Genomic DNA, 457401 nt, shown 5'->3' with positions numbered 1-457401 from the left:
CGAGTACAACGCCGGCGCCATGGAGAACGCGGGCGCCGTGACGATCCGCGACGAGTACCTGTTCCGCTCGAAGGTGACGAGCGCCTCGTACGAGACGCGCGACAACACGCTCCTGCACGAGCTGGCCCACATGTGGTTCGGCGACCTCGTGACCATGCGCTGGTGGGACGACCTGTGGCTCAACGAGAGCTTCGCCGAGTGGAGCGCCTACCACTGCCAGGAGCGCATCGCGCAGCGCCACGGCGGCACCGACCCGTGGGTGAGCTTCGCCAACGCCCGCAAGGCCTGGGCCTACACCGCCGACCAGCTGCCCACGACGCACCCGATCGCCGCCGACATGGTCGACCTGGAGGCCGTCGAGCAGAACTTCGACGGCATCACCTACGCCAAGGGCGCCTCGGTGCTCAAGCAGCTCGTCGCCTACGTCGGCGAGGACGCCTTCCTGGCCGGGGTGCGCCAGTACCTGGCCGATCACGCCTTCGACAACGCGAGCCTCTCCGACCTGCTGGAGGCGCTGGAGCGTGCCGGCGGCAAGGACCTGTCGTCGTTCTCCGAGCAGTGGCTGTCCACGAGCGGGGTCAACACGCTGTCGAGCGGGATCACCGTCGACGACGGGACCATCACCTCCTTCGCCGTCGAGCAGAGCGCCCCGGACGGGCACGGGACGCTGCGCACCCACCACCTGGCGATCGGCTGCTACGAGTTCTCCGACGGGGCGCTCGTGGCCGTCGACTCCCCCGAGACGGACGTGCACGGCCCGAGCACGCCGATCGCCGCGCTCGTCGGGCGCCGGCGCCCCGCGCTCGTGCTGCTCAACGACCGCGACCTCGACTACGCCAAGGTGCGCCTCGACGACGAGTCGCTGGCCACGGCCCTCGGAGGGGTCGCCCGCATCGCCGATCCGCTGGCCCGCGCCCTCGTGTGGAACACGGTCTGGGACATGACGCGCGACGCGCAGCTGGCCGCGGCCGAGTTCATCGCGATGGTCGTCGACGGCGCGGGCGCGGAGTCCGACATGACGGCCGTCACCACGGCGCTGTCCCGGGCCGGCATCGCGGCGACCGCCTACACGGCGCCGGCCCAGCGGGAGGTCAACGGGGAGGCGCTCGTGGCCGGTATCGCCGCCCGGCTGAAGGAGGCGTCCCCCGGCGGCGAGCACCAGCTGGCCCTCGCCGACGCCCTCGTGTCGGCGGTGAGCACCCCGCAGGGCGCCGATCTCATCGCCGGATGGCTCGCCAACGAGGAGCTGCCGCTGGGGCTGGCCGTCGACCAGGACCGCCGCTGGGCGATCCTCACGAGCCTGGCCCGGATGGGCGCCGTCGACGACGCGCGCATCGAGGCGGAGACCGCCGCCGACCGGACGATCTCCGGGGCCGAGCGCGCCGCCGGCGCCCGGGCGGCGATGGCCGACGCCGGCGCCAAGGCCCGGGCCTGGGAGCTCGCGACGGCGGTCGAGGACGTGCCGAACGCCACGCACCTGCACATCTGCCGCCAGTTCATGCAGTACGGCCAGGACGAGCTGCTCGCCCCCTACGCCGAGAAGTACCTCGAGGTGGCCGAGCTGATCGGCGCGAGGTCGGGCATCTGGGCCGGGCGGGGCCACGCCGTCTCGAACGCCGTGCTCACCTGGCTGTGGCCGGCGCCGCTGGCCACCCGCGAGTTCATCGCCCGCGTCGACGAGTGGACCGATGCGACGCGGCCGTCCGAGTCGGTGCGCCGCACGATCTCCGAGCGCCGGGACGCGGCGCTGCGGGCGCTGGCCGCGCAGGAGTTCGGCGCCCGCTCCTGACCGGGCGCGGGGCCGGCCCGCCCCGGCGCCGCCGGCAGCGGCGGCCCCCGGACCCGCGGGACGCCGTCGGGGGACGGCCGAGGGGGCGCGGGCGGCGCTCAGCGGTCCAGCTTGAAGATCCGCACCTGGTTGTCGACGACCAGGGCCCCGGCCTGCTCGATCGCCTCGTCCTCGTCCAAGCGGTGGGTGGCGACGAGGTCGGCCAGGTGCGCGGCGTCCAGCCGGCGGCTCATGTCGTGGCGGGCCGGGATGGAGCAGAAGGCGCGGGTGTCGTCGACCATGCCGCTGATGCGGCTGAAGCCGGCCATCTCGGTGACGCCGCGCTTGAAGCGCATGATCGACTCCGGCGCGTCGACGAACCACCACGGCACGCCGAGGTGGACGCTGCGGTACCAGGCGGCCAGCGGCGCGAACTCGCGGCTGTAGACGTCCTCGTCGAGGGTGAAGAGGACGAGGTGGAGGCCGGGGTGGTTGCCGTAGGCGTTCAGCAGCGGCCCCAGTGCGCGGGTCGCCTCGAGGGCGAGGGGGATGTCGCCCCCGACGTCGGCGCCGTAGCGGGCGAGGGCGTCGGCGTCGTGGTTGCGGGCGACGGCCGGGTGCACGGTCATCACGAGGCCGTCCTCGCAGGCCATCCGGGCCTGGTCGGTGAACAGGTGGCGGCGCAGGGCGAGGGCCTCGTCGGCGGTGGCCAGGCCGCGGCGGGCCCGATCGTAGAGCCGGGCCGCCTCGTCGGCGGGCAGGATGAGCGTGCCCAGGTCGGCGTGCGAGTGGTCGGAGCTCACGGCGCCGTGCTCCTTGAAGTAGCGGCGGCGCTCTGCCATGGCCCGCGTGTAGCCGTCCAGGGTGCCGACGTCGACGCCGGCGGCGCCGCCGAGGGCGTCGACGAGCTCGTTCCAGTCCGGGCGAGCCGGCTCGAGGTAGCGGTCGGGGCGGAAGGTCGGCACGACGCGGTGCCTCGCGGAGAACTCCTCGTCGGCGGCGATCTCGGCGTGCATCCCGAGGTCGTCGCAGGGGTCGTCGGTGGTGGCGAGGAAGCGGATCCGGAAGGCGTCCATGAGCCGGCGGGGCCGGAAGCCCGGCTCGTCGAGCCGGGCGGCGATCGTGTCGTAGATGGCGTCGGCGGTCTCTGCGGCGGGGCGCACGCGGACGCCGAAGATGCCCACGAGCTGGTCGGTCAGCCAGTAGCGCATCGCGGTGCCGTTGAGGTCGGTCCAGTGCTCGCACAGCAGACGGAAGGCCCTGCGGTTGTCGGCCTCGGTCATCTCCTCGCCGCGGCCCACGCCGAGCTCGGACAGCTCCACGCCGTTCGCGTGGAGGACGCGGTTGATGTAGTGGTCGGGTGTGATCAGCAGCCTGGCGGGGTTGCCGAAGTGCTCGTCGAGGGCGATCCAGCGCGGCGGGACGTGGCCGTGGGGCGAGATGATCGGCAGTTCGCGGGTGGTCGCGTAGATCCGGCGCGCGATCCCGCGCGTCCCGGGGTCGGGCGGGAGGAGACGGTCGTCATTGAGGGTCAACGGTGAGGCCATGCGGCCATGCTGCCGCCCGCGGCTCCGTCGCCGCCCCGTGTTGCCCCGGATTGCGTCGAGACGTTGCCAGCGGTTGCTCGCCGGATGCGCGGCGGGGCCCGCCGGCTCGCGCCCGGCCCCGGCCCGGGGTTAGCGTGAGGACGGGCCGGCGCCGTCCGCGGGTCCCGCACGGGCCGACCGCCCGGGAGGAGCGCACGAGGAGGAGCGGGACGATGGGGTGTCGGACGATCGGTGGGGCCGGCTGCACGGTCGGCGACGAGGAGCTCGAGGCCTTCCTCTCCGAGCAGCTCGCCGGGCTCGACGTCGACGGCCGGTCGGTCGCCCTCGTCACCCCCGACGACACCCGCTCGTGCCCGCTGCCCCGGCTGCTGCGGATCGTCCACCGGGAGCTCGTCGACCGCGCCCGGGAGCTGGTCTGCGTCATCGCGCTGGGCACCCACGAGTACATGGGCCCGGCGGCGATCGCCGAGTGGACCACCGGCGATCCGGACGCCGACCCGGCCGAGGTCTACCCGCGGATGACGATCGTCAACCACGAGTGGCGGGACCCCTCGATGCTCGTGCGGGTCGGGCGCATCGGCGGCGCGCGCATCGCCGAGCTGAGCGACGGCCTCCTGTCGACCGGCTGCGACGTGCTCATCAACCGTCGCGTCGTCGACGCCGACGTGAAGATCGTCATCGGCCCCGTCCTGCCCCACGAGGTCGTCGGCATGTCGGGCGGCAACAAGTACTTCATCCCCGGCGTCGCCCAGGAGGGCTTCATCTCGCGCACCCACTGGGTGGGGGCGCTCATCACGAGCTCGCACATCATCGGCACCCCGGCCGTCACGCCGGTGCGCGCCATGATCAACGAGGGCGCCGCGATGATCCCCGGGCAGCGCCGCTGCATCGCCTTCGTCGTCCGCTCGCACACCACCGACCTGGAGTCGGTCTCGTTCGGCACGCCAGAGGAGGCCTGGGGCGTCCAGGCCGGGGTCGGCGCCAGGACCCACGTGGAGTACGTGGACGAGCCGATGCGCACGGTGCTGAGCCTCATCCCCGACCGCTACCACGACATCTGGACCGCGGCCAAGGGCTTCTACAAGGTGGAGCCGGCCGTCGCGGCCGGCGGCGAGGTCGTCCTCCACGCCCCCCACATCACCGAGATCAGCCAGGTGCACCACGAGATCGGCGAGATCGGCTACCACTGCCGCGACTACTTCGTGAAGCAGTGGGACCGCTTCTCCGGGCTGCCGTGGGGCGTCCTGGCCCACTCGACCCATCTGCGCGGCCTGGGCTCCTACGACCCCGCCGCGGGCGTCGAGGCCGACCGGGTGCGGGTCACGCTGGCCACCGGCATCCCCCGGCGGGTCTGCGAGTCGGTCAACCTGGGCTACCGCGACCCGGACACGATCGACCCGGCCGAGTGGGCGGGGCGCGAGGGCGTCACGGTGATCCCCGACGCCGGCGAGGTGCTCTACCGGCTGCGCTCGGGGCGGATCGACGGCGCCGACGGGCCCTTCACGGTCACGAGCGCCTGGCCGGCCTGAGCGGGGCCCTCAGGCGCGGGCGGGCCCGGTGGAGGAGCGCTCGATGAGCCGCATCGGCATGACGAGCGGCTCCACGAAGTCGGCCGACTCGTCGTGGTGCTCGATGAGTGAGATGACGCTGCGGGCCGCCTTCTCGCCGACGAGGCCGAGCGGCGAGGCGATCGAGGTGAGGCGCGGGGTGACCAGGTCGGAGGCGAAGATGTTGTCGAAGCCGATGACGCTGAGGCGGTCGGGCACACGCACCCCGGCGGCGGCCGTGCCGCGCAGGATGCCGATGGCGATGAGGTCGTTGTAGGCGATGACGGCGCTCACCTTGTGCTCGTGGACCTGGGGCAGCACCTGCTCCCCGCCGCGCACTGTCGGCATGACGGGGCCGAGGCGGCAGTCGACCATGCCCAGCTCGGCGGCCGCCTCGTGGAAGGCCCGCCACCGGGCCCCGTCCGCCCACGAGGCGGGCGGCCCGGCGATGTAGGCGACGCGGCGGTGGCCCAGCCCGGCCAGGTGCTCGAGGGCCCTGCGCACGCCGCGCTCGTAGTCGCTCACGACGCAGGGCAGACCGGTGACGACGCGGTTGAGGATGACGGTGGGCGCCTTCTTGGCGAAGCCCCGCAGGGCGGTGTCGGACAGGCGCGAACTGGCGATGACGACACCGTCCAGGACGGGCAGCGCGCGCTCGAAGATCTCGCGCTCGCGGGAACCGGACTCCTGGGCGTCGAAGAGCATGAGCGCATAGCCGTGCTCGGTGCAGACCTGCTCGGCGCCGCGCAGCAGCGGGAAGAAGAAGGGGTTCGTGACGTCGGTGACGGCCAGGCCGATCATGTGCGTGTGGGTCGGCGCGGCCTGCTGGTGGACGCGGTCGGTGCGGTAGCCGAGCTCGGCGGCGACCCTGCGGATGTGCGCGGCGGTGCGGTTCGAGACCCGTCCGGGACGGCTGAACGTGCGCGAGACCGTGGACGGGCTCACCCCGGCCGCCTTCGCGACGTCGTAGATCGTCGTCTGCTTGGGAAGCTCGAAGGATCCGCCGTCACCGCGCACGTCGCTCACGGATGAACCCTACGGTTCGGACGGGGCGTTGACAATGACCGGCACGCCGGCAAGGGCATGGCAACCCCCGCACGGCGACTACGCACGATGGCAGGATGACCATGGGTATGGGACGCTCCCCGGAAGCGACCCGCACGACACAAGGAGGTCCAATGACGGAACAGCCCACCAAGGCGGACATCGGCGTCGTCGGCATGGCGGTGATGGGCTCGAACCTGGCCCGCAACCTCGCCCACCACGGCTACACCGTGGCCGTGTACAACCGCAGCGGCGACAAGACCCGGGCCCTCGTCGAGGACCACGGCTCGGAGGGGAGTTTCCTCGCGTCCGAGACCCCCGAGGAGTTCGTGGCCTCGCTTCGCGCCCCCCGCTCGATCATCCTCATGGTCAAGGCCGGCGCCCCGACCGATGCCACGATCGGGACCCTGCTGCCGCTGCTGTCGCCCGGCGACATCATCATGGACGGCGGCAACGCGTACTTCCGCGACACCATCCGCCGGGAGAGGGAGATCTCGGCCAAGGGCTTCCACTTCGTCGGCGCCGGCATCTCTGGCGGCGAGCACGGCGCCCTGACCGGCCCGGCCATCATGCCCGGCGGCACGCCCGAGTCGTACCGGATCATCGGCCCGATGCTCGAGACGATCTCGGCGCACTACGAGGGCGAGCCCTGCTGCGCCTGGATGGGCCCCGACGGAGCCGGCCACTTCGTCAAGATGATCCACAACGGCATCGAGTACTCCGACATGCAGGTCATCGGCGAGGCCTACCAGCTGCTGCGCGGCGCCGGCCTGTCGAACGCGCAGTGCGCCGACGTCTTCGCGCGCTGGAACACCGGCGACCTGTCGAGCTATCTCATCGAGATCACCGCCGAGGTGCTGCGCGCCAAGGACCCGCGCACCGGCAGGGACCTGGTCGAGATCATCAAGGACCGGGCCCGGATGAAGGGCACCGGCACGTGGACCGTCCAGACCGCCCTCGAGCTCGGCGTGCCCGCCAACGGCATCGCCGAGGCCGTGTTCGCCCGCGCCGAGTCCAGCCACGACGAGCTACGCGCCGCCGGCCGGGCCGCCCTCCAGGGCCCCGACGGCGCCGTCCGCGTGGACGACCGGGAGGCCTTCATCGAGGACGTCCACAGGGCGCTGTGGTGCTCGAAGGTCGTCAGCTACTCGCAGGGCTTCGACGAGATCCGCACCGGCGGCAGGGAGTTCGGCTGGGACATCGACGTGGCCGAGGCCGCGAGGATCTGGCGCGACGGCTGCATCATCCGCGCCGCCCTGCTGGAGCGCATCCGCAGGGAGTACACCGCCGACCCGGGCCTCGTCTCGCTCATGTGCGCCTCCTCGGTGGCCCCCGAGATGGCCGCCAACCAGGACGCGTGGCGGCGCGTCGTGGCCACGGCGGCGGAGTCGGGCGTCCCGGCCCCGGTGTTCAGCGCAACCCTGGCCTACTACGACATGGCCCGCGCCCCGCGCGTGAACGCCGCCCTCACGCAGGCCCAGCGCGACTTCTTCGGCTCGCACACCTACGAGCGCGTCGACGACGAGGGCCACTTCCACATCGAGTGGACGGCCGACCGCTCGGAGACGAGGATCGACTGAGCCGACGGCGTCCCGCCGCGAGGCGGGGTCCGTCACGGGGGCGCCGGCCGGTCGGCGCCCCCGTTTCTGCGCGCAGAGAGAGCACCGCCTGCCGTGGCCGGCGCGCGCCTCCCCTCGACACGAGCCCCGGGACGGACCGGAAGCGGGCCGCCAAAGACACCAGCAACCCGCGAAGACGACCAGCAGGGCTGTTGCTGTCATCAACGGCATCGAGGCGGTCAAGAGCCCGCGGTTCGTGAAAACCCTGAACGGCAAGAAGGCCCTCGCCGCGGAGGCCCTCGACCCGGCTTGTCGGCTGGTCGGGTTGAAAAGCCGTGTCATGAACATGCCAGCCACCCGAATCTCCGCGACGGAAGTCATTGGCGACTATCACGAGCTCTGGCGGGTCGAGAAGTCGTTCGGGATATCGAGGAGCGACCTGAAGCCCGCCCGATCTTTCATCGCAGCCACGAGGTGATCGAAGCCCGCCTCACCACCATGATGGCCGCACCCGCCAGCGCCCAGCGCCTGCAAATAATCAACAGGAAATTCATCGCAGAAGTCATCGAAACGCTTGGACTGCTCCACGAAATGAACGTCAATATCGTCGGGAAAATTCTGCACGTCCACGACGGGATCGCACCCGCAGCCCAAACCATCCTCGACACCCTCTACCTCAGCTGGCCCTCACGCTGAAATGGCACGAGCCAGGTCGGAAGAACCCAGACGGGGGAAGGAATCTTCCGAGGTGCACCGCCCCCCCTCCAGAGGTTTGTGCGCACCCAACTCCACGGCCCTTCTTCCATCCGGGGATTTTACTTGGCGCCGCCCGGTTCTGCATGAACCTCCGGATTCGGCACCCATGCCCCACCCCGGAAGAGGGCTCCCTCGAACCCCTCAGACAACTGCCCGCCGCGCTCCCCTGTACTGGACGGACCTGAAGCAGGCATCGGCCTCGGCATCCACGACCGAGAGGATCTCCTCATCCGATCGGATATCGAGCAGCAGTGGTCCTGTTCGCTCAGCGATCCGCTTCATGAGCTGACGGGAGAACTCCGTACGTCCACCCGGGTATTTCGAACCGCGCTGGATGATCGTGCGCGCCGCGGCCACAACCAGCCGTCGGTTCCTGGCCACCGCAGTGCGTTCCTCGAGGATCGCCCCGAACTCATTCTCGCCCAGTCGCGGCCTGGCCTCTTCCATGACCTCACCCAGAATGATCCACCGGCGCCAGGAGAGCTTCAGGTAGTTGCGGTCACGGGTCGTCGTCTGGTGACCGATCCACTGCTCGGCGGGCAGGATGAACTGACCGTCCTTCCGCTCCCCCGGCCAGCGCCTGTTGACGACATCGGGGAAGACCGCCAAGGACAGGTACGACCATATGCCGTCATGCGCAGCATCCGCTGGAATCGGATGGATCACCTCCTCGATCGCCTGTCCCAACGCGACACCGAGCGCATCGCGGCCGGCTCGGGAACGCGTATCGACCCCATCGATCCGGTCGATGATCTCCCGACGCCAGTGCTCGATGTCCTCAATGGGGGCAGGAGAGCCGCCGGTCGGATTCGGCGTACCCGATACGTCGAGTCTGACCAGTGTCTCGGGCGACGCCCCTTCCTCGAGAGCACGGGCGTGATTCACGAGCAGCTCGCTCGCCTGTCCGGTGGACAATCGTGGAATGAGGAGTCGGCTCATGATTTCGCCTTCAAGAATCCAGTAGTTCTTTGGAGAAGCGCGCAGACCCGACCCGGGTCATCGCGCATCAGCTCCACCGCTCCACGCAGGGGCTGCCCCAAAAAGATATCGCACAGGGAACCGATGACTGCGCCTGCACTGCCCTCCTGGTATTCCACTCCCAGGTCGTCCCGATCATGAACAGCCAGTTTCAGGAGCAGCTGGAGCAGTACATCCCGTTTCAGCACGGATAGAGCGGTATCAGATTTTCCGTGCACAAGTTTACCACCTTCCGAGTGCGCAGTATTAACATACAATCTGACGGCACTCAAGTATGGCACCGCGAGATCCTCGTCTTGAAACTTGAGCACCCAGACGCTGCCAGTCGGGAAATCTCCGCCCGCGAATTCAAAAGCTTCGATCGGAAACGACGAACCGTCCCCCTCGAGCCTGAACCGATAGGGTCTGTTCAGCCCGTAAAGCCTACTTCCCCGCTGATGCGCCGCACGGTTTTCGGGCGCCGGACCATCAGGAGCATCCAGAACGATCTCGTAGCGGACCTCGAGTTCCTCAGCCGCCTCACCAGCCGGGACTCGCACCTTCAGACTCACTGGCTGGTCACTATTATTCAAGGGACTGATACCCAGAAATCGTTTGCCCGTGGCTGGACAATCGACGCGCAGAACGGCGCGAATAACGGCGAGCCCAGGATTCCTTGCAAGTCCGGTCGAGGATAACAGCAAGTCGTTCTTGATCGAGAGCTCACCCTCGATCGTCACCTCGGTAAGATAATCCCATTCTGGAATCTCCGAGCCGGGCTCATAAGCCTTTCCCCAGATCCTGAGCCGGGGAGGCTGACAGACAACCGCATTATTCGCTGAGGCCCGGAAGGGCATGAGTCTCATTTCGTGACCTCACTTCGAAAAGTGCAGTTCACCGCCGCGTTCTCCGGATAGCTGATATCAACGTAGAAGACATCACCGCCATGGACTTGAAGACGCTCCGCAGCCGTCACCTCGCCCTCCGCCGTAGTCCATGAGTCCACCCGTACCTGTTCAGCGTCTTTAATGACGCCGCTCCCCTCGACGACGACCGCAAGATCAGGGGTGACCGTCATAAGATTCGCCCCGGCGGAGGCCCGCAATTCCAACCGAGTAAGAGCTCGGCCATCAGATGCATCGGGCATGGGCAGCAGCTCCTGGGAAAGCACCTCGACCGAGGCTCTTCTTTTGGACCCACGAGATCTGCTCCGTCGTCCAGTGGGCATCCCGCTGGCCAAGTCCCCGTCCGCGCCAACAGCCAATACGTCCAATGAGGCTGCCAATCGTCCGGTCGAGACCCGTTCCCCGGGCTGAACATCATCATCGACAGGATTCAGATAATCCTTTAGGTCCTCCTTGATTCGCCTCAGCGCGACTCTAACAAATGTCCCCTTCCGCCTTTCGAGTGAATCCGGCTTCCAGTCATCATGAGTTGGCGGTTCGGCTTCTGCGAAGGCGTTGTCGAGCTCGCGAATCGGTTTGAACACGGCAACCCAGGAATCTCTGCCGTTCTGAAGATCAGGATATTCTTTTTCGCACACGACCAACTCAGGCTCTCGCATGAGGGTGACGCTGTTCACGAGTTCGTCGTCCGAGCCGAAGGGGCAGGGTGCGATTGCCAGATGGCCGAGAAGTTGCTTCGGGTTTCCGCACCGGATCTCTGAAACATCAATGAAGGCCTCCTCGGCTTTTTGTCCGGACTGCACCTTGCGAATCGCAGTCAGACAGCTCTCCCGTGAGGCTCTGATCCGGTCATCCCAACCGGCAGCGAGATCCACCGGGTGCCCATTCTCGATGAGACTGATCTTCATCTGTTTATCAACTGGTTGACCGGGAATCATTTTGGGCCATAGATTGCGGGCAACAGCATCAGCAGTTGCCTGTACGAAGCCTTCTTGCCCGCCGTCGTCGAATGCGGGGTCCAGAATCATGATCGAGGTACCGGTCTCCTGTTCGCCGAAACCTCGCTCGAACAACTTCGTACCCAATCCATGGGCGGCATCGCCCTCAATGGGCTGAACATTCATACCGTCTTTCAGTCGCTGATCCCTGCCCCACCACTGCTGTCCAGTATATCGCTTCTCACCCATGCTGAAATTCGGGATGATCGAGATCGCGATGAATCGTTCCTCGAAGCCCTCTCCGCCTCTGATCCTTGTCCAGACGATGATCGTCCCGCACTGACTCGCCCTGAACGCTGCGGTCTTCCCGAAGCCATAGGTGCCACCGCCGTACTCCAGGTCGCGCGGGGCACCCACCGTCAAGATGAAATCACGAAAATTCGTCGGCTCGCCCTTGCCAACATGAACATCGTTCCGAGTCGGCCCATCGAGCCCTGTAGTCCCCCGATCGTGCACCTCAATAGCCGAGACCCTGGACCGACGAATAACCTTGGCGAGCTCACTGCCGGGAAAGGTCTCGGGGAAGACGAAGTTCCGTAGCACACTCATTCTCGGGGCGTCAAGGGTCACGAATCTCATCTGGTATTCAGGGATCACGCCGTGACCGATATGCGCATCCCAGCTGTTCTGCGCGGTCTCTCTCAGAAAGAGTTTCGGCGCCGCCAGACTCGTCCCCAGGAGCTTCTTCGTCCCCTCACCCGCGATGTCGCCGTCACGGAAGGGCTTGGGAACCCAGTCAAGCCTGATCATGTTCAGCCCGCCTCTCACCAAGAAGGGTTTTCACTTGCCCCCCGGTAAGAGGCTGCTCAGATGTCAGATCCAAGACGTATTTCATTCTCGTGATCGCATGCCGTCGACTCTCGGGAAGATCGCTGGAACGCAGGCCGGGGAAGTCATCGGTCACCTCCCAGATCACCGGGGATTTCGCGACCTCATATCGTGCATCATCGGAGTCGACGCCCAATAAGAAGCCGCACTCAGCAAGTCTCTTGACGAGCGCTGACATCGGCAGACCCAGCTCCGTCAGCAGCTCAACCTGATCATGAATGGATCTCCCCGAGGGGGAATCCCTCACGGAGACGCGTACGAGCAGGAGCGCACGGCCCTGGGGCGGGTCCAGCTGATCAACACTGGAGATGACCACCGACAACCCCTCCTGGGATGAGGTTATGACCTCGAGATCGGCGCGAGGAGTCATGAAACTATGCGCACCTCCAGCAGGCCCGACCCAGGACTCCACTGCGCGATACGGATTCCCGATGGCAAGAAGTCGCAATACCTCCAGCTCCCCGAAAATCGCTTTTCGCAGCTTTTCTGATATAGCCGGGGACGCCGGGCTCAGCAGCTGCCGCCATTCTTCCAGCACCGTCTGAAGCACGGATTCCGGTGCACTGTCATCCGTCTGAACGCGACGCGTAATATCATCGACCAGAGAGGCGAAGACTTCATGGAATTGATCAACACCGCACATCAGGTCCATGTACCGCCGCCCTGTCTCGGGGTGCTTCCAGTGAATTAGCGAGAGGGGGCCGCCACTAATTTCAACGAAGGAGTAATCATCTGCGATCGGCATCAGAAGATGCCAGCCTCCGTTTTGATCCACTCCATATGCCATGGGATGATTAGAATCCCGCGTGGCGCGCACGATCATCGTCGCGGTTTCGCCGCCGTACAGAGAGGCGAGAAGAAGTCCGAACTCTTTTCGCGATCCGTTCACTCCTCATCCTCCCAATCGTCGTCCTCCTCGGGCTCGCCCACATCGACATCGGCCGCCAAGGGCTTGACGCTGACAAAATTTCCATATTCTGCATCAGAATGATCCACTGCGGGATAGACGATGCTGAATCCGAGAAGATCCTCACCCACTCCTTGTGGCATGTCCATCCGAGTAGTCAGCTCGAGTTTATTCTTCGACCGATGACTGATCGGGTAGATCATGACAAGCCCGTCCCCGCCGGCGAGTCTCCTTCTGATGACCATGCGCTGCGCATCAGTGGCATTCGGCATGTCTGCATAAGCCTCCGGCTCGATGTCAGCCAATCGATCAGCCGATGACATGATCGCTTTAAAATTCAGCTTTTCCACCGTGCTGCCCCGCAGCGGAGTGCGCCGAAGCATCGGCACACGAATCCCCGCAACGGGCAGCACGCCAAGAGAATCCATCGCCCCCGGCATCGAATTGCCCGCAAGAATAATATTCCAACTGCGCTCTTGCGCATATTTCATCAGCCAGTCGATCGTTGCACCGCGAAGATCAGGATCGGAGAAGATCCTCTGGTCAGGATGAAAGGAATAGCCTTGAAGGAAACCGATGATCGCCCGCGTATCGATTCCGCGAACGATCCAACGACGACCACCCGCCCTCAACGGCCGAGGCTCGCATCCGCTCAGAAGCCGCTCTACGGCTCGAAGATTCCTACGCGTTGCATCAGGCCTGCCATCCATGATGAAGGTCTGTTGCCGGGCATTACTCATACTGAGGCGAACGAGCCGAGCATTCGCCATTTTCCCGGCAGAAGTGATCTCTAAACGGCCTGGGTGGCATCGCACCTTCACCCCGACCTGTCTCGGCGTGTACTCACTGTCCTCGACGGACCTGATCTCATCACGCAAATCCTTCTCGACGAGTGCCAGGAAAGCATAATCACGATCGAGGCCATCGGCCACCCAGATGCGAAGAAGATCTTCATAACCTGACCGATAACCGAACCAGCGCCCCATCTGCATGAGGGTGTCATAGGTGTTCGAGGAGCGAGTGAAGTACGAAACGACGAGGCCTTCCAGGGTCAGGCCTCGAGACAGAGTGCCGCCGCCCACGACGATTACGGTCCGTGGGCGTCCGGCATCATAATTCAGTCGATCCTCTGATACTCCATTATCAACAATGACCTCGATGTTTCGAAGTACGCCCGGCAGCTGTTCAGCGACTGCATCCCACTCGGGAGTTGATCGCCCGGCCGGTGCAGCAACTCTCGCGTGCTCGTTCCGCCAGGACTCGTAGAACTGGGCGAGCCCCGCTTCGCGATGGAATTCAACCTCGCGTCTCATGCGCTGGACTAGAGTCAAAAACCGCTCGCGCATCGCGAAATGGGGTGCGGTGTAGTGCGTGGTATGGACCAGCATGGACGAATGCCCCGCGTATCCTCGTGCTCTTCGCACAGCACTAGCGACGACGAACCATCTGACCGCTGAGATCAGAGAGGAGGGCGGCTCGGGATCGAAACTCTCCCGCTGCAGCTTCTTCGACGGCGGCTTCAAGACCCATGAGTCCTTCGCCGGGATGATCCGGACCAGGTCGGGCCCCTCGGCCGCAGGCTCAGAATCGTCGACATCCGCGTCGGCGAGCCCGAAAACCTGCTCCGCACCGAGATAACCATCACCCGCGGTCAACGTGTAAACAAAATCAGAAGGAAAAAGATCGGCCTCATCATCGGGATCCATCAGCACATTGGCGAACGGTGTAGCCGTATAGGCCACATACGAACCACTCGGAATCAGATCCCAGATCCTGCGCATCACAGCATTGATCGCAGAAATCTTCTTCTTTTCCTTCTCACTGTTGGGTGTGGCCTGATCCGCCTCATCATCTATAATCAGAATCGGGCATTTCCTGCGGATCTCCTCAGGAACATTCCGGAGACTCGCCTCCAAGTTCTTGAGTCGCGTCTTATTCTTCTTGACGACAGCGCAGAGACGCACATCGCTATGGGAGCCCATGAGGGCCAACAGCTCGCTCCGCCGGTCGAAATCATTGTTCTCAGCACTGGTCAAGTGATACCAGAACTCCCGATCGACGAAGAGATCTCGATCCAGACGGCTCTGCGTCTGCTCGCGCAGGTTATTATAGAGGCCTGATAGCACGATGACGAACCGATATCCCATATCGACAGCCCGAGCGATCACCCCGGAAAAATGACGAGTCTTACCTGACTGGACATTACCCATGACCAGGCCCTTGCGACGCGCACCCGGCTGATTGGGCAGGGCCAGCAGCGAGCACACCTCCTCAGTGGTTCGAGACAGCTCATCGATACCGAAGGCGTTCTTTCGCTGAAGCATGTCAAGATATCGGCACCACTGAGCACCGCTCATGGCGGAGGTCGGCATATCCATCGAACCCTGATACGCGGATTCATCGATGACCGCATGCCTCAGAACGCGATTCCCAGCCATCTCTGACTTGAGGGAAGTCACGATCTGACGAACGGCTTCCCGTGACACGAATCGCCTGTACTCATGAGCCACCCGGTCAGCCGCCTCATCGATCGATACGCGATCTGATATGACCCGGTTCATGATCTCTGCAGAGATTCTATCGCGCTCGTCGCTCATATCAGGATCCTCAGCATCCCCTGATGGCTGCACCGGTCGTCCTCCAAAGCCCCTGCATGTATTTCGAGACGCCCTGGGCCAACAGGATCGGCATCGTTGACATCATCACAATCCCGCCCCTGATGATTTCTACGTGCGAAGCCGAAACGACAGCGATCACCCGGCCTATCCGCATGACCTCGAGTACGACCTCCTGCATCGAAGAGGCGGCCAACGGCCAGCCAGGATCCCGCGTTGAGCCTCGCCCCGTGCCAGTTCGCGAAGCCCCTGATACCGGTGGAATCTTCACTCGCCGCCGACCCGAGTGAGGAACCGTGTGGCACGCGGTCAGTGAACGCTGACATGCCGGCACCCATCCTCTCGCGGCAGGGCTCACCCGACCCATGCTCGCTAGTGATTCTATCCGGATCTGACCCTGACTTCTCCCTGAGACGCGCTACCGAGACGAGACATCCGGCGTCTGGGTCATGCCGCCTGCCCGGTCACTCATCCGCGAGCCACGACACCCGGCCTCGGCAGGGATGGACCACAATGGGCCCCATGACCAAGATCGCTCTGTCCATCGCCGGCTCCGAGGCCTCCGGCGGCGCCGGCGCCCAGACCGACATCAAGACCTTCGCCCAGCTGGGGGTCTTCGGCGCCACGAGCCTCACGTGCATCGTCTCGTTCGACCCGCACCACGACTGGTCCCACCGCTTCGTCCCCATCGACCCGCAGGTCATCCACGACCAGATCGAGGCCGCCGTCGCCGTCCACGGGCGCATCGACGCCGTGAAGATCGGGATGCTCGGCACGCCGACCACCATCGGCGTCGTGGCCGAGGCCCTCGAGCAGTACCGCTTCGAACAGGTGGTCCTCGACCCCGTGCTCATCTGCAAGGGCCAGGAGCCCGGCGCCGCGCTCGACACCGACAACGCGCTGCGCGCCAGGATCCTCCCCCACGCCACGATGGTCACTCCGAACCTGTTCGAGACCCGGGTGCTGGCCGGCATGGACGAGATCACCACCGTCGAGCAGCTCGAGGAGGGCGCCCGGCGCATCCACGACCAGGGCGTGCCCTGCGTCCTGGCCAAGGCCGGCACCCTCTTCGACACCGGCACCGCCCTCGACGTCTTCTACGACGGCTCGACGATGGAGGTCCTCGAGGTGCCGGCGATCGGCCGCGAGCGCGTCTCGGGCGCCGGCTGCACGCTGGCGGCCGCCGTCACCGCCGAGCTCGCCAAGGGGGCGAGCCCGCTCGAGGCGGCCCGCACCGCCAAGCAGGTCGTCGTCTCGGCGATCGAGCACCGCATGCACGGCAATGCGCCGTTCGACTGCGCCTACCAGGGCTGCTACGGCCGCTGACCCCGCCCCCGGCACCGCAAGGGCGCCCCGGCCGCCATCCTTCACTGTGCGCAGAGTGCCCAATGACCAGCGTTCTGCGCACAGTGAAGCGGCGGGCGGCCCTCAGTCGGCGACAAGACGGGCGCGCATGGCCCGGGCCGTCGAGGACGGCAGCGGGGCCGGGCGGCCGTCGGCGCCGGTGCGGACGAGCACGGTGCGCGAGCGGATGCGCACCGAGGCGTCCCGCGGGTCGACGATCTCGCAGCCCAGCGTCACCGAGGTGGTGCCCACCCGCAGCGGCGCCGTGTAGCCCATGTACGGCTCGGTGCGCCAGGCCATCTGCTCGACGTAGTCGACCTCCTGGCGGGCCACCGCCCAGCCGCCGGCCCCCTCCTCGCCCGGCTCCGGGCCGCGCCCCATGCCGGCGCGGGCCATCAACGGGTCGATCGCCGTCGTCGCCTCGATGCGCGCCTGCTGGATCCAGTCGAGGATGCGCACGTTGTTGACGTGGCCGTAGCGGTCCTGGTCGCTCCAGCGCGCGAAGAGCTCGGTCGGCTCGCCGCGGCCCCCCAGCCGGGCCTTGGGCAGCGGCCGCCAGCGCTTCTCGCCCTCGATCGCGATGCCCGACAGGGTCGCCCGCTCGGCGGCGTCGAGCGGGCGCAGCCGCTGCGCGTCGAAGTCGAAGGGGCACATCGAGGTGCGCACCCGCCCGCACAGCCGCCCCTCGTGCCAGATGCGGTAGCCCATGATGAAGCGCGCCGAGCGGATCTCGACGGTGCCGAACTCCACCCGCAGCGGCTCGTCGGAGTAGCGCACCGGCCGGAGGTACTCGACCTGCTGGCTGACCATGACGCAGCCGTCGATGAGCAGCTGGGGCGCGTCCGACTCCATCATGAAGCGCGCCCGGGCCTCCTGGGTGAAGTCGACCGTCATGACATTGTTGATGTGGCCCTGCGGGTCGAGGTCGGACCAGCGCAGCGGGATGTCGACGGTGAACGAGGCCACGGCTCAGGCCCCGTGGCTGTCGGGCGTGAGGTCGGAGCGGGACTCCTGCTCGTACAGGGCGTCGATCGTGCCGGCGTAGCGCTCGAGCACGACGTTGCGCTTGACCTTGAGGCTGGGCGTCAGCTCGCCGCTGTCCTGGCTGAACTCGTGGTCGAGGATCGCGTAGCGCTTGACGGTCTCCCAGCGCTCCAGGCGCGTGTTGGCCCGACGCACGAAGCGGTCGATCGAGGCGCGGATCTCGGGCAGCTGCGAGAGCGCCGCATAGTCCTCGACCCCGTGACCGTGCCTCCTGCCCCAGCGGAGCAGGTCGGCGCGGTCGAGCGTGAGCAGCGCGACGACATAGGGCCGGCCCTCGGCGCTCACGACGGCCTGGGTGATGTACGGCACATTGGCCAGCAGCGTGGACTCGACCTTCTGCGGCGCGACGTACTTGCCGTTCGAGGTCTTCATGAGGTCCTTCTTGCGGTCGGTGATCCGCAGGTAGCCGTCCTCGTCGAACTCGCCGATGTCGCCGGTGTGGAACCAGCCGTCGGCGAAGGCCTCGGCGGTCGCCTCGGGCATGTCGTGGTAGCCGGTGGCGATGATCGGGCCGCGCAGCAGCAGTTCGCCGTCGGGGGCCAGCGCATGCTCAACGCCCGGAGTGACCGGGCCGACCGAGCCGAACCGCGGCCGGTCGGGCACGTTGACGGCGGCGATGGCGGAGGTCTCGGTGGCGCCGTAGCCCTCGATGACGGTGATCCCCGCCGAATAGAACCACTCCTGCACCTGCTCGGACAGCTTGGCCGAGCCCGAAATCATGAAGCGCACCCGCCCGCCGAGGGTCTGCCGGAGCCGCCGGAACACCAGCCGGTCGGCGATCGAGTAGCGGACGCGGGCGTCCCAGGGCATCGACCGCCCCTCGAGCCGGTAGGCGCGCGACTCGCGGCCGACGGCGAAGGCCCAGCGCGAGACACGGCCCTTGATCCCCCGTGAGGGGTTCATCGTCATGACGGTGGCGCGGATCTTCTCGTAGATGCGCGGCACCCCCACCTGGATGGTCGGGCCGGTCTCCCCCATGCCCTCGACGATGCGGTTGATGCGCCCGTCGACGATCATGCGGAAGCCGATGGCCAGCTGGGTGGCGACGAGATCGCGGCCGAAGACGTGCGAGAGCGGCAGCCACAGGTAGAGCGAGTCCGTCTCGCCGACGACGCCGTCCCACATGAGACGCATGGAGTGCCCCTCGTAGGTCCAGCAGCGGTGCGGCAGCTCGACGCCCTTGGGCCGGCCGGTGGTGCCCGAGGTGTAGATGAGGGTGGACAGGGTCTCGGGCCCCATCGCCGCCATCCGCTCGGCGAGGGCCCGCGGATGGTCGGCCAGGTGGGCGCGGCCCAGCTCGTGCAGCCGCTCCCAGGTGACGAGGCGCTCGTCGACGTGGCCGACGGGGCGGTCGTCGTCCATGAGGACGATGTGATGGACCTGCTCGTCGAGCTCGGTCAGCTCAAGGACCTTCTGCGCCTGGGTCCAGTTCTCGGCCACGACGACGACCGACTCGGAGTCGCGCAGGATGAACAGCTCATCAGGCGACTTGGTGTTGGGGTAGACGGTCGTCGTGGCGCCCCCCGCGCAGGCCACGCCGAGGTCGGCGAGGATCCACTCGATGCGCGTCATCGCCGCAATGGCCACGCGCTGCTCACTCCTCAGCCCGAGCGCGACGAGGCCCGCGGCGATCTCGTCGACCTCGCGCTCGGCCTCGCGCCAGGTCATGTCCACCCACCGCTCGGGCTCGGTGTGGAGCGGCACCCGGTAGGCCACGGCGTCCGGTGCGGCTGCTGCGCGGGCCCGGAACATCGCCGGGTAGCTCGGCTCGCACTCGGCGAGGATCCGTTCGCGAACATCAGCCATGAGGCCGCCTTCCGTCGAGTGCGTCCGTGACGGTTCATCCGTCGTCGCCCAGCCTATCGGCCCCCTCGCCCCGACCCCGACGGACAGGCGGGCGCGGACACGAGAACGGTCCTGACAACGGGGCTTGTCATGGGCGGTCATGAAGTTAACAAAACTGTGAACCACATACATAGGATGTTAAGCATGGATGAAGTCTCCTACACCCGCTGGCTCAATGACGAGCAGCAGATGGTCTGGCGCAGCTGCCTCGCGGGCAGCGCCTACATTCTGACCCAACTGGATCTGGCGCTGCGCCAGTTCGATCTCGACATCAACGAGTACGAGATCCTCGTGAGGCTCTCCGAGAACGACCCCCACGCACTGCGCATGTCCGCGCTCGCGAGGAACACCTACCAGTCCCGTTCGCGCCTCACCCACACGGTCTCCCGTCTGGAGAAGCGCGATCTCGTCAGCCGCCGCCGCGCCCCCGACGACCGCCGCGGCATCATCGCCGAGCTCACCGAGGCCGGCATGGGGCTGCTCAACGCCGCCGCCCCCGTCCACGTCGAGTCGGTCCGCAGGGCCTTCATCGACCGCGTCGCCCCTGAGGACCTGCGGGCGCTCGGGCGCGCCATGGCGGCCGTCCTCGAGGGCCTCTCCCCCGACTCCTACGCGCACTGCTGACCCGGCGCCCGCACCGGAGCGGACCTGGGCCCGTCCGACCCGCGAGGCTGGGACGCCCCCGGGACGCCGCCGCCCCCGTCCACGTCGAGTCGGTCCGCAGGGCCTTCATCGACCGCGTCGCCCCTGAGGACCTGCGGGCGCTCGGGCGCGCCATGGCGGCCGTCCTCGAGGGCCTCTCCCCCGACTCCTACGCGCACTGCTGACCCGGCGCCCGCACCGGAGCGGACCTGGGCCCGTCCGACCCGCGAGGCTGGGACGCCCCCGGGACGCCGCCGGCCGGGTGGCACACTATGTGCTCGTGAGCGCACCAGCACGGGAGACGAGTCGTCTGCGGGTCCTCGCCCGGGAGGCCTCCGAGCGGGCCAGGGCCCTCGAGGCCGCCCTCGGCGCCGACAACTGCCTCGACGACTCCGCGCTCACGCGGGCCGTCTACTCCTCCGACGCCTCGGTCTACCGCATCGTGCCCCGGGCCGTCGCCAAGCCGCGCAGCACCGACGAGCTCGAGCAGGTCGTCGCGGCGGCCATCGAGGCGGGCATCCCGATCACCGGACGCGGCGCGGGCACCAGCTGCGCCGGCAACGCCGTCGGCCCGGGCCTGGTCATCGACATGAACCGGCACCTGCGCCGCATCATCGACATCGACCCGCAGGAGCGCACCGCCACCGTCGAGCCCGGCGTCGTCCAGTCCGCGCTGCAGGCGGCCGCCAAGCCGTTCGGGCTGCGCTTCGGGCCCGACCCGTCCACCTCGAACCGCTGCACCATCGGCGGCATGATCGGCAACAACGCCTGCGGCCCGCGGGCCCTCGGCTACGGGCGCAGCGCCGACAACACCCTCGGCCTCGACGTCGTCACCGGCACCGGCGAGCACGTGCGCCTGGGCCCGGACGACGCCTCGAGCGGGGTCTCCCGCGCCCTGGCCGCCCTCGTCGACGACAACCTCGCCCCCATCCGCACCGAGTGCGGCCGCTTCACCCGGGAGGTCTCCGGCTACTCCCTGGAGCACCTGCTGCCCGAGAACGGGCGCGACACCGCCAGGTTCTTCTCCGGCACCGAGGGCACGCTCGGGATCATCACGCGGGCCACGGTCCGGCTCGTCGCCGACGCCCCGTGCAAGACGATGGTGGCGCTGGGCTACCCGACGATGCCGATGGCCGGCACCGCCACGACGACGATCCTCGAGTACGGCCCGACGGCCATCGAGGGCCTGGACGCCCGGCTCGTCCAGCTGGTCGCCGACCGGCTCGGTCCGTCGGCGGTGCCGCCGCTGCCGTGCGGGGAGGGCTGGGCCCTCGTCGAGCTCGTCGGGGACGACCCCCGCGAGGTCGCCGACCGCGCCCGGCGCCTCGCCTCGGGCTGCGGGGCCCTCGAGGGCTGGGTGGTCGACGACCCGGCGCAGGCCGACCGGCTGTGGGGCATCCGCTCCGACGCCGCCGGGCTGGCCGGCGTCGCCCTCGAGAACCCGGCCTACGCCGGCTGGGAGGACTCGGCGGTCCCCCCCGAGCACCTCGGCGAGTACCTCACCGCGCTCAACGGGCTGCTCGCCGAGCACGGGCTGCACGGCCTGCCGTACGGCCACTTCGGCGACGGCTGCGTGCACTGCCGCATCGACTTCCCCTTCGAGAGTCCCGGCGGCGTGGAGCGCTACCACGATTTCATGCTGGCGGCAGGCCGACTCGTCGCGGGCTTCGGCGGCTCGATGTCGGGCGAGCACGGCGACGGCCGCGCCCGAAGCGAGCTGCTGCCGCTCATGTACTCGCAGCGGACCATCGGGCTGTTCGGCAGGGTCAAGAACGTCTTCGACCCCGACAACGTCATGAACCCGGGCGTGATCGTCGACCCGGACCCCACGGACGAGGCCGTCCGCGTGCCCGCGACGATCGCCGCCCCCCTGCGCATCGCCGACCCGGACTTCTCCCGCGCCGTGCACCGGTGCACCGGCGTCGGCAAGTGCCTGGCCGACACGACGGCCTCCGGCGGGGTCATGTGCCCCAGCTACCGGGCCACCGGCGACCAGAAGGACTCCACCCGAGGGCGCGCCCGCGTGCTCCAGGAGATGGTCAACGGCGGCCTGCTCACGGACGGCTGGCGCTCGCCGGAGGTCGGCGAGGCCCTCGAGCTCTGCCTGGCCTGCAAGGGCTGCCGCCGCGACTGCCCCACCGGCATCGACATGGCCGCCTACAAGTCCCGCGTGCTGCACGAGCGATTCAGGCACCGCTTCCTCTCCCGTCCCCGCTCCCACCTGTCCATGGGCTGGCTGCCCACCTGGGGGCGGCTCGTCACGAGGCTGCACGTCGGCGTCCTCGGCAACGTCCTCCTCCAGACCCCTGGGCTGCGGCGCCTCGTCCGCTGGTTCGCCTGGGTCGACCAGCGCCGTCCCATGCCGCGCTTCCGCACCGGCGGCTCGGCCCGTTCCGAGGCGGCGACGGTCCTGCGCGAGGAACCGCCGGCGCAGGGCAGGCCGGTGGCGGTGTGGATCGACTCGTTCTCGGACGCCTTCGAGGGCGGCCAGGCGCTGGGCCTCGTGCGCACGCTGCTCGCCGCCGGCTACGCCCCGCGCGTCATCGAGCAGGACGCCTGCTGCGGCCTCACCTGGATCACCACCGGCCAGCTCGACGGGGCCCGCTCGCGCCTGCGCCGCGCGCTCGACGTCCTCCACCCGATCGCCGCGCAGGGCATCCCGATCGTCGGGCTGGAGCCCAGCTGCACGGCCGTGTGGCGCTCGGACGCCGCCGAGCTGCTCGACGGCGACGAGCGGGTGGGGACCGTCGCCGGCTCGATGCGCACGCTGGCCGAGCTGCTGACCGCCACCGAGGGCTGGCGGGCCCCCGACCTGAGCGGCCACACGATCGTCGCCCAGCCGCACTGCCACCACTCGTCGGTGCTCGGCTGGGAGAAGGACAAGGGGCTTCTCGAGTCGACCGGCGCCACCGTCGTCCCGCTGGCCGGGTGCTGCGGCCTGGCGGGCAACTTCGGCGTCGAGAAGGGCCACTACGGGATGAGCGTCGCGGTGGCCGGGCACGACCTGCTGCCCGCCATCGACGCCGCCGGGCCCGACGCGATCCTGCTCGCCGACGGCTTCAGCTGCCGCAAGCAGATCAAGGACCTGCGCGGCCGCGCGGCGATGAGTCTCGGGGAACTGCTCGCCGCCCACCTGTGAGGCAGGCGGCCGGAGCGCGGACGCGGCGGGTCGGGATGTCGTTCGGCGGGCTGCTCGCCGCCCACCTGCGAGGCCGGCCCGCCGACGGCGGGCGCGGGGCCGGGCGGCAGTCGCCGGGCCGGGCGCCCGGTCAGCGCTCCGGGCCGCGGGTGCGGCGGCGCACCAGGTGCGCGACGTCCGGGTCGGCCCCGCGGAAGGCGCGGTAGGCGGCGGCCGGGTCGACCGAGCCGCCGGGCGCCAGGACCTCGCGGCGGAAGCGCTCCCCCGCCGCCCGGTTGAGGCCGCCGTCGCCGTCGACCTCCTGCTCGGCGAACCGGGCGCAGACGTCGGCGTCGTGGACCTCGGCCCACGTGTAGGCGTAGTAGGCGCCGCCGTCGTGGCCGCCGCCCCAGACGTGCGAGAAGCAGCGGCTGCGGTAGCGCGGCGGGACGAGCCCGGGGGCCAGACCCCGGGCCTCCAGCGCGGCGCGGCGGGCGCGCAGCCGGGCCAGCTCGACGACGGTCGCCCCGGTGGCGTTCGGCCCGGAGGCGCCGCGGCCGACGGACGCCTCGAAGACGCGCCGACGGACGTCCTGCCGGTCCAGGCGGGCCAGCCAGTCCTGCCCGGTGGTGTTGACGAGCTCGAGCAGCCAGCCGTCCAGCCCGGCCGCGGCCGCCGCGTCGGCGGCGGCCCGCCGCTGCTCCGGGCCGAGCCCGGCCGGCTCGGCCTCGTCGGTCAGGTGCACGGCGGCCTCGTTGCACCCGGCCCGGGCGAGCCGCTCGAAGTGGGCCGAGGCGGCGGCGATGGCGCCGTTGAGGGCCCCAGGGCGTCCTGGTCGCCCGGCGGCAGCTCGACGCCCCGGCGCCGGTGGTCGCGGATGCGTTCGGACAGCCAGTGGGAGTCCTCGTCGTCGAGCTCGACCACGCCCCGCGCCGCCGCGTCCTGCACGCCAGGAGCCGGTCGAACAGGGGACGGCTCAGCGCGATGGCGTCCTCGTGGGCCGCCAGCTCGGGGCGAGGCGCTCGGCCAGGGCGTCGAGCTCCTCGGTCGTGTCGGCGTCGCGCACGGTCGTGAACGCGGCGAGGGCCCGCGCCGGGGGCAGCCCCGCGAGCTCCCAGACGTGGATGACGTTCTCCGCCGTCGGCGGGTGCGGATCGGCCGCCAGGGCGTCGAGTCGGCGGCGCCGGAACCGCATCGCCTCGTGGATGACGCGGTCGTGGGTCGGCGCGTCGAGCGCGGCGAAATCGGGCAGATGACACAGGGCCTGTTCGGGCGGGGCGGAGCTCATGCCCCCCATGGAACACCCGCGGGCGGCGCCGGCGGGAACCCGTGCCGGTCTCGCATCGTGGAGCCCGGCCGATCGCCGCCGACTGGCCCTAGAATCCTTGTCATGGGCAATGAGGGCCACATCGAACCGATCCGAGTCATGCCTGACGGCACCGTCAAGCAGACCAACCCCCTGTCGGGCGTCGAGGTCTGGACCGTTCCCGGGCGGGGCAACCGCCCGCTGACGAAGCCGATCGAGGACGTCCGTCCGCTGCAGCCGGGCGACAGCACGCACGCCTGCGTCTTCTGCCTCGGGCGGATGTCCGAGATCCCGCCGCCCAAGTCCCGCCGGGTGCGCACCGCCGAGGGCTGGCGGACGCTGTCCGGCGTGCTGCCGAGCCAGCGCACCGACACGGTGGCCGAGTTCCGCCGCGTCCCGAACCTGTTCGAGATCCTCGGCTTCGACTACTGGCGCACCAACTACGACTACCGGCCCTCGCCCGGGGTCATGGCCGCCTACGAGCGCTACGTGGCCGACCCGGCCGGGCGGCAGCACCTGTTGAGCGTCTGCCGCTCGAAGATGGTCGCCTCCGGCATGAGCCCCGACCAGATCGCCGGGGTCGGCGAGGACGAGATGCTCGAGGACTCGCTGTCCTTCTTCGCCTCCTCCCACGACGTCATCGTCGCCCGCCGCCACTACATGGACTTCGCCGCCGACACGGGTCAGCTGGCGGGCTCGGGCTCGCTGAGCGTCGAGGAGCACGAGCAGTACCTCCTCTTCACGATCGAGGCCCTGCACGACCTGTACGAGGAGAACCGCTACGCCCGCTACGTGGCGGTCTTCCAGAACTGGCGGAGCCCGGCCGGGGCCTCCATCGACCACCTGCACAAGCAGCTCGTGGCGATGGACGAGCACGGCGCCCAGACCAACGACGAGATCGCCGCTCTACGCCGCAACCTCAATGTGTTCAACGAGGACGTCCTCAACGCCGCGGTGCAGCACAACCTCATCATCGCCGAGAACGACTCGGCGATCGCCTTCGCCGGCTTCGGCCACCGCTACCCGACGGTCGAGATCTTCTCCAAGTCCCGCACCTGCGAGCCGTGGCTCCAGTCGCCGAAGGAGATCGCCGACATGTCGGCGATCCTCCACGCGATCCACGCCGCGACGGGCGCCGAGGTGCCGTGCAACGAGGAGTGGCACCACCGCTCCCCCGACATGGACGTCCCCCTGCCGTGGCACATCGCCCTCAAGTGGCGCGTCTCGACGCTCGCCGGCTTCGAGGGCGACACGAAGGTCTACCTCAACACGATCGACCCGTGGCACGTCCGGGACCGCCTCGTGCCGCGCCTGCACGAGCTGCGCCGCGAGGGCCGGCTGGCCCCGGGCATCCTCCTGGACGAGCAGTGCCCGGCCCGCTACAACAGTCTGAAGTACAACCCGCTGCTCCAGCGCTGAGCGAACCCCGCGCACCGTCACCGCCGCGGGACGGGGCGCGGGTGGTCGGCGGCCTGCCCGGCGCTGAGAGCCGACCCGCTCATGGCGGCCACGCTCGACGCCCTGCTCGCCGCCGACGGACTCATCGTCATCACCCCGCTGCGGTGGAACAGCATCCCCGGCATGCTCAAGGGCTTCATCGACAAGGTGATGAAGGAGGGCGAGGGTCTCACGCACACGGTCTCGGCCCGCGGGGTCCGCGGCGAGCTGGGCAACCTGCGGCGCGCCTACGTGCTCACGACGAGCACTTCGCCGAAGGCCTGGATCCGCTTCCGCAACGGCAACGCGATCCGGCGCATCCTCATGAACCAGACGCTCCGCCAGCTGGGGGTGCGGCGCTCGACGTGGATTCACCACGGTCTGGTGAGAGGCGGCGCGGGCGGACGCCGGGCGCGTGAACGCCACGAGCGGTACCTGGCGCGCATCCGCGGCATGAACTTCCGGTTCTGAGGGGCGCACCGCCGGTGTTTCCGCGCAGGCCACGGCGGAACGGGACGCTCCGGAAGGGCCCCGGTCGCGGGTCCCCGCCGGAGGCGCCGGCATTCCCGGCGTCAGCGCCGCCGGCCCCACTGGCGGCCGGTCTCGCGGTAGCGGGCCAGCTGCTCGGCGTACATCTCCCGCAGGTCCGGGTCGTGCAGCACCATGTACACGAGACCGCAGTCCTGCGGGCCCGTGGCGTACGCCTGGCACTGGCTGCAGTAGTCCTCGGGCCGCAGCGGGCACATCGGGACGACGGCGCCGGCCGCCCTCGCTCGCGGAGCGCGCCCGGAGGCGTCGGAGCCGGACGCCGGTCCGGTGCCGGTCGTCGGCGTGTCCGCACCCATCGCACTCACCTCGCTCGCCTCGTCTCGGGGATCGTCCCGCAGGAACCGCTCCGGACCGGACGAGGGCCCGGCCCGTACCCGACGGTACGCCGGCCCGGAGCCGACGGAATCCTCACGTCCGCCCCGCAGGGGCCCGACAGGTCTGTCTCATCCACGTCCCACCGGCTTGGCCTTCTCGCGCAGCCCCTCAGGGCCCGTACACCTCTGCCAGGAGCACTGACAGGGGGCCCTCGGCGTGGAGCTCGCGGACCGTCCGCCCGGGATCGGCCGCTCCCCCGGGACCGGGCGGCGCGTACGAGACGTCCGCCCCGGCGTCCCTCAGCACGGTGAGTACGCGTCCGAGGTCCTCGTGCAGCTCTTCGGTGAACCTGCGGCTGCCCTCCTCGCGGTGCCTCGTCCGGTTGTACCGCGGAAGAATCTGTTGCGCCTGCAGGCAGAAACGCCACAGCCCGGAATTCCCGTACGAGTCCCTGGCGTTCACGTCGGCGCCGCAGTCGATCATTCTCTCCAGCACGGCAAGGGCCTTGTCGGCCTCCTCCTTCGTGGCGAAGACCCTGGTCCCGGAGAGCTCGTCGTCCGTGCTCCATCTGCTGCTCATGACGGCGCAGTTGATTGCGTCATGGACGACCGGGGCCCGCCACGCGTTGCAGCAGGAAGCGGCGTCCTCGATGAAGTTGACGTCGGCCCCCATGTCCATGAGGTACTCCGCGATGTCCATGGTCCCGCTCTTCAGGGCCACCTGCAGAGGCGACTGGCCGTCGTCCTTCTTGGGAGGCTGCCGTGCAACGCAGTTGACCAGTTCGGGCTTCCCCCGGACGAGCCGCTCGACCGTCTCCGCCTCGTTGCGCCTGATCGCCCTGAAGAGTTTCCTCACGTCCAGTCTCCATCACTGCGGGTCATCGTTCGGGTCCATCCCGTCCGGGCTCTCCCGCCCGTCCCCGTCGGCCGTGGGTCTCGAGGCCTCTCCTCAGGAGGGCGACCGTCTCGACGTGGTGGGTCATCGGGAAGACGTCGAGGGCCCGCAGGCCGGCCAGCCGCCAGCCCCGGGCTGCGAAGCGGCCCACGTCGCGGCCCAGGGCGGCCGGGTCGCAGGCGACGTAGACGACGGCCCGGGCGCCGAGCCCGGTCACGGCCTCGACGACCCGCCGGTCGACGCCGGTGCGCGGCGGATCGAGGACGACGACATCGGCGTCGGGCAGTCGGCCGAGGGCCCGCTCGACGCGGGAGGCGATGAACCGGGCCCGCGGCACGTTGGTCCGGGCCAGGTGGACCGCCGGGCCGTCCGACTCCACGCCGGTGACCCGGGCGCCGGCCCGGTCGAGGACGCCGGCGAACAGGCCGGCGCCGCAGTACAGGTCCAGGGCCCGCTCCCCCGGCCGCACCTCCAGGGCGTCCAGGACCGCGCCGGCCAGGGCGTCGGCGGCGCCGGGGTGCACCTGCCAGAAGCCGTCGGCGCGGACCCGCAGGTCGAGTCCGCGCACCCGCTGGGTGACGACCGCCTCGCCGTCCAAGAAGCGCCCGCCGCTCGTGACCGTCACCCCGGAGTCGGCGACGGTCACGACGATCTCGCGCCCGGCCCGGTCGGCGTACCGGGCGAGTTCGTGCGGCCGGGGCCCGCGCGGATCGGCGAGCAGGAAGCCGGTCCCGGCCGGCGCCTCGACGAGCTCGTCGGAGTGGAAGCCCCGCATGCCGACGCGGCCGTCGACGTGCAGATAGCGCATGCGGGTGCGCCAGCCCCAGCCGTCGTCGTCGCCGGGCACCGCCTCGACCGGCACCGCCGGCCCGGCGCCGTCACCGGGCCCGGCTCCCCCGGGGCCGCCGTCGAGCCCGCCCAGGCGCGCAGGCTCCTCGACGCCGCCCAGGCGGGCGAGCTGCTCGGCGACGACGAGCCCCTTCATGCGCCGCTGGGCGTCCAGGGAGGCGAAGGCGAGGTCGGCCCCGGTGCAGGCGGCCGGCGGCAGGTCGAGGTCGACGCGCTCGGGCGAGGCCTCGAGCACCCGCGCGACGCGGCCCCTCCAGAAGCGATCGTGGCGGGTGTCGGTGAGCTCGACGAGGACGCTCTCGCCGGGCAGGCCCCCTCGCACGAAGACGACCCGGCCCTCGTGGCGCGCCACGACGTGGCCGCCGTGGGCGGGCGGGCCGAGCACGAGCGGCCCGATGACGGGCCCGCTCACGAGCGGGCCCCCTGCAGGGCCCGCGCCCGGGCCGCCTCGCGTTCGAGGCGCGCCTGCCGCCGACGGGCGGCCAGCTGCCGCCCCGAGCGGATCTGGTAGGGCACCGAGGTGACCATGACGCCGGGCATGAAGTGGAGCCGGGTGCGGATCACGAGGGCCGTCTGGTTGTGCAGCAGCTGCTCCCACCAGTGGCCCACGACGAACTCGGGGATGTAGACGCAGACGATGTCGCGCGGGTTGTCGCTCACGATCCGGCGCACGTAGCCGACGAAGGGCCCGGTGATCTGACGGTACGGCGAGGCGACGATCTTCAGCGGGACGCCCAGGTCCTCGTCCTCCCAGGCCTCGGTGAAGCGGGCCGTCTCGACGGGGTCGACGGCCACCGTGAGCGCCTCGAGCCGGCTCGGGTGGGTGGCCTTGGCGAACTGGATCGCCTTGACCGTCGGCTTGTTGACCGCGTTGACCATGACGACGGCGTGCACCCTGCTGGGCAGGGCCAGGTCGGACTCGTCGATGTCGTCGACCTCCTCGCGCACCGTCCGGTAGTGGCGGCTGATGGCGTGCATGAGGACGTAGACGACGGCCATGGCCAGCAGCGCCATCCAGGCGCCGTGGAGGAACTTGGAGGCCAGCACGATGACGAGCACGACGCCGGTGAGGCCGGCGCCGACGGCGTTGACGACGCGGCTGCGCCGCATGCGGCGGCGCGCCGCCGGATCGGACTCGGCGCCCAGGTGGCGGTTCCAGTGGATGATCATCGAGATCTGGCTGAGCGTGAACGAGATGAACACGCCGACGACGTACATCTGGATGAGCATCGTGACCGAGGCGTTGAAGACGAGGACGAGCACGACGGCCCCGACAGCGAGCGTCATGATGCCGTTGGAGTAGGCCAGCCGGTCGCCGCGCTGGTGCAGCTGGCGGGGCAGCCAGCCGTCGCGGGAGAGGATCGAGCCCAGTGTCGGGAAGCCGTTGAAGGCGGTGTTGGCGGCGAGGAAGAGGATGACGACGGTCATCGTCACGAGGAAGTAGAAGCCGACGCCGAAGCCCGGGTAGAAGACGGCGCGCGCCAGCTGGCCCATGATCGTCGTCGTCGCGCCGTGCACCTGGGTGCCGTCGGGGGTCACGAAGTGACTGCCCGCCGCAGGGTCGATCCGCCGGGCGCCCGTCAGGCGGGCCATCACGAGGATGCCCAGGAGCATCGAGACGGCGATCGTGCCGAGCAGGAGCAGCGTCGCGGCCGCGTTGCGCGACTTCGGGGCGCGGAAGTTCGGCACCCCGTTGCTGATGGCCTCGACGCCGGTGAGGGCGGCGCAGCCCGACGAGAAGGCGCGGGCCAGCAGGGCGAGGGCGCCGAGGCCGACGAGCGGCTCGTAGCGCCCGGTGCCCACGACGGTCCAGTCGGCGGTCTCGGCGCGGACGCTCTGGCCGAGGACGAGGATCCGGACGAGGCCCCAGACGATCATGGCGCCCACGCCGGCCATGAACAGATAGGTGGGCACCGCGAAGATGCCGCCCGAGTCGCGGATGCCGCGCAGGTTCACCGACATGAGCGCGACGATGACGACGGCCGCGACGACGCCCTCGTGGCCCGCCATCCACGGCAGCATCGCCTCGGCGTTCTGCACCCCGGAGCTGACCGACACGGCGACGGTGAGCACGTAGTCGACGAGCAGCGCGCTCGCCACGACGAGGCCGGCGTCGGGCCCGAGGTTCCTCGTGACGACCTCGTAGTCGCCGCCGCCCGAGGGGTAGGCGTGCACGGTCTGGCGGTAGCTCGCCACGACGACGAGGAGGACGACGCCCACGGCGATGCCGATCGGGATGGAGAGCACGAAGCCGGACATGCCCGCCAGCGAGAGGGTCAGCAGCACCTCGTCGGGAGCGTAGGCGACCGAGCTCAGGGCGTCGGACGCGAAAATCGGCAGCGCGATGCGCTTGGGCAGGAGCGTGTCGCCGAGCTGGGTGCTCGCGAGCTTGCGTCCGACGAGGACGCGCTTCACACGATCTGTGACACTCACGGCCAGCCAGCCTAACCCCGCACCGGGCCGGAGGCTTCATGATGCGGCTAATCTTGTCAGCGTGCTGCCGCCGGGCGTCCGCACCGGGCGGCCCGGGGCGCAGTCGTGGGGCGGAGGTCGACGTGCACATCATCATCATGGGTTGCGGCCGGGTCGGTTCGACACTGGCCCGCGGCCTGGAGAGACGCGGCCACGCCGTCTCCGTGATCGACCAGAGCGCCGACTCCTTCCGCCGGCTCGGCTCCGAGTTCAGCGGCCACACCTACAAGGGCGTCGGCTTCGACCGCGACGTGCTCCTCAAGGCCGGCATCCGCACCACCGACGGCTTCGCCGCCGTGGCGAGCGGCGACAACTCCAACATCCTCGCGGCGCGCGTCGTGCGCGAGGAGTTCGGCGTGCAGAACGTCGTCGCCCGCATCTACGACCAGGGCCGCGCCGAGGTCTACGAGAAGCTCGGCATCCCCACCGTCGCCACCGTCCGCTGGTCCGCCGGTCAGGTGATGAACCGGCTCCTCGACGACACGGCCACCCCCGTGTGGCGCGACCCGTCCGGCACGACGGCCCTCTACCAGGTGCCCTTCTCGCCCGAGTGGGCCGGCACCCCGGTCAAGGGCATCGAGCACCGGCTCCACCTGCGGGTGCCCTTCCTCACCCGCCTGGGCACCGGCATGGTGCCGACCCGCGACGTGCTGGTCCAGGAGGGCGACGTGCTCTACGTCGCCGTCGCGTCCGAACGCATCGGCTCGGTCTTCGAGACCCTGTCGAACGCCCCCGAGCAGGCCTGAGGAGAGGAACCATGCGCGTCTCCATCGTCGGCGCCGGCAATGTCGGCCGGTCCATCGCCCGCGAGCTCATCGCGAACGGGCACGAGGTGCTCCTCATCGAGAAGGACCCCCACGCCATCCGCTCCGACACCGTCCCGGAGGCCGAGTGGCTGCTCGCCGACGCCTGCGAGATGGACTCGCTCGCCGAGGCCGACCTCGAGACCTGCGACGTGGCCATCGCCGCCACCGGCGACGACAAGGCCAACCTCGTCCACACGCTGCTCGCCAAGACGGAGTTCGGCGTGCCCCGCACCGTCGCGCGCGTCAACCACCCGAAGAACGAGTGGATGTTCACCGAGCAGTGGGGCGTCGACGTGGCCGTGTCGACGCCGCGCATCATGTCGGCCCTCGTCGAGGAGGCCGTTTCCGTCGGCGCGGTCGTGCGCCTCATGACCTTCACCAAGAGCTCCGCGAACCTCGTCGAGCTGACCCTGCCCGCCGAGTCGCCGGCCATCGGACGACGGGTGCGCGAGCTGAGCCTGCCCGGCGACGGGGTGCTCGTGGCGATCATCCGCGACGGACGGGCGCAGCCCCCGCTGCCCGACGCGGCGGTCGAGGAGGGCGACGAGCTGCTCTTCACGATCAGCGAGGACCACGAGCGGGAGCTGTCGGCCTGCCTGGCCTGACAGGGCGTCGCCGGCGCGCGACGACCGGACGGGGACGCGCGGGCAGGCGCGACCCAGGAGCCGGCGCGGCGGGGCCCGGAAGGAGGCCCCGCGGCCGTGAAGACGGATCCTGGCCGGCGGCTCAGGGAAGCAGCTCGTAACCGGGGTTGAACATGACGCGACGGCCCCCGCGCTCGCTGATGAGGCCGGTGACGCGCAGGGACCGCCCGGGCGTCACGCCGGCGATCCGGTGGCGGCCCATCCAGATGAGCGTGAGCGCGCCCGTGCCGTCGGTGAGCTCGGCCTCGAGCCAGCGGTGCTCGGCCGCGGGGGTGACGGTGAGGATCGCCACCTGCCCCTGCACCGTGAGACGCCGGCGGGTGGGGGCGTCGGCGATGGCGACCGGCCCGCGGCCGGCCCCCTCGTCGGCGGGCCCCTCCTCGGGCCCGCGGCCCCGACCGAGCAGCCGGGACAGGAGGCCGCCGGCCATGGTCACCGCGTCCCGGCGGACGCCCCGGAGGCCCGGTTCGCGACCTCGGGCGGCATCGTCATGGGGATGAGCTCGCCGGGCACCTTCGGCCTGTCGCCGCGGCGGACGACCGTGTTGGCGAAGAGCTCGTAGAGCAGCTCGGTGGAGCCCTTGAGGCCCTCGGCCAGGCCGGCCTCGCCCATGAGGACGCCGCGCAGCAGCCAGCGGGGGCCCTGGGCGAACCAGGTGCGCGAGACGTGGTAGCCGTGCTGACCCTGCTGGGTGGTGATCGGGACGACGCGGCGCACCTCGGTGCCGAACGGCCCCTCGGTCAGGGTGGCCTTGCCGCCGGCCTTCCGGGCGTTGGCGATCATCTCGTCGCGCACGTCGGCGCGCATGTCGCGCCCCGCCGGCGCGGCGAACAGCGACAGCTCCATGACGGACTGGCCCGAGACCACCAGGAGCGCCTGCAGCTGCTGGGTCTGCTGGTTGACCTGGAGCTGGAGCTGCATGCCGTCGAAGGGGGTCAGGATGAGCGCGTCGAAGTCCATGCGCTCGACGTCGTCGGCGTCCAGGTCGACCTCGGACAGGTCGAAGGGACCCTCCTCGCGCCAGTCGCGCGAGGCGTCGAGCCGCCGCCACTCATCGAGCTCGTCCTCGGGCTCGGCGTCGTCGCCGGAGTCCTCGTCCTCGGTGTCATCGGGGTCGGCAGCGGGGTCGTCGTCGGACCCGTCCCGCCCGACGAGCTCGTCGAGCTCGTCCTCGTCAGCCGCCCTGCGCTTCTTGCGTCCGAACATTCAGGCTTCCCACCATCATCTGCATCTGCTGAGCTTCACATTGCGACAGGCCCGGTGCCATGCCGTGCCCCAGCCTAACGCCGCGCACGAACACCCCGGCCGGACCGTCCGGCCCCGTCGTCCCTGAATCGGCGCGGAGCACCCGGGACCGACGCGGAACACGGGTCCGGCCGTGCCCGGACGCCATCGGCCCGACCGGGCACCGGCGGTCGTCCTCGCGGGGCACGGGTCGGACGCCGCCGGCCCGGCAGCGGGGTCCGGCGGGCCGACACCGACGACCCCTAGGATGGAGGGGCCGCCGGCCGCGCCCGCGGACCGGCATCGGAGGGAGGCAGGATGGCATCTCGCACCACAAACACCCAGTTCAAGGTGCTCGCCGGGGTCCTCGGCACGGTCGGCGTCTTCGCAGGCCAGAAACTTCTCAACGCCTCGTGGAAGACGATCACCGGCGAGAAGCCGCCGGACCCGAGCGATCCGGAGGTCCCGCTGGCCAAGGCAGCGGGGTGGATCATCGCCAGCGGCGTCGGCATGGCGGTCCTCCAGCTCGTCGTGGAGCGCTTCACGGCGGCCAGGGTCGCCCGGCTCACCGGGGAGATCCCCGACCTGGCCGCCAGGCGCCGGTTCCCCATCGGCCTGCGTCACTGACGTCCCCGCCCCATGATCCGGCACGGACACGCACGAGGGCCCGCACCGTGACGGTGCGGGCCCTCGTGCCGTGCCGGATCGTGGGGCCGGCCGGCTCGACTCAGACGCAGTCGACGCAGTAGGGCTTGCCGTTGCGCTCCTCGGCGAGCTGGCTGCGCGACTTCACGAGGAAGCAGCTCGCGCAGGTGAACTCGTCGGACTGGCGCGGCAGGACGCGCACGGTCAGCTCCTCGTGGGACAGATCGGCGCCGGGCAGCTCGAATGACTCGGCGGCCTCCGCCTCGTCCTCGTCGACCTTGCCGGAGTTCTTGTCGTTGCGACGGTTCTTGAGCTCCTCGATCGAATCCTCGCGTGACTCCTCATCAGTTTTGCGGGGTGCATCGTAATCAGTCGCCATGATGACCTTCCGAACCAGTGGGTGGGCTTCGTACCGGCGCCTGCTGAGAGGACCTCCAGACCGGTAAATCGTGGGCATCATACCCAAAGAACTCGCAGAACGAACACCGTGCCGAGAAGCGGTCCGGGCGCCGCATCCGGGGCGGGGGCGGCGCCCGGGGCCGATCCCGGCCACAGGGCATGCCGCGGCGACCGGGCGGCGTGCCGACGCGGTAGATTTGCCCCTGTCATGCGTCCGGTCGCGTGATCCCATGACCGATCTACAGGCCCGGGCATCCGGGCAGGATGCGGGGAGATGCCAGATGGACAGTGCCTTGACGCCACGGGAGATCCAGTCCCGCATCCGCGCCGGCGAGTCCCCCGACGACGTCGCGCGGGCGGCCGGGGTGCCGGTCGACGGCATCGAGGGCTACGCGGCCCCCGTCCTGGCCGAGCGCGAGCACATGGCCGAGATGGCGCAGGCGGCGCAGTGCCGGCGCGGCAACGGCCGCGGGCCGGCCCCGCTGGGCGAGGCCGCCCGCGCGCGCCTGGGCTCCGAGGGCATCGACGCCGACTCCGTCGACTGGGACGCCTGGCGCGAGGAGGACCGCGCCGATCGGCACTGGACCGTGCAGGCCAGCTACCGGATCGGCTCGACCGTCAAGCAGGCGCGCTTCGACTTCGACCCCCGCGGACGGTTCGCGGTGGCGGCGAACGACGACGCTCGCTGGCTCCTCGGCGAGGAGCCCCCGAGGCCGCGCACCCCGATCCGCAGGGCCGACCCGGACGCCGAGCCCACCGTCGACCTCAATGACGAGATGGCGCTCGTGCGGGCCGTCCAGCCGGGCCAGCAGCCAATCGTCGGCGGCGGCGCCGCGCTCGCCGAGGTCTACGGGGCCGCCGAGTCGAGCGGCTTGGAGGACGCCGAGGACGAGCTCGAGCACACCGGGCTGACCAAGATCGACGGCGTCTACGAGCTCGTGCCCAATCCGACCTCCGACATGGACGTGCTCTACGACATGCTCTCGGGCTTCGACGAGGACTCCGTCCACGTCTACGCCGGCCTCAACCAGCCGATCGCGGTGGGCGGTGCGGAGGACGGGCGCGCCGGCGAGGACGGGCGCGACGTGGACGGGCCCGACGACCGCTCCGCCGGGGCCGACCGGGACCTCGGCGCCCGGGGCGCCGAGGAGGCGCCCGCCGGGGCCGGCGGGCCGGAGCGGGCCGGCAGGGACCGCCCCGGGAGGGGACGGACCGCGAAGAGGGAGCACCCGGCCGGGCAGGGCCCCGAAGAGCCCGAACAGGACCCGCTGCCGGAGGCGGCGCCGGAGAAGAGGCCTCCGCGCAAGCGCAGGGGCCACCGCGCCTCCGTCCCCAGCTGGGACGAGATCATGTTCGGCGGCCCGAAGGGCCCCGACGACTCCGGCGCCCCCCTGCGCTGAGCCGGGACGCCGACGGGCCGGTCGGCCGACCGTCTGGAGGAGCCGGACGACGGGGCCGGGGTTCCACCCAGTCCAGTCCCTCGTCGACGAGCAGAGGGACGAGCATCTCGTCGGGCTCCGGCGAGCCGTGCTGGCCGACGAGCGCGAACTCGCGCTCCCTCGTGCGGGTCATGACGGCCCAGTCCCCACGGGCGGCGACGAGGACGTCGCCCAGCCGTTCGGCGACCCCGGGTGCGAGCTCCGGGCCGAACCAGCCGGCCTCGACGGCCTCCTCGCGGGTGCGGACCCAGGCGCGTTCGCCCATGATCCGCGCCCAGCGGGCCGCGACGGCGTGCGGTTCGCGCGTGTAGAGATAGCGCAGCCGGCCCTCGCCGCCGATGAGTTCGAGCCCTTCGGCCAGGCCCGGGACGTCCTCGATGACGACCCGGTGCCGGGCCGGGACGTCGACCATGCCGTGGTCGCCGGTGACGAGCAGGCAGACGTCGGCGGGCAGCGCCCGCCGCAGGACCTCGAGCCCGGCGTCGACGCGGACCAGCCGGTCGAGCCACTGCCCCGAGCCGACGCCCCTGCCGTGACCGGTGTGGTCGAGCTCGCTCTCGTAGACGTAGGCGAGCGCGGGCCCGGCGGCGACGGCGGCGAGGATCGTCTCGAGCCGGGCCGCCATGGGGGCGTCCCGGCCGAAGCCGCGGAAGGACCCGCCGCGCAGCGCCGCGCGCGTGAGGCCGCTGCGGCGGAACCGGCTGCGCGAGACGGTGGTGACGGCGACGCCGGCCCGCTCCAGGCGCTCGAACCAGGTGGGCACCGGTTGCAGCAGCTCGGGGTCGGGGTCCAGTGGCCCCCAGTCGAGGGGGCGCAGGAGGTCGCCCGCCCTCGAGGGGCGGAAGGAGTAGCCGACGATGCCGTGCACGCCGGGCGGGCGACCGGTGCCGAGCGTCGTGAGCGAGCAGGCGGTGGTGGCCGGCACGGGCGCGCTGAGCGGGCGGGCGTCGGCGAGCAGCCGGGGGATGCGGCCGAGCGCGGGAAGGTTGGCGAGCAGTTGGTTCCAGCCCAGTCCGTCGACGAGCACGAGCACGTAGGCGCGGGCGGGCGGCACGTCCAGGGCGCCGGGCGGGGCGTCGGGCGCCCCGAGGCGGTGGGCGACCGCCGGGAGCAGCTCGGCGAGCGTGCCGCTGCCGTAGTCGGGGGCCGCCGGGTCGGCGCTCACCGCGGGACCGGCCCGTGGGCCAGGCGCTGGAGGGCGCCGGCGAACTCGACGAGGCGCTGCACGTTCTCGGCGCCGTCCGCGGCCGGGCTCATGCGGATCGTGATGTCCTCGCCGACCGCCTCGCCGTCGAAGCCGTGGTCGGCCGTGCACGACGGGTCGCCGCAGTGGGCCGGGACGATCTGCAGGCGCCGCACGGCGTCCCAGGTGAGGGTCAGCCAGGTCTCGACGACGGACGCCTCGGCGCTGCCGTACCGCTCGGGGTGGGACAGGACGCGGCTCACCGTGATGACGCCGAGCAGCCACAGCGGAACCGACTCGCTCGTCGTGACGGCGGTGTCCGCGCCGCGGGCGTCGGTCTCCTCGTCGGTGTGGCTCACGATGAGGCGCCCGGGCGTGAGGACGAGGACCGTGAGATGGCGGATGATGCCCTCGGGCCCGACCGTGGCCTCGTGCTGGACGAGGAAGTCGACGACCGTCTCGTCCCCGAGGGCCGTGGACACCGAGTCCTCGACGAGCTCGGGGAAGAAGCCGCACTCGTCGACGCGGTCGCGCAGGGCCTGCGGAAGGGCGGAGGGGCTCGTGTTCATCACGCCCCCATCGTGCCACCCCGGGGCCCGCCGGGCGGGGACCGGCGTGTCCGCCCCGCCCGGCCGCGGGCGCCTCCACCAGCCTCACCGGGGTCCCGGAGGCGGGCCGCCTCCCGGGCGGGACGGTCGTGGCCCGCGAGGCCCCGGGGCGCCCGTTAGGGTGGGGTCATGAGGCACGGATCGGTGATCGGCGTTCACGCCAACGACTTCGTGACGCGTCGCATCGGCGCCGTGCTGGGGCGGCGCGGCTGGCGCGAGCGGCCCGTCCCCTTCATCGGCTACGGCACCCCGGGGCGCGTGCGCGTGCTGGGGCGGCTCGTCCTGCGCCCCGACGACGAGAAGCTGCTGCCGGCGCACGCCGCGGCATGGCTGCACCGCCGCGGCTGGCGCAACTTCCTCGAGCTCCCGGCCCCGCACCGTCCGGTGCGGCTGACGGTCGCCGGCCGCACACGGACCCTGCGCACCGACCGCCGCGGCTACGTCGACACGATGGTCGACTCCGAGCTCGCCCCCGGCTGGCACACGATGCACCTGGCCGCCGGCAACGGCTCGGGGGCCGAGATGCCCGTGCGGATCATCGACCCCGACGAGGACTTCGGCGTCATCTCCGACATCGACGACACGATCATCAGCACGTGGATGCCCCGCCTGCTCCTCGCCATCTGGAACAGCTTCTTCCAGCTCGAGGGCAACCGGCGGGCGGTGCCGGGCATGGCGCGCCTGTACCAACGGATGCTGGCCGAGCACCCGGGCGCGCCGATCTTCTACGTCTCGACCGGCCCGTGGTCCTCGATCCGCTTCCTCGAGCGGTTCATGACCCGGCACGGCTTCCCGCCCGGCGCGCTCCTGCTCACCGACTGGGGGCCCACCCGCACCGAGTGGGTGCGCTCGGGCACGGACCACAAGCGCCGCACGATGGCCGGGCTCGCCCGCGAGCTCCCGACCATCCGCTGGGTGCTCGTCGGCGACGACGGCCAGCACGACCCCGAGCTCTACGAGGAGTTCGCGCAGGAGCACCCCGGGCGGGTGCGGGCCGTGGCGCTGCGCTCGCTGAGCCCCACCGAGCAGATCCTCGCCCACGGCACGGTGCCGCCGCTGGCCGAGCCGCGCCGCCACTGGCGCCCGCGCCGGGTGCCCTCGCTCCACGGCGCCGACGGCGACGCCCTGTGGCCGGCGCTGGCCGACGTGCTGGGCCTCGGGGACGAGCCGACGACCGTCCGGCGGCCGGTCGCCCGGCGGGCGGGGCGCCGGCGGGGCTCCCCCGCGGGGTCCTGAGCGGCCGGCCCGCCCGGAGGCCCGACGAGCGGAGCTCCTTGCGGAACCCCCGGCCGGCACGGCATTCTGGGAGGGCTCTCCCACCGGGCCGCCCCGAACCACTGGAGGTGCAGCATGCCGCGCGCCATCGTCATCCGTTCCAACCCCGCCCACGAGCACGGCGACGACCGGCCCGTCAACACCGCGGCCGTCGAGGAGGTCGACGAGTCCTTCCTCGGCGACGACCCGGTACTCGTCGAGGTCAGCCACTCGAGCATCAACTACAAGGACGCCATGGCGCTCACGGGCCTGCCCGGCATCGTCCGCCGGACACCGCTCATCGGCGGCATCGACCTGGTCGGCACCGTCCGGCAGTCCTCCGACCCGCTCTGGCGGCCCGGCGAGGCGGTCCTCCTCAACGGGATCGGCATGTCCGAGACCCGCAACGGCGCCTTCAGCGAGCTCGCCCGCGTGCCCGGCGACCGCCTCGTCGCCCTGCCGTCGTGCCTGAGCCCCGCCCGGGCCGCGGCGCTCGGCACGGCCGGCTACACCGCGGCCCTGTGCTTCCTGCGGCTGCGCCGGGCCGGGCTCGTCACCGGCCCCGAGCGGCCCGTCCTCGTCACCGGCGCCACCGGCGGCGTCGGCTCGGTCGCCATCCTGCTGCTCGCCGCGGCGGGCCACCACGTCGCGGCGCTCACCGGCCGCCCCGAGGAGCTGGGCGACTACCTGCGGGGCCTGGGCGCCGAGCGGATCGTCGACCGCGCCGAGCTGTGCGACCAGCGGGGCGCCCTCCAGAAGCAGCGCTGGTCCGGTGTCGTCGACACCGTCGGCGGCCAGGTGCTCGTCAACGCGCTGGCCCAGACCGCCTACTCCGGCACCGTCACGGCCTGCGGCCTGGCCGGCTCCCCCGCCCTGCCCGGCACCGTCATGCCGTTCATCCTGCGCAATGTGACCCTGGCCGGCGTCGACTCCGTCGAGGCCCCCGTCGAGGCCCGCCGCGAGGCCTGGGGCCTGCTCGCCGCGCTGCCCGGCGAGCGCATCGACGCCGTCACCGCGCGCACCGTGCCGCTCGACGGCGCCATCGGTGCCGCCGAGGAGCTCATCGGGCACCGCGCGCACGGCCGCACGGTCGTCGAGGTGCGCGCCTGAGCCGGGTGCTGGCTGATCGGCCCCCGACCGGCGTGGAATGATTCCCCCCGTCGCCCCGATGCCCGAGAATCGGGGCTGGCCCACAGTCAGGAGCAGATCAGCAGATGACACGCACCACGACGCCCCCCGAGGACGACTTCGAGGAACGCATCATCGACGTCGACGTCTCGAACGAGATGGAGTCCTCCTTCCTCGAGTACGCCTACTCGGTCATCTACGCCCGCGCCCTGCCCGACGCCCGCGACGGCCTCAAGCCGGTGCAGCGGCGCATCCTCTACGGCATGAGCCAGCAGCGGCTGCTGCCCGACCACCCCTTCGTCAAGTGCGCCCGCGTCGTCGGCGACGTCATGGGCAAGCTGCACCCGCACGGCGACTCGGCCATCTACGACGCCCTCGTCCGGATGGGCCAGGACTGGTCGATGCGGCTGCGGCTCGTCGACGGCCACGGGAACTTCGGCTCGCTCGACGCCGGGCCCGCCGCGATGCGCTACACCGAGTGCCGCATGGCCCCCGCCGCGCTGCCGATGATCGAGGGCCTCGACGAGGACACCGCCGACTTCCGCCCCAACTACGACGGCAAGGAGACCGAGCCAGCCGTCCTTCCGGCCGCCTTCCCGAACCTGCTCGTCAACGGGGCGACCGGCATCGCCGTCGGCATGGCGACGAACATGCCCTCGCACAACCTCGTCGAGGTCGTCCAGGCGCTGAAGCACCTGCTGGGGCACCCCGACGCCGACCTCGACGAGCTCATGCGCTTCATCCCGGGCCCGGACCTGCCCACCGGCGGCAGGATCGTCGGGATGGGCGGCATCCGGGACGCCTACGCCACCGGCCGAGGCAGCTTCCGGACCCGCGCGACGGCCCGCATCGAGCAGGTGAGCCCGCGCCGGCGCGGCATCGTCGTCACGGAGCTGCCGTTCGCCGTCGGGCCCGAGAAGATCATCGAGCAGATCAAGCACCTGGTCCAGACGAAGAGGATCACCGGCATCGCCGACGTCAAGGACCTCACCGACCTGACCAACGGGCTGCGCCTCGTCATCGAGGTCAAGAACGGCATCAACCCCGACGCCCTGCTCGCCCAGCTGTACCGGCACACGAAGCTGGAGGACTCCTTCGGCATCAACAACGTGGCGCTCGTCGACGGCCAGCCGCGCACGCTCGGGCTCAAGGAGCTCCTGCAGGTCTACCTCGACCACCGCCTCGACGTCTGCCTGCGCCGCGCCCGCTTCCAGCTCGACAGGGCGCAGGAGCGCCTGCACCTGGTCGAGGGCCTGCTGCTGGCGATGATCGACATCGACGACGTCATCGCGATCATCCGCTCGTCCGAGGACGCGGGCCAGGCCAGGGAGCGCCTCATCGCCGCCTTCGAGCTCGACGAGATCCAGGCCAACCACATCCTCGACATGCAACTGCGCCGTCTCACGAGGCTCAGCCGCATCGAGCTGGAGACCGAGCGCGACGAGCTGAGGCGCCGCATCGAGGAGCTCACCGGGATCATCGAGGACCCGCAGCGCCTCCACCGGGTCGTCTCCGACCGGCTCACCGAGGTCGCCAGGAGGTACGGCACGCCGCGCCGCACGGTGCTGCTGGAGGACTCCGGGGCCGCCCTGCCGGCCGCCGCCGAGCCGCTGGAGATCCCCGACGGCCCGTGCTGGGTCATGCTCGGCTCGGCAGGCCTCGTCGCCCGGATGAACCGTCCCGAGGGCGCCGCGCACCCCGACGCGCTGCCGGCCTCCGGGCCGCGCGGACGCCACGACGTCATCGTCTCGGCGATCGCCACGAGCACCCACGCCGAGTTCGGCGTCGTCACGACGGCCGGGCGCCTCGTGCGGGCCCGCGTCATCGACCTGCCCGAGACCGTGCAGACGGCCAACGCGCCGAGCCTGCGCGGCGGCGCCCGGCTCACCGAGCTCGTCGCCCTCGAGCGCGACGAGCGCCCCCTCGCGCTCACGACGCTCGACCCCGACGGCCCAGGACTGGCGGTCGGCACACGGGCCGGCGTCGTCAAACGGGTCAACCCCGAGGTGCTCACCCGCGACGCGTGGGAGATCATCCGGCTCGACGACGGCGACGAGCTCGTCGGCGCGCTCCAGCTCGTCGACGAGGACGACGACCTCGTCTTCGTCACCTCGGACGCCCAGCTGCTGCACTTCCCCGCCTCGCTCGTGCGCCCGCAGGGCCGCGGCGGCGGCGGCGTGGCGGGCATCCGACTCGGCGAGGACGCGCAGGCCCTCTGGTTCGGCGCCTCGCCGACGAGCGGCGCCGTCGTCGTGACGGTGTCGGGCTCCTCGGAGGCCCTGCCCGGCACCGAGGCCGGTTCCGTCAAGCTCACCGACTTCGCCGAGTACCCGGCCAAGGGCCGCGCCACCGCCGGGGTGCGCTGCCACCGCTTCCTCAAGGGCGAGGACGCCCTGACGCTCGCCTGGGTCGGCCCGGCGCCGGCCGTCGCCGCCGCGGCCAGCGGCTCGGCCGTCGACCTGCCCCCGGCGACCGGGAAGCGGGACGGCTCCGGAACGCCCCTGGTCCGGCCGGTGGCGGCGGTCAGCTCCCGCGTCATGCCGCACTGAGCGATCACTGCGCGGTTCCGGCTCGTCCTGCGGTCCCCGTGCGTCTTCGCACGACAACCGCGGGGTCGGGCAGCACCCGCCCGTAGACTCGGGCCATGAGATTCGCTGTCGTCGGTGCCGGTGGCGTGGGTGGTTTCCTCGGCGGGCGGCTGGCCCGCGCCGGTCACGACGTGTCCTTCGTCGCCAGGGGCCGCACCCTCGAGGCGCTGCGGGCCGACGGGCTGCGGCTGGTCGGTGACGAGGAGTTCACCGTGTCGGTCACCGCGACCGACGACCCGGCTGCAATCGGCCCAGTCGACTACGTGCTCAGCTGCGTCAAGGCCACCCGGATCACCGAGGCGCTACGGACCGCCGGTCCCCTCATCGGCCCCGGCACGGCCGTCGTCACCACCCAGAACGGCGTGGACGGCCCGCGCCTGACCGCCGGGGTCGTCGGCGATGGTCACACGCTCCCCGGCGTCATGAAGATCTTCGCCATGACCGAGCAGCCCGGAGTCATCGCCCGCCACGGCGGGCCGGGGACGCTCGAGGTCGGCGAATGGGACAACGCCGGCACCGTCCGCGTCCGCGCCCTGCGCGAGGCGCTGGAGGGGGCGGGCATCGGCTCACCCGAGCCGGACGACATCTGGGCCGCCCTGTGGCGCAAGGCCATGATGGTGATCCCGCTCGGCGAGCTGGGCGCCATGACCGGGCTGACCCTCGGCGAGCTGGGCGCTCGGCCCCAGCTGGCCGACCTGTGGCGCCGAGCCACCGCCGAGATCGCCGCCGTGGCGCAGGCGCAGGGCGTCGACGTGGGGGCGGACGCGGTCGACGAGATCATGGCCTTCAACGCCCGCCAGCCCGCCGGCAGCACCGCCTCGCTGTGCCGCGACCTGATGGCCGGCCGCCCCAGCGAACTCGACCCGCAGACCGGCGCGATCGTCCGGCTCGCGCACGAGGCGGACGTGCCGGTCCCCCTGCACGACCTCATGCACGAGGTGCTGCGCCTGGGCCGGGCCCGGGCCGGCTGATCAGCCCCGCCCCCGCCCGGCCGCGATCTGCGGCACCCGGCCGGGCAGGACCAGCAGGCCGGCGGCGAGCACGACGGCGATGCCGACGATGCCGAGGTACTACGTGTTCTCGGCGCCGGTGGGACGGGCTCCGAGGCCGACGCACAGGCCGAACATGGGCGGGGCCAGGGGCGAGGCGACGCGGCCGACGTTCTGCGGCGTCGGGACCCGGTCGATGACGCCGTTGCAGAGCGAGCCGGCGACCTCGGAGGCGACCGTGCCCAGGTCCAGCATGATGAAACCCGCCCACAGAAAGACGGACTCGTCGGCGATGAGGAACAGGGCGGCGTCGACGGCCGCCACGGCCCAGGGTGAGGACCCGCAGGGCGCTCATCGTCCGGCCGGTGCGGTCGGTGTTCCGGCCCAGCACGGGCGCGACGAGGGCGATCACGGCAGAGGCGATCGTCATGCAGACCAACTGCACGTACCAAACTGCACGTAGGCGGTGTGGTTGGCCGAGCCGAACGAGGGGCCGACCAGGTAGACGGGGAACACGAGGATCGTGACGACCGTGTTCCACGGCTGGGTGCCCCAGCCCCACAGGGCCCGGGCCAGGACGCGGGTGCGCGAGGCGGCGTCGACCGGTGCGATGGGCGGCCCGGGACGGGGCGGGCCCGTCCGGAGACGGCTGTGCCGGCCGAGCTCACCGCTCCAGGCTACGGACCGGGCCAGCGGGCCGGACCGTGTCCCGGTGACCGGACACGGCTCACACGTCGATGCGGTCCTCGTCGAGCTGGTAGGCGCCGGCGACGATGAACTCCTTGCGCGGGGCCACCTCGTTGCCCATGAGCAGCTCGAAGGTGCGCGATGCGGTCTCGGCGTCGTCGATGGTGATGCGGCGCAGCATCCGGTGGCGCGGGTTCATCGTCGTGTCGGCCAGCTGGTCGGCGTCCATCTCGCCGAGGCCCTTGTAGCGCTGCGGCTCCTTGAAGCGGATCCGCTTCTTCGTGAGCTCGGCCGTCTTCCGCTGGTACTCGGGGTCGGAGTAGGTGTAGATGTACTTCTCCATGCCCTTGCGCGGATTCGTCAGCTCGAAGCGGTGCAGCGGCGGGACGGCGCTGTAGACGCGGCCGGCCTCGATCATCGGGCGCATGTAGCGGAAGAAGAGCGTGGCGAGCAGGCAGCGGATGTGGGCGCCGTCGGAGTCGGCGTCGGCCATGAAGATGACCTTGCCGTAGCGGGCCTGGTCGAGGTCGAAGCCGGCCCCCGAGCCGGCGCCGACGACCTGGATGATCGCCGAGCACTCCTGGTTCTTCAGCATGTCGCCGAGGGAGGCCTTCTGGACGTTGAGGATCTTGCCGCGGATGGGCAGCAGGGCCTGGAACTCGCTGTCGCGGGCGCGCGAGGCGGTGCCCAGGGCCGAGTCGCCCTCGACGATGAACAGCTCGCTGCGCTCGCCATCGGCGCTGCGGCAGTCCTTCAGCTTGGGCGGCATGGAGCTCGACTCGAGCGCGTTCTTGCGGCGCTGGTTCTCCCGGTGGGCCCGGGCCGCCCGACGGGTGCGGGAGGCGTTGACGACCTTCTCCATGAGGGCGCGGGCCTGGGCACGCACGGCGGGTCGGGTCGAGCCCAAGTAGTCCCCCATCCGCTCCTCGACGATCCGGGCCACCAGGCGGGTGACCGGCGGCGTGCCGAGGACCTCCTTGGTCTGCCCCTCGAACTGCGGCTCGGGCAGGCGCACCGTGATGACGGCGGTGAGGCCCTCGAGGATGTCCTCCTTGACGACGTCGTCGCTGGCCCGCAGCAGCCGGGTGCCGTCCAGGCCGGTGACGAAGGCCCTCGTGAGACCGCGCTCGAAGCCCTGGACGTGGGTGCCGCCCTTGGGGGTGGCGATGATGTTGACGAAGGAGCGCTCGACGGTGTCGTAGCCGTTGTCCCAGATGACGGCGATGTCGACGTCGAGCCGGCGCTGGACGTCGGTGGGCGTCATGACCCCCGACTCGTCGAGCATGGGAACCGTCTCGACGAACGAGTCGGAGCCCTGGAGGCGCAGCACCTCGGTGACGGGCTCGCCGGTGCTCAGGAAATCGGCGAACTCGCTGATGCCGCCGTCGTGCCTGAAGGACTCGCGGACCGACTCGGGGCCGCGCTCGTCGTCGAGGACGATCTCGAGGCCGGGCACGAGGAAGCTGGTCTGGCGAGCCCTCTCGACGAGCTTTTCGACGGACAGCTGGGCGTCCCCGAGGAAGATCTGCCGGTCGGGCCAGTAGGTGACGCGGGTGCCCGTCACGCCCTTGCGCACCCTGCCGACGCGGCGCAGCCCCCCGCCGGGGGTGAAGCCGGCGTCCGGGCCGTCGCCGTCGAAGACGCCGGGGACGCCGCGCCGGAAGCTCATGGCCCAGGTGGCGCCGTCGCGGTCCACCTCGACGTCGAGGCGGGAGCTCAGGGCGTTGACGACCGAGGCCCCCACGCCGTGCAGGCCGCCGGCGGCGCCGTAGGAGCCGGCGCCGAACTTGCCGCCGGCGTGCAGCTTCGTGAAGACGACCTCGACGCCGGTGAGGCCGGTGCGCGGCTCGATGTCCACGGGGATGCCCCGCGCGGCGTCGGCGACGTGGATCGACCCGTCGGCGCGCAGCGCGACCTCGATGCGCCTGCCGAAGCCGGCCAGCGCCTCGTCGACGGCGTTGTCGATGATCTCCCACAGGCAGTGCATGAGCCCGCGGGTGTCGGTGGAGCCGATGTACATGGCGGGGCGCTTGCGGACGGCCTCGAGGCCCTCGAGGACGAGTAGGTTCTTCGCCCCGTAGGAGCGCCGCTCGGAGTTCTTGCTGCTCGTGGTGCTGGACACGAGCGGAACTTTATCGGCGCGCACCGACGATCCCCGGCAGCGGCAGGCCCCGTGGACCGGTTCGGCGCGGCGGGGCCTCCGGGCCGAGCCGGGGCCGGCCTCCCCCGGATCGGCCCGCCTGTTGTCCCCTGCGCGTACTGTGGGTGCCGTGAGCACGCCCGTTGTTGAGAACACCCGGTTGACCGCAGCCGACCGCTGCGACCGATGCGGTGCGCAGGCCCATCTGAGGGTGCGGCTCGCGAGCGGCGGGACGCTCCTGTTCTGCGCGCACCACGCCCGCGCCCACGCCGAGAAGATCAAGGAGGTCGCCGTCCGTCTGGAGGGCGACACCTCGCTCCTCAGCTGAGCCCCCTGCGGCGCGCCGGGCGCCCGCCCCGGCACCGGCCCGACGGGGCTAATTCTTCACCCGGGGTCCGTCCCGGCGGCGGGCCGCCCCGGCACCGGCCGGGTCCGGCGGACGACGAAGCGGAGGCCGACGATGAGCAGCACGTCCAGCACCTATCTGCCCGACTGGACGATCGGCGGCGCCGACGTCCACACCGCGCTCCCCGGGATCGTCTCGGCCCACGGCTCGAGCGCCGTCATCATCGGCGGACGCCGCGCCATGGCCGCCGCCGAGCCGAGGATCCGCGGGGCGCTCGAGGGCTCCCCCGTGTCCGTCACCGGCTCCTTCGTCGCCGGCGACGAGGCCACCCAGGAGAAGGCCGACGAGCTCCAGGGCGCCGACGAGGTGGCCCGCGCCGACGTGATCCTCGCCGTCGGCGGCGGCAAGATGATCGACCTGTGCAAGCTGCTGTCCATCCAGACCGGCAAGGCCCTCGTCACCATCCCGACGATCGCCTCGACCTGCGCGGCCGTGACGCGCGTCGGCGTGATCTACCACCCCGACCACTCGTTCAGTCGGCACATCTTCCGCAACCGCCCGGCCGAGCACACCGTCATCGACACCGACATCATCGCCAGGGCCCCCACCGTGTACCTGTGGGCCGGCATCGGCGACGCCCTGAGCAAGCAGGTCGAGAGCCCCTTCAGCTCGCGCGGCCTCGCCCTGGGGCACTCCGACCGCGTCGGCGTCGACATCTCGCGCCGCGGGGCCGAGCCGCTGTTCGCCCACGGCGCGCAGGCCCTGGCCGATGCCGAGCGGGGCGAGGCGAGCGACGCCGTGCGCGAGATGGCGCTCACCATCCTCGTCACCACCGGGCTCACGAGCGTGCTCGTCCAGCACCGGTTCAACTCCTCGTTCGCCCACGCGGTGTACAACGCGCACACGACGATGCCGGACGCCGGGAACCATCTGCACGGCGAGATCGTCAGCCTCGGCGTCCTCGTCCTGCTCACCCTCGACGGGCAGTTCGCCGAGCGCGACCGCTTCCACGACCTCAACGCCTCCCTCGGCCTCCCGACGCGGACCGACCAGGTCTCCGTCGGGCCCGGGCGCCTCGACGAGTTCACCGACCGCATCATGGACTTCGTCAGGCCCGAGGAGGCCCCCTACCCGATCACCCGCGCGATGGTCCACCAGGCGCTGCTCGACCTCAACGCCTACTCGGCGGCCCGCGAGGCCGAACGCCCCTGAGGCCGAGACCGGGCGGCCGCGGGCGGCGGCCCCACGGTCCCGCGAGGCGGCGCCGGGCGGGACGCGCGCCATCGGGCCGGCCCAGGCGGGAGGGACCGCCGGGGGCGGCGAGGAACAGCCCCGCCCGCGCGGGCCCGGATGCGTCAGTCCAAGTAGTCGCGCAGCACCTGGGAGCGGCTCGGGTGGCGCAGCTTGCTCATCGTCTTGGACTCGATCTGGCGGATGCGCTCGCGCGTCACGCCGTAGACCTTGCCGATCTCATCGAGGGTCTTGGGCTGGCCGTCGGTGAGGCCGAAGCGCATCGAGACGACGCCCGCCTCGCGCTCCGACAGGGTGTCGAGCACGTCGTGCAGCTGCTCCTGGAGGAGCGTGAAGTTCACGGCGTCGGCCGGGACGATGGCCTCGGAGTCCTCGATGAGATCGCCGAACTCCGAGTCGCCGTCCTCGCCGAGGGGGGTGTGCAGGCTGATCGGCTCGCGGCCGTACTTCTGCACCTCGATGACCTTCTCGGGGGTCATGTCGAGCTCGACGGCCAGCTCCTCGGGGGTGGGCTCGCGGCCCAGGTCCTGGAGCATCTGACGCTGGACGCGCGCGAGCTTGTTGATGACCTCGACCATGTGGACGGGGATGCGGATCGTGCGGGCCTGGTCGGCCATGGCGCGGGTGATGGCCTGCTTGATCCACCACGTGGCGTAGGTGCTGAACTTGTAGCCCTTGGTGTAGTCGAACTTCTCGACCGCCCTGATCAGGCCGAGGTTGCCCTCCTGGATGAGGTCGAGGAAGAGCATGCCGCGGCCGGTGTAGCGCTTGGCCAGCGAGACGACGAGGCGGAGATTGGCCTCGAGCAGGTGGTTCTTGGCGCGGTGTCCGTCCTCGGCGATCCACTCGAAGTCCTCGCGGTCGGCGGGCTTGATCCTTCCGGGGTGCTGGGCGAGCTGCTCGTCGGCGAACAGCCCGGCCTCGATGCGCTTGGCCAGGTCGACCTCCTGGGCGGCATTGAGGAGGGCCACCTTGCCGATCTGCTTGAGGTAGTCCTTGACGGGATCGGCGGTGGCGCCGGCGACTGTCACCTGCTGCTCGGGCTCGTCCCCGTCGTCCTTGTCGGAGAGGCTGAAGCCCTTCGTGTCCTCGTTGATCTCGGCCTCGTCCCTCTCGGCCGCGCTCCGGTCGAACGCCGACTCGTCGACGTCGTCGAGCGTGCGCTTCCTGCCGCCGGCGCGCACGACGATGTCGTCGCCGTCGCGTTCGAAGGTGACCTCGATGCCGTCCGCCTCGGCGGTGCCCTCGGGCTTGCCGGCCATGGCCTTCGTGAGGACGGCCTTGCTCGTCGTGCCCGTGCCGCCCGAGGACGCCCCCCTGGCCGGCGCCCGGCGGGCGGACCTCCTCCTCGTCCCGGTCTTCTTCGTCTTCGTCCCGGCGCCCCCCTCGGACGTCCGCTTCCTCGTCGTCCTGCGGGTCGCGGCGCCCTTGGCCGGCTCGCCCGCCGCGCCCTTCGCCGGCGCGGCCTTGGACGACGCACTCCTCGACGTCGACCGCTTGACCGCGGTGCCCTTCGTCCCGGTATTCTTGGCCAGAGCGCTCTTCGTGCGGGTGCGGGCCGGTCTCGTGGCCTTCTCCGCCGACGCGGCGCCGGCTTCCTCGGAGGTCTGGACAGGGTTCTTGGTGGGAGCCGTCACAGGGGACCTTTCCAATTGGTGAAGCGTTCGACGGGCCCGGGGCATCGGTCCGGGACCAGGGCGCACTCAAGGCTGCATGTGTCAAGAGGACGCCACCCACCAGTGTGTCACCCGGCAACAAACGGCAGCCGTCCGGCCTGGTCCGCCCGCCGTCCGAACGGCCCGTCGGGAGACGCCAGGCACCGCCCAGGAGCGACGAAGACGCTGGTCACAGGGCCACGGACCACCGCCCCGCGTCCCGCTGCGGTCGCTGGGGGCATCAGACCGCGGTGGCAGGACCACCCGCGGATGGACCTCTTCTCAACTTTCCTGCGGCCTCCGGGATGGTTTTCCCCCGCCGAGTTGTTGGAAACTATGGATGGACGACGGAAGGGAACCGATGGAGAAGACTCGCGCACGCAGCAACGACGGCATCGACGGCAAGGACTCGGTGGGCCTCTACCTCGAGTCGATCGCCAAGACCCCGCTGCTCGACGCCGCCGAGGAGGTTGAGCTCGCCCGACTCATCGAGGCCGGCCAGTACGCTCAGGCGATCCTCCGCGGGGACGCCGAGACGACGAGCGACGCCACCCGCGAGGAGCTGGAGACCATCGCGGAGGAGGGCGAGCACGCCATGCAGCACTTCGTGCGCGCCAACCTGCGCCTGGTGGTCTCCGTGGCCCGCAAGTATGGACGCTCCCAGATGCCGCTGCTGGACCTGGTCCAGGAGGGCAACACCGGCCTCATCCGCGCCGTCGAGAAGTTCGACTACGCGAAGGGCTTCAAGTTCAGCACCTATGCGACGTGGTGGGTGCGCCAGGCCATCAGCCGCGGCATCGCCCAGCAGGGCCGCATCGTGCGCCTGCCCGTGCACGTGGCCGAGCAGGTCAACCAGATCCTCGCGGTGCGCCGCAACCTGGAGCGCAACCTGGGCCGCGAGCCGGAGGTGGCCGAGATCGCCGAGGAGCTCGGGGTCGAGGAGTCGAAGGTCGTCGACCTCATCCGCTACTCGCGCGAGCACGTCAGCCTCGACGCCCCGGTCGAGGACGACGGCGACACCTCGCTCGGCGATCTCATCGCCCGCGAGACGGCGCCGGGCCCCGACGAGCTCGTGCTCGACGCCGAGGACCGCACGCGCTTGGAGGGCATGCTCTCCGACTTGGACGAGCGCTCCGCCGACGTCATGCGCCGCCGCTACGGCCTCCTCGACGGCCGCCAGGCCAAGCTCGCCGACATCGGCGCCGTGTGGGGCATCACCGCCGAGCGCGTGCGCCAGATCGAGCGCGCCGCCCTCAACCAGCTGCGCCTGACCGCCTCGGTCTGAGCCCGGACGCGACGGAGGGGCCCGCCATGGCGGGCCCCTCCGTCGCGTCCACCGCCGGCGTCAGGTGAGGAGATCGCGCTCCTGCCGGAGGACCCGGATGAGGCCCTCCTGGGAACAGGAGGCGACCATCGTGCCGTTCTGGAAGAGGCGGCCGGTGGCGATGCCCAGGCTGTTGGAGGCCGACGGCGAGAGCATGTCGTAGAGCAGCCACTGGTCGGCTCGCACCGAGCGGTGGAAGTGCATGACGTGGTCGAGCGTGGCGACCTGCAGGTGCGGCGACATGTAGGCGACCGAGTGCGGGATCACCGTCACCGACAGCAGGGTCAGGTCCGACAGATAGGCCAGCACCGCCTGGTGGACGGCGAACTCCTCGGCGGGCAGGGGCGCGGTCGTGCGCACCCACACGCGCATGTGCGCCGGATGGTTGGCCGGCTCGATGAGCCCGCCCCGGCTGGAGTCGCCGGCGAAGCGCACGTCGAGGGCGTCCCACTCGTGCCACAGCGGCGAGGCCCCGTAGCGCCTCCTGCTGATGTCGAGGAAGCCCGGGCAGTCGTCCGGGGGCGGCACCTGCGCGGCGATCGGGTCGGAGTGGTCGAGCCCCGGCTCCATCTCGTGGAAGGAGTAGGAGCCGGTGAAGATCGTGCGCCCGTCCTGGAGCGCGGTGACGCGGCGCACGGAGAAGGTGCGCCCGTCGCGCAGCGGCTCGACGGCGTACTCGATGTCGCTGTCGGCCTGGCCGGGGCGGATGAAGTAGGAGTTGAGGGAGTGCGCGACCCTCCCGGAGGGCACGGTGCCGTAGGCGGCCATGAGGGACTGGGCGAGCACCTGCCCGCCGTAGGTGCGCTGCATCATCGTGCGCGGATGACGCCCGATGAAGACGCTGTCGGGCTCGGCGCGCAGGCGCAGCAGATCAACGAGTTCAGCTGTTGTTGCCGGCATGTCACAACTCTGCCACGTCGGACGCCCCGCCGCGGCGATCATCGGGCCCGACCCGGCGCGCGGCCGGCGGGGCGGGGCGCCGGCCGGACCCGATGGCGTAGGATCATACCGGTCGGACCGCAGTGCCGACGAGCGTACCGTTCCTCTTCCTCCCCCTCCCCCGCATCCCCGGTCCGGGTACGCGCCGATGAATGGAAGACCGTGTCCGAGAACACCGTGCCCGAGAACCCCGTCACGGGCGAGGGGCCGAGCCCCGGGCCCCCGTGCTCCCCCTCGCCGCGGTTCGGCTTCCCCCGCCCCGGCGTCCAGGGGGTCCCCACCTGGATCGGCGGCCCGGACGACTACCTGTCGGCCTGGGTCCACTCCCCCGAGGGCGGCACCGCCGAGGGCGTCGTCGTCATCGCCGGGCCCGTCGGCCGCGAGGCCGTCATCACCTTCCGCGCCCTGCGGGCCCTCGCGATCGCGTGCGCCCGCTCCGGCCTCGTCGCCGTGCGCTTCTCCTGGCGCGGCGACGGCGACTCCCACGGGCTCGACGCCGAGCCCGACCCGGCCGGGGCCTGGAGCGACGACATGGCCCGCGTGGAGCGGTACGCCGCCGGGCTCCTGCCCGGGCACGGGGTGACGACGCTGGGGCTCCGCCTGGGCTGCGCGATCGCGGCCCGCACCGGGACCGCCGGCGGACTCATCAGCTGGGAGCCGATCGACGGGCGCCACCAGCTGCGCCAGCAGCAGCTGCTGCGCAGCGTCGCGGTGCAGATCGTCCCCGACGACGATCTCCTCGAGACCCCCGCCCGCAGCTGGACCCCCCGGCAGGCCGCGTCCGTACGGGGGCTCGCCCTGGGGCCCGAGCACGCCGCCCGCGCAACGGTCGTCACCGAGGAGGACGGCCGGGTCGCCGAGCGCCTCTACGCCGTCGCCCCCCACCTGGCCCGGGTGCCATGGGAGAGCCTCGACCGGATCGTCGGAATGATCCCCTGCGGCCCGGCCTCCGACCTCGTCCTGGACCCCGCCCGGTCCGTGGCCACCCGCCATGGGGGCGCGCTGATCAGCGAGGAGTTCGTGAGCGTCGACGGACTGCCCGGCGTCCTGACCCGCCCGGCCGGAGAACCGCGGCTGGCCGTCGTCTTCACCAGCACCGGCGGCGAACCGCGCGACGGCGGAGCCGGGCTGTGGGCCCAGAGCGCCCGCGAGCTCGCCGCGGCCGGGGCCGCGAGCCTGCGCTGCGAGCGCAACGACCAGGGCGACGCCTACAGCGGCCGCACCGACGGCGAGCCGAACCCGTTCAACGACCAGGGCGTCGCCGACTGCGTCGCCGCCATCCGCGCGCTGCGCACCGCCGTGCCGCGCACCCCGCTCATGACCGTCGGCGCGTGCATCGGCATGTGGCTGTTCGGCCGCGCGGCCGAGCAGGTGCGCATCGACCGCCTCGTCATCCTCAACCCGACGGGGTGGAACCCGAGGGCGTCCCACTACCGCCACGTCCTCGAGGGCCCCTGGCTGAAGAAGCACCTGCAGCACCTGCGCGTCGACCACCCTCTCACCGCCGAGGGCGCCGCGAACGGATTCTCCCGCTACGAGCGCACCAAGCAGGCCGCCAAGCGGACCCGGCAGCGGCTGCTCCGGCTGGCGCCGCGGCGCGCCTGGACGCTCCTGGCCCGGGCCGGCGTCTTCGACGACGCGGCGATCCTGCTCTCCCGGGTCCCGGCGACGACCGCCGTCCAGATGCACATCGGCGAGGACGACGCCCCGCACTGGCGCACCGAGCGCGGGGACGAGGCCGTCGCCCGGCTCAGCGCGCGGGGACGGGCCGTCACCGGCAGCCACGAGAGCACGCTCGACCACTCGCTGCTCGCCGGGGCCTCGCGCGTGCGCGCCCGGCGGATCATCATGGACGCCGCCCTGGGGCTCATGGCGGCGGGCCGGCGGGACGACGGCGCCCCCGAGGACCGCGCGGACGAGGGCCCCCGGATCAGCCCCTGATCGTCCTGCCCGTACCGGGCACGTAGAGATTCCACGTGTGGGGGTGGCGGCGGTGGAACCAGGCCCCGTCGACCTTCTTCCGGAAGACGGCCGGGTTCCCGGCGTACAGGCTCTCCGGGCGCTCGTCGCCCCGGGACCGCAGGAGCGTGGAGCCGGCCGCGAGCACCGAGTGCGGCGGCAGCTCGGCGCCGCCGAGCAGCAGGCACCGGGCGCCCACGAAGCTGCGCTCGCCGACCGTCACCGGGTAGGCGGCCTGGGCGTCGCGCCCGAGGTCGACGCCGTGCGTGAGGACGGTCGTGCCGTGGCCGGCGACCGAGGCGAAGGAACGCACGTGCACGGCCGCCGAGCAGTCGAGCTGGTGCCGGTTGAGCACCTTCGCGCCGTCGCCGAGGAACAGGCCGTTGGGCTCGGGGTAGTTGGCCTTGTATGCGGGATGGGCCGAGACGAGGTTGAACCTGCCCAGCATCGCGTCCTCGCCGAGCTCGACGGCGCCGAGGTGGCGGATCATGTTGCCGGAGAGCACCGAGGCGCCGTCGGCGACGACGAACTCGTCGACGTCCCACACCAGGTTCGGGGCGACGCTGGCGCGAGGGGCGATCCGGTGCCCGAGACGGGTGAGCAGACGGTTCTTCATGGCGCCCGCCGGCAGCAGCCAGGCCAGGGCACGGGCCACCGTCAGGGCACGTGAAGCGGACATTCGAGGGCTCCTCTCAGCTGGTTCTCAATGTACTGGACCGGTGCGCACCGGATCGGGGGAGGCGGGGGCCGCGCCCACCTGCGGCGGCCCCGCGCCGCCCGGCGACCGCCCGAGGCGCCGCCCCGCCAAGCGCGCCTGGAGCGCATCGATGGACGGGCGGGCGATCCGCTCGACGACGGCGAGCACGACGAGGAACTCCTGGATGCGCATCGTCATGCGGGTGTTGTACTCGCAGAACTGCACGGCCGCGATGATCCCCAGCGCGATGCCCGCCGCCAGGGCGACCGGCATCGTCGCATTCGTACAGCGGCCCAGCGACAGGAGGCAGAGCCTGGTGAGCAGGCCGAAGACGACCACCGAGCCGATGACGCCGGCGATGCCCCACAGGGAGCCCCACTCGCCCACGGCGGAGAAGGGGATGTAGTCGTGGACGCGCATCGAGTCGGCGATCTGCGGCCAGCCCGTCACGCCCGAGGGCAGCGGGTTCACCTCGACGAGCAACTGGTCCAGGCTGATCCAGCGCACGCTCGTGCAGTAGATGACCAGCGGAACGATGAACGCGATGTTCTCGGCGAAGCTGATCCATACCGACGACAGGTAGTCCGGGCCGGTGAGCAGGTCGATCGTGGCGCCCGTGTACGGGGTGATGCCGTGCGTCGCCTGGCCCCGGTTGTGGAGCGGCACGGGCAGGGCGAGGAGCGCGAAGGCGATGCCCGCCAGCCATCCCCACCACGGCACCGGGCGCCCGCCGAGGACCCGGCCCAGCAGGTGGAGGATGACGAGGCCGCAGAGCACACGGGTGCCCGAGCCGAACATGAACGCGCACGAGACGACGAGGAAGAGCGCGCTCAGGGCCCGGTGCCGACGCCCGATCATGCCCGACAGCATCGGTAGCAGCGGCGAGAGGGCGCTGGACGCCACGACCACCGCGTGCGGCCCGGTCGTCATGAGATAGGCGGTGGCGTAGAAGAGGTAGCGCCCCTTGGCCAGCGCGTTCATCACGATGATGACGAGACCCAGGCCGATCCACACGGGCATGAGGAGCTCGACGGGCTCGCGGGTGCGCTCGGTGATCTCGGACGGGGTCAGGCCCCTGCCCAGGGGGAGCACGAGGGCGACGAGCACGCCGACCACGATCGCCGCGACCAGACGCACCGCGGCGTCGTGGTCGTAGACCCGCCAGACCTTCAGGAAGGGCCCCGCCGCGCCCACGGAGGGCTGCCCGACGGCCCACTCGGCCACCGGGAGACAGACGAGGAAGAGCAGCCCGACGATGAGGACCGGCAGACGATCGATGGTCAGCCTCATGCCGGGCTCACCCGATCCTCGTGATGATGTCGCCCGCGTTGCAGAAGACGATGCCCTCGACTCCCTGGACGGGGCCGATCTTCGTCCGGATGTCCCCGCTCGGGGGCTGGCGGAAGGCCAGCACGCAGTTCGGCGAGGCGCCCGAGATGGTGATGGGCCCGATGTAGCAGTCGGTGATGTTCGGCGTCGCCGAGACGACCGCGCCCTCGTAGCCGTTGTCGTTGCCGGCGAAGTTGCAGCCCGTGATCGTGTGACCCGAGATGTACCCGCCCGAGACCGAGCCCGAGGGCATCGCCCGCGAGAAGTCGTCGCCGTTCTGGTCGAGGTAGGCGATGCGCAGGTCGGAGGCGTCGGCGAACTCGTTGCCGAACTTGTTCGCGTCGATGAGCAGACCGGATCCGGCGTTGGCCTTCTGGTCGCCCGGCACGATCCACACGGCGATCCGGTTCGTGCCCGGGGCGGACTGGACGAAGTCGTTGTTCTGGATGTGGGTGTTGTTGCCGCCGTGGTCGAGCTTGATGTGCACGCGGTTGTTGACGAAAGCGTTGTCGGAGACCGTCGACCCGTCGGTGAGCCCGGACAGGGCGACGGCGATCGAGTTCGTCGAGTCGGCCGCCGAGAAGTAGTTCTGGGTGATCTTCCAGTAGGGCATGTCCGAGGAGGCGTGGCAGATGGCGTTCTCCTTGTAACTGACGAAGCGGCAGTTGCGCACGACGTGGATGGTCGTCACGTTCGCGCCCCGGTAGCGGTTGCGGATGACCGCGCGGCCGCCGGTGAAGCTGATGCCCTCGATGAACAGGGAGCTCCACTGCTGGTTGGAGTCGATGAGACAGTCCGAGTCGATCGTGATGAAGGTGCGCCCGGCGCCCAGGCCGCGCAGCACGGGCGCGTTCACGTCGATGCCGGATCCCTTGTAGACGAAGGCCCCCTCGCCGAGTGTGAGCCCCTCGCGGATGGCCCGCTCGATGGTCTCGGTGTCGTCGACGCCGGTCGCGACGAGCCCCTCGCCGGTCACCGGGGCGTACTCGGGCGTGTCGGGGGCGCCCGGGCTCGGGGCGGCCGAGGACGGGTCGGCGGCGGGGGCCGTCGGGCCGGTGCTGCCCGGCGCGTCCGAGGCGGCCTGGCCCGGGGAGTCCGCCGCGGTGCTCTGGTCCGCGCCCGGGGAGGCCGAGGCGGATGCGGAGGCGCCCTGATCGGCGCCGGCCAGGGCCGAGGCGGAGACGCACGAGGCGGCCGAGGCGGACCCGCCCCCGGCGGTCCGGGCCCCGGCGGAGCCCTTGACGGCCCCCTGGGCGCCGCAGCCTGCCGTGCCGAGAGCGACGGCGCCGGCTGCACCGGCACCGAGGAAGAAACGACGAGAAGTCCTCATGAGAGTTCCACAACCTCCTGATGGTGCGCGCCGCGGCGGGTCTGGGAGTCGTCGGTGCCGCGGCGCTGGGCCGACTCGACGACGAGGGCGATGATGACACCGACGACCAAGCCGACCAGGAGGCCGACGAGGCCCCCGGTCAGCGGGTTCGGACCGGTCTCGACGACCGCATCGGCGCCGTCCTGGATGATGACGGTCTTGAGCGCCGGCGAGCCGGAGCCCTGCTTCATGCCCGAGCCGACGATCTCGTCGCCGAGGACGGCGACGGTCGTGTTGGCCAGCCGGGCGGCGCTGTCCGCGTCGTCCCCGGTGGCTGTGACCTCGACGATCGAGGTGCTCAGCGGGACGCTCGGGTGGATGCGCCCGGCCAGCTGGGTGACGGACTGACCCAGGCCGAGGCGGGAGTCGACCTCGTTGAGGACGACGCCCGAGGTGGCCAGGGACGAGTAGGTGTTCATCGACTCGGAGATCGTCGTGGCGACCGTCGACTGGTAGTTCTGCTGGGCCCCCTCGTCGGGGTCGGCCACGCTGATGAGCACCGAGGCCGTCGAGGAGTAGCGGGGGGTGGCCAGCGCGGCCCGGCCGGTGCCGCCGAGCAGGCCGATGATCGCGACGACGAGCACGATGGCCCAGTGCGCCCGGACTGCTCGGAAGGTTCTTGAGGTCTTCACTGTTCGGTTCCTTCGGTGGGGCGGTCGGTGGGGTGGGTTGGTTTCCTTCGGTGGTTCTGGCGGGGTCGGCTCACCGGCACGGTCCCATGACGGCCGCCTTGACGAAGGCGACGCCCTGGTAGGCGAACTGGCGGGCCCAGCGCGGGGGGTTCATGCCGCCGTCGTAGGACAGCACCGTGACCGGCCCGCCGCCGCACTGGCCCATGATGTAGCGGGTCCGGCTCACGTGCGGGCGGGCCGTCAGCACGATGACGGTGCCCCAGCCCCGCTCGGCGCGCCAGCGGGCCAACTGGGCCGCCTCGCCCCTCGTCGTCGAGGGCTCGGGGACGAAGCAGGTGACGGGATAGGGATGCTCGGCGGTGCAGAAGGCGGTGCTCGGCGCGGGGTCGAGGAGCGAGCCGTGGGTCGGCGTCGAGACGACGAGCTCGTCGGCGAGGCCGGCATCCATGAGCCGGAGGGCGTCCGCGATGCGGCCGGCGTCGTGGGGGCCGAGCACGAACAGCACGTCCGCGTGCCCGGGGAGCCCGGCGCGGTCCGGGAAGGCGACGAGGCGCACGTCGACCGCCAGGAGGGCGAGCAGGGCGACAACCACGGCGGACAGGACGGCGCGCCCCCGCCGGCCGAACCGGTCGCGCCGGTGGAGCCGGCGCCCGGGACCGCTCCCCGCGCTCATGCCGCCCTCCTGGCCGGCACGCTGACGGGCTCGTCCTCGAAGGCCCCCTCGACCGCCGCCCGGCGCGGGAGCCGGTCGACCCGGCCGGACAGATCGGGGCGCACGCCCACGTACTCGTCGACGATGCGCGCGAGCATCGAGCCGACGACCCCGATGAGGGCGCCCTCGGCGTTCCACAGCCGCACGCCGACGCCGACCAGCACGACGGCCAGCAGGCCGCTGGCCAGGTTGGCGCGAGTGATGCGGCGCAGCCTGTCGAAGGCGGTGAGCACGGCGCGGCTGAGGACGGTCTCGTAGGTGCCGAGCGCCACGAACAGGGCCATGAGGACGGTGACGCCCATGCCCGGCCGGATGATGCCGCCGCCGAGGTAGTCGGTGAGCAGGGGCCCGAGCGCGATGACGGCGACGGCGATCACCGCGCACAGCGGCACCATGAGGAGCAGCGCCCGGCGGCCGCGGTCGCGCTGGTCGCCGCGCGGCACCCAGCCCTGCATGACCGTGGACAGGGGGGTGATGGCCACGGTGATCTGACGCTGAACCCGGTCGACGAAGGCGTACATCGGGCGGGCGGCCGGGTTGAGGAACGAGACGAGGACCATCGGCAGCGACAGGACGGCGGCGTTCGTGATCGACGCGGCCACGCCGTCGAACTGCTCGCGCAGGACGACGGCGATCGAGCGCGTCCTGCGGGGGAGGGCCCCCTCGCGGCGCAGCCGGGCCAGGATGTAGATGCTGCTGCAGAGGACGCCCGCCACGATGCCCAGGCACTGGCAGCCGGTGCCGACCAGGGCGTCGGCGCCCGCGCTGCGCATGAGGAGCCAGCCGGCCATCGTGCCGGCGACGCGCGGGACCGTTTCGACGAGCAGGAACCAGTAGGGCGCCACGATGCCCACGAAGTACCACTGGCCGCTCATGCCGATGACGGCCTGCGCCAGCGCGCCGATCGCCCCGAAGCCCCGCAGGCCGGAGCCGGCGAGGACGGCCCCGATGACGCAGCAGGCCAGGCAGACCGGCACGCAGAGGAACAGCCGGGCGCGCAGCGCCTCGACGTACTCCGCCCGGCGGCCGTCGGCATCGGCGCGGGCGATGATCGCGGGCCCGGACATGCCCCAGCCGTAGCCGATGACGACCGCCCCGACCGAGCCGATGACCTGCCCCGCGCTGAGGGCGCCGTACGCCGTGTCCCCGGAGGCCCGGATGAGAGCAGGGATGACCATGAGGGATGCCAGTGCCAGCATGATCATCGACAGCCCGTACCCGATGGCCGTGGATGCACTTCGCATGCGGGAACTCCTCGCTCGGCTGCGCTCGTCCGGAAACGTCAGGGGATGGTGGGGGGACGGGATCAGGGGTGTTTCAGGACCCTCCCCCGAGGTCGCTGGAGCAGCCCCGGGGAACAGCCCCTGCGTCATGGTAGCGCCCGTGATCCTTAGAGAAATCATGTCCGCATCATGTGTTTTACTACGGTACCTGAGAAAACTGAACGCTACCGTTGAGTCCAGGAACCGAGTCGACCAGGAGCCACCCCAGACATGACAGATCCCACCCAGGCGCCCCACCTCCACCGGCTCGCCGAGTTCACCGGCCGGGGCTATGACAAGGGCCGCGGACGGCTCATGTGCGCGGCCTGGGCGCTCGTCGCCGAGCCCGCCCAGCGCTCGGTGCTCATGCCCCCCCGGCTGCGCGCCCTCCTGCTGCGCGCCTTCGGCGCGAGGATCGGCCGGGGCACGCTGATCCGTCACGGCGTGCGAATCCACTGGCCGTGGAAGCTCACCGTCGGACGCGACTGCTGGATCGGCGTCGGCGTCGCCCTGCTCGACCCCGCCCCGATCACGATCGGCGACGACGTGTGCCTCAGCCAGCAGGCCATGCTCTGCACCGGCTCGCACCGGGCCGACGACCCCCGCTTCGAGGTCGACCTGGGCCCCATCGTCGTGGGCTCGGGCAGCTGGATCGCCGCGCGGGCCACCGTACTGCGCGGCGTCACCATCGGCAGGGACGCCGTCGTGGGCGCGACCGCCCTGGTCACCCGGGACGTGCCCGACGGGGCGCGGATCCTGGCGCCCCGGGCCGAGGAGCGGGTCCGGTGAGAATCCTCCAGATCGTCACGGCGATCAGCCCCGCCAACGTCTACGGCGGCCCCACGACCGTCGCCGTCAACCAGTGCCGCGCCCTGGCCGACGCCGGGCACGACGTCCTGCTCGCGGCCGTCGGGCTCGGTTTCGAGGGAGCCTTCCCCGACAGCTGGGAGGGCGTACCCGTGAGGCTCTTCCCCGGCCACCGGGTGCTGCCCGGGGCCGGTTTCGCCGGCCTGGCCGGCCCGGCCCTCCACCGTTGGCTGAACCGCCACGTCCACGAGGCCGACGTCGTCCACGTCCACCTGGCCCGCGACCTCGTCTCGCTGCCCGCCGCACGGATCGCCCAGCGGGCCGGGGTGCCGGTCCACGCCATGACGCACGGCATGATCGACGCCTCCGACAACCCGCTGGCGGCCCCGCTCGACAGGGCCCTGACCGCCCGCGTGCTGGGCGACTGCGCTCGCGTCTTCCACCTCACCGGGCGCGAGCGCGACGACCTGCGCTCGCTGTTCGGCCCCGGCCTCCGCCTCGAGGAGCTGCACAACGGCGTCCTCGTCCCCCCGGCCGAGCCCGGGCACCGCGCCGACGGGCCCCTCACGGTCCTCTACCTGGCCCGCGTCCAGGAGCGGAAGCGCCCCGGCGCCTTCGTCGAGACGGCGGAGCGCCTGGCCGGCGAGTTCCCCGATGCGCGCTTCGTCATGATCGGGCCCGACGAGGGCATCGGCGAACGGGTCCGCGCGCAGATCGCCGCGACCGGGCTCGGCGAGCGCCTCGTCTGGCGGGGCCCGGCGACGCACGAGGAGGGCGCCCGGGCGATGGCCGGGGCCGACGTCTACGTGCTCCCCTCGGTCGACGAGCCCTACCCGATGAGCGTCCTCGAGGCCATGGCCCAGGGGCTCCCGGTCGTCCTCACGGACAGCTGCGGCCTGGCCCCGGCCGTCGCCGAGCACGGCGCGGGCATCGTCACGGACGCCTCGACCGACCAGGTCGCCGACGCGGTGCGCACCCTGCTGTCCGACGCGGACCGGCGCCTGGCCACCGGCCGGCGGGCCTGGGCCACGGCCCGCGACGTCTTCGGCATGCCCGCCATCGCCCGTCAGCTCGTCGAGGCCTACTCGTCCAGCGGCTCCTCCTCGTCCGGCGGCTCCTCCCCCGGCTCCCCCGGCGCGTCGGACGCGCCGGGGCGCCCGCGGCCCGGCCGACGGGCCCCCGAGCCGCGGAACGTGCTCCTCGTCGGCATCAACTACACCCCCGAGAGCACCGGCATCGCCCCTTACACGACCGGCATGGCCGAGGGGCTGGCCGCCGCCGGCCACCGGGTGCGCGTCATCACCGGCGTGCCCCACTACCCGTCGTGGTCGAACTTCACCGGCATGCGGGGCCTGCGCCGCCGGGAGCGCATCCACGGCATCGAGGTGCGCCGCGTGCGCCACTTCATCGGCTCGGGCGGCCACGGCCCCGGGCGCATCGGCCAGGAGCTCAGCTTCGGCGCCGGCGCCCTGACCAGTTCGTGGCGCGGCGCCGAGGCGGTCATCGCCGTGAGCCCCGCCCTGCTCGCCACCGCCTGCGTCCTCGCCCGCGCCAGGGTCACCGGCAGGCCGGTCGGCGTGTGGGTGCAGGACCTCTACTCCTCCGGCGCCGCCGAGATCGAGCGGGCCGGGCTCGTCTCGCGCCTGCTCACCCGGGTCGAGTCCCGGGTGCTGCGCAGCGCCGACGGCGTGCTGGTCATCCACCCCCGCTTCCGCGACCACGTCGTGAACGTCCTGGGCGTCGACCCCGACCGGGTCGCCGTCTGCCGCAACTGGTGCCACGTGGACGCCGACCGGTGCGACGAGCGGCTGGCGGCGGGGCTGCGCAGGCAGTACTTCGGCGACGCCCCGGTCGTCGCGCTGCACACCGGCAACATGGGCGCCAAGCAGGGCCTGGAGAACCTCGTCGACACGGCCCGCTACGCCGAGCGGACCGGCTCCGACACGGTCATCGCCCTCGTCGGCGACGGCTCCCGCCGCGAGGCCCTCATGGAGTACGGGGCCGGCGCGAGGAACCTCGTCTTCGTGCCCTCGCTGCCCGACGAGGAGTACCGCGCCATCCTGGCGGCGGGCGACGTGCTCCTCGTCAACGAGAAGCCGGGCCTGCGCGAGATGGCGGTGCCCAGCAAACTCACCACCTACTTCCGCAGCGGCCGGCCGGTCGTCGCGGCGACCGAGCCCGACTCGTCGACCGCCCACGAGATGGCGGCCGCCGGAGCCGGCGAGGTCGTCCCGCCGGCCGACCCGGCCGCCCTGCTCGGCGCGATCGAACGCATCGCGGCCGACCCCGCAGCCGCGGAACGGACCGGATGCAGCGCCCAGCGCTTCGTCCGGGAGAGGCTCACCCCGGACGCGGCCGTCACGACCGTGCGCGACTGGCTGTCGCGCATGACGGGCCGCTGAGACGCCGGACCACCGGACCGAGCAAGCATCCACCCCTAGCGAAAGTCACACCATGTCCACACGAGCATTCATCACCGGCATCACGGGCCAGGACGGCTCCTACCTGGCGGAGCTCCTGCTCTCGAAGGGCTACGAGGTGCACGGCCTCATCCGCCGCTCCTCGAGCTTCAACACCCACCGCATCGACCACCTCTACCGCGACCCCCACGATCCGGACGCCCGGCTGTTCCTGCACTACGGCGACCTGTCCGACGGCGCCCGCCTCGTGACGCTGCTGCACGGCATCGACCCGGAGGAGGTCTACAACCTCGCCGCCCAGTCGCACGTGCGCGTCTCCTTCGACGAGCCCGAGCACACCGCCGACACCACCGGCGTCGGCACCGTCCGGCTGCTCGAGGCCGTGCGCCAGTCCGGCATCGGGGCCCGCTTCTACCAGGCCTCCACCTCGGAGCTGTTCGGCGCGACCCCGCCGCCGCAGAACGAGTCCACGCCGATGTACCCGCGCTCGCCCTACGGCGCGGCGAAGATGTACAGCTACTGGATCACCAAGAACTACCGCGAGGCCTACGACATGTTCGCGGTCAACGGGATCCTCTTCAACCACGAGTCCCCGCGCCGCGGCGGCACCTTCGTGACCCGCAAGATCACGCGCGCCGTGGCCGCCATCAAGGCCGGCCTCCAGGACGAGCTCTACATGGGCAACATCGACGCGATCCGCGACTGGGGCTACGCCGCCGAGTACGTCGAGGGCATGTGGCGCATCATGCAGGCCGACGAGCCCGAGGACTTCTGCCTGGCCACCGGCCGCGGCACGACGGTGCGCGAGTTCCTCGACCACGCCTTCGGGCACGTGGGCCTGGACTGGCACGACCATGTGCGCTTCGACGAGCGCTATCTGCGCCCCACCGAGGTCGACGCCCTCATCGGCGACCCGACGAAGGCCCATGAGAGGCTCGGCTGGCACGCCCGGGTCGACGTCAAGGAGCTCGCCGAGATCATGGTGGACGCGGACATCGAGATCCTCGCCCACCACACCGATCCCTGGATCGACGTGCCCCGCACCGACTGGGCCGACCGGGTCCCGCGAGTGGAGGCGCGGGCATGAGCAGCACGACCCACTCCCCCGCCCCGACCGGCCGCCCCGACCCGATCGACCGCGACGCGGTGACCTACGTCGCCGGGCACCGCGGCCTCGTCGGCTCGGCCATCTGGCGCCGCCTCGAACGGGCAGGCTTCAGCCGTCTCGTCGGCGCGAGCCACGCGGAGCTCGACCTGACCGACCGGGCGGCCGTCCTCGCCCGCTTCGAGGCCGTCCGGCCCCGCTACGTCTTCCTGGCGGCGGCCAAGGTCGGCGGCATCATGGCGAACGACATGTACCCGGTCGACTTCCTGTCGGTCAACCTGCGCATCCAGACCAACGTCATGGACGCGGCCCTGGCCACCGGCACCGAGCGGCTGCTGTTCCTCGGCTCCTCGTGCATCTACCCGAAGCTGGCCCCCCAGCCGATCCCCGAGGACGCCCTGCTCACCGGCCACCTGGAGCCCACGAACGACGCCTACGCGATCGCGAAGATCGCCGGCATCATCGGCACCCAGGCGGTGCGCCGCCAGTACGGCCTGCCGTGGATCTCCGCCATGCCGACGAACCTGTACGGCCCCGAGGACAACTTCGCCCTCGTCGGCTCGCACGTCCTGCCGGCCATGATCCGCCGCTACGACGAGGCCGTCCGCACCGGGGCCACGAGCATCACGAACTGGGGCACCGGCACGCCGCGCCGCGAATTCCTCCACGTGGACGACATGGCCGACGCCTGCCTGTACCTCATGGACCACTACGACGGCCCGAGCCAGGTCAACGTGGGCACCGGCAGGGACTGCACGATCGCCGAGCTCGCCGGGCTCGTGGCCGAGGCCACCGGGTACACCGGCGAGGTCGTCTGGGACGACTTCAAGCCCGACGGCACCCCGCAGAAGCTCCTCGACGTGAGCCTGCTGACCGGCATGGGCTGGCGGCCCCGCTACGGGCTGCGCGAGGGCATCGCCGACACCGTCGCCTGGTACCGGGCGCACCGGGCCGACTTCCGCGACCGCGACGCCGAACACCGGGACGCGGGCCGGCCGGATGCGGGGCGGGCATGATCAACGGCCCCTGGGTCGACCACTACCCGCCGGGCATCGAGAGGACCCTGCCGCCGGTCACCGACGACATCGTGGCCCATCTGCGGCTGGAGACCGTCGATCCCGACCGCGTGGCGCTGCGCCGCGATCGGCGGGCCCTCGGCTACGGACGGCTCGTCGAGGCGCTGCACCGCGTCGCCGCCGGGCTGCTCGCCGCGGGGCTGGCCCCCGGCGACCGCCTCGCCCTCGTCGCCGGAGCCTCGCCCGAGCACGTCATCGCGCTGCTGGCCGCCCTGCGCGTCGGGGTCGTCGTCGTCGAGCACGACACGGCCGCCACCGCCCACGAGCTCGCCGGGCTGTTCGCCGACCACGGCGCGCGCCTGGCGGTCGTCGACGCCCCGGTGGCCGACCGGCTGCCCGCCGGTGTGCGGGCCGTCGTCATCGACCCGGCCGCCTCGACCACGGACGACGGGGCCGACGCCTCGCCGGACTGGGCCGGGCTGCTCGCCCACGAGCCGCTCGCGGCCGGCGCCGCGCGCCCGGCGGCGGACGGGACGGCGCTGCTGCTGTACACCTCCGGGACGACCGGCCGGTCGAAGGGCGTGCCCTTCACGCACGCCATGGTCGGCCACGCCATCGACCATAACCTCAACTTCTTCCGCAACCAGGCCCGCGGCGACGGCGTGCACTATCTCACGCTGCCGCTCAACCACGTCTACTCGCTCGTCGACCACCTGCTCAGCGGGCTGGCCCGCGCCGTCGAGCTCGTCGCCTTCGACCGGGGCGACATCGGCGCCGTCGTGCGCACCGCCGCGGCCCGCCCGCCCCGCAAGCTGGCGACGGTGCCCCCGATCCTCGCGGCGATCGCCGCCGCCGCGGCGCGGGCGGGCGTGCGATTCGACGACCTCTACGTCGTCACCGGCGGCATGCCGATGTCCGAGCAGCTCGTCCGGGACTGGCTGGCGGTGAGCGACCAGCGGCCCGTCAACGGCTGGGGCATGACCGAGTCCTGCGGCTACGGGCTCATGCCGCTGCCCGACCCCGAGCTGATCCCGCCGGGCAGCTGCGGCGTGCCGCTGCCCGGGCTGGACGTGCGCGTCTGCGATCCCGCCGACCCGACCCGCGAGCTCGGCCCGGGCGCGCGCGGCGAGCTGCAGCTGCGCGGGCGCCTCGTCACCGCCGGCTACTGGAACGACCCGCGGGCCACCGCCGAGGCCTTCACCCCCGACGGCCATCTGCGCACCGGCGACCTGGTGAGCATGGACGAGGAGGGCTTCTTCCACTTCCACGGCCGGCTCAAGGAGATCATCTCGGTGCAGGGCGAGAACGTCGCCCCCGCCGAGGTCGAGCAGCTCCTCGAGACCGTCCCGGGCATCGACCGGGCCTTCGTCCACGCGCGCGGCACGACGCCGGGCGTGAATCTGCTCATGGCCGCCTGCACGGCAGAGCCAGGGGCCCGGGTCGACACGGCGGCGGCCCTGGCGCTGTGCGCCGAACGGCTGGCCCCGTACAAGGTGCCGATGCGCCTGACCGTGGTCGACGAGCTGCCGCTGACCCCCGCCGGCAAGCCGCGCCGCGACATCGACGGGCACGCCTGGACGCGCGCGCACCAGGTGGGGAGGCGCTGAGATGGGCACCGCGACCGGCCGGCGGGACTCGCCGCGGCCCTCCCGGGCCGGGGGCGGCAGACCGCTCGGGGGCCGCTGCGGATCCCGGCACGACAGGAGATGGTGAGATGAACGGAACGGAGCAGGCGGTGCGCGAGGCGCTCGCCGAAGTGGGCAACCTGGACGAGGACGTGACGACGCTCGCCGCGGCCCTCCCGGGCCGGGGGCGGCAGACCGCTCGGGGGCCGCTGCGGATCCCGGCACGACAGGAGATGGTGAGATGAACGGAACGGAGCAGGCGGTGCGCGAGGCGCTCGCCGAAGTGGGCAACCTGGACGAGGACGTGACGACGCTCGCCGCGGACGCCTCGCTGGCCGATGCGGGACTGACCTCGCACGCAGCGGTGAGCCTGCTGCTCGAGATCGAGGACCGGCTCGGCATCGAATTCCCGCCCGAGCGGATGACGCCCGCCACGATGGCCTCCATCGGCGCCATCGTCGCCGAGATCGAGGCCCTGTCATGAGCCTGGTCGACGGCGAGAGCGCGCTGCGCGGGGCGCTGCGCGGGGCGGGCCATCTGCTCCCGGGGGCGCGCCCGGGCATCGACGGGCACGGGCCCGAGTTCGAGGCCGTCGTCGACGGGCTCTGGCGCGCCTACGCCGACCGGGCGCCGGCCGGCACCCCGGTCATGGCCTTCGGCCCGCTCATCGACGCGGCCCAGTTCACCGCCACCGACTACCCGCGGTCCTTCCCCCAGCTGGTCGGCGAGGTCGAGGTCTTCCGCGGGGGCGACCCCGAGCACCGCGCCCTCATCGGGGACGTCGACGCGGGCAGGGACTGGACCGGGTACTTCGAGCCGAGCGGCATGACGCTCGTCCCCGCGACCTGCCAGAACGTCTACCCCCGCTACGCGGGCACCCTCGAGGCGCCGACGACCGTCTTCTGCCGCAGCTGGTGCTTCCGCCACGAGCCGAGCGAGGATCCGGTGCGCATGGTGGCCTTCCGCATCTGCGAGTACGTCCACCTGGGCACCCCGGACAGCGCGGAGGCCTTCCGCGCCGACTGGCTCGAACTGCTCCTCGACCTCTTCCGCGGCCTCGGTCTCGACGTGGCCGCCGACCGGGCGAACGACCCCTTCTTCGGACGCGTCGGCCGGATGCTGGCGGCCAACCAGCTGCAGTCGGGCATGAAGAACGAGATCAGCGTCGACCTGTACCCCGACCGCCGGACGGCCATCTCGAGCTCGAACGCGCACCGCACGCACTTCGCCGACAGCTTCGGCATCCGCCTCCCCGACGGCGGGCCGGCGCACACGGCCTGCGCCGGCTTCGGCATCGAACGGGTCGCGATCGCCCTGCTCGCCACCCACGGCATGGCCGTCGCCGACTGGCCGGGGCCGGTGCGCCGGGCGCTGCGGCTCGGCCGGGAGACGGTCTGAGAGAAGGCCGAGGCTTCGGCCAGGCAGCAAGCGAAGAAGAGGTACGGCGAGGGAGGGGTACTGCCGCCACAAAACGAGATTGGTTGTCGGTTCGAGGGGGTGGGAGATGCTGAAAATCATTGTTAAAGCGGATCGCCTCGGGCACCTGGGGACGTGGGTGCGCGTGTCCTGCGTCGGTTTTTTGGCGGGCCGGTTGTGGGGGCGTGATCGGCGTCCGGGGGCAGGGGGACGCGGCCATGGGACGGCCACCGGTGTTCGGTGCGGGGCCAGGACCCGGGATGGCGTGCTGTCCGGCGAGACCGCGGTCGTCGTGGCGGGCCGCGAGGAGAAGGCCTCCGGGCAGTCGATCGGGGCCGGTGGAAGGCAGGGTTCCTCGAAGCGGGGAGGACTGCTCCGGCGGCCGGACCCGGGCCGTCGGCCCGCGGGGCCCGGGTCGAGGCCCGGGTCCGGCTGGTGCTGGTCACCCGCCGCGGACCAGCACGACGCGGCCGCCGGAGTCGAGCCGGCCCCCGCGGAGGCCGAAGCCATGCTCGACGGGGTCACGCCGCTGGACCGTCCCACCGACCCCGGGACGGGCGAGACCGCCCCGATCACGCCGGTCACCGACAACGGCGGGCCGTTCCGGCCGTTCCGGTCCGGGCACGTCATCACCGCCCACCCCGAGCCGGGTCACGTCCGCACCCGTGTCCGAGCCCGAGCGCGCCTCCCAGTCGCTGAAGCATGAGCGCCTCCACCGTGAGCGGATCGACGACGCCCTCGACCTCGCCCGCGAGGCCGACGCCCACCGGGCCGGGGTCAACACCGTCCGACCCCACCAGGCGCCGGCCCGGAACCGGCCCCGGACACCCACCGCGGCCCGGCCGACCCGGCCATCCCCAACTCTCCCCACCCCGAAACCCTGCCAACCACTCAACACAGGACAACGCCACAACAGGGCAGCACAACAGGGCAGCCTGAACCAGACGTTCACCACTGCCCGAAAAACCTACTTCACTCCGGCGTGTGCCGCAGGACCGTCGAAGGACTCGTGCCGGGCCGTGGGACTGCACGGCTTCCGGCGCACCCGACGGCATGGGGCCGATCCCCGTCTCGGCCCCGGGGGCGCGCGGTCGCCAAGCTCAACCGCACCCTAACCAAGCGTCGCGACGACATCCTCGCGCTCTCCGACCACCGAGACTCCAGCAACGACCCCACCGGGATCATCAACGGACGCTTCGAGCACCTACGCGACCACCCTAGTTTTCCGGAACCCGACCCAACTACATCACCCAATCACTACTCGAGACCAGCGGGTTTACACCCAACCTACACACGAGATTGCGAAGAGCCGCATATCTGGGTGTCAGCTGTGAGACTGCACGGTATAGGCGGCCGAATGATTAACAAATTCATAAGTTTCAGTGATCTCTTATTTAGGTTAGGCTTGACTAATTAATTTTGAGCAAAAGAGCAAGTCACTGGACACTTCCATGACACCTAGAAGCTCTCATCATTGAAGTGTCCACGATGTGACCACCCTGTTGCAAAAGCTCGTGACTAGGGCTTAGATGTAAAGTATGCGAACCAAACATGTGGCTTCCATTACAGGAGCTAGACGGCATCGATGTCGCTTTGACACAAGAAGCTTCCCGATCACTTCCATTGACCACGTACATGGGACATTTGGAGAGCTTTTGCAGGGATATACCTTTGATTCAGAAAAAGTTCACCACTTTCTCTTTACTTCCCCCATTGTCGAATATCAGGCAAAAGCATATTTGACACCAAGGGGTAATCTTAATCAAAATCTTACCCAAGATAAAACAAAAGCTCTATCTATGCTGCATGCTCTTGCCGACGAAATGAACATAGAACTCGATGATCTGGTTTTACATATCAAGTCAAATATCCCAACAGGGAAGGGGTGTTCAAGTTCAACAGCCGATATCATGGCAACTGCCTTGGCTTTTTATGATTCTTTTTTCCCTCAGGTTCCTCTTCCTGTAGCATCAGCATTAATATCACATATCGCCATGACACTTGAGCGCGGTGAGTATCTTCTCCACCCAGGCATAACTGCCTGTGCGCAAGAAGAATATAAGGCCATCAAAAAATATCACACTGATATGGGTTTAACCGTAGTAGGAGTTGATGAAGGAGGTAAAGTTGATACTGTTAAATTTCACGCTACCCATCCTCCTCGCAAAGAATATTCAGAGACGTATCAAAAATTATTTGACCAAATGGATGCAGCATTAGTAAAAAATGACTGTTGGGAAGTGGGCCGTATAGCGACAGCAAGTTCAGAATTGCATCAAAAAGTCCTCCCAAAACGGAGTTATGACTACACCTTAAGACTTATGGACGAGGTCCACGCATACGGAGTTTGCGTAGCACATAGCGGAACAATGATAGGAATATTAATTTCATCTGATGATTCTACCTTAGAAACCAAAGTCAACTATATTAGAAAAAAGCTGTGCACTTTACCAGGAATAACACCACTGCCTACTCTAACTATCTTGGAATCATGAACATCCAACATGGATTCATCAAAAAGAAGAATACTTTGAAGATTCAAAAAACGAAAGCAATTATATATGTTATCTTCGCCGTTTGCTGTTTAGCTCTCGGTGGAGTTTTTGTCAGACTCAGTGAAGTTGGCCCGATTGCAACTGGTGGGTTTCGCTCACTCATAGCGGCTCCAATTCTGTTTTTATTAAGCATTCTGGGACAACACCGAAGCAGTAAAGCAAAACTGTCACTCCGCGATCACGCCATTATTGCAGCTGGAGGTTTTTTACTCGCTGCCGATTTGTGTTTATGGAACGTGTCTTTTTTCTATACAACCTTAGCCGAATCTAATCTTCTAGCAAATTTAGTTCCATTTATCGTCGCGATTTATGGATGGGTTTTTTATCGTACTGTTCCCGACAAACGGCTAGCAATACCAGCACTTTTCGCATTAGGAGGACTAGCACTACTTGCTCTAGCCAATGCTCATTTAAACCCTACGCACGTGTTCGGTGATGTGTTAGCTTTAAGCACAGCATTCTTTTACGCAGGGTTTCTCGTTGTTGCTAAGGAGTTACGAGAACGCTACCCAGCAATGCATATCATGTCAATCCTGAGTTTATGGTGCGCTTCCGGATGCTTTGCAGCAGCACTTTTACGAGGAGAAAAATTAATACCTCAAACATGGCGAGGATGGCTGCTGCTCGTGATATTAGCGATAACTTCTCAAATCTTAGGTCAAACCCTCATGGCGCATGCCGTACGGTTTCTACCGCTTCAGCTCGCTTCTCTGTTTGTACTACTACAACCCATAGCTGCAGCCTTATATGCATATATATTATTCAAAGAAAAACTGGCCCTTCCACAAATAATAGGAATAATAATACTTCTCGGCGCCATTTACAGATCGAAGACGATTTTGGAGTCTGAATCATGAATAAAATAATTTGGAGTCTGAACCATGAATAAAATAATCAGTCTCGACGAGGCAGAACAACGTATCGAAACGCTATGCGATCTAAAGATCATTCGTATCCACCATCCACAAGGAGAAGTACGTGCCATCTTCGGTTCTCCCACGACAGAATCCAGCTTCAAATCAATTCTAGGAATAGGATTACTCCTTCTGGCAAGACGCACCGGCAAGCTGTCATCAGGACAACCTGTCATTGAATCTACTTCTGGTTCTCTAGGAGTCGGTCTCGCAGCCGCCGGAATGCTTCTAGGGCACCCTGTCCATCTCGTTTCAGACATCAATATTCCGCAGATCACGCTCCAGAAAATTAAATATTTAGGTGCGACCATGCACCTAGTCAGTAAGCCTCACCCGACTCTTGGGATGCAGCAAAGTAGAGAAGATCAACTTCATGCTTTACTAGCTGATAATGAAGAATTATATTGGCCAAAGCAGAATGATTCTGACCTCAACCCAGAAGTTTATCGACGCTGGCTGGTACCAAAAATAGAATTACAACTTAAATCTATGAATCGTGTAGACGCGGGATGCTTTGTGGTTGGAAGCGGAGGCCATTTTACTGCATTTGCAGAAATGCTGAATCGCTACTCAATTCCTTCATACGTCGCAGATCGACAAGGTTCCGTTACTTTTGGAGGAAAACCAGGCTTTTCCATTCTTCGAGGAACCGGTAATCAAAATACCGTTCCTGAGGTCATAAGCAGGGCAATGCACCTAGTACGAGGTGTCCACGTGTATACTGATGAAGAAGCTGTTGAACATTGTCAAAGATTAGCGCGAGAGGGGATATTCGTGGGAGGTTCGTCAGGTGTCGCCTACGCTGGAAGTCTAGATGTTATGCGCGAAGTTGGAAACAACGCAGTTGTCTTGACTTTTTTCCCAGACAGAGGTGAGCTCTACCAAGATCTTATCTAAGATTCCACAGAGGGACGCTACAATGAATTTAAGTACAATTCCTTTCACCCGGTTGCTCTACAATGCCGATCCCTATCAGCGGCAGGCGACTTCATCAGTACTCGCAATCGACGGCGATGACGTCGTCCTTTCCGCCACCCTTTGCTATCCCGAAGGAGGCGGACAGGCTGCCGACAAGGGTTGGCTGAACGGCCACGAGATCACGGCGCTGAGGCGTGAGCATGTTCAATTCCGACAAACCGAATATGACAGCTCCGTGGCCGTCTCGTCCGTAGTAGTCCACACCGTTCCCGGTCATGATTTCATGGTTGGCGATGTCGTCTCCTCGACCCTCGACTGGGATTGGCGCTATGCCAACATGAAGATGCACACGCTCGCGCACCTGCTGTTCATCGCCACCAGCGAGTTCCTCGCCGGGCAGGGTTTGCCGGTCGCAACCAAGGGCTGCCAGATAGAAGGGCGTTCTGCACGATTCGATTTTCGCGCGGACATCGCCGCGGAATCCCTCCCCGGTATCCAGCAGCACGTGCAGGAACTGGTCGATTCGGGAATCGACGCGCACGTGACGGAGACGACCGACGGCATTCGCCTGTGGCAGGCGGCCGGATTCGTCATCCCGTGCGGCGGAACTCATGTCCGGTCCATGCAGGAAATCGATGGGCAGGTAACCGTGCGACGGCGTCGGAAGGGCAGCGGCCTGACGCGACTGTACGTCTCCCACGAGGAGCCGCAGAAGTAAGGTGCGGCTCATCCGGGACCCTTCGCAGGCGGAAATACCTATCGATCGCCAGCGGCCCGGGCGATGGCCTGGCGGATCCGCTTGGGCGAGACCGTCCGGCTCGTGCCGAGGCGCTGGGCGAACAGCTGCACCCGGTACTCCTCCAGCAGGAAGCCGATGTCCTCGACCGGGCCGGGCAGCGGGCCGTCGGGCTGGGCGTCGCACAGCTCGTCGTACTCGGCGGCGAGCTCGTCGAGGCCGGCCAGCAGCCCCTCGTCCCGGCCCGGATCGGCCCGCGCCGCGTCCAGGCGCATCGACGCGGCGCGCAGATAGCGCGGCAGGTGGGTGAACCAGGGGTCGGTGGTGAACGAGATGAAGCCGTCGAAGACGAGGTTCCCCAGCTGGGCGCTCACGTCCTCGCGGGTGGCCTCGGGCGCGGCGGGCAGGTCGGCGCGGATCTGCTGGGCCCAGCCGAGGGCCGCCGACGCGGTGGCGACGACCTCGCGCATCACGTCGGCCTGCTCGGCGCGCACCCGGGCGGCCAACGCGGTGAACCGCTCCTCGTCGCGCACCAGGGCGGGGTCGACGTGCGCGCGGGCGGCCCGGTCGACGGCCTTGAGGCGGGCGTCGGCGAGCAGCTCCGGCACGCCCGGGTAGGGGCTGTCGCCGAGCCACAGCCTCTCGCGCGCCCCGAGGTGGGCAACCACCCAGCGCGTCGGGTCGGGGTTGACGAGCACGAGGAGGCGCCGGACGCCGCGCGCGTGCGAGCGCGCGGCCGCCTGCGGGCCGTCGGCGAGGAAGAGGGCCACCGAGTCACCGTCGTCGCGCAGGGCCGGGTGGCCGACCGCCCGCAGCCCGCCCCGGCGGATCGTGCTGGTGTCCTCGATCGTCCCGAAGACCCACGAGGTGGCGCCGGTCGTCGCGCTGCGGCGCGAGGCCCGGGTGAGGGTGGCCGAGACGCGCTCGGCCAGGTGCCGCTGGAGGGCGGCCAGGTCCTTGCCCTGGTCGACGGGCCGGCCCCGCTCGACCACCTGGAAGCGCACTCGCAGATGCCCCGGGACGGCGTCGGGCCTCCACTGGTCGGCCTCGACGACGACGCCGGTCAGGGCGCGCAGCGCCCGGCCGAGCTCGACGTGCAGGGGCCGGGAGCGGTCGGCCCCGTTCTCGCGAAGCCAGCGCAGGACGGCGCGGGCCCGGTCGGGCGCCGGGACGAGGGCGGTGCGCACCTGCTTGGGCAGCGTGCGGATCAGCTCCGTGGCCAGCTCGGTGCGCAGGCCGGGCACCTGCCAGCTGAAGGGCTCGGGGCGCAGCTGGTTCAGCTCGGCGAGCTCGACGGTCACGGTCACGCCGTCGGCGCCGGAACCGGGGTCGAAGACGTAGCCGACCGGGAGGTCCAGGGCGCCGACCCGCCAGTGGTCGGGGAAGGCGTCGACGTCGACGGCGTCCGCGTCGGGGCGCACCAGCTCGTCCATCGTCAGGTCGAGCAGGTGCTCGTCGGGCTCACGGGCCCACCAGGCGTCGAAGGTCGCCCCCGAGACGACGGAGGCCGGGATGCGGGCGTCGTAGAAGTCGACGATCGTCTGGTCGTCGACGAGCAGGTCGCGGCGGCGGGTGCGCTCCTCGAGCTCGGCGACCTCGGCGCGCAGCCGCTCGTTGTGCTCGAGGAAGCGGTACCGCCCGCGGGGGTCGCGGGGCCGCCAGCCGCCCTCGACGAGGCCGGCGCGGAGGAAGATCTCGCGGGCCCCGGCGGGGTCGACGCGCCCGTAGTCGACGAGCCGGTCGGTGAACAGCGGCACGCCGAACAGACTGGCCCGCTGGTGGGCCAGGACGGCGGCCGCGCTGCTCGACCAGTGCGGCTCGGAGCAGCCGTAGCGGACGAGCGGACCGGCGACGGACTCGACCCACTCCGACTCGATGCGGGCGCACGTGCGGGCCCACAGGCGGTTCGTCTCGACGAGCTCGACGGCCATGACCAGCGGCGGGTTCCGCCCCGACAGCGCCGAGCCGGGCGCGATGGCGAAGCGGGTGCCGCGGGCGCCGAGGTACTCGCGCGGCCCGCGGGGCCGGCGTCCGCCGCGGTGCTGCCGCCCGCCCCGGGGCCGCTCCTCGACCTCGAGCAGGCCGATGTGCGAGAGCAGGCCCGCCAGGACCGACTGGAGGATCGCCTCGGTGCTCCCCGGGCCCTCGTTGCGCCGCAGGCGCAGCTCGCGGTCGATGCCCGACAGCTGGGAGCGCAGATCCCACCACTCGCGCACGCGCAGGTGATTGATGAACTCGTCCCGGCAGAGGCGGCGGAAGCGGTTGCCCGACAGGGCCCGGCGCCGCGCCCGCAGATAGCGCCACAGCCGCCAGATGGCCAGGACGTCGCCGCCGGGGTCGGCCTCCGGGGTCGGGGCGTCGAACTCGCCGCGGCGCCCGTTCCGGGCGGTCCAGCGCGCCGGCCCGTCCTCGGCCTCGGGCCCGGCGTCGGCGCCCGCGGCGGGCCGGCCCCCGTCGGCCCCGGCGAGGACCTCGTCGGTGAGGAAGCGGCGGTGGAGCCGGTCGGCCTGCTGGCGCTTGTCGGCCGGGCGCTCGCGCACGTCCTGCATGGCCAGGGCGGCGACGATCACCTCGACCTCGCGCAGGCAGTCGCGGCGGGAGGCCTCGACGAGCATGCGCCCCAGCCGCGGGTCGACGGGCATCTCGGCCAGTCGGCGCCCGGTGCGGGTGAGGCGCGGGGCGCGGCGGTCGGAGCCCTTGAGGGCGCCGAGCTCGTCGAGCAGGCGCAGGCCGTCGGTGATCTGGGCGCGGTCGGGCGCCTCGACGAAGGGGAAGTCGCGGACGTCGCCGAGCTCGGCGCCGGCCATCCGGAGGATGACCGAGGCGAGGTTGGTGCGCAGGATCTCGGGCTCGGTGAACTCGGGCCGCGCCAGGTAGTCCTCCTCCGAGTAGAGGCGGAGGCACACGCCGGGCCCGACGCGGCCGCACCGCCCGGCGCGCTGGTCGGCGCTCGCGCGGCTGACGGGCTCGATGGGCAGCCGCTGCACCTTCGTGCGCGCCGAGTACCGCGAGATGCGGGCCAGGCCGGTGTCGACGACGAAGCGGATGCCGGGCACCGTGAGCGAGGTCTCGGCGACGTTGGTGGCCAGGACGATGCGCCGGGCGGCGTGCGCGGCGAAGACGCGGTGCTGCTCGGCCGCGGACAGGCGCGCGAAGAGCGGCAGCACCTCGGTGCCCGGCCCGAGGTCGGCCGCGGCGAGCGCGGCCGCGGCGTCCTTGATCTCGCGCTCGCCGGACAGGAAGACGAGGACGTCGCCGCTCGGCCCGAGCTCGCGCACGGCGGAGACGATGGCGGCCGGCATGTCGGGGTCGTCGCCCTCGTCCGGGGGCCGGTAGCGGATCTCGACCGGCCAGCCGCGACCGGAGACCTCGACGACGGGCGCCGGGGTCCCGTCGGGGCCGGCGAAGTGCTCGGCGAAACGGGCCGTGTCGATCGTCGCCGAGGTGATGACGACCCTGAGCTCGGGACGCGACGGCAGCAGCTGCTTGAGGTAGCCGAGCAGGAAGTCGATGGTGAGGCTGCGCTCGTGGGCCTCGTCGATGATGATCGTGTCGTAGCGGCGCAGCCGCCGGTCGTGGTTGATCTCGGCGAGCAGAACGCCGTCGGTCATGACCTTGACCCGGGTCCGCCGGGTGGCCCGGCGCGTGAAGCGCACCTGGTAGCCGACGGCGTCCCCCAGACCCACGCCCATCTCGTCGGCGAGGCGCTCGGCGACGGAGCGGGCGGCGATGCGCCGCGGCTGGGTGTGGCCGATGCTGCGCCGGCCCAGCCGCAGGCAGATCTTGGGAAGCTGGGTGGTCTTCCCCGAGCCGGTCTCGCCGGCCACGACGACGACCTGGTTGTCCCGGATGAGCCCGGCGATCTCGTCGGCGTGGGCGCTGATCGGCAGGGAGGGGTCGACGTCGAGGAGCGGCTCGTCGGCGACGGGCTCCTCGCGCGTATCGGGCGTGTCAGGCATGTCGGCTCAAGCATAGGCGCCCCGCGCGGAGCCCGGCTCAGGCCAGCGCGTGGACGAGGGCCGCGTAGCCGGTGATCGTGGGGATCGAGCAGACCGTCGTGATGAAGATGACATCCCTCGCCAGGGACACGTTCGTGTCGTAGCGGGAACTGAAGACGAAGACGTTCTGGGCCGTCGGCAGGCCCGCCATGACGACGACGGCGAGGGTCGTCGTGAGGTCGAGCCCGGCGAGGAGGGCGAGCACCCAGGCCGTCACCGGCTGGACGACGAGCTTGAGCACGCAGATGAGGGCGGTCTCGCCTCTGTTCTCGCGTCCGGGCGGCGAGCCGAGGCGCAGCGAGATGCCGAAGGCGATGAGCATGGACGGCACGGCGGTGCCGGCGAGCAGGTCGAGGGTGCCGACGACGAGGGCCGGCGGGGTCCAGTCGAGCAGGTTGAGGGCGAGGCCGGTCAGGACGCCGATCGTCATCGGGTTGCGGAAGGGGATCGACAGATTGCGCAGCACCGAGGTGCGGGCGCCGGTGCGCCGGGCGTTGTCCGCGTCGAGCAGGCTCAGCCCCAGCGGCTGGAGGACGATGACCTGGATCATGAGCACCGGCGCCACCCAGCTGGTGTCCTTCATGACGTAGGCGGCGATGGGGGCGCCCATGTTGTTGGCGTTGACGTAGGCCGAGCAGAAGGTGCCGATGATGAGATGGCTCGGGCCCGGACGCGCGCGGCCGGCGAGGCGGGCCCGCAGGAGGCACGAGCCCAGGTACAGGCCCGACGAGACGAGGATCGCGCCGATCGAGACGAGGACGTTGACGCTGAAGATGCGCTCCAGGTCGGCCCGGTACATCGTCACGGCCATGAGCGGCGGCAGCCCGATGAAGAAGGCGAAGCGGCTGAGCATCCGCTGGGCGTCCCCCCCGAAGAGCCCGAGGTGGGCCACGAGGACGCCCACGCCGATCACCACCCAGATGGTGGTGAAACCGCGCAGCACGTCGAGCACGAGGCGAGCCTACGCCGCGGGCCCCGCGCCCCGGCCGCCCCGGGCGGACGAGCCGGGATGAACCGTCCCGGGCCGGAACGTAGAATTTGGCCGGGCCCCGGACCGACCGGCGCCCGGCGGCCGGTGCCAGACGGGAGGTGACGGGAGTGCCCGATCGCGACGACGAGATGTACCGCGCGGCAGTGCTCTACTACGTGCAGGGCGAGTCGATGGACGCGATCGCCCGCCAGCTCGGCGTCTCCCGCTCGACCGTCTCCCGGAGCCTCAAGCAGGCCCGCGACACCGGCATCGTCCGGATCAGCCTCACCCACCCGCGCGACGCCTCGTCCGACGTCGAGCAGGAGTTCTTCAACCGCTTCGGGGTGCGCGCCCAGGTGGTCCCGGTGCGCGAGTCGGTCTCGGACGTCGCCCGTCTGGACCGGGTGGCCAAGGTCGCCGCCAACGCCATCGGCGAGGCGGTCGAGGACCGCACGACGCTCGGCATCGCCTGGGGCACGACGATCGACGCCGTCGCGGCGCACCTGCTGGCCAAGCCGGTGCGGGGCTGCACCCTCGTCCAGCTCAACGGCGCGGCGAACGACTCGACGACCGGCATCGACTACGTCTCGAACATCGCCTCGCGCTTCGCCGGCGCCTTCAACGCCCACTCCGTGCTCTTCCCCGTGCCGGCCTTCTTCGACTACGCGAGCACCCGCGACGCCATGTGGCGCGAGCGCTCCATCATGCGCGTGCGCGACACCCAGCGGGAGTGCTCGCTGGCCGTCTTCGGCGTCGGCTCGCTCGTCGGCGGTCTGCCCAGCCACGTCTACGAGTCGGGCTACTTCGACGACGAGGACCGCGCCGCGATGGCCCGCGACCGGGTCGTCGGCGACGTGTGCACCGTCCTGCTGCGCGAGAACGGCTCGTGGGCCGACATCGAGATGAACACCCGGGCCTCCGGGCTGACGCCCGTCCAACTGCGGCGCATCCCGCGGCGCATCGGCGTCGTCTCGGGGCGCGCCAAGGCCCGGCCGCTGCTCGCCGCACTGCGCGCGCGGGTCATGACCGATCTCATCGTCGACGACCAGACGGCCCGCCACGTACTCACGCTCGCCTGAGGGTGTCCGAGGCGCAGGGCCCGGGCGCAGGGGGTGCGGGCCCTCCCCCGGCCCGGGAGTCCGGGCGCTGCCGGCCCGGCCCGCAGGGTCCTCCGACGCGGCCGGGAGCCGGCCGCCGCGCGGATCGGACCGTACGGACCGGGCTCCGGGGCTCAGACCTCCGGGCTGCGGATGTCGGAGAGGCCGTAGGCCGCGTGGATCACGTGGATCGGGTGGACGATCGGCATGCCGGTGCCCTTGCGGATCTGCCAGCGGCAGGTCTCGGTGTCGCAGGCCCCGAGCTCGGCGCCGGAGGCCTTGAACTTGTCGAACAGGGGCCGGCCGATGGCCTGGGCGACCTCGAACTTCTCCTTCTTCAGGCCGTAGGTGCCGGCGATGCCGCAGCAGTTCTCGCCCGACTCGTCCACGGTGATCCCCGGCACGAGCTCCATGAGGCGCACGGCCGGCATCCCCATGCCCTGGCCCTTGACCTGGCAGGGGGCGTGGTACGGGATCGTCATCTCGATGCGCTCGAAGTCGGTGGGCAGCTCGTCGGCGTCGTACAGGTCGAGGAGGAACTCGCTCGTCTCGCGCATGCGCGCGCCGATGTCCATGACCTTCGGGTCGTCGACGCCCATGATCTCGTGGGCCTCGTGCTTGAGCATGCCGGCGCACGAGCCGGAGCTCGACACGACCGGAACGTCCCGGCCCGCCCGGGACAGCTGGGCGGCCAGCGCGACGACCGAGGAGCGGGCCTGGTCGAACAGGCCGTTCGACTGGCTGGCCAGCCCGCAGCAGCCCTGGCGGGGGACGATGACCCGGTAGCCGAGGTGCTCGAGGACCTCGATGGTCTTCTTGCTCGTCTCGACCTCGAAGTAGGTGCCGGCGCAGCCGGTGAAGAAGATCACCGGGCCGCGGTCGGGCTGGCCGGGGCGGCGGGCCGTGGGGCCGGAGCGGCGCCTGAGCCAGCCGCGGATCGACTGGCTCTGGGCGACCGGCATCGGGGCGTCGCGGTGGACGCCGACGACCTTCTCGACGGCCACGCGCAGCGGCCTGCGCCGGAGCGCCCAGTTGGCGACGGGGGCGACGGGCGTGAGCAGCTTGCCCTCGAGGGCGGTCCGGGTGATGAGCCGGTCGCGCAGCGGCATGTGGTCCTGCTTCATGACGGCGCGGGCCATGGAGTTGATCTCGGCGATCTTGACGCCCTGCGGGCAGTTCAGCGTGCAGATGCCGCAGCTGGAGCAGTAGTCGAGCGTGTGGTCGACCGATTCGCCGTTGCGGAAGCGCTCGGCCTGCGGCCCGACGAACTTCGGGCCCGCGAACATCTCGGTGACGCGGGCGACCGGGCACTGCGTCTCACAGATCGTGCACTTGACGCACTGGTCGAGCGAGAGGCGGTTGAGCTGCTGGGCCTCGTAGCTGTTCGGGTTGCGGTCGAGCCGGGGGCTCGCCTTCCTCAGGTGCTCCCAGACCGAGAACGACTCGTCGGCCCGGTCGCCGTGCCCCTGCTCGCGCTCGGGTGCGGTGGTGCTCATGCGGACTCCTTCAGGCTCTCGATGATCGAATCGGCGGCGCGCACCGCGCTGGCCAGAGCGATACCCTCGCCGGACTTCTCGTCCCAGCGCTGGGCCCCGGCGAGGATGCCGCCGGCGGCGTGGAGGTTCTCGTGGACGGGCCGCCCGGTGGACGGCTCGACGACGCGCATCGCCGCGTCGGCGGCGACGCCGACCCGGAAGATCGGCTGCCGTCCGGCCCAGGCGTCGTTGAGGAGCTCGCCGTCGGGCACCGCCAGGGGCAGCCCGAGGATGCGCTCGTGCAGGACGCCGTGGGAGTCGAGCTCGAGGGCGCCGGACTCGAAGCCGCCGGGGGCGAGCAGGAAGGCGCGGGCCTCCAGCGCCGTCTCGTGGCCCGCGGTGCCGACGAGCAGGGACCGGACCCGGCCCTCGCCGGTCCGCGCGCCGGTGACGCGCGAGCCGCCGATCAGCTCGACGCGGGCCGCCTTCGCCAGGTCGGTGAGCAGATCGTTGAGGCGCAGGCCCGCGACGCCGGGCGGCGGCAGCGGGATCTCGAAGAGCGGCCGGTCGAGCCCATCGGCGACGGCCCGGAAGGTCGCCGGGTCGAGCCCCAGAACGTTCGGCACGGCGACGGTCTCGCCGCGACGGGAGACCGTCCGCAGCGCCGCGATGAACTCCCCGCGACGCCCCGGGCGGTCGAGCGCGCGGGCGATGTTCACCGCGTTCGAGTCGGCCTCCGTGCCCCGGCCGGGGAAGCTGATCGAGGCGGAGCGGGTCGTGAGCAGGCCGCCGTCGGGCAGCCCGACGACCGCGAGGTTCTCGGCGACGAGCCGGGGCGAGAAGTCCTTGAGCTGGTCGATGCCGACGACCACGACGGAGCCGCCGCCGTGGAGGGCGCCGGGGGCGGCCGGGTCGAGGCTCACCGCGCCGGCGGCCATGGAGGGCGGGTAGAGGGCGGTGGGGCGCAGGCCGCCGAGGGCGGTCGGCAGCGCCGTGTTCGTCTCGACGTCGCCGAGGAGCGACTCGCCGACGAGCTCGCGCAGCCAGGCGACGCCGGCGCGGATGCCGTCGGCGCCGAGAACGGCGTACGGGTGGGTGGGGCCGCCCTCGTCCTCGGTGGACGCGCAGAACGCGCCGAGCTCGTCGAGCGGACGCTCGACGCGGGCGGGGCGGTAGCCGAGCACGTCGATCGTGCCCTGGCCCAGCTGCAGGCCGCCGCGGCCCATGTGGACGAGCGCGGTGCGCAGGCCGGCGCGGCGCAGGCGCAGCGAGGCGACCAGGCCGGACAACCCGGCGCCGACGACGACGACATCCCTCATGCCAGAACCTCCTGCTCGTGGGCGGCCGCGGCGGCACGGGCGCGGTCGCGGTCGTCGATCTCGGTGCCCACCGGGTACTGCTCGACCGGATCGGCCGCGCCGGGGGCGTGGTCGACGTCGAAGGTGCCGCGGGCGATCCACTCGTCGAGGGCGGCCTGGCGCAGCTGTGCGCCGGCCAGGATGGGCCACAGCCCGATCCAGCGATGCTTGAGGAAGCCGCGCAGCTCGGCGGTGGCCTCCACGGAGCTGCGGGCCCCGGAGGCGCACAGCAACCCGGCGGCGCGCGAGGAGCAGAAGCCGCCCTGGCAGGGGCCCATGCCCAGGCGCAGACGGCGGCGCAGGTCGTCGAGGCAGGCGTCCGGGTCGTCGGCGAGCAGGTCGAGGAACATCCTGCGGCTCATGAGCTCGCACTCGCAGATGATCTGGTCGTCGCGGCGGTCCCGCTCGCGATCGGCCAGGCGGTGGGTGACGGTGTAGGTCCGCGCGCCGCGGGCCGCGGGGACGGCCTCGTCGGCGGTGCGGCAGGGGCGCTCCTCACCCAGCTGCTCGCACATGAGGTCGACGATCCGCTCGGCCATGAGGCGATAGGTGGTGAGCTTGCCGCCGGTGATGGTGAGCATGCCCGCCAGGTGGTCGCGCTCGGCGTGGTCGAGCACGGACATGCCGCGGCTCATGTGGCGCGTGTCGGAGGCCGCCACGCGGGTGTCCTTGACCAGCGGCCGGGCGCCGGCCCAAGCGTGCACGGCGCGGGCCTGCCGGAAGCCGGGCACGAGCGCCTCGCCGGCGTCGAGCATCTGCTGCACCTCGGCGCGCGGGATGGCCAGCTTGTCGGGGTCGTCGGCCCGCACGTCGGTGGTGCCGATGATGGCGACCGTGTGCACCGGGACGAGGATGTCGCCGTCGGCCGGCTTGATGCAGCGGTTGACGACCATGTTCACCAAGCGGTGGTTCATCGCGATCATGATGCCCCGGCCGGGCACGACCTCGACGTCGTGGCAGCCGGCCATGGCGGCGATGCGACCGGCCCACGGGCCGCCCGCGTTCATGACGAAACGGCAGTCGATGCGCTTGCTGCCGCTGGCCTTGACGTCGCGGACGGTGACGCCGACGACCCGGTCGTCGGCGCGGTGGACGGCGACGACCTCGTGGTAGGGCAGCAGGTGCGCGCCGTACTCGCGGGCCGACCCGGCGGCGCCCCAGACCATCGCCCAGCCGTCGACGGTGCCGTCGAGGACGGCGAAGGCGCGCTTCGTGCCGGGGTTGAGGCGGGGCTCGCGGGCGAGCGCCTGCGCCACGGTGATCTCCTCGGCGGGCACGCGGGCCCGGGCCGCGGCGGCCAGGAAGCCGTCGGCGTACTCCTCGGAGTCGTCCGGCGTCACGACGAACAGGCCGCCGGTCTGCTCGACGGCGTTCGCGTGGATCCGGGTGACGATCCGGTTCTCCTCGGCGCACTCGCGCGCGGACTCGGGATCGGAGACGACGTAGCGCCCACCGGAGTGGAGCAGACCGTGGTAGCGGGCGGTGGTGCCCTGGGCCAGGTCGGCGCGGTCGACGAGCGCCACGGACAGGCCGCGCATCGCGGCGTCGCGGGCGATGCCCGCGCCGGTCGCACCGCCACCGATGACGACGACGTCGACGGTCAGGTCAGCCATACGAACCTCCAAGCAGCTTCGGCTGGCACGATGTACGCCGCTCACGTTAGGCCCCGCGCCATCCCCGCTCGGCACCGCGCGCCCATTCGTGCACGCTCCCGGTCCGTAATTGCACCTATGACCCGGCGGGTCGGACGGACGGGCTCGCCCGCCCGGCGTCGCGCGCGGGACAATGGCTGCGTGACGGATCCTCTGACACGGGCCCCGGGCGCGGCCTCCCCGGACGGCGACGCGCCGACGAGCGACGCGGCCGGCACCGCGCTGACGAGCAATGTGACCGACACCGCACTCGTCTTCGAGGGCGGCGGCATGCGGGCGAGCTACACGAGCGCGCTGGTCCGCGAGCTGATCGTCGGAGGGGTCTTCGTCGACTGGGTCGCCGGCATCTCGGCGGGCTCCAGCAACACGGCGAACTATCTGTCGCGCGACCCCGCCCGGGCCAGGGCGAGCTTCGTCGATCTCGTCGACGACCCGCACTTCGGCGGGCTCGGCACGCTCCTGCGCGGCGAGGGCTGGTTCAACGCCGAGTACATCTACCAGCGCACCGGCGGTCCCGGCCAGGCGCTGCCCTTCGACTTCGACACCTACCGCGCCAACCCGGCGCAGCCGAACTTCGGGGCCTTCCGCTGCGACACCGGGGAGCAGGTCTGGTTCACCCGGGCCGACACCGGCACCATGGACGAGCTCATGGTGCGGGTGCGGGCCTCCTCGACGATGCCCGGGCTCATGCCGGTCGTGACGATCGACGGGCTGGAGTACGTCGACGGCGCCCTCGGCGCCGACGGCGGCATCGGACTCGACCGCGCCCAGCGGGCCGGCTTCGACAGATTCCTCGTCGTGCTCACCCGCGGGCGCGACTACGTGAAGCCCGCCCCCACCCGGGGCCAGGAGCTGCTCTACCGGACCGTCTTCCGCCGGCGGCCGGCGGTGGTCGACGCCCTCCTGCACCGCCACGAGGGCTACAACGCGGTCCGCGAGGAGCTCTTCGCGCTCGAGGAGGCGGGCCGGGCGTACCTGTTCGTCCCCGACGTCATGCCGGTCGACAACGGCGAGCGCGACCGGGCCCGGCTGTCCGCGAGCCACGCCGCGGGTCTGGAGCAGGCGCGTCGGGAACTGCCGGCGATCAAGGAGTTCCTGGGCCTGTGAGCCGGGCCCCGTCCGCCCCGCGGGCCCGGGCCCCGGCGAGTCCGTCGGGGATGGTGACGGCACCGGCGCATCCGCCCGCGGATCCGGGATCACCGGCACCGGCGCTCCGGTCCCGGGGCCGACGGGTGCCGCCCCGCGGGCCGGGGCGCCTCCTCCCTACCGGATGATCGGGCCCGCCCCCGCGGAGCCGGGTCACCCGCTTCGCCCGCTTCACCAACGTCCCCGGGCTCGTCCGCTCCCCACGACCCGGGGTCACCGGCGGGCCCGTCGGGGATGGCGGCGATGCCGACGCGTCCGCTCCGCGGGGACCGGGTCCCGCCGGTGATGGGACCCGTCGGGCGCGCCCGCTCGCCGGACACGGCGCCGGGGCCGAGCCGGGGACCGCTCCCCCGCCCGGCCCCGGCGTCCCGGCGCAGCGCCGCTCAGCTGCAACCGCTCGTCGAGCCGCAGCCCTCGCAGACGTAGCAGGAGCCGCTGGGACGCATCTTCGTGCCGCAGGTCATGCACAGCGGGGCGTCGAAGGCCGTGCCCGTGATCCGCTCCATCATCTCGGTCGTGGTGTGGGGGGCGGCGGTCCCGACGCCGGCGGGGGCGACGGACGGGGCCTCGATGAGGCTGGGCTGTCGGGCGCCGCCGGCGCCCACCGCGACGTCGTCGCCGGCGTCGTTCTTGAGCTGCTCGCTCTCGGGCAGTTCGGCCTCCTCCTCCTCGGAGAGGTAGGAGCCGGTCTCGACGTAGTGGGCGCGCTCCGCGGCGGTGTAGATGCCGAGCTCGGCGCGCTCGTCGAAGTCGAGGTAGTCCAGGGCCAGGCGGCGGAAGACGTAGTCGAGGATCGACTGGGCGATGCGCACGTCCGGGTCGTCGGTCATGCCGGCGGGCTCGAACTTCAGATTGGTGAACTTCTGGACGAAGCCCTCCAGCGGCACGCCGTACTGCAGGCCGATCGAGACGGCGATCGAGAAGGCGTCCATGACGCCGGCCAGCGTGGAGCCCTGCTTGCCGAGCTTGAGGAAGATCTCGCCCAGCTTGCCGTTCTCATAGGCGCCGGTCGTGATGTAGCCCTCGGCGCCGGCCACCGAGAAGCTGGTGGTGCGCCCGGCGCGGCTCTTGGGCAAGCGGCGCCGGCGCGGACGGTACTCGACCCGCACCTCGGGCCTGGGGGCCTCGTCGGAGCCCGGTCTCCTGTTGTCGTCCTTGCCCTTGGAGCCGGCGCTCAGCGGCTGACCGACCTTGCAGTTGTCGCGGTAGACGGCGAGCGCCTTGAGACCGAGCCTCCAGCCCTCCATGTAGACGTCGGCGATGTCCTCGACGGTGGCGCTCTCGGGCATGTTGACCGTCTTGGAGATGGCCCCCGAGATGAAGGGCTGCACGGCCGCCATCATGCGCACGTGGCCCATCGGGGGTATGGCGCGCACCCCCATGGCGGTGTCGAAGACCTCGTAGTGCTCCTGGGCCAGGCCCGGGGCGCCCACGACATTGCCGTTGGCGGCGATGTGGTCGACGATCCGGCCGGTGGCCTCCTCGTCGTAGCCGAGGTTCTTCAGCGCGCGGGAGACGGTGCCGTTGACGATCTGCATCGACGAGCCGCCGACGAGCTTCTTGAACTTGACCAGGGAGAAGTCCGGCTCGACGCCGGTGGTGTCGCAGTCCATCATGAAGCCGATCGTGCCGGTCGGGGCCAGTACGGAGGCCTGGGCGTTGCGGTAGCCGTTGGCCGCGCCGCCCTCGGCGGCGGCGTCCCACTGGGCGGTGGCCGCCTCGTGGACCTCCCCGTCGAGGGCGGTGAGGGTCCGCAGGGACTCGTTGGCGGCCCGGTGCCTGGCGATGACCCCCTGGTGGGCCTCGGCGTTGGGCGCGTAGCCCTTGTAGGGGCCGACGGCGGCGGCGAGCTCCGCGCTGCGGCGGTAGGCGGCGCCGGTCATGAGCGAGGTGATGGCGGCGGCCAGGCTGCGCCCGCCCTCGGAGTCGTAGCCCTTGCCGAGGGCCATGAGCAGGGCGCCGAGGTTGGCGTAGCCGATGCCCAGCTGGCGGTAGTCGCGGGTGGTCTCGGCGATCGGCTCGGTCGGGAAGTCGGCGAAGCAGATCGAGATGTCCATGGCGGTGATGACGAGCTCGACGGCCCTGGTGAACAGCTCGACGTCGAATGTGTCGTCCTCGCGCAGGAACTTGAGCAGGTTGAGGCTGGCCAGGTTGCAGGAGGAGTTGTCCAGGCTCATGTACTCCGAGCACGGGTTGGACGCGTTGATCCGGCCGGTGGCGGGGGTCGTGTGCCAGGCGTTGATCGTGTCGTCGTACTGGATGCCGGGGTCGGCGCACTCCCAGGCCGCCTGGGCGATCCTGCCGAAGAGCTCCCGGGCGTCGACCCGCTCGACGATCTCGCCGGTGGTGCGCGCCCGCAGACCGAACGTCGTGCCGGCCTCGACGGCCTTCATGAACTCGTCGGAGACGCGCACCGAGTTGTTGGCGTTCTGGTACTGCACCGAGGTGATGTCGGCCCCGCCCAGGTCCATGTCGAAGCCGGCATCGCGCAGGGCGCGGATCTTGTCCTCCTCGCGGGCCTTGGTCTCGATGAACTCCTCGATGTCGGGGTGGTCGACGTCGAGGATGACCATCTTGGCGGCGCGCCGGGTGGCGCCGCCGGACTTGATGGTGCCGGCCGAGGCGTCGGCGCCGCGCATGAAGCTGACGGGGCCGGAGGCGGTGCCGCCGCTGGAGCGCAGGAGCTCCTTCGAGGAGCGGATGCGCGAGAGGTTCAGACCGGCCCCGGAACCGCCCTTGAAGATCATCCCTTCCTCCCGGTACCAGTTGAGGATCGACTCCATGGAGTCGTCGACCGAGAGGATGAAGCAGGCGCTGACCTGCTGGGGGCTCCTGGTGCCGACGTTGAACCACACCGGCGAGTTGAAGGAGAAGTACTGGTGGAGGATCAGCCAGGTGAGCTCCTCCTCGAAGACCCGGGCGTCGGTCCGCGAGGCGAAGTAGCCCTCCTCGTAACCGGTCGAGGAGTACTTCTTCACGACGCGGTCGATGAGCTGACGCAGGCTCGACTCGCGCTCGTCGGTGCCGACGGCGCCGCGGAAGTACTTCGTGGTGACGATGGTGGAGGCGTTGACGCTCCAGAAGTCGGGGAACTCGACGCCCTTCTGCTCGAAGACGGTCTCACCGGTCTTCCAGTTGGTCTGCACCACGTCACGACGCTGCCAGGTGATCTCGTCGTAGGGATGCACGCCATCCGTGCTGAAGGTGCGCTCGATCGTGAGGCCGGCGGGCTTCCTGCCGCGAGACCTGGTCGAGCCGCCGCGGGCGCCGGTCGTGGCCACAGTCTGTGTCATCGTTCCCTCTCCGGGCCCGGGCGGTGCCGCCCGGGCCTCGTTGTGCATCGTGGTTGTGCGTCGTGGACGCCGATGGTCGGTTGGTGTTCAGTTGTCCCGCCCGGGGCCTGCTCCCGAAGACGCAGGGAACCCTCTTCGGCGGCGGATGGGGGGTGGTGCTGACGGCTCAACCGGTGCCGGGCCCTTCGTGCCCGGCGCCCTGCAGTACGGCGATCTCGGCCAGGAAGTCGTCCATGCACTGGAAGTGCCGGTAGACGCTGGCGAAGCGCAGATAGGCGACGGCGTCGAGCCTGCGCAGCGGCTCGAGGATCGCCACGCCCACCTGCTCGGACGGGACCTCGGCCGAGCCGCTGGCCCGCAGCGACTCCTCGACCTGCTGGCCGAGTCTGGCCAGCTGGTCCTCGGTGACGGGCCGGCCGGTGCAGGCCTTGCGGACCCCGCTGATCACCTTGTCCCGGTTGAACGGCTCGAGGACGCCCGACTTCTTCACGATCGTGAGCTGCATCTGCTCGATCGTCGTGAAGCGCCGGCCGCAGGCCGGGCACTGACGGCGCCGGCGGATGCTCGCGCCGTCCTCGGCGACGCGCGAGTCGAGGACCCGGGAGTCGCCGTTGCGGCAGTACGGGCAGTGCATCGGCGCCACCTCCTTCGGTCTCCCCGGCCCGCCCGGGGTCGTCCCCGCCCCGTCCACAGCCCCCTGTGGGCATCCTGTGGACGGCTGTGGACCGGAACCACAATCTGTGGACGAACAACAGACGTGCAACTACTAGATGTGGGTACAGTACACCGCTCGCGGCGCCGGGCGGAGCCGCCGGGGAGGGACTCCGCGGCGCGGACCTTCTCACCCCGGGCGGGCCCCGGGGCCCGCCCGGCGGTGACATCCCTCGTCACCCCGAATGAACGACTCCGGAGCCCCGACGCCCGGACCGGACCCGTCATGACGCCCACGACGAACAGGCCTCCGGCGCGTCGTCGGCGCGTCACCCGGACTCAGTGCCCGTGGTCGACCTGGACGACGGCGCCTTGGCCGGGCTCGACGGGCGTGTCGGGGATCGCGAGGAAGGCGTGGACCACCCCGCCGAAACCCAGCGTGATCGCGGCGAGGAAGGACGCCGCGGCGACGACGGCGCCGCGCCCGGGATCCGTCCGGCCGGACGGCCTCCTGACGCCGTCGCCGCGCCGCCGCCGGGCGAGCGGCGCGGGACGCACGGCCCCCGCGGGGACGGCGGGGACCTCGACCGGCACCGGCTCGGCGCAGGCGGCGGCCAGCAGTTCGGCGCTCAGCACCTGGACGTGCTCGGCCCCGTCGTCGGGGACGCCCGGAGCCGGATCGGCCAGCGTGCACGCGCGGGCGCCCGTGCCCAGGGGCAGCGGGACGAGCGAGGGCCCGGTGAAGCCCTGCCGGGCCGCCGGAGGGGTGGGCCCGGCGGCGCGGGAGGGGCTCCCGGGCTGCGCCGGACGGGACGCCGGACCGCGCGGGACGCCGACCGACGCCGGCGCACCGACGCCCCGGACGCCCTCGCGCGCACCCCCGCGGGCCGGCCCGGCGCCCTGGCAGTGCCGAGTGAGCCGGTCGGAACCGGCGAGCCGATCGAGCTGAGTCATGTCAACCTCCTGCACGTGAGAACCCGTCCGCGAGAACCCGTCCGCGTGGGCGGGCGGGTCGTCGGGGCTTGAACCGCCCCGAGCGCTCGAACGACTGTTCGACTACTGGAGTATCGTACACCTGTTCGAGTTCCTCGGGAAGACCCGCGGCGGACCGCTCGTTCTGCGGTTCGTCGCGGGACCCCGCCCGGACACCCGACAGCCAAGCAGCCCGCACCGACGATTCCCGGCGTCGGTCGACCGGCGCCCCTCACCAGCCCATTGGGGCGGGCCGGGGTCGTCGGCATGACCGCGCCCCCGGGGCCGAGGCGGGGATCGGCCCCATGCCGTCGGGTGCGCCGGAGGCCGTGCAACCGGAACGGTCCGTCGTTGTCGGTGACCGGCGTGATCGGGGCGGTCTCGCCCGTCCCGGGGTCGGTGGGACGGTCCAGCGGCGTGACCCCGTCGAGCATGGCTTCGGCCTCCGCGGGGGCCGGCTCGACTCCGGCGGCCGCGTCGTGCTGGTCCGCGGCGGGTGACCAGCACCAGCCGGACCCGGGCCTCGAGGAGCGGCCCGCGACACCTCGGGTCCGGCCGCCGGTGGTCTCGTGCTCGGAGAAGCCGGATTGCCAGACCTGATTCGGCCCGGTCGGTGGCGCGGACGCCGCCGTGCGCCGCCCGGCCGGCTCCCGGCGTTGTCTCCGGCGGTCAGCGCGCAGAAGCGGGCCTTCGTCGGCCATGGTCCGCGACGTCCTCGAAGGGGGGAGACGGCATGGCCGTCGTGACGGGCCATGGCCCAGGTCTTGCGGTGGCCCCGGGCGGGATGCCTGCTGGCCATGGCCACGGCCCGGCGGCGCTCACGCGATGGTGCCGGCCATGGCCCCTATCCACGGGCTGTCCTGCCCGGGCTCGTGCCTGCCGGCGCCGCCGGGCCCGTCCGGGAATGCCGGACAGCGCGCAGAGCCTCGAGGCCGGCATCGCCTCCTCGACCCGGATCACCTCCGGGTCCAGCCCGGCACGAGACGGAGACGACGGGCCGTGGTCGGCCGACCGTCCGGCTGCCAGCGAGACGGCAGAGCGCAGGGTCCCCGTCACCAGCACCGTCGACAGCAGCCCGGGCGCGGTGGACAGCAGGGCGGCGGTGGTGTCGCCGACACGCCGAGTCGAACAGTCGTTTGATTCCGGGGCGCCCCGGCGTAGCATTCCGCCATGGGCACGCAGAGCAATCCCTCCTCCCGGGCGCCCCGCAGGGCCGGTCGTCCGAGCGCGGAGCGCATCGACGCCCAGCTGCGGGCCAGCAGCGCCCGTCGCCGCGTCGCGGGTGTTCGGGCCCCCGATGGGCGGCCCGCCGACGCGGACTCGCTCACCCGACGCCAGCGGCTCATTCTCGACTTCATCCGCACCAGCGTCGACGCCCGCGGCTATCCCCCAAGCATCCGCGAGATGGGCGAGGCGGTCGGCCTCACGAGCCCCTCGAGCGTCGCCCACCAGCTCAGGGTGCTCGAGGCGAAGGGCCTGCTGCGTCGCGACCCGAAGCGCCCCCGCGCCCTCGAGGTCGTCCCCGCGCCCCCGGAGGACCCCGACGAGGCCCTCGACCCGACCGACCTGGGCGACGCCTTCCCCGAGGCCGTCAACGTCCCCCTCGTCGGACGCATCGCCGCCGGCGCGCCGATCCTCGCCGCCGAGCAGGTCGAGCAGACCATGCCCCTGCCCCGTGAGCTGGTCGGCCGGGGCACGGTCTTCATGCTCGAGGTGCACGGCGACTCGATGATCGACGCGGCGATCTGCGACGGCGACTACGTCGTCGTCCGCGCCCAGCCCACCGCCGACAACGGCGACATCGTCGCCGCCCTCATCGACGACGAGGCCACCGTCAAGGAGTTCCGGCGCGCGGACGGCCACGTCCGGCTGCTGCCGCGCAACGAGCGCTACGAGCCGATCGACGGCGACGGCGCGACGATCGTCGGCAGGGTCGTCGCGGTCCTGCGCCGCCTCTGAGCCTCCCCGGGGCGCGGGGCCGCAGCGCCCACGGCGGCCTCCATCCCGAATTCCACCACGAGCCCCCCGGACGCGGGGGCCAGGAGAGCGCGGGTCCGGGAAGGACCCCGGCTCCGCGAGGATCTCAGGCGGAACCCGAGAGCCTGCGCAGCGCGCCGATCGTGCGAGCGAGGTCCGTCGTCGTCCAGAACGGCGGCAGCGACCGGCGCAGGTACGGGCCGTAGCGGGCTCGCACCAGCCGCGGGTCGAGGATCGCCACCACTCCCCTGTCGTCGACGCTCCTGATGAGCCGCCCGGCGCCCTGGGCCAGCAGCAGGGCCGCATGCGAGGCCGCCACCTGCATGAAGCCATTGCCACCGGCCCTCGCGGCGGCCTGCTGGCGGGCCTGGACGAGGGGGTCGTCGGGGCGGGGGAAGGGGATGCGGTCGATGATGACGAGGCGGCAGGTGTCGCCCGGCACGTCGATGCCCTGCCACAACGACATGGTGCCGAACAGGCTGGTCCCGGGTTCGGCCGCGAAGCGGCGGGCGAGCTCGGGCAGTTGGGCCTCCCCCTGGCACAGGACGGGCGGCCCGGGCAGCTCCCGGCGCACGTGCGCGGCGGCGGTCTCGGCGGCGCGGCGAGAGCTGAACAGCCCCAGCGCGTGACCTCCGGCGGCCCGGACGAGCTCGACGATCTGCCCGAGCGCGTCCTCGCCGATGCCGTCGCGCCCAGGCCGGTCGAGGTGCGCGGCGGTGTACAGGATGCCCTGCCGGGCGTGGTCGAAGGGCGAGCCGACGTCGACGCCGCGCCAGGAGAGCCGGGCGTCCGGGTCGTCCCGGGGCTCGGCACGGGGGGCCTCCTCGTCCTCGCCGAGGCGCTCGTCGGCGCGCAGCCCGACCCGTCCGGCCATCGTCTCGAAGGAGCCGCCGAGGGTCAGCGTCGCGCTCGTGAGGACTGTCGTGGCGCGGGACAGCACCGCCGCGCGCAGCAGGCCCGCCACCGACAGCGGGGCGACGGTGAGCCAGCGCCCGAGGCGCTCGTGCTCGCCGACCCACACGACGTCGGCGTCGGCGAGGGCGGCCATGCGCTCGGCCGTCTCGAAGACCTCGGAGGCGGCCGCCGCGACGGCGATGCGCTCCGGCTCGACCTGGCTCCGGGAGCCGGACCGGCCCAGCCGACCGGCGGCCCGGCGGGCCGCGTCGCGGACCGTCCCGACCGCCTCGACGAGGCCTCCGTGCGCCGCGCCCACCCTGCCCGTCCCGGTGTCCTCGAGCGCTCCGCGCAGGGCGTCGGCCGCGTCGAGGAGGGCCAGGGAGGCGTCGTCGTCGAGCCAATCGGAGCCGCGGCGCGCCACGCGCTCGACCTGCCGGGGGGTGAGCTCCTCGCTCGCCGCTCCGGTGACCCGGTCGGTGAGCTCGTGGGCCTCGTCGATGATGACGGCGTCGTACTCGGGCAGCACGCCGCTGCGGTTCATCGCGTCGATGGCCAGGAGGGCGTGGTTGGTGATCACGAGGTCGGCCTCGCGCGCCCTGGCGCGGGCGGTCTCGGCGAAGCACTCGTCGTGGAAGGGGCAGCGCGCGCCGGGGCACTCGCGCGAGCCGATGGAGACCTGGGCCCAGGCCCGCCCCGAGTGGGCAGGCGCGTCGTCGCGGTCGGCCAAGGCGTGGGCCCGCGCCTGCTCCTCGACCCAGGCGCGCAGGGCGAGGACCTCGGCGCCCAGCGCCGACTCGGCGTCCCGTGCCCGGCCCGCACCGTGAGCGGCCCCGGCCAGGTCGCCGGCGGTCAGCAGGCTCGACTGCTCGGGCGCGCTCCCCCGGGCGCGCATGAGGCAGGCGTGGTTGGCGCGGCCCTTGACGACCGCGGCGACGGGACGGCGGCCGGTCACCTCGGCGACCGCGCGGGCCGCGGCGGGCACGTCCTTCGTGGCCAGCTGGTCCTGCAGGGCGAGGGTCGCGGTGGCGACGACGACCCGGCCGCCGTCCCCGGCGTGCACGAGGGCGGGCGCCAGATAGCCGAGCGACTTGCCGGTCCCGGTCCCGGCCTGGACGAGCAACCGGGTGCCCTCGGCGAGGGCCTTCGCCACGGCGTCGGCCATCCGGCGCTGTCCGGGGCGCGCCGATCCCCCGATGGCCCGCACGGCGGCATCGAGCGCGCGGTCATGGAGGGGCTCGGTCACCGGGACAGCCTATTCCGGCCGCCCGCCGCCCGGGGCGACGGCGAACCCGGCCAGCTCGGCCGCCAGGTCGGCGTGCACCCTGGCGACCAGGCGGGTGCCGTCGGCCAGGTACTCGTCGGACTCGATCTCGCCGAAGCGGTGGATGCGGTCGACGAGGTCCCCGCGGTCCCACGGGATGAGCACGTCGACCCGTTCGTGCGGGGCGGGCAGGGCCGACTCGACGGCCTCGCGCAGCGCGTCGACGCCCTCCCCGGTGCGCGCGCTCACGAGGACGGCATCGCGGTGCTCGGCGCGCAGCCGCGCGAGGACGTCGGGATCGGCCAGGTCGGTCTTGTTGACGGCGAGCAGCTCGGGTCGCCCGCCGGCACCGATGCCGTCGAGCACCTCGCGGACGGCCGTGATCTGGCCCTCGGGGTCGGGGTCGGAGCCGTCGACGACGTGGACGAGCAGGTCGGCCTGCACCGACTCCTCGAGCGTCGAGCGGAAGGCCTCGACGAGCTCGGTGGGCAGGTGCCGCACGAAGCCGACCGTGTCGGTCATCGTGTAGACGCGCCCGTCGGCGGCCCGGCAGCGGCGCGTCGTGGGGTCGAGGGTGGCGAACAGGGCGTCCTCGACGAGCAGGCCCGCGCCCGTCAGCCGGTTGAGCAGAGAGCTCTTGCCCGCGTTCGTGTAGCCGACGACGGCGACCGAGGGGATGCGGCGGCGCCGCCTGCCCTCGCGGCCGAGGGCGCGGGTGGCGTCCATGCCGCGCAGCCTGCGGCGCAGGACGGCGATGCGCGCGTTGATGCGGCGCCGGTCGGTCTCGAGCCTGGTCTCGCCGGGCCCGCGGCCGCCGATGCCGACGCCGGAGGCGGCCCGGCCGCCCACCTGCCGTGAGAGCGAGTCGCCCCAGCCGCGCAGGCGCTGCTTGAGGTAGGTGAGCTGGGCGAGCTCGACCTGGGTGCGGCCCTCGACGCTGCGGGCATGCTGGGCGAAGATGTCGAGGATGAGGGCGGTGCGGTCGACGACCTTGACGCCCACCCGGTCCTCGAGGTTCCTCAGCTGGGCGGGGCTCAGCTCGCCGTCGGCGATGACGGTGTCGGCGCCGGTGGCGACGACGACCTCGCGCAGCTCGTCGACCTTCCCGGCGCCCAGGTAGGTGGCGGCGTCGGGGCGGGAGCGGCGCTGCACGAGGCCCTCGAGCACCTGGGAGCCGGCCGCCTCGGCGAGGGCCTTGAGCTCGATCATGGCGTTGCGGGCGTCGTCGGCGGTGCCGGTGGTCCACACGGAGATGAGGACGACCCGTTCCAGGCGCAGGCTGCGGTACTCGACCTCGCTCTCGTCCTGCAGCTCTGTGGACATCCCGGGTACCCGGGTGAGCGCCATGCGGTCCGCGAGGTCCTGCTGGTCGCCGTCGGGGTCGGCCGGTCCGGGGAGGTGTTCGTCGGCCATTGCCGCCTCAGCGGGTGCGCGGGTCGGGGACGAGGACCTCGCCGCGGGCGATGATGACGGCCGGGCCGATGAGCTCGGCCCGGCCGTCGTCGAGGGTCACCTCGAGGCGGCCGCCGGGCACGGTGACCGCGCAGTGGCCGTCGGGCCCGCCGAGGGTCTCGGCGTGGGCCGCCGCCGCGGCGACGACGCCCGTGCCGCACGAGAGGGTCTCCCCCGAGCCGCGCTCGTGGACGCGCATCGACAGTTCGCGCTCGCCGTCGACGCGGACGAACTCGACGTTGGCGCCCTGCGGGAAGACGGCCCGGTCGAGGAGCGGGGCGTCGGACAGGTCGAGGCCGTCGAGCTCGACGGCCTCGGGCAGGAGGACGACCGCATGGGGGTTGCCGACGTCGACGACGGTGGCCGGATAGCGGCGCCCGGCGTGCACGACCGAGATGGGCTCGGGGCCGACGCGGACGGCGCCCATGTGCGCGCACATGCGCCCGTCGGGCAGCTCGCGCACCCCGCGCAACCCGGCGCGGGTCGCGATGACGAGGTCCTTCGAGTCGACGAGGTCCTCCTCCATGAGGAAGCGCCCGAAGACGCGCAGGCCGTTGCCGCACATCTCGGCGAGCGAGCCGTCGGCGTTGCGGTAGTCCATGAACCACAGGTCGGGGTCGCCGTCCCAGCCGGGCACGTGGGCGGCCTTGATGGCGCGGATGACGCCGTCGGCGCCGATGCCGCCGTGGCGGTCGCACAGGAAGCGCACCTGCTCCGGCTCCAGCGGAGCGGATCCGGTGCGGTCCTTGAGCAGGACGAAGTCGTTGCGCGTGCCGTGCCCCTTGGCGAAGCCCCAGGTGTCCATGGGCCCATTCTCCCACCACCGCCCGGTGTTCCCGCGGCCCGTCCGGCCGGGGACGTCAGGGGGCGGGCAGGTCGTCGACGATCGTGCGCTCCGACCCGGGCCCGGTGGCAGGCAGCCAGCGGATGCGCGGGTCGCGGCGGAACCAGGCGAGCTGCTTGCGGGCGAAGCGCCGCGTGCCGTCGATGGTGCTGCGGACTGCCCCGTCGAGGTCGGTGCGTCCGTCGAGGAGGTCGAGCACCTGCCGGTAGCCGAGGGCGCGCCGGGCCGTGGCGCCCTCGCGCAGGCCCTCGTCGACGAGGCGGCGCACCTCCTCGACGAGTCCCGCGTCGAACATGGCGTGGACGCGGGCGGCGATGCGCTCGTCCATGACCTGGCGGTCGAGCGCCAGGCCGTACTGGTGGACGTTCTCGAGCAGGCAGCGCGGCTCGGGCAGGTGGGGGCTCACGCTGCCGGTCAGGTCGAGGATCTCGAGGGCACGGACGACGCGGCGGGTGTTGCCGGGCCCGATGATCCGGGCGGCCTCGGGCGCGCGGGCGGCCAGCGCCTCGTGCAGGCCGGCGGGGCCGAGACGGTCGAGCTCGGCCTGCCAGTGGGCCCGCACCCGCGGGTCGGTGCCGGGGAACTCGAAGTCGTCGATGACGGCCCGCGTGTACAGGGCCGAGCCGCCGACGAGGATCGGGGTGGTGCCGTCGGCGCGCAGCCGCGCGATGAGTTCGCGCGCCATGACCTGGAAGTCGGCGACGGTGCTCGTCCGGCGCACGTCGAGGACGTCGATGAGGTGGTGCTCGACGCCGCCCCGCTCGTCCGGCGAGGGCTTCGCCGTGCCGATGTCCATGCCCCGGTAGAGGGCCATGGAGTCGGCGTTGACGATCTCGGCGGGGCGCCCGCCGGCGATGAGCAGGCGCGCCAGGGCGACGGCCAGGGCCGACTTGCCCGAGGCGGTCGGGCCGACGATGACGACGAGCGGCGGGGCGCTCATGGGCGCGGCATCGCGGGCAGGCCGAGGCCGACACCGACCGGTTCGGGCCGGGGCTCGTGGCGCGCCGCCCAGGCGTCACCGCCGCGAGTGCGGCGCAGCCCGCGCAGGGGCGCGTCGGCCACGAGGTAGTGGGGCGCACCGCGGGTGACCTCGACCTCGGCGATGTCGCCGGGGCGGGGGCGCCGCGCCGGGTCGGCCGGCACGGCGACGTGGACGAGCCGGTTGTCGCGGGCCCGGCCGGACATCCGCTCGCGACGGTCGTCCTTGCGGCCCTCGCCGGTGGCGAACATGACCTCGACGCTCCGGCCCTCGAAGGCCCTGTTCTGCTCCCAGCTGATCCGCTCCTGGAGGGCGAGGAGCCGCTCGTAGCGCTCCTGGACGACCTCCCGCGGCACCTGGTCGGGCCGTGCGCCGGCCGGGGTGCCCGGCCGCACCGAGTACTGGAAGGTGAAGGCGTTGGCGAAGCGGGCCCGGCGCACCACGTCCATGGTGGCCTCGAAGTCCTCGTCGGCCTCGCCGGGGAAGCCGACGATGATGTCCGTGCTGATCGCCGCGTCGGGCATGGCGGCGCGGACGCGGTCGAGGATGCCCAGGAAGCGCTCGGCCCGGTAGGAGCGGCGCATCTGCCTGAGCACCGCGTCGGAGCCGGACTGGAGGGGCATGTGGAGCTGGTGCATGACGTTCGGCGTGTCGGCCATGGCCTTGATGACGTCGTCGGTGAAGGCGGCCGGGTGCGGGCTCGTGAAGCGCACGCGCTCCAGCCCCTCGACCCCGCCGCACGCGCGCAGGAGCTTGGCGAAGGCGGCGCGGTCGCCGAACTGCACGCCGTAGGAGTTCACGTTCTGGCCGAGCAGGGTGATCTCCTGGACGCCCGCCTCGACGAGCGCGCGGACCTCGGCGAGCACCTGGCCGGGGCGGCGGTCGGTCTCGCGGCCGCGCAGCGCCGGGACGATGCAGAAGGTGCAGGTGTTGTTGCAGCCGACGCTGATCGCCACCCACGCCGAGTAGGCGGACTCGCGGCGGCTCGGCAGGTCGGACGGGAAGGTCCGCAGGGCCTCGGTGATCTCGACCTGACCGATCCGCTCGATGCGCGCGCGCTCCAGCAGGACCGGCAGCGAGCCGATGTTGTTCGTGCCGAAGACGACGTCGACCCAGGGGGCCCGGTTCGTGATGAGCTCGCGGTCCTTCTGCGCCATGCACCCGCCCACGGCGATCTGCATGCCCGGACGGCGCTCCTTGAGGGGCGCCATGTGGCCGAGGTTGCCGTAGAGCCGGTTGTCGGCGTTCTCGCGGACCGCGCAGGTGTTGAAGACGACGACGTCGGCCTCGGCGAGCTCGCCGTGCACCGGTTCGGGGGCGCGCACGTAGCCGGCCTCCTCGAGCAGGCCGGCGATGCGCTCCGAGTCGTGCACGTTCATCTGGCAGCCGTAGGTGATCACCTGGTAGGTGCGCGGGCGCGCGGCGTCGGACCGGGCGGTGGTGATGTCGGGCGTGTCCATGGGGGGTCCATGGTACCCAGCGGCCCGACCGGGGCCGGCGCGGATGCTCGGGGCCGACGTCGGTGGGCCCCGGGTCGGGGCGGACTCCCGCCCCGCGGGGGCAGGGCCCCGGCGCCGGGCGCCGCATGTCGCCCCGGGCCCGTCAGGGCCCGGGGCGCCCGGACGGCTCGGAGTCCTCGGGCAGCTCGTCGAGCGCCCGGGCGACGGCGTCGGCGGCGACCGAGGGGCCGTAGCCCCTGCGGGCCAGGAAGCCGGCGAGTCGCCGGTATGCGACCCGGCGGTCCAGGCCCCTCATGGTGCGGGCCCGGGAGCGGGCCAGCTCCTGGGCCGTCGCCGCCTCGCCGTCCGGGTCGAAGGAGGCGAGCACGCCGGCGATGATCTCCTCGCTCACGTGCCTGGCGCGCAGCTCACGGGCGATGGCGCCGCCGGAGAGCCCTCGGGAACGGCGTCGGGACTCGGCCCACAGGGCGGCGAAGCGCGCGTCGTCGACGAGCCCGACGGCCTCGAACCGGTCGAGCACCGCGTCGACGACGCCCCGTTCGCAGCCCCTGCGCCGCACCAGATGGTCGACGAGCTCGCCGCGCGAGTAGTCGCGCTGCTCCAGGCGGCGCAGGGCCAGTTCGCGGACGACCTCAGCCGGGTCGGCGTCCGGGTCCGGTGAGCCCGGCGCGGGGGCGTCCCCCGGGCCCGGGGCGGCGGGGTCGGGCCCGGGAGATCCCGCCTCGCCGGGACGGCCCCGGGACCGACCGGGTCCGCCGCCGACCACGCTCAGGCCCCGGCCCGCTCGCGGACCTCGCCCGTGACGGGGTCGACGTCCTCGGGCACCTCGGGATCGGGAACCAGGCCCAGCGCGACGCGGATCCGGTTGTCGATCTCGCCGGCGACGTCGGGATGGGCGACGAGGAAGGCCCGGGCGTTCTCCTTGCCCTGGCCGAGCTGGTCGTCGCCGTAGGTGAACCAGGCGCCCGCCTTGCGGACGATGCCGGCATCGACCCCCATGTCGAGCAGGCTGCCCTCGCGGCTGATGCCCTTGCCGTAGAGGATGTCGAATTCGGCGCGCTTGAACGGCGGGGCGACCTTGTTCTTGACGACCTTGACGCGGGTGCGGTTGCCGACGACCTCGCCGCCGTCCTTGAGGGCCTCGATGCGGCGCACGTCGAGGCGGACCGAGGCGTAGAACTTCAGCGCGCGACCGCCCGTGGTGGTCTCGGGGTTGCCGAACATGACGCCGATCTTCTCGCGCAGCTGGTTGATGAAGATCGCCGTCGTATTGGCGTTCTTGAGGGCGCCGGTCATCTTGCGGAGGGCCTGGCTCATCAGCCTGGCCTGCAGGCCGACGTGGTTGTCGCCCATCTCGCCCTCGATCTCGGCGCGCGGCGTCAGGGCGGCGACGGAGTCGATGACGATGAGCTCGAGGGCGCCCGAGCGGACCAGGGTGTCGGCGATCTCGAGGGCCTGCTCGCCGTTGTCGGGCTGGCTGACGATCAGCGAGTCGGTGTCGACTCCGAGGGCGCGGGCGTAGGTGGGGTCGAGGGCGTGCTCGGCATCGATGAAGGCGCAGATGCCGCCCTCCGCCTGGGCGCTGGCGATCGCGTGCAGGGCGACCGTCGTCTTGCCGCTGGACTCCGGGCCGTAGATCTCGACGATGCGGCCGCGGGGAAGACCCCCGATGCCCAGGGCGATGTCGAGCGCCACCGAACCGGTGGGGATCGACTCCATCTGCCCGAAGGCCTGGTCGCCCAGGCGCATGACGGAACCCTTGCCGTGGGCCTTCTCGATCTGTGCGAGGGCGGCCTCGAGGGCCTTCTGCCGGTCTGCAACGGCCATGTCTGCTTCCTCCTCCTCACGTCGGGATCGCCGACGGTTCCCGTGACGTCTTGACTGTCTTGACTGTAGGGACGGGGTCCGACATTTTCTCGGCGGAGCCCGGTGCTGTGGACAACCGGGGCGCCCCGTCCACTGTATACGAACACCCGTTCGAACACCAACGATCCCCCTCCGCGCGTCGCGGGAGCCGCCCGTCGCGGGACGGACCGGGTCGGGTGGGAGTCCCCGAGCCCCTGCCCGGCGCTAGGCTGCCCGCGTGCGTGAAACCGAGTTCTGGCGTCGGATGACGAGGCATCTGGGGGCCGACTACGCCCGTGTGTGGGCGGACCAGACCGTGCTCGGCGAGCTCGGCAACCGCACGACGAGCGAGGCCCTGGCCGACGGCGTCCCGTTCAAGGCGGTCTGGCGCGCCGTGTGGGCCTTCCTCGAGCTCCCCGACGCCGAGCGCTAGGCGCACCGCAGACGCCGCCCGACGCGCGTGAGCACCGCCGCGCCGATGACCGCGTGCGGAGGCCGGGGCGCCCGGCCCGGCCCAGGAGGGCCATCAGCGGGGCCCGCGCCCGGGACAGCCGGGCCTCCTGCCGCTCGAGGTCCTCGATGGCGCGGCGGGCCTGCGCGGCGAGCGCGGGGCAGGCGACGGGGCGGTTGCTCTCGGAGAAGCAGTGGAGGAGCGGGCGCGCGTCCTCGACGGTCAGGCCTGGGTTCGAGCGCGCTCCACGCCGCAGCGTCATCGGCATGGATGACGAGACACTCGCCCGCGCGTTGCGACTCGCGGTGGACCCTCCCGGCGGGGTCAGCGTCGAAGCGCTCCAGGACCCGGCGCGAGGTGCCCCACGAGCGGGACCACGAGCAGACCGCCTGAGCGGTCGGCCGCCCGCACGGGGCGGCGGCCAGGCTCGGGGCCGCCGGACCGTCCGCCGGTACGGCAGAAGGAGCCCGACCGGCGGCCGGGCCGGATTGTCGGCGCCGCGCGCAAGACTTGTGCCCATGACACCACCGGAGCGCACCGCCGGCGACCCGCTGGCCGCCTTCGGCCTCGCCACGCGCACCTGGTTCACCGACGTCTTCGACTCCCCCACGCCGGCCCAGGCCGCCGCCTGGGCCGCCATCGGCTCGGGCGCGCATGTGCTCGTCGTCGCGCCCACCGGCTCCGGCAAGACGCTCGCCGCCTTCCTCCACGGCCTCGACCGCCTCTCGCGCGAGGCCTCGGCCAGGCGGGCGCTCGACGACCCCGACACCGCAACCGGCCCGCACGGCCCCGCGCCGCACCGGGCCGGCACCGACACGCCCCCGGGCCGGGAGGGCGGGGCGCACGACTCCCCCGCCGGCCCGCACGGCCCCGCCGGGCGCCGGGGCGTGCGGGTGCTCTACGTCTCGCCCCTCAAGGCGCTCGCGGTCGACGTCGAGCGCAACCTCGCCGCCCCGCTGCGCGGCATCGCCGCCACGGCCGCCCGGCTCGGCCTGCCCGTCCCCGAGGTCACCGTGGCGGTCCGCTCGGGAGACACGCCGGCCGCCGAGCGCCGGTCGCTGGCCGCGCATCCCCCGCAGATCCTCATCACGACGCCCGAGTCGCTCTTCCTCATGCTCTCGAGCCGGGCGGCCGGCACGCTGCGCGACCTCGACACGGTGATCGTCGACGAGATCCACTCCCTGGCGGGCACCAAGCGCGGCGCCCACCTGGCGCTGAGCCTGGAGCGCCTCTCGGCGATGCAGCGCGACGGCGACTTCCAGCGCATCGGCCTGTCGGCCACCGTCCGCCCGCCCGAGCGGGTCGCGCGCTTCCTCGGCGGCGATCGCCCCGTGCAGGTCGTCGACCCGGCCGCCGCCAAGACCTGGGACCTGCACCTCGAGGTGCCGGTCGAGGACATGACGCAGCTGCGCGTCGTCGACCCGGCCGGCGAGCGGGGGCCCGGGGCGGTGCGCCGGTCGATGTGGCCCCCGATCGAGCGGCGGATCCTCGAGCTGGTGCGCGGGCACCGCTCCACCATCTGCTTCGTCAACTCGCGGCAGAGCGCCGAGCGGCTCACCGCCCACCTCAACGAACTGAACGCGGCCGATCTGGGCGCCCCCGAGGGGCCGGTCGTCCAGCCCGCCCAGGTGATGATCGCCTCTGCCGCCTCGAGGGGCGTCGACGGCACCGACGCGCCGATCATCGCCTGCGCCCACCACGGCTCGGTCAGCAAGACGCGCCGCGCGCAGATCGAGGACGACCTCAAGGCGGGGCGCCTGGCCTGCGTCGTGGCCACGAGCTCCCTGGAGCTGGGCATCGACATGGGCGCCGTCGACCTCGTGATCCAGGTGCAGGCCCCGCCGTCGGTCTCGAGCGGCCTCCAGCGCGTCGGCCGCGCCGGCCACCGGGTCGGGGCGGTCTCGCAGGGCATGGTGTTCCCCACCTCGCGCGGCGACGTGCTGCACTGCACCGTCATCGCCGAGCGCATGGGCGCCGGCCTCATCGAGGAGACGCCCGCCCTGCGCAACCCGCTCGACGTGCTGGCCCAGCAGATCGTCTCGGCCTGCCTCGCCTCGCCGGTTCCCGCCGACGATCTCCACGCCCTCGTGCGCCGGGCCGCTCCGTACGCCTCCCTGCCCCGCTCGGCCTTCGACTCGGTCCTCGACATGCTCTCGGGCCGCTATCCCAGCGAGGACTTCGCCGAGCTGCGCCCCCGTCTCCACTGGGACCGCGTCGCCGGCATCCTCGAGGCCCGGCCCGGCGCCCGGCGTCTCGTGACGACGAGCGGGGGCACGATCCCCGACCGGGGCCTGTTCGGCGTCTTCCTCGTGGGCTCCCGGAACGCCTCGGGCCGGCACGAGCCGGGGCGGCGGGTCGGCGAGCTCGACGAGGAGATGGTCTTCGAGTCCCGGGTGGGTGACGTCTTCACGCTCGGCACGTCGAGCTGGCGCATCGAGGAGATCACGCCGTCGCAGGTCATCGTCAGCCCGGCGCCGGGCCAGCCCGGCAGGCTGCCCTTCTGGCGGGGCGACGCGCCGGCGCGCCCCGCCGAGCTCGGCGCGGCGATCGGCGCGCGCGTCCGGGAGCTGGGCGCCGCCCCGCGCGACGAGGCGCTGGCCGGTCTCGGGGCCGCGGGGCTCGACGAGAACGCCCGCACCAACCTCATGGCCCATCTCGACGAGCAGCGCGAGGCCACCGGGGTCGTGCCGGACGACCGCACGATCGTCGTCGAGCGCTTCCGCGACGAGATCGGCGACTGGCGGCTCTGCGTGCACAGCGCGCTGGGCGCCGCTGTCCTCGAGCCGTGGGCGCTGGCGATCCGCGCGGGCCTCGCCGACCGCTACGGCCTCGAGGCCCATGTGAACGCGACGAACGACGGCATCATCATCCAGCTGCCCGACATCAGCGCGGCACCGCCGGACTCGGCCGTGCTCGCGGTCCCGGCCGAGGACGTCGAGGCCGTCGTCACCGAGCAGGTCTTCGGCTCGGCGCTGTTCGCGGCGCGCTTCCGCGAGTGCGCGGCGCGCGCCCTGCTCCTGCCGCGCCGGGGCCCCGGCCGCCGCTCGCCCCTGTGGCAGCAGCGCCACAAGGCGGCCCAGCTGCTGGCCGTCGCCTCCGGCTACCGCGAGTTCCCGATCGTCGTCGAGGCGATGCGCGAGTGCCTCCAGGACGTCTTCGACCTGCCCGCGCTGGTGCGCCTCATGGCCGACATCGCGGCCCGGCGGGTGCGGCTCGTCGACGTCGAGACGCCCCAGGCCTCCCCCTTCGCGCGCCACATGCTCTTCGGCTACGTCGGCGAGTTCGTCTACGACGACGACCAGCCGCTGGCCGAGCGGCGCCTGGCTGCCCTCAGCCTCGACTCGGGGATGCTCGCCGAGCTCCTCGGGCGCGAGGGCGCCGGAGAGCTCATCGACCGCGACGTCGCGGCGCTCCACGAGGCGCAGCTGCAGCACCTGGCCGACGACCGCAGGGCCGCCGACGCCGAGCAGCTGTGGGAGCAGATCCGCACGGCGGGGCCGTTCACCGGCGCCGAGTGCGCCGCGCGGTGCGTCGCCGACCCGTCGGGCTGGCTCGACGAGCTGGTCGCGGCCCGCCGGCTGGCGCTCGTGCGCATCGCCGGGACGCCCATGTACTGCGTCGACACCGACGCGGGGCTGCTGCGCGACGCGTTGGGCGTGCCGGTGCCGGCCGGCATCGGCGCGGGCGCGGTGCGCGAGGGGGCGCAGGCGCTGGCCGATCTGGCCGTGCGGTGGGCGCGCCGGCACGCCGCCGTGACGGCGGCCTCGTTCGCGCACCGCTACGGGCTCGCCGAGGCGACGGCGGCGCAGGCGCTGGCCCGGCTCGCCGATGCCGGAACGCTCGTCGCCGGGTCCTTCCTGCCGCGCGGCGACGACCTGCCGGCGCTGGTCGGCGACGGCCGGCAGTACGTCCACCACACCGTCCTGGCGGTGCTCAAGCGCCGCACCCTGGCCGGGCTCCGCGCCCAGGTCGAACCGGTCGCCCAGCGCCAGTTCGCCCGCTTCCTCGACGCCTGGCAGCAGCTGCCGGGCCCCGACGAGCCCGCCGGCGACGACGCCGAGTCCGTCGAGCGGCTGCTCACCGCGGTCGACGCCCTGGCGGGCCACCGGATCCCGGCCTCGATGCTCGAGACCGTCGTCCTGCCGGCCAGGGTGCCCGGCTACCGCCCGGCGCTGCTCGACCAGCTGATGGGCTCCGGGCAGGTGACCTGGAGCGGTGCCGGCGCCATCGGCGCCGGCGACGGCTGGGTGCGCCTGTGGCCGGCCGATCTGGCCCCCGCCGCCCCGCCCGACGGGCCGGAGCCCGACGGGCGGGGCGGGCGCGCCGGGCTGAGCGGGACGGCCCGGCGCGTCCTGGAGCGTCTCGAGGCGGGCGGGGCCTGGCGCAGCGCCGACTTCGTCGACGCCGGCACGAGCGCCGCGGCTGCGCAGGACGCCCTGTGGGAGCTCGTCTGGGCGGGGCTCGCCACGTCGGACGGCTTCGGGCCGCTGCGCGAGCTGAGCGTCCGCGGCGTGGTCCGCCGGCCCCGGGCCGGCGCTGCGCGGCGCCGGCTCATCCGGCCCCGCCCGGCGAGGGCGGCCGCGGCGCCGGCCGGCGTGCGCTGGTCGCGGGTGCCCGCGGCCGAGGACGGCCCCCGGGGACTGCTCGACCAGGTCGACGCGGAGCTGGCCCGTTACGGCGTCCTCACGAGGGGAAGCGCCCTCGCCGAGCCGGCCACGGGGAACTACTCGCAGGTCTACCGTCTGCTCAGCACCCTCGAGGAGTCCGGCGCGGTGCGCCGCGGCTACTTCGTCGAGGGGCTCGGCGGCGCCCAGTTCGCCGTGCCGGGGGCCGTCGACGAGCTGCGCCGGGCCCCGGCCGCGCCGCTGCGCCTGCTCGCCGCCTGCGATCCCGTGAACCCCTACGGCGCCGCGCTCGAGTGGCCGGAGACGAACGCCCATCGCCCGGCCCGAAAGGCCGGCGCGCTCGTCGTCCTCGACGACGGGGCCCCGCTCCTCTACTTGGAGCGGGGCGCGCACACGCTCGTCACCTTCGACGGCGTCGGGCCCGAGGCGCTCGGACGGGCCCTGTCGGCCGTCGGCGCCGCCGTCGACGCCGGGCGTCTGCCGCCGGTGTCGATCGACCGGATCGACACCCGCAGCGCCCTCGAAGCCGGCCCGCTGCGCGAGGCCCTCGAGGCGGCCGGCTTCGTGCAGCACCCCCGGGGCTACCGGCGCAGGCGGACGGTCCGGGGCTGACCCCCTCGGGCCCTCGGGCCGGCGCGCAGCGGGGCCGCCGCCCGGTCATCCGGGCGGCGGCCCCGCTGCGGCACGGGTTCCCGGTCGGTGCGCGCCCTCAGGCCGCGACCACAGTGCCGTGGCGGGTCGTCGACGCGGTCGGGTTCTCGCCGTTCCCGATCTCGGCGACGAGGAGCTTCTCGCTCACCCGGCGGAAGATCTCCGACATCGGCACGCGAAGGGCGGTGCAGATCGAGGAGAGCAGCTCGCTCGAGGCCTCCTTCTGGCCCCGCTCCACCTCGGAGAGGTAGCCAAGACTCACCCGGGCGGACAGCGAGACGTCACGAAGAGTGCGCCCCTGGCTCATGCGGCGCTCCCTGAGCGCCTCACCGAGCAGTTCACGGACCAACAACGGCTTCACGTTCTCTCCCCTCGCCGGTTGCGCGGCCCCGCCCTCCGATGGAGGTCGGCCCCGCGGTCACACTGGGTTCAACAGGCCATGACGCCGATTCATTCCCGTCGGGCGAACATTCCCGGACCCCGGTGCGGGCGGGCCGGGGCCCCGGTGCTATGGGGCCGGGCGCTGCGAGAGCGCCTCGACCGTCAGCCGGAGGGCGCGGCGAACGGTCTCCTCGCGGATCCGGGCGCGGTCGCCGTCGAGCGCGAGCCGGTGGGTGCGCGTGCCGTCCGGGGTGCGGGCGCCGACCCACACCGTGCCGGGGGCGACGCCGTCCTGGCCGAGGGGCCCGGCCGTGCCGGTGACCGCGACGGCCACGTCGGCCCCGCAGACCCGGGCCGCCCCCTCGGCCATCTCGCGGGCGGTCCGCTCGTTGACGACGCCGTGGGCGGCGATGAACGCGGCGTCGACCCCGGCCAGTGAGGCCTTGAGCCCGCTGGCGTAGGTGATGAGCCCGCCCCGGAAGACGTCCGAGGCGCCGGGCACGGCGGTGAGCGCCCAGCCGATGCCGCCGCCGGTGATCGACTCGCAGGTGGCGAGCAGCAGGCCGCGCCGCCGGCAGAGCGCGAGGAGCCGCTCGGCGAGCGCCCCGGTGCCCCCGTCCACGCCGCCCGTCCCTCAGTGCCGGGCGCTGTAGTCGATGGGGTGGCCGGCCCGCAGCGCGTCGCGGCGCAGCCGGTGGGCGTCGAAGACGTAGTCGATGCCGGTCAGGACGGTGAGCGCGAAGGCCGCCCACATGATGAACCAGCGCAGCGCCCAGAACCAGGTGACGGTGTCGGGGACCTGCACGAGGAACATGGCCAGGGCGACGCCCTGGAGGGTCGTCTTGAGCTTGCCGCCGCGCTTCGCCGCCATGACGCCGTACTTGAGCACGCGGAAGCGCATCACGGTGATGCCCCATTCGCGGACGAGGATGACGAGGGTGATCGGCCAGGCCAGCTCGCCGATGATCGACAGGCCGACGAAGGCCATGCCGGTGAGCGCCTTGTCGGCGATCGAGTCCCAGATCTTGCCGAAGTTGGTGACCTGGTGGTATTTGCGGGCGATCCGCCCGTCGGCGAGATCGGTGAGGATGGCGATGACGAAGACGGCCGTCGCCCAGTGGCGCCAGACGTGGTCGTGCGGGTGCGTGAGCAGGACGAGCGCGAAGACCGGCACGAGGACCAGGCGCAGGATCGTCAGGATGTTCGGGACGTTCCAGGCGAAGGCCAGTGTCGTGTCCTGCTGCTCGGGCCCGCTCGCCTCAGGCTCGCTCATGCTCGCCGCACCCCCGTTCCGCTTCGTTCCGCACGCCCGCACCGGCACCGGTCAGGGGCTCGGCGACCAGATCGGCGCCGTTCGCTGCCACCACCGTAGCCGCCACGAGACCGCCCACGCGGGGCGGCTCACCGCCGGGGGCGGTGCGCAGCTCGGTGACGCCGTCGACCTCGGGCCCCTGGTGGGCGGCGCGGCCCTCGACGAGGCCGTCCTCGACGCGTTCGACGAGCACGCTCACCGGCTCGCCGATCCGCTCGGCGGCGCGCTGGTCGACGAGCTCGTCGACGAGATCGGCGATACGCCGGTGGCGGGCCGCGATCCCGTCCTCGTCGAGGTGCCCGTCGAGCCGCTCGGCCGCGGTGCCCTCCTCGTCCGAGTAGCTGAAGACCCCGGTGACGTCGAGGCGGGCCCTCGTGAGGAAGTCGGCGAGGACGTCGACGTCCTGCTCGGTCTCGCCGGGGAAGCCGACGATGACGTTGGAGCGGATGCCGGCCCGGTGGGCCCGCTCGCGGATGCGCCCGAGGAGCCCGAGGAAGCTCTCGGGGTCGCCGAAGCGGCGCATGCGGCGCAGCACGGCGGGAGCGGCGTGCTGGAAGCTGATGTCGAAGTAGGGCACGACCTTCTCGGTGCCGACCATCGCGTCGAGGAGCGAGGGGCGCAGCTCGGCGGGCTGCACGTAGCTGACCCTGATCCACTCGAGCCCGTCGATCCGCGAGAGCTCGGCGAGCAGCCCCTCGAGCGCCCGCCGGTCGGCCAGGTCCTTGCCGTAGCTCGACGAGTTCTCCGAGACGAGCATGATCTCGCGCACCCCCTGGTCGACGAGCCAGCGGGCCTCCTCGACGACCAGGGCGGGCTCGCGCGACAGATGGGCGCCGCGGAAGCCCGGGATGGCGCAGAAGGCGCAGCGGCGGTCGCAGCCGGAGGCGATCCTCAGCGGGGCCCACGGCTCGTGGCCCAGGCGGCGGCGGGGCGTCCGCGGACCGGACGCGGGGGCCAGGCCCGCCGGCAGCTCCCCCTGGTGGCCGGGCACCGCCGTCGGCGCCAGGTGGCGGTCGACGGGGGCGAGGGGCAGCAGCGTGCGGCGGTCCCGGCGGGGCGCCGGAGCGCCGGGGCGTCCGCCGGCGAGGACCGTGCGGAGCCGTTCGGCGATGTCGGTGTAGTCGTCGAAGCCCAGGACGGCGTCGGCCTCGGGCAGGGCCCGCGCCAGCTCGCGGCCGTAGCGCTGCGCCAAGCAGCCGACGGCGACGACGGCCCGGGCGCGGCCGCCGGACTTGAGGTCCGCGGCGGACAGGATCGTGTCGATGGAGTCCTTCTTGGCCTGCTCGATGAAGCCGCACGTGTTGACCACGAGCGCGTCGGCCTCGGCGGGCTCGGCGACGAGGGCGAAGCCACCGGCCTCGAGTCGCCCGGCGAGCTCCTCGGAGTCGACGTCGTTGCGGGCGCAGCCGAGACTGATGAGGTGCACTGTGGTCCTGCCCATGATGGTCTCAGTATCCACCGCCGCGCCCGCGGGCGCGAACCGGCCGGCGCACCTCAGGCGGCCTCGCCCGACAGCGAGGCGAGCGTCTCGGGCAGGTCGTCCGGCTTGACGAGCACGTCGCGGGGCTTGGAGCCCTCCGACGGCCCGACGACGCCGCGGGTCTCGAGGATGTCCATGATGCGCCCGGCCTTGGCGAAACCGATGCGCAGCTTGCGCTGGAGCATCGAGGTGGAGCCGAGCTGCAGCTCCACGACCTGGCGGCAGGCCTCGAGGACCAGCTCCAGGTCGTCGCCGATGTCCTCGGCGACCTTCTTCTCGCCGCCGGCAGGGACGGTGACGTCGGCGCGGTACTGGGGCTCCAGCTGGGACTTGACGCGGTCGACGACCTCGCGGATCTCGGCCTCGGTGACCCAGCTGCCCTGGACGCGCTTCGGGTTGGCGGCACCCATCGGCAGGAAGAGGCCGTCGCCCTGGCCGACGAGGCGCTCGGCGCCGGTCTGGTCGAGGATGACCCGCGAGTCGGTGGCCGAGCTCGTGGCGAAGGCCAGCCGCGAGGGGATGTTGGCCTTGATGAGGCCGGTGACCACGTCGACCGAGGGGCGCTGGGTGGCGAGGACGAGGTGGATGCCGGCGGCGCGGGCCAGCTGGGTGATGCGGACGATCGACTCCTCGACGTCGCGGGGGGCGACCATCATGAGGTCGCTCAGCTCGTCGACGACGACGAGCAGGTACGGGTACGGGGAGAGCTCGCGCTCGGAGCCGGGGGGCAGCTGCACCTGCCCGGCGCGCACCGCCTTGTTGAAGTCGTCGATGTGGCGGAAGCCGAAGGCGGCGAGGTCGTCGTAGCGGTGGTCCATCTCCTGCACGACCCACTCGAGGGCCTGGGCGGCCTTCTTCGGGTTCGTGATGATGGGCGTCACGAGGTGCGGGATGCCCTCGTACTGGTTGAGCTCGACGCGCTTGGGGTCGACGAGGATCATGCGGACCTCGTCGGGGGTGGCCCGGACCATGATCGAGGTGATCATCGAGTTCACGAAGCTCGACTTGCCCGAGCCGGTGGCGCCGGCGACGAGCAGGTGCGGCATCTTGGCGATGTTCGCCAGGACGACGCGGCCCTCGACGTCCTTGCCCAGGCCGACGATGAGCGGCTTGTCGTTGGCGCGGGCCTGGGGGCTGCGGAGGACGTCGCCGAGGGAGACGACCTCCTTGTCCTTGTTCGGGATCTCGATGCCGATGGCGGACTTGCCGGGGATGGGGGACAGGATCGTCACGTCGGGCGAGGCGACCGCGTAGGCGATGTTGCGCTGGAGGGCCGTGACCTTCTCGACCTTGACGCCGGAGCCGAGCTCCACCTCGTACTGGGTGACCGTCGGGCCGCGCGTGTAGCCGGTGACCTGGGCGTCGATGCCGAACTCGCTGAACACGGACTGGAGGGCGTCGACGAGCCCGTCGGAGGCCGCGGTGCGGGCCCTGGGCGCCGAGCCGGGCTTGAGCAGGGACAGCTCGGGCAGGGTGTACTGGACGTCGCCGGACAGCTGGAGCTGCTCGACGCGCGCGGGCATCTGGGCGTGCTCGGGGGCCGCGAGCCCGGCGGGCTCCGGCTCGGGCTCGGGGGCCGGCAGCGGCAGCGCGTGCTGCTCGGGCTCGGCGGCCGAGGGCCGCGCGGCCGGTTCGGGCGCGTACTGCTCGTGGGCCCCGGCCCGCGCGGCCGGCGCCTGCGCGGGACCGTCGGGGGACTCCGCGTCGAAGACCTCCTCGGGCCCGCCGGTCGGCTCGGGGCGCGCGCCCGCGCGGCGGCCGCGGGGCCGGTGCTCCTCGATGATCGGGGTGTCGTAGGCCTCGTCGACGCCGTACTTGAGCGACCTGCGCTCGCGGCGGGCGGCCATGGCCCTGTCGCGGCGGTCCTGGGCCCCGGTGAACGCGTCGCGGACCTGGTCGACGATCTCGTAGACGGGCCTGCCGACGATGACGAGCAGGCCGAACAGGGCGACGAAGAACAGCAGCACGCCGGTGAGCCAGGCGGGCATGAGCTGGTTGAGCATGGAGCTGGAGATGTAGCCGATGATGCCGCCGCGGGCGCGCATCCGGTCGATGACGGCGGGGCCGGGCAGCGGCGACTCGGTGACGTTGATGAGGCCCAGCAGGCCCATGAGGAAGAGGGTCCACCCGACGAGCTGACGGCCGGCCGGGCCGTTGGCCTCGGGGTTGCGCAGCGTGCGCCACGCCATGGCGCCCAAGAGGAAGGGCAGCACGCAGCTGACCGCGCCGAAGATCGTGCTGCAGACGACGCGGATGCCCGTCCCGAGCGCCCCGGGCACGCCGAACCAGAACTCGGCGGCGACGACGATGGCGACGACGAGCAGCGCCAGGCCGGCGCCGTCGCGGCGCAGGGCCGGGTCGAGGTCCCGCGCGGAGCGGCCGATCCTCCGCACGCCGGCGCCGAGCGCGCCGGCCAGCCCGGACCACGCCACGCCGAGGGCGTGGAGCAGCGGGTTGGGGCGCGACGCGCCGCGCGCCCGGCCCCTGGAGGACCTGGCGCGGGTGGACTTGGATCTGTTGCCCCCGCGGGTGCGCGTGCCCGCGGCCCGGCTCGTCGCGTTCGAGGAACGCTTCGAACCGCTGCGGGCGCCGGACCGCGACGGGGAAGACACGCGGGTCGCCATGGGGCTCAGGCTACCCGCTGCCCCCGGGGGCTGCCAGTCCACCCGCCGGGGGCGGGCGGGAACCGGTCTCAGGCCCGGAAATGCTCCCAGCCGCCCTCCCCGCTCCATGCGGCGCCGTCGACGGTGACCCCGGGGGCCGTCCCGTCGGTCTCGGCGACCGCGCCGACCTCGACCCACCCGTCGGGCACGGCGCCGGCGGGGAAGGTCGCGGCGAGGGCGTGGTCCTCGCCGCCGGTGAGGACGAAGCCGAGCGGGTCCTTGCCGGTGGCCGCGGCGACGGCCCGCACCGGGTCGGGCAGCTCGAATGCGTCCGAGCGCAGGTCGATGCGCACGTCCGAGGCGTCGGCGATGTGGCCGAGGTCGGCGATGAGCCCGTCGGAGACGTCGATCATCGCGGTGGCCCCGGCCCGGGCGGCCTGCCGTCCGGCGCCGTAGGGCACGAGGGGGACCCGCTGGGAGTCGACGGCCGCCCGGGGGCTGCGGAAGCCCCGCCCGAGCGCCGCCAGCCCCGCGGCGGCCCAGCCGAGCCGGCCGCGGCAGGCGACGACGTCCCCGGCACGGGCGCCGCTGCGCGGGACGGGCTCGCGGCCCTCGGTCTGGCCGATGACGGTGACGCAGAGGGTGACGTCGCGAGCGCTCGTCGTGTCGCCGCCCACGAGGGTCAGCCCGGCGGCGTCGGCCTCGGCGCGCAGCCCGGTGGCGACGTCGTGCACCCACTGGACGGGCAGGTCGCCGGGCACGCCGAGCCCGACGTTCATGACGAGCGGCGTGACGCCCATGGCCTCGAGGTCGGCCGCGTTGACGGCGACCGCCTTGCGCCCGATCTCGGTGCCGCTGGACCAGTCGCGGCGGAAGTGGACGCCCTCGACGAGCATGTCGGTGCTCATGACGGCCGAGCCGTTCACGAGGAAGACGGCCGAGTCGTCCCCGGGGCCGGTCGCCACGGCGGGCGGCATCGACAGGTCGCGGACGATGTCGGCGATGATGCCGAACTCGCCGACGTCGGCGACGGTGCGGGCATGGGATGAGGTGGTGCTCGGCATGGGGTCAACGCTAGCGGGTCCGGGGCGCCGGCGCCGTCCCGGACCCGCCGCGGCGCCGCGGCTCAGCGCAGCACCGTGGCCGGCCTGGCCAGGGCCTGGTCGACGAGGGCGTCGACGAGGGCGGGGTACTCGATGCCGGTGGCCTGCCACATGCTCGGGTACATCGAGTGCGCGGTGAAGCCGGGCATCGTGTTGATCTCGTTGACCACCACGCCCCCGTCGGGCAGGACGAAGACGTCGACGCGGGCCAGGCCCTCGCAGTCGAGCGCCTCGAAGCAGGCGACGGCCGTGGCGCGCACGCGCTCGGCGACGTCGGCGGGCAGCTCGGCGGGCACCCGCAGCTCGACCTGCTCCTCGGGCAGGTACTTCGCGTCGTAGTCGTAGAAGCCGCCGTTGGCGTGCATGACGATCTCGCCGGGCCGCGAGGCCCGGGGGGCGCCTCCGGCGACGCCGAGCACGCCGCACTCGACCTCCCGGGCGCCGACGACGCCCTGCTCGACGACGACCTTCGGATCGGCGGCGCGGGCCGTCCCGACGGCCTCGGCGAGCCGGGCGGGGTCGGTGACGCGGCTGATGCCCACCGAGGAGCCGCCGCGGGCGGGCTTGACGTAGACGGGGTAGCGCAGCTCGGCGTTCACGCGGGCGAGGCAGCCCCGGCGGTCGTCGCGCCACCGGCCGGGCGTGATCGTCAGCCACGGCACGAGCGGGATGCCGGCCTGCTCGAAGCAGGTGCGCATGAAGGCCTTGTCCATGCCGTTGGCGCTGCTCGTGACGCCGCAGCCGACGTAGCGCAGGCCGAGGATCTCGAAGTGGCCCTGGATGCAGCCGTCCTCGCAGTAGGCGCCGTGCATGACGGGGAAGGCGACGTCGACGTGGACCGGGTCGACGAGGCGGTCGCCCTCGAGGGTGGCCAGGCGCACGCCGCCGGGCTCGCGCACCATGACGGCGCGGGGGCGGTCCTCTCCGATCGCCGGGAGCCTGCCGTCCTCGACGCGGAGGGCCCCGATCTCCTCGACCGTGTACCGGTGCCAGACGCCCCGCTTGTCGATGCCGATGCCGTGCACCTCGTAGCGGGACGGGTCGAGTGCGCCGAGCACGCCGGCCGCCGTGAGGCACGAGACCTCGTGCTCGCTGGACTGGCCGCCGAAGACGACGGCGATCGTGACGCGCTCATCAGCACCCATCGTGATTCCCTTCTGGAGGACCGCCCCCAGCGTAGCGGTGGGCCGGACGCCCGGCGCCCGGGCCTCGGCGGGCGCTCAGCGGACCGCCTCCTCGGCGGGCACGCGCCGCCGACAGCCGGGGTGCCAGCGCCCGACCGGGGCCCGCTCGCCCCTGGCGAGCCCGGTCTGGGCGGTGATGGCGTCCATGATGCGCACGGTGGCCTCGCGGACCGCGGCGCGGTCGTGGTCGCCGCGGCCCGCCAGGTCCGACAGCTCGACGGCCGGCCCGGCCCGCACGACGACGTCGGTGCGGCCGAACAGGTGCGGGCGGGCGGGGCGGCGGCGCGACGGGACGACGAGGTTCGCGCCCCACTGCCCGATCGGGACGACGGGCGCGCCGGTGGTCAGCGCCAGCCTCGCCGCCCCCGTGTGGCCGGCCATCGGCCACTCGTCGGGGTCGTGGGTGAAGGTGCCCTCCGGGTAGACGATGACGGCCCGTCCGGCGTCGAGCATCCCCCGGGCCGCGGCGAGCGAGTCGGCGGCCCGCACGGATCCGCGCTCGACGGGGATCTGCTCGATGCCGCGCAGCAGCGGGCCGACGACGGGCAGGTCGAAGAGGTTCGCCCTCGCGAGGAAGTGCGGCCAGCGCCCTGCCTGAACGGTGAAGCGCCCCACGACGACGGGGTCGAGGTTGCACAGGTGGTTGGGCGCGAGGATGACCGGGCCGGTGTCCGGGATGTTCTCCCGGCCGATGCAGTGGAGCCGGCACACCGGCGCGAGGAGGGCGTCGGCCAGCGGCGGCAGCGACGCGAAGAGTCGCGTCGTGGGCTCGTCGTTGACGCGCCCCAGCCTGCCCCGGTAGGGGCGGCGGGCCTGCCCCAGCGGGTCCACGGTCCCGCGCCTCAGGCGGCCGGGGCCCCGGCGCCGCGCTCGGGGGTCGTCGGCATGAAGGCGGGACGGCGGGCCTCGTAGGCGGCGATGTCGTCGGCGTGCTGGAGGGTGACGGCGATGTCGTCGAGGCCCTCGAGCAGGCGGTGGCGGGTGTGGTCGTCGAGCTCGAAGGAGTGGGTCCGGCCGCCGGCCTCGATCGTGCGCGTGAGCAGGTCGACGGTGATCGACCGGCCCGGCTCGGCCTCGCAGAAGGCCCACAGCTCCTCGACGACCCCCTGCGGCACGGTGGCCAGCAGCAGGCCGGCCTTGCCGGAGTTGCCGCGGAAGATGTCGCCGAAGCGCGAGCCGATGACGACCCGGAAGCCGTAGTTCTGCAGGGCCCACACGGCGTGCTCGCGAGAGCTTCCGGTGCCGAAGTCGGGGCCGACGACGAGGATGGAGCCGGCGCGCCAAGCGGGCCGGTTGAGGACGAAGTCGGGATCGTCGCGCCAGGCGCTGAACAGGCCGTCCTCGAATCCGGTGCGCTCGATGCGCTTGAGGTAGGCGGCCGGGATGATCTGGTCGGTGTCCACGTTGGAGCGCCGCAGCGGGACCGGGACGCCGGTGTGCCTCGAGAACTTCTCCATGCCAGCTGCTCCTTCAGTCCAGGTCGGCCGGTGCCGACAGGTGGCCAGTGACGGCGGTCGCGGCGGCGGAGGCCGGGCTCACCAGGTGGGTGCGTCCGCCCTTGCCCTGGCGCCCCTCGAAGTTGCGGTTCGAGGTGGACGCGCTGCGCTCGCCGGGGCTCAGCCGGTCGGGGTTCATGCCCAGGCACATCGAGCAGCCGGCGTGGCGCCACTCGGCGCCGGCCTCGGTGAAGACGCGGTCGAGGCCCTCGGCCACGGCCTGCCGGCGCACGGCGTCCGAGCCGGGGACGACGAGCATGCGCACGGAGTCGGCGATCCGACGCCCCCGCATGACCTCGGCGGCGGCGCGCAGGTCCTCGATGCGGCCGTTCGTGCACGAGCCGAGGAAGACGGTGTCGATCGCGATGTCGCGCATCGGGGTGCCGGCCCGCAGGTCCATGTACTCCAGCGCGCGCTCGGCGGCGGCGCGCGCCGCCGCATCGGCGAAGTCCTCGGGGAAGGGCACCCGGGCGTCCAGCGGGACGCCCTGGCCGGGGTTGGTGCCCCATGTGGCGAAGGGGGCGAGCCGGGAGGCGTCGAGGTGGACCTCCTCGTCGTAGCGGGCGTCGGGGTCCGAGCGCAGCGAGAGCCAGTGGGCAACGGCCTCGTCCCGGTCGGCCCCGGCGGGGGCGTGCGGGCGGCCCTCGACGTACTCGACGGTGGTCTCGTCGGGCGCGACGAGACCGGCCTTGGCGCCCCACTCGATCGACATGTTGCAGATCGTCATGCGGCCCTCCATCGACATCCGCTCGATGGCCCCGCCGCGGTACTCGACGACGTGGCCCTGGCCGCCGCCGGTGCCCTCCTGGGCGATGAGGGCGAGGATGAGGTCCTTGGGCGTGACGTCGGGGCCGGGCTCGCCGTCGATGAACACGCCCATGGTGCGGGGGCGGGCCTGGGGCAGGGTCTGCGTGGCGAGCACGTGCTCGACCTCGCTCGTGCCGATGCCGAAGGCGAGGGCGCCGAAGGCGCCGTGGGTGGCGGTGTGCGAGTCGCCGCAGACGATCGTCATGCCCGGCTGGGTCAGGCCCAGCTGCGGGCCCATGACGTGGACGATGCCCTGCTCGGCGTCGCCGAGGGGGTGCAGGGGCACGCCGAACTCGGCGCAGTTCTCGCGCAGGGTCCGCACCTGGAGGGCGGAGACGGGGTCGGCGATCGGCCGGTCGACGTCGGTCGTGGGGACGTTGTGGTCCTCGGTCCCGACGGTCAACTCCGGACGGCGCACGGCGCGCCCGGCGAGGCGGAGGCCCTCGAACGCCTGGGGGCTCGTGACCTCGTGGATGAGGTGCAGGTCGATGTAGAGCAGGTCGGGCTCCCCGTCGCCCGAACGGACCACGTGGTCATCCCAGATCTTCTCAACCAGAGTTCTCGCCATGAGTTCGATCCTAGCCCTTGTTATATCAAAATGCGAGATGCTAGTCTCACTTCATGGACAAATCGAGTGGGGTCGGCGTCCTCGACAAGGCGGCTCTCGTCCTCACGGCCCTCGAGCAGGGGCCGATGACGCTGGCCGAACTGGTGCAGTCGACGGGTCTGGCCCGTCCGACCGCCCACCGGCTGGCCGTCGCCCTCGAACACCACCGCCTCGTCGGGCGCGATCTGCAGGGCCGCTTCGTCCTGGGACCGCGCCTCGTCGAGCTCGCCGCCGCGGCCGGCGAGGACCGCCTGCTGGCGACCGCCGGCCCCATCCTCGCCCGGCTGCGCGACATCACCGGCGAGTCGGCACAACTCTACCGCCGTCAGGGCGATGTGCGCATCTGCGCCGCCGCGGCCGAGCGCCCCAGCGGCCTGCGCGACACGATCCCCGTCGGGGCCCAGCTCACGATGAACGCCGGCTCCGCGGCGCAGGTGCTGCTGGCCTGGGACGAGCCCGAGCGGATCAGCGCGGGACTGGCCAGCGCCAGCTTCTCGGCGGTCGCGCTCAACACGGTGCGCCGCCGCGGCTGGGCCCAGTCGGTCGGCGAGCGCGAGGCCGGCGTTGCCTCCGTCTCGGCCCCGGTCCGCTCCCCCGCCGGCAGGGTCATCGCCGCCGTCTCGGTCTCCGGGCCCATCGAGCGCCTCACCCGCCAGCCCGGCAGGCTGCACGCGCCGGCCGTCATCGCCGCCGGGGAGCGCCTCTCCGAGGTGCTGCGCCGCACCCGCGGGGACGAGTGAGCCGGGGGGCCCCGGCCCCGACCGTCCCCCGTCCCGGGAGGCGCCGCCCCGGGGGACGCTCCGGCGCAGCGGCCGGCGCCCCGCGGCCCGGGGCGCCGGAGCGCGCCCGTCACAGGACCGGCTCGTCGCTGAGCAGGCCCGCGACGAGGTGGTAGGCCTCGGGCAGGCTGGTGCCGTCGCTCCAGCCCATCTCGATGCCGAAGAGCTCGCGCACGAGGCCCACGACGTCCCCGCCGATCGATTCGACCGAGTGGATGAGCTGGCCGGGGTGCAGGCACGGGCGGCCGTCCAGGCGGGTGCAGCGCGCGCACAGCTCGCAGGAGCCGGCGAGCAGCGGCACCGAGCCCTCGTGCCGGGCGCGCAGGACGACGACGCGGTGCCTCAGGCGCCGCTTCTCGGCGGTGAACAGCTCCATGACCTGCGGGCGCAGCTCGTCGGGGTCGAGGCCGCTGCGGGGCTGGTCGGCCGTGAAGGCGAGGGTGCGGACGATGACGTGGAACCAGCGCCGGCTCCGCCACACGTCCATCGGATCGAAGTCGAACTCGGGGCAGGCCCAGGTGCGCCCGTGGGCGGGGCACTCGCGGCAGCACTCGAGGAAGCGCGGGACGTCGACGAAGCGCTCGACGAACTCGGGCGTGCCGATCGTGCGCCGTGCGTCCCGAACCGTGTGGGCCAGCATGGGGCCAGGCTAGTGGGCGCCGCCCCGGGCGGGGCCGGAGAGGGAAGAACCCGGCCGCTCGGGCCGGGTTCCCCACCTGGTAGCCCCGATCGGATTCGAACCGACGTTTCAGCCTTGAGAGGGCCGCGTGCTAGGCCGCTGCACAACGGGGCCAGGTCGATCTTCTGTTGTGCTGCAGGGCGCCGGAGCGGCCGGCCGGAGCAGCTCTGGCTGGGGTACCAGGACTCGAACCTGGACTGACGGAACCAGAATCCGTTGGGCTGCCAATTACCCCATACCCCACAGGCCTGGACGGGCGGACCCGCGCCGGCAACGGATTGGAACTCTAGTGTATGGGGCCCCCGAGAATCAAACCGGGCCCGGCCCGGTCGTCCGGCGCCGCCCCAGCAGGCGCGCCGCGAGCACCGCCAGGGCGCCGCACAGGGCGTAGGCGACGAGGTTGGGGGCGGTCGTCGACCAGGTGCTCTCGTCGATGAGGCGGGTCTGGCTCACCGTGCCGGCGGCGACGGCGTAACAGAAGCTGCTCACGTTGTTGGCCGCATGGACGGCGATCGAGGCCTCCAGCCCGCCGGTCGCCACGACGACGGCCCCGGCCACCAGGCCGAAGCCGAGCCGGTCGATGAACAGGGCCGCGTTCTGGGTGCCGTGCATGAGGGCGAAGACGAGGGCGCTCGCGCCGACGGCGGCCCAGGTGCGGCCGGTGAGCGCACCGACGGCCTGCTGCACGTAGCCGCGGAAGAGGAACTCCTCCCCCGCGGCCTGCAGGGGCGAGGTGAGCAGCACCAGGAGCACCCAGATCCAGGCGTGCTCCGGAGGGCCGGAGCCCCCGGACCGGTCGGCGCCGCCGAGCAGGTAGACGGCGTTGAGGACGACGAAGCCGATGACCAGGCAGCACCCGAGCAGCCCCGGGCGCAGACGCCCCTCCACGGAGCAGGTCCAGCCCGGCGCCCGCCCGTTGAGCCATCGGGCGACGGCCAGCACGACGAGGACGACCGAGGCGAGCGCCAGGTCGACGACGGCGACGCCCTCGACGACGCCGTAGGAGGCGACGAGGGCGTAGCCGTCGGAGAAGGAGCCGTGGCGCCCCCGGGCGAGCCACGAGACGGCGGCGCCGGCGTCCATGAGCAGCGTCGTGACGACGAGGTAGCCGAGGGCGACGAGGACGAGGCCGAGCGCGGCGCGGCTGCGGAAGGGGCCCGAGGCGTCGGTGAGGAGCCCGGTGTAGCCGACGTTCGGCAGGGGCCGCGCGGGCGGGGCCCCGACGAGGGGCCGGGGAGCGGGCCGCGCGGGCGGGCGGGGCCCGGGGGCCGGTCCGGGCCGGGGGTTCGGGCGGGGGCGGGCCCGGCCACCGGAGGGCCGGGCCCGCTTCCTCGGGCTCCTGCTGCCGCTCACCGGGCAGCGGCCCCGTCCCCGGCGAAGCCGCCGTCGTCGGCGGCGTCGATGACCGGATTGGTGAGGGTGCCGATCGACTCGATCTCGACGCTGACCCGCTGGCCGGGCCCCATCGGCCCGACGCCGGCCGGCGTGCCGGTGAGGACGACGTCGCCGGGCAGCAGGGTCGTGAACTCGGAGATGTACGAGACGAGCCGGGCGATCGGATGGATCATGTCGGCGGTGCTGCCGTCCTGGCGCAGCTCGCCGTCGACGCGCGTGCGGATGCCGAGGCGCCCGGCGCCGTCCAGGTCGATGTGGGCGGCGATCCACGGGCCGAGCGGGCAGAAGGTGTCGAAGCCCTTGGCCCGGGTCCACTGGCTCTCGGCGCGCTGGATGTCGCGGGCGGTGACGTCGTTGGCGCAGGTGAAGCCGAGGACGACCTCGTCGACGCGCTCGACGGGCACCTTCCGGCAGATGCGCCCGATGACGACGGCGAGCTCGCCCTCGTGGTGGAGCTCGTGGGTCTCGACGGGCTTGACGATGGGCTCGTCGGGGCCGATGACGCTCGTGTTCGGCTTGAGGAAGAGCAGCGGCCGCTCGTCGACCTCGTCGCCCAGCTCGGCGGCGTGCTCGGCGTAGTTGCGGGCGACCGCGACGATCTTGCTGCGCGGGATCACCGGCGCGAGCAGGCGCACCTCGTCGAGCCGATGGCGCATCCCGGTGAAGGAGACGGGGCCGGCCAGCGGATCGCCGCTGATCGCGGCGACCGTGTCGGGGTGTTCCCCGCCGTCGGCCGCCAGTTCGACGATCCCGTAGGCCGGGTCGGCGCCGGCCGCGGCGAAACGAGCGATGCGCATGGGCCAAATCTAGCCCGTCGGCGGCGCCGCCCGGGGCCGCCGGTCAGAGCGCGTGCGGGGCGGTCGACCCGTACCCCTTGACCAGCCCGTAGAGGAAGGCCTCGACGAGGGCCTCCCAGCTGGCCTCGATGACGTTCTCGCCGACGCCGACGGTCGTCCAGGTGAGGCCCCCGCAGGCGGTGTCGATGCGCGCGCGCACCGTGGCGTCGGTGCCCCGCACCGCCCCGAGCAGGCGCACCCGGTAGTCGACGAGCTCGTAGGAGCGCACCTGCGGGTAGACGCCGCCGAGCGCGCGACGCAGCGCCTGGTCGAGGGCGTTGACCGGGCCGCTCCCCTCCCCCGCGCAGACCCGGTAGCTGCCGTCGGCGAGGAGCCTCACGACCGCCTCGGTGGGCGCCTCGGCGTCCGGGTCGTCGCCCTGCTGCTCGGTGAGGACCCACCAGCCCACGACGGTGAAGGGGCGCGCGGCGAGCTCCCCTCGCATCCGCTTGACGAGCAGCTCGAAGCTGGCGTCGGCGGCCTCGTAGGCGTAGCCGCGGGCCTCGCGCTCGCGCACGGCCTCGGCCACCTCCCCGGCGGTGGCCCGGTCGGCCAGGTCGAGGCCGAGCTGGGCCCCCTTGACCTGGATGTTGGCGCGTCCGGCCATGTCGGAGATGAGCATGCGCATGTCGTTGCCCACGCTGCGGGGGTCGACGTGCTGGTAGAGGTCGTTGTTGACCTTGACGGCGGCGGCGCGCAGGCCGCCCCGGTGGGCGAAGGCGGACTCGCCCACGTAGGGCTGGCGCGGGGCGACCGGCTGGGCGGTGATCTCACCGATGGCGCGCGCCGCATGGGTGAGCCCGCTCAGCTGCTCGGACGTGACGACCGGCCAGCCGTACTTGAGTTGCAGGTCGGGGATGAGGGTCGTCAGATCGGTGCTGCCGGCGCGCTCCCCGTAGCCGTTGACGGCGCCCTGGACGTGCACGGCGCCGGCGCCGAGGGCCGCCAACGAGTTCGCGACGGCGCAGCCGCTGTCGTTGTGGCACTGCACGCCAAGGTCGACGCCGAGGGATGCGGCGCCGGAGATCGCGTCGCCGATCCAGTCGGGCAGCATGCCGCCGTTCGTGTCGCACAGGACGACGGTGCGGGCGCCCGCCTCGGCCGCGGTGCGCACGACCTCGAGGGCGTACGCGGGATTGCGGACGAACCCGTCGAAGTAGTGCTCGGCGTCGACGATGACCCTCCTGCCCTCGGCGACGAGGTGGCGGACCGTCTGCGAGAGCATCATGAGGTTCTCGTCGAGGCTGGTGCGCAGCACCTGGCTCACGTGCAGGTCGTGGGCCGGCGCCGCGACGGTCACGAAGCGCGTCCCGGCCTCGCGCAGCGCCGCCACCTGCGGGTCGTCCGCCGCCGCGGCGCCCGGGCGGCGGATCGGGCCGAAGGCGACGAGGCTGGCGCTGCGCAGCGGCACGTGGGCGGCCTGCGCGAAGAACTCCTTGTCGAGAGGGGTCGCGCCGGGCGAACCGCCCTCGATGAAACCGACCCCCAGGGAGTCGATCTGACCGAGCATGCGGATCCTGTCGTGCACCGTGAGCGAGATGCCGGTCTGCCGGGCCCCGTCGCGCAGGGTGGTGTCGTACAGCTCCAGCGCGTCGGGGCGCAGCGGGATCATCGTCATGGCAGCTCGCTCATCGGGGCGGGGAGGGGGAAGGGCGTCGGGGTGCGCTCAGCGGACCCGCTGGGTCCAGCCGCGGGTGTCGTCGACCCGGCCGTACTGGATGTCGAGGAGCATGGTGCGCAGGGCGATCGTCCTGCCGCCGTCGGCGGGGACGGGCACCTCGTGGCGGCCCTCCTCGTTGGTGAGGGTGCCGATGGGCGTGATGACCGCCGCGGTGCCGCAGGCGAACATCTCGGTGATGGTGCCGTCGACGAGACCGGCGTAGACCTCGGCGATGTCGATGGGCCGCTCGACCGGTTCGAGGCCGGCCTCGGGGGCCAGGGCGAGAAGGGAGTCGCGGGTGACGCCGGGCAGGATGTTGCCGTTGAGCGGCGGGGTGAGCAGCTCGCCGGCCCTCGTCACGACGCAGACGTTCATGCCGCCCAGTTCCTCGAGCCAGCGGTGCTCGGCGTTGTCGACGAACATGACCTGGTTGCAGCCCCTGTCGCGGGCCAGCTCCTGGGGCAGGAGGCTGGCGGCGTAGTTGCCGCCGCACTTCGCCTCGCCGGTGCCTCCGTTGGCGACACGGCTGTAATGCGACTCGACCCAGATGTCGACCGGGGCGACGCCGCCGGAGAAGTAGGCGCCGACCGGGGAGGCGATGACCGCGTAGCGCACGCCCCGGGACGGCCGGACCCCCAGGAAGGGCTCGCTCGCGACGGAGAAGGGGCGCAGGTAGAGGCTCTGCTCGTCGCCGGTGGGCACCCAGCGGGCATCGACGGAGACGAGCTCGCGCACGGAGTTCACGAAGTCCTCGACGGGGAGCTCGGGCAGCGCCAGGCGCGTGCACGAGTTGGCGAAGCGCCGGGCGTTGCGCTCGGGACGGAACAGCCAGACCGTGCCGTCGGCGCGGTGGTAGGCCTTGAGGCCCTCGAAGACCTCCTGGGCGTAGTGGAGGACGGCGCCGGCCGGCGACAGCACGTAGTCGGCGAAGGGCTCGATCCGGGCGTCGACCCAGCCCCTCTCGGAGTCCCAGTCGATGGCGGCCATGTGGTCGGTGAAGTGGACGCCGAACCCGGGATCCTCGTTGATCCTCGCGATGTCCTGCTCGCTCGTGGGAGCGGCCTTGAGCCGGGTGCTGAACGTGAGTGCCATGCCAGCAGACTAGCCCGCGCCGGGGCGGGCCCCGCCGCCGGTTCATCTGACGGCTGCCGGAACGGCGGGCCCCCGACGGCCGCCTCGGCGGATCCGCCCGGGCGTGATCGCCCCGATCCTGCGGGGGCGGACGCGGGACCGGCGACCGGGGCGGCGGATGAGACCGGCGCCGCCGCGGGGGACGCCGGCCCCTAGTGTTGGGCCCATGACGTCCGATCGTGCATCCATCGCGGTGATCCCCGGTGACGGCATCGGCCCCGAGGTCGTCGAGCAGGCCCTCGCGGTGCTCACCGCCGCCTGCGGCGAGCAGGCCTTCGAGTTCACCCACTACGACCTGGGCGCCCGGCACTGGCTCGAGACCGGCGAGGTCCTCGACGACGACACGCTGGCCCGGCTCGCCCGGCACGACGCGATCGTCCTCGGGGCCGTCGGCGCCGCCCCCGGCTCGGCGCAGGTGCCCTCGGGCCTGCTCGAACGCGGCCTGCTGCTGCGGCTGCGCTTCGCCTTCGACCAGGACGTCAACCTGCGGCCCTCGCGCCTGTATCCGGGGGTGCCCAGCCCCCTGGCCCCGGCCGTGCTCGACAGGGGCCCGATCGACTTCGTCGTCGTCCGCGAGGGCACCGAGGGCCTGTACGCCGGTAACGGCGGCGCTCTGCGCCGCGGGACCCCTCACGAGGTGGCCACCGAGGTCAGCGTCAACACGGCCTTCGGCGTCGAGCGCGTCGTGCGCTACGCCTTCGAGCTGGCCGCCACGCGCCGCGGCCGGGTCACGCTCGTGCACAAGCACAACGTGCTGGTCAACGCCGGCGGTCTGTGGCGGCGCATCGTCGACGAGGTGGCCGCGGACCACCCGGGCGTCGAGCACGACTACCTCCACGTGGACGCCGCGACGATCATGCTCGTCACCGACCCCCAGCGCTTCGACGTCATCGTCACCGACAATCTGTTCGGCGACATCCTCACCGACGAGGCGGGGGCGATCACCGGCGGCATCGGGCTGGCCCCCAGCGCCAACATCAACACGGCCGGGCGCTTCCCCTCGATGTTCGAGCCCGTGCACGGCTCGGCGCCCGACATCGCCGGCCGGGGCGTCGCCGACCCGACCGCGGCCATCAGCTCGATGGCGCTGCTGCTGCGCCACCTGGGCCGGGGCGCGGACGCCGACCGCGTCGATGCGGCCGTCAGCGCCGACATCGAGTCGAACCGCGGTACGGCGCGCTCCACCGGGCAGATCGGCGGGGCCATCGCTGCCGCGCTGCGGTGACCCGGCGCACGGCCCGGCGCGGGTTCTCTAGACTCGACTGACGTGAAGGACGTGGCCCCCGACAGCACGCTGACGCCCCGCCTCGCCGCCGCGTCCGACGACTGGGCCGGGCTCGACAGCGCGCAGTGGCTGGGCGCGGCGCTCGACCTCGTGCCCGACGACGTCGAGCGCCCCTGGGCGTGGCTCGCGCCGAACGGCGGACCAGCCGTGCTCGGCTGGGGCGAGACCGCGCGCTTCGAGGCCTCGGGGGCCGGCCCCGTCGCCTCGGCCTGGCGGCGCTTCCGCGACTGGGCCCGCGGGCACTGGAACGGCGCCGACGATCCGACGGCCCCCGGGGCCCAGGGGCCCGTCGCCCTCGGGTCCTTCCCGTTCGACCCGTCCCGGAACGGCTTCCTCGTCGTTCCGCGGGTCACGCTCGTCCGCGCCGCCGCCGGCGAGCCGACCAGACTCATCGCACCCGCAGGCGAGCCGGAACCGCGGTCCCCCGGCCGTACGCGCCAGGACGCGCCCCGCCTCGAGTTCACCACCGCGCCCGGCGCCGAGCGGGCCTGGGCGCGGGCCATCGACGCGCTCCGGGCCGTCCTGGCCGATCCGGAGCGCGCCGAGGAGAAGGTCGTCCTCGCCCGGGCCGTCGACGCGCGCGCCGACCGGCCGCTCGACCAGACGGGCGTGCTCGACTGGCTCGCACGGCGCTTCACCGGCTGCTGGGTCTACGCGGACGACGGTCTGGTGGGCGCCACCCCCGAGCTGCTCGTCGACGTGCACGAGGGGGTCTTCCGCTGCCGGATCCTGGCCGGCACCCGCAAGCCCGGGTGGACCCGGGAGCTGCTCACCGACCCGAAGGAGCAGCACGAGCACGCCCTGGCCGTCGCCTCGGTGACGGCCCACCTGGAGCGGGCCGGGCTGAGCGAGCCGCGGCTGCGCGGCCCCTACCTCCTGGAGCTGCCCAATGTGACGCACCTGGCCACCGACATCACGGCCCGGGTGGGCCCGGGGCGCAGCGCGGCCGATGTCGCGGACGTCCTCTACCCCACCGCCGCGATCTGCGGCACCCCGCGCGCCGAGGCGTTCGCCCGGATCATGGCCGTCGAGCACCTCGACCGCGGACGCTTCTCGGGCCCGGTCGGCTGGATGGGCGCCGACGGCTCCGGCCAGTGGGGCCTGGCCCTGCGCTGCGCCCAGTTCTCCCCGGGGTCCCGGCGGGCCCGGCTCTTCGCCGGCGCCGGCATCCTGCCCGACTCCCGCGCCGAGCTGGAGTGGGACGAGACGGACTCGAAGATGGCGCCGATGCGGCGGGCGCTGGCCCACGGGTGAGGCCGCGGGGCCGGGCCCCGTCAGCCCAGCAGCGGCACCTCGACGAGGGAGCAGCCGCGGACGGGCTCGGCCAGCAGCCGCGCGAGCTCCACGGCGCCGTCGACCACCCGGTGCACGGCCCCCACGGCGGCCGCCAGCGCGCCGAGGTCGACGGCCTGGGGCGTGGTGAACCAGCGGGCGAACATGGCCGGCTCGGCCGTGCGGGCGTGCTCGAGCCGGGAGAAGATCGCCCCGCCCTCGTCGTCGAGCACGAGGGCCTGCACGTCGGGCGCGGTCTCGTGGACCCCGTGCAGCAGGCCGAGCCCGTCGTGGACGGCGGTGAGGTCGCCCACGACGGCCCGCACCGGCCCGCCCAGCCCGATGCCGACCCCCACCGCGGTGGCGAGGGTGCCGTCGATACCGGCCAGCCCCCTGTTCGAGACGACGGTCGGGGCCCGGTCCGCCGGGCGGGCGCAGCGATCGAAGGAGCGGATGACGTCGGAGGCGCCGATCACCAGGGCCGGGGCCCCCGGCGCGCAGTGCGCGTCCCAGACGGCGGAGGCCACCGCATCCTTGCGGCCCGTCGCATCGCGGGGCCCGCGGACGCCGCGCCGGCCGGCGTCGGCCTCGCGCCAGGCCCGCAGCCAGCCGCCGGCCGGGCGCCGAACCGCCTCGACGGGCCCGGGCACCACCCGGGCGAGACCGGCGACGTCGGTCCAGCGCGAGCCGTCCGCGACGGCGACGATCCGGACGTCCGGGCGGGCCAGCAGCCGTGAGACGGGCCGCGACAGGGTCGGGTGGCCCAGCACGAGGACGGCCTCGATCCGTTCGGCCGGCCCTCCGTCCAGCAGCCGCTGGTAGTCGCACAGGGCGTTCGGGCCGAAGCGGGCGCCCGAGCCGGGCTCGGCGAGCAGGGGCCAGCCGCCCGCCCGGGCGAGCGCCTCGGCCCGGGGCCCGGCGCCGTCGCCGGCGACGACGACGGTGCGCTCGGGAAGGTCCAGGGGCGCGGGCGCGGGCTCCCGGCACTCGCCCGTGCGGGGCCGCGGACGGGCACCGGGCCGCCACGGCGAGCCGGGCACGAGCGGCTCGCGCAGCCCCACGTTGAGCTGGACCGGGCCCGGGTCGCCGCTCAGCGCGCCGCGGGCCAGCGTCAGCGCGCGGCTCACCGCGGCGTCGAGACGCTGGTCGGGGGGGAAGCCGGCGGGGATGTCGACGGCGTCGCGCACGGTGCGCCCGAAGATGCCGCTCTGCCGGGTCACCTGGTTCGCCCCGGTGCCCCACATCTCGTGCGGCCGGTCGGCGCTCACGACGACGAGCGGCGTCCCCGAGGCGTCCGCCTCGGCGACGGCCGGGTGCAGGTTCGCGACCGCCGTGCCGGAGGTCGTGACCACGGCGACGGGCTCGCAGCGTCCCTCCAGCCGGGCCGCCTTGGCGATGCCCAAGGCGATGAACGCGGCGTCGCGCTCGTCCAGGTGGACGCGCGCGTCGAGCCAGCCGGCCCGCTCCGCGGCGTCGAGCGCGTAGGCGAGGGGCGCGTCGCGCGATCCCGGGCAGTGGACGACGTGCCGGACCCCGGCCGCGACGAGGGCGCCCACGAGGCGCCGCGCGAGAAGGGTGGACTCGTTCTCGTCGGGCGCGCCCGGGGCGGCCGCTGCCCGCGCGGCGCTCACCGCAGCCTCCCGCACATCGCGTCGAGGCGCTCGGCCCACCGCGCGGCGAGGCCGCCGGGCAGCGCCTCGGCCGGGCCGACGGGCTCGTCGACCGAGGCCCGCACGACCGGGATCGCGCCGTCGGCGGGGAGGAGCGGGTGCGCGGTGACGTCGCCGTCGAGCAGCTCGACGGTCGCCAGACCGCAGGCGTGGTCGAGGGACGGCAGGGCGCCGGCGAGCTGCGCGGCGACCGAGATGCCGACGGAGCTGTCGAGGGCCGAGGAGACCACGGCGGCCAGCCCGGACCGCTCGACGACGTCGAGGGCGCGCAGCACGCCGCCGAGCGGTTGGGCCTTGACGACGACGACGTCGGCCGCCCCGGCCCGGGCGACGGCCAGCGGGTCCTCGGCCCTGCGCACCGACTCGTCGGCGGCGATCGGCACGCCCACCCGGGCGCGCACGGCGGCCAGCTCGGCCACGCCCGGGCAGGGCTGCTCGACGTACTCGAGGCCACCGGCCGCGGCGTCGAGCTCGGCGATGGCGGTCACCGCCTCCTCGACGCCCCAGGCGGCGTTCGCGTCGACCCGGATGCGACCGCCGGCGCCCAGCGCCGCGCGGACCGCCTCGACGCGGGCGCAGTCCTCGGCGATCCCGCTGCGGGGATCGGCGACCTTCACCTTGGCGGTCGTGCAGCCGCCCGAGGCGGCGACGAGGGCGGCGGCGTCCGCCGGGCCGACGACGGGGATCGTCACGTTGACCGGCACCCGTGCGCGCCGCGGGGCGGGCAGGACCGCCGTGGCCGCCTCGATGCCGGCGCGCAGCCAGGCGGCGGACTCGGCGGGCCCGTAGTCCCAGAACGGGGAGCACTCGCCCCAGCCGGCCGGGCCGTGCAGGAGAAGGCCGTCGCGCACGTCGATGCGACGGAAGCGGTGCCGCAGCGGCGCCCTGAAGACGAGCAGCTCGTCGACGCCCGCGCGCTCCAGCACCGGTGGGACGCGCAACCGGCCCAGTTCCATTCGTCCGCTCACGGGATCATGCTAGTGGTCGGCCCGCGACGGCTCACCGCCCGCGCCTGCGGCGCCGGCCGCCCCGCCGCGAGCCGGACGAGGAGGAGGGCGGACGCCTCTTCGCCGTCCACGGCCGCGCGCCGGCGCGCCCCGCGGCCCCGGACCCGGAGCCGCGCCGCCCCACGGGGCGCGACTCGACGAGCGGGTCGCGGGCCCACGGCGCCGGCGCCCGGGCGAACCCGTTGAGCACGGCGGCCAGGCGCATCGGGCGCTCCATGGCGTAGAGCTCCTCGAGCAGCAGCGGCCGCCCGTCGGGCCCTCCCAGCGGCACGCGCCAGTTCGGGTACTCGTCGGTCGTGCCGGGCTGGTTCTGGATGCGCTGCTCCCCCACCGCGTCGACGAGCGTGACGTTGAGCACCCTGCTCGGGGTGCGGGTGAGCATGCGGTACAGGCCGAGCACCTTGGCCTCGGTCTCGTCGGCCACGGACCCGTCGAGGGCCCCGGCGTCGCGCAGATAGGACATCCAGCGCTCCTGCTCCTCGTCGGCCGCCCGCTCCTCGGCCTCGAGCGACTCGGTGAGCAGACCCAGTTCGTGGCGCAGCCTCACGTGCGACTTGTCGAGGTAGCCCGCCGTCGGCGGCAGGTCATGGGTGTTGACCGAGGCCATCGTGTACTCGCGCCAGGACTCCATGGCCCGGGGCAGGCCGTCCTCCTCCTCGAACCACAGCACCGAGGTGCCGAGGATGCCGCGGCCCGCGAGGTACTCGCGCACCCAGGGCTCGACGGTGCCCAGGTCCTCGCCGATGACCATGGCCTGGGCGCGGTAGGCCTCGAGGGCGATGATGCCGATGAGGGCCTCGTGGTCGTAGCGCACGTAGGTTCCCTCGCGGGGGCCGCAGCCGGCGGGCACCCACCACAGGCGGAACATGCCGATGATGTGGTCCATGCGCATGCCGCCGGCGTGGCGCAGGCAGTTGCGCACCATCGTGCGGAAGGGCGCGTAGGCGAGGTCCTCGAGGCGGTCGGGGCGCCACGGCGGCTGCCCCCAGTCCTGGCCGAGCTGGTTGTAGGCGTCCGGCGGGGCCCCCACCGACACGCCCTCGGCGTAGACGTCCCGCATCATCCAGGCGTCCGCGCCGGCCGCGCTGACGCCCACCGCCATGTCGGTGATGATGCCCACCGACATGCCCGCGTCGAGCGCCGTCTGCTGGGCCCGGCCGGCCTGCACCGAGGCGATCCACTGCATCCAGCACTGGAAGTCGACCTCGTCGGCGTGCTCGGCGCGGAAGGCGTCCACCTGCGGCGACGTCGGTCGCTGGTACTCGGCCGGCCACAGGCGCCAGTCCCGCCCGAGCTCCTGGGTGAGCGCCGCCCAGATGGCGTAGTCGCGCAGCATGCGGCCCTCGCGGCGGCGGTAGGCCTCGAACATCATCTGCCGGTGGTCGTCGCGCCCGGCCGCCCAGATGATGCGCAGGACGCGGCGCTTGAGCGACCAACAGATGCCGCGCTCGATGCGCTCGGCGCCCCTCAGGCGCCCGGCGAGTTCCGCCTTGGCGTCCTCGACCCGGGTGCGATCGGTCTCGTCGAGCAGGGCGTACTCGGCGACCGCCTCGGGGCGGATGTACATCGGGTTGACGAACAGCCTGCTCGTCGGGAGATAGGGGCTGGGTTCCAGCGGCTCGACCGGCTCGGCCGCGTGCACCGGGTTGGTGAGGACGTAGTCGGCGTACTGCTGCGAGGCCGACCAGCCGGCCAGCGCGCCGAGGTCGTAGAAGTCGCCGATGCCCCACGAGTCGGCCGAGCGCACCGAGTAGAGCTGCACGGCGTAACCCCAGACGCGCCGGTCCCCCATGGAGCGGGGGAAGCCGAGGAAGGGCGGCGAGACGACGAGCGTCGTCTCCGCCCGCAGCTCGTCGGAGACCAGCTGGATGCGGTGGTAGCCCAGCGGCAGGTCGGCCGGCAGCTCGAAGCTCGCCTCGCCCACCATGCGCCCGTCGACGAGGCGCGCCGGTTCCCAGTTGTCGATCTGGGTCAGCTCGCGCAGCCGGCCGTCCTCGAGACGCACGCGGAGCCGGGCGGGACGGCCGTCCTCGACGTGCACGTCGACGCGCGAGGCGCCGCCCGCGCGCATGACGACGACCGGCGGCAGCGCGCGGCGCCACGGTCTGTCGGCCTGGACCCGGACCGCCTCGGCGGCGGCCTGCGGCGTCGCGGCGTCGACGCCGAGCGCCGCGAGCACCCTCACGACCGTCTCGCGGGTGACGTCGACGCGGTTGCCCTTCCAGTCCCAGAACTCGGTGGAGATGCCGAAGAGCTCGGCAAGACGATTCAACGCAGGGTCGCTCAGGGCCATGGGGCCACCCTAGCGAGCGTCCCTGCGGCGGGCGGGACAGGACCATTGACCGGCCGCGGCGCCGTGGGCGGGTCCCCGCTCTGCGCGGGTCACCGGCCGACGGCGCCCACGGGGCCGGGGCGCGGCTCAGGGCCGGGTCGAGATGACCTGCGTCCGGGCGAACCGGTCGTGGAGGGTCTGGCGCTTCCCGTTGGCCAGGCCGTAGATGATGTCGACCGTCTGGAACAGCGGCCCCAGGGGGCTGATGAGGGTCACCGGCACGAAGCCCACGAGAGTGGCGGCGTACCAGACGCCGTTGCGCAGGAGACTCGTGCTCCACGGCAGGGCGACCGGGCCCCGCCCGTGCTCGGCCGGCACGACGCGCAGGCCCATGGCCTGCTGGCCCAGGCTGGCGCCCCGGAAGCGCATGAGGAGCGTGAAGTAGGCGAAGCCGAGGAGCAGGGCGAGGACCCCGTAGACGTACCACTGGGCCGTGACCCCGTAGACGGGATCGGCCGGGCTGCTCGGGTAGTTCGTCGAGCCGCTCGAGACGGCGGACATGACGTCCTGCTCCCAGCGCAGCATCGCGTCGGTGATGTCGCCGAAGAAGACCTGGAGCACGACGACCTGGAGGACGGTCATCAGGACGCCGTCGATGAGGAGGGCGACGAACCGGGCGCCCCAGCCGCCGAGCCGCACCCCGTCGGCGGTGACGCGGCCGGTCGGGTACCCGAAGCCGGCCTGTGAGCGCCAGGGGTTCTGGTAGTCGCCCTGCTGGGGCCGGGGACACCCGCCGGGCTGGGGGGCGTAGCCGCCGTAGGGGGGCCGGCCCTGGCCGTACGGGTCGTACGGGGACTGGTCCTGGCCGTACGGGGGCTGGGCGGGCGCCGGGGCGGCGGCCGGGTCGGGGCGCGTCTGGTGCGTCCACCGGGCGCCGTCCCAGAAGCGCTGGCCGGTGCCCTGCGGGTGCGGGTCCGCGTACCAGCCGGCCGGGGGCAGCTGCTGGGCGGACTGCGGTCCGCCGGCACCGCCGCTCAGCGGATCGCCCGTCCGCTGATCGCCGGGATCGGGGTTCGGGCTGTGGTCATTGCGGGGATCTTCGTTCACGCCCTCAAGGATGCCATGCCGCGGCGCCCCGCCGCCGGAACGGCGCGGACCGCTCAGGCCGGGTCGTGCACGGGCCCGATGCGCAGCGCCGCGACGAGGCCGACGACGGCGGCGGCCGTCGTCACGGCGAGCACCCGGCCGAAGACGACGGGCCAGTGGCCGCCGCCCGCGCCGAGTGCGTAGGCCGAGCCGGCGATGCCGGTGATGAGAGAGGTGAGCATGCCCTCGGAGACCTGGAGCGAGGAGGTGTGCCGGCCGAGCGCCGCCGGCTCCGACAGGGCCATGACGGCCAGCGAGGTGCTCGACACGATGAGGCCCATGCCGAAACCGCCCGTGCCGTAGCCGAGGACGAGCACGGGGACCGGAAGGGCCGGCACGAGGACGCACACGAGCATGAGCGCGATGCCGGCCGCGCACAGCCGGGCGCCGAGGACGATGATCCGGTCGCGGCGCAGCCTGCCCCGCAGCCACGGTCGGGACTGGGCCCATGCGCTGATGGCCCAGGCGATCGAGCCGGTGCACAGGATGAGGCTCGCGCGACCCAGGGCGATGGCGTGCTCCTGGGTGAGGATGAGCAGCAGATAGGTCTCGGACGCGATGAAGGCGCCGTTCCCGAGGCCGCGGGTGACCATGACCGAGGGCAGCCCCCTGCCCAGGCTCAGGAAGCCGGCCGGCATGAGCGCGGGGATCGCCAGGCGCAGCAGGACGACGGCCACGAGCGCGACGACGAGCGCCATGAGGTCGAGGCGGTGCCCGGCGTACTGGATCATCGCGGCCCCGGCCGCCGCGACGCCGGCCGCCCACAGCGGCACCGGCGCGTCGCCGGAGCCGTCGTCCGAGCCGATGGCGGCGAGGTCCCGCCCGCGCACCCGCTTCAGCGGCGCCCAGCTGACGCCGAGGGCGAAGACGACGACGGGCAGCAGGCCCCAGAAGACCCAGTACCAGCCGAGGCGCTCGGTGACGAGGGCCGCGACCGGTGGGCCGATGACGCTGGGCAGCACCCAGCAGAACGAGAAGGCCGACATCATCGCCGGCCTGCGGTCGTCGTCGAAGACCCGGCCGATGAGCACCATGAGGGAGACACTGGCGAGGCCGGCGCCGAGGCCCTGCACGGCGCGCATGGCCAGCAGCATGCCCATGGACACGGAGGAGCCCGCACCGACGAGGCCGAGCGCGAAAACGGCCATCCCGCAGATCATCGGGGGGGCCGAACCGATCCGGTCGCACAGGCGCCCACCGACGACGATGGCCATCACCTGGAAGATCATGAAGGTCGTGAACGCCCAGTCGTACAGGTCCATGCGCCCGAACCGTGCGGCAGCGGACGGCATGGCGGTCAGCGTGCCGTAGCTCTCGAACGCGGTGGCGAGGACGGCCGTGAGGATGCCGATGACGAGCAGCCGGCTCGCGCCGGGGCCCGTCGGATCGGGGGTTCCGGTGGTCATGGCAGCCCATCACATCACAGCGCCCCACCGGGGCCCATCCCCCGGACCGCGATCCGGGGGATGGGCCCCGCGACCCTTGCCGGGGTGTGGGACGATGAATCCATGAGTCAGCTGGCACCGGGTTCGGAAACCATCGTCAGGCAGCGCGCCCAGCCCACGTACGAGGAGGGCGACGAGGAGCGCTTCAGCCACTACGTCCCCAAGGCGAAGCTCACCGAGGCGCTCGTCATGGGCACGCCCGTCGTGGCCCTGTGCGGGAAGGTCTGGGTGCCCACGCGCAACCCCGACCGCTTCCCCGTCTGCCCGACCTGCAAGGAGATCTGGGAGCAGATGAGGCCGGGCGAGGACAAGGGCCCCGACCGCTGAGCCCGGGCCGGAGGGTCAGAACCTGCGCCGCGTCGGTCGGTAGCCGGAGCGCCTGATGTCGGGCTCCAGGTAGATGTACTCGCAGCGCGGCTCGGCGCCGCGCACGGTGCGCTCGGCGGCGTCGATGACGGCGGCGACGTACTCGGCGCTCTCACTGCGGGTCACGGCGATCTTCGCGGCGAGGAGGATCTGGTCGGGGCCGGTGTGCACCGTCTTCATGTGGATGACGCCCTCGACGCCGGGCGTGCTCGTGAGGGCCCCGATGATGCGGGACTCGGTCTCGGGGCCGGCGGACTCGCCGAGCAGCAGCGACTGCATCTCGTGGCCGAGAAGGACCGCGACGGCGACGAGGAGCACGCCGATGAGACCCGAGCCGATGCAGTCGAAGAGGCCGTTGCCGGTGACGAGGGTGAGGACGATGCCGACGAGGGCCAGCACCAGGCCGGCCAGGGCGGCGGTGTCCTCGAGGAGGACGGCCGGCAGCTCGGGCGACTTGGTGGCGCGGACGAAGCCGAGGAGGCCCCGGCCCCTGCGCTGGGCCCGGGTCTCGTGGAGTGCGGTGCGCAGGCTGAGCGACTCGGCGACGGCGCTCACGAGCAGCACCGCGACGGGCACCCACCACCAGCGGGAGCCCATGAGCTCGTCCCCGTGGCCGGCGAGCACCTCGGAGGCCTTGTGGACCGCCTCGTAGAGGGCGAAGAGGCCGCCGGCGCTGAACAGGATGATCGAGACGAGGAAGGCGTTGATGTAGCGCTGGCGCCCGTACCCGAAGGGGTGCGCTGCGGTGGCCCCGCGGGCGCCCCGCCGGCCGCCGGCGAGCAGCAGGACCTGGTTGCCGGTGTCGGCCAGCGAGTGGATGGCCTCGGACAGCATCGAACTGGCCCCGGTGAGGAGCCAGGCGATGAACTTCGTCGCGGCGATCGCCAGGTTCGCGGCGAGCGCCGCGATGGTGGCCTTCGTGCCGCCTTCTTCACTCATGGATGTCAGGGCCTTCGCTCGTGGGGATCGGAGATGGGCGCGGGGCCGCCGCGCACCGGCCGTCCATTGTCCCCCCTCGCCGGAGCGGCGCCCGCCGGGCCGGCGCGGGCACGGCGTCGGGCGAGGGCGCGACTCAGGGCCGGCGGCCGGACAGGCCCAGCTCCAGGTAGGCGGCGCCGTACAGGCCCTTCTGGCGGAGCGTGACGTAGCGGTCGAGCGCTCCCCCGTCGTCGGCGAGGACGGCGCACACCCGCACATCGTGCAGCTCCGCCGCCGCGACGAGACGATCCCGCTGCTCGTCGCCGGCCGGGCTGCGCTCGCCGTCGTCGAGGATCACGAGGACCGGGCGCAGCCGGGCGGGCCCGTCGTCGGGATCGGCGAAGGGGTCGTGGGCGGGCGCGCCCTCGATGACCGGCAGCAGCTCGGCGCTCACCGCGGCGAGCGCGGGACGGCCGCTGGCCCGGCGCAGCGCCTCGGCGACGCGCCGGGCCGCTCGGGCGGCGAGCACCGAGTCCCCCCAGGCGAGCGGCATGGCGTCGGCCAGCGCCAGGGCCAGGTCCTTGGCCGGGTTGTCGGACAGGTCGTGGAAGGGGCTGGACTCCTCGGCGACCATGTCGGCCCTCTCGGCGACGTCGCCCGGGCGCACCGGCGGACACAGCCCGAGCTCGTGCAGGATGCTCACCGCCGCGACGGCACTGCCGAGGGCGTCCTCGCTGCGGGTGCGGATGCGCACCGTCGAGGACGAGTCGGCCGCCCGGGCGACCTGCGAGTCGGCGGGTGCGGCGACGATGACGGCCGCGCCGCGGCGCACGGCCTCGGCGCTGCTGGAGACCTCGTCCGGGCCGGCGCCGACGGAGCCGGCGAGCACGACGACGAGGTCGAGCGGACCGGTCCAGGCGGGCAGCCCGGCGAACGGCCAGGCCACGACGGGCACCGGGCAGCAGGGCTCGAGCAGGGCGCGCACGAGGCGCGACTCCGGGCCGACGATGACGACGCCGCGGGGGCGGTAGCCGGGGCCGAGGTCGGGTCGGACGAGCTCGGCCGCGTCCATGCGGATGCGGGCGCCGGTGCCGGCGAGGGCGCGCAGCGGCGCGTCGACGCGGGTGAGGGCCTCCTGGTCGTCGAGCAGGGAGTCGTCGAAGTCGCTCATCCGCTCACCTGGACGGGGTCGGACGGGCCTCGTCGATGAGCAGCACGGGGATGCCGTCGACGATCGGATAGGCCAGGCCGCAGTCGGTGTCGGTGCACAGGAGCTCGTTGCTGTCGTAGTCGACGGCGAGCTTGGCGTGGCAGCTCGGGCACGCCGCGATCTGCAGGAAATCGGGGGACAGGATCACATCGGCCTCAGCGGGCATCTGCTGGCTCCTTCGTTGCGTTCAGGGTCCATGATGCCCCATCGCGGACGCCCCTCGGCGCGACCGGGCTCCCCCGGCGCGCCTCAGGCGAGGGGCTCGAGCAGGTCGAGCAGCTCGTCGCCGGGACGGCGCCCGGCGGCGAGCACGGGGATGAGGGCGCCCAGGTAGTCGAGCGTCTCGTGGTGGTCGGCGACCTGGTGGCAGGGCACGCCGATGGTGCGCACCGGATGGTCGTTGCCGCCCGGCATGAGGCGGTCGCCGACGAAGAGGATCCCGGTGAGCGGGATGCCGGTCTGGGCGGACAGCTGGTTGATGCCGTAGGCCTTGTCGATGCCGCGGCGGGTGATGTCGATGGAGGTCGAGCCGCCGGCCCGCACCTCGAGGCCGGGCAGGTCGCCGGCGATCGCCGCGCGCAGGGCCTCGCGCTTGGCGCCGTCGGGGTCCCAGGACCTCTTGGCGTCGACGGGGGCCTCCTGGCCGAGCGCCGAGTAGGTGATCTGGCTGCCGCGATCCTCGATCCGCTCGCCGTCGACGGTCCCGTCGGGCTCCCACAGGCCGAGTTCGGCGGCGCGGTGCTCGATCGAGTCGATGGCGGCCCGCCGCTGGTCGGGTTCGAGGTCGTGGGCGTACAGCTCGCACCAGGCGCCGTCGACGAAGCGCATGTAACGGGTGCCGCAGGTGGGCATGAGGTGGAGCCCGCCCAGGTCGGCGTCGGCGGGCAGGCGGTCGAGCACCTGGGACCTGAACTGGCCGAACTGTCCGCCCGAGATGATGCACACGGGACGCACCGCCAGCAGCGCGCGCAGCGCGGCGCCCATCCCTGCCGGCAGGGGCGACTTGCTGGGGGCGAGGGTGTCGTCCAGGTCGAAGGCGATGAGGGCGGGGAAGCCCTCGCTGAGCTCGTGAACCATGGCAGCCACCCTAGACCAGCGGAGGGGGACGGCCCGGCTCCTCCCGCGGGGACGGGGGATCATCGGGGACGAGCCGGGGGCCACCAGGCGGGGAGGGCCGGCCGGACCCGGGGCTCAGCGCCGCCGGTCCGCGATGACGCGCAGGTGCCCGCGGTGGGCCAGCTCGACGACGCCGCTCTCGTCGGGCGCCGCCGGGGCCGGCTCCTCGGCCAGCCCGACCTCGCGGACGGCGTTGGCCAGGGCGAGCAGGTCGTCCTCGTCGGGGGTCGGCGGCCGGCCGTCCGGGGCCTCGACGTGGATGACGTCCCAGCCCCTCGGCACGCTCATCGACTCCGCGTGGCGCGCGCACAGGTCGTAACTTCCCGGCTCGGCGGAGACGGCGAGCGGGCCGAGGACGGCCGTGGAATCGGCATAGGCGAACGTGAGGGTGGCGACTGCACGCTCGTTGCAGCCATTGCGCGAGCACCGACGATCCATCACCCGCACAACGGTAGTCCGCCCCCGGACCCGGGCGGTCACCGGCACGCGCCGCGGAACCGCCGCCGTCTCAGCCGGTGAAGCGGTACAGCCGCCAGGTCAGCCCGCGGCCGTCGCTCCACTGCCGCACCATCTCGGCCCGGCCGGCGCCGTCCTCCCACATGCCCGGGTAGCGCTCGGCGACGGCGTCGGCCGGGGCCGTGTCGGGGGAGGCGAGGAGGGCGTAGGACACCCCGTTCAGAAGAGGATCCGCCAGGAGGGCGTCGAAGTCGCCGTCGACGGTGATGACGTAGACCCGCGGGTCCTCGGCGCTCAGGACGACGGGGAACGAGTAGGCGACGTCGGTGATGACGGCGCCGCGGCCCAGGCCCATCGCCGCGATGTCGGCGGCGACGCGCCGCTCCATCGGGTACTGGCCTGCGGCCGCGACGTCGACGGCCCGGGACTCCTCGCGGGCCAGCCTCGGGTTCCGCTCGGCCCTCCAGGCCAGCGGCAGGGAGGCGACCATCGCCAGAGTCAGGGCGGCGGCTCCCGCCCGGCGCGCACGACCGGGCCGGGCCCCGCCGGTCAGGACGCCGGCCAGGTAGCCGGCGGCGGCGACGCCGAGCGGGACGGCGGCGATCTGGAAGCGCAGCCAGCCGAAGGACATCCCGCACGAGAAGACGAGGTTCTGGAAGGCGAGCACCGAGCCGAGCACGCACACCGGCGACAGGAGGGCCCGCTCACCGCGCCGCAGCGCCACGACGAGGCCGACCAGCGCCAGCGGCACGGCGAGCGGGGCCGTGTTCACGAGCTGCTCGGCCATGTAGCGCAGGTGGGCGAACGACCCGGCGCCGCTCACCACGTCGATCGTCCCCCGCCCGGCCCCGACCTGGGCCGAGTTGCCGTACTGGGGCGCGAAGGTCGCCAGCCACGAGCCGACGACCGCCTCGCTCGCCAGCGCCCACAGCCCGAAGGCCGCGACGACGGGCCCGGCCGCCAGGACCGTGTCGACGAGCGCCATGGCGGGGGCGCCCTTCCCGCCCCTCGACCGGCGCCAGCTCACGACGAGCACGAGGACGCCGACCGCGAGTCCGGCCGCGAGCGCCTCGTAGCGCACGAGGTAGGCCACCCCGGCGCCGACGCCCACATGGACGAGCTGCCACGGATCGGCCCCGGTCAGCCAGTCCACGAGGTGGACCGCGACGTACAGGCACAGCACCAGGAGCATCGGCTCGCTCGCCCCCGCCGCCGAGCCGAGCAGGACGAGCGGGTGGAGGGCGAAGACGGCGGTGAGCACGAGGCGCATCGCCGGGCCGGCGCCCAGCCGGCCCAGCAGCCGGTGCATGAGCGCCACCGAGCAGGCCCCGCACAGCGCCGAGACGAGGCACCCGGCCAGCGCCCTGGACGCCAGCGCGGGCCACAGCGGCGTGGCGAGGAGCAGCGGAATGGCGGCGAGCGAGGGCAGCGGGTTCCACACGAAGCCGATGGCGGCCAGGTGCGGATCCCGGCTGAACAGGACGTAGTAGCCGTTCGCGACCCGGCTCATCGCGTCGGGGAAGACGAGGTCGTGGGCGCTGAGCCACAGGGCCACCGCGAGGTAGCAGACGAACGCGGCCGCCCCCGCCCGGCCCCCGGCGCGGCACCAGCGGCGGCGCCGGGGGCCGGCGGCCGCCCCCGGGACGGAGGCGGGACCGGCAGGGACGAGGGTCGTGCCGCTCACGAGACGCCCCCCGTCATCGAGAACCGGTCCGCGCCGCCGGGCCGGGGGCGCACGCGCCCCAGGGGCGCCGGGCCCGGAGGCCGGCGCCGTGCGACGGGTGCGGGCAGGACGGGTGCGGGCAGGATGTGCACCGGGAACGGGGGTGGGATGTTCGGCACGCTGCTCCTCTCCGACGCCTCAGGGGTGGGCGGCAGTTCGATGGACGGGGGTCTCCTTCCGCGACCGGGAACACCACGTGGCGGCGGTGTTCGCAGAAAGGCGCCGCCCACTATGCCCCACCTGTGCGCCCCCTGGGAGCCGGGCGCGCGCCCCTTCGAGGAAGACGGGGCCTTCCCCTCACCCGCCCCCCAGGACCGACCCCGCAGGGCGGCCGTCCGGGCCGGGGCCCGGACGGCACTAGGCTGGCCCCATGCGCACAAGGGATCGTCACGGGCGGGGCATCCGCGGGCCGATGGCCCTGCCCAACGACCTGACCGACCGCCCGCTGCGCACGCCGACCCGCCCGCGCGCCCGCGCATACTTCATGGCCTGCGTGGGCGAGTCGATCGCCCGCATCGGGCAGCACTGCCCCGACGTCGTCGACGCCATCGACATCGGCGTCGACGAGGTGCCCGACCAGCGCACCCTGTGGAACGACCTCGGCGAGCACGGCACCGTCCCGCTGGCGGCCGCCATCGAGTCGTCCGCGACCCAGCACGCCCGCATCGTCGTCTACCGCCGCCCCCTGGAGCGGCGCGCCGTCGACCGCGAGGACCTGCGCCTGCTCGTGCACGAGACCCTCGTCGAGCAGATCGTCGCCCTCACGGGGCGCGGCATCGACGAGATCGACCCCGAGGACGACCGCTGAGCCGGGCGACCCGCGCCGCGCCCGGACGTGGAGCGAGCGCGCGCCCGCCGGGGGTCGGCGGACGCGCTCACACGACCGGACAAGGCGTCACACGGCGCGACGCCGCAGCTTGCGGCGCTCGCGCTCGGACAGACCGCCCCAGATGCCGAAGCGCTCGTCATGGGTGAGCGCGTACTCGAGGCACTCGCCACGCACCGGGCAGGCCTGGCAGACCTTCTTCGCCTCCCGCGTGGAACCGCCCTTCTCGGGGAAGAAGGCCTCCGGATCGGTCTGCGCGCAGAGGGCGCGCGCCCGCCACGCGGGCCCGCTGTCCTCGCCAAGATCCACCAGCAGCAGCTCGTGCATCTGCACAATCCTCTCCATCAGATCAGCGCGCCATCGGCGCACCGCTGAACCCCACCGCGGGGGCGACCGGACGCCACATCCGTACGGACGGAACGGCGAACGACGTCGGCGGAATTACATGGTTGAAAGCTACCATGTCCGGTGCTCGGCCGCATGTTCACGAAGATTCAAGCATCTTCCGGAGGGGACGAATCGCCTCGGGGTAACCCCGGGAGGACCATGAGGACAGGGCAACGACAAGGGATCATGCATCGGCGGGGCCCTCCTGTTCCGCAAGCGGGCCCCACCGGCCCGAACCGGCCCCGCGGCCGGGGCCCGGCCGCCGTCCGGCGGCCGGCTGACCCGCGGTCAACCACGGCACGGACGACTCCGCGCCGTCGGCGCCGGTCCGTGGCCCTCCCGGCCCCGAGGCCCCCGCGACGGCCGGCCCCGGCTCGGGGGCCGGCCCGGGGCCGGTGACACCCGCGGCGTCCCCGGCCCTGGCCCAAGTGCGCCCGACGGCCTGCCCGGGGGCCCACACGGCATCGCGGACGGGGGGCCCGGGGGCCTCCGCCGCCGCGCCGCGGACCGTCGGGGAGGGGACGAGCCGCCACAGCACGACGGTCGCCGCGACCTTCGCGGCGACCTCGAGCAGCCCTCCGATCGTCTCGAGGACGCGCGAGAAGACCGGGGCGTCGGAGCCGAGGACGCCCACGACGAGGATGAGGACGTCGTAGCAGGCGACGACCGAGACGACGACGGCGGCGGTCCGGGTCAGCGCCCTGGCCCTCCCGATCGCGCCTGTGCCGAGGACGCAGGCGAGGACCATCGCCACGTCGACGAGCACCCAGATGAGCGGCACCGAGGCGCCGGTCTGCCGCGCCGAGGCGGACACGCCCATGGACTCGTGCGCGAGGTTCCAGCCCAGGCGCATCCAGCCGAGGACGATGTAGACGACCGTCACGGCCAGGACGAGCCAGGCGATCGGCTCGCGCATCCTGAGCAGGATCCCGAGCCTCCTGGCGTGCGGCCGGGGCGGATCAGGCGAGTTCGGCACCGTACCGCTCCTTGACCTCGCCGACGAGGGCCTTGACCCGCTGGGAATCGGACAGCGGGCAGACGAGCGTCGCCGTCGCGGTGCGCACGACGGCCATGTCGTGCAGCCCGGTGACGGCGAGCACGGAGCGTTCGGGGTCCGCGTTGACGAGCAGGCACCCGGTGGTGCCGGAGGCGACGACGGCGCCCTGACGGACGTTGCCGTCGTCGTCCTTGTCGAGCTCGGCGTGCAGGTCCGCGAAGCTGCCGACGTCGGCCCAGCGGGCGGCGAGTGCGACGCCGATGACGTGGGCGTCGGTCCGGCCCCGGCTGACCGGCTCCATGACGGCGAAGTCGACGGAGGTCTTGAGCAGACCCGGGTAGATCTCGGCCAGGCGCTCGGGATGGGCGGCGAGCTCGGTGATCCGCTCATGGCTCTCGGGCAGCAGGACGCGCACCTGGCCGAGCAGCGTCGCGGCGCGCCAGACGAACATGCCGGCGTTCCACCAGTACTCGCCGCTGTCGACGTAGCGGGCGGCGAGCCCGGCGTCCGGCTTCTCCTTGAACTCGACGATCCGCGCCACGTCGGTGAGGCCCTCGACCGCCCGGCCGCGGTGCAGGTAGCCGTAGCCGGTGTGCGGCCCGGTGGGCACGATGCCGAAGGTGACGAGCGCGCGGTCATCGGCCTCGGCCACCTCGAAGGCCGTCGTCAGCCGGTCGGCGAAGGTCTCGACCGGTTCGATGATCTGGTCGGCGGTGACGACCGCGACGACGGCCTCCGGATCGCGGCGCACGAGGACGGCGGCGGGCCAGATGACGGCGTTGAGGGAGTCGCGACCGACGGGCTCGCCCAGCAGGTTCTCCGGGCGCAGGGCGGGCAGCTGGGAGGCCACCTCGTCGGCGTAGGCGGCACCGGCGCACACGAGGATGTTCCCGGGGGCGACGACGGCGCGAACCCGGTCGAAGGCCAGCTGCAGCAGGCTGCGCCCGTCGATCATCCTGAGGAGCTGCTTGGGCTCGCCCCGGCGGCTCAGGGGCCACAGGCGAGTGCCGGAACCACCGGCCATGATCACTGCGTATCTCACGCGCACACCATAGGACCGCGGACGTCCGAGGGGCGGCAACCACGCGGCGCCGCGCCGGGGGCGGGCGGCAACGTGGAGGACACCCCTGAGTAAACCCTGAGACGAATCCCGGAGGGCCCTCGGGGTGGTGGGCCCGGCTCGCCGGCCCCGCGCCTCGGCACGCCGTGACGGGCGCGCGCTGCCGGGCCCGGGACGCCCGTGCCAGTACCTTGGGTGCCATGGCTGACAGCAGGGACGAACCGAGCCGACAGGAGGACCTGGACTGGCTCTACCGCCGGGCGACGGGCGACGGGGCGGCCGGCGCCCCGCGGGCCGCCCCGGCCACCAACATCGCCAACGACGCCGACATCCGACGCCGCGAGCGGGCCTTCCTGGAGCAGCGGCGCCGCCGTCAGGCCGCTCAGCAGGACCGTCGGGGCGGCCCGGAGCGGGACCTCCGGGCCGGTGCGCAGCCGGCGGCCCCCGCCCCCCGCGCCCCGGGCGCCGACTGGGCCCACCGCGAGCCGGTCGCCCCCGTGGCGCCCGCCCCGGGCCGGCGCCGGCACGGCCCCGACGGGAGGATCCGGCGGAGCCCGGTCCGGCGGACGCTCCGCGCCGTCCTCGTCCCCGTCCTCGCCTGGCTGCTGTTCACCCTCGTCACGCCCATCCACGCCTGGAGCACGATGACGACCATCGGCTGGGAGCCGAGCTACGCCGGGCGCGTCGGCAACCAGCCGGGCACCGCCATCCTGCTCGTGGGCTCCGACTCGCGCGACGGCCTCAGCGAGGAGGAGCGGAACGAGCTCGGCACGGGCGAGGCCGAGGGCCAGCGCACCGACTCGATCATGCTCCTCTACACCCCGCCCTCCGGCGAGTCGGTGCTCATCTCGATCCCGCGCGACTCCTACGTGACCGTCCCCGGCTACGGGAGGACGAAGATCAACGCCGCCTACAGCTACGGCGGCGCCGAGCTGCTCACCGAGACGGTCGAGCAGGCCACCGGCCTGCGCATCGACGGCTTCATGGAGGTCGGCTTCGCCGGCTTCGCCGACATCGTCGACGCCGTGGGCGGCGTGGACGTCTGTCTGGACGAGCCGATGGCCGACGAGAAGGCCAACATCGACCTGCCCGCCGGCTGCCAGACGCTCAACGGGTCCGACGCGCTCGGCTACGTGCGTCACCGCTACGGCGACGCCGAGGGCGACCTGGGGCGGGCCCGCCGCCAGCGCGAGGTGATCGCCCAGATCGCCACCAGGCTCAAGAGGCCGTCCACCGTGCTCAACCCCGTGCGGTGGTGGACCGTCACCCACGCCCTGGCGGGCGCCGTGAGCCGCGGCGACGGCATGGGCGTCCTCACGATGGCCCAGATGACCAGGGGCGTCCTGTCGGTCTCCGGCGGATCCGGCGCGAGCCTCCAGGTACCGCTGGAGACCACCAACGGCTGGTCGGACGACGGCACCGAGTCCGTCATCATCTGGGACTCCGAACGCGCCTCGGCGATGTTCGAGGATCTCTCGCGGGGGGACACGAGCAACATCGCCCAGTACGCGGGCTGAGGCGGCGCCGGGCCGGCCGCCGAGGCTCAGCCCGCCCGCCGGCCGCGCACCCTCTCGCCCTTGTCGAGGGCGGTCCGGCGCAGCTCGTCCTGGAAGCGCACCATCGCGGTGGTGAGCGCGGGGTCGCCGCTGGCGAGGATGCGCGCGGCGAGCAGCCCGGCGTTGCGGGCGTTGCCGATGGCGACGGTGGCCACCGGCACGCCGGCAGGCATCTGGACGATCGACAGCAGCGAGTCCATGCCCTCGAGGTGCTTGAGCGCGACGGGCACGCCGATGACCGGCAGCGGCGTGAGAGCGGCGAGCATGCCGGGCAGATGGGCCGCTCCCCCGGCGCCGGCGATGACGGCGCGCAGGCCTCGCCCATGGGCGCCCCTCCCGTAGGCGACCATGTCCTCGGGCATGCGGTGCGCCGAGACGACGTCGGCCTCGTAGGCGATGCCGAACTCCTCCAGGGCCTCGGCGGCCGGTTCCATCGTGGGCCAGTCCGAGTCGGAGCCCATCACGATGCCCACGAGGGGCGTGGCGTCAGTCATTGTCCTCTCCCATCAGATAGGCGGCCGCGGCGCGGGCGCGGGCCCGCACCCGGTCGCAGTCGTCCCCGTAGACCGTCACATGGCCGCGCTTGCGGCCCGGACGCAGGCTCTTGCCGTAGAACTGCACCCGCAGGCCGGGGTCGGCGGCGGCCACGTGGGCGAAGTCGCCCACGCTGTCGGCGCTGCGCCCTCCCAGGACGTTGCGCATCGTGCACCACGGCGCGCGGGCGTCGGTCGCCCCGAGCGGCAGCCCGGCGACGGCGCGCAGATGGTTCTCGAACTGGCTCGTCACCGCGCCGTCGAGCGTCCAGTGCCCGGTGTTGTGCGGGCGCATGGCCAGCTCGTTGACGACGACGCCCCCGTCGCGGCGCTCCATGAGCTCGACGGCGAGCAGGCCGACGACGCCGAGCGCGTCCGCGATGCGCAGGCCGAGGGCCCGGATCCCGGACTGCCTGGCGGCGGACAGCCCCGGCGCCGGGGTCGTCGTCTCGACGCAGACGCCGCCGTCCTGCACCGTCTCGCTCACCGGATACGACAGCGCCCGTCCGTCGGGGCCGCGCACGACGACGACCGACAGCTCCCGGGCGAAGTCGACGAATTCCTCGCCGATGATGACGACCCGCTCGCCGGCGCTCACCGACAGGGACTCCTCAAAAGGGGCGTCGGCGTCCGCGGGGCCGTCGAGCCGCCACACGCCGTGCCCGTCGTAGCCGCCCCGGGAGGCCTTGGCGATGACGGGCCATCCGAGCTCCGAGCCGAGGGCGCGCAGCTCGTCGGCGTCCCGGCAGGCGCGCCAGCGCGGGCAGGGCAGGCCGAGCCCGTCGCCGAGGCACTCGCGCATGAGCAGCTTGTCCTGGGCGTGGACGAGGGCGGCCGGGCCGGGCCGGACGAGGACCCCGGCCGCCTCGAGCCCGGCGAGGAGCCCGGTGGGCACGTGCTCGTGGTCGAAGGTGATGACGTCGCAGCCGGCGGCGAACTCCCGGACGACGGCCGGGTCGGTGAAGTCGCCGACGGTCACCTCGCGCACGACCCGGGCGGCACTCACGTCGGGGCCCTCGGCGAGCAGCCTCACCTCGAGATCGAGACCGATCGCCGCCTCGTACATCATGCGGGCCAGCTGCCCACCCCCGATGATCCCGATCGTGTGCGCCGCATTCACGGCTCCAACCCTAACGACGGGCATGAGAGGATGGGCCCATGAGCACTCACATCGTGGCCATGGGCGGCGGCGGCTTCTCCATGTCGAGCAACGGCGCCCCGACGAGCCTGGACCGGTACGTCGTCGACCTCGCGGGCGCACGCGCCCCGCTCGTCTGCTTCGCCCCGACGGCCTCGGCCGACAACGCCACCTACATCAACCGCTTCCTCATGGCCTACTCGGGCCTGGGAGTGCGGACGATGGTGCTCACCCTGTGGCAGGGCGCCGCCGAGTCGGTGCGCCGCCTGCCGGAGGCCGACGTCGTGCTCGTCGGCGGCGGCAACACCGCCAACCTCATGGCCCTGTGGGAGGTCCACGGCGTCTCCACCGCCCTGCGCCGCATGGCGGGCGATCCCGACCGCACGACCGTCCTCGGCGGCATCTCGGCCGGCGCCGCCTGCTGGTTCGAGGGCTGCCTCACCGACGCCTTCGGCGATCTCCGCGGCTGGCGCGGCGGCCTGGGCCTGCTGCCCGGCAGCTTCTGCCCGCACCTGGACGGCGAGGACCGCGGCGCCGTCTACACGCAGGCGGTCGCCTCGGGGATGATCCCCGGCGGCTACGGCGTCGACGACGGCGCGGCCCTGCACTTCGTCGACGGCGAGCTGTCGAGGGTGCTCGCCGAGCGCGAGGGGGCGCACGCCCTCCACGTCATGCCGAGCGACGAGCCGGCCGCCTCGGGCGTCCTCACCGAGATCCTCAGCGCCGAGCTCATCTGAGCCGCCCTCCCCCGCCGGGCGTCCTCAGCCGGCGGGGCGTCCCCCGCGGTCGTCGACCTCGTACCTGTCGATGAGGAGGAGCACGGCGCCCCTCAGCTCCTCGCGGGCCTCGTCGAGCCCGACCGCGCGGCGCTCCACGGCGTTCATCATGGCCACGAGGAGCCCCTGCGTCATGATCGAGGCGATGCGGGCCCTGTCGGGGTTGATCCTCCCCCAGAGCCGGTCGAGCCCCGCGTAGAGGGCGGCGTGGGCACGGCCGACCGTGCGAGCCGCGTTCGGCTTGAGGCGCCCCTCGCCGATGCGCATGAGCCAGCCGTGCCCGGCGATGGTGGCCTGCTCGAGGTTGGCGATGGCCCAGGCGACGAGCTGCTCGTGCGGGTCCTCGCTGGCGTCCATGGCCTCCTGGACGGCGTCGAACCAGCCGGGCATGTAGCGCTCGACGACGAGGCCGCGCAGATCGTCGATGGACTCGACGTAGCGGTAGATGGAGTTGCGGGCGACGCCCGCCCGCGAGCTCACCGCGCCGGCGGTGAGGGCCCCGGGGCCCTCCTCGCGCAGGATCTGCTCGGCCGCGTCGATGAGGGACGTCATGACCTGCTCGTGGTGCTCGCGCACCGTCGGCGCGTTGATCCTCGGCACGCGGCCCTCCTCGCCCGTCTCGCCCGGGGGCGCCCCCGGTGGCCCCCGGCGCCCGTCCGCCGCGGGGTTGCGACACCGATGCTATCCGCCGCCCGTCCGCCGCGCCGCGCACCGCCGCGGAGCCGGCACCGGTGGGCGCCCCGCGGACCTCACACCCGCTGGCCCCCGTCGCCGACCGCGTAGACCAGCTCGCCGAGCATGCGCTGCACGCCGGCCAGGTCCGGCACGCAGTGCAGCTGGAGGGGCGCCGGGCCTTGCGTGTCGACGACGATCGTGCCCGAGCCGAAGACCCGGTCGAGGACGCTCCGGCGGTAGGAGATCTCGGCCACCCGGTTCAGCGCGACGTTCACCCCGGCGCGGTGCAGGAGGCCGGCGCGCACCATGATGCGCCGGCTCGTGACCGTGTAGCTCGTGGACGCCCAGCGCAGCACGGGCACGAGGACGAGGACGACGGCGGTGACGGCGAAGAGGCCGACGAGCACCCACGTGCCGACCGGCCGCGCCCCGGACGGCAGGGCCGCGAGCAGCACGCCGAGGACGCCCGCCAGGACGAACAGGGCCAGCACGGGTGCGGCGAGCACCCGTCCGTGGGGATGGCAGTGGACCACCACGTACTCGTCGTCGGCGAGGTCGCCGTGCCGTCTGCGCATGACCACCATTGTTGCGCGCACCGTCGCGCGCCCCTCGTCGCGCGCCCGCCGACGGGACGGACAGGCCCCGTGCACCCGCCACGCGGCTCCCCGCCCGCGGTCGGCTCAGCGCAGGTGGATGACGTCGCCGGCGCTGTGGACCCGGCGGTGCCCGTCGGCGTCCTCGACGACGAGGGCGCCGGTGTCGTCGACGCCGACGGCCGTGCCCGCGACGACGGCCGAGTCCGCCGAGTCGACGTCCTCGTGGATGAGGACGGAGCGGCCGATGGTGTCGCAGGCGGCCATGAAACCCTCCCGCACCTGGCCGGTGGTCTGCCACTGCTCGAACCAGCGTTGGAGACTCGTGAGGATCGCGGCGGTCAGTTCGTCCTTGCCGTGCGGCAGCCCCGCCAGGAGCAGCGAGCCGGCACCGGGCACGGGCAGCTCGGTCTCGTCCATCGAGATGTTGACGCCCCAGCCGAGCACGGCCAGCCCGTCGACGCGCTCGCACAGGATGCCGCAGATCTTCCGCCCGTCCAGGAGCACGTCGTTGGGCCACTTGAGGGCGACGCGGTCGGGCCCGGCTCCGGTGGCGCGCTCGACGCCCTCGCGCACGGCAAGGCCGACGAGGATGCTCAGCCAGCCCCAGCGGGCCGGTTCGGGTCGCGGCGCGACGAGCGCCGAGGTGGCGGTCGCGGTGCCGGGGACGTCCTCCCAGCGGCGGTCGAAGCGGCCGCGACCGGTGCTCTGGTGCTCGGCGATGAGGACGAGTCCGGGGCGCGCGCCGGCGCGGGCGCGGGCGGCGAGGTCCTCGTTGGTCGAGCCGGTCCGCTCGTACCACTCGATGGGCCCCCAGCGGCTGTCCGGCCCGAGCAGTTCGACCAGGTGCGGCACGTTGAGTGGAGCGGTGGAGGGCACGGCCAGCAGTCTATGCGGAACCGGGCTGGCGCGCAGGCGGCGGGGCCGGCCCCGCCCGCTAAGGTGGGCCCATGGCAATGGATCCGCACACCACGGCCGGCAAGCTCGCCGACCTCGGCGAGCGCATCGACGCGGCCGTCCACGCGGCCTCCCCGCGCAGCGTCGAGAGGCAGCACGCCCGCGGCAAGATGACGGCCCGCGAGCGCATCCTCGCCCTGCTCGACGAGGGCACCTTCACCGAGATGGACGAGTTCGCCCGGCACCGCTCCCACGCCTTCGGCATGGAGAGGCACCGCCCCTACTCGGACGGTGTCATCATCGGTCTGGGCAACATCCACGAGCGCCCGGTGTGCGTCTTCAGCCAGGACGTCGGCGTCTACGGCGGCTCCCTCGGTCAGGTCTACGGCGAGAAGATCTGCAAGATCATCGACTTCGCCGTGAAGACGGGCGTGCCGCTCATCGGCATCAACGAGGGCGGCGGCGCGCGCATCCAGGAGGGCGTCGTCTCGCTCGGCATGTACGGCGAGATCTTCCGCCGCAACACGATGGCCTCCGGCGTCATCCCCCAGATCAGCCTCATCATGGGCGCCGCGGCGGGCGGCCACGTCTACTCGCCGGCCCTCACCGACTTCGTCGTCATGGTCGACCAGACGAGTCAGATGTTCATCACGGGCCCCGAGGTCATCCGCACCGTCACCGGCGAGGACGTCACGATGGAGGAGCTCGGCGGCGGCCGCACCCACAACGCCATCGCCGGCAACGCCCACTACCTCGCCACCGATGACGCGGACGGCATCGAGTACGTGCGCGACCTCATCACCTATCTGCCCCAGAACAACCTCGAGGACCCGCCGGTCTACGACTACCCCGACGACATCGACGTGCCGATCACCGACCTCGACCACAGCCTCGACGTGCTCGTCCCCGACGCGCCGTCGCAGGCCTACGACATGCGCGAGGTCATCCGCGCCGTCATCGACGACGAGGAGTTCCTCGAGGTCATGGCGCTCTACGCCCCCAACGTCATCTGCGGCTTCGGGCGCGTCGAGGGGCGCTCGATCGGCGTCGTCGCGAACCAGCCGATGACCCTGGCCGGGTGCCTCGACATCAACGCCTCCGAGAAGGCCGCCCGCTTCGTGCGCACCTGCGACTCCTTCAACATCCCGGTGCTCACCTTCGTCGACGTGCCCGGCTTCCTGCCCGGCGTCGAGCAGGAGCACAACGGCATCATCCACCGCGGCGCGAAGCTCATCTACGCCTACGCCGAGGCCTCGGTGCCGAAGATGACCGTCATCACCCGCAAGGCCTACGGCGGCGCCTACATCGTCATGGGCTCCAAGCACCTGGGCGCCGACGTCAACCTGGCCTGGCCGACCGCCCAGATCGCCGTCATGGGCTCGGAGGGCGCGGTGAACATCCTCTACCGCAAGCAGCTCGCCGAGTCGGACGACCCCGACGCCGAGCGCGAGCGCCTCAGGCAGGAGTACGACGACGAGTTGTCCAATCCGTACATCGCGGCCGAGCGCGGCTACGTCGACCAGGTGATCTACCCGCACGAGACCCGCTCCCAGGTGATCCGCTTCCTGCGCCTGCTGCGCTCCAAGCGCGAGGCCCTGCCGCCCAAGAAGCACGGGAACATTCCGCTGTGAGCAACGTTCCGCACACCCCGCCGCACAGCCTCGTCGAATCGGCCGAGGGCGTCCGCATCGCCCGCGGCGAGCCGACCGACGAGGAACTCGGCGCGCTCACCGTCGTCCTCGCGGCCATGCTCGCCGAGGCCTCGGTCCACGAGAACCAGGACCGCAACGAGATCCCCGGCTGGAAGTCGTACTGGCGCGTGATCCGCCAGCCGCTGGTGCCCGGCCGGGAGTTCTGGCGCAGCTCGCTGCGCTGACCGGGCCACGGCATCTGAGGAGGGGAACATGCAGCTCATCCTGGCGTCCTCGTCGCGCGCGCGGCTGGAGACCCTGCGCGCGGCGGGCCTCCAGCCGGTCCCGATCCGCCCCAGGACCGACGAGACCGCCCGCATCGACGAGTCGGTCTCCGAGCTGACCTGCCGGCTGGCCCGCGAGAAGGGCGAGGACGTGCTGCGGATCCTGCGCGAGCAGGACCTGCTCGGCGGCGCGACCGTCCTGCTGGCCTGCGACACGATGCTCGAGTTCGAGGGCCACACCTACGGCAAGCCCGGGACGAGGGCCTCGGTCGTCTCGCGCTGGATGCGCATGCGCGGGCGCCAGGGCGTCGTCCACACCGGCCACTACGTCGCCGTCCTCCGCGACGGGACGATGAGGCAGGCCACCCGCGAGGCGGTCACCGTGCTGTCCTTCGCCGACCTGACCGAGCAGGAGATCGCCGACTACGCGGCCACCGGCGAGCCGGAGGGGGTCGCCGGCGGTTTCACCATCGACTCCTTCGGCGGCCCGTTCATCACCCGTATCGAGGGCGACCCGCACAACATCGTGGGCATCTCGCTGCCGCTCGTGCGCCAGATCCTCCTCGACCTGGGGGTGGCCTGGTTCGACCTGTGGCCGATCCCGCCGGGCACCCGGGCCCGCGGCTGACCGTCGGCCGGGCCCGGGGCGGCGCTCAGCCGGGGCCCCCGCTCGAGGGGCCCGACCCGAGGCGGCGCAGCGTGAGGCCGGCCTGCTCGTCGGACATCGTGAAGGCGCCCTCCCAGCCGCTGGCGGAGAAGACGATCGAGTCCCCGCTGGAGCCCTCGATCGTCCAGCCCATGGACGGCAGGGCGGTCATGAGGTACTCGTGCAGCCGCCGCCCCTGCGCGCCGTCCATGGTGAGGGTCACGACATTGGTCTGGTCGACCCTGCCGGACAGCACGAGGCCGGACGGGACGCGGAAGCCCTCGGGCCCGTTGCGGAAGCCCAACTCGCTCAGCGGGACCGTCCCCGGGTCGGCGTCAGGGCCGGTCGGCGGGCGGGGGGTCGCGGACGCCGCAACCGAGGAGGCGGTGGACGAGGGCACGGCGTCCGTCGGGGACGAGCAGCCCGCCGCCCCGGCCGCCAGCGCGACCGCCAGGGCCGCCGCCGGCGCGGCCAGGACCGAGGGCGGCCCGGCCGCGCCGACGCGCACCCGGCTGGCGCGCCGGGTGCGCGGGCCGGAGATGCTCACCGCACCAGGGTAGCCGCCGACGGCGGACGGGCCCCGACCCGGGGCCCGCGATGGGGCACAGTGGTGTGCATGCCCGAAGGTCATGTGATCCACCGTCTCGCCAACCGCACCAATGAACTGTTCGCCGCCGAGGCGGTGGCCGTCAGCTCCCCGCAGGGGCGCTTCGCCGAATCGGCGGCGCTCCTCGACGGCACGACCCTCGACCGCGCCGAGACCTGGGGCAAGCACCTGTTCGTCGCCTTCGACGCCGACGTGCCGGCGAACATCCTCCAGATCCATCTGGGCCTCATCGGGAGACTGACGTTCGCGCCGCTGGCCGAACCGGTCGGGCAGGTGCGCGTGCGCATCGCCGATGACCGGTGGGCCGCCGACCTGCACGGCCCCCAGACGTGCCGTCTCGTCACCGCGACCGAGCGGGACGCGGCGACCGCCCGGCTCGGCGAGGACCCGCTGCGCGCCGACGCCGACCCGCAGCGGGTCTGGACGCGGGTGCACCGCTCGTCCAGGCCGATCGCCGCGCTGCTCATGGACCAGGCCGTCTTCGCCGGCGTCGGCAACATCTACCGGGCCGAGGTGCTCTTCCGCCAGGGCATCGACCCCGCCTGCCCGGGCTCGGAGCTGGAGCGCTCCCGCTTCGACGCGATCTGGGCCGACCTGGTCCATCTCATGGCGCTCGGCGTCCGCGACGGACGCATCGACACCGTCCGCCCCGAGCACACCCCCGAGGCGATGGGCAGGCCGCCGCGGGTGGACGCCCACGGCGGCGAGGTCTACGTGTACAGGCGTGCCGACCGGCCCTGCCTGGTCTGCGGCCGTCCGGTGCACGAGACCGACCTGGGCGGCCGCCATCTCTTCTGGTGCCCCGCCTGCCAGCGCGGGCGCTGAGGCCGGCGCGGGCACTGGGCGAACCGGAAGGGCGCCGGGGGCGGGCTTGCCCTAGACTCGCCGTGTAGTCGGGCGGGCCCGGCACCGCTCAGGCCGGCTGTTCAGGAGGAAACGTGGCTCACGACCACAGCACACGCACCATCTCGAAAGTCCTCATCGCCAACCGTGGTGAGATCGCGGTCCGCATCATCCGCGCGGCGAAGGACTCCGGGATCGGTTCGGTCGCCGTCTACGCCGACTCCGACTCGCAGTCCCTGTTCGTCGAGCTGGCCGACGAGGCCTTCGCGCTGAACGGCTCGACCCCCGCCGAGACCTATCTGGACATCGACAAGATCATGGCGATCGCCGAGCGCAGCGGCGCCGACGCCGTCCACCCCGGCTACGGCTTCCTGTCCGAGAACCCCGACTTCGCCCGGACCGTCGTCGCCGCCGGGCTGCTGTGGATCGGCCCGCCGCCGGAGGCCATCGAGATGCTCGGCGACAAGGTCACGGCCCGTCACATCGCCCAGCACGTCGGCGCCCCGCAGGTGCCCGGCACGTCCGATCCGGTGGGCGGGGCCGACGAGATCGTCGGGTTCGCCCGCGAGCACGGCCTGCCCGTGGCGATCAAGGCCGCGTACGGCGGCGGCGGCCGCGGCCTCAAGGTCGCCCGCACTCTCGAGGAGATCCCGGCGATGTACGACTCGGCCACCCGCGAGGCGATCACCGCCTTCGGCCGCGGCGAGTGCTTCGTGGAGCGCTACCTCGACAGGCCCCGGCACGTCGAGACCCAGTGCCTGGCCGACCGCTACGGCACCGTCGTGGTGGCCTCCACCCGCGACTGCTCGCTGCAGCGCCGTCACCAGAAGCTCCTCGAGGAGGCCCCGGCGCCGTTCCTCACCGACGACCAGCTCGAGCGGCTCCACTCCAGCTCGAAGGCGATCCTCAGGGAGGCGGGCTACGTCGGCGCCGGCACCTGCGAGTTCCTCGTGGGCCGGGACGGCACGATCAGCTTCCTCGAGGTCAACACGCGCCTCCAGGTCGAGCACCCCGTCACCGAGGAGGTGAGCGGGCTCGACCTCGTGCGCGAGCAGTTCCGCATCGCCTGCGGCGGCGCACTCGACTACCCCGACCCGGCGCCGTCCGGCCACGCGTTCGAGTTCCGCATCAACGCCGAGGACCCGGGCCGCGGCTTCATGCCCGCCCCGGGCACGCTGACGCGCTTCCGCCCCCCGTGCGGCCCCGGCGTGCGCATGGACGAGGGCTACCGCAAGGGCATGAGCGTGCCCGGCGCCTTCGACTCGCTCGTCGCCAAGCTCATCGTCTCCGGCCCCACCCGCGAGATCGCCCTCCAGCGCTCACGCCGCGCCTTGGCGGAGTTCCGGATCGAGGGCATGCCGACGGTCGTGCCCTTCCACGAGAGGGTCGTCGTCGACCCGGCGTTCACCGCCGAGGACGGCTCCTTCGGCGTCTTCACCGACTGGATCGAGACCGAGTTCGACAACGACATCCCGCCGTACGCCGGCGAACTCGGCGTCGCCGAGGAGACCCCGGAGCGCCGCCACGTCGTCGTCGAGGTCAACGGCCGCCGCCTCGAGGTCGTCCTGCCGTCCGGCCTCCAGGCGGCCACCGGCCACGCCGCCGGCAAGCGCCGCAAGCCCACCAAGCGCGGCCGCGGCGGCGGCAAGCTCGCGAGCACCGGCACCGAGCTCACGAGCCCGATGCAGGGCACCATCATCAAGACCTCGGTCATCGAGGGCCAGCACGTGGAGGAGGGCGAGACGGTGCTCGTGCTCGAGGCCATGAAGATGGAGCAGCCCATCGCGGCCCACCGCGCCGGAACGGTCCACGAGCTCGTGGCCCCCGGCACCGCCGTGGCCTCCGGCGACGTGCTGTGCCAGATCGCCGACGAGTGAGGGCCATGCCCCGCGGCGAGGGCACGGCCCCGCGCGAGGGGCCCATCGACCCGGGCGGCTTCGAGGTGGAGGACGCCGGTCTCGGTCTTCACGCATATGTGTACGACATCGGCAGCTACCACTTCAACTGGCACGAGGAACTGGAGCTGCTGACCATCGTCCGGGGCGAGATCGAGGTCTGCGCCGGCGGACGGGCACGCACCTGCACCAGCGGCGAGATGACGCTCATCAATCCCCACCAGGGTCACGCCACACTCGCGCTCAGCGCAGGGGCCCGGGCGCTCGCCGTGCACTTCTCCCCGCACGTCCTGGAGGGCGTGACGCCCGACTGGCCGGCGAACCGTTTCGCCTCCATGCCGGGAGACTCGCCGAGGCAGCTGTCCGCGCAGGCACGTGTCCGGGCCGCAGTCGCGGCCCTGCTGCTGGAACCGGTCACGCGGGCCGAGGAGGCGTTCAGGCTGCGCGCGGACTTCTACCACATGCTCGCAGGGATCGTCGAGGCCTTCCCCCTCACTGAGCCCGGCGTGACCAGGGCCCGGCATGACAGCGGCAATGCCGTCATCGCCAAGGTGTGCGCCCACCTGGAGCAGCACTTCACCGAACGCATCACGCTGGCGCAGCTCAGTCGCATCGGCGGGTACAACGAGAGCTATCTGTCGGAGTTGTTCACCCGGACGATCGGCATGAGCGCCTTCGACTATCTGGGCCGCCTGCGCGTACGCGCGGCCGCGCGCCAGCTCGCCGAGACCCGGGACCGGATCAGTGACGTGGCCCTCGCCAACGGATTCCCCGACGCGAAGGCCCTCGACACGGCCTTCCGGCGCTGGTTCGACAAGTCGCCATCGGCCTACCGACGTCACATCGCGACCGGCCCGGCAGCAGCCGAGATCGCCGTGGTGGATGCCGGTTTCAAGAAGCGCTTCGTCCCACGCGCCGACGACGACGTCAGACGTCTGCTCACCGACTGGTACGAGATCGTGCGCTCCCCGCGGCGCCGCAGCGCGGAGCTGGCCGGGCTGAGGACGCGGGCCGACCAGCTGGCCGACGCCGCAGCGGATCTCGCCCGTCGTCTCAACCGCCTCGAGCAGTAGGGCATGTTCTCGGTCCCGGCTCGGTCCGCAACGGCCGGGGCCGCCGGCCCTGACGAGTGCCGACCTGGCCTGTCAGGCCCCGATCCGCCGGGCCCGACGGGCCGGGCGCATTTCCCGTCCGCACCGCCGCCGCGCGCGGGCGGACGGCCCTGGAACAGTGCGACACCTTGTCGCGAAATCCTCGAAATATGCCGTGACCAGCCCCTGCGCCCCCTTGCAGAGTGAGAGCACCGGAGCAATCGCCGTGCCCCGGTTGACCATGAGGGGAGGCTCGCCACGATGGCGACAACCACGAGAACAACGAGCGGCCGCACGGACATGACGGACCAGGCGACCCGTCTGACCCGCATGCTGGCCCGCTTCACCGATCACATCAGCAAGCACCTGCCGTGGGACGTCGAGCAGCGGCTGACCGAGCTCGCCGCCGCGGAGACCGACCAGCGCGCCCGGATGATCTACGACACGATGCGGCGCAACCAGGAGCTCGCCGCCGAACTCGACCGGCCGTCCTGCCAGGACACGGGTCTCGTGCAGATCATGGCCCGGGTGGGCGACGGGTTCCCCCTGCGCGACCGGCTCCCGCAGATCTTCCGGCAGGCGGTCGGCACCGCCACCCGGACGGCCCCGCTGCGCCACAACACCGTCGAGACCTTCGACGAGGTGAACACCGGCACGAACACCGGCACGGACTCCCCCTGGGTCTACTGGGCGCCGCTGCCAGGCTCCGCGGACCTCGAGGTCGACATCTACCTGGCGGGCGGGGGCTGCTCGCTGCCCGGCCAGGGCAGGACGCTCATGCCCGGCGAGGGCTACGAGGGAGTCGTGGACTTCGTCCTCGACGTCATGGTCTCCTACGGGGTCAACGCCTGCCCGCCCCTGCTCGTCGGCGTCGGCATCGGATCCTCCATCGATGCCGCCTCGTACCTGTCGAAGCGCGCCCTGATGCGTCCGGTCAGGAGCCACAACCCCAATGAACGGGCCGCCCGGCTCGAGGACGAGCTGGAAACGGCGATCAACGCCCTGCACCTCGGGCCGCAGGGCATGGGCGGGGAGAACTCCGTCATGGGCGTGCACATCGAGAACTCGGCGCGCCATCCCTCGGTGCTGTCGGTGGCGGTCAACACCGGCTGCTGGTCGCACCGTCGGGGCACCGTGCGGGTGCACCCCGATCTGTCCTACGAACTGCTGACCCACGAGGGGGTTGAACTGTGAGCACGACACTGACCACGCCCATCAGCGCCCAGGACCTCGCCGGCATCCGGGTCGGCGACGTCATCCGCCTGAGCGGCCGACTCGTCACCTGCCGCGACGTCGCGCACCGGCGACTCGTGGAGGAGCACCGCGCACTGCCCGTCGACGTCCACGACGGCGCGATCCTGCACGCCGGGCCGATCGTACGGCCGAGCGCGACGGCGCGCTCCGGCTTCGAAATGGTCTCGGTGGGCCCCACGACCTCGATGCGCATGGAGAAGTTCGAGTACGAGTTCATCAAGCAGACCGGCGTCCGGCTGATCGTCGGCAAGGGCGGCATGGGCCCCGGCACCGTGGCGGGCTGCCAGGAGTTCGGCGCCCTGCACTGCGTCTTCCCCGCCGGCAACGCGGTGATCGCCGCCACCGAGGTGGAGGAGATCGAGGACGCCCAGTGGCGCGATCTGGGCATGCCCGAGACCCTGTGGGTGAACCGCGTGCGGGACTTCGGTCCGCTCATCGTCTCGATCGACACCCACGGCGACAACCTGTTCGAGCAGCAGAGGGCGCGCTACGAGCAGCGCAGGGAGCAGGTGCTGGCCGAGCTCCGCACGAAGGTGGGGTTCATCAAATGAGCATCGGCATTCCCGTCAGCGCCGCCGGGGATGCGCACGAGCACCGGACCCGCCGGGCACCGGCGATCGGCGAGGTGCGTCTCATGCCGCTCGCCGTCGCGACGGCCGTCGGTCTGGCCGTCTGGATCATCCCCACGCCGTCCGGGCTGGCTCCCAACGCCTGGCACCTGGCGGCCGTCTTCGTCGCGACGATCATCGCCATCATCGGCAAGGCCGCGCCGATGGGCTCGGTCGCCGTCGTCGCCATGGCCGTCTGCGCGGCGAGCCGGGTCCTCGCCCCGGGCAGCACATCCAAGTCCGTCTCAGCCGCTCTGAGCGGCTTCTCCAACCCGACGATCTGGTTGATCGTCTCGGCCTTCTTCATCGCCCGGGCGGTCATCAAGTCGGGCCTGGGTGAGCGCCTCGCCTACTTCTTCGTCCGGATCTTCGGGCGCAGCACGCTCGGCCTGGCCTACGGTCTCGGCCTGGCCGATCTGGTGCTCTCCCCCGCGATCCCCTCGAACACGGCCCGGGCGGGCGGCGTCGTCTACCCGATCATGCGCTCGATCATCCGCGCGACGAGCGCCGACCCGGACGACCCCGAGAGCTGTCGGAGGATCGGCTCCTACCTGGCGATCACCGCCTACAACCTGGACCTCGCCGCCTCGGTGGTCTTCTTCACCGGTGCGGCCCCCAATGCGATGGGGGTCAGGCTCGCGGCCGCGGCCGGCGCCGACACGCCCAGCTGGGGCGGCTGGTTCCTCGCCGCGTGCGTCCCCGGCCTGCTCGGCTTCCTCGTGGTGCCGCTCATCCTGCACGTGATCTTCCCTCCGGGGGTTCGTCGCACACCGGAGGCCCCCGCCCAGGCCGCCCGGCGGTTGCACGAACTCGGTCCCCTGTCCGGGGAGGAGCGAGTGACGCTCGGCGTCTTCGTCCTCACCATCGCCCTGTGGGTCGTCGGGGACCGACTCATGAGCGCAACCACCGTGGCGCTCATCGGTCTGGGCATGCTGCTGCTCACCGGCGCGCTCACCTGGGACGACATGAAATCGGAGAAGTCCGCCTGGGACACATTGACCTGGTTCGCCGCTCTCGTGATGATGGGCAGCCAGCTCAACGAACTCGGGTTCATCAGCTGGTTCGGTGATCTCGTGAAGGGACCGCTCGGTGGGCTGAACCCGTCCGTGGCATTCATCGCCCTGTCACTGGTCTACGCCCTGTCGCACTACATGTTCGCCTCGGGCACGGCGCACGCCGCATCGATGTTCAGCGTGTTCTTCGGCGTCGGCACCGCCCTGGGGCTGCCGCCGGTCCCGCTCATCGTCCTGCTGTCGGGCATCCCCACCCTCATGGGCTGTCTCACCCACTACGGGAACGGCCCCGCCCCGCTGTTCTTCGGGACCGGGTACGTGACGATCGGCCACTGGTGGCGCAGCGGGCTGGTCATCGGGATCGTCCACATGGTGATCTGGCTCACGATCGGCACCGCGTGGTGGCACCTGATCGGGGCCTGGTGAGCGGTCCCCGTCAGCGGAGCACCGGGGCGGACCGCGGCCGTCCGGTCGGGGACCGCGGCCGAGTCCGTCCGCCTGCGGGATCGGTCGGGACACGATCCGGCGGGAAGCCCCCGGCCCGCCGAGGAATAGCCCGGGGCCCCCGCTGGTTGTACAGGGCGTCAGGAACATCGGAACGAAACAAGTCCAGGAGAAATCTCATGACCGCCACTGTCACCACCGCCCCCGCCACCACCGGCACCGTCGCCAAGGCCCTCCAGCAGGCCCTGGTCGACCTGACCGACCTGCACCTGCAGGCCAAGCAGGCCCACTGGAACATCAAGGGCGAGGGCTTCCGCTCGCTGCACCTGTTCCTCGACGAGATCGTCGGGGAGGCCCGTGAGGCCGCCGACGAGGTCGCCGAGCGTCTCGCCGCCCTGGGCGGCACTCCGGACGGCCGTGCCGCCACCGTGGCCGCGACGAGCAGCCTCGACGCCGTCGAGGGCGGCGATCTCGCGGTCGCCGACGCCTACGCCGGCTTCGCCGAGCGCACCGCCCGCGTCGCCGCCGGCATCAAGGCCACCCTCGACGCCGTCGACGCCGAGGACCACCTCACGAACGACCTGCTCATCGGCATCGCCTCCGAGCTGGAGAAGCAGGCCTGGATGCTGCGCGCCTCGCTCGCCTGACACCCCGCCCCGGACGCCCCCGCGGTGCGCGGGGCGTCCGGGGCGCATAGGATTCGATCCGTGGCCGCGTCGGAGGCACCGGAGCCCGAGCAGGGCCCGTCGTCCTGGCGCGGCCACGGCGTCCTCCTCGTCCCGGTCCCCCGGCTCGAACCCTTCGTGCGGGCGCGGACCGCCTTCTACGACGAGACCTTCCTCAGCGCCGACCCGGCGTTCACGCATGCGCACGTGACGCTGCTGGCGCCCCTGCACGAGCTGCCCGACCACGACACGGTGGCGCGGGCCCTGGCCGGGCACGGCCCCTTCGACTTCCGGCTCGCGCGCCTCGAGGCCTTCCCGGACGGAGTCATCCATCTGCGTCCCGACGAGCGCGCCCCCTTCAGCGCACTCATCCATGCCCTCATGCGCGCCCACCCGCAGGTGCGTCCCTTCGGCGGCGACGACCCGGAGCCGCACCTCACGCTCGACAGGATCTCCCGGGACGTCTCGCTCGCCTCGACGCGCACGCTGCTGGGCGATCTCGTCCCGGCCCGCTGCCGGGCCGAGCGCGTCGAGCTGCACTGGTACGAGGCGAACGCCTGCCGCGTCCTCGACGGCTGGCCGCTGCCCGGCTGACCGGCGCCCCGGGGACCGCGGGCCCGGCGTCAGGACCAGGTGTGGAGCACCTTCACGTACTGGGCGCGCTCGAAGGCGGCGGGGTCGTCGACCGAGTGGGCGTCCATGGCGCCGCGCAGCTGGTCGACGGACCCGTAACCGCGCGCGGCCAGCCAGTCGCGCAGCCGGTCGAGCATCGTCGCGATGACGCCGGGCCCCTCGTCGAGGACGGCCGAGGTCGTGCAGGCCACCCGGGCCCCCACGATGAGCGACTTCACGACGTCGGCGCCGCCGTGCACGCCTCCGGTGACGGCGATCTGCAGGTCGGGGCACTGGGCGGCGAGGATGCCGGCCCAGCGCAGCCGCAGCGGCAGCTCCGCCCGGGTCGACAGGACCAGCCGCGGGGTCACCGTCAGCTCCTCCAGGTCGATGTCGGGGCCGTAGAAGCGGTTGAACAGCACGAGGGCGTCGGCGCCGGCGGCGCGGGCCCGCGGGGCGAAGTTGGCCAGCGAGGACAGATAGGGCGAGATCTTCAGGGCCAGCGGCAGCCCTCCGACGGCCTCCCGCACCTCGGCGACGACGGCGAGGTGGCGGTCCTCGACGTCCGCGGCGGTGAGCGCGGGGTCCGCGGCGACGTCGTAGAGGTTGAGCTCGAGCCCGTCGGCGCCGGCATCGGAGAGGAGCCTGCCGTAGCGCGCCCAGTCACCGGGGCGGGCGCCGTTGAGTGAGGCGATGACCGGGATCGACAGGGCCTCGGCGGCGTCGCCGACCAGCTCGACGTACCGGTCCGCGGAGGCGGTGCCGCTCACCGACAGGCCGGCCAGCGGGGCGGAGTCGAACTCGGCGAAGGCGTCGCCGGTGTCGAGCACGGAGTCGGCGGCCAGCGCCTCCGCCTCGATCTCCTCGGCGAAGAGGCTGGGCAGGACGACGGCGCCCGCCCCGGACGCCTCGATCTCGATGAGCTTGTCGAGTCGGCGGTTGAACGGTCCGGCGGAGGCCACGACCGGGCTGACCAGGTCGAGGCCCATGTAGGTGGTGCTCAGCTGCGGAGCACTCATCGGGCGTCCTCCCCCTCGGCCCGGGCGGCGGCCCGTTCGGCGGCCAGCTCCGCGCGACGTGCGGCGATCGCGGCCGCCCGCTCCTCCTTGCTCGGACGGGCGGCGGCCCCCTCGGCGGGCCGGGGGGCCCCTCCGGAGCCCCTGTCCGCGCCGCTGGCGGCGGCAGCCTTGGCCCGGGCGGCGGCGATGCGGGCGGCGCGGGCCGCCTTCGCGACGTCGCCGTCGGCCCCGGCCCGCGCCGTGGGCCGGGCGACGGGCTGCGGGGCGCCGTCCTCGTCCCCGGGCCGCTCGGAGGGCAGGGCCCGCTCGATGCCGGCGACCTGGCTGTAGTAGCGCCAGCGTTCGTCGGCGTCGGCCTGCGCCAGCCTCTCGAGCTCGGCGGCGCGCTCCGGGTCGGAGCGCTTGAGCATCGCGAAGCGCGCCTCCTTCGCCATGAAGTCGGCGACCCGTCCGGTGGGGGCCTTGGAGTCCAGGTGCAGGGGCACCGCGTGCTCGTCGGTGCCGGGGCGGAAGCGGTACAGCGGCCAGTAGCCGCTGGAGACGGCCTCGGCCTGGTGCGTCATGGACGTGCCCATGTCGATGCCGTGGGCGATGCACGTGGCGTAGGCGATGACGAGGCTCGGCCCGGGCCAGGCCTGGGCCTCGAGGAGGGCGCGCACCGTCTGCTGCTGGTTGGCGCCCATGGAGACCTGCGCGACGAAGACGTCGCCGTAGGCCTGGGCGATGAGGCCGAGGTCCTTCTTGGCGCCGCTCTTGCCGCCGGCCGCGAACTTCGCCGCCGCCCCGCGCGGGGTCGCCTTCGAGGCCTGACCTCCGGTGTTGGAGTAGACCTCGGTGTCGAGCACGAGGATGTTGACGTTGCGTCCGCTGGCGAGCACGTGGTCGAGGCCGCCGTAGCCGATGTCATAGGCCCAGCCGTCGCCGCCGATGATCCACACGGACTTCTCGACGAGCTCGTCGGCGAGGGAGGCCAGGCGCGCGGAGGCGGCGTCGGTGCGCCCGGCGAGGGCCTTCTTGAGCCGGGCGACGCGCTCGCGCTGGTCGACGACGCCCTGCTCCTGGCCCATGTCGGCGTCGAGCAGCCCGGAGACCAGCTCGGCGTCGAGCCCGGGCAGCTCGGCGAGCAGGCGCCTCGCCTCGTCGTTCTGCTGCTCCCAGGCGAGCCGCATGCCCAGGCCGAACTCGGCGTTGTCCTCGAACAGCGAGTTGCTCCAGGCCGGGCCGCGCCCGTGCCGGTCCTTCGCGTACGGGGCGGTCGGCAGATTGCCGCCGTAGATGGACGAGCAGCCGGTGGCGTTGGCGATGAGCATGCGGTCGCCGAACAGCTGGGTGAGGGTGCGGATGTAGGGGGTCTCGCCGCAGCCGGAGCAGGCCAGCGAGAACTCGAAGAGCGGCTGCAGCTGGGCGACGCCCTTGACCTGGTCGTGGCGCACCACGGTGCGGTCGATCTCGGGCAGGCCCAGGAAGTAGTCGTAGTGGGCGCGCTCGGCCGCGAGGTGCTCGCGGCGGGGCTCCATCGCGAGGGCCTTGCGCTTGACCTCGGTCCTCGAGCGTGCCGGGCAGACGTCGACGCAGATGGAGCAGCCGGTGCAGTCGTCGGGGGCCACCTGGACGACGAGCCGGTGGTCGGTCAGTCTCCGGTCGCGGTAGTTCTTCGACGGGAAGCCCTCGGGCGCGTCGGCGAACTCGTCGGCGGGGGCGACCTTGATGCGGATCGCCGCGTGCGGGCAGGCGAGGGCGCACTTGCCGCAGTCGATGCACAGGCTCTCGTCCCAGATCGGGATCTCCTCGGCGATGCCGCGCTTCTCGTACCGGCTCGTGGCGACCGGCCAGGTGCCGTCGACCGGCAGGAGGCTCACCGGCAGGGAGTCGCCCTCGCCGCGCAGCATGGCTCCGGTGACGCGCCTGACGAAGTCGGGCGCCTCGTCGGGCAGCGGTCTCATACGGGCCAGGCCGGACAGTTCGGACCCGGGCTCGACGTGGACCATGCTCTCGACGGCCGCGTCGACGGCCTGGAAGTTGCGCTCGACGATGATGCGCCCGCGCTTGCGCAGATAGGTTCTCTCGATGCTCTCCTTGATCCGCGGGATCGCCTCGTCCCGGTCGACGACGCCCGACAGGTAGAAGTAGCAGGGCTGCATGACCGTGTTGATGCGCTGGCCCAGGCCCGCCTCGTGGGCGATCCGGGCGGCGTCGACGACCCACAGGTCGAGGTCGCGGTCGAGGATGATGCGCTGGACGTCCTCGGGCAGCCGGTCCCAGGTGTCGGCGCCGTACGGCGAGTTGACGAGCACCGTCGCGCCCCGCTTGGCCAGGTCGAGGGTCGGCATCCTCTCGAGGAGCTCGAACTGGTGGACGGCCACGAAGTCGGCGGCGTCGACGAGGTAGGGGGCGTCGATCGGCCTGCTGCCGAAGCGCAGGTGGCTGACCGTCGTGGCGCCCGACTTGCGGGAGTCGTAGACGAAGTAGCCCTGCGCGTAGCGGTCGGGCTCGGAGGCGATGATCTTCACCGAGTTCTTGGCGGCCCCGACGGTGCCGTCGGCGCCGAGGCCGAAGAAGACGGCGGTGAGGCCCTCGGGGGCGATCCGGAAGTCCTCGTCGACCGGAAGCGACAGGTGCGTCACGTCGTCGTCGATGCCGATGGTGAAGCGCCGGTGCGGCGCCTCGGCCGCCAGGTCGTCGAAGACGGCCTTGGCCATGGCCGGGGTGAACTCCTTGGAGCCCAGGCCGTAGCGCCCGCCGGTGATCAGCGGCAGGGGCCCGTCGAAGTGCTCGCCCGCCTCGGCGACGGCCATGACGACGTCGGCGAACAGCGGCTCCCCGGCGCTGCCGGGCTCCTTCGTGCGGTCGAGGACGGCGATGCGGCGCACACTCGGGGGCAGCGCCTCGATGAGGGCCTCGGCGGGGAACGGGCGGTACAGGCGCACCTGCGCCACGCCGAGCCGGGCGCCGTCGGCGTTGAGCGCCTCGACGGTCTCGCGGACGGTGGCGCCGCCCGAGCCCATGACGACGACGACCCGGTCGGCGTCGGGCGCGCCGTGGTAGTCGACGAGGTGGTACTGGCGGCCGCAGCGGGCGGCGAGCTCGTCCATGACCTCCTGGACGACGCCCGACGCGACCTCGTAGAAGGGGTTGACGGCCTCCCGGGCCTGGAAGTAGACGTCGGCGTTCTGGGCGGTGCCGCGCAGCTGCGGGGCGTCGGGGGTCAGGCCGCGCTCGCGGTGGGCGAGCACGTCCTCCTCGCGGACGAGCGCCCGCAGGTCCTCGCGCTCGAGGGTGTCGAGGGTGTTGACCTCGTGGCTGGTGCGGAAGCCGTCGAAGAAGTGCAGGAAGGGCACGCGGGTGCGCAGCGTCGCGACGTGCGAGACCGCGGCGAGGTCGTGGGCCTCCTGGACGTTCGAGGCGCACAGCATGGCCCAGCCGGTCTGGCGGCAGGCCATGACGTCGGAGTGGTCGCCGAAGATCGACAGCGCGTGCGTCGCGACGGCACGGGCCGCCACATGGATGACGGCCGGGGTGAGCTCGCCGGCGATCTTGTACATGTTCGGGATCATGAGCAGCAGGCCCTGGGAGGCCGTGAAGGTGGTGCCCATGACGCCCTTCGTCACGGCGCCGTGCAGCGCGCCGGCGGCACCGCCCTCGGACTGCATCTCGACGACCCGGGGCACACCGCCCCAGATGTTCGTGCGCCCGGCGGCGCTCCAGGCGTCGCAGCTCTCGGCCATGGCCGAGCTCGGGGTGATGGGGTAGATCGCGATGACCTCGCTCATCGCGTGGGCGACGCGGGCCGCCGCCTCGTTGCCGTCCATGGTCTCGCGGCGGCCCCGCGCGCGGGACCCATCCGCCGGGGGCGCCCCGGAGGTCGTCTGGTCGGTGGTCGTCGCCGTGGCGGCGTCTGAACGGACGGTCGTGGTCATCGAGAACTCCTCTTCTGCTCCCCCAGAATTCCACAGGCCACAAGCCGATCGGCACTGCGGTGCCAGACCGTGCGAGATGGCCTCACAGGGGCGCCGATCCGCCCGTGATGGCGCTCAGGGGACCCTGAGCGGGTGCGCGGCCGGACCCGGATCCCTCGCACGGCCGCGGCCTCGTCGACTAACCTGCCCCTCGTGACCGTCTCGCACGCACCGGTGCAGCCGCCCCGCAGCCGGGGGTCGGGCGCCCGCGGTCCCCGGCTGCGGCTGCTGTGCGCCCTGTGCGCCGCGCTGACGATGGGCGCGGCGCTGCTCATGGGGGCGCCGACGCGCGCCGCGGCCGAGCCGGGCCCGGCCGAGGGGCGCTTCACGAGCGTGGACGAGCGCATCGAGCTCGACCGCAACGGCGTCGCCCGCGTGCGCATCGACCTCGTCCTCGACGCGGGGACGACGCCCGTCACCGGCCCCGTCCTCCGGGTGCCGCGCCGCATCGAGGCCGACGAGGCGGACGGGCACCGGCGCTACCGCGCGGTGCGCACCACCGACGTGGGGGTCACGAGCCCGACGGGCGCGAGCACCGCGGTGCGCTCTCACAGCGCGCGGGACGAGCGCCTCTACACGATCGGCGATCGCGGCGCCAAGGTCGTCGGCGTCCAGCGCTACACGATCACCATGACCGTCCGGGGGCTCGTCACCCCGGGCGGCGAGCAGGACGGGTTCGTCTGGCCCGCCGTCCTCGCCGGCTCGGCGGTGCACGACCGGTTCACCGCCGTCGTCGTGGCGCCGGACGCCGTGCTCGGCGCCGACTGCGCCTCCGGCGGCGCCGACTGCCGGGCCTTCACCTCGGGGGTCGTCGCGCGCTTCGCCGCGCAGGACGTGGGGGCCGACCGGGCGCTCGTGCTGCGGGCGCACTGCCCGCGGGGCACCTTCCAGGACGTCGACGAGTCGTACACGACCGTCAAGACCCTGGCCGACCGCTTCCCGCTCGACGGCCCGGACCTCGTCGGCGCAGCGGTGATCCTCGTTGTCGGCGGCGGCCTCACCCTCGCCCACCTCTCCCTCATCTGCCGGGACCACCGCTGGGCCAGCCCCGTGCCGGGCACCATTCCCCCGCCGCCGGGCACCCGGGTCGTGCGCGGCACGGCCCACCACGTGCCGCAGCGCTCCTGCCCGCCCGAGGGCACCCGGCCCGCCGAGGTGGGCATGCTCATCGACGCCCGCCCCGAGTTCGCCCACATCACGGCGACGATGCTCGACCTCGCCGTGCGCGGCTTCATGACGATCCACCGCGAGGAGGACCACGCATGGACCTTCCGCCGCACCGACAAGGAGGCCGGCGCGCTGGAGCTCTACGAGCGCACGGTGCTCAAGAAGATGTTCCCCAAGGTCAAGGGGCGCATCGTCACGGTCACGAGCACCCAGCAGATCTCCCGCGCCAAGGGCGGCTTCCTCACGACGCGCGAGGGCATCGAGCGGCGGGTGGCCGAGCTCGGCTGGTTCCGGGTGGCGCCCAACAAGGCGCGGGCCCGCTGCCGCGCCGTCGGCACCGTCGTGGGTCTGGGCGGCCTGCTCTCGGTCGTGCTCCTCGCCGGGCCGCTCGGCCTGGGCCTGTGGTCGGTGGCGATCACCTCGATCGGCCTGCTCGTCCTGGCCGTCATCCCGCTCATGCCCTCGCGCACGCCGGTCGGCAGCGCCGTGCGCGAGCAGGCGATGGGCTTCCGCTCGTTCCTCGTCGACCTCGACCCGGAGAGCGTCGACTGGGCCGAGTCGGGCAACATCTTCGGCCGCTACCTGCCCTGGGCGGTCGCCTTCGGCGTCTCGGAGGCCTGGATCGACCGTTTCCAGGAGCTCACCGACGAGGGCCGTTACAGGCCGAAGTTCATCTGGTACGAGGGCCTGTCGGACTCGCCCCGACGCGGCCAGGGCGAGCTCGAGGCGCTCACCTACCTCGTGGACGACTTCGCCCATGCGCTGGCGCTGGCGACGCGCTACGCCTCGACGCAATCCCCGGAAGTCACCGCCTGGTGAGGCCCGGAACCGGCCCCGGGCGTCACGGCGGGGCCCTCAGATGCGAGCCCACTCCGGGCCGGTGCGGCCGAGCTCGGCGTCCAGCTTGCGGAACAGCGGGATCGGCCTGCTCAGCGGCGTCCCCGGCCCGATCCGGCGGGAGGACCACACGGCCTGCTGGCCCGCGTAGTCGCCCGTGAGCACCGGGTAGCTGTGCTCGGCCGGGCCCCGGCCCTCGGTGACCTGCTCGATGCGGGGCTGGGCGGCCCAGACGCCCCGGCCGCCGAGCATCTCGAAGACCCTCTGGGCGGCGTGCGGCAGGAACGGCGTGAGCAGCGTGTTGGCGTCCTGGACCACTTGGAGGGCGGTGTTGAGGACCGTGTCGCGGCGGTCGGGGTCGTCCTCGAGCTTCCAGGGCTCCTGCTGGGAGATGTACTGGTTCGCGAGCGAGACGACGCGCATGGCCTCGGTGATGGCGGCCTTGAACCGGCACTGCTCGATGAGACCGCCGACCGTGCCGAAGGCGTCCCCGGCGGCGTCGAGGAGCTCCCGGTCGACCCGGGTGAGCTCGTGGGCCGGCGGGACGGCGCCGTTGCTCCTGGCGGCCATCGAGATCGAGCGGTTCACGAGGTTGCCCCACTCGTTGGCCAGCTCGTTGTTGTTGCGGCGGACGAACTCGTCCCAGGTGAAGTCCGTGTCCTTGTTCTCGGGCCCGGCAACGGCGATGTAGTAGCGCAGCGCGTCGGGTCCGAACTCGCGGAGGAAGTCGCCGACGTAGATGACGACGCCCGCGCTCGTGTCGACCTTCGAGCCCCTCATCGTGAGGAACTCGCTGGAGACGACCTCGGTGGGCAGGTCGAGCCGGCCGAGCTCGGCGCTGGGGGTGCCGCCGCGGGAGCCCTCGCCATTGAGGCCGAGCAGCATCGAGGGCCAGATGACCGAGTGGAAGACGATGTTGTCCTTGCCCATGAAGTAGTACGAGCGGGCCTGCGGGTCCTGCCACCAGGCCTTCCAGGCGTCGGGGTCGCCGGAGCGCCGGGCCCACTCGACGGAGGCGGACAGGTAGCCGATCACCGCGTCGAACCAGACGTAGATGCGCTTCATCTCGTCGTCGGCCCAGCCCTCGACCGGCACCGGGACGCCCCAGTCGAGATCACGGGTGATGGCGCGGGGCTTGAGCTCCTTGGCGAAGTTGTAGCTGAAGTTCAGCACATTCGGACGCCAGTCGCTGCGCGAGTCGAGCCAGGCCATGAGGGCGTCGGCCAGCGCGGGCAGGTCGAGGAAGAAGTGCGAGGTCTCGACGAAGCTCGGCCTCTCGCCGTTGATCCGGCTGCGCGGCTCGATGAGGTCGGTGGGGTCGAGCTGGTTGCCGCAGTTGTCGCACTGGTCGCCGCGGGCGCCCTCGAAGCCGCAGATCGGGCAGATGCCCTCGACGTAGCGGTCGGCCAGAGTACGACCGGTGCTCGACGAGATGGCCCCGAGCTGGGTCCGCTCGACGATGTAGCCGTTGCGGTGGAGGGTGCGGAAGATCTCCTGCACGACCTCCTGGTGGTTGAGCGTCGTGGTGCGGGTGTACAGGTCGTAGCTCAGCCCCAGGCCCGCCAGGTCCTCGACGATGACGGCGTGGTACTTGTCGGCGGTCTGCTGGGGGGTCAGGCCCTCGGCCTCGGCCTTCACCTGGATCGCGGTGCCGTGCTCGTCCGAGCCCGACACGAGCAGGACGTCGTGGCCCGCCATGCGCATGTACCGCGCGAAGACATCGGAGGGGACGCCGAAGCCGGACACGTGGCCGATGTGGCGGGGCCCGTTGGCGTAGGGCCAGGCAGCAGTCGCGAGGATGTGAGCGCACATGCGGCCAAGGATAGTAGGACGCCGCTCCGGCCGCCGCACGGTTCCGCGAGCCCCGGACCGTGGGTCCGGGCGGGCACGCGCTCGGCGCCGAGCGCCCGGCAGGACGGGAGCCCCGGACCGTGGCCCAGGACCGTTCCCGGGACGTCGGACCGATCGGCCGGGCGGGCTGTCGGGTCCGGCGCCGATGGCGGCCGTTCCCCGTACGACGGGCCGAGCGCCGTCATGTCGTGCTCCCCCGCCCTCGTCCGGGCCGTTCCCCGAGCAGCGGTCCGATCGGCCGGAACGCCGGACCCCGGCGGACCCGGACCGGTAGTCTCGGGGCTGTTCCCCGCGCGGGGCGGCCGCGCCCCGCGCCCGTCCGAGAGATCATGGAGGCCCCCATGGACGACGTCGTGTTCGAGGTCGACGGCGGCGCGGCGGTCCTGCGCCTGAACCGCCCGAGGGCGCTCAACGCCCTGTCCACCGAGATGTTCGAGGCGATCGCCCCCCGGCTGACCGCCTGGCGCGACGATCCGTCGATCACCTCGCTGCACCTGCACGGGGAGGGGCGGGGCTTCTGCGCCGGCGCCGACGTGCGCGCGATGCGCGAGATGATGCTCGGGGGCGGCGTCGGGCCGGCGCTGGACTTCCTGGCGCTGGAGTACCGCACCGATGCGCTCGTCGCCGGCTTCGGCAAACCTGTCACCGCGCACCTGCACGGCATCGCGATGGGCGGCGGCCTCGGCCTGTCGATGCACGGGGCGCACCGCGTCGCGGCCGCCGACCTGGCCCTGGCGATGCCCGAGGTGCAGATCGGCCTGTGGCCCGATGTCGGCATGACCTGGGAGTTCTCCCGGCTGCCGGGCCAGGCGGGCGCCTGGCTGGCCATGACCGGCCGGACGATCGACGCGCCCACCGCCCTCGGGCTGGGTCTCGTCGACGAGGTCGAGGGCATGGCCGCCGCGCCGGTGCTCGACCTGGGCTGGGTGGACGAGTGCTTCGTCGGCGACGACCCGGTCGAGATCCTCGCCCGCCTCGAGTCCAGCAGCGACGAGCGGGCCCAGGAGGCCGCCCGCCGGATCCGCGCCAAGTCGCCGCTGTCGGTGTGCGTGGCGCTGGCCGCGGTGCGCCGCGCCGCGGGCCTGGCCGGGCCGGTCGAGGCGCTCGACCAGGACCTGCGGATCGCCCGCGGCCTGCTGCCCGACTGCGACTTCGTCGAGGGCGTGCGCGCCCAGCTCGTCGACAAGGACCGCGACCCGCGCTTCGCGCACGCCCGCGTCGAGGACGTCGACCCGTCCCGTGTGCGGGCCATCGTCGGCTGACCCGCCCCGCATCGCCCGGTTTCAGGACCTGGTTGCGGTGCCCTGGGCGAAGAGCAGGCGCCAGCGCGGGCGGCCGAGCGCGTCGTCACGCACCCATACCGAGCTGCGCAGGCTCGACATCGTCCTCGTGACGGCGCGCCAGCGCAGCAGCACGGCGTCGGGGCCCAGGCGGGTGGCGCCCAGCTGCTCGAGCCGGGTCTCGCGTTCGAGGGGCGCGATCTGGGCGAGCAGGCGGCTGCGCGTCCAGATGCGCCCGGCCGCGTCGTGCTCGACGAAGTCGGGGTGCAGGAGCACGCGCAGCCGGTCGGGGTCGGCGCGGACGGGGGCGGTGAGCAGAGCCCGCTCGGCCTCCCAGACCTCGGCGAGCCCGTCGCGGGCCGGTGCGACGGCGCCGGACGGATCGGGCTCGACGACGGGGCTCGGGGCGCCCAGCGCGCCGCGGCCCGCCGTGCCGCGGTCCGCCGGGCAGGGCGCCGGCGCCGGGTCCGGGCGGCGGTCGGAGCCGGGCCGGTATCCGGGTCCGGGGTCGGGCTCGCGGTGGTCCCGATAGGCGGTGGCGGCCGCCCGGGCGCGGGCGTCGGCGGCCTCGTTCATGCGGTCGCCGGCATGGCCCTTGACCCACTCGAAGGAGACCTCGCGCCCGGCCAGGGCCTCGTCGAGTGCCTGGAGCAACTCGACGTTCTGCACGGGCCTGCCGTCCTTCTTGCGCCAGCGGTTGCGCTTCCATCCGGGCAGCCACCGGGTGAGGGCGTTGATGACGTACTGCGAGTCGCACCGGACGCGCAGCGGCTGGTCGGCGTCGACGGCCGTGGCGCGCAGCAGCTCGAGAACGGCCCGCAGCTCGCCCATGTTGTTCGTGCCGTGCGGCCAGCCACCGCTGGCCCAGCGCTCGTCGTCAATGTACCAGGCCCAGCCGGCCGGGCCGGGGTTGGACAGGGACGAACCGTCTGCAGCAGCCGTGATCACGCCCCCATTGTGCTCATGCCGCCAAACGAGCCCCACCCCAGTACGACTGAATCACCGACATGACTGGATCGCCCCGAGTCGCGCCGTGCCTCCTGCCGCCGCGGCGGAACCCCTGGCCCCGCCGATTCCGCCGCTCCCCATCGGGACGATGGTCGTCGCCGGGTCGTTCGTGCCGCGCCGCGGGCGCACAGCGACATCGTGGATGCACACCGCCGGCTCTGGGTCCGCGGACGACGCGAGTCCTGTGCGCCGGTCGCCGGTGCGGGCCGCGCGCATCCGTCTCACCGTCCTGCGATCCGGGGTCGGGCCGTCGGCGCCATGGACGGCGTCGGTGCGCGGGCGCCGATGCCGGGCCAGTGGGGAGAGGATGCCGCCCCGAGTCCTTGGTGTTCCCGTTTTGGTGCGTATTTTGATCAGTGCCGTGTCCTGTGGATGCCGTGAAATAAAGTCATATTTTTGATGGATTTGATGCGTCTTTTTGGATATGATCGAGGCATGCAGGTTGAGGTCACCCCGGAAGAAATCGCCGTTCTGATCAGGTGGAAGAAACGCACAGACAATCATGACTGTCATGGAACAGGATCGTTTCTGGTTTCGTGGGGCGGGAGGTGTTCGAAGTCGTGGTCGACGGCGCGGCCGGTGACGTGTGAGGCGAACGCGCCGAAGGTTTCTTCGGGGGTCTCGCGCTGAATGTTCGCGATGTTGTTCTTGGCCGTGTTCCGGACGTGCTCGACCGGGTTGTGGTCGGGCGCGTACGGCGGCAGATGGATCGGCGTGATGCGCTCCAGCAGCCGGCCCGGCTCGTAGAGGGCGGTCAACGCTTTCACGTGGTGGAACCGGGCGTTGTCCAGGACGACCGCGATCTTCTCTGCCTCGGTTTCTCGTTGGAGCAGGTCCGGTGCGAGGATCGTCTGCTCGGTGTTCCGGTTCCCCTCGATCGGGTACAGCGTGACCTTCTTGCTGGTCAGGGAGAGTGCGCCGAAGAAGGACTGGGACGTCCTCCGCCGGTCCACGGACCGGCCTGGTGCGCTGCCCTCTTTTGGGGGCTGCATGCGGCGGGTCTCGGCCTCGTGCTCCAAGCGGACCTCGCCTGCCGTGTAGACCTCCCAGCACTGATCCAACAAGCTCTTGACTTGGGTTTTCACCTCGGCCATGCGTCGGGTGATGGCTTTCTCGTCGCGGTGCTCGTCGAACGGGTCCGGGCGGCTCGAGGCTCGGCCCGCACAAGCGCAGGAGCAGCCGGTACGAGGAGTCCGACTGGTGTTGTTCCACGTCGAACAGGGTCTTCACGACGTCGCGCAGGGCTGGGACGTCCCAGAACTCGGCGTGGATGCCCGCCGGGGAGGGCGGCTGGGCGAGGATGGCTTGAGTTCTTCCTTCTGGGCGCGGGCGGGTTTCGCCGCGTTCTGGTTCCCCGCATGGCCGGTCAGGACCGAGCACATCCTGGTGGCCCGCCAGTCGGCCAGCCACTCCTGCACTGTCCTCCCGGCCCGCTCAACCATCTTCGCGATGATGCCGATTCCGACTCCTTCGGAGGCGTACAGGATCGCTTCTGCTTTCATCCGCACCAACACATAATTGTCGGAACGCTTCCTCCACCCGACCAGGACGACGGTCTCTTCCGGGGCGACCCCAACCTGCATGCTCCAATCATATCCGAAACAGCACAGGAAATCCACGAAAAACACGGTTTCGTTTCATGCCGGCCAAAATTTCCATACCGACTCACCCAAAAACCTTGTTAAAAGAACACTATCGTTCTAAAGGGTCAGCCATTCAATTTGGAGTAATTATCAATGACCCTTATGTTTTTCTTTAGCTTTAGCACGTCTCACCGATCTAACATATTTTTCATGTTCATCTTTTTCTCTCTTTTTATTCGCTGAAGCCGTCTTTTTAAGATCATCGCGTTGTCGTGCAAGGGCTTCTTGTGAAGCCGTACTAAGCTTTGCAACCCTAGCTTCTTTAGCAGCAATTCTAGCGGCACGCTTTGGATTAATTTTCTTATAACTATATTGTTCTATATCCGAATGTATCGGAGAACTACAAACTGCCTTTTCTATTAATGCAGAACCATTTTTATGAATCCAATTGATCAACTCAGCAGAACCAGGTTCAGCACCAAGTACCTCTTGTGATACATAGCGACCACTATCATCCTCCATTTCAAACAAAATACACCAGAACTGACCATTATAATATAGCGTAGTTGAAGCACGAATTACCATTTTGAATCCTTATACTCATCTCTCGATAATTCACCAGCATAGGTGTTTTGCGATAATATAGTTCAATAAATATTAAGGGTCTAGGAAGATTTAAATATTTCATATTAAATTTTTTCATACTTTGCATCTCCATTGGCTATTTTTTAGCTACAATCAACGTGTCCGTAGCAGCTAAGTTCTGTTGGTATAAATCCATAAAATCGGCTTGCTTAATAAATTCAATAAGATTATTCGGTGTATACTCACTTCCAACGGGAGATACAAGAGCCATCCCTAAGCTCCCGAGGAGACTTAAAGGATCTGAAGCTCGATCATTAGCAATCATCCGATCATATATATGGCCGTCATGAAACAAAATCGTTTCTGGTTTCGCGGAGTGGGAGGTGTTCGAAGTCGTAGTCGAAGGCGCGGCCGGTGACGTATGAGGCGAACGCGCCGAGGGTTTCTTCGGGGGTCTCGCGCTGAATGGTCGCGATGTCGTTCCTGGCCGCGTTCCAGACGTGCTCCACCGGATTGTGGTCGGGCGCGTACGGCGGCGGATGGATCGGCGTGATGCGCTCCAGCAGCCGGCCCGGCTCGTAGAGGCCGGTCAACGCTTTCGCATGGTGGAATCGTGCGTTGTCCAGGACGACAGCGAGCCGGTCGGTCTTGGTTTCACGCTGTAGCCGTTCCAGAGCCAGGATGATCTGTTCGGTGTTCTGGTTCCCCTCGATCGGATACAGCTTCACCTTCTTATTGATGAGGGACAGGGCACCGAAGAACGACTGGGACGTCTTCCGCCGGTCCACGGACAGCTTGGTGCGCTGCCCTTTCGGGAGCTGCATCCGGCGGGTCCAGGCCTCGTGCTCCAAGCGCACCTCGTCGACCGCGTACACCTCCCAGCCGGCGTCCAACAGGGCCTTGACTTGGGTCTTCACCTCGGCCATGCGTCGGGTGATGGCTTTCTCGTTGCGGTGCTCGTCGAACGGGTCCGGCTGCTCGAGGCTCAGCCCGCACAGGCGCAGGAGCAGCTGATGCGAAGAATCCGCCTGGTACTCGACATCGAACAGGATCTTCACGACCTCACGTATCGCCGGGACGTCCCAGAACTCGGCGCGGACGCCCGTCTGGGAGGGGCGGCCGGGCCAGGATGGTCTCGAGTTCCTGCTTCTGGGCGCGGGCGGGTTCCGCCGCGTCCCGGTTCCCCGCGTGCCCGGCCGGGACCCGACGCATCCTGGTGGCCAGCCACTCGGCCGGCCACTCCTGCACCGTCCTCTCCGTCCGCTCGACCGTCTCTGCGATGATGCCGATTCCGACTCCTTCGGAGGCGTACAGGACCGCCTCGGCCTTCATCCGCACCAGCACATGATTGTCGGAACGCCTCCTCCACCCGACCAGGACGGCGGTCTCCTCCGGGGCGACCCCGACCCGCACCCCCCACCGCATCCGAAACGGCGCAGGAAATCCATGAAAAATACGGTTTCGTTTCATGTCAGCCATACAACACGATAGACTTTACCTCAAGCTTGGGTTCAACTTACATATGGTGTATATTTATTTTATGGCGGTCATGAAACAAGATCGTTTTCGGTGTCGCGGGGTGGGAGGTGTTCGAAGTCGTAGTCGAAGGTGCGGCCGGTGATGTATGAGGCGAACGCGCCGAAGGTTTCTTCGGGGGTCTCGCGCTGGATGTTCGCGATGTTGTTCTTGGCCGTGTTCCAGACGTGCTCGACCGGGTTGTGGTCGGGCGCATACGGTGGCAGATGAATCGGGGTGATGCGTTCCAGCAGCCGGCCGGGCTCGTAGAGACCGGTCAGCATCTTGGCGTGGTGGAACCGGGCGTTGTCGAGGACGACCGCGATCTTCTCGGTGTCGGTTTCGCGTTGAAGTCGGTCCAGCGCGAGGATTGTCTGCTCGGTGTTCTGGTTCCCCTCGATCGGATACAACTTGACCTTCTTGCTGGTCAACGAGAGAGCACCGAAGAACGACTGGGACGTCTTCTTCCGGTCCACGGACAGTTTGGTGCGCTGTCCTTTCGGGAGCCACATGCGGCGGGTCTCGGCCTCATGCTCCAGGCGCACCTCGTCTGCCGCGTACACCTCCCAACCGGCGTCCAACAGGTCCTTGACCTGGGCTTTCACCTCGACCATGCGCCTGGTGACGGCCTGCTCGTCGCGGTGCTTGTCGAACGGGTCCGGCAGCTTGAAACTCAGCCCGCAGAACCGCAGGAGCAGCTGGTACGAAGAATCTGACTCGTACTCGACATCGAACAGGATCTTCACGACGTCACGTATCGCTGGGACGTCCCAGAACTCGGCATCAATCCCGGACTGTGAGGGCGGCTGGGCCAAGACGGCCTTGAGGTCTTCCTTCTGGGCACGGGTGAGTTTCGCCGCGTTCTGGTTCCCCGCATGCCCGGTCAGCACCGAGCACATCCTGCTGTCCCGCCAACCGGCCAGCCACTCCCGGATGGTTTTCACGCTGCGCTCAACCATTTCAGCGATGATGCTCACATCAACGCCTCGAGAAGCGTACAGGATCGCTTCTGCTTTCATCCGCACCAACACATAATTGTCCGCGCGCTTCTTCCACCTGATCAGGACGGCGGTTTCTTCCCCGGTGACCTCAACCTGCATGTCCCAATCATATCCGAAACGGCACAGGAAATCCACGAAAAATACGGTTTCGTTTCATGACGGCCATAGATCTTTTACCTCGGTAAGTAAAGGGGGATGCTGAAGTTCATCGGATTTCACAGAAGACTGACAGGTTTTCGTACTAAGAGTTGTCTCGTGCCCGCTGCAGCCAAAGGTGGAAAGCCTACGGAGTCTATTATGGCTGACATGAAACGAAACCGTATTTTTCGTGGATTTCCTGTGCCGTTTCGGACATGATTGGAGCATGCAGGTTGAGGTCACCCCGGAAGAAACCGCCGTCCTGATCAGGTGGAGGAAGCGTTCCGACAATCATGTGCTGGTTCGGATGAAAGCAGAAGCGATTCTGTACGCCTCTGAAGGAGTCGGAATCGGCATCATCGCGAAGATGGTCGAGCGGGCCGAGAGGACGGTGCAGGAATGGCTGGCCGAGTGGTGGGCCACCAGGATGTGCTCGGTGCTCACCGGGCACGCCGGGAACCAGGACGCGGCGGAACCCGCCCGCGCACAGAAGGAAGAACTCAAGACCATCCTGGTCCGGCCGTCCTCCCCGGCGGGTGTCCGCGCCGAGTTCTGGGACGTCCCGGCGATACGTGACGTCGTGAAGACCCTGTCCGACGCCGAACACCAGTCGGACTCCTCGTACCGGCTGCTCCTGCGCTTCTGCGGGCTGAGCTTCAAACTGCCCGACCCGTTCGACGGGCACCGCGACGAGAAAGCCGTCACCAGACGCATGGCCTGGGCGACGACCCAGGTCAAGGCCCTGTTGGATCAGGGCTGGGAGGTGTACGCGGTCGGCGAGGTCCGCTTGGAGCACGAGGCCTGGACCCGCCGCGTGCAGCCCCCGAAAGGGCAGCGCACCAGACCGTCCGTGGACCGGCGGAGGACGTCCCAGTCCTTCTTCGGCGCCCTCTCGCTGACCAGCAAAAAAGTCAAATTGTACCCGATCGAGGGGAACCGGAACACCTGGCAGACGATCCTCGCGCTGGAACGACTCCAACGCGAAACCGAGACAGAGAAGATCGCGGTCGTCCTGGACAACGCACGATTCCACCACGCGAAAGCGTTGACCGCCCTCCACGAGCCGGGTCAGCCGCTGGAGCGCATCATGCCGATCCATCTGCCGCCGTACGCGCCCGACCACAACCCGGTCGAGCACGTCCGGAACGCGGCCAAGAACAACATCGCGAACATCCAGCACGAGACCCCCGAAGAAACCTTCGGCGCGTTCGCCTCATACATCGCCGGCCGAACATTCGACTACGACTTCGAGCACCTCCCACCCCGCGAAACCAGAAACGATTTTGTTTCATGACGGCCATAGTGATTGGCCGCCAGAACCACCTGCGTTTGCCTTCGAACTTGAACAGACCGGAAACGCGAGCCCACTCCTACGTTTCCTCTTGACCTCCGCCACTCGGATCGACGACTCCCAAGAGCTTCCGGATGAAGCATTACCCTTCATCGTCACAACGATGATCAGCGCCATCGGAGGACTTCTGCGCCGGCAACGGAAAACCGCCTGACCGAGGAGGCGTGGGGAATGTCTTCGTCACGCGTTGAGCTACTCATGACCGTTGCACGCCTGGGTCGCCCCACCATGAGCGAACTCGCAAGAACTCTCTCCGTCACCCCACGGGCCATCACTCGGCTCGTAGACGGACTCGAGGCAGATGGTCACGTCGTCCGCGAACGTCAGGCCGATGACGGGCGAATAACTCGAGTAAGACTCAGCGATGAGGCCCTCGAGCGTATCGCCACAATGGGCGACAACCACCTTGACCGCATCACCCATCTGAGCGACGGTATCAGCGTGGACGACCTTCGGACGACTCTTCGAGTACTCCACGCACTCAACACTGCCGTTCACGCCGATCTCGACTTGGAGACGTGAGAGCGTCTACATCCATCCTCCACAGCACGAGCGGCCAATCGACGGGCGGACCGCGATGCCACCCACCCCCGCGATGCGCTACTCTGTCCTGGGCTTAAGCAGGTATTCAGTTTTGCTTAACCCCCACCCGTTGAGAACGACCGGCGGAACGGAGCGCACCGGCATGAGCACCTTCGCATGGCAGGTCGTGGCGATGATCGTCTACCTGGGGGCCATGGTCGCCATCGGCTTCTGGGGCAACCACCAGACCGTCGACCTCGACGACTACATGCTCGGCGGGCGACGACTGCCCCCGCTCGTCTCGGCGCTCAGCGCCGGGGCCGCCGACTCGAGCGGCTGGCTGCTCATGGGCCTGCCCGGCGCCGTCTACGCGTCGGGCCTCGTCGAGGCGTGGATCGGCATCGGCCTCACGATCGGCGCCTGGTTCAACTGGCGGATCGTCGCCCCGCGGCTGCGCAGCTACACCGAGACGGCGCGCAACGCGATCACGATCCCCAGCTTCTACGGCAACCGCCTCCACGACGAGCGCGGCATCCTGCGCATCATCACGGGCCTCATCATCCTCGTCTACTTCACCTTCTACATCTCCTCCGGCATGGTCTCCGGCGGCACCTTCTTCGAGTCGAGCTTCCACCTGCCCTATCTGTGGGGCATGCTCCTGGTGGCCGGCGTCACCGTGCTCTACACGCTCGTCGGCGGCTTCCTCGCCGTCTCGTGGACCGATGTCATCCAGGGTCTCATGATGGTCCTCGCCCTCGTCGTCCTGCCGATCGTCGGCATCATCCGCCTGGGGGGCCCGGGCGAGGCGCTGGCCGCGATCCGCGGCGTCGACCCCGACCTCACCTCGCTCGTCCACGGCGGCACCCTCATCGGCGTCGTCTCCGCCCTCGCCTGGGGCCTGGGCTACTTCGGCCAGCCGCACATCCTCGTGCGCCTCATGGCGCTGAGCTCGCCCACCGAGGCCCGACGGGCCCGCCGCATCGGCATCGACTGGATGGTCCTGTCGTACCTGGGGGCAGTCGCGACGGCCCTGGTCGGCGTGGCCGTCTACCAGCACGACGCGGCCCGTCTGGCCAATCCCGAGACGGTCTTCATCACGCTGGCCCAGCTACTCTTCCACCCGCTCATCGCCGGCTTCCTCCTGGCCGCCATCCTGGCCGCCATCATGTCGACGATCTCCAGCCAGCTCATCGTCACCTCGTCGGCCCTCGTCGAGGACCTCTACCGCGGCGTCACGCGCAGGCCCCTCACCCCCGCCAAGGGCGTCTGGGCCGGCCGCATCGGCGTGCTCGCCGTGGCCGTCGTCGCCATGGCCCTGGCGGTCGGCCGCAGCGACACGATCCTCGGTCTCGTGGCCTTCGCCTGGGCCGGTTTCGGCGCCGGCTTCGGACCGACCACCCTGCTGGCCCTGTGGTGGCGCCGGCTCACGACGGCGGGCGCGGCCTCCGGCATGATCGTCGGCGCGGCGCTCGTGTTCCTCTGGGACCACCTGGGCGACACCCTCGGCGGCGTCTTCACCCTGTACGAGCTGCTGCCCGGCTTCGTCGCGAACCTCGTCGTCGCGATCGTCGTCTCGCTCCTCACCCACCGGCCGAACCCCGCGATCGACGCGGAGTTCTCCCGGGCCGTCGAGCTGACGAGGGGCTGAGCCCCCGGCGAACGGCCCGCGCGCCCGGCCGCCGAGGACAGCAGCAGCGCCTCCCCCGAGTCTGACGCCCCGGGACGAGGAGAGCACGACGAGCATCGGCTCGGCGCCCGCGGGCAGGATCGACGCACGCCTGTCCATCGAGGGCCGGGAGAAGTCGACGAAGGCCTCGTCATCCGCATCGTCGTCGAGGTGGACGGCGCCGTCGCCTTCCGTTCCGCGACGATCCCCGCCGAGCGCCAGGGACCTGCTGACCGACAGCGACCGGACGATCTCCGGGCCGCGCACCGCCGGGATCCGCTCAGCGCAGCGAGGTGTGGTGCTCGATCGAGTTCACCGCCCAGATGGCCAGCACGGTCGCCAGCAGCGGCCCCAGGAGGGCGGAGCCGAGCCCCACGGTCGTCGGATCGGTGCCGCCGCGGATCGCGTCGAGCAGGGGTGTCGCCATGTCGCCGACGACGAGCCGCATGCCACCGCCCTCCGGGCCGTCCAGGCGCAGGCCGACGGGGACGACGAGCATGAGCACGAGGGACAGCGCCTGGCTCACCACCTCGAGGAGCACGAGGCCGATGATCGGGGCGCCGATGCCCAGGTGGGCCCAGCGCGAGCGGGCCCCGACGCTCATGACCCCGGCGCACTCGATGACGATGCACAGCGCCGACACGAGCGCGAGGGCGACCATCGCCCACAGGAACCGGGCGTCGATCGCGTCGTAGTACCCGCGGAGGACGTCGACGAGGTCGCCGAGCCGCTTGCCCTCGGGGATCGACAGCAGCCAGACGTGCAGCGCCAGCGCGATGATCATGACCGCCGAGGACATGAGCAGCCAGCACGAGCCGTGGGTGACCTTGGCCCAGAAGACGACCCGCCCGCGCACCGGCAACGAGAAGGTGAAGTAGCCGCGCTGGCCGTACATCGTCTGCCAGTAGACGACGGCCAGGTAGACGAGGACGATGACGGGCAGCGCGCCGAGCACGAGCAGCCCGAGCCTGGCGCACAGTTCGCCGAGGACCGGCACGGGCAGCATCCCCAGCCCCGTGAGGAGGAGCCCGGTGAGCAGGTCGAGACCCGTGATGACGGCGCAGGCGCGTCCGTGGGAGCGGAACTCCTGACCGACGAGGGTTGCGTACACCAGCGGTACTCCTTCCGGAAGATGGCGTCCAGGCTCATGCCGCGGCGCTCGCGCAGGTCGTCCGCGTCGTCGGCGAGGAGGACGCGGCCGTCGCGCATGAGGACGACCGAGTCGACGATCGGTTCGACGTCGGCGATGAGATGGGTGGAGATGAGCATGAGGGCGTCGGGCTCGAAGTCGCGCAGGATGCCGTCGAGGATGACCTCGCGCGCCGCAGGGTCGACGCCCGAGATGGGCTCGTCGAGCAGGTAGACGCGCGCCCGGCGGCTCATGACGAGGGCGATCTGGAGCTTCTCGCCCATGCCCCGCGACATCTCCTTGAGCGGGCGGTCGACGGGCAGCCCGAAGAAGCGCACCGCCTCGCGGGCCCGGTCGGTGTCGAAGTCGGGGAAGAAGCGGGCGTAGAGCTCGATGGCCTGCCCGACCCGCAGCGCGGGGTCGAGGAAGTCCGCGTCGCCGAGGTAGGAGATGATCGCCTTCGTGCCCGGTCCGGGCACCATGCCCGCGATGGCGACCTCACCGGTCCAGTCGGCGAGCAGGCCGGCCAGGACCTTGAGGAGGGTGGTCTTGCCGCAGCCGTTGGCCCCCATGAGGCCGACGATGCGCCCCGCGGGCAGGTCGAGGTCGAGGTCGTCCAGCGCCACGATGCGGCGGTATCGCTTGGTCAGGCCGGCGATGCGGACCAGCGGCGCGGAGCCGTCGGGGGACGGGGGGGACGGCCTGCGGCCGTGGTGTCGTGTCAGTGCTCATGGGAATCGTCCTGGTCGTGGTCGTCGTGGGGTCGGTCGGCCGCGGCGGCCCCGGCGCCGTGCCAGCACTCGGTGAGCAGGTCGACGGCCCGACCGAGGTCGAGGCCGACGGCCCTCGCGTCGTCGCGGTAGACCCTGGCGGCCCCCGCGGCGAGCTCCCGGCGGATCGTGTCGATCACCGCGTCATCGGCGGCGACGAAGCGCCCCGAGGTGCGCTCCGTCGCGGTCAGCCCGCTGCGGTCGAGTTCGGCGAGGGCGCGCTGCACGGTGTTCGGGTTGACCCCGGCCCGCTGGGCGAGCTCGCGGACGCTGGGCACGCGCGATCCCGAGGGCCACCGGCCGGTGACGATGCACCGCCGGAACTCCTCGACGAGCTGGACCCAGATCGGCCGGGTGTCATCCACCGTCACTCGTCCCCTCCTGCTCTCGACCGGGAGGAGGACGGACGCCCCGTCCGCCTCGCTGTGTTAATACAGTAACACAGCGAGGCGGACGGCATCATCGCCGGGCTCGGGCCCGGAGGGCGGGGAAGGTCCCGCTCAGAGGGCCCCTGCGGCGTGGATGAGTCCCTGAGCGGCGTCGAGGATGTACCGAGTCTGGCCCTGCCAGTCGACCTCCTGCCCGCGGTAGGGGCCGGTGGCCAGCGAGATGGCGACCCCGGCCGCCCGCAGCCGCAACTGGACCGGGTCGACGCGGCGGTCGAAGACCTCGACGAGACCGTTGCGCAGCACCCCGACCCGGGCGGTCTGCACCGGGTCCATGCGCTGGACGGTCGACAGGTGCGCGACGAGGCAGGCCAGGTCGTCGACCCTGCGCCCCGGCCCGCAGGCGTCGACGTCGAGCAGTCCGACGATCCGTCCGTCGTCGAGGTGGATCTGCCCCTCGTGGAAGTCGCCGTGCGTCGGCTCGGAGCCCGGCGCGGCGCCAGCGGTGCCGGCGCAGATGGCCTCGACCATCGCGTCGAGCCGGTTCCCCTCGCCGGGCAGCTGGTTCGCGACGATGCCGGCGTAGTGGATGGCGGCATCGGCCCAGGCGGCGCGGCGCGGCAGGGCCGCGAGCTCCCCGGGCAGGGCGTCGAGCAGCTCGACCATCCGCTCACCGGCCACCTGCGGCACGGACTCGAAGAGCAGGCCCGCCATGGGCCTGCCGGGCAGGGCCCCGGTGATGAGCAGGTGGTCGGCGGTGACGCCCAGGATGCGCGGCACGGGCAGCCCTGCGCGGGCGAGGATCTCCAGCCTCGAGACGGTCCGGGCCAGCTGCTCGGAGCCCTGTGCCTTGACGTAGAGGCTCGGCCCGCCGAGCACGTCGACACGCACGACGGCCCGGCGCCGGGGCCGGTAACTCACGACGCGGATGGTCAGCCGGGCCGGGTCGGGCTCGCCGGGGACGAGGCCGCGGCGCGCCAACAGGCCGACGGCCGGGCCGGTCCGGGTGATGCGCGCCAGACCGGGCAGATCGGGGTCGTCCGGGTACAGCCAGGCGGCGACGCGCCGCCCTCCCCTCTCGAAGATCTGCGCTCCGACGTCCTCCGCGGTGGGACCCCCGGGGCGGGCAGTGAGACCGACGAGCTCGGTGCGTCCCGCTGCTCCGGAGGTCCGGGCCTGATACGTGACGGTGAGCGCGCGGCCCGGCTCGTGGTCGACGTGGTCGAGCCGGGCGCCGGCCATCTCGTGGCCCCGCACGGCGAGCACCGCTGCGACGAGCTCGACGGCCCCGGGCCCGGTGAGTTCGGCCGCCAGCCGGGCGTCCTCGCGCGAGGACCGGGCCGGACCGTCGCGCGGGGCGCGGGCCGACGGCGCGGACGCGCCGGGACCCGGGCCGAGTCCGCCGAGGATCACGGCAGCACGCCCGGGGTCCGCTCGTCGGCGCGCTGGAGCCCGGCGGCGAGGTTCGTGCGCGCCTGGCTGTCGGCGGCCATGACGGCGGCGTTGGAGTCGACGGGGCGCTCGCCCTGCTGCCCGGCCTCGGACCCCGCGGGCCGCCCGGCGCCGGGGGCCCCCGCGTCGAGGGCCTGGACGCTGAGCCAGGCGATGCGGCGCCCGTCCATCTGGGTGACGCCGATGAGGAAGGGGTCCTCCGGCGGGACCTCGTCCTCGCTCTCGTCGGCCCCGGGATCGAGGGGGGCGAGTGCGACGGTGATCGACTCGCCGACCCGCGGGATGGCCCCGTACCGGGCCATGAAGAAGCCCGCCAGGGTGTCGTAGGGGCCCTCGGGCAGCGCGTGGCCGGTGAGATCGGCGAAGTCCTCGAGGGTGGTCAGCCCGTCGATGTCGCGCTGGAGGCGGTGACGACGGGTCTCGGGGTCGACGACGTCGTACTCGTCGGTGATGTCGCCGATGAGCTCCTCGACGAGATCCTCGAGCGTGACGATCCCGGCGGTGCCGCCGTACTCGTCGAGGACGACGGCCAGGTGCGAATGGGCGCGTCGCATGTCGGACAGGGCCCTCGGCACGCGCACCGTCTCGGGCAGGCGCAGCACGGGGCGGACGAGACGGCGCAGCCGGGTGCCGGCGCCCGCGGCCCGGCCCATGAGGTCGCGCACATGGAGGAAGCCGAGCACCTTGTCGGGCGAGCCGTCGATGACCGGGTAGCGGCTGTGCGGGGAGCTCTGGACGTGGGCGATGGCCTCGTCGACGGTCATCTCCCCGGGCAGGAACTCCACCTCCGTGCGGGGCACCATGACCTCGCGCATCGAGCGCTCCCCGGCGCTGAAGACCTCGTCGACGATGTGCTTCTGGTCGGCGCCCAGCGAGTCGGCGTTCGTGACCATGGTGCGCAGCTCGTCGTCGCTGACCGCCTCGCGGTTCGCGTCGGGGTCCATGCCGACCAGGCGCACGAGCAGATTGGTGCAGAAGCCGAGCGCCCAGATGAGCGGGCGGAAGAGGCGCGCGATGGAGTTGACGACGGGGGCCAGGGCCAGGGCGATCGCCTCGGGCTGCTGCATGGCCAGACGCTTGCTGAACAGCTCGCTGATGACGATCGAGCCGAACGAGATGACCGCCGTGACGACGATGACGGCCAGCACCCTCGCGAGGGACTCCCCCAGACCCCGGCCCATGAGCAGCGGGGCGACCCACCGGCCGGCCAGCGAGTCCGAGCCGAAGGCCGAGGAGAGGAAGCCCGCCAGCGTCACGCCGATCTGCACGGCCGACAGGAAGCGGTTCGGGTTGCTCGTGAGCTGCTCGATCGCCCGACCGCGGCTGCCCCGCCGGGCGAGCGCGGCGATCTGGGACTCGCGCAGCGAGACGAGGGCCATCTCGGCGGCGGAGAAGACGCCCGCGATGAAGAAGAGCAGGAGGATGAGGAGGAGCGAGGCCCACAGCGGCATGTCAGCGGCCCCCCGCACCGGTCGCGACCCCATCCGGGCGGGCGTCGGGGACGTGCACGTGTCTCACGCCTGCCAGGATATCGAGTCGGAGTCCGGTCCGCCCGCCGCTCATCCCAACGCCCGCGCGAGGCCCTCGTCCAGGGCCGCCAGGAACTGCTCGGTGGTCAGCCAGGGCTGGTCGCCGCCGACGAGCAGCGCCAGGTCCTTCGTCATCCGGCCCGACTCGACGGTCTCGACGCAGACCCGTTCGAGGGTCCGGGCGAACCCGGTGACCTCGGGGGTGCCGTCGAGCTCGCCGCGGTGCTTCAGGCCGCCGGTCCACGCGAAGATCGAGGCGATCGGGTTCGTGCTCGTGGCCTCGCCGCGCTGGTGGGCGCGGAAGTGGCGGGTGACGGTGCCGTGGGCGGCCTCGGCCTCGACGGTGCGCCCGTCCGGGGTCATGAGGACGGAGGTCATGAGGCCGAGCGAGCCGAAGCCCTGGGCGACGGTGTCGGACTGGACGTCGCCGTCGTAGTTCTTGCAGGCCCACACGTAGCCGCCCTCCCACTTGAGGGCGCTGGCGACCATGTCGTCGATGAGGCGGTGCTCGTAGCCCAGGCCGGCGGTGGCGAAGCGGTCCCTGTACTCCTCGTCGAAGACGCGGGCGAAGACGTCCTTGAACCGGCCGTCGTAGGCCTTGAGGATCGTGTTCTTCGTCGACAGGTACACCGGGTAACCGCGCCGGAGGGCGTAGGCGAAGCAGGCGCGGGCGAAGCCCTCGATGGACTCGTCGAGGTTGTACTGCACCTGGGCGACGCCGGGGCCCGGGTAGTCGTACACGACGTGCTCGATGGGCTCGGAGCCGTCGGCGGGGGTGAAGGCGACGGTGAGCCGGCCGGCGCCGGGCACCCGGAAGTCGGTGGCCTTGTACTGGTCGCCGAAGGCGTGGCGGGCGACGACGATCGGCTTCGTCCAGCCGGGCACCAGGCGCGGGATGTTCGAGATGACGATGGGCTCGCGGAAGATCGTGCCGCCCAGGATGTTGCGGATCGTGCCGTTGGGCGAGGACCACATGCGCTTGAGGCCGAACTCGGCGACGCGGGCCTCGTCGGGGGTGATGGTCGCGCACTTGACGCCGACGCCGTGCCGCTCGATCGCATGGGCGGCGTCGACGGTGACCTGGTCGTCGGTGGCGTCGCGGTTCGTGATGCCCAGGTCGTAGTACTCGAGGTCGACGTCCAGGTACGGCAGGATGAGGCGGTCCTTGATGAACTGCCAGATGACCCGGGTCATCTCGTCGCCGTCGAGCTCCACGACCGTGCCCACGACCTTGATCCTGCTCATTGCTGCACCTTCCGCCTCGACTGAACTCTCGATGTCAAGATATCGGACGGGGCCGCTCCCCGCACCCGGCCCGGAACGGGCGCCCCGACGTCGAGGATGAGCCTCTCACGCGGTAATGTCAGCGGCAACCCACTCAATGGATGAGGAGAAGCTCTTGAGCACTACACCAGTCAAGGTGGCTGTCACCGGTGCCGCCGGTCAGATCTGCTACAGCCTGTTGTTCCGCATCGCCTCCGGTTCGCTCCTCGGCGACACGCCGGTCGAGCTCCGCCTGCTCGAGATCACCCCGGCCCTGCCGCGCCTGGAGGGCGTGGTCATGGAGCTGGACGACTGCGCGTTCCCGAACCTCGCGGGCGTCGAGATCGGCGACGACCCCGAGAAGGTCTTCGACGGCGTCGACCTGGCCATGCTCGTCGGCGCCATGCCCCGCAAGGAGGGCATGGACCGCAGCGATCTGCTGAGCGCCAACGGCAAGATCTTCACCGCCCAGGGCGCAGCCCTCAACAAGGTCGCGGCCTCGGACGTGAAGGTGCTCGTCACCGGCAACCCGGCCAACACCAACGCGCTGATCGCCATGGACAACGCCCCGGACATCCCCAACGAGCGCTTCAGCGCCCTGACCCGCCTCGACCACAACCGCGCCAAGACGCAGCTCGCCAAGAAGCTCGGCGTCAACGTGGGCGAGGTCACCAACATGACCATCTGGGGCAACCACTCCAACACCCAGTACCCCGATCTGTTCAACGCCAAGGTCGGCGGCACGTGCGCCTACGACCTCGTGAACGACCAGGCCTGGTACGAGAACGAGTATATCCCCACCGTCGCCAAGCGCGGCGGCGCCGTGATCAAGGCCCGTGGCGCCTCCTCGGCCGCCTCCGCCGCCAATGCGACCGTCGAGGCCATGCACGACTGGGTGCTCGGCACCCCCGAGGACGACTGGGTCTCCATGTCCGTCGTCTCCGACGGCTCCTACGGCGTCCCCGAGGGCCTCATCTCGTCGTTCCCCGTCACCGTGCGGAACGGCACGTACGAGATCGTCCAGGGCCTGGAGATCAACGACTTCGGCAAGAAGAAGATCGCCGAGACCGTCGCCGAACTGCAGACCGAGCAGGGCGCCGTGCGCGAGCTCGGCCTCATCTGACCGACAGCAACCGCTGGAACGGCGGGTCGTCCCTCGTGGACGGCCCGCCGTTGCGCGTCCCGGGCGAGGGGCCCCGACGGGCGGTGGGGGCGTGCGGTCGGGGCGTCGAGGGCCGTGGGCGGGCCGGAGGGAGGGCGGAGGCGCCCGAGGGGGAGGACGACGAACGACCCTCGGCCGCGTCACAGGCGGCAGGTCCGCGTGTACCCGATCCCCTCGGTGTACGCGCGGGTCCGCTCGTCAACCTCGGAGTAGAAGCCGTCGGGGCTCTGCGTGAGGGGCAGCTCCTGCACGTCGGCGCCGGACGCGCCGGCCAGGAGAGTCAGCTCCCACAGATGGGTCCGCGTGTCGAGCCGGATGTCGGGCGCGGTCCGCCAGGCGGCGCCGAACCAGTCGCCGGGGCGGGACCTGAGCCGTGCGACGACGGCGCCGAAGACCTCGCCGGCGCGGCGGGCGCGACCGTCCTGGCCCTCGGGATCGTCCACCCAGGCGCCGTCGATGAGCACCCGGCCCTGACGGCTGCGCACGTACGCGAGGGCGGTGCGGCCGTCGACGTGGTGGGGACCGGCCGTGATGTCGAGGGCGGCCCGCTCGTCGCGCATGTCGTGCTGGACGGTGATGTCGATGCCGCCGAGGGCGTCCACGAGGTCGACGAAGGCCCGCAGGGTGACCGCCACGACGTGGTCCGCCGGGATGTTGAGCGTGAGGCAGGTCTGGTCGACGAGGGTCTGGGGATCGTCGCGCCAGGCCAGGCCGAGCCTGCCGGACAGGCCCATGCCGATCGAGTAGTGCACGTCGCGGCGCACGCTCGTGAGGTGCCACTGGTCCTCGGTGCGCGTGGCGACGAGGATGACGTCGGCATTGGCCGCCGCGTCGCGGTGACCGTCCTGGTCGCCGATGTCGTTGCCCTCGGCCTGCTGGGTCCGGTCGTCGAGGCCGAGGATCAGCCAGGTGCTCGGACCGTCACCGGTGGGCATGCGCAGGGCGACGTCGCCGGAACGATGGTCGAGCACGCCGAGGACGATGACGGGCACGAGCACGGCGAGGACGAGGACCCCGATGAGACAGGACAGCACCCGGTGGCGCCGGATGGGGCCACCGGGTGCTGCCGTCATGTGAGGAGGAGGAAGGCGCGAGGGCGTCAGTGCTTGCGGCGCAGGGCCACAGCGCCGGCACCGGCCGCGATCACCGCACCGACGAGGCCGGAGCCGGCCAGGTCAGCGGTCTCGGAACCGGTCTTCGGCAGGGCCTGGGGGCGGGACGTCCCGTCCATCGGGGTGCCCTGCTGGGGAGCGGCCTCCTTGCTCTCGGCCGGGCCGGCGGTCGCCTCCTCCTGGTTCTGGTCGCCGGCGCTCTCGGGAGCGTCCCAGTAGTAGCCGGCGCTGGCCACGAGCTGGTTGCCGGCGGCATCGGTGCCGACGGCCTCGAGGCGGAAGTTGCCGGTCTTGTCGTAGGGCAGGACGACGTCGAGGGAGACGTTGCCGCTGTCATCGGCGGTGGCGGTCCAGGTGTGCAGGACCTCGTCGGAGGCGCGGTTGTAGTCGGCATCGGCGTCGTACAGGTTGAACGTCACGGTCGAGCCCGGGGCGAAACCGGAGCCGGTGACCTTGACGGTGTCACCGGAGGTCCAATTGCTGGGGGTGATGTCGAGGACGCCCTCCTGGGTCGCCTCGGCGGTGGCGGAGACCGCATCCGCGGCGGAGGACATCTTCGTGTTCGCGTCGTAGGTGTTGCAGTGCAGACTGGCCGTCACGGTGCCGGCGCCCACGTAGCCGATCTGCACGGTGTCGGACTGGGCGGTGCCGGAGTGACTGGGCACCTCGACCTGGCCCTGCTCGACCCCGTTGAGAGCGACGACGACGGCACCGCCCCAGCCGTCGGCGCAGGTGGCGTTGGCGCTGAGGTCATGGGGGGACGCGTTGAGGGTCAGCGCGTCGGCGGGGTTCGCCATGGCGCTGCCAGCGCTCAGGATGATGCCCGTGCTGGCGAGGGCGGCGGTCGAAAGACCGACCGTGAGCTTCTTCAGAATCGACATGGTCAGGGGTTCTCCTAGTGGTTCCGGTGACTCCGGGCGCACCGGCATCGGCGCACCCGGAAGTGGTCTCACCGTATGACAATTCACTGAACACCCTCAAGAATCTCGAAGAATGAACTTCATTGAAAATGAATTCATCGAGACGAAACCCCTTGCGAGCATGGGAACGAAGAAGATGATTTAATTCTTTATCATCTCGCAGGAAGTGAAACCCTCTCAGTCGAACGCCCTCCGGGGCCTCGGGGGATCGTCCGGGCGAGCACCCGTCGGACCCCCTGGACGCCGTCCCGCCCTCCTGCGGCGGGGCCCCAGGGAGCACCGGGGCCCCTCGGGGTCGCTTCACTGGGGCGGGACGACGAGTGCCACGAGCCAGATGACGGCGCCGGCGCCGAGCATGAGCAGCACGTCGAACCAGCGGCGGCGCACGGCGAGCATGCCCGCCCACTGCTGGGGCAGCACCCAGCGGATGACGCCGCCGGCGAGAGCCGCGGCCCCCATGACGAAGGCGCCGCGGCGCCAGTGCCCCGTCCCGGCGATGGCCATCCCCGCGGCGAACAGGAGCAGCACGGCGCAGGAGGGCGCCTGGAACCGGCGCGCGCCCACAGCCGGGTCCTCGGGCGGTGCGGCCGGCTCGGCGGGCCGGGAGGGCCCGGACGGGGCGGGGCCCGTGTCGACAGGGCTCACGGCTGTCGGGAACCGGCGAGCCTCTCGGCCCGGTCGACCACATTGGCCAACAGCATGGCCCGGGTCATCGGGCCGACGCCGCCGGGATTGGGCGTGGCGTAACCGGCGACGTCCCAGACCTCGGGCGCGAAGTCGCCGACCGGCGTGCCGTTCACACGGGTGATGCCCACGTCGACGACGACGGCCCCGGGCCTGATCATGTCGGCGGTGACGAGGCCGGGATGCCCCGCGGCGCCCACGACGATGTCGGCCCGTCGGGTGTGCTCGGCGAGGTCCTTCGTCCCGGTGTGGCACAGGGTGACCGTCGCATTGTTCTCGCGGGTGGTCAGCAGCAGGCCCAGCGGACGGCCGACCGTCGTGCCGCGGCCGATGATGCACACGTCCGCCCCGTCGAGCGGGATCTCGTAACGGCGCAGGAGTTCGACGATGCCGCGCGGTGTGCACGGCAGCGGCCCCTGCTGGCCGAGGACGAGCTTGCCGAGGCTGTCGGCGGTCAGGCCGTCGGCGTCCTTGTCGGGGTCGATGAGCTCGAGCACCCAGGTGAGGTCGATGTGCTGCGGCAGCGGCAGCTGGACGATGTAGCCGGTGCACAGGGCCGAGTCGTTGAGCACCCGGATGGAGCGCTCGACCTGCTCGGGGGTGGCGTCGGCGGCGAGGTCGACGCGGAACGACTCGATGCCCACCTGCTCGCAGTCGCGATGCTTGCCGTTGACGTAGATCTGGCTCGCGGGGTCGTCACCGACCAGGACGGTGCCCAGGCCCACGGCCGCGCCCTGGGCGTGCAGGGCGGCGACGCGGTCCTTGAGCTCGGCCTTGATCTGGGCCGCGACGGCCTTGCCGTCCATCCGGATTGCTGTCATGCGACATGCACCTTCTCTCGTTCAGTGGAAGAAGTGTCGGTTGCCGGTGAGGTACATCGTGACGCCGGCCTTCTGCGCCGCCTCGATGGTCTGGTCGTCGCGGATCGAGCCGCCGGGCTGGACGATGGCGCGCACGCCGGCGTCGAGCAGGATCTGCGGGCCGTCGCTGAACGGGAAGAAGGCGTCCGACGCGGCGACGGAGCCCTTGGCCCGCTCGCCGGCGCGCTCGACCGCGAGCCGGCAGGAGTCGACGCGGTTGACCTGGCCCATGCCGACGCCGACGGAGGCGCCGTCGTGGGCGAGCAGGATGGCGTTCGACTTGACCGAGCGGCAGGCCCGCCAGGCGAAGAGGAGATCGGCGAGGGTGGCCTCGTCGGCCGGCTCGCCGGACACGAGCCGCCAGCCGGCGGCCTCGTCGCCGGGGGCGTCGAGGCGGTCGGGGTCGCTCACGAGCAGGCCGCCGGAGACCTCGCGCCACATGAACCGGTCCGGGCGGTGGTCCTCGGCCCTCAGGATGCGCAGGTTCTTCTTCGTCTCCAGCAGCTCGAGAGCCGCGGGCTCGTAGTCGGGGGCGACGATGACCTCGGTGAAGATCTTCTTCACGGTCTGCGCCATCTCCAGGCTGACGGGACGGTTCGCGGCGATGACCCCTCCGTAGGCCGACACCGGGTCGCAGGCGTGGGCCTTGCGGTGGGCCTCGGCGATGTCGGCGCCGACGGCGATGCCGCACGGGTTGGCGTGCTTGATGATCGCCACGGCGGGCTCGTCGAAGTCGTAGGCGGCGCGGCGGGCGGCGTCGGTGTCGGTGTAGTTGTTGTAGCTCATGGCCTTGCCGCCGAGCAGTTCGGCGCCGACGAGACCGGCGCTGGCGCCGTCGACCGCGTAGACGGCCGCGTTCTGGTGGGAGTTCTCGCCGTAGCGCAGGTCGCGGATCTTGGTGGCGGCGATGCCGGTGAAGGAGGGCAGGCCCTCGTCGGTGGTCCGCTCGGCCATCCAGGAGGCCACGGCCGCATCGTAGGCGGCGGTGTGGGCGAAGGCGCGCGCGGCGAGGACGCGGCGCCGCGCGAGCGTGAAGCCGCCGTCTGCGAGTGCCGCGGTGAGCTCGTCGTACTGGTCGGGGTCGGTGATGATGGCCACCGACGGATGGTTCTTGGCGGCGGCGCGGACCATCGAGGGCCCGCCGATGTCGATCTGCTCGATGCAGGCGTCGAAGTCGGCGCCCGAGGCGACGGTCCGGGTGAACGGGTAGAGGTTCGACACGACGAGGTCGAAGGGCTTCACGCCGAGCCGGGCGAGCTGGTCGCGGTGCGAGGCGAGGCGGCGGTCGGCGAGAATGCCGGCGTGAACCATCGGGTGCAGCGTCTTGACCCGACCGTCGAGGCATTCGGGGAAGCCGGTGAGCTCCTCGACCGGGGTCACCTCGATCCCCGCCTCGGAGAGCCTCGCGGCGGTGGAACCGGTCGAGACGATCTCGACGCCGGCCGCGGCCAGGGCCCTGCCGAGCCCGACGAGGCCGGTCTTGTCGTAGACGCTGACCAAGGCGCGCCGGATCGGGTTTCGGGTGGAGTCCTCGCTCATGGCATGACCTTTCTCGCGGCGGGCCGCGGGCCCGTCGCGTGCTGAGCCGCCAGCTCGTTGACGGTCTTGACCAACAAGGTGCGTTCGGACACCTTGATGCGCTCGTGCAGTGTCGGTTCGTCGTCGCCGGGAAGGATCTCCACGGGGACCTGGGCGATCATCCGGCCGGTGTCGACGCCCTCGTCGACCCAGAAGATGGAGCATCCGGTGCCCGTCGCGCCCGCCGCGAGGGCGTCACGGACGGCGTGGGCGCCGGGGAAGGCCGGGAGCAACGCCGGGTGGGAGTTGATGATGCGGTCGCCGAAGCGGTCCGTGAAGGGGGCGCCGAGGAGCTTCATGAAGCCGGCCAGGACGATGAGGTCGGGCTCGTGGCGGGCCACCTCGTCGGCGAACCGCCGGTCCCAGTCCTCCCGCTCGGCCGAGCCCCGCGCCAGCAGTCGGGGCATGGGCACCACGAAGGTCGTCACGCCCGCCCGGCGGGCGCGTTCGAGACCGGTGCACCTGCTGTTCTCCGAGCCCACCGCGACGACTCGGGCGTCGAGACGGCCCTGCGCCTGGGCGTCGAGGAGGGCCTGCAGGAGCGTGCCGGACCCGGAGACGAGGACGACTACGCGATAGGCCACGGGCGCCAGTTTAGCCGTTGCCCCCGCGACCGAGCCGCAGGGCGGTGGCGAAGCCCCCGAGCATGCCTCCCGCGCCGAGCACCGTGGGCGCCAGGACGAGCAGCCGTCCGAGCAGCGGCCCCAGCTCGGTGAGACGACGGGTGCCGAGCGCGCCGTGGGAGAGCAGGGCGAGCAGGCACAGCAACAGGGCCGCGAGGACGCCGACGATGAGTCCGTACAGGGCGCCCTCGTCGGGGAGGAACTCCCGTTCGGGCAGGGCGCGGCGGGCATCGTCGTGACGGGCGCGGACGCAGACGTGGGCGCCGACGGCGCCGGCCAGGGCGCCGGCAAGGAGCCAGACGGCGATCATCGCCGGATGGGCGTCGCCGGTCGACATGGCGGCGAGGAGCGGGATGGTGGGCAGGTCCCCGGTCGAGGAGCCGATCGGCGCGACGAGCGCGCCCTGCCCGAGCGAGAAGCCCGCGCCGAGCGTCCACGAGCAGGCCCAGAGGGCCATCGAGGGGATCCAGGGCATCTGGGCCAGGGCGAGCAGCACCGATCCCGGCCCCCCGGCGCCGAGCGCGGCGTGCGCCCCGGTGACGGTCGTGTGGTTGACGACGAGGACGACCGCCAGGCGTGCGCAGCCGACGAGGACGGCGCCGGCCAGCGCGGCGCCGACGCCGGCGAGGACGCCGGCCGACCAGCCCCCCTGGCTGAGGCCGACGGGCGCCCATCCGAGGACCCGGCCGGAGGCGAGCAGCGAGCAAAGGCCCCCGATGAGCGCCCCGCAGACGAGGGCCCGGCCGAGCTCGGCGGACTGGCCGGCGAGGACCGTCGCGATGCCGAGGAGCAGGGCGTAGGAGCCGCCGAACCACAGGGCCAGGCGGCAGGACAGGGCGCGCAGGTCGGACTGCCGGCGGGCACGGACCGGGCCCTCGATGAGCTCGTCGGCGGCACGCCGGGCGATGGCGCGCGACAGGCGCCAGACCATGAGGACGATGAGCGCCGTGAGCCCCAGCGGGACGAGCGTGAGCAGCCCCCTGCCGAGGTGCGCCGGCACGCCGTTGGCCAGCAGCCAGAAGCGCGTCGAGACCGTCAGCACCGAGCCGAACCCGATCCGCGGATCGGCGGCCCAGCCCAGGGCGCAGATGACGAGAAGGGGCAGCCAGCCGGCGAGAGCGATGCCGAGCGAGCCGACGAGGACGGCGCTGCGCCACGACAGCCCTGCGAGGGCGGCGCGGAGACCGCGTCGGCGGTTCTCGACCGCCACTTCCTCGTCCTCGTCGGGACCCGGGTCAACAGACGGCATCGCACCTCCAGTGATCGGCCCCGACGATACCCAACGACGGGGGCCCGGGGAACGATGGTCCTCCCGTCCGCCGGGGCCGCTCCGGGGCGCCGGCCCTCGGGGTCCCGCTCCGGTCGTCCGCAGGCCGGGGCCCGCCTGCACGAACGGTCCGAGGCGGGGCCCGGGGAACCGGACTCGGCGCGCCCGCGGCCGCGGGCCGCCCCACGGAAGACGGGAAGGAAGAAGGGCGTCGCCCCAGAGCCACCACGGCTCCGGGCGACGCCCCCTCGCACCGATCGATCGGCTCAGGCGCCGCCTGCGCTGAAGATGTCGCTGGAGATCTGCTGGGTCTGCTGCTGGAGCTCGTTGATCTGCTCGACCATCTGCTTCAGGGCGCTCGACAGCGACGGCCACGTCTCGTTGCTGAACTTGTCGGCCAGCGGGCCGTCCCAGTTGCTCTTGTCGCACAGGACCTGGCCCTGGGTCTCCAGGCCGTTCAGCTGATCCGTCAGACCGCCATCGGTGATGCTCTTGATCTGCGTGATCGCGTTCTGCGCAGCCTCAGTCGAAAGTACTCGACCGCTCATCGTGCCTCCATCTGTCAAGGGGTGGTGTTGAGACGCCCCGGCTGGAACGCCCGTTCTCACGACCATAGGGCAGATCACCGCGTCGACGCCACCTCGGCGGCCACGATGCGAACCGGGGAGCCGACCGCCCCGACCGCTGTCAGGAGCAACGAAATGCCTAGTCAAAGACATATCATGTAGGCTCAGGGAAAACACGGCGACAACCCCCATCCTCCCCTGACAATGATCGCGGGCGCCATGGCCGGACTCACCGGGCCGTCGGTCCGGCGGTCTGGACGAGTTCGACGGTGCCGCTCATGCACATGTACCCCCGCCCGATGGTCACTGGCACGGTCGCCCGACGCGGCAGCCGGGCACCCAACAGGTCGCCGTCGTAGTCGACATTGGGCTGGAGCAGAATGCCGCAACGCGACTTGCGCAGGGTCTTCGTCCAGTGCGAGTAGAGACTGCGCAGGTCATCGGAACGACCGGCGGCGACGATGTGCAGGGTGGGCATGCCCGACTCGATGAGCGAGTTGATGGACTTGTCGCTGTCGTCGAACTGCTCGGCGTCATCGATGAGCAGCAGCACCTGCTCCGTGGCGAGCCGCAGCTGGGCGGTGACGGCCGACACGCCGTCCCTTCCGACGGACACCTGGTCGAGCAGGGGCGAGTCGACGAGCGGGGAGCGGCGCATGCACAGGCCCCACACGCTCAGCTCGACGCCATCGCGGGCCGCGGCGGCCCTGGCGACCTCTGCCACGGCGAGCAGCACGGTGGACTTCCCGCTGCGGGCCGGCCCCGCGACGAGCATGTGCTCGCCCTCGTAGGTCTCCAGCGCGCCGACCGTCAGGTCGGAGCCGCGCAGGCCGATCGGAAGGCGCCACGGCTCGCCGGTCAGCTGCGCCGCGTCGAGGCAGTCGATGACGGCGACCTCAGTGGGCAGGGTCGCCACGACGCTGCGCTTCGGCTCCGGGCTCCCCCAGCGGCCGCGGACGAGCCCGACCGCCGCCTCGACGCCGCCGTGCGGGGTGGCGACGTGGGTCTGGAGCTTCGTCTCGGCGCCGACGCAGCGGCCCGGCACCGGGGGCGGGGCCTCGATGGCCTTGATGCCGCTCAGCGCGTAGTCGTAGCGGTCGGCGAGGTGGAACAGCCAGCGCTGGGTGGTGACCTCGTCGACGGCGGAGGGGATCGACTTGGCGCGGCTGGTGGCCACGGCCGTCCAGATGCCCAGTTCGGGGCCGTCGGCATAGACGCGGTACAGGCTGTCGAGCAGGGCCATGCCGTCGATGTCCTGGTACTCGTCGCGCAGAGTCGCCAGGCCGTCCAGCAGGAAGACGATGCGCCGGCGGTCGCCGGTCGGATCGGCCTTGCGCCGGTCGAGTTCGTTCTTGAGGTGGCGCAGCAGCCGCGTCTGCTGCTCGCGGGAGCCCGAGCCGGACCCGGCGTAGCCGATGGTGTGCGGCAGCGCCTGGAGCGGCGCCAGGTCGCCGGCGCCCATGTCGAGGATGATGAGGTCCATCTCGTCGGGCGGCAGCTCGTCGGCGAGGGCGAGCGCCACCGTCATGAGGGTGGTGCTCGTGCCGCTGCCCGGGATGCCGAGGAACATGGCGTTGCCGCGGCTCATGTCCCAGTGGGCGAGGACCTGGCGCTGGTGGTCGGGGTCGTCGGACAGTCCCAGGGCGACACGCGTGCCGTCGGTGCCGCCCACGACCGGCTGCTGGGCCTCCTCGACCTGTCCGCCGGGCGCGTCGGCCGCATCGAGCCCATCGTCGGCGGTGAAGCCGGCCAGGTCGACGCGGGCGCCGAGCGGGGTCGGCCAGACCGGCCTGGGCGATGCGATGCCCAGATGGTCGGAGGCCTCGATGATGGCCTCGATCATGAGGTCCATGTCGGCTTCGGTGACCTCGGCGCCCTTCGTCCCCCCGAAGGAGACGCTCCCGCCGGGGGCGCCGAAGACGACGTCGCGGTACTCGATCTGGACGGCGTCGACGGCCTCCGCGCGGCCGGTGACCAGCGCGGTCTGCACCGGCGTGATGTCCTCCTGGCCGAGCTTGACCCAGGAGCGGCCCTTCTGGGATCGGCTGATCGCGGCGGCGTGCGGCACGCCGATGACGTTGTTGGAGTCCTCCTTGCTCTGCACCCGCAGGGCCACGCGCAGGTTCGTGTTGGCGAGGATGTCGTCGTTGACGACGCCGGCCGGACGCTGGGTCGCCAGGATCATGTGGACGCCGAGGGTGCGGCCGACGGCGCCGATCGAGACGAGCGAGGTGAGCACGTCGGGGAAGTCCTTGGCGAGCATGGCGAACTCGTCGACGACGAGCAGCAGTCGCGGCATCGGCTCGGAGGGATTGGTGGCCAGATAGGCGTCGAGGTTGTCGACGCCCTCCCCCGCCGCGGCGAACATGCGCTGGCGGTAGTCCATCTCGGCCTCCAAGGCGCGCAGCGCGCGGTCGGCCAGCTGCTCGTCCAGGTTCGAGATGGTGCCGATGGTGTGCGGCAGCGCCTCGAGGGGCTTGAAGGCCGCACCGCCCTTGAAGTCGATGAGGATGAAGGTGAGCTTCGTCGGGTCGTTGCGGGCGGCGAGGCCCGAGATGAGCGACCGCAGGAACTCCGACTTGCCCGAACCGGTCGTGCCGCCGACCAGGCCGTGCGGACCGTCCCGCACCAGATCGAGCTCGAACGGGCCGTTCTCGCCGATGCCGATCGGGGTGGAGGTGCCCCGCGAGTGGGCCCACAGCTCCTCGATCCCCCCGGGGGTGATCTCGTCGATGCCCAGCAGCGGCGGCAGACGCACCAGCGAGGGCAGGGCGGCGCCGGGCACGACGAGCTCGGGGTCCTCGAAGCGCGACAGGGCCACAGCGGCCTCGCGCGCGGTCCGCAGGTCGATGCCGGCCAGCACCGCGTCGTCAATGGTCGTGCGGGTGCTGGGGTAGGTGACGACGCCGGCGCCGTCCTCGCGCACCTCGACGATCGTCGTGCAGGCCGCGGGCAGCTGCTCGACGGCCGAGGCGATGACGATGCCGGGCACGTGGTTGACGCGCTTGCCATCCCGGTCGCCGGTCGCGCCCCGGGCGTGGCCGAGCAGCTCGCGGGCGGGCGCCTCGCGGCCCTCCAGGAGCACGTCGGAGTCGATGACGAGGAGCACCTCGGGCACCGGATGGCCGTCGATCTCGTCGCGCAGGGAGCGCAGCTGGGTCTCCGAGCGGGACCGCTCGCACGACAGCCAGCGGTCCTCGACGCCGCCGAGGCAGCGGGTGTGGGGCAGCCATGTCGCCCACTCCCAGGCCTGCTGGCGGCCGGGGTCGCAGTAGACGCCGATGGACAGGTCGGCCGGACCGGACTGCACGGCGGCTTGGACGACGAGCGAGCGGGCCACCGCCAGGACGTCCTCGCGTTCGCCGACGACGCCGACGACCCCCGAGTCGGCCAGGTCGGCCCGGATCGGTGCCGCGGTGACTCGGCTCGCGTCGATCAGCGCCTTCACGTCGTCATCGAGATGGCGCGAGGCGTTGCGGTCGACGGGCACGGTCCAGTCGCTCGTCCCGGTCCCGGCGTGCAGGCTCAGGAAGTCGGGGTGCTCGGGACGGCGCTGCCACAGCGTCGTCGCCGGCAGCTCGGCGATCCGGACGAGGGTGGCCGGGTCGGGCGAGGCGCCGCGGAGCCGTTCGCGCTCCTCGCGCACGGCGTCGGCGAGGTCGGTGGTGAACTGCTCGCAGGCCTTCGCGAAGCGCTCGTCCTCCTCCTTCCTCTCCTTCTTGGAGCGGCGCTTCTGCTCGATCCACTGGAAGACCGCCATGAACGGGCTGAGCATCGAGATCATCGCGTAGCGGGGGTTGCCCATGACGACGACCATGCCCACGGCGAGGACGATCGGACCCAGGACGGTGGCGACCGAGAACTTGCTGGAGCTCGTGACCTTCTTGCGCTCGGGGGGCACGAGCTGCTCGGGCGGGGCGGGCTGGCCCGGGCGCGGCGGGCGGTTGAACGGGACCGTGCCGGCGCGGGTCTGGTTGTGGAGCGATCCGGGACGCGGGGCGAGGGGCTCGGAGCCCTCCTTGCGCAGCAGCACGGTGGCGCCGCCGACGGTGATCAGCGCGTCGCGCTCCACGAGGACTCCCTCGTCCTCCTCGACGCGGATGCCGTCGACGAAGGTGCCGTTCGTGGAGCGGCAGTCGGTGACGCGCAGCCCCTCATCCTCGCGGACAATGCGGGTGTGCTCCCACGAGGCGCTGGGCGAGTCGATGACGATGTCGGCCTGCGGGGCACGACCGATGACGAGGCGGCGGCGCAGCGGCACCGGGACGGCGGCCCCGGCGTGCATGCCGCCGGTGAGGGTCGCCGTCCAGCCCTCGAGGTTGGCCGACGAGCGCACCGGCTCGGAGCCGATCGTGCAGCCCTCGAGCAGGGTGACGTCGTCGATCCTGTCGGACGCGCCGCAGCGCACGTCGTCGACCCAAACGCTCTCGTCATCGCCGGGGCGCTGCTGGCCGGCCGCCTCGACGAGATCGGCCAGGCAGGCGTCCGGCGCGAACTTCGTGAGGTCGATCTCGTGCGCGGTCGGGCCCGCCGAGACGATCAGTCGCACAGTGCTTCACTCCCCTTCGCCGACGCGGCCGCCGCGCCGTCGGGCCGCCCGCGGGCGACCCCTCAGCCGTTCGTCGTCCTGAACCAGACGAGATTGCGGGTGGCGCTGTCCGGGCGCAGGCCCAAATCCTGCGAGGTCGCGCTGAGCGCGTGCACGGAGGCGTCGGGCAGGCCGGCGTGGTTGCCCAGGTCGAGCGCCGCTCCGGCCAGGCCGGCGCCGTGGTCGGGCCTGAGCCCGTTCATGGCCTCGGCGACCTTGCCGGGTTTCGTGCTGCCGGCCGCGGCGGCGGCGTCGGCGAGGACGACGACGGCGTCGTGCGAGGCGACATCGGCGGCCTGGGAGACCTCGTTGAAGCTCCGCTCGCCGGACAGGTCCTTGGTGTCGGGCTGGGACGCCACGACACGCACGCCGGACAGATAGGCCGAGACGGCATCGCCGTCGGCGTCGCTCGTGAGGGCGGCGGCATCGCCCGTGTCGGCGCCCGCACTGAGCAGCGGCGCCGACAGCGAGGCGCCGCTGTCGACGAGCGACTGGGAGAACCGGGAGCTCAGGGCGTCGGGGGTGCAGATGATCGGCACCGTGACACCGGCGTTCTGCAGGCCCGCGACGGCCGTGCCCAGGCGCGACGCCTGCCCGGAGACGACCACCGAGTCGGCGCCGGACGACTCGATCCTGCCCTCGACGGTGGACGCGAAGTCCTCGGCCGAGGCGTCGACGCTGTCGACGTAGGCGATGCCGTCGACGCCTCCCCCGCCGGCGTCGACGAGCAGCGGGCTCGTGGCGCTCTGGGAGGCGAGGGCGTCGCCGAGTCCGCGGCGCGTCTGGCCCGCGCTCGGCCCGGTGATCCAGGCGTCGGCCCCGAGCGAGTCGGTGGACTGCTCGTACGGGGCGATGACGGGCATGTCGAGCTCATCGGCCTTGGCCAGGGCGGCGTCGATGTGGTCGCCGCTGGTGGCCATGACGATGCCCATGACTCCGGCGTCCGACAGGGCCTGCACGGCGTCCGCCGCCTCGGCCGAGTCCCCCCGGTCGTCGACGGTCGTGAACTCGGCCTCCGTGCCGCCGAGCCCGAGGCGGTAGGCGGCGACCTCGGCGCCGTTGGCGTTGTCGGCCCACTGCGATCCCTCGAGCTCGCCGGAGCCAAGACTCACGATGACGCCGATGTTCAGGTGCGAGGGGACGCCGCTGATGCGCAGTGCCAGCTCGGTGGGGTGGGCCGGCGTCCCGCCGGACCCGTCGTCCTGGCCGCCCCGGTCGCCGCTGCAGCCGCTCACGCCGAGCGCCACGGCGAGGACGAGGGCGGCGGCCCGACGGCCGCCGGGGGGGCGGGCCCTCATCGGGAGCTCTCGATCGAGAAGGTGTAGACCGAGCCGGTCGTCCCGCCGCTGGGCTTGCGCATCTGGAACAGCGGCAGCGCGTCGAGCCGCTCCAGCGCGGCGCTCATCTGCGCCTGGCGCAGCAGCAGACCGCCCAGATCGGCGCTGCGCACGTTCGCGTAGCCGGTCATGGTGCCGCTGGCGACGGCCAGCTGGGTGTCGGCGGCCTGGGCCAAGGCGGCATTCTTGCCGAGCGAGCCGAGCAGACCCGAACCGGCCGCCTCGGGATCGCCGATGTCGGCCAGCAGCTTGGCCATGTCGTCGCCGAGCAGCGCGTTCGCACCGGCGAGGTCGGCCGCCGATTGGTCGACGGAGTCGGCCACGGACTGCTGGGCCTGCTGGGTGGCGCTGTCCATGGACTGCTGGGCCTGCGTGTAACCGTTGGCCAGTTGCTGGTTCTGGGCGTCGATGGTCGACTTGGCCTGGTCGGTCATCTGCTGGGCCTGCTGGTCAAGGGCCGACCGGTCGAAGACGTCCTGGTCGGCGGACTGGCCGCTGCCGTCCTTGGCGGAGCCGATCCGGCGGATCTGCTCGTCGAGGGCGCCATCGCCATTCTTCTGGGCCAGCTCGGCGGCGGAGATCGCCTGCTCCAGTGCACTGGGCTGCCCGTCGAAGGCGTTGACGCTGTGGTTGAGCTTCTCGGCGGTCGAGCTGAGCTCGGCGGCCATGTCGTCGAGGCTGCTGGACTGCCGCTGCATCTCCCCGGCGCTGTCGGTCAGCCTGGCCATCGCGGCGTCCAGCTCGCCGTCACCGGCCTGTCCACCGGCGTTCCCGGTGGCCGTGGAGGAGGGCGAGGGGGACGCTGAGCCCGTCGAGGGCGAGGGGGACGTCGGGGAGGCGGAGGCCGCTCCCCCGGCCTGTCCGCCCGCGGTCAGCGCGTCGTAGTCGGACCTGAGCTGCTGGTAGGTCGCGGTGGCGTCACTGAGCGCCTTGCCGGCGCCGCCGGTCGTGTCGTTCCGGTCGAGGGTCCTGCTGAGATCGCCCCACGTCGCGCCCTCGTCGGCGAGCAGCGCCTCCACGGACGTGGTCTGCGCGTCGCCGGTCTGCGCGTCGCCGGTCTGGGCGTCGCCGTTGCAGTCCTTGGTGCTGAGCAGCGGCATGAGCTTCGCTCGGTCGGCGGCGCTCATCTGGCAGACCTGTTTCGTCACGTCCCCGAGTCTTGCCGAGGCCGAGTCGTTCGAGGCCTTGCCCGCATCGGCCTTCGCCTTGGCGGCGTCGATCGCAGTGCCCAGCGCGGTGATCCGGGTGTTCAGGGCGTCGATGTTCGCGCCCAGCGCGGCGACCTGCGGGGTCGCGGGGTCGACCCGGGCGGAGTCGTCGGGCAGGGCGTTCTTCACGGCCTGGACGTCGCCGACGACGGTGTTGGCCTGCGCGAGCGCGCCTCCGGCGGCCGTGGCGAGGCTCGAGGCCTGCTGCGCCGTGTCCTGGGCCGATCCCTTCAGCCCGTCGACGGCGCTCCTGGCGGCCGTGGTGAAGTCGGAGATCGCGGCGTTCAGCGACTGCTGGCCCTGGTAGAGGGCGCACGTCGCGGGCAGGGCCTCGGAGGAGGCCGAGCCGGTGGCGCTCGCCTCGGAGGGCCTGCTCGACTGCCCGTCGCCGGCCTCCTGGCCGACGGCCGCGCCCGAGGACGGCGCCTTCGAGGACGGCGTTCCCTGAGGGGTCTCGTCCCCGGTCGGCCCGGACGCCCCACTCGTGGGTTGGGGGGCGGCTGGCGTGGCGGCCGCCGGGCAGTTCTCCTCGTTCGGCTCCGACGGTCCGATGGCGGCCTCGAGGGCCGCCCGGACGCTCTCGCGCTGGTCGTCGCCGGCATCGGCGTAGGCCTGGAGCTGGGCGGCGATGTTCTGCACCGTCGCGTAGACGCTGGTCGACCGGCCGTCGGGCGCCGCGCCGCTCGTGTCGCCGAGCATCGCGCTCATGGCCTCGACACTGCTGGTCAGCTGGGCGAGGGTCTGCGACGAGCTCTGCGCCGAGGCGCTCTGCAGCTCGCCTTTGAGGCCGTCGAGCTGGCTGCCGACCGAAGTCATCGCGCCGCTCAGGTTCTGCGCATTGGACTGCATGTTCGACAGGGTCTGGGCGCCGATCGTCTCGGCCGAGGTGTCGAGGCTGGAGCGCACGTCCTGGATCGTCGAGGAGGTCTGCGCGAGCACCTGGTTGACCTGGGCGGCGAGCTCGATGGTGCGCTCCTCGAGGTCCATCTGGGCCCTCATCTGCGACGAGGCGTCCAGCAGGGAGTTCGACGAGGAGTCGGTGGCCAGTCCCGGCTGCACCGAGATGGAGAAGTCGGGGCTCGAGAAGTTCTTGGCGTCGACGACAAGGCGCAGATCGGCGCTGGCCGGCATCATCGGCGGGGCCAGCAGGTCGGCCCACTGCACCTGGGTCCTGCCGTCGGAGTCCATGCTCACCAGGCCGTTCGTCGTGTCGCCATCACCCTCGACGATGACGTCGCCGGCGCCCGTGCCCTCGAGCGAGGCCGAGGCGACGACGGTCAGCGGCGCCCCGACGAGCGCGCTGGTGCTGTAGGAGTTGCCGTCCATGTCGTAGCTGACCTGCTGGGCGACGAGCGTGAGGTTCTCGATCGAGACGTCGATGACGACCTTGCCGCTGTAGCCGTTGAGCTCGGACAGGTCGCTGCCGGACGAGTCCGCGGTCCGGTAGCTCGTGGTGACGCGCGCGGGGAGGTCGTCGGCGGTCTCGGACGGGGAGAACTCGTCGGACGAGGAGCTGCTCGACCGGTTCGACCTCGTCGTGATGCTCGTGGCCCTGACCGCCGTCATCGTGCCGTCGCCCGACATGGTGACGTCGACGGCGCGCAGCAGGGAGTCGCCCTGGCCCAGCGCCGTGCCGGGCCTGATCGCCATGCCCGCCACCAGGGCGGCGATGGCCGCCGCGGCGAGACCGGCGCGCGTCCGCCGTGACGAATGGATCAGACGGCTGCCACGATGAGTGCCCATTGCGTTCCTTCCAGGGGGTGGGAGGCCTCGGCGCGGCCGCATCCCGCGCACCTCGACCGGGAAAACACCCATCGAGTCTACGGGATCATCATGGCCCGTCCACAGCGTTCTCCCAGTGAGACGGAGACGGCCCGTCCGGTCGGACCACGGACGAGGAGCAGCCGGGCGGCGCTCCCAGAGAGACGGGGACGCCCGCCGCAGCCCTGCCCCGATCAGGGGGAGGCACCGGGGCCCTCCCGCGAGGAGGGGACGGTCCCGATCCGATCACCTCCGGAGGGGTGCGGCTCAGCTCCCGTGCGCCGCGATCTGGAAGCTGCTGCTCGTGAGGTCCGTGAAGTTGCCCACCTGGGCGTCGACCGTGCACGAATCGGCCACCTGCTGGGCCGCCACGTTGAGGCCGTCGCTCGTGACGGTGAGCGCGCCGGCGCATCCGTCCGAGAAGCGCACTCCGGACTCCCCTCCCGCGACGGCCTCGAGCATGGAGCTGGGTTTGCCGGTGGACGGGCTCTTGTACAGGGGGTTCAGGTCGTCCTGCCCGCTGGGCCACACCGGCAGCAGCGAGATCTCCAGGCCGGACTGGTTGACGACCTTGTCGGGGGTCTTGACGGTGATGTCCTGCAGGCGCTGGACCGGGTAGTGGGTCGACTCGACGCTCGAGTCCGTGACGGCCGCCGTCGTCGCGGCGGCGGCCCGGTCGAGCCAGGCCTGCACCGCCGACTCCTCGTCGCCGTCGTCGAACGTCACGGGCACCTGGGCCTGCACCTGGAGGTTCTGCCCCGCCGGCACCTGCCCCGGGTCGACGGACCAGCCGCAGTCGACGCTCAGACCGCTCGTGGTCGTCAGGTTGTGGCCGGCCCGGGCCCCGCCGAGCCAGGTGACGTCCGGGCAGGCCGCGCCGTCGGCGGCACCGGGGACGACTTCGAGGAACGGCCCTTCCAGGGGGGCCTTCTGCGCCGTGTAGGTGATGGTCAGGTTCACCGACCCGGACGAGGCGTCGTAGCCGGCCTCGCGCCGGATGCCCAGCCCCGTCGGGAGGGCCTGGTCCTGCTGGCTCGCCTTGACCGGACCGGAGTTCCTGCGGTGGGGCGGGAAGAGGTGCCCGCCGCCGCGGAGGATCGCGAAGGCGCTCACCCCGACGAGCACCATGGCGGCGCCGATGATCAGGGACACCATCCGCTTGCCGGGACGCCTCGGGCCGGGCGCGGATTCGGCCCCCGTCGTCCCCAACTGCACCTGTTCCGGCTGGTGCGGCGTGACGGGCCGCAGCCGAGTGGCACCGGAGGGGGCGTCGAGCTCGGGCTCGGGGCTGATGTCGACGACGGCGGTGGGACGCGACTCCGCCGCGGCGGATTCGACCCCGGGGCTCCTCACCACCGTCATGGGGTGGGCGCCCTCGAACTCCTCGGGCGCCTCCACCGGCTCGAGCGCAGGCAGCTGCGCGACGAGGAGCACCAGCTCCCGGCAGGAGGCCGCGGCCTCCTGCGCGCCGGGTCTGCGCCCGGGGTCCTTCTCGAGCATCCCCGACAGCAGCTCCCACAGCGGCTCCGGCACGTCGAGAACGGGCACGCGGGACTGCACGTGTCGGTGGGCGACGGCGTAGTCCGTGCCGGGCCCGGCGAACGGCGTACGCCCGGCGAGCAGCTCGTAGGCCATGATGCCGGCCGAGTAGACGTCCGACGCGAAGCCGGCCCGGCCCGAGTAGATGAGCTCCGGACTCATGTACTCGGGTGTGCCGATGAGTCCCGTCGTGGACTTCGCATCGCCCATCATCACCGAGGCGATGCCGAAGTCGCTCACCCTGAGGGCGCCCGGATCCTGCGGACCCCACTCGGGGTCGAGCAGCACGTTGTCGGGCTTGACGTCGCGGTGCACCACGTCGTGCTCGTGCGAGGCGGCCAGCGCGTCGAGGACGGCGGCCATCGCGGCCAGCGCCGTGCCCGGCGGCAGGGTCCGGCTCGTGTCGAGCCGGTCGCGCAGCGATCCCCCGGCGACGAAGTCCATGACGATCGCCAGCTGCTCGCCCTCGACGACGAGGTCGCGGAAGCCGACGATGTTGGGATGCCTCAGGGACTCCAGGACGGCACGCTCCTGGATGAACCGCCCCACCAGGTCGCGGTCGGCGGCGTGCTGCGGGTAGAGGAGCTTGGCGGCCACGCGTTCGCCCGTGCGCAGGTCGGTGGCGGCCCAGACCGCACCCGTGGCGCCCTGCCCGACCTTCTCGACCAGACGGTACGAGGCACCCAGGGCGTCGTCGAACTTCTTACCGACCATCTTCCTCCGCCTGCTCCGACCCGCCGGTCCGCGGGCACGCAGCCCATTATCCATGCCCGGCGCACCGCCCCACGGTCGGCGCCCCCATGGCCTGACGGCCCGGCGTCCGTTCCGAGGGTTCGATGAGGCGGGCGCGAGGGTGACTGGCGGCTCATCCAACTCGTCCGCCTCACCCCGTCCAACGTGGCTTCGCGGGCACCGGGGCGGCCAGCGGATCCGACCCGAGTTGCACGCCTCAGCGTTGGTTTGAGCTGTTCGGGGTGCGTCGGGGCTTGTCGGCGTGATTTGCGTGGGCGGTTGGGAGGCACTATATGGTCTCGATGGGATGGTGGCTCATGCGCCCGTTCGCGCGGAAGGTGAGGACCGCTTCGGGGCGCCTGCAGTGCAGATCGTGGAGAAGAAGCACGGGCGGCGTCGTGTCGTGGAGCATCCGGGCCCGGCTCGTACGGAGGCCGGCCCTGCCGCGTTGATGCCGGTGGGACGGGAGGAACCGGCTGTCAGGGATCAGCCTGACCTCGGTTCCGATGACCCCTTGGACGACCGGTCTCGATCACGCGGCGGCGCGGCCGTGCAGGGGCAGGCCTCCCGGTTGTTCGTCGAGACGATTCGCGGGGCCTGGGACCGGCTCGGGTCCCGAGCGGTCGAGGACGAGGCGTTCTTCCAGCTCGTGCCGGCGCGTCCGGTGGAACCGGCCCCGAACTCGGACGGCCTCCGTGCGATCGACGGACGCGGGCTGCCCGCGCCGCACCGCAACGCATTCACCAGAGCGCTCCGCCGCTGCGCGGGCGACGACCACCGCAGCACGATCACCGGGGTGTGCTCCCAGCATGCCCGGCATGAGCGCGGCGGGGACGTCTCGTTGCTGCTCCATGACATGACCACTTCGTGTTTCGAGGCCGAGAAGGAAGACAGTCCGCGGAAGACCGGCTACTCGAAGGTAGAGTGAAGTGGGTTTTTCGGACAGTGGTGAATGTTCGTCTCGGGCCGCTTGGGTCCGGTGCCGGCTTCGCCCGGTGCGCGGTGGTCGATCGCCGGGTGGGTCCTGCTGCGACCGCATGCCGACCCGGTCCCGGGGGTCCACCCCGGCGGCGCTCGGATCGTGCATGTGCTTCCGGGGGATCGGGGCGGCCGTCCACCGCCGGGACGACGGCCGGGTTCCCGACTCGGGGCCGCGGCTCCCGGCCGCGGGCCATGCCTCGGGCTCCGCGACCGCCGGCTCAGAGTTTCTCGAGCGGCGCGAAGCGCAGGGCGAGGCGTTTGACGCCACCCGAGCCGAAGTCGACGTCGGCCTTGGCGTTGTCGCCACTGCCGCTTGTCGCGACGACCGTGCCCAGCCCGAAGCTGGGGTGCAGCACGCGATCGCCCGCCTCGAGCGAGACGATCCGAGAGTCACGGCCGGCCCCCGAGGCGGGCATGTGCCCCCGCCCCGAACCGAACGCCGGGGCGTCGTCCCGCGGCCCGGAGGCGCCCGCGGCCCGCCGCGAGGCGCCCGTACGGGCGCCGGCGCTCAGGGTCCAGCCGTCCAGCTCGACGGCGGTGCGCTGCCAGTCGATGAGCTCGGCGGGGATCTCCTCGAGGAAGCGGCTGGCCGGGTTGTACTGCGGGGCGCCCCACGCCGACCGGACGGCAGCGCGCGAGACGTAGAGCCGCCGTCGGGCCCGGGTGATGCCCACATAGCTCAGCCGGCGCTCCTCGGCGAGCTCGTCCTTGCTCGCCAGGGCCCTCATGTGGGGGAAGACGCCATCCTCCATCCCGGTGAGGAAGACGTTGTCGAACTCCAGTCCCTTGGCCGTGTGCAGGGTCATGAGGGTGACGACGCCCGGCGAGTCCGGGTCGGCGTCGGGGATCTGGTCGGAGTCGGCCACCAGGGCGATGCGCTCCAGGAAGACGCCGAGCGAGTCGTCGCCCTCGAGGGCGCGGGCGTCCAGCTCCTCGTCGTCGACGGCGACCTGGTCGGCCTCCAGGTCGACGACGTGGGCCTGGGCGACGAACTCCTGGGCGACCGCCACGAGCTCGACGAGGTTCTCGACGCGAGTCTGGTCCTGCGGGTCCTTCGAGGCCTTCAGCTCGTCCAGCAGGCCGGAGTCCTTGAGCACCGCCGCCAGGACCTGGTCGGCGGGGGCCCCCTGCTCGACGAGCCCGCGGAGGCCGCGCATCAGTTCGCCGAACGCCCGCACCTGCCTGGTCGAGCGGGTGGCCATGCCGGGCACCTCGTCGACGCGGTCGACGGCCTCGGTGAAGGCGATCCCCTCGTCGGCGGCGAAGACCTCGAGCGCCGCCTCGGCACGGGCACCGATGCCCCTCTTGGGCACGTTGAGGATGCGGCGCACCGAGACGTCGTCCACGGGATTGGCGATGGCCCGCAGGTAGCTCAGGGCGTCGCGCACCTCGCGGCGCTCGTAGAAGCGCACTCCCCCGACCACCCGGTACGGCAGGCCGAGACGGATGAAGACCTCCTCGAACGGGCGCGACTGGGCGTTGGTGCGGTAGAAGACGGCCGTGTCGGAGTACTTGCAGCCCTCCTCGTCGTGCAGCCGGTCGATCTCGTCGGCCACCCAGCGGGCCTCGTCGTGCTCGGTGTCGGAGACGTAGCCGATGATGCGCTCGCCGCCGGACACGCTGCTCCACAGCTTCTTGGCGGGCCGGTCCGGGTTGTTGCCGATGACGGCGTTGGCGGCCGACAGGATCGTCTGGGTGCTGCGGTAGTTCTGCTCCAGCAGGATCGTGCGGGCGCCGGGGAAGTCCTTCTCGAAGTCGAGGATGTTGCGCACGTCGGCGCCCCTGAAGGAGTAGATCGACTGGTCGGAGTCGCCCACGACCATGAGCTCGGGCGGCGGCACCGCCGGCGCGCCGGGAACCGGGTCGAGCGGCGAGCAGAGCTCGCGGATGAGCATGTACTGGGCGTGGTTCGTGTCCTGGTACTCGTCGACGAGCACCTGGCGGAAGCGGCGGCGGTACTTCTCGCGGACGTCCGGGTGCGTCCGGAGGAGCCGGACCGTCAGCATGATGAGGTCGTCGAAGTCCACGGCGTTGGCGGCGCGCAGTCTGCGGTCGTACTCGGCGTAGGCGCGCGCATGGAGCTCGTCGTTGCCGCTGGCGGCATCGGCGAGCGCCTCGGCCGGGCCTGTCAGCTCGTTCTTGGCGTTCGAGACCCGGGCGAGCACCGAGCGCGGCGGGAACTTCTTCGCGTCGACGTCCTCGTCGCGCAGCACGAGGGCCATGAGTCGGCGGGCGTCGGCGTCGTCGTAGATCGAGAAGTTGCGCCGCAGCCCGAACTCGGGCGCCTCGCCCAGTTCGGCGCGCAGGATGCGCACGCAGGCCGAGTGGAAGGTGGAGACCCACATCGCCCGGGCGCGCCGGCCGACCAACGCTGTGACGCGGGCCCGCATCTCCGCCGCCGCCTTGTTGGTGAAGGTGATCGCCAGCACCGAGCCCGGGTGCACGCCGCACCGGGAGATGAGGTGGGCGATGCGGCGCGTCAGTACGCGCGTCTTGCCCGAGCCGGCACCGGCCACGACGAGCACGGGCCCCCCGGTGTGGACGACGGCCTCGCGCTGGGGCCCGTTGAGGCCCTCGAGCAGGCGAGCCTCGTCCTCGTCGGGCCCGGACGGGCCGTCGACGCCGGGCGCAGGCACCGCCCCGGCCCCGTGAAGGGCATCGAGACGAGCGCCGAAGGCGGCGAACGGGTTGGGCGAGGCGGCATCAGTCATGACCCAGCAATCGTACCGGCGCACCTGCTCCTCGGCACGCGCCCGCCGGGCGCGCCGCACGACGGGCGCCAATCCCCCGCATCATGGCCCGGCGACCCTAGAATCGGCCCATGTCCTCGATTCCCCACCGTGTCAGGCGCGCGATCGGCGTGGCACTCCTGGCGGTCGCCGCAGCACAGACGACCGCGGCAGCGGCGGTCATGACGATGGATCATCTGCGCAAACGCCGCCAGGGCCCGCCCACCTTCCCGCGCAGTCCGGTGGCCGAGGCCAGCGCCCACCACGACGAGGTGACGGTCTACTCGTTCGGCGAGGACCTCTACGCGGACATGCTGGCCGCCATCGACGCCGCCACCGACCGCATCTACTTCGAGACCTTCATCTGGAAGGGCGACGAGATGGGCCGGCGCTTCAAGCGGGCGCTCATCGACGCCGCCGACCGCGGCGTCGAGGTCTACGTCGTTTACGACGCCTTCGCGAACATCGTCGTCGACCCCCGTTTCTTCAGCCTCCCCGGGTCGATCCACGTCAAGACGCACCCGCTGGTCCAGTCGGCCGCCTTCTGGAACCTGCGCTACTCGGGCCGGGACCACCGCAAACTGCTCGTCATCGACGGCGAGGTCGCCTTCATGGGCGGGTACAACATCGGCTCGCTGTACGCCGACTCCTGGCGCGACACCCACGGCCGTTTCACCGGCCCGTGCGTGGCGGAGTTCGAGAACGCCTTCATCGACTACTGGAACATGCGCCCGGTGCACCTGTTCTGGTGGCGCCCGTCCTCGCGCCCCGAGCTGCCCGACGTGGTCGAGCGAGACTGGGGCGGGCCCGTCACCCTGCAGCGCAACGTGCCGCGCTGGCGGGTCTACCCGATCCGCAACATGTACCTCGAGGCGATCGACCGGGCCCAGCGGAACATCTGGCTCACGACGGCCTATCTCATCCCCGACGATGACCTCCGCACCGCCCTGGGGCGCGCCGCCAAACGCGGGGTCGACGTGCGGATCATCGTGCCGGCCGAGTCGAACCACATCCTCACCGACTGGTTGAGCCGGGGCTTCTACTCGGGCATGCTCCGCGACGGCATCCGGCTGTTCCTCTACCAGAACGCCATGGTCCACGCGAAGACGGCGACGATCGACGGCCAGTGGTCGACGATCGGCACCGCCAACCTCGACCGCCTCTCGCTCGTGGGCAACTACGAGATCAATGCCGAGATCGTCTCGCCGACCGTCGCCGACGCCCTCGAGGGGATCTTCCTCACCGACCTCACGAACTGCCGCGAGGTCGACCTGGCGCACTGGGAGCAGCGCAGCCCGGTCGCGAAGTTCACCGAGGGCCTGCTGGCGCCCTGGCGCCCGATCTTCTGAGCCGACGGGACCCGGCGCGCTCGTCCCGGGTCGGCGCGCTCAGACCAGCTTGCGGTCGGTGGCCCACTTCGTCAGCTCGTGGCGGTTCGACAGCTGGAGCTTGCGCAGTACGCTCGACACGTGCGTCTCGACCGTCTTGATCGAGATGAACAACTCCTTGGCGACCTCCTTGTAGGTGTAGCCGCGGGCGATGAGCTTCATGACCTCGCGCTCGCGCTGGCTGAGCCGGTCGAGGTCCTCGTCGACGCTGGCGACCGAGATGGAGCCGGAGAAGGCGTCGAGGACGAAGCCGGCGAGCCGGGGGCTGAACACGGCGTCACCGGTGGCGACGCGGCTGATGGCGTCGACCAGGTCGTCGGTGCTGATGGACTTGGTGACGTAGCCGCGGGCACCGGCGCGGATGACGCCGATGACGTCCTCGGCCGCGTCGGAGACCGACAGGGCCAGGAAGGTGATCTCGGGCGCGTTCCGGTGCACCTGCTTGGCGACCTCGGCCCCGCCCCCGCCGGGCAGGTGGACGTCGAGCAGGACGACGTCGGGCCGCGTGTCGAGGATGGTCCGGACGGCGCTCGTCACGTCCTCGCCCTCGCCGACGACGTCGACGTGCTCGGGCGCGGAGCTGGTGAGCTCGTGGCGCACACCCGCGCGGAAGATCGCGTGGTCGTCCACGAGGACGACCCGCCAGGGCCCCTCGTGCGTGGGCTGCTCGGGGCTCACGAGAGCCTGCGGGGCGTTGGTCATCGCGTCATCTCCAGTCTCACCTCAGTGCCTTCGCCCGGTGCCGTGCGGATGACCGCCCGGCCCCCGTAGCGTTCCATGCGTTCGACAATCGATCTTTTCACACCCATGCGGTCCTCCCCGATCTGTTCCGGATCGAATCCCCTGCCACGGTCGCGGACGAAGACCTCGACCGTCTCCGGCCCCACCTCCGCGTAGACGTCGATCTTGTCGGCGCCGGAGTGCTTGGAGGCGTTCATCATCGCCTCGCGCGCCGCGCGGAGCGTGGCCTCCAGGCCCGGCGTGTTCTCGGCGTCGCCGACGCAGACCACCTCGATGGGCACGCCCCGCTCGTCCTCGATCTCGGCGCCCGCCTCGACGAGGGCCGCCCGGAAGGTCTCCGGGCCGGGCTGCTCCCCGTAGAGCCAGGCGCGCAGCTCACGCTCCTGGCGGCGGGCGAGCGAGGCGACGGCCTTGGGGTCGCCCGCCTGGCGCTGGATGAGGGCGAGGGTCTGCAGGACGGAGTCGTGCAGGTGGGCGGCCATGTCGGCGCGGGCGTCCGAGACGATCCGCGCCTCGCGCGCAGCGGCGAGGTTGTTGCGCATGCGGTTCATGGCGGGCGCGGCGACGACGCCGATGCCGATGAGGGTGAGGGCCGCGACGGCGAGCATCGACGGCAGATAGGGCTGCCCGGCCTGGCTGTAGGCCAGCAGCGAGATGGCCGCACCGATGAGGATGAGCGCCAGACCCATGCGCACGAGCAGTGCCCAGTGGTCCTGGCTCACGAGGGGGGCCAGCCAGCGCGGGGTGCCGTGCTCCGAACCGTCCCCCTCGGGGGCCTCGGCCTGCCGCCAGACGAGGGCGACGCCCAGACAGGCGAGGATGATCGGCCAGAAGAAGACGCCGCCCGGATTGACGTCCATCATGCGCACGAGCATGAGCACGCCGACGCACAGGACGATGACCGCCAGCGCGCTCCCGGTGCCGGCCGGGCTCGTGTCCCTGGTCGTGCGGCGCATGTCGGCGCGGTTGGCCATCTCCAGGCCCGGCGCCTCGTGGTCGGGCACCTTGGCGGGGATGAGCAGCCAGGCCAGGGCGTAGAAGATGATGCCGATGTAATCGGCGCCCACGAGCACGATGAAGCACACGCGCACGACCCACACCGGCCAGCCGAGGTGGTCGGCCACACCGGTGCACACCCCGCCGAGCCAGCGTCGGTCCAGGGGCCGGCGCAGCTTGGGGCGGGGTGCGCGGCGCGCCGGGGCGGGGGGCCCGTCGGGCGCGGGGGACGGGTCGTCGGCGGCGCGCGCCGGGCCGGGGCCGGGACGAGGAGCGGAACCGGCGGCCTGCGCGGGCGCGCCGGCCCCCATCGCCCGCTGCCCCGCGGAGGGCTCGTCCTGGTACCTCACCCCTCAATCTTTGCGCATCCCCGGACCCGGGGGAACGGCGAGGACGCCGATGGGAGGGGGACGATCCGGGCACGAGGGGCATTTCAGGGGTGTCTCGTGTGGGGAGGAGGGGTGACGTGGACGAGACTGGGCCCATGGCGAATGGGGACGAGCAGGGCACCGGCCCGGCGGTCGACGACGTCCCCGGACGATCGGCCCGACCCGTCACCAGGCGCCGGGGGCCGGGCTCGCTCATCGTCCGCGACCCCGATGCCGGCGTCATCGGCGGCGTCTGCCAGGGCATCGCAGACCGCACCGGCATCGATCCCCTGCTGCTGCGCCTCGTCGCCGCGCTGGCCGGACTCAGCGCCGGCCTCGGCGTCGCCCTCTACCTCACCCTGTGGGTCACCACACCCACCCGTCAGGACGACCGCAGCCCCGTCGAGCGGGTCCTGCCCTGCCTGCGCCGCACCGGCTGGTTCGGCTTCGCGGTCCTGCTGCTGGCGGTCGGCGCAGCCACGGTCCTGGCCGTGCACGACCTCGTCCCCCTCACGTGGTGGCCGATCGCCCTCATCGCGCTCCTCGTCATCATCATGTGGGCGGTCGGGCCGCTGCGCGCCGCCCGGGCCCGACGGCGCCGCGCCGACGCGGCCGCCCCCGACGCGCGACGCTCCGGGCCGGTCACCGCCATCGCGGCGGTCACGCTGCCCCTGGCGGCCGGGGCCGGCGCGGCAGTGTTCCTCCTCGTCGACGCCCGGCCCCTCGCCCGGCTGGTCTGCGGCGTCGCCGCCGCCCTCGGCACGATCGGCGCCGGCCTGGTGCTCTCGAGCCCCTGGGGCCTTTCGCGCCCGCTGCGCGACGTCGGCGCCTGCCTCGGCGTCCTCATCCTCGTGCTCGACGCGCCCTTCATGACCACCCTCGGTCAGCAGGCGCACCCCGGGGACCGCCTCGGCCCGGACGAGTACGCCGCCGGCCCGCTCGACATCGAGAGCCGCAGCGTCCTCCTCGACCTGAGCTCCCTGCCCGCCCAGCGCGACGAGCTGACGATCCAGGCGCACGACGCGATCGTGCGCATCATCGTCCCGGCCGACCGCACGGTGACGATCGAGTACAGCTGCTTCTTCTCGGAGCTCGCCCTGCCCTCGGCGGGCGGCTGCGCGAGCGTCGGCTCGGGCACGTGGACGAGCACCGTCGGGCCCGGCGCGCCGGTCCCCGACGACGGGACCGACGGGACCGACGGGGCGCAGGCCCGCCCGGCCCCCGGAGCCCTGCGCGTCGAGGTGCGACTCGTGCGCTCGCAGATGGAGGTCGTCCGATGAGCCCCGAGAGCCGGCGCCCGGACGGGCGCTCCCAGCGGTCCGCCTCCCTCGTGTGGGGGCTTCTGTTCCTCATCATCGCCACGGTGGCGGTGCTCACCTCGAACCACCTGGTCGGCCATGCCGCCGTGCGACTCGGAGTACCGCTGGCCCTCATCGTCACCGGGCTCCTGGGGCTGGCCGCGGGTAACATGAGGACACACGGCGGAATCGGGGGCGCGGGGCCGTCCGGCGCCCCGACGCCCACGACGACGCGACACAACGCGACGGGACAAGGAGAACCCTGATGGCCTCGAAGAAGCTCACGCGAAGCCGTGACCACCGGATGCTCAGCGGCGTGGCCGGAGGCATCGCCGACTACTTCGGCATCGACTCGAACCTCGTCCGCCTCGTCTTCTGCGTCCTCGCCCTCGTGACGAGCGGCGGCGGGGTCATCGCCTATCTCATCGGCTGGCTGCTGCTGCCCGACGAGTACGACGACGTGCGCGGCTTCGACCAGGTCAAGAAGAAGCTCGACGAGTTCGGTGGCAAGAAGTCCGACGGCTACGACGGCGGCTCCTGGTGACCGGCCGGGCGCCGGGGCGACGACGCTCGCCCGCGCGTCTCGTCCTGCCCGGCCGGATCCGCGACTGAGGATCCGGCGCAGTCCGCCCCGCGGGGGAGACCGGGGGATCGGCCCCGCCGGCCGGTCCATCATCCCCCGAGCCGCGAGATCGTGACGTCCTGACCGCTCAGGGCGACCCTCATGCCGTCCTGGACGATTTCCAGCCCCGAGTAGCCGAGGCCCTCGGGCGGCTCCGGCAGGCGGAGCCGGTCCTGGACCTCGGCCAGGACCGGCTGGGCGAGCGCATCGGGCAGGTCGGAGTCGGCGACCCGGACCCCGGCGCCGGTCAACGTGACGGTCCCGTCGGCGGCCACGGCCGGCGACGCCGAGGTGATCGTCACCGGGAGCTGCGCCCCGACGGCAGACACCGTGGTGGTGGCCTCGACCGTCCCGTCGCCGGAGCGGCTCACCGTCAGGCCCGTGGCCGAGGCGATCGCGTCCCAGCCCATGACGGCCGAGGCCCTGAGACTCCCGGCCGTCAGCGCGTCGGGCTCGCGCACATGGGTGAGATCGGTGAGCTCGGCGCGGGCCGAGCGCAGCGTGACGTCCTGGCCCCGAACGGTCAGCCCGAACTCGTCGACGTCGACGCTGAGGTCGTCGAGCGTGCCGGAGGTGAGCACCGGCAGCAGGATCCGCTGGGAGCTCGCGACGTGGACCCGGGAGGGGTCCTCGCCGAGCCGAGCGGCGACGCGCGACTGCACGGAGCGCATCGCCACATGGTAGGACACCCCGACCGCCGCGCCGGCGAGCAGCAGGACGAGGACCAGGAGGCCGCACAGGACCTTCAGACCGCGGGGCACGGCAGGCTCACAGACCGAGGATCTCGTCCATGCCGACGGTGAGACCGGGCCGGTCGACGACCGCGCGCACCCCGGCCAGGACACCGGGCATGAAGGAGACGCGGTCGTAGGAGTCGTCGCGGAGCGTGAGGGTCTCCCCCGCCGTGCCGAGCAGCACCTCCTGGTGGGCGACCAGGCCCTGCAGCCGGACGGAGTGGATCGGCACCTCGTCGACGCGCGCGCCGCGGGCGCCGCCGAGGGCCGTCCGCGTGGCGTCGGGCATCGGGGCGCAGCCGGCGGCGCGGCGGGCCGCCGCGATGCGCCGGGCGGTGCTGGCGGCGGTGCCGGAGGGGGCGTCGAGTTTGCGGGGATGGTGCAGCTCGACGATCTCGGCGGAGTCGAAGAAGGGGGCGGCCTTCTCGGCGAAGGCCATCATGAGGACGGCGCCGATGGAGAAGTTCGAGGCGATGAGGACGCCGACCCGCGGGGCGTCGCCGAGCCAGGAGCGCACCCGGTCGAGCCGCTCGTCGTCGAAGCCGGTGGTGCCGACGACGGCGTTGACGCCGTGGTCGATGCACCACTCGATGTCGTCCATGACGGCATCGGGCCGGGTGAAGTCGACCATGACGCGGGCCGCCCCGGCGGGGGCGCGGTCATCGCCGGCATCGATGCGGGCCACCAGCTCCATGTCGGGAGCCCCCTCGACCGCCTCGCACACGGTGGAGCCCATGCGGCCCTTCGCGCCGAACACACCGACCTCGATCATCGCTACCTCGCAGTTCCCTCGCCCGACGGATCGCTGACCAGCTTACCCGCGCCACGGGACCGACGGCCCCCGCGGCGCAGCCGCCGTGGGACCGGACGGAGGGCCGGCCCCGCTCGAGCGGGACCGGCCCTCCGTCGGTCGAGCGATCCTGATCAGTCCTCGTCCTCGTCATCCTCGAGGACCGGGCTCAGCGAGAGCTTGCCCCGGTCGTCGACATCGGTGATCTCGACCTGCAGCTTCTGGCCGACCGAGAGCACGTCGTCGACCTCCTCGACGCGCTTGCCGCCGTTGAGGGCGCGCAGCCTCGAGATGTGGAGCAGGCCGTCCTTGCCCGGCAGCAGCGAGACGAAGGCTCCGAAGCTCGTGAGCTTCACGACGGTGCCCAGATAGCGCTCGCCCTCCTCCGGCATGGTCGGATTGGCAATGGCATTGATCATCGTACGCGCAGACTCGGCGGACTCGCCGTTGTCGGCGCCGATGTAGATCGTGCCGTCCTCCTCGATGGAGATGCTGGCGCCGGTGTCGTCCTGGATCTGGTTGATGACCTTGCCCTTGGGCCCGATGACCTCGCCGATCTTGTCGGTGGGGATGTGCACGGTGATGATGCGCGGGGCGAACTCGCTCATCTCGTCGGGCTCGTCGATCGCGTCGTGGATGACGCCGAGGATCGTCGTGCGGGCCTCGCGGGCCTGCAGCAGGGCCTGGGCGAGCACGTCGGCGGGGATGCCGTCGAGCTTCGTGTCGAGCTGCAGGGCGGTGACGAACTCGCTGGTGCCGGCCACCTTGAAGTCCATGTCGCCGAGGGCGTCCTCGGCGCCGAGGATGTCGGTGAGGGCCAGGTAGGTGGTCTCACCGCTCTTCTCGTCCGTCTCGCTCATGAGACCCATGGCGATGCCGGCCACGGGCGCCCTCAACGGCACGCCGGCGTTGAGCAGGGAGAGCGTCGAGGCGCAGACCGAGCCCATCGAGGTGGAGCCGTTGGAGCCGATGGCCTCGGAGACCTGACGGATGGCGTAGGGGAACTCGTCGCGGGTGGGCAGCACCGGGACGATGGCGCGCTCGGCCAAGTGGCCGTGGCCGACCTCGCGGCGCTTCGGCGAACCGATGCGGCCGGTCTCGCCGGTGGAGTACGGCGGCATCTCGTACTGGTGCATGTAGCGCTTGGTCCTGGCCGAGCTGAGGGTGTCGAGCTTCTGCTCCATGTCGAGCATGTTGAGCGTCGTGATGCCCAGCACCTGGGTCTCACCGCGCTGGAACAGGCCGGAGCCGTGGACGCGCGGGATGACGCCGACCTCGCTGGACAGCGTGCGGATGTCCTTGGGGCCGCGGCCGTCGATGCGGACGCCCTCGGACAGGACGCGCCCGCGGACGATCTGCTTCGTCATGGCCTTGAAGGCGCCCGAGATCTCGCCCTCTCGGCCGGCGAAGACCTCCTCGGCGCCCATGACGTCCTTGATCTCGTGCTTGAGATCGGACTCGGCCTCCTGGCGCTCCAGCTTGGCGGCGATCTGCTCGATCGCGTCGAGCCGGTCGCGGCCGAGCTCGTTCACGCGCGTCCAGACGTCGTCCTCGTAGTCCTTGAAGACCGGGAAGTCGTAGGTCTCCTTGTTGACCTGGGCGGCCAACTCGGCCTGGGCGTCGCACAGGACCTTGATGAACGGCTTGGCGGCCTCGAGACCGGCGCCGACGACCTCCTCGGTCGGGGCGGTGCGGCCCGCCTTCACGAGATCCCAGGTGGCCTCGGTCGAACCGGCCTCGACCATCATGATCGCGACGTCGCCGCCGGCCAGGACACGGCCGGCGACGACCATCGAGAAGGTGGCCTCCTTCTCCTGGTCGACGGTGGGGAAGCACACCCACTGGTCGCCGATGAGGCTGATGCGCACGCCGCCGATCGGGCCGCTGAAGGGCAGGCCGGAGATCTGGGTGGACATCGACGCGGCGTTGATGGCCACGACGTCGTACTCGACCTGCGGGTTGAGGGCGAGGACGGTGATGACGACCTGGACCTCGTTGCGCAGTCCCTTCTTGAACGCGGGGCGCAGCGGACGGTCGATGAGGCGGCAGGCCAGGATGGCGCCCTCGGACGGGCGGCCCTCGCGACGGAAGAACGAGCCGGGGATGCGGCCCACGGCGTACATCTTCTCGTCGACGTCGACGGTCAGCGGGAAGAAGTCGATGGACTCGCGCGGGGTCTTCTGGGCGGTGGTGGCGCTCAGCAGCATGGTGTCGCCGTCGAGGTAGACGGCCGCCGAGCCGTCCGCCTGCTTGGCGAGTTTGCCCGTCTCGAAACGGACTACGTGCCTGCCGAACGAGCCGTTGTCGATGACGGCCTCGGCGAACTTGACGTCAGGTCCCTCCATGGGATTCCTTTCACTGGGGAATCGCCACTGGCATGGACGCCCGTCAGAACCGGTCTTCGATCGAGGACGCCGGGACGGGCCCGGGATCCACCACCGAGGACCGAGGGCTGATCGTGGCGGCCATGACGGCGGCGTCATAGGGGTGCGCGTCGGGCGCACCGGGTCAAGGCTAGCCGACGCACCCGGATTCCACCTATTCGGGCACCGCTCCGCGCGCCGCGGGGCCCGTTCCGACCCGGACGGACGCGGGCCCGGACGGACGGAACCGCCCGGGGACGATCCCCGGGCGGTTCCCGTGGCTGCGACGCGCCGGACCTCAGCGGCGGATGCCGAGGCGCTTGACGAGCGCGCGGTAGTGGTTGATGTCCTCCTTGGCCACGTAGTTGAGCAGGCGGCGGCGCTGGCCGACCATGAGCATGAGCCCGCGGCGGCTGTGGTGGTCGCCCTTGTGCTCCTTGAGGTGCTCGGTCAGGTGCGAGATGCGCCTGGTCAGCAGGGCGATCTGGACATCGGGGGAACCGGTGTCGCCCGGGTGCGTCGCGTACTCTTCGATGATCCTCTTCTTCTCGGCGGCATCCATGATGGCCTCCCCTTCCCGTTCCCGCTGCGCGGCGCCGCCCCACCCTGTCCGTGGGCGGCTCTTGGTGCTCCGCGGCCGATCGACGGCAACTCGCGAAGCCTAGCAGGCCCCGGCCCGGACGACCGAATCGGCGACCGCCGTCACAGGGGCAGCGACCGGTTCGCCGGGTCGGCGAGCAGCCGCCGCGTCTCGGCGACGTCGCGGCGCATCTGGACGACGAGCCCCTCGGCCCCGGCGAAGCGCAGCTGCCCGCGCAGCGACCTCACGAATTCGACGCGCACCTTCGCGCCGTACAGCTCCAGGTCGGTGCGGTCGAGCACGTAGGACTCGACGCGGCGCTCGATGCCGTCGAAGGTCGGGTTCGTGCCGACGCTCACAGCGGCGGGCATGGCCTCGGCGCCGGGCTCGTCGAGGCGACGCAGCCAGCCGGCGTAGACGCCGTCGCCGGGCGTCGCGAGCTCGGCGGGGATCGGCAGATTGGCCGTCGGGAAGCCGAGCATGCGGCCGCGCTGGTCGCCGACGACCACGACGCCCGACAGGGAGAACCAGCGGCCGAGGTGCTCGGCGGCGCCGGTGACCTCGCCTGCGGCCAGGGCCTTGCGGATGCGGCTCGAGGAGGTGTCGACGCCCCCGACCCCGACCAGGTCGAGGGCGGTGGTCTCGAAACGGCCGGCGCCGAGCTCGGCGAGGGTCCGGGCGGTCCCGGCGGCGCCCCTGCCGAAGGTGAAGTTCGTGCCGACGATGACGAGCCGGGGGTCGAGCGGGTCGATGATGCGCTCGACGAAACGGGCGGGGGGCCAGGCGGCGACCTCCCCGTTGAACTGGACGACCCGCACCTGCGAGGCGCCGCAGCGCTTCAGCAGCTCGATGCGGTCGTCGAGACTGGTGAGCAGGCGTGGCACCCGGTCCGGCGCGAAGACGGTCATCGGGTGGGGCCACAGGGTCACCGCGACGACCGGCAGCGGGACGCCGTCGACGCCGAGGGCGGCGGCCCGGGCGCGCGCGCGGTCCAGCAGCGCCCGATGACCGCGGTGAACGCCGTCGAAGTTGCCGATGACGACAACCGATCCAGCCATGACCCACCTCTCCGGTCCGCGCGGGGCGGTGCGCGCCGCGCCGGGCCGAGTGTAGTACGGGCCGCCGGCGCGGGCCGGGCGCCGACCCCGGGCCCGGGCGTCACCCGCCGGACGCGCAGCGAGGGGCCCCGGTGACGGGGCCCCTCGCACGGTCGGCGATCAGCGGGTCACTCGACGACGTCCTCGTCGACCCAATTGAGGGTGCGCTGGACGGCCTTCTTCCAGTTGCGGTAGAGGCGGTCCCGCTCGGCGGGAACGGCCGCCGGCTCCCAGCGGGTGTCCTCGGCCCAGTTGTCGATGACGTCCTGCTCGCCGCTCCAGAAGCCCACCGCGATACCGGCCGCGTAGGCGGCACCGAGGGCGGTGGTCTCGGCAACGACCGGGCGGATGACCGGCACGTCGAGCTGGTCGGCCTGGAACTGCATGAGCAGCTGGTTCGCGGTCATGCCGCCGTCGACCTTGAGCTCGGTCAGCGGCACGCCGGAGTCGGCGTTCATGGCGTCCAGGACCTCCCGGGTCTGGTAGGCGGTCGACTCGAGCACAGCGCGGGCGATGTGGCCCCGGTTGACGTAGCGGGTCAGGCCGACGAGGGCCCCGCGGGCGTCCGGGCGCCAGTACGGCGCGAAGAGACCCGAGAAGGCCGGCACGAAGTAGGCGCCGCCGTTGTCGTCCACCGAGGCGGCCAGGGCCTCGGACTCGGGGGCGCTCGCGACCATCTTCAGGCTGTCGCGCAGCCACTGCACGAGCGAGCCCGCCACGGCGATCGAGCCCTCGAGGGCGTACACCGCGGGCCGGTCGCCGAGCTTGTAGCAGACGGTGGTGAGCAGGCCGTTCTTGCTGAAGACGGGCTCGGTGCCCGTGTTCTGGAGCATGAAGCAGCCCGTGCCGTAGGTGTTCTTCGCCATGCCGGGCTCGAAGCAGGCCTGGCCGAAGGTGGCCGCCTGCTGGTCACCGAGGATGCCGGCGATCGGGGTGTCGATGAGCAGGCCGTTCTTGCGGCCGAGGCCGTAGACCTCGGAGCTGGACCTGATCTGCGGCAGCATCGAGGCCGGGATGCCGAGGGCCTCGATCATGCGCTCGTCCCACTGGAGGGTCTCGATGTTCATGAGCATCGTCCGCGAGGCGTTCGTCACGTCGGTGACGTGGACGCCGCCGTCGAGACCGCCGGTGAGGTTCCACAGCACCCAGGTGTCCATGGTGCCCATGAGGAGCCCGCCCTCCTCGGCCCGCTGCCGGGCGCCCTCGACGTTCTCGAGGATCCAGCGCACCTTGGGCCCCGCGAAGTAGGTGTTGAGGGGCAGGCCGCAGATGCTCTTGAAACGGTCGGGGCCCTCGTCCCCGGCCAGCTCCTCGCAGATCCGCTGGGTGCGGGTGTCCTGCCAGACGATGGCGTTGTAGACGGGCTCGCCGGTCTCGCGGTCCCACACGACGGTGGTCTCGCGCTGGTTCGTGATGCCCACCGCGGCGAGCTGGTGCCGGTTGATCTCGGCGTTCGACAGGGCCTGGCCGACGACGGCCCGGACGGCCTCCCAGATCTCGACCGGGTTGTGCTCGACCCAGCCGGCCCGTGGAAAGATCTGCTCGAACTCCTGCTGACCGGTGGCGACGATGCGGCCGGCATGGTTGAAGATGATGGCCCGTGCGGAGGTGGTGCCCTCGTCGATGGCCAGGATGTACTGCTCTTCTTCTGCCATGTGAGTGTTCCTTTCAGCTGTGGTGCGCTCGCCTTCGAACGCACTCTGAGCGGCCCGCGACGGCCGGGGACGGGAGCCCGCGGTCCGGGCGCGTGACCCTCGCCGCGGGCGCCCGGGGGATCACCAGAAGATCTGGTAGGTGAGGCCGGCGAGGACGCCGCCGAGCAGCGGGCCGACGACCGGGACCCAGGAGTAGGCCCAGTCGGAGTCGCCCTTGCCCTTGATGGGCAGGACGGCGTGGGCCAGGCGCGGCATGAGGTCACGAGCCGGGTTCAGGGCGTACCCGGTGGGCCCGCCGAGGCTGTTGCCGATGCCGACGATGACGAGCATGACGCCCAGGGGGCCGATGAGGGAGCCGGCGAGCTGCTCGACCCCGTCGGCGGTCGTGACGGTGGCGATGTTGGTGTAGCCGGACAGGATGACCCAGATCACCAGGACGTAGGTCGCGACGGTCTCGACGAGGCAGTTCCAGCCGTAGGCGCGGATCTGCGGGGCGGTGCAGAAGGAGCCCCGCTTGAGGGCCGGCTCGCAGTCCTCGTCGTACTGCTTCTTGTAGACGAGCCAGGCGAAGACGGCGCCGACGAAGCCGCCGCACAGCTGGGCGATGATGTAGATCGCGATGTTGCTCGCGGTGGCCGGGATGCCGGTGGCGAGGTCCTTGCCGGAGGCCGCCAGGCCGACGGTGACGGCGGGGTTGAGGTGGCCACCGGTCCGGTAGGCGCCGTAGACGCCCACCATGACCGCGATGCCCCATCCCCAGTTGATGAACTGCGGGCCTCCGCCGTGGCCGCCGGTCTTCGGGAGATTGTGGTTCGCGACGACGCCCACGCCGAGCAGCATGAGCAGTGCGGTGCCGAGGAACTCGGAGCCGAAGATGGCCGCCGAGGAGACAAGAGGAATCATGTGGCACTTCCTTGTGTCTTGTGGACGAGTACCCGCCGGCGCCGTGCCGACGGGCCGCCGGACCGCTCGCCACGCGCGAGCCCGAATTCCCACGAGCCCGTGCGCAGAGGATGCGACCCGACCCAACCCCCTAGGGGGAAGCCGCAGAACAAGTTTTCACCTCTCGGCGCCGAATGCCAGTTCGAGAGGGGTTCTCGCAGGAAAAATGCAAGATGTGCACCGGATTATGCCGGGCGGCGCACTTCCTCCCAGGCGCCCGCCGCCCGCGCGGAGCGCCGGCGCCGAGGACGGGACGAGGCGAGCCTCCACTCACCGCGCTGCGCTCCGCCGGATCCGCCCCCCGCCGCCGCAAGCGACGACGCCGATCGGGGGTTGGACGCCCGCCGCGACGGCCGACACGCGAACCGTCACCGGTCCCCGGGCGGTTCCGGCCGTGAGAAGCGACTATCGTGGGCCTGAGCCGGTGGGACGGGCCGATCCGGACCGTGTCCGCCGAGCGGAGCGCCCCGGCGCCCGGCGGGAGCCGGCGGCGGGCCATGATCCCGAGCTGTTCGGAGGAGAACGAACGATGACCGATCCGACCCGCGACGAGGTCGCCGGGATCCTCGAGCGCTGGGGCCACTCGCGCGAGCACATCCTGTCGATCCTCCAGGACGTCCAGCACGCCTGCCCCGAGCACTACGTCGGCCGGGAGGCCGCCGCGCAGGTGGCGGCCGACCTGGGGATGACGACCACCGGGATCTACGAGATCGTCACCTTCTACCACATGCTCCACCCCGAGCCCCACGGGCGGCACCACGTGGAGATCTGCGAGAGCACCCCCTGCTTCTTCCAGGGCGGACGGGCCCTCCAGGACGTCGCCGCCGAGCGGCTGGGCGTCGCCGTGGACGAGGTGAGCCCGGACGGCGCCGTCTGCCTCGAGACCGTCCCGTGCTTCGGCCGCTGCGCCAGCGCGCCGAACGTCAAGATCGACGGCAGGGTGCACCACCGGGTCTCCCCCGCCGCGCTCCGCGGGCTCGTCGACCGCCTCGTCGCCGACGGGGCCGCCGAGCGGGGCCGCGCCGACGAACAGGAGCGGGTGGGCCGCCATGTATGACCGCCTGCTCGAGCACGTCGGCGACGACGAGGACCAGAAGCAGCTGTCCGTCTACCTCGGCCAGGGCGGCTACGAGGGGCTGCGCAGGGCCGTGACGATGGCCCCGGACGCGGTCATCGAGGAGATCTCCACCGCCTACGTGCGCGGCCGCGGCGGCGCCGCCTACCCCACCGGCCGCAAGTGGGGTCAGCTGGCCCGCATCGACGGCTCGCCCAAGTACATCGTCTGCAACGCCGACGAGGGCGAGCCGGGCACCTTCAAGGACCAGATCCTCCTCGAGAAGAACCCCTACTCGGTCATCGAGGGGATGACGATCGCGGGTCGCGTCTTCGGCTCGCCCAAGGGCATCATCTACGTGCGCGGCGAGTACCCCGAGGAGTTCGGCATCCTGCGCGCCTGCCTCGAGCAGGCCCGCGAGGCCGGCCTGCTCGGGCGCGGCGTCCTGGGCATCGAGGGCTTCGACTACGACATCGACACCGTCGCGGGGGGAGGCGCCTACGTCTGCGGCGAGAACTCGGCCATGCTCAACTCGATCGAGGGCAAGCCGGGCCGCCCGCGCATCAAGCCCCCGCACCTGGCCGAAGTCGGCCTCCACGGCAAGCCGACCCTCGTCAACAACGTCGAGAGCTACGCCGACGTCACGCTCGTCCTGGCCAACGGCGGCGAGCACTACAGGGACCAGGGCTCGGAGCACGGCGGCGGCATGAAGCTCATCTCCCTCTGCGGCCACGTCGCCCACCCGGGCGTCTACGAGGTGCCCTTCGGGCGGTACACGCTGCGCGAGCTCATCTGGGCCCCCGAGTTCGGCGGCGGCGTCGTCGGGGGCGGCTTCGGCTTCGTCCACTGCGGCGGGCACTCGGGGCCGATCGGCTTCGAGGGCTGCCTGGACGCCCCCTACGACTACGACGACGAGTGGTCCGGCGGCAAGGCGATCGGCTCGGGCGCGATCGTCGTGATGAACGAGACGGTCGACGTCGTCGACTACCTGCGCCAGGTGATGGTCTTCTTCCGCAAGGAGTCGTGCGGCAAGTGCACGCCCTGCCGCCTCGGCACGACCCGCGTCTGGGAGGTCCTCGAGCGGCTGGTCGCCGGCCGGGGCGAGCCCGACGACCTCGAGCGGCTGCGCACCACCACCGAGCAGGTCCACAAGCTGTCGGCCTGCGGCCTCGGGGAGTCCATCGACGTCCCCGTCCTCAGCGCCCTCGACGGCGCACCCGCCGCCTTCGAGGCGGCCCTCGCGAAGGAGCCCAGCCATGTCTGACACCCCGGCACCGAATCCGGTCCGCCCCGACGGCGGGCGGTCCGCCCCGGCCGGCGCCGCCGCGACCCCGACCGTCCGCATGACGATCGACGGCGGCGAGTACGACGTGCCCGAGGACCGCACCGTCCTGGAGGCCTGCCGGGAGCTGGGGATCGAGATCCCCACGCTGTGCGAGATGAGGGAGCTCGCCCCCGACGGCTCCTGTCGCATGTGCACGGTGCGGGTCACCCACCGGGGCCGCACGGGGCTGAAGGTCTCGTGCGCCGAGCCGGTGGCCGAGGGCATGGAGGTCGTCACGACGGACGACGAGATCGTCGAATCCCGCCGCTTCCTCCTCGACCTCCTCTGCTCCAACCACGAGTTCGACTGCTTCCGGTGCGCCGCCAACGGCGACTGCCGGCTGCAGGACTACTCGCTGCAGTACGGCATCGACCGCACGGACTTCCCCTCCGGCCGCTTCATCGGGCACCGGGTCGACTCGTCCAACCCCTTCCTCGCCTTCCACGCCGACCGCTGCATCATGTGCCGGAGCTGCGTGCGCGCCTGCGGCGAGCTGCAGGGCCGCAACGTCATCGCCCTCACCCAGCGCGGCTTCGACACCCGGATGTCGACGAGCTGGGAGATGCCCTGGGATCTCACCAACTGCGAGTCCTGCGGCAACTGCGTCTCGGTGTGCCCCGTCGGCGCGCTCGAGGCCAAGGACCACCAGCGCGGCTACCGCGACTGGCAGGTCGAGGACAGGGTCGTCACCACCTGCCCGCACTGCGGCGTCGGTTGCCAGCTCGAGCTCCAGGTCGCCGGCGGGCGGGTCGTGGGCGTCGAACCGGCCTGGGGCCCGGCCAACCGGGGCATCCTGTGCGTCAAGGGCAAGTTCGGCTCCTACAAGTTCGCCGCCTCGACCGACCGCCTCACCGATCCCCTCGTCAAGGAGGACGGGCGCTTCCGCACGGCGAGCTGGGACGAGGCCCTCGACCTCATCGCCGACCGGATGAGGACCATCATCGCCGAGGACGGCCCGGACGCCATCGCCGGCTTCTCGTGCTCGCGTGCGCCCAACGAGGACAACTACATGTTCCAGAAGTTGATGCGCGCCGGCATCGGCACCAACAACGTCGACAACTGCGCGCGCGTCTGCCACTCGGCCTCGGTCACCGGCCTGGCCACGACGCTCGGCTCGGGCGCCATGACGAACACGATCTGCGACGTCACCCACGACGTCGACGCGATCCTGCTCGTCGGCTCCAACACCACCGAGGCGCACCCGGTCATGGGGGCGCAGATCCGCGCCGCGGTGCGGGCCGGCGCCCGGCTCGTCGTCGTCGACCCGCGCCGGACCGACCTCGCCTCGATGGCCGAGCTCCACCTGCCCATCAGGCCCGGCACCGACATCGCCTTCGCCAACGCACTGGTGAACATCATCATCTCCCGGGGCTGGGCCGACGAGCGGTTCATCGCCGAGCGCACCGAGGGCTTCGAGGCCCTGCGCGGGATCGTCGCGGGCTACGAGCCGGAGAAGGTGGCGCGACTGTGCCACATCCCGGTGGCCGACCTGTACCGGACCGCCGAGATCTACGCCCGGGCCGAGCGGGCCCCGATCATCTACTGCCTGGGCGTCACCGAGCACACGAGCGGCACCCAGAACGTCATGGCGCTGTCGAACCTGGCGATGGTCGTCGGCAAGTACGGCCGGCCGGGCTGCGGCATCAACCCGCTGCGCGGCCAGAACAACGTGCAGGGCGCCTGCGACATGGGCTGCGAGCCCCACAATCTGCCCGGCTACCAGCGCTACGACGCGCCGGGGGTCATGGAGAAGTTCGAGCGCGTCTGGGGCCGGGCGCTGCCCCGCGAGACCGGCCTGCGCGCCACCCAGGTGTTCGGCGCCGCGGCCGAGGGCCGCGTCAGGGGCCTGTTCATCTTCGGCGAGGACCCGATCGTCACCGACCCGAACACCGCCCACGTGAGGGCCGGGCTGGAGGCGCTCGACCTGCTCGTCGTCGACGAGCTCTTCATGACGCCGACGGCCGAGCTCGCCGACGTCGTCCTGCCCGGCTCGGCGTACGTCGAGAAGGAGGGCACCTTCTCCAACACCGAGCGCCGCGTCCAGCGCGTGCGCAAGGCCGTCGACGCCCCCGGCGACGCCCGCCTCGACACGTGGATCTTCGCCGAGCTCATGCGGCGCATGGGCTACCCCGAGACGCTCGACACGGCGGCCGACATCATGGACGAGATCGCCCTCGTCGACCCCGACTTCGGCGGCATCTCGCACGCCCGGCTGGACGCCGGCGAGTCGCTGCAGTGGCCCTGCCCCTCGAAGGACCACCCGGGCACGCCGATCCTCCACGTCGGCGCGTTCAAGCGCGGCCGCGGCTACTTCTACCCCACCGAGTACCAGGAGCCGGACGAGGCGCCCGACGAGGACTACCCGATCCTCATGAGCACCGGCCGCATGCTCTACCACTACAACAACGGCGCGATGACCCACCGCACCGAGGGGTTGGAGCGGCTGGCCTCCCAGTCCTACATCCAGCTCAACGAGACCGACGCGCACGCCCTCGGCATCGCCCAGGGCGACCGGGTGCGGGTCAGCTCGCGGCGCGGCGCCATCGAGACGCAGGCCTGGGTCGGCGACCGGGTCGGCGAGGGCGAGGCCTTCATGACCTTCCACTTCGCCGAGGGCAACCCGAACGTGGTGGCGAACGACGCGACCGACCCGCTGTGCTTCATCCCCGAGTTCAAGGTCTGCGCCGTCAGGGTCGCCAAGACCGCCGACGCGCCCGTCCCCGGGCACCTGAGCGGACTCCACGAACCCGCGCTGCTCTGAGGGCGCGGGGAGGACGAGCCATGGGCCGGGTCACCACGCGGCACCGCGTCGTGCGCCTCGACGGGCGCCACCCCGAGGGCACGACCGCCGTCGACACGCTCGCCGTCGAGGAGCCCCTCGAGATCCGTCTCGGCGCGACGAGCTACGCCACGACGATGCGCACCCCCGGCCACGACCTGGAGCTGGCGCACGGCTTCCTCTCCGCCGAGGGCGTCATCGCCGGTCCGGAGGACGTCGTGAGCGCCCGCTACTGCACGGGCACCGTCGAGGACGAGGAGACCGGGCTGGCGCGCAACACCTACAACGTCCTGCAGATCGCCCTCGCCGACTCCGTCCCGCCGCCGAGGGCCGGCCGCACGACGGTGACCTCGTCCGCCTGCGGCATCTGCGGGACCGACGCGATCGAGGCCCTGCGGCGCGACTCCCGCTTCGACCTGCGCGCCGACCGCACCTCCGTGGCGGCGGGCACGGTCCTCGGGCTGCCCGACGAGCTCCGCCGCGCCCAACGGGCCTTCTCCAGCACCGGCGCCACGCACGCCGCAGCGCTGTTCGGCTCCGACGGCGAGCTGCTCGTGGCCCGCGAGGACATCGGACGGCACAACGCCGTCGACAAGGTGGTCGGCTGGGCGATGCTCTCCGGGCGCCGCCCGGCGACCGGCTGCGTGCTCATGGTCTCGGGGCGCATCGGCTTCGAACTCGCGCAGAAGTCCGTCCTGGCGGGGATCCCCGTCCTGGCGGGCATCTCGGCGCCCACCGCCCTGGCCGTGCGCACCGCCGACGAGACCGGGCTGACACTGGCCGGCTTCGTGCGAGGCGACCGGATGAGCATCTACGCGAACTCCGAGCGGATCCTCCGGGGCAGGCACTGAGGGCATCCTCAGTCCGGCGCGCCCGCCCCGTCGTCGTGACCCGGCGTCCCCGCTTGTCATCGGCTCGCTCACGGCGGACGCCGAGTTGTCCGAACCCGGCTCCGACCACTGGTCAGGGAACGGGCCGGGGCCCTAGCATGAGCACCGGGTGCCCGGACCCCGGCGCCGACGACCGCACCGATGCGGCCCGCGGCGCCGGATCCGCCCCCGGTCGGATCGTGGTCGGGATCCGGGGCGCAGGCTCCGTCCCGGCCGACCCGGTCGACCTTCCCTGCAAGCATCCGGACAGATCCAGGTGATCAGTTTCATGGCCGAACAGACATCAGCATCCGCGTTGCCCACCTACACGCCCGAGGAGGAGCGGCGCGTCATCCGCAACTCGAAGGGCGTACCGGTCGGCATCAGACCCGACAGCAGATGGACGCCCCGACGGATCGTCCTGTGGGTCGCCATCACCGCGCTGGGCGTGCTCGGCTGGACGATGCTCGCCGCCGTACGGGGCGAACGGGTCGACACGATCTGGTTCGTCATCACCGCGGTGTGCACCTACGTCATCGCCTACCGCTTCTACGCGCTGTACGTCCAGCGCACGATCATGCGCCCCGACGACACGAACGCGACGCCGTCCGAGCGCATCAACAACGGCAAGGACTTCGACCCGACGAACCGGATCGTCCTCTACGGCCACCACTTCGCCGCCATCGCCGGCGCCGGCCCGCTCGTCGGCCCCGTGCTCGCCGCGCAGATGGGCTACCTCCCGGGCACGCTGTGGATCATCGTCGGCGTCTGCCTGGCAGGGGCCATCCAGGACATGCTCGTCCTGTTCTTCTCGATGCGCCGCGGCGGCCGCTCGCTCGGCCAGATGGCCACCGACGAGATCGGCAAGGTCGGCGGCATCGTCGCAACCGTCATCGTCTTCGTCATGCTCATGATCGTCCTGGCCGTGCTCGCCATGATCTGCGTCAACGCACTGGCCGCCTCCCCATGGGGCGTCTTCTCGGTCGGCTGCACCATCCCGATCGCCATCGCGATGGGCCTGTGGCTGCGCTTCGTCCAGCCCGGCAGGATCACCCAGGTGTCGATCGTCGGCTTCGTCATCCTCATCGGCGTCATCGTCGCGGGGCGTTGGGTCGCCGACTCGGCCTTCGGCCGGGCGCACCTGCACCTGTCCCCCACCGCCCTCGTGTGGGCGATGATCGTCTACGGCTTCTTCGCCGCGGTCCTGCCCGTGTGGATGCTGCTCACCCCGCGCGACTACCTGTCCACCTTCATGAAGGTCGGCACGATCGTCGTCCTGGCCCTCGGCATCCTCATCGTGCGCCCCATCGTCGAGATGCCCGCCGTCACCGAGTTCGCGACGAACACGGCCGGCCCGGTCTTCGCCGGGTCGATCTTCCCGTTCCTGTTCATCACGATCGCCTGCGGCGCCCTGTCCGGCATGCACGCCATGGTCTCCTCGGGCACGAGCCCCAAGATGATCCAGAAGGAGTCGCAGACCCGCATGATCGGCTACGGCGGCATGCTCATGGAGTCCTTCGTGGCCGTCATGGCCATGGCCGCCGCGGTGAGCCTCAACCAGGGCATCTACTTCGGCATGAACACCTCGACGGCCACCGTCGACAAGCTGGCCGGCAGCGCCGTCGTCCAGTCGGCCGGCAACCGCGAGGACATCACCGCCGAGGCCGTGCAGAACCTCGGGGTCACCGACGTCCACGGCGACCGGATCCGCGCGACCTGGGAGACCTGGGACGAGAACGGCAACACGATCACCGTCCACGACGGCGACGCCTACCGGGCCGTCGCCGAGGACGTCGGCGAGACCTCGATCGTCTCGCGCACCGGCGGCGCACCGACCCTGGCCGTGGGCATGGCGCACATCCTCCACCAGGTCGGCGGCGGGCGCACGATGATGGGCTTCTGGTACCACTTCGCGATCATGTTCGAGGCCCTGTTCATCCTCTCGGCGGTCGACGCGGTCACGAGGGTCGCGCGCTTCCAGCTCTCCGATGCCCTGGGCAATGCGATCCCGCGGTTCGCCGATCCCTCCTGGCGGGTCGGCGCATGGATCACCACCGCCATCGTTGTGGCGGCCTGGGGCTCCCTGCTGCTCATGGGCGTCACGGACCCGCGCGGCGGCATCCAGACGCTCTACCCGCTGTTCGGCATCGCCAACCAGCTCATCGCCGCCGTGGCGCTGCTCGTCGTCACCGTCATGGTGGTGCGCAAGGGCTACGCCCGGTACGTGTGGATCCCGATCATCCCGCTCGTCTTCGACACGGTGGTGACCTTCGTCGCGAGCTGGCAGAAGATCTTCTCGCACGACTCGGCGCTGGGCTACTGGCAGCAGTGGCGCGATGCCCGGGCCAAGCTGGCCTCGCTCACCGACGCCGACCAGATCGCCGTCCAGCGGGCCATCGAGCGCAACACCTTCATCCAGGGCACGCTGTCGATCGTCTTCCTCGTGACGGTGGCGTTCGTCATGGCCTGCGGCATCGTCCGCGTCGTCCGGACACTGCGCACCGGCGACCCGAGCACCTCGGAGGACCCGCGCCAGGAGTCGAACTTCTTCGCCCCCTGCACGTTCGTCCCCTCAGCGCTCGACCGCAAGTGCGCCGCCGAGTACGAGGTCGTCGGCGACCCGGCGCTCATCCCGGGCCTCAAGCAGGCCGAACGGGCCGCCCGGCTCCAGACGGCAGGGACCGGGACGGGGGACGGGACATGAGCCGATCCCCCGGCGCGGCCCGTCCACCGCTGCCCGGGCCCGCGGGACCCGGGCGCGTCCGGAGGCTGCTGGACCCGGCGCGGGCGCTGTGGCGCGACTTCACCGGCGAGTCGGCGTACGACAGGTACGTGCTACGGCACCGCCTGGAGCATCCCGGACACGAGCCGATGAGCGAGCGCCGGTTCTGGCGGGCGCGCATCGCCGTCGACGAGGGGAACGTCCAGTCGGGCTGCTGCTGAGCGACCGCGGGGCGGTCCGGGCATGCGGCGGGGCCGCCCCGTTCGCGCGTCCGGCCCCGCCGCCCCGGGCGTCTGTCAGGGGCCGTCCCCGCCGATGAGCACCGCCACCGGGCGGGCCCGACCCGGCCCGTCCGGGCGGTAGAGGGCGACGAGCCGCCCCTGCGGGTCGATGAGGCCGGTGGGCCCGGCGGGCACGTCGATGGGCAGCGCGGCGCCGTGGCCGACGGCGACGCACTGGTCGGCATCGATGTCGAGCACCGGAAGGCTGATCCTGGCCGCATCGGCCATGCTCATGAGCGGCGGCGCGACGGCCTCGGGGTCGTCGGGGTCCGGCAGGGCCCAGACGTCCTCGATGCGGTGACCGCCGATGCGGGTGCGGCGCAGGGCGGTGAGGTGGCCGCCGACCCCCAGGGCGGAGCCGAGGTCCCGGGCCAGGGCCCGCACGTAGGTGCCCGAGGAGCAGGTGACGACGACGTCGAGATCGGTCAGGCCGTCGTGGCTGCGCCGTCCGAGCACGGTGAACTCGTCGACGGTGACCGGGCGGGCGGCGAGCTCGACCCGCTCGCCGGCGCGCACCCGGGCGTGGGAGCGCCGCCCGTTCACCTTGATGGCCGAGACGGCGCTCGGAACCTGCATGATCGGCCCGCGCAGCGCGGCGACGGCGGCCTCGACGGCCGCGTCGGCCAGGCCGGAGGCGTCGGCGCTCGTGAGGACCTCCCCGGAGGCGTCATCCGTGACGGTCGAGCTCCCCAACCGGATGGTGGCCGTGTAGGACTTGTCGTGCAGGGCCAAGCGGCCGAGCAGACGGGTGGCCCGGTTGACGCCGATGATGAGCACCCCGGTGGCCATCGGGTCGAGCGTGCCGGCGTGCCCGACGCGCCGGGTCGCGTAGAGCCGCCGGCAGCGCCCCACCACCTGGTGGGAAGTGAGACCCGCCGGCTTGTCGATGACGATCAGGCCGCTGGGGCCGGTCGACGCCGCCCGGCCGCTCACTCGGCCCCTCCGTCGGCCCGGTAGGGGTCGGCCTCACCGGCGAAGCTGGTGCCCCTGCGGGCCTCGAGCTCGGCGTCGGCCCGACGGACCCGGGCGAGCAGCGCCTCCATGTCGGCGGCGGTCGCGGTGGTCGCGTCGGGCACGAAGGCCAGCGTCGGGACGAAGCGCAGCCCGAGCCGCCTGCCCACGGCCGAGCGCAGCAGGCCCTTCGCCGACTCGAGCGCCGCAGCGGTGGCGGCCAGATCCGCCTCGGCCCCCATCACCGTGTAGAAGACGGTGGCCTCGCGGGCGTCGCCCGTGAGCCGCACGTCGGTGACGGTGACGAAGCCGAGGCGCGGGTCCTTGACGCGCGTCTGGAGCAGCTGCGCGACGATGACCTGAATCCGGTCCTCGAGCCTGGCGATGCGAGGGCTGGGCATCCCTACTTGTCCCTCTCCTTCTCGACCATCTCGTGGGTCTCGATCTGGTCGCCGACGCGGATGTCGGAGTAGCCCAGCGTGAGGCCGCACTCGAAGCCCTCGCGGACCTCGGTGACGTCGTCCTTCTCCCGACGCAGCGAGTTGATCGAGGTCTCGGCGACGACGACGCCGTCGCGCACCAGGCGCGCCGTGGCGTTGCGCCGGATGATGCCGTCGAGCACCATGCAGCCGGCGATGTTGCCCACCTTGGAGGAGTGGAAGATCTCGCGGATCTCGGCCGTGCCGAGCGTCCTCTCCTCGTAGACCGGCTTGAGCATGCCCTTGAGGGCGGCCTCGATCTCGTCGATCGCGTCGTAGATGACCGTGTAGTAGCGCACGTCGACGTTGTCCTGGTCGGCCATGCGGGCGGCCTGGACGGTCGGACGTACGTTGAAGCCGATGATGACGGCGTGCGGCTCGGACGCGGCCGCCAGCGTGACATTGGTCTCGGTGATGGCGCCGACGCCGCGGTCGATGACGCGCAGGTCGACCTCGTTGCCCACGTCGATCTGGCTGAGCGAGTCCTCCAGCGCCTCGACCGAGCCGGCCGAATCGCCCTTGAGGATGAGCAGCAGCTCGTTGGTCTCGCCCTTCTCCATCTGCTCGAACAGCTCGTCGAGCGTGCGACGGCGGCTCGACGCGGCCTGCTGGGCGGCGCGGATGCGGGCCTCGCGCTTCTCGGCGATCTGGCGGGCCATGCGGTCGTCCTCGACGACCAGGAAGTTGTCGCCGGCGCCGGGGACGCTGGTCAGGCCGAGCACCTGGACCGGCATCGACGGCGTGGCCTCGTCGACCTGCTCGCCGTGGTCGTTGACGAGGGCGCGCACGCGGCCGTAGGCCGAGCCCGCGACGATCGAGTCCCCCTTGCGCAGGGTGCCTCGCTGGACCAGGGCGGTGGCCACGGGACCTCGGCCCTTGTCGAGGTGGGCCTCGATGGCGACGCCCTGGGCGTCCATGTCGGGATTGGCCCGCAGGTCCAGGGCGGCGTCGGCGGTGAGGACGATGGCCTGCAGCAGGTCGTCCAGGCCCTGACCGGTGACGGCCGAGACGTCGACGAACATGGTGTCGCCGCCGTACTCCTCGGGGACCAGCTCGAACTCGGTCAGCTGACCGCGCACCTTGGTGGGGTCGGCGCCGGGCTTGTCGATCTTGTTCACCGCGACGACGATCGGCACATCGGCGGCCTTCGCGTGGTTGAGGGCCTCGATGGTCTGGGGCATGACGCCGTCATCGGCCGCGACGACGAGCACCGCGATGTCGGTGGACTTGGCGCCGCGGGCCCGCATGGCGGTGAAGGCCTCGTGACCGGGGGTGTCGATGAAGGTGATCGGACGGTCCTCGCCGTCGACCTCCGCCTGCACCTGGTAGGCGCCGATCGACTGGGTGATGCCGCCGGCCTCGCCCTCGACGACGTGCGTGTGGCGCAGCGCGTCGAGCAGCTTCGTCTTGCCGTGGTCGACGTGGCCCATGACGGTGACGACCGGGGGGCGCGGGGCGAGGTCGGACTCGTCGCCTTCGTCCTCGCCGAACTCCAGGTCGAAGCTCTCCAGGAGCTCGCGGTCCTCGTCCTCGGGCGAGACCACGTCGATGGTGTAGTTCAGCTCGGCGCCGAGGACCTCGAGGGTCTCGTCGGGGACCGACTGGGTGGCCGTGATCATCTCGCCCAGATTGAACAGGACCTGCACGAGGGCGGCCGGATCGGCGCCGATCTTCTCGGCGAGATCGGTCAACGAGGAGCCGCGGCGCAGCCGAACGGTCTCGCCATTGCCCTGCTTGATGCGCACGCCGCCGATCGTCGGCGCCTGCATCTCGTCGAACTCCTGCCTGCGCTGCTTGCGGCTCTTGCGACCGCGGCGGTTCCCGCCGCCGCGCCCGAAGGCGCCCTGCGTGCCGGAGCCGCCACGGCCGCCACGGCCGCCGCGACCGCCGCCGAGGGGCACGCCCATGCCGGGGCCGCCGCGGAAGCCGCCGCCACCGCGGCCGGGGCCGCCGCTGCCGCGCCCGCGACCGCCGCCGCGGGTGGAGCGTGAGCCGGCCGGGGCCAGCTGGGAGTTGTGACGCTTGGGCATCATCGCCGGGTTGGGGCGGGGCAGACCGCCGGTGGCGCCGGGACGGGGCGCGTGCGGCCGGGCGCCCTCGGCGGAACGGCCCTGGCCGCGGCGCTGCTGACCCATCCCCTGGGACTGGCTGAACGGGTTGTTCCCGGGACGCGGGGCACCGCCGCGGCGGCCGCCGCGACCGGTGGGCAGGCCGCCGGTCGCCCCCGCGCGGGAACCCCCGGGGCGCGGGCCGGGACGGGCGCCGGAGCCCCGACCGGGACGCGGCGCGGGGGCGGCCGGGCGCGGGCCGGGGGTCGGGCGGGCGCCGGAACGGGCCGGGGCGCCGGGGCGCGGAGCCGGACCGGAGGCGGGCGCCGACGGCGAGGCGGAGCCCTGGGCCCTGCCGCCAGGACGCGGGCGGGCGCCCGGCTTGGGGGCGCCGGAGGGCGCGGCCGGCTTCGGGGCGCCGGGACGGGCCGCAGGACGCGCGGCGGGTGCGGACGAGCCCACCGTCGGCGCGGACGAGCGCGCGGGCCGGGCCTTCGCGGCCGGCTTGGCGGCGGACGACGAATCGCCATCGCCCCCCGTGCGCTCGGACCGGACCTTCTCGGTCACCCTGCGCACCACGGGGGCTTCAATGGTCGACGAGGCGGACCGGACGAACTCGCCCATGTCCTTCAGCTTCGCCAGAAGTTCTTTGCTTTCGAGTCCGAGCTCCTTGGCGAGCTCGTAGACGCGGACCTTGGCCACTACTCTCCTTCAGGTCCGGGCGTCCGCCAGGACCGGTTAGTCGTCGGTTGTGCTCATTGCTGCGTACTCATCGAGTGGTCATGAGCGTTAGCCCACTTTCTGAAGATCACTGGGAACACACCGCACCTCACGGCACGAATGAACGCGCGCCGCAATGGCGCGCACGAATCAGTCTACTCCGCGGCACCCCTCGCAGACCAACCGGTGACGGGCGTCGACGACCGCGCGGACGCCGTCCGCGGCGCTACTCGAACGGAGGCCGGTCGATCTCGTCGGGGCGCACGGGGGCGCGCAGGGCGCGGGCGAATCCTCCGCGCAGCGCCCCGTCCCAGCACCGGCGGTCCGGATGCACCCAGACGCCCCGCCCGGGCGCACCACCGGCCTCGTCGAGCACCAGCCCCCGGTCGGTGCGCACGTACCGGCGCAGCGCGGACCGCTCGTCGGTGCGGCGGCAGCCGACGCAGGTGCGGATCGGACGGGAGGCGCTCACCCGGTCAGGATAGCCGGGGCCGCCGCCGGGCCCCGCCCGGAGTCGACCCGTCCCCCATCAACCCACTGCTTCGGCGGCAAGGAGGGCCTGTTCCGGCAGGCGATGGAGATCCCCGTCGAGCCGCAGGAGGTCCTCGCCCGCTTCGAGGCGATCGGCACGGCCGGCGAACTGCCCGAGGTGATCGTGAGGGCCTTCGTCGACATCTGGGAGAGCCCGCGCAGCGGGCCCCAGATGAGGGCCCTCCTGCGCCGCGCCCTCGAGGACCCCGAGCGCTTCGGCGCCCTGGTCGACTTCCTCTCGACGGCGGCCGTCGAACCCGTCTCGGCGCGCCTCGAGGGCCTCTCCCCCCAGCAGGCCCGGCTGCGCCTGACCCTCGTCGCCTCGCACCTGCTGGGCACGGTCGTCATCCGCGGGCTCATGGGTGTGGAGCCGCCGGCGGGTCTGGACGCCGAACGACTCGTCGAGCTGCTCGAGCCGGCCATCCGGGCCGACCTGGCGCTCGGCGCCCCACCGAAGGACGGTCACCGGGCCCGTCCGGAGGACGACCGTGGGCGCTGACACGGTGATCCTCGCACGCGGGCTGGTCAAGCGGTTCGGAGCCACCATCGCCCTCGCCGGCCCCGACCTGGCGGTCGGGGCCGGGGGTGCGGCCGCTGCTCGTGATGACGCTGCGCCGGGACGTCCGGGGCACCGCGCCCTGGATCGTCCTCGTCGGCACCCCGTCGGCGAGCTCGGTCGCCGCCCGCCGGTGGTCTTACCGACTGCCGAGGACCGCGCGGCGCTGGCCGTGGCCATGTCCTCCGATCCGGCGATCGACCTGGTCCTCGGGCCGGCCCGTGACCTGATGACCGTCGACGGCTCCACCGCCTGGCGGTCCGGGACGCTCGGCTCCCTGCTGTCCGGTCTCATGGCGGTCCTGCTCGTCGCGCGCGACACCCGCGAGGATGAGCGAGGATGAGACTGCGGGTGCGCCGAGCCCGTCGCCTCGGGCGTCATCGGCCGTCGGAGCCGGCTGCTCGTGCCGATTGTCCTGCTGGTTGTCCTGCTGGTCCTGTTCGCGACCGCGCTCGGCACGTTCTGCTTCGCGCTCACCCGCGCGTTCGGCGGCGGGGCCGTCCCGACGCTCGTCCCGGCGGCGACCTTCGCGGTCTCCGCGCTGGTCTTCGGCGCGCTCACCGCCCAGTTCGGCGCGGACGCGCACGCCGCCGGATCCCGCGCGTTCGGCGGCCCGGGCGCTCTACGTCGTCCGGGGCTGCCTCGACGCGAACGACGCGCCGGACCGGACGCAGTGGCTCACCCCGTTCGGCCGGTTCGAGCGGACCGGTCCGGCCGTCGAGAACGACCCGCTGCCGCTGCTCGCGGCGCTCGGGCTGACGGCCGCGCTGCTCGTCGCGGCCCTGGCCGCCGCCGAGCACCGGGACCTCAGCGGCGGCATCGTCCCTCCCCGACCGGTCCCGCCCACGCGCCGCACTGGGCCGTCCTGGCCCTGACCTGGCGCCTCCACAGCGCGCTGGGCCGGTGGGGCGCCGCCTTCGCCGTGCTCGACCTCACCATGGGCTCGCCGGGCACCTCGGTCGGCTCGATCCTGACCGGACGACCCGGTGGTCTCCGCCCTCCTCGTCTCCGGCCGGATGGACGAGGACGAGCTGTCGTCCGCGTTCATCGTCACGACTGGGCAGCTGCTGGACGTCGTCGCCGCGGTCCTGGGGACGCAGATCGTCATGCGCGTCCGCGCCGAGGAGCTCGACCGCCGCGCGGAACCGCTGCTGGCCGGCCCGCTGCGCCGCGACCGCTACCTCGCGCCGTCCTCGTGGCGCTCGGCTCGTCCGGAGGCGCGATGCTCGTCGCCGACGCCGGCATCGGCCTGGTGAACGCGCTCGGGGGCACGGCCATCACGTTCGGCGAGGCCCTGGAACAGGCCGCCTGCACGGTCCCGGCCGTCTGGCTGCTCGTCGGGCTCGCGACGGCGGTCGTCGCCACGCGTCCGACGCTGCGCCCCCTCGGAGGGGCGGGCATCGTGGCGACCTTCGGCATCACCCTGCTGGGCCCGACGTTCAGGTTCCCGGACCAAGCGATGTCGATCAGCCCCATAGGCCACGTACCGAACATCACCGCGGACGACGCCCCGTGGACCGGGCTCCTCGTCGTCGGCGGCATCGCGATGGCCCCTGCTCGCAGTCGGCTTCGTCGGTTTCGAGCGACGCGACGTGCGATGAGACCCCTGGGCGGCGCGACGGGCGCCGCCCAGGGGGTTAAGTGAAGCGGCTGGGATCCCCACCCCCTGGGATCCCAGCCTTCGGTGCGAGAGCGGGAGGATGATTCACCCCTCAACCGGTCACTCGCGACCTATTAGAAACCTACCACACCGATATGCCCGGGTCAACTGGCTGTTACAGAGGGTGAATCGGGGGTGATATCGGGCTTGATGTCGATCCTCCAGCCGGTGAGGCGCGCGGCGAGCCGGACGTTCTGCCCCTCCCTGCCGATCGCCAGGGAGAGCTGGTAGTCCGGCACGATGACGCGCACCGTGCGGGCCGCCCGGTCGATGATCTGGACGGTGACCGCCTTGGCGGGGCTCAGCGAGTTGCCGACGTACACGGCGGGGTCCTCGGACCAGTCGACGATGTCGATCTTCTCCTCGTTCAGCTCGTGCATGACGGCGCGCACCCGCTGGCCCATCGGACCGATGCAGGCGCCCTTGGCCGAGACGTCGGGGTTGTGCGAGACGACCGCGATCTTCGAGCGGTGGCCGGCCTCCCGGGCGATGCCCATGATCTCCACGACGCCCTGCTCGACCTCGGGGACCTCGAGCTCGAAGAGCTTCTTCACGAGGTTCGGGTGGGTGCGGCTGACCATGACCCGGGGTCCGCGGGCCTCCATGCGCACGCTCACGACGTAGACGCGCAGGCGTTTGCCGTGCTCGTAGTTCTCGCCGGGGGTCTGCTCGGCCAGCGGCATGAAGCCCTCGGTCTCGCCCAGGTCCACGCGCACGGTCCTGCTGCCGCCGTCCTTCTGGACGACGCCGGTGAGGATGTCGCCCTCGGAGGCGCTGAACTTGCCGTACGTGCGCTCGTCCTCGGCCTCGCGCAGCCGCTGGAAGATCACCTGGCGGGCGGTCGAGGCGGCGACCCGGCCGAAGTCGGCGGGGGTGTCGTCGTATTCGCCGACGACTTCACCGGCCTCGTCGCGCTCGGGGACCATGACCGAGGCCCTGCCGGAGCGGCGGTCGAGCACGACCCGAGCGCCCGGCTTGGGGCTGCCGGTCTTCGTGTAGGCGTTGTAGAGCGCGTCCTCGATGGCGCGCACCAAGTAGTCGAAGGAGATGTCCTTCTCGTTGCCGATGGCCCTCAGGGCCGTCATGTCCACGTCCATCTCAGACCTCCTCGTCCCTGCGGTTCAGCTCGACCTGGACCACGGCGCGGCGCACCGCGTCGAAGCCGAGGCGCCGACGACGCCCGTCGACGTCGAGTTCGGCGCCGGTGTCGTCGACGGCGCGGATCCGCCCGACGAAGCGCTCGCCCTCGACGGGGGTGATCCGGACCAGGCGGGAGACGTTGCGGCGCCAGTGCGCCGGGCGCTCGAGCGGCGCGGACACGCCGCGGGAGCCGACCTCGAGCGTGTAGGGATGCTCACCGATGGCGTCGGAGTCGTCGAGCGCGGCCGAGATGGCGCGCGTGGCCTCGGCGATGTCGTCGATGGTGGGACCGCGGCCGTCGGGACCGTCCCCGTCGAGCGCGATGCGCAGGACGCTGCGCCTGCCGGCGTTCACCACGGTGAGATCGTCCAATTCGAGTCCGTGCGCGGCCACGATGGGCTCGAGCACGGCTACCAACGCTGATTCGTTCACAGGCCGGCCCTCATCCTCTTGTCGGTTCGGTTGTGCCTTCCAGCATAGCCGGGCCCGCCCGTCCGCAGACCCGACGACGAGGGCCGGCGGACGGGGCGGGAGGGGCCGTCGCGGGCATGGGGGCGGGGGTGCCCCAGAGACGGGGATGCCCCAGAGGCCCGGCAGGTGGACGTCCAGGGGGCGGGGCGCGGCCCCGGGGCCGGACGGGCGCCCGCACTAGGGTGTGGGGCATGGTCTCCCGCAGGATGATTCTGGCCGTCCCGGCCCTCGGCGCGCTCGCGGCCTGCGCGCCCTCGCCCGTCGTGTCGGCCGGGTCCTCGGCGGCGTCGCACACCCTGGCGCCCGACGACCCCCGGCGCGTCGGGGCCGGCGTCGAGGCCGGTCTGGGCGCATTCGTCGAGGCCCGCCGCGCCGACGCGGCCGCCGACGAGGACGCCGGGCTCGCCGCGTGGTACGAGGCGGCGGCGGCCGCGCACTCCTCGCACGTCCGGGTGCTCCTGCAGGCCGACCCGTTGGGCGGCACGCGCGCCGACCCCTCCCCGATCGCCGAGCCGTCGACGCCGGCCCCCTCCCCCGAGCCCTCCGGCGCCCTCGCGCAGGCCTACCGCGACGCGGAGGCCTCGCACCGTGCGGCGGCGTCCGGCGAGCAGGACTCCTCGATGCGCATGCTCTGGTGCTCGCTGGCGGTCTTCGCCGGCCGCGCGGCGGTGGCGCTGGGCGGTCCTGACCCCTTCCCCGCGCCCGTCGCCGGGCGGGCCGTCCCGGTGCACGTCGAGCCCGGCACCGCCCTGGACTCCGCCGACGCGCTCGTGAGCCGCCTCGACGCCCTGCGCTACGGGCTGGAGACGATGATCGGCCGCTCGGGCGGCACCCGTGCCGACATGTCGGCGCGCCGCGACGAGGTCGAGGCCCTGCGCGTCGAGGCGGCCGAGCGGATCGCCGCGGCGGGCGGGCGGACGGCCGGCCCCGAACTGGAGTACGAGCTGGGCGGCGATCCCGACGACGAGGACTCGCGCGACGGGATCTGGGCCGGCCTGGAGGACGCCGTGCTCGCCGGCTGGCTGCGCCTGGCCGCCGCCACCCCCGGCGCGGGCGAGTCGGCGGGCCCCTCCGGCACCGGCTCGCCCGGCGCGGGCCTCCCCTACGGGCTGGACGAGATCCTCGACCGGGCCGTCGCGCAGGCCGGTCAGGCGCCGGCCCGGGGGCTCGGCACCTGCTGGTGGCCCGGCTGGGTGTGAACGGCCGCGTCTCACCCGCCGCGGACGACGGCGAGCACCTGCTCGACGGCCTCGTCCGCCCCGACCTCGCGCCGGGAGCCGCTGGCGCGGTCGCGCAGCTCGACGACGCCGTCGGCCAGGCCGCGGCCGACGACCACGAGGGTGGGCATGCCGAGCAGCTCGGCGTCGTTGAACTTCACGCCCGGGCTCGCCTTGCGGTCGTCGAGCAGGACGGGCACGCCGGCAGCGTCGAGGGCCTCGGCGATCCCGGTCGCCCTGTCGATGATCTCGGCGCCCCTGCCCGTGGCGAGCACCTGCACCTGGAACGGCGCGACCTCGCGCGGCCAGCACAGGCCCTTCTCGTCGCAGGCGGCCTCGGCGATCATGCCGACGGCCCGGGTGACGCCGATGCCGTAGGAGCCCATGGTGACGGTGACGAGCCGGCCGTTGCGGTCGAGGACCTTCAGTCCGAGGGCCTCGGCGTACTTGCGGCCGAGCTGGAAGATGTGGCCCATCTCGACGCCGCGGGCCAGGCTCAGCGGGCCCGAGCCGTCGGGGGCCGGGTCGCCCTCGCGGATCTCGGCGACGTCGCCGACGCCGTCGGCGATGAAGTCGCGCCCGGCGACCAGCCCGATGACGTGCCGGAAGCGCTCGTTTGCGCCGGTCGCCCAGCTGGTGCCGGGCACGACCCGGGGGTCGAGCAGGTAGCGCACCCCGGCGGGGGCCTCGGCGCCGAGGAACTGGGCGCCGTCGCGGGCCGGACCGATGTAGCCCTTGACGAGCTGCGGGTACCTCTCGAAGTCCTCGTCGGTGAAGTCGTCGACCTCGGCGGGCTGGACGGCCACCGCGAGGCGCTTGGGGTCGACGGCGCGGTCGCCCGGCAGGCCGATGACGACCGGCTCGCGGGTGCCGTCGGGGGTCACGGTCATGAAGACGACGTTCTTGAGGGTGTCCGCGGCGGTCCAGGGGCGGTCGGGCCGGGGGTGGGCGCTGTTGAGCAGCTCGACGAGCGTGTCGATGGTCGGCACGTCGGGCGTGTCGACGACCCGCGCCGCGGGGGCGTCCTCGCACGGCACCGGCTCGGGCGCCGGCACGGCGACGGCCTCGACGTTGGCGGCGTAGCCGCCCGGGGAGCGCACGAAGGTGTCCTCGCCGTTCTCGGCGACGGCCAGGAACTCCTCCGAGGCCGAGCCGCCCATGGCGCCGGCGTTCGCCCTCACGATGACGTAGTCGAGGCCGAGGCGGTCGAAGATGCGGATGTAGGCCCCGCGGTGCCTCAGGTAGCTGGCGTCCAGGCCCTCGTCGTCGACGTCGAAGGAGTAGGAGTCCTTCATGACGAACTCTCGCCCGCGCAGCACGCCGGCGCGCGGTCGGGCCTCGTCGCGGTACTTGTTCTGGATCTGGTACAACGTGACCGGGAGGTCCTTGTAGGAGGAGTAGAGGTCCTTGACCATGAGGGTGAACATCTCCTCATGGGTGGGCCCGAGGAGCATGTCGGCCCCCCGGCGGTCGACCAGCCGGAAGAGGTTCGGGCCGTACTCGGTCCAGCGGCCGGTGGTCTCGTAGGGCTCGCGCGGCAGCAGGACCGGCAGGCGGACCTCCTGAGCACCGATGGCGTCCATCTCCTCGCGAACGATGGCCTCGACCCGTGACAGGACCCGCAGGCCGAGCGGCAGCCAGGCGTAGACGCCGGGGGCGACGCGGCGGATGTACCCGGCCCGGACGAGGAAGCGGTGGCTGGGGATCTCCGCGTCCGCCGGGTCATCGCGCAGCGTGCGGACGAAGAGCTTGCTCATTCGGGTGATCACGGGTCCTGGGGCCTTTCTCGAAGCGGTGCCGTGCCAATCCTAGTGCCGGACGGGCGAGGCGCCCCGCAGGTCGTCTGCCGGCGCCGGTCGGATCGAATGCACCCGGGGGATCCGAATGGTTCGGCGCCTCGGACACGGGAGCGCACCGGATGTCGGTGCATGGCGGTAATGCGACCGTCACGTGAGAAGCTCTGCCCGGAGGTGCATGATGACGATCACAACCACCGGCGAGGTCTCCACCCGTCGTCGGGTTGTCGATCTCACCCTGGACTTGGCCGGCTGCACCGGTGATGTCCCGACCCTTCGCGTCGTGGAACCGAGCATCGGGTCCGGCGCGTTCGTGGGCCCGATGGTGAGGCGGCTCGCGATGAGCGGGGCACGCTGGGAATCCATGTTCGACGCGTTGCGCGGCTACGACCTGCGCACCGAGCACGTCATGACCTGTCGGAAACTCGCCGCAGCGATCCTGACCAGTGCAGGCTGCCCGATGGCCGTTGAATTGGCCGCCGCTTGGTTCCACACAGGGGATTTTCTCCTCGGCGACGTCCCGACCGCTGATCTTGCGATAGGCGATCCCCCATGCATCCGGGTGGGGAACCTCGATCCGGCACTGCTCGCGACCTACCGTCGAAAATGCCCTACCATGGGTGGAGAAAATGCCCTACCATGAGTGGATGAGCTGACATCCTCGTCGGTTTCTTCGAACGCGTCCCCGATCTCCTCAGGCCCGATGGTCGACTGCTGTTCATCTGCGCAGACCGGTGGATGCGCAGTGGTTACGGAAAGGGGCTGCGCGCGAAGATTGTGCGCGATTTCAGCGTCGATGACGTCCTCGTCATGCATGACGCAGACGCGTTCGACGACAGAGTCAGCGCCTATCTCGCGCCTATCCCGCGATCGTGAACATCCACCGCGGCGCGCAGGGCACGGTGCGCCTCGCGACCGCGTCCGAGCATTTCGGAGGGGATGCCGCCCGCGACCACCTCGCATGGCGAGCCACTCCCACCGACGGATACCGCAACCTCGATGCCACCACCGCCCGTATGGATCACTGTCATACCACCAGTGGCATATGGCCTGATGGCACACCAGAGGAGCTCGCCTGGCCCGCCAAGCTCGACACCATGCCCCAGATCGAGCAGGCAGGCGTCACACCGGGCATCGGGATCGCCACGGGTGCCGACACGGTCTGCATTCAACGACAGGCCACTGTGGAACCGGACCGCATGATTCCCATGGCCACTCCCGACGCGGTCAGGGGCCCCGGTTCGAGTGGACCGGTGAACACCTTGTGAGCCCATGGGCGGGCCGCGCTCTTGTCCCGATCGACGAGTATCCGCTGCTGCGCCGTTTCTACGAGGCGCACCGTGACCAGCCGATGTCACGGAACGTCGCGAAAAGATCCACACACTGGTGGCGGACGACCGACTCATCCAACCCCTCTCTCATGGAGCAGGACCTGCTGGTGGTGCAGGACCTGAAACTCCATGCCCATCCAGTCCGCGTCCCGAGGGGGTTCTACCCGCACCACGGTCTGACATGGTTCATCAGCACTGAGTGGGACTTGGATGCACTCGGCGGCCTCCTCATGTCAGTGCCCATCGGGAAGCAGGTCGCGGCGCACTGCGTCCGGATGCGCGGCGGGACCCTGAGATTCCAGCCCACTGTGCTGCGCACGGTGCACATCCCAGCCCCCGATCAGGTCCCGGCTGAAGCCTCCTCCGAGCTCGCAGCCGCGTTCCGCCTCCATGATCGGAAGCGCGCGAACGTCGCTGCCTGGAAACTGTTCCCGACCTTGTGAGTCTCCACCATGAACGCACGAGACAGGGAACGCATCACGAACGCCGTTGACTTCTGGATCACGACCAAACTGGGACAGCAAGAGCTCTCCGAGGCGACCGGTCGAGCCCAGGGCGGTGCACGAGCAGCAGTCACGGGTGGAAGACATCTGGCCGGTGTGAACAGGCTCATCGTCGAAGAGCTCCAGGATCTCGGGCTGACCGGGCACACCTGCTGCACAGACCGACGAGCCACCGCACCCGGGTACCATCGCGTCTCGAAGTCCTGGGACCCGCTCGTCTTGAACAACGGGATACCTGATTCTTGCCACCGAGTACAAGTCCATGGCCGGATCCGAGGGCAAGAACCTCAACAACCGCGCCGCTGAGGTCATCGGCGCAGCGCAGGACCTCGAACGAGCACAAGAACTGGGCCTCGTCCCTGCGACCATGCTGCGTGGTTACGTCCTTCCTCATGGAGATCACTCCGGAGGCTCAGAAACCTGTTGGAGCCAGAACGCGGATCGGTGTCCCCGATCCCGCGTTCAGGGGCGCCGGTTGCGTGGACCGCATGGCGATCATGTGCGAGCGTCTCAGGGAGGACGGCCTCTACGACATGGCTTGGGCGCTCGGTGTCACCCGCAATCCCACCGGATTCCTGGAGCCTCGCGTCACTGTCGGCCGGAACCGGTTCACGATGGACCTACGCCGGGCACTCTGCTGAAGCCGAAGAGCCCGGGCCTCGGCGCGGGCCGGGGCCTCAGTACAGGATCGTCGCCAGCTCGCCGACCTGCCGGAAGCCGACGTGCTCGTAGACGGCGCGGGCCGCGGCGTTGTAGTCGTTGACGTACAGCGAGACGACGGGGTGGAACCGGCGGGCCAGCTCGACGACGCGGGCCACGGCGGGCACCGCCAGGCCCCGGCCCCGCAGGTCGGGGGCGACCCACACCCCCTGGACCTGGCAGACCCGCTCGTGCACGGCGCCGATGTCGGACTTGAACCAGAAGCGCCCGCCGAGCGGGTCGTAGGCGCCGAAGGCGCGGCGGGTCGTGATGAGGCCCCGCACGTACGCGGCGTAGCTGTTGGCCGGGTCGAGCGGGCTGGCGCCGACCTCCTCGGTGTACATCGCGACGGCGGCGTCGAAGTAGGGCCCGAGGCGGTCGTCGGCGACGACGCCGACGCGCGGGTCCCCGGCCACCGTCGGCGGGTGGTCGATGGCCATGAGCGGCTGGTGGGCCCTGAGGGAGCGGGCCCCGAGCCAGGCGGGGCCCCAGCGAGCGACGAGGCGCTCGTGGACGGCGGCCACCGTCGCCGAGCGCCCCATGATGGCCTGACTGGTGCGCCGCGGGCCGAGCCGGTCGACGAAGGCGTCGAGGGCGTCGGGGTCGTCGCCGACGAGGACGAGATTCGCGCCCGCATGGCAGGCGGCGACGAGTCGGCCGTCCCGGAAGTAGCCCCAGATGCGGCAGCCGAGGGCCGACGGAGCGAGACCGGCCGCATCGAGCCGCGCGTTGAGGAAGACGTTCTCCACCGGGTGCTCGTCCAGCAGGGCGCGCAGCGCCGGCAGGTCCATCGACCCGAGTGCTCTGGCCCGTCCCCGCAACGGGACGGGCCAGAGCGCGTCGGCCGAGTGGGCGAGGGGCATCAGACGATGACCTGCGGGGAGCCCTGCTCGGCGAAGTCGGCGGCCATCTCGTGGGCCATCGTCACGAGGGTCTCGACGATCTCGTCCTCGGGCACGGTCCTGATGACCTGGCCCTTGGCGATGATCTGGCCCTTGCCGTTCCCGGAGGCCACGCCGAGGTCGGCCTCGCGGGCCTCGCCGGGCCCGTTCACGACGCAGCCCATGACGGCCACGCGGATCGGCACGGTCATGTCCTTGAGGGCCTCGGTGACCTGCTCGGCGAGCGTGCAGACGTCGACCTGGGCGCGCCCGCAGCTGGGGCAGCTGACGATCTCGAACTGGCGGGGCCGCAGGTTGAGGGACTCGAGGATCTTGACGCCGACCTTGACCTCCTCGACCGGGTCGGCGGACAGGGACACCCGGATGGTGTCGCCGATGCCCTCGGCCAGCAGCGCCCCGAAGGCGACGGAGGACTTGATGGTGCCCTGGAAGGCCGGGCCGGCCTCGGTGACGCCGAGGTGCAGCGGGTAGTCGCAGGCCTCGGACAGGCGCCGGTAGGCCTGGATCATGATGACCGGGTCGTGGTGCTTGACCGAGATGGCGAAGTCGTGGAAGCCGACGTCCTCGAAGAGGCGGGCCTCGTTGAGCGCGGACTGCACGAGGGCGCCGGCCGGGTCGGTCCGGTACATCTCCATGAGGCGCTTGTCGAGGGAGCCCGCGTTGATGCCGATGCGCAGGCCGGTGCCGTGGTCGACGGCGGCCCTGGCGATCTCGCCCACCTTGTCGTCGAAGCGCTTGATGTTGCCGGGATTGACGCGGACGCCGGCGCAGCCGGCCCCGATGGCCGCGAAGACGTACTTGGGGTTGAAGTGGATGTCGGCGACGACGGGGATCCGGGACTTCGCGGCGATCGCCGGCAGGGCGTCGGCGTCGTCCTGGCTCGGGACGGCGACCCGGACGATGTCGCAGCCGGCCGCGGTGAGCTGGGCGATCTGCTGGAGCGTCGCATTGATGTCGGCGGTGAGGGTTGTGGTCATCGACTGCACGGAGACCGGGGCGTCGCCGCCCATCGCCACCGCGCCCACGTGGATCATGCGGGTCCTGCGCCGTGTGGCGACGGTGGGGACCGGCTTGTCGTCCGGGAGGTCGATGAGGAGGTCGTCAGCCATGCCCCCAAGGGTAGCCGGGGCGCAGGAGCGGGGACCGGCCAGGCCTCACTCGTCCGCCCCGCGGACCCCTGCTGACGGGTGCGGCGCACGGGCGAGGGCGCGGCCGGCGGCCGTCCTGCCGGCATCCGGAGTCGGGCCGATCCGGGCGTCGACCAGGGCCCCGAGGCCGGCTCGCCCGCACAGCCCTGCCGGGGCCTTCGCGACCGGGTCTCAGCGGCACAGCTGCTCGGCGCGGCGGCGCGCCCAGGCATCGGCGCCCAGGACCGCCTCGACGCTCAACCCGGCGTCGTCCACGTGGCCGTCGGCGAGGTGCTCGTCGACGACGCGCGCGATCGTGTCGGTGATGCCGAGGAAGCCGAGGCGGCCCTCGAAGAAGGCGTCCACGCAGACCTCGTTGGCCCCGTTGAGGACGGCCGGCGCGGTGCCCCCGGCCCGCCCGGCGCGGCGGGCCAGCTCGACCGCCGGGAAGGTCCGCGAGTCGAGCGGCTCGAAGGTCCAGGCGGCGGCACTCGACCAGTCGCACCCGGCCGCGGCGCCCGCCATCCGCTCCGGCCAGGCGAGGGCCAGCCCGATGGGCAGCCTCATGTCGGGCGGGGAGGCCTGGAGGATCGTCGCGCCGTCGAAGAACTCGACGCCGGAGTGAACCACCGACTGGGGGTGGACGACGACGGTGATGTCGTCCAGGCCGACGTCGTAGAGCAGGGCGGCCTCGAGCAGCTCGAGGCCCTTGTTGACGAGGGTGGCCGAGTTGATGGTGATGACCCGCCCCATGCTCCAGGTGGGGTGCGCCAGGGCCTGCTCCGGCGTCACGCCGGCGAGCTCGTCGCGGGTCATGCCGCGGAAGGGGCCGCCGGAGGCGGTGAGCACGAGGCGGCGCACCTCGCGGGCCCCGCCGCCGCGCAGGCACTGGGCGAAGGCGGAGTGCTCGGAGTCCACGGCGACCAGCTGGCCGGGACGCGCCCGGTCGGTGACCAAGTGCCCGCCGATGACGAGGGACTCCTTGTTGGCCAGGGCCAGCGTCGTCCCGGCGTCGAGGGCGGCGAGGGTGGCGAGCAGTCCGGCCGAGCCGGTGATGGCGTTGAGGACGACGTCGGCCCGCGCGGCGGCGAGCTCGGTGTTCGCCTCGGGCCCGCTGAGGAGGGCGGGTCGGCTCGTGCCGCCGGCGGCCTCGAAGGCCGCCCAGAACTCGTCCTCGTGGCCGGACTCGGCGATGCCGACCGCCCTCGGGGCGAAGTGCGCGGCCTGGCGGGCCAGCCGTCCGACCTGCCCTCCCCCGGCGCTGAGCGCCACGATGCGGAACCGCTCGCGCCGCGCGTCGATCACCTCGCAGGTCTGCGTCCCGATCGACCCGGTACTGCCCAGAAGCACAACATCTCGCACCCCGGTGATTATGGTCCTGCCGGGCCGCCCATGGGAAACTGCGAAGAACACCGCTCCGACCAGGGCTTTCATCTGGGAATTGTTCCGGACCGGCGCACATGTGTTCACAGGGCGTCGCTGCCCGCGCCCCGCCGCCGCTCACGCCCCGGCCGGGGCGCTCCCGACCGCCCGGCGGGCGAGGTCGCCGCCGTCGGCGCCGACCCGGGCGGCGAGCTGGCCGCAGGCGCCGTCGATCTCGCGTCCGCGGGTGTCGCGCACGGTCACGGGGATGCCGCGCCGGGCCAGGTGCCGGACGAAGGCCTCCTCGTCCTCCCGGCGCGAGGCGGTCCACCGGGAGCCGGGCGTCGGGTTGAGCGGGATGAGGTTGACGTGCGCCCAGTTCCAGTCGCCGCGCTCGGCGAGCCGGCGGGCCAGCAGGTCGGCCCGCCAGGCCTGGTCGTTGACGTCCTTGATGAGGGCGTACTCGATCGAGACGCGCCGCCCGCTGGTCCTCGCGTGGTCCCAGGCGGCGTCGAGCACCGCGTCGATGTCGAAGTGCCGGTTGAGCGGCACGAGCTCGTCGCGCAGCTCGTCGTCGGGGGCGTGCAGCGAGACGGCCAGCGTCACGGGAACGCCCGCCCCGGTCAGCTGGCGCATGCGGGGCACCATCCCGACGGTCGAGACGGTGAGGCCCCGGGCGGAGATGCCCAGCCCGTCGGGTTCGGGGCGCGTGAGCTCGCGCACCGCGGCGAGCACCGCCGAGAAGTTGGCCATGGGCTCGCCCATGCCCATGAAGACGACGTTGGTGACGCGCCCCGGCCCGCCGGGCGCCGAGCCCCGGGCCAGCAGGCGCGCGCCGTGGACGACCTGGCCGACGATCTCGGCGGTCGACAGATTGCGCTGCAGGCCGCCCTGCCCGGTGGCGCAGAACGGGCAGCCGATGCCGCAGCCGGCCTCCGAGCTGATGCAGACGGTGGTGCGGTGCGGGTAGCGCATGAGCACCGACTCGACGAGGCAGCCGTCGTACAGGCGCCATGCGGTCTTGACCGTCGTGCCGTGGTCGGCGGCGAGCTCCTGGACGGGCTCCAGGAGGGGCGGGAGGAGGATCCCGGCGATCCGTTCGCGCGCATCGGCGGGAAGATCGGTCCACCCGGCCGGGTCGTCCTCGAGGCGCGTGAACCAGTGGGTCGAGATCTGCCGGGCGCGGAAGGCGGGCAGACCCATGGCGCGCACCGCGTCGACGCGCTCGGCGGGCGCGAGGTCCATCCAGTGACGGGGCGGGCGCCGACCCGGGCCGGGGGACATGATCTGCTCGATGGTGGGGGCCCCGGCGGGCCCTCCGGTGCGCTGGTTCACACCACGAGAAGGTACAGCACGAACCAAGCCGCCGGCGCGGCCAGGACGATCGAGTCGAGCCGGTCCATCGCCCCGCCGTGCCCGGGCACGACGTGCGACATGTCCTTGATGCCGGCGTCGCGTTTGATCGCCGACTCCACCAGGTCGCCGAGGGCCCCGACGGCCCCGACGACGACGCCCATGAGGGCGCCCACCCACACGGGGGCGTCCAGCATGAGGCGGACCGAGACGGCGCCCGCCACGAGGGCGACGACGAGGCCCCCGACGAGGCCCTCCCAGCTCTTGCCCGGACTGACCCGGGGGGCCATCCTGTGCCGGCCGAAGAGCACGCCGAGGGCGAAGGCCCCGGTGTCGCAGGCGATGACGGCGATGAGGAAGCACAGCACGCGACGGCCGCCGTGGTCGTCGGCGAGCATGAGCGTGCAGGTGGAGCCGAGCAGCGGCAGGTAGCCGATGGTGAAGACGCTGGCGGCGGCGTCCCTGAGGAAGCCGTCCGGGCCCTTCGGGATGCGCGCCAGCAGGACGGCGACCACCATGAACGCGAGCATCCCGATGATCACGCCCAGCGCGCGTTCGCGCTGGCCCGCGTCGAACAGGGCGTAGGAGGCGAGCACGAGCAGGGGCGTGCCGACGAGGACGGGCCAGCGGGCCGGATGGGCGCCGACCCGCTCGACGGCGTTGCAGACCTCCTGAACGCCGGCCGTGAGGGCGACCGCGCTGAAGAGGGCGAAGCCCCAGTGCCACCACATGAGCGTGGCGATGACGATCGCGCCGAGGACGACCCCGGTCGTGATGGCGACCGGCAGGTTGCGGCCCGTCCGGTGCGCGTGGGCGGACCCGTCGCCGCCCGCCGGATGGGGGGCCGTCGGATGGGGGGAGGTCATGGCGGGTCGATGCCCCTAGACGGACATCAGCTCCTGCTCCTTGGCCTTGAGCAGCTCGTCGACCCTCGCCACGTGCTTCTTCGTGGTGGCGTCGAGGGCCTTCTCGGCGCGCTTGGCCTCGTCCTCGCCGATCTCCTTGTTCTTGGCCTTCCTCTTGATGGCCTCGAGGGCGTGGTGACGGTGACCGCGGATCGTGACGCGGGCCTCCTCGGCCCTGCCCCGCACGATCTTGATGTACTCCTTGCGGCGCTCCTGCGTGAGCTCGGGCAGGACGCAGCGGATGGCGTTGCCGTCGCTGGCCGGGTTGACGCCGAGATCGGAGTCGCGCACGGCCTTCTCGATGGCCCCCAGGGCCCCCTTGTCGTAGGGCGTGATGAGCATGGTCCGGGGCTCGGGCGAGCTGAAGGAGGCCAGCTGCTGGAGCGGGGTCGGCGCACCGTAGTAGTCGGCCTCGAGCTTGTTGAACATGGCGGGGTTGGCGCGGCCCGTGCGCACGGCGGCGAAGTCCTCCTTCGCGAAGGCGATGGCGCCCTCCATCTTCTTCTCGGCGCCCCTGATGATGTCTGCCGTCACGATGATTCCTTTCCGAGGATTGCGATGCCCTGCCGATCAGCAGTGCACGAGGGTGCCGATCTTCTCGCCGCGCACGGCCCGCATGATGTTGTCGGGGTCGTCGAGGTTGAAGAAGATCATGTCGAGGTCGTTGTCGCGGGCCAGGCTGACGGCCGTGGCGTCGGCGACCTTCAGGTCCTGGGCGAGGAACTGGTCGTAGCTCAGCTCGGCGTACATGGTGGCCCCCGGCTCGGCGCGCGGGTCGGCGTCGTAGACGCCGTCGACGCCGTTCTTCGCCATGAGGAGCACCTCGGCGCCGATCTCGAGGGCGCGCTGAGCGGCGACCGTGTCGGTGGAGAAGTACGGCATGCCCGAGCCGGCGGCGAAGATGACGATGCGGCCCTTCTCGAGGTGGCGCTCCGCGCGGCGCGGGATGTAGGACTCGGCGACCTGACCCATCGTGATGGCGCTCTGGACGCGGGTGGGCACGCCCTCCTTCTCGCAGAAGTCCTGGAGGGCGAGCGCGTTCATGACGGTGCCGAGCATGCCGATGTAGTCGGCGCGGTCGCGGTCCATGCCGCCGGCCTGCAGCTCGGCCCCGCGGAAGTAGTTGCCGCCGCCGACGACGACGGCGACCTGCGTGCCGGACCTCGTCACCGCGACGATCTGCTGGGCGATGGTGCGGACCGTGTGCGGGTCGACACCGAGCCTCCCGTTGCCGAAGGCCTCGCCGGAGAGCTTGAGCAGGACTCGGTGGAAGGGTTCGGGCACAGTGTCCTCCTGGGGCGGTGATCGACGCGGTCTGACTGCTGTGGCCACTCTACCGGTTGCGGGCCCTCCCGCCCGGACGGCCGGACCGCCCGGGGACGCACGAGGGCCCCACCCGGTCGTCCCCCGGGTGGGGCCCTCGTGAGCCTGGACTCAGGCGCCCGCGGCGAAGCGCACGAAGCGCGTCACCGTGACGCCGTGCTCGTCGGCCAGCGCGCCGACCGACTTCTTGTCGTCGGCGACGCTGGGCTGCTCGAGCAGGCAGACGTCCTTGTAGAAGGCGCTGATCCGGCCCTCGACGATGCGCGGGATGATCTTCTCGGGCTTGCCCTCCTCCTTCGCGGTCTCCTCGGCGATGCGCCGCTCCTTGGCGAGCACGTCGGCGGGGACGTCCTCCCGCGTGAGGTACTGGGGGCTCATCGAGGCGATCTGGAGCGCGACCTGGTGGACGAACTCCGCGTCGTCGCCCTCGTAGGCGACGGCCACGCCGACCTGCGGCGGCAGGTCGGGGTTGCGCCTGTGCAGGTAGACGTCGATGGCGCCGGGCAGGCGGGCGGCGTCGGCCAGCTCGATCTTCTCGCCGATCTTGGCGGCGATCTCGCCGATCGCCTCGGCGACGGTGCGCCCGTCGGCGAGCTCGACCTCGAGGGCCGCCTGCCTGCCGTCGGCGCCGGCCCTGTCGACGGCCTCGGCGATGGCCTGTCCGAGCTCGATGAACTCGGCGTTCTTGGCGACGAAGTCGGTCTCGGAGCCGAGGTGGATCAGGGCATTCCCGGAGGCGGCGACGAGACCGTTGGCGGCGTCGCGGTCGGCGCGCTTGGCGGCCTTGGCGGCCCCGCTCACGCGCAGGATCTCGACGGCCTTCTCGAAGTCGCCGTCGGCCTCGGTGAGGGCCTTCTTGGCGTCCATCATGCCGGCGCCGGTGGCGTCGCGCAGCTTCTTCACATCAGCGGCTTTGATTGCCATGATTGTCCGTTTCCTCGCAGTTCTCGTTCACTCTGCCCGGGGGGCCTCGGCGGCCCCGGGCTCCCCGGTGGCAGGGGCCGCGTCGGCGACCTCGGCGTTCAGGCGCCCCGCCTCGGGGTCGACCTGCTCGGTCCGCTCGGCCGTGTCGCCGGACTCGAGGAGCTCCTTCTCCCACTCGGCCATCGGCTCGGCGGGGGCCCCGTCCTGGGCCTGGGCGTCGGACCTGGCCAGCAGGCCCTCGGCGCAGGCGTCGGCGATGATGCGCGTGAGCAGGGAGACGGAGCGGATGGCGTCGTCGTTGCCCGGGATCGGGTGGTCGACCTCGTCGGGGTCGCAGTTGGTGTCGAGGATGGCGACGACGGGGATGTGCAGCTTGCGGGCCTCGTCGATGGCCAGGTGCTCCTTCTTCGTGTCGACGACCCACACGGCCTGGGGGATCCTGCCCATGTCGCGGATGCCGCCGAGGGACTTGGCCAGCTTCTCCTTCTCGCGGGAGAAGCCGAGGAGCTCCTTCTTCGTGAAGCCGCCGGGCTGAACGGTCTCGAGGTCCATGGCCTCGAGCTCCTTGAGGCGGGCGATGCGCTTGCTGATGGTCTGGAAGTTGGTGAGCATGCCGCCGAGCCAGCGCTGGTTGACGAAGGGCATGCCGACGCGCAGGGCCTGCTCCTCGACCGACTCCTGGGCCTGCTTCTTGGTGCCGACGAAGAGGATCTGGCCGCCCCTCGCGACGGTCTGCTTGACGAAGGCGTAGGCCTGATCGATGTAGGTCAGGGACTGGCGCAGGTCGATGATGTAGATGCCGTTGCGCTCGTTGAAGATGAAGCGCTTCATCTTCGGGTTCCAGCGACGGGTCTGGTGCCCGAAGTGGACGCCGCTCTCGAGCAGCTGCTTGGTCGTGACGACGGCCATTGCCGTCTCCTTTCGTGGTTGTCGGACGCGGTGTGCCCGCCTCCCCTGATGCGCCCGCCCCGGCGCCCCGGGCTCGCCGCCCGAGGACCACGCCGGGGACCGCGGCCGTCGGACGGCCGTTCCCGCGCATGCGAAGTCAGCCCGCCCGTGCGGACTGCGCCGGACAGTCTACGTGGCGGGGTCCGACGGGGGAAATCGGGTGGCGGGCCCGACCGGAGTCGCCCGAGGGGCCGGAGGCGTCCCGGTGAGGGGCGCCTCCGGCGTCGGAGCGGGCAGGGCCTCATCCCGGGCGGCGCGGGGCGGCCTGCCGGTCACGGCCGGGGCGCAGGCGCACGGCGGCCTCGCCCCGGGCGGCGCGGGGCGGCCGGGGCGCCCGGGCCGGGAGCGGTCGCCGACGACGTCGGAGCCGGCGCGGCTGACCGCGGCTCCGCACCCGGCGCCGGGATGATCGCCCGGGATCGCGCCATGGCCCGGCACCGGATGTTGTCCACAATCGGACTCGCGCGAGAGGAACGGGTCCGCCCCGCACACACTCCGGGCATGACGAGCACACCCAGCACGCACACGGGGCGGCCGGCCCGGTCGGGCCCGCCGTCCCACCGCCCCATCGCGAGGGTCAGGGCCGGTCTCCGCCGGCGTCCCGGAGGACCGGCGCGCGGCGCCGCTGTGCTGCTGTGCGTCGTCCTGCTGCTCGCGGTCGGACCCACCGCGGGGTGGGCGGACGGCGTCCACGTGATCCCGGTCGACGGCCCGGTGCTGCGCGGCTACGACCCTCCGGCGAAGAAGTGGCGGGCAGGGCACCGCGGCGTCGACCTGGGGGGCATCGTCGACGACGTCGTCCATGCGGCGGCCGACGGCACGGTCACCTTCGTCGGCACGATCAACGGCGTCCGGATGCTCACCGTCACGCACGAGGGCGGCCTGCGCACCACCTACCAGCCGGTGGCCGCCACCGTCGCGCAGGGCGACCACGTGATGGCGGGCCAGCAGATCGGCACGCTGCTGGCGGGTCACTGCCCCGGGCAGGCCTGCCTGCACCTCGGCCTCAAGCGCGGCGACGAGTACCTCGATCCGCTGGCCTGGATCAACGGCGGCGGGAGCGGTGGCGACGTCAGCCTGCTGCCGGCCGACGCCGCGCTCCACGACGTGCTGCCGGCATGGTGGGTGGAGCGTCTGCGCCAGGCGGCGGCCGACGCCGGCGGCAAGGCGCCGGGCTGGCCCGCCGACGGGCCGGTCACCTCCCCGTTCTCGAACCGGATCAACCCGATCCTGGGCACGAGCGAGCTCCACGACGGCCTCGACATCGGCGCCTCGTGCGGTTCGCCGGTGCGGGCGGCATGGGCGGGCACGGTCAGCTACGCCGCGCCGATGAGCGGTTTCGGCAACCGGGTCGAGGTCGACCACGGCGAGATGGAGGGCCGGCACCGCTCCAGCTCGTACAACCATCTCGCCGACGAGAGCGTCGGGCTGGTGCACGTGGGCGATCACGTCGAGGCGGGCCAGGTCATCGCCTACGTCGGCACGACCGGCCTGTCCACCGGCTGCCATCTGCACTTCTCGGTCTACCTGGACGGCTCGGCCGTCGACCCCGCCCCGTACCTGCCGTGACCGGGCGTGCCGGAGGAACCGGGGCCCGGCCCGACGGGGCACGGTCCCCACCACCGGTCGGTCTCCGGGGCCGGACCCGCCGGGAGGAATCCCGCAAGGGGCCGAACGGTCGAGTGTGCGTTGCCGCCGACGCGTGCTCCCCGGCTGCTCCCAGGCCCGCGGGCGCGCCTCCACGCCGTTGTTTTGTAGGCGGCTGTTGCAGGCGGCGCGGCGGCTCCACAGCCGCCACCCGCCGGGCTCCACGTTGTGGGCCCGGGGCCAGCGGTCCCTGCGGCTGCTCTCAGGCCCGTGGGTGCGCCTGTCTGTAGACGGCCCGGAGCCGCTCGTCGCTGATGTGGGTGTAGATCTGCGTGGTCGCCAGCGAGGCGTGCCCGAGGATCTCCTGCACGCTGCGCAGATCGGCCCCGCCTTCGAGGAGGTGGGTGGCCATGGCGTGGCGCAGCCCGTGCGGGCCGACGTCGGGGGCCTGCGGGACGGCGCGCAGGGCGGTGTGCACGACGCGGCGCACGACGGCCGGGTCGATGCGCCCGCCGCGCACGCCGAGGAAGATCGCGTGCCCCGAGGCGGGCCTCGCCCACTGGGGGCGCTGCGCCAGCCAGGCGTCCACGGCCCTCAGCGCCGGGACGCCGAGCGGCACGACCCGCTCCTTGCCGCCCTTGCCGAGCACCCGGACGGTACCGGTGGCCGCGTCGATGTCGCCGATGTCGAGCCCGCACAGCTCGCTCACGCGGATGCCGGAGCCGTAGAGCACCTCGAGGATCGCCACGTCGCGGGCGCCTCGGGGGCCCTCGGCCTCGGCCGCCGCGGCGGCGGCCGCGTCGAGGAGCTCCCGGGCGTCGTTCCGGGTGATCGTCCGCGGCAGCGCACGACCGACCTTGGGCGATCTGAGCCCGCCGGCGATGTCGACGGGCACGATCCGGTTGTCCTTCGCCCATGCGAAGAAGCCTCGGACCGCCCCGGCACGGCGGGCCAGGGTGGCGGCCGCCGCGCCGTCGTCCTGCTGGGCGGCGAGCCAGCGCCTCAGTTCGGCCAGCCCCACCTCGGCCAGATCGGTGCGGCCGCGCGCGGCGAGGAAGTCGAGCAGCTCGCCGACGTCGCCCAGATAGGCGCGCACGGTGTGCTCTGAGCAGCCGCGCTCGAGCGCCAGGTGGTCGCCGTAGCGCGCCACGACGGCGCTCCACGGATGCCGGTCCTGGCCCGCGGAGGAAGTGCCCACGGGCGCGAGTATAGGTTTGGTCAGTGCGGTGCCGGCCGAGGCCACCGCGCGTCGGCATCGAGCAGGAGGAACAGATGAGAAGCCCGGCAGAGTGGGCCACCACCGGCAATCTGCTTCGGATCACCCGCTGGGACGAGCCGGTGATGAGCTCCCCGACCCGCCCGGTCACGGACTTCGGCGACGAGCTGCACCAGCTGGTCGCCGACATGTTCCGGACGATGGCGGCCGCCGACGGGGTCGGTCTCGCCGCGCCCCAGATCGACTCGGATCTGTCGATCTTCGTCTTCAACTGCCCCGACGCCGACGGGCGCCTGATCCACGGCATCGTCTGCAACCCGGTCGTCACGCTCCCCGAGGGCAAGGACCGCCGCCTCGTGAGCGAGCAGGAGGGCTGCCTGTCGTGGCCGGGCGCCTACCAGCAGCTCGCCCGCCCCGACTTCGCGATCTGCGAGGGCCAGGACGAGGACGGCGAGCCGGTTCGCGTCGAGGGCACCGGCCTGCTGGCCCGCTGCCTGCAGCACGAGACCGATCACCTGCACGGCACCGTCTTCGGCGACCGCCTCTCGAAGCGCTCGCGCCGCCGCCTCGACGAGGAGAAGGAGCGGCTCGCCCCCCTCTACCCGGACGACTGGCCGATCCACCCCAAGCGCACGGCAGGCGAGGTCGACGGGCGTTGAGGTTTTCGACGTCCCGAACCAGGCAACGCTGCTCCGGAGGCTGATGCCCCGCCAAGGCGAGGATGATCGAGTCACACGGCGGTGCACCGCGGCTCGCCCGTCACGCGCGCCGAAACAATCGACTCGATCAGTCCGTCGTTCTAACCCGCCCACAAGCTTCGGCAGATGGGATGCGACAGGGGGACAGGGCTTCTGGGGCCCTGGGAGCAAAACTCGTCTGGTCCGCTTTCCCCTCAGGGAGCAGGGGTGTCCTCGTCAAGTTCCCCGGAGTCCCCTTCGTACTCGTAAGCCGCGCCAGCAGCAGGAAGTTCCTTGAGGCGCTTCTTCAACCGATTTGCCGAGATGGTGAAAGTCGTCATGGTCAGGCCGCCGGAGACGACACCCCCAACGACTGGTACCGCCTTACCGACGCTCTTGGCGAAGACCTCCTTGTTGACCTTCACACCCAAGGCCTGAAAAATCTTCTTGATCGCGGGATAGTAGCTGGTCCTGGTCAGGGCCTGTTTCTGGATGTTCTTCACCACTGATTTCTGGACGGTCGACGCAGCGAACTTCGACAAGGACATACCTGCGGTGCCGACCCCCTCGGCAACGCCGAGAAGTACAATGAGGATTCCCATGGTCTGGTCGTCCACTTCATCACCGGGCTTCAAGAAAGAACCCCAACCATACGCATAGGCAAGTTTCTGCTCAATCCGTATGATATGCGCATAATATTGCGCCATGTCGGTGGGTATGGTGGCGAGCAGGGCGAACCCTCCAGGCAGCCCCGCCGCGAAAGAAATGCTGGAGGCCTTGCTCGTCTCGAAGCGAATGGCCTTCGTGGCGATCTTGTCCATGATCTCCTGAGGCACACCAGCCTCGAACGGCGATGTCGCCACTGCCTCGTCAATCACGGACTGGGGGCAGTAAACCTTCAGTTCCTTCTCAAGCCACTTGTCACGATCAATGGCGACACCGGGGATGGCGACAGCCTGCCTGATGAGATTCTCCATCAGTTCAGCAGGATCCACATGAGCGTTCGAAACTTTCTCGGTGACCGTCGTGTAGACAGTTCGAACACGACCCCTGACATCCCCATCATGATCCTTAACAGGATCTTCATTTTTTGCGTTCACGACAATCCTCTCTTGATCAGGTATGGCCGGCATGAAACGAAATCGTATTTTTCATGGATTTCTCGTGTCGTTTCGGATATGATTGAGGCATGCAGGTCGGGGTCACCCCGGAGGAAACCGCTGTTCTGATTAGGTGGAAGAAACGCACGGACAATTACGTGCTTGTTCGGATGAAGGCAGAAGCCATCCTGTATGCTTCTCGTGGCGTTGATGTGAGTATCATCGCTGAAATGGTTGAGCGCAGCGTGAAAACCATCCGGGAGTGGCTGGCCGAGTGGCAGGACAGCAGGATGTGCTCGGTGCTCACCGGGCATGCAGGGAACCAGAACGCGGCGAAACTCACCCGCGCACAGAAGGAAGAACTCACGGCCGTCCTGGCCCGGCCGCCCTCCCAGGCGGGTGTCCACGCCGAGTTCTGGGACGTCCCAGCGATACGTGAGGTCGTGAAGATCCTGTTCGACGTGGAATACCAGGCGGATTCTTCGTACCAGTTGCTCCTGCGGTTCTGCGGGCTGAGTCTTGAGCTGCCGGACCCGTTCGACGAGCGCCGCGACGAGAAAGCCGTCACCCGGCGCATGGCCGAGGCGACGACCCAAGTCAATGCCCTGTTGGACGCCGGTTGGGAGGTGTACGCGGTCGACGAGGTCCGCTTGGAGTACGAGGCCTGGACCCGCCGGATGCAGCTACCGAAAGGGCAGCACACCAAGCTGTCCGTGGACCGGAAGAAGACGTCCCAGTCGTTCTTCGGTGCGCTCTCGCTGACCAGCAAGAAGGTCAAACTGTACCCGATCGAGGGGAACCAGAACACCGAGCAGACGATCCTCGCGCTGGAACGACTCCAACGCGAAACCGAGGCAGAGAAGATCGCGGTCGTCCTGGACAACGCCCGATTCCCCATGCCAAGATGCTGGCCGGCCTCTACGGGCCGGGTCAGCTGCTGGAGCGCATCATGCCGATCCATCTGCCGCCGTACGCGCCCGACCACAACCCGGTCGAGCACGTCTGGAACGCGGCCAGGAACAACATCGCGACCATCCAGCGCGAGACCCCCGAAGAAACCCTCGGCGCGTCCGCCTCACACATCGCCGGCCGAACACTCGACCACGGCTTCGAGCACCTCCCACTCCGCGAAACCAGAAACGATCTTGTTTCATGACGGCCATACACCATTCTTTTAACAAGGTTTTTGGTGAGTCGGTATGGGAATTTGTTTGAGGTGATGAAGGTTTCGAATGCGGTTCTGGTGTTCTCGAAGGTGGCGCGTTGGTGGTTGCTGATGGAGTCTTTTGCTTCTTTCCAGACGTGTTCTATGGGGTTCAGGTCGGGGCAGTAGGGTGGTAGATTGATCAGGTGGACTCGTTCCAGGTTCTTGGTCGCGCCCAGTTCTTGTTTCAGTTCCTTGAACTTGTGCCAGGCGGCGTTGTCCCAGACGATCACGATGTCCTTGTCGGGGTGCTTCAAGGTCAGATCGATCAGCGCGTTGGAGATGGTATGGCTGTTCTGCCAGTCCAGACCCATCAGGTCGACGGTGCCGTCGTCCTGGTGGAGAAAACCGATGTAGTTCTGGGCCTTGCGTTCCCGGTCGACCCGGATCCGGGTCTTGGTGCCTCGCGTGTACCAGGCCCGGCGCATGACGGTCTCGTGTTCGATCCGGACCTCGTCGGCCGCCACGACCAGCACGTCGGGGCCGGACCAGTCCTGGTCGAGTTCTCGCCCGATGTCGCCCATCCGGGCCTCAACGGTGGCCGGGTCGGGTCGGCGCCGGTCAACGCCCTCGGGCCGGTGGAACGACAGGCCCGCCATGTGCAACAGGAAGTGGTAGGACGAATCGGACTCGTAGACCACCTCGAAACGATCCCAGAACCACTCGGACATGCCCGGCACGTCCCAGAAACTGGCCGGTAGCCCGGCCTCGGACGGGGGCCGGGACAACACGTCCAGGACCTCTTCGCGCTGCTGCGCGGTGAGCAGCCAGGCGTTCAGGTTACCCGCATGCCCGGTGTGAACAGACCCCAACCGGGTCTGGTTCCAGGCCCTGGCCCAGGCGCGCACGCTCGTGGGTGTGCGTTCGACCACATCGGCGACCGTCCGCGCGTCAATGCCCTTGGACAACAAGATGATCGCCTCTGATTTCAATTTCATCAACACGTACGGGGCTGTTTTCTTGTAGTCCTGCAAGACCCGCCATTCCTCATCGGTGACCAGAACCTGATCCATGACCCGAATCATACGACAAACACCACCGGCCCTGCACGGGAACACGCCCAACAACCCACCACCAACAAAAATCTTGTTAAATGAGAGCTATATTAATAAGCCTCATCAATCCAGATTTAAATTCTTCGCGAGCAATCGTCCATCCACGCCAACCTTCTTGCCGAACCACACGCGAATGAGCTCAAATCCCTGCCTCGCAAAAACATAAGAAGCATAGGGGTCAGGCAACTCCCTATCCGCATGCTTGGCCCCCAAATACGCATCTTTGAAGCACTTGACCCAATCCGAATTCTTCATGCCTTTACCTGAAGGCTTCGCTCCCTGTAAGATCTTGCACAAGAGTTCGCTTCGAAACCTTCTGTCGACTTCATCATCTTTCGAAATGAAATCATTTACTATTTCCTTGACTAAAGCCTCAAATTCAGGATTTTTAGCATGGTTCACACCTCTGCGTCTCTGGATTTCAAAGCCCAAGGACTCAAGGGCAACGGCAATCTGGATAAGTTCAGCTTCGACCGTAGCCCCCGCCTGGAATAAGGTCGTGGTGGCGATGCGCAGGGGCTTCGACCAGGAATCCCATGCACGCATGAAATCAGAAAATAATTTCGGGTCCATGTCATCGTATTTAAACAGAGGATGGTCCCGCGCCGGGTTCATACGTTCGACATGACGCGAAACATATCCGAACTCAGGCTCATGGACCTCGGCCCAGCGGCGCTCTACTTCAGCTCCCTTGACAGAAGATTTGATATCATTGGAAACATTCACAATCTTGACAGCACAAGGCTTTCCGTAAACCAAGCACATCATATCCTGCATCATGCCATGAAATCGCGCATGATCATCCCATGGTCGCAACTCAGCAGAGGACGTCTGGAAATGAACTCGATAGTCAAGGCCAATCCATCCAGTGAATCTCCTCAAAAGAGGGATGATCGACGTGGAAAGCTTGCTCCCCATAGGTCCTTGCAGCTCGATCGAAGGAATATTTTTCACACGAATTTCAACAGCTTGCCCACCGACATCAGAGCAATCAATAGAAACGACCGGATATTCAACACCGGACCATTGATAAAGTCCGTCGATGATTGTCTTCATGCCGACAATAACTTTAAATGAACTCTCCGAGAAATCTGATTCAACAATTCGATCGACCTGGATGTTACACTGCCCCTCCCCGCGCAAATCAAATCTGGTTCTCGCTATTCTACTGGAAGCCAGCCACAAGGCACCGTAGGAATCCTTGAATACCATCTCGTCAGGAATGCCTGACATGCCATCAGAAAGTGCTTCCTCGACATCGATTCTTTCGGAAGGGATCTGAACCAGACAACCCTTCTCATTGAATTCTAGAGCAGCAACGACCGGATCATCCGAGAACCCGTACAAATAACCGACTCGAACTCCTTCTTTCCTGATGCTCACAGCGAATCCTTCCCTCTTACATACCCCGGCGCCAGCGTCTCCATCTGCTCGATGACCAGTTCGACGGCGCTCTTCTGCTTGTCCGGCGGGTAGTGGTGTCGGCGCAGCAGCCGTTTGACGCTGGCCCGCAGTCTCGCCTGCGCCTCCGGGCGACGAGTCCAGTCCGTGCGGGTGTCACGGCGCATGACCGCCACGAGCTCGCGGGCGATCCGGGCCAGCACGTCGGTGCCCCGGGCGAGCACGGCCGAGTCGTTCTGGCACACTGCGTCGTAGAAGGCCAGCTCGTCGTGGCTCAATGGCGGGTCGAATCTCGTGCCGCGGCCGTTCTCGGCTCTGACATCCTCGGCGAGTCTGCCGAGTTCGTAGATGACGTCGGCTGCGGTGATCTGCTGGTTCGTGTAGCGGATCATGAGTTCGCTGATTCGTTCGCTGAATGTCTTGCGGCGCACGACGTTGTTCCTCGTCACCGCTTCGGCCTCCTTCACCAATAGGTCGCGCAGTGCCTCGACCGCCAAGTGCGGGCTGGGCCCCTGCCGCATCTGCTCGATCGTCTGCACATCGAGTTCTTGGAGTGTCGGCCGCTGCAGACCGGCGGCCTCGTAGAGGTCGGTGATGTCACCGGCCGCCGTGGCCTGGGCCACTGCCCCGCGCAGGACGCGCACGATCTCCTCGGGTACCGGCTGACCGTTCGCCTCGCGCTGGCGCGCGTCGAGCTTGGCCATCCACACGCGCACCTCCTCGTAGAAGCGCACCTCGGTGGCGATCTCGGCGAGGTTCTCGGTCCCGCCGGCCAGCGTCCACATGCGGGCCAGTTGGGTAGACAGCGCGCGAAAACGTTCCCCGAGCGTCTGTCCATCCTGTTCGGCCTGGTTGCCGGGGGTGGCCGGGGAGCGCAGATACTCGACCGTGTCGCTGACGGCCCGCAGGCCCGCGTCCCTTGCGCCGCTGGTCGCCGTGGTCCGCCAGTCATGGCCGACCAGCAGCTCCCGCAGAGCCGCGACGATTTCCCAGGTGACGCGAACGGCTTCGGCAGTGTCCCGTCCGACGGGCCTGGTCGTCTCGTCGGTCGCCGTGTACTCACGCAGGGCCTGATTTAGGTTCTCGGTGAGCGGGGCGTAAGCGACGAGCAGTCCGTCCTGCTTGCCGCGGAAGGTGCGGTTGACGCGGGCGAGCGTCTGCATGAGCAGGGCGCCTTTGAGAGGCCGGTCGAGGAAGAGGGTGTGCAGGGGCGGGGCGTCGAAGCCGGTGAGCATCATATCCTTGACGATGACGAGTTCGAGGTCGTCATCCACGTCCCGGAGCCGGTTCTTGATCGCCTTGTTCTGCGAGTCACGACGCACGTGGCTGCGGATGGGTTCGGGATCGGAGGGGCTGCCCGAGTAGACGACCTTGACGAGGCCTCGGTCGTCCTGGTCAGAGTACCAGCCGGGGCGCAGTTCGACGATCCTGGTGTAAAGCCGCGCGCAGATCTCGCGGGTGGCGCAGACGATGAGAGCCTTGCCATGCGGTTCCGTGTTCTCGCCGGGTTCAGTGGGGGCGAGGAACTCCGTCATGCTCTCGCGGCGCCGTTCCCATTGCTCGACGATGTCGCGGGCCAAGGCGTCGATGCGTTCCGGAGCGCCGTAGATCGCGTTGAGCTTGGCCACGGTGCGCTCGACGCGTTCGCGGGCCTCGTCATCAAGTCCTTCTGTCTGCTCGTCGGCTAGCTCATCGAGTTTCTCGGCGCTCATGTCGTCGTCGAGTCGAACCTCGATGAGGCGGGGCTCGAAGTAGACGGGCACGGTGGCGCCGTCGGTGACGGCCCGTGACAGGTCATAGATGTCGATGTAGTCGCCGAACACCTCGCGGGTGTTGTGTTCTACCTCGCTGATGGGGGTTCCAGTGAACGCGATGAGCGTGGCGTTGGGCAGGGCGTCACGCAGGTGCCGGGCGTAACCATCGAGGTCGTCGTAGTGGCTGCGATGGGCCTCATCGACGATGACGACGACGTTGCGGCGGTCGGTGAGCAGCGGGTGAGCGTGCCCGGCGTCGTGCTCGGCAGCGGTGCGGCTGAACTTCTGCAGGGTCGTGAAGTAGATGCCACCGCTGGCCCGGCCGGCGAGCTCGCTGCGCAGTTGAGAGCGACGTTTGATCTGCCGGGGCTCGTCGGGCAGCAGCGTGGAACGGGCGAAGGTGCCGTACAGCTGGCCGTCGAGCTCGTTGCGGTCGGTGATCACCACGATCGTCGGGTTCTGCATGCGCGGGTGCGTGAGGACGAGGTTGGTGTAGAGCTCCATCTCCATCGACTTGCCCGAGCCCTGCGTGTGCCACACGACACCGGCTTTGCCGTTGGTGCCGAGCGCCGCCAGCGTGCTGTCTAGGGCCTTGCGCACGGCGAAGTACTGGTGCGGTTTGGCGATGCGCTTTGTCAGCCCCTCGTCGGTCTCGTCGAAGGCGGTGAAGTTGCGGACGACATCGAGCAGCCGGGCCGGTTCGAGCAGCCCGTGGGCGAGGTTCTCCAGTTCCAGCAGCTGGTCGCTGTCGGCGGGACTGGGCGCGCCGTCCTCATCGACGTTCCACGGACTGTAGTGATTGAGCCGGGTGAACGGGGTGCCGTAGCGGGCGTTGATGCCGTCGCTGATGATGGCGGCGACGACGGGGCGGAAGGCCGCGGGGAACTCGGCGAGATAGGTGCCGAGCTGGGCGTGGGCCTTGGCAATGGTGGCGTTCCGCGTGCCGGCCTGCTTGAGCTCGACGACCACCAGGGGCAGCCCGTTGACGTAGAGCACCACGTCGAGGCGCCGGCTCTGGTCGCCCCGCAGCAGCCGCACCTGCTGCGCGGCCCGGTAGCGGTTCTGCTCGGGCGCGCCGAGCAGGCGGATGGTGAGGGTCTGCTCACGGCCGTCGGCGTCCACGTAGCTAAGGCCCCGGTAGCCGTGGACGAGCAGGACGTGGAAATCCCTGTTCTCGGCGAGCGCGTCCTGCGAGCGAACCCTGACCATGTCGGCGGCCGCCTCGCGCAGGTACTGGTCGGGCACGGAGGGGTTGAGCAGCCGCAGCGCCTCGACGAGGTCCTCGGTCAGCACCAAGTCGCCCAGCGAGGCCCGTTGGGGCTCCAGTTCGGTCCCGGTGCCCGGTTCCCAGCCCAGGTCACCGAGCCAGTCGAGCAGGCTGGCCTCGAGCTGTGCCTCGGTGATCATCACAGCACCTCCGACACCTGTTTCTCGGCGTCCTTGACGCGCAGGGTGCCGTTCATGAGGGCCGGCAGGAGCGTGTCACGGAGCGAGGCGAGGGTGCGGGACTCCGCCTTGGCAGAAGCAGCACGTTCCCACAAAGGATCACACTGGGCGTTGAACTGGGCGATTTCGGATTCTGTCGCCTTAGGAACCGGAGCATGAGCAAATTTTGATGCAGTGACCGCCGGGTAGGCAGAGCCCTCTGCTACCGATAGAAGGTATTCAGTGAACCTCCAGGCGTGGGACGCCTCATACACAAAAGAAAACCCTCGCCCAAGCGGCGATAAAGTAACCAGACCCGTTGAGCACACCAAACACGGATCATCCTCCAGAACAAGCGCATGAGATCGCCGATTCGGGCGCACGGTTGACCAAATGGTATCACCGCGGCGAACACCTCGCCTGGCGCGACCTGGAGCATCATTCCATTCCATCACCCTGGGAGATGAATAATCACCCTCTGAAACACTCGCGATGTCAATGTATCGAAAACTCCCTTCATTGGGCATGACCTTGACCTGATTCATTTTTGCCATTCGATCAAGGGTTACATCTTTCCGGCCAGCGGCAAATTGGCAGAACAGATTTTTGACCAGTTCACCTGTCAGCTCATGAATCTGTTGATTAACAGCTATCTTGTCATCTAGAGCCCCCAGCACCTCTGCAACTGCTCGTTGTTCATCCAGAGAGGGGAGCTCGATAATAATTTCTCGGATCATGTTCTTGGTAAGTGCTTTTCGCGTAGCGCCAACCGCGAGGGAGTGAAGGTGACTTTTCATTCGAGGCTCAACAAGGACACACTGGAGATAGCGTGAATCAACACTTTTATTTGGCCTGATGATCATAACGTGCTGATTGACGCGAGCGGGTAGGTAACTAGAATCAACCATCGTTACTCGAGCTACAGATTCCCCAGTGATATTCAAAAGTATATCACCATTCTCCACTGTCACCGAATCTAAAGTTTTCGCGGAATCATCAGAAATATACACCAGTCCATCTTCGGCCATGGTGTTGTCAAGGACATTTTGAGAACGAATCAATGCCACGCCATGATCACGATAAACAGCAGCTCCACCTTTGGGCGTGGCTCCAGATCCTATCTTGACCGCCACGTCTCCTAAACGAATCTTTGTCATCGCAACCTCCCCAGCTGCTCACGCACAACCTGCTGCAGTCGCTCCGACTCGGCGAACTGCTTCTCCAGTTCCGCCGTGAGACGGGCGATCTTCTCATCGAGGGGCACGCCGTCGTCCTCGGGTTCGGGCATGCCGACGTAGCGGCCCGGTGTCAACGCGTAGCCCGCCTGCTTGATCTCGGCGAGGGGCACCGACCTGCAGAAGCCCGGGACGTCCTCGTACTCCCCCAGCTCGCCGGCTGGCCCAGTGGGCACGGGCGCGCCGTCGCCCTCCGGGTCACCGGTGGGGCTGAGGTCCTTGGTGCCGAGCGGCAGGCGGTCCATGCCGCGCCAGGCGTGGTAGGTGTCGGCGATCCGCTGGATGTCGGCGTCACTGAAGGCGCGCTCGGCTCGGGTCACCATGTGCCCCAAGCCGCGGGCGTCGATGAAGAGCACCTGACCCGTGCGGTCTATCCGGCCGCCCGGGCCGGCGGTCTTGTCCTTGGCGAAGAACCACAGGCACACCGGGATGCCGGTCGATCTGAACAGCTTCTCGGGCAGGGCCACCATGGCCGTGACGAGGTCGTTCTCGACGATGTTGGCGCGGATCTCGCCCTCACCGCCGGCGTTCGAGGTCATCGAGCCGTTGGCCATGACGACACCGGCCGAACCACCCGGGGCTAGCTTGGACAGGATGTGCTGGATCCAGCCGTAGTTGGCGTTGCCCACTGGCGGCACGCCGTGGACCCAGCGAGCGTCGCCCTCGATGCGGTTCCAGTCGGAGATGTTGAACGGCGGATTCGCCATGATGAAGTCCATCTGCTCGCCCGCGTGGTAGTCGAGCGTGAAAGTGTCGCCCCAGCGCGGCCCGAGATTGCCGGTGAGCCCGTGGATGGCCAGGTTCATCTTGGCCATCCGCCACGTCGCCTCGTTGAGCTCCTGCCCGTAGACCGACAGGTCGGAGGCATCGGCGTGGTGTGCGGCGAGGAACTTCTCGGCCTGCACGAACATGCCGCCCGAGCCGCAGCAGGGATCATAGACGCGCCCGTGACCGGGCTGCAGCACCTCGACGATCGTCCGCACGACACTGGCCGGCGTGTAGAACTCGCCGCCCCGCTTGCCCTCGGACGAGGCGAACTGGCCCAGGAAGTACTCGTAGACCTCGCCCAGCAAGTCACGGGCCTTCGTGGCGCCCTCCCCCGCGAACTGCAGCGAGTTGAGCAGGTCGAGCAGTTCGCCCAGGCGCTGTTGATCGACGTTCTCGCGGTTGAACAGGCGCGGCAGCGTGCCCTCAAGGGAACTGTTGTCCGCCATGAGCAGGTCCATCGCCTCCGTGATCCGCTGGCCGATGGTCTGGGTGTCGTGGACCTTGGCGAGTGCCACGAGATGCTCCCAGCGGGCGTCGGGGTGCACCCAGAAAACACCGTTGCCGAGGTACTCGTCGGGATCATCCTGGGACTCCTCGATCGCCTCCTCGTCGAAGCCCTCGGCGCTCAGCTCCTCGGCGATCCGGCGGCGCCGTTCCTCGAAGGCGTCCGAGACGTACTTGAGGAAGATCAGGCCCAGGACGACATCCTTGTACTGCGAGGAGTCGAGCGAACCCCGGAGCTTGTCCGCCGCCTTCCACAGCGTGTTCTTCAGGTCCTTCATGGACGTGGGCACCAAGGCCTGGGTCGTCGTCTTCCTGCGCGCCATCAGCGGCCTTCCTCGTTGTTCTTGTCGTCGCGGGCCCATCCGATGGCAACCGCCCCGGACGGCACCGAGCCGGTCACCAGGGCGTGCAGCTCGTCGATCTGGGCGCCCCACTGCTCGATTCGGTCCCGCCAGCCCTCCAAGTGTGTCAGGAACTCCTCCGCATCCCCGGCACCGACGGCCCGTACCGGCACTAGCCAGCCGCGCCAAGCCTTGTCCACCTCGTCCCGGGCATTGATCGCCGCGGTGATCGACGACGCCGACAGCCGCCGCTCGTCGATCACCCGCAGCACCCTGGCCGGGAAGGCGACGATGGCGCCGCCGCTGCGGTCGACGACAGCGGCGGGCCGCGGCCGCACGGTGAAGACGACGTCGCCCGGCCTGGTCAGCTCGTGGTCGGGCACCGCCCTGGTGACTGCGAGCCGGTCGACGCGCGAGGGCGCCCCGGCCACGACGTCCGCGGCCCTCCACCGCTTCAGTTCACCGGAGGCCAGTGCGGGAAGACGACGCCCCTTGACCAGCCTCAGTGACGCCCCGCCCCCGCGGCGTTCAAGAGCGGCGCCGAGCGCGATGCGCTCCGCCCTGAGCACGTCGTCATCAGTGGCGACCGCCTCGAAACCCGGTCCGAAGGGCGGCAGCACCTGAGCGAGCGAGTCGTAGAGCTGCTGCATGCGTGCGGCGTCCTGCCTCGGCGTGGCCCCTATGGCCGGGGCAGTGACCCGCCCCGGCGTGACGAGCGGGCCGTCTTCGGCAACCAGCTGCGCCTGGGCGACGGATCGCAGCATCGAGAACACGTGGGAGCCGGGATCGTCGGCGGCGAGCAGGTCGCCGAGCAGTTCCTGCCGCGCCGTGCGGTCTAGCCGTCGCCCGGACAGGTCGCCGACTCGGACGACGCCACGGCCGCTCTGCCGAGCCGCCCCTTGCACCAGCCACAGGGCCATGCGCTCCCGGCTGCCCCCGCGAAGCATGCCGGCGGGCAGCTGGACGACGGCGTGGACGACGCCCGAGCGTAGCAGCTCGTCGCGGACGGTCCCCGCCTTGTCGGCGAGCGGGTCGACCAGCAGGGCCGACGGACCGAGGGCGAGCAGGCTCACGCCCTCGCCCAGCTGGAGACAGGCTCCGTCGAGCAGGTCGAGGCTCTCCTGCGAGGCATCGGGCAGCCGGACCAGGATGACCGAGCCCGACGGCGGCGCCCAGCCGTCGTCGAATCGGGCCACGTGCGGGCTCACCCCGTGGACGGCGAGCCGTCGGCGCACCGGACGGAGCGCGCCGGGATCGTCGGTGACGAGCAGCAGCCCGGGCATCTCGTGGTCCTCGTCGGCGGCAAGTTCGATCATGACGTCGGAGCAGGAGCCCTGCACATCGACGAGCCGGCCGCCCTCGCTCAGCATGGCGCGCACAACAGCGGCTAGCAGACGAACCAGTGACCGGTCCAGACCCGAGGCAGAAGTGCGAACGAGGCACTGCCTGCGGAGAGTCTCGTATGCCGTGGCATCGTTCCAGGCCGCATCGGCGACGGCATCGGCCCGTGCGGCGAGCTCGGGCGTCCAGAGCTGCTCGGTCTCGCCCAGCAGCCAGTCATCATCCGGGTCGACCTCTTCAACGCGGTCGAGCAGTTCATCGCGGTCGAGAGCGGACAGTGGATCCTCGATCGCCGCCCGGGCGGTGAGCAGTGCGAGCACGGCCCAGAGCTCATCGAGCGGGGCACCAGGGCTGATCACCGTGTGAAGGGCCACCTCGGCGCGGGCGTCCGGGTTGTTGCCGCGGCCGGTTGCTTCGAGCCAGTCGACGAGCTCGCCGGCATCGACTCGTCCGTCAGCATTCAGCTCGGGAAAGCGAATCCCAGCCTTGGGACGCTTGGTCCACATCGTCACGACGGGACGCTCCACACGCGCCAAACGCGCCACGTCGCCAAGCGACAGATCGTTCACCACGCCTCCTCAGCGATTTCACCCCTGCGAGGACAGAGTCTAGAGCAGCCGACGTTCAATCAACACAGAAAGACTGATAAGCCCCCTTATCAAAAGAGATCATTGCTAATGAACGCTGATTGATCGACAGTTGTGCCACACCGCCGGACGGACAACCGGTCGGCACCGAACCTTCCAACCAAGGAGCACCCATGATGAAGAAGATCGCAGGCCTCGGCCTCTGCCTCACCGCGCTGGCCATGACCGCCTGCGGCGTTCCGGCCAGTCATTCCGACAGCGCTCGGACAGGGGTCAACGCCGGCTCGACGAACGAGTCGGCCCAGACATCAACCTCCACCAGCGCCCGGGGCGTCGACGCCGCCTTCGGCAGCGCATACACCTGGGATGACGGCCTGTCCGTCGAGGTGGGTGCGCCCGAGACCTTCACTCCCGGCGCGTACGCGGCCAGCACCGAGGGGTACGACCAGTTCGTCGCGTTCACCGTGCGCATCGTCAACGGCACGAGCGAGAACTGGGATCCGAGCATGTTCTACGCGACCCTGCAGTCAGGGAACCAGGAGGCCAGCCGCGTCTTCGACAGCGAGCAGCTCGGGAACACCCCGTCGACGTCATTGCTGCCCGGTCGTGAGGTCGAGTTCACGATGGCCTACGGCGTCAATGACCCCGCCGACCTAGTGATGGAGGTGGCCCCGGACTTCAGCTACCAGAACGTCATCTTCCACAGCTGATCGGAGCAGCGGAGCAGCTGGAGGGAGCGTCCGCCGCCCCCTGCGGGGGAAGGGCTCCCCCGCGGTGGCCGGCCGGGCAGCCGCCCCGGTCGACCACCGCCACGACATACCGCCCGAACGCATCTCCCCGGCCACCATCGCCCGAGCCCCCGAGCAGCCGTCGCGCTGCCCCTGCCGCGGCCACTGCGTCTGCTGCGCGTGGTGGCACTCGCGGAGGGTGCAGCGGCGGGGAAGCGTCCGAGCGCGAATCAGCGATGCCTCAGGCCCGGGCCCGGTCAGCGCTCGCGCAGGGTGTAGCAGGCCACCGCCGCCGCGGCGGCCACGTTGAGGGAGTCGATGCCGCGGGCCATGGGGATCCGCACGACGACGTCGGCCTGGGCCAGCCAGTGCGAACTCAACCCGCCGCCCTCGGTGCCCATGAGCAGCGCCACCTTGCGCGGCTCGGCCGCCAGGTCGGCGGCGAACGCGTCGAGCGTCACGGCATCCTCGCGCAGGGCCATGGCGGCGACGGTGAAACCCGCCCGCTTGAGGGTCTCCAGGCCGCCGCCCCAGTCGTCCATGCGGGCCCAGGGCAGGAAGAAGACGGCGCCCATGCTCGTCTTGACGGCCCGCCGGTAGAGCGGGTCGGCGGCCCGCGGGGCGAGCAGCACGCCGTCCCAGCCGAGGGCGGCGGTGCAGCGGATGATGGCACCGACGTTCGTGTGGTCGACGATGTCCTCGCACACGACCAGGCGCCGCGCGTCGAGCAGTTCGGTCATGCTCCAGCGGGTGGCGCGCTTCATCGAGGCGAGCGCCCCGCGGTGCACGTGGAACCCGGTGACCCGCTCGGCCAGGGCCTCGTCCACGACGTAGACGGGCACGTCGAGGCGGTCGAGGATCGGGCGCAGCCCGGCGATCCAGCGCTCGGCCAGCAGGAAGGACCTCGGCTCGTAGCCGGCCTCGCAGGCCCGCCTGATCACCTTCTCGCCCTCGGCGATGAACAGCCCCTGCTCGGCCTCGAGGGACCGGCGCAGCGAGACGTCGCGCAATCGGACGTAGTCGCCCAGCCGCTCGTCGGCGGGATCGGTGATCGGGATGAGGGTCGCCACGGCGCAAGGCTAGTGCCCCGACGGCCCCCCGGCCGGGCCGGCCAACGATGAGGGGCCGCCGGGGACCGCCGCGCACCGCGCACGAGGCCGCCGAGGGGCGCCACGGCGGCGGGGACGACGCCCCGGCTCCGGGGGATGGAGCATCCCGGCCACGCGCGAGAGGACAGCGCGGCAGCAGGAGAGCCGCGGCACGGGCCCCGCCGGCAGGACCGGCTCCGACCGGACCGCTGACCGGCGGCGCACCGCCCGGAGGCGACCCGATCCTAGACTGGCCACGTGACGACCCAGACCCAGCAGCACGGACCGAGACCCTGGTACCGGAGGATCCGCATCGACTGGTTCGTGACCGCCATCGTCGTCTCGGCCGTCGTCGCCACGGCGCTGCCGGCCACCGGCGAGGCCAACCGCGTCCTCGACTGGGCCGTCAAGGTGCTCATCTTCGTGCTCTTCCACCTGTACGGCGTGCGCCTCGAACCGCGCGAGGCGCTGGCCGGCCTGGTGCACTGGCGCCTGCACGTGACGATCCTGGCCTGCACCTATGTCGTCTTCCCGGTCCTCGCGCTGGCGCTGCGCCCCCTGTCGGGCGGTTACCTGAGCCCGGAGCTCTACCTGGGGGTGCTGTGGCTGTCGATCCTGCCGTCGACGGTGCAGAGCTCCATCAACTTCACCTCGATCGCCGACGGCAATGTGGCCGGGGCGATCGTCTCGGCCTCGATGTCGAACATCCTCGGCGTCTTCTTCACCCCGCTGCTGGCCATGGTCGTCATGAGCACCGGCGGCCTGGTCATCGAGCCGGGCTCGATCGTCGACCTGGCGGTGCAGCTGCTGCTGCCCTTCGTGCTGGGCCAGCTCACCCGCCGGTGGACGGCCGGCTTCGTCCGGGACCATCCGCGGCTGAGGCTGGTCGACCAGATCAGCATCGTCTGCGTCGTCTACAGCGCGTTCAGCGACGGCATCAACGAGGGCGTCTGGCACACCGTCGGCGCACTCGACATCGTACGGCTCCTGCCGGTGCTCTTCGCGCTGCTGGCATTCATGCTGGCCTTCACCTGGTGGCTGCCCGGCCGGATCGGCTTCGGGCGCCGCGACCAGATCGCCATCCAGTTCTGCGGGACGAAGAAGTCGCTGGCCACCGGCGCCCCGATGGCCTCCGTGCTGTTCAGCGCCGCCCAGGTGCCGCTGCTCGTCCTGCCGCTCATGATCTTCCACATGGTGCAGCTCATCGTCTGCGGCGTCATCGCCGGGCGCTACCGCGCCAAGCCTGCGGCCTGGCACGAGCGGGGCGGGCGGTTGAGCGCCGCCGAGGAGCAGCGGGACTGAACGGCGGGCCACCGGGCCGGACCGCCCCGTCCTCAGCAGGCGGCCTTGGCCGTCCAGCGCCCGTCGTCGGCCTGCTCGATGCGCAGCGGCATGCCGTAGACGGCGGACATGAGCTCGTCGGTGAGCACCTCGCCGATCGGCCCGGAGGCCGCGACCCGGCCGCCGGACAGCAGCAGGGCATGGGTGATGCCCGCCGGGATCTCCTCGACATGGTGGGTGACGAGCACGGTCGTCGGCGCGTAGGGGCTGGCGCACAGCTGCGCGAGCGTCGACACGAGGCGCTCCCGGCCGCCCAGGTCGAGGCCGGCGCCCGGCTCGTCGAGCAGCAGCAGCTCGGGGTCGGTCATCATGGCCCGGGCGATCTCGACACGCTTGCGCTCCCCCTCGCTCAGGGTGCCGTAGGTGCGGTCGGCGAGCTCGACGACGCCGAAGTAGTCCATGAGCCGGCCGGCGCGGTCGAAGTCCATCTCGTCGTAGTGCTCGCGCCAGCGCCCGTTGACGGCGTAGCTGGCCGAGACGACGACGTCGCGCACCCTCTCCCGGGCCGGGATGCGGTGGGCCACCGTCGGGCTCGTCAGGCCGATGCGGGGGCGCAGCTCGAAGACGTCGACGGCGCCGAGCACCTCGCCGAGGATCCCGACGACCCCCTTGGTGGGATACAGATGAGTCGCCAGGATCGACAGCAGCGTGGTCTTGCCAGCGCCGTTGGGGCCGATGACGACCCAGCGCTGGCCCTCGTCGATCGACAGGTTCACATCGTCGAGCAGCAGGGTGGTACCACGCCGCACACTGACACCGGCAAGCTCCGCAACCGAGACCATGGTTAGACCTTACAAGTCGGCCCCGCGAGGCTGCGGCCGCCGACCGTCTGGCGACGCGCCGCGTTCGGCTGCGACGCAACCCCTCGGGCGCCCGGCGGCGGACGACCAGCCTGGGCGCCGTGTCCGACCCCCCTCACTCATCGCGTGCCTGAGGCTCGTGAGCGTGCTCAACGCCATGGGCGTCGGCGCCCTCGACGCTCCCCGCGCCGAGCGCGTGCTGCGCATCAGCGACACCGGCGAGCCGGACCGGCCCCACCACGTCGCCGACCCCGAGGGGTCCTCGGACCGGGCGGGCCCGACGCGGCCCCGTGCGCCCGGCCCTGGCCCGCATCGCGAGCACCCGCTGCCCGGCGAGCTGTGGATGCTGGCCGTCGTCCACCCCGGCGATCCGGCTGGGCGGCCTGCGCGACCCCTCGACGACGAACGCCCAGGCCCTCGAGTGCGGCGCCACCGCCGTCGCCCACGGGGCCGGGTGGCCTGGCTGCCCCACCCGGTCGGGCCCGCCATGCAGTGGCGGCTGGCCCGCGCCGAGCGTCCGCTGCCCCCGCCCACGCCCGGCGAGGCGGCGACGGCGCTCAACGCGCAGGTCCTCGTCTCGGCCCGCGAGCTGGCCGGCCTCGACGCGGCGGCCGGGCGACGTCCGGACGACGCGGCCCCGGTCGTCCTGGGCGGGGCCTACCCCACGGGAACCAGCGCCTGCTCGACCGGGCGATCCTGTGGCGCGAGGTCTGCGCGGCGGGCCCGGGCGCCGACGACGCGGCGCTGCACTCGCACGCCCGGCCGGCCCGCTCGGCGCACCTGCGCAGGATCGGGATCGTGTGCCGGCAGGCGATCAGCGCGGCCGCCAGCTGGCCGGACGCGCGGCCGGCGGGCGCCCGTCTCTGAGAGGTGGGGCCGGAGAGGCGGAGCGCCCGGCGCGGCGCGTCCGCGCCGGGCCGCCGGGGCCCGCACGACCGTCACCGTGCGGAGCGCCCGCCCCGCGGGCGGGGCCGCCGACCGGTTCGGCGACGGGCAGGGCCGATCCGACCCGCGCAGCAGGCCGGTGACGCCGGGAGCCCTCAGGCGCCGGTCGAGAACAGGCCGCCGTCGACGTGGATGATCTCTCCGGTCGTCGCGGCGAACAGGTCGCTGAGGAGCGCGCAGATGACCGTGCCGACCGGCGTGGCGTCCTTGGCGTTCCAGCCGAGCGGGGCCCGCTCGTCCCAGACGTCGTTGAGCGAGGCCGATCCGGGGATGGCCTTCTTCGCCAGCGAATCGATCGGCCCGGCGGAGACGAGGTTGGCGCGGATGCCGTCGGGGCCGAGGTAGCGGGCGAGGTAGCGGTTCGCGGACTCCAGGCCCGCCTTGGCGACGCCCATCCAGTCGTAGGACGGCCAGCTGATCGTCGCGTCGAAGGTGAGGCCGACGACCGAGGAGCCGGGCCCCATCATGTCCTTGAGGGCCATGGCGAGGGCCGGGTAGGAGTAGGTCGAGGTGTGCAGCGCGGTGGCCACGTCGTCCCAGCCGGTCGTGAGGAAGCCGCCGCCGAGCGCCGTCTCGGGGTTGGCGAAGGCGATGGAGTGCAGCACGCCGTCGATGCGGTCGAATCCGTTCTCGCGCAGGGCGCCGGGCAGGGCCGCCAGGCTCTCCTCGCTCGTGGCGTCGAGCTCGATGACCGGGGGCGCGGGGTCGAGCTTGGCGCAGACGCGCCTGCACAGGCTGAGCGCCCGGCCGAAGCCGGTGACGATGATGTCGGCGCCCTCGCGCTGGGCGACCTCGGCCGCCTTGTAGGCGATGGAGGTGTTCATCGTGATGCCCGTGACGAGGATCTTCCTGCCCTCGAGAATGCCCATGTGTTCTGGTCCTTTCCGTTCTCGGTGGAAGACTAGCGTCCCATGCCGATGCCGCCGTCGACGGGCAGGACGACGCCGGTGATGTACCCGGCCTCGTCGGAGCACAGGAAGCGCACCGCGGCGGCGACGTCCCCGACCTCGGCGGCCCGGCGCAGCGGGATGCGCTTGAGGTAGTCGGCCCTGACCTCGTCGGACAGCTCGTCGGTCATGTCGGTGCGGACGAAGCCGGGCGCCACGACGTTGCAGGTGATGCCGCGGCTGCCGAGCTCGCCGGCGACGGAGCGGGCCATGCCGATGAGGCCGGCCTTGCTCGCCGCGTAGTTCACCTGGCCGGGCGTGCCGACGTAGGCGGACACGGAGCCGATGAGCACGATGCGACCGAAGCGGGCGCGCGTCATGGGGCGCACGGCGCGGCGCACGGTGCGGAAGGCGCCGGACAGGTTCGTGCCGATGACGTCGTCCCAGGCCTCGTCCTTCATCATGGCGAGCAGGCCGTCGCGGGTGATGCCGGCATTGGCGACGAGCACCTCGACGGGGCCGATCTCGTCCTCGACCCGGCGGTAGGCCGCGTCGACCTGGTCGGGCTCGGTGATGTCGGCGGCGATGCCCAGGACGCCCTCGGGGGCGGTGCCGGTCCGGCTCGTGCCGGCGACGCGGTAGCCCGCGGCGAGGAGGTCGGCGGCGATGGCTGCGCCGATGCCGCGGCTGGTTCCGGTGACGAGGGCCACGCGCCCGTTCTGCTGCGTACTCACCCGTCCACGGTACCGGTTCGCGTCCCTCGGCGGGGCGCGGATCCCCGTGGGGCAGGATGAGGACATGGATTGTGGACTGCACGACAGGGTGTTCATCGTCACGGCCGCCAGCGGCGGCCTCGGCCTGGCGGGCGCCCGGGCGCTCGTGGCCGAGGGGGCCCGTACGGTGCTCGTGGCGCGCCGGAGGGACGCGCTGGAGGAGGCGGTCGCCGAGCTGGGCGCCGACCGGGCCACGGCGCTGGCGGCCGATCTGTCCGAGGCGGACACGGCGCAGCGCGCCGTCGAGGCGGCGCTGGGGGCCTGGGGGCGGCTGGACGGCGCCCTGGTCTCGGTCGGCGGCCCGCCGAAGGGCACCGTCACCGGCACCACGGACGCGCAGTGGCTGGGCGCCTTCGACTCGGTCTTCCTGGCGGCCGTGCGCATCGCCCGCGCCGTGCTGGGCGCGAACGGGGCGGCGAGGCTGGGCTTCGTCCTGTCGGTCTCGGCGAAGATGCCGCTGGCCGACATGGCCCCGAGCAACGGCCTGCGCCCGGGCCTGGCCATGCTCGTCAAGCAGCTGAGCGACGAGATCGCCCCCGCCGGCGGCCGGGCCGTCGGCCTCATGCCCGGCAACATCGCCACCGGGCGGATGATCGACCTGCTCGGCCACGAGCCCACCGCCGAGGACGCCCGTCGGGCGGGCATCCCGATGGGGCGCCTGGGCACGCCGGCCGAGTTCGGCGCGGTCGCGGCCTTCCTCCTCTCGGATGCGGCGAGCTATCTGACCGGCTGCCTCGTGCCGGTCGACGGCGGAATGCTGCGCGGCCTGTGACCGTCCCCCTCGCCCGGCGCCTCGCCGCGCTCGACCGGGCCGCGGGCCTGCTCGCCTGCCCGGTCTGCGCACGCCGGGGCGTCCCCGATGCGCCGCTGGCACGCTCGGAGCGGCGGCTGCGCTGCGGGGCCGGCCACGCCTTCGACGTGGCGCGGCAGGGCTACGTGAACCTGGCCGGCTCGGCCCAGCCCCGCAACGCCGACACGGCGCGGATGCTCGACGCCCGGGGGCGCCTCCTCGGCTCGGGGGTCCACGAGCCGCTGCGCCGGGCCGTCGTGGAGGCCTGCGGCGAGCCGTCGACGATCGTCGAGGCCGGCGCGGGCCCCGGCTGGTACCTGGCCGGGGCCGCTGCGGCCCATCCGCGGGCCGTGCCGCTCGCGATGGACGCCTCGGTGCCCGCCCTCAGGCGGGCGGCGGCGATCGGGCTGGCCTGCGTCGTGGCGGACACCTGGGCCGGGTTGCCGCTGCGCGCGGGATGCGTCGACGCGCTGCTGTGCGTCTTCGCGCCGCGCAACGCGGCCGAGTTCTCCCGGGTGCTCTCGGGGGCCGGTCGCGTCGTCGTGGCCGCCCCGACGACGGCCCACCTGGCCGGGCTGCGCGCCGAGCTGGGCCTGCTCGATGTCGCCGACGGCAAGGCCGACCGGCTCGTCGGGCAGATGGGCGACGCGGGCCTGGACCGAGTCGGGAACCGGCTCGTCGAGTTCGAGGCCGCATGCACCCGGGAGCAGCTGCGCGACCTGGTGGACATGGGCCCGAACGCCTTCCACGAGCACGCCGCCCCGCGCGGGCCTCGGACGGTGGTCGTGAGCGTTCTCGTGAGCGTCTTCGCGCGAACGACCCGTCACCCGTGAACGTCCTCGTGCCGGGGGCGGCGGCCAACGAGCCGTGACGCCCTGCGCGAACGACCCGGCCGGCCCCGGCGCGCCCCGCGGCGAATGACACCCTCACGGCATCGATGGACACGAATGCGTCCGGGGGGGCGACCGCCGGGCCCCGCGGCCCTATACGATCCGAGCTGGAATGGAGACCGAGATGACGACCCTCGTTGTGATCAGCGCTGGCATGCGCAGACCGTCCACGACACGGATTCTGGCCGACGAGCTGTCCGCGGCGGTGAGCGCGCGCCTGCCCGGACCGCTCACCGTGACGAACGTCGAGGTGCGCGACTACGCGCAGGCCATCATCGACGCCCTGCTGGGCGGCTTCACGCACTCCGACCTCGACGAGGCGATCACCGCCGTGGAGGACGCCGACGCGCTCATCGCCGTCTCCCCCACCTTCCAGGGCTCCTACTCGGGCCTGTTCAAGTCGTTCATCGATCTGCTGCCGCCGAACGACCTCGCGCACAAGCCGGTGCTGCTGGGCGCCACGGGCAGCTCGGAGCGTCACTCGCTCATCATCGACCACGCCATGCGCCCGTTGTTCAGCTATCTGCGCACCATGACCGTCCCGACCGGCGTCTACCTCACGACCGGCACCCTCGGCGAGGAGAACCGGGGGCTGCGGGCCCGCATCAACCGGGCGGCCGACGAGCTGGCGGCCTTCGTCGAGCTCAACGCCGCGACGCGGGGGCCCCTGCCGGCCGCCGCAGGCGACGAGTCCACGACGACGGCCATCGAGCTCGACCAGGCGCACGCCGAGCTGGGGCTGAGTCCGGCCGGGCCAGGAGACGGCACCCTCGAGCGGATGCTGCGCACCCTGGGGAGGGGCTGAGGCCCGCCGGCGCCTCCGAACGGGCCCGCGGGACCGGGCCGCACGTCGGGCGTCCGCGTCCGTCGCCGGCCGGGCGCTCAGGCCAGGACGACGAGCTCCGCGTAGTCCTCGCTCCACAGGTCCTCGTCGCCGTCGGGCAGCAGCAGGACCCGGTCGGGCTCGAGGGCCTGGACGGCGCCCTCGTCGTGCGTGACGAGCACCATCGCGCCCCGGTAGGCGCGGATCGCCCGGAGCACCTGTTCCCGGCTGGCCGGGTCGAGGTTGTTCGTCGGCTCGTCGAGCAGCAGCACATTGGCCGCGCTCGCGACGAGCGTCGCGAGCGCCAGTCGGGTCTTCTCGCCGCCGGACAGCACCCGGGCCGGTTTGTGGTCGTCGTCGCCGGTGAACAGGAAGGTGCCGAGCACCGTGCGGGCGTCGGTCTCGTTGAGCTGCGGCGCGGCGGCCTGCATGTTCTCCAGCACGGTGGCGTCCATGTCGAGCATGTCGTGTTCCTGGGCGAAGTACCCGAGCCTGAGGCCGTGGCCGGGCAGCACCCGGCCGGCGTCGGGCTCCTCGACGCCGTACAGCAGGCGCAGCAGTGTCGTCTTGCCGGCGCCGTTGAGGCCCAGGACGACGACCCGTGAGCCCCTGTCGACGGCGAGGTCGACGCCGGTGAAGATCTCCAGGGAGCCGTAGGCCTTCGACAGGCCCTCGGCCATGAGCGGGGTCCGGCCGCACGGGGCCGGTTCGGGGAAGGAGATGGCCGCGACCCTGTCCTCGGCGCGCGCGGGCTCGGTGCCGGCGAGCAGTCGCTCCGCGCGGCGGGCCATGTTCTGGGCCGCGGTGGCCTTGGTCGCCTTGGCGTGCAGCTTCTCGGACTGGGCCATCAGCTGGGCCGCCTTGCGTTCGGCGTTGAGGCGCTCGCGGTGGCGGCGCCGCTCGTCGGCCTGGCGCTGGGTCAGGTAGGGCCTCCAGCCCATCGAGTAGACGTCGAGCACGGAGCGGTTGGCGTCCAGGTGGAAGACCTTGGTGACGGTCTCGTCCAGCAGCACGGTGGAGTGGCTGATCATCATGACGCCGCCGGAGTAGCTCCGCAGGAAGTCGCGAAGCCAGGTGATCGAGTCGGCGTCGAGATGGTTCGTGGGCTCGTCCAGCAGCAGGGTGTCGGCGTCGCTGAACAGGATGCGGGCCAGCTCGACGCGACGGCGCTGGCCGCCGGACAGCTCGTGCAGCGGCTGGGCCAACACGCGGTCGGGCAGCCCGAGGTTGGACGCGATGCGCGCGGCCTCCGCCTCGGCCCCGTAGCCGCCCGCCGCGACGAAGGACGCCTCGGCGCGGTCGTAGGCGGCCATGGCCCTCTCGCGGGCCGGGCCGCGGGCGCGGGAGATGTCGTCGGTGGCCCGGTTCATCCGCTCCAGGAGGGACTCGATGCTGCGGGCGGAGACGATGCGCGAGCGCGCGGTGACCGCCAGGTCCGACTCGCGGGGGTCCTGCGGCAGGTAGCCGACCCGGCCCGAGCGCCTCACCGAGCCGCCCGGGGCCGGCGCCTCGCCGGCCAGGATGCGCATCGTCGTCGTCTTGCCGGCGCCGTTGCGCCCGACGACGCCGATCTTGTCGCCCTTGACCACCTGGAAGCTCACGGGGGCCAGCAGCAGACGGGCGCCGACGCGCACCTCCAGGTCATTGGCTTGTATCAACGGCGCTCCTGCACTTCTCGACGACACGCCCGGCAACGGACCGCCATCCATTCTCCCGCGCGCCGTGGCGCCGGGCAAAGCGGCCCTGACTCGGACGGCGACCCGCCGGCGGGGCCCGCGCGGGGTCCCGGTGTGGTTGAAACAGATTCTTCCGACTTGTCCACAGGGCATCCGGAAGCGCACAATGAACGCGCCCGCACCCCGCGGGCGCCCTCGTGCCCTCTGCCGGCAACGCGACGAACGCGAGGAGCGGGCATCCCACGACCCCCCTCCGCGGACGGTACGAGTCCCACCCCCGGCATGTCCGCGAACGGTATGGAAGTGAGGGAAGTGAACCAGATGTCCGATGCGTCGCGCTCGCGTCGCCGCGGCCTCGTGCTCCGGTTCGTCCTCATCGCGCTCATGGTGCTGGCCGTCAACATCCTCATCCAGCTGTTCATCGGCGCCTCGCTGGGCGTCGTCGAGAACGCCTGCTGGCTCGTCTCGGCAGCCCTGCTGGGCTGGGCGGGCTCCTTCGGCCACGATCGGCTCAGCGGCGAGTGGCCTGGAGCCGGGCAGGACACCCCCGCCGCGGCGCGGGCCCTGCCCTCCGAGCCCTCCGAGTCGGCGCCTCCCCCGCCCGAGTCGGCCGAACCGGTCCGGGGCCGGCCGGGGCCGGTCGACCCGGCACCTGTCGGACCGGCACCGTCCACCGAGCCGGCCATGCCCCGGCCGGGGCCGGTCGACGAGGCGTCGTCCCAGCCCACGCCCATCGACCCGGTGCGCGTGAACCCGACATTCACGGGACCAGCGCCCACAGGACCGGCACGAGCGGGATCCACGCCCGCCGCAGCCCCCGCACCAGCGACGCCCGCACCACCCATCGACCCGGTGCGCGTGAACCCGACATTCACGGGACCAGCGTCCACAGGACCGGCACGAGCGGGATCCACGCCCGCCGCAGCCCCCGCACCAGCGACGCCCGTACCGCCCGCGGCGGCGGCGACCGGGCAGACCCGTCCGATGGGTCCTGCGCCGGCCGCCCCGGGGGACAGGCGATGGAGGAGGACCTCCGGACGCTGGTTCAGACGTTGAAGCCGATGTAGCGCAGCTGCTCGCGGCCGTCGTCGGTGATGCGGTCGAGGCTCCACGGCGGGAGCCAGACCCAGTTGATCGTCACGGAGTTCACGATGCCGTCGAGGGCCGACTGGGCGCCCCACTCGAGCTGGTCGGTGAGCGGGCAGGCCGGGCTCGTGAGCGTCATGTCGATGACGACGTTGGCCTCCTCGTCGATCTCGACGCCGTAGACGAGCCCCAGGTCGACGACGTTGACCATGAGCTCGGGGTCGATGACCTCCTTGAGCGCCTCGAGGACCTGATCCCGGGTGGGCGGCTCCGTGACGCCGACCGGGGCGTCGGGCAGCCTGTCGCGCACCAGGTCGGACGGGCGCCGCTCGTCCCGGCCGGACGTGGGATCGCCGTCGGGCGGCTGCTGCTCACTCATGCTGTCTCCTTCTCGTCGCCGATGTCCGCCCCGGCGCGGGCGAGCGCGTCGCGCAGGGCCATCCAGCTCAACATGGCGCACTTGACGCGCGCCGGGAACTGCGAGACGCCGGCGAACGCGATCGCGTCCTCCAGGACGTCCTCGTCGGGCTCGATGCGGCCCTGGCTCTCCATCATGTCCTTGAACACCGAGAAGGTGCCCATGGCCTCGTCGACCGAGCGCCCGATGACCAGATCGGTCATGACCGAGCTGGACGCCTGGGAGATGGAGCAGCCCTCGCCGGCGTAGCTCACGTCGCCGATCCGGTCGCCGTCGAGCGCCACCCGCAGCGTCAACTCGTCGCCGCAGCTGGGGTTCACATGGTGCACCTCGGCACCGTACGGCTCCCGCAGCCCGCTGTGGTGCTTGGCGCGGTAGTGGTCCAGGATGATGTCCTGGTACATCTCCTCGACGTTCATCAACGACCCCTCAGCTTGCCGGTGAAGAAATCGTGCGCCCACACGACGGCCTCGCACAGGGCGTCGATCTCGGCCCTCGTCGTGTAAAGATACCCGGACGCGCGGGCCGAGCTCTGCACGCCCAGACGGCGGTGCAGCGGCTCGGCGCAGTGGTGTCCGCCGCGCACCGCGACGCCCCTCGAGTCGAGCAGCTGCATGAGGTCGTGCGGGTGCACCCCGTCGACGGTGAAGGAGATCGCCCCTCCGCGGTCGACGTCCTCCAGCGGCCCCATGACGTGGACGGCGGGGATCCCGCCGAGCTGCTCGAGGGCGTACTGCGTGATCTCGTGCTCGTGGGCGGCGACCCGGTCCATGCCGATGCCGGTGAGGTAGTCCACCGCGGCGCCGAGGCCGACGGCCTGGGCGATCGGGGGCGTCCCGGCCTCGAACTTGTGCGGCACCTCGGCCCAGGTGGAGCCCTCCATGCGCACGACGCCGATCATCTCGCCGCCGCCGAGGAAGGGCGGCAGCTCCTCGAGCAGGGCGCGCCGGCCCCACAGGACGCCGATGCCGGTCGGGCCGAGCATCTTGTGGCCGGTGAAGGCCAGCAGGTCGACGCCGAGGGCCGACACGTCCGTGGGCAGCTGCGGCACGCCCTGGGAGCCGTCGGCGACCATGACGGCCCCCACGGCGTGGGCCTGCTCGGCGATCCGCGCGATCGGGTTGACCGTACCCAGCACATTGGAGACCCAGGCCAGCGAGACGACCCTCGTGCGCTCGTTGATGAGCCCCTCGCGCTCGGCGGCGTCCAGGTCGAGCCGGCCCTCCTCGGTGATGTCGAACCAGCGCAGCGTGGCGCCGGTGCGCCCGCAGACCATCTGCCAGGGGACGAGGTTCGAGTGGTGCTCCAGGACCGAGACGACGACCTCGTCGCCGGGCCCCAGCCGAGCGCCCAGCGTGCCGGCCGCCAGGTTGAGGGCCTCGGAGGCGTTCTTCGTGAAGACGACCTCGTCGGGGCCGGCCGCACCGATGAACCCGGCGATCCGGGCGCGGGCGCCCTCGTAGGCCTGCGTCGCCTCCGAGCCGAGCGCGTGCATGGCCCGGGCGACGTTGGCGTTGTGCTCGCGGTAGTGGCGGTCCACCGCGTCGATGACCGACTCCGGCTTCTGCGAGGTGTTGGCGCTGTCCAGGTAGACGAGCGGGTGGGAGCCGAGCCGCCGGCTCAGGATCGGGAAGTCCCGACGGATCGTCTTGACGTCGACATCACTTGACATACTGCTCGTAGCCCCGCTCCTCGAGGTTGTCGGCGAGCTCGGCGCCGCCGGTGATCTTGACGCGCCCGTCGACGAAGACGTGGACGCGATCGGGATGCACATAGCGCAGGATGCGCGTGTAGTGCGTGATGAGCAGGACCGACTTGCCGGGTTTCCTGCTGTAGTCCACGATGCCGGCCGAGACGACCTTGAGGGCGTCGATGTCCAGGCCCGAGTCGATCTCGTCGAGGATGGCGGTCCTGGGGTCGAGCAGCTCGAGCTGGGCGATCTCGCCGCGCTTCTTCTCACCGCCGGAGAAGCCCTCGTTGACCGAGCGCTCGGCGAAGTCGGACGACAGGTCCATGGCGGTGAGGGCCTCGTTCACCTGCTCGGGCCAGGTGCGGACCCGGGGGGCCTCGCCGGACAGGGCGGTCTTCGCGGTGCGCAGGAAGTTGGCCATCGAGACGCCGGGCACCTCGACCGGGTACTGCATGCCCAGGAAGAGGCCGGCGCGGGCCCGCTCGTCGACCGGCAGCGCCGTGATGTCGACGCCGTCGAGGCTCACGGAGCCCCGGGTGATCGTGTACTTCGGATGCCCGGCGACGGCGTAGGCGAGGGTCGACTTGCCGGAGCCGTTGGGCCCCATGATGGCGTGGACCTGGCCGTCGCCGACGGTCAGGTCGACGCCCTTGAGGATCTCCTTCGGCCCGCTCTCGGTGTCGACGTCGACGTGCAGGTCCTTGATGACGAGTTCGGCCATCTGTCTCAGTTCTCCTTGATCGGGTTCGCGACGGCGACGAGGGACCGGACGTCCTCGGCGCGGAGGGGGTTCATGGGTACGGGCGGGATCGCGGCCGGGACGGGGCCGCCGGAGGTTCTCACGCGGCTCACTCCGGGGCGCCCCAGTCGGGCGCGATCGCGTCGAGCTGGCGCTGGACGGCCGCCATGAGGCGCTCGGCCACCTCGGGGATCCCGATGCGGCGGACGATCTCGACGAAGAAGCCCTGGACGACCAGGCGCCGGGCCTCGTCCTCGGGGATTCCGCGGCTGCGCAGGTAGAACAGCTGCTCGTCGTCGAAGCGGCCCGTCGTCGAGGAGTGGCCGGCGCCCTCGATCCGCCCGGTGGCGATCTCGAGATTCGGGATCGACTCGGCGCGGGCGCCGGCGGTCAGGAGGAGGTTCTTGTTGGCCTCGTAGGTGCTGATGCCCTCGGCCTGCTTGCGGATGAGCACGTCGCCCACCCACACGCCGAGCGATCCCTCGTCCTGGAGGGCGCCCCGGTAGTCGATGTTCGAGCGGCTCAGCGGCTGGTTGTGATCGACGAACAGGCGGTGCTCGACGTGCCGGCCCGAGTCGACGAAGTAGAGGCCGAACTGCTCCAGCTCGCCGCCGGCGCCCTCGTAGCTGGCGCGCTCGAGCATGCGGGTGACGGCGCCGCCGAGCGAGGCCTGCACGGTACGGACCGTCGCGTCGCGGCCGACGAGCAGGGAGCTCTGGGCGACGTGCACGGCGTCCGGGGCCCAGTCCTGGAGGGTGACGAGGTCGACCCTGGCGCCGGCCCCGACGCGCACGTCGATCTTGTCGGCGATCCGGGCGGAGCCCTCGAAGCGCAGGAGGATCCGGGCCCGCGCCCCGGCCCCGACCCCGATGATCGTCTGCTGGTAGGCGGGCCGGTCGACGCCGGTTCCGGTGAAGTCGAGCTCGACGGGCTCGTCGAGCTCGAGGTCGGCGGGCACCGTGACGAGACGGGCGCGGCCGGCGTTGGCGGCGGCGATCGCCGAGGTGCGGTCGGCCGGAGGCTCAACGGCGGCGGCGCGCACGGCGTCGCCCTCGACGAAGCCGGCGGTCACGCCCTCGGGCAGACGGAGGGCGCAGTCGAGCTCGACGCCGGTGGCCGGGCTCGTGAGGAGGTCCTCGAGCCGGTGCACCGGGGTGAACCGCCAGACCTCCTCGCGCCCGGTGGGCACGGGATGGTCGTCGAGCTCCCACGAGACCTTCGGGTGCAGGTGCGAGGCGACGCCCTCGAGGGCGCCGCGCACCGCCTCTGCGCCGGTGTCAGCCGGTTCGGCCACTGCTGCTGCTCCGTTCTTCCGGGTCATCAGCCCACCGCGCCTTCCATCTGGAGCTCGATGAGCCGGTTGAGCTCGAGCGCGTACTCCATCGGCAGTTCGCGGGCGATGGGCTCGACGAAGCCGCGCACGATCATGGCGCGGGCCTCGTCCTCGTCGAGGCCGCGCTGCATGAGGTAGAAGAGCTGGTCCTCGGAGATCCTGGAGATGGTCGCCTCGTGCTCCATCTGGACGTCGTCGGTACGCACGTCCACGTAGGGGTAGGTGTCCGAGCGCGAGACGTTGTCGACGAGCAGGGCGTCGCACTTGACCGAGGACATCGCATGGTGGGCGTCCGGGGAGACCGCGACGAGGCCGCGGTAGCCGGTGCGCCCCCCGTTGCGGCTGATGGACTTCGAGACGATCGTGCTCGAGGTGTGCGGCGCGGTGTGCACCATCTTGGCGCCGGTGTCCTGGTGCTGGCCCTCGCCGGCGAAGGCGATCGACAGGGCCTCGCCCTTGGCGTGGGGGCCCATGAGCAGGCAGGCCGGGTACTTCATGTTGGCCTTCGAGCCGATGTTGCCGTCGATCCACTCCATCGTGCCGCCCTCGGCGACGGTGGCCCGCTGGGTCACGAGGTTGTAGACGTTGTTCGACCAGTTCTGGATCGTCGTGTAGCGGCAGCGCGCGTTCGTGCCGACGATGATCTCGACGATGGCGGCGTGCAGCGAGTCGGTCTTGTAGATCGGGGCCGTGCAGCCCTCGACGTAGTGCACGTAGGCGTCGTCGTCGACGATGATGAGCGTGCGCTCGAACTGGCCGAGGTTCTCGGTGTTCATCCGGAAGTAGGCCTGCAGCGGGATGGTGCAGTGGACGCCCTTCGGAACGTGGATGAAGGTGCCGCCGCTCCACACGGCCGTGTTGAGCGCGGCGAACTTGTTGTCGCCGGCCGGGATGACCGTGCCGAAGTACTTCTCGAAGAGCTCGGGGTACTCCCTCAGGCCGGTGTCGGTGTCGGTGAAGATGACGCCCTGGCGTCCGAGCTCCTCGTTGATCTTGTGGTAGACCACCTCGGACTCGTACTGGGCGGCGACGCCGTCGACGAGACGGGCCTTCTCCGCCTCGGGGATGCCCAGGCGGTCGTAGGTGTTCCTGATGTCCTCGGGCAGGTCGTTCCAGTCGTTGGCCGGCCTGTCCTGGGCCCGGACGAAGTACTTGATGTCATCGAAGTGCAGCTGCGACAGGTCGCAGCCCCAGGTGGGCAGGGGTTTGCGCTCGAACTGCTCGAGGCCCTTGAGCCGGCGCTCGAGCATCCACTCGGGTTCGCCCTTGAGCCCGGAGATGCCGCGCACGACCTTCTCGGACAGGCCGCGCTCGAACGCCGCCGAGTAGTCGTCGGCGTCGTGCCAACCGTACTTGTAGGTGGTCAGGTCCTCGACCAGCTCGTCGCGCTCGGCGAACCTGTTCCCCGGCCTCGTGTCGACCTGCGTCATGCGCGTGCTGCCTCTCGGTTGTGGTGATCAGTGGACGTGCCACTGCGGTGATCCGTGGGTGCGCCGCCGCGCCCTCCGGCGGGCGGCCCAGCGCGCCCGGCGATGGGCACTCCGTCCAGGGGGACGTTCGTGGTGCACACGCCGTCACCGTGGGCGATGGTGGCGATCCTCTGCACCCGGGAGCCGAGGAGCCTGGCGAACAGGCTCGTCTCGGCCTCGCAGAGCTGGGGGTACCGGGCCGCCACATGGGCGACCGGGCAATGGTACTGGCACAGCTGGTGGCCCCCGGGGGCCTCCCTCACATGGGCGGCGTAGCCCTCCTCGCCGAGGACGGTGGCCAGCGCCTCGACCGGGTCGGCGTCCGGCGCCTCCGCGCGCAGCTGGCGGTAGCGGGCCTCGACCTCGCCGTGGCGGCGCTCCCCCACCCTCACGACGGCCGAGGGTCCAGCGGCCTCGACGAGGGCGCTGAGCGCCTCGAGGGCGAGGGTGTCGTAGTCCTGGAAGAAGGCCGAGCGGCCGCGGTCGGTGAGGACGTACTCCTTCGCCGGGCGGCCCCGGCCGCGGCGCCCGCGCACGGGCCGCTCCCGCTCGACGATCCGACCGCCGGCCTCGAGAACGCCCAGGTGGCGGCGGATGGCGGCGGGGGTGACCCCGAGGCGCTCGGCCAGCTCGGCGGCCGTCGCCGGCCCGTTGGAGAAGAGCTCCTGCAGCACATGGTGACGGGTGGACTCCTCGCCCGTTCCGGACTCCCCGCCCGGCCTCGTCACCGATTTCATGAGCCCATTGTTTCCTAAATCGACGTCCAGTCAAACCCGCTCGCCCGCAGCGAAGGGAGCGGTGACGGGCCCGTGGCGCGGTGGTCGATGCGGACGCCCGCCCGTTGCGGGGCGGCGCGGCACCGGACCGGCCGGGAGGCCCCGTCAGCGGCGGACCCGCTCGACGAACGCGCGGTGCACGCGGCGGTCGGCGGTGAGCTCCGGATGGAAGGACAACGCGGTCACCGCGCCCTGTCGGACGCCGACGACCCGCCCGTCCACCGTCGCGATGACGCGGCCGGCGGGCCCGACGCGCACGACGACCGGGGCCCTGATGAAGACGGCCTCGACGTCCGCGCCGACGCCCTCGACGTCGAGCCTCGTCTCGAAGGAGGCGAGCTGGGGGCCGAACGCGTTGCGGCGCACATCGACGTCGAGCACGCCCGGGCCGCCGGACGGCCCTCCGGCGCACAGGACGAGACCGGCGCAGGTGGCCAGCACCGGCAGCCCGCCCTCGACGGCCCCGCGCAACGGCCCGAGAAGGCCGAGGGCGCCGGCCAGTCCCCTGAGCACGGTCGACTCACCGCCCGGGATCACGATGGCGTCCAGCCCCTCGAGCTCGCCCGGCAGACGGACGGCGCGGGTGCGGGCACCGGCATCGGCCAGGGCGGCGAGATGCTCGTCGACGCCGCCCTGGAGCGCCAGGACGCCGACGAGAGGGGCCCCGTCGCCGGCGGCGCGCGGAGCGGCGCCCGGCACCGTGCTCACCGGCCGCGTCCCGCCAGCCGGTGCGGGGTCGGGACGTCGGCGACGTCGATGCCGACCATGGCCTCCCCGAGATCGCGGGAGACCTCGGCGACGACCTCGGGATGGTCGTGCATGGCGGTCGCCCTCACGATGGCGGCGGCCCGCCGGGCCGGGTCGCCCGACGCGAAGATGCCCGAGCCGACGAAGACGCCCTGGGCCCCCATCTGCATGACGAGCGCCGCGTCGGCCGGGGTGGCCACCCCGCCCGCCACGAAGAGCACGACGGGCAGCCCGCCGGTCTCGGCGACCTCGCGGACCAGGTCGTAGGGGGCCTGGAGGTCCTTGGCGGCGGTGTACAGCTCCTCGTGGTCGAGGCAGCGCAGGCGGGCGATCCCGTCGCGGATGGCGCGCAGGTGCCGCACGGCCTCGGAGATGTCGCCGGTGCCCGCCTCGCCCTTCGAGCGGATCATGGCGGCGCCCTCGGCGATGCGGCGCAGCGCCTCGCCGAGGTCCGTGGCGCCGCAGACGAAGGGGACGTCGAAGGCCCACTTGTCGATGTGGTGCGCGTGGTCGGCCGGCGAGAGCACCTCGGACTCGTCGACGTAGTCGACCTCGAGCGCCTGGAGCACCTGGGCCTCGGCGAAGTGGCCGATGCGCGCCTTGGCCATGACGGGGATGGAGACGGCGTCGATGATGCCCTCGATGAGGGCGGGGTCGCTCATGCGGGCGACGCCGCCCCGGGCCCGGATGTCGGCGGGCACGCGCTCGAGGGCCATGACGGCGCAGGCGCCGGCCTCCTCGGCGAGCCTGGCCTGCTCGGGCGTGACGACGTCCATGATGACACCGCCCTTCAGCATGTCGGCCAGACCCCTCTTGACGCGGGTCGTGGCGGTGCGGATCATGCTCGGGGAGTCGCTCTGCGTGGTCATGCCCGCCATTCCAGCCCCAGCAGTGGACCACCGCAAGATCCACATCATGAATCTTCGACTGGACCACTTCTGGTCGCCGGTGGCAGTCTCGGACCATGCGCAGCACGCTGGTGGTCCACCCCCCGCTCGTCCTCGACCGCGACGGACCGGCGCCGCTGACCCACCAGATCGTCACCGGCCTGCGGGGGCTCGTCGAGTCGGGCGCCCTCAGGGCCGGCGACGCCCTGCCCTCGACACGGGCACTGGCCGCCTCACTGGGCGTCGCGCGCGGCACCGTCGTGACGGCCTTCGAGCAGCTCGAGGCCGAGGGCTATCTGGTCGCCACCCGCGGCTCGGGCACCCGGATCGCCCAGGTGCGGGCGCGTCGTGCGCCAGCCGGTGCACGACGGCGCACGGCGCCCGGGGGGCGCGACGGCGCGCCGCGGCACGACGGGCTGCTCGACCTGCGGCCCGGCCACCCGGACATCTCGGCGATCGACTCCCCGCCCTGGCGGCGCGCCTGGCGCGAGGCGCTGGCCGAGCCGGCCGCCTCGACGGACCCGGCCGGGCTCGGCGCCCTGCGCGGCGAGGTGGCCGAGCACCTGCGTCTCATGCGCTCCCTCGTGCGGCCGCCCGAGCAGATCCTCGTCACGGCGGGCGCGCGCGAGGGGCTCGCCCTGGCGCTCGGCGCGCTCGCGGGCTCCCGCGCCGCGGCGGGACGCGGGGACGGACCGGCGCGGCTGCGGGTCGGCGTCGAGAGTCCGGGCCATCCGGCCCTGTCGGGACTGCCCGGGGCGCTCGGACACCGGACCGTCGCCCTGGCCGTCGACGACGAGGGGCTGGTCACCGACCGTCTGCCGGACCCCTCGGGGATCGACGCGGTCATCGTCACGCCGAGCCACCAGTACCCCCACGGCGGCGTGCTGGCCGCCCGGCGCCGCCAGGAGCTGCTGGACTGGGCGAGGGCCGGCCGGGTGCTCGTCATCGAGGATGACTACGACTCCGAGCTGCGCTACGTCGGCATGCCACTGCCCCCGCTGGCCGCCCTGGACGACCCCTCGACGGGGCGCGTCCTCACGCTCGGCACCTTCTCGACGGTGCTGTCGCCTGCCCTGGCGACCGGCTACCTCGTGGCCCCGGACGGGCTGCTCGATCCGCTGCTCGCCCGCCGCCGGCTCCTCGGCCCGCCCACCGGCACGCTCGTCCAGCAGGCGCTGGCCGGCTATCTTGCCAGCGGGGAGCTGCGCCGCCACATCCAGCGGATGCGACGCAGCTACCGGGCGCGCCGGCGCACCGTCCTGGCGGCCCTCTCCGACGCGCCGGGGGCCCGTCCGGCCCCGCTCATGGGCGGCCTGCAGGCCGTCGTCCTCACCGACGCGCCCGGGGCGCGGGTCGTCGAGGCGGCGCGGGCCCGCGGCGTCCTCGTCGGGGACCTGGCGGGACGATGGGGTCGGACCGGCCGCGAGGAGGGCATCGTCTTCGGTTTCGCCGCCGTCCCGGCGGCCCGGCTGGGGACGGCGCTGAGGGTCATCGCGGCGGCCTGCGCCGAGGCCGCGCGCCCCTGCGCCCCGCCGCGGACCGGCGGGGCGACGCGTCCGCCGATCCACCGGTCCCGCCCTGCGGCTAATCTTGAGAGCTGTTCCTGACGACCCGGAAGGACGCCATGACCGCAGCACAGCAGGAGTGGGTGAACCCGCTCCGCGACCCCGAGGACGGCCGCCTGCCCCACATCGCGGGCCCGTGCGCGCTCGTCTTCTTCGGCGTGAGCGGCGATCTGTCCCGGAAGAAGCTCCTGCCCGCCGTCTATGACCTGGCGAACCGCGGGCTGCTGCCGCCCGGCTTCGGCCTGGTCGGCGTGGCGCGCCGCGACTACACCGACGCCCGGTTCGCCGAGATCGTCAAGGGGCACGTGAAGGAGAACGCCCGCACGCCCTTCCGGGACGAGACCTGGAAGCAGCTCGTCGCGGGCATCCGCTTCGTCTGGGGCGACTTCGACGACGGCGGCACCTTCGAGCGCCTCCGCGCCGTCCTCGACGAGCTCGACACCGAGCAGGGCACGGCCGGCAACCACGCCTTCTACCTGTCGGTGCCGCCGAGCCGCTTCGAGCGGGTCATCGACCAGCTCACCCGCCACGGCATGACCGACCAGTCCACCGGCTGGAAGCGCGTCGTCATCGAGAAGCCTTTCGGCCACGACCTGGCCAGCTCGCGCGCGCTGTACGACACCCTGTCCCGGGCCTTCCCCGCCGAGTCGGTCTTCCGCATCGACCACTACCTGGGCAAGGAGACCGTGCAGAACCTGCTGGCCCTGCGCTTCTCGAACCAGATGTTCGAGCCCCTCTGGAACAGCAACCACGTCAGCCACGTGCAGATCACGATGGCCGAGGACATCGGCATCGGCGGCCGCGCCGGCTACTACGACGGCATCGGCGCGGCCCGCGACGTCATCCAGAACCACCTGCTCCAGCTCATGGCCCTCACCGCCATGGAGGAGCCGAACAGCTTCGACGCCTCGCAGCTGCGCATCGAGAAGCAGAAGGTGCTCGCCGCGGCGCGCGTGCCCGACGACCTGGACGCCCACACCGCGCGCGGTCAGTACGCGGCCGGCTGGCAGGGCGGCAGCAGGGTCATCGGCTACCTCGACGAGGAGGGCATCGCGCCCGACTCGACCACCGAGACCTACGCGGCCGTCCGCCTCGACATCGACACCCGCCGCTGGGCGGGGGTGCCGTTCTACCTGCGCAGTGCCAAGCGCATGCCGCGGCGCGTCACCGAGATCGCGCTCATGTTCAAGCGCGCCCCGCACCTGCCCTTCACCAACACCGAGACCCGCGAGCTCGGCACGAACGCGCTCGTCCTGCGCATCCAGCCCGACGAGGGCGTCTCGATGCACTTCGGCGCCAAGGTCCCGGCGACGGCCATGGAGATCCGCCAGGTGAGCATGGACTTCGCCTACGCCGACTCGTTCAACGAGACGAGCCCCGAGGCCTACGAGCGCCTCATCCTCGACGTCCTGCTCGGCGAGCCGCCGCTGTTCCCGCAGCAGGAGGAGGTCGAGCTCTCCTGGCGGCTGCTCGACCCGGTCCTGGCGCACTGGTCTGCCCAGGGACGCCCCGAGCAGTACGCCTCCGGCACGTGGGGCCCGGCCGGCGGCGCCCGCATGCTGGCCAACGACGGCTTCGCCTGGCGCCGTCCCTAGGGAGGTCACCCAGATGATCATCGAACTCACGGACACGAACTCCTCCGAGGTGGCCGCGCGGGCGCTCGCCGCCCGCCGCTCCACGGGCGCCGCCTCCGGCCTCGTCATGACGCTCATCGTCGTGAGCACCACCCGCCAGTACTCCGACGCCTTCGACGCCGCGCAGGCCACCGCCGTCGAGCACCCCTCACGCATCATCGTCGTCATCGAGGGCGGCCGCGACCGTCCCACCGCCATGGACGCCGAGATCCGCGTCGGCGAGGGCGCGCCCGGCGACATGATCACCCTGCGCCTGACCGGCGAGCTCGTCGGCCACGGCGACTCGGTCGTCCTGCCGCTCCTGCTCGACCTGCCGGTCGTCGCCTGGTGGCCCGGCCGCGGCCCCGAGCTGCCCGGCGAGGACCCCATCGGGGCGCTCGCCACCCGGCGCATCACCGACGCGACGAACGCGGACGACCCGGTCGCCGCGCTCGTGGCGCGCGCCCGCGGCGAGCACAGCGGGGCCGACACCGACCTGTCGTGGACCCGCCTCACGCGCTGGCGGGCACTCGTCGCCTCGGCCCTCGACCAGTGCCGCCGGCCCGTGCGCTCGGCGGTCGTCGAGGCCGCCGCCGACAACGCCCCGGCCGAGCTCTTCGCCGCCTGGCTGGACTCCCGCCTCGGCGTGCCGGTCGAGGTGCGCACCTCAATGGGGCCAGGGCTCACGGCCGTCCGTCTGGAGACCGACGCCGGCGAGGTGGCCGTGCGCCGCGAGCGGACCTCCGACGCGATCTTCGTCATCCCCGACCAGCCGGTGCGCACCGCGGCGCTGGGGCGCCGCGGCACCGTGGCCCTGCTGAGCGAGGAGCTGCGCCGCCTCGACCCCGACACCGTCCTCGTCCGGACGCTGGACGCCCTCGCGGAACGGGCCGGCTGATGAGCGCCCTACGGGTCCTGCGCTACGCGGACGAGGACGAGCTCACCACCGAGGTGAGCAAGCACTTGGTGAACGCCCTGGCCCGGGCCCAGTCCGAGCGCGGCACCGCCCATCTGTGCTTCTGCGGCGGCCGCGCAGAGCGCGCGGTGTGCGCCCACCTGGCCGCCCTGGCCCGCTCGGGCGGCATCGTCCCGACCCGTCTGCACCTGTGGTGGAGCTCGGAAGCCTTCGTCACGACGACCGACCCCTCGCGCAACTCGCTGGCGACCCTCGCCGTCCTCGGCGGCGCCCTCACGCTGCCGCCGTCCAACATCCACGCCATGCCGAGCTCGAACGGCTCCGCCGACCCGGACGACGCCGCCTACGCCTACGCCAAGGAGCTCGACGGGACGGTCTTCGACATCTGTCTCCTCGAGATCGGGCGGGGCGGGCGCGTCGCCTCGATCTTCCCCCGGCACCCGAGCTTCACCGCCCAGAGCGGCACGAGCCAGCTGGCGACCGGCGTCACCGACGCCCCCGAGGGCCCCGCCGAGCAGGTCACGCTGACCTACAAGGCGATCAACCGCTCCCGCCAGGTCTGGGGCCTGGCCTGCGGCGCCGAGCGAGCGGGCTGTCTCGCCGCCACGCTCGGGGGCGACCCGCGCACACCGGCCGCTCGGGTGCACGGCGCCGAGCGGACCGTCTGGTTCGTCGACCGGGCCGCCGCCTCGACGGTCCCCTATTTCCAGTGCGACCTGTGAGGGGCGCCGCGGCGGGGCCCGCCGATCAGTAGATGATCTCGCCGCTGCGGCGGCGCTTCTTGAGATTGGCCAGGGCCTCCTTGAGGATCGCAGCGGCCTCCTTGTCGCTGCGGCGCTCCTTCACATAGGCCAGATGGGTCTTGTACGGGGTGGCCCGGGGCCTCGGCGGCGGATCCTGCTGGTCCCGGCTGGCGGGCAGACCGCACCTGGTGCACTCCCAGTCCTCGGGGATCTCGGCGTCCTGGGCGAAGGAGGGACGCGTCACGTGCCCGTTCGCGCAGTAGTACGCGACCTGGACGCGGGGCGCCGTCTCGCCGCGCTCGGCCTCGCCCATCGGACCGGCGCCGACGCGGCTGCCACGGATTGCGCTGCCACTAGCCACAGCTGGATGCTCCTATCGGGGGAGAGGGGATGACGCTCGTGCCGGGCTCCGATCGGGCTCACGCCGTCGCCCGGTACAGCACGAGCAGGCCGATGATGCAGGCCAGCCACAGCAGACCGATGATGACAGTGAGCCGGTCGAGCATCCGCTCGGCCGAGGACGTGCCGCTCGTCGAGGTGGTCATGCCGCCGCCGAAGAGATCCGACAGGCCGCCGCCGCGGCTCCTGTGGAGGAGGATGAAGGCGGTGAGTGTGAAGCTCAGCACCACGAGCACGATGGACAGCGTCGTGATGGGCCATGTCATGAGCGGGATTAGCATCACCCGGTGATTCTAGCCCACGGACCAAGGCGGATCGGAGCAGCGACAGGGGCGTCCGGCATCGTGCCGGACGCCCCTGCTCGCGGGTCCCGTCGGGACGGCCCCGGGGAGGCCCCGTCAGGCCTGGGCCATGGCGTAGAAGCGGACGATGGCGGCGAAGTCGTCGGGCTTGAGGCTCGCGCCGCCGACGAGGGCGCCGTCGATGTCGGGTTTGGCCATGATGGCCGTCACGGAACCGGGCTTGACCGAGCCGCCGTACTGGATGCGCACGGACTGGCCGGTGGCCTCGTCGTACAGCTCGGTGACGGCCCGCCGGATCGCGCCGCAGACCTCCTGGGCGTCCTCGGGGGTGGCGACCTCGCCGGTGCCGATGGCCCAGACGGGCTCGTAGGCGATGACGAGACCGGCGACCTGCCCGGCGGGGATGCCGGCGAGCGCCCCCCTCACCTGGGCGACGGTGAACTCGACGTGCTGGCCGGCCTTGCGGACCTCCAGGGACTCGCCGACGCAGATGATCGGCGTGAGCCCCTTGGAGAGCGCCTTGACGGCCTTGGCGTTGACGAGCTCGTCGGTCTCGCCGTGGTACTGGCGACGCTCCGAGTGGCCGACGATCACATAGGTGCAGCCCAGCTTGGCGAGCATGTCGGCGCTGATGTCACCGGTGTAGGCGCCGTCGTCGTGCTCGGAGACGTCCTGGGCGCCGTGGACGATCGGGAGCCGGTCGCCCTCGATGAGTGTCTGCACGGTGCGGATGCCGGTGAACGGCGGGATGACGACGCACTCGGAGGCCTCGGGGTCGTAGCCCTTGTCCTGCAGCGTGAAGGCCAGCTTCTGGACCAGGCCGACGGCGTCGACGTGGTTCATGTTCATCTTCCAGTTGCCGGCCATGATCGGCTTGCGTGCCATGATCAGTTGCTCCCTTCCAGAACCGCCAGGCCGGGCAGTTCCTTTCCTTCAAGATATTCGAGGGAGGCGCCGCCCCCGGTGGAGATCCAGCCGAACTCGTCGTCGGAGTGGCCGAAGGCGCGCACCGCGGCCGCGGAGTCGCCGCCGCCGATGACGGAGAAGGCCTCGGACGAGACCAGGGCGTCGGCGATGGCCCTGGTCCCCCCGGCGAACTCGGAGATCTCGGAGACGCCGGCGGGCCCGTTCCAGAAGACGGTCCGGGCGCCCGCGATCTCCGCGGCGACGGCCTTGGCGGACTCGGGCCCGATGTCGAGGCCCTCGCGGTCGGACGGGATCGCATCGGCGGGGACGACCGAGACCTCGCCGACGGCCCTGCGGGCGTCGAAGTCCATGCCCTCGGCGACGACGACGTCGACGGGCAGCAGGATCTTCTTGCCGGTGGCCCGCGCGCGGTCGAGGTACTCGCGGCAGGTCGCGACCTTGGACTCGTCGAGGATCGAGTCGCCGACCTCGTGGCCCTGGGCCTTGAGGAAGGTGTAGGCCATGCCGCCGACGATGACGAGGGTGTCGGCGACCGACAGGAGGTTGTCGATGACGGCCAGCTTGTCGGCGACCTTGGCGCCGCCGAGGACGACGACGTAGGGGCGCTCCGGGTCCGTGGTGATCTTCGACAGGACGGAGACCTCCTTGGCGACGAGCTCGCCGGCGGCGTTCGGCAGCAGCTTGGCCAAGTCGTAGACGCTGGCCTGCTTGCGGTGGACGACGCCGAAGCCGTCGGAGACGAAGATCTCGCCGAATCGGGCGTACTCGGCGGCCAGGGCCCCGCGCTCGGCGTCGTCCTTGCTCGTCTCGCCCGGCTCGAAGCGGACGTTCTCGACGAGGGCGATCTCGCCGTCGGCGAGGGAGACGCTGGTGGCCTGGGCGGAGGGGCCGACGGTGTCGGCGGCGAACTTCACGTCCTGACCGAGCAGCTCGCCGAGGCGGGCGGCGACGGGGGCCAGGGAGAACGCGGGGTCGATCCGGCCCTTGGGGCGGCCGAGGTGCGCGAGCGCGGTGACGCGGGCGCCGGCGCCGAGGAGGGCCCTCAGGGTGGGCAGGGCGGCGCGGATGCGGCCGTCGTCGGTGATGATGGTGCCGTTGAGCGGCACGTTGAAGTCGCAGCGGATCACGACGCGCTTGCCGCGCAGATCGCCGAGCTGGGAGACAGTCTTCACTGGTCAACTCCTGGAACTGGGATTCGGTGGTTCGTCATGGATGATTCCTGGCGGGTGAACCGCGGCGGACGGGTCGACGGGATGCGCACGGGCGGTTCACGACGGGGCAGGGCGCGCCGGCCAAGCCGACGCGCCCTGCCCCACGTGGTGATGATGGCTCAGAGCTTGTCGCAGACGAGCTTGGTCAGGTTGACGAGGCTGTTGGAGTAGCCCCACTCGTTGTCGTACCAGCTGAGCACCTTGACGAGGTTGCCGATGACCTTGGTCTCGGAGGCGTCGAAGATGCTGGTGTGCGGGTCGCCCTGGATGTCGGTGGAGACGATCGGGTCCTCGGTGTAGGCGAGGATGCCCTCGAGCTCACCGGCGGCGGCCTCCTTGACGGCGGCGTTGACCTCCTCGACGGTGACCTCGCGGCCCGGGATGAACGAGAGGTCGGTGAGCGAGCCGGTCGGCGTGGGGACGCGGACGGCGAGACCGTCGAACTTGCCCTTGAGCTCGGGGAGCACGAGGGCGACGGCCTGGGCGGCGCCGGTCTTGGTGGGGATCATGTTGAGGGCGGCGGCGCGGGCGCGACGCAGGTCCTTGTGCGGGGCGTCGAGGATGCGCTGGTCGCCCGTGTACGAGTGGATCGTCGTCATGATGCCGCGCTCGATGCCGAACTTCTCCTGGAGGACCTTGGCCAGCGGGGCCAGGCAGTTCGTCGTGCAGGAGGCGTTCGAGATGATGCTCTGGGTGGCCGGGTCGTAGCTCTTCTCGTTCACGCCCATGACGAAGGTGCCGTCGACGTTCTTCGCGGGGGCGGAGATGACGACCTTCTTGGCGCCGGCCTCGATGTGGGCCTTGGCCTTCTCACCATCGGTGAACAGGCCGGTCGACTCGACGACGACCTCGACACCGAGCTCCTTCCAGGGCAGATCGGCGGGGTTGCGCTCGGAGCAGACCTTGATGGCCTTGCCGTCGACGATGATGCTGCTGTCGTCGTAGGTCACCTCACCGGCGAAGCGGCCGAGGATCGAGTCGTACTTGAGCAGATGGGCGAGGGTCTTGGTGTCAGTCAGATCGTTGACTGCGACGATGTCGAGATCAGCCTTCTGCTCGATCATCGCACGGAAGAAGTTGCGGCCGATGCGGCCGAAACCATTGATACCAACCTTGACGGTCATGTAGTCGATTCTCCTTCGACGGGTCGTGATGCCTGAGCCACCCGGCGTCACACCCGGCCCCCAGACTCGGACGAGGCAATCTTATCCGACCGGCGGCCCCATGATCCATGGGGCTCATCCCGGAATCCCTTCTGGGAATCCGTGCAGGATTCGGATTCCGGAATGCCTGTTCATGCACGGCCCGGGGCCCGGCTCCGGCGCTCGCCGGCTCACTTGTCGCCGTCTCACTTGTCGTCGGCGAGCATCTCGGAGGTCAGGGCCGCGGTCGTGGGCGCGACGCCGCGCTCGGCGGCCGTCTTGTCGGCCAGGGCGAGAAGGCGGCGGATGCGGCCGGCCACCGCGTCCTTGGTGAGCGGCGGGACGTGCAGACGGCCGAGCTCCTCGAGCGAGGCGTCGCGATGGGACAGGCGCAGCTCGCCGGCGGAGCGCAGATGGTCGGGGATGTCCTCGCCGAGGATCTCCAGGGCGCGCTCGACGCGGGCGCCGGCGGCGACGGCCGCGCGGGCCGAGCGGCGCAGGTTCGCGTCGTCGAAGTTGGCCAGCCGGTTGGCGCTCGCGCGCACCTCGCGGCGCATGCGCCGCTCCTCCCAGGCGAGCACCGACTCGTTGGCGCCCATCCGGGTGAGCAGCTCGGAGATGGCGTCGCCGTCGCGGACGACGACGCGGTCCATCTGGCGTACCTCGCGGGCCTTGGCGCCGATGCCGAGCCGGCGGGCCGCCCCGACGAGGGCCAGCGCGGACTCCGAACTGGGGCAGGTGATCTCGAGTGCCATCGAGCGGCCCGGCTCGGTGAGCGAACCGCGGGCCAGGAAGGCGCCCCGCCATGCGGCGACCTGGTCCTCCAGCGAGCCGCCGACGATCTGGGCGGGCAGTCCGCGCACCGGGACGCGGCGGGCGCCGATGAGGCCGGTCAGGCGGGCGAGGTCCTCGCCCCGGCGCACCTGGCGGACGACGTAGCGGGTGCCGCGGCGCATGCCCGAGGAGTTGACCACGATGATGTCGCAGTCGAAGTCGTACAGCTCGCGGATGCCGGCGCGCAGGCGGCGGGCGGCGTTGCCGGTGTCGAACTCGCCCTCGACGACGATCTGGCCGCTCACGAGGTGGATGCCGCCGGCGAAGCGCAGCATCGTGGCGATCTCGGCGCGGCGCGACTCGGGTTTGAGCACGGGGACCGTGGCCAGCTCGGACTTCACCTGCTGCGTCAGTGCCATCTGCTCTCCCCCTGTTCGGCGTCGACCCCACTCAGGGTACGCAACCGGCCCCGGAGCCCGGTGTCAACCGAGCATGAGCTCGCTGTAGACCGACGCCAGCCGCAGCCGGTCGTGACGGGCCGTGTTGTCGTGCATGGCGACGTCGCCGATGACGAGGCGGGCGCCGAGCCGGGCGCAGGCCGCCTCGAGGGTCTCGTCCTCGCCGGCGAAGGTCTCGTCGGCGACCACCGTGTCGAGGCGCAGCCCGGGCGCGTGCTCGGCGATGAGCTCCATGTGGCGGGTCGGCGAGAAGCCGGCCGTCTCGTGGCCGGACGCGACGTTGAGCGTGAGCACCTTGTGAGCCCCGGACTCGATGATCGCCCTGGCCAGCCCCGGGATCATGAGGTGCGGCAGGACGGAGGTGAACCACGACCCGGGACCGAGGACGACGTAGTCGGCCGCGGCGATGGCGGCGAGGGCCTGCGGGCAGGCCGGGGGGTCGTCGGGCAGCAGCCGGATCGACTGGACGAGGCCGCGCGTCACCGCGACCTCGTGCTGGCCGTGGACGACCTGCACCTCGGTCGGGAACTCGAGGTCGAGGCCGAGGACGTCCGCCTCGATGTCGAGCGGGACCGTCGAGGCGGGCAGGACCCGCCCGCGGGCGTCGACGAGGTCGGCGACCATGTCGAGGCCGGCGACCGGGTCGCCGATCGTCTGCCAGACGCCCTCGATGAGCAGATTGCCGATGGCGTGCCCGTTGAGGGGCCCGTCGGAGCGGTAGCGCTGCTGGAGCACGGTGGCCCAGCGGCGCCCGTTGTGGTCGTCGCCGCACAGGGCGGCCAGCGCCATGCGCAGGTCGCCCGGGGGCAGGCCGCCGAGCTCGGCGCGCAGCCGGCCCGACGAGCCGCCGTCGTCGGCGACCGTGACGACGGCCGTGAGGTCGTCGGTGACCCGCCGCAGCGCCGCGAGCGACGAGTAGAGGCCGTGTCCGCCGCCGAGGGCGACGACCTTGGGAAGCTCACCTGGGTCGCGCATCGCCGATCCCCTTCACTCTCATCTCTGGGGGCCCGGTCCGGCCCCGCGAACGGTTCACTCGAGACCGAGGTCGCGGTGCAGGACGCTCACCTGCATCCCGTCGGCGCGCAGCCGCGCGGCGGCCGCCTCCGTCATGGCCGTCGAGCGGTGCTTGCCGCCGGTGCAGCCGACGGCGATGGTCACCTGGCGCTTGCCCTCGCGCAGGTAGCCGGGTGCGACGATGCGGAACATGCTCTGCAGGTCGTCGAGGAACTCCGTGGCGCCGTCCTGGGCCAGGACGTAGCCGCTGACCGCCTCGGACAGGCCGGTCTGCGGGCGCAGCTCGGGGACCCAGTGCGGATTGGGCAGGAAGCGCACGTCGAAGACGAAGTCGGCGTCGAGCGGCACGCCGTTCTTGAAGCCGAAGCTCATGACCTGGACGCGCAGGGTGCCCGCCTCGTCCCCGCCGTAGGCGTGGGCGACGCGCGCGGCCAGCTGGTGGACGTTGAGGCGGGAGGTGTCGATGACGAGATCGGCGCTGGCGCGCAGGTCCGACAGCATCCGGCGCTCCTTCTCGATGCCGACGAGCAGCCGGCCGTCCCCCTGGAGCGGCAGCGGGCGGCGGCTGGACTCCTGGCGGCGGACGATGGCCTCGTCGCTGGCCTCGAGGAAGCAGATCTCGGGCGAGATGCCCCGCTCGCGCAGGCGGGAGAAGACCGCGGGCAGCTGGTCGAACATCTCCCGGCCGCGCACGTCGAGACCGACGGCCAGCCGGTTCAGCCCGGAGTCGTTGGCGGTGCCGATGAGCTCGGGCAGCATCGACGGGGGCAGGTTGTCGACGACGAACCAGCCGAGGTCCTCCATGGCGTGGGCGCAGGTGCGTCGTCCCGCGCCGGACATCCCGGTGATGATGACGGTGCGGGGGGCCTTCGGCAGGGTGCGGACGGGCGCTGGCAGATCACTCACGACCCCCATTATCGGCCACCCTGGGCGTCGGACGCCGGCGTTCGACGCCCCGGACGAGGGGACGGACCCCGGCCGGACTCACCGGAGGATCTCGCCGGTCGTCGTGTTGACGGCCGGGGCCGCGTCGTCGGCCGCCAGGGCCGCGACGATCGCCTCGGCCGTCGCCCGCCCGATGCCGGGCAGCCCGGCGAGCTCGGCGACACCGGCCCCGCGCAGCCGCTTGAGCGAGCCGTAGCGCTCGAGGATCGTGGCCCGCCGCACCGGGCCCAGGCCCGGCACCTGGTCGAGCACGGACTCGACCATCGCCGCCGAGCGCCGGCGCCTGTGGTGGGCGATGGCGAAGCGGTGCGACTCGTCGCGCACGCGCTGGAGCAGGTAGAGGCCCTCGGAGGTGCGCGGCAGGATGAGCGGGTACTCCTCGCCGGGCAGCCAGACCTCCTCGAGGCGCTTGGCGAGGCCGATGACGCGGACCCCGGTGACGCCCAGCGCGTCGACGGCGCGCTGGGCGGCCTCGACCTGGAGCGGGCCGCCGTCGATGACGACGAGCGAGGGGGCGTAGGCGAACTTGAGCGGCCGGCCGGTGCCGGGGTCGACGAGGGCGTCCCGGCCGGCGTCCCGCAGCACCGCGCGGTCGTCGAGCAGGCGGCCGAAGCGCCGGGTGAGCACCTCGTCCATGGCGCGCAGGTCGTCCGAGCCCTCGAAGCTCTTGATGACGAAGCGGCGGTACTCGCTCTTGCGGGCCATGCCGTCCTCGAAGACGACCATGGAGCCGACCGCCTGCGTGCCCTGGAGGTGCGAGATGTCGTAGCCCTCGATGCGCAGCGGCGCCTCGGGCAGCTCGAGCAGCTCGGCGAGCTCGGCCAGCGCCCGGTTGCGGGTCTCCAGGTCGGCCGAGCGCCTGGCCTTGTGCCGGGCCAGCGCCTGGGCGGCGTTCTGCGCGACCGTGTCCAGGAGGACGCGCTTGTCGCCGCGCCGGGGCACGTGGAGGTTCACCGCCGCGCCGCGCTGGGCGCCCAGCAGTTCGGCGAGCGCCCCGGCGTCAGGGGGCAGGGCCGGGACGAGCACCTCGCGCGGCACCGCCGAGTCGGAGTACAGCGTCAGGAGGAAGGACTCGACGAGCCCGCCCTCGTCGGCGTCGTCGGCCCGGTCTGCCACCCAGGAGCGTTCGCCGCGCACCCGCCCGCCGCGCACGTGGAAGACCTGGAAGGCCACCTCGAGCGGGTCGAGGGCCAGGGCGACCACGTCGGCGTCGGTGCGCTCGGGCAGGACGATGGCGTTGCGCTCGCCGGCCTCGGCCAGGGCCGCGAGCGAGTCGCGCAGCACGGCGGCGCGCTCGAAGTTCTCCTCGGCGGAGGCCTGCACCATCTGCTCGGTCATCTTCCTCTCGAGGCGCCCGGTGCGGCCCTCCATGAAGGCGCACAGATCGGCCACGATCGCGCGGTGCTCGTCGGCGCCCACCCTGCCGACGCAGGGCGCCGAGCACTTGCCGATGTAGCCGAGCAGGCAGGGGCGCCCCGACTGGGCGGCCGCGTTGAAGGCGCCCTTCGTGCACGAGCGCATCGGGAAGACGTGCAGCAGCATGTCGAGGGTCTCACGGATCGCCCAGGCCTTGCCGAAGGGACCGTAGTAGCGCCACCCGCGGTGCTTGGCGCCGCGCCCGACGAAGACCCGCGGGTACTCCTCGCTCCAGCTGACGCACAGCCACGGGTAGCTCTTGTCGTCGCGGTACATGATGTTGAACCGCGGCCGGTACTGCTTGATCCACGTGTACTCGAGCTGGAGCGACTCGAGCTCGTTCTGCACGACCGTCCACTCGACGCGACCGGCGGTGCGCACCATCGTGCGGGTGCGCGGATGCAGCGCCGACTCGTCCTGGAAGTAGGAGTTCAGTCGGTTGCGGAGGTTCTTGGCCTTGCCGACGTAGACGACCCCGCCGTGCGCATCGCTGAACCGGTAGACCCCCGGGCTCGTGGGGATCTCGCCCGGTGCGGGACGATAGGTGGACGGATCGGCCATGCCCGCCAGCGTACCGAAGGCCATGACTTGTCCGGCCGGTTCGAGGTTAAACCACCCCAGGTTTGATGGCTCTTCACGGATGGGCGGGTTGGCGGTTGAGCGCGTCGGTCATTGGGTGAGGGCCGAGTCCTTACTGATGATGGAAGTTCTTGCACTGCCCATCCGGAAGGCCTCGACGTGCGTCACACTATACCGCACACCCAACGAAATCAACACCGAATGGAGACGCCGCAACAAGATAGCCTGAACCAGACGTTCACCACTGTCCGAAAACCTACTCCACTCCAGAGGCACTCACCAGCTGACACCACCCCTCCCTGTGTCCATCACACCACGGACACACCAGAGCGCCTAGTCTGACACCTTCAGACAGGACTTGACGAGACCCTGCCAACCCAACCCTGCAGCCAAAGTGGTTGAATGGCTAGCATGACCACAGATCAACCTCTGAAGATGAAACTGTTCGCCTCGGCAACCTTCTCGGTGCAATTGGCCGATTCTGTCCAGTACCGCTCAAAACGGCGCCTCGATGTACACGCCGAGGTCGATCCCCGGACCGGCGAGGTGCGCCTGTTCGTCGACTCAAAGGATCTGACCGAGTACTTGAAGAATAATTGACCATGAGTTCACTATGGCCGTCATGAAACAAAATCGTTTCTGGTTTCGCGGAGTGGGAGGTGCTCGAAGTCGTAGTCGAAGGCGCGGCCGGTGACGTATGAGGCGAACGCGCCGAAGGTTTCTTCGGGGGTCTCGCGCTGAATGGTCGCGATGTCGTTCCTGGCCGCGTTCCGGACGTGCTCGACCGGGTTGTGGTCGGGCGCGTACGGCGGCAGATGAACCGGCGTGATGCGCTCCAGCAGCCGGCCGGGCTCGTAGAGGCCGGTCAGGGCTTTCGCGTGGTGGAATCGGGCGTTGTCCGGGACGACCGCGAGCCGGTCGGTCTTGGTTTCACGCTGTAGCCGTTCCAGAGCCAGGATGATCTGTTCGGTGTTCTAGTTCCCCTCGATCGGGTACAGCTTCACCTTCTTATTGATGAGGGACAGGGCACTGAAGAAGGACTGGGACGTCTTCTGCCGGTCCACGGACCGGTCTGGTGCGTTGTCCTTTCGGGAGCTGCATCCGGCGGGTCCAGGCCTCGTGCTCGGGGCGGGCCTCGTCTGCCGTGTAGACCTCCCAGCCGGCGTCCAACAGGGCATTGACTTGGGTTTTCACTTCGGTCATGCGTCTGGTGATGGCTTTCTCGTTGCGGTGCTCGTCGAACGGGTCCGGCAGTTCGAGGCTCAGCCCGCAGAAGCGCAGGAGCAGCTGGTACGAGGAGTCCGACTGGTATTCCACGTCGAACATGATCTTCACGACGTCACGTATCGCCGGGACGTCCCAGAACTCAGCGTGGACGCCCGCCTGGGAGGGCGGCTGGGCCAGGATGGCCTTGAGTTCTTCCTTCTGTGCGCGGGCGGGTTCCGCCGCGTTCTGGTTCCCCGCGTGCCCAGCCGGGACCCGGCGCATCCTGGTGGCCTGCCACTCGGCCGGCCATTCCTGCACTGTCCTCTCGGTCCGTTCGACCATCTTCGCGATGATGTCGATTCCGACTCCTTCAGAGGCGTACAGGATCGCTTCTGCTTTCATCCGAACCAGCACATGATTGTCGGAACGCTTCTTCCACCTGATCAGGACGGCGGTTTCTTCCGGGGTGACCCCGACCTGCATGCTCCGATCATATCCGGAACAGCACAGGAAATCCACGAAAAATACGGTTTCGTTTCATGACGGCCATAGTTCACTGCCTCTGGGCGTCCAGGGGGTACCCGAAAGCATACCCAACGACTCCGGTACGTTGGAAACCGTCAATCCCCAGATCGAGTAAACCGACCATCAGCAAGCCGGCAAAGATCACCCCGCCCAAGCCGACGCCAACAGCCGCCAGAGCAGCGTCTTGACACTGTTCGCCGACGTGCACCATCATCTGTCGATACGCATGCATGCTGCCTCCACACGCCGCAACACTCGATACGAGGACCAGCACTGCCGGAGCAGCAGCAAACTCACGCTGCAGGAACCATTCCTCACGACGCGTGGAGTCGGCAGGAACCGCCTCTAGGAGTCCCAGACGCTCACCGTCATAGGCATACAGACCCGGTTCGACTCCCTTCACATCACGAACCACAAGCAGGATCTCGGTCTCTGCGTCAGGATCATGGGCCGCCTCACACACAGCAACCGCGTCAGCCAGGGGGATCGGGTGTTTCTGGTAACCATGAACGGATCGGCGGAGTCGCTGAACCTCCCAGAAATTCCTTTGGCTCTCACTTGGCTCCGGTAAATCCACAGCATCAGACCAGTTGGTTTCCGAAGTTTTCGACTTCGTGTGTGGAAACCCTCTGTCCCACCCATTGAGACGAGCGACTGTCTCATCCAGAACGTCGACCCTGTCGATGACTACCATCACTGTTCCTTCCCCACACCATTGAGTCCACAAATTCCAATGACCGCCATGACCGGGTGGAGCTCATTGTTGCCGAAACGCTTCGCGAGTGCCCCATCATCCCAATGCTCAACCAGCAATGCCCGAAAGCCAAAAGCATCTGCAGCATGCCGTAGCTGAGAAACAGCAGCCCCCGCATCCAAGAAACAGATACGCAAGGCCAATGAATGGTACTTTTTCTCAACCCGCTCCAGGGCAGTCGTCACAACTAGGACCGCCTCGAAATCCATATCGGAGATTGCAGCAGATAAGGAGGCATCCGAAAATTCTCCCAAGTAGGCACACTTATCCTCAAACGGCAGGTAGCAATATGCCCCTGGCTCGACGCCCTCGACATCACGAACGATGATAACACCTTCCGGTGACCCCAGATTTCCCCCAGTTGGGGAGAACCGTCGCACTTGAGTGATGTCGCCGATCTCATGCAACCCAAACCCGTATCGCAGCAACGCGCCGAGTTTCGAGCGAGCGTCTGTTGGGTGCTGCCAGTCCGGATCGGCAGAGAAGCGATGATGGTCAGAGTGACTGAAATCACGACTAGCCCACTGCAACGCTACATTCGATGGCTTATAATGCATTTGATGCCCCTTCATCGCCACTTGATTGCGCGGTGGGAACACTGCCGCTTGGTCATAGATGAATGGCCACGGCGGGTCAACTCGATCTCCGGGGATCCCGCAACCATCGCACCCAGGCGTGCGAGGAACCATCCACTGGCTACTCCGCCCCGCGCTCAAGTCATGGACGAGCAATGAATTTGATGCCAACGGCCTGCCGATACCCAGCCTTTCATGGAAGATTTCCAAGGCGATCAAGGCTGCAGCCAGACGCAGGGCGGGGTTGCTGTCGTCCACCGACCCCGAGAGCTGCACCGCGTCAAGCGTGGACAGCAGACAGTTCATACACACTGTTTGCTTGCTGGACGTAGGCGCAATCCATACGCGATCCCGGCGAAGACCACAGACTCTCACCACTCCATTCGTGCCACGCACATGATTCATCGCTTGGCGCAGGGTATCTGCGGCTGCTCCGACCAGGATTATGTACCCTGATTGCTCAGCTTGGAGCGGAGTGTCGACCAGGGAAGCCCGATCACCGGATAACCTCAGAGATTCCGTCAACAACTGCGTCAGCAAACCGTTGTTCACCACGTATGCCGGCTGTCTGGCGGCGGCATGATATGCTTCCGCAGCTGAAGGCCAGCGCTTGGTGGTATCCAAGTGTCTTGCCAGAGCAGCCGCAACATCAGGGGCAACGTCATCCGGAGCGTCGAGCGATGGAACAATCAGGCCGCAAGTTGCCATTAACGCAACCGCAGCCTCGACCTGAACCGATGGAACAGCCAGCTGAGCAGCAACCTCAGGAACTGTCCTCGTGCCATCGAGCAGGTCGATCATCCGTGGCACCAAGGATGTGGAAGCACTCCCGTTGAGTAATTGTCGGGCAGCACCGCCATCAACAATGAGTCCATTGGAAAGAGGAAGCACAACGCCACCCGGCATGAAGGCTGGCCGCTGCGGGATGGCCATCTCAGGGTCATTTCGAGCTGCTCGCAACATGGTCACGGCATCAATGCGCCCTGCCACGCCACCATCGGATCTCTGCTCGGCCACTTCGCTGGCGTCAGTCGATTCCATCGTGTGCTCCTGACATCATCGCGGACAGTATGGAAGAAAGATTCACGATCGAGCGGTCCAAGGGATCACCCTCGATCCTGCCGCAGACGCGACAGCCATCAACCCCAATGACCTCGGCGCGAACGACACCACCTGAGACAAGATCGACGCCCAGCATCTGTCGAGCCACCTGAGGCCCCGCCTCTGGACCCTGTGCGAGCCGAAGCGTCGCGAGTCCTGAAGCCACATCGGCCCATACGGGCAATATGCCTCGAGGCAGAGCAGCGTCACCTCGACGCAGATACTCATCGGCCATCCTGTCGGACACCTCGTTTGATGCAGTGTGCTGGTGGATCCTGCGGTCATAACAAGCAGAACAGGCCAGGGCACCTACGTAGGTGACCGGGCCGCTGCGCAGATAGGGATGCTCATGGACAACAGGGATGAACCTCCGCCGCCAATTGAGTACCGCTTGACACAAGTGAATCTCAAGTTGAGGACAGGGATGACCAACAACCATCACGTAGGAATCAGCAAGAGGGAGTCTGGACACATCGATATCGAAGGGCTCCCCCTGCCAGATCCACGCGTCCGGCCCGTTCAGGCGTTCAGAAACCGCGGCACCGAATGCACCGAGAGCGACTATCACAAGTTTGTACACGATGGTCCTTTCTGTGTTGTCAGGCAAACGGCTGTGGCCACGGATTCAGGTCCTCTTCCCTGCGAACAACGTAGCCCATGTTCGCCGGGGCATCGTACAGACGACGGCTGCCACGGAACTGTGTGGTGTGGACGAATTACAAGGGCATCAGCTGGGGCACTATGACGCGCACGCAGAACAACCCGGCATCATTCACCTCACGGCTTGTCATGTTCACCACGTAAGCAGTCATTCCTCGCTCCTGCAGGATATCTAACAGCCAGCGGACTGCTTCCGCTCCGTCGGCATCTGTCCCAAGAGTTTGAGCAGGTTGCGCCATGCCTCGAGGCCCAAGTGAATCGTCCAGCAAGAAATCGAAAGCCGAGCTGCGCTCTGGCGATGCCATGTACAGCGCTCCATCGTGCACTGCGAAGAACTGGGTCGGATCCGTGCGCTCCAACTGTCGGTGTTCGAGGGCGATGCGGCACGAGATGCCCTCACGAACCAGTTTGATGACAGCGGAGTCAAAATCCCATGAGGTGACTGCAACCACGACCTGTCGCACCGTTGGATGGTTTGGAACCACCGAGACCCCGTATACGGTGGGGACCCCCAAGTCCGTGGTCGCGTTGAAGTACTGCATCGTTTCCGTCGAGGTCGGCTGCATGGCCATGGCCACTTCCTCGGAATCGGACAAGAGTGTCGTGTTCAACCTTGGCCATCGGATCTGTTGCAACCAAGTGAGCGCAACGGCATCACGCTCAATCACTTCGAGAAGTGCATTTCTGATGGCCAACTGGGGATCAGTGTGCAGAGCACAGCCAGTGGAAATCGGTATGGTGAACCTTTCGCCAATACTCGCGAACGGAAGGTGCAGGTAGACAGCTATCGCCGGTATCCAGCGGATCGCGCCCGTCATCATGCACACCGATCTAACCCACCGCATGGGCGCATCGACATTGGGCGCGACCCAGGCAGGCGTACGCTTAGTCTCGGCCTCCGACACGGACGGGAACTGGGTGAGGTCGACGGCCTCCGCACCCAACTCTCGAGCCGTTGCCCAGACGAACTGCTCCTCGTCGTAGACACATGACGAGTAGCGTTCCACTCCCTCAGCAATGCTGAGAAGGCGAGCATCCTCAGAGTCGAACGCGCCACCTGCACCGTCGATCGTTCCCCACGTACTCGCGCCACGCGTGGACACGCGGACCCCGTCCAGCACGGCTGCCAGATTCCCCGTGCTGGCTGCATAGATGGACATTCGGCCATCCCCATCGGCACCGGGCAATTTGAGAGTGCCGCCCACCACACCTGTGCGCCCAACCAGTCCGTTCAAACTCGCGGTCGTCTGTTCACTGAACCTCGTTGTCGTAGTACTACTCATCCTTGTGCATCCCATCTGAATCCTCGCCAAGCCAACAGCCCCATGATGACCGTCCATGCAATGCACACCGCTGAGCCCTGAAGCACTGGGTACTGCAACTGGGCCCCCACCAAGGTGTGGCGCAGCATGTCACCGACGTAGGTGTAGGGGAAGAACAGTCCTACGTACTCAACCGCGACGGGCATCATTCGGTAGGGCAAGAACAGCCCGCACAGGAACAGCAGGCCGGGGGCCAAAATTCCCGCCATCGCCCCAACGAGCCCTGGGTTGTCGGATCGCGATCCGATCAGTAACCCCAGTGTCAGTGCCGTCGCCACGCACAGCACCATCGCCCATACCAACATCACGGGCGCTACCAGCGCCAGCGAGCCCGACACCACCGCGATGAGCCAGATCAGACAAAACTCTACCCCGATCACCGCAACTCTCGCAGGGATCTGCGCCCACAGGTACTGGGACCGTGTCACCGGAGTCATCCCCAGACTCCGCAGCACGCCATCCTTGCGCAACTGCGCCATCGGAGCAGCGGTCCCCGAGAGTCCCAGAGCAAGTACTGAGAAAATCAGCACGGCCGGGAGGCCAAAGGCCAAGGCACTGATCCGGCCCTGCGGTTGGGGAAGATCCGGCAGTACCAAGAACATCGCGATGAACGACATGGGAAAGACCATGCCCAACCCGGTAGTCATCGGATCACGCAACAGTTCCCTGAAACTGGCCTGGGAGAGAGCTCGCATCTGTTTCATCAATTCTCCTCATGAATAGGAGCGTTGAGTTCCCTGCCGACCAGGCGAAGGAATACGTCTCCGAGTGATGGGCCAACAGTTTTGAGGTTCTCCGCCCTGACAGAGCTCGATGCGCGGACTGCTGCCTGGGCGCGAGCCATGTCCGAGGTCACCAACCTGACACTCGTCGAACCACCCACGCGCCTTGTCGATGCCCAGAGGACCCCGGGGAGCTTCTTCATGGTGGCGGCATCCACGGGAGCAACCGTCTTGAACGAGACACTGCCCTGTCCCGCGTAGCGAACCAGCAACTCACCGACACCACCTGCAGCGACGATCCGGCCGGCGTCCATGATCACGATTCGGTCGCACAAAACCTCGGCCTCATCCATCATCTGAGTGGCCATGACCACTGCACCCCGACCAGCACGCTGCCTGATCACATCCCACACCTGTTCACGCGCCAACGGATCAAGCCCAACAGTAGGCTCGTCGAAGGCCACGATCTCCGTGTCCCCGATGAGCGCCAACGCCAACCGAACTCGTTGCTGCTGGCCACTTGACAGGGTCTTGACTCGCGCCCGTCGTTTCGATTCGAGCTCAACCAGAGCGATGACTTCATCAACCTCACGCGGTCGCGGATAAAACGACGCCCACAGTTCCAGGCTCTCCGTCACCGACAAGTGCTTGAATAAGGAAGATCCCTGTGGCTGGAGACTCATCCTCCTAGCGCATTCTTCTCGTTGCCTGACTGGCGAGAAACCGCACACCTCGATGTCGCCCTCGTCTAGGAGCCGCGCGCCCATGACCGACTCGATGAGCGTCGTCTTGCCAGCACCGTTAGCGCCGAGGATTCCAACCGTCTCACCCGGGAACACCTCAACATCCACCCCAGCCAAGGCAGTTACCTGCCCGTAGCGTTTAACTGCCCCCGAGACGCGGATGAGTGGTTCTGGTGTGGCTTTGAGCATACCATCTCCTTCAAAGCAAATACTAGGAATCCTAGAGACGAAGCGCCTCTGCGAGGAGAGCCTCGTCGCGGGGCGAGACGCCAAGTCGATTCGATGTCAGGTGCAGATGGTTGAAGAGTCGTCGTCCAGGATGATCCGTTCGGGACAAGTCGTCCTCGAGTGCTTGCACGTAGCATTCCATAAGACTGCGCCACTCCCCTGAGCTTGATTCCCACAACGCCATCTGGCCTACCAGATGGTCGGCTGCTCGTCGTGCGCCATGGCGCACGACCTCTCGCATTGACGAAATTATGGGATCATCACCACCCGACCAGAACCACGCATAATTGTATGTGAAACTGACGCGCTGCTCAGGTGGAAGCATATCGACTCCGCGGCGCATGAGAAGTAGCGCAAGCCCATATCTTCGCTCCCAGTAGGTCGATGGCACGGCTAAGGCGAAACGGGAGGACGCCGCGAACACCTTCTCCGCCCAGCGAACGCCATCAGGCCCTCCCCACTTGACCCACTCGGGGACATACACGGCACGGCGGACGTAGGTTATCTGATCCTTTCCTTGGGCGTGCCAGTGCCCGAGCGCACTGCGCAGGGTGACGTCCATCTCTTGGAGTGTCTGTAATTGTCCCCAGATTCGGATTCTCAAATGCAGACCGGTGGCGTCTAGGTATCTGATGAAGAACCATGTTGATTGGTCAGTGCTCCCCAAGTATCCACGCTCACCCATGAAGGGGACGATGACGTGACGCAGCAAGGATTCGGCTGCCAGTACTCCTGGCGTCCCGATTTTCAGGTAGAGCCACTGGGACGTACTCATCTCCTATTCCCCGATCCGAGAGCCATCGTCGCGGTGATCTCCATACAACGAGGCGCATGGCTGCCAATTGGCCACCATGCGTCATCATCCGGGAGTGCTTCTTCGATACTGACCCAAGTGACCTCGTGCGCCAGTTTCAGCAGCAGGTCGAGACCGGAAGGATCAGCTAGATCCACGAATAGCGGCTTGTTGCGCCGCAGGTTCCCAGCCACCTGCTCACCTGTCTTCACATAGACTCGGCGCGGAATTCGGTGGTGGGAGCGCCATCGGTGGTACTCGGCCAGCAACGTGGCCGCATCCGGGGTAGCACGGCCACCCACCAGAGGCATGGTGTGGGTATGCACCCGCCATGAGCATCGGCGCACAACCACCGCCCCGGCCATTTCCCTCGGAACCATCTCTATGGGCTGCTGTGGCTCAAGTCGAGTGTCCATTGCCTCCAGACCCAGCCGAAAGTCGTACACCCAAGGATCGGTCAGTGCGTGAAGAATCTTCCCGGCCCCACGCAGCAGGTGCTGCGGAATCACTCCCAGATACGGCAGGGCGACGGGCTGCCCGGTAGCTCGGAGAACGACTTGGAGAGTTGCGGTTTCAGAATCAAGGACCACATCTAGATCAGTGGCTGATATGTCAGCCTCATGCCGACCCGAACTCAATGCATGGGTTGGCCATAGGAGACGAGGCACCACGTAATCTGGAATCTTTTGGACCCCTGCCCAGCTGTCTCCCGTTGTCAAAGCAGCGATCCGAGCGTCCGGGTGAAGGGTTTGAAGCCACGGCGTGTAGTGGGTCGTCAAATGGTGAGCACAACCCTGAAGCTCACCCCAACGTACGAGCAGTCCACCAGGTCCTTGGTTCACCCTGTTCAGTACGGCCATTGACCAGGAATCTGACCGATCTCCGATTGGCTGGAGGAAGGCCGTGAAGGTTGCTGGCGCCAACGTTCCCAGACCATCGCAGCGGATTGCTTCGTCCACACCGTGCGCCCGGCTCCACTCGGCACGCTGGAAGTCGCGCCACATGGTCTGATTTGTAATTGACGTCATCAAAGGAGATGAGACGCACGAGGTGACGAACTCGACCAGGGGAAGCCTGCCAGCGGACCCTGACAACGCTTGGAAGGCCTCGATGACGGCGTCGTAGAACGTGGACCGAGCGACAGTGGGCTGAATGATCTTCGCCACGTCCGTCATGGCTTGACGCAAACTGCCCTGTGGAATGAGTGGCACCAGTTCGGGATCGGTCACGCAGGTCTCATGCACCAAGGGTGCGGTCCTCATCCATGACGGCGCAACTCCTTCACGCGCTGCGACAAACTCCGCAGCACGCTCTCTGAGTTGCAGGAGGCCGACAGCGCGAACATCCGGGCGGGGGTCCGCGACAGAGGATTCTGCGTCAAGGATGGACCTCAGGGCCGCACCGCTAGTATGCTCACATCCCGCCGGTTCGGTCACGATCTCCTTGAGACCGCCAAGTGGCGGCTGGGGTACAAGCAGACCTTCGGCAATCAATTCAGCCAATGACCATCTGTCGCGATCCAGAATGTGGAGCCACTCCCCGACGGTGTGCGGGATTTCTTCCGATACCAGAACATCAAGTTCACGAGGAACATCGAAAGCAGTATCCTCGGCGTAGAAAAAATTATCGTAGCAGCTTCGAATCGGCAAGAGGACGCGTGCGCACGCCTGTGCATTGGGGGAGGACATGCTGATCGTGGGGCCCCGGAGGACGACATCGGGACAGGCTTCGTACATGGCGAGGGTCTCGAGAAGCGTCTGACGCAGCGCAGGTGCCACCTCAATGATGCTGTCAGGCAGAGCTTGCGCCGTTCCATCAGCCGATTGAGTGATTACGGTGGTCAACGTGGAGAAGGGGCTGGTCTTTCGACTGATCCGGCCCATGTAGAGGGCCACCGAGCGCTCCAAGCGCCGTCGCTTGGCTGGACGAGTGTGCGGCGTATCACCATCAAGCAGCGCCAGACACAGGGTGGGACTGGCGATGGCTATTCCCCGCAGGATCTCAGGCCGCTTCAGGGCTTCCACACGCGCTCGATGAGTGGTCTCGACCGCCGCCTCCACGCTTAGCTCGTAGGAGCGTCTGGCTGCTGCCAAATTGTCGAGATGCGCCATCCAGCAGTCCAACGATTCGCGTTCTTGGTGGGTCAGTACTTCTCGAATCCGAAAGAGGAATTTCTCGACAGAGCGAGATGGTACGCGACCGCTGTGGGCGTCACGTCGAAGCCTCAGAACAGGCCCAGTGAGGTCCGATTTCCCGGCGAGTCGGTTCACCGCATGATGTAGGAGATCAGCCAGCTCATCCCCCGCCCGATGGACCTCGACGAGGTGATGGTCCAGCTCCCCCAGTAACTCGATACACCGATCGTAAGCTCGCCCATCAACAACCTCCAAGGGTAGTCCCGCCGTTCTCACCGCCCAGCAAGGGGCAACGTTCACGACCACCGCGTCACCTCCCCGAGACCATGAGTGATACTACGCTGGCAGCAGACCAGATCATCATTCCGGCCACGGCGATGAGGTATGTGCAACAAGCCGCCCCATAGACCAAATACGCAGATCTCGCCATGCGAGGAACATCCATCGGCGTCGCATCGGAGTCCCGACCGGGGAGCTTGGCCAGCAGGTAGCCGATAGCTCTGTTGCGGACGTTGACCAATCCAAACGCCGTCTCCAAAGCCTGCTGGCCGTCCGAGGGAACCAACGGATTCAAGTTGCCGAGCAGCCCGACAAGGAAGAAGTAGACGCAACCGCCGAGCACCTGCCCCGGAACGCTTGATGCGTCGACCGCGCCAGTGAGCAAGCACACAGATGCCACGGCACACCAGAACATGTCCGAAGCCGGGCCAGCCACGCTAATGGCAACACGAGTTACCCGACTGCGGACCCGGTACGTGTCGGTCCGGTCGGCGTATGCGATCGGAATAAAATAATACCACAGCGCTAACCCCAAGCTCCGTACTGGATGCTCCGAAACGTGGCAGACGACCGCGTGCGAGGCCTCGTGAGCCACAGTGGCCAAGAGGCATAGGGCAAGTGAGACAAAGGGCACCCATGACAAAGGGCACCCATGTCGTACGAATGGTCATGTATCTTACAGCCAAAACACCCACGCTCGCCCCCGAGATAACCACAGCCAAACAGGCGATGAGAATTATCATGGCCGGTGGACGCAACACGTCGACCAAGGCAGTCGCAGGGCGGATGAAGCGCGCCACAGAATCGGCACTCAGGAGCGGAAATCTCTTAGTAGGCGTGCGCGAGAACCAAGAACGAAGAGATGGATTGGATGCGCGCGGGACACCATCCAAAAATCCCGCTCGCGCCAAACTTTCCACCAGTCGTTGCAGGGCAACTTCAACGTCCTGCGCACTGATGTCTCTGTCACCAACCACACCCAATGCAATATCGTGGACACTCCTAGTGCCGTCGAAATACGGGACGAGCTCAGCAGCGGCGGATCCCAACCTCACGTAGCGCCCGTCGGGCGCTACGTGAAGAAGGGACTCACCGTCAAAACCTGAGACCAATTCGACGTCGGACCGCAACCGCGGCCGGTCATCAACAACCGCCATCAAAGTCCTCTTCTCTGCACCTAAGTGGCACCGACCCGCTGAACTGTCCCAAGTATTCACAGAAACCGAAGCCTCCGAGGTGAAAATCCCACTAGCCTGTCGCAGACGAGAAGGATGAACTCGAGGAGATGGAACTCCCGCAGCTTCCCGCGGTGGAGAATGAACCTCCACAGAAGAATGAACCAGCACAGCTACCGGAGAGGGCTTCAGGAAGCTCCTCTGCGACAAGGGCCGTCGCGAAGAGGTCCATGTCTCCCAGCAGGTCCTTGCCCATGGCTAACTCATTGTGAGGGGAGCTGTGCGGAGACTCGAGGAGCGACGGATTACGTTCCGAAGCGAGTGTCATCAGACACCTCCTTTTAATAGAAAAACTCGGAATTGCACGGTGCCATGACGTGGCCAGCCCGGGCACCAGGGCAGTCAGCAGGAGCAGGACGCGGTACTCGCCGAGGTACTTGACGACGCGCAAGATCCGAAGGTCCCCAGCGAAGTGAAGCACCCGGCCGAAGTCCAACAGCAACCGGCACTGACCTGGTCTGGCATGGATTCGACCCACAGATCTTCGACTGTCGACAGAGAAATATCAGGTAGCCCCACGGCAAGAGGCTCACCAATGAACAAAGCATCGTCCATACGGACAGTTTCACCGTGTCCCCTCTGACGGTTCATGAGAATCTCCCTTCTACGATGCGGACGACACTGTCGTGTAGCTGTAGACACATCCGCCAGGGCACGACAGCGTGCTGACTGAACTAAGTGAGCTTGCCGAGGATGACCCGGCACTCACCAAAGAATCTAGCTCTTCCAACTGGACTTGTTCAAACAGTGCATCCGTCTCGATGTATAAATCGCACAAGGAATCGCACGGAGAATCGTGTTCAACGAACTCAACCATCGTGATCACCTAACATCGGCTAAGAGTAAGGGTAAGGGTAAGGGTAAGGGTAATTCGTTGATTTCAGGAAGATCTTCCATGATCCCCCTGAGATGAAGTGTATAACCCGTCGGGGGTGTGCTGTCAACACGTCGACGTGCCTCATGTTGTTTGAACGCGAAGCTTGCCCGCGTGGAAGATCAAGACCCCGTGGGTCGGCAGGGTCGGTGGGTGGGGCTGATGTGTCGTTGAGCTGGGGCGCGGGCTCCGCGGGACGATGGGTAGTGTCTGTTGACCCTCAGCCCTGGGAGCCCGCACTGATGTCATCTTTTATTACGCCTGCCCTGACACGACCGTCAAGACCCACATCTCGAACCTGCTGGCCAAGCTGGGACTGCGCGACCGGGTCCAAGCGGTGGCCTGGGCCTTCCGGCACGGCCTGGCGGACTGACCGCACCGGGACTCATCCCTTCGGACGAGGCCGCGCGGGACGGGCGGGCCCGAGTTCCCCTGGACGGCCGATGCGCGAGCGCGGACGGACCGGCAGACTTGTCGTCATGTTCGAGACACGACACCTCACCCGGCGGTTCGGCGAGCTGGTCGCCGTCGACGACGTGAGCCTCGAGGTGCCCGACGGGGCGACCGTCGGCTTCGTCGGGGGCAACGGCGCGGGGAAGACGACGACGATGCGCATGATCATGGGCCTGCTCGGCCCCGACGCGGGCGAGGTCCTGTGGGACGGCGCCCCGATCACCGCGGCCGAGCGCCGCCGGATCGGCTACATGCCCGAGGAGCGCGGGCTCTATCCCAAACAGCGAGTGCTCGACCAGCTCGTCTACCTGGCCCGCCTGCACGGCGCCGGGGCCGCGGCGGCCCGCGCCGAGGCCGTGGCGCTGCTCGAGGCCTTCGGCCTGGGCGAGCGCACGGACGAGAAGCTCGAGAAGCTCTCCCTCGGCAACCAGCAGCGCGTCCAGGTCACCGCCGCCGTCATGACCGAGCCGGCCGCTCTCATCCTCGACGAGCCCTTCAGCGGCCTCGACCCGGAGGCCGTCGACTCGCTGGCCGAGGTGCTGCGCACGCGCACCGCGGCCGGAGTCCCCCTGCTGTTCAGCTCCCACCAGCTCTCCCTCGTCGAGCGACTGTGCGACCGGCTCGTCATCCTCTCCCACGGGCGGGTCGTGGCGGCCGGTACCCGCGAGGAGCTGGAGGCCGGCGGCGAGTCCCGCCACCGCCTGGTCATGGACGTCGACACGGGCTGGGTGCGCGACCTGCCCGGCATCACCGTCCTCGACGTGGCCGGCCCCACCGCACTGCTGACCCTCGAGACCGCCGACGCCCGGCGCGCGCTGCTGACCGAGGCGCTGGCCCGCGGCGACGTGCGCGAGCTCGCCGAGGTCCGTCCCACCCTTGCCGAGATCTACCGGGAGGTGACCCGATGAGCACCGTCGGAACGGGCCCCGGGAATCAGTGGCGCATCGTCGCCGGGCACGAGATGTCCGTCAGGCTCCGCGACCGGAGCTTCATCATCTCGACCATCCTCATGCTCGTCATCATCGCCGGGGGCCTCGGCTTCTCCATCTGGTCGAGCTCCCAGCAGAAGACCTGGACCGTCGTGACCTCCGACCCCGCCTCGGCCCGGGTGGCGCAGGCCATCGGCTCCGTGGCCGGGGCCAACGGATCCTCCGCGCGGATCGAGCTCGCCGAGGCGGCCGACGAGACGGCCGCCCGCGCCGAACTGGGCGACGACGACACGGCCTGGCTGCACGAGACCGGCACCGGCTGGGTGCTCACCTTCGGCGGCTCCGCCGACGAGCAGCTGCTCTCCTACACGAGCACGGCCGCCTCCCAGACCGCCCTGGCCCGGCTCGCCGAGCAGACCGGCATGGGCGACGAGCAGCTGGCCGCGGCGACGAGCGTCACGAGCGAGGAGCTCGACCCCGACGCCGGGTTCACCATGCGGGGCTACTTCGTCGGCATCGCCTTCGCCGCGCTGTTCATGGTCTCCTCGATGATGTTCGGCATGCAGATCGCCCAGTCGGTGACGGCCGAGAAGCAGTCCCGGGTCATCGAGATCCTCACGGCAGCGGTGCCGGCCCACCAGCTGCTGCTGGGCAAGATCGTCGGCAACACCCTCATGGCCCTGGGCCAGATGGCCCTCTACACGATCGTCGGGCTCCTCGGCGTCTCGCGGACCGGGCTCGGAGCCGTGCTGCCGGGGCTGTCCGGCTCCCTCGCCTGGTTCCTCGCCTTCTTCCTGGTCGGCTTCTGCACCCTGGCCTGCCTGTGGGCGGCCGCCGGCGCCCTGGCCAGCTCGCAGGAGGACCTCCAGCACACCTCCCAGCCGCTGACCTGGCTGCTCCTGGCGATCTACGTCGTCGGCTTCGCCGTCCACGGCCCGGCCCAGAGCGTCCTGTCCTTCGTGCCGCTCGTGTCCTGCGTGCTCATGCCGGTGCGTCTGGCGACCGGGACGGCCCCGTGGTGGCAGGCGGTCATCGCCCTGGCGGTCACGCTGGCCATCACCCCGCTGGTGGTCTGGGCGGGCTCGAGGATCTACCGGCGCTCGCTGCTGCAGACCCACGGCCGGGTGAGCCTGAGGCAGGCGCTGGGCTCCCGGTAAAGGGGCCTGACGGGGGGCGTTCGCTCACCGCGAACGCCCCCCGGTGCCGCCCGGGAATGTGGCCCCTCGACTATGATCAGGACCACATTCATGCAACGAGGCAGGAAGACCATGAGATCGAGGAAATCTCTCGCACCCGTCCTGGGAGGCTGCCTTCTCGCCCTCGCCGTCTCCGGGCTCACCGGGTGCTCCGGCGGCGGGACGGCCGGCACCGACACCCTCACCTGGTTCATCAATCCCGACGGCGGCGGCTCCTCGCCCACCGGAGGGGGCCAGGCGCAGCTCGCCGCCGAGTGCTCCCAGGCCTCCGGCGGCACCTACACCATCAACGTCGAGCTGTTGCCGAACGAGGCCTCCGACCAGCGCCAGCAGCTCATCCGCAGACTGGCGGCCCACGACTCGGGGGTCGACATCATGAGCCTCGACCCGGTGGTCGTCCCCGAGTTCGCCGAGGCCGGCTACCTCGTGAACGTCCCCGACCAGTACGTCGCCGACTTCACCGAGGACCGGGTGCAGGGCTCCCTCGACGCCTCCCACTGGAACGACGCCCTCGTCGCGGCGCCCTTCTGGGCCAACACGCAGCTGCTGTGGTACCGCAAGTCGGTGGCCGCCGCAGCGGGGCTCGACATGACCCGGCCGGTCACCTTCGACCAGCTCGCCGCGGCGGCCCGCTCCACCGGCACCGACCTCGCCGTCCAGGCCAAGCGCTACGAGGGCTACACCGTCTTCGTCAACGCCCTCGTCGCCGGCGCCGGCGGCACGATCGTGCAGAACGAGGGCGCCACGGCCGAGGACACTCGGCTGGGGCTCGACACGCCCGAGGGCCGGCGCGCCGCCGAGGTCATCCAGGAGCTGGCCTCCTCCGGGGCCGTCGGCCCCGCCCTGTCGTCGATGACCGAGACCACCTCGCTCAACATGTTCCAGGACGAGGCGACCTCGGGCTTCATGCTCAACTGGATGTACGTCTACGCCGCCATGAAGGAGAACGACCTGTCCTTCTTCGACGACATCGGCTGGACCACGTACCCGCGGGTCGACGCCGACAAGGAGGCGGCGCCCCCCTTCGGCGGCATCGAGCTGGGCGTCAACACGGCCTCGCAGCACAAGGACGAGGCCTGGCGGGCGATCTCGTGCATCACGAGCGCCGAGCACCAGAAGGAGTACATGCTCGGCACGGGCAACGCCGCCTCCCGCTCGTCGGTGTTCGACGACCCGGAGATCGCCGAGCAGTTCCCCATGGCCGACGTCTTCAGGGAGTCTCTGAACAACGCCGTGCAGCGGCCCCGCACCGCCTACTACGGCGATCTGTCCGCCGCCATCCAGCGCACCTGGTCGCCGCCCGAGCAGGTCGATCCGTCGCGCACCCCGGCCGAGTCGACCGAGCTCATCATGAAGGTCCTGCGCGGGGAGGCCCTGCTATGAGCACCGCCCCCGACACCGCCAGGCCCCACCTGAGCGACCGGGCCCGCGAGGAGCGCAGGCTCGGCTGGAAGCTGGCCGGGCCGGCCTTCGTCATCATGATCCTCGTCACCTTCTACCCGATCCTCCAGGCGGTCTACACCTCGCTGTTCAAGTACCGCCTCACCGATCCGGGCGGGCGGGACTTCGTGTTCCTGCGCAACTACGGGATCATCCTCACCGACCCGCTGTGGTGGCGGGCGTTCGGCACGACGGCCTTCATCACCGTCGTCACCGTCGTCGTCGAGCTGGTGCTCGGCTTCGCGATCGCCTTGGCAATGGAGAAGATCGTCCATGGGCGGGGGCTGCTGCGCACCGTCGTGCTCATCCCCTACTCGATCATCACCGTCGTCTCGGCGTTCTCCTGGTTCTACGCCTTCGCGACCGACACCGGCTTCGTCGACCCGCTGCTCCACAAGCTGTCCCTCGGGCTGTTCCCGGCCGACTACGACTGGTTCGGCGGCTTCTGGAGCTCGATGGTGCCGATCTGCGGCTCGGAGATCTGGAAGACCACCCCATTCATGTCGCTGCTGCTGCTCGCCGGCCTGACCCAGATCGACAGTGCGATGGAGGAGGCGGCGGTCGTCGACGGCGCCACGTGGGGCGAGCGGCTGCGCAAGGTGATCCTTCCCAACATGAAGTCCCAGATCATGGTGGCGCTGCTGTTCCGCACGCTCGACGCCTTCCGGATCTTCGACAACATCTTCATCATGACCGCCGGCAGCCACGACACCTCGTCGCTGTCGCTGATCGCCTACAACCAGACGATCTCGCGCACCGAGGTCGGGCTCGGCTCGGCCGTGTCGGTGCTGCTGTTCGTCTGCGTCGTCATCATCGCGGTGATCTTCGTCAAGGGGTTCCGCGTCGACCTGGCCGGCGGAAGGAAGTGACCGGCTATGAATCGTGAGCTGTCCGGCGCCCGGAGATTCTGGCAGACCGTCGCCTCGGTGGCGATCATCGTCTACACGGTCGTCCCGCTGCTGTGGATCCTCAACATGTCGCTCAAGTCGACGGCCGACCGGGCCGACGGGAAGTTCTGGGCCCACAGCCCGACGCTGGAGAACTACCGGCTCATCTTCACCGGCGGCGCGAAGAACCTCTTCCTGCCGGCGCTGCGCAACTCGATCCTCGTCGCGGTCATCGCCACCCTCGTCGCCGTGATCCTCGCGACCTTCTGCGCCTACGCGATCGCCCGCCTGGACTTCCCGGGCAAGCGGATGATCCTCGGGACCGCCCTCACGGTGTCCTTCTTCCCGGTCATCTCGCTCGTCACCCCACTGTTCGACCTGTGGCGCCGCATCCACCTGTTCGACACGATCCCCGGCCTGATCCTGCCCTATCTCGTGCTGACCCTGCCGTTGGCGATCTGGACGCTGTCCGCGTTCTTCCAGCAGATCCCCTGGGAGATGGAGCAGGCCGCCCAGGTCGACGGCGCCACGAGCTGGGAGGCGTTCCGCAAGGTCATCGTCCCGCTCGCCGCGCCCGGCGTCTTCACGACCGCGATCATCGCCTTCTTCACGGCGTGGAACGACTTCGTGTTCGCCATGTCGCTGACCAGCGACCAGGCCCGCACGGTCCCGGCGGCGCTGGCCTTCTTCACCGGTGCCAGTCAGTTCGAGTCGCCGACCGGCGCCATCTGCGCGGCGGGGGTCGTCGTGACCATCCCCGTCGTCCTGCTCGTCCTCCTCTTCCAGCGCCAGATCGTCTCCGGGCTCACCTCCGGCGCCGTCAAGGGCTGACCCGGTTAGGAGAAACCACCATGGCCCAGATCACTCTGAAGAACATCTGCAAGGAGTACGGCGACGGCTTCAAGGCCGTCAACGACATCAGTCTGGACATCGCCGACGGCGAGTTCATGATCCTCGTCGGCCCCTCGGGCTGCGGCAAGTCGACGACGCTGCGCATGGTCGTCGGTCTGGAGGACATCACGAGCGGCGATCTGGAGATCGATGGCAGGCGCGTGAACGACTTGGCGCCGAAGGACCGCAACCTCGCGATGGTCTTCCAGAACTACGCGCTCTACCCGCACCTGAGCGTGCGCGACAACATCGCCTTCCCGCTGCGCCTGGGGCACAACAGGATCCCCGAGGAGGAGGTCGACCAGCGGGTGCGCGAGGCCGCCGAGATGCTCGAGCTCACCGAGCACCTCGACCGCAGGCCCGCCAACCTGTCCGGCGGCCAGCGCCAGCGCGTGGCCATGGGGCGGGCCATCGTCCGCGACGCCGACGCCTTCCTCTTCGACGAGCCGCTCAGCAACCTCGACGCCAAGCTGCGCGGCCAGATGCGCACGGAGATCGCCCGGCTGCAGCGCAGGCTCGGCATCACGACGGTCTACGTCACCCACGACCAGACCGAGGCCATGACGCTGGGCGACCGCGTGGCCGTCATGCGCAAAGGCGTGCTCCAGCAGTGCGCGTCCCCCCGCGAGCTCTACGAGGAGCCGGTCAACCTCTTCGTCGCCGGGTTCATCGGCTCCCCGCCGATGAACTTCCTGCCCGCCCGGGTGCGCGACGACCGCCTCGAGCTGCCGATGGTCAGCGCCCCGATCCCCGAGGGGATCCGCGACGAGCTGAAGGGCACGGAGGTCGTTGTCGTGGGCCTGCGGCCCGAGGCCATCAAGGACGCCGAGGTGCGCACTCCTCCGGCTGGCGCCGTCGTCTTCTCCAGCACGGTGGACGTCACCGAGTGGCTCGGCAATGAGCAGTACGCCTATGTGCCCTTCGCCTCGGACCCGGCGGTGCAGAGCACCCTCGAGGAGCTCGACCGGGACCTGGACGGCGAGGGCCTGCGCACGCAGTTCATCGTCAACCTCGACCCGAGCTCGCACGTCCTCGAGGGCGAGGAGGCCTCGCTGTTCTTCCTGCCCGAGGACATGATGGTCTTCGACCCCGAGTCGGGGCGCAACCTCACCCGGGACGACCAGCACGCCGCGCAGATCGCCGAGCGCTCCGAGGCCGCTCGCCGGAAGGCGCTCGAGCGGTCCAAGGCGAAGACGGGGTCCTGAAGCATCCGTCCGGGCGGGCACCCGTCCGGACGCCGTCCTGAACCTCACGGGCCCCGGTCGGGGCCCCGTGCGCGGGCACGCTAGCGTGGGCCGGAGAAGCCGTCCCCGGCGCCCGGGCGCCGGGCGTCCTCGCATCGAAGGGTTGAGACATGCTTCGTTGGCCATTCGCCGAGACGACGCTCACCGCAGGCGACCTCACGGCGCAGCGCTGGGACCCGGCCCGCGACGCCGGGCCGCTGTGGGAGGCGCTGGCCTTCCCCGAGGTCTGGGGCTCGGCGCCCCGCGGCATGCCGGACGGGCCCGACGACCTCGCCGCCAGACTCGCCCAGCGGGAGGGTGGCCCCGAGCGCATCACATGGACGGTCAGCCTCGACGGCGAGGTCATCGGCACCTCCAGCCACTTCCGCCGCGGGGAGTGCGTCGAACTGGGCGCCACCTATCTGTCGCCGCGGGTCTGGGGCACCGGCCTGCACCTGCGCCTGGTGCGTCTCATGATCCACGAGGCCCGCGCGAACGACTGCTCCGGCGTCGTCATGCGCGCCGACGACACCGACGAACGCGCGAACAAGGCGATCCAGAAGCTCGGCTTCGTCTTCGTCCACAAGTCGGCCGAGCAGTCGCTGCGCGCCGACGGCACCCGTCGCATCGCCCGGGTCTACCGGCTCGACAACGACGAGGTCATCTGAGCCGGTCCGCGCCGGACCCCGACGCCGCGGCGCCACCGCCCGCCGGTGAGGGGCGCCCCGCTGCCCCGATCATTCCGCCGTCCGGGGCGGCCCGCGGCGGCCTCAGGTCCGCGCCGCACCGGCCCGGGCGGACGACGTCCTCTTGGCGGTCCTGCGGCCCGCCGTCCTCTCGGCCCCGCGCAGCCGGGCCCGGGCGCGCAGCTGGGACGCCGTGGGGACCCCGGGGCGCGGCGGCAGCGGCGCCGCGTCGGGATCGGGCCGGACGTACCTCGCGAGATAGCGGCCGGTGTGGGAGTCGGCGCAGCTGGCGACCTGCTCGGGCGTGCCCTGGGCGACGACCGTGCCGCCGCGGCTGCCGCCCTCGGGGCCCAGGTCGATGACCCAGTCCGCGGTCTTGACGACGTCGAGGTTGTGCTCGATGACGACGACCGTGTTGCCGGCGTCGACGAGCCTGCCGAGCACCGCCAGGAGCTTGCGGATGTCCTCGAAGTGCAGGCCCGTGGTGGGCTCGTCGAGGACGTAGAGGGTGCGACCGGTGGAGCGTTTCTGCAGCTCGGCGGCGAGCTTGACGCGCTGGGCCTCGCCGCCGGACAGCGTCGTGGCCGGCTGGCCCAGCCGCACGTAGCCGAGCCCGACCTCGACGAGGGTGGCGAGATGGCGGTGGATCGAGCCGATCGGCTCGAAGAACTCGGCGGCCTCCTCGATGGGCATGTCGAGCACCTGCGCGATCGACTTGCCCTTGTAGTGCACCTCGAGCGTCTCGCGGTTGTAACGGGCGCCGTTGCAGACCTCGCACGGCACGTAGACGTCGGGCAGGAAGTTCATCTCGATCGTGATGGTGCCGTCGCCGTAGCAGTTCTCGCAGCGCCCGCCCTTGACGTTGAAGCTGAAGCGGCCCGGCCGGTAGCCGCGCATCTTCGCCTCGGGCGTCTGGGCGAACAACTGCCGGATCTTGTCGAAGACTCCGGTGTAGGTGGCCGGGTTGGAGCGCGGCGTGCGCCCGATCGGCGTCTGGTCGACGTGGATGACCTTGTCGATGTGCTCGACGCCGGTGATCGAGTAGTGCCTCCCGGGCACCGCCTTGGCGCTGTAGAGGCGCTTGGCGAGCGCCGTGTAGAGGATCTGGTTGACGAGCGTGGACTTGCCCGAGCCGGAGACGCCGGTGACGGCGATGAGCTGGCCGAGCGGGAAGCCCACGTCGATGCCGCGCAGATTGTTGGCGGCGGCCCCGTGCACCGTGATCGCGGCGCCGTTGGGGGCGTGGCGCCGGGCCGGCACCTCGATGCGCCGCCGGCCGGTGAGATAGGCGCCGGTGATCGAGCGCTCGCTGGCGAGGAGGTCGTCGACCGTGCCGTTCACGACGACCTCGCCGCCGTGCTCGCCGGCGCCGGGGCCGATGTCGACGACCCAGTCGGCCGAGCGGATCGTCTCCTCGTCGTGCTCGACGACGATGAGCGTGTTGCCGAGGTCGCGCAGGCGTCGCAGGGTCTCGAGGAGCCGCTCGTTGTCGCGCTGGTGCAGGCCGATGGAGGGCTCGTCGAGGACGTAGAGGACGCCGGTGAGGCCCGAGCCGATCTGCGTGGCCAGGCGGATGCGCTGCGCCTCGCCGCCCGACAGCGTGCTGGCCGAACGGGCCAGGGTGAGGTAGTCGAGACCGACGTCGACGAGGAAGCGCAGGCGCTCGCGGATCTCCTTGACGACCCGGGCGGCGATCCGGGCCTCGCGCTCGGACAGCTCCATCGCCTCGAGGACCCCGAGGACCTCGCCGATCGACAGCCCGCACAGCTCGGCGATGGAGCGCCCGTCCATCGTGACGGCCAGCGAGGCGGGCTTGAGGCGGGCGCCGCCGCAGGCTGGGCAGGGGATCTCGCGCAGATAGGCGCCCCAGCGGTCGCGGGCCGCATCGGTCTCCGCCTCGTCGTAGCGCCGACGCACGTAGGGCAGAACACCCTCGTACTTCTGCGTGTAGGTGCGCACACGCCCGAAGCGGTTGCGGAAGGTCACGTAGACCGGGTCGTCGTGGCCCTTGAGGATGAAGCCGCGGACCGTGGAGGGCAGCTCCTCCCAGGGGGTGTCGACGCTGAAGCCCTCGGTGGCGGCCATCGCCTCGAAGACGTGGTCGTAGTGGCGCTTGACCATCGCCGAGGCCCACGGCGCGATGGCGCCGGCGGCCAGCGAGAGCGTCTCGTCGGGCACGACGAGGGCCGGGTCGACCTCGAGCTGGGTGCCCAGCCCGGTGCAGCTCGGGCAGGCGCCCCACGGCGAGTTGAAGCTGAACTGGCGCGGCTCGAGCTCGTCCATCTCGAGGTCGTGGCCGTTGGGGCAGGCCATCCGCTCGCTGAACCGGCGACGGCGGTGCGGCTCGTCGGCCCCGCGGTCGACGAAGTCGATGACGACGAGGCCCTTCGCCAAGGCGAGGGCGGTCTCGACGGAGTCGGTGATGCGCCCGGCGGCGCCGGCCTTGACGACGACGCGGTCGATGATGACGTCGATGTCGTGCTTGCGCCTCTTGTCGAGTGCCGGCGGCGCGGACAGCGGGTGCTGCTCGCCGTCGACGAGGACCCGGGCGTAGCCGTCGGCGGCGAGCTCGCGGAAGAGGTCGACGTACTCGCCCTTGCGGCCCCGCACGACCGGGGCGAGGATCTGGAATCGCGTGCCCGGCTCGAGACCCATGAGACGGTCGACGATCTGCTGGGGCGTCTGGCGGGCGATGGGCTCGCCGCACGTCGGGCAGTGCGGACGGCCGATGCGGGCGTAGAGCAGCCGCAGGTAGTCGTAGACCTCGGTGATGGTGCCGACCGTGGAGCGCGGGTTGTTGCTCGTGGACTTCTGGTCGATCGAGACGGCGGGCGACAGGCCCTCGATGAAGTCGACGGCCGGCTTGTCCATCTGGCCGAGGAACTGGCGGGCGTAGGAGCTCAGCGACTCGACGTAGCGGCGCTGGCCCTCGGCGAAGATCGTGTCGAAGGCCAGGGAGGACTTGCCCGAGCCCGACAGGCCGGTGAACACGACCAGCCGCCCCCGCGGGATGTCGAGGCTGATGTTGCGCAGGTTGTGCTCCCGCGCGCCACGGATCACGAGCTCGTCATTCACGGCCCCCATGGTAGGGGCGGGCACGGGCTTTTCCCCGCCGCCGGGGCGGGCGCGGACGACCGCGTCCGGCCCAGCCGCCGAGGGCTCCGCCGCAGTGTCACCGGGCTCCCGCCGGGAGGGTACGGTTTCCCCAGACGCCGATGGGTTCGGCCGCCCGCGCCGCACCGGCGCGCGGGACCGCCGCGGGACGGAGCAGGAGGGGGTGCGACGATGCCATCACTGGACGACCAGCGGGCCCTGCTCGGGGCGGACGACATCCGCCTGGTCCGTCGGCGCAAGCTCGAGGCGACCCAGCAGCTCCTCGGCGACACGATCATGATCGAGGAGGACGCCTGGCACGAGCCGAGCGCGCTGCCGGGCTGGACGCGCGCCCATGTCGCCACGCACCTGGCGCGCAGCGCCGACGCCTTCTCCCGGCTGGCCGAGTCGGCGCCCTACGGGGTGGGCATGCCCCTCTACCTGTCGGACCGCGACCGCTTCACCGACATCGAGCGCGGCGCCGAGCGGCGGGCCCTCGATCTGCAGATCGACCTGGACACCTCGGCGGGCCGGCTGCACCGCAGCTTCGACAAGATCGACGCCTTCCCCGGTGCGGAGTTCGTCGACCTGGGCGGCGGTCGCCTGCTGCGCCTCGAACTGCTGCCGCTGGCCCGCCTGCGCGAGGTGCTGCTGCACCACGTCGACCTCGACTGCGGCTTCGCGATCACCGACGCCGACGACGACATCGCCCGCTGGGTGCTGGGGTGGACCTGCTACTGGCTCACCGACGACGAGAGCCTGCCGGCGCTCCAGGTGGAATCGACCTCGGGCTTCCACGCGAGGCTCGGCGCGCGGGGCCGCCCCACCCCGGTCGGCGGCGGCGACACCCTGCTGCTCGGCTGGCTGACCGGGCGGCTGCCCGCCGGCCACCCCGCACTGGACGAACTGCCCGGACTACCGGAAGGATGGCGAGCATGACCGTCAGCATCGAGACCCTCGTCGTGGGCCCCCTGGAGAACAACGCGTATCTGCTGACCGACACGACCGGCCACCATGTGCTGGTCGATGCGGCGGACGAGGCCGACCGCCTCCTCGAGTGGATCGGGGGGCGCCGCATCGACACGATCGTCACGACCCACCGCCACCGGGACCACATCGGCGCCCTGGCCCGGATGGCCGCCGCCACCGGCGCCGCGCTCCGCGCCGGGGCCCCGGACGTCGCCGCGATCGCGTCCCGGACCGGTGTCGAGCCGACCGGGGTCTGGGACGGCGACGCCGTCGCCGTCGGCGCCGACCGGCTCGAGGTCATCGGCCTCGTCGGCCACACGCCCGGCTCGATCGCGCTCGTCGCGCCGACCGAGCCGGCCGCGACCCTCCTCACCGGCGACTCGCTGTTCCCCGGCGGTGTCGGCAGGACCACCTCGCCGGCCGACTTCGACAGCCTCCACCGCGACGTCACGACGAAGCTCTTCGCCCGCTTCGGCGACGAGGTCCGCGTCCTGCCCGGCCATGGCGCGCCCACCACCCTGGGCGCCGAGCGCCCCCACCTCGACGAGTGGCGCGTCCGCGGCTGGTGACCACGCGCGCGGCCCCGGCGAGGGTGCGCGTCCCCGCCGGGCGGGCCGGCCGTCCGGCACCGGTCCGCCGCCCGCGCGACGATCCTCCCCGAAGAACCCCCGGGACGCCGCCCGGTCAGCTCCACTGGTCCTGGGTCGCCTCGAAGCGGGCCCGGTCCTTGGCCAGCCGCTCGGCCTTGGCCCGCGCGACGGCTCGGCGGTCGTGGCGGATCCGGGCGACGCTCACGACGGCCGTCACCCCGAGGATCCCGACGATGACGAGCAGGGACACCGAGGTGGGGATCTCGCCGTCGAAACCGAGCCGGGCGTCCAGACCGTAGTGGTGCATCGCGTGGAGCACGAGCTTGACGCCAATGAAGGCGAGCAGCACCGACAGGCCGATCGGCAGGTAGACGAGGCGGTTGAGCAGGTCGCCGAGCAGGAAGTACAGCTGGCGCAGCCCCATGAGGGCGAAGACGTTCGCGGTGAACACGATGTACGGCTGCTGGGTGAGGCCGAAGATCGCCGGGATGGAGTCGAGGGCGAACATCACGTCGGTGGAGCCGAGGGCCACGATGACGAAGAACAGGCTCGTGGCGAGGAGTCTGCCGTCGACGCGGACGAACACCTTGTCCTCGTCGAATGCGTTGCTCGAGGGGATGACCCTCTTCACCCAGCGCATGAGCCTCCCCTCGGTGGCGTCGTCGGCGTCGTCGTCCGTGTCGTGGTGGCGGTAGTCCCGCACGAGGTCGATGGCGGCGTGGATGAGCCAGGCGCCGAAGAGGAAGAACACCCACGCCAGACGCGAGATGAGCGTGGCGCCCAGGGCGATGAAGAGGCCCCGGAGGAGCAGGGCCAGCATGATGCCGACGAGCAGGCCGAACTGCTGGCACTCGCGCGGCACCCTCATCCTGCGCATGATGATGAGGAAGATGAACAGGTTGTCGAGCGAGAGGCTGTACTCGGTGAGCCAGCCGGCGAAGAACTCGCCCGAGTGCGTGCCGCCGGCGAAGAAGTGCAGGCACAGCCCGAACACGGCGGCCAGGCCCACGTAGACGCCGATGCAGGCCACGCACTCGCGCACGCTCGGCACGTGCGGGTGCCGGGCCATGAGCACGGCGTCGACGACGAGCACGGCCAGCATGACGACGATGGTGATGATCCAGGTGAGCACGGAGACGTGCATGTCGGGGCCTCCACGAAGACGACGAACGTTCCACGGGATGAGGTCTCTTCCCTCCGCTCAGGAACGCGGAGTGCAGCGCCGGGTGCCCTGGCACCGTACTGACGACCACTGCACGAGTGGAGTACTCCCCTCAACGGGACCAATTGTGTCACCTGTCCGGCGGACCGTCCCGGGGCCCGTCCGGATTCGCCGCGGTGAGGGTCCGTGCTCAGCGGTTCGCCTCGACCATGGCGCGCAGCTCGCGCTTGAGCTCGCCGATCTCGTCGCGCAGCCTGGCGGCCACCTCGAACTGCAGGTCGGCGGCGGCCGTGCGCATCTGCTCGGTGAGCTCGCCGATGAGCCCGGCCAGTTCAGTGGCCGGCATCGCCGTGGCGTCGGCGGCCCGCGCCGAGCCGGGCGGCAGCGGCGCGGGCCGCCGGCCCCTGGACTGGGTGGACGCCATGAGTCGGTCGGTGTCGGCGCCCTCGCGGGCGAGCATGTCGGTGATGTCGGCGATCCTCTTGCGCAGGGGCTGCGGGTCGATGCCGTGCTCGGTGTTCCAGGCCAGCTGGATCGCCCGGCGGCGGTTCGTCTCGTTGATGGCGGACTCCATCGACGGGGTGATCTCGTCGGCGTACATGTGCACCTGGCCGGAGACGTTGCGCGCGGCCCGGCCGATCGTCTGGATGAGCGAGCGCTCCGAGCGCAGGAAGCCCTCCTTGTCGGCGTCGAGGATCGCCACGAGCGAGACCTCGGGCAGGTCGAGGCCCTCGCGCAGCAGGTTGATGCCGACGAGCACGTCGTACTCGCCGGTGCGCAGCTCGCGCAGCAGCTCGACGCGCGTGAGCGTGTCGACCTCGCTGTGCAGATAGCGGGTGCGCACGCCGTGCTCCAGGAAGTAGTCGGTGAGGTCCTCGGCCATCTTCTTGGTGAGCGTGGTGACGAGCACGCGCTCGTCGCGGGCGGCGCGCTCGCGGATCTCGCCGAGCAGGTCGTCGATCTGGCCGTGGGTGGGCTTGACGATGACCTCGGGGTCGACGAGGCCGGTGGGACGGATGATCTGCTCGACGACGCCGTGGGAGCGGGCCAGCTCGTAGGGGCCCGGCGTGGCCGAGGAGTAGATGGTCTGGCCGATGCGCTCGACGAACTCCTCGAAGCGCAGCGGCCGGTTGTCCATGGCGCTGGGCAGGCGGAAGCCGTGCTCGACGAGGGTGCGCTTGCGGCTCATGTCGCCCTCGAACATCGCGCCGATCTGCGGCACCGTGACGTGCGACTCGTCGATGACGAGCACGAAGTCCTCGGGGAAGTAGTCGAGCAGGCAGTTCGGCGGGCTGCCCGGACCGCGCCCGTCGATGTGCCGGGAGTAGTTCTCGATGCCGGCGCAGGTGCCGACCTGGCGCATCATCTCGATGTCGTAGGTGGTGCGCATGCGCAGCCGCTGGGCCTCGAGGCCCCTGCCGTCGCCCTCGAGCTCGGACAGGCGCTCGGACAGCTCGGCCTCGATCGAGGCGATGGCGCGCTCCATGCGCTCCGGGCCGGCGACGTAGTGGGAGGCCGGGAAGACGTGCACCTGCCGGTCCTCGGTGAGGACCTCGCCGGTGAAGGGGTGCAGCGTCGTGAGGGCGTCGATCTCGTCGCCGAAGAACTCCACGCGCAGGGCGTTCTCCTCGTACATGGGGAAGATCTCGAGCGTGTCGCCGCGCACCCGGAAGGTGCCGCGGGCGGCGGACACGTCGTTGCGGACGTACTGCATCTCGACGAGCCGGCGCAGCAGCTCGGTGCGCTCCCACTCGTCGCCCACGGCGAGGGTGACCATGCGGTCGACGTACTCCTGCGGGGTGCCCAGGCCGTAGATGGCGCTCACCGTGGCGACCACGATGACATCGCGCCTGGTGAGCAGCGAGTTCGTCGCGGAATGGCGCAGCCGCTCGACCTCCTCGTCGAGGCTGGAGTCCTTCTCGATGTAGGTGTCCGTCTGGGGGATGTAGGCCTCGGGCTGGTAGTAGTCGTAGTAGCTCACGAAGTACTCGACGGCGTTGTCGGGGAAGAAGCCGCGCAGCTCGGTGGCGTACTGGGCGGCCAGCGTCTTGTTGGGCTGCATGACGAGCATCGGCCGCTGGAGGCGCTCGGCGAGCCAGGCGATGGTGGCGGTCTTGCCCGTGCCGGTGGCGCCCAGCAGGACGACATCCTGCTCCCCCGCCCTGATCCGCCGCTCGAGCTCGTCGATCGCTGCCGGCTGGTCGCCCGAGGGCTCGAAGTCGGCCTTCACGGCGAACGGGGCCACGGTGCGGGTGATCGAGGAGACGGGGCGCATGCTCCGAGCCTATGCGCGCCCACCGACGCTCCACGGCGCCTGCGGACCGATCGGCCGCGGCCGCGGGGGCCGGTCCGCTCTCCGCCGCCCCGCCCGGGCGCTTCAGCCGCGCAACGAGCTCAGTTCGTCGCGCAGATTGGCGCGGGCCCGAGCGCCCCACAGCTCCCGGCCGGTCGTGGTCGCGTACCGGTGGGCGCCGAGCAGGTCCTCGACGACGGCGCGGCGGGCCGCCCGCCACTGGGCGTCGTCGAGAGCGGGCTGCTCGGCGCGCAGCTGGGCCACCGACTCGCGGTAGCGCTCCGGCGGGGCGCCGAGCACGGCCAGGTCGGCGTCGCAGACCCGGGCGCCCGGGCCGTCGCCCGCGGCCGGCCGGTGGTGCTCGGTGAGCGCCACGAGCCGGGCGACCTCCGCCGCCTCGGCCCCGGACCATCCGGCGGCGGGCAGCCAGCGGAGGGCCAGGGCGGCCGAGGCCCGCTCGTCCTCGCCCGGGCGTCCGTGCTGCACGGCGTCGTGGAACCAGAGGGCCAGCCGTTCGGCGCGGGTGCACCCGAGCAGCTCGCCCGCGGCGAGGACCTCCGCCAGGTGCTGCGGACCGTGGTAGCGCCTCCGCGGCTCCTCCCACAGCCCCAGCAGGCGGACCCCCACCTCGGGCCGGGTCGGCCAGTCCTCGGCCCAGCGCCGCGCCAGGCTCACCACAGCCGCACCGCCCAGCCGGCCAGGGCTGCCAGGGCGTCCGCGACGAGGAGGCTGGCCAGGGTGCCGATGATGAAGTGCTCGGCCACCTCGCCGCTGCGGGCCCCGCGGATCTCGGGGAAGCGGGCGAAGGCCTTCACCGCCACGGTGACGGCCACCAGCGAGGGCTGGCCGGCCAGGAGCGCCCCGAACACGGTGGCGCGCTCGAGCATGCCGATCCACCGGCCCCCGCGCAGTACCCCGTCGGCTTCGGGCCGCGGGCGGTCGTCCCCCTCGGGGCCGCCCCGCGGCCCGTCGACGCGCCGCAGCAGCCCCTCGACGAGCGGGCAGCCGCCGAACACCGCGACCGCTCCGAGCGCGCAGGCCACGAGGAGGCGCAGGAGATCCATCAGCACCGGGTTCATGCCTCCACCGTAGGGGGGCCCGCCGACACTCCCATGGCCTCGGCGAGCCGATCGGTCGCGAGGGCCAGGCCGGCCGCGACCTCCCGGTGGTGCGCGGCGCGCAGTCGCTGGCCGACCGCCTGCGGGCTGATGCCGAGCCCGGCGGCCGCCTGCGACTGGGTGAGCCCGGAGTCCACGAGGTCGACCACCTGCCAACCCGCCCGGCTGCGACGGCGCACCAGGGCGGCGACGAGGGCGAGCACCGTCTGTGCCTCGTCGACCGGCCGATCGACGCCGGCCCCGGCCGCGACGAGCCGCGGGGAGTCCGGCCCGGCCCGGCCGACGGCCCGTCGGGCGGCCAGGTAGGCGGGGCCGCGGGCGGCTCGCGTGAAGTCCGGCAGGGGCGTCTCGACCGCGCCGACGCCGACGCCGATGTGCCAGTCCCCCAGACGCAGCAGCACGAGCACGGCGTCGATGATCGCGCCCGGATCGGCGCTGAGCCCCTGGATCTCGTCGCCGGCGGTGCGTTCGAAGCCGAGCCGGAATCCGTCGGCCAGCGGCTCCAGCGCGGCGAGGGCCGCCGGCACCCGGTCCGGCCCGCTGCGGCTCGCGCGCTGGTCGGCGGTCACCACGGCCCAGCGGCCGGTCCCCTCCTCACCCATGACCACATTCAAGCCCATGAGCTTGATCAGATCAAGTAAAGTGTACAGCCTTTGTCTGCCCGGGGATGCCCGGCTACCGCCCCGGACGGCAGCGCGCCGCGCCGGGGACGACGACCTCGTCCCACATCAGGTCGACCTGGGCGCGCATGGCCGCCGGGGTGCCGGAGTTGTCGATGACGGTCCCGGCCACGGCCAGGCGCTCGGCGCGCGAGGCCTGCGCGCCGATGCGCGCCAGGGCCTGCTCGCGGCTCATGCCGTCGCGGGCCATGAGTCTGGCGAGCTGCGTCTCGACCGGCGCATCGACGACGACGAGATGGTCGAAGTCGTGGGCGCGGCCCGTCTCGACGAGCAGCGGGATGTCGTGCATCACCACCGCCCCGTCGGGCGCGGCGTCCTGCACGGCGTCGGCCGCCGCGGTGACGAGCGGGTGCGTGATCGCGTCCAGCCGGGTGCGCGCGGCCCTGTCGGCGAAGACGACGGCCGCGAGCGCCGCCCGGTCGAGCGAGCCGTCGGGGGCCAGGACGGATGCCCCGAAGGCCCCGACGAGGGCCCGCAGTCCGGGCGTCCCCGGCTCGACGACCCGCCGGGCGAGCAGGTCGTAGTCGATGTGCACCGCCCCGTGCTCGACGAGCATGGCGGCGACGGCGCTCTTGCCCGAGGCGATGCCGCCGGTGAGGCCGAGCGTGAAGACCCGGCCCACCGGAGGGCCGGGGGCCCCGGGATCGGCGGTCGGCACGGCCGTCAGGCCTCGAGGCGGCCCAGGGCGTCGAGGGCTATCGTCAGGGCGGTGCCCCTCGAGCCGCGCCCCCAGTCGCGCTCGTCGTGGCCGTTCTCGGGGTCGGCGAGCGTGTCGGCGGTGTAGAAGAGCTGGGCGAAGCGCGCCCCGCGCAGCGCGGCGGAGGCCGCCATCGCCGAGCACTCCATGTCGACGACGGCGCAGCCCTCGGACCGGCGACGGTTCAGCATGGCCCTGGTCTCGCGGTAGAAGGCGTCGTTGGTCCACACGGCCGCATCGCTGACCCGGTATCCGGCGGCCTCGACGGCCCGCCCGATGACGGCGCGCAGGTCCGCGTCGATGTCGATCCACCGGCTCGCCGGCAGGTACTGGAAGCTCGTGCCCTCGCCGCGCAGCGCTCTGGCCGGGACGACGAACTCGCCGACCTCCAGCGGTTCGAGCGCCCCGCACGAGCCGACGGCGATGGCGCTGCGGACGCCGTGCCGGAAGAGCACGTCGGTGTTCATGACGGCGGCCGGGGCGCCCAGCGGCATCATGAGGATCGCGAAGTCGCCGCGGGCGTCGTGGCCGCGGTAGACCGGGTAGTGGTTGCCGATCTGCTGGAGCGTCTCGATGACCGGGAGGCGCTCGGCGGCGGCGTACTGGTCGACGACCTCGCCGAGGAAGGCGAGGACGGCGCGGCTCGGGTACAGATCGGCCGGGATGGACTCGGCCTCGCCGATGAGATCGCTCGAGTCGTCGTCGCGCTCGATGACGGGCAGCTCGTGGGTGTGCAGCATGATGTCCTGGATCCGGCCGGCTCGACGCGCGGCCTCGTGGTGTGCGGGGCTGGGGCGCCGGGCGGTCGGCGGGGACCTCCCGGCAGGGCGGAGGCCCCGGCCCGGGAACGGGCCGGGGCCTCCGCCGTGACGACTGGCGCCGGCGGTGCGGCTCAGCGGCCGCCCGACAGCTTGTCGCGCAGGGCCTGCAGGGCCTCGTCGGAGGCCAGCGAGCCCTCGCCGGCGTTCTCGACGGGAGCGGCGGAGTAGCTCGTGCCGGCCTCGACGGCTGCCTGCTGGTCGGCCTCCTCGGCCTCGGCGGCCTGCTTCTTGAGGGCCAGCCAGCGGGCCTGGGCCTCGGCGTACTGGGCCTCCCAGGCCGCCTGCTGCTCCTCGTAGCCCGGCTTCCACTCGTTGGTCTCCGGATCGAAGCCCTCGGGGTAGATGTAGTTGCCGTTCTCGTCGTAGCTCGCGGTCATGCCGTACAGCGAGGGATCGAAGTCATCGGCGGCGATGTCGATGCCCTCGTTGGCCTGCTTCAGCGAGAGGCTGATGCGGCGGCGCTCGAGATCGATGTCGATGATCTTGACCATGACCTCGTCGTTGACCGAGACGACCTGCTCGGGGATCTCGACGTGGCGCTCGGCCAGCTCGGACACGTGGACCAGGCCCTCGATGCCCTCCTCGACGCGGACGAAGGCGCCGAACGGGACGAGCTTGGTGACCTTGCCCGGCACGATTTCACCGATCTGGTGGGTGCGGGCGAAGACCTGCCACGGATCCTCCTGCGTGGCCTTGAGCGACAGGGAGACGCGCTCGCGCTCCATGTCGACGTCGAGGACCTCGACGGTGACGGGCCGGCCGACCTCGACGACCTCGCTCGGGTGGTCGATGTGCTTCCAGGACAGCTCGGACACGTGGACCAGGCCGTCGACGCCGCCGAGATCGACGAAGGCGCCGAAGTTGACGATGGAGGAGACGACGCCCTTGCGGATCTGGCCCTTCTGCAGCTGCTGCAGGAAGTTGTGGCGGGTCTCGGACTGGGTCTGCTCGAGCCAGGCGCGGCGCGAGAGGACGACGTTGTTGCGGTTCTTGTCGAGCTCGATGATCTTGGCCTCGAGCTCCTGGCCCACGTATGGCTGCAGGTCGCGGACGCGGCGCATCTCGACGAGGGAGGCGGGCAGGAAGCCGCGCAGGCCGATGTCGACGATGAGACCGCCCTTGACGACCTCGATGACGGTGCCGGTGACGACGCCGTCCTCGTCCTTGATCTTCTCGATCGCGCCCCAGGCGCGCTCGTACTGGGCGCGCTTCTTGGAGAGGATGAGACGACCGTCCTTGTCCTCCTTCTGCTGGACGAGGGCCTCGATCTCGTCGCCGACGCTCACGACATCGAAGGGGTCGACATCGTGCTTGATGGAGAGTTCCTTGGACGGGATGACGCCTTCGGTCTTGTAGCCGATGTCGAGGAGAACCTCGTCGCGATCGACCTTGACGACGGTTCCGGTGACGATGTCGCCGTCGTTGAAGTACTTGATGGTGGCGTCGACTGCTGCCTCGAAGGCCTCAGCGGTGCCGATGTCGTCGATTGCGACGGCCTCAATGGAGGAGGTCATGTAGTTAGGGCTCCGATGGTGGATTGATCGAATTGCCGCCCCGTGCCTGCTGGTGCCCGCGATGGCGACGGAACCCGCCGGAGGAGGACCCGCGGTCGCCACCGAGGCGCCCACCGCGGACGCCGGGCCGCCGCAGCGGTCCGGCCCGCCGGTGACGACGCCGCGCCCTCTGTCCGGCGCGGCGCACACGGCGCTCCGCCAAGTCTAGGCGCCGGACGCTGCGGCGGGCAACCTGCGCCCGTCCCGGTCGGGGCCGGGGACCGGGGGTCAGCGCCGCGGCTCTCGGCCAGCGGCTTGCCCGTCTCCAGGGTCATGAGCCGGGCGAAGTCCTCGCCGCGGCGGGGTGACCTCCTCGAAGGCGGCGCGCAGCAGCTCGGCGCGCTCCCGGGCGGCGGTGCGCCGCCAGGCGTCCTGGGCCCGGACGGCGGCGTCGAGGGCGGCCAGGCCCTGGGCGGGATCGGCCTCGGCCACGGAGGCCAGGACGGAGTCGTCGGCGGGGTTCGTCACCTCGAAGGGGCCGGCCGCGCCGGCGACCGGGCGGCCGTCGATGATCAGCGCACGAGGGGTGTCCGCGGGGATCGAACGCGGAGCCCCGGGATCGGGCGGAGCCATGGCTCCACGGTGGCCCGGTGCACGCGGGCGGGGACCGGCGCCTGCGCTGTTAGGCTTGGCCGCGGCGCCGCCTCACCCCGGGCGGCTGAACGGAGGGTTCTCGTGAAGAAGACTACGAAGCGCCGACTCGGCGTGGGCATCCCGCTGCTCATCGTCGTCCTCGTCGCCGCCTACCTCGGCTGGCGCTGGTACCGGATGCGGCCCTCCGACTACGAGCAGAGGATCCCGGTCTACCCGGCCTCCTCCAGCGCGGAGCCCAGCCCGGCCGGTGACGTGCCCGAGGGCTGCGCCTCCGACCCGTCGCCGATCGTGGGCACCCACATCACGTTCGACGGGCACACCGAGTCCCTGAGCCTGCTCTCGCTCGGCCTCGACGCCGAGGGCCTGCCCGGCACCCCACCGGGCAACGAGGGCTACACCGTCGCCTGGTGGAACGGCGGCCCGGCCGTCGGCTCCGCTCAGGGCAAGGCCGTCCTCACCTCGCACACCTTCCGCTACGGCGGCGCGCTCGGCAACGACCTCAACGACGGCATGCTGAAGACCGGCGACGTCATCCGGATCAGCGACGACGCGGGCGACACGGTCTGCTACCGCTTCACCAACGCGCTCAAGATCTACGTCGACACCTACGACCCCGACTCGGACGTCCTCTACGACAACGGCGGCGACCCGAAGATCGTCATCGTCGTCTGCTCGGACTACCCCTCCGACGGCGGAGACCCCCAGGCCCGCGTCCTCTACTACGCCGACCTGGTGCGGGCGGCCTGACGACTCAGTCCGCAGGCAGGTCCGCGACGGCCCCGTCGTAGGCGGCCCGCAGCGCCCCGGGGTCGACGCGGTGGGCGGCGAGCGCGCAGCCGTCGCCGCGGCCGTTGAGGGCGATGCCCTCGTCGGCCCAGTGCTCCAGCGCCCGGCGCCACGGCCCGAGCGTGCCGCGGGCGTCGACGACCCGCCACCAGGGCACCGCCGCGCCGGCGACGGACATGATCCGGCCCACCCGGCGCGGCCCGGCGCCCACGAGGGCCGCGATGTCGCCGTAGGTCGCGACCGAGCCGGGCGGGATGCACTCGACCGCGCGGAGCACGCGCTCGACGAGCAGTTCCTCGTCCATCCCCGGCACCGCTCAGTGGGCCGCGTCGTTCCAGCTGCGGCCGTAGCCGAACGAGACCGACAGCGGCACCTTCAGCTCGACGGCGTGCTCCATCGCGTCGGAGACGATCGCCTCGACCCGTTCGTGCTCGCCGGGGGCGATCTCGAGGAGGAGCTCGTCGTGGATCTGCAGCAGCATGCGGCTGGCCAGCCCGGACTCGGCGAGGGCCCTCTCGACCGTGAGCATGGCCACCTTGATGATGTCGGCGGCGGTGCCCTGGATGGGCGCGTTGAGCGCCATGCGCTCGGCCATCTCGCGGCGCTGCCGGCTGGACGAGTTGAGGTCGGGAAGGTAGCGGCGCCGGCCCATGATCGTCTGCGTGTAGCCCTGGGAGCGGGCCCGTTCGACGACCTCGGACAGGTAGTCGCGCACCGAGCCGAAGGTCGTGAAGTAGTCGTCCATGAGGGCCCTCGCCTCGGACACCGGGACGCCGAGCCTGCTCGACAGACCGTAGGCCGACAGCCCGTAGGCCAGGCCGTAGTTCATCTGCTTGACGCTGGCGCGCTGGGCCGCGGTGACCTCCTCGACCGGCACGCCGAAGACGTGCGAGGCGGTGACGGTGTGGAAGTCGACGCCCGAGGCGAAGGCCTCGATGAGCGCCTCGTCGCCGGAGACGTCGGCCATGACGCGCATCTCGATCTGGGAGTAGTCGGCGCTCATGAGCGCCTCGTAGCCCCTGCCGGCGACGAAGCCGTCGCGGATGCGGCGGCCCTCGGGGGTGCGGATCGGGATGTTCTGGAGATTCGGCTCGGTGCTCGACAGCCGGCCGGTGCCCGCGACGGTCTGCAGATAGGTGGTGTGGATGCGCCCGTCGTCGCCGACCGCCTTGGCGAGGGAGTCGACGATCTGGCGCAGCTTGATGGCGTCGCGGTGGGCGAGCAGGTGCGCGAGGAAGGGGTGGTTCGTCCTCGCGTACAGGCCCTCGAGCGCGGCGGCGTCGGTGGTCCAGCCGCTCTTGGTGCGCTTGGTGCGGGGCATGTCGAGCTGCTCGAACAGGACGCTCTGGAGCTGCTTCGGCGAGCTCAGGTTGATCTCGCGGCCGATCTCGGCGTAGGCCGCGGACTGCGCGCTGCGCACCCGGGCGTCGAAGCCGTCGTGCAGATCGGCGAGGACGTCCTCGTCGACGGCGACGCCGCGCTCCTCCATGGTGGCCAGCACCCTCTGCAGCGGCAGTTCGAGCTCGCGCAGCAGGCCGAGCTGGCCGGTCCTCTCGAGCTCGGCGTCGAGGGCGGGGGCGAGCAGGCCCACGGCGCGGGCGCGCACCATGGCCGCATGGCCGGCCGTTCCCCCCGTGCCGTCGTCGAGGTCGAGGGCGGCCTGGGCCCCCTCCTGCCCGTCCGTCTCGAGGGCGAGGCCCAGATGGCGTTCGACGAGCTCTGCGAGCTCGTAGCGGCGCTGGTCGGGGCGCATGAGGTAGGCGGCGAGCTGGGTGTCGCTGACGAGTCCGTCGAGCCCGAGGCCGCGCGCGGCCAGGGCGATCATCGGGCCCTTCGCGTCGTGCACGGCCTTGGGCGCCCCCGGATCGGCCAGCCACGAGGCGAGCGCGGCGTCGTCGGCGGCGTCCAGGGAGCCGGGCTCGAGGCGGACGGCCCGCCCGTCCGGGGCGGCGAGCGCCAGGGCGTCGACGTCGCCTGCGCCGGCGCCCCAGTGGCCCGTCGCGTCGACGCCGACGACGCCGGAGCGGGCGTGCCCGTCGAGCCAGGCGCCCAGGGCGCCGGCCGCCGGCTCGACCGGGTTGACCCCGACGGCGTCCGGCACGCCGGCCCCGGCCCCCTCGTCGGCGCCGAGCACGGTGAACATGCGCTCGCGCAGCGTCCGGAACTCGAGGGCGTCGAACAGCCTGTTGACGGCCTTGCGGTCGACCGGCCCCCTGGCCAGGCCCCGCACCCCGATCTCGAGGGGCAGGTCGTCCACGAGGGCGTTGAGCCGGCGGTTGCGGCGCACGTCGTCGAGGTGCTCGCGCAGGCTCTGGCCGGCCCTGCCCTTGACCTGGTCGGCCCGCTCGATGAGGTTGGCGAGCCCGTCGTAGGCGGCGAGCCACTTCGCGGCGGTCTTCGGGCCGACGCCCGGCACGCCGAGCAGGTTGTCGCTCGTCTCGCCGACGAGGGCCGCCAGCTCCGGGTAGCGCCGGGGCGGCACCCCGTACTTCGCCTCGACGGCGGCCGGGTCCATGCGCACGAGCTCGGAGACGCCGCGGTGCGGGTAGAGGACGGTGGTGTTCGCGTCGATGAGCTGGAAGGCGTCGCGGTCGCCCGAGACGACCAGCGACTCCCAGCCGAGCGCGTCGCCCTGGCTGCTCCACGTGGCGAGGATGTCGTCGCCCTCGTAGCCGGCGAGACTGGCGTGGACGATGCCCATGGCGTCGAGCACCTGCCCGATGAGCTCGATCTGGCCGGCGAACTCGGGCGGCGGGGCCGAACGGGTGGCCTTGTAGCCGGCGTAGTCCTCGGATCGGAAGGTGCCGCCGGGCAGGTCGAAGGTCACGCCCACGTGCGTGGGCCCCTCGTCGCGCAGCAGATTGATGAGCATCGACGTGAAGCCGTAGACGGCGTTCGTGTGCTGGCCGGTGGACGTCGAGAAGTTCTCGGCGGGCAGGGCGTAGAAGGCGCGGAACGCCATGGAGTGGCCGTCGATGAGCAGCAGGCGCGGACGATCGTTCACATCCCAGAGCCTAGCCGGACCCGATCACGCCCGGGGGCTCAGGACTTCCTGGCCTTCTTGTGGTCGACGACCCCCTCGGCGACCTCGCGCATCGGCTTGCGCAGGTCCATGGCGGTCTTCTGGATCCAGCGGAAGGCCTCGGGCTCGGTCATGCCGAGGGTCTCCTGGAGGATGCCCTTCGCCTGGTCGACGGCCTTGCGGGAGGCGAGGCGCTCCTCGAGCGTGGCGACCTCGTCGTCGAGCGCGACGATCTCGGCGAAGCGGGCGAGGGCGATCTCGATGGCGGGGACGACGTCGGAGGCGTCGAAGGGCTTCACGACGTAGGCCATCGCCCCGGCCTCGCGGGCCTTCTCGACCAGCTCCCGCTGGCTGAACGCGGTGAGCATGACGCATGCGGCGATGCGGTCCCCGGCGATCTGCTCGGCCGCGGCGATCCCGTCCATGACGGGCATGTTCACATCGAGCACGACGACATCGGGCTCGAGCTCGCGGGCCTGCTCGACCGCGGCCTTCCCGTCGCCCACCTGGCCGACGACCTCGTAGCCCTGCTCGGTGAGGAGCTCGACGAGGTCGAGCCGGATGAGCGCCTCGTCCTCGGCGACGAGAACACGGGGCCGCTTGTCGGACGATGCGGCGCTGTCGGTCTTCTTGACCACCATCTCTCGATTCCTGTCCTGTCGATTCCTGTCGATCGAAACGGACAGATCTGTCAGGACGGCACTGCCCGCGTCGCCCGAGCATAGCGCTGTCCAGCCTTCTCCGGGCAGGATGCGGGATAGTTCCCAGCCGGGAACGTGCCCGGGCGGCGGGCGTGTGACACAATGAGCGGCGCCTGCCCGAGTGGCGGAACGGCAGACGCGGCGCACTCAAAATGCGCTGTCCGCGAGGGCGTAGGGGTTCGAATCCCCTCTCGGGCACGAGCGGGCCGGCACCGGCCCCGAACGGCGGTGGGGGGCGGAGGACCGGGTCCTCCGCCCCCCACCGGGGAACGATCCGTCAGCGGACGGGGATCCGCCGGGTCACTCGGCGTCCTCGCGCATGTACGGCGGCAGCTCGACGGGCTCGACCCAGTCGAGGCCCTTGAGACGGTGGACGCGCATCGTGTTCGTCTTGCCCACGACGCCCATCGGCGAGCCGAAGACGATGATGACGACGTCGTTCTGCTCGGCCAGCTCCATCTCCTGGAGCTGACGGTTCACGGCGGTGACCATCTCCTCGTTGGAGCCGTAGTTGGGGGTCTTGATGACGCTGGCGCCCCAGCAGAGGGTCAGCCAGTGGGCCGTCTTCTCGTCGGGGGTGAAGGCGAGCAGCGGGATGTCGGGGCGCAGCCGCGACATGCGGCGGGCCGTGTCGCCGGACTGGGTGAAGGCGATGAGGAACTTGGCGCCCAGCTGCTGGCCGGAGGTGGTGGCCGCCAGGGCGATGACGCCGCCGGTCGTGTGGGGGTCCCACTCGATCTTCGCGATGTTCCCGAGGCCCTGCTTCTCGGTGTTCTCCACGATGTTGGCCATCGTCTGGACGGTGACGATCGGGAAGGCGCCGACCGAGGTCTCGCCGGAGAGCATGACGGCGTCGGCCCCGTCGAGGATGGCGTTCGCGACGTCGGAGGCCTCGGCGCGGGTCGGGCGCGGATTGGCGATCATCGAATCGAGCATCTGGGTGGCGACGATGACCGGCTTGGCCCACATGCGGGCCTTCCGGACGATGGTCTTCTGGACCAGCGGCACCTCCTCGAGCGGCATCTCGACGCCGAGGTCGCCGCGGGCGACCATGAAGCCGTCGAAGGCGTCGATGATCTCGTCGAGGTTCTCGATGGCCTGCGGCTTCTCGAGTTTGGCGATGACGGGCAGGTGCACGCCCTCCTCGTCCATGATCTCGTGGACGCGGTTGATGTCGGAGGCGCGGCGCACGAAGGACAGGGCGATCATGTCGAAGTCGTTGCGCAGCGCCCAGCGCAGGTCCTCCTCGTCCTTGTCGGACAGGGCCGGCACGTTGACGGCGACGCCGGGCAGGTTGATGCCCTTGTGGTTCGAGACGGGGCCGGCGACGGTCACCGTCGTGACGACGTCGTTGCCCCGCACCTCGACGGCCTCGAGGCCGATGTTGCCGTCGTCGATGAGGATGCGGTCGCCGGGCTGCACGTCGCCGGGCAGGCCCTTGTAGGTCGTGGAGGCGCGATTGGCGTCGCCGAGGACGTCGTCGGTGGTGATGGTGAAGGTCTGGCCGTGGGTCAGCTCGACCTTGCCCTCGGCGAAGACGCCGAGTCGGATCTTGGGGCCCTGGAGATCGGCCACCAGGCCGACGGTCTTGCCCACGGCCTCCGCCGCGGCACGGGTCTCGGCCAGCCGACGGGCGTGCTCGTCGTGGTCGCCGTGACTCATGTTGAAACGCGCGACGTCGAGGCCCGCGCGGATGATCTCTTCCATTCGCTCCTGGGTCGACGTGGCCGGCCCGAGCGTGCACACAATTTTCGCTCTACGCACGATCCAAGCCTAGCGGAAGCGCCCGGCCAGCCCGCCTGCGACGGATGCGTCGGCCGCGTGTCGCACCGACGGGCGCGGCCCGCTCAGTCGCGCACGAGCTCGAGGGCCCGCGCCAGGTCGGCCGGCGGCTCCGACGCGAAGCGCACGTACCCCCCCGTGCCGGGATGGACGAAGCCGAGCTCGGCGGCGTGCAGCCACTGCCGGTCGAGGCCGAGCCGGGCGGCCAGCCCCGGGTCCGAGCCGTACAGCGGGTCGCCGACGCAGGGGTGGTGCAGTGCCGCGAAGTGCACGCGGATCTGATGGGTGCGCCCGGTCTCGAGCCGGACGCGCACCAGGCACGTCGCGCGCATCATCTCGATCACCTCGTAGTGGGTGACCGCGGCCCGGCCGCCGGCCGTGACCGCGAACTTCCACTCCGAGCCGGGGTGGCGTCCGATCGGGGCGTCGATGGTGCCCTCGAGCGGGTCGAGGTGGCCCTGGACGAGCGCGAGGTAGGCCTTGTCGACGGTGCGCTCGCGGAAGGCCCGCTTGAGCGCCGTGTAGGCGCGCTCGGACTTGGCGACGACCATGAGGCCGCTCGTGCCGACGTCGAGGCGGTGGACGATGCCCTGCCGCTCGGCCGCCCCGGAGGTCGTGATGCGGAAGCCGGCGCCGGCGAGGCCGCTCACGACGTCGGGCCCGTCCCAGCCGAGGGAGGGGTGTGCCGCCACGCCGGCGGGCTTGTCGACGACGACGACGTCCGGGTCGTCGTGGACGATCGTCATGCCCTCGACGACGGCCGGCACGACGCGGGCGCGGCGCACCGGCTCGGACAGGTCGATGTCGAGCAGCTGGCCCGTGCGCACCCGCTGGGAGGGCCTCGCCACGGCGGCCCCGTCGAGCAGTACGAGGCCCTCGGCGATGAGCCCGGCCACTCGCGAGCGCGTCAAGCCGGTCATCCGGGCCGCCGCGGCGTCGACGCGCTCGCCGGCCAGGCCGTCGGGGACGAACAGGACGCTCATGCCCGCTCCCCCGCGCCGCCGTCGACCTCGGCCCCGGGCGCGTCCGCGGCGGCGGGGCCGCCCTCCGCGTCGGCGGCGCGCTCGACCGCCCGGTCGGAGCGCACCGCCCAGCAGATGAACAGGACGGCCGCGCAGGTGATGCACACGTCGGCGACGTTGAACACGGCGAAGTAGCGCACCGCGATGAAGTCGACGACGGTGCCGCGCAGCGGGCCGGGCTCGCGCACCAGGCGGTCGATCAGGTTGCCGGCGATGCCCGCGGCGATGAGGCCCGTGGCGAAGCTGTCGAGCCAGCCCCGGGCCCGCGGGAGGACCCAGACGAGCACGAGGACGAGCGCCGCGACCGAGATGCAGCTGAGCGCAACGGTGAAGGAGGTGCCCATCGAGAAGGCGGCCCCGGAGTTGTAGACGAGGTGCAGGCTCAGCCAGCCCTGGACGATCTGGTGGTCGTGCGCCGACAGCGCGTGCAGGGCCCACGCCTTCGTCGCCCTGTCGAGGAGCAGGCCGCCGAGCGCGACGGCGATCATCACCGCGCGCGCCGTCCTCGGACGCGGGTGCGCGCGGCGGGACGTCACCGGTTCAGCGCCTCTCCGCGCGCTGCTTGCACCGGACGCACATGGTGGCCTTCGGGAAGACCTCCATGCGCGCCTTGCCGATCGGGTTCCCGCAGTTCTCGCAGGTGCCGAACTCGCCGGCCTCGAGGCGGCGCAGGGCGGCCTCGTTCTGCTCCAGCAGGGTGCGCGCATTCGCGTTCATGCTGAGCTCCTGGTCGCGCTCGAAGTTCGTGGAACCGACATCGCCGGGGTCCTTGCCGGAGGTGTCGCTGCCCTCGCCCATGAGCTGCTCGAGCTCGGCGTCCGAGGCCTCGACGGCCCTGCGCATGCGCTCGATCTCGGCGATGAGGTCCTCGCGCACGCCGATCACTTCCTCCGCGGTCCACGCGTCCTCACCGTCGAGGACGGGCAGCCTGGCGGCGAGCTCCTTCGCCGCCGCCGGGGACAAATCATTGGTGCCCATCGTTCCAACTCCTCCAGATGGTGACCCGACTCGTAGGGGGGACCATACACCAGCAGCCGACGACGGTACACCGTCGTCGGCTGCCCGGCGCATCTCAGGAGGACCGCTCAGCCCTGGTTGTTCATCAGGGCGTCGAGGCGGGGGGTCTGGCCACTGGCCTGGGGGGCCAGGGACAGGTTCTGGAGGCTCTCGAGATGGTTCTGGATCTGGCTGGTCAGATTGGCGCGATACTCCGACTCGAAACCGCGCAGCTGGCTCACCGAGGCGGTGAGGTTGTCGCGCTCGGACTCGAGGGCGCTCAGCAGCTCGGTGCGCTTGCTCGCGACCTCCCCGTCGAGGGCATCAGCGCGCTGCTGGGCCTCGTCGATGAGACGCCTGGCGTTCTCATGGGCCTCGGCGGTGACGCGGTCGGCGGTGTTGCGGGCCTCGTAGTCGAGACGGGCGGCCTTCTGGGTGGCCTCCTCGACGAGCTGCTCGGCCTGGACGCGGGCATCGGCGCGGGTCCGATCGGCGTCGGCCTCGGCATCGGCGCGCACCTGGTCGGCCTGACGGTTGGCCTCCTCGATGAGCTGATCGGCCTCATGGGTGCTCATCTCGAGCAGGCGGGCGGCCCACGGGCCGGCCTCCTGGGCCGCGGTGACGACGACGCGCTGCGGCTCGCCGGAGGCGGCCGCCGCCGAGGCGGGAGCGCTCTGGGCGGCCTGCAACTGGGCCTGGAGCTCGGCGATCTGGGCGCGCAGCTGATCATTCTCGCCGGCCAGCTGGGCCGAGGCGGCCGAGCCCTGGTCGGAGGCCGAACGGAGCTCGTTCAGCTGGGCGCGCAGCTGCTCGTTCTCCTGGCCGAGGCTCGAGACCTGGGCGCCCAGCTGGTTGGTCTGCTGGGTGAGCCTGGCGTTCTCCTCGCCGGCCCCGGCATTCGCCTTGAGCTTCTCGTTCTCGTTGACCAGATCTGCGTAACTGATCTCGAGCTCGTCCATGAACTTGTCGACAGAGCTGGCGCGGTAGCCGTCCTCATTGGGCTTGCGGGCCATGGGGAAACGGATACTGCGAACCTCGTCAAGGGACAGCGTCATTTGTGCGCTCCAAACCTCGGTGCGTTGATTCCTACTCCTGCCCGCAACTGCGGGGACAGTCCTTGAGGCTACCCTGCTCGGCCGCGACAGGGGCAGTCGGGGGCTCAAAACTCAACTTCTGGTTGAGACTCTCACAGCAGCCACCACACCGCCCTCTGGAGCACCAGGACGGCGAGGAAGACAACCATGAATGCGATGTCGAGCCCGACGGTGCCGAGCCTGATCGGCTTGACGTAGCGCCGCACGAAATCGATCGGGGGGTCGGTGACCGTGCAGATCGCCTCGAAGACCGCCGCCAGCGCGCCCCGGGGCCGGAAACCCGGTGCGAGCAGGGGGATCCAGCTGAGGATCATGCGCGCGATGAGCACCCACAGGTACAGGCTGCACAGCAACGAGAGGAGACGGGCGAGGACGAGCACGGGCCGCTCAGCTCTGGTTGAAGAAGTTGGGGCTGGCCAGCCGCTGCTTGTCCTCGGCGGTGACGTGGACGTTGTGCGGGCTGAGCAGGAAGACCTTGCTCGTGACGCGCTCGATGGAGCCGCGCAGCCCGAAGATGAGGCCCGCCGCGAAGTCGACGAGGCGCTTGGCGTCGGCGTCGTCCATGTCGGTGAGGTTCATGATGACGGGGGTGCCCTCGCGGAAGCTCTCGCCGATGGTGCGCGCCTCGTTGTAGGTGCGCGGACGCACCGAGATGATGCGCGCCAGGTCCGCGGGCTGCGACTCCTCCGCCTCGTCGTCGTCGCGGTGCTGGTGCTCCCGCGCCCCGGTGGACGCCTGCCGATGCTCGTGGGCGCCCGCCGTCTGCCGATGCTCGCGCGCGCCGACCTGGGCCGGCCTGGTGCGGCGTTCGGGCAGCCGCGTGACGGTGGAGACCTGGACGGACTCCTCGTCCGCCGGGTCGGCGTAGACCGAGTCGGTGTAGTCGGTCGCCTCGGCGCGCTCCTCGTCGAAACGGTCGTCGCTGACAAGGCCCAGCCACACGGCGGCCTTCTTCATCGCTCCCGGCATGCCGATTCCCCCTCTGAGCGGCCGCGCCCCCTGACCACGTCGCGATCGTCCGCGAATGACACGGCTGGGATTAGGGTACCTGCTCGGGCTGTGCGAGCGGAACGACCGCCCCGCCCGGCGCGCCAGATCAGGCCGATCTGCCGGCCGGTCAGGCCGTTGTCCCGCCGATGGCTGAACAGGGCCGGGCTCGTCCGCGTGCACGGGTCGTGGCGCTCGACGGCGACGCCCTCGCGCTCGAGCACCGCCCGCGCCCCGGCGCCGAGGTCGAGCGAGGGGGTCCCCCAGCCCGTCGTCGCCGCCAGTTCGGGGATGATCGCGCACGCCTCGTCCCGCATCCGGGCGGGGACCTCGTAGCAGTCGCCGCAGATGTGCGGCCCGATCCAGGCGCGGATGCGCACGGCCCCGAGCTCGCGCATGCGGGCCGTCGTCGCGGCGAGGACGCCGGCCAGCAGACCCCGCCGCCCCGCGTGGGCGGCGCCGATGACGCCGGCGCCGACGTCGGCGAGCAGGACGGGCACGCAGTCGGCCACGCGGATGGCCAGTGGCGCCCCCGGAAGGTCCGTGACGAGGGCGTCGGCGCTGGCCAGCGGGGTCTGCCCGGGGACCCTGTCCCCCAGCCAGGTGTCGGGGCCCGGCAGCTCGGCGCGGGTGAGCGTCCGCACGGTCACGCCGTGCACCTGGTGGACGAAGCTGATCGGCGCCAGCGAGAGCCGGGCGCGCAGGGCCGCCATGTTGGCGCGCAGCGCGGCCGGCTCGTCCTCGCCGGTGCGCCCGAGGTTGAGGGACGCGAACGCGCCGACGGAGGACCCGCCCTCACGGTCGGTGAAGGCCAAGCCGACGCCACCGGCGCGATCGTCGGAGGAGGGCTCGCTCAGGAAGGCGAACACCGGGGGCTCACTTCATGAAGTCGGGGATGTCCAGCTCGTCGTCATCGGGCGGCAGGACGGCCTGCTCGGACTGGACGCCGGTGCGGCGCGTGGGCTCCTCGTTCTCGACGGGGGCCGGCGTCGAGAAGGGCGTGCGGGCGGCCGGGCGGCGCGCCTGCTCGGGCTGGGCGGACGCCGGGCGGGACGGCTGCTCGGAGGGGCGGGACGGCTGGCGGCCCGCCTCGGCGGGACGGCGCACCGGGACGGACTGGGGTCCCTGGTCGCTGTCGAAGCCGGCGGCGATGACGGTGACGCGCACCTCGTCGCCCAGGGCGTCGTCGATGACGGTGCCGAAGATGATGTTGGCGTCGTCGGCGGCGGCCTCCTCGATGAGGTCGGCGGCCTCGGAGACCTCGAACAGGCCCAGGTCGGAGCCGCCGGCGATCGAGAGGAGAACGCCCTTGGCGCCGTCGATGGTGGCCTCGAGCAGCGGACTGTTGATGGCCTGCTCGGCGGCGGTGCGGGCGCGGTCCTCGCCGCGGGCCGAGCCGATGCCCATGAGCGCGGAGCCGGCGTCCTTCATGACGGACTTCACGTCGGCGAAGTCGAGGTTGATGAGGCCGGGCGTGGTGATGAGGTCGGTGATGCCGGAGACGCCCTGCATGAGCACCTGGTCGGCCTGCTTGAAGGAGTCCAGGATCGACATCTGGCGGTCGGTCATCTCGAGCAGCTTCTCGTTCGGGATGACGATGAGCGTGTCGACTTCCTCGGACAGGCGTCCGATGCCCTCGTCGGCCTGGCGGGCGCGGCGCTTGCCCTCGAAGCGGAACGGGCGGGTGACGACGCCGATGGTGAGGGCGCCCAGCGAGCGGGCGATCTTCGCGACGACGGGCGCGCCGCCGGTGCCGGTGCCGCCGCCCTCGCCGGCGGTGACGAAGACCATGTCGGCGCCCTTGAGGGTCTCCTCGATCTCGTCGGCGTGGTCCTCGGCCGCCTGGCGCCCGGTCTCGGGGTTCGCGCCCGCGCCGAGACCCCTCGTGAGCTCGCGGCCGATGTCGAGCTTGACGTCGGCGTCGCTCATGAGCAGCGCCTGCGCGTCGGTGTTCACGGCGATGAACTCGACGCCCTTGAGACCGTCCTCGATCATGCGGTTGACGGCATTGACACCACCGCCGCCGACGCCCACAACCTTGATGACCGCCAAGTAGTTCTGGGACGCAGTTGCCACGGGAGTCCGCCTCATTTCTCGGGGAGCTGGCCGCGCCTGCCCCGCTGTACCGACATGCTTGATCGAATGCACCCGCACAGTGCCCTGCAGGAAGTGCATGCTCAGGCTATGGAAGGCCGGTGGCTTAGTCCAACGGCCCGGCGTGTTCCGTCCAGAGTCTGAACCTGTGGTCGAGACATTGAATCGGAGCGCTCCGGGCCCTCCCACCCGGCCGCGGACCGGACCCGCACGACGGCTCAGGAGGCGGCCGGGCGGGAGGGCGCGGAGACGTCGTACGTCGTATAGTCTCCGCCCCGGGCGAGCAGCACCTCGATGACCGAGGCCTTCTCGGCGGACTGCTCGGCGCCGCCCCAGAAGATCGTGGTGCCGCCGTCGAGGAGGAAGCTGATCGAGTCCACCGAGCCGGCGCTGACCGAGCCGAGGCGCTCGCGCACGTCCTGGGGCAGGGCGCTCGTCGCGGCGGCCACGGCGGCCCGCAGCCCCTGGTCGCCGGCGTCGGCGAGCGCGGCGACGGGGACGGCTGAGCGCTCGGGGCTCGTGGTGAAGACGACGCCGGAGGAGTCGACCTGCCCGTAGCCGCCGCCGGCGTCGATCTGGTAGACGGCGGAGCGCTCGGTGACCTCGATCCGCACGGTGCTCGGCCAGGAGCGCACGAGCCGCGCGTCGGCGACGGTCGCCAGCTGCTCGACGCGGCCGGTGACCGCGGCGCCGTCGAGGCGGGCGAGCGGGGCGCCGGCGGGCACGGCCGCTGCGGCCCGCACGTCGTCGACCGGGGTGAGGACGGTGCCGGTGACCTCGACGTCGCGGACGACGAGCACCGGCGAGAAGCCGACGAGCCAGGCGAGCGCGGCGACGACGAGGAGCCCGACGGCGACGGCGGCGAACCGCCGGGTGCGTCGGCGGGCCCGGGCGCGCTGACGCACCCGCAGCGCCTGGTCGAGCTCCGCGCTCATGACCGGGACGCCCCCAACCGCTCGAGCAGGGCCGGTCCGACGCGGGTGATGTCGCCTGCGCCGAGCGTCATGACGAGGTCGCCGCCGCGCACCAGGTCGGCGAGGGCGGCGGGCAGCCCGGTCTTGTCGGGAACGTACCGGACGTCGGCGCCGGCGGCCCGGGCCGCGTCGACGACGAGTTCGCCGGTGACGCCCGGCTCCGGCTCCTCCCTCGCCGGGTAGACGTCGGTGAGGACGACCAGGTCGGCCGCGGCCAGCGCCCGGCCGAACTCCTCGGCGAAGATGCGGGTGCGACTGAACAGATGGGGCTGGAAGCAGGCGATGAGGCGCCCCCCGCCGGCCGCCCCGCGCCCGGCCTCCAGGGCCCTGGCGATCTCGGTGGGGTGGTGGGCGTAGTCGTCGACGACGGTGACATCGCCGCCGTCGAGCGCGACCGACCCGACGAGCTGGAAACGGCGGCTGGTGCCGGCGAAGGAGCGCGCGCCGGCCAGCAGCGCGTCGGCGTCCAGACCCAGCAGCTCGCCGACGACGAAGGCGGCGGCGGCGTTCCACAGGTTGTGCCGACCGGGCACCGCGAGCTCGAGCCCGTGCTCGCGGCCGTCGTGGTCGAGGCGCGCCCGGGCCGTCATGCCGGCGGACGAGACGTCGGTCAGCCGGGCGTCGACGCCGGCGGACTCCCCGTAGGTGATGACCCCGGCGCGCACCGCCGGATCCGCGCGCAGCCGCTCGGCCAGCGCCCTCGCCCCCGGGTCGTCGCCGTTGATGACGACCCGCTCGACCCGCTCGGCCGTGGCGAAGCGGGCGAAGCCGTCCGCGTAGCGCTCGGGGGTGCCCCAGTTGTCGAGGTGGTCGGCCTCGATGTTGGTGATCACGGCGATGCTCGTCGGGTACTGCCAGAAGGAGCCGTCCGACTCGTCGGCCTCGACGATGAAGGGGGCGCCGCGGCCGATGCGGGCGGACTCCCCCGTCGTGACGAGCGGCGAGCCGACGACGTAACTGGGATCGGCCCCGGCGGCGGCCACCATCGTGGCGACCATCGCGCTGGTCGTCGTCTTGCCGTGGGTGCCGGCGACCGAGACGCCCCGGTGCCCGAGCATGAGGGCGGCCAGCGCCGTGCTGCGGTGCCACACCCGCAGCCCGGCCCGGCGGGCCGCGACGAGCTCGACGTTGTCGGGGGGGATGGCGCTCGACACGACGACGGTGCTCACCCCCTCCAGCTGGGCGGGGTCGTGGCCGACGTGGGTCTCGATGCCCAGCTCGGCGAGGTGCCGCAGGGCCGGCGAGTCGGTCCGGTCGCAGCCGCTGACCGGGATGCCGAGCTCGTGGTAGCCGAGGGCGATGCCGCTCATGCCGGTGCCGCCCATGGCGATGAGGTGCAGTGCGCCCAAGCGGTCGGGGGCGACGAGCCCGACGGGTTCACGCAGCGTCACGGCCGGCCTCCTCGAGCACGATCCCCGCGACGCGCCGGGCGGCGCCGGGCGGCATGATCCTCTGGGCCGCGGCGCCCATCCGTGCGAGACGCCCGGCGTCCAGCATGACGGGGAGGAGCTCGCCGACGAGGCGGTCGCGGTCGAGCTCGTCATCGGGCACGACGAGGGCCGCGCCCGCCTCGACGAGGGGCCTCGCATTGCGCGCCTGCTCGCCGTTGCCGATCGGCAGCGGCACCATGAGGGCCGGCAGGCCGACCGTGGCCGTCTCGACGACGGTGCCGGCGCCGGAGCGGGCCAGCATGAAGTCGGCGGCCGCGTAGGCGTTCTCCATGTCGTCGACGTAGGCCAGCGGATGGTAGCCGGCGCCGGTGGAGCCGTCGACGACGGTCTCGTCGTCGTGGAAGTTCTTCATGCCGAGCACGTGGAGCACCTGGATGCCTGCGCCCAGCAGGTCGTCGCGGGCCGCGACGACCGCGGTGTTGATGGAGCGGGCGCCCGAGGAGCCGCCCGAGACGAGCAGCACGGGAAGATCCCCGCGCAGGCCGTACTCGGCGCGGGCGGCGGCCCGTCGCGAGGCCCTGCCCTGCTCGGCGAGCTCGGTGATGGCGGCGCGCACCGGCAGCCCCACCTGGCGGGCGCCGGGCAGCGGCGTGCCGGGGAAGGAGGTGAGCACGGCCGCGGCGAAGCGGGCGGCCACGCGGTTGGCCAGGCCCGGCAGTGCGTTCTGCTCGTGGATGACCACGGGGACGCGCCGGCGGCGGGCGGCCAGGTAGGCGGGCATCGAGACGTAGCCTCCGAAGCCGACGACGACGTCGGCGCCGACGTCGTCGAGGACCCGTCCCGCCCGGCGGACCGCCCGTCGCAGCCGGAACGGCACCTTGACCAGCTCGCCGGTGAGCCGGCGCGGCATCGGCACCGGCGGGATGAGGCGCAGCTCCAGGCCCGCCTCGGGAATGACGCGGGTCTCCAGGCCCTTGGGCGTGCCGATGCACACCACCGTCCCGCCCGGGTCGAGGCTCCTCAACTGCTCGGCCGTGGCGATGAGCGGCGAGGTGTGCCCGGCCGTCCCGCCACCCGCCAGCACGACGTTGACCATCATCGTCCCTTTCCGTCGACCACTGAGGTGACGCGCACGGCCCTCCCCCGGGCGGGCGCGCCCCGGCGCTTCAGGGCGGCCGCCGCCTCCGGCTCGTGGCGGGCGGCGGCCAGCAGGGCCCCCACCGCCACGAGATCGGCGATGAGCGAGGAGCCGCCGTAGCTGATGAACGGCAGCGGCACGCCCATGACCGGCAACATCCTCATCGCCACGGCCACGTTGAGCACCGCCTGGATGAGCAGCCAGGCCGTCACCGAGGCGGCGGCCATGCGCCAGAAGACGCGCGTGCTGCGATTCGCGATGCGCATGCCGACCAGGCCGAGGCTCAGGAACAGGCCGATCACGACGATCGTACCGAGCAGGCCCATCTCCTCGCCGAGCACCGCGAAGACGTAGTCGTTGAGGGCGCCGTCGTAGAGTCCGCCCCACTTGGCGCGGCTGCGGCCCAGCCCGACGCCCCACCAGCCGCCGGTGGCCAGCGCGTAGACGGCGTTGAGCGGCTGCTCGGAGTCGCCGACCGCGCCCGAGCCCGACAGGAGGGCCCCGATGCGCTGCATCCGCCCCGGGCTCGTGACGACGAGGGCGGCGACGAGCAGGACGGCCGCGGCGAGGAATGCGACGAGCAGCTGCCAGGGGGCCCCGATGAACCAGTACACCGCCAGCATGATCGCCAGGAGGATGACGCCCGTACCGAGGTCGTGGCCGCCGACGACGACGAGGCCGATGATGACGACGAAGCCGAGGACGACCGGGAAGAGGAGATCCTTGGCCCGGCCCAGGTTCCTGCGCTTGGTCGCGAAGATGCTCGCCGCCCACAGGACGAGACCGATCTTGGCGAACTCGGAGGGCTGCAGACTGAGCGGACCCAGGCTGAGCCAGTTGCGGTTGCCCTTGTTCGAGGCGCCGTCGGCGGCGTCGCCCAGCGGAGTGAACACGACGAGCAGCTCGGCGATGATCATGGCGCCCACGAGCAGCCAACCGAGCACCCCCAGTGCCCGCTCGCTGCGCCGCGAGACGAGCCAGGCGAGCACGAGGCCGACGGCCAGGTAGAGGAGGTGGCGGCGGAGGAAGTAGTACGAGTCGCCCAGGTTCTCGGCGGCGTAGACGGACGAGGAGCTGAGCACCATGAGCACGCCGAGGCCGAGGAGCAGCCCGACGCACGACAGCACGAGGTAGTAGTCGGCGCTGGGCCGGGCGACCGCCTCGCCCAGCAGCTCGGCGCTCAGACCGCTCGGCTCGGTGCGCGGGCCCCTCCGGCGCCCGCGGGAGGCGGCCATGTCAGGCGCCCCGAGCGGTCACGGCGCGGGCGGCGACGGCGAAGTCGTCGCCGCGCTGCGCATAGCCGGGCCACATGTCCTTCGAGGCGCAGCCGGGGGCCATGAGGACCGTGTCGCCGGGGACGGCCATCGCGGCGGCGCGGCGCACGGCCTCGGCCATGAGCGCGGTGTCGGTTCCGTCGAGGACGACGACCGGGACCTCGGGGGCGTGCTCGGCGAGGGCGTCGGCGATGAGCCGGCGGTCGGCGCCCAGCAGGACGACGCCGCGCAGCCGCTCCCGGTGGGCGTCGATGAGCCCGCCGAACGAGGTGCCCTTGGCCTGGCCCCCGGCGATCCACACGATGTGCTCGAAGGCGCGCATCGAGGAGTTCGCCGCGTGCGGGTTGGTGGCCTTGGAGTCGTCGACCCAGCGCACCCCGCCGGCCTCGGCGACCGTCTCGATGCGGTGTCCGCCGAGGTCAAGCTCGCGCAGCCCTTGGCCGACGGCCGGCGCCGCGACGCCGAAGCTGCGGGCCAGGGCGGCCGCGGCGAGGGCGTTCTCGACGTTGTGCGGGGCGTAGGGCCGGACGTCGTCGAGCGATGCGAGCGGCAGGGCCGAGGTCTGGCGCTGCGCGATGAAGGCGCGGTCGACGAGCTGGTCGTCCACGACGCCCAGCTGCGCGACCTGCGGGACGCCGAGGGTGAAGCCGATGGCGCGGGCCCCCTCGACGACGTCGGCGTCGGCGACCATCTCGCGGGTGGCCGGCTCGGCGGCGTTGTAGACGCATGCGTGGTGCACGCCGTGGAGGATGCGCGCCTTGTCGGCGCCGTAGGCGGCCATCGCCGCCGCGGTGTCGCCGGCGTAGTCGTACCACTCGAGGTGGTCGGCGTGGAGGTTGAGGACCGCGGCCGAGTGGAGGGCCAGCGAGGGCGACCAGTGCAGCTGGAAGCTCGACAGCTCGACCGCGAGGACCTCGTAGTCGGCCGGATCGTTGATGGCCTCGATGATCGGACGGCCGATGTTGCCGACGGCCGCGGAGCGGAAGCCTCCGGCCCGCAGCATCGAGTCGAGCATCTGCGTCGTGGTCGTCTTGCCGTTGGTGCCGGTGATCCCCAGCCAGGCGATCGAGCGGCCGGCGGGCACGAGGCGCCAGGCGAGCTCGGGCTCGCCCCAGATCGGCACGCCCGCCCCGGCGGCCTGGGCGAGCAGCGGCCAGTCGGGGCGCCAGCCGGGCGAGGTGATGACGACGTCGGCGCCGTCGGGCAACCGCGCGCTCGAGCCGGGGCCGAGGCCCACCCGCGCGCCGAGGGCCTCGAGGATCCGGGCGTGCTCGTGCAGCGACTCGTCGTCGCCGTCGTCGAGGACGGTGACGGAGGCGCCCAGCTCGAGCAGCGCGTCGGCTGCGGCGTACCCGGAGGTGCCCAGGCCCGCGACGACGGCATGGGCCCTCCCCCACGGGCTGGTCCTGTCGGCACCGGCCATCCAGTCCTTCACGATGTCACCAACCCCATATCCAGCCGCCGTAGAACAGTGCGAGGGCCACGGCCACGCACACCCCGCAGATGATCCAGAAGCGGATCACCACCGTGACCTCGTCCCAGCCGACCATCTCGAAGTGGTGGTGGAGCGGGGCCATCTTGAACACGCGCCTGCCGTGCGAGAGCTTGAAGTAGCTCACCTGGATCATCACCGAGGCGGTCTCGATGACGAAGAGCATGCCGAGCACGATGAGCAGCAGCTCGGTGCGGGTGTAGATCGACAGGGCGGCCATCGCGGCGCCGAGCGCCAGCGAGCCGGTGTCGCCCAGGAAGATCTTCGCCGGCTTGGCGTTCCACCACAGGAAGCCGAAGCAGGCGCCCGCCAGAGCGATCGACACCACCGCCAGGTCGTTCGGGTCGCGCACCGTGAAGCAGCGCGGGCCGTGGTTGCCGCCGGTGACGCACCACTGGTTCGCCTGGAAGATGCTGATGAGGGCGTAGGCGGCGAAGACCATCGTCGAGGCGCCGGTGGCCAGGCCGTCGAGCCCGTCGGTGAGGTTGACGGCATTGGAGCCGGCGGTGATGAGCAGGGTCATCCAGATGATCGCCACGACGACGGGCAGGCGGAGCCAGTCGATGTCGTGGACGAGCGAGATCGCGACGGTGGCGGGGCGGGCGCCGACGTTCTTGGCGACCTGGGGGTCGGCGGCGGCGGGGAACAGCAGGGAGGCGACGCCGAACAGGACGCCGATGAGGCCCTGCCCGATCATCTTCCCGCGCGGCGTGAGGCCGAGGGATCTCTGCTTGGAGATCTTCGTCCAGTCGTCCAGGAGGCCCACGAGGCCCGTCGCGACGAAGACGGCGAGCACGAGCAGCCCGGAGACCGTGACCGAGGAGCGGGAGATGAGGTGCGCCAGGAAGTAGGCGAGGACGACGGCGAGGATGACGACGGCGCCGCCCATGGTGGGCGTGCCCCGCTTGGTGCGGTGGCTCGTGGGGCCGTCGTCGCGGATGAACTGGCCGTAGCCGCGGTGCACGAGCAGGACGATGAAGTAACGGGTGCCCACGAGTGTGGCGGCCATGGCGATGATCGCCGCCGAGAGAATCGTGATCATCGCGCAGTACCTTCCTCGTCACGGTCGATGAGCTGTGCGGTGACATCCTCGAGCGCCAGCACGCGACTGGCCTTGACGAGCACGACATCGCCCGCGCCCAACTCTAGTGACCCGGCGACATCCGCCTTGTCCGCCGCCCGGGCGTTGGTCCCGGGCCCGGCGGCGGTCGCGCCGGCGACGAGCGCGCCGGCGTGCTCGCCGACGGCGACGAGCTCGTCGTAGCCGAGCGAGGCGGCGAGCGCGCCGATGTCCCGGTGCAGGGCGTCGGCGTCGGGGCCGAGCTCGGCCATGTCGCCGAGCACGGCGATGACCCGGGCGTCCGGCCGCTCGGCCCGGCGCGCCGCGCCCATGGCCGCGACGGCGCGCAGCGCGGCGGCCGTCGAATCGGGGTTGGCGTTGTAGCAGTCGTTGACGATCGCCGCGCCGCGGGCGGTCTCGACCAGCTCCATGCGCAGCGGCGAGCGGGTGCGGGCTCCGCTGAGCGCCGCACCGACGGAGCCGAGCGGGGCCCCCGCGGCCAGTGCCATGGCGGCGGCGGCGGCGGCGTTGGGGACCTGGTGGGCGCCGACGAGCCCGAGGCGCACCGGGACCCGGCCGTGGACGCCCTCGCGCAGGGCGTGCAGGGTGAACGCGCCGCGCTGGAGCGCGTCGAGGGCGATGTCCTCGGCCCAGACGGCCAGCTCGGCGTCGCCGGCCGGCCGGCCGGCGACCGACCAGCGGGCGATGCGGGCACCGGTGCGCCCGGCCATGGCCGCGACGAGCCGGTCGTCGTCGTTGAGGACCGCCCAGCCGTCAGCGGGCAGGGCCTCGAGGATCTCGACCTTGGCCCGGGCGATCGCCTCCCGGCTGCCGAACTCGCCGAGATGGGCGGTGCCGATGTTGAGCACGGCGGCGATGCGCGGCGGGACCATCGCGCACAGCGTCCTGATGTGGCCGATCCCCCGGGCGCCCATCTCGGCGACGAGGAAGCGGGTGCGCTCGTCGACGCCGCAGGCGGTGAGGGGGACGCCGATCTCGTTGTTGTGGTTGCCGTCCGGGCTGACGGTGGGGCCGAGGCGCTCGAGCACCTGGGCCAGCAGGTCCTTCGTCGAGGTCTTGCCGCTGGAGCCGGTGATGGCGAGGGTCGTCATACCGCGCCGGTCCTCGACGTCGACGAGCGCGCGGGCCAGAGCGGCCAGCGCCGCCGCGGGGTCCGGGACGACGAGGCGCGTCAGCGGCGCCCCGACGTCGTGGCCGACGACGGCCGCGGCGGCGCCCCGCTCGGCCGCCGCCGCGGCGAAGTCGGCGCCGTCGACGCGCTCCCCCGGCAGGCCGATGAACAGGGAGCCGGCCGTGGCGGCGCGGTTGTCGATGACGACGTCGGGGCCGACCGGGACCTGCCCGTCGCCGACGACGGACGGCTCGATGCCCGCGGCCGCCAGGAGCCGCGCGAGGCGCTGTGCGCTGGTGACCCGCACGTCAGTTCCCCTCCGGCACGCCGCCGGGGCGCACCCCGTCGTCCTCGGCGGCGCCCGCGCGCAGCCGCGCCCACTCCTGGGCGATCACCGCCGTGTCGTCGAAGGGGTGGCGCACCCCGTCGACCTCCTGCGTCGTCTCGTGGCCCTTGCCCAGCACGGCCACGGCGTCGTCGGGGCCGGCCAGGGCCAGGGCCCGGGCGATCGCGCTGCGGCGGTCGCCGCCGTCGATGACCTCGGCCCGACCGATGCTGCGCGCGCCCGCCAGCACGGCGGCCCGGATGCTCGCCGGCTCCTCGGTGCGGGGATTGTCGTCGGTGACGACGACGACGTCCGCGTGCTGGGCCGCGATCCGGCCCATCGGCTCGCGCTTGGCCCGGTCGCGGTCGCCCCCGGCGCCCACGACGGCGATCGTGCGGCCGCGCACCGCGGCCAGCGCGGAGGCCACCGCCTGGGGCGTGTGGGCGAAGTCGACGTAGATGCGCGGGGCCGGGGCGGGCAGCGGGACCCGCTGCATGCGCCCGGGGACCTGGGCCGCCGCGAGACCAGGCAGGGCGGCGTCGAGGTCGACGCCGCACAGGTCCAGCATGGCCGCGCAGGTGGCGGCGTTGGCGACGTTGTAGCGCCCGGGCAGGGCGATGTCGAAGTCCAGGCGGCGGCCCGCCGCGTCGAGTTCGACGTGCTCCCCGCCGGACGCGGTGCCCTCGAAGCCCAGCACCCGGTAGTCGGCGCCGGCGCCGAAGCCGAAGGTGGCCAGGTCGACGCCGCCGGCGGCCCGCACCCGTTCGGCGAGGACGCGGCCCCACTCGTCGTCGGCGTTGACGACGGCGCGGCGGGTCATGTCCGGGGCGAAGAGCCGGGCCTTCGCCTCGAAGTAGGCCTCCTGCGTCCGGTGGAAGTCGAGATGGTCCCGCCCGAGGTTCGTGAAGGCGGCGGCGTCGAAGCGCACCCCGGTGACCCGGTCGAACGCGAGGGCGTGCGAGCTGACCTCCATCGCCACCGCGTCGGCGCCCCGCTCGGCCATGGCGGCCAGCAGCCCCTGCAGGTCGCAGGACTCGGGCGTCGTCACGGTGCCGCGGGGGCTGGACAGGGCGCGCCCGTCCAGGCGGAAGCCGATGGTGCCGATCGTGCCGACCCGGTGCCCGGCCGCGCGCAGGGCGGCCTCGAGCAGGAAGGCGGTCGTCGTCTTGCCGTTGGTGCCGGTGACCCCGACCATGAGCAGCCCGCGCGAGGGATCGCCGAACAGGCGGGCGGCGAGATGGGCCATCGCCACCCGCGGGGAGTCGGCGACGACGACGGGGATGCCGGAGCCGGCCGCGAGCGCGGCGCCCTCGTCGTCGGTGAGGACGGCCGCCGCCCCGGCCCCGGCGGCCTGGGCGGTGAAGCGCGCACCGTGGGTGCGAGTGCCGGGCAGGGCGACGTACAGGCAGCCGGGCCCGATCTGCCGGGAGTCGAGGGTGAGGTCGACGAGGACCGTGCCGCCGGCGTCGGCCGGCACGCGCAGGCCGAGCCCGGTCGCGAGCTCGTCCAGCCGTCGGGGTCGGACGGCGGACGGACGCAGGGCGCGTTCGCTGCTCTCGGGCGCAGGTGCACTCATCACGGCTCGTACTCCAGGGGTTCGGTGTCGATCGGGACCTCAGCACTCGGGAGAACACCGTAGCGCGGCAGCGCCGCCGACATGAGCATGCGGGAGGTCGGCATGGCAACCGTGCCGCCGTACTGGTCCCGCACCTCGACGACGGTGTAGACGAGGATCTGCGGGTCCTCGATCGGGGCGACGGTCACATAGGACGACATGTAGCGGTGCGCGTCGTACTGGCCGGTCGTCTGGTCGATCACCTGGGCCGTGCCCGACTTGCCGCCCATCCGGTAGCCGGAGATCATCCGTCCCTGCTGGCCCGTTCCTCCGGCGGTGACCGCCTCCATGAGGTCCCGCACCTGGCCGCTGGCCCGCTCCGAGATGACCCTCCGGGAGCTCCGCTCCGGCAGGGGCACCGCGGCTCCGTCGGCGCCGGTGGCCCCGGCGATGATCGTCGGGCGGTGGTAGACGCCGCCGTTGGTCGCGGCGGCGAGCGCGGCGGCCATCTGGACGGCGTTGGCCGAGAAGCCCTGGCCGAACGCCATGTTGTCGCGCGTGTAGTCGGGCATCGACGCGTCCGGCAGGTAGCCGTCGGTCTCGCCGGGCAGTTCGATGCCGCTGGCGGCGCCGAAGCCGAAGCCGGCCATGTACTGCCGGTAGGCGGCGGCGTCCATCTGGCGCAGCAGGAGCGCCGAGCCGATGTTCGAGGAGTGGTAGAAGACCCCGCGGGCCGTGTAGTGCTTCGTGTCGGCGTGCCTGTCGGCGTCCTTGATCTCGCCGTCCCCCGAGGCGAGCGAGGCGGGGACCTCGACCTTCGTGTCGGGGTCGGCCAGGCCCTGGTCGAAGAGCGCCGCGTTGGTGAAGACCTTGGCGACCGAGCCGGGCTCGTAGGCCTCGGTGATGGCCCGGTTGCCCAGGTCGTCGGCGTCGGCCGCGCCCGGGGCGTTCGAGTCGTAGCCGGGCGTGGTGGCCAGGGCGAGGATCTCGCCCGTCTTGGCGTTCATGACGACCGTCGAGGCGCTCAGCGCGTTGTACTCGGCGGCCTGGGAGGCGAGCAGCTGCCGGGCCGTGTACTGGAGCTCGGAGTCGATCGTCAGCGTGTAGGTGGTGCCGTCGGTCGCGTCCTTGAGGGTGTTGTCGGCGAGCGGGATGCGGCCGTACTGGCCCGACTCGTACTGCTCGAAGCCGTCGGCGCCGGCGAGCTGCGCGTCGGCGTAGTACTCGAAGCCCCCCGCGCCGGCCCCCTCGGAGTTGACGAAGCCGACGACATTCGAGGCGAGCGTGCCCGAGGGGTACACCCGGATCGGGTCGTCCTCGCTCGTGATGCCGTAGAGGCCCTTGTTGCCCAGCACGTCGGTGGCCTCGTCGAGGGCCTGGTGGAGCTGCTCGTAGGTGTCGGCGCTCACCCTCTCCTCGAGCACCTCGTACTGGTCGGCCGAGCCGTCGTCGTTGGTCGTGCGGGTCAGGGCCGGGAGGTAGTCGGTGGTCGCGCCGCCGAGGAAGTTGACGAGGACCTCGGCGATCTGGTGGGGGGTGCGCTCGGCCAGGTCGGCCGCCTGCTCGTCGGTCAGGCCGCCGGTGTTGTACCCGTTGGCGCTGATCGCGGTGGGGTCGGCGATGACCTTCACCGCCGGCTGGGTGCTGGCCAGCACCTCGCCGTTGCGGTCGAGGATCGCACCGCGGGTGGCCTTGATCGTGCGGGTGTGGGTCATCTTCTCGGCCGCGGCCTGGGCGTTGGCCGCCGAGTCGAGCCCCTGCAGCTGGAAGGCCCGGGCCGCCAGGGCGAGGGTGAGCACGACGATGAGGCCCATGGCGATGCGCACCCGGAGGGTGGTCGAGCCCCGGCGCGGACCGTGGGCCGACGAGCCGGCCGGACGCCCCGACGGGGGACGTCGGCCGCCCCCGCGCGCGGCCGGCGGGCGGGACGAGTGGGAGCGGGGACGGGAGGAGCCCATCAGCCACTCGCCTGGGGGCTCGGAGCGGGCCCGGAGCCCGTCGGGGACGACGCCGGGGCGCTGGACGACGCCGACGCGGAGGAGCCGGCCGACGGTCCGCCGGACGGGGCGCCGGCCGTCGGGACGGCGACCCCGGGCATCTCGGTGCCCTCCATCGGGACGGGCGTGCCGTGACTCGCACCGTCGGGCATCTGGACGATGAGGGGGTTCGTGTTCGGCACCATGCCGAGGGCCGCGGCCATCGAGGCGAGGGAGTTCGTGGTGCTGAGCCTCTCCACCTCGCCCTGCAGCGCCGCCTCGTGGTGGGAGGCCTGCTCGGCCTGGTTCTGCAGCTGCTCGAGCTGGGTCTGCTGGTCCTGGATCTGGGTGCTCAGGACGACCACGCCGCCCAGGCCGATGCCGAGCATGCCGATGAGCACCAGGACGAAGGCGCCGTTGGACAGACGCCGTCCGCCGTGGCCGTCGGGGACGAGGACGCGCGGACGGGCGCGGCGGGGTCTGCGCGCGGACATCAGCACCGCCCCCCGTCGACCGGCCGGATGCGCTCGAGGACGCGCAGCCGGGCCGATGCGGCGCGGGGGTTCCGCGCGATCTCCTCGGCGGCGGGCCGGGCGGCGCCGCGGGTGACGAGCGCGAAGCGCGCGCGCAGGTGCTCGGGGACGACGGGCAGGCCGGGCGGCGCCGCGTCCTCGGCGGCCGCGGCGAAGGCCCGTTTGACGATGCGGTCCTCCAGCGAGTGGTAGGCCAGGACGGCCGCGCGCGCATGCACATCCATGCGGTCCAGCATGACAGGCAGGACGCCCGACAGCGCGTCCAGCTCGCCGTTGACCTCGATGCGCAGCGCCTGGAAGACGCGGCGGGCCGGATGCCCGCCCTGGCGTGCCCGCACTGCCGCCGGCAGGGCGCCGGTGATGGTCCGGACGAGGCGGGCGGAGGTGGTGAAGGGCTCGCGCTCGCGCTCGGCGACGATCGCCCGCACGATGCGCCGGGCCTGGCGCTCCTCGCCGTAGTCGCGCAGGACGCGGACGAGCTCGTCGGGGGCGTAGCCGTTGAGGACGTCGGCCGCCGTCACGGAGCCCCGGGTGTCCATGCGCATGTCGAGCGGGGCGTCGACGCGGTAGGCGAAGCCTCGGTCGACGCGGTCGGCCTGCAGGCTCGACAGGCCCAGGTCGAGGAGCATGGCGTCGATGCGCTCGACGCCGACCCCCGCCAGGACCCGGTCGAGCTCGTCGAAGCGGGCCCGTACCAGGTGGACGCGGCCGCCGAACCGGGCCAGGCGTCGTCCGGCGAGCTCCAGCGCATCGGCGTCGCGGTCGATGCCGACCAGGACGGCGCCCGGGTTCCGGTCGAGGACGAGGCTCGCGTGCCCCGCCATGCCGAGGGTGCCGTCGACGTAGACGGCGCCGGGACGCCCGAGGGCGGGGGCGAGGTGGGCGGCGACGGCCTCGGCCATCACCGGGACGTGGACCGCGGCGGGGTCGACGCCGGTGCCCGGCTCGGTCATGACGTCCTCCCCCGAAGTGGAACTGCGGCATCCGGTTCCAACCCGAGCCGGGGTCACCTGGCGCCGGGGAAGGTGCGCCAGGGGATCAGCCCGGGTCGAAGCCGCATGCCGCAGTCAGCGATCAGCATCACCCGCGAGGATCTCTCCGTTCATGTCGGCGAAGACGTCCTCCTGGGCGGCGGAGTAGTTCTCCCAGGCGGTGCAGTCCCAGACCTCGACCCTGTTGATGGCGCCGACGACGACGATCTCCTTGTCGAGCCCCGCGTAGGAGCGCAGGGTCGCCGGGATCGTCACTCGCCCCTGCTTGTCCGGCACCTCGTCGCTCGCCCCGGCCGCCAGCATGCGCTGGAAGTCGCGGACCTGCTTGAGCGTCGCCGGGGCGGTGCCCACCGACCGGGTCATGGCGACGAAGGTGGCCATCGGGTAGATCGCCAGGCAGCGGTCCTGGGACCGCGTGATGACGAGGCCGCCGGCCAGTTCGTCGCGGAACTTCGCCGGGAGGAAGAACCGGCCCTTGTCGTCGAGCTTCGGGGTGTGGGTACCCAGGAACATGGGCCTCCCCCTTCACTCGCCGACCGAGGACGTTTGCTCCACTGTGCTCCACGATACTCCATTTCACTCCATTTGACGCATTCAACGCTCCCCTCGGCCATTCGGGTCCCTCCTGCCCTCTCCCGGCCGGGACGGTCCCGTCGTCGGAGCCCGTGACCGCCGCAGATGCCGGTCTTCCCGGGCGGAGGGACGGAGTTCCCGGCAGTACATGCCGGATGCGCAGTCGCTCGCCGGCCTCGGGCGGGGACGGCGGTGGCCGAGGGGCGGCGGGGAGCGCCCCCACCACGGTCGGGAGGCGGTGCGGACGAGGAGCGGGAACGGCGGTCGCCGACGGGCGCGGGCGCAGCAGGACCGGGGAGCCGACGGCCCGGGGGCGATGACGAGGTCGGGGAGCGCAGCGAGCGCTCGACACGCGGGACCCCTTCCCGGCGGCCCGGCCGGCCGAGTGCGGGCGCAGCAGGACCCCCGGGTCCGGAAGACCCGGGGGTCCTGCTGCGCCCGTGCGGGGGTTCGTGTCAGGCGGCCGCTCCGCTCCTCGTTGAACGGCGCCGCCGGCGGTGATTCAGAAGCGGCCCTCGTCCTGGCGACGACGCCAGCGGTCCTCCATCTTCGTCATGAAGGGGTCGGAGGGGGTCTGCCTGCCCGAGGACGGCGGCTTCGCGCGGGGGACGTTCCTGGAGCCCCCGGTGCCGCCCCAGGCGTTGAGCGCGAGGATCGCGGAGCAGAGCATGAGGATGAATCCGATGACGCTGATGACCCAGACGGTCTGCATGCCGACGAGCAGGAGGGCCAGGCCGGCGACGAAGCCGAGCCCGGCGAGACCGGCCCGGCGCCGCGAACGGGTGACGGGACGGCGCTCCGACGGCGTGCCCATCGTGCGGGCGAGCCGGGGATCCTCGGCCATGAGCGATGCTTCGAGTTCGTCGAGCATCCTTTGCTCTTCGTTCGAGAGGGGCATCACACGCCTCCTTGGTCAGGCGTTCGGTCCGTCGATCCACCACCGGGTCGACGGTGATCCCAGTCTATGACTCGCCCCGCCCTGGGGGAAACGCCCCGGGGCACGGAGTAGAATTGATCGATCCCGCCACCGGACCTGGTCGGTCCCGCCATGAGGAAGAATGCAGTTGAGCGAATCCGAGCACCTGGATCCAGCAGAGCCCCTCGCCTCCGAACTGGCCGCCGAGCAGCGGCACGTCGACCGCGTCTACGAGGCCCTCCGACAGGCCGAGGCCGAGGCCCGCGGCGTCGAGGCCGAGTCCCGCGCCCGCTTCACCTCGGACCGGGCCGACTGGCTGCGCGAGGAGAACAGCACCGCCCTGTTCGAGCGCGACGCCTTCGCCTACCAGGCGGCCAAGCGGTTGGCGATCCTCGACGAGGAGCACGAGGGCCTGGTCTTCGGCCGCCTCGACCTGCGCGAGGACGAGGAGTGCCGCTACATCGGCCGCATCGGCGTGCGCGACGCCGAGTACGAGCCCCTCGTCATCGACTGGCGCGCGCCGGCGGCGTCCGCGTTCTACCGCGCGACCCCCACGAACCCGATGGGCGTCGTACGGCGCCGCGTCCTGCGCTGCCGCGACGACAGGGTCATCGGCATCGAGGACGACCTGCTCGACACGCAGGCGCCGACGGATCTGGTGATCATCGGCGAGGGCGCGCTCATGGCGGCCCTGTCGCGGGCCCGCGGCGCGCACATGCGCAGCATCGTGGCGACGATCCAGGCCGAGCAGGACGAGGCGATCCGCGCCCCCTACCAGGGGGTCACGATGATCGCGGGCGGGCCCGGCACCGGCAAGACGGTCGTCGCCCTCCACCGGGCCGCCTACCTGCTCTACACGCACCGCAGGCGTCTCGAGCGCGGCGGGGTGCTCGTCGTCGGCCCCTCGGACGTCTTCATGCGCTACATCGAGCGCGTCCTGCCCGGCCTCGGCGAGGACGCCGTGGCGCTGCGCAGCGTCGGGCGCGTGGCCCAGGACGTGCTCGGAGTGGGCACCGACCGGCAGGACGACGCCGAGACGGCCGTCCTCAAGGGCTCGCCGGTCATGACCCGGCTGATGCGCCGCATCGCCCACGAACCGTTGACGGCCGAGCCCGCGCGCGGTCTCAAGGTCGCCGTCAAGGGCGAGTTCCTGCGGCTGGACGCGCGCACCCTCGCGGGCATCCGCACCCGGGTGCTCGGCCAGCGCACGATGAACCAGGCCCGTCCGGCCGCCGAGGAGATGCTGCTGGACGCCCTCCACGAGCGCCGCCCGGCCGAGCTCGCCGACATGGGGCGCGAGGAGTTCGACGAGCGCGTCACCGGGCAGGCGTCCTGGCGGATGTTCCTGAACGCATGGTGGCCGCTGGTCGGGCCCGAGCAGACGCTCGCCCGTCTGGCCGAGCCGTCGGTGCTCGCCAAGGTGGCCAACGGGCTGCTCGACCCCGACGAGCAGGCCGTCCTGTCGCAGTCGCTGGCCCACGCGCGCGGCTACCTGCCCGAGGCCGGCCAGCCGCGGCCGGCCTGGACCGTCTCGGACGTCCCGCTGCTCGACGAGCTGTACACCGTCCTCGGTCCCGCCCCGGCGGCCGTCGACGAGGAGCCCGGACTGCTCGTCGAGGAGGACTCGGACGTCGCCGAGCTCGTGACGGTCGCGGATCTGCTCACCGACCGCCGCGAGGACGAGGACCCGCTCGAGAACTACTCGCACGTGCTCGTCGACGAGGCCCAGGACATCACGCCGATGCAGTGGCGCATGATCCGCCGCCGCGGCCCCCAGGCGAGCTGGACGATCGTCGGCGACCCGGCGCAGAGCTCCTACCCCGACGCGGGCCAGACCGAGCGCGCCATGCGCGAGCTCGTCGGACGGGCCCCGCACCGCACCTTCCGGCTGGCGACGAACTACCGCTCCCCCGCCGAGGTCATGGCCCTGGCGGGCGCCTACATCCGCCGGCTCGTCGACGACGCCGACCTGCCGAACGCGGTGCGCAGCACCGGTGAGCGACCCCGGCTGCTCAGCTGCACCCCGGAGCACGCCGACGAGGAGATCCGCGCCCAGGTGTCGGCGCTGGCCGACCGGGTCGAGGGCACCGTCGGCGTCATCGTCCCGCCGTCCCGCTACGACGAGGTCGTCGCGCTCGGCCTCGGGGACGCCGAGCGGATCTTCGTCGTGACGGCCCTGGAGGCGAAGGGCCTCGAGTACGACGCGGCGCTGGTCGTCGCGCCCGACGAGATCGTCGACGAGGCCCCGGGCGGCCCGCGCGTGCTCTACGTGGCGCTGACCCGCCCCACGCGGCTGCTCGTCACGCTCGACATCACGCCGGGCGCCTTCCCCGGCGGCTGGCGCGAGGGGCTCGAAGCCGGGTGAGCCATCGGCCCGCGTCGCGACCGACGAGGCACTGCCACGTCGATGGCCACGGATCAGCCGTCCAGCCCCAACCTGGCACGGGCCTGCCCAAGGGTGAACGGGTAACGGATCGTGGCGGCATTGGTGACCAGGTACGACGGGTTCCGGTAGAACGACTCGTCCCACGGCCGCAGACCCACCGCGGCCGCATACCCCACCAGCATCTCCTCCGTGAACCGGTCCCGACGACGCCGGCTCCCGTACGCCTCCACATCCTCGAACGACTGGACCTCGCCGCCCGCCTCGAAATACCAGCGTCCAGGATTGTTCTCGATCAGATCAACCGTCCGAACCGTACCGAGTTTCGTCTCCGGACCCAACACCCGGAACTGCCGCGCCCCCAACGGCCCCCCACTGTTGCCGGCAGGCGGGACAGACGCAACGAAATACCCGCGCACCTTCAACAGTTGACTGGCCAGGAGTCCTGTCAGTTGAGCGACGCCCTGACCATTCACCTGGCCGTCGAACATCGCCGTCCACCCGTCCAGGGCCGTCGAGGTCAGAAGAATGCGAGGACGCGAAGCGATGGTGAGCGGCTGCAGCTCGAGGAGATTCTCCTCCAACGAGCCCCCGAGCTCCGTGGCCCGCCCGCCGTCATGAACCCTCGTGAAGAACTCGACCAGAACAGCCGCCACCTCCTCCGGCGGCGCACCGAGGAAACCAATCGAAAACGTCAACGGCGCGAGCCGACCACCGAAAAGCACAGGACCACCACTCCCTTCCCTTGTTCCCGGACCCACGTTCGCGACACGGCCACCACCGACTGTCAGGGCGCAGTCAAGCTCCCCAGTCATCCTCTCCGACCCTGAAATTCCATGGATCCAAATCGGTGTCATCCGTGCACTCGATCCGAATACCGTTGTCCAGGACCAGAGTGAGATTTCCCAGGTCCATGGTGAAATCTGGCACCACTTCAATGACCGTACGGCCCACCAGGGCACCAGGTGGAGTCCCCGGTCCCTCGAGCAGGTCAACGGACAACGAGTCATCGAACAAGAGCTCACCCCCGGCATCGACGACGCGAAGACTGCACCACGACTGAAAATCCCAGTCAGGGCCACCGAGAAGCAGCATCTCATTCTGCATGGATGCACGTTGGATCAACAAGTGAGGCACGCCAGTCGCCCACTCCTCAAAGTCCGGGTACATTTCATCAACTCTCATGAGGATCCTTCCTACTAGTCAAAAAGTTCTATGTGGCAGCGCTCGCGAACCCATTTCGTGATATTGGATATCTCCTTGGGTGGGTTTGGTGGCTTGCCCGTGAACGGACTGACCAAGTCATTATTGACATTGGTGAAACTAGCCCTTTGTGATGCATGCTTGGTTGCGTCCATGACCCGAACTTTGGAGCCATCTGGTAGAATGCAACCAGTATCCGGACTCCTCGTTGAGAAGGTGTCAAGCCCTGCTGATCGGAGGCCTTCTTCGAGTCGGGTCCTGCTCGTGGGGATGACTGTGCCGTTCTCGTCGGCGATGGAGTCGGGGCCGGTCGTGTGCGGGGGTTCGATCTGCGGCCGTGCAGGCGCGGCCGGTGGCTCTGCCCGTGGGGCGGGTGATGCGTTTGCTGGTGCTGCCACGGGGCTGAGGGCGCTTCACGTGCGCAGAGCATGGTTCCGGGATTCCCCGGTCAGGGTCCGATGTCGCCGAACGCCCACTTCCCGTCCGGACCCGAGGGAGCCCCACGGCCGTGCCCCATCCACGTGACCCCGGGCAGAGTCATGACCCATGACTCCCACTCCGTCGCCACCACACGGATCCACCCATCCGTGAAGCCCACGTGCAGCCAGCCCTCACCGGAGTCCACAGCCCGCAGCCGCTGACCCTCGAAACCCTTCAGGGCCGCAGTGAGCTCCTCCGGCTCCATCTCGTCCCACAACGACTCATGCCCCTGACGCCCCACGAAAGGCCCCGTGATCTCGAGCGTCACAGTACCGGCGGACAGCACGGGGACCCGGTCGTGATCGAAGTCATCGACCACCTCGAACCGAGACACCGGAACCGGCAGGACCCTCTCGAGACGCTCCCGGACACTCACCACGGACACCCCCCAGGACAACGAGAACGACAACACCCGGTGACGTCTGCGCGAGGCCCGGACGCGGCCGGGCGAGGCACTCGCCCCGGGGAAACACCGGACAGGGTCCTGCGCGGGCCCTCCGGAAGCCACGGGATCAGCCGTCCAGCCCCAGCCTGGCACGGGCCTGCCCAAGGGTGAACGGGTAACGGATCGTGGCGGCATTGGTGACCAGGTACGACGGGTTCCGGTAGAACGACTCGTCCCACGGCCGCAGACCCACCGCGGCCGCATACCCCGCCAGCATCTCCTCCGTGAACCGGTCCCGACGACGCCGGCTCCCGTACGCCTCCACATCCTCGAACGGCTGGACCTCGCCGCCCGCCTCGAAATACCAGCGTCCAGGATTGTTCTCGATCAGTTCAACCGTCCGGACATACCCGAGTTTCGTCTCCGGACCCAACATGTGGAACTGCCGCGCCCCCAACGGCCCCCCACTGTTGCCGGCAGGCGGGACAGACGAAACGAAATACCCGCGCACCTTCAACAGTTGACTGGCCAGGAGTCCTGTCAGTTGAGCGACGCCCTGACCGAGGGCATCGCCCTCGAACATCGCCGTCCACCCGTCCAGGGCCGTCGAGGCAAGCAGGACCTTTGGCTGCGACCCGATGGTGAGCGGTGGCAGCTCGAGGAGATTCTCCTCCAACGAGCCCCCGAGCTCCGTGGCCCGCCCGCCGTCATGAACCCTCGTGAAGAACTCGACCAGAACAGCCGCCACCTCCTCCGGCGGCGCATCGAGGAAACCAATCGAAAACGTCAACGGCGCGAGCCGCCCGTCGAAGAGAGAGGTCATCATCATCTGCTCCTAATCCACGTCGTCCCACAAGTACACTACGGCGTCCGGGTCATTCGCCAGGATACGGTCCGCATGGCCGGGGCCCCTCGTCGACGAGGACGTGTCGACCTCCTCGCAGACCCGCACCCCGTCCTTTCCGGTGTACTGGAGGTCGGGCCGGTTGATCCCCACGCGCTGCCCCTGCGCATTGACCTGCTGCTGGTTGACCCGAAGATCACGTACGTTCTGCTGACGAAGGTGATCGACTCTGTCCTGGGCCCACTGGTTCTGAGTGGTGCTCTGACTGACCGGACGATCCGTCTTGAGCGCAGGAGGAGGCTTCGGGTTGACGTTCGCGTCCTGGGGCAGCCGCGCGGCCGAGGTGCTGTTGCGAACCTCCGCCTCGTAGCCCTGGAACTGGGGCGCTTGTGGGGCGGGTGATGCTTTTGCTGGTGTTGCCACGGAGTCGAGGGCGTCGCCGGTGAGGGGTGGGGCTTCCCGGGTGCTCTGGCCGGCGCCCTTGGCGCCCAGGTTCTGGGTGAGTCGTTGTACTGCGGGGATCCTGTCCGTCTGGCGGCCGGCCCAGCCCGTGACGGCCTGTCCGGCGGGGGTTCTGGCGGCCCATTGGAGTCCTTTGCCGGCCCCGTAGCCGAGGGCGCCGCCGGCCGCGCCGGTCAGGGTGTCCTTGCCGACCTGGCCCCAGTCGATGGGGTAGCCGGTGCAGGCCTGGTCGATGAGGCTGGCCCCGCCGCCGAGCACCGCCCCGGCCACGAGAGCCGCACCGAGGCCCTGGGCGCCGGGAACGAACGCGAGCGCGACCCCGGCCACGATCGCGAGGGCGGTGCCCCACTTGGGCGAGTTCGCCTGGCGGTAGGCGTCCATCTCCTGGCCGGTGATGGGGTGCAGGCCCGTGGGGTCGTACAGGCCGGCCGGGTTGTTCCCGGCGTACGAGTACGGGTTCGCGGCCCAGCCGGCGCCGGTGGTCGGTTCGACGGGGTCCGGTGACAGGAACCCGTGGCTGGCCGGGTCGAGGACGCGGGCTCCGAGCCATTCGGTGCCGGCGATGCGGGCCTCGCCGCCGGGCCCGAGCCCGAGACCGCCGGGCAACACGGTTCGGGCTGTGGGCGGCTGGTAGGGGTCCCGGGGGTCCGTGTCGCGGCCGGGCCGCCATGAGGGTTCGAGCCAGCCACCCGGCACGGTGGCGGTGAGGGGGCCGGCGTGGGTGATGGTCTGGCCGCCGGCCTGGAGGAGCCGGCCGGTCAGGTCGTCGAAGAACACCTCCTCGTCGTTGACGCGGGAGAGTTGCCCGAGCGCGTCCACGACGGTCGTGGTCCGTACGACCTGGTCGTCGTGGTGGTCGGTGACGGCGGACAGTGTCCACAGGCCGGTCCACTCGTACTCGCGGCGGCGTCCGTCGGAGTGCTCCTCGACGGTGCGCCGGCCCGACCGGTCGTGGGTGTAGGTGATGGTCTTGTGCCCGCATGCGGCTTTCAGGAGCCGGCCGGCGGCGTCGTGGGTGCGCTGCCAGGTCTCACCGTCGACCGTCTCGCGGGTCAGGCGCCCGCCCGGGTCGTAGGCCCAGGTGTGGGCCCCGTCGGGCCCGGCGGCCTCGACGAGTTGCCCGGCTCTGTCGTAGCGGTAGCGGGTGCGTTCCCCGTCGATCGTGACAGCGGACAGGGCCCCGTCGTCGGTGTGCTCCATCACCTGCACCCGGGCCCGGCCGTCACCGGCGGCTGCCGTGTGGCGGGTGATGAAGCCGTCGGTGAACTCCCACTCGTGGACCATCCCGCCGGCACTGGCCCGCACGAGACGGCCCGCCGGGTCGCGTTCCAGCACGGCCGTGGCCAGGCCGGGGTGCTCGACCCCGACCAGGGCGCCGGCGGCGTCACGCCGGAGGCTGGTCACGGCCCCGCCGGGCGCGGTGACCCGGACGGGCAGGCCGTCGGGGTCATAGGCCCAGCCGGTGCACGCCCCGCCGCGCTCGTGGCGCACCAGCAGGCCCCGCGGGTCGTAGGAGAGGGTGTGGGTGAGGGGCCGGTCCGGGTCGGTGAAGTCCTCGACGGTGCGACAACGGTTGCGCGGGTCCCGGCTGGTGCGGGAGACCAGCCGCCCGTCGGCCCGCAGCCACGCCTGCCGGCCGGTCTCGTCGTAGCCGATCTCGATGACCCGCCCGTCCGGGTCAACGTTCTTGATGAACCGTCCCGCCGCGTCATAGGACGCGTACGCGGTACCGTCGAGCTGGTCGGTCTGGCTCGTGCACCGGTTCATCGCGTCGAAGGTGCGGCGCGTCAGGGCGCCCAGCGGGTCCGTGATCGTCACCGCCCGCCCGGCCGCGTCGTAGCCGTACCGGGTGGTGCCGCCGGCCCCGCTCACCGCGGTCACGAGCTGGCCCGCCGCGTCGTAGCCGAACTCCCGGACACCGTTGTACGGGTCCTTCGCCCGCACGACGCGGCCGGCCCTGTCGTAGGACCAGCGGAAGGTCCCCGAACCCGGCACGTGGCGGGCGGTGACACGGCCGCACGCGTCGTAGCGGGTCCAGCCCCGCTCGCCCGTCGGCCAGTGCTCGGCGACGAGCCGGGAATCGGCGTCGTAGTCCAACCGGGTACGCGAACCCAGCTCGTTGCGCACCCCCGCGAGACGCCCGCACGCGTCGTAGTCGTACCGGACGCTCGCCCCCGAGGGCCGGCGGATCCGGGTCGGACGGCCGGCCGGGTCGCGCTCGACGAGCGTGCGCCCGCCAACCGCGTCGGTGAACTCGACCGGCCGGCCCGCCCGGTCGTACCGGGTCGAGACCTGCGAGCCGTCAGGCCCGACCGTCTCGACCTGGCGGCCCCACCGGTCCATCCGCACAACGCTCGCCGAGGCGGCGTCGCCCACGGTCACCTCGCCGCGCGCGCTGTCATGACGCCAGAACGCCCGTACCCCGGCCGGGTCGACGGTCCCGGCGAGACGGCCGAACCGGTCGAAGTGGCGCTGCCACACCCCGCCGGTCGGGTCCACGGTCTGCCTCAGCCGCGACATCCCGTCATGGGTGTACTCCCACACGGCCCCGTCGGGCAGCCGCACCCGGCTCACGTTCCCCAGGTCATCCAGCTCCTGCTCGACCCGACGGCCCAACGGGTCGACCGTCGCGCACAACTCGCCGTGCCCGCTGTACTCCAGGCCCGTACGAGCGCCCAGCGGGTTCACCATCCCGGTCAGGCGGCCGCCCGCGCTGTACTCGTAGCCCCACCGGGCCCCGTCCGGGTCGGTACGGGACTCGAGCAGGCCCGCCGCGTCGTACCCGTACCGCGTCACCGCGCCCGACGGGCTGATCATCTCCACCGGGCGGCCCGAGCTGTCACGCACGATCCTCGTCGTGTTGCCCTCGGCATCGACCGAGGCCACGAGGTCGCCGTGGCCGTCGTAGGCGAAACGCACCGTGACACCGGTCGGGTCGGTCGCCTCCACCAGCAGCCCGCCGTCCCAGACCATCCGGGTGCGGCCGCCCTCGCCGTCGGTGACCACCGACGGCTGCTGCCCGGCCCCCTCGTAGGCCATGCTCGTCCGGGCGACCTCGGCGCCGTCCTCCAACGAGATCACATCGGTCAGACGGTCCTGCTCGTCCCAGACCAGCCGCCTCATCGCCCCGGTCGGCACCACCTCGGTGACCAGACGGCCCCGGGCATCGAACTCCCGCACCGTCTGCCCGCCCTCTGGGTCGGCCGCCCACACCTGGTTGCCCCACCGGTCGTACGCCATCCGGGACCGGTTGCCGTCGCAGTCGGTGACGGCAACCAGACGCCCCCGCCCGTCGGCCACCCACGTATTCGAACGGCCCCCGTCCACGTCAGACACGGCAGTCACCCGGCCCGGCAGATACGCGAACCGCGTCAGCCGCCCGAACCGGGAACGCTGCGCAACCACCCTGCCCCGCTCGTCGTAGTCGTTGCGGGCCTCGACCACACCATCCGCGTCGATCACCGCGACGATCAGACCCTGCTCGCCCCACTCGTACCGGCGCGAACCCGCCGGCCCGACGGCCTCGACCAGCCGGCCCGCCCCGTCGTACCGGTACTCGACACGACGCCCGTCATCGGCCCGCACCGCGACGATGCGATCCCCGTCCCACTCGAGAACGAGCTCGTGCCCCCGCACATGCCGGATGCGCCGCAACCGGCCACCCGCGTAGTCGAACAGGACGGTGGCACCGTCATTCACGCTGAACAACATCGGCCGCCCGGATGAGGTGAAGCACCAGCGGGCCCCGGTGTTGTTCGTGACGACCCAGCCCTCCCCGGCCGCCGACAGCCAGAAGTTGTCGTACTCGGCCCGGTCGAACCCCGCACCCAGCCGGGAGAAGACGACCTCGCGGCCGTCAGCCAGCGTCCACACGGCCCCATCGGAGTCGAACCGCAGGCCGCAGCCGTCGAACGACGCCCAGCCCGGGCCGTGCCCGCCCGTCCTCCCACTCAACGACGAGTACGACCGGGCCCAGCCCAGCAGTGCCGTCCCGCCCTCGAAGCGCAGATCCTCCTCGTTCTCCACGAAATTCCCGGTCGCCGTGTTCACCGGATCATTCGCATACCCCGACGTCGGAGGATTCCCGACCGCCTGAACCGCCGGGATCTCCAGGCTCGGGCGCCGCTCGGACACCCCGTTGGCCTCCAGACTCGCCCCGATCGCCGCATCGGACACCGTCGAGATCACGCCGGAGCCGCCGGCCGCCTCGAAGTTGGCCGCGACGACGTCAGTACGGGCGCAGTCGTTGTCATTCGACGTGATGTAGTTGTCGAATCCCGTGAGCACCTGGTCGCAGCCCAACTGGCCCCACCGGCACGTGGCCCGGAAATCCGCGACCAGGCCCCGCAGCGCCGCCGGGGTCCCGCGGATCTCGTCCGTCGCGGCACGCTCCTGCGAGGTGAAACCACGCAGGTCGTCCGGCAGCGCCGACGTCGTGCTCGTGCCGCTCCTCGTCCCCTCGAACTGCTTGCGCTCGCCCCCCGCCGGTGAGTCGTAGGTTTTGTTCATCTGCGGTACGGGGTCGGCCTTCGGCGGATTCTCATCACCATGGAACAGGTGGAGCACGTCGACCTTGTCACCCAGCTTCTCCAGGCCCGACCGCGCGTCCCGCTCGCGCTTCCACTCCCTCGCCGCGTCGATCCGGGCCTGCTCCGCCCGCGCGTCCGCCTCCAGATCCCGCACGCCCTGCGCCACCTGACCCAGCCGCTCCGCGAGCAGCCTCGCGTCCTGGTTCGCCGTCTCGATGTTGTCCGCCCACAACTCGGCGTAATAACCCCTGAACTCCGTCCCGTACGTGGTCTTGCGGCTGTTGCGCGGCCCCACCTGGCCGCTCACCGCGGTCGCCGCGGCGTCGAGTTTGCCGGCCAGATCAGCACTGACATCATAGTCCCATACGACATCCGACGTCGCGTGCAGATCATCAAGACTCAGATCATCACTCACGAGAGAACCCCCTGGGGCGGGCAGACAGAACCAACTCAATGCAGCCACGAGAACAACCCCACCGTCAACCAGTCGGGGCAGAAGAAGAAGCACCCCCGGGAACCCACCGACAACCCCGAAACCCCTGGCCGGAGAGGAAACACCCCAAGACCACGAGCCCACCCCCAAGGAACAACCCTCAGGGACCACCCAGGGACCTCACCAAGAAACCCCCGCCAACCGCCCAAGAATCTCGAGGGTGGCGACCGAGCGGTTCTGGGTGAAGAACTGGATGCCGGGCGCCCCACCGGCGAGCAGCTCACGGGCCAGTTCGGCGCAGAGGGCCGTGCCGACACCACGCACCGCGGCGCGGTCGTCCCCGACGGCCCGCAGCCGGGCGACCATCTCGTCGGGCAGCGGAGCGCCCGACAGCTCGGCGAACCTGTCGATCTGGCCGATGGCGATGACCGGCATCATGCCGGCGATGACGGGCAGCCCGCAGCCGGCGTCGCGCAGCCGATCGACGAGCCGTCGGTAGGCGCCGGGGCGGAAGAACAGCTGGGTGATGGCGAACTCGGCGCCGGCCGTCTGCTTGTCGCGCAGCACCTGCACGTCCCGCTCGGCGGTCGAGCCCGGGTGCACGTCGGGGAAGGCGCCGACGCCGACGCAGAACTCGCCGCGGCTCTTGACGAGCTCCACCAGCTCGGTGGCGTTGGCCAGACCCTGCGGGTGCCGCTCCCACGGCACGAGCGGGCCGCCGGGCATGTCGCCGCGGATCGCGAGGACGTGGCGCACGCCCATCTCGCCGTAGCCGTCGATGACGGCCTTCAGCTCGTCGACGCTCTGGCCGGTGCAGGTCAGGTGACCCATGACGCGCAGCCGCGTGCTGGCGAGGATGTCGCGCACGGCGTCGAGGGTGCGCTCGCGGCTGGAGCCGTTGGCGCCGTAGGTGACCGAGACGAAGTCGGGGTGCAGCGCCTCGAGCTGCTCGATGGACCGGTGCAGCACCGCTGCGCCCTCGTCGTCGCGGGGCGGGAAGAACTCCGCGCTGATGGTCGGCCGGTCGGCTCGGGCGAGCAACTGCGCGATGGTCTCATCGGGCCGGGAGTCCAGGCGGTCCTGCGGCGCCACTGCGGTGGGACGGTACTCGTGCTGCACGGTTCACAGCGTACCGGGCATCCACTAGGCTGCTGGGCGTGTCCGCCGCCATGTTCAGCCCCGACGACCCGGCCGGCCCGGCCTTCCGCGCCGCCATCGGTGCGCGCCTGGGCGACTTCCTCGACGACGCCTGCGCGCGTCTGGACGCGATCTCACCGGCGCTCGCCCCGCTCGGCGAGCTGGCCCGCGCCTTCACCGCCGGCGGCAAGCGGCTGCGTCCGGCCTTCTGCTACTGGGGCCATGCCGCCGTCGCCGGCCAGCCCGACGATCCGGCCCCGCTCCTCGACGCCGCCGCGAGCTTCGATCTGCTGCACGTCGCGGCCCTCGTGCACGACGACGTGATCGACGCCTCGGACACCCGCCGGGGGCAGGCCTCGGCCCACCGCCAGCTCGAGGCCCGGCACGTCGAGCGGTCGGGGGCCGGCGACCCGGCCGCCTTCGGGCGCGCCGGGGCGATCCTCCTCGGCGACCTGCTGACCGCCTGGTCCGATGAGCTCGTCGGCCGCTCGGGCCTGCCGCCCGCGGTGCTGGCCCGGGCGCACACCGTGCTCAACGAGGTCCGCACCGAGGTCAACGCGGGGCAGTTCCTCGACATGGCGGCGGAGGCCGGGCTGGCCGGCGGGGACGACCCGGTCGCGGTCGCCGAGCGCGTCGTCGAGTTCAAGACCGCCCGGTACACCGTCATCCGTCCCCTGCAGTACGGTGCCGCCCTGGCCGGGGCCGACCCGGCGACGCTCGAGGGCCTCGCGCGACTCGGCTCGCCGCTGGGCCGGGCCTTCCAGCTCCGGGACGATCTGCTCGGCGTCTTCGGCGACGAGGCCCGCACGGGCAAACCGGCAGGCGACGACCTGCGCGAGGGCAAGCGCACCGTGCTCGTCGCAGAGGCCCTGGCCGTCGAGCCGCGGATCCTCGACTTCCTCGGGCGGCCGCTGAGCGCCCCGGAGCTGGAACGGGCCCGGGCCCTGCTCGTCGACTGCGGCGCCCTCGCCCGCGTCGAGGAGCGCATCGGCGCCGACGGCGAGCGCGCCCGAGCGGCCCTGTCCCGGCTCGACGTCACCACCGAGGGGCGCACCGCGCTGGGCGCCCTCATCGAGGTCTGCCTCGTCCGCGAGTCCTGAGCCCGTCGCCGGGCCCTCGCATCGGCCTGGCGTCGGACCCCGGCGCCCCCGCGGAGCACGGGTCATTCCCGGGACCGCCCCCTGCCGGCCCTCCCCCGGACGATGAGTTGCTTTTCAACGAAACAGCGTCGGCAGGTGTTTCGTTCGACCTCGCCCATCTCGACGCCCTACACTGGCTCACAGGCTTGCACGGCCTTCCTTCCCCGACCGTGTTTGGAGCAACACCGTGACCAGAAATGGCACTGTTGACCCTCTGGTGGGTCATGTGCTGGACGACCGCTACGAGATCCTGCAGAAGCTGGCTCGTGGCGGCATGGCCACGGTGTACCGCGCCCAGGATCTGAGGCTCGGTCGCATCGTCGCGGTGAAGGTCATGCACGACGACCTCGACGAGTCCCAGGACACCGACTTCGCCCGCAAGTTCGACCGCGAGGCTCGGGCGGCGGCGGCCCTGACCGACTCGCACGTCGTCGGCGTCTTCGACCAGGGCATCGACCACGGCCGCCCGTACATCGTCATGGAGTTCGTCGAGGGCTGCACACTGCGCAATCTCATCACGCGCGAGGCGCCGTTCGGCCCCGAGCGCGCCCTCAGCCTCATCGAGCCCGTCGCGGCCGCCCTGGCGGCGGCCCACGAGTCCGGTCTGGTGCACCGCGACGTCAAGCCCGAGAACGTCCTCATCGGGGACAAGGGCCAGATCAAGGTGGGCGACTTCGGCTTGGCGCGCGCCGCCAGCGCCAAGACGATCACCGTCGCCAAGGGCAACGTCATCGGCACGGTCAGCTACCTCCCGCCCGAGATCGTCGCCCAGACGCACGCGGACGCCCGCTCCGACATCTACTCGACCGGCATCGTCCTCTACGAGCTGCTGACCGGCGAGAAGCCCTACACGGGCGAGAACCTCCAGGTCGCCTACGCGCACGTCCACCGGTCGGTGCCCGCGCCGTCCCGGACGCTGCGCCGCAACGGCCACGCCCCGGTGCCCGACTATGTGGACGCCCTCGTCGCCGCGTGCACGCGCCGCGATCCCGACCGCCGTCCGGCCGACGGCCACGAGCTGCTCTCCCGGGTGCGGCGCGCCCGCGCCGCCGCAGCGGCCGGCGTGACGCACGACGAATCGCTGGCCATGGTCATGTACCCGCCCGGCTGGCGCGAGGGCCGCCACTGGTCCGCCGGGAGCGCCGGCCGCGAGCACGCCGACACCGAGCCGATCCGCCTCGCCTCGAGGGCGGAGCGTCGCGAGTACGTCGGAGCCTCGAGCGTCTCGGGGCCGGTGCCCTCGCGCGCCCGCGGCACCGGTCCGTCCCGGTCGGGCCCGACGAGCCCCCGGGTGCACCCGAACCGGGTGCGCGGCCGGCAGCGCCCCGGGGAGGCGGCACGGCCCCCCTCCGGCGGCTGGCGGCCGGTCGGGGCCCCGACGCGCCCCGCCGCGCCGGTCAGCCCGGTGGACTACCGCGACCACCTCTCGCAGACCGGCTCGCACCAGCTGCCCCGCAACCCGCAGCCCCGCGGCCCCCTGCCCCGCAGCCAGCGCACACCGCTGTTCCCCGAGATCGTCAACGACCCGGTGCACCGGCGCCGACGCGGCCTCGTCGCAACGCTGCTCGTCCTCGTCCTCGCCGCCGTCATCGGCGTGAGCTCCTGGTGGTTCGCCGCCGGCCGCTTCACCGAGACCCCGACCATGGCGGGCATGAGCCAGGCCGACGCGATCGGCGCCGCCCAGCAGGCCGATCTCACGGTCAACGTCGAGCAGCAGTACAGCGACGACGTGGCAGCCGGCGTCGTCATCTCGACCGACCCGACGGCCGGGACGAGGGTCGAGCGCAGAGCGCAGATCGACACCGTCGTCTCGGCGGGGCCGCAGACCTACGCGATGCCGAACGTCGTGGGCCTGTCCCAGGACGCCGCCTCGAGTGCGCTCGTCGGCGCCCACCTGGCCGTCGGTTCGGTGACCGGGGAGTACTCCGACACCGTCGACAGCGGCAGGGTCGTCTCGGCCGGCGCCGAGGCGGGCTCCCAGGTCGTCCACGACACGGCCGTCGACCTGGTCGTCTCGATGGGTCCTGCGCCCGTCGCGGTGACCGACTGCACGGGACGGTCCGCCGCGGACGCCCGGAGCACGCTGGAGGCGGCCGGCTTCACCGTGACGACCGAGGAGAAGCCCTCGGCGGACGTCGAGGCGGGCAAGGTCATCTCGCAGGACCCGGCCTCCGGGCAGCTGCAGGCCGGCAGCGAGATCCACCTGGTCGTCTCGAGCGGCGCCGAGCAGGTCGCGGTTCCGGACGTGCGCGCCCGCACGACCGCCGACGCACGCTCGACCCTCGAGGCGGCCGGCTTCACCGTCGAGCAGAAGTACGTGGACGAGAGCGCCTCGACCCACCTCGACCGGGTGCAGCGGACCGACCCGGTGCGCGGCACGAGGCTGGCCAAGGGCTCCACCGTGACGATCTACGTCATCTGAGCCCCGTCCCGGATCCCGCGGCCAGGCGGCCGCGGGTCGCGCAGTCCCGCCCCGGGCCGGCCCCGGTCAGAGCAGCAGGCGAGCCCCCACCACCACCGCGGCGACGAGCGCGCACGCCAGCACGACGAGCAGCGCCCGCCGGCCCCTCCGGCCGCCGACGACCGCCGGCTCGCCGGACGAGGGGACCGCCGGGACGTCCCCCGCGGGCTCCGGGTCCCGGATGACGCGGACCATGTGCTCGCTCACGCGTGCCGGCAGAGGCCCGCCGACGCCCCAGTCGGGCGGCAGGTCCGGGGTGAGGTCCTCGACGACGAAGGGCGCGGCGAAGCGCACCGCGGGGCCCTCCTGGGCGTTGAGGGCGGCCCGCACGGCGGCGAGCTCGGCGCGGGCAGCCGACGCGCTGGGGGTCCGGGACGCGGCCGTGGCCAGCAGGTGCGAGAGGAAATCGCCGACCGGCGTGCCGCGGTGACGGGCCGGCACCTCGGCCCCTCCACGGGCCACGGCCCCGGCCGAGGGGCGACGCCCCGTGAGCATCTGGACCAGCAGGGCTCCCACCGAGTAGAGGTCCTGCACCGGCTCCGGGGCGGCGCCGGAGAAGGCCTCGAGCGACATGTACCCGGGGACGCCGACCACCGGGCCGACCCCGCGGGCGCTCCCGGGGGCCGCAGCCTCCGCCACCCCGCCGAGACCGCCGAGGAGCACATGGGGGCGCCGGCCCGCGCGCAGCACGACGACGCGGTCGCCGAGGGCGCGGTGGACGAGCCCGACGCCGTGCAGCACGCCGAGGGCCGCCAGCACCTGGTCCGTGATCTCCAGGGCGTTGTCGACGTCGATCGGCTCGTGGTCCGCCATCCGGTCGGCGAGCAGTTGGCCGGGGACGAGGGGGCCGACGACGAGCGCCGTGCCGTGGTCGGTGCAGCAGCCGACGGGAACCGCCAGATGGGCACCGGCGCGGGGGATCCGGCCGAGCAGCTCGGCCAGGTCCTCGGGGGCGTCCTCGATGAGCCGACCGACCCGGTAGACGCGGTCGCGGGCGTCCCAGACCCGGTTCAGCGGTGTCGGCGGCCCGGCGAGGGCATCGACCAGTTCGTAGCGTTCAGCGAAGACATCACCCATGGTGCCGACAAGCATGCCACCAACGGGCCCGCCACGGGCATCGTGACCGCCCACGGGTGGCGCGCACGAGGGGTCGCCGGTGGGCCGGACGGGTGCACGGCGACGTCCCGGCCCCCGCGCGGCGGCCGGTGCGCGGGCGCGCCGGCCCGGAATGGACCCCATTCCGCACACGCGCGAGGGGCGCCCTGCCGTCATTTCTGACGGCGGATCCCGCACGAGCGAGGGGCGGCCGTACCATTACGTGGTGTACCTGTCCGCCCCCTGCCGTACCCCGCGCACGCGCGAGGGGCGGCCCCCTTCCGGGGCCGCCCCTCGCGACGGGACCGTTCTCAACGCTCGGTGACGCTGCCTCCGGCCCTCTCGATCTTCTCCTTGGCGGAGGCGCTGAACCGGTCGGCGGTGATGTCGAGCCTGACGCTCAGTTCGCCGTCCCCCAGCACCTTGACCGGCCTGCCGCCGCGGACGAGTCCCGCGGCGACGAGGTCCTCGACGCCGACGGCACCGCCGTCCGGGAAGTGCTCGGCGATCCGGGCCACGTTCACGGGCTGGTACTCCACCCGGAACGGATTCTGGAAGCCGCGCAGCTTCGGCATGCGCATGTGCATCGGCATCTGACCGCCCTCGAAGCTCTCGGGCACGTTCTTGCGCGCGCCCGTGCCCTTGGTACCACGGCCGGCCGTCTTGCCGCCCTTGCCGGCCTCGCCCCGGCCGACACGCTTCCTGGGGCGGTTCGCACCGGGTGCGGGGCGCAGGTGGTGGACCTTGATCGCCATGCTCACTTCACCTCTTCCACGGTGACCAGGTGGCGCGCAGCGCGGATCATACCGCGGATCTCCGGCCGATCGGGCTGCGTGACGGTGTCACCAATTCGCTTCAGACCGAGGGCCCGCACGCTCGCCCTGATGGCGGGCTTCTGGGCCACGGTCGACTTGATCTGCGTGATCCTCAGGTCTGCCATCAGGCCGACACCTCCGCTTCCTGACGGGCGCGCAGCAGGGCGGCCGGGGCGATGTCCTCGACCGACTTGCCGCGGCGCTTGGCGACCTGCTCGGGCTCCTCGAGCATCTGGAGGGCCTCGACAGTGGCGTGGACCACGTTGATGGCGTTCGGCGAGCCGAGAGACTTGGCCAGCACGTCGTGCACGCCGGCGCATTCGAGGACCGCGCGGGCCGAACCACCGGCGATGACGCCGGTGCCCGGGGATGCCGGACGCAGCATGACGACGCCGGCCGCCTTCTCGCCCTGCACGGGGTGCGGGATGGTGCGCTGGATCAGCGGCACCCTGAAGAAGTGCTTCTTGGCCTCCTCAACGCCCTTGGCGATCGCCGCGGGCACCTCCTTGGCCTTGCCGTAGCCGACGCCCACGGTGCCCTCGCCGTCGCCCACCACGACGAGCGCGGTGAAGCTGAAGCGGCGGCCGCCCTGGACGACCTTGGACACGCGGTTGATGGCGACGACGCGCTCCAAGTACTCGTCCTTGCGCTCGTTCTGCTTGTCGCGGCTCCGACGGTCGTCACGGCCGCGACGGTCACCGCTCTGGCGGCCGTTGGCGCCGCGCTGGGATGTGTTCATCGCTTTTCCTAATCCTTCCGTCAGAGACTCAGACCGGCCCTGCGGGCGCCGTCGGCGACCGCGGCGACGCGACCGTGGTACTGGTTGCCGGCGCGGTCGAAGACGACCTGCTCGATCCCGGCGTCCTTGGCGCGCCGGCCGACGAGCTCGCCGACCCTCGCGGCCTTGGCCTTCTTGTCGCCGTCGAGGGCGCGCACGTCCTTCTCCATGGTGGAGGCCGAGACGAGCGTGACGCCGGCGACGTCGTCGATGACCTGCGCCACCATGTGGCGGGCGCTGCGGGTGACGACCAGGCGCGGGCGCTCCGGGTAGCCGAAGATCTTCTTGCGGCCGCGCTTCTGACGACGCAGCCGGGCGGACCTGCGGGCGGCGAGGTGCTTCTGATGATTGATGTTGACCGCCATGATCACTTACCAGCCTTCCCGACCTTGCGGCGGATGTGCTCGCCGGCGTACCGGACACCCTTGCCCTTGTAGGGCTCGGGCTTGCGGATCTTGCGGATGTTCGCCGCAACCTCGCCGACGACCTGCTTGTCGATGCCGTGCACCTTGAAGCTCGTCTGCGTGATGACCTCGAAGGTGATGCCCTCGGGGGCGTCGACGATCACCGGGTGCGAGAAGCCGAGCGCGAACTCGAGCTGCGCGGGGCCCTTGGCGACGACGCGGTAGCCGACGCCGACGACCTCGAGGTGCTTCTCGTAGCCCTCGGTGACGCCGACCACCATGTTGTTCACCAAGGTGCGGCTCAGCCCGTGCAGCGACTTGCTCGTGCGCTCGTCGTCGGGACGCTCGACGACCAGCTGGCCCTCGTCGTTCCGGGAGATGGTGATGGGCTCCGGGATGGTCCGCGAGAGCTCGCCCTTCGGGCCCTTCACGGTCACGTCCTGGCCCTCGAGGGTCACCTCGACGCCGGACGGGACTGCGATGGGGAGCCTGCCAATTCGTGACATTTCTCTATCTCCTTGCCTGTCTCGTCCGCTCACCAGACGTAGGCGAGCACTTCGCCGCCCACGGACCTGCGGTGGGCCTGCCTGTCGGTCATCAGGCCCTGGGAGGTCGAGATGATCGCGATGCCCATGCCGCCCAGCACCTTGGGCAGCTGGTTGGACTTCGCGTAGACGCGCAGACCCGGCTTGCTGATGCGGCGCAGGCCGGCGATGGAGCGCTTGCGGTCGTCGCCGTACTTGAGCCTGAGGGTGAGCGTCCTGCCCACCTCGCCAGCCTGGGGCTCGACCACCGAGAAGTCGGCGATGTAGCCCTCCTGCTTCAGGATCGTCGCGATGCCCACCTTGATCTTGGAGCTGGGCATGCTCGTCTCGTCGTGATACGCCTGATTGGCGTTGCGCAGACGCGTGAGCATGTCTGCGATCGGGTCAGTCATGGTCATGGCTTGTCAGCCTCTTTCTCACCACGGTTTCCGGGCGACGCCCGGACCTGTCGTGTTCGAGTTCTGGTCCGTCCGCCCCGGCCGGTTCGCCGGGCCGGGCGGAGAGCGGCTCGCGCCGCCGTGGGGTCATCGGGTGGACGCGCGCGCTCACCAGGACGACTTGGTCACGCCCGGCAGGTCGCCCGCGTGGGCGAGCTCGCGCAGGCAGATGCGGCACAGGCCGAACTTGCGGTAGACGGCCTTCGGGCGGCCGCAGCGCTGGCACCTGGTGTAGGCGCGCACGGCGAACTTGGGCTTGCGCGCCTGCTTCACCTTGAGAGCGGTCTTGGCCATGGCTGTCACTTCTTCCTGCGACCGCGCTGCGGGCCGCTCTTCTTCTTGGTCTTGGGATCGTCGACCGCCTTGAACGGGAAGCCGAGGGCCTTGAGCAGGGCCCTGCCCTCCTCGTCGGTCCGGGCGGTCGTGACGAAGGTGATGTCCATGCCGCGGACCCGGTCGATCTTGTCCTGGTCGATCTCGTGGAACATGACCTGCTCGGTCAGGCCGAAGGTGTAGTTGCCGTTGCCGTCGAACTGGTTGCCGTTGAGCCCGCGGAAGTCGCGGATGCGGGGCAGGGCCAGGGTGAGCAGCCGGTCGGCGAACTCCCACATGCGGTCGCCGCGCAGGGTGACGTAGGCGCCGATCGCCTGGCCCTCGCGCAGGTGGAACTGGGCGATCGACTTGCGGGCCCTGACGACCATGGGCTTCTGGCCGGTGATGGCCGTGAGGTCCTTGATCGCCCCGTCGAGCACCTTCGAGTCGTGCGCGGCCTCGCCGACGCCCATGTTCACGACGATCTTCGTGAGACCGGGGACGAGCATCGGGTTGGTGTACGAGAACTGCTCCTGGAGCCGCCCGCGGATCTCGTCGAGGTAGCGGGCCTTGAGACGCGGGGTCTGCGGCGCGGCGGCCCGGGCCGCGTCCGCGACCTTGAGGGTGTTGTCGGTGTTGCGGGCCATCAGATCTCCTCCCCCGTCCTGCGGGCGATGCGGACACCGCGGGTGCCCTCGTACTCGGAGCCGTCGGGACGGCGCTTGGTCACGGTCACCCGCTTGGAGCCGATCCGGGTCACGACGTCCTCGCCGCCGTCCTTGACGAGCAACTGGACGTTGGAGACGTGGATCGGGGCCTCCCGCGAGATGATCCCGCCCTTGACCTGCCGACCGGTGTTGGGGTCGCCGGTGTCGCGCTGGTGGCGCTTGACGACGTTGACGCCCTGGACCGTCACGCGGTCGTCCTCGGGGAAGACGGCGATGATCTCGCCGACCACGCCCTTGTCCTTGCCGGCGATGACCTTGACGCGGTCGCCCTTCTTCAGCTTCATCTTCGCCATCCTCAGATCACCTCGGGAGCCAGCGAGACGATGCGCATGAAGCGCCTGTCACGCAGTTCGCGGGCCACCGGCCCGAAGATACGGGTGCCGCGGGGTTCGCTCGTGCTGCCGCCCAGGACGACGGCCGCGTTCTCGTCGAACTTGATGTAGGAGCCATCGGCCCGGCGGTGCGGCTTGACGGTGCGCACGACGACGGCCTTGACGACCTCGCCCTTCTTCACGTTGCCACCGGGGATGGCGTCCTTGACGGTGCACACGATGGTGTCGCCGAGCCCGGCGTAGCGACGCTTCGAGCCGCCGAGAACACGGATGCACAAGAGCTCCTTGGCACCCGTGTTGTCAGCGACCCTCAGTCGCGTCTCCTGCTGGATCATTTCTTCTCCTCCGTCCGACCGGTTCCCCGGGGCTGCCCGAGGCCTCGCCGGACTCGTAGTTGACCTCTGGATTCTGCCAGAGGGAGCAGCGGCGCCGCCGACGCGGACGGCGCCGCCGGGTCTCGGTTACTTGGCCTTCTCGACGATGGCGACCAGGCGCCAGCGCTTGGCGGCGGACAGCGGGCGCGTCTCCATGATGCGCACGCGGTCGCCCATGCCGGCCTCGTTGTTCTCGTCGTGGGCCTTGAAGCGGACGGTCTTGGTCATGACCTTGCCGTACAGCGGGTGCTTCACCCGGTCCTCGACGGCGACGACGATCGTCTTGTCCATCTTGTCGGACACGACCAGACCCTCGCGGACCTTGCGCGTGTTGCGCCTGGTGGCGCTCTGTGCCGACTCGCTCATGCCTCGACCTCTCCTTCACGGTCCGGATCGTCGACGATGCCGAGGTTGCGCTCCTGCAGCACCGTGTAGATGCGGGCGATGTCCTTGCGAACCTCGCGCAGCCGCGCGGTGTTCTCGAGCTGGCCCGTGGCGGCCTGGAAGCGCAGCGCGAACAGCTCCTCCTTCAGCTCCACGACCCTGGCGTTGAGATCGGCGCGGGACAGCTCGCGCAGCTCGGCTGCGGTGGCCCTCTGGTTCTTCGCCATGTCAGTTCTCACCTGCTTCGCGCTTGATGATGCGTGCCTTGAAGGGCAGCTTGTGGATGGCCAGGCGCAGCGCCTCGGAGGCGACCTCCTCGGACACGCCGGCCAGCTCGAAGAGCACGCGGCCCGGCTTGACGTTGACGACCCAGAACTCGGGCGTGCCCTTGCCGGAGCCCATGCGGGATTCGGCGGGGTGCTTGGTCAGCGGACGGTCGGGATAGACGTCGATCCAGACCTTCCCGCCGCGCTTGATGTAGCGGGTCATGGCGATACGGGCGGCCTCGATCTGGCGGTTCGTCAGGTAGCCCGGCTCGAGGGCCTGGATGCCGAACTCGCCGAAGGCCAGCTGCGTCCCGCCCTTGGCCATGCCTCGGCGCTTCGGGTGGTGCTGCTTGCGGTACTTGACGCGCTTGGGAATCAACATGGGTCTCAGGCTCCTGCGTTCTGGATTTCGGGCGCCTCTGCCGGGGCGTTGGGAGCGGCGCTGCGCGGGGCCTGCTCGCGGGCGGCGTCGGCGCGACGACGACCGGAGCGCTCGCCGCGGCCCGGACGACGGTTGCTGCGCTGACGGCCCGGGGCCGCCTGACGGGCGGCCTTCTGGGCCGCGCGCTCGGCGCGGGTGCCGGTGACGTCGCCCTTGTAGATCCACACCTTGACGCCGATGCGCCCGTAGGTGGTGCGGGCCTCGTAGAAGCCGTAGTCGATGTCGGCGCGCAGGGTGTGCAGCGGCACGCGGCCCTCGCGGTAGCCCTCGGAGCGGCTCATCTCGGCGCCGCCGAGACGGCCGGAGCACTTGATGCGGATGCCCTGGGCGCCCATCCGGACGGCGGTCTGCTGGGCCTTGCGCATCGCGCGGCGGAAGGCGACGCGGGCGCCGAGCTGCTCGGCGATGCCCTGGGCCACGAGCTGGGCGTCGGTCTCGGGGCTCTTGACCTCGAGGATGTTCAGCTGGATCTGCTTGCCCGTGAGCTTCTCGAGCTCGCTGCGCACGCGCTCCGCCTCGGCGCCGTTGCGGCCGATGACGATGCCCGGACGCGCGGCGTAGAGGAAGATCGTGAGGCGCTCGGAGCGGCGCTCGATCTCCACCGAGGAGACCCCGGCGCGCTCGAGGTTCTTGGTGAGCCAGGAGCGCACCGCGTCGTCCTCGCCCACGAGCTCGGCGTACTGCTTCTCGGCGTACCAGCGCGACGTGTGGTCGGTGGTCACGCCCAGGCGGAAGCCGTTCGGGTTGATCTTCTGTCCCATGCTCAGGCTCCCTTCCTGGCAGCCGAGCGGGGCTCGACGACCGCGGTGATGTGGCTGGCGCGCTTGAGGATCCGGCTGGCCGAGCCCTTGGCGCGGGGGCGGATGCGGCGCATCGTGACGCCCTCGTCCACGAAGATCTGGCTGACGTAGAGGTCGTCGACGCGCAGGCCCTCGGCCGACTCGGCGTTGGCGACCGCGCTCTGGATCACCTTGCGGACCGGCTCGGCGGCGGCCTGCGGGGCGAAGCGGAGGGTGGCGATGGCCTGGGCGGCGTCCATCCCACGCACCGTGTCGACGACACGGCGCACCTTGCGGGGGCTCATCCGGACGTGACGCGCAATGGCGTACGAGCCAGGACGATCCCCGAGCAGGGCAAGACGACGGCTGGGCCGTTCGTTGGTGTTGCTCATCGAATTCATTCCTTCTGGTCCGCGCCTCAGCGCCGGCGGGCCTTCTTGTCGTCCTTCACATGGCCGCGGAAAGTGCGCGTGGGCGCGAACTCACCGAGCTTGTGACCGATCATCGACTCGGTGATGAACACCGGGACGTGCTTGCGACCGTCGTGCACGGCGATGGTGTGGCCGAGCATGTCCGGGGTGACCATCGAGCGGCGCGACCAGGTCTTGATGACGTTCTTCGTGCCGCTCTCGTTCTGCAGGTCGATCTTCTTCTGCAGGTGCTCGTCTACGAACGGGCCCTTCTTCAAGCTGCGAGGCATATCTCTACTGGCTCCTGAATCAGCGCTTCTTGCCGGACTTGCGGCGACGGACGATCAGCTTGCTGCTGGCCTTGTTCCTGTTGCGGGTGCGGCCCTCGGGCTTGCCCCACGGGCTCACCGGGTGACGGCCGCCGGAGGTGCGGCCCTCGCCACCGCCGTGGGGGTGGTCGATCGGGTTCATCACGACGCCGCGCACGGTCGGTCGGACGCCGCGCCAGCGGTTGCGGCCGGCCTTGCCCCAGCTGATGTTGGCGTACTCGGCGTTGCCGACCGCGCCGATGGTGGCGCGGCAGCGGACGTCGACCATGCGCATCTCGCCCGAGGGCATGCGCAGGGTGGCGTACTTGCCCTCGCGGGCGACCAGCTGGATCACGGCGCCGGCGCTGCGGCCGAGCTTGGCGCCGCCGCCGGGGCGCAGCTCCACGGCGTGCACCTGGGTGCCGACCGGGATGTTGCGCAGCGGCAGATTGTTGCCGGGCTTGATGTCGGCGTCGGGGCCGGAGACCACCGTCGCGCCCTGGGACAGGCCCAGCGGGGCGATGATGTAGCGCTTCTCGCCGTCCGCGTAGTGGAGCAGCGCGATGCGGGCGGTGCGGCCCGGATCGTACTCGAGGTGGGCGACCCGGGCCGGCACGCCGTCCTTGTCGTAGCGCTTGAAGTCCACCAGGCGGTAGGCCTGCTTGTGCCCGCCTCCGATGTGGCGGGTGGTGATGCGGCCGGAGTTGTTGCGACCGCCTGTCTTCGGCTTCGGGACGACCAGCGACTTCTCCGGCCTCGAGCGTGTCAGTTCACTGAAGTCGGACACGCTGGAGCCGCGACGGCCCGGCGTGGTGGGCCTGTACTTGCGAATGGCCATGAGGTTCTTCGTTCCTTGTCTGCGCGTCGGCTCCCGGTCACTCGGCCGGAGCGTTCCCGAAAATGTCGATGTGGTCGTCGGCCGCCAGGGTCACGAGGGCGCGCTTGGTGTCGGCGGTGCGGCCGATGCCGTGACGCGTGCGACGCCTCTTGCCGGCCCTGTTCAGGGTGTTGACCGACAGGACCCGGACCCCGAAGATGGCCTCGACGGCCTGACGGATCTCGATCTTGTTGGCCTTGGGGCTGACCTCGAAGGTGTAGGTGTTCTGGTCGATCAGGCCGTAGGTCTTCTCGCTCACCACGGGGGCGAGGATGACGTCGTGCGGATCGTGGATCTTGAAGTCGCTCACTTGGCGTCCTCCTCGAGCTCGGCCTCACCGCTGGCGGAGACGGCCTTGACGGACTTGCCCTTGGCGGGGCCGGCGATGAAGGCCTCGAGGGCCGACCTGCTGAACACCACGGCATCGGCGACGAGCACGTCGTAGGCGTTCAGCTGGTCCCAGGACAGGACGTGGACGCCGACGAGGTTGCGCAGCGAGAGCCGGCTGGTCTCCTCGGAGCGCTCGAGCACGGCGAGGACACGGTCGTGGTCGCCGAGGGTGGCGAGCAGGGCGGCGGCGGTCCTCGTGCTGGGCCGCTCGCCGGAGGCGAAGGAGTCCACCACGTGGAGCCGGCCCTCGCGGGCCCGGTCGGAGAGGGCCCCGCGCAGGGCGGCGGCGATCATCTTCTTGGGCGTGCGCTGCGCGTAGCTGCGCGGCACCGGGCCGTGGGCGATGCCGCCGCCGGTCCACTGGGGGGCGCGGGTCGAGCCCTGGCGGGCACGGCCGGTGCCCTTCTGGCGCCACGGCTTCCGGCCGCCGCCGGAGACCCGCGAACGGGTCCTCGTGGCGTGGGTGCCCTGGCGGGCCGCCGCGAGCTGGGCGGTGACGACCTGGTGCATCAGCGCGATGTTGGCCTGGACGTCGAAGAGCTCGCCGGGCAGCTCGACGGAGCCGGACCGCTCGCCCTTGACGTCGACGACGTCGACGGTGCTGTTCCCGTTCACTTGGCATCACCCTTCTTGGCGGCGCTGCGCACGACGACGAGACCGCCCCTGTTGCCGGGGACGGCGCCGCGCACGAGGATCAGGCCCTTGTCGGCGTCGACGGAGACGACCGAGAGGTTCTGGACGGTCTTGCGCTCGTTGCCCATGCGGCCGGCCATGCGCAGGCCCTTGAAGACGTGACCCGGAGTCGAGCAGGCGCCGATGCCGCCGGGCGAGCGGTGCTTGCGGTGGACGCCGTGGCTGGCGCGCAGGCCGCGGAAGCCGTGCCGCTTGACGACGCCGGCGGTGCCCTTGCCCTTGGTCACGCCGGTGACGTCGACGACGTCGTCGACGGCGAAGGTGTCGGCGCCGAGCTCCTGGCCCGGCGTGTACTCGGTGGCGTCGCCGGTCCGGATCTCCGCGAGGTAGCGGCGCGGGGTCGCGCCGGCGGCGGCGAACTGGCCGGCGTCCGGCCTGTTGACCGACGCGGCCCTGATGGTGCCGTAGCCGAGCTGGACGGCGGAGTAGCCGTCCTTGTCAGGCGTGCGGACCCGCGTGACGACGCAGGGGCCGGCCTGGATGACGGTGACCGGCACGAGCCGGTTGTTCTCGTCCCACAACTGGGTCATGCCGAGCTTGGTGCCCAGCACGCCCCTGACTTTGCGATCGGTAGTCATGTTCTGCGGCCTCACGGAAGCTTGATTTCAATGTCAACGCCGGCGGGAAGATCGAGGCGCATGAGCGAGTCGACGGTCTTCGGAGTCGGGTCGAGGATGTCGATGAGCCGCTTGTGGGTGCGCATCTCGAAATGCTCGCGGCTGTCCTTGTACTTGTGGGGCGAACGAATGACGCACCACACGTTCTTCTCGGTCGGCAACGGCACTGGGCCGGCGACCTTGGCACCCGTACGGGTGACGGTGTCGACGATCTTGCGCGCCGACGAGTCGATGACCTCGTGGTCATAGGCACGGAGCCTGATGCGGATCTTCTGTCCCGCCACGGTTGTTCCTCTTCTCGTCCCTGCTGGGCCGGTGCGACCGGCCTGGCCTGGTTGTGACCGGGGCGGAGATGCCTCGAGAACTCGCCGCTCTCGCCACTGTCCACCCTTGTCAATGTCGTGTCGCCTGGCACCCGGGGTCGGGCGTGTCGGCCGGCATTTTTTGAGCGCACGCCGCGCGTGCGCCCTCTGCGGCCGGACAGGGGCCCGCGGACCCGCCGCTCGTCCGGGCTCCCCCGCCGCGGGAGGCCGCGGGCCGAGGGCCCGGACGCGCCCGTACTGCGGGGAGCAACTTGTCCATCGTTCCATGGATCGCCCGCTCAGGCAAGTCGCCGGCGCCGCGGACCGTCCGCCGGGACGGCCCGGCGGCCGCTGACGTCCGCGGATCGGCACGGGCCCGCGGTCACAGCCGTCCGCGCAGCCCCTCGATGCGGGCCAGCGTGGCGGCGCGCCCGAGGATCTGGCAGCTCTCGAACAGCGGCGGGCTGACCCTGCGGCCGCTGATGGCCGTGCGGAGCGGCGCGAAGGCGACGCGGGGCTTGACGCCCAGCCCGTCGACGAGCCGGGAGCGCAGGGCCGCCTCGATCGAGTCCGCCTCGAAGGGCTCGAGCGGACCGAGGGCCTCGGTGGTGGCGTCGAGGATCCCGGCGACGTCGCCCTTGAGTCGATCGAGCGCCGCGTCCTCGACGACGACCGCGTCGTCGGGGACCGTGAGGAAGGCGATCTGGTCCCAGGCGTCCGACAGCTTGACCAGGCGCGGCTTGATCATGCCGGCGGCCGCCCGCACGACGCCCTCCCACGCGGGGTCGGGGTGCTCGCCCCACTGCCGGTTCTCGCCGATGAACTCGACGAGGCGCTCCCCCAGCTCGGCGTCGTCCAGCTCGCGGATGTAGTGGCCGTTGAGCCAGTCGAGCTTCTTCGTGTCGAAGACCGGGCCGACCGTGTTGACCTTGCCCCAGTCGAAACCGGCGACGAACTGCTCGAAGGTGCTGATCTCCTCGTCCCCGGGCGCCGGCGGGTAGGCCAGCAGCTGGAGGAAGTTGCGCAGGGCCTCCGGCAGGTAGCCCTGCTCCTTGAACCACATGAGGCGCGCCGCCGGGTTCTTGCGCTTGGAGATCTTGGAGTGGTCGGGGTTGCGCAGCAGCGGCATGTGCGCGAACTCCGGCAGCCGCCAGCCGAGCCACTGGTGGAGCAGGACGTGCTTGGGCGTGGAGCTGATCCACTCCTCGCCCCGGACGACCGTCGTGATGCCCATCCCGTGGTCGTCGACGACGACGGCCAGGTGGTAGGTGGGGAAGCCGTCGGCCTTCATGATGACCTGGTCGTCCGGGAACGGCGCTCGCACCTCGCCGCGGATGAGGTCGTGGAAGGTGGTGGGCGCGTCGTCGGGGACGAGCATGCGCACGGTGGGGTTCTCGGTGAAGCCGGGCAGCTCGGCGCGCTCGTCCCTCGTCATGCCGTGGCACAGCCGGTCGTAGCGGGTGTCCTCCTTCCGGGCCGCCTTCTCCTCGCGCATCGCGGCCAGCCGCTCGGGGGAGCACCAGCAGTGGTAGGCGTGCCCGTCGGCGATGAGCCGGTCGACGACCGGCCGGTAGTGGTCCAGCCGCTCGGACTGCCGGTAGGGGGCGCAGGGCCCGCCGACGACCGGCGACTCGTCGGGGTGCAGGCCCAGCCAGTCGAGGGTCTCGACGATCTGCTGCTCGGAGCCCGGGACCAGCCGGTTGCGGTCGGTGTCCTCGATGCGCAGGATGAACCGGCCCCCGGTCCGCACCGCCCAGGCCTTGTCGAAGAGGGCCATGTAGGCGGTGCCGACGTGCGGATCGCCGGTGGGGGACGGGGCAACGCGGGTGCGGGCGGGAGTCGTCATAGTGGCGCCAAGTCTAGTGGTCGCCGCACCAGGGCCTATCATCGAACGCACGTACGACGTGAGATCCCTGCTGCGGGTCGCGCAGCAGGCGGAGGCGGCGCCGGTGCCGCTGGCCGTCGAGGCCGTCGCGGCGGGCTTCCCCTCGCCCGCGCAGGACTACTTGGGACGGCGACGTCGACCTCACCGAGCACCTGATCCGCAACCGGCCCGCCACGTTCGTCGTGCGGGTCGCCAGGGGCTCGATGGAGGGGGCGGGCATCTTCGACGGCGACGAGCTCATCGTGGACCGCTCCCTGGAGCCCGGCGAGGGCGACGTGGTCATCGCGGTCGTCGAGGGCGAGCTGACCGTCGAGCGCCTCCGTCTGGGCCCGGACGGCCCCCGGCTGCACCCGGCCAATGACGCCTATCCGGTGCTGCGCCCCCGCGAGCTGACCGTCTGGGGAGTGGACGACGTGCCCGCACCACCTGCACCGCTGAGGCGCTACGCGCTTCGTGGACGTCGACGCGTACTACTGCGCGTGTACTGCGCGTGCGAGCGGGTTTCCCACCCCGAGCTGGAGGGCGCCCCGCTGGTGGCGCTGTCCGACAACGACGGCTGCGTCATCGCCCGCAGCCGGGAGGCGGCCGGGCTCGGGATCGCGCGGGGCGCGCCGTGGTTCCGGGTCAGGGACGCCGCCGCGCGTCTGGGCGTCGTCGCCCGCTCGCCCAACTACGAGCTCCACGGGTCCCTGTCCCACCGGCTCATGGAGCTCCTGCGCACCCTGTCCCCCGCAGTGGAGGCCCACTCGATCGACGAGGCCTTCGTCCGGGTGCGGGAGGCCAGCCCGGACGCCCTGGCCGGGGCGGGCCGGCGGATCCGCGCGGGCGGCGCATCGGGGCGCTGCTCGACGAGGTCAACGGACAGCTCGGCCGCGGCGCGCTCGGGCTCGGCCTGGCCGGCATGGCCGCCCCGCCGGACCGGCGGATGCGTCGCGGGATGCTCTCCAACCGGGCCACCACCCGCTGGGACGAGCCGACGCGGGTCCGCGCCTGAGGGGCGCGGCGGCCTCTCACCCGGCGTGGCGCAGGCGCAGCTGGGGGCCCGGGGAGCGCACCGGCTCGAAGCCGCAGCGCTCCAGGACCGCGAGCGAGGGGCGGTTGCCGGGGTCCACGTCGGCGAGCACGGTCGCGCAGCCGTGGGCGTGCGCCCACTCGAGGACGGCCGCCAGCGCCTCGGTCAGGTAGCCCCTGCCCCGGGCGCTCTCCGCGAGGCCGTAGCCGATCTCGGCGGCCCCGCGCAGGTCCGGCGGGGCGTGGAAGCCGATGTCGCCGACGACCAGGCCGTCGCGGCGCCGCACGATCATGTACATCCCGTAGCCGGGCACCCAGTTGTCGAGCTCGACGGCGGCCCGGGCCAGGCGGGCGGCGCTGCTCGTGTCTGCGTGCGGGTAGCCGGGCGCGCACGGCAGCGGGCACACCCCCGCGGCGAGCTCCTGGGCCCGGGCCGGGTCGACGCCGACCAGGTCCAGCCGCCGGGTGCGCAGCGAGATCGGTTGCCAGGGCTGGGCGCTCATGCCCCCATCCTGACGCACCGGGCCTCCCGAGCGGGCCCCGGGCCGGGACGGCGGCCATGAGGGGACCAGCAGCGGTGACGGGACGGCGGCCGGGGCGTCCGACCCCTAGACTGGGCCGGTGAGCATGCCAGCGGATACCGAGTGCAGCGCCCGAGCCGGGCGGGCGCGCACCTGGCCGGACGAGCACTGCACCGCGCTGCTGGCGCTCCTGTGCGCCGCCGCGCTGGCCGCCTATGTGACCGTCAGCCTGCTGAAGTACGCCCGGCTGGGCGACGGGATGGACCTGACGATCTTCGACCAGGCCATCCGGTCCCTGGCGCACGGCGGGCCCGGGAGCACGACGATGAAGTCGCCGGGCATGTCGGTCTTCGGAGACCACTGGCACCCGATCATCGCGGCTCTGGTGCCGTTCTACTGGGTGTGGGACGACCCGCGCGTGCTGCTCGTCGTGCAGGCGCTCTGCGTCGTGTGGGCCGGCTGGGTGCTGGGGCGCCTCGCCCGGCGGCGGGTCGGCGCGGGGCCGGCACTGGCCGTCACGGCCGCCTGGCTGTGCGGGATCGGGGTGCAGTCGGCGGTCACCTTCGACTTCCACGAGGTCGCCCTCGGGGCGCCGCTGCTGGCCCACGCGCTGGGCGCCTTCTGCCGGGGGCGCTGGGGGCGCTTCTGGGCCCTGGCCGCCTCGCTCCTGCTCGTCAAGGAGGACATGTGCTTCCTCGTGGGGGGCCTGGCGATCGCGCTGCTCGTACGCCGACGGGTCAGGGCCGGCCTGGCCCTGGGGGTCCTCGCCGTGACGTGGACGGCCGTCGCCGTCCTCGTGGTCGTCCCCCGCTTCAACCCGCACCACGTCTACGCCTACCTCGGCTCACTGGGCACCGTCACGGTCCAGGGCGTCCAGCCGGCCGCCCACCCGGCCTGGTACGGCCCGCTGGCCACCCTCGGCACCGCCGCCGTCCTGCTCGCCGCGACCGGCTTCGTCGCCGCCCGCTCGGCGCTCGTCTGGGGCTTCATCGGGCCCCTCGCGGTGCGCGCCGCCTCGAAGAACCCGCAGCACTGGACGGCCGGCTTCCACTACAACCTGCTGCCCATGCTCGTCCTCTGCTTCGCCTTCGTCGACGCCTGGCCCGCCCTCGTGGAGCGGGCCGCCGCGCTGCGCGCCCGGGGCGCGGTCGGGGCCCGGGCCCGGGCCGTGCGGGTCTGGCGGGCGCTGGCCCTGCCCGTCGTGGTCGCCGTCGCGCTCGTGTCGGTCCCGACCGGCTCCGTGCTCCACGATCTGGCCGGCAGGCCCTGCGGGGCCGCCTGCGCCGAGCTCGACGAGGCGACCGCGATGATCCCCGACGGCTCGTGGGTCGGCGCCGACGTCTACCTGACGAACCACCTGAGCAGGCGCTTCGAGGTGAGCCAGTGGCGGCCCGCCGACGGTTACCTGGACGACCTGGGCGAGCCGGTCGACGCCGCGTGGCTCGTGCTGAACCGCGAGACGACCAGCTACGAGAACGAGTCCACCGGCTGGGTCCAGGCCTTCCTGGACGACCCGGTCGTGCGCGGGGCGCACTACCGCGTCCGCTGGTCGGGCGAGGCGATCGTCGTCCTGGAGCGCGAGGGCTGAGCGGGGCCGGCCCGGACGATGCTCAGACGATGTAGCGGACGAGGACCATCGCCGCCAGCACGACAAGGAAGGCGATCGTGATGATCCAGTCGTTGCCGCTGGCGACGAACCAGCGCAGGCGCACGGTACCCGGCAGGACGTGGTCGCGCACGTTCATGCGCGTCAGCCCCGCCCAGACCAGTGTCGTGGTGAGCGTGATGAGCAGGCACCACGGGCACAGCGCGTGGATGACGAAGTAGGACTGCGTGAACAGCCACAGGGCGAACAGCAGCGCCACCGTGTAGAGCGTCTCGACGCAGCGCATGTACCAGCGGGGGAACCGGATCCCGGCGACGACGGCCACCGAGATGGTGAGCACGATGCCCTCGAAGAGGATGCCGAGGAAGGCGTTGGGGAAGCCGAGCAGGGTGGCCTGCCAGGTCTTGGCGACGGTGGTGCAGCTGATGTGCGAGGTGATGTCGCAGGCCAGGTCGAGCCCGGGGTCGCCGGCCAGCTCCCAGGCCTCGATCGACAGCTTGAACGAGACGAACAGGCCCACCAGGCCGGAGACGATCATCTCGGTGGCGGTGCGGGCGCGCCAGCGCTGCGGGGCGGGGCCGGTCAGCTCCGGGTCGGGGTCCGCGGCCCCGGACGTCTCGAGTTCTGCGTCCTCGACCGTTCCGGACTCGAGGTCTGCTGCCACGACGACTCCTCGTGCATCTTCTCGGCTTCAGGGGGTGGGACGCCCGCCGGGCGCCCCGTCGAGCATACCCGTGCCGGTGCCGGAGGGCGGGCGCCGGAGCCTGTGCCCTCCTCACCGGCCCGGGGACGGCGGAGGGCCCGTCCCCCTCGGGGGACGGGCCCTCCGTCTCGATCAGCGGATCGGACTCACTTGTCGATCTTCGTCACGCGACCGGCGCCGACGGTGTGGCCGCCCTCGCGAATGGCGAACTTCAGACCGACCTCCATGGCGATCGGCTTCTGCAGGTGGACGATCATGTCGGTGTTGTCACCGGGCATGCACATCTCGACGCCCTCGGGCAGGGTCACCGTACCGGTCACGTCCGTGGTGCGGAAGTAGAACTGGGGGCTGTAGTTGGTGAAGAACGGCTTGTGACGGCCGCCCTCCTCCTTCGTCAGGACGTAGACGCTGCCCTCGAAGTCGGTGTGCGGGGTGGTGCTGCCGGGCTTGGTGACGACCATGCCGCGCTCCACGTCCTCCTTCTTGGTGCCGCGCAGGAGCAGACCGACGTTGTCGCCGGCCTGGCCCTCGTCGAGGATCTTGCGGAACATCTCGACGCCCGTGACCGTGGTGGTCTGGGTCGGGGCGAGGCCGACGAGCTCGACGGTCTCACCGGTCTTGATGACGCCGGACTCGACACGACCGGTGACGACGGTGCCGCGGCCGGTGATGGTGAAGACGTCCTCGACGGGCATGAGGAACGGCTTGTCGGTGTCGCGCTGGGGCTGCGGGATGTACTCGTCGACGGCGTTCATGAGCTCCATGATCGCCTCTTCCCACTTCTCGTCGCCCTGGAGCGCCTGGTAGGCGGAGACGCGCACGACCGGGCAGCCGTCGCCGTCGAACTCCTGGCTGGTGAGCAGCTCGCGGGTCTCCATCTCGACGAGCTCGATGAGCTCGTCGTCGTCGACCATGTCGCACTTGTTCAGCGCGACGACGATCGCCGGCACGCCGACCTGGCGGGCGAGCAGGACGTGCTCGTGGGTCTGCGGCATCGGGCCGTCGGTGGCGGCCACGACGAGGATGGCGCCGTCCATCTGGGCGGCACCGGTGATCATGTTCTTGACGTAGTCGGCGTGACCGGGGCAGTCGACGTGCGCGTAGTGGCGCTTCTCGGTCTGGTACTCGACGTGGGCGATCGAGATCGTGATGCCGCGCTGACGCTCCTCAGGGGCCTTGTCGATCTGGTCGAAGGCCTCGAACGAGTTCCATTCGGGGTACTTCTTCGAGAGGACCTTGGTGATCGCCGCAGTCAGGGTGGTCTTGCCGTGGTCGATGTGACCGATCGTGCCGATGTTGCAGTGCGGCTTCGTACGCTCGAAATGGGCCTTTGCCACTGGGGCTCCTTTGTGATGTCGCGTCACGCTGGCTTGCGGGACGCCCGTGTGTTGACTTGCTACGGGTGCTCCCCGCAGTCCTGATTGTGTCAGTTCCCGGTACCGACCGGCGAACACCGGGCACGACAACGCATGGGCTCGCACCCATGAACTTTTGCAATTTTGGTCCCTCGCCGCGGCATAGTCAAACGCCCGGGCGGGACCGGGCCCGTCCGCCGCGGCGCGGCGCCCGGGCGGGCGGCTCACCCGGTGCCGCGGGCCTTCGCGACGATCTCGTCGGCGATCGACTTCGGCACCTCGCCGTAGGAGTCGAACTCCATGGTGTAGGAGGCCTGACCGGAGGTCTTGGACCGCAGGTCGCCCACGTAGCCGAACATCTCCGACAGGGGGACGAGCGCCCGGACGACCTTGTTGCCGTGCTCCTCGATCATCTCGCGGATGTGACCGCGACGGCCGTTGATGTCGCCGATCACGGTGCCCAGGAAGTCCTCGGGCGTGGTGACCTCGACGGCCATCATCGGCTCGAGGAGGGCCGGGTCGGCGCGGCGCGCGGCCTCCTTGAAGACCATCGAGCCGGCGATCTTGAAGGCCAGCTCCGAGGAGTCGACGTCGTGGTAGGCGCCGTCGGTCAGGGTGACCTTGATGTCCTCGACCGGGTAGCCGGCCAGGACGCCGAACTGCATGGCCTCCTGGATGCCGGCGTCGACGGCGGGGATGTACTCCTTGGGGATGCGCCCGCCGGTGACGGCGTTGACGAACTCGTAGCCGCTGCCGGGCTCGGTCGGCTCCAGGTCGATGATGACCTTGCCGTACTGGCCCGAGCCGCCCGACTGCTTCTTGTGGGTGTAGTCGACGTTCCTGACCGGGCGGCGCAGGGTCTCGCGGTAGGCGACCTGCGGCCGGCCGATGTTGGCCTCGACGTGGAACTCGCGCTTCATGCGGTCGATGAGGATGTCGAGGTGCAGCTCGCCCATGCCGGCGATGATCGTCTGGCCGGTGTCCTCGTCGGTGTGCACCTGGAAGGTCGGGTCCTCCTCGGCGAGCCGCTGGATGGCGATCGACAGCTTCTCCTGGTCGGCCTTCGACTTCGGCTCGATGGCCTGCTCGATGACCGGGGCCGGGAAGGTCATGGACTCGAGCACGACCGGGGCGGCGCCGTCGCACAGGGTGTCACCGGTGCCGGTGTCCTTGAGGCCCATGACGGCGCAGATCATGCCCGCCGGCATCTCCTCGACCTCTTGGCGCTTGTTGGCGTGCATCTGGTAGATCTTGCCGATGCGCTCCTTCTTGCCCTTGGTCGAGTTGAGCACCTGCGAGCCGGTCGTGAGAACGCCGGAGTACACGCGGACGAAGGTCAGCTTGCCCAGGTGCGGATCGGCGGCGATCTTGAACGCCAGGGCGCTCAGCGGCTCGTCCTTGCCGGGATGGCGGTCGATCTCGACGGACTCGTCGCCGGGCTTGAAGCCCCGGATGGCGGGCACGTCGAGCGGGCTCGGCAGGTAGTCGATGATCGCGTCGAGCAGGGGCTGGACGCCCTTGTTCTTGAACGAGGTGCCGCAGGTGACGGCGGTGAAGGCGTTGGCCAGGACGCCGCGGCGGATGGCCGCCTTGAGGTCGTCCTTGGTCCAGTCCTCGCCGCCGAGGTACATCTCCATGAACTGCTCGTCGTTCTCGGCGACGGTCTCGACCATCTCGGCGCGGGCGGCGCGGGCGGGCTCGACCATCTCGGCCGGGATCTCCTCGACCTCGTAGTGGGCGCCGAGCTCGGTCTCGCCGCGCCAGGTCTTGGCGTGCATCTCGACCAGGTCGACGACGCCGATGAAGTCGGCCTCGGAGCCGATCGGCAGCTGCAGCAGGACCGGGATGGCGTTGAGTCGCTCCTTGATGGTCCGGATGCACCAGTCGAAGGAGGCGCCCGTGCGGTCGAGCTTGTTGATGTAGCAGATGCGCGGGACGCTGTACTTGCTGGCCTGGCGCCACACGGTCATCGACTGGGGTTCGACGCCGGCGACGCCGTCGAACACCGCCACGGCGCCGTCGAGGACGCGCAGGGCGCGCTCGACCTCGACCGTGAAGTCGACGTGACCGGGGGTGTCGATGATGTTGATCTGGTAGTCGTTCCAGAAACAGGTCGTGGCGGCCGACGTGATCGTGATGCCGCGCTCCTGCTCCTGCTCCATCCAGTCCATGGTGGCCGCGCCATCGTGCACCTCGCCGATCTTGTGGTTCACACCGGTGTAGTACAGGATGCGCTCGGTCGTGGTGGTCTTGCCAGCGTCAATGTGGGCCATGATGCCGATGTTGCGCACCTTGGCCAGGTTCGTCTGCAGGTCCAGGGCCACTGGATCAAACCTCTGTTTCTTGGTCTTGAGTGAAGGATGTGCCCAGAGCAGGGCAGCGCCCCCGCCGCGGTGGACGGGGGCCTGGGCGGCGGTCACCAGCGGTAATGGGCGAAGGCCCGATTGGCCTCGGCCATGCGGTGGGTGTCCTCGCGCTTCTTGACGGAGGCGCCCAGACCGTTGCTGGCGTCCAGGATCTCGTTCATGAGGCGCTCGGCCATGGTCTTCTCGCGGCGGTCGCGGGCGAAACCCACGAGCCAGCGCATGGCCAGCGTGTTCGAGCGCGAGGGCTTGACCTCGACGGGCACCTGGTAGGTGGCGCCGCCGACCCGGCGGGAGCGGACCTCGACGGAGGGCCTGACGTTGTCGAGAGCCTTCTTGAGGGTCTGCACCGGATCGATGCCGGTCTTCTCGCGGGCGCCCTCGAGGGCGGTGTAGACGATGCGCTGGGCGGTGGTCTTCTTGCCGTCGAGCAGGATCTTGCTCACGAGCTGGGAGACCAGCGGGGAGCTGTACACGGGGTCGATGATGACGGGGCGCTTGGGCGCGGGTCCCTTGCGAGGCATTACTTCTCCTTCTTCGCGCCGTAGCGGCTGCGGGCCTGCTTGCGGCCCTTGACGCCCTGGGTGTCGAGGGCGCCGCGGATGATCTTGTACCGGACGCCAGGCAGGTCCTTCACGCGGCCGCCGCGCACGAGCACCATCGAGTGCTCCTGCAGGTTGTGGCCGATGCCGGGGATGTAGGCCGTGACCTCGATGCCGGAGCTGAGGCGGACGCGGGCGACCTTCCGCAGGGCCGAGTTCGGCTTCTTCGGGGTGGTCGTGTACACGCGCGTGCACACGCCGCGACGCTGGGGCGAGCCCTTGAGCGCCGGCGTCTTGGCCTTGTTGACCTTGTCGGTGCGGCCCTTGCGGACCAGCTGCTGAATGGTAGGCACCTGCTGGTATCTCTTTCGTTGTCGAGGGGGGATTCTCCTGATGGTGCAATTCCCCCAGCGGCCGGACCGCCGCACCCAGCAACCGGTGCGCGTTCGAAGGACGATGGGTCATTGCCGCACGCGCCCCGGACCCGCCGGGCCGCCTCGCAACGTCTAGGGGCCAGGCCGTGGGGCACGCGTGCTTCATCCGGGCAAACCGAACCAAGCCATCAGTGTACGTGGCGCAGCGCCAGTTGGCAAAAACATGCGGCGCATCCCGCCGGGTCGCGGCGGCGCTTCCGACCGCCGTCCCGTTCGCCACCGGCGAGGGCGCCTCGGCAGGAAACCCCGGAGCGGTTCCCCTGCGGGCGGGACGAAACGACGACTCACTGCTCGTCGACCGGCAGCCAGGCCAGTCCCGGGCTCGTCCGCACCGCCTGGTCGGTGACCGTCAGCTGCTCGACGCCGTCGAGCAGCCCGGCCAGCCGTCCGGCGGGACGCATCATGAGAGCGGTCGCCGCCACCTCGGCGCGCATGCCGTCGGCGCACACCGCGCTGGCCTGACGCACCCCGCCGGAGGCCGGACGGCCCGTCGCCGGGTCGATGACATGATGCACCGGCTGACCGTCGACGAGCTCGGGGAGCCGCTGCAGGTGGTCGCCGGAGGTCGCCAGGTCGGCGGTGCCGCGCAGCTCGACCGAGCCGATGATGCCGGCGCCGCCGGGATCCTCGATCCCGACCCGCCAGGGCCCCTGCGGCCGGTCGCCGGCGGCGGCCACCGACGAGGAGCCCACCGACACGAGGACGGCCTCGGCCCCGCGGTCGAGGCACAGCTCCCGCACGGCATCGGCGACGAAGCCCTTGGCGATGGCCCCCAGATCGAGCTGCGCGCCGTCGTGCAGGCGGTAGGCGCGCTCGTCGACCTTCTCGAGGAGCCCCGGCGCGCACCGGGCGCGGGCCTCGTCGACGAGCTCCGGCGCCGGCGGGGCCGGCCGTCGGCCGGCGGCGATGCCCGCCAACCAGGCCCGCACGTCCCACAGCCCGACGAGCGCCCCGATGCAGGGGGTGAAGGCCCCGTCGCTCAGCGGGGCCAGCTCACCGGCGGCGTCCAGCACCGCGGCCGTCGTCGCGTCCACCTCGACGACGGCGCCGTCCGCCCGGTTGAGCGCCGACACGTCGGAATCGGGCTGGAAGCAGGACAGCAGCGCCTCGTCGTGGATGAGCAGGCCGGCGGTCTCGGCGACGAGATCGCCCAGGCGCGGCATCACCACGGTCACCTCGACGACGGTCGCCATCGCCGGGAGCACGAAGCGCAGCGCCCCCGGGGTGGGGCGGATGCGCGCAACGGCGCCGCGCGGGGCCGCCCGCTCAGTAATCCTCGTCCTCCAAGCCGAGGCCGGGCATGGCGACGGTGTCGGCGCGACCGTCGTCGGCGACGCCCTGCGCCTGATAGACGGCGCGCAGCGAGGCCTGGAGGAACTGGCTGTGCGCCACGGTGGCGCCCGAGACCGTGTCGACGGCGGTCGGGTCCTGCACCTCGACGAGCTTGGCGGAGTACTGCTCGTACGAGGCGACAGCGGCCTGGGCGCGCCGGTAGTAGTCCTGGTTGGCTACCTGCCCGGAGCCGTCCTTGCCGTAGTTCTCGTCCTTGACGGTGCCGTCGGACTCGACCGTCTCGTAGGAGGCCTCGGTGATCCGCCCGCCCGCCACGGTGATCGTGACAGTGCCCACCGCGCCCTGCTCGTCGGCATTGGACTGGCCGGTGTAGGTGCCGTCGTTCATGAGGATGCTCATGTCGATGAGCTCGTCGTCGCTCTGACCGCCCGAGCAGGCGGTGAGCATCATCGCACCGACCGCGCCGAGACCGGCGAGGGCGGCGAAACGGCGGGCGAGGACCCTGCGCTGCTCGTCCACGGTCACTCCCCCCGCTCGTCGGTCACGGTGACGTTCGGCTGGGCGGGCTCGGCTCCCCCGTCGTACTCGTGGACCGTCCGGTCGACGATCCGGCCGTGGTCGAGGCGGACCTCCCGCTGGCCCTTCGAGGCGACCCAGGCGTCGTGGGTGACGACGATGAGCGTCGTCCCGTCGGCGTGCAACCGGCCGAAGATGTCGAGCACGATGCGCTCATTCGTCTCGTCCAGGTTGCCGGTGGGCTCGTCGGCGAGGACGATCTTCGGCGAGTTGATGAGGGCCCGGGCGACGCAGACGCGCTGCTGCTCGCCGCCGGACAGCTGCCGCGGGAGGTGGGTGGCGCGCTCGCCCAGACCCACCCGCTCGAGGTCGGCCATGGCCTCGGCCTCGTCCGGCATCGAGTGGTAGTACTGGGCGACCATGACGTTCTCGAGGGCCGTCAGATGCGGGATGAGGTGGAACTGTTGGAAGATGAGGCCGATCGTCTCGCGGCGCACCTGGGTGAGGTCGAAGTCGGAGAACTTCGAGATGTCGCGACCGTCGAGCATGACGGTGCCCTCGGTCGGCTGGTCCATGCAGCCGATGATGTTCATCATCGTCGTCTTGCCCGAACCGGACGGGCCGACGATCGAGACCCAATCGCCGCGGTCGACGGTGAGGTCGATGTGGTCGAGGGCGTGCAACTCGCCGTAGATCTTCGAGACGTCGGTGAGCCTCAGCAGCTCGGATGCGGTGTCACTCATGTGTTTCTCCTATTCCCCGCGCAGCACCGGGGCGGGATCGACGTCGACGGCGCGGCGCACCGGAATGAGGCTGGCCAGCGTGGACACGAGGATGGACGCCAGCACCGTGCCGATGAGGATGAGCACGTGGGCCTCGACGGTGCGGTGGAAGACGTTGAACGAGATCACCTGGGCCAGGCCGAAGCCGGCCGCCGCCCCGACGACGCCGCCGACGAGGCCGAGGACGACGCCCTCGCCGAGGAACTCCCCGATGATCGAGCGGTCATCGGCGCCGAGCGCCTTGCGCAGCCCGATCTCGTTGCGGCGCTCCGTGACGACGGCCATCATCGTCGTCGAGACGCCGATCATGATGAGGGCGAGGACGATGATCGAGATGATCACCATGAGCGAGCGCAGCATGCCGAGCACGTCCTCGTCGGACTGGGCCAGTCGCGCGACGGGATCGGCGCTCACCTGGGGGTGGTCCGCACCGATCCGGTCGGCCAGGGACTGCAGCTCGCCGCCCTCCGCGGTGACCGAGAACTCGGCGACCGTGCAGACCGGGGCGGCGCCGGTCAGCGTGGACATGTCGTCCGAGCCCAGGTAGACGAAGCGGTCCTCGTTGCCGCCGGTCTCGAGGATGCCCGAAACCGTCGCCTCGAGCTGCGCCCCCGTGGACGCCTGGGCCTGGCTCACGTCCTGGTTCGAGATCTCCTTACCGTCGGCGTTCGTCGCACCGGAGCCCGGTGTGCTGCTTCCGCTCGCGCCGGGGGTCGCGCTCTGCTCGCCGGCGACCAGCATCGACAGCGCGACCTTGTCACCCACCTGGGCGTCGAGGGCCTCGGCGACGTCCTGGCCGACGAGCACCTGGCCGGAACCGGCCGGCCATGAGCCGTCGACGTACCAGTACGGGTTGAGGCCGTGGACGGCGTCGAGGTCGGCGCCGGCGGCGACGTACGGCAGGTCGTTGACGAGGATCGCCTCGTAGTCGATGCCGACCGCCCCGACGAGCTCGCCGGAGGGGACCTCGGAGGCGACCTCGTCGACGACGGCGGGGTCGAAGCTGCCCGCACCGCCGGCCGGCGTGAGGAGCATGTTGGCGCCGGCCGAGCGCATCTCCCGGGCCATCTGGCGGGGCACGTCGACCGAGATCGTGGCCAGCGCCGACAGGGTGGTGGCGCCCACCGCGACGGCCAGCATCGCGACGATGACGCGCGAGCGCCGCCGCAGGATCGACGACATCACCATGCGGATGAACAGTCTGCGCTTGGGGTTCATCGACTCACCTCCCGTGGAGCACTTCGGCCGGACGCAGCGCGAGCAGGAAGCGGATCGCCGGGATCGAGCCGGCCAGCACGACGAGCAGGACGAGCGCCGCGACGATGCCCGCCACCGACGGCAGGATGGAGATGGACGAGCCGAACACGAGGTGTCCGATGAGCTGGGCCAGGGCCGCGCCGGCCCCGAAGCCGACGAGGCCGCCCACCAGCCCGACGATGAGGATCTCGGTGAGGATGAGCCGGACCACCGCCGCGTCGCGCGCTCCGAGCGCCTTCATGAGACCGATCTGGCCCGCCCGTTCCATGACGTCGGCGGTGACGAGGTTGGCGATGGCGAGCGCGGCGCCGGCCATCGACAGGACCGTGACGAGCACCATGAGCAACTGCGTCTTCTCGAGGATGGTGCCCTCCGACTCGGAGACCTGCCGCACCGCGCGGGCCGTCGAGCCGGGGATGACCTCCTCGATCTGGTAGGCGATCGAGGAGACGTAGGCCGTGCAGTACCAGGTCTCGCGCTCGGCGACCGACAGGCTGGCCGGGTTCTTCGCGGCCTTCCTCGCCAGGTCGTTGTCCGGAGTGGTGAGAGCCGAGACCTCGATCTCGCCGACCGCGCCGGGCCGGCCGATGAGCTGCTGGGTCGTGGCGATGCCGGTGAGGACCTGGTTGTCCTCGTCCTCGCCGGTCGTGACGACGCCCGAGACCGTCAACTGCACGGTGACGCCGCCGCGGGTGAGCGTGAGGGGGTCGCCCGCGCTGAGCCCGTGCTCCCGGGCGAAGGCGACGCCCACCACCGCCTGGGACGGATCGTCGGCGGACGGCCAGGAGCCGTCGATCGTCCACCAGCCGCGCATGTTCACGAGCCCGGTGTCGACCGACTCGCCGTCGGCCAGGTCGAGGTGCCTGGTGAACCACGTGCCGACGACGGTCACGTCATCGGCGGTGCCGCCGCCCGCGGCCACGTCGGCACTGGTGTCGAGCACCGGGGCGAAGTCGACGATGTTGTAGGTCCAGAAGATCGTCTTGATCCTCGGCACGTCCTCCTCGGCGAGATAGGACTGCTGGGACTCGTCCGCGTCCCCGACGTCGTAGACGTCCTGGACGACGGCGGCGTCGCGCGGCCGGACGACGATGTTCGCGCCGTAGGCCTTCAGCTCCTGGTTGATCTTGTCGCCCACGGAGAACATGACCGAGAGCATCGAGGTCGCGACGGAGGCGCCGAGCGCGACGGTCAGGATGATCATGAGGCGCCTGGAGCGCTGCCCGAGCAGCGCGCTGCGCAGCATGCGGAGAAACACTGTGATTCACCTCGTTCCGGCTCACGCGAAGATCTTCGCGTTGGCCTCCAGCACCGAGATCGGCACGGTGAGCGTGCCGTTGGCGACGGTGAAGTCGATCGGGATCGGATTGCAGCCGCCCTTGAAGCCGATGGTGGCGATGTTCATGGCGACGCCGCAGAGCTTGCAGATGACCTTGCCGTCCTCCTCGTAGTAGCCGGAGGCGCCGCAGATCTCGCAGGCGTCCAGGCCGACGCCGAAGGATGTCCCGGCCTTCTGGATGACGATGAAGCGCACCGCGGGGCCGGCCGAGGTGGGGTACTCGAAGCGGTGCAGGTGGGTGTCGCTGATCCGGTCGAGCCCGACCACGACGTTGTCGCCGACGACGTCGAAGGGCTCGGGGGCCGACAGCTCGACCTCACGGGTGGCGTAGTGCCTGCCGACCGTCATGGCCGTGGCGCTCGCGGCGAGGGTGGCGAGGACGAGGACGGAGCGGCGGCTCATCGAACGGACCCCGGCGGCCCGGAGGCGGTGCTGGGCGGCCACGTCCGCGTCGGTGCTGGTCCGGCGCGCGACGATGAGCGCGAAGACCGCTGCGACGGCCGTGACCGCCATGGCGGCGAAGGCGAAGAGGTTATCGTGGTTGACGAGCCAGGACATCCCCGCGGCGGTCCGGCGGGAGACACGGATGACGCGCAGCGAGTACAGCAGCCGGACGATGAGGAAGAGATGGCTCGCGGTGAGCACGACGCCGAAGACCGTGAGGAGGATCGGCGCGAGGAGCGGCCGGCGCGTGCACAGCATCGAGACGCTCGCACCGGCGAGGACGGCGATGCCGATGCCGATGACGAAGCCCAGGACGTTGAGGAAGGTGGTGCTCGAGAAGACCGTGGAACTGGACGGCACCCAGCTCCAGATCTGGAGGTAAACACTCTGGCTGGCGCGGAAGACGACGGCGAGGGCCCAGATGAAGCCCGCGAGAGCGACGACGACGCGCCAGGGCCCCGGGATCGGGTTGTCGACGCCGGCGCTGGCCAGGGAGTCGCCCCTGGCCCCGCGCAGGAGCCGGAGGGTCCGCCGACCGAGGATCCACACGAGGGCCAGGAGGACCACGAAGAGCGCGACGGTGGGCTCGAGGGTGGTCAGGGTGAGGTGCTGACGGTCGAAGCGGATGATCGAGAACTGGTGGACGACGATGAGGGCCAGGCCGATCGCCGCACCGGCCAGGGAGCCCCACACCACCGGGTGCGGGCCCGGGCGGGCCGGGTCCCCACCGGAGGCGAGGCGCACGCCGGGGGACAGGGCGCCGATCGTCAGGGCGACGAGGATGAGCGAGCCGAGCGAATCGACAAGCTGAGCGAGCACTGTCTGCCTCCTGGTCGGGTCGGGGTGGATGCGCGCAGTCGTTCGCCGGGCGTCGGTTCCCCGGCGCCCGGCGAGCGGTCCGGCTCACCACCAGACGGTCTCGGGATCCCAGTGCCAGTCGCTGAAGCTCGCGACGATCGGCTCGGTCCAGAAGCGGCCCTTGACGCCGGTCTCCTCGTCGGTGTGCAGCATCCAGCCGTTCTCCTCCGGGGAGTGGATGGTGATCTGCAGCGTGTAGTCGCCGGCGGCCAGCTCGGGCAGGTTGAGGCCGTAGTGCGGGCCGTCCGAGGCGTTCATCGTCATGAAGGTGCCGGACTGCACGCTCTTGCCGGACTGGTCGAGGATGGAGTACTCGACGGTGAGACCGGGCACGAAGTCGCCGGCGCCGTAGCCGAGGTCGTTGTCCTCGGCGGCCGTGATGTCGGCCTCGAGGTGCATGGCGGCGGCGGAGGCGTCGACACCGGTGGACGGGGTCATCTGGACGGGCTGGAAGTAGACGGCGGAGACCTTGATCGGGCCCGAGAAGACCTCGTCGCCGATGGGCATCTCCTGGAAGCCGGCGTCGCTGCTGTCGTCGGTGGCGGAGGCCGAGGAGCTGGAGTCGGCGGACGAGCCGGAGCCGGAGGAGCTCGAGCCGGAGGAGCAGGCGGTCATGAAGCCGGCCAGCGCCAAGGCGGCGAGGAGGCTCCCCGCCTTCTTGAGGGACATGGACATGATGTGTCTCCTGTGTTGAGGGATCGGTGGGGTTATTCGGTTGTCTCGATCGCCGCCTGCTCGTTCCGGCCTTCGGATGCGGCGCGACGACGCCTGGCGCGCCGGACCCCGATGACGTCGAGAGCAACGATGATGATGAGAACCACGGCCTGGGCGGTCAGATTCTCGACCCTGGGGTAGATGCCCACCAGGTCGAATGTGGGGAGCCCGCTGATGGAGGTGGTGGGCAGCATCCCGGCCTCCTGGAGCTCCTTGATGCCGGAACCGGTGAAGACGACCGCCATGGCGGCCAGGAAGATCGACATCACGAGGAAGAACGGGCGCAGGGGGATGCGCACGCTGAAGAAGCGGATGAGGATGTAGACGACGATCAGGCTCGCGCCGCCGACGGCCAGGCCGAGCCACACGAGGTGGGTCTCGTCGCCGGCCATTGCGAGGATGGGCTGGTAGAAGAGGATCGTCTCGGCGCCCTCGCGCAGCACTGCGAGGAAGGCCATGAAGGCCAGCGAGATGAGCGTGCCGCGCGTGATGGTCTCGGCGGTCTGCCCCTCCAGGGCGCCCTGCCAGGAGTTGTCGCCGCCCTTGCTGCTCATCCAGTTCGACGCCCAGATGAGCATGGCGACGGCGAAGAGGGCCGTTACGCCCTCGAGCAGCTCTTGGTTGGCACCCGCCGCGGCCGTGACGAAGTGGAACAGCAGGGCCAGGGCGACCGAGAGCGCCACCGCGAGCCCGACGCCGGCCCACACGACGCGGGACTGGCGCTTCATGCCGGCCTTGACCATGAAGGCGATGACCGCGACGACGACGAGGATGGCCTCGAGGCCCTCACGCAGGATGACGAGGAAGGCGGAGATGAACAGCGTGAAGCCGCCCGATCCCCCGCTGCTCGTGCCGGTGCTCGGGTCGTAGTCGTCGAGGGTGTTGGCGTCCTGGATGAGCATGACCTCCAGATCGGCGATGCGCTCGGCCGCCGAGTCGTTGTTCCGGTCGGTCATGTCCTTCTTGATGTTGGCGAACTGCAGCTCGATGGTCGACACGCGGGCCCCGGAGACCCGGCTCATCGTGACCTTCTCGAAGCCCGTGGTCTCGTAGTTGCCGTAGTAGGCTTGGTTGACGAGGTCCTTGCCCTGCTCCGGGTCGCCGCCGGCCGAGGCGTCCCGGCCTTGGTCGAGCAGGCCGATCATCGTCGTGGCGACCTGGCCCCACTTGCCGGGGCTGATCGCCAAGTCGGCGACGTTCTGCGAGGAGCCGTCGAGGGTCTGGGCGGCGTTCTTGAGGAGCTTCTTGAGCTCGTCGATCTTGCCGTCGACCTTGTCCGCGTTGCTGTCCTTGATCGCCTGGACGAGCAGCGCGAAGTCCATGTCGGCGTCCTTGACGTCGGCGCCGGACTTGGCGCCGAGGGCCTCCTCGAAACCCGAGCCGACGTAGGTGCTGTAGCGGGCCTCCTTGACCCGGCTCCTCGCCCCCTCGGCGTCGCCGTCGTGGAAGGCGGTGCCGGCGCCGTCGAGCTGGTCGCTGATCTTCTGGGCCACCGCGGCCCACTGCCCTGCCGAGGCCGAGGGATCGGCGACGGCTCCCGCCGGCCGGTGGACCGGCAGCAGTATCAGCAGGAGCAGCAGCACGCCGCCGAGAACGAACGGACGGCGCAGGACGACGGGTTCGGCCATCACTGCCGACTGTGCGGAACGCACTGGCGAACACCCCATTCCCGGGAGGAACCCGATTCGGTCACAGGTTCTTGACAGAACCTTCGGGAGATCAGCTTAGGCTAAACATTTGAGAATTGACCCGTCACTCCCTGCATTATCGCGTCGTTGCTCGTCACAGCGGGGTCGAAGGGTCTCATCTCCGTGTGACATCTTGTCCCGAACCCATCCGGTTGTCCCGAACTCATCCGGTTCTCCCGAACCCGTCCGGGACCCGGAGTTCCGTTTTCCTCCGGTACCGGTCGGCCCCGCCGGGACGGTCACGGCCGATTCGATTCCGACAGCCCGTCCCAGTCCACGGGCCGGCCCCGCCGGGCGGTCGCGGCGCGTCGCCTCGGCCCGCCCGTCGCCCGGCCGGCGCCTCCGATGGGCGGGGCCGGTCGCTCGGGGCGTCCGCTCGGGGTGGCCGTCGGAGGGCGCCCCGCGCGGGCAGCCGGCCGCCCCGGCCCCCGGACGCGCCGAGGGCGCCCGCGCATGCGGGCGCCCTCGGCGGGAATCGGAGCGGGGCCTCAGCGCAGATCGCCGAAGTCCAGGTCGTCGAGCGGGACGGCGGCGCCGGAACTGGAGCCGAAGTCGTAGTCGAACGGGTCGTAGCTCACCTGGAAGGAGTTCGCCCTCGCCTCGGCCGTGGGCTCCACCCGGATGTTGCGGTAGCGCTCCAGGCCGGTGCCGGTCGGGATGAGCTTGCCGAGGATGACGTTCTCCTTCAGGCCGACCAGGTGGTCCGACTTGCCCTGGATGGACGCGTCGGTGAGCACCTTGGTGGTCTCCTGGAAGGAGGCCGCGCTCAACCAGGAGTCGGTCGCCAACGAGGCCTTCGTGATGCCCATGAGCACCGGACGGCCCTCGGCAGGGCGCCCGCCCTCCTCCACGGCCTTGCGGTTGGCCGCCTCGTAGGTCTGCCGGTCCACGAGCTCGCCCGGCATCATCGGGGTGTCGCCGGACTCGATGACGGTCACCCGGCGCAGCATCTGGCGGATGACGATCTCGATGTGCTTGTCGTGGATCGGCGAGCCCTGGGAGGCGTACACCTTCTGGACCTCCTCGACCAAGTGCTCCTGCACCCGGCGGACGCCGCGCACGCGCAGCACGTCCTGGGGATCGATGGTGCCGCCGGTGAGCTGCTCCCCCACGCTGACGTGGACGCCGTCGGCGATCTGGTGGCGCACGCGGTTCGAGTCCTCGAACTCGAGCCGGGCGCGGCGCGGGAGGAGATACTCGACATCGGCACCGCCGTCGTCGCGGACGATCGTCAGCCTGCGGCCCCGGTCGGTCTCCTCGATCCGCACGCGCCCGTCGGCCTCGGCGATCGGCGCCTTGCCCTTCGGGGTGCGGGCCTCGAAGAGCTCGACGACGCGCGGCAGGCCCTGCGTGATGTCGTCGCCCGCCACACCGCCGGTGTGGAAGGTGCGCATCGTCAGCTGGGTGCCGGGCTCGCCGATGGACTGGGCGGCCTGGATGCCGACCGCCTCGCCGACCTCGACGAGGCGGTTGGTGGCCAGCGAGGTGCCGTAGCACATCGCGCAGGCGCCGGTGTGGGCCTCGCACGTGAGGACCGAGCGGACCTTGACGGTGGTGACGCCGGCAGCGATCGCGGCGGCGACGTTGGCGGCCCTGAACAGGGTCCCGGCCGGGACGACGACCTCGCCGGACCCGCCCACGACGTCGACGGCCGCGGTGCGCCCGTGGACGGAGGTGTCGAGCATCCGCGCGGGGACGAGCGCGCCGTCCTGCCCGGTCCGCGCGATGACCTTGGTCAGACCGCGCTCGGTGCCGCAGTCCTCCTCGCGGATGACGACGTCCTGGGAGACGTCGACGAGCCGACGGGTCAGGTATCCCGAGTCGGCGGTGCGCAGGGCCGTGTCGGCCTGGCCCTTGCGGCCGCCGTGCGTCGAGATGAAGTACTCCAGGACAGTGAGGCCCTCGCGGAAGTTCGACTTGATGGGCCGCTCGATGATGTCGCCCTTCGGGTTGGCCACGAGGCCGCGCATGGCGGCGATCTGACGCATCTGCGTCATGTTGCCGCGGGCGCCCGAGTTCACCATCATGTAGATCGGGTTCGTCTTGGTGAAGTTCTTCTCCATCGCGCTGGTCAGCTCGGCCGTCGCGTCGTTCCAGATCTGGACGAGCTCGCCCCGGCGCTCCTCCTCGGTCACGGCGCCGCGCTCGTAGAGCTTGTCGATCTTGGCGGCCTTGGCCTCGTAGGTGGCCATGATCTCGGGCTTGTTCGGCGGCGTCTGCACGTCGCCGATCGAGACGGTGACGCCCGAGCGGGTGCCCCACTCGAAGCCGAGGTCCTTGAGGTTGTCGAGGGTCTCGACGACGACGGGGCGCGGGTAGCGCACGGCGAGGTCGTTGATGAGGGCCGAGAGCTGCTTCTTGCCCACGTGGTAGTCGACGAACGGGTAGTCGTCGGGCAGCGCGTGGTTGAAGATCACGGCGCCGAGGGTCGTGTCGAGGATGATCGAGCCGTCGGCGCGCATCCGCTCGGCCTGGGCCGCCGGCGGGACGATCCCGGTGAGCTTGATCCGGCACTTGGCACGCAGGTCCAGCTGGCCCAGGTCGCGGGCCATGATGGCCTCGGCCTCGGAGCTGAAGGCGCGCCCGGAGCCCGGCAGGCCGTCGAGGTCCTGGGTCAGGTAGTACATGCCGATGATCATCTCGTGGCTGGGCAGGGCGATCGGTTTGCCGTCGGCCGGCTTGAGGATGTTGTTCGAGCTCAGCATGAGGATGCGGGCCTCGGCCTGCGCCTCGGCGCTCAGCGGCAGATGGACGGCCATCTGGTCGCCGTCGAAGTCGGCGTTGAAGGCCGCGCAGACGAGCGGGTGCAGCTGGATGGCCTTGCCCTCGATCAGCTGGGGCTCGAACGCCTGGATGCCGAGGCGGTGCAGCGTCGGCGCGCGGTTGAGCAGCACCGGGTGCTCCTTGATGACCTCGTCGAGGACGTCGAAGACCTGCGGGCGCTGGCGCTCGACCATGCGCTTGGCGCTCTTGATGTTGGGCGCGTAGTTGAGATCGTCCAGGCGCTTCATGACGAAGGGCTTGAACAGCTCCAGGGCCATCTGCTTGGGCAAACCGCACTGGTGCATCTTGAGCTGCGGGCCGACGACGATGACGCTGCGGCCCGAGTAGTCGACGCGCTTGCCGAGCAGGTTCTGACGGAAGCGGCCCTGCTTGCCCTTGAGCATGTCGGACAGCGACTTGAGCGGGCGGTTGCCGGGCCCGGTGACCGGACGGCCGCGGCGGCCGTTGTCGAACAGGGAGTCGACGGCCTCCTGGAGCATGCGCTTCTCGTTGTTCACGATGATCTCGGGCGCGCCGAGGTCGAGCAGCCGACCCAACCGGTTGTTGCGGTTGATGACGCGGCGGTAGAGGTCGTTGAGGTCGCTCGTGGCGAAGCGCCCGCCGTCGAGCTGCACCATCGGGCGCAGGTCGGGGGGGATGACCGGGACGGCGTCGAGCACCATGCCCATCGGGGAGTTGCCGTTCTCGAGGAAGGCGCTGACCACCTTGAGGCGCTTGAGGGCGCGGGTCTTGCGCTGGCCCTTGCCGGTGCGGATGATCTCGCGCAGCTTCTCGGACTCCGCGGCCAGGTCGAAGGTCTCCAGGCGGCGCTTGACGGCCTCAGCGCCCATGAAGCCCTCGAAGTACTTCCCGAAGCGGTTCTTCATCTCGCGGTAGAGCACCTCGTCGCCCTCGAGGTCCTGGACCTTGAGGCCCTTGAAGCGCTCCCACACGGCGTCGAGGCGGTCGAGCTCGCGGCCGGCGCGGGCACGGATGGTCTTGAGCTCCTTCTCGGCGGAGTCCTTGACCTTCTTGCGGACGTCGGCCCTGGCGTCCTCGGCCTCGAGGGCCGCGAGGTCCTCCTCGAGCTTGGCCATGCGCGCGTCGACGTCCGCGTCGCGACGCTTGGCGAGCTGCTCGCGCTCGGCGGCGACCTTGGCCTCCAGGGAGGGCAGGTCGCGGCGGCGGGCCTCCTCGTCGACGCTCGTGACCATGTACGCGGCGAAGTAGATGACCTTCTCGAGGTCCTTCGGCGCGACGTCGAGCAGATAGCCCAGCCGCGAGGGGACGCCCTTGAAGTACCAGATGTGGGTGACGGGGGCGCGCAGCTCGATGTGGCCCATGCGCTCACGGCGCACGTTGGAGCGGGTCACCTCCACGCCGCAGCGCTCGCAGACGATGCCCTTGAAGCGCACGCGCTTGTACTTGCCGCAGTAGCACTCCCAGTCGCGGGTGGGACCGAAGATCTTCTCGCAGAACAGGCCGTCGCGCTCGGGCTTGAGCGTGCGGTAGTTGATCGTCTCGGGCTTCTTCACCTCGCCGTGCGACCATTCGCGGATCTGGTCGGCCGTGGCCAGCCCGATCTGGAGCGTGTCGTAGGTGTTGACGTCCAGCACGTTGGTTCTCTTTCCCCTGCCTCCGGGCAGGCGGTCGAAACTGTGATCCAGTGGTCGTGGGACGGGCCGGGGCCCGACGCCGGGAGGGGCCGTCAGGCCTCGGACTCCAGCTTGTACGAATCGGCGCCGGGGCGGCGGGAGAGGTCGATGCCCAGATCGTCGGCGGAGCGGAAGTCGTCGTCGGAATCGCGCAGGTCGATGACCTGACCGTCGACGCCGAGGACCTCGACGTTCAGGCACAGCGACTGCATCTCCTTGACGAGGACCTTGAAACCCTCGGGGATGCCCGGCTCGGGGATGTTCTCGCCCTTGACGATGGCCTCGTAGACCTTGACCCGGCCGGCCACGTCATCGGACTTGATGGTGAGCATCTCCTGGAGCGCCCAAGCGGCGCCGTAGGCCTCGAGGGCCCACACCTCCATCTCGCCGAAGCGCTGGCCGCCGAACTGGGCCTTGCCGCCCAGGGGCTGCTGGGTGATCATCGAGTACGGGCCGGTGGAGCGCGCGTGGATCTTGTCGTCGACGAGGTGGTGCAGCTTCAGCATGTACATGTAGCCGACGCCGACCTTCTCGGGGAACGGCTCGCCGGAGCGCCCGTCGAAGAGAGTGGTCTTGCCGTCGGTGTCGACGACCCTGTCACCGTCGCGGTTGGGCAGGCCGTTGGCCAGCAGGCCGGAGATCTCCTCCTCGTTGGCGCCGTCGAAGACGGGGGTGGCCAGGTGGGCGTCGCCGCCGACGTGCTCGAGGCCGACCTCGCGCAGGCGCCGGGCCCAGGGCTCGTCGCAGGAGCCGATGTCCCAGCCCGAGTGGGCGATCCAGCCGAGGTGCATCTCGAGCACCTGGCCGAGGTTCATCCGCGAGGGCACGCCGAGCGGATTGAGGATGATGTCGACCGGGGTGCCGTCGGTCATGAACGGCATGTCCTCGACCGGCAGGATCTTGGAGATGACGCCCTTGTTGCCGTGGCGGCCGGCGAGCTTGTCGCCGACCTGCACCTTGCGCTTCTGGGCGACGTAGACGCGGACCATCTGGTTGACGCCGGGCGGCAGCTCGTCGGACTCCTCGCGGTCGAAGATGCGCACGCCGATGACGGTGCCCTCCTCGCCGTGCGGGACCTTCATCGAGGTGTCGCGGACCTCGCGGGCCTTCTCGCCGAAGATGGCGCGCAGCAACCGCTCCTCGGGGGTCAGCTCGGTCTCGCCCTTGGGCGTGACCTTGCCGACGAGGATGTCGCCGGTGCGGACCTCGGCGCCGATGCGGATGATGCCGCGCTCGTCGAGGTTGGCGATCATGTCGTCGGACACGTTCGGGATGTCGCGGGTGATCTCCTCGGGCCCGAGCTTGGTGTCGCGGGCGTCGACCTCGTGCTCCTCGATGTGGATCGAGGTGAGGATGTCCTCGGAGACGATGCGCTGGGACAGGATGATGGCGTCCTCGTAGTTCAGGCCGTTCCAGGGCATGAACGCGGCGAGCAGGTTGCGACCCAGGGCGAGCTCGCCCCGGTCGGTGCAGGGGCCGTCCGCCAGGGGCGTGCCCTTCTCCACGTGCTGGCCGGGGACCACGATGGGGCGCTGGTTGACGCAGGTGCCGGCGTTCGAGCGCTGGAACTTCTCGAGCTTGAACGTCTGGTAGGTGCCGTCGTCGCAGGCGATGTCGATGAGATCGGCGGTGACGGAGGTCACGGCGCCGGGCTTGGAGGCGCAGGTGACCTCGCCGACGTCGACGGCCGTGCGGTACTCCATGCCGGTGCCGACGAGGGGGGCCTCGTTGCGGACGAGCGGGACGGCCTGGCGCTGCATGTTGGCGCCCATGAGGGCCCGCGAGGAGTCGTCGTGCTCGAGGAAGGGGATGAGGGCCGAGCCCACCGAGACCATCTGGCGAGGCGAGACGTCCATGTAGTCGGCGTCGTCGCACGGGAGGAGGTCGACCTCGCCGTGGTGCTTGCGCACGAGGACGCGGTCCTCGACGAAGTGGCCGTTCTCGTCGATCCTGGCGTTGGCCTGGGCGATGATGTGCCGGTCCTCCTCGTCGGCGGTGAGGTAGTCCACGTCGTCGGTGACGGTGCCGTCGACGACCTTCCGGTAGGGCGTCTCGATGAAGCCGAAGGCGTTGACGCGGGCGAAGGAGGCGAGCGAGCCGATGAGGCCGATGTTCGGGCCCTCGGGGGTCTCGATCGGGCACATGCGGCCGTAGTGGCTCGGGTGGACGTCGCGGACCTCCATGCCGGCGCGGTCGCGGGACAGGCCGCCGGGGCCCAGGGCGGACAGGCGGCGCTTGTGCGTCATCTCGGCCAGCGGGTTGTTCTGGTCCATGAACTGGGAGAGCTGGCTGGTGCCGAAGAACTCCTTGAGCGCGGCGGTGACCGGGCGCACGTTGATGAGGGTCTGCGGCGTGATGGCCTCGATGTCCTGGGTGGTCATGCGGTCGCGCACGACACGCTCCATGCGGCCCAGGCCGGTGCGCAGCTGGTTCTGGATCAGCTCGCCCACGGTGCGCAGGCGGCGGTTGCCGAAGTGGTCGATGTCGTCGGCCTCGACGGGCAGCCCGCCGTCGAGCTCGGTCCGCCCCTCGTGGAGGGCGCAGATGTAGTGGATCGCGGCCCTGATGTCGTCGATCGTGAGGACCTGCTGGTCGAACGGCAGGTTCAGGCCGAGCTTCTTGTTGATCTTGTAGCGGCCGACCTTGGCGGTGTCGTAGCGCTTCGGGTTGAAGTAGAAGTTCTCCAGCAGCGTCTGCGCCGCGTCGCGGCTCGGCGGCTCGCCCGGGCGCAGCTTGCGGTAGATGTCCAGGAGCGCCTCGCCCTGGGTCGTGACGTGGTCCTTGTCCATCGTCATGCGGATGGACTCGTACTGCCCGAACTCCTCGAGGATCTGCTCCTCGGTCCAGCCGAGCGCCTTGAGCAGGACGGTGACGTTCTGCTTGCGCTTGCGGTCGAGGCGCACGCCGACGGTGTCGCGCTTATCGATCTCGAGCTCCAGCCAAGCGCCGCGCGAGGGGATCACCTTGCAGGTGAAGACGTCCTTGTCGCTCGTCTTGTCGGGGGTCTGCTCGAAGTAGACACCCGGGGAGCGCACCAGCTGGGAGACGACGACGCGCTCGGTGCCGGTGATGATGAAGGTGCCCTTGTCGGTCATGAGCGGGAAGTCGCCGATGAACACGGTCTGGCTCTTGATCTCGCCCGTGTCGTTGTTCATGAACTCGGCGGTGACGAACAGCGGCGCCGCGTAGGTGGCGTCGCGGTCCTTGCACTCGTCGATGGTGTACTTGGGCTCCTCGAAGCGATGGTCGCGGAAGCTCAGCGACATCGTCTGGGAGAAGTCCTCGATCGGGGAGATCTCCTCGAAGATCTCCTCGAGCCCGGACCTGGTGTTGACGTCGGTGCGGCCCTGCGCCAGGGCCTCGTCCACCTCGCGCTGCCACACGTCGTTGCCGACGAGCCAGTTGAACGATTTCACCTGCAGGTCGAGCAGGTTGGGGACTTCCAGGGGCTCGTGGATCTTCGCGAAGGAGATCCGTCCACTGCTGGAGACGACATCGGTGTTCTTCAACGCGTTGCGCGAGGCGGCCAAGGTGTGGTCCTTCCAAGAACTCGCAAGGGTTCTTCGCATGCAAAACGGCCCGCGGCGAGACGGGTCGTCCTTATGGCGATAAGCAACCACTAACTATAGACCCTCGCCGCCAGAAGGGCAAGCTCGCGCCGGGACCCCCCGCGGGGCACTCGTCCGGGGCCGACGCGTCGCGCGAGGCCGCGGAGCAGGACCACGCCGTTGATGATACGCACGCGCCGGCGCCTCCCGGGACGGCGCGCCGGCGCGCGCCGTCAGGGTCGGGACTCGTCGGGGTCGAGGTGGTTGATCCGCTCCAGGCGGACGATGTCGTCGCACGGCCGCCCGGCCAGCGCCGGGTTGTGCGTGATGACGAGCAGCCCGATCCCCCGCTCGCGGATGAGCCCGACGAGGCGCGACCGGATGAGGGCCTGGGTGATCGGGTCCAGCATCGTCGTCATCTCGTCGGCGACGAGATGACGCAGCTGCGGGTGCAGGGCGCGGGCGATGCAGAAGCGCTGGAGCTCTCCCCCGCTCAGCCCGCCGGGGAGGCGGCCGAGCGCCCGGCGGGTCCGCTCGTCGACGGGCCAGCACTCGGTGAGGACGCGCTCCATCCGCCAGCGGGGGTCGACCGCGAGTTCGGGGCTCTGGTTGAGGTACTGCACCCGGCAGGGGCGGTGCGCCCCGAGCGGGCCGCCGTCGAGCGTCACGGCGCCGCTGTCCGGGCGCTCCCAGCCGGCGAGGATGCGGGCGAGGGTGCTCTTGCCGTGGCCGGACGGGGCGAGGAGGCCGAGCACCCGGCCGGGGGCCAGCTCGAGGCTGACGTCGCGCAGGATCGGCGTCCCCCCGCGGTAGGCGAAGCGGATGTTCTCAGCCCTCAGCACGATCGACCCCCTCGTCCTCGGTCGGGCGGGCCCCGACGGCCGGTGACAGGTCGGCGTCGTCGAAGTCGTTCTGCGGCAGGGCCCGCCACAGCCCGGCGGCGTACCGGCCGTGGTCGTGGTGGTCGGGGTCCATGAACTCGGCGGCCGGCATCTCGGCGATCCCCCGCCCGCCGTTGAGGATGAGCACCCGGTCGGCCACGGCGCTGATGAGGTCGGCGTCGTGGCTGATGATGGGGAGGCAGCGCCCCTCGTCGGCCATCGCGCGGAAGTCGACGAGCATCCGCTCGGCGAGGTCCACGGACAGTCCGGGCGTGGGCTCGTCGGCGATGAATCAGCCTGGCGGGGCTGAGCATGGCGGTGGCGAGCAGCACGCGCCGGGCCATGCCGCCGGAGAGCTGGAAGGGGAACTTGTCGAGGTCGCCGGCCCGCATGCCGAAGCGCTCGGCGGTCCCGGCGAGCTCGTCGGGGTCGGGCCGGGCGCCGGTGAACAGCTGCCGGCGGACCCGCATGAGCGGATCGAGGTGGCCGATCGACTGCGGGATGAGCGCGAACCCGGTGCCCCGCAGCGTCCTCGTGCGCTCGGGCGTGAGCGGCCGCCCGTCGTAGGTCATCGTCCCGACGGTCCGGGCGTTGCACGGCAGCAGGCCCACGATGAGGAGCGACTTGCCCGAGCCGGAGGCGCCGACGATGCCGAGGACCCGCCCCTCCTCCGGCGCGCAGTCGAGGCCGTCGACGGCCCAGCCGACGGCGCGCCGGAGGAGGGAGCGGTACATCATGAAGCCGACCCGCAGGCCGTCGATCTCGAGGAGGGGCATCACGAGCTCCTGGTTCTGCGCCGAGGCCGGGCTGACGAGGGCCTGCAGGGAGTCGCCGCAGCGGTCGATGACCAGGACGATGGCCAGCAGCGCCAGGCCGGGCAGGACGCCGAGCCACCAGGCGCCCGTGGACAGATAGCGCACCGACTCCGACAGGATGACGCCGACGGCCGGCAGCTGGCCGGGGATGCCGAAGCCGAGGAAGGTCAGGCCGGACTCGTGCAGGATCGCGTGCGGGAACATGAGCACCGTGCTCACCAGGACCTGCGGCACGATGTGGGGCGGGAAGTGCGCCCGGGCGATGAACCATCGGCCGCGCCCCATCTGACGCGAGGCGATGACGTACGGGCTGGCCCGCAGGTGGATCGTCTCGGCGCGCACGATGCGGGCGAGGGAGACCCGGTGGGTCGCCGCGACGCCGATCATGACGCCGGGGATGCCGCGCCCGACGAGGATCGAGAGGAAGATCATGAGGACGAGGTGGGGCATGCCCTGCATGAGGTCGATGAGCCACAGGACGATCCTGTCGGCCCAGCCGCCGCAGACGGCGGCGCCGCCCCCAGCAGCAGGACGATGAGAGTGGAGACCAGCGAGGCGAACGGCCGATGCGGATCGAGATCGACAGGCCCTTGAGCGTGCGCATGAGCATGTCGCGGCCCATCCAGTCGGTGCCGAACGGGCTGGCGGCCGAGGGGGGCCGGTCGGCCAGGTCGAAAGGGTCAGGGCGGGCAGGATCATGTGGTGGATCCGCTCCCCCAGGCCCGAGTCGGCCATCGTCACGCCGGCGCCCGTGGACAGGCCGATCGGGAACCAGCCGAGCCGGACGGCGAACAGCAGGAGCATGAGCAGGCCGAACCAGAAGGTCGGCAGCGCAGCGAAGACGTAGCAGACCGCGCTGATCAGCCGGTCGGGCCAGCGGTCGCGGTTCTTGCCCGCGATGACGCCGAGCGCCCCGCCGAACAGGCCCGAGACGACCCAGGCCGTGGTGAGCAGCATGAGCGAGTCGGACAGGCCCTCGGCGATCACCTCGGCGACCGGGCGCTGCGGCATGAGCGAGGTGCCCAGGTCTCCGTGCAGGGCGTTGCCCCACCACAGGACGAACTTGCTCGACGGCCGGCCGGTCGAGGCCCCACTTGGCCGTCAGGGCCGCGTACTGGCTCGGGTCGATGGCGCTCTCGGCGCCCAGGTAGGAGTCGACCGGGTCCATCGGCGAGGCCTCGGCGAGGAAGAGGGTCAGGGCGCTCACCGCGAGGACCAGCGAGGCGCACTTGAGGACCTGCTCCAGCGCGTGCCGCGCCGGTCCGACGAGACCGGCGCGGCGTCCGGGGGCGGGAGCGGCGGTCCGGGAGGCGATCGTGCTCACGCCGAGACGCCCCACGAGCCGAGGTTGTGGATGACCTGGAGGAAGTGGTCGTGGGGGTGCACGCGCTGGGTCCCGATGCCGAGGCCGTCGCGCACGAAGTAGTTGTGCGTGATGGAGCAGATCGTCACGATGTAGCAGATCGTCACGTACGGGGCGTCGCCGAGGATCGAGCCGCCGGTCGTGCCGTCCCACAGCGCCGCGTGCCACTGCTCGCGGGCGGTCCCCTGGTCGGAGGCGGCCAGCGCCTCGTCGAGGTGCCCGTCGACGGTCGGATTGGCGTAGCAGGAGATGTTCGACCAGCCGCGCGAGTGGCCCGACGAGCTGCGGAGCATGGTGTATTCGTGGTAGGGGTTGAGTCGGCCGCCGCCGAGGACGACCGCGTTGGAGCGGTTGTGGTCGACCTGCCAGGTGAAGTCGCCGGACGTCGGTTCGACCTCGATGCCCAGCGGGGCCATCTGCGCCGAGAAGGCCTCGGCGATGGCTTGGCGCCCCGAGTCGTTCGGCGGGTAGAGCAGCTGGAAGGAGGCCCGCTGGTCGTCCTCGGCGCGGATGCCGTCCGAGCCGGCCCGCCAGCCCGCGTCCTCGAGGATCCTCTGGGCGCCGGCCGCGTCGCCGTCCACGAGCGAGGCGGTGTCGGCCTTGATGCCCCAGTCGAACGAGTCGAAGATGTCGAGGGCGACGGTGCCGTGGCCCATGAGGCTGTCGTCGATCATCTGCTGACGGTTCACGCCCGTCACCATGGCCCTGCGCAGGGCCGGGTCGCCCGCCGCCGCGTTGCCGACCTGCTGGCCCTCGACCTCGTTCCCATTGACCGCTGCGGGACAGCTCCGGACTCGCACCGGATTCCCTCTTACGACGATCCGCCGACGCGCACCGGCGACGACGAACCGAACCAGCGGACGCCACATTGGCCACGACCACCGCCCGGCACCACCCGTCGGGCGCCCCTCAGCGCCTCAGCGCCTCTGCAACTGGACCGGCGTGCACGCCGCATCACGGTCGGCGCCGGCGCCGAGGTTCGCGTAGTGCTCGTCGCACCAGCCCTGGACGTCCCCGCCGGAGCCGAAGCCCTTGGAGACGAGGGTGACGAAGATGAACTGGTCGTCGGTGACCGCCGGACCGTAGGCCGAACGGCGCACGAGCAGCACCTGGGTGCCGTCGAAGGCGAAGCGGTCGACGAGCGCCTCGTACTCCGCGAGGACGATCGGCGCGGAGTCGACGGTGGCCTTGCCGCTGGGACGCGAGGCGGGCTGGTTCGGCGACAGCACGACATGGCTGCCCACCAGGGCCGCCCACTGGCCCTGCACCGGCTGGATGCTCGCCCAGCCGGCATCGGCGTGACCCGACAGCTCGCCGTAGGCCTGGGTGTCGGTCGACAGCGAGGAACCGGCCGGCGAGCCGGCCGTGGCGGGCGTCGTGGAGATCGCCCGGGCCGACTCCGAACCGGCGGTGGCCCGCTCGTCCCGCGAGGGCCCGGCGCCGAGCGCGAAGAGCACGACGACGAGCGCGAGCGCCAGCCCGATGGTCGACCACCGGATGATCTCACCGCGGCTGCGCCCACTCCGCGCCGGCCCGCCCCGTGCTGCGTTCAAAAGGTCGATCCTCCCCCGTTGCGCCCGACTCCCCCCCCCGGGACGCCTCCACCGTACCGGTTCGCCCCGTCCGGGAGCCGTTCAGGCCCCGGGCGGAAGGAGCGCACCGGGACGACGAACGGGCACCACCCCGCGGGGTGGTGCCCGTTGCGGCGCCGTTCCTCAGCCGACGGGCCGAGCCGTGCGCCTCGCTCCGGAGCGTCTCACTTGAAGGAGACGGTGGCGCCGACGGCCTCGAGCTTCTCCTTGGCCTGCTCGGCGGTCTCCTTGGCAACCTTCTCGAGGAGGACCTTCGGGGCGGCCTCGACGAGATCCTTGGCATCCTTGAGGCCGAGGCTCGTGAGAGTACGGACCTCCTTGATGACCTGGATCTTCTTGTCGCCGGCGGCCTCGAGGACGACGTCCACCTCGGCATCGCCCTCGTCGGCGGCGGCCTCGCCGTCAGCGGCGGCGACGCCGGCGGCCGGGGCCGCCGCGACGGCCACGGGGGCGGCGGCCTCGACGTCGAAGGCCTCCTCGAAGGCCTTCACGAAATCGGACAGTTCGATGAGGGTCATGTCCTTGAACTGGTCAAGGAGCTCCTCGGTGCTGAGCTTCGCCATGCTGGGCGTCCTTCCTTACTCGTTCGATGCAGCGTCAGCCGCGTCTGTGGTGGCCTCGGCAGCATCCGCTGCTTCGGGTGCCGAATCATCGGCGGTGGTGCGCTCCTGGTCGGTGGCGGGGGTTCCGGGCCCGCCGATGACGGAGGGGTCCTGGGCCGCCTTCTCCTGGAGGGCGCCCATGGCGCGGGCGGCCTGCGTGAGCGGGGCGGCGAGCAGGGCGGCCGCCCTGCTCATGGAAGCCTTCATGCCGCCGGCCAGCTTGGCGAGCAGCACCTCGCGCGATTCGAGATCGGCGAGCTTCCTGACCGTGTCGGCGTCGAGGATCTTGCCGTCCATGACGCCGCCCTTGATGACCAGAAGCGGGTTGTCCTTTGCGAAGTCGCGCAGACCCCTCGCCACGTTGACGACGTCGCCCGTGATGAAGGCGATGGCCGTCGGGCCGGAGAGCTGGTCGTCGAGTCCCTCGACGCCGGCCCTGGCGGCAGCGAGCTTGGTCAGGGTGTTCTTCGCAACGGCGTAGGCGGCGTCGCCGCCGAGGGACCTGCGCAGAGTCTTCAGGTCCTTGACGCTGAGTCCGCGATACTCGGTCAGCACGGCGGCGTTGCTCTCGGCGAACTGCGCGGAGAGTCGCTCGACCGTGGCCGCCTTCTCAGGCCTCGCCATTGGGTCTCCTTCCCACTTCTTGTTCCGGCCGAGGACTCCGGCGGCCCCGGGCATGGGAAAGCCCCGGTGCGCGGGCACTGGGGCATGACACATGGGCGTCGGATCAGCACCTGCGCGGGCGCCGCCCCACGAGGGGATGGCATTGTGGAGAACCACCAGCGGTCTTCGGCCCGACAGACTGTACTCTCCGGGCGCGCACGAGCCAAGTCGGGCGGCCCCCGCGGCAGGGCCCGGACGGATCAGCGACCGGTGAGGAGCTCGGCGCGGTCGGCCCGGCCGTCCCCGTCCGCGCGCCGCTCGATCGCGCGGCGGTACAGCGTCCCGGCGCGGTAGCTGGAGCGCACCAGGGGCCCGCTCATGACGCCGGCGAAGCCGATCCGCTCGGCCAGCCGTCCGAGACGGACGAACTCCTCCGGCCGGACCCAGCGGTCGACGGGGCGCAGCGTCGGGCCGGGGCGCAGGTACTGGGTGATCGTGATGAGCTCGGCGCCGGTGTCGCGGATGTCGCACAGCGCCTCCACGACCTCCTCGTCGGTCTCCCCCATGCCGAGGATGAGGTTCGACTTCGTGATGAGACCGGCCTCGTGGGCCTGCTCGAGGACCGACAGGGAGCCCTCGTAGCTGAAACCGGGGCGGATCCGCCCGAACAGGCGCGGGACGGTCTCGACGTTGTGGCCGAAGACCTCCGGGCGGGCGTCGAAGACCACCGTCAGCTTCGCGGGGTCGGCCGAGAAGTCCTGGGCCAGCATCTCGACGCCGACGCCGGGGTTGAGCTCGTGGATGCGGCGGATCGTCTCGGCGCACAGCCAGGCGCCCTCGTCGGGCAGGTCGTCGCGGCAGACGCTCGTGACGGTGGCGTAGCGCAGCCCGAGCCGCTCGACCGATCGGGCCACGCGGAGGGGCTCGGCGGTGTCGTACCCCCGGGGCCGGGCCGAGGTGATCTGGCAGAAGTCGCAGCGACGGGTGCACCTGTCGCCGCCGATGAGGAAGGTGGCCTCGCGGTCCTCCCAGCACTCGTGGATGTTCGGGCAGCCCGCCTCCCGACACACGGTGTGCAGATCGCCGTCCACCATGCGACGGCGCACGTCCTGGTAGTCCGGGCCGGCGCTCAGGCGCGTCCTGAGCCACTCGGGACGGTCCCGCTCGACGGGGGTCCGGGCGTTCCTCGCCTCGATGCGCAGCATCCTGCGTCCGCCGGGCCCCCTCCCCTCCGGGGTCCTCGCCGCGGACGCGCCCGCGGGAGTCGTCGCGCCGGTCATGAGCGCGCCCCCTCCGGGGTGCGGGGGGACGGCCGGTCGGCCCTCGGACGGCAGAAGCGCGGGTGGGCGTTCCTGGGGATGTCGGGGCTCATCCGGTAGGGGCGCATGGCCAGCAGCTCGCGCAGCCGGGGTTCGAGGTCGTCGGCGACCCGCTCCAGGCTCGGGGCGCTCCCGAGCTCGCGACGGATCGAGGTGACATCGGCGTCGGTGATCCCGCAGGGGACGATGGTGTCGAAGCGCTCGAGGTCCGGCGCGACGTTCAGCGCGAAACCGTGCATGGTCGTCCGGTGGGCGCAGCGCACGCCGATGGCGCAGATCTTGCGCTCGGGGCGCAGGCCGTCGGAGGGGAGCCACACGCCGGTCCGGCCCGGCACCCGCCCGGTCGCGAGACCGTAGTCGGCCAGCAGCCGGATGACGGCCTCCTCGAGGCGGCGCACGTGGTCGACGACCCCCACCCCCCGCTGGAGGAAGACGATGGGGTACCCGACGAGTTGCCCCGGCCCGTGCCAGGTGATGTCCCCTCCTCGGTCGACGTCGATGACGGGCGTGCCGTCGAGGGGACGGTCCTCGTCCTTCGTCCGCCGTCCGGCGGTGTAGACGGACTCGTGCTGGCAGAGGATGACCCTGTCGGGCGCCCGGTGGTGGCAGACCTCGTCGAGCACCCGGCGCTGGTGCTCCCACCCGGCGCGGTAGTCGTACAGGGCCCCGGGCGCGGCGTCGAGGCAGTGGCGCTCGACCTCGAGGCCCGCGGGATGGTTGACCCAGTCGGCAGGACGCTCCCCGGCGACGATTCGAGAAGCTCCTGACTTGGGCATTCGCACATTCTGGTCGGTCATGCCCGGCAATGATAGCGCCACGCGCCCCGGCCGGGGGCCGGCCGCCGGGCCATCGCCACGGGCGCGGGACGCCCGTGACGCGCCGGAGGGCCGGCCCTCCGGCGCCGGTTCGGCCGTGGTCAGGACTCGGTGGGACGAGCGGCGAGCGGATCGACCTGGACGCCGGGACCCATCGTCGTGGAGAACGTGATCTTGCGCACGTAGCGGCCCTTGGCCGTGCTGGGCCGCAGACGGTAGACCTCGTCGGCGGCGGCGCGGTAGTTGGCCAGCAGGGCGTCGCGGTCGAAGCTCGACTTGCCGATGACGAACTGCAGGTTGGCGTGCCGGTCGACGCGGAACTCGATCCGTCCGCCCTTGATGTCCGAGACGGCCTTGGCGACGTCCATGGTCACCGTGCCGGTCTTCGGGTTCGGCATGAGGCCGCGGGGGCCGAGCACGCGGCCGAGCCGACCGACCCTGCCCATGAGATCGGGCGTGGCGACGACGGCGTCGAAGTCGAGGTAGCCGTCGGCGACCCTGGCGATGAGCTCGTCGGCGCCGACCTCATCGGCTCCGGCGGCGACGGCCTCGTCGGCCCTGGCGCCTTGGGCGAAGACGAGGACCCTCGCCGTCTTGCCCGTGCCGTTCGGCAGGTTGACCGTTCCGCGCACCATCTGGTCGGCCTTGCGGGGGTCGACGCCGAGGCGCATGGAGACCTCGACGGTCTCGTCGAAGTTGCCGGGCTTGTACTGCTTGATGATCGCCAGGGCCTCCTCGGGGGAGTACTGCTGGTTGTCACCGCGCAGCTGCGCGTCGGCGGTGTAACGCTTGGAGTGCTTCATGCTGGTTCCCTTCCGTCAGCCTCGCGGGCTGATCCACCAGTTCCTGGTGAGGGGGCACAACCCCTGCCAGGTCTCTGAGCACGGCGCCGTGCGCCGTGCGGTTCCGGGATGGTGCCCGGTCTCACTCGACGACGACGCCCATGGAGCGGGCGGTGCCCGCGACGATGCCCATGGCGGCCTCGACGTCGTCGGCGTTGAGGTCGGGCATCTTGGTCTGGGCGATCTCGCGCACCTGGTCGGCGGTGATGGTGCCGACCTTCTCCTTGTCGGGCTTGCCCGAGCCCTTGTGGATGCCGGCGGCCTTCTTGATGAGCTCGGCGGCCGGCGGGGTCTTCGTGATGAAGGTGAAGGTGCGGTCCTCGTAGATCGTGATCTCCGCGGGGACGATGGTTCCGCGCATGGCCTCCGTCTTGGCGTTGTAGGCCTTGACGAACTCCATGATGTTGACGCCGTGCTGGCCGAGGGCGGTGCCGACGGGGGGCGCGGGGGTTGCGGAACCAGCCTGGATGGCGACCTTGACGATCGCCGCTACCTTCTTCTTGGGAGGCATGTGTCGGGTCCTTCTTCGCTGGTCCCCGGTGCGCGCTGCGAGGGCTCGCGCATCGGGATGGTTGTCGGGCGCCCTGCCGCCCCGGCCCGCCGCGGGCCGTGCAGGTCCTCAGTCCATGACCTTCTGGATCTGCGGGAAGGTCAAGTCTACCGGGGTCTCCCGACCCAGGATCTCGACATTGGCCTTCAAGCGCTGGTTGTGGGTGTTGATCTCGGTGATCGTCGCATGGACGCCGGCGAAGGGGCCGTCGACGACCATGACCTGGTCGCCCACCGCGTAGTCGACGACCTCGACCCTGGCCCGGGCACGGCCCGACCGGGACTGGTGCTCGGCGTTCACCCGGGCGACGACCGCGGGGGTCAGCATGCCCTCCACCTCGGACAGGCTCAGCGGGGTGGGCTCCTGGGCGTTGCCGACGAAACCGGTCACCGACGGGGTGTGGCGCACCGTACCCCAGCTCTCGTCGGTCATCTCCATGCGCACGAGCACGTAGCCGGGCATGTAGGTGCGGGTGACGTTCTTCTTCTGACCGTTGCGCATCTCGACCGCGTCCTCGGTGGGGACGACGGTCTCGTAGATGAAGTCCTCCATGTTGAGGGACTTCACGCGGTTGTCGATGTTCTGCTTGACGCGGTTCTCCATGCCGGAGTACGTGTGCACGACGAACCAGTCGCCGGGCTTGACGACGAGCTCGGCGTGGAGCTCCTCAAGCGCCTTGGCGAGGGCCTCGTCGGTCTCCGTGTCCTCGGCGGAGGGCTCGGCGGCGGACTCCTCCGCGGCGCGCTCGGCCTCATCCACGGCGTTCAGGTCGATCTGGACGTCGTCCGCGTCGGACGAGAAGTCCGCGAAGTCGAGGTTGATGCCGGTGTCGGCGCTCTCGGAGGACTCCTCGGCGGGTCCGAGATCGATCCGGATGTCGTCGGCGGGTTCGATGGGCCCGTCGTCAGGGACTTCAGTCACGTGTATCCTCCTCCTGGTCCTCAGCCGAACAGCTTCAGCAACAGTTTCGCGAAGCCGTAGTCGAGACCCGCGACGATGGCCATGATGAGCACGACGAAGACGAGCACGACGATGAAGTACTGACCGACCTCCTGGCCGTTGGGCCAGATGACCTTCTTCAGCTCGCCGACCGACTGCTTCGCGAAGCTCCACGGGGTGGCGCGCCTGCGCTCGGCCTGCTGCCGGCCCGACCTCTTCCCCGCACCGTCAGCGCGGCGGACCGGGGCCGTCGTGTGCTTGCGCTTGATGCCCTTCGCGGAGTCCTCGGCGCAGGCCGAACGGCGCGCCGGCCTGCCGGCGCGCGGGATCCGGCGGGGCCCCTTCTCGACGCCGTCCCGTCGCGGGGCCTTCCCGCCGTCGCCCCGACGCGGGGCGCGCTGCGCGTCACCCGCGTGCATGCTGTCATCGGCCACGTACTGCCCCTGTTCGAGTCTTCTGCGGGAGCACCGACCGGCGCCCCCGGTGGCCCCGGGACGGATCGCGTCCCAGTGCGTCGTTCTGCGGACCGGCCGGCCCGCACGTCAAGGGCACGCCCCGCACGGGCCGCGACGGGACGTGCCCTTGCAGGGCACGAGGGACTTGAACCCCCAACCTGCGGTTTTGGAGACCGCTGCTCTGCCAATTGAGCTAGTGCCCTTCGGAGCCCAGCGGCACCACGGGGACGACCGCCCCGAGAGCGCACTGCGCCACCAAGAGCTGAAGTTTAGCCGCAAAGCCTCCGCAAGCGAAACGCCTCCGCAAGCGGAACCGAACGGCGCGCAGACCATGTCCGCCACCACGGACTGACGTCCGGACGGGGCGACCCGCCCGGGTCGACGTCTCACATCGCAGAATCAGGGGACCCTGAGGATGGAATCAGGGTATCGTCCGTCGTCGCACACAGAATCAGCACAGGAGCGTTTGACCAGGCCAGAAGACATTTTCACCCAGGCATCCTGCACGTTTGTGCAATCCTCAACAGTTGATCTCACAGTCGATTCCAAGCCCATTCACAGCTGGGAGCGAACAAAACCCTGAGTGACAAGCACCATCACGGTCCCAGGCGGGGCCGGCGCTCAGCAGAGGCGTGAAAACCGCTCGCTGGAAGACGATTGAGGACCGCCCCGAGGACTCGGCTCCCCGCACGGGAAGCTGTAATCTTCTGCGCGAAGCCGTCTCCGTCCCCCCGTTGCACCCGCAGCTGGAGATCCGACTCATCGACCGGCGGGTCGCCGCGCTCGCGCCGAGAGGCCGTCGAGGCCCCCGGCACGAGCGCACCTCCCGGCCCGGTTCGGCGCCGGTTTCCGCATGGACACGCAGTACACCCCCTCATCGAAAGCTGGTGATTCCGTCCGCGGATACCTGCCATGTCGCTCATCACCAAGGATCACTCACTCGCCGACTTCGACGAAGGGAACCTCGACGAGCTGTTCCCGCGGGCCGGCGCGGGCTCCGGGCCGGAACCCGCATGGTGCAGCGGCGTCGAGCCGCGCGACCGCGTGCGCAGGCACAACGGCCTGGCCGTGGTGGGCGCCGTCGTCTCCGATTTCATCGCGATGGCGATCGCCACCGGTGTCGCCGTCCGCTTCCGCGACTCGCTCACCTGGCTCGGCACCGGAGGCACGACCGGCGCCGCGGCCCTCGTCACGGTGCTCGTCTGGCTCGTCTGCCTGCGCCAGTGCGGCGCCTACGGCGTGCGGAACTTCGGCATCGACGTCATCGACTACCGCAACGTGCTGCACGGCTCGCTCGTCGCGATCGGCCTGACCGGGGCGGGCGTCTTCCTGTTCGACGTGCCCGTCTCGCGCGGCTACTTCCTCCTCACCTACGTCGTCGGCATCCCGGCGCTGCTGCTCGGCCGCTGGATCGGCCGCCGCCTCCTCTTCGCCCTGCACCGGCACCGGCGCGTCCGGCGCTCGGTCGTCGTGGCCGGGGACGCCGCCCACGTCGCCGACATCATCCGCGTCTTCAAACGCGAGCGCTGGCTGGGCTACGACGTCGTCGGCGTGCTGACCCCGAACGTGATGGCCTGCCCGCAGTTCCCGGGCATCCCGGCCGTGGGCGCCCCGGAGAACGCCCTCGACGTGGCGCGCACCACCGATGTCAGCACGATCGTCTTCGCCGAGGGCTCGTTCCCGCGCTCCCACATGTTCAACCGCCTGGCCGCGAAACTCGAGGCCGAGAAGGTCGAACTCATCGTCGTCCCGGCGCTGAGCGACATCGCGGCCCAGCGCATGACCATGCGCCCAGTGGCCGGCATGCCGCTCATGTACATCGACAAGCCGTCGACGCACAGCTACAACCAGATCACCAAACGCGCCTTCGACATCGTGTGCTCGTCGCTGCTCATCCTCGTCAGCCTGCCGGTCATCGGAATCACGGCCCTCGCCATCAAGCGCGAGGACGGCGGCCCGATCCTCTTCAAGCAGCAGCGGATCGGCATCGGCGGCCGGCCCTTCGAGTGCTACAAGGTCCGGTCGATGGTCACCAATGCGGCCGAGATCAAGAAGCAGCTCATCGCGCAGAACCAGAACGAGTCCGACGGGGACGTCCTGTTCAAGATGAAGGAGGACCCTCGCATCACGAAGGTGGGGCGCTTCATCCGCCGCTTCTCGATCGATGAGCTCCCCCAGTTCTTCAACGTCCTCAAGGGCGACATGTCCCTCGTGGGGCCCCGCCCGGCCCTCAAGTCGGAGGTGGACAAGTACGAGCAGCACGTGAGGCGCCGCCTCGACGTCCGGCCCGGCATCACCGGCCTGTGGCAGGTCTCGGGCCGCTCCGACCTGTCCTGGGAGGACACGGTCCGTCTGGACCTGTACTACGTCGACAACTGGTCCCTCATCCAGGACTTCAGCATCCTGGTCAAGACCTTCAAGGCGGTGTTCAGCTCCTCCGGCGCCTACTGAGGAGATGCGCCCGGGGCCTCGGGTGCCCGCCGAGAGGCCGGCCCCATCCGCCTGCGGCGGTCCCGTGGGAGGGGGGCGGCCGGGCCCCTCGCCTCGCGCAGCGCATGAGACCGCTGCGCGTTCGGCCTTACTCGCATCCATCCGCCCAGCAGTCCGGTCATCGCGCCGCGGGCGCGCGGGGGCGTACGCCCTCTACCAGCCGGGCCGCATATTCCTGCATCGCGCCGCGGGCGCGCGAGAGGGGCGCTGGGAGGGGACCTGAAGCCCGCCAACCGATCCTTCCGGCGGTGGTCGCGGACCGTCGCGCCTCGGGCCGCGCAAGGGGCTCAGAGCCGCACGCCCACGAGGTTCGGCTCGGGCACGAGGCTGACGCCGTAGGCGGCCCGCACACCGTCGCGGATCGTCCTGGCCAGCGCGACGACATCGGCGGCAGTGGCACCGCCGCGGTTCGTCAGGGCCAGCGTGTGCTTCGTCGAGAGGCGCGCCGGGCCGTCGCCGAAGCCCTTGTGGAAGCCGGCGTGGTCGATGAGCCAGGCGGCCGAGGACTTCACGCGCCCGTCGGGCTGGACGAAGCGCGGAGCGTCGGCGGGCAGGCGGGCGGCCTGCTCGGCGCTCAGGATCGGGTTGGTGAAGAACGAGCCCGCCGACCAGGTGTCGTGGTCGTCCGGGTCGAGGACCATGCCCTTGGAGGCCCGCAGGGCAAGCACGGCGCTGCGCACCTGCGCCGACGGGGCGCGTCCGCCCGGTTCGACGTCGAGGCGGGCGGCGAGCTCGTCGTAGGCGATCGGCATGGACAGGTCGCCGAGCAGGAACTGGAAGACGACCTCGAGGACGACGTAGCGCCCGGTCGCCGAGCCGGGCATCCGGGTCCGCTTGAAGACCGAGTCGCGGTAGGCGAACTCGCAGTCGGCGTTGGCGAAGGTCCGGTAGCCCCTCGTCAGGCGGTCCCAGGTGCGCACCTGGTAGACGTACCGGCTCGCATCGGTGCCGTAGGCGCCGACGTTCTGCACGACGGTCGAGCCGACAAGGCCGGGGATGCCCGACAGGGCCTCGGGGCCGCGCCACTCGTTCCCGACGGCGCACGAGACGAGGTCGTCCCAGACCTCGCCGGCGGCGACCCGCACGACCGCTCCCCCGCAGGCGGAGACCTCGGCTCGGACGCCGTGGTTGTCGACGCGCACGACCGTGCCGTCGAAGCCGGCGTCGGTGATGAGGACGTTCGAGCCGCCCGAGAGCACGAGGAGGGGCTCGCCGGCGTCATCGGCCGCGGTGACGGCGTCGATGAGCCCGCGCTCGGTGCGGGCGACGACGAACCGGGCGGCCGGGCCGCCGATGCGGAAGCTCGTGTGCTCGCTGAGCAGCGGGGTGTCGGGGACGGGACGGGGTTCGAGGGCGCCGTCAATGCTGTCGAGCCGGCAGTCGTCGCCCGGTTCGACCGGGAACTCGTCGACCTCCTCCCAGCCGATGCTCATGCGGGCTCCCCGAGCCGGACGCGGGCGCGGGCGGCGCCGAGCACCTTGACGGGCCTGCCGTCCTCGGAGTCGGCTGGGACCCTGGCGTCGATGAGAACGGTGGCGATCCCGTCGTCGATCCCGGTGACCTTCGCTGTGACCCGCACGAGGGTCCCCTCGTCGTCATCGGGCAGCGGGACGGGGCCGGTGAAGCGCACCGAGTAGCCGACGAGGCGGGCGGGATCGGCGCACCAGTCGGTGACGATGCGCAGGGCAGCGCCCATCGTCCACATGCCGTGGATGATGACGCCGTCCAGACCCAGCCCGCGGGCCATCCGATCGCTCCAGTGGATGGGGTTGAAGTCCGTCGACGCGCCGGCGTAGCGCACGGCGGCGGCTCGGGTGGCGCGCAGGTCGAGCGGGGGCAGCTCGTCGCCGACGGCGACGGCGGCGGGGTCGAATGCGCTCATGCCGCGTCCTCCTGGCGGGTGTGGATGAGGGTCGAGACCGCGGTGCAGCAGGGCTCGCCCTCGACGGTGTCGAGTCGGACCGAGAGGGTGATCATGTCGGCCGGGCCGCGGCGGCGCACCGTCGTGATGGTCGGTGTCGAGACGATGCGGTCGCCGACGCGCAGCGGGCGGACGACCTCGAAGCGCTGGTCGGCGTGGATCGTGCGGTGCAGCGCCAGGCCGAGCTCGGGGTCGTCGAAGATCGCGCCCCAGGCGCGGGCCGCGATGACGGCCGCGAAGGTCGGCGGCGCGACGACGGAGCCGTCGTCGCCGGTGTAGGCGGGGTTGGTGTCGCCGAGCGCCGCGACGAACTCGTCGATCTTCGCGCGGCTGACCGTGTAGGGCAGGGAGGGCGGGTAGCTGCGCCCCTCGTGTTCAGTGCCGATGCTCACCCCTCGATTCTAGGGGGTGGCACTCCGGCCGGCCCCGTGCTCGTCCCAGGGCCCGGAGCCGGTCGGCCCCTCGGTCGGCGCCTCCGGTTCCGAACCGTCGGCGGCTCCGGAGTCGAGCGCTGGCTCGGGAGCCGGGCCCGTCGACGACTCGCGCCGACCGTCATCCGCATCCCCGTCCGACGGAGCAGCACCCGACGGGGCATCGAGGACACCGGCCCCGGCCGGGGCATCAGCCCCAGGGCCGGCAGCCGGCCCGCCGCTCGTCGGGGGTGAGCAGGAAACCGGTCGCACCACGCCCCACCGCCGCATAACGACGCATGTCGACCACATGCAGCACAGGAACAAGCGCGCAGCAGGCCGCCATCATGATGGCAGCGGCCGGAATCACGATGAGGGGTGGCCTGGCATCGGCGAGGATGCCGACGGCCAGCAGCAGCTCGCCCGCGAACCCCACCCAGCAACTCGTGAGCGGCACGATGAGAGCGATGAGGGAGGCCATGACCACCAGACGAGCACCGACCAGCGCCACCATCAGCTCACGAGGGGTCGTGTCCATGACACCGAACAGCTCACGAGGGTCCGTGCCGATGACGCCGAGCACCAGCCAGTCGCCGAGAACGGCGACAGCCACGGCCCCGAGACGCACCAGCACGATGCTGCCCGCCCTCGAACACCACAACGCATCAGGGGCATCGAGAACAGGCGGATGCACGTCCCGAGCCAGGAACGCCCCGGAAGAAGGGCGCGTCATGCCCCGAACCCTACAACCGCACCCCGGCCCCCGCAGAAGGAACGACGGGACGGGTGACCAGGAATCGGAGCCCCGACAACGACATCGGGACCACCGGGGATGAGTGCCCGGCAGCCCCGACGAGGAGGACCCGTGCCGCTCAGCGCGTCTCGCGGTGCGCGGTGTGCTTGCCGCAGCGCGGGCAGAACTTGCTCAGCTCGAGGCGGTCGGGCGTGTTGCGGCGGTTCTTCTTCGTGATGTAGTTGCGCTCCTTGCACTCGGTGCAGGCGAGCGTGATCTTGGGACGGACGTCCCCGGACTTCTTGGCCATGATCGAATCCTCCGTCGTCTTGCCGGTGCTCTCAGGAGCACGTCGCCGTCTCGTGTCGCCCGAGCGCCTGCCGGCGCCGCACACGACGGCCATAGCGCACGAGGCGCCACGGCCCTGGTAGCGGGAGCGGGATTCGAACCCGCGACACAGCGATTATGAGCCGCTTGCTCTGCCGCCTGAGCTATCCCGCCTCTCGCCGGTCCACCGATCGGCGAGCAGCCGCGACACCGACGGATCGCGCGGTGACGACCCTGCCGCAGCAGAGCCCCCATGCGGAATCGAACCGCAGACCTTCTCCTTACCATGGAGACGCTCTACCGTCTGAGCTATAGGGGCCAGCCAAGGTGGAACCATACCGGACGGCGACCCCGGTTCTCAAGTCCCCGCTGAGGGCCGGTGCGGCCCGGCCACGAGCCGGCGGGACCGGAAGGCCCTAGACTTGGCGTGATCCCGACCCCGGAGACGAGATGCCCGCACCGCACGACCCGCCCCACAGACACCGCACTCCCGGCCCAAGACTGCTGGGCCTCGTACTCCTCACCGCCCTGGCACTCGCCGCCGCAATGATCCGCTGGGCCAATGACCCTGAGATCGCCAATCCCGACTTCATCGCCTGGGCGGTCTCCGACACCGAGCACCATGTGGACGGCTTCACCCTCACCGAACTCGACCTCGAGGGGTGGCTCTACGTCATCGGACGAGACGGCTCCGGAAACGACGTGGAGCGCGCTTACACGCTCCGGGGCCTCTTCGACGACTCCACAACCGGAGTGCGGACTCCCCCACCGTTCCCCTGAGAGCCGATGCCGGGCCATACGAGCACCTCGCGGACCACCACCGGGCCATCGCAGCCTACTGCAGCCCGCCGCGCACAACAGCCACGAGTACGTGGTCGCAACGAACCGTCCACACCAACTCCTGCTCCACACTTCGTCGGGGCGGCTGGCTCGACGAGAACGCACTGCCCCCAAGCGTCAGCTGGGACCCAAGCGTCAACTGGGACCCCATGGAGGATGATCGCATGGAGGATGGTATCGCCGGCACGCTCGACGCGATGTTCGCCGCAGCCGCACCCGACCGACCCGTCACCGGCATCGACTACGAATTCACCACCGCTTACACTCACGATTACGTGATGGGCTGCCGGTTGCACCAGGACGGGGACGCCGACACGGAGCTGACGACGGAGCTCCATCTGAGCTCGGATCTTTCCGAGGACGCCATCTCCTCCTCCCGAAGCTGGACGAAGAGCCACCCCGGGGGCGACGACGAGAAGAACTCGCTGAGCCGCGACGAACTCGACCCCGTAGCGATCGCGACACTCCTGCACACCGCCATGACCACCAACCCTCGCTATTACCACCACCAGCTGGACATCGGCTGGGACGATGAGTTCGACCAGTTCACGATGCGTGTAGATGCAGATGATGATGCCGCCTACGCGCTCGACGGGACACCCCTCGGCTGACCGCCCGCAGCCGGGCCAGTGGGCCGACGGTCGGCCGGGCCCGGTGCCCTAGGATCATCGCAGAGTCCCCGAGGAAGGAAGCCCATGAATCCCCATCGCGCTGCCCGGACCGCGCCGGAGTCCCTGTCATGAGGCGCCGCATCATGGTCGGCGGCATCGGCCTCCTCGCCGCCCTCGTGGTCCTGCTCGTCGTCCTCGTGGCGGTCATCGTCGCCGCCATCGCCGGGCTCTTCTCACCCGGGACCGCCGAGCCCGCGCCGAGCCCGGCCGATCCTGAGTCCGCGCAGTACGGCCGGGGCGCCGACCCCGACTTCGTCGGCCAGTCGATCGACCGGGCCCTGGCGGACGCGCCCTCGGCCCGGCTCGTGCGCATCGTCGTGTCCCGCGACGGCGTCGACGTCGTGACCGACGGCGGCGGCCGCGCCACCCACCACTCCTACGCCCCGGACCGTGATCCCCTCACGAGCGAGGAGGACACCGCCGGGGCCGATCCCGTCGGCCTGGACCGCGGCGGCATCGACCTTCAGCGGCTGCAGTCGATCTGGTCGGACGGGCGCTGCGGCTCGGACGCCCCTCAGGTGCAGGTGCTGGGAACGGTCGGCGGGACGGCCGCGTACTCCCTCCTGTGCTCCGCGAACCCGGACTCCGCCGACCCCGGCTACGCGCTGGAGGGCACCTGGGTCGGCGACCAGGAGCTGGCCCTGCCCGACGAGCTCTCGTCGGCCGCCTCGCTCACCGGGGCGGTCAGGGACGTCCTGCCGTCCCTGACCGGGGACGAGCCCCTGTCCCAGCTCGTCGTCCACGAGGACCGGGGCGACCAGGGCGGGGCGTCCGTCGAGGTGGACCAGCAGGTCCAGGGCGCGTCGGGGCCGCAGCTGCGCACCACCGTCCTCGCGCCGCGGGGCTCGCACTCCCCCGGCCTGAGCACGACGCTCACGGCCACCGATGATGCGACCGTCCCGGCGCGGTTCGGCTGGGACCAGGTCGATCCCGGGGCGCTCGCCGGGATCGCCGACGACTGCCGCCACGACCCCGCCCTCGGCGACTTCCGGGGCGTCCGGGTGCACTGGTCCGACGAGTGGTGGCAGCTCGCCGTCACGACGGACTCCGACCCGACCCGCAGCTACGCGCTCGACGGGACGCCCCTCGGCTGAGCGCCCCGGGGAGCGATGAGCGGGCCCGCTCGTTCGTCGTCCGTACGGCCTCAGCCGCGGACCAGGTGCTCCCAGGCCGACAGGGCCGCCGTGGCGCCGGCGCCCGAGGCGATGACGATCTGCTTGTACGGGGCGTCCGTGCAGTCGCCGGCGGCGAAGACGCCCGGCATGCTCGTGGCGCCCTTGGCGTCGACGACGACCTGACCCCGGTCGTCGAGCTCGACGGCCCCGTCCAACCAGCCGGTGTTCGGCACCTGGCCGATCTGGACGAAGACGCCGTCGACGCCGAGCTCGGCGCCCGCGCCGCCGGCGCGGTCCTCGTAGCGGACCGCCCGCACCCGGGAGCCGTCGCCGAGCACCTCGGCCACGGCGGCGTTCGTCACGACGTCGATGGCCGGGGACTCGGCCATGCGCCGGAGCAGGACCTCGTCGGCCCTGCACTCGGGCATGAACTCGAGGACGGTGACGTGCCGGGCGACGCCTGCCAGGTCGAGCGCCGCCTCGACACCGGAATTGCCGCCGCCGATGACCGCCACGTCCCTGCCCTTGAAGAGGGGGCCGTCGCAGTGGGGGCAGTAGGTGACCCCCTTGTTGCGGTACTCGTCCTCGCCGGGCACGCCCATGCGGCGCCAGCCGGCTCCGGTGGCCAGGACGACGGCGCGGGCCGTGAGGGCGGCCCCGCCCAGCCGGACGGCGAGGGCGCCGTCGTCCGCCCGGTCGATGCCGGAGGCCGTGACGCCGTCGATGATGTCGATGTCGTACTGCTCGGCATGGGCGCGCAGGTCGGCGGCCAGCTTGGGGCCCTCGGTGTGCGGCACCGAGATGAGGTTCTCGATGGCCAGCGTGTCGTTGACCTGCCCGCCGAAGCGGTCGCCGACGAGCCCGGTGCGGATGCCCTTGCGGGCCAGGTAGACGGCGGCCGAGACGCCGGCGGGGCCCTGGCCGATGACGAGCACCTGGTAGGGCTTCCGGTCGGCGAGGCCGGTCTCGACCGCCCCGGCCGCCCCGGCGTCGACAGCGGCGATGATCCGGGCGGCCTCCATGCGGCCCTGGCCGAGCAGCTCGCCGTTGCGGTAGACGGTCGGGGTGGCCAGGACGTTCCTGGACTCGACCTCGTCGCGGAACAGCGAGCCGTCGACGACGGTGTGCCGGATCAGCGGGTTGAGGACCGCCATGGCGTTGATCGTCTGGACGACGGTCGGGCAGTTCTGGCAGGTCAGCGAGATGTAGGTGACGAACTCCTGCTCGGCCCGGATCGACCGGACCGCCTCGACGACCCGCTCGTCCAGCTTGACGGGATTGCCGCCGACCTGGAGCAGCGCGAGGGCGAACGAGGTGAACTCGTGGCCCAGGGGCACCGCGGCGAACGTGATGGCGATCCCGGTGCCGGGCGAGGTGATCGTGAACGACGGCCTGCGCTCGTGGGCGCCGTCGTCGCGGCGGACGCTGATGCGCTCGGACAGGGCCGCGACCTGCCCGAGCATCTCGTCGAGCCGGGCGGACGCGCTGCGGTCGTCGAGGCTCACGACGAACTCGACGGGCCGGGTGATGCGGTCCATGAGCGCGCGCAGCTGGTCGATGAGTTTCTCGTCGAGGACTGCCATGATGCTCCTCCGTCCGCTGCCCGCTCAGATCTTGCCGACGAGGTCGAGACCCGGGGTCAGGGTGTCGCCGGTCTCGTCCCAGTGCGCCGGGCAGACCTGGTCGGGGTGCTGGCGGATGTACTGGGCGGCGCGGACCTTGCGCAGCAGCTCGGTCGCATCGCGGGCGATGCCGTCGGCACTGACCTCCATGAGCTGGATGACGCCGTCGGGGTCGATGAGGAAGGTGCCGCGGTCGGCCAGGCCCTCGCCCTCGCGCAGCACCTGGAAGTTCGTGGCGAGCTGGGCGGACGGGTCGCCGAGCATGACGTACTGCACCTTCTTGACCTGGTCGGAGTCGGCGTGCCAGGCGGCGTGGACGAAGTGGGTGTCGGTGGAGGCCGAGTAGATCTCGATGCCGAGGGAGCGGAACTCGTCGTAGTGGTCGGCCAGGTCACCGAGCTCGGTGGGGCAGACGAAGGAGAAGTCGGCGGGGTAGAAGAAGACGACGGACCACGAGCCCCGCAGGTCCTCGTCGGTGATCTCGACGAAGTCGCCCTGGCGGAAGGCGGTGGTCTTGAAGGGAAGGATCTGGGTTCCTACGAGCGACACGTGCGGACCTCCTGGTCGTTTGCCGTCACCGGTCATCGGTGCTGTCACTCGCCGGAACCGCGCGGAGGGCGGTGTTGTTCCCGGGGGCGGCCCATCGGCCCCCGATCCCGCCGAGGGCGAACGGCGGGGCGGACGCGCGGAGCGGGCATGAAGGATCCCCGCACCCATCCGGTACGGGGATCCTCCTCCCGCGGAGCCGGGCCCCGGGGTGGGTGGCAGGTGAAGGATTCGAACCTTCGTAGGACATCGCCGACGGTTTTACAGACCGCTCCCATTGGCCGCTCGGGCAACCTGCCGTGCGCCGCCCGATTCTACCAGCCCTTCGGGCCGAGAGGAAATCGGCCGGATGGGCGACGGCTCATCGTCCCTTGTCGTCTCGTCCCTTGTCGCCCTGGTGGCGGGGCATGACGGTCGTGCCCAGGGGACGGGCCTTCATGAGGACGAGGACGCAGCCCAGCACGGTGAGCAGGATGCTCACGAGCGCCCAGCTCCACAGCAGGACCGAGTCGCGCAGGGCGTCGACCGTCAGGACCTGGCCGCCGACCAGGCCGTAGACGAGCTGCACGATCCCGTCGACGACGAGCAGCAGCGCGCCGAGCCGGGGAGTGCCGCGGCTGCGGACGAGCCCGATGACGGCCAGGACGAACAGGACGGCGCCGACCGCGACGGCGCCGACCGCCAGCAGGAGGATGCCCGCCGCGGCGGCGTCGGAGGTGGCGCCCCGCGCCGAGCGCAGCACGGGCGGGACGACGAGCAGGGCGAGCAGCAGGACGACGGCCCCGACGGCGGCGGCGAGCGCGGCGCGGCTGCGCCGCGGCTCGACGTCGAGCCGCACGGCCCCGTCCGCGGCGTCCCGGCCCCCGGACCCCGGGCTCATTCGGCCTGGGCCGCCGCGTCGTCCCCGCCCCCGGCGGCCGCGGCACGCTCGGCGCGCTGGGGCGACCCCGCCGGGTACTGCGGCTCAACGGCGCGCGGGGTGTCGGAGGGCCCGGCGGTGTGGCGGCAGACGAAGACGATGCCCAGGACGATCGCCGCGTACAGGACGACGACGGCGGCGAGCATGCCGGCGCTCACGGGGCGCAGCGCGTGCCCGGTCAGCTGGACGACGACGGCGTCGGCCGCCGCGGCGACGAGGAAGCAGATGTCGCCGATGCGGACCTGGCTGCCGTCGCGGAACAGCCCGATGACGGCGAGGAGCGCCAGGACGGCCGAGGCGATCACCGAGGGCAGGGCCAGGAAGGGCGCGTTGACCGGGGACAGCAGTCCCCAGCCCAGGCCGAGACCGATCACGATGGACAGGGCGGCGGCCACCAGGGTGGTGCTCGAGCAGAAGGTCGGGACCCTCGCGGCGGTCGATGCCCCGTGCGAAGTGGTACTCGTCATGGCTTCCAGTCTGTCAGCCCGCGCGGGACCGCCGGCGCACCACACTCCGTGGCGGGCGGATCGCTCCGTGGCGGGCGGATCGGCGCGCCCGGGCTCCGGACGGTTAGTCTGGCCCCCATGCTGACCCTCGCCACGTACAACGTCAACGGCATCCGGGCCGCCCAGCGCCGCGGCATCACCGCCTGGATCGGGCGCCGGAGCCCGGACGTGCTCTGCCTCCAGGAGGTGCGCTGCCCGGCCGACAAGCTGCCGCTGGAGGTCTTCGAGGGCTACCACGCCGTCTGCAGCCCGGGCTCGCTCGCCGGCCGCAACGGCGTCGCCGTCCTGACCCGCGCGCCGGTCGCGGCCGTGCGCGGCTGGGGCGGCGAGGTCCTGGCGATCGACGAGGGCGGGCTGTCGACCCTCGACCCCGCCCGGGTGGGTCTGGCCGGCGGCGCTCCGGCCCGCGCGCTCCGCGAGTTCGTCGACGAGGGCCGCTACCTCGAGGTCGACCTGGCCGATGAGCCGGTCACCGTCGGCTGCCTCTACCTGCCCAAGGGCGACTCGCTGCTCGCCCCGGGCGTCCGCACGCGGACGCCCACACCGGAGCAGCTCGAGGGGGTGCGGGCCCGCTACGAGCACAAGATGCGCTTCTTCAAGGGATTCAGCACCCAGCTGGCCCGTTCGCGGCGGGCCGCGGTGCGCTCCGGGCGGCAGTTCGTCGTCGTCGGCGACTTCAACGTCGCCCATGAGAGGGCGGACGTGAGGAACTGGCGACCGGCGCAGAAGGCCTCGGGCTTCCTGCCCGAGGAGCGCCGGTGGCTGACCGAGCAGCTGGGCCCGCGCACGCTCGTCGACGTCGTGCGCGCCCTGCACCCGGACGAGGACGGCCCCTACTCGTGGTGGAGCTGGATGGGCCAGGCCTTCGCGAGGGACACCGGCTGGCGCATCGACTACCACCTGGCCACGCCGCGGCTCGCGAGGACGGCCGTGAGCGCCACGACCGAGCGGGACGCCGACCCCTCGGCCCGCGTGAGCGACCACTGCCCCGTCGTCGTCGAGTACGACACCGCGCGGCTGTGAGGGTTCCGCTGCTGAGCACCGGCGCTCAGGGGCTCTGGCCCCCGGACGAGAATGTCGCTCCTCCTTGACCTTGATCTTCTCATCGACGTACCTTGGGGTGAGTGACCCGTTCAAGTCCGCAGCGACTTGACAGCAGCTCGACATCTTTGATGCTGTCATCACGATGGAGTTTTCTTAGCACTGCCTGCTGACTCTCTGGACTCCAGAAGATCTTGAGGTTCTTCCGGGCCCGGGTGACCGCCGTGTAGAAGATGCTGTGAGTGATGTCGTCCTCGTTGTCGTCAGTGATCACGATTTTGACTGAGTCGTACTCCAGACCTTGGGCTTTGTGGATCGAGACGGCGTAGGCGATCTGGAACGGGACAACGGTATTACCTGAGTCATCATCCTCGTCGCTGGCATCATGACTCCGGATGTTCCTCGAGTCACTTTCACTGTTGAACTTGTAGTCGTTGACAGCGAAACGGACCGTTGATCCCTCCACCACCTCGAGTCCTACGGGCATAGGATCTATGGCGGTCATGAAACAAGATCGTTTCTGGTTTCGCGGGGTGGGAGGTGTTCGAAGTCGTAGTCGAAGGTGCGGCCGGTGATGTATGAGGCGAACGCGCCGAAGGTTTCTTCGGGGGTCTCGCGCTGGATGTTCGCGATGTTGTTCTTGGCCGTGTTCCAGACGTGCTCGACCGGGTTGTGGTCGGGCGCATACGGTGGCAGATGAATCGGGGTGATGCGTTCCAGCAGTTGACCGGGCTCGTAGAGACCGGTCAGCATCTTGGCGTGGTGGAACCGGGCGTTGTCGAGGACGACCGCGATCTTCTCGGTGTCGGTTTCGCGTTGAAGTCGGTCCAGCGCGAGGATTGTCTGCTCGGTGTTCTGGTTCCCCTCGATCGGATACAACTTGACCTTCTTGCTGGTCAACGAGAGAGCACCGAAGAACGACTGGGACGTCTTCTTCCGGTCCACGGACAGTTTGGTGCGCTGTCCTTTCGGGAGCCACATGCGGCGGGTCTCGGCCTCATGCTCCAGGCGCACCTCGTCTGCCGCGTACACCTCCCAACCGGCGTCCAACAGGTCCTTGACCTGGGCTTTCACCTCGACCATGCGCCTGGTGACGGCCTGCTCGTCGCGGTGCTTGTCGAACGGGTCCGGCAGCTTGAAACTCAGCCCGCAGAACCGCAGGAGCAGCTGGTACGAAGAATCTGACTCGTACTCGACATCGAACAGGATCTTCACGACGTCACGTATCGCTGGGACGTCCCAGAACTCGGCATCAATCCCGGACTGTGAGGGCGGCTGGGCCAAGACGGCCTTGAGGTCTTCCTTCTGGGCACGGGTGAGTTTCGCCGCGTTCTGGTTCCCCGCATGCCCGGTCAGCACCGAGCACATCCTGCTGTCCCGCCAACCGGCCAGCCACTCCCGGATGGTTTTCACGCTGCGCTCAACCATTTCAGCGATGATGCTCACATCAACGCCTCGAGAAGCGTACAGGATCGCTTCTGCTTTCATCCGCACCAACACATAATTGTCCGCGCGCTTCTTCCACCTGATCAGGACGGCGGTTTCTTCCCCGGTGACCTCAACCTGCATGTCCCAATCATATCCGAAACAGCACAGGAAATCCACGAAAAATACGGTTTCGTTTCATGACGGCCATATTTCAGCGAGCGAACGATCCAGTTTGACTTCGAACTGGATCCGACCCGGTTTCGCGGAGATGTCGACGATCCAGCCCTTGAGATTGTTGTAAATGACAGGCGAGAAGCGTTCCGAATCATTGAACAGGACGGGATCACCCACTTTGTAGGTGGCAGCATGCCACACGAACAAAGGATTAGAGTTTCTGCTCTGCAGAAAATGATTTACGTTGCTGACCCCGTAAAGTCCGTCATAGTTCAGACAGAGAATAATCCCATCATCGTTGAAGTGTTCAAAAAGAGAGTCGTCAAGTGTCGTCGAGTAGCCATTCTTGGAAATGATTTCAGCGAGATCATCGCCATCCCTCCTGACATCGCGAACCTTGCCCCAGAATTCAAGGAGCGAAATGTCATCAGTTCGATAGGGAGAGGTCAGTTCGAAGACTGCGGACTCCGGGATGAACTGACGAGCGATCGTGAACCAGTTCCCAAATCTGATCGATTCGATCTGATAGGCATCACCGACGAGCACCAGCAGCTCGAAAGATGTCTCTTTCATTACATTGAGCAGGTCAGCGTTGCTGACAGTACTGCACTCATCAATGACCACCAAGCCATATTCCGAATCACCTTCACGACGATGGACATGACTGGAGATCGTCCGAAAGATCGAATTCCCATCCGATACTTTTCGTTCAAGGTTATTCTTGGCAGAATTGGTCTGCGCCAGAAACAATTTCTTCTTGTCACTGAAGTACTGGGCAATATGGCCGACCATGGTGGATTTCCCAGTTCCAGCAGCGCCGTAGATCAGAACAACCTTAGACTGGCTGAACAAGCGCTTGAGGGCATCTTTCTTTCCCTCATCATCGATACCATGATCGTGATCACCCAGCCATTTCTCCGCGGATTCTGCATACCCATCTATTCCAGCAGAAGCGCATTCTCTTAGTTTCTTCATGATAGCAACGGTGTCGTTCTCGTAACCCTGGATGAAGACATGTCCTTTGTCCTGCACGAGTTTCCGTCGATCACGGTGCTTGTAGTAGATCTTGCTATTGTAAGTCTTGATGAGTTCAGCAACATCACCGAACACTTTGAACTCTTCAACGGAAGTGTACAACGAGGGTTATGCAAAACTGTTTTTGAAGAATTCTAGGGCGATGATGGCCGTGATGGTTTCGGGGAAGGTGTGCAGGGGTCTTCGGTGGCCGGTGTGGAGTGTCCGCCAGGTTTTGAGGTTGGCGATTGCTCGTTCAACCGGGGCGCGTAGCGTGTTGATGGCCTTGTTGTACTGTTTCTGGGTTTCTGTGAGTTCACCGCCGGCAGGTTTTCGTTCCGAGGTGATCATGCCCAGCCCGGTGTAGCCCTTGTCGGCCATCGGCGGGGGTCGGGGAAGTGGTCGAGCAGGCCGGTGTGCCGGATGGCTTTCGCGTCGTGGGTGGAGCCCGGGGCCGGGTCGGACACCCAGACCAGCCGACCGTCCAGGTCGCAGGCGACCTGGAGGTTCAGGCCGGTGCGGTGGTGCTTGCCCGAGTACAGGCCGGACTGGTCCCGCCAGTTCCAGCACGGCACGAGGGTGCCGTCGACGAGCAGGGTCCGGGACGAGTCGAGGTCGTCCACGGTGGGGATGAAGTCCTCGAGGGCTTCGGCCAAGCGGGGCGTCCACCGGCAGATGGCCCGGGAGACGGAGGACTGGTCCACGTCGAAGGACTCGGCGAGCTCGGCCTGGGTGCGGTTACGTCGGTGATAGACGAGGGTGGGTCTGATTTCCTGTTCGGTGGTCAGCGCCCGGGGCCTGCCTGTTCTCTGCGGGGGACGAGGGTGGGTCTCGATGAGGATCGTGCACAAGGCTGCCATTGCGGCCGCGGAGAAACCTGTTGTATGATACACGTGAGGACCTGTTTTGAGATTTTCGGCCATTGGTTGCTTTATTGTCTCAGGGCAGGTCCTCATTGTCTGTTCCGACACGCCCGGGAGCGGGAATCACCGAAGATTCAAATCAGGAGTTTTGCATAACCCTCAAGATCCCGTGATTCTCGACGTTGATCTTCACTCGACGAGCCAGCAGCTCATGGTCACGACCTGCCACGCCTAGGCTCTCCACCAAGTCCCCGTACTTCACATTGTGACCCACCGGTGAACTACAGAACGGCATGTCGTCGAATGGAATGCAGCCGTACTTCAGATTGAGCTTTGACAGATGCGGGCAGCTATTCGGATCGTACTGGGACCTCAGTACTTCATTGCGCATGTGGAGCATGAGAAAACGGAGCATGGTGGATCCCCCGCAGCCCGATCTTATGACACGTCGAGCCTCGTCAAGCACCGAGAATATCTGGGGCTTGGATCTCGGCGACATGCAACACGCCCGAGCCTTCCCATACTCATGGTCTGACATGTCCATGAGATCAAGCAAGTTGCCTGAACCCTTGGTCAGATATTCCATGAGCTTCTGATATTCAGCCCATTCGACACTGGTTTTGATCGTGATACCCAGAAGTCGGGCGAAGTTGTCGAACTCACACGGTCTGATCGACACCCTCCAGCCGCTGATGATCGTGATCGGCAGGTCATGACCAAGAACGTAAATCGCGTCACGGTGAAGAGTCAGCATGGCTGAGTAGTCATCCGTCATCTTGATATCAGTGAAAGCTATCATCCGGTCAAACTTACCGACTCTGTTGATCGCTCGATAGAAGGTCACCTCGTAGTAAGTCTTTCCTTCCACGGAGAAGGGACGGATCCCGTGGATGTAATACCGTTCAGGATTCTCTTCATCCGCCCCCGCCAGCCTCAGTGACTCAATCCTCTCCGCAATCTTCTCATGATACTCTCGCAACGATGGATCAAGATCCAGGGGAAACGACTCCAAGTTGCTCAGAACATCAACCCCACAAGATTTCTTGAGCAGTGTCCTGATCTGTAACAGATAATCATAGTACTTGAGCATCAGACGTTCAGAGGAGTCACCATCCACCGTGTAGTGGGAAGCACTGGTCTGCAGATGCTTGTGGAATCTGCCCAAGAACCCATATTGCCCTTTGGCCCGAATGAACTCCAGCCCCTCTTTGATTCGTTCATAATCATATTCAGCCTCCGCGGAACCAGTGCAGAGAAGCACCGCCGTCCCCTCAACAAGATTTCGGAGCTGAGCGAGGATGTTCTGCGATAAAATCCCCCGCCGATCACCCAGCTGAGATATGTTCTCGCAGATTGCCTTGTTAGTGTGTTGAATATGTTCACCGACTGATGTCATTCCTCACACCTCCTCGATGACATCCTCCGCTGTCGACACCTGGAGAATTCACGCTGTCGGATGCAGGTGTTGCGAACTGCTCGATCGCGGCATAACAGCAACACGCATGAGGATAGCCCATAGACATCTCAGTTCTTCTCGAAACCTGAACTGGGATCGAACTTGAGGGCACTCGCGTTTTCGCTGATGGTCCGCACCTCGGCCTCGTTGAAGCCCTCGGGCTTGGTCGCTTGGATGTCGATGGTGATGTCGAGTGCTGCGCCTGCCCCGGCAAGACGGTCGATGATCTCGCGGGTTATGTTACCGATGTCTCGGGCGTATCTGTCGGAACTGATCCTCACCGATCCGAAGAAGCGTGCCAGCACGTCCTCGAGTTCCGATTCGTCGTCGAGCTGTCCGCCGTCGGCGGCCGGCCCCCCAGACCACACGTAGTCGACCCCACGGGCGACCGACTTACCACCGTCGGGGCCTGGGGCGACCGTGGGCTCGCTGGCTGCGGCCCGATCGGCCTCGACCTGCGCTTGGGCGCGCCCGATGTCGACGAGCAATGTGCTGTCGGTGACCTGAACGCTGGCGGTGGGGTCGGGCGGGACGACCAAGCCGCGATAGCGGCCGTTGTCGGCGTCCTTGCCGGTGGCGATGGCGAACTGTTCATCCTTGACCAATACGGCAGCCAGTGACTGCCGGATGGTCTCGTCGAGCACCTCGCGGTTCACGAGACGGGGCATGTACACGTAGCGGGTGAAGTAGCCCCACAGCTGACTGACGGTGATCTCGCCCTGCTCCTTCCACAGCGCGCCGAGTTCGCCGTGCAGCACGGCGCCGAGGATCGGTGCGCCGAAGGTGGTGACGAACTGGTCGTCGCGGCTCAGTTTGGCGCTGACACGCTCGGCCAGTGAGCGCCCACCGGCCTCCGGCACCTTGTCGACGACCAGCTCGAACGGCCTGGCAGGGTCGAACTGCTCCGGATAGACGGCCCAGACAAAGGTGTCACGGATCCGATCGGTGACGGTCTGGTCAAGCCGAGCGACCCAGTCATCGGTCTGCCTGCTCTGCTGCGCGGTGAGGTTCAGTGTCTCGCTGTTGTCCTGCACCTGTTTCCAGCCGAGCAAGGCGCGGGTCGCGGCCTCCAGTGTCTCCAGCTGGTTGCTGTCGGCCAGCAGGAAAACGAGCGTGTTGCGGTGCACGCGCTGCCCGGCGCCCCTCGTCTCAATGGCCTTCCGCACCCACCGCAGCGCTGCGGAGTCCGGGCCGTCTTGCCTGCGGACGCTGTGGCGGGGGTGGACGATGACGAGCCTGGTGTTCTCCAGGTCGGGGATGTCGGCGCTGGACGCCGGTGCGGCGTGCACCCGGTCGAACTCGCCGCGGGCCCGCTCCTCGCCCTGGAGGCGCCAGGTGATCTCGTTCCACACCGTCTCGACGTCTTCACGCAGTCGTTCGGCGTAGTCGTTGGCGGTCTTGGTGACCGACGGCTGGGTGTCGAACCAGTAGTGACCCTGCTCCTCGTAGAAGTAGGTGGACCGCTGGGCGAGCTGCTCGATGGCGCTGCTGAAGTTGCCGAGCGTGTCACCAGGTACAGCGGTGCCCAGCCACACGTACTGCTTGTCCAAGCCCTTGCGACTGCTCTTGGACCGCGGGGCTGCGCCCATGAAAATGGTGCGGGCGATCCGCTGGGTGACGAACCGCTGCCCCAGGGCTGGCCGGTCGAGGTCGATCTGTTGCGCGGTAGAACCTACCCCGTCGATGTCTGAGTCGATGATCGGTTTCCACTGGTCCTCGAGGTACTGGGTCAGATCGGTATTGACCGCTGTCGTGTCCAACGGCACGTTGCCCGGCAGGATGAGCGGCGACGCGTCGTGTGACGCCCACAGTTCGTGCACGATCGAGGACACTAGTTTCAGCACGCCCCTGGTCCGCTGGAACCTCTCCATCGTCGACCAGTCCTCGTACAGCCGGTCGAGCAGTTCCGGGTGGAGCGGGTATGACGCCCGGATGCGTTTCTCGTAGTCATCATTTGGAGATGCCGCATCCCGAGGGAACAGCGAGGTGTTCTTCCGGTACATGGTGGCGAAAGTGCGCGCCGTCGCCGAGATCGCGGTAAGCCCCTCAGCGTCCGGAGCCTGGAAGAGGCGACGGCGGACGATCTCGAAGGATTCGTCCCTACTGGAGGGCCGCCACTGGTCAGCGACCCGGCCGATGACATTCTGCAGGCGCTCCAGGGCCAACTGCCCATTGGCGCCACCGATCTCGATGTCGCTGCCCCGGTCGCCGGTGTCAGAGGCCGGGATGGAGACAACGAGCATCACTCCGGGGACCGAGCGCACGACCTCGGTGAGTGACTGGGCGAAGGTGAACTGGGTATCGAACGAGCCGGCCGGGAGTTCCTTGTCGGTGACGAGCTGACGGGCGTAGGCCACCCACTCGTCAATGAGGATGAGGACGGGCGCGTGATCCTGAATCAGTACCCTGAGCGCGTCGCCCGGGCTGGTGCCCGACCGGTCATCCTCAGCGACCAAGTCATAAGCCTCACGGCCCCCGAGTTGCCAAGCGAGTTCGCCCCACAGAGTGTGCACCTCAGTGCCATCCGGTTCAACATGCGGCGACCCGGCCTTGAGGTAGGTGCCGACGAGGGCGGCGCGGGTCACGTCGAGCCGGCCGAGGTCGGGGCTTCCCGCTGCGGCGACGAGTTCTTGTACCTCCTGGGGGAACTGCTGGGCCGGGGTGCCGGAGAACAGGTGGTAAAGCGCCAGCATGGAGTGGGTCTTGCCGCCACCGAAGTTCGTCTGCAGGTTCACCACCGGGCTTGCGTTGGTGTCGCCGCTGAGGCGCCGCAGAGCCCGCGACAGCAGATCGTGCAGGCCCTCGGTGAGGTAGGTGCGGGAGAAGAACTCCACAGGGTCGCCGTACTCGGGACTGGTCGCCTGCCCGGTGTGCACCAAGTGCAGGTCGGCTGCGAACTCCGAGGCTGTGAACTCGCCGCGGGCGACGTCGTCGTGCGGTCGAATCACTTCGCGCCACGGTTTCAGGCCCGGCCCCGACTCGAGGGACACCTTGGCCCGGTTGGCCTGCTGACGGGTCTGCGCCTCGTAGACAGTGCGCTGCAGGTCTGTGCGCAGTTTGCGCACGTCTGTTGCCGAGTCGGTCGACCCCGCCGCCTCGAGAAGCCGCTCGATGGTGTCGAGGGCACGGATGGTGTCGTCGGAGCTGAACGCCTCGTTGTGCGCCCACCTGTTGCGGGTCTCGCGCAACTCGGAAGCGAAGCTCTGCTGCGCCCTGGACAGCACTTCCTTGAACTCGTAACCGCGTTCGGTGATGGCACGCAACTGCACCTGAACGTCCTGCTTGGCCAGGGCCCTCGGGGCGCTGCCGTGACGCCGGGCGTCCGCCTCGGCCCACCGCTCGATCCACTCCGACGAGCCGAAGGCCTTGGTCATCACCTCGTCCACCACGTCGTACAGGCCCTCTGAGAGCAAGTCGAAGGCCCTGCCCACACGCTCTCGGTTGTTCATGGCCATTGCCATCTCCCCCTACCTTGCTCCGTCTTCGCCGGCCGTGCCGCCGCACAACGCGCCACACCTGTCATCGCTCATTGTCGTCCTCTTGGTCCGCCTCGGCGAGACACCGGCGGGCGATCCTCTCCTGGGCAGCCTGGTAGATCGCCCGGATCCGGGTTTCGAGTTCTTCCTTCGGTGGGAGCGTGGTCCAGTACTCAGCGACGACGATCCCGTCCTTGCTCATCTCCAGCAGCTCGACCTGTTCCCGACTGGCCTCGGTGCACAGGATCAGACCGATCGGCGTCTCCTCGCCCGGCTGACGTTCGTACTTGTTGAGCCACTTCAAGTACAGGTCCATCTGCCCCTTGAAGGCAGGCTCGAACTTCCCGATCTTGAGTTCGACGGCGATCAGACGGCGCAGCGGACGCGAGTAGAACAGCAGGTCGAGGTGGAAGTCGTCCCCGTCAACGGTCATCCGCTTCTGGCGTGCGACAAAGGCCCAGCCCTGCCCGACCTCTAGAAGGAATGTCTCCATGTCACGGATGATCGCTTCCTCCAAGTCTCGCTCCGCCCACGAGTCATGAAGGCCAAGGAACTCGAGAAGGTACGGGTCACGGAAGCTGTCCGCGGGCACCGCAGACCCGCCGAGTGCTTGGGCGTTGGCGATCTCCTTACGTTCGAATCCTTGGCGTCCGATGAAGTCGTCCAGAGCCCGCACGCTCAGTCGGGCACTGATGGCCTGCTCGACGTAGAACGCACGTGCAGCCGGGCTCTCCACTCGCAGCAGCACTTTGAAGTGTGACCAGCTCAATTGGTGCGACAGCGTGGCACCAATCTCTTCTTCGGAGAACGTCTGAGCGAATTTAACCATTCGGTTCAGATTGGTTCGGTCGAAACCTCTCCCATACCGGTTGGTCAATTGGTGCGACAGTGTGGCAACGATCTGTGAACCATAGGCGGCGCGCCGTTCGCCAAGCATCTCGACGTGGATCATCCGCCCGATGTACCAGTTCCGCATGGTCAGCGCCGTGTTCGCCTGAACGGCGACGTAGCTGCGGGTTTGGTCGATCAACGCTGAGATCCGCTCCAGCAGCGGACCCTCCCCGATCAGCGCCAGTTCGTGCAGGGGCGTGAGGTCCGCCTCCGGGTGCACGCGCCGACCCGGTGCTTGTTCGTGATCGTCCCGGCCAGTCATGGTTCACTCCTCATCCTCGAAGTCGAAGGCCTCCTGCGTCGAGCGGGCGCCGGGGTCGATACGGCGGGCCTGATCGGTGACGTCGCCCCAAGCGCTGACCAAGCCGTTGAACAGTAGGGCGTCCTTGGCCTGGCCCTTCTTCTCCGCCTCGTGGAACAACAGGAAGCCCAGCTCCTTGACGGCGTCCAAGTCGAGGCGCGAGCACACCTCGGCCAGGAGTTCGGCGACCTTGTCGGCGCCCTGCCCGCCCATGATGGCAGCCAGCCGTACCGTTGCCTCCCAGACGCTGAGCCGGTTGTCCAGGGCAGGATCCCAGGCGCCGTCGAGTTCCTCGGGTGACAGCAGCCGCGCCTTGCCGCCCTTGGCCTCGAAGATGCCGCCGCGTTCCAGTTCACCGAGCGACGTGTCGGTCGCGCGGGACAGCTGGTCAGCGGTGCCCGAACTCTCGGCACTCCAGCCGTAGCTGCGATACCACGTGACGGCGAACCGGGTGTCGGGGTCGAAGTCGGACTCCTGCTCACCCAGCACCTCGTCGAGGGTCGCATTGATCAGCAGCAGCGCGTCGCGCACGCTCATGTCCGAGCCGTCGGCCTCCCGGACCCGCGTATAGCGGGAGAACACCGAGATCCCGGGGCCGATCGCCGCCTGGGCCAGGTCGACAGGGGCGATGGCGCCCTGCATGAGGGTGCGCAGCGCCTCAGGCAGCTCGGACTTGAGCCGGGCGACGAAGGCACGACGGGTGGTGGTTTGAGCATCTGCTGGACGCGGACGGCAAGCGAGAACGATCGAGGACGCCAAGGCATTGGTTCCTTGTGACAGCATCCGATTGGACAGTTCGCTGCGCATCGGCCAAGTGGCAGTGATCTCCCACCCGGCGTTGATCAATCCATCCAGCAGGGTGTGCCATCCGGTCGAAGTGGCGCCATCCACCTTGGCCTCCTGTTGCTTATAGGCGTAATAGACCGTCATGGGGACAT

At 71.0% G+C, this 457401-nt stretch carries 411 protein-coding genes, 7 tRNA genes, 5 pseudogenes and 1 riboswitch (2 of these 424 only partly in view); of the genes and pseudogenes, 124 read left to right on the top strand and 299 right to left on the bottom strand.

Translation table 11 applies throughout. The features are described 5' to 3' along the window. Nucleotides 1-1789, top strand: partial view of an aminopeptidase N gene (pepN, locus tag EGX94_RS11530; protein WP_028706563.1) — the 3' portion only. It extends 806 nt beyond the left edge of the window; only the last 1789 of its 2595 coding nucleotides appear in the window; the start codon falls outside the window, past its left edge; its stop codon occupies nt 1787-1789. A gap of 98 nt (nt 1790-1887) precedes the next feature. Here the strand turns inward: pepN and uxaC are convergent, their stop codons facing one another. Beyond that, on the bottom strand, nt 1888-3315 hold the full coding sequence (gene uxaC / locus EGX94_RS11525) for a glucuronate isomerase (RefSeq protein WP_021798373.1): 1428 nt from the start codon (nt 3313-3315) through the stop codon (nt 1888-1890). A gap of 212 nt (nt 3316-3527) precedes the next feature. On the opposite strand from uxaC, the gene EGX94_RS11520 reads away from it, so the two are divergent. Beyond that, entirely contained in the window at nt 3528-4844 is a 1317-nt protein-coding gene (locus EGX94_RS11520) for a lactate racemase domain-containing protein (protein ID WP_021798374.1), read from the top strand. Between the two features lie 9 nt (nt 4845-4853). Here EGX94_RS11520 and EGX94_RS11515 read toward each other — a convergent pair whose 3' ends face one another. Continuing rightward, the gene (locus EGX94_RS11515) at nt 4854-5888 is read right to left on the bottom strand and encodes a LacI family DNA-binding transcriptional regulator (protein WP_021798377.1); all 1035 of its coding nucleotides are present in this window, start codon (nt 5886-5888) and stop codon (nt 4854-4856) included. 152 nt (nt 5889-6040) lie between these two features. Between EGX94_RS11515 and gndA the strand changes: the two genes are divergently transcribed. The 3 genes from gndA to EGX94_RS11500 all read left to right on the top strand — a co-directional run bounded on the left by gndA (nt 6041) and on the right by EGX94_RS11500 (nt 8161). After that, nucleotides 6041-7486: an NADP-dependent phosphogluconate dehydrogenase gene (gene gndA / locus EGX94_RS11510; protein ID WP_021798376.1), complete on the top strand. Its 1446-nt coding sequence runs from the start codon at nt 6041-6043 to the stop codon at nt 7484-7486. Nucleotides 7487-7721: 235 nt separating this feature from the next. Then, entirely contained in the window at nt 7722-7943 is a 222-nt protein-coding gene (locus EGX94_RS11505) for a hypothetical protein (protein ID WP_028706566.1), read from the top strand. Continuing rightward, nucleotides 7940-8161: a hypothetical protein gene (locus EGX94_RS11500; RefSeq protein WP_028706567.1), complete on the top strand. Its 222-nt coding sequence runs from the start codon at nt 7940-7942 to the stop codon at nt 8159-8161. The genes EGX94_RS11505 and EGX94_RS11500 overlap by 4 nt, the downstream gene beginning before the upstream one ends. Before the next feature lie 201 nt (nt 8162-8362). Here EGX94_RS11500 and EGX94_RS11495 read toward each other — a convergent pair whose 3' ends face one another. The 5 genes from EGX94_RS11495 to EGX94_RS11475 all read right to left on the bottom strand — a co-directional run bounded on the left by EGX94_RS11495 (nt 8363) and on the right by EGX94_RS11475 (nt 15413). Next, on the bottom strand, nt 8363-9160 hold the full coding sequence (locus EGX94_RS11495) for a hypothetical protein (protein ID WP_021798375.1): 798 nt from the start codon (nt 9158-9160) through the stop codon (nt 8363-8365). Beyond that, complete coding sequence (locus EGX94_RS11490; RefSeq protein ID WP_123826343.1) at nt 9157-9918, bottom strand: hypothetical protein; 762 nt, start codon at nt 9916-9918, stop codon at nt 9157-9159. The genes EGX94_RS11495 and EGX94_RS11490 overlap by 4 nt, the downstream gene beginning before the upstream one ends. 122 nt (nt 9919-10040) lie before the next feature. Continuing rightward, entirely contained in the window at nt 10041-11831 is a 1791-nt protein-coding gene (locus tag EGX94_RS11485; protein ID WP_123826341.1) for a hypothetical protein, read from the bottom strand. Next, a complete protein-coding gene (locus EGX94_RS11480; protein WP_021798370.1) occupies nt 11818-12798 on the bottom strand; it encodes a PD-(D/E)XK motif protein in 981 nt (326 codons plus the stop codon). The genes EGX94_RS11485 and EGX94_RS11480 overlap by 14 nt, the downstream gene beginning before the upstream one ends. Further along, the gene (locus EGX94_RS11475) at nt 12795-15413 is read right to left on the bottom strand and encodes a Z1 domain-containing protein (RefSeq protein WP_028706571.1); all 2619 of its coding nucleotides are present in this window, start codon (nt 15411-15413) and stop codon (nt 12795-12797) included. Before EGX94_RS11475 ends, EGX94_RS11480 begins: the two co-directional genes overlap by 4 nt. Before the next feature lie 23 nt (nt 15414-15436). Here EGX94_RS11475 and EGX94_RS11470 point away from each other — a divergent pair, with 23 nt between their 5' ends. Together EGX94_RS11470 and EGX94_RS11465 are read left to right on the top strand one after the other, a co-directional pair. Next, nucleotides 15437-15721, top strand: a complete 285-nt coding sequence (locus EGX94_RS11470) for a hypothetical protein (protein WP_123826339.1) — start codon at nt 15437-15439, stop codon at nt 15719-15721. Between the two features lie 232 nt (nt 15722-15953). Beyond that, complete coding sequence (locus EGX94_RS11465; protein ID WP_043122733.1) at nt 15954-16757, top strand: hydroxymethylpyrimidine/phosphomethylpyrimidine kinase; 804 nt, start codon at nt 15954-15956, stop codon at nt 16755-16757. Between the two features lie 102 nt (nt 16758-16859). On the opposite strand, the gene EGX94_RS11460 is transcribed toward EGX94_RS11465, so the two are convergent. Together EGX94_RS11460 and EGX94_RS11455 are read right to left on the bottom strand one after the other, a co-directional pair. Continuing rightward, nucleotides 16860-17741 carry an acyl-CoA thioesterase gene (locus EGX94_RS11460; RefSeq protein ID WP_021798371.1) on the bottom strand — a complete coding sequence of 294 codons (882 nt, stop codon included), beginning with the start codon at nt 17739-17741 and terminating at the stop codon, nt 16860-16862. A gap of 3 nt (nt 17742-17744) precedes the next feature. Further along, nucleotides 17745-19625, bottom strand: coding sequence for an AMP-dependent synthetase/ligase (locus EGX94_RS11455; RefSeq protein WP_021798372.1), 1881 nt, complete (start codon nt 19623-19625; stop codon nt 17745-17747). A 183-nt stretch (nt 19626-19808) separates the two neighbouring features. Here EGX94_RS11455 and EGX94_RS11450 point away from each other — a divergent pair, with 183 nt between their 5' ends. Continuing rightward, the gene (locus EGX94_RS11450) at nt 19809-20288 is read left to right on the top strand and encodes a MarR family winged helix-turn-helix transcriptional regulator (RefSeq protein ID WP_021798379.1); all 480 of its coding nucleotides are present in this window, start codon (nt 19809-19811) and stop codon (nt 20286-20288) included. Between the two features lie 328 nt (nt 20289-20616). Then, entirely contained in the window at nt 20617-23445 is a 2829-nt protein-coding gene (locus tag EGX94_RS11445; RefSeq protein ID WP_028706573.1) for an FAD-binding and (Fe-S)-binding domain-containing protein, read from the top strand. Between the two features lie 130 nt (nt 23446-23575). Here the strand turns inward: EGX94_RS11445 and EGX94_RS11440 are convergent, their stop codons facing one another. Genes EGX94_RS11440 through EGX94_RS11430 form a run of 3 tightly spaced genes read right to left on the bottom strand, consistent with a single transcriptional unit; the run spans nt 23576 to nt 24712 of the window. After that, nucleotides 23576-24169: a M3 family metallopeptidase gene (locus tag EGX94_RS11440; RefSeq protein WP_028706574.1), complete on the bottom strand. Its 594-nt coding sequence runs from the start codon at nt 24167-24169 to the stop codon at nt 23576-23578. After that, complete coding sequence (locus EGX94_RS13510) at nt 24160-24372, bottom strand: hypothetical protein (protein WP_123826337.1); 213 nt, start codon at nt 24370-24372, stop codon at nt 24160-24162. Before EGX94_RS13510 ends, EGX94_RS11440 begins: the two co-directional genes overlap by 10 nt. Before the next feature lie 28 nt (nt 24373-24400). Then, complete coding sequence (locus EGX94_RS11430) at nt 24401-24712, bottom strand: hypothetical protein (protein ID WP_028706575.1); 312 nt, start codon at nt 24710-24712, stop codon at nt 24401-24403. A 102-nt stretch (nt 24713-24814) separates the two neighbouring features. On the opposite strand from EGX94_RS11430, the gene EGX94_RS11425 reads away from it, so the two are divergent. Both EGX94_RS11425 and EGX94_RS11420 read left to right on the top strand, forming a co-directional pair. Further along, the gene (locus tag EGX94_RS11425; RefSeq protein ID WP_043122848.1) at nt 24815-26149 is read left to right on the top strand and encodes a DUF4921 family protein; all 1335 of its coding nucleotides are present in this window, start codon (nt 24815-24817) and stop codon (nt 26147-26149) included. Nucleotides 26150-26230: 81 nt separating this feature from the next. Then, the gene (locus tag EGX94_RS11420; protein WP_021798447.1) at nt 26231-26638 is read left to right on the top strand and encodes an NAD(P)H-dependent oxidoreductase; all 408 of its coding nucleotides are present in this window, start codon (nt 26231-26233) and stop codon (nt 26636-26638) included. A 101-nt stretch (nt 26639-26739) separates the two neighbouring features. On the opposite strand, the gene EGX94_RS11415 is transcribed toward EGX94_RS11420, so the two are convergent. The 4 genes from EGX94_RS11415 to EGX94_RS11400 all read right to left on the bottom strand — a co-directional run bounded on the left by EGX94_RS11415 (nt 26740) and on the right by EGX94_RS11400 (nt 31207). Continuing rightward, nucleotides 26740-27012 carry a DUF6767 domain-containing protein gene (locus EGX94_RS11415; protein WP_043122846.1) on the bottom strand — a complete coding sequence of 91 codons (273 nt, stop codon included), beginning with the start codon at nt 27010-27012 and terminating at the stop codon, nt 26740-26742. A 187-nt stretch (nt 27013-27199) separates the two neighbouring features. Next, on the bottom strand, nt 27200-27886 hold the full coding sequence (locus tag EGX94_RS11410) for an ankyrin repeat domain-containing protein (RefSeq protein ID WP_021798450.1): 687 nt from the start codon (nt 27884-27886) through the stop codon (nt 27200-27202). 22 nt (nt 27887-27908) lie between these two features. Next, nucleotides 27909-29186, bottom strand: coding sequence for a class I SAM-dependent RNA methyltransferase (locus EGX94_RS11405; RefSeq protein ID WP_123826335.1), 1278 nt, complete (start codon nt 29184-29186; stop codon nt 27909-27911). Then, the gene (locus EGX94_RS11400) at nt 29183-31207 is read right to left on the bottom strand and encodes an APC family permease (protein ID WP_028706638.1); all 2025 of its coding nucleotides are present in this window, start codon (nt 31205-31207) and stop codon (nt 29183-29185) included. Before EGX94_RS11400 ends, EGX94_RS11405 begins: the two co-directional genes overlap by 4 nt. A 137-nt stretch (nt 31208-31344) precedes the next feature. On the opposite strand from EGX94_RS11400, the gene EGX94_RS11395 reads away from it, so the two are divergent. Continuing rightward, nucleotides 31345-31992 carry a potassium channel family protein gene (locus EGX94_RS11395; RefSeq protein ID WP_226906102.1) on the top strand — a complete coding sequence of 216 codons (648 nt, stop codon included), beginning with the start codon at nt 31345-31347 and terminating at the stop codon, nt 31990-31992. Between the two features lie 11 nt (nt 31993-32003). Continuing rightward, the gene (locus tag EGX94_RS11390) at nt 32004-32657 is read left to right on the top strand and encodes a potassium channel family protein (RefSeq protein ID WP_021796077.1); all 654 of its coding nucleotides are present in this window, start codon (nt 32004-32006) and stop codon (nt 32655-32657) included. Between the two features lie 121 nt (nt 32658-32778). Here the strand turns inward: EGX94_RS11390 and EGX94_RS11385 are convergent, their stop codons facing one another. Both EGX94_RS11385 and EGX94_RS11380 read right to left on the bottom strand, forming a co-directional pair. Beyond that, nucleotides 32779-33126, bottom strand: coding sequence for an OB-fold nucleic acid binding domain-containing protein (locus tag EGX94_RS11385; protein ID WP_051245493.1), 348 nt, complete (start codon nt 33124-33126; stop codon nt 32779-32781). A gap of 2 nt (nt 33127-33128) precedes the next feature. After that, nucleotides 33129-33902, bottom strand: a complete 774-nt coding sequence (locus tag EGX94_RS11380) for a DUF3710 domain-containing protein (protein ID WP_021796078.1) — start codon at nt 33900-33902, stop codon at nt 33129-33131. A 336-nt stretch (nt 33903-34238) separates the two neighbouring features. Between EGX94_RS11380 and EGX94_RS11375 the strand changes: the two genes are divergently transcribed. Continuing rightward, nucleotides 34239-34547 (top strand): DUF4235 domain-containing protein, encoded by a 309-nt coding sequence (locus EGX94_RS11375; protein WP_021796072.1) that lies wholly within the window; start codon nt 34239-34241, stop codon nt 34545-34547. A 100-nt stretch (nt 34548-34647) separates the two neighbouring features. Here the strand turns inward: EGX94_RS11375 and EGX94_RS11370 are convergent, their stop codons facing one another. Further along, on the bottom strand, nt 34648-34944 hold the full coding sequence (locus EGX94_RS11370) for a DUF4193 domain-containing protein (RefSeq protein WP_021796073.1): 297 nt from the start codon (nt 34942-34944) through the stop codon (nt 34648-34650). 301 nt (nt 34945-35245) lie between these two features. On the opposite strand from EGX94_RS11370, the gene sepH reads away from it, so the two are divergent. Beyond that, nucleotides 35246-36364: a septation protein SepH gene (gene sepH, locus EGX94_RS11365; protein ID WP_028706640.1), complete on the top strand. Its 1119-nt coding sequence runs from the start codon at nt 35246-35248 to the stop codon at nt 36362-36364. Here the strand turns inward: sepH and EGX94_RS11360 are convergent. Both EGX94_RS11360 and EGX94_RS11355 read right to left on the bottom strand, forming a co-directional pair. After that, a complete protein-coding gene (locus EGX94_RS11360) occupies nt 36312-37568 on the bottom strand; it encodes an alkaline phosphatase family protein (protein WP_021797700.1) in 1257 nt (418 codons plus the stop codon). The two genes, sepH and EGX94_RS11360, sit on opposite strands and share 53 nt — an antisense overlap. Continuing rightward, nucleotides 37565-38155 carry a DUF5998 family protein gene (locus EGX94_RS11355; protein WP_043121800.1) on the bottom strand — a complete coding sequence of 197 codons (591 nt, stop codon included), beginning with the start codon at nt 38153-38155 and terminating at the stop codon, nt 37565-37567. Before EGX94_RS11355 ends, EGX94_RS11360 begins: the two co-directional genes overlap by 4 nt. 168 nt (nt 38156-38323) lie before the next feature. On the opposite strand from EGX94_RS11355, the gene EGX94_RS11350 reads away from it, so the two are divergent. The 4 genes from EGX94_RS11350 to EGX94_RS11335 all read left to right on the top strand — a co-directional run bounded on the left by EGX94_RS11350 (nt 38324) and on the right by EGX94_RS11335 (nt 44135). Next, complete coding sequence (locus EGX94_RS11350) at nt 38324-39430, top strand: App1 family protein (protein ID WP_081660663.1); 1107 nt, start codon at nt 38324-38326, stop codon at nt 39428-39430. Between the two features lie 114 nt (nt 39431-39544). Continuing rightward, nucleotides 39545-40558 (top strand): MDR family oxidoreductase, encoded by a 1014-nt coding sequence (locus EGX94_RS11345; RefSeq protein ID WP_028706641.1) that lies wholly within the window; start codon nt 39545-39547, stop codon nt 40556-40558. Nucleotides 40559-40662: 104 nt separating this feature from the next. Continuing rightward, nucleotides 40663-43125 (top strand): DNA gyrase/topoisomerase IV subunit A, encoded by a 2463-nt coding sequence (locus EGX94_RS11340; protein ID WP_021797029.1) that lies wholly within the window; start codon nt 40663-40665, stop codon nt 43123-43125. A 95-nt stretch (nt 43126-43220) separates the two neighbouring features. After that, on the top strand, nt 43221-44135 hold the full coding sequence (locus tag EGX94_RS11335) for a 2-dehydropantoate 2-reductase (RefSeq protein ID WP_021797032.1): 915 nt from the start codon (nt 43221-43223) through the stop codon (nt 44133-44135). Between the two features lie 99 nt (nt 44136-44234). Here EGX94_RS11335 and EGX94_RS11330 read toward each other — a convergent pair whose 3' ends face one another. Both EGX94_RS11330 and EGX94_RS11325 read right to left on the bottom strand, forming a co-directional pair. Continuing rightward, entirely contained in the window at nt 44235-44477 is a 243-nt protein-coding gene (locus EGX94_RS11330) for a hypothetical protein (RefSeq protein WP_021797030.1), read from the bottom strand. Between the two features lie 403 nt (nt 44478-44880). Continuing rightward, on the bottom strand, nt 44881-46962 hold the full coding sequence (locus EGX94_RS11325; protein ID WP_226906027.1) for a DNA gyrase/topoisomerase IV subunit B: 2082 nt from the start codon (nt 46960-46962) through the stop codon (nt 44881-44883). A 148-nt stretch (nt 46963-47110) separates the two neighbouring features. Here EGX94_RS11325 and EGX94_RS11320 point away from each other — a divergent pair, with 148 nt between their 5' ends. Both EGX94_RS11320 and EGX94_RS11315 read left to right on the top strand, forming a co-directional pair. Further along, nucleotides 47111-47308, top strand: coding sequence for a DUF7455 domain-containing protein (locus EGX94_RS11320; protein WP_028706645.1), 198 nt, complete (start codon nt 47111-47113; stop codon nt 47306-47308). A gap of 132 nt (nt 47309-47440) precedes the next feature. Continuing rightward, a complete protein-coding gene (locus EGX94_RS11315; protein WP_021797033.1) occupies nt 47441-48538 on the top strand; it encodes an iron-containing alcohol dehydrogenase family protein in 1098 nt (365 codons plus the stop codon). A 143-nt stretch (nt 48539-48681) separates the two neighbouring features. On the opposite strand, the gene EGX94_RS11310 is transcribed toward EGX94_RS11315, so the two are convergent. Beyond that, nucleotides 48682-50229 (bottom strand): RNA polymerase sigma factor, encoded by a 1548-nt coding sequence (locus EGX94_RS11310; protein ID WP_043120502.1) that lies wholly within the window; start codon nt 50227-50229, stop codon nt 48682-48684. Between the two features lie 364 nt (nt 50230-50593). Here EGX94_RS11310 and EGX94_RS11305 point away from each other — a divergent pair, with 364 nt between their 5' ends. Beyond that, nucleotides 50594-51517 (top strand): sigma-70 family RNA polymerase sigma factor, encoded by a 924-nt coding sequence (locus EGX94_RS11305; RefSeq protein WP_028706647.1) that lies wholly within the window; start codon nt 50594-50596, stop codon nt 51515-51517. 60 nt (nt 51518-51577) lie between these two features. On the opposite strand, the gene EGX94_RS11300 is transcribed toward EGX94_RS11305, so the two are convergent. After that, nucleotides 51578-52456, bottom strand: a complete 879-nt coding sequence (locus tag EGX94_RS11300; RefSeq protein WP_021796727.1) for an acyl-CoA thioesterase — start codon at nt 52454-52456, stop codon at nt 51578-51580. A gap of 201 nt (nt 52457-52657) precedes the next feature. Between EGX94_RS11300 and EGX94_RS11295 the strand changes: the two genes are divergently transcribed. Then, nucleotides 52658-54436 (top strand): alpha/beta hydrolase family protein, encoded by a 1779-nt coding sequence (locus EGX94_RS11295; RefSeq protein WP_021796729.1) that lies wholly within the window; start codon nt 52658-52660, stop codon nt 54434-54436. On the opposite strand, the gene EGX94_RS11290 is transcribed toward EGX94_RS11295, so the two are convergent. The 6 genes from EGX94_RS11290 to EGX94_RS11265 all read right to left on the bottom strand — a co-directional run bounded on the left by EGX94_RS11290 (nt 54426) and on the right by EGX94_RS11265 (nt 60437). After that, nucleotides 54426-55133, bottom strand: a complete 708-nt coding sequence (locus EGX94_RS11290; RefSeq protein ID WP_021796728.1) for an acyltransferase — start codon at nt 55131-55133, stop codon at nt 54426-54428. The two genes, EGX94_RS11295 and EGX94_RS11290, sit on opposite strands and share 11 nt — an antisense overlap. 24 nt (nt 55134-55157) lie before the next feature. Continuing rightward, nucleotides 55158-56441 (bottom strand): hypothetical protein, encoded by a 1284-nt coding sequence (locus EGX94_RS11285; protein WP_123826333.1) that lies wholly within the window; start codon nt 56439-56441, stop codon nt 55158-55160. 7 nt (nt 56442-56448) lie between these two features. After that, nucleotides 56449-57810, bottom strand: a complete 1362-nt coding sequence (locus EGX94_RS11280) for a hypothetical protein (RefSeq protein ID WP_123826331.1) — start codon at nt 57808-57810, stop codon at nt 56449-56451. Continuing rightward, the gene (locus EGX94_RS11275; RefSeq protein ID WP_021797729.1) at nt 57807-58481 is read right to left on the bottom strand and encodes a YveK family protein; all 675 of its coding nucleotides are present in this window, start codon (nt 58479-58481) and stop codon (nt 57807-57809) included. Before EGX94_RS11275 ends, EGX94_RS11280 begins: the two co-directional genes overlap by 4 nt. Nucleotides 58482-58551: 70 nt before the next feature. Further along, the gene (locus tag EGX94_RS11270) at nt 58552-59154 is read right to left on the bottom strand and encodes a YdcF family protein (protein WP_021797726.1); all 603 of its coding nucleotides are present in this window, start codon (nt 59152-59154) and stop codon (nt 58552-58554) included. Next, nucleotides 59151-60437 carry a lipopolysaccharide biosynthesis protein gene (locus EGX94_RS11265; RefSeq protein WP_021797722.1) on the bottom strand — a complete coding sequence of 429 codons (1287 nt, stop codon included), beginning with the start codon at nt 60435-60437 and terminating at the stop codon, nt 59151-59153. The genes EGX94_RS11270 and EGX94_RS11265 overlap by 4 nt, the downstream gene beginning before the upstream one ends. 249 nt (nt 60438-60686) lie before the next feature. Between EGX94_RS11265 and EGX94_RS11260 the strand changes: the two genes are divergently transcribed. The 13 genes and pseudogenes from EGX94_RS11260 to EGX94_RS11210 all read left to right on the top strand — a co-directional run bounded on the left by EGX94_RS11260 (nt 60687) and on the right by EGX94_RS11210 (nt 73949). Further along, nucleotides 60687-61244: a DapH/DapD/GlmU-related protein gene (locus EGX94_RS11260; RefSeq protein ID WP_021797724.1), complete on the top strand. Its 558-nt coding sequence runs from the start codon at nt 60687-60689 to the stop codon at nt 61242-61244. Next, on the top strand, nt 61241-63664 hold the full coding sequence (locus EGX94_RS11255; protein ID WP_021797728.1) for a glycosyltransferase: 2424 nt from the start codon (nt 61241-61243) through the stop codon (nt 63662-63664). The genes EGX94_RS11260 and EGX94_RS11255 overlap by 4 nt, the downstream gene beginning before the upstream one ends. Nucleotides 63665-63716: 52 nt before the next feature. Continuing rightward, complete coding sequence (gene gmd, locus EGX94_RS11250) at nt 63717-64769, top strand: GDP-mannose 4,6-dehydratase (protein ID WP_021797730.1); 1053 nt, start codon at nt 63717-63719, stop codon at nt 64767-64769. After that, nucleotides 64766-65803: a GDP-L-fucose synthase family protein gene (locus EGX94_RS11245; RefSeq protein WP_021797725.1), complete on the top strand. Its 1038-nt coding sequence runs from the start codon at nt 64766-64768 to the stop codon at nt 65801-65803. Before gmd ends, EGX94_RS11245 begins: the two co-directional genes overlap by 4 nt. Beyond that, the gene (locus tag EGX94_RS11240; protein WP_123826329.1) at nt 65800-67410 is read left to right on the top strand and encodes a class I adenylate-forming enzyme family protein; all 1611 of its coding nucleotides are present in this window, start codon (nt 65800-65802) and stop codon (nt 67408-67410) included. The genes EGX94_RS11245 and EGX94_RS11240 overlap by 4 nt, the downstream gene beginning before the upstream one ends. A gap of 107 nt (nt 67411-67517) precedes the next feature. Continuing rightward, nucleotides 67518-67673 (top strand): hypothetical protein, encoded by a 156-nt coding sequence (locus tag EGX94_RS13505; RefSeq protein ID WP_021798585.1) that lies wholly within the window; start codon nt 67518-67520, stop codon nt 67671-67673. Continuing rightward, entirely contained in the window at nt 67670-67912 is a 243-nt protein-coding gene (locus EGX94_RS11235; RefSeq protein ID WP_021798586.1) for a phosphopantetheine-binding protein, read from the top strand. Before EGX94_RS13505 ends, EGX94_RS11235 begins: the two co-directional genes overlap by 4 nt. Then, nucleotides 67909-68826 carry a class-II aminoacyl-tRNA synthetase family protein gene (locus EGX94_RS11230; RefSeq protein WP_021798583.1) on the top strand — a complete coding sequence of 306 codons (918 nt, stop codon included), beginning with the start codon at nt 67909-67911 and terminating at the stop codon, nt 68824-68826. Before EGX94_RS11235 ends, EGX94_RS11230 begins: the two co-directional genes overlap by 4 nt. Nucleotides 68827-69934: 1108 nt before the next feature. Continuing rightward, nucleotides 69935-70146 (top strand): annotated as a pseudogene (locus tag EGX94_RS13940) (ISL3 family transposase); the annotation flags it as partial. A gap of 236 nt (nt 70147-70382) precedes the next feature. Beyond that, a complete protein-coding gene (locus EGX94_RS11225) occupies nt 70383-71339 on the top strand; it encodes a GHMP family kinase ATP-binding protein (protein ID WP_081707478.1) in 957 nt (318 codons plus the stop codon). After that, nucleotides 71336-72256, top strand: a complete 921-nt coding sequence (locus EGX94_RS11220; RefSeq protein WP_081707477.1) for a DMT family transporter — start codon at nt 71336-71338, stop codon at nt 72254-72256. The genes EGX94_RS11225 and EGX94_RS11220 overlap by 4 nt, the downstream gene beginning before the upstream one ends. 24 nt (nt 72257-72280) lie before the next feature. Then, nucleotides 72281-73210 (top strand): pyridoxal-phosphate dependent enzyme, encoded by a 930-nt coding sequence (locus tag EGX94_RS11215; RefSeq protein WP_021798581.1) that lies wholly within the window; start codon nt 72281-72283, stop codon nt 73208-73210. 22 nt (nt 73211-73232) lie between these two features. After that, a complete protein-coding gene (locus EGX94_RS11210; protein ID WP_043123036.1) occupies nt 73233-73949 on the top strand; it encodes an alanyl-tRNA editing protein in 717 nt (238 codons plus the stop codon). A 38-nt stretch (nt 73950-73987) separates the two neighbouring features. Here the strand turns inward: EGX94_RS11210 and hrpA are convergent, their stop codons facing one another. Together hrpA and EGX94_RS11200 are read right to left on the bottom strand one after the other, a co-directional pair. Next, on the bottom strand, nt 73988-77926 hold the full coding sequence (gene hrpA / locus EGX94_RS11205) for an ATP-dependent RNA helicase HrpA (RefSeq protein ID WP_123826327.1): 3939 nt from the start codon (nt 77924-77926) through the stop codon (nt 73988-73990). A gap of 37 nt (nt 77927-77963) precedes the next feature. Next, a complete protein-coding gene (locus EGX94_RS11200; RefSeq protein ID WP_021798687.1) occupies nt 77964-78917 on the bottom strand; it encodes an AEC family transporter in 954 nt (317 codons plus the stop codon). Nucleotides 78918-79063: 146 nt separating this feature from the next. On the opposite strand from EGX94_RS11200, the gene EGX94_RS11195 reads away from it, so the two are divergent. Continuing rightward, nucleotides 79064-80014, top strand: coding sequence for a sugar-binding transcriptional regulator (locus tag EGX94_RS11195; protein ID WP_021798686.1), 951 nt, complete (start codon nt 79064-79066; stop codon nt 80012-80014). 152 nt (nt 80015-80166) lie between these two features. Here EGX94_RS11195 and EGX94_RS11190 read toward each other — a convergent pair whose 3' ends face one another. Genes EGX94_RS11190 through glpA form a run of 3 tightly spaced genes read right to left on the bottom strand, consistent with a single transcriptional unit; the run spans nt 80167 to nt 84478 of the window. Next, nucleotides 80167-81528, bottom strand: coding sequence for an anaerobic glycerol-3-phosphate dehydrogenase subunit C (locus EGX94_RS11190; RefSeq protein WP_021796523.1), 1362 nt, complete (start codon nt 81526-81528; stop codon nt 80167-80169). Next, nucleotides 81525-82826, bottom strand: a complete 1302-nt coding sequence (gene glpB, locus EGX94_RS11185; protein WP_021796528.1) for a glycerol-3-phosphate dehydrogenase subunit GlpB — start codon at nt 82824-82826, stop codon at nt 81525-81527. The genes EGX94_RS11190 and glpB overlap by 4 nt, the downstream gene beginning before the upstream one ends. Beyond that, nucleotides 82823-84478 (bottom strand): anaerobic glycerol-3-phosphate dehydrogenase subunit GlpA, encoded by a 1656-nt coding sequence (glpA, locus tag EGX94_RS11180; RefSeq protein WP_021796521.1) that lies wholly within the window; start codon nt 84476-84478, stop codon nt 82823-82825. Before glpA ends, glpB begins: the two co-directional genes overlap by 4 nt. Nucleotides 84479-84739: 261 nt before the next feature. Here glpA and EGX94_RS11175 point away from each other — a divergent pair, with 261 nt between their 5' ends. After that, nucleotides 84740-85624 carry a patatin-like phospholipase family protein gene (locus EGX94_RS11175; RefSeq protein ID WP_028706655.1) on the top strand — a complete coding sequence of 295 codons (885 nt, stop codon included), beginning with the start codon at nt 84740-84742 and terminating at the stop codon, nt 85622-85624. A gap of 422 nt (nt 85625-86046) precedes the next feature. Here the strand turns inward: EGX94_RS11175 and EGX94_RS11170 are convergent, their stop codons facing one another. From EGX94_RS11170 to EGX94_RS11160, 3 genes are all read right to left on the bottom strand, one after another. Beyond that, nucleotides 86047-88956: a vitamin B12-dependent ribonucleotide reductase gene (locus EGX94_RS11170; RefSeq protein WP_043120339.1), complete on the bottom strand. Its 2910-nt coding sequence runs from the start codon at nt 88954-88956 to the stop codon at nt 86047-86049. Nucleotides 88957-89122: 166 nt separating this feature from the next. After that, the gene (nrdR, locus tag EGX94_RS11165; protein ID WP_021796522.1) at nt 89123-89590 is read right to left on the bottom strand and encodes a transcriptional regulator NrdR; all 468 of its coding nucleotides are present in this window, start codon (nt 89588-89590) and stop codon (nt 89123-89125) included. 356 nt (nt 89591-89946) lie between these two features. After that, complete coding sequence (locus tag EGX94_RS11160) at nt 89947-90561, bottom strand: hypothetical protein (RefSeq protein ID WP_123826325.1); 615 nt, start codon at nt 90559-90561, stop codon at nt 89947-89949. 1188 nt (nt 90562-91749) lie between these two features. On the opposite strand from EGX94_RS11160, the gene lexA reads away from it, so the two are divergent. Beyond that, entirely contained in the window at nt 91750-92538 is a 789-nt protein-coding gene (lexA, locus tag EGX94_RS11155; protein ID WP_021797556.1) for a transcriptional repressor LexA, read from the top strand. A 124-nt stretch (nt 92539-92662) separates the two neighbouring features. Here lexA and EGX94_RS11150 read toward each other — a convergent pair whose 3' ends face one another. From EGX94_RS11150 to recA, 7 genes are all read right to left on the bottom strand, one after another. Next, nucleotides 92663-94615, bottom strand: coding sequence for an ATP-dependent DNA helicase (locus tag EGX94_RS11150; RefSeq protein ID WP_081707395.1), 1953 nt, complete (start codon nt 94613-94615; stop codon nt 92663-92665). 90 nt (nt 94616-94705) lie between these two features. Continuing rightward, a complete protein-coding gene (gene hflX, locus EGX94_RS11145) occupies nt 94706-96127 on the bottom strand; it encodes a GTPase HflX (protein WP_021797559.1) in 1422 nt (473 codons plus the stop codon). A 7-nt stretch (nt 96128-96134) separates the two neighbouring features. Beyond that, a complete protein-coding gene (gene dapF, locus EGX94_RS11140; RefSeq protein ID WP_021797561.1) occupies nt 96135-96971 on the bottom strand; it encodes a diaminopimelate epimerase in 837 nt (278 codons plus the stop codon). Nucleotides 96972-97026: 55 nt separating this feature from the next. Beyond that, nucleotides 97027-97950 carry a tRNA (adenosine(37)-N6)-dimethylallyltransferase MiaA gene (gene miaA / locus EGX94_RS11135; RefSeq protein ID WP_021797557.1) on the bottom strand — a complete coding sequence of 308 codons (924 nt, stop codon included), beginning with the start codon at nt 97948-97950 and terminating at the stop codon, nt 97027-97029. Further along, nucleotides 97947-99449, bottom strand: coding sequence for a tRNA (N6-isopentenyl adenosine(37)-C2)-methylthiotransferase MiaB (gene miaB, locus EGX94_RS11130; protein ID WP_123826323.1), 1503 nt, complete (start codon nt 99447-99449; stop codon nt 97947-97949). The genes miaA and miaB overlap by 4 nt, the downstream gene beginning before the upstream one ends. 142 nt (nt 99450-99591) lie before the next feature. Continuing rightward, a complete protein-coding gene (locus tag EGX94_RS11125; protein WP_192962656.1) occupies nt 99592-100215 on the bottom strand; it encodes a regulatory protein RecX in 624 nt (207 codons plus the stop codon). Nucleotides 100216-100217: 2 nt separating this feature from the next. Beyond that, nucleotides 100218-101276 carry a recombinase RecA gene (recA, locus tag EGX94_RS11120; protein WP_021796996.1) on the bottom strand — a complete coding sequence of 353 codons (1059 nt, stop codon included), beginning with the start codon at nt 101274-101276 and terminating at the stop codon, nt 100218-100220. A gap of 256 nt (nt 101277-101532) precedes the next feature. Between recA and EGX94_RS11115 the strand changes: the two genes are divergently transcribed. Beyond that, nucleotides 101533-101727, top strand: coding sequence for a DUF3046 domain-containing protein (locus tag EGX94_RS11115; protein WP_021796997.1), 195 nt, complete (start codon nt 101533-101535; stop codon nt 101725-101727). A gap of 536 nt (nt 101728-102263) precedes the next feature. Beyond that, nucleotides 102264-106982: a DEAD/DEAH box helicase gene (locus tag EGX94_RS11110; protein WP_123826319.1), complete on the top strand. Its 4719-nt coding sequence runs from the start codon at nt 102264-102266 to the stop codon at nt 106980-106982. Between the two features lie 97 nt (nt 106983-107079). Here EGX94_RS11110 and EGX94_RS11105 read toward each other — a convergent pair whose 3' ends face one another. The 10 genes from EGX94_RS11105 to leuC form a co-directional block, all read right to left on the bottom strand. Further along, complete coding sequence (locus EGX94_RS11105) at nt 107080-107382, bottom strand: helix-turn-helix domain-containing protein (RefSeq protein WP_021798606.1); 303 nt, start codon at nt 107380-107382, stop codon at nt 107080-107082. 147 nt (nt 107383-107529) lie between these two features. Next, nucleotides 107530-108024, bottom strand: a complete 495-nt coding sequence (locus EGX94_RS11100; RefSeq protein ID WP_021798603.1) for a CinA family protein — start codon at nt 108022-108024, stop codon at nt 107530-107532. A gap of 12 nt (nt 108025-108036) precedes the next feature. Further along, nucleotides 108037-108675, bottom strand: coding sequence for a CDP-diacylglycerol--glycerol-3-phosphate 3-phosphatidyltransferase (gene pgsA / locus EGX94_RS11095; protein WP_021798605.1), 639 nt, complete (start codon nt 108673-108675; stop codon nt 108037-108039). Next, a complete protein-coding gene (gene rimO, locus EGX94_RS11090) occupies nt 108662-110155 on the bottom strand; it encodes a 30S ribosomal protein S12 methylthiotransferase RimO (protein WP_123826317.1) in 1494 nt (497 codons plus the stop codon). The genes pgsA and rimO overlap by 14 nt, the downstream gene beginning before the upstream one ends. 53 nt (nt 110156-110208) lie before the next feature. After that, nucleotides 110209-112818, bottom strand: a complete 2610-nt coding sequence (locus tag EGX94_RS11085; RefSeq protein WP_192962654.1) for an FtsK/SpoIIIE family DNA translocase — start codon at nt 112816-112818, stop codon at nt 110209-110211. Between the two features lie 68 nt (nt 112819-112886). Continuing rightward, entirely contained in the window at nt 112887-113861 is a 975-nt protein-coding gene (locus EGX94_RS11080) for a thiamine-phosphate kinase (protein WP_028706767.1), read from the bottom strand. A gap of 62 nt (nt 113862-113923) precedes the next feature. Then, on the bottom strand, nt 113924-115045 hold the full coding sequence (locus tag EGX94_RS11075) for a D-alanine--D-alanine ligase family protein (RefSeq protein WP_021797241.1): 1122 nt from the start codon (nt 115043-115045) through the stop codon (nt 113924-113926). Between the two features lie 75 nt (nt 115046-115120). Further along, complete coding sequence (locus EGX94_RS11070) at nt 115121-115915, bottom strand: lysophospholipid acyltransferase family protein (protein WP_192962652.1); 795 nt, start codon at nt 115913-115915, stop codon at nt 115121-115123. A gap of 11 nt (nt 115916-115926) precedes the next feature. Beyond that, entirely contained in the window at nt 115927-116541 is a 615-nt protein-coding gene (gene leuD, locus EGX94_RS11065) for a 3-isopropylmalate dehydratase small subunit (RefSeq protein ID WP_021797734.1), read from the bottom strand. 13 nt (nt 116542-116554) lie between these two features. Continuing rightward, the gene (leuC, locus tag EGX94_RS11060; protein WP_021797733.1) at nt 116555-117955 is read right to left on the bottom strand and encodes a 3-isopropylmalate dehydratase large subunit; all 1401 of its coding nucleotides are present in this window, start codon (nt 117953-117955) and stop codon (nt 116555-116557) included. A 53-nt stretch (nt 117956-118008) separates the two neighbouring features. On the opposite strand from leuC, the gene EGX94_RS11055 reads away from it, so the two are divergent. After that, complete coding sequence (locus EGX94_RS11055; protein WP_021797735.1) at nt 118009-118734, top strand: IclR family transcriptional regulator; 726 nt, start codon at nt 118009-118011, stop codon at nt 118732-118734. Between the two features lie 109 nt (nt 118735-118843). Here the strand turns inward: EGX94_RS11055 and EGX94_RS11050 are convergent, their stop codons facing one another. From EGX94_RS11050 to EGX94_RS11020, 7 genes are all read right to left on the bottom strand, one after another. Further along, complete coding sequence (locus EGX94_RS11050; protein WP_021797180.1) at nt 118844-119413, bottom strand: DUF2284 domain-containing protein; 570 nt, start codon at nt 119411-119413, stop codon at nt 118844-118846. Nucleotides 119414-119490: 77 nt separating this feature from the next. Further along, nucleotides 119491-119566, bottom strand: a tRNA-Glu gene (locus EGX94_RS11045). Between the two features lie 54 nt (nt 119567-119620). Beyond that, nucleotides 119621-119695, bottom strand: a tRNA-Gln gene (locus EGX94_RS11040). Nucleotides 119696-119761: 66 nt separating this feature from the next. Continuing rightward, a complete protein-coding gene (locus tag EGX94_RS11035) occupies nt 119762-120805 on the bottom strand; it encodes a CPBP family intramembrane glutamic endopeptidase (protein WP_123826313.1) in 1044 nt (347 codons plus the stop codon). Next, nucleotides 120802-121644, bottom strand: coding sequence for a fumarylacetoacetate hydrolase family protein (locus EGX94_RS11030; protein ID WP_021796081.1), 843 nt, complete (start codon nt 121642-121644; stop codon nt 120802-120804). Before EGX94_RS11030 ends, EGX94_RS11035 begins: the two co-directional genes overlap by 4 nt. Nucleotides 121645-121687: 43 nt before the next feature. Continuing rightward, complete coding sequence (gene cimA, locus EGX94_RS11025) at nt 121688-123301, bottom strand: citramalate synthase (RefSeq protein WP_043150611.1); 1614 nt, start codon at nt 123299-123301, stop codon at nt 121688-121690. Nucleotides 123302-123349: 48 nt separating this feature from the next. After that, nucleotides 123350-124435: a branched-chain amino acid aminotransferase gene (locus EGX94_RS11020; protein ID WP_021796609.1), complete on the bottom strand. Its 1086-nt coding sequence runs from the start codon at nt 124433-124435 to the stop codon at nt 123350-123352. A 205-nt stretch (nt 124436-124640) separates the two neighbouring features. Here EGX94_RS11020 and EGX94_RS11015 point away from each other — a divergent pair, with 205 nt between their 5' ends. Further along, nucleotides 124641-125699, top strand: coding sequence for a 3-isopropylmalate dehydrogenase (locus tag EGX94_RS11015; protein ID WP_028706772.1), 1059 nt, complete (start codon nt 124641-124643; stop codon nt 125697-125699). Nucleotides 125700-125750: 51 nt separating this feature from the next. Next, nucleotides 125751-127013 (top strand): isochorismate synthase, encoded by a 1263-nt coding sequence (locus tag EGX94_RS11010; RefSeq protein WP_404825155.1) that lies wholly within the window; start codon nt 125751-125753, stop codon nt 127011-127013. Nucleotides 127014-127033: 20 nt separating this feature from the next. On the opposite strand, the gene menD is transcribed toward EGX94_RS11010, so the two are convergent. From menD to EGX94_RS10985, 5 genes and pseudogenes are all read right to left on the bottom strand, one after another. Beyond that, nucleotides 127034-128662: a 2-succinyl-5-enolpyruvyl-6-hydroxy-3-cyclohexene-1-carboxylic-acid synthase gene (gene menD / locus EGX94_RS11005; protein WP_226906026.1), complete on the bottom strand. Its 1629-nt coding sequence runs from the start codon at nt 128660-128662 to the stop codon at nt 127034-127036. Then, nucleotides 128659-129657, bottom strand: a complete 999-nt coding sequence (locus EGX94_RS11000; RefSeq protein WP_226906101.1) for an o-succinylbenzoate synthase — start codon at nt 129655-129657, stop codon at nt 128659-128661. Before EGX94_RS11000 ends, menD begins: the two co-directional genes overlap by 4 nt. Before the next feature lie 232 nt (nt 129658-129889). Further along, nucleotides 129890-132001 (bottom strand): annotated as a pseudogene (gene malQ / locus EGX94_RS10995) (4-alpha-glucanotransferase); the annotation flags it as partial. A gap of 126 nt (nt 132002-132127) precedes the next feature. After that, on the bottom strand, nt 132128-133087 hold the full coding sequence (locus EGX94_RS10990; RefSeq protein ID WP_021798271.1) for an RDD family protein: 960 nt from the start codon (nt 133085-133087) through the stop codon (nt 132128-132130). A gap of 53 nt (nt 133088-133140) precedes the next feature. Continuing rightward, nucleotides 133141-134532, bottom strand: coding sequence for an MFS transporter (locus EGX94_RS10985; protein ID WP_021798269.1), 1392 nt, complete (start codon nt 134530-134532; stop codon nt 133141-133143). Between the two features lie 102 nt (nt 134533-134634). Here EGX94_RS10985 and EGX94_RS10980 point away from each other — a divergent pair, with 102 nt between their 5' ends. Beyond that, nucleotides 134635-134898, top strand: coding sequence for a DUF3039 domain-containing protein (locus tag EGX94_RS10980; protein WP_043122580.1), 264 nt, complete (start codon nt 134635-134637; stop codon nt 134896-134898). Nucleotides 134899-134913: 15 nt separating this feature from the next. Here EGX94_RS10980 and EGX94_RS10975 read toward each other — a convergent pair whose 3' ends face one another. From EGX94_RS10975 to EGX94_RS10950, 6 genes are all read right to left on the bottom strand, one after another. Continuing rightward, a complete protein-coding gene (locus tag EGX94_RS10975) occupies nt 134914-135876 on the bottom strand; it encodes a cation diffusion facilitator family transporter (protein WP_021798270.1) in 963 nt (320 codons plus the stop codon). A gap of 133 nt (nt 135877-136009) precedes the next feature. Next, complete coding sequence (locus EGX94_RS10970) at nt 136010-137026, bottom strand: SIS domain-containing protein (protein ID WP_028706777.1); 1017 nt, start codon at nt 137024-137026, stop codon at nt 136010-136012. Nucleotides 137027-137030: 4 nt separating this feature from the next. Then, a complete protein-coding gene (locus EGX94_RS10965) occupies nt 137031-137231 on the bottom strand; it encodes a Trm112 family protein (RefSeq protein ID WP_021797503.1) in 201 nt (66 codons plus the stop codon). An 83-nt stretch (nt 137232-137314) separates the two neighbouring features. After that, a complete protein-coding gene (locus EGX94_RS10960; RefSeq protein ID WP_021797505.1) occupies nt 137315-138142 on the bottom strand; it encodes an HAD-IIB family hydrolase in 828 nt (275 codons plus the stop codon). Nucleotides 138143-138256: 114 nt separating this feature from the next. Further along, a complete protein-coding gene (locus tag EGX94_RS10955; protein WP_021797507.1) occupies nt 138257-138619 on the bottom strand; it encodes a DUF3499 domain-containing protein in 363 nt (120 codons plus the stop codon). Between the two features lie 70 nt (nt 138620-138689). Further along, a complete protein-coding gene (locus EGX94_RS10950; protein ID WP_123826307.1) occupies nt 138690-140321 on the bottom strand; it encodes an ABC transporter in 1632 nt (543 codons plus the stop codon). A 409-nt stretch (nt 140322-140730) separates the two neighbouring features. Between EGX94_RS10950 and EGX94_RS10945 the strand changes: the two genes are divergently transcribed. Continuing rightward, nucleotides 140731-141168: a metallopeptidase family protein gene (locus EGX94_RS10945; RefSeq protein ID WP_021798649.1), complete on the top strand. Its 438-nt coding sequence runs from the start codon at nt 140731-140733 to the stop codon at nt 141166-141168. A gap of 87 nt (nt 141169-141255) precedes the next feature. Here EGX94_RS10945 and EGX94_RS10940 read toward each other — a convergent pair whose 3' ends face one another. The 3 genes from EGX94_RS10940 to EGX94_RS10930 form a co-directional block, all read right to left on the bottom strand. Next, complete coding sequence (locus tag EGX94_RS10940) at nt 141256-141513, bottom strand: WhiB family transcriptional regulator (protein WP_028706979.1); 258 nt, start codon at nt 141511-141513, stop codon at nt 141256-141258. A 244-nt stretch (nt 141514-141757) separates the two neighbouring features. Then, on the bottom strand, nt 141758-142549 hold the full coding sequence (locus EGX94_RS10935; RefSeq protein ID WP_123826305.1) for a hypothetical protein: 792 nt from the start codon (nt 142547-142549) through the stop codon (nt 141758-141760). Further along, nucleotides 142533-143612, bottom strand: coding sequence for a mannose-1-phosphate guanylyltransferase (locus EGX94_RS10930; RefSeq protein WP_028706977.1), 1080 nt, complete (start codon nt 143610-143612; stop codon nt 142533-142535). Before EGX94_RS10930 ends, EGX94_RS10935 begins: the two co-directional genes overlap by 17 nt. Before the next feature lie 218 nt (nt 143613-143830). Between EGX94_RS10930 and EGX94_RS10925 the strand changes: the two genes are divergently transcribed. Next, nucleotides 143831-145147: an LCP family protein gene (locus EGX94_RS10925; RefSeq protein ID WP_123826303.1), complete on the top strand. Its 1317-nt coding sequence runs from the start codon at nt 143831-143833 to the stop codon at nt 145145-145147. 26 nt (nt 145148-145173) lie between these two features. On the opposite strand, the gene purE is transcribed toward EGX94_RS10925, so the two are convergent. Then, a complete protein-coding gene (gene purE, locus EGX94_RS10920) occupies nt 145174-145680 on the bottom strand; it encodes a 5-(carboxyamino)imidazole ribonucleotide mutase (protein WP_021798849.1) in 507 nt (168 codons plus the stop codon). Then, a complete protein-coding gene (locus EGX94_RS10915; RefSeq protein ID WP_043123409.1) occupies nt 145673-146863 on the bottom strand; it encodes a 5-(carboxyamino)imidazole ribonucleotide synthase in 1191 nt (396 codons plus the stop codon). The genes purE and EGX94_RS10915 overlap by 8 nt, the downstream gene beginning before the upstream one ends. A 14-nt stretch (nt 146864-146877) precedes the next feature. Between EGX94_RS10915 and EGX94_RS10910 the strand changes: the two genes are divergently transcribed. Next, a complete protein-coding gene (locus EGX94_RS10910) occupies nt 146878-147594 on the top strand; it encodes a Type 1 glutamine amidotransferase-like domain-containing protein (protein ID WP_021798846.1) in 717 nt (238 codons plus the stop codon). A gap of 24 nt (nt 147595-147618) precedes the next feature. Here EGX94_RS10910 and EGX94_RS10905 read toward each other — a convergent pair whose 3' ends face one another. The 3 genes from EGX94_RS10905 to EGX94_RS10895 form a co-directional block, all read right to left on the bottom strand. Next, nucleotides 147619-148233, bottom strand: a complete 615-nt coding sequence (locus tag EGX94_RS10905) for a TetR/AcrR family transcriptional regulator (RefSeq protein ID WP_021798842.1) — start codon at nt 148231-148233, stop codon at nt 147619-147621. 149 nt (nt 148234-148382) lie between these two features. After that, on the bottom strand, nt 148383-148883 hold the full coding sequence (locus tag EGX94_RS10900) for a PH domain-containing protein (RefSeq protein ID WP_043123413.1): 501 nt from the start codon (nt 148881-148883) through the stop codon (nt 148383-148385). Between the two features lie 105 nt (nt 148884-148988). Then, nucleotides 148989-149708 carry a biotin--[acetyl-CoA-carboxylase] ligase gene (locus tag EGX94_RS10895; protein ID WP_390896298.1) on the bottom strand — a complete coding sequence of 240 codons (720 nt, stop codon included), beginning with the start codon at nt 149706-149708 and terminating at the stop codon, nt 148989-148991. 143 nt (nt 149709-149851) lie between these two features. Between EGX94_RS10895 and EGX94_RS10890 the strand changes: the two genes are divergently transcribed. The 3 genes from EGX94_RS10890 to EGX94_RS10880 are packed head-to-tail and all read left to right on the top strand — an operon-like array spanning nt 149852 to nt 152341. Next, nucleotides 149852-151429, top strand: a complete 1578-nt coding sequence (locus EGX94_RS10890) for an acyl-CoA carboxylase subunit beta (protein WP_021798845.1) — start codon at nt 149852-149854, stop codon at nt 151427-151429. After that, nucleotides 151426-151674 (top strand): acyl-CoA carboxylase subunit epsilon, encoded by a 249-nt coding sequence (locus EGX94_RS10885; RefSeq protein WP_021798844.1) that lies wholly within the window; start codon nt 151426-151428, stop codon nt 151672-151674. Before EGX94_RS10890 ends, EGX94_RS10885 begins: the two co-directional genes overlap by 4 nt. 28 nt (nt 151675-151702) lie before the next feature. Beyond that, the gene (locus tag EGX94_RS10880) at nt 151703-152341 is read left to right on the top strand and encodes a Maf family protein (RefSeq protein WP_021798839.1); all 639 of its coding nucleotides are present in this window, start codon (nt 151703-151705) and stop codon (nt 152339-152341) included. Between the two features lie 25 nt (nt 152342-152366). On the opposite strand, the gene EGX94_RS10875 is transcribed toward EGX94_RS10880, so the two are convergent. Beyond that, nucleotides 152367-152906: a hypothetical protein gene (locus EGX94_RS10875; RefSeq protein WP_123826299.1), complete on the bottom strand. Its 540-nt coding sequence runs from the start codon at nt 152904-152906 to the stop codon at nt 152367-152369. 69 nt (nt 152907-152975) lie between these two features. Here EGX94_RS10875 and EGX94_RS10870 point away from each other — a divergent pair, with 69 nt between their 5' ends. The 8 genes from EGX94_RS10870 (at nt 152976) to EGX94_RS10835 (ending at nt 161373) form a co-directional block, all read left to right on the top strand. Then, a complete protein-coding gene (locus EGX94_RS10870; RefSeq protein WP_043120551.1) occupies nt 152976-153791 on the top strand; it encodes an Fpg/Nei family DNA glycosylase in 816 nt (271 codons plus the stop codon). A 113-nt stretch (nt 153792-153904) separates the two neighbouring features. After that, entirely contained in the window at nt 153905-155686 is a 1782-nt protein-coding gene (locus EGX94_RS10865) for an acetyl/propionyl/methylcrotonyl-CoA carboxylase subunit alpha (RefSeq protein WP_021796781.1), read from the top strand. 5 nt (nt 155687-155691) lie between these two features. Next, the gene (locus EGX94_RS10860; RefSeq protein WP_021796784.1) at nt 155692-156777 is read left to right on the top strand and encodes a helix-turn-helix domain-containing protein; all 1086 of its coding nucleotides are present in this window, start codon (nt 155692-155694) and stop codon (nt 156775-156777) included. A 279-nt stretch (nt 156778-157056) separates the two neighbouring features. After that, nucleotides 157057-157989: a L(+)-tartrate dehydratase subunit alpha gene (ttdA, locus tag EGX94_RS10855; RefSeq protein ID WP_021796788.1), complete on the top strand. Its 933-nt coding sequence runs from the start codon at nt 157057-157059 to the stop codon at nt 157987-157989. After that, the gene (gene ttdB / locus EGX94_RS10850; RefSeq protein ID WP_021796786.1) at nt 157986-158600 is read left to right on the top strand and encodes a L(+)-tartrate dehydratase subunit beta; all 615 of its coding nucleotides are present in this window, start codon (nt 157986-157988) and stop codon (nt 158598-158600) included. The genes ttdA and ttdB overlap by 4 nt, the downstream gene beginning before the upstream one ends. Continuing rightward, nucleotides 158597-160096, top strand: coding sequence for an anion permease (locus EGX94_RS10845; RefSeq protein ID WP_021796783.1), 1500 nt, complete (start codon nt 158597-158599; stop codon nt 160094-160096). The genes ttdB and EGX94_RS10845 overlap by 4 nt, the downstream gene beginning before the upstream one ends. A gap of 197 nt (nt 160097-160293) precedes the next feature. Next, the gene (locus tag EGX94_RS10840; RefSeq protein WP_021796780.1) at nt 160294-160761 is read left to right on the top strand and encodes a Dps family protein; all 468 of its coding nucleotides are present in this window, start codon (nt 160294-160296) and stop codon (nt 160759-160761) included. A gap of 60 nt (nt 160762-160821) precedes the next feature. Next, nucleotides 160822-161373, top strand: a complete 552-nt coding sequence (locus EGX94_RS10835) for a 2'-5' RNA ligase family protein (protein ID WP_021796782.1) — start codon at nt 160822-160824, stop codon at nt 161371-161373. A 29-nt stretch (nt 161374-161402) separates the two neighbouring features. Here the strand turns inward: EGX94_RS10835 and EGX94_RS10830 are convergent, their stop codons facing one another. Then, nucleotides 161403-162410 (bottom strand): dihydroorotate dehydrogenase-like protein, encoded by a 1008-nt coding sequence (locus tag EGX94_RS10830; RefSeq protein WP_021796785.1) that lies wholly within the window; start codon nt 162408-162410, stop codon nt 161403-161405. Further along, nucleotides 162407-166327 carry a pyruvate:ferredoxin (flavodoxin) oxidoreductase gene (gene nifJ / locus EGX94_RS10825; RefSeq protein WP_226906025.1) on the bottom strand — a complete coding sequence of 1307 codons (3921 nt, stop codon included), beginning with the start codon at nt 166325-166327 and terminating at the stop codon, nt 162407-162409. Before nifJ ends, EGX94_RS10830 begins: the two co-directional genes overlap by 4 nt. A gap of 192 nt (nt 166328-166519) precedes the next feature. Here nifJ and EGX94_RS10820 point away from each other — a divergent pair, with 192 nt between their 5' ends. Further along, nucleotides 166520-168352, top strand: coding sequence for a DUF2207 domain-containing protein (locus EGX94_RS10820; RefSeq protein WP_021797355.1), 1833 nt, complete (start codon nt 166520-166522; stop codon nt 168350-168352). A gap of 36 nt (nt 168353-168388) precedes the next feature. Here EGX94_RS10820 and metG read toward each other — a convergent pair whose 3' ends face one another. Then, nucleotides 168389-170182: a methionine--tRNA ligase gene (gene metG / locus EGX94_RS10815; RefSeq protein ID WP_043121296.1), complete on the bottom strand. Its 1794-nt coding sequence runs from the start codon at nt 170180-170182 to the stop codon at nt 168389-168391. 380 nt (nt 170183-170562) lie between these two features. Between metG and EGX94_RS10810 the strand changes: the two genes are divergently transcribed. Then, nucleotides 170563-171483, top strand: coding sequence for an enoyl-CoA hydratase/isomerase family protein (locus EGX94_RS10810; protein ID WP_043121293.1), 921 nt, complete (start codon nt 170563-170565; stop codon nt 171481-171483). Nucleotides 171484-171504: 21 nt separating this feature from the next. Here the strand turns inward: EGX94_RS10810 and EGX94_RS10805 are convergent, their stop codons facing one another. From EGX94_RS10805 to EGX94_RS10770, 9 genes are all read right to left on the bottom strand, one after another. Further along, nucleotides 171505-172449: a ribonuclease HI family protein gene (locus EGX94_RS10805; protein ID WP_123826297.1), complete on the bottom strand. Its 945-nt coding sequence runs from the start codon at nt 172447-172449 to the stop codon at nt 171505-171507. A gap of 51 nt (nt 172450-172500) precedes the next feature. After that, nucleotides 172501-173022, bottom strand: coding sequence for a hypothetical protein (locus tag EGX94_RS13500; protein ID WP_021798317.1), 522 nt, complete (start codon nt 173020-173022; stop codon nt 172501-172503). Next, a complete protein-coding gene (locus tag EGX94_RS10800; RefSeq protein WP_021798314.1) occupies nt 173019-173603 on the bottom strand; it encodes a transposase in 585 nt (194 codons plus the stop codon). The genes EGX94_RS13500 and EGX94_RS10800 overlap by 4 nt, the downstream gene beginning before the upstream one ends. Nucleotides 173604-173735: 132 nt before the next feature. Next, complete coding sequence (locus tag EGX94_RS10795) at nt 173736-174092, bottom strand: helix-turn-helix domain-containing protein (RefSeq protein WP_192962651.1); 357 nt, start codon at nt 174090-174092, stop codon at nt 173736-173738. 150 nt (nt 174093-174242) lie between these two features. After that, entirely contained in the window at nt 174243-174677 is a 435-nt protein-coding gene (locus EGX94_RS10790; RefSeq protein ID WP_021798319.1) for a YjdF family protein, read from the bottom strand. A gap of 136 nt (nt 174678-174813) precedes the next feature. Continuing rightward, entirely contained in the window at nt 174814-175002 is a 189-nt protein-coding gene (locus tag EGX94_RS13495) for a hypothetical protein (protein ID WP_123826295.1), read from the bottom strand. A 19-nt stretch (nt 175003-175021) separates the two neighbouring features. After that, entirely contained in the window at nt 175022-175735 is a 714-nt protein-coding gene (locus tag EGX94_RS10780; RefSeq protein ID WP_264291247.1) for an IS630 family transposase, read from the bottom strand. Between the two features lie 4 nt (nt 175736-175739). Beyond that, entirely contained in the window at nt 175740-176090 is a 351-nt protein-coding gene (locus tag EGX94_RS10775; protein ID WP_021797250.1) for a hypothetical protein, read from the bottom strand. Between the two features lie 134 nt (nt 176091-176224). After that, nucleotides 176225-177292, bottom strand: a complete 1068-nt coding sequence (locus EGX94_RS10770; protein WP_081707433.1) for an IS630 family transposase — start codon at nt 177290-177292, stop codon at nt 176225-176227. Between the two features lie 265 nt (nt 177293-177557). On the opposite strand from EGX94_RS10770, the gene EGX94_RS10765 reads away from it, so the two are divergent. The 3 genes from EGX94_RS10765 (at nt 177558) to putP (ending at nt 180852) form a co-directional block, all read left to right on the top strand. Next, the gene (locus tag EGX94_RS10765) at nt 177558-178625 is read left to right on the top strand and encodes an IS630 family transposase (RefSeq protein WP_081707432.1); all 1068 of its coding nucleotides are present in this window, start codon (nt 177558-177560) and stop codon (nt 178623-178625) included. A 228-nt stretch (nt 178626-178853) separates the two neighbouring features. After that, on the top strand, nt 178854-179204 hold the full coding sequence (locus EGX94_RS10760) for a MarR family winged helix-turn-helix transcriptional regulator (RefSeq protein WP_081660603.1): 351 nt from the start codon (nt 178854-178856) through the stop codon (nt 179202-179204). Between the two features lie 163 nt (nt 179205-179367). Next, the gene (gene putP / locus EGX94_RS10755) at nt 179368-180852 is read left to right on the top strand and encodes a sodium/proline symporter PutP (protein WP_021798047.1); all 1485 of its coding nucleotides are present in this window, start codon (nt 179368-179370) and stop codon (nt 180850-180852) included. 298 nt (nt 180853-181150) lie between these two features. On the opposite strand, the gene EGX94_RS10750 is transcribed toward putP, so the two are convergent. The 6 genes from EGX94_RS10750 to EGX94_RS10725 form a co-directional block, all read right to left on the bottom strand. Then, nucleotides 181151-181765 (bottom strand): hypothetical protein, encoded by a 615-nt coding sequence (locus tag EGX94_RS10750; protein ID WP_123826291.1) that lies wholly within the window; start codon nt 181763-181765, stop codon nt 181151-181153. Further along, nucleotides 181651-182625 carry an ABC transporter ATP-binding protein gene (locus EGX94_RS10745; RefSeq protein WP_021798048.1) on the bottom strand — a complete coding sequence of 325 codons (975 nt, stop codon included), beginning with the start codon at nt 182623-182625 and terminating at the stop codon, nt 181651-181653. Before EGX94_RS10745 ends, EGX94_RS10750 begins: the two co-directional genes overlap by 115 nt. Before the next feature lie 95 nt (nt 182626-182720). Beyond that, nucleotides 182721-183140 (bottom strand): GntR family transcriptional regulator, encoded by a 420-nt coding sequence (locus EGX94_RS10740; RefSeq protein ID WP_021798051.1) that lies wholly within the window; start codon nt 183138-183140, stop codon nt 182721-182723. 129 nt (nt 183141-183269) lie between these two features. Further along, nucleotides 183270-184568: a phosphotransferase gene (locus EGX94_RS10735; RefSeq protein WP_123826289.1), complete on the bottom strand. Its 1299-nt coding sequence runs from the start codon at nt 184566-184568 to the stop codon at nt 183270-183272. Beyond that, nucleotides 184565-186058, bottom strand: coding sequence for a hemolysin family protein (locus EGX94_RS10730; RefSeq protein WP_123826287.1), 1494 nt, complete (start codon nt 186056-186058; stop codon nt 184565-184567). The genes EGX94_RS10735 and EGX94_RS10730 overlap by 4 nt, the downstream gene beginning before the upstream one ends. A 108-nt stretch (nt 186059-186166) precedes the next feature. Then, the gene (locus EGX94_RS10725) at nt 186167-187381 is read right to left on the bottom strand and encodes an NADP-dependent isocitrate dehydrogenase (protein ID WP_021798800.1); all 1215 of its coding nucleotides are present in this window, start codon (nt 187379-187381) and stop codon (nt 186167-186169) included. Nucleotides 187382-187535: 154 nt separating this feature from the next. On the opposite strand from EGX94_RS10725, the gene EGX94_RS10720 reads away from it, so the two are divergent. Beyond that, on the top strand, nt 187536-188522 hold the full coding sequence (locus tag EGX94_RS10720) for a malate dehydrogenase (protein ID WP_028706443.1): 987 nt from the start codon (nt 187536-187538) through the stop codon (nt 188520-188522). A gap of 179 nt (nt 188523-188701) precedes the next feature. On the opposite strand, the gene EGX94_RS10715 is transcribed toward EGX94_RS10720, so the two are convergent. From EGX94_RS10715 to EGX94_RS10665, 12 genes are all read right to left on the bottom strand, one after another. Further along, nucleotides 188702-189634 (bottom strand): LCP family protein, encoded by a 933-nt coding sequence (locus EGX94_RS10715; RefSeq protein ID WP_021798793.1) that lies wholly within the window; start codon nt 189632-189634, stop codon nt 188702-188704. A 26-nt stretch (nt 189635-189660) separates the two neighbouring features. After that, complete coding sequence (locus EGX94_RS10710) at nt 189661-190554, bottom strand: LPXTG cell wall anchor domain-containing protein (RefSeq protein WP_021798801.1); 894 nt, start codon at nt 190552-190554, stop codon at nt 189661-189663. A gap of 339 nt (nt 190555-190893) precedes the next feature. Beyond that, a complete protein-coding gene (locus tag EGX94_RS13935; RefSeq protein WP_226906024.1) occupies nt 190894-191238 on the bottom strand; it encodes a DUF3017 domain-containing protein in 345 nt (114 codons plus the stop codon). Further along, on the bottom strand, nt 191235-192098 hold the full coding sequence (locus tag EGX94_RS10700; protein ID WP_021798798.1) for a bifunctional methylenetetrahydrofolate dehydrogenase/methenyltetrahydrofolate cyclohydrolase: 864 nt from the start codon (nt 192096-192098) through the stop codon (nt 191235-191237). The genes EGX94_RS13935 and EGX94_RS10700 overlap by 4 nt, the downstream gene beginning before the upstream one ends. Nucleotides 192099-192119: 21 nt before the next feature. Continuing rightward, nucleotides 192120-193676: a bifunctional phosphoribosylaminoimidazolecarboxamide formyltransferase/IMP cyclohydrolase gene (gene purH / locus EGX94_RS10695; RefSeq protein WP_021798796.1), complete on the bottom strand. Its 1557-nt coding sequence runs from the start codon at nt 193674-193676 to the stop codon at nt 192120-192122. Beyond that, nucleotides 193673-194299, bottom strand: a complete 627-nt coding sequence (gene purN / locus EGX94_RS10690) for a phosphoribosylglycinamide formyltransferase (protein WP_021798807.1) — start codon at nt 194297-194299, stop codon at nt 193673-193675. The genes purH and purN overlap by 4 nt, the downstream gene beginning before the upstream one ends. Nucleotides 194300-194309: 10 nt before the next feature. Next, nucleotides 194310-195587: a cell division protein PerM gene (locus EGX94_RS13930; RefSeq protein WP_021798790.1), complete on the bottom strand. Its 1278-nt coding sequence runs from the start codon at nt 195585-195587 to the stop codon at nt 194310-194312. A 284-nt stretch (nt 195588-195871) separates the two neighbouring features. After that, complete coding sequence (locus EGX94_RS10685) at nt 195872-196153, bottom strand: hypothetical protein (protein WP_021798791.1); 282 nt, start codon at nt 196151-196153, stop codon at nt 195872-195874. A 247-nt stretch (nt 196154-196400) separates the two neighbouring features. Further along, nucleotides 196401-200720, bottom strand: a complete 4320-nt coding sequence (locus EGX94_RS10680; RefSeq protein WP_021798806.1) for an FtsK/SpoIIIE domain-containing protein — start codon at nt 200718-200720, stop codon at nt 196401-196403. A 62-nt stretch (nt 200721-200782) separates the two neighbouring features. Next, a complete protein-coding gene (locus EGX94_RS10675; protein WP_123826283.1) occupies nt 200783-202057 on the bottom strand; it encodes a type 1 periplasmic-binding domain-containing protein in 1275 nt (424 codons plus the stop codon). Further along, a complete protein-coding gene (locus EGX94_RS10670) occupies nt 202054-205047 on the bottom strand; it encodes a hypothetical protein (RefSeq protein WP_021798805.1) in 2994 nt (997 codons plus the stop codon). The genes EGX94_RS10675 and EGX94_RS10670 overlap by 4 nt, the downstream gene beginning before the upstream one ends. Nucleotides 205048-205332: 285 nt before the next feature. Then, a complete protein-coding gene (locus tag EGX94_RS10665) occupies nt 205333-207318 on the bottom strand; it encodes a serine/threonine-protein kinase (RefSeq protein WP_021798792.1) in 1986 nt (661 codons plus the stop codon). 391 nt (nt 207319-207709) lie between these two features. Between EGX94_RS10665 and EGX94_RS10660 the strand changes: the two genes are divergently transcribed. After that, nucleotides 207710-208264, top strand: a complete 555-nt coding sequence (locus EGX94_RS10660; protein ID WP_123826281.1) for a hypothetical protein — start codon at nt 207710-207712, stop codon at nt 208262-208264. 271 nt (nt 208265-208535) lie between these two features. Here the strand turns inward: EGX94_RS10660 and pcrA are convergent, their stop codons facing one another. Beyond that, on the bottom strand, nt 208536-211028 hold the full coding sequence (gene pcrA / locus EGX94_RS10655) for a DNA helicase PcrA (RefSeq protein ID WP_028706454.1): 2493 nt from the start codon (nt 211026-211028) through the stop codon (nt 208536-208538). Nucleotides 211029-211138: 110 nt separating this feature from the next. Here pcrA and EGX94_RS10650 point away from each other — a divergent pair, with 110 nt between their 5' ends. After that, nucleotides 211139-212395 carry a phospholipase D-like domain-containing protein gene (locus EGX94_RS10650; protein ID WP_021798803.1) on the top strand — a complete coding sequence of 419 codons (1257 nt, stop codon included), beginning with the start codon at nt 211139-211141 and terminating at the stop codon, nt 212393-212395. A 39-nt stretch (nt 212396-212434) separates the two neighbouring features. Here the strand turns inward: EGX94_RS10650 and EGX94_RS10645 are convergent, their stop codons facing one another. Then, nucleotides 212435-213136: a response regulator gene (locus EGX94_RS10645; RefSeq protein ID WP_028706456.1), complete on the bottom strand. Its 702-nt coding sequence runs from the start codon at nt 213134-213136 to the stop codon at nt 212435-212437. Beyond that, entirely contained in the window at nt 213133-214521 is a 1389-nt protein-coding gene (locus EGX94_RS10640; protein ID WP_123826279.1) for an ATP-binding protein, read from the bottom strand. Before EGX94_RS10640 ends, EGX94_RS10645 begins: the two co-directional genes overlap by 4 nt. 134 nt (nt 214522-214655) lie before the next feature. Between EGX94_RS10640 and EGX94_RS10635 the strand changes: the two genes are divergently transcribed. Genes EGX94_RS10635 through EGX94_RS10625 form a run of 3 tightly spaced genes read left to right on the top strand, consistent with a single transcriptional unit; the run spans nt 214656 to nt 216381 of the window. Then, entirely contained in the window at nt 214656-215819 is a 1164-nt protein-coding gene (locus tag EGX94_RS10635; RefSeq protein ID WP_123826277.1) for a PspC domain-containing protein, read from the top strand. Further along, nucleotides 215816-216103 carry a hypothetical protein gene (locus EGX94_RS10630; protein ID WP_021797023.1) on the top strand — a complete coding sequence of 96 codons (288 nt, stop codon included), beginning with the start codon at nt 215816-215818 and terminating at the stop codon, nt 216101-216103. Before EGX94_RS10635 ends, EGX94_RS10630 begins: the two co-directional genes overlap by 4 nt. Beyond that, nucleotides 216103-216381: a PspC domain-containing protein gene (locus tag EGX94_RS10625; RefSeq protein ID WP_021797027.1), complete on the top strand. Its 279-nt coding sequence runs from the start codon at nt 216103-216105 to the stop codon at nt 216379-216381. Before EGX94_RS10630 ends, EGX94_RS10625 begins: the two co-directional genes overlap by 1 nt. A gap of 128 nt (nt 216382-216509) precedes the next feature. Here the strand turns inward: EGX94_RS10625 and EGX94_RS10620 are convergent, their stop codons facing one another. From EGX94_RS10620 to EGX94_RS10590, 7 genes are all read right to left on the bottom strand, one after another. Further along, on the bottom strand, nt 216510-217220 hold the full coding sequence (locus tag EGX94_RS10620; RefSeq protein WP_021797026.1) for an LmeA family phospholipid-binding protein: 711 nt from the start codon (nt 217218-217220) through the stop codon (nt 216510-216512). A gap of 7 nt (nt 217221-217227) precedes the next feature. Then, a complete protein-coding gene (gene dapB, locus EGX94_RS10615; RefSeq protein WP_123826275.1) occupies nt 217228-217965 on the bottom strand; it encodes a 4-hydroxy-tetrahydrodipicolinate reductase in 738 nt (245 codons plus the stop codon). 152 nt (nt 217966-218117) lie between these two features. Continuing rightward, nucleotides 218118-220328: a polyribonucleotide nucleotidyltransferase gene (locus tag EGX94_RS10610; RefSeq protein WP_021796990.1), complete on the bottom strand. Its 2211-nt coding sequence runs from the start codon at nt 220326-220328 to the stop codon at nt 218118-218120. Between the two features lie 316 nt (nt 220329-220644). Next, complete coding sequence (rpsO, locus tag EGX94_RS10605) at nt 220645-220908, bottom strand: 30S ribosomal protein S15 (protein ID WP_021796991.1); 264 nt, start codon at nt 220906-220908, stop codon at nt 220645-220647. A 140-nt stretch (nt 220909-221048) separates the two neighbouring features. Continuing rightward, complete coding sequence (locus tag EGX94_RS10600; protein ID WP_021796989.1) at nt 221049-221984, bottom strand: bifunctional riboflavin kinase/FAD synthetase; 936 nt, start codon at nt 221982-221984, stop codon at nt 221049-221051. A gap of 167 nt (nt 221985-222151) precedes the next feature. Beyond that, nucleotides 222152-223678 (bottom strand): glycerol kinase GlpK, encoded by a 1527-nt coding sequence (gene glpK, locus EGX94_RS10595; RefSeq protein ID WP_021797488.1) that lies wholly within the window; start codon nt 223676-223678, stop codon nt 222152-222154. 120 nt (nt 223679-223798) lie between these two features. Continuing rightward, nucleotides 223799-224581 (bottom strand): MIP/aquaporin family protein, encoded by a 783-nt coding sequence (locus EGX94_RS10590; RefSeq protein ID WP_021797493.1) that lies wholly within the window; start codon nt 224579-224581, stop codon nt 223799-223801. Between the two features lie 568 nt (nt 224582-225149). On the opposite strand from EGX94_RS10590, the gene EGX94_RS13490 reads away from it, so the two are divergent. From EGX94_RS13490 to EGX94_RS10560, 6 genes are all read left to right on the top strand, one after another. Further along, the gene (locus EGX94_RS13490) at nt 225150-225677 is read left to right on the top strand and encodes an NADH-quinone oxidoreductase subunit NuoE family protein (RefSeq protein WP_051245426.1); all 528 of its coding nucleotides are present in this window, start codon (nt 225150-225152) and stop codon (nt 225675-225677) included. Next, the gene (locus EGX94_RS10580; RefSeq protein ID WP_021797492.1) at nt 225670-226938 is read left to right on the top strand and encodes a complex I 51 kDa subunit family protein; all 1269 of its coding nucleotides are present in this window, start codon (nt 225670-225672) and stop codon (nt 226936-226938) included. The genes EGX94_RS13490 and EGX94_RS10580 overlap by 8 nt, the downstream gene beginning before the upstream one ends. Then, the gene (gene fdhF / locus EGX94_RS10575; protein ID WP_021797491.1) at nt 226931-229759 is read left to right on the top strand and encodes a formate dehydrogenase subunit alpha; all 2829 of its coding nucleotides are present in this window, start codon (nt 226931-226933) and stop codon (nt 229757-229759) included. The genes EGX94_RS10580 and fdhF overlap by 8 nt, the downstream gene beginning before the upstream one ends. 20 nt (nt 229760-229779) lie before the next feature. After that, nucleotides 229780-230628, top strand: a complete 849-nt coding sequence (gene fdhD / locus EGX94_RS10570) for a formate dehydrogenase accessory sulfurtransferase FdhD (RefSeq protein WP_021797487.1) — start codon at nt 229780-229782, stop codon at nt 230626-230628. 307 nt (nt 230629-230935) lie between these two features. Then, on the top strand, nt 230936-233350 hold the full coding sequence (locus EGX94_RS10565) for a carbon starvation CstA family protein (protein WP_051383787.1): 2415 nt from the start codon (nt 230936-230938) through the stop codon (nt 233348-233350). Continuing rightward, nucleotides 233347-233589, top strand: a complete 243-nt coding sequence (locus tag EGX94_RS10560; RefSeq protein WP_021797490.1) for a CstA-like transporter-associated (seleno)protein — start codon at nt 233347-233349, stop codon at nt 233587-233589. Before EGX94_RS10565 ends, EGX94_RS10560 begins: the two co-directional genes overlap by 4 nt. 75 nt (nt 233590-233664) lie before the next feature. On the opposite strand, the gene truB is transcribed toward EGX94_RS10560, so the two are convergent. The 4 genes from truB to EGX94_RS10540 all read right to left on the bottom strand — a co-directional run bounded on the left by truB (nt 233665) and on the right by EGX94_RS10540 (nt 238319). Continuing rightward, nucleotides 233665-234582 (bottom strand): tRNA pseudouridine(55) synthase TruB, encoded by a 918-nt coding sequence (gene truB, locus EGX94_RS10555; RefSeq protein WP_021797489.1) that lies wholly within the window; start codon nt 234580-234582, stop codon nt 233665-233667. After that, nucleotides 234579-235001 (bottom strand): 30S ribosome-binding factor RbfA, encoded by a 423-nt coding sequence (gene rbfA, locus EGX94_RS10550; protein WP_021797494.1) that lies wholly within the window; start codon nt 234999-235001, stop codon nt 234579-234581. The genes truB and rbfA overlap by 4 nt, the downstream gene beginning before the upstream one ends. A gap of 2 nt (nt 235002-235003) precedes the next feature. Next, entirely contained in the window at nt 235004-237829 is a 2826-nt protein-coding gene (gene infB, locus EGX94_RS10545; RefSeq protein ID WP_123826273.1) for a translation initiation factor IF-2, read from the bottom strand. A 244-nt stretch (nt 237830-238073) separates the two neighbouring features. After that, on the bottom strand, nt 238074-238319 hold the full coding sequence (locus tag EGX94_RS10540; protein WP_021798322.1) for a YlxR family protein: 246 nt from the start codon (nt 238317-238319) through the stop codon (nt 238074-238076). 102 nt (nt 238320-238421) lie between these two features. Between EGX94_RS10540 and EGX94_RS10535 the strand changes: the two genes are divergently transcribed. The 4 genes from EGX94_RS10535 (at nt 238422) to EGX94_RS10520 (ending at nt 240579) form a co-directional block, all read left to right on the top strand. Then, a complete protein-coding gene (locus tag EGX94_RS10535) occupies nt 238422-238877 on the top strand; it encodes a TetR/AcrR family transcriptional regulator (protein ID WP_021798324.1) in 456 nt (151 codons plus the stop codon). Further along, the gene (locus EGX94_RS10530) at nt 238867-239277 is read left to right on the top strand and encodes a hypothetical protein (protein WP_021798326.1); all 411 of its coding nucleotides are present in this window, start codon (nt 238867-238869) and stop codon (nt 239275-239277) included. The genes EGX94_RS10535 and EGX94_RS10530 overlap by 11 nt, the downstream gene beginning before the upstream one ends. Before the next feature lie 643 nt (nt 239278-239920). Beyond that, entirely contained in the window at nt 239921-240190 is a 270-nt protein-coding gene (locus tag EGX94_RS10525; protein WP_028706463.1) for a hypothetical protein, read from the top strand. Continuing rightward, complete coding sequence (locus tag EGX94_RS10520) at nt 240157-240579, top strand: hypothetical protein (protein WP_051383840.1); 423 nt, start codon at nt 240157-240159, stop codon at nt 240577-240579. The genes EGX94_RS10525 and EGX94_RS10520 overlap by 34 nt, the downstream gene beginning before the upstream one ends. Nucleotides 240580-240698: 119 nt before the next feature. Here the strand turns inward: EGX94_RS10520 and nusA are convergent, their stop codons facing one another. Continuing rightward, nucleotides 240699-241691 (bottom strand): transcription termination factor NusA, encoded by a 993-nt coding sequence (nusA, locus tag EGX94_RS10515; RefSeq protein WP_021798323.1) that lies wholly within the window; start codon nt 241689-241691, stop codon nt 240699-240701. 1 nt (nt 241692) lies between these two features. Then, entirely contained in the window at nt 241693-242166 is a 474-nt protein-coding gene (gene rimP, locus EGX94_RS10510; RefSeq protein ID WP_021798327.1) for a ribosome maturation factor RimP, read from the bottom strand. A gap of 230 nt (nt 242167-242396) precedes the next feature. On the opposite strand from rimP, the gene EGX94_RS10505 reads away from it, so the two are divergent. After that, nucleotides 242397-243404: a hypothetical protein gene (locus EGX94_RS10505; protein WP_028706465.1), complete on the top strand. Its 1008-nt coding sequence runs from the start codon at nt 242397-242399 to the stop codon at nt 243402-243404. An 11-nt stretch (nt 243405-243415) separates the two neighbouring features. On the opposite strand, the gene EGX94_RS10500 is transcribed toward EGX94_RS10505, so the two are convergent. Then, the gene (locus tag EGX94_RS10500; RefSeq protein ID WP_043120023.1) at nt 243416-245179 is read right to left on the bottom strand and encodes a proline--tRNA ligase; all 1764 of its coding nucleotides are present in this window, start codon (nt 245177-245179) and stop codon (nt 243416-243418) included. Between the two features lie 217 nt (nt 245180-245396). Between EGX94_RS10500 and EGX94_RS13925 the strand changes: the two genes are divergently transcribed. The 5 genes from EGX94_RS13925 to EGX94_RS14435 all read left to right on the top strand — a co-directional run bounded on the left by EGX94_RS13925 (nt 245397) and on the right by EGX94_RS14435 (nt 247358). After that, nucleotides 245397-245861 carry a hypothetical protein gene (locus tag EGX94_RS13925; RefSeq protein WP_021796231.1) on the top strand — a complete coding sequence of 155 codons (465 nt, stop codon included), beginning with the start codon at nt 245397-245399 and terminating at the stop codon, nt 245859-245861. A gap of 14 nt (nt 245862-245875) precedes the next feature. Then, entirely contained in the window at nt 245876-246094 is a 219-nt protein-coding gene (locus tag EGX94_RS14440) for an Eco57I restriction-modification methylase domain-containing protein (RefSeq protein WP_404825154.1), read from the top strand. Continuing rightward, nucleotides 246091-246486 (top strand): hypothetical protein, encoded by a 396-nt coding sequence (locus EGX94_RS13920; RefSeq protein WP_021796232.1) that lies wholly within the window; start codon nt 246091-246093, stop codon nt 246484-246486. Before EGX94_RS14440 ends, EGX94_RS13920 begins: the two co-directional genes overlap by 4 nt. Nucleotides 246487-246638: 152 nt before the next feature. Then, entirely contained in the window at nt 246639-246992 is a 354-nt protein-coding gene (locus tag EGX94_RS13915) for a hypothetical protein (RefSeq protein WP_196807715.1), read from the top strand. Between the two features lie 9 nt (nt 246993-247001). Beyond that, complete coding sequence (locus EGX94_RS14435; RefSeq protein WP_021796225.1) at nt 247002-247358, top strand: PaeR7I family type II restriction endonuclease; 357 nt, start codon at nt 247002-247004, stop codon at nt 247356-247358. Nucleotides 247359-247729: 371 nt separating this feature from the next. Here EGX94_RS14435 and EGX94_RS10485 read toward each other — a convergent pair whose 3' ends face one another. The 9 genes from EGX94_RS10485 to rpsB form a co-directional block, all read right to left on the bottom strand. Beyond that, nucleotides 247730-248614 carry a GNAT family N-acetyltransferase gene (locus EGX94_RS10485; RefSeq protein WP_021796226.1) on the bottom strand — a complete coding sequence of 295 codons (885 nt, stop codon included), beginning with the start codon at nt 248612-248614 and terminating at the stop codon, nt 247730-247732. Next, complete coding sequence (gene ispG / locus EGX94_RS10480; protein WP_021796223.1) at nt 248614-249762, bottom strand: flavodoxin-dependent (E)-4-hydroxy-3-methylbut-2-enyl-diphosphate synthase; 1149 nt, start codon at nt 249760-249762, stop codon at nt 248614-248616. The genes EGX94_RS10485 and ispG overlap by 1 nt, the downstream gene beginning before the upstream one ends. A 210-nt stretch (nt 249763-249972) precedes the next feature. Then, nucleotides 249973-251142, bottom strand: a complete 1170-nt coding sequence (gene dxr, locus EGX94_RS10475; RefSeq protein ID WP_021796229.1) for a 1-deoxy-D-xylulose-5-phosphate reductoisomerase — start codon at nt 251140-251142, stop codon at nt 249973-249975. Between the two features lie 138 nt (nt 251143-251280). After that, nucleotides 251281-252426, bottom strand: a complete 1146-nt coding sequence (gene rlmN, locus EGX94_RS10470; protein ID WP_123826483.1) for a 23S rRNA (adenine(2503)-C(2))-methyltransferase RlmN — start codon at nt 252424-252426, stop codon at nt 251281-251283. Between the two features lie 47 nt (nt 252427-252473). Then, nucleotides 252474-253361 (bottom strand): phosphatidate cytidylyltransferase, encoded by an 888-nt coding sequence (locus EGX94_RS10465; RefSeq protein ID WP_021796213.1) that lies wholly within the window; start codon nt 253359-253361, stop codon nt 252474-252476. A gap of 15 nt (nt 253362-253376) precedes the next feature. After that, nucleotides 253377-253898, bottom strand: coding sequence for a ribosome recycling factor (frr, locus tag EGX94_RS10460; RefSeq protein WP_211223453.1), 522 nt, complete (start codon nt 253896-253898; stop codon nt 253377-253379). Between the two features lie 72 nt (nt 253899-253970). Then, nucleotides 253971-254684 (bottom strand): UMP kinase, encoded by a 714-nt coding sequence (gene pyrH / locus EGX94_RS10455; RefSeq protein WP_021796211.1) that lies wholly within the window; start codon nt 254682-254684, stop codon nt 253971-253973. A 150-nt stretch (nt 254685-254834) separates the two neighbouring features. Beyond that, entirely contained in the window at nt 254835-255647 is an 813-nt protein-coding gene (tsf, locus tag EGX94_RS10450) for a translation elongation factor Ts (RefSeq protein WP_021796212.1), read from the bottom strand. A 27-nt stretch (nt 255648-255674) separates the two neighbouring features. Next, nucleotides 255675-256556 carry a 30S ribosomal protein S2 gene (gene rpsB, locus EGX94_RS10445; RefSeq protein WP_021796210.1) on the bottom strand — a complete coding sequence of 294 codons (882 nt, stop codon included), beginning with the start codon at nt 256554-256556 and terminating at the stop codon, nt 255675-255677. A gap of 540 nt (nt 256557-257096) precedes the next feature. Between rpsB and EGX94_RS10440 the strand changes: the two genes are divergently transcribed. Next, entirely contained in the window at nt 257097-258164 is a 1068-nt protein-coding gene (locus EGX94_RS10440) for a peptidoglycan DD-metalloendopeptidase family protein (RefSeq protein ID WP_081707465.1), read from the top strand. A gap of 280 nt (nt 258165-258444) precedes the next feature. Here the strand turns inward: EGX94_RS10440 and EGX94_RS10435 are convergent, their stop codons facing one another. Beyond that, complete coding sequence (locus EGX94_RS10435; protein ID WP_123826481.1) at nt 258445-259404, bottom strand: tyrosine recombinase XerC; 960 nt, start codon at nt 259402-259404, stop codon at nt 258445-258447. A gap of 50 nt (nt 259405-259454) precedes the next feature. Here EGX94_RS10435 and def point away from each other — a divergent pair, with 50 nt between their 5' ends. Beyond that, the gene (gene def / locus EGX94_RS10430) at nt 259455-260057 is read left to right on the top strand and encodes a peptide deformylase (protein ID WP_043122815.1); all 603 of its coding nucleotides are present in this window, start codon (nt 259455-259457) and stop codon (nt 260055-260057) included. Between the two features lie 233 nt (nt 260058-260290). Here the strand turns inward: def and EGX94_RS10425 are convergent, their stop codons facing one another. After that, nucleotides 260291-261208: a hypothetical protein gene (locus EGX94_RS10425; protein ID WP_021798431.1), complete on the bottom strand. Its 918-nt coding sequence runs from the start codon at nt 261206-261208 to the stop codon at nt 260291-260293. 56 nt (nt 261209-261264) lie between these two features. On the opposite strand from EGX94_RS10425, the gene EGX94_RS14100 reads away from it, so the two are divergent. After that, on the top strand, nt 261265-262353 hold the full coding sequence (locus tag EGX94_RS14100) for an IS630 family transposase (RefSeq protein ID WP_081707463.1): 1089 nt from the start codon (nt 261265-261267) through the stop codon (nt 262351-262353). A 13-nt stretch (nt 262354-262366) separates the two neighbouring features. Here the strand turns inward: EGX94_RS14100 and EGX94_RS10415 are convergent. The 6 genes and pseudogenes from EGX94_RS10415 to EGX94_RS10390 all read right to left on the bottom strand — a co-directional run. Then, a pseudogene (locus EGX94_RS10415) lies at nt 262367-263392 on the bottom strand (IS630 family transposase); the annotation flags it as partial. Nucleotides 263393-263497: 105 nt separating this feature from the next. Then, entirely contained in the window at nt 263498-264817 is a 1320-nt protein-coding gene (locus tag EGX94_RS10410) for an ApeA N-terminal domain 1-containing protein (protein WP_021798427.1), read from the bottom strand. After that, entirely contained in the window at nt 264814-267996 is a 3183-nt protein-coding gene (locus EGX94_RS10405; protein WP_043122810.1) for a type I restriction endonuclease subunit R, read from the bottom strand. Before EGX94_RS10405 ends, EGX94_RS10410 begins: the two co-directional genes overlap by 4 nt. Continuing rightward, entirely contained in the window at nt 267996-269171 is a 1176-nt protein-coding gene (locus tag EGX94_RS10400; RefSeq protein WP_021798438.1) for a restriction endonuclease subunit S, read from the bottom strand. Before EGX94_RS10400 ends, EGX94_RS10405 begins: the two co-directional genes overlap by 1 nt. After that, a complete protein-coding gene (locus tag EGX94_RS10395) occupies nt 269168-270844 on the bottom strand; it encodes a class I SAM-dependent DNA methyltransferase (protein WP_021798430.1) in 1677 nt (558 codons plus the stop codon). The genes EGX94_RS10400 and EGX94_RS10395 overlap by 4 nt, the downstream gene beginning before the upstream one ends. Continuing rightward, nucleotides 270844-272772, bottom strand: a complete 1929-nt coding sequence (locus EGX94_RS10390; protein WP_021798436.1) for a hypothetical protein — start codon at nt 272770-272772, stop codon at nt 270844-270846. Before EGX94_RS10390 ends, EGX94_RS10395 begins: the two co-directional genes overlap by 1 nt. 191 nt (nt 272773-272963) lie before the next feature. Between EGX94_RS10390 and EGX94_RS10385 the strand changes: the two genes are divergently transcribed. Then, nucleotides 272964-273500 carry a hypothetical protein gene (locus tag EGX94_RS10385; protein WP_021798440.1) on the top strand — a complete coding sequence of 179 codons (537 nt, stop codon included), beginning with the start codon at nt 272964-272966 and terminating at the stop codon, nt 273498-273500. Between the two features lie 275 nt (nt 273501-273775). Here EGX94_RS10385 and EGX94_RS10380 read toward each other — a convergent pair whose 3' ends face one another. After that, nucleotides 273776-274588, bottom strand: coding sequence for a TrmH family RNA methyltransferase (locus EGX94_RS10380; protein ID WP_021798443.1), 813 nt, complete (start codon nt 274586-274588; stop codon nt 273776-273778). A 276-nt stretch (nt 274589-274864) separates the two neighbouring features. On the opposite strand from EGX94_RS10380, the gene EGX94_RS10375 reads away from it, so the two are divergent. Continuing rightward, the gene (locus EGX94_RS10375; RefSeq protein ID WP_021798437.1) at nt 274865-275908 is read left to right on the top strand and encodes a bile acid:sodium symporter family protein; all 1044 of its coding nucleotides are present in this window, start codon (nt 274865-274867) and stop codon (nt 275906-275908) included. A gap of 32 nt (nt 275909-275940) precedes the next feature. Here EGX94_RS10375 and EGX94_RS10370 read toward each other — a convergent pair whose 3' ends face one another. After that, nucleotides 275941-276729 (bottom strand): ABC transporter ATP-binding protein, encoded by a 789-nt coding sequence (locus EGX94_RS10370; RefSeq protein WP_021798435.1) that lies wholly within the window; start codon nt 276727-276729, stop codon nt 275941-275943. A gap of 157 nt (nt 276730-276886) precedes the next feature. Here EGX94_RS10370 and EGX94_RS10365 point away from each other — a divergent pair, with 157 nt between their 5' ends. Further along, nucleotides 276887-277828 carry a hypothetical protein gene (locus EGX94_RS10365; protein WP_123826269.1) on the top strand — a complete coding sequence of 314 codons (942 nt, stop codon included), beginning with the start codon at nt 276887-276889 and terminating at the stop codon, nt 277826-277828. Here the strand turns inward: EGX94_RS10365 and fabI are convergent. Together fabI and fabG are read right to left on the bottom strand one after the other, a co-directional pair. Beyond that, on the bottom strand, nt 277788-278561 hold the full coding sequence (gene fabI, locus EGX94_RS10360) for an enoyl-ACP reductase FabI (RefSeq protein ID WP_021797451.1): 774 nt from the start codon (nt 278559-278561) through the stop codon (nt 277788-277790). The two genes, EGX94_RS10365 and fabI, sit on opposite strands and share 41 nt — an antisense overlap. 32 nt (nt 278562-278593) lie before the next feature. After that, nucleotides 278594-279313: a 3-oxoacyl-ACP reductase FabG gene (gene fabG / locus EGX94_RS10355; RefSeq protein WP_028706737.1), complete on the bottom strand. Its 720-nt coding sequence runs from the start codon at nt 279311-279313 to the stop codon at nt 278594-278596. Nucleotides 279314-279377: 64 nt separating this feature from the next. Here fabG and EGX94_RS10350 point away from each other — a divergent pair, with 64 nt between their 5' ends. From EGX94_RS10350 to EGX94_RS10340, 3 genes are all read left to right on the top strand, one after another. Then, nucleotides 279378-280124: an SDR family oxidoreductase gene (locus tag EGX94_RS10350; protein ID WP_028706736.1), complete on the top strand. Its 747-nt coding sequence runs from the start codon at nt 279378-279380 to the stop codon at nt 280122-280124. Continuing rightward, nucleotides 280121-280975: a putative RNA methyltransferase gene (locus tag EGX94_RS10345; protein ID WP_021798149.1), complete on the top strand. Its 855-nt coding sequence runs from the start codon at nt 280121-280123 to the stop codon at nt 280973-280975. The genes EGX94_RS10350 and EGX94_RS10345 overlap by 4 nt, the downstream gene beginning before the upstream one ends. A 181-nt stretch (nt 280976-281156) precedes the next feature. After that, nucleotides 281157-281837 (top strand): CE1759 family FMN reductase, encoded by a 681-nt coding sequence (locus EGX94_RS10340; RefSeq protein ID WP_028706735.1) that lies wholly within the window; start codon nt 281157-281159, stop codon nt 281835-281837. Nucleotides 281838-281914: 77 nt separating this feature from the next. Here the strand turns inward: EGX94_RS10340 and EGX94_RS10335 are convergent, their stop codons facing one another. Beyond that, on the bottom strand, nt 281915-283513 hold the full coding sequence (locus EGX94_RS10335; RefSeq protein WP_043122397.1) for an ABC-F family ATP-binding cassette domain-containing protein: 1599 nt from the start codon (nt 283511-283513) through the stop codon (nt 281915-281917). A 339-nt stretch (nt 283514-283852) separates the two neighbouring features. On the opposite strand from EGX94_RS10335, the gene EGX94_RS10330 reads away from it, so the two are divergent. Next, entirely contained in the window at nt 283853-284587 is a 735-nt protein-coding gene (locus tag EGX94_RS10330; RefSeq protein WP_123826267.1) for a hypothetical protein, read from the top strand. Here EGX94_RS10330 and EGX94_RS10325 read toward each other — a convergent pair. The 9 genes from EGX94_RS10325 to pdxS all read right to left on the bottom strand — a co-directional run bounded on the left by EGX94_RS10325 (nt 284577) and on the right by pdxS (nt 292658). Beyond that, entirely contained in the window at nt 284577-284996 is a 420-nt protein-coding gene (locus EGX94_RS10325; protein ID WP_021798137.1) for a metal-sulfur cluster assembly factor, read from the bottom strand. The two genes, EGX94_RS10330 and EGX94_RS10325, sit on opposite strands and share 11 nt — an antisense overlap. Continuing rightward, nucleotides 284993-285454 carry a Fe-S cluster assembly sulfur transfer protein SufU gene (gene sufU / locus EGX94_RS10320; protein WP_021798141.1) on the bottom strand — a complete coding sequence of 154 codons (462 nt, stop codon included), beginning with the start codon at nt 285452-285454 and terminating at the stop codon, nt 284993-284995. Before sufU ends, EGX94_RS10325 begins: the two co-directional genes overlap by 4 nt. After that, nucleotides 285454-286707, bottom strand: a complete 1254-nt coding sequence (locus EGX94_RS10315; protein WP_021798148.1) for a cysteine desulfurase — start codon at nt 286705-286707, stop codon at nt 285454-285456. The genes sufU and EGX94_RS10315 overlap by 1 nt, the downstream gene beginning before the upstream one ends. Further along, nucleotides 286697-287446 (bottom strand): Fe-S cluster assembly ATPase SufC, encoded by a 750-nt coding sequence (gene sufC, locus EGX94_RS10310; protein ID WP_021798135.1) that lies wholly within the window; start codon nt 287444-287446, stop codon nt 286697-286699. Before sufC ends, EGX94_RS10315 begins: the two co-directional genes overlap by 11 nt. Before the next feature lie 127 nt (nt 287447-287573). Continuing rightward, entirely contained in the window at nt 287574-288785 is a 1212-nt protein-coding gene (gene sufD / locus EGX94_RS10305) for a Fe-S cluster assembly protein SufD (RefSeq protein ID WP_021798140.1), read from the bottom strand. Then, nucleotides 288785-290227: a Fe-S cluster assembly protein SufB gene (sufB, locus tag EGX94_RS10300; RefSeq protein ID WP_021798136.1), complete on the bottom strand. Its 1443-nt coding sequence runs from the start codon at nt 290225-290227 to the stop codon at nt 288785-288787. Before sufB ends, sufD begins: the two co-directional genes overlap by 1 nt. Then, the gene (locus EGX94_RS10295; RefSeq protein ID WP_021798142.1) at nt 290224-291003 is read right to left on the bottom strand and encodes a helix-turn-helix transcriptional regulator; all 780 of its coding nucleotides are present in this window, start codon (nt 291001-291003) and stop codon (nt 290224-290226) included. The genes sufB and EGX94_RS10295 overlap by 4 nt, the downstream gene beginning before the upstream one ends. A gap of 144 nt (nt 291004-291147) precedes the next feature. Then, the gene (pdxT, locus tag EGX94_RS10290) at nt 291148-291750 is read right to left on the bottom strand and encodes a pyridoxal 5'-phosphate synthase glutaminase subunit PdxT (protein WP_021798139.1); all 603 of its coding nucleotides are present in this window, start codon (nt 291748-291750) and stop codon (nt 291148-291150) included. Next, complete coding sequence (gene pdxS / locus EGX94_RS10285; protein WP_021798147.1) at nt 291747-292658, bottom strand: pyridoxal 5'-phosphate synthase lyase subunit PdxS; 912 nt, start codon at nt 292656-292658, stop codon at nt 291747-291749. The genes pdxT and pdxS overlap by 4 nt, the downstream gene beginning before the upstream one ends. Before the next feature lie 95 nt (nt 292659-292753). Here pdxS and pdxR point away from each other — a divergent pair, with 95 nt between their 5' ends. The 4 genes from pdxR to pgl are packed head-to-tail and all read left to right on the top strand — an operon-like array spanning nt 292754 to nt 297492. Then, entirely contained in the window at nt 292754-294283 is a 1530-nt protein-coding gene (pdxR, locus tag EGX94_RS10280) for a MocR-like pyridoxine biosynthesis transcription factor PdxR (protein WP_051245530.1), read from the top strand. 17 nt (nt 294284-294300) lie between these two features. After that, the gene (gene zwf / locus EGX94_RS10275) at nt 294301-295836 is read left to right on the top strand and encodes a glucose-6-phosphate dehydrogenase (RefSeq protein ID WP_028706729.1); all 1536 of its coding nucleotides are present in this window, start codon (nt 294301-294303) and stop codon (nt 295834-295836) included. Nucleotides 295837-295849: 13 nt separating this feature from the next. Then, nucleotides 295850-296752 carry a glucose-6-phosphate dehydrogenase assembly protein OpcA gene (locus EGX94_RS10270; protein WP_021797756.1) on the top strand — a complete coding sequence of 301 codons (903 nt, stop codon included), beginning with the start codon at nt 295850-295852 and terminating at the stop codon, nt 296750-296752. Continuing rightward, on the top strand, nt 296752-297492 hold the full coding sequence (gene pgl / locus EGX94_RS10265; protein ID WP_021797770.1) for a 6-phosphogluconolactonase: 741 nt from the start codon (nt 296752-296754) through the stop codon (nt 297490-297492). The genes EGX94_RS10270 and pgl overlap by 1 nt, the downstream gene beginning before the upstream one ends. 25 nt (nt 297493-297517) lie before the next feature. Here pgl and EGX94_RS10260 read toward each other — a convergent pair whose 3' ends face one another. From EGX94_RS10260 to uvrC, 9 genes are all read right to left on the bottom strand, one after another. Then, complete coding sequence (locus EGX94_RS10260; RefSeq protein WP_021797787.1) at nt 297518-297874, bottom strand: RNA polymerase-binding protein RbpA; 357 nt, start codon at nt 297872-297874, stop codon at nt 297518-297520. 58 nt (nt 297875-297932) lie between these two features. Beyond that, on the bottom strand, nt 297933-298193 hold the full coding sequence (gene secG / locus EGX94_RS10255; RefSeq protein ID WP_051245529.1) for a preprotein translocase subunit SecG: 261 nt from the start codon (nt 298191-298193) through the stop codon (nt 297933-297935). 117 nt (nt 298194-298310) lie between these two features. Further along, entirely contained in the window at nt 298311-299099 is a 789-nt protein-coding gene (gene tpiA, locus EGX94_RS10250; RefSeq protein ID WP_021797774.1) for a triose-phosphate isomerase, read from the bottom strand. A 2-nt stretch (nt 299100-299101) separates the two neighbouring features. Beyond that, nucleotides 299102-300313 (bottom strand): phosphoglycerate kinase, encoded by a 1212-nt coding sequence (locus EGX94_RS10245; protein ID WP_021797764.1) that lies wholly within the window; start codon nt 300311-300313, stop codon nt 299102-299104. A gap of 158 nt (nt 300314-300471) precedes the next feature. Further along, nucleotides 300472-301476 carry a type I glyceraldehyde-3-phosphate dehydrogenase gene (gene gap / locus EGX94_RS10240; RefSeq protein ID WP_021797763.1) on the bottom strand — a complete coding sequence of 335 codons (1005 nt, stop codon included), beginning with the start codon at nt 301474-301476 and terminating at the stop codon, nt 300472-300474. A gap of 224 nt (nt 301477-301700) precedes the next feature. Then, nucleotides 301701-302687 carry a DNA-binding protein WhiA gene (whiA, locus tag EGX94_RS10235; protein WP_021797773.1) on the bottom strand — a complete coding sequence of 329 codons (987 nt, stop codon included), beginning with the start codon at nt 302685-302687 and terminating at the stop codon, nt 301701-301703. Between the two features lie 63 nt (nt 302688-302750). Beyond that, complete coding sequence (locus tag EGX94_RS10230; RefSeq protein ID WP_021797766.1) at nt 302751-303701, bottom strand: gluconeogenesis factor YvcK family protein; 951 nt, start codon at nt 303699-303701, stop codon at nt 302751-302753. Between the two features lie 54 nt (nt 303702-303755). After that, nucleotides 303756-304580 (bottom strand): RNase adapter RapZ, encoded by an 825-nt coding sequence (rapZ, locus tag EGX94_RS10225; RefSeq protein ID WP_404825153.1) that lies wholly within the window; start codon nt 304578-304580, stop codon nt 303756-303758. Between the two features lie 144 nt (nt 304581-304724). Next, a complete protein-coding gene (gene uvrC / locus EGX94_RS10220) occupies nt 304725-306662 on the bottom strand; it encodes an excinuclease ABC subunit UvrC (protein WP_043121902.1) in 1938 nt (645 codons plus the stop codon). 429 nt (nt 306663-307091) lie between these two features. Between uvrC and EGX94_RS10215 the strand changes: the two genes are divergently transcribed. Then, nucleotides 307092-307280 (top strand): hypothetical protein, encoded by a 189-nt coding sequence (locus EGX94_RS10215; RefSeq protein ID WP_123826265.1) that lies wholly within the window; start codon nt 307092-307094, stop codon nt 307278-307280. A gap of 20 nt (nt 307281-307300) precedes the next feature. Here the strand turns inward: EGX94_RS10215 and EGX94_RS14430 are convergent, their stop codons facing one another. The 14 genes from EGX94_RS14430 to EGX94_RS14415 form a co-directional block, all read right to left on the bottom strand. Beyond that, nucleotides 307301-307642, bottom strand: coding sequence for a transposase (locus tag EGX94_RS14430; RefSeq protein ID WP_081707410.1), 342 nt, complete (start codon nt 307640-307642; stop codon nt 307301-307303). A gap of 46 nt (nt 307643-307688) precedes the next feature. Beyond that, nucleotides 307689-308369 carry a hypothetical protein gene (locus EGX94_RS13485; protein WP_192962650.1) on the bottom strand — a complete coding sequence of 227 codons (681 nt, stop codon included), beginning with the start codon at nt 308367-308369 and terminating at the stop codon, nt 307689-307691. Nucleotides 308370-308439: 70 nt separating this feature from the next. After that, a complete protein-coding gene (locus EGX94_RS10200) occupies nt 308440-309105 on the bottom strand; it encodes a nitroreductase family protein (RefSeq protein WP_021797784.1) in 666 nt (221 codons plus the stop codon). Next, complete coding sequence (locus EGX94_RS10195) at nt 309105-310781, bottom strand: nitroreductase family protein (protein WP_021797785.1); 1677 nt, start codon at nt 310779-310781, stop codon at nt 309105-309107. Before EGX94_RS10195 ends, EGX94_RS10200 begins: the two co-directional genes overlap by 1 nt. Continuing rightward, a complete protein-coding gene (locus tag EGX94_RS10190) occupies nt 310768-311421 on the bottom strand; it encodes a hypothetical protein (protein WP_123826263.1) in 654 nt (217 codons plus the stop codon). The genes EGX94_RS10195 and EGX94_RS10190 overlap by 14 nt, the downstream gene beginning before the upstream one ends. Nucleotides 311422-311557: 136 nt before the next feature. Next, nucleotides 311558-312661 (bottom strand): YcaO-like family protein, encoded by a 1104-nt coding sequence (locus EGX94_RS10185; RefSeq protein ID WP_192962649.1) that lies wholly within the window; start codon nt 312659-312661, stop codon nt 311558-311560. A gap of 119 nt (nt 312662-312780) precedes the next feature. Continuing rightward, on the bottom strand, nt 312781-313527 hold the full coding sequence (locus EGX94_RS10180; protein ID WP_021797759.1) for an ABC transporter permease: 747 nt from the start codon (nt 313525-313527) through the stop codon (nt 312781-312783). After that, complete coding sequence (locus EGX94_RS10175; RefSeq protein WP_021797780.1) at nt 313527-314477, bottom strand: ABC transporter ATP-binding protein; 951 nt, start codon at nt 314475-314477, stop codon at nt 313527-313529. The genes EGX94_RS10180 and EGX94_RS10175 overlap by 1 nt, the downstream gene beginning before the upstream one ends. A 31-nt stretch (nt 314478-314508) precedes the next feature. Beyond that, nucleotides 314509-315291: a thiopeptide-type bacteriocin biosynthesis protein gene (locus EGX94_RS10170; RefSeq protein WP_021797782.1), complete on the bottom strand. Its 783-nt coding sequence runs from the start codon at nt 315289-315291 to the stop codon at nt 314509-314511. Further along, nucleotides 315288-317420: a hypothetical protein gene (locus tag EGX94_RS10165; RefSeq protein ID WP_123826261.1), complete on the bottom strand. Its 2133-nt coding sequence runs from the start codon at nt 317418-317420 to the stop codon at nt 315288-315290. Before EGX94_RS10165 ends, EGX94_RS10170 begins: the two co-directional genes overlap by 4 nt. A gap of 334 nt (nt 317421-317754) precedes the next feature. Beyond that, on the bottom strand, nt 317755-318123 hold the full coding sequence (locus EGX94_RS10160) for a hypothetical protein (RefSeq protein WP_123826259.1): 369 nt from the start codon (nt 318121-318123) through the stop codon (nt 317755-317757). Nucleotides 318124-318971: 848 nt separating this feature from the next. Further along, on the bottom strand, nt 318972-319130 hold the full coding sequence (locus tag EGX94_RS14425; protein WP_226906098.1) for a hypothetical protein: 159 nt from the start codon (nt 319128-319130) through the stop codon (nt 318972-318974). Nucleotides 319131-319300: 170 nt separating this feature from the next. After that, nucleotides 319301-319513 carry a thiocillin family RiPP gene (locus EGX94_RS14420; RefSeq protein ID WP_192962647.1) on the bottom strand — a complete coding sequence of 71 codons (213 nt, stop codon included), beginning with the start codon at nt 319511-319513 and terminating at the stop codon, nt 319301-319303. A 49-nt stretch (nt 319514-319562) separates the two neighbouring features. Next, on the bottom strand, nt 319563-319775 hold the full coding sequence (locus EGX94_RS14415; RefSeq protein ID WP_123826253.1) for a thiocillin family RiPP: 213 nt from the start codon (nt 319773-319775) through the stop codon (nt 319563-319565). 283 nt (nt 319776-320058) lie between these two features. Here EGX94_RS14415 and EGX94_RS10140 point away from each other — a divergent pair, with 283 nt between their 5' ends. The 8 genes from EGX94_RS10140 (at nt 320059) to EGX94_RS10105 (ending at nt 327519) form a co-directional block, all read left to right on the top strand. Beyond that, on the top strand, nt 320059-320205 hold the full coding sequence (locus EGX94_RS10140) for a LuxR C-terminal-related transcriptional regulator (RefSeq protein ID WP_196807763.1): 147 nt from the start codon (nt 320059-320061) through the stop codon (nt 320203-320205). 70 nt (nt 320206-320275) lie between these two features. Continuing rightward, nucleotides 320276-321193, top strand: coding sequence for an ABC transporter ATP-binding protein (locus EGX94_RS10135; protein WP_021797757.1), 918 nt, complete (start codon nt 320276-320278; stop codon nt 321191-321193). Beyond that, nucleotides 321190-322371 (top strand): ABC transporter permease, encoded by a 1182-nt coding sequence (locus EGX94_RS10130; protein WP_021797762.1) that lies wholly within the window; start codon nt 321190-321192, stop codon nt 322369-322371. Before EGX94_RS10135 ends, EGX94_RS10130 begins: the two co-directional genes overlap by 4 nt. Before the next feature lie 72 nt (nt 322372-322443). Next, entirely contained in the window at nt 322444-323793 is a 1350-nt protein-coding gene (locus tag EGX94_RS10125) for an extracellular solute-binding protein (protein WP_021797767.1), read from the top strand. Then, on the top strand, nt 323790-324719 hold the full coding sequence (locus EGX94_RS10120) for a carbohydrate ABC transporter permease (RefSeq protein WP_021797761.1): 930 nt from the start codon (nt 323790-323792) through the stop codon (nt 324717-324719). The genes EGX94_RS10125 and EGX94_RS10120 overlap by 4 nt, the downstream gene beginning before the upstream one ends. Before the next feature lie 6 nt (nt 324720-324725). After that, complete coding sequence (locus EGX94_RS10115) at nt 324726-325568, top strand: carbohydrate ABC transporter permease (RefSeq protein ID WP_021797760.1); 843 nt, start codon at nt 324726-324728, stop codon at nt 325566-325568. 20 nt (nt 325569-325588) lie between these two features. Beyond that, nucleotides 325589-326833, top strand: coding sequence for an ABC transporter ATP-binding protein (locus tag EGX94_RS10110; protein ID WP_021797783.1), 1245 nt, complete (start codon nt 325589-325591; stop codon nt 326831-326833). Nucleotides 326834-326982: 149 nt separating this feature from the next. Further along, nucleotides 326983-327519, top strand: coding sequence for a GNAT family N-acetyltransferase (locus EGX94_RS10105; RefSeq protein WP_021797776.1), 537 nt, complete (start codon nt 326983-326985; stop codon nt 327517-327519). 102 nt (nt 327520-327621) lie between these two features. Here EGX94_RS10105 and uvrA read toward each other — a convergent pair whose 3' ends face one another. Then, the gene (uvrA, locus tag EGX94_RS10100; RefSeq protein WP_123826479.1) at nt 327622-330621 is read right to left on the bottom strand and encodes an excinuclease ABC subunit UvrA; all 3000 of its coding nucleotides are present in this window, start codon (nt 330619-330621) and stop codon (nt 327622-327624) included. Between the two features lie 201 nt (nt 330622-330822). On the opposite strand from uvrA, the gene EGX94_RS10095 reads away from it, so the two are divergent. Both EGX94_RS10095 and EGX94_RS10090 read left to right on the top strand, forming a co-directional pair. After that, nucleotides 330823-331569: a maleylpyruvate isomerase family mycothiol-dependent enzyme gene (locus EGX94_RS10095; protein WP_021797107.1), complete on the top strand. Its 747-nt coding sequence runs from the start codon at nt 330823-330825 to the stop codon at nt 331567-331569. Beyond that, a complete protein-coding gene (locus tag EGX94_RS10090) occupies nt 331566-332168 on the top strand; it encodes an MBL fold metallo-hydrolase (RefSeq protein ID WP_021797106.1) in 603 nt (200 codons plus the stop codon). Before EGX94_RS10095 ends, EGX94_RS10090 begins: the two co-directional genes overlap by 4 nt. A gap of 115 nt (nt 332169-332283) precedes the next feature. Here EGX94_RS10090 and EGX94_RS10085 read toward each other — a convergent pair whose 3' ends face one another. The 9 genes from EGX94_RS10085 to EGX94_RS10045 all read right to left on the bottom strand — a co-directional run bounded on the left by EGX94_RS10085 (nt 332284) and on the right by EGX94_RS10045 (nt 341086). Beyond that, on the bottom strand, nt 332284-333333 hold the full coding sequence (locus EGX94_RS10085; protein WP_021796181.1) for a TerC/Alx family metal homeostasis membrane protein: 1050 nt from the start codon (nt 333331-333333) through the stop codon (nt 332284-332286). A 208-nt stretch (nt 333334-333541) separates the two neighbouring features. Further along, complete coding sequence (gene uvrB / locus EGX94_RS10080; RefSeq protein ID WP_021796180.1) at nt 333542-335626, bottom strand: excinuclease ABC subunit UvrB; 2085 nt, start codon at nt 335624-335626, stop codon at nt 333542-333544. Between the two features lie 102 nt (nt 335627-335728). After that, nucleotides 335729-336319: an HD domain-containing protein gene (locus tag EGX94_RS10075; protein WP_123826251.1), complete on the bottom strand. Its 591-nt coding sequence runs from the start codon at nt 336317-336319 to the stop codon at nt 335729-335731. Next, nucleotides 336316-336723 (bottom strand): hypothetical protein, encoded by a 408-nt coding sequence (locus EGX94_RS10070; protein WP_226906023.1) that lies wholly within the window; start codon nt 336721-336723, stop codon nt 336316-336318. Before EGX94_RS10070 ends, EGX94_RS10075 begins: the two co-directional genes overlap by 4 nt. Continuing rightward, a complete protein-coding gene (locus tag EGX94_RS10065; protein ID WP_028706916.1) occupies nt 336720-337364 on the bottom strand; it encodes a hypothetical protein in 645 nt (214 codons plus the stop codon). The genes EGX94_RS10070 and EGX94_RS10065 overlap by 4 nt, the downstream gene beginning before the upstream one ends. 73 nt (nt 337365-337437) lie before the next feature. Further along, nucleotides 337438-338100 carry a dephospho-CoA kinase gene (coaE, locus tag EGX94_RS10060; RefSeq protein ID WP_021796766.1) on the bottom strand — a complete coding sequence of 221 codons (663 nt, stop codon included), beginning with the start codon at nt 338098-338100 and terminating at the stop codon, nt 337438-337440. 5 nt (nt 338101-338105) lie between these two features. Beyond that, the gene (locus tag EGX94_RS10055) at nt 338106-338879 is read right to left on the bottom strand and encodes a nucleoside phosphorylase (RefSeq protein WP_021796768.1); all 774 of its coding nucleotides are present in this window, start codon (nt 338877-338879) and stop codon (nt 338106-338108) included. Nucleotides 338880-339031: 152 nt separating this feature from the next. Then, nucleotides 339032-340474, bottom strand: a complete 1443-nt coding sequence (gene rpsA, locus EGX94_RS10050; protein ID WP_021797103.1) for a 30S ribosomal protein S1 — start codon at nt 340472-340474, stop codon at nt 339032-339034. A gap of 267 nt (nt 340475-340741) precedes the next feature. After that, complete coding sequence (locus tag EGX94_RS10045; RefSeq protein WP_021797099.1) at nt 340742-341086, bottom strand: aldehyde dehydrogenase family protein; 345 nt, start codon at nt 341084-341086, stop codon at nt 340742-340744. 102 nt (nt 341087-341188) lie between these two features. On the opposite strand from EGX94_RS10045, the gene EGX94_RS10040 reads away from it, so the two are divergent. Next, entirely contained in the window at nt 341189-341854 is a 666-nt protein-coding gene (locus tag EGX94_RS10040; RefSeq protein WP_021797101.1) for a class F sortase, read from the top strand. Nucleotides 341855-341858: 4 nt separating this feature from the next. On the opposite strand, the gene EGX94_RS10035 is transcribed toward EGX94_RS10040, so the two are convergent. The 3 genes from EGX94_RS10035 to EGX94_RS10025 all read right to left on the bottom strand — a co-directional run bounded on the left by EGX94_RS10035 (nt 341859) and on the right by EGX94_RS10025 (nt 345556). Beyond that, entirely contained in the window at nt 341859-342197 is a 339-nt protein-coding gene (locus EGX94_RS10035; protein ID WP_021797104.1) for an MGMT family protein, read from the bottom strand. 12 nt (nt 342198-342209) lie between these two features. Beyond that, entirely contained in the window at nt 342210-344855 is a 2646-nt protein-coding gene (gene polA / locus EGX94_RS10030) for a DNA polymerase I (RefSeq protein ID WP_264291251.1), read from the bottom strand. Nucleotides 344856-344935: 80 nt separating this feature from the next. Then, nucleotides 344936-345556, bottom strand: a complete 621-nt coding sequence (locus EGX94_RS10025) for an ANTAR domain-containing response regulator (protein ID WP_021798513.1) — start codon at nt 345554-345556, stop codon at nt 344936-344938. 175 nt (nt 345557-345731) lie between these two features. Here EGX94_RS10025 and EGX94_RS10020 point away from each other — a divergent pair. Continuing rightward, a tRNA-Leu gene (locus EGX94_RS10020) sits at nt 345732-345814 on the top strand. A gap of 102 nt (nt 345815-345916) precedes the next feature. Here EGX94_RS10020 and pyk read toward each other — a convergent pair. The 22 genes from pyk to EGX94_RS09910 all read right to left on the bottom strand — a co-directional run bounded on the left by pyk (nt 345917) and on the right by EGX94_RS09910 (nt 368904). Beyond that, on the bottom strand, nt 345917-347380 hold the full coding sequence (gene pyk / locus EGX94_RS10015) for a pyruvate kinase (protein ID WP_021798512.1): 1464 nt from the start codon (nt 347378-347380) through the stop codon (nt 345917-345919). Nucleotides 347381-347463: 83 nt separating this feature from the next. Beyond that, nucleotides 347464-348381: an RluA family pseudouridine synthase gene (locus EGX94_RS10010; RefSeq protein ID WP_021798514.1), complete on the bottom strand. Its 918-nt coding sequence runs from the start codon at nt 348379-348381 to the stop codon at nt 347464-347466. Further along, nucleotides 348378-348908, bottom strand: a complete 531-nt coding sequence (lspA, locus tag EGX94_RS10005) for a signal peptidase II (protein ID WP_081660751.1) — start codon at nt 348906-348908, stop codon at nt 348378-348380. The genes EGX94_RS10010 and lspA overlap by 4 nt, the downstream gene beginning before the upstream one ends. A 52-nt stretch (nt 348909-348960) precedes the next feature. Then, complete coding sequence (locus tag EGX94_RS10000; protein ID WP_021796624.1) at nt 348961-349398, bottom strand: TraR/DksA family transcriptional regulator; 438 nt, start codon at nt 349396-349398, stop codon at nt 348961-348963. Nucleotides 349399-349505: 107 nt separating this feature from the next. After that, nucleotides 349506-350429, bottom strand: a complete 924-nt coding sequence (locus EGX94_RS09995) for a coiled-coil domain-containing protein (protein WP_028706920.1) — start codon at nt 350427-350429, stop codon at nt 349506-349508. Between the two features lie 173 nt (nt 350430-350602). Continuing rightward, nucleotides 350603-350890, bottom strand: coding sequence for a YggT family protein (locus EGX94_RS09990; RefSeq protein ID WP_021796623.1), 288 nt, complete (start codon nt 350888-350890; stop codon nt 350603-350605). Between the two features lie 7 nt (nt 350891-350897). After that, the gene (locus EGX94_RS09985; RefSeq protein WP_021796626.1) at nt 350898-351479 is read right to left on the bottom strand and encodes a cell division protein SepF; all 582 of its coding nucleotides are present in this window, start codon (nt 351477-351479) and stop codon (nt 350898-350900) included. Then, the gene (locus EGX94_RS09980) at nt 351464-352366 is read right to left on the bottom strand and encodes a polyphenol oxidase family protein (protein ID WP_021796625.1); all 903 of its coding nucleotides are present in this window, start codon (nt 352364-352366) and stop codon (nt 351464-351466) included. The genes EGX94_RS09985 and EGX94_RS09980 overlap by 16 nt, the downstream gene beginning before the upstream one ends. A 7-nt stretch (nt 352367-352373) precedes the next feature. After that, nucleotides 352374-353573 carry a cell division protein FtsZ gene (ftsZ, locus tag EGX94_RS09975; RefSeq protein WP_028706921.1) on the bottom strand — a complete coding sequence of 400 codons (1200 nt, stop codon included), beginning with the start codon at nt 353571-353573 and terminating at the stop codon, nt 352374-352376. Nucleotides 353574-353809: 236 nt separating this feature from the next. Next, entirely contained in the window at nt 353810-354526 is a 717-nt protein-coding gene (locus EGX94_RS09970; protein WP_028706922.1) for a cell division protein FtsQ/DivIB, read from the bottom strand. Then, a complete protein-coding gene (murC, locus tag EGX94_RS09965) occupies nt 354523-355956 on the bottom strand; it encodes a UDP-N-acetylmuramate--L-alanine ligase (RefSeq protein ID WP_021796066.1) in 1434 nt (477 codons plus the stop codon). Before murC ends, EGX94_RS09970 begins: the two co-directional genes overlap by 4 nt. Continuing rightward, complete coding sequence (gene murG, locus EGX94_RS09960) at nt 355943-357052, bottom strand: undecaprenyldiphospho-muramoylpentapeptide beta-N-acetylglucosaminyltransferase (RefSeq protein WP_043119851.1); 1110 nt, start codon at nt 357050-357052, stop codon at nt 355943-355945. The genes murC and murG overlap by 14 nt, the downstream gene beginning before the upstream one ends. Further along, entirely contained in the window at nt 357052-358329 is a 1278-nt protein-coding gene (locus EGX94_RS09955; RefSeq protein WP_021796065.1) for a peptidoglycan glycosyltransferase FtsW, read from the bottom strand. The genes murG and EGX94_RS09955 overlap by 1 nt, the downstream gene beginning before the upstream one ends. 1 nt (nt 358330) lies before the next feature. Beyond that, entirely contained in the window at nt 358331-359791 is a 1461-nt protein-coding gene (murD, locus tag EGX94_RS09950) for a UDP-N-acetylmuramoyl-L-alanine--D-glutamate ligase (RefSeq protein WP_021796071.1), read from the bottom strand. A gap of 16 nt (nt 359792-359807) precedes the next feature. After that, nucleotides 359808-360902: a phospho-N-acetylmuramoyl-pentapeptide-transferase gene (gene mraY, locus EGX94_RS09945; protein ID WP_021796070.1), complete on the bottom strand. Its 1095-nt coding sequence runs from the start codon at nt 360900-360902 to the stop codon at nt 359808-359810. Continuing rightward, on the bottom strand, nt 360899-362359 hold the full coding sequence (locus EGX94_RS09940; RefSeq protein ID WP_081660752.1) for a UDP-N-acetylmuramoyl-tripeptide--D-alanyl-D-alanine ligase: 1461 nt from the start codon (nt 362357-362359) through the stop codon (nt 360899-360901). Before EGX94_RS09940 ends, mraY begins: the two co-directional genes overlap by 4 nt. Nucleotide 362360: 1 nt before the next feature. Next, nucleotides 362361-363953: a UDP-N-acetylmuramoyl-L-alanyl-D-glutamate--2,6-diaminopimelate ligase gene (locus EGX94_RS09935; protein ID WP_021796425.1), complete on the bottom strand. Its 1593-nt coding sequence runs from the start codon at nt 363951-363953 to the stop codon at nt 362361-362363. Next, nucleotides 363953-365758, bottom strand: coding sequence for a peptidoglycan D,D-transpeptidase FtsI family protein (locus EGX94_RS09930; protein ID WP_051383711.1), 1806 nt, complete (start codon nt 365756-365758; stop codon nt 363953-363955). The genes EGX94_RS09935 and EGX94_RS09930 overlap by 1 nt, the downstream gene beginning before the upstream one ends. A 131-nt stretch (nt 365759-365889) precedes the next feature. Beyond that, nucleotides 365890-366402 carry a hypothetical protein gene (locus tag EGX94_RS09925; RefSeq protein ID WP_123826245.1) on the bottom strand — a complete coding sequence of 171 codons (513 nt, stop codon included), beginning with the start codon at nt 366400-366402 and terminating at the stop codon, nt 365890-365892. After that, nucleotides 366402-367394 carry a 16S rRNA (cytosine(1402)-N(4))-methyltransferase RsmH gene (gene rsmH / locus EGX94_RS09920; protein ID WP_021796165.1) on the bottom strand — a complete coding sequence of 331 codons (993 nt, stop codon included), beginning with the start codon at nt 367392-367394 and terminating at the stop codon, nt 366402-366404. Before rsmH ends, EGX94_RS09925 begins: the two co-directional genes overlap by 1 nt. 114 nt (nt 367395-367508) lie before the next feature. Then, nucleotides 367509-367946 (bottom strand): division/cell wall cluster transcriptional repressor MraZ, encoded by a 438-nt coding sequence (gene mraZ / locus EGX94_RS09915; RefSeq protein ID WP_021796164.1) that lies wholly within the window; start codon nt 367944-367946, stop codon nt 367509-367511. Nucleotides 367947-368508: 562 nt separating this feature from the next. Beyond that, entirely contained in the window at nt 368509-368904 is a 396-nt protein-coding gene (locus tag EGX94_RS09910; RefSeq protein ID WP_028706930.1) for a DUF3040 domain-containing protein, read from the bottom strand. Nucleotides 368905-369064: 160 nt separating this feature from the next. On the opposite strand from EGX94_RS09910, the gene EGX94_RS09905 reads away from it, so the two are divergent. Next, on the top strand, nt 369065-371287 hold the full coding sequence (locus tag EGX94_RS09905; protein ID WP_021796155.1) for a HelD family protein: 2223 nt from the start codon (nt 369065-369067) through the stop codon (nt 371285-371287). A gap of 53 nt (nt 371288-371340) precedes the next feature. Here EGX94_RS09905 and EGX94_RS09900 read toward each other — a convergent pair whose 3' ends face one another. From EGX94_RS09900 to EGX94_RS09870, 6 genes are all read right to left on the bottom strand, one after another. After that, a complete protein-coding gene (locus tag EGX94_RS09900) occupies nt 371341-372030 on the bottom strand; it encodes a hypothetical protein (RefSeq protein ID WP_021796159.1) in 690 nt (229 codons plus the stop codon). Nucleotides 372031-372103: 73 nt separating this feature from the next. Continuing rightward, complete coding sequence (locus tag EGX94_RS09895) at nt 372104-372490, bottom strand: hypothetical protein (RefSeq protein WP_021796160.1); 387 nt, start codon at nt 372488-372490, stop codon at nt 372104-372106. A gap of 466 nt (nt 372491-372956) precedes the next feature. Continuing rightward, nucleotides 372957-373400: a hypothetical protein gene (locus tag EGX94_RS09890; protein ID WP_192962646.1), complete on the bottom strand. Its 444-nt coding sequence runs from the start codon at nt 373398-373400 to the stop codon at nt 372957-372959. Between the two features lie 100 nt (nt 373401-373500). After that, nucleotides 373501-374202, bottom strand: coding sequence for a hypothetical protein (locus EGX94_RS09885; protein ID WP_043119951.1), 702 nt, complete (start codon nt 374200-374202; stop codon nt 373501-373503). 6 nt (nt 374203-374208) lie between these two features. Beyond that, complete coding sequence (locus EGX94_RS09880) at nt 374209-379623, bottom strand: DUF6531 domain-containing protein (RefSeq protein WP_155948300.1); 5415 nt, start codon at nt 379621-379623, stop codon at nt 374209-374211. A 198-nt stretch (nt 379624-379821) separates the two neighbouring features. Then, nucleotides 379822-380760 carry a methylenetetrahydrofolate reductase gene (locus EGX94_RS09870; protein ID WP_021796167.1) on the bottom strand — a complete coding sequence of 313 codons (939 nt, stop codon included), beginning with the start codon at nt 380758-380760 and terminating at the stop codon, nt 379822-379824. A 50-nt stretch (nt 380761-380810) separates the two neighbouring features. On the opposite strand from EGX94_RS09870, the gene EGX94_RS09865 reads away from it, so the two are divergent. Further along, on the top strand, nt 380811-381878 hold the full coding sequence (locus tag EGX94_RS09865) for a polyprenyl synthetase family protein (RefSeq protein WP_043119957.1): 1068 nt from the start codon (nt 380811-380813) through the stop codon (nt 381876-381878). Between the two features lie 256 nt (nt 381879-382134). Then, nucleotides 382135-384339, top strand: a complete 2205-nt coding sequence (locus tag EGX94_RS14095) for a Stk1 family PASTA domain-containing Ser/Thr kinase (protein WP_123826243.1) — start codon at nt 382135-382137, stop codon at nt 384337-384339. Between the two features lie 66 nt (nt 384340-384405). Here EGX94_RS14095 and EGX94_RS09855 read toward each other — a convergent pair whose 3' ends face one another. The 24 genes from EGX94_RS09855 to EGX94_RS13895 all read right to left on the bottom strand — a co-directional run bounded on the left by EGX94_RS09855 (nt 384406) and on the right by EGX94_RS13895 (nt 397834). After that, on the bottom strand, nt 384406-385470 hold the full coding sequence (locus EGX94_RS09855) for a protein kinase domain-containing protein (RefSeq protein WP_021796731.1): 1065 nt from the start codon (nt 385468-385470) through the stop codon (nt 384406-384408). A gap of 314 nt (nt 385471-385784) precedes the next feature. Continuing rightward, a complete protein-coding gene (rplO, locus tag EGX94_RS09850; protein ID WP_028706172.1) occupies nt 385785-386228 on the bottom strand; it encodes a 50S ribosomal protein L15 in 444 nt (147 codons plus the stop codon). Nucleotides 386229-386230: 2 nt separating this feature from the next. After that, on the bottom strand, nt 386231-386413 hold the full coding sequence (gene rpmD / locus EGX94_RS09845) for a 50S ribosomal protein L30 (RefSeq protein ID WP_021798542.1): 183 nt from the start codon (nt 386411-386413) through the stop codon (nt 386231-386233). Beyond that, a complete protein-coding gene (gene rpsE / locus EGX94_RS09840; RefSeq protein ID WP_021798528.1) occupies nt 386413-387027 on the bottom strand; it encodes a 30S ribosomal protein S5 in 615 nt (204 codons plus the stop codon). Before rpsE ends, rpmD begins: the two co-directional genes overlap by 1 nt. Before the next feature lie 20 nt (nt 387028-387047). Then, nucleotides 387048-387431 carry a 50S ribosomal protein L18 gene (gene rplR / locus EGX94_RS09835; RefSeq protein WP_043122972.1) on the bottom strand — a complete coding sequence of 128 codons (384 nt, stop codon included), beginning with the start codon at nt 387429-387431 and terminating at the stop codon, nt 387048-387050. Between the two features lie 2 nt (nt 387432-387433). Next, complete coding sequence (rplF, locus tag EGX94_RS09830) at nt 387434-387976, bottom strand: 50S ribosomal protein L6 (protein ID WP_021798532.1); 543 nt, start codon at nt 387974-387976, stop codon at nt 387434-387436. A 29-nt stretch (nt 387977-388005) separates the two neighbouring features. After that, nucleotides 388006-388413 carry a 30S ribosomal protein S8 gene (gene rpsH, locus EGX94_RS09825; protein ID WP_021798535.1) on the bottom strand — a complete coding sequence of 136 codons (408 nt, stop codon included), beginning with the start codon at nt 388411-388413 and terminating at the stop codon, nt 388006-388008. A gap of 147 nt (nt 388414-388560) precedes the next feature. After that, complete coding sequence (locus EGX94_RS09820) at nt 388561-388746, bottom strand: type Z 30S ribosomal protein S14 (protein ID WP_021798537.1); 186 nt, start codon at nt 388744-388746, stop codon at nt 388561-388563. Nucleotides 388747-388751: 5 nt separating this feature from the next. Continuing rightward, nucleotides 388752-389411, bottom strand: a complete 660-nt coding sequence (rplE, locus tag EGX94_RS09815) for a 50S ribosomal protein L5 (RefSeq protein ID WP_021798529.1) — start codon at nt 389409-389411, stop codon at nt 388752-388754. Next, nucleotides 389411-389785 carry a 50S ribosomal protein L24 gene (gene rplX, locus EGX94_RS09810; RefSeq protein WP_028706175.1) on the bottom strand — a complete coding sequence of 125 codons (375 nt, stop codon included), beginning with the start codon at nt 389783-389785 and terminating at the stop codon, nt 389411-389413. The genes rplE and rplX overlap by 1 nt, the downstream gene beginning before the upstream one ends. A 2-nt stretch (nt 389786-389787) precedes the next feature. Then, on the bottom strand, nt 389788-390159 hold the full coding sequence (gene rplN, locus EGX94_RS09805) for a 50S ribosomal protein L14 (RefSeq protein WP_021798539.1): 372 nt from the start codon (nt 390157-390159) through the stop codon (nt 389788-389790). 126 nt (nt 390160-390285) lie between these two features. After that, entirely contained in the window at nt 390286-390564 is a 279-nt protein-coding gene (gene rpsQ, locus EGX94_RS09800; RefSeq protein WP_021798536.1) for a 30S ribosomal protein S17, read from the bottom strand. Then, nucleotides 390561-390809, bottom strand: a complete 249-nt coding sequence (gene rpmC, locus EGX94_RS09795) for a 50S ribosomal protein L29 (RefSeq protein ID WP_021798526.1) — start codon at nt 390807-390809, stop codon at nt 390561-390563. The genes rpsQ and rpmC overlap by 4 nt, the downstream gene beginning before the upstream one ends. Nucleotide 390810: 1 nt before the next feature. Next, nucleotides 390811-391230, bottom strand: a complete 420-nt coding sequence (rplP, locus tag EGX94_RS09790; protein WP_021798530.1) for a 50S ribosomal protein L16 — start codon at nt 391228-391230, stop codon at nt 390811-390813. 5 nt (nt 391231-391235) lie between these two features. Continuing rightward, a complete protein-coding gene (rpsC, locus tag EGX94_RS09785) occupies nt 391236-392051 on the bottom strand; it encodes a 30S ribosomal protein S3 (RefSeq protein WP_021798538.1) in 816 nt (271 codons plus the stop codon). Nucleotides 392052-392053: 2 nt separating this feature from the next. After that, a complete protein-coding gene (gene rplV, locus EGX94_RS09780) occupies nt 392054-392461 on the bottom strand; it encodes a 50S ribosomal protein L22 (protein WP_021798541.1) in 408 nt (135 codons plus the stop codon). A 26-nt stretch (nt 392462-392487) separates the two neighbouring features. Next, the gene (gene rpsS, locus EGX94_RS09775) at nt 392488-392769 is read right to left on the bottom strand and encodes a 30S ribosomal protein S19 (protein WP_021798543.1); all 282 of its coding nucleotides are present in this window, start codon (nt 392767-392769) and stop codon (nt 392488-392490) included. Nucleotides 392770-392788: 19 nt separating this feature from the next. Then, complete coding sequence (gene rplB, locus EGX94_RS09770) at nt 392789-393625, bottom strand: 50S ribosomal protein L2 (protein ID WP_021798540.1); 837 nt, start codon at nt 393623-393625, stop codon at nt 392789-392791. A 37-nt stretch (nt 393626-393662) separates the two neighbouring features. Further along, the gene (gene rplW / locus EGX94_RS09765; RefSeq protein ID WP_021798527.1) at nt 393663-393974 is read right to left on the bottom strand and encodes a 50S ribosomal protein L23; all 312 of its coding nucleotides are present in this window, start codon (nt 393972-393974) and stop codon (nt 393663-393665) included. Continuing rightward, nucleotides 393971-394669, bottom strand: coding sequence for a 50S ribosomal protein L4 (gene rplD, locus EGX94_RS09760; RefSeq protein ID WP_021798534.1), 699 nt, complete (start codon nt 394667-394669; stop codon nt 393971-393973). The genes rplW and rplD overlap by 4 nt, the downstream gene beginning before the upstream one ends. Beyond that, on the bottom strand, nt 394666-395325 hold the full coding sequence (gene rplC, locus EGX94_RS09755; RefSeq protein ID WP_043122969.1) for a 50S ribosomal protein L3: 660 nt from the start codon (nt 395323-395325) through the stop codon (nt 394666-394668). The genes rplD and rplC overlap by 4 nt, the downstream gene beginning before the upstream one ends. A gap of 11 nt (nt 395326-395336) precedes the next feature. Next, nucleotides 395337-395648, bottom strand: coding sequence for a 30S ribosomal protein S10 (gene rpsJ / locus EGX94_RS09750; RefSeq protein ID WP_016668002.1), 312 nt, complete (start codon nt 395646-395648; stop codon nt 395337-395339). A gap of 400 nt (nt 395649-396048) precedes the next feature. Further along, nucleotides 396049-397443, bottom strand: coding sequence for a glutamate--tRNA ligase (gltX, locus tag EGX94_RS09745; RefSeq protein WP_231386063.1), 1395 nt, complete (start codon nt 397441-397443; stop codon nt 396049-396051). Nucleotides 397444-397525: 82 nt separating this feature from the next. Next, nucleotides 397526-397834, bottom strand: a complete 309-nt coding sequence (locus tag EGX94_RS13895; RefSeq protein ID WP_226906022.1) for a hypothetical protein — start codon at nt 397832-397834, stop codon at nt 397526-397528. On the opposite strand from EGX94_RS13895, the pseudogene EGX94_RS13890 reads away from it, so the two are divergent. Together EGX94_RS13890 and EGX94_RS14410 are read left to right on the top strand one after the other, a co-directional pair. Continuing rightward, nucleotides 397734-398273, top strand: a pseudogene (locus EGX94_RS13890) (S24 family peptidase); the annotation flags it as partial. The gene EGX94_RS13895 and the pseudogene EGX94_RS13890 sit on opposite strands and share 101 nt — an antisense overlap. Next, nucleotides 398165-398545, top strand: coding sequence for a DUF4113 domain-containing protein (locus tag EGX94_RS14410; RefSeq protein ID WP_123826239.1), 381 nt, complete (start codon nt 398165-398167; stop codon nt 398543-398545). The pseudogene EGX94_RS13890 and the gene EGX94_RS14410, both read left to right, overlap by 109 nt. A gap of 16 nt (nt 398546-398561) precedes the next feature. On the opposite strand, the gene EGX94_RS09725 is transcribed toward EGX94_RS14410, so the two are convergent. Then, a complete protein-coding gene (locus tag EGX94_RS09725; protein ID WP_051245327.1) occupies nt 398562-399065 on the bottom strand; it encodes a GNAT family N-acetyltransferase in 504 nt (167 codons plus the stop codon). 124 nt (nt 399066-399189) lie between these two features. Between EGX94_RS09725 and EGX94_RS09720 the strand changes: the two genes are divergently transcribed. After that, entirely contained in the window at nt 399190-400671 is a 1482-nt protein-coding gene (locus EGX94_RS09720) for a DUF2079 domain-containing protein (protein ID WP_226906094.1), read from the top strand. A gap of 22 nt (nt 400672-400693) precedes the next feature. Here the strand turns inward: EGX94_RS09720 and EGX94_RS09715 are convergent, their stop codons facing one another. The 28 genes and pseudogenes from EGX94_RS09715 to EGX94_RS09570 form a co-directional block, all read right to left on the bottom strand. After that, nucleotides 400694-401353: a vitamin K epoxide reductase family protein gene (locus EGX94_RS09715; protein WP_021797173.1), complete on the bottom strand. Its 660-nt coding sequence runs from the start codon at nt 401351-401353 to the stop codon at nt 400694-400696. A gap of 185 nt (nt 401354-401538) precedes the next feature. Then, entirely contained in the window at nt 401539-402729 is a 1191-nt protein-coding gene (gene tuf, locus EGX94_RS09710; RefSeq protein WP_021797163.1) for an elongation factor Tu, read from the bottom strand. 242 nt (nt 402730-402971) lie between these two features. Then, the gene (gene fusA, locus EGX94_RS09705) at nt 402972-405020 is read right to left on the bottom strand and encodes an elongation factor G (protein ID WP_051245344.1); all 2049 of its coding nucleotides are present in this window, start codon (nt 405018-405020) and stop codon (nt 402972-402974) included. 143 nt (nt 405021-405163) lie between these two features. Then, nucleotides 405164-405634 carry a 30S ribosomal protein S7 gene (gene rpsG, locus EGX94_RS09700; protein WP_021797170.1) on the bottom strand — a complete coding sequence of 157 codons (471 nt, stop codon included), beginning with the start codon at nt 405632-405634 and terminating at the stop codon, nt 405164-405166. Then, nucleotides 405634-406005 carry a 30S ribosomal protein S12 gene (gene rpsL, locus EGX94_RS09695; protein ID WP_021797164.1) on the bottom strand — a complete coding sequence of 124 codons (372 nt, stop codon included), beginning with the start codon at nt 406003-406005 and terminating at the stop codon, nt 405634-405636. The genes rpsG and rpsL overlap by 1 nt, the downstream gene beginning before the upstream one ends. A 365-nt stretch (nt 406006-406370) precedes the next feature. Further along, nucleotides 406371-407279, bottom strand: a complete 909-nt coding sequence (locus EGX94_RS09690) for an FAD:protein FMN transferase (RefSeq protein WP_051383766.1) — start codon at nt 407277-407279, stop codon at nt 406371-406373. Between the two features lie 73 nt (nt 407280-407352). Beyond that, complete coding sequence (locus tag EGX94_RS09685) at nt 407353-407898, bottom strand: FMN-binding protein (RefSeq protein ID WP_043120998.1); 546 nt, start codon at nt 407896-407898, stop codon at nt 407353-407355. A 2-nt stretch (nt 407899-407900) separates the two neighbouring features. Further along, a complete protein-coding gene (locus EGX94_RS09680) occupies nt 407901-408638 on the bottom strand; it encodes an ABC transporter ATP-binding protein (protein ID WP_021797174.1) in 738 nt (245 codons plus the stop codon). Between the two features lie 9 nt (nt 408639-408647). After that, nucleotides 408648-409895 (bottom strand): ABC transporter permease, encoded by a 1248-nt coding sequence (locus EGX94_RS09675; RefSeq protein ID WP_021797175.1) that lies wholly within the window; start codon nt 409893-409895, stop codon nt 408648-408650. Nucleotides 409896-409899: 4 nt separating this feature from the next. Continuing rightward, a complete protein-coding gene (locus tag EGX94_RS09670; protein WP_021797172.1) occupies nt 409900-411192 on the bottom strand; it encodes an ABC transporter permease in 1293 nt (430 codons plus the stop codon). A gap of 21 nt (nt 411193-411213) precedes the next feature. After that, nucleotides 411214-412536, bottom strand: a complete 1323-nt coding sequence (locus EGX94_RS09665; protein WP_021797171.1) for a DUF2318 domain-containing protein — start codon at nt 412534-412536, stop codon at nt 411214-411216. Between the two features lie 84 nt (nt 412537-412620). Further along, a complete protein-coding gene (locus tag EGX94_RS09660) occupies nt 412621-413250 on the bottom strand; it encodes an iron transporter (RefSeq protein ID WP_021797165.1) in 630 nt (209 codons plus the stop codon). 32 nt (nt 413251-413282) lie between these two features. Beyond that, entirely contained in the window at nt 413283-414917 is a 1635-nt protein-coding gene (locus tag EGX94_RS09655; protein ID WP_021797166.1) for an FTR1 family iron permease, read from the bottom strand. Between the two features lie 548 nt (nt 414918-415465). Continuing rightward, nucleotides 415466-419356: a DNA-directed RNA polymerase subunit beta' gene (locus EGX94_RS09650; protein ID WP_021798855.1), complete on the bottom strand. Its 3891-nt coding sequence runs from the start codon at nt 419354-419356 to the stop codon at nt 415466-415468. Nucleotides 419357-419448: 92 nt separating this feature from the next. Continuing rightward, nucleotides 419449-422925, bottom strand: coding sequence for a DNA-directed RNA polymerase subunit beta (rpoB, locus tag EGX94_RS09645; RefSeq protein WP_021798851.1), 3477 nt, complete (start codon nt 422923-422925; stop codon nt 419449-419451). Between the two features lie 251 nt (nt 422926-423176). Further along, the gene (locus EGX94_RS09640) at nt 423177-423785 is read right to left on the bottom strand and encodes an ABC transporter ATP-binding protein (protein WP_021798856.1); all 609 of its coding nucleotides are present in this window, start codon (nt 423783-423785) and stop codon (nt 423177-423179) included. After that, a complete protein-coding gene (locus EGX94_RS13880; protein WP_021798850.1) occupies nt 423779-425650 on the bottom strand; it encodes an ABC transporter permease subunit in 1872 nt (623 codons plus the stop codon). Before EGX94_RS13880 ends, EGX94_RS09640 begins: the two co-directional genes overlap by 7 nt. 309 nt (nt 425651-425959) lie before the next feature. Further along, nucleotides 425960-426727 (bottom strand): annotated as a pseudogene (locus tag EGX94_RS09620) (ABC transporter substrate-binding protein); the annotation flags it as partial. Further along, nucleotides 426722-426863, bottom strand: a riboswitch (cobalamin riboswitch). (Overlaps the previous pseudogene by 6 nt.) Nucleotides 426864-426919: 56 nt before the next feature. Next, entirely contained in the window at nt 426920-427555 is a 636-nt protein-coding gene (locus EGX94_RS09615) for a hypothetical protein (protein WP_021798854.1), read from the bottom strand. Nucleotides 427556-427758: 203 nt separating this feature from the next. Then, nucleotides 427759-428157: a 50S ribosomal protein L7/L12 gene (gene rplL, locus EGX94_RS09610; RefSeq protein ID WP_123826235.1), complete on the bottom strand. Its 399-nt coding sequence runs from the start codon at nt 428155-428157 to the stop codon at nt 427759-427761. Between the two features lie 15 nt (nt 428158-428172). After that, a complete protein-coding gene (gene rplJ / locus EGX94_RS09605) occupies nt 428173-428820 on the bottom strand; it encodes a 50S ribosomal protein L10 (protein ID WP_021798260.1) in 648 nt (215 codons plus the stop codon). A gap of 239 nt (nt 428821-429059) precedes the next feature. Continuing rightward, nucleotides 429060-430004 carry a lipoyl synthase gene (locus EGX94_RS09600; protein ID WP_021798264.1) on the bottom strand — a complete coding sequence of 315 codons (945 nt, stop codon included), beginning with the start codon at nt 430002-430004 and terminating at the stop codon, nt 429060-429062. A 71-nt stretch (nt 430005-430075) separates the two neighbouring features. Further along, nucleotides 430076-430915, bottom strand: coding sequence for a lipoyl(octanoyl) transferase LipB (lipB, locus tag EGX94_RS09595; protein ID WP_051245329.1), 840 nt, complete (start codon nt 430913-430915; stop codon nt 430076-430078). Between the two features lie 119 nt (nt 430916-431034). Beyond that, the gene (gene rplA / locus EGX94_RS09590) at nt 431035-431736 is read right to left on the bottom strand and encodes a 50S ribosomal protein L1 (protein ID WP_021798250.1); all 702 of its coding nucleotides are present in this window, start codon (nt 431734-431736) and stop codon (nt 431035-431037) included. A 121-nt stretch (nt 431737-431857) separates the two neighbouring features. Then, the gene (gene rplK / locus EGX94_RS09585; RefSeq protein ID WP_021798262.1) at nt 431858-432286 is read right to left on the bottom strand and encodes a 50S ribosomal protein L11; all 429 of its coding nucleotides are present in this window, start codon (nt 432284-432286) and stop codon (nt 431858-431860) included. Between the two features lie 108 nt (nt 432287-432394). Further along, complete coding sequence (gene nusG, locus EGX94_RS09580; protein ID WP_390899211.1) at nt 432395-433252, bottom strand: transcription termination/antitermination protein NusG; 858 nt, start codon at nt 433250-433252, stop codon at nt 432395-432397. A gap of 14 nt (nt 433253-433266) precedes the next feature. Continuing rightward, nucleotides 433267-433698 (bottom strand): preprotein translocase subunit SecE, encoded by a 432-nt coding sequence (gene secE, locus EGX94_RS09575; protein WP_021798259.1) that lies wholly within the window; start codon nt 433696-433698, stop codon nt 433267-433269. A gap of 151 nt (nt 433699-433849) precedes the next feature. Next, a tRNA-Trp gene (locus EGX94_RS09570) sits at nt 433850-433922 on the bottom strand. Between the two features lie 709 nt (nt 433923-434631). Here EGX94_RS09570 and EGX94_RS09565 point away from each other — a divergent pair. Beyond that, complete coding sequence (locus EGX94_RS09565) at nt 434632-436170, top strand: sugar transferase (protein WP_021798266.1); 1539 nt, start codon at nt 434632-434634, stop codon at nt 436168-436170. Between the two features lie 326 nt (nt 436171-436496). Here the strand turns inward: EGX94_RS09565 and EGX94_RS09560 are convergent, their stop codons facing one another. From EGX94_RS09560 to EGX94_RS09530, 7 genes are all read right to left on the bottom strand, one after another. Next, on the bottom strand, nt 436497-437642 hold the full coding sequence (locus EGX94_RS09560; protein WP_021798252.1) for a UDP-N-acetylmuramate dehydrogenase: 1146 nt from the start codon (nt 437640-437642) through the stop codon (nt 436497-436499). Next, complete coding sequence (locus tag EGX94_RS09555; RefSeq protein WP_021798258.1) at nt 437639-438091, bottom strand: MaoC/PaaZ C-terminal domain-containing protein; 453 nt, start codon at nt 438089-438091, stop codon at nt 437639-437641. The genes EGX94_RS09560 and EGX94_RS09555 overlap by 4 nt, the downstream gene beginning before the upstream one ends. Then, on the bottom strand, nt 438088-438522 hold the full coding sequence (locus tag EGX94_RS09550; protein ID WP_021798256.1) for an FAS1-like dehydratase domain-containing protein: 435 nt from the start codon (nt 438520-438522) through the stop codon (nt 438088-438090). The genes EGX94_RS09555 and EGX94_RS09550 overlap by 4 nt, the downstream gene beginning before the upstream one ends. Before the next feature lie 229 nt (nt 438523-438751). Next, nucleotides 438752-439153, bottom strand: coding sequence for a hypothetical protein (locus EGX94_RS09545; RefSeq protein WP_192962645.1), 402 nt, complete (start codon nt 439151-439153; stop codon nt 438752-438754). A gap of 259 nt (nt 439154-439412) precedes the next feature. After that, nucleotides 439413-439583, bottom strand: a complete 171-nt coding sequence (rpmG, locus tag EGX94_RS09540; protein ID WP_043122554.1) for a 50S ribosomal protein L33 — start codon at nt 439581-439583, stop codon at nt 439413-439415. Nucleotides 439584-439698: 115 nt separating this feature from the next. Then, nucleotides 439699-439774, bottom strand: a tRNA-Met gene (locus tag EGX94_RS09535). A 72-nt stretch (nt 439775-439846) separates the two neighbouring features. After that, nucleotides 439847-439919: transfer RNA gene (locus EGX94_RS09530), tRNA-Thr, on the bottom strand. A gap of 131 nt (nt 439920-440050) precedes the next feature. On the opposite strand from EGX94_RS09530, the gene EGX94_RS09525 reads away from it, so the two are divergent. The 3 genes from EGX94_RS09525 to EGX94_RS09515 all read left to right on the top strand — a co-directional run bounded on the left by EGX94_RS09525 (nt 440051) and on the right by EGX94_RS09515 (nt 442205). Continuing rightward, nucleotides 440051-440380: a hypothetical protein gene (locus EGX94_RS09525; protein ID WP_021798255.1), complete on the top strand. Its 330-nt coding sequence runs from the start codon at nt 440051-440053 to the stop codon at nt 440378-440380. Between the two features lie 224 nt (nt 440381-440604). Further along, on the top strand, nt 440605-441051 hold the full coding sequence (locus EGX94_RS09520; protein WP_021798251.1) for a hypothetical protein: 447 nt from the start codon (nt 440605-440607) through the stop codon (nt 441049-441051). Between the two features lie 128 nt (nt 441052-441179). After that, entirely contained in the window at nt 441180-442205 is a 1026-nt protein-coding gene (locus EGX94_RS09515) for a hypothetical protein (RefSeq protein WP_021798248.1), read from the top strand. Between the two features lie 50 nt (nt 442206-442255). On the opposite strand, the gene ahpF is transcribed toward EGX94_RS09515, so the two are convergent. From ahpF to EGX94_RS09490, 5 genes are all read right to left on the bottom strand, one after another. Further along, complete coding sequence (ahpF, locus tag EGX94_RS09510) at nt 442256-443809, bottom strand: alkyl hydroperoxide reductase subunit F (RefSeq protein WP_021798254.1); 1554 nt, start codon at nt 443807-443809, stop codon at nt 442256-442258. 24 nt (nt 443810-443833) lie between these two features. Further along, a complete protein-coding gene (gene ahpC, locus EGX94_RS09505; protein WP_021798261.1) occupies nt 443834-444397 on the bottom strand; it encodes an alkyl hydroperoxide reductase subunit C in 564 nt (187 codons plus the stop codon). A 213-nt stretch (nt 444398-444610) separates the two neighbouring features. Continuing rightward, nucleotides 444611-444693, bottom strand: a tRNA-Tyr gene (locus tag EGX94_RS09500). A gap of 62 nt (nt 444694-444755) precedes the next feature. Beyond that, entirely contained in the window at nt 444756-445274 is a 519-nt protein-coding gene (locus EGX94_RS09495) for a hypothetical protein (protein ID WP_123826231.1), read from the bottom strand. Beyond that, nucleotides 445271-445780 (bottom strand): hypothetical protein, encoded by a 510-nt coding sequence (locus EGX94_RS09490; protein WP_123826229.1) that lies wholly within the window; start codon nt 445778-445780, stop codon nt 445271-445273. Before EGX94_RS09490 ends, EGX94_RS09495 begins: the two co-directional genes overlap by 4 nt. A gap of 120 nt (nt 445781-445900) precedes the next feature. Between EGX94_RS09490 and EGX94_RS09485 the strand changes: the two genes are divergently transcribed. Next, nucleotides 445901-446842 (top strand): exodeoxyribonuclease III, encoded by a 942-nt coding sequence (locus tag EGX94_RS09485; RefSeq protein ID WP_043122699.1) that lies wholly within the window; start codon nt 445901-445903, stop codon nt 446840-446842. A 79-nt stretch (nt 446843-446921) separates the two neighbouring features. On the opposite strand, the gene EGX94_RS09480 is transcribed toward EGX94_RS09485, so the two are convergent. From EGX94_RS09480 to EGX94_RS09440, 9 genes are all read right to left on the bottom strand, one after another. Further along, nucleotides 446922-447365: an ATP-binding domain-containing protein gene (locus EGX94_RS09480; RefSeq protein ID WP_043122674.1), complete on the bottom strand. Its 444-nt coding sequence runs from the start codon at nt 447363-447365 to the stop codon at nt 446922-446924. Next, nucleotides 447362-448429 carry an IS630 family transposase gene (locus EGX94_RS09475; protein WP_081707455.1) on the bottom strand — a complete coding sequence of 356 codons (1068 nt, stop codon included), beginning with the start codon at nt 448427-448429 and terminating at the stop codon, nt 447362-447364. The genes EGX94_RS09480 and EGX94_RS09475 overlap by 4 nt, the downstream gene beginning before the upstream one ends. A 54-nt stretch (nt 448430-448483) precedes the next feature. Continuing rightward, the gene (locus EGX94_RS09470) at nt 448484-449572 is read right to left on the bottom strand and encodes an AAA family ATPase (RefSeq protein WP_196807788.1); all 1089 of its coding nucleotides are present in this window, start codon (nt 449570-449572) and stop codon (nt 448484-448486) included. A 33-nt stretch (nt 449573-449605) separates the two neighbouring features. After that, nucleotides 449606-449857 carry a transposase family protein gene (locus EGX94_RS14405; RefSeq protein ID WP_021798341.1) on the bottom strand — a complete coding sequence of 84 codons (252 nt, stop codon included), beginning with the start codon at nt 449855-449857 and terminating at the stop codon, nt 449606-449608. Further along, nucleotides 449824-450336, bottom strand: coding sequence for a transposase family protein (locus EGX94_RS09465; protein ID WP_051383842.1), 513 nt, complete (start codon nt 450334-450336; stop codon nt 449824-449826). Before EGX94_RS09465 ends, EGX94_RS14405 begins: the two co-directional genes overlap by 34 nt. A gap of 142 nt (nt 450337-450478) precedes the next feature. Next, nucleotides 450479-451735 (bottom strand): hypothetical protein, encoded by a 1257-nt coding sequence (locus tag EGX94_RS09455; protein WP_021798329.1) that lies wholly within the window; start codon nt 451733-451735, stop codon nt 450479-450481. A gap of 128 nt (nt 451736-451863) precedes the next feature. Then, on the bottom strand, nt 451864-455250 hold the full coding sequence (locus EGX94_RS09450; RefSeq protein WP_021798346.1) for a Swt1 family HEPN domain-containing protein: 3387 nt from the start codon (nt 455248-455250) through the stop codon (nt 451864-451866). Nucleotides 455251-455314: 64 nt separating this feature from the next. Beyond that, a complete protein-coding gene (locus EGX94_RS09445; protein WP_021798348.1) occupies nt 455315-456424 on the bottom strand; it encodes a PDDEXK nuclease domain-containing protein in 1110 nt (369 codons plus the stop codon). A gap of 3 nt (nt 456425-456427) precedes the next feature. Next, on the bottom strand, nt 456428-457401 hold the final stretch of the coding sequence (locus tag EGX94_RS09440) for a DUF1156 domain-containing protein (protein ID WP_021798335.1). It continues 1795 nt past the right edge of the window; 974 of the gene's 2769 nt are visible here — the last part of the coding sequence; the start codon falls outside the window, past its right edge; its stop codon occupies nt 456428-456430.

The organism is Propionibacterium acidifaciens (genome assembly GCF_003798325.1).
Lineage (GTDB): Bacteria > Actinomycetota > Actinomycetes > Propionibacteriales > Propionibacteriaceae > Propionibacterium > Propionibacterium acidifaciens.
Note: the sequence above shows the minus strand (reverse complement) of the source record. Positions and strands in the feature narration are given on the sequence as shown.

Bases quoted from the DNA above. Each gene is read 5' to 3' on its own strand.
- uxaC (WP_021798373.1), bottom strand. From the start codon at position 3,315: ATGGCCTCACCGTTGACCCTCAATGACGACCGTCTCCTCCCGCCCGAC.
- EGX94_RS11520 (WP_021798374.1), top strand. From the start codon at position 3,528: ATGGGGTGTCGGACGATCGGTGGGGCCGGCTGCACGGTCGGCGACGAG.
- gndA (WP_021798376.1), top strand. From the start codon at position 6,041: ATGACGGAACAGCCCACCAAGGCGGACATCGGCGTCGTCGGCATGGCG.
- EGX94_RS11495 (WP_021798375.1), bottom strand. From the start codon at position 9,160: ATGAGCCGACTCCTCATTCCACGATTGTCCACCGGACAGGCGAGCGAG.
- EGX94_RS11485 (WP_123826341.1), bottom strand. From the start codon at position 11,831: ATGATCAGGCTTGACTGGGTTCCCAAGCCCTTCCGTGACGGCGACATC.
- EGX94_RS11475 (WP_028706571.1), bottom strand. From the start codon at position 15,413: ATGAGCGACGAGCGCGATAGAATCTCTGCAGAGATCATGAACCGGGTC.
- EGX94_RS11470 (WP_123826339.1), top strand. From the start codon at position 15,437: ATGGCTGCACCGGTCGTCCTCCAAAGCCCCTGCATGTATTTCGAGACG.
- EGX94_RS11465 (WP_043122733.1), top strand. From the start codon at position 15,954: ATGACCAAGATCGCTCTGTCCATCGCCGGCTCCGAGGCCTCCGGCGGC.
- EGX94_RS11455 (WP_021798372.1), bottom strand. From the start codon at position 19,625: ATGGCTGATGTTCGCGAACGGATCCTCGCCGAGTGCGAGCCGAGCTAC.
- EGX94_RS11450 (WP_021798379.1), top strand. From the start codon at position 19,809: ATGGATGAAGTCTCCTACACCCGCTGGCTCAATGACGAGCAGCAGATG.
- EGX94_RS11430 (WP_028706575.1), bottom strand. From the start codon at position 24,712: ATGAGCTCCGCCCCGCCCGAACAGGCCCTGTGTCATCTGCCCGATTTC.
- EGX94_RS11425 (WP_043122848.1), top strand. From the start codon at position 24,815: ATGGGCAATGAGGGCCACATCGAACCGATCCGAGTCATGCCTGACGGC.
- EGX94_RS11420 (WP_021798447.1), top strand. From the start codon at position 26,231: ATGGCGGCCACGCTCGACGCCCTGCTCGCCGCCGACGGACTCATCGTC.
- EGX94_RS11415 (WP_043122846.1), bottom strand. From the start codon at position 27,012: ATGGGTGCGGACACGCCGACGACCGGCACCGGACCGGCGTCCGGCTCC.
- EGX94_RS11395 (WP_226906102.1), top strand. From the start codon at position 31,345: ATGGGTTGCGGCCGGGTCGGTTCGACACTGGCCCGCGGCCTGGAGAGA.
- EGX94_RS11390 (WP_021796077.1), top strand. From the start codon at position 32,004: ATGCGCGTCTCCATCGTCGGCGCCGGCAATGTCGGCCGGTCCATCGCC.
- EGX94_RS11385 (WP_051245493.1), bottom strand. From the start codon at position 33,126: ATGGCCGGCGGCCTCCTGTCCCGGCTGCTCGGTCGGGGCCGCGGGCCC.
- EGX94_RS11380 (WP_021796078.1), bottom strand. From the start codon at position 33,902: ATGTTCGGACGCAAGAAGCGCAGGGCGGCTGACGAGGACGAGCTCGAC.
- EGX94_RS11375 (WP_021796072.1), top strand. From the start codon at position 34,239: ATGGCATCTCGCACCACAAACACCCAGTTCAAGGTGCTCGCCGGGGTC.
- EGX94_RS11370 (WP_021796073.1), bottom strand. From the start codon at position 34,944: ATGGCGACTGATTACGATGCACCCCGCAAAACTGATGAGGAGTCACGC.
- sepH (WP_028706640.1), top strand. From the start codon at position 35,246: ATGGACAGTGCCTTGACGCCACGGGAGATCCAGTCCCGCATCCGCGCC.
- EGX94_RS11355 (WP_043121800.1), bottom strand. From the start codon at position 38,155: ATGAACACGAGCCCCTCCGCCCTTCCGCAGGCCCTGCGCGACCGCGTC.
- EGX94_RS11350 (WP_081660663.1), top strand. From the start codon at position 38,324: ATGAGGCACGGATCGGTGATCGGCGTTCACGCCAACGACTTCGTGACG.
- EGX94_RS11345 (WP_028706641.1), top strand. From the start codon at position 39,545: ATGCCGCGCGCCATCGTCATCCGTTCCAACCCCGCCCACGAGCACGGC.
- EGX94_RS11340 (WP_021797029.1), top strand. From the start codon at position 40,663: ATGACACGCACCACGACGCCCCCCGAGGACGACTTCGAGGAACGCATC.
- EGX94_RS11335 (WP_021797032.1), top strand. From the start codon at position 43,221: ATGAGATTCGCTGTCGTCGGTGCCGGTGGCGTGGGTGGTTTCCTCGGC.
- EGX94_RS11315 (WP_021797033.1), top strand. From the start codon at position 47,441: ATGAGCAGCACGTCCAGCACCTATCTGCCCGACTGGACGATCGGCGGC.
- EGX94_RS11305 (WP_028706647.1), top strand. From the start codon at position 50,594: ATGGAGAAGACTCGCGCACGCAGCAACGACGGCATCGACGGCAAGGAC.
- EGX94_RS11300 (WP_021796727.1), bottom strand. From the start codon at position 52,456: ATGCCGGCAACAACAGCTGAACTCGTTGATCTGCTGCGCCTGCGCGCC.
- EGX94_RS11290 (WP_021796728.1), bottom strand. From the start codon at position 55,133: ATGTCCGCTTCACGTGCCCTGACGGTGGCCCGTGCCCTGGCCTGGCTG.
- EGX94_RS11285 (WP_123826333.1), bottom strand. From the start codon at position 56,441: ATGAGGCTGACCATCGATCGTCTGCCGGTCCTCATCGTCGGGCTGCTC.
- EGX94_RS11280 (WP_123826331.1), bottom strand. From the start codon at position 57,810: ATGAGGACTTCTCGTCGTTTCTTCCTCGGTGCCGGTGCAGCCGGCGCC.
- EGX94_RS11270 (WP_021797726.1), bottom strand. From the start codon at position 59,154: ATGAGCGCGGGGAGCGGTCCCGGGCGCCGGCTCCACCGGCGCGACCGG.
- EGX94_RS11265 (WP_021797722.1), bottom strand. From the start codon at position 60,437: ATGCGAAGTGCATCCACGGCCATCGGGTACGGGCTGTCGATGATCATG.
- EGX94_RS11260 (WP_021797724.1), top strand. From the start codon at position 60,687: ATGACAGATCCCACCCAGGCGCCCCACCTCCACCGGCTCGCCGAGTTC.
- gmd (WP_021797730.1), top strand. From the start codon at position 63,717: ATGTCCACACGAGCATTCATCACCGGCATCACGGGCCAGGACGGCTCC.
- EGX94_RS11245 (WP_021797725.1), top strand. From the start codon at position 64,766: ATGAGCAGCACGACCCACTCCCCCGCCCCGACCGGCCGCCCCGACCCG.
- EGX94_RS11240 (WP_123826329.1), top strand. From the start codon at position 65,800: ATGATCAACGGCCCCTGGGTCGACCACTACCCGCCGGGCATCGAGAGG.
- EGX94_RS13505 (WP_021798585.1), top strand. From the start codon at position 67,518: ATGAACGGAACGGAGCAGGCGGTGCGCGAGGCGCTCGCCGAAGTGGGC.
- EGX94_RS11235 (WP_021798586.1), top strand. From the start codon at position 67,670: ATGAACGGAACGGAGCAGGCGGTGCGCGAGGCGCTCGCCGAAGTGGGC.
- EGX94_RS11230 (WP_021798583.1), top strand. From the start codon at position 67,909: ATGAGCCTGGTCGACGGCGAGAGCGCGCTGCGCGGGGCGCTGCGCGGG.
- EGX94_RS11225 (WP_081707478.1), top strand. From the start codon at position 70,383: ATGCGAACCAAACATGTGGCTTCCATTACAGGAGCTAGACGGCATCGA.
- EGX94_RS11220 (WP_081707477.1), top strand. From the start codon at position 71,336: ATGAACATCCAACATGGATTCATCAAAAAGAAGAATACTTTGAAGATT.
- EGX94_RS11215 (WP_021798581.1), top strand. From the start codon at position 72,281: ATGAATAAAATAATCAGTCTCGACGAGGCAGAACAACGTATCGAAACG.
- EGX94_RS11210 (WP_043123036.1), top strand. From the start codon at position 73,233: ATGAATTTAAGTACAATTCCTTTCACCCGGTTGCTCTACAATGCCGAT.
- hrpA (WP_123826327.1), bottom strand. From the start codon at position 77,926: ATGCCTGACACGCCCGATACGCGCGAGGAGCCCGTCGCCGACGAGCCG.
- EGX94_RS11190 (WP_021796523.1), bottom strand. From the start codon at position 81,528: ATGAGCACCACCGCACCCGAGCGCGAGCAGGGGCACGGCGACCGGGCC.
- glpB (WP_021796528.1), bottom strand. From the start codon at position 82,826: ATGAGGGATGTCGTCGTCGTCGGCGCCGGGTTGTCCGGCCTGGTCGCC.
- glpA (WP_021796521.1), bottom strand. From the start codon at position 84,478: ATGGCTGACCTGACCGTCGACGTCGTCGTCATCGGTGGCGGTGCGACC.
- EGX94_RS11170 (WP_043120339.1), bottom strand. From the start codon at position 88,956: ATGACACAGACTGTGGCCACGACCGGCGCCCGCGGCGGCTCGACCAGG.
- nrdR (WP_021796522.1), bottom strand. From the start codon at position 89,590: ATGCACTGCCCGTACTGCCGCAACGGCGACTCCCGGGTCCTCGACTCG.
- EGX94_RS11160 (WP_123826325.1), bottom strand. From the start codon at position 90,561: ATGACTCAGCTCGATCGGCTCGCCGGTTCCGACCGGCTCACTCGGCAC.
- lexA (WP_021797556.1), top strand. From the start codon at position 91,750: ATGGGCACGCAGAGCAATCCCTCCTCCCGGGCGCCCCGCAGGGCCGGT.
- EGX94_RS11150 (WP_081707395.1), bottom strand. From the start codon at position 94,615: ATGGCCGACGCCGTGGCGAAGGCCCTCGCCGAGGGCACCCGGTTGCTC.
- hflX (WP_021797559.1), bottom strand. From the start codon at position 96,127: ATGGCCGACGAACACCTCCCCGGACCGGCCGACCCCGACGGCGACCAG.
- dapF (WP_021797561.1), bottom strand. From the start codon at position 96,971: ATGGACACCTGGGGCTTCGCCAAGGGGCACGGCACGCGCAACGACTTC.
- miaA (WP_021797557.1), bottom strand. From the start codon at position 97,950: ATGAGCGCCCCGCCGCTCGTCGTCATCGTCGGCCCGACCGCCTCGGGC.
- miaB (WP_123826323.1), bottom strand. From the start codon at position 99,449: ATGGACACGCCCGACATCACCACCGCCCGGTCCGACGCCGCGCGCCCG.
- recA (WP_021796996.1), bottom strand. From the start codon at position 101,276: ATGGCCGTTGCAGACCGGCAGAAGGCCCTCGAGGCCGCCCTCGCACAG.
- EGX94_RS11110 (WP_123826319.1), top strand. From the start codon at position 102,264: ATGACACCACCGGAGCGCACCGCCGGCGACCCGCTGGCCGCCTTCGGC.
- pgsA (WP_021798605.1), bottom strand. From the start codon at position 108,675: ATGAGCGAGCCTGAGGCGAGCGGGCCCGAGCAGCAGGACACGACACTG.
- rimO (WP_123826317.1), bottom strand. From the start codon at position 110,155: ATGGGCAGGACCACAGTGCACCTCATCAGTCTCGGCTGCGCCCGCAAC.
- EGX94_RS11085 (WP_192962654.1), bottom strand. From the start codon at position 112,818: ATGGCGACCCGCGTGTCTTCCCCGTCGCGGTCCGGCGCCCGCAGCGGT.
- EGX94_RS11080 (WP_028706767.1), bottom strand. From the start codon at position 113,861: ATGCCGAGCACCACCTCATCCCATGCCCGCACCGTCGCCGACGTCGGC.
- EGX94_RS11075 (WP_021797241.1), bottom strand. From the start codon at position 115,045: ATGGGTGCTGATGAGCGCGTCACGATCGCCGTCGTCTTCGGCGGCCAG.
- leuD (WP_021797734.1), bottom strand. From the start codon at position 116,541: ATGGAGAAGTTCTCGAGGCACACCGGCGTCCCGGTCCCGCTGCGGCGC.
- leuC (WP_021797733.1), bottom strand. From the start codon at position 117,955: ATGGCGAGAACTCTGGTTGAGAAGATCTGGGATGACCACGTGGTCCGT.
- EGX94_RS11055 (WP_021797735.1), top strand. From the start codon at position 118,009: ATGGACAAATCGAGTGGGGTCGGCGTCCTCGACAAGGCGGCTCTCGTC.
- EGX94_RS11050 (WP_021797180.1), bottom strand. From the start codon at position 119,413: ATGCTGGCCCACACGGTTCGGGACGCACGGCGCACGATCGGCACGCCC.
- EGX94_RS11030 (WP_021796081.1), bottom strand. From the start codon at position 121,644: ATGCGCATCGCTCGTTTCGCCGCGGCCGGCGCCGACCCGGCCTACGGG.
- cimA (WP_043150611.1), bottom strand. From the start codon at position 123,301: ATGACGATGATCCCGCTGCGCCCCGACGCGCTGGAGCTGTACGACACC.
- EGX94_RS11020 (WP_021796609.1), bottom strand. From the start codon at position 124,435: ATGGCACTCACGTTCAGCACCCGGCTCAAGGCCGCTCCCACGAGCGAG.
- EGX94_RS11015 (WP_028706772.1), top strand. From the start codon at position 124,641: ATGACGTCCGATCGTGCATCCATCGCGGTGATCCCCGGTGACGGCATC.
- EGX94_RS11000 (WP_226906101.1), bottom strand. From the start codon at position 129,657: ATGGAACTGGGCCGGTTGCGCGTCCCACCGGTGCTGGAGCGCGCGGGC.
- EGX94_RS10985 (WP_021798269.1), bottom strand. From the start codon at position 134,532: ATGACCACCGGAACCCCCGATCCGACGGGCCCCGGCGCGAGCCGGCTG.
- EGX94_RS10980 (WP_043122580.1), top strand. From the start codon at position 134,635: ATGAGTCAGCTGGCACCGGGTTCGGAAACCATCGTCAGGCAGCGCGCC.
- EGX94_RS10975 (WP_021798270.1), bottom strand. From the start codon at position 135,876: ATGAGTGAAGAAGGCGGCACGAAGGCCACCATCGCGGCGCTCGCCGCG.
- EGX94_RS10970 (WP_028706777.1), bottom strand. From the start codon at position 137,026: ATGAGCGACTTCGACGACTCCCTGCTCGACGACCAGGAGGCCCTCACC.
- EGX94_RS10965 (WP_021797503.1), bottom strand. From the start codon at position 137,231: ATGCCCGCTGAGGCCGATGTGATCCTGTCCCCCGATTTCCTGCAGATC.
- EGX94_RS10960 (WP_021797505.1), bottom strand. From the start codon at position 138,142: ATGGTTCACGAGCTCAGCGAGGGCTTCCCCGCCCTCATCGCCTTCGAC.
- EGX94_RS10955 (WP_021797507.1), bottom strand. From the start codon at position 138,619: ATGGATCGTCGGTGCTCGCGCAATGGCTGCAACGAGCGTGCAGTCGCC.
- EGX94_RS10945 (WP_021798649.1), top strand. From the start codon at position 140,731: ATGCGCACAAGGGATCGTCACGGGCGGGGCATCCGCGGGCCGATGGCC.
- EGX94_RS10940 (WP_028706979.1), bottom strand. From the start codon at position 141,513: ATGCACGAGCTGCTGCTGGTGGATCTTGGCGAGGACAGCGGGCCCGCG.
- EGX94_RS10925 (WP_123826303.1), top strand. From the start codon at position 143,831: ATGGCTGACAGCAGGGACGAACCGAGCCGACAGGAGGACCTGGACTGG.
- purE (WP_021798849.1), bottom strand. From the start codon at position 145,680: ATGACTGACGCCACGCCCCTCGTGGGCATCGTGATGGGCTCCGACTCG.
- EGX94_RS10915 (WP_043123409.1), bottom strand. From the start codon at position 146,863: ATGCCCGTCGTTAGGGTTGGAGCCGTGAATGCGGCGCACACGATCGGG.
- EGX94_RS10910 (WP_021798846.1), top strand. From the start codon at position 146,878: ATGAGCACTCACATCGTGGCCATGGGCGGCGGCGGCTTCTCCATGTCG.
- EGX94_RS10900 (WP_043123413.1), bottom strand. From the start codon at position 148,883: ATGCGCAGACGGCACGGCGACCTCGCCGACGACGAGTACGTGGTGGTC.
- EGX94_RS10890 (WP_021798845.1), top strand. From the start codon at position 149,852: ATGGCAATGGATCCGCACACCACGGCCGGCAAGCTCGCCGACCTCGGC.
- EGX94_RS10880 (WP_021798839.1), top strand. From the start codon at position 151,703: ATGCAGCTCATCCTGGCGTCCTCGTCGCGCGCGCGGCTGGAGACCCTG.
- EGX94_RS10870 (WP_043120551.1), top strand. From the start codon at position 152,976: ATGCCCGAAGGTCATGTGATCCACCGTCTCGCCAACCGCACCAATGAA.
- EGX94_RS10860 (WP_021796784.1), top strand. From the start codon at position 155,692: ATGCCCCGCGGCGAGGGCACGGCCCCGCGCGAGGGGCCCATCGACCCG.
- ttdA (WP_021796788.1), top strand. From the start codon at position 157,057: ATGGCGACAACCACGAGAACAACGAGCGGCCGCACGGACATGACGGAC.
- EGX94_RS10845 (WP_021796783.1), top strand. From the start codon at position 158,597: ATGAGCATCGGCATTCCCGTCAGCGCCGCCGGGGATGCGCACGAGCAC.
- EGX94_RS10840 (WP_021796780.1), top strand. From the start codon at position 160,294: ATGACCGCCACTGTCACCACCGCCCCCGCCACCACCGGCACCGTCGCC.
- EGX94_RS10830 (WP_021796785.1), bottom strand. From the start codon at position 162,410: ATGAGTGCTCCGCAGCTGAGCACCACCTACATGGGCCTCGACCTGGTC.
- nifJ (WP_226906025.1), bottom strand. From the start codon at position 166,327: ATGACCACGACCGTCCGTTCAGACGCCGCCACGGCGACGACCACCGAC.
- metG (WP_043121296.1), bottom strand. From the start codon at position 170,182: ATGTGCGCTCACATCCTCGCGACTGCTGCCTGGCCCTACGCCAACGGG.
- EGX94_RS10810 (WP_043121293.1), top strand. From the start codon at position 170,563: ATGGACGACGTCGTGTTCGAGGTCGACGGCGGCGCGGCGGTCCTGCGC.
- EGX94_RS13500 (WP_021798317.1), bottom strand. From the start codon at position 173,022: ATGACAGTCATGATTGTCTGTGCGTTTCTTCCACCTGATCAGAACGGC.
- EGX94_RS10800 (WP_021798314.1), bottom strand. From the start codon at position 173,603: ATGGCCGAGGTGAAAACCCAAGTCAAGAGCTTGTTGGATCAGTGCTGG.
- EGX94_RS10795 (WP_192962651.1), bottom strand. From the start codon at position 174,092: ATGCAGGTTGGGGTCGCCCCGGAAGAGACCGTCGTCCTGGTCGGGTGG.
- EGX94_RS10790 (WP_021798319.1), bottom strand. From the start codon at position 174,677: ATGGTAATTCGTGCTTCAACTACGCTATATTATAATGGTCAGTTCTGG.
- EGX94_RS13495 (WP_123826295.1), bottom strand. From the start codon at position 175,002: ATGATTGCTAATGATCGAGCTTCAGATCCTTTAAGTCTCCTCGGGAGC.
- EGX94_RS10770 (WP_081707433.1), bottom strand. From the start codon at position 177,292: ATGCAGGTTGAGGTCACCGGGGAAGAAACCGCCGTCCTGATCAGGTGG.
- EGX94_RS10765 (WP_081707432.1), top strand. From the start codon at position 177,558: ATGCAGGTTGAGGTCACCCCGGAAGAAACCGCCGTCCTGATCAGGTGG.
- EGX94_RS10760 (WP_081660603.1), top strand. From the start codon at position 178,854: ATGTCTTCGTCACGCGTTGAGCTACTCATGACCGTTGCACGCCTGGGT.
- putP (WP_021798047.1), top strand. From the start codon at position 179,368: ATGAGCACCTTCGCATGGCAGGTCGTGGCGATGATCGTCTACCTGGGG.
- EGX94_RS10750 (WP_123826291.1), bottom strand. From the start codon at position 181,765: ATGTACGGCCAGCGCGGCTACTTCACCTTCTCGTTGCCGGTGCGCGGG.
- EGX94_RS10730 (WP_123826287.1), bottom strand. From the start codon at position 186,058: ATGCCGCTGTGGGCCTCGCTCCTCCTCATCCTCCTGCTCTTCTTCATC.
- EGX94_RS10725 (WP_021798800.1), bottom strand. From the start codon at position 187,381: ATGAGCAGGATCAAGGTCGTGGGCACGGTCGTGGAGCTCGACGGCGAC.
- EGX94_RS10715 (WP_021798793.1), bottom strand. From the start codon at position 189,634: ATGACGGCAGCACCCGGTGGCCCCATCCGGCGCCACCGGGTGCTGTCC.
- EGX94_RS10710 (WP_021798801.1), bottom strand. From the start codon at position 190,554: ATGTCGATTCTGAAGAAGCTCACGGTCGGTCTTTCGACCGCCGCCCTC.
- EGX94_RS10700 (WP_021798798.1), bottom strand. From the start codon at position 192,098: ATGACAGCAATCCGGATGGACGGCAAGGCCGTCGCGGCCCAGATCAAG.
- purH (WP_021798796.1), bottom strand. From the start codon at position 193,676: ATGAGCGAGGACTCCACCCGAAACCCGATCCGGCGCGCCTTGGTCAGC.
- EGX94_RS13930 (WP_021798790.1), bottom strand. From the start codon at position 195,587: ATGCCGTCTGTTGACCCGGGTCCCGACGAGGACGAGGAAGTGGCGGTC.
- EGX94_RS10685 (WP_021798791.1), bottom strand. From the start codon at position 196,153: ATGAGCGGTCGAGTACTTTCGACTGAGGCTGCGCAGAACGCGATCACG.
- EGX94_RS10675 (WP_123826283.1), bottom strand. From the start codon at position 202,057: ATGAGGGCCCGCCCCCCCGGCGGCCGTCGGGCCGCCGCCCTCGTCCTC.
- EGX94_RS10670 (WP_021798805.1), bottom strand. From the start codon at position 205,047: ATGGGCACTCATCGTGGCAGCCGTCTGATCCATTCGTCACGGCGGACG.
- EGX94_RS10665 (WP_021798792.1), bottom strand. From the start codon at position 207,318: ATGGTCGGTAAGAAGTTCGACGACGCCCTGGGTGCCTCGTACCGTCTG.
- pcrA (WP_028706454.1), bottom strand. From the start codon at position 211,028: ATGACTGATGCCGCCTCGCCCAACCCGTTCGCCGCCTTCGGCGCTCGT.
- EGX94_RS10650 (WP_021798803.1), top strand. From the start codon at position 211,139: ATGTCCTCGATTCCCCACCGTGTCAGGCGCGCGATCGGCGTGGCACTC.
- EGX94_RS10645 (WP_028706456.1), bottom strand. From the start codon at position 213,136: ATGACCAACGCCCCGCAGGCTCTCGTGAGCCCCGAGCAGCCCACGCAC.
- EGX94_RS10635 (WP_123826277.1), top strand. From the start codon at position 214,656: ATGGCGAATGGGGACGAGCAGGGCACCGGCCCGGCGGTCGACGACGTC.
- EGX94_RS10630 (WP_021797023.1), top strand. From the start codon at position 215,816: ATGAGCCCCGAGAGCCGGCGCCCGGACGGGCGCTCCCAGCGGTCCGCC.
- EGX94_RS10625 (WP_021797027.1), top strand. From the start codon at position 216,103: ATGGCCTCGAAGAAGCTCACGCGAAGCCGTGACCACCGGATGCTCAGC.
- dapB (WP_123826275.1), bottom strand. From the start codon at position 217,965: ATGATCGAGGTCGGTGTGTTCGGCGCGAAGGGCCGCATGGGCTCCACC.
- EGX94_RS10610 (WP_021796990.1), bottom strand. From the start codon at position 220,328: ATGGAGGGACCTGACGTCAAGTTCGCCGAGGCCGTCATCGACAACGGC.
- rpsO (WP_021796991.1), bottom strand. From the start codon at position 220,908: ATGGATGCCGCCGAGAAGAAGAGGATCATCGAAGAGTACGCGACGCAC.
- EGX94_RS10600 (WP_021796989.1), bottom strand. From the start codon at position 221,984: ATGGCTGGATCGGTTGTCGTCATCGGCAACTTCGACGGCGTTCACCGC.
- glpK (WP_021797488.1), bottom strand. From the start codon at position 223,678: ATGGCAGAAGAAGAGCAGTACATCCTGGCCATCGACGAGGGCACCACC.
- EGX94_RS10590 (WP_021797493.1), bottom strand. From the start codon at position 224,581: ATGATTCCTCTTGTCTCCTCGGCGGCCATCTTCGGCTCCGAGTTCCTC.
- EGX94_RS13490 (WP_051245426.1), top strand. From the start codon at position 225,150: ATGACCGATCCGACCCGCGACGAGGTCGCCGGGATCCTCGAGCGCTGG.
- EGX94_RS10580 (WP_021797492.1), top strand. From the start codon at position 225,670: ATGTATGACCGCCTGCTCGAGCACGTCGGCGACGACGAGGACCAGAAG.
- fdhF (WP_021797491.1), top strand. From the start codon at position 226,931: ATGTCTGACACCCCGGCACCGAATCCGGTCCGCCCCGACGGCGGGCGG.
- fdhD (WP_021797487.1), top strand. From the start codon at position 229,780: ATGGGCCGGGTCACCACGCGGCACCGCGTCGTGCGCCTCGACGGGCGC.
- EGX94_RS10565 (WP_051383787.1), top strand. From the start codon at position 230,936: ATGGCCGAACAGACATCAGCATCCGCGTTGCCCACCTACACGCCCGAG.
- EGX94_RS10560 (WP_021797490.1), top strand. From the start codon at position 233,347: ATGAGCCGATCCCCCGGCGCGGCCCGTCCACCGCTGCCCGGGCCCGCG.
- rbfA (WP_021797494.1), bottom strand. From the start codon at position 235,001: ATGCCCAGCCCTCGCATCGCCAGGCTCGAGGACCGGATTCAGGTCATC.
- EGX94_RS10535 (WP_021798324.1), top strand. From the start codon at position 238,422: ATGGAGATCCCCGTCGAGCCGCAGGAGGTCCTCGCCCGCTTCGAGGCG.
- EGX94_RS10520 (WP_051383840.1), top strand. From the start codon at position 240,157: ATGCTCGTCGCCGACGCCGGCATCGGCCTGGTGAACGCGCTCGGGGGC.
- nusA (WP_021798323.1), bottom strand. From the start codon at position 241,691: ATGGACGTGGACATGACGGCCCTGAGGGCCATCGGCAACGAGAAGGAC.
- EGX94_RS10505 (WP_028706465.1), top strand. From the start codon at position 242,397: ATGGTCTCCCGCAGGATGATTCTGGCCGTCCCGGCCCTCGGCGCGCTC.
- EGX94_RS10500 (WP_043120023.1), bottom strand. From the start codon at position 245,179: ATGAGCAAGCTCTTCGTCCGCACGCTGCGCGATGACCCGGCGGACGCG.
- EGX94_RS13925 (WP_021796231.1), top strand. From the start codon at position 245,397: ATGATGACGATCACAACCACCGGCGAGGTCTCCACCCGTCGTCGGGTT.
- EGX94_RS13915 (WP_196807715.1), top strand. From the start codon at position 246,639: ATGGAGCAGGACCTGCTGGTGGTGCAGGACCTGAAACTCCATGCCCAT.
- EGX94_RS14435 (WP_021796225.1), top strand. From the start codon at position 247,002: ATGAACGCACGAGACAGGGAACGCATCACGAACGCCGTTGACTTCTGG.
- EGX94_RS10485 (WP_021796226.1), bottom strand. From the start codon at position 248,614: ATGCCCCTCGCCCACTCGGCCGACGCGCTCTGGCCCGTCCCGTTGCGG.
- ispG (WP_021796223.1), bottom strand. From the start codon at position 249,762: ATGGCTGACGACCTCCTCATCGACCTCCCGGACGACAAGCCGGTCCCC.
- rlmN (WP_123826483.1), bottom strand. From the start codon at position 252,426: ATGTCCCCCGGCCCGGGTCGGCGCCCGCCCCGTCACTGGATGGACCTC.
- EGX94_RS10465 (WP_021796213.1), bottom strand. From the start codon at position 253,361: ATGACCTCCCCCCATCCGACGGCCCCCCATCCGGCGGGCGGCGACGGG.
- frr (WP_211223453.1), bottom strand. From the start codon at position 253,898: ATGGAGGGCGCCATCGCCTTCGCGAAGGAGGACTTCGCCGCCGTGCGC.
- tsf (WP_021796212.1), bottom strand. From the start codon at position 255,647: ATGGCAATCAAAGCCGCTGATGTGAAGAAGCTGCGCGACGCCACCGGC.
- rpsB (WP_021796210.1), bottom strand. From the start codon at position 256,556: ATGGCCGTCGTCACGACCAAGCAGCTGCTCGAGAGCGGCGTCCACTTC.
- EGX94_RS10440 (WP_081707465.1), top strand. From the start codon at position 257,097: ATGACGAGCACACCCAGCACGCACACGGGGCGGCCGGCCCGGTCGGGC.
- def (WP_043122815.1), top strand. From the start codon at position 259,455: ATGAGAAGCCCGGCAGAGTGGGCCACCACCGGCAATCTGCTTCGGATC.
- EGX94_RS10425 (WP_021798431.1), bottom strand. From the start codon at position 261,208: ATGCCGGCCATACCTGATCAAGAGAGGATTGTCGTGAACGCAAAAAAT.
- EGX94_RS14100 (WP_081707463.1), top strand. From the start codon at position 261,265: ATGCAGGTCGGGGTCACCCCGGAGGAAACCGCTGTTCTGATTAGGTGG.
- EGX94_RS10405 (WP_043122810.1), bottom strand. From the start codon at position 267,996: ATGATCACCGAGGCACAGCTCGAGGCCAGCCTGCTCGACTGGCTCGGT.
- EGX94_RS10400 (WP_021798438.1), bottom strand. From the start codon at position 269,171: ATGACAAAGATTCGTTTAGGAGACGTGGCGGTCAAGATAGGATCTGGA.
- EGX94_RS10395 (WP_021798430.1), bottom strand. From the start codon at position 270,844: ATGGCGCGCAGGAAGACGACGACCCAGGCCTTGGTGCCCACGTCCATG.
- EGX94_RS10385 (WP_021798440.1), top strand. From the start codon at position 272,964: ATGATGAAGAAGATCGCAGGCCTCGGCCTCTGCCTCACCGCGCTGGCC.
- EGX94_RS10370 (WP_021798435.1), bottom strand. From the start codon at position 276,729: ATGGTCTCGGTTGCGGAGCTTGCCGGTGTCAGTGTGCGGCGTGGTACC.
- fabI (WP_021797451.1), bottom strand. From the start codon at position 278,561: ATGGGCATTCTCGAGGGCAGGAAGATCCTCGTCACGGGCATCACGATG.
- EGX94_RS10350 (WP_028706736.1), top strand. From the start codon at position 279,378: ATGGATTGTGGACTGCACGACAGGGTGTTCATCGTCACGGCCGCCAGC.
- EGX94_RS10340 (WP_028706735.1), top strand. From the start codon at position 281,157: ATGACGACCCTCGTTGTGATCAGCGCTGGCATGCGCAGACCGTCCACG.
- EGX94_RS10330 (WP_123826267.1), top strand. From the start codon at position 283,853: ATGTCCGATGCGTCGCGCTCGCGTCGCCGCGGCCTCGTGCTCCGGTTC.
- EGX94_RS10325 (WP_021798137.1), bottom strand. From the start codon at position 284,996: ATGAGTGAGCAGCAGCCGCCCGACGGCGATCCCACGTCCGGCCGGGAC.
- sufU (WP_021798141.1), bottom strand. From the start codon at position 285,454: ATGAACGTCGAGGAGATGTACCAGGACATCATCCTGGACCACTACCGC.
- EGX94_RS10315 (WP_021798148.1), bottom strand. From the start codon at position 286,707: ATGTCAAGTGATGTCGACGTCAAGACGATCCGTCGGGACTTCCCGATC.
- sufC (WP_021798135.1), bottom strand. From the start codon at position 287,446: ATGGCCGAACTCGTCATCAAGGACCTGCACGTCGACGTCGACACCGAG.
- sufD (WP_021798140.1), bottom strand. From the start codon at position 288,785: ATGACCCGGAAGAACGGAGCAGCAGCAGTGGCCGAACCGGCTGACACC.
- sufB (WP_021798136.1), bottom strand. From the start codon at position 290,227: ATGACGCAGGTCGACACGAGGCCGGGGAACAGGTTCGCCGAGCGCGAC.
- EGX94_RS10295 (WP_021798142.1), bottom strand. From the start codon at position 291,003: ATGAAATCGGTGACGAGGCCGGGCGGGGAGTCCGGAACGGGCGAGGAG.
- pdxS (WP_021798147.1), bottom strand. From the start codon at position 292,658: ATGACCACGCAGAGCGACTCCCCGAGCATGATCCGCACCGCCACGACC.
- pdxR (WP_051245530.1), top strand. From the start codon at position 292,754: ATGCGCAGCACGCTGGTGGTCCACCCCCCGCTCGTCCTCGACCGCGAC.
- zwf (WP_028706729.1), top strand. From the start codon at position 294,301: ATGACCGCAGCACAGCAGGAGTGGGTGAACCCGCTCCGCGACCCCGAG.
- EGX94_RS10270 (WP_021797756.1), top strand. From the start codon at position 295,850: ATGATCATCGAACTCACGGACACGAACTCCTCCGAGGTGGCCGCGCGG.
- pgl (WP_021797770.1), top strand. From the start codon at position 296,752: ATGAGCGCCCTACGGGTCCTGCGCTACGCGGACGAGGACGAGCTCACC.
- secG (WP_051245529.1), bottom strand. From the start codon at position 298,193: ATGCTAATCCCGCTCATGACATGGCCCATCACGACGCTGTCCATCGTG.
- tpiA (WP_021797774.1), bottom strand. From the start codon at position 299,099: ATGGCACGCAAGCCGATCATGGCCGGCAACTGGAAGATGAACATGAAC.
- gap (WP_021797763.1), bottom strand. From the start codon at position 301,476: ATGACCGTCAAGGTTGGTATCAATGGTTTCGGCCGCATCGGCCGCAAC.
- whiA (WP_021797773.1), bottom strand. From the start codon at position 302,687: ATGGCACTGACGCAGCAGGTGAAGTCCGAGCTGGCCACGGTCCCCGTG.
- EGX94_RS10230 (WP_021797766.1), bottom strand. From the start codon at position 303,701: ATGCGCGACCCAGGTGAGCTTCCCAAGGTCGTCGCCCTCGGCGGCGGA.
- rapZ (WP_404825153.1), bottom strand. From the start codon at position 304,580: ATGTCCGGCGCGGGACGACGCACCTGCGCCCACGCCATGGAGGACCTC.
- uvrC (WP_043121902.1), bottom strand. From the start codon at position 306,662: ATGGCCGATCCGTCCACCTATCGTCCCGCACCGGGCGAGATCCCCACG.
- EGX94_RS10215 (WP_123826265.1), top strand. From the start codon at position 307,092: ATGACCACAGATCAACCTCTGAAGATGAAACTGTTCGCCTCGGCAACC.
- EGX94_RS13485 (WP_192962650.1), bottom strand. From the start codon at position 308,369: ATGCAGGTCGGGGTCACCCCGGAAGAAACCGCCGTCCTGATCAGGTGG.
- EGX94_RS10200 (WP_021797784.1), bottom strand. From the start codon at position 309,105: ATGGTAGTCATCGACAGGGTCGACGTTCTGGATGAGACAGTCGCTCGT.
- EGX94_RS10195 (WP_021797785.1), bottom strand. From the start codon at position 310,781: ATGGAATCGACTGACGCCAGCGAAGTGGCCGAGCAGAGATCCGATGGT.
- EGX94_RS10185 (WP_192962649.1), bottom strand. From the start codon at position 312,661: ATGTCCATCTATGCAGCCAGCACGGGGAATCTGGCAGCCGTGCTGGAC.
- EGX94_RS10180 (WP_021797759.1), bottom strand. From the start codon at position 313,527: ATGAAACAGATGCGAGCTCTCTCCCAGGCCAGTTTCAGGGAACTGTTG.
- EGX94_RS10175 (WP_021797780.1), bottom strand. From the start codon at position 314,477: ATGCTCAAAGCCACACCAGAACCACTCATCCGCGTCTCGGGGGCAGTT.
- EGX94_RS10170 (WP_021797782.1), bottom strand. From the start codon at position 315,291: ATGAGTACGTCCCAGTGGCTCTACCTGAAAATCGGGACGCCAGGAGTA.
- EGX94_RS10165 (WP_123826261.1), bottom strand. From the start codon at position 317,420: ATGGCGCATCTCGACAATTTGGCAGCAGCCAGACGCTCCTACGAGCTA.
- EGX94_RS14425 (WP_226906098.1), bottom strand. From the start codon at position 319,130: ATGGACCTCTTCGCGACGGCCCTTGTCGCAGAGGAGCTTCCTGAAGCC.
- EGX94_RS14420 (WP_192962647.1), bottom strand. From the start codon at position 319,513: ATGGACGATGCTTTGTTCATTGGTGAGCCTCTTGCCGTGGGGCTACCT.
- EGX94_RS14415 (WP_123826253.1), bottom strand. From the start codon at position 319,775: ATGGTTGAGTTCGTTGAACACGATTCTCCGTGCGATTCCTTGTGCGAT.
- EGX94_RS10135 (WP_021797757.1), top strand. From the start codon at position 320,276: ATGCGCGAGCGCGGACGGACCGGCAGACTTGTCGTCATGTTCGAGACA.
- EGX94_RS10130 (WP_021797762.1), top strand. From the start codon at position 321,190: ATGAGCACCGTCGGAACGGGCCCCGGGAATCAGTGGCGCATCGTCGCC.
- EGX94_RS10125 (WP_021797767.1), top strand. From the start codon at position 322,444: ATGATCAGGACCACATTCATGCAACGAGGCAGGAAGACCATGAGATCG.
- EGX94_RS10120 (WP_021797761.1), top strand. From the start codon at position 323,790: ATGAGCACCGCCCCCGACACCGCCAGGCCCCACCTGAGCGACCGGGCC.
- EGX94_RS10115 (WP_021797760.1), top strand. From the start codon at position 324,726: ATGAATCGTGAGCTGTCCGGCGCCCGGAGATTCTGGCAGACCGTCGCC.
- EGX94_RS10110 (WP_021797783.1), top strand. From the start codon at position 325,589: ATGGCCCAGATCACTCTGAAGAACATCTGCAAGGAGTACGGCGACGGC.
- EGX94_RS10105 (WP_021797776.1), top strand. From the start codon at position 326,983: ATGCTTCGTTGGCCATTCGCCGAGACGACGCTCACCGCAGGCGACCTC.
- uvrA (WP_123826479.1), bottom strand. From the start codon at position 330,621: ATGGGGGCCGTGAATGACGAGCTCGTGATCCGTGGCGCGCGGGAGCAC.
- EGX94_RS10095 (WP_021797107.1), top strand. From the start codon at position 330,823: ATGCCATCACTGGACGACCAGCGGGCCCTGCTCGGGGCGGACGACATC.
- EGX94_RS10090 (WP_021797106.1), top strand. From the start codon at position 331,566: ATGACCGTCAGCATCGAGACCCTCGTCGTGGGCCCCCTGGAGAACAAC.
- EGX94_RS10085 (WP_021796181.1), bottom strand. From the start codon at position 333,333: ATGCACGTCTCCGTGCTCACCTGGATCATCACCATCGTCGTCATGCTG.
- uvrB (WP_021796180.1), bottom strand. From the start codon at position 335,626: ATGCGCCCCGTCTCCTCGATCACCCGCACCGTGGCCCCGTTCGCCGTG.
- EGX94_RS10070 (WP_226906023.1), bottom strand. From the start codon at position 336,723: ATGAACCCGGTGCTGATGGATCTCCTGCGCCTCCTCGTGGCCTGCGCG.
- EGX94_RS10065 (WP_028706916.1), bottom strand. From the start codon at position 337,364: ATGGGTGAGGAGGGGACCGGCCGCTGGGCCGTGGTGACCGCCGACCAG.
- EGX94_RS10055 (WP_021796768.1), bottom strand. From the start codon at position 338,879: ATGCTGCACACCCACGAGCTGCCCGTCATCGAGCGCGACGACGACTCG.
- rpsA (WP_021797103.1), bottom strand. From the start codon at position 340,474: ATGACCTCCTCCATTGAGGCCGTCGCAATCGACGACATCGGCACCGCT.
- EGX94_RS10045 (WP_021797099.1), bottom strand. From the start codon at position 341,086: ATGGCTCCGCCCGATCCCGGGGCTCCGCGTTCGATCCCCGCGGACACC.
- EGX94_RS10035 (WP_021797104.1), bottom strand. From the start codon at position 342,197: ATGGACGAGGAACTGCTCGTCGAGCGCGTGCTCCGCGCGGTCGAGTGC.
- polA (WP_264291251.1), bottom strand. From the start codon at position 344,855: ATGGCGTTCCGCGCCTTCTACGCCCTGCCCGCCGAGAACTTCTCGACG.
- EGX94_RS10025 (WP_021798513.1), bottom strand. From the start codon at position 345,556: ATGGTGGTCAAGAAGACCGACAGCGCCGCATCGTCCGACAAGCGGCCC.
- EGX94_RS10010 (WP_021798514.1), bottom strand. From the start codon at position 348,381: ATGAGCGTCCTGTTCGTCCCCGACGGCCTGGCCGGCGAGCGCGTCGAC.
- lspA (WP_081660751.1), bottom strand. From the start codon at position 348,908: ATGATCGCCGTCGCGCTCGGCGGCCTGCTCCTCGACAGGGCGACGAAG.
- EGX94_RS10000 (WP_021796624.1), bottom strand. From the start codon at position 349,398: ATGGGCACCAATGATTTGTCCCCGGCGGCGGCGAAGGAGCTCGCCGCC.
- EGX94_RS09995 (WP_028706920.1), bottom strand. From the start codon at position 350,429: ATGGCCCGCAAGCCCAATGAGGACGGCTACCGCGCCAGCTCTGTCGAC.
- EGX94_RS09985 (WP_021796626.1), bottom strand. From the start codon at position 351,479: ATGCCGGGAGCGATGAAGAAGGCCGCCGTGTGGCTGGGCCTTGTCAGC.
- EGX94_RS09970 (WP_028706922.1), bottom strand. From the start codon at position 354,526: ATGAGCGCGGAGCTCGACCAGGCGCTGCGGGTGCGTCAGCGCGCCCGG.
- murG (WP_043119851.1), bottom strand. From the start codon at position 357,052: ATGGTCAACGTCGTGCTGGCGGGTGGCGGGACGGCCGGGCACACCTCG.
- EGX94_RS09955 (WP_021796065.1), bottom strand. From the start codon at position 358,329: ATGGCCGCCTCCCGCGGGCGCCGGAGGGGCCCGCGCACCGAGCCGAGC.
- murD (WP_021796071.1), bottom strand. From the start codon at position 359,791: ATGGCCGGTGCCGACAGGACCAGCCCGTGGGGGAGGGCCCATGCCGTC.
- mraY (WP_021796070.1), bottom strand. From the start codon at position 360,902: ATGATCACGATTCTCTCGGCGGCGATCATCGCCATGGCCGCCACACTC.
- EGX94_RS09935 (WP_021796425.1), bottom strand. From the start codon at position 363,953: ATGAGTGCACCTGCGCCCGAGAGCAGCGAACGCGCCCTGCGTCCGTCC.
- EGX94_RS09925 (WP_123826245.1), bottom strand. From the start codon at position 366,402: ATGTCCGCGCGCAGACCCCGCCGCGCCCGTCCGCGCGTCCTCGTCCCC.
- rsmH (WP_021796165.1), bottom strand. From the start codon at position 367,394: ATGACCGAGCCGGGCACCGGCGTCGACCCCGCCGCGGTCCACGTCCCG.
- mraZ (WP_021796164.1), bottom strand. From the start codon at position 367,946: ATGTTCCTGGGTACCCACACCCCGAAGCTCGACGACAAGGGCCGGTTC.
- EGX94_RS09910 (WP_028706930.1), bottom strand. From the start codon at position 368,904: ATGCCCCTCTCGAACGAAGAGCAAAGGATGCTCGACGAACTCGAAGCA.
- EGX94_RS09905 (WP_021796155.1), top strand. From the start codon at position 369,065: ATGCAGTTGAGCGAATCCGAGCACCTGGATCCAGCAGAGCCCCTCGCC.
- EGX94_RS09895 (WP_021796160.1), bottom strand. From the start codon at position 372,490: ATGAGAGTTGATGAAATGTACCCGGACTTTGAGGAGTGGGCGACTGGC.
- EGX94_RS09885 (WP_043119951.1), bottom strand. From the start codon at position 374,202: ATGATGATGACCTCTCTCTTCGACGGGCGGCTCGCGCCGTTGACGTTT.
- EGX94_RS09865 (WP_043119957.1), top strand. From the start codon at position 380,811: ATGTTCAGCCCCGACGACCCGGCCGGCCCGGCCTTCCGCGCCGCCATC.
- EGX94_RS09855 (WP_021796731.1), bottom strand. From the start codon at position 385,470: ATGCTTGTCGGCACCATGGGTGATGTCTTCGCTGAACGCTACGAACTG.
- rplO (WP_028706172.1), bottom strand. From the start codon at position 386,228: ATGGCGATCAAGGTCCACCACCTGCGCCCCGCACCCGGTGCGAACCGC.
- rpmD (WP_021798542.1), bottom strand. From the start codon at position 386,413: ATGGCAGACCTGAGGATCACGCAGATCAAGTCGACCGTGGCCCAGAAG.
- rpsE (WP_021798528.1), bottom strand. From the start codon at position 387,027: ATGAACACATCCCAGCGCGGCGCCAACGGCCGCCAGAGCGGTGACCGT.
- rplR (WP_043122972.1), bottom strand. From the start codon at position 387,431: ATGGCGGTCAACATCAATCATCAGAAGCACCTCGCCGCCCGCAGGTCC.
- rplF (WP_021798532.1), bottom strand. From the start codon at position 387,976: ATGTCACGAATTGGCAGGCTCCCCATCGCAGTCCCGTCCGGCGTCGAG.
- rpsH (WP_021798535.1), bottom strand. From the start codon at position 388,413: ATGACCATGACTGACCCGATCGCAGACATGCTCACGCGTCTGCGCAAC.
- EGX94_RS09820 (WP_021798537.1), bottom strand. From the start codon at position 388,746: ATGGCCAAGACCGCTCTCAAGGTGAAGCAGGCGCGCAAGCCCAAGTTC.
- rplE (WP_021798529.1), bottom strand. From the start codon at position 389,411: ATGGCCCGCAACACCGACAACACCCTCAAGGTCGCGGACGCGGCCCGG.
- rplX (WP_028706175.1), bottom strand. From the start codon at position 389,785: ATGGCGAAGATGAAGCTGAAGAAGGGCGACCGCGTCAAGGTCATCGCC.
- rplN (WP_021798539.1), bottom strand. From the start codon at position 390,159: ATGATCCAGCAGGAGACGCGACTGAGGGTCGCTGACAACACGGGTGCC.
- rpsQ (WP_021798536.1), bottom strand. From the start codon at position 390,564: ATGAGCGAGTCGGCACAGAGCGCCACCAGGCGCAACACGCGCAAGGTC.
- rpmC (WP_021798526.1), bottom strand. From the start codon at position 390,809: ATGGCGAAGAACCAGAGGGCCACCGCAGCCGAGCTGCGCGAGCTGTCC.
- rplP (WP_021798530.1), bottom strand. From the start codon at position 391,230: ATGTTGATTCCCAAGCGCGTCAAGTACCGCAAGCAGCACCACCCGAAG.
- rpsC (WP_021798538.1), bottom strand. From the start codon at position 392,051: ATGGGACAGAAGATCAACCCGAACGGCTTCCGCCTGGGCGTGACCACC.
- rplV (WP_021798541.1), bottom strand. From the start codon at position 392,461: ATGAGCAACACCAACGAACGGCCCAGCCGTCGTCTTGCCCTGCTCGGG.
- rpsS (WP_021798543.1), bottom strand. From the start codon at position 392,769: ATGCCTCGCAGCTTGAAGAAGGGCCCGTTCGTAGACGAGCACCTGCAG.
- rplB (WP_021798540.1), bottom strand. From the start codon at position 393,625: ATGGCCATTCGCAAGTACAGGCCCACCACGCCGGGCCGTCGCGGCTCC.
- rplC (WP_043122969.1), bottom strand. From the start codon at position 395,325: ATGACTACCGATCGCAAAGTCAGGGGCGTGCTGGGCACCAAGCTCGGC.
- gltX (WP_231386063.1), bottom strand. From the start codon at position 397,443: ATGGCCCTCTTCGACAAGGCCTGGGCGGTGCGGACCGGGGGCCGGTTC.
- EGX94_RS13895 (WP_226906022.1), bottom strand. From the start codon at position 397,834: ATGACCACGTCGCCCTCGCCGGGCTCCAGGGAGCGGTCCACGATGAGC.
- EGX94_RS09725 (WP_051245327.1), bottom strand. From the start codon at position 399,065: ATGAGCGCCCAGCCCTGGCAACCGATCTCGCTGCGCACCCGGCGGCTG.
- EGX94_RS09720 (WP_226906094.1), top strand. From the start codon at position 399,190: ATGCCAGCGGATACCGAGTGCAGCGCCCGAGCCGGGCGGGCGCGCACC.
- fusA (WP_051245344.1), bottom strand. From the start codon at position 405,020: ATGGCCCACATTGACGCTGGCAAGACCACCACGACCGAGCGCATCCTG.
- rpsG (WP_021797170.1), bottom strand. From the start codon at position 405,634: ATGCCTCGCAAGGGACCCGCGCCCAAGCGCCCCGTCATCATCGACCCC.
- EGX94_RS09690 (WP_051383766.1), bottom strand. From the start codon at position 407,279: ATGGCGACCGTCGTCGAGGTGACCGTGGTGATGCCGCGCCTGGGCGAT.
- EGX94_RS09680 (WP_021797174.1), bottom strand. From the start codon at position 408,638: ATGAGTGACACCGCATCCGAGCTGCTGAGGCTCACCGACGTCTCGAAG.
- EGX94_RS09675 (WP_021797175.1), bottom strand. From the start codon at position 409,895: ATGAACCCCAAGCGCAGACTGTTCATCCGCATGGTGATGTCGTCGATC.
- EGX94_RS09660 (WP_021797165.1), bottom strand. From the start codon at position 413,250: ATGTCCATGTCCCTCAAGAAGGCGGGGAGCCTCCTCGCCGCCTTGGCG.
- EGX94_RS09655 (WP_021797166.1), bottom strand. From the start codon at position 414,917: ATGGCCGAACCCGTCGTCCTGCGCCGTCCGTTCGTTCTCGGCGGCGTG.
- EGX94_RS13880 (WP_021798850.1), bottom strand. From the start codon at position 425,650: ATGCCGCAGCGCCCGGTCGCCGAGGTGATCGCCGAGGGCCTGTCCGAC.
- rplL (WP_123826235.1), bottom strand. From the start codon at position 428,157: ATGGCGAAGCTCAGCACCGAGGAGCTCCTTGACCAGTTCAAGGACATG.
- rplJ (WP_021798260.1), bottom strand. From the start codon at position 428,820: ATGGCGAGGCCTGAGAAGGCGGCCACGGTCGAGCGACTCTCCGCGCAG.
- EGX94_RS09600 (WP_021798264.1), bottom strand. From the start codon at position 430,004: ATGCTGCGCATCGAGGCGAGGAACGCCCGGACCCCCGTCGAGCGGGAC.
- lipB (WP_051245329.1), bottom strand. From the start codon at position 430,915: ATGACCGACCAGAATGTGCGAATGCCCAAGTCAGGAGCTTCTCGAATC.
- rplA (WP_021798250.1), bottom strand. From the start codon at position 431,736: ATGAAGCACTCCAAGCGTTACACCGCCGACGCGCAGCTGCGCGGTGAC.
- rplK (WP_021798262.1), bottom strand. From the start codon at position 432,286: ATGCCTCCCAAGAAGAAGGTAGCGGCGATCGTCAAGGTCGCCATCCAG.
- EGX94_RS09565 (WP_021798266.1), top strand. From the start codon at position 434,632: ATGTCGCTCATCACCAAGGATCACTCACTCGCCGACTTCGACGAAGGG.
- EGX94_RS09560 (WP_021798252.1), bottom strand. From the start codon at position 437,642: ATGAGCATCGGCTGGGAGGAGGTCGACGAGTTCCCGGTCGAACCGGGC.
- EGX94_RS09555 (WP_021798258.1), bottom strand. From the start codon at position 438,091: ATGAGCGCATTCGACCCCGCCGCCGTCGCCGTCGGCGACGAGCTGCCC.
- rpmG (WP_043122554.1), bottom strand. From the start codon at position 439,583: ATGGCCAAGAAGTCCGGGGACGTCCGTCCCAAGATCACGCTCGCCTGC.
- EGX94_RS09525 (WP_021798255.1), top strand. From the start codon at position 440,051: ATGCCCGCACCGCACGACCCGCCCCACAGACACCGCACTCCCGGCCCA.
- EGX94_RS09520 (WP_021798251.1), top strand. From the start codon at position 440,605: ATGGAGGATGGTATCGCCGGCACGCTCGACGCGATGTTCGCCGCAGCC.
- EGX94_RS09515 (WP_021798248.1), top strand. From the start codon at position 441,180: ATGAGGCGCCGCATCATGGTCGGCGGCATCGGCCTCCTCGCCGCCCTC.
- ahpF (WP_021798254.1), bottom strand. From the start codon at position 443,809: ATGGCAGTCCTCGACGAGAAACTCATCGACCAGCTGCGCGCGCTCATG.
- EGX94_RS09495 (WP_123826231.1), bottom strand. From the start codon at position 445,274: ATGAGCCCGGGGTCCGGGGGCCGGGACGCCGCGGACGGGGCCGTGCGG.
- EGX94_RS09490 (WP_123826229.1), bottom strand. From the start codon at position 445,780: ATGACGAGTACCACTTCGCACGGGGCATCGACCGCCGCGAGGGTCCCG.
- EGX94_RS09480 (WP_043122674.1), bottom strand. From the start codon at position 447,365: ATGACCGCCATAGATCCTATGCCCGTAGGACTCGAGGTGGTGGAGGGA.
- EGX94_RS09475 (WP_081707455.1), bottom strand. From the start codon at position 448,429: ATGCAGGTTGAGGTCACCGGGGAAGAAACCGCCGTCCTGATCAGGTGG.
- EGX94_RS14405 (WP_021798341.1), bottom strand. From the start codon at position 449,857: ATGGCCGACAAGGGCTACACCGGGCTGGGCATGATCACCTCGGAACGA.
- EGX94_RS09465 (WP_051383842.1), bottom strand. From the start codon at position 450,336: ATGGCAGCCTTGTGCACGATCCTCATCGAGACCCACCCTCGTCCCCCG.
- EGX94_RS09455 (WP_021798329.1), bottom strand. From the start codon at position 451,735: ATGACATCAGTCGGTGAACATATTCAACACACTAACAAGGCAATCTGC.
- EGX94_RS09450 (WP_021798346.1), bottom strand. From the start codon at position 455,250: ATGGCCATGAACAACCGAGAGCGTGTGGGCAGGGCCTTCGACTTGCTC.
- EGX94_RS09445 (WP_021798348.1), bottom strand. From the start codon at position 456,424: ATGACTGGCCGGGACGATCACGAACAAGCACCGGGTCGGCGCGTGCAC.